This window comes from Streptomyces sp. NPDC099050 (assembly GCF_044759865.1).
In the GTDB taxonomy this organism is placed as follows: domain Bacteria; phylum Actinomycetota; class Actinomycetes; order Streptomycetales; family Streptomycetaceae; genus Streptomyces.
In genome coordinates this window covers 54,224-515,596 of record NZ_JBIWAE010000003.1, presented here as the reverse complement: position 1 = coordinate 515,596, position 461,373 = coordinate 54,224, and the positions used below count along the sequence as shown (strand labels likewise).

General features: G+C 71.3%; 355 protein-coding genes, 4 tRNA genes, 11 pseudogenes and 1 riboswitch (2 of these 371 only partly in view). Of the genes and pseudogenes, 243 read left to right on the top strand and 127 right to left on the bottom strand.

The features are described from left to right. Positions 1 to 2,126, bottom strand: partial view of a SpoIIE family protein phosphatase gene (locus ACIQV3_RS08020; protein WP_403710845.1) — the 5' portion only. Its footprint begins 397 nt before the window's first position; the window shows 2,126 of its 2,523 coding nt (coding positions 1-2,126); its start codon is at positions 2,124 to 2,126; the stop codon falls past the left edge of the window. Between the two features lie 213 nt (positions 2,127 to 2,339). On the opposite strand from ACIQV3_RS08020, the gene ACIQV3_RS08015 reads away from it, so the two are divergent. From ACIQV3_RS08015 to ACIQV3_RS07975, 9 genes are all read left to right on the top strand, one after another. After that, on the top strand, positions 2,340 to 7,892 hold the full coding sequence (locus tag ACIQV3_RS08015; protein ID WP_403710896.1) for a HAMP domain-containing protein: 5,553 nt from the start codon (positions 2,340 to 2,342) through the stop codon (positions 7,890 to 7,892). 240 nt (positions 7,893 to 8,132) lie between these two features. After that, positions 8,133 to 8,819, top strand: a complete 687-nt coding sequence (locus tag ACIQV3_RS08010; protein ID WP_254386099.1) for a two-component system response regulator — start codon at positions 8,133 to 8,135, stop codon at positions 8,817 to 8,819. A 224-nt stretch (positions 8,820 to 9,043) separates the two neighbouring features. Further along, positions 9,044 to 11,887 carry a DNA translocase FtsK gene (locus ACIQV3_RS08005; RefSeq protein WP_403710842.1) on the top strand — a complete coding sequence of 948 codons (2,844 nt, stop codon included), beginning with the start codon at positions 9,044 to 9,046 and terminating at the stop codon, positions 11,885 to 11,887. Between the two features lie 204 nt (positions 11,888 to 12,091). Further along, the gene (locus ACIQV3_RS08000; protein ID WP_403710840.1) at positions 12,092 to 12,988 is read left to right on the top strand and encodes a helix-turn-helix domain-containing protein; all 897 of its coding nucleotides are present in this window, start codon (positions 12,092 to 12,094) and stop codon (positions 12,986 to 12,988) included. 126 nt (positions 12,989 to 13,114) lie between these two features. After that, entirely contained in the window at positions 13,115 to 14,608 is a 1,494-nt protein-coding gene (gene rimO, locus ACIQV3_RS07995; protein ID WP_403710838.1) for a 30S ribosomal protein S12 methylthiotransferase RimO, read from the top strand. Further along, the gene (gene pgsA, locus ACIQV3_RS07990; protein ID WP_327304242.1) at positions 14,605 to 15,261 is read left to right on the top strand and encodes a CDP-diacylglycerol--glycerol-3-phosphate 3-phosphatidyltransferase; all 657 of its coding nucleotides are present in this window, start codon (positions 14,605 to 14,607) and stop codon (positions 15,259 to 15,261) included. The genes rimO and pgsA overlap by 4 nt, the downstream gene beginning before the upstream one ends. A 62-nt stretch (positions 15,262 to 15,323) precedes the next feature. Then, the gene (locus ACIQV3_RS07985; protein WP_403710894.1) at positions 15,324 to 15,863 is read left to right on the top strand and encodes a CinA family protein; all 540 of its coding nucleotides are present in this window, start codon (positions 15,324 to 15,326) and stop codon (positions 15,861 to 15,863) included. 109 nt (positions 15,864 to 15,972) lie between these two features. After that, positions 15,973 to 16,353 (top strand): helix-turn-helix domain-containing protein, encoded by a 381-nt coding sequence (locus tag ACIQV3_RS07980; RefSeq protein ID WP_112451800.1) that lies wholly within the window; start codon positions 15,973 to 15,975, stop codon positions 16,351 to 16,353. A gap of 224 nt (positions 16,354 to 16,577) precedes the next feature. Beyond that, positions 16,578 to 16,928, top strand: coding sequence for a hypothetical protein (locus tag ACIQV3_RS07975; protein WP_403710892.1), 351 nt, complete (start codon positions 16,578 to 16,580; stop codon positions 16,926 to 16,928). Between the two features lie 96 nt (positions 16,929 to 17,024). Here the strand turns inward: ACIQV3_RS07975 and ACIQV3_RS07970 are convergent, their stop codons facing one another. The 3 genes from ACIQV3_RS07970 to ACIQV3_RS07960 form a co-directional block, all read right to left on the bottom strand. Next, entirely contained in the window at positions 17,025 to 17,792 is a 768-nt protein-coding gene (locus ACIQV3_RS07970) for an SDR family NAD(P)-dependent oxidoreductase (protein WP_403710835.1), read from the bottom strand. 36 nt (positions 17,793 to 17,828) lie between these two features. Continuing rightward, positions 17,829 to 18,725: a DNA-formamidopyrimidine glycosylase family protein gene (locus ACIQV3_RS07965; RefSeq protein ID WP_403710833.1), complete on the bottom strand. Its 897-nt coding sequence runs from the start codon at positions 18,723 to 18,725 to the stop codon at positions 17,829 to 17,831. Between the two features lie 449 nt (positions 18,726 to 19,174). Further along, on the bottom strand, positions 19,175 to 23,779 hold the full coding sequence (locus tag ACIQV3_RS07960; RefSeq protein ID WP_403710831.1) for an ATP-dependent helicase: 4,605 nt from the start codon (positions 23,777 to 23,779) through the stop codon (positions 19,175 to 19,177). A gap of 164 nt (positions 23,780 to 23,943) precedes the next feature. Here ACIQV3_RS07960 and ACIQV3_RS07955 point away from each other — a divergent pair, with 164 nt between their 5' ends. Next, positions 23,944 to 24,795, top strand: coding sequence for an AraC family transcriptional regulator (locus tag ACIQV3_RS07955; RefSeq protein ID WP_403710829.1), 852 nt, complete (start codon positions 23,944 to 23,946; stop codon positions 24,793 to 24,795). A 219-nt stretch (positions 24,796 to 25,014) separates the two neighbouring features. Here the strand turns inward: ACIQV3_RS07955 and ACIQV3_RS07950 are convergent, their stop codons facing one another. Next, complete coding sequence (locus tag ACIQV3_RS07950) at positions 25,015 to 25,818, bottom strand: DUF4037 domain-containing protein (protein ID WP_403710827.1); 804 nt, start codon at positions 25,816 to 25,818, stop codon at positions 25,015 to 25,017. A gap of 66 nt (positions 25,819 to 25,884) precedes the next feature. Here ACIQV3_RS07950 and ACIQV3_RS07945 point away from each other — a divergent pair, with 66 nt between their 5' ends. Together ACIQV3_RS07945 and ACIQV3_RS07940 are read left to right on the top strand one after the other, a co-directional pair. After that, positions 25,885 to 26,637 (top strand): AzlC family ABC transporter permease, encoded by a 753-nt coding sequence (locus ACIQV3_RS07945; protein WP_403710825.1) that lies wholly within the window; start codon positions 25,885 to 25,887, stop codon positions 26,635 to 26,637. Continuing rightward, a complete protein-coding gene (locus tag ACIQV3_RS07940) occupies positions 26,634 to 26,942 on the top strand; it encodes an AzlD domain-containing protein (RefSeq protein WP_403710823.1) in 309 nt (102 codons plus the stop codon). Before ACIQV3_RS07945 ends, ACIQV3_RS07940 begins: the two co-directional genes overlap by 4 nt. Here the strand turns inward: ACIQV3_RS07940 and ACIQV3_RS07935 are convergent. Then, positions 26,911 to 27,944, bottom strand: a pseudogene (locus ACIQV3_RS07935) (hypothetical protein). The gene ACIQV3_RS07940 and the pseudogene ACIQV3_RS07935 sit on opposite strands and share 32 nt — an antisense overlap. A gap of 81 nt (positions 27,945 to 28,025) precedes the next feature. Between ACIQV3_RS07935 and ACIQV3_RS07930 the strand changes: the two are divergent. Both ACIQV3_RS07930 and ACIQV3_RS07925 read left to right on the top strand, forming a co-directional pair. Beyond that, complete coding sequence (locus tag ACIQV3_RS07930; RefSeq protein ID WP_214955542.1) at positions 28,026 to 28,220, top strand: DUF3046 domain-containing protein; 195 nt, start codon at positions 28,026 to 28,028, stop codon at positions 28,218 to 28,220. A 288-nt stretch (positions 28,221 to 28,508) separates the two neighbouring features. Next, positions 28,509 to 29,615, top strand: a complete 1,107-nt coding sequence (locus ACIQV3_RS07925; protein ID WP_403710891.1) for an AI-2E family transporter — start codon at positions 28,509 to 28,511, stop codon at positions 29,613 to 29,615. Here the strand turns inward: ACIQV3_RS07925 and ACIQV3_RS07920 are convergent. Further along, positions 29,569 to 30,327: a Clp protease N-terminal domain-containing protein gene (locus ACIQV3_RS07920; RefSeq protein WP_403710821.1), complete on the bottom strand. Its 759-nt coding sequence runs from the start codon at positions 30,325 to 30,327 to the stop codon at positions 29,569 to 29,571. The two genes, ACIQV3_RS07925 and ACIQV3_RS07920, sit on opposite strands and share 47 nt — an antisense overlap. Positions 30,328 to 30,374: 47 nt before the next feature. Continuing rightward, the gene (locus ACIQV3_RS07915) at positions 30,375 to 30,929 is read right to left on the bottom strand and encodes a 2'-5' RNA ligase family protein (RefSeq protein WP_403710819.1); all 555 of its coding nucleotides are present in this window, start codon (positions 30,927 to 30,929) and stop codon (positions 30,375 to 30,377) included. A 184-nt stretch (positions 30,930 to 31,113) separates the two neighbouring features. On the opposite strand from ACIQV3_RS07915, the gene recA reads away from it, so the two are divergent. After that, positions 31,114 to 32,235, top strand: a complete 1,122-nt coding sequence (recA, locus tag ACIQV3_RS07910; protein WP_403710817.1) for a recombinase RecA — start codon at positions 31,114 to 31,116, stop codon at positions 32,233 to 32,235. Between the two features lie 3 nt (positions 32,236 to 32,238). Continuing rightward, entirely contained in the window at positions 32,239 to 32,901 is a 663-nt protein-coding gene (recX, locus tag ACIQV3_RS07905; protein ID WP_403710815.1) for a recombination regulator RecX, read from the top strand. 234 nt (positions 32,902 to 33,135) lie between these two features. Here recX and ACIQV3_RS07900 read toward each other — a convergent pair whose 3' ends face one another. The 8 genes from ACIQV3_RS07900 to ACIQV3_RS07865 form a co-directional block, all read right to left on the bottom strand. Further along, the gene (locus tag ACIQV3_RS07900; protein ID WP_403710889.1) at positions 33,136 to 33,522 is read right to left on the bottom strand and encodes a rhodanese-like domain-containing protein; all 387 of its coding nucleotides are present in this window, start codon (positions 33,520 to 33,522) and stop codon (positions 33,136 to 33,138) included. Then, the gene (locus ACIQV3_RS07895) at positions 33,513 to 34,112 is read right to left on the bottom strand and encodes a cysteine dioxygenase (protein ID WP_403710813.1); all 600 of its coding nucleotides are present in this window, start codon (positions 34,110 to 34,112) and stop codon (positions 33,513 to 33,515) included. The genes ACIQV3_RS07900 and ACIQV3_RS07895 overlap by 10 nt, the downstream gene beginning before the upstream one ends. A gap of 73 nt (positions 34,113 to 34,185) precedes the next feature. Next, positions 34,186 to 34,272, bottom strand: a complete 87-nt coding sequence (locus ACIQV3_RS07890; protein WP_311318651.1) for a putative leader peptide — start codon at positions 34,270 to 34,272, stop codon at positions 34,186 to 34,188. A 32-nt stretch (positions 34,273 to 34,304) separates the two neighbouring features. Then, positions 34,305 to 35,891, bottom strand: a complete 1,587-nt coding sequence (locus ACIQV3_RS07885) for an FAD-dependent monooxygenase (protein WP_403710811.1) — start codon at positions 35,889 to 35,891, stop codon at positions 34,305 to 34,307. 215 nt (positions 35,892 to 36,106) lie between these two features. Then, positions 36,107 to 36,982, bottom strand: coding sequence for an amino acid ABC transporter permease (locus ACIQV3_RS07880; protein WP_403710809.1), 876 nt, complete (start codon positions 36,980 to 36,982; stop codon positions 36,107 to 36,109). Then, the gene (locus ACIQV3_RS07875; RefSeq protein WP_403710807.1) at positions 36,979 to 37,653 is read right to left on the bottom strand and encodes an amino acid ABC transporter permease; all 675 of its coding nucleotides are present in this window, start codon (positions 37,651 to 37,653) and stop codon (positions 36,979 to 36,981) included. The genes ACIQV3_RS07880 and ACIQV3_RS07875 overlap by 4 nt, the downstream gene beginning before the upstream one ends. 116 nt (positions 37,654 to 37,769) lie before the next feature. Further along, positions 37,770 to 38,624: a glutamate ABC transporter substrate-binding protein gene (locus tag ACIQV3_RS07870; RefSeq protein ID WP_403710805.1), complete on the bottom strand. Its 855-nt coding sequence runs from the start codon at positions 38,622 to 38,624 to the stop codon at positions 37,770 to 37,772. A gap of 110 nt (positions 38,625 to 38,734) precedes the next feature. After that, positions 38,735 to 39,520: an amino acid ABC transporter ATP-binding protein gene (locus ACIQV3_RS07865; protein ID WP_403710803.1), complete on the bottom strand. Its 786-nt coding sequence runs from the start codon at positions 39,518 to 39,520 to the stop codon at positions 38,735 to 38,737. Positions 39,521 to 39,804: 284 nt separating this feature from the next. Here ACIQV3_RS07865 and ACIQV3_RS07860 point away from each other — a divergent pair, with 284 nt between their 5' ends. Beyond that, positions 39,805 to 40,566, top strand: a complete 762-nt coding sequence (locus ACIQV3_RS07860; RefSeq protein ID WP_403710801.1) for a response regulator transcription factor — start codon at positions 39,805 to 39,807, stop codon at positions 40,564 to 40,566. 12 nt (positions 40,567 to 40,578) lie between these two features. Further along, positions 40,579 to 41,997 (top strand): ATP-binding protein, encoded by a 1,419-nt coding sequence (locus tag ACIQV3_RS07855; RefSeq protein ID WP_403710799.1) that lies wholly within the window; start codon positions 40,579 to 40,581, stop codon positions 41,995 to 41,997. Between the two features lie 95 nt (positions 41,998 to 42,092). On the opposite strand, the gene ACIQV3_RS07850 is transcribed toward ACIQV3_RS07855, so the two are convergent. Beyond that, on the bottom strand, positions 42,093 to 42,722 hold the full coding sequence (locus ACIQV3_RS07850) for a hypothetical protein (RefSeq protein ID WP_403710797.1): 630 nt from the start codon (positions 42,720 to 42,722) through the stop codon (positions 42,093 to 42,095). Here ACIQV3_RS07850 and ACIQV3_RS07845 point away from each other — a divergent pair. Continuing rightward, positions 42,610 to 42,972: pseudogene (locus ACIQV3_RS07845) on the top strand (substrate-binding domain-containing protein); the annotation flags it as partial. The gene ACIQV3_RS07850 and the pseudogene ACIQV3_RS07845 overlap by 113 nt on opposite strands. Before the next feature lie 225 nt (positions 42,973 to 43,197). Then, positions 43,198 to 44,115 carry an ROK family protein gene (locus ACIQV3_RS07840; protein WP_403710887.1) on the top strand — a complete coding sequence of 306 codons (918 nt, stop codon included), beginning with the start codon at positions 43,198 to 43,200 and terminating at the stop codon, positions 44,113 to 44,115. 16 nt (positions 44,116 to 44,131) lie between these two features. Here the strand turns inward: ACIQV3_RS07840 and ACIQV3_RS07835 are convergent, their stop codons facing one another. Then, positions 44,132 to 45,127, bottom strand: coding sequence for a TAXI family TRAP transporter solute-binding subunit (locus tag ACIQV3_RS07835; RefSeq protein WP_403710795.1), 996 nt, complete (start codon positions 45,125 to 45,127; stop codon positions 44,132 to 44,134). A 122-nt stretch (positions 45,128 to 45,249) separates the two neighbouring features. Between ACIQV3_RS07835 and miaB the strand changes: the two genes are divergently transcribed. Both miaB and ACIQV3_RS07825 read left to right on the top strand, forming a co-directional pair. Further along, entirely contained in the window at positions 45,250 to 46,767 is a 1,518-nt protein-coding gene (miaB, locus tag ACIQV3_RS07830; protein ID WP_403710793.1) for a tRNA (N6-isopentenyl adenosine(37)-C2)-methylthiotransferase MiaB, read from the top strand. Positions 46,768 to 46,888: 121 nt separating this feature from the next. Further along, positions 46,889 to 47,596 carry a class III extradiol dioxygenase subunit B-like domain-containing protein gene (locus ACIQV3_RS07825; RefSeq protein WP_403710791.1) on the top strand — a complete coding sequence of 236 codons (708 nt, stop codon included), beginning with the start codon at positions 46,889 to 46,891 and terminating at the stop codon, positions 47,594 to 47,596. A gap of 100 nt (positions 47,597 to 47,696) precedes the next feature. Here ACIQV3_RS07825 and ACIQV3_RS07820 read toward each other — a convergent pair whose 3' ends face one another. Further along, positions 47,697 to 47,942 carry an antitoxin gene (locus tag ACIQV3_RS07820; RefSeq protein ID WP_267760959.1) on the bottom strand — a complete coding sequence of 82 codons (246 nt, stop codon included), beginning with the start codon at positions 47,940 to 47,942 and terminating at the stop codon, positions 47,697 to 47,699. 22 nt (positions 47,943 to 47,964) lie between these two features. Further along, positions 47,965 to 48,183 (bottom strand): gliding motility protein, encoded by a 219-nt coding sequence (locus ACIQV3_RS07815; RefSeq protein WP_403710789.1) that lies wholly within the window; start codon positions 48,181 to 48,183, stop codon positions 47,965 to 47,967. Positions 48,184 to 48,357: 174 nt separating this feature from the next. Between ACIQV3_RS07815 and miaA the strand changes: the two genes are divergently transcribed. The 6 genes from miaA (at position 48,358) to hflX (ending at position 56,466) form a co-directional block, all read left to right on the top strand. Further along, positions 48,358 to 49,296, top strand: coding sequence for a tRNA (adenosine(37)-N6)-dimethylallyltransferase MiaA (gene miaA / locus ACIQV3_RS07810; RefSeq protein ID WP_403710787.1), 939 nt, complete (start codon positions 48,358 to 48,360; stop codon positions 49,294 to 49,296). Between the two features lie 190 nt (positions 49,297 to 49,486). Further along, a complete protein-coding gene (locus tag ACIQV3_RS07805) occupies positions 49,487 to 50,071 on the top strand; it encodes a hypothetical protein (protein ID WP_403710785.1) in 585 nt (194 codons plus the stop codon). Positions 50,072 to 50,118: 47 nt separating this feature from the next. Continuing rightward, the gene (gene dapF, locus ACIQV3_RS07800; RefSeq protein WP_403710783.1) at positions 50,119 to 50,994 is read left to right on the top strand and encodes a diaminopimelate epimerase; all 876 of its coding nucleotides are present in this window, start codon (positions 50,119 to 50,121) and stop codon (positions 50,992 to 50,994) included. A gap of 140 nt (positions 50,995 to 51,134) precedes the next feature. Continuing rightward, positions 51,135 to 53,234: a RelA/SpoT family protein gene (locus ACIQV3_RS07795; RefSeq protein ID WP_403710781.1), complete on the top strand. Its 2,100-nt coding sequence runs from the start codon at positions 51,135 to 51,137 to the stop codon at positions 53,232 to 53,234. An 87-nt stretch (positions 53,235 to 53,321) separates the two neighbouring features. Further along, positions 53,322 to 54,770, top strand: a complete 1,449-nt coding sequence (locus ACIQV3_RS07790) for a M1 family metallopeptidase (protein WP_403710779.1) — start codon at positions 53,322 to 53,324, stop codon at positions 54,768 to 54,770. A gap of 187 nt (positions 54,771 to 54,957) precedes the next feature. After that, positions 54,958 to 56,466 (top strand): GTPase HflX, encoded by a 1,509-nt coding sequence (gene hflX, locus ACIQV3_RS07785; RefSeq protein WP_403710777.1) that lies wholly within the window; start codon positions 54,958 to 54,960, stop codon positions 56,464 to 56,466. A gap of 77 nt (positions 56,467 to 56,543) precedes the next feature. On the opposite strand, the gene ACIQV3_RS07780 is transcribed toward hflX, so the two are convergent. Beyond that, positions 56,544 to 57,713, bottom strand: coding sequence for a trypsin-like serine peptidase (locus ACIQV3_RS07780; protein ID WP_403710774.1), 1,170 nt, complete (start codon positions 57,711 to 57,713; stop codon positions 56,544 to 56,546). A gap of 508 nt (positions 57,714 to 58,221) precedes the next feature. Here ACIQV3_RS07780 and ACIQV3_RS07775 point away from each other — a divergent pair. The 5 genes and pseudogenes from ACIQV3_RS07775 to ACIQV3_RS07755 all read left to right on the top strand — a co-directional run bounded on the left by ACIQV3_RS07775 (position 58,222) and on the right by ACIQV3_RS07755 (position 68,972). Beyond that, positions 58,222 to 59,493, top strand: a complete 1,272-nt coding sequence (locus tag ACIQV3_RS07775) for a diaminobutyrate--2-oxoglutarate transaminase family protein (RefSeq protein WP_403710885.1) — start codon at positions 58,222 to 58,224, stop codon at positions 59,491 to 59,493. Between the two features lie 2,939 nt (positions 59,494 to 62,432). Then, positions 62,433 to 64,328: an IucA/IucC family protein gene (locus ACIQV3_RS07770; RefSeq protein ID WP_403710772.1), complete on the top strand. Its 1,896-nt coding sequence runs from the start codon at positions 62,433 to 62,435 to the stop codon at positions 64,326 to 64,328. Positions 64,329 to 64,360: 32 nt separating this feature from the next. Continuing rightward, a complete protein-coding gene (locus ACIQV3_RS07765; RefSeq protein ID WP_403710770.1) occupies positions 64,361 to 65,056 on the top strand; it encodes a GNAT family N-acetyltransferase in 696 nt (231 codons plus the stop codon). A gap of 284 nt (positions 65,057 to 65,340) precedes the next feature. Continuing rightward, positions 65,341 to 66,949: pseudogene (locus tag ACIQV3_RS07760) on the top strand (IucA/IucC family protein). A gap of 52 nt (positions 66,950 to 67,001) precedes the next feature. Then, entirely contained in the window at positions 67,002 to 68,972 is a 1,971-nt protein-coding gene (locus ACIQV3_RS07755) for an ATP-dependent DNA helicase (protein WP_403710768.1), read from the top strand. Positions 68,973 to 69,089: 117 nt separating this feature from the next. Here ACIQV3_RS07755 and lexA read toward each other — a convergent pair whose 3' ends face one another. After that, complete coding sequence (gene lexA, locus ACIQV3_RS07750) at positions 69,090 to 69,887, bottom strand: transcriptional repressor LexA (protein WP_403710766.1); 798 nt, start codon at positions 69,885 to 69,887, stop codon at positions 69,090 to 69,092. Positions 69,888 to 70,364: 477 nt separating this feature from the next. On the opposite strand from lexA, the gene nrdR reads away from it, so the two are divergent. From nrdR to ACIQV3_RS07690, 12 genes are all read left to right on the top strand, one after another. Next, on the top strand, positions 70,365 to 70,874 hold the full coding sequence (gene nrdR / locus ACIQV3_RS07745) for a transcriptional regulator NrdR (RefSeq protein ID WP_250748823.1): 510 nt from the start codon (positions 70,365 to 70,367) through the stop codon (positions 70,872 to 70,874). Between the two features lie 144 nt (positions 70,875 to 71,018). Beyond that, a complete protein-coding gene (locus ACIQV3_RS07740) occupies positions 71,019 to 73,913 on the top strand; it encodes a vitamin B12-dependent ribonucleotide reductase (protein WP_403710764.1) in 2,895 nt (964 codons plus the stop codon). 201 nt (positions 73,914 to 74,114) lie between these two features. Next, the gene (locus ACIQV3_RS07735; protein ID WP_403710762.1) at positions 74,115 to 74,456 is read left to right on the top strand and encodes a metalloregulator ArsR/SmtB family transcription factor; all 342 of its coding nucleotides are present in this window, start codon (positions 74,115 to 74,117) and stop codon (positions 74,454 to 74,456) included. Then, positions 74,453 to 75,199 (top strand): DUF2071 domain-containing protein, encoded by a 747-nt coding sequence (locus ACIQV3_RS07730; protein ID WP_403710760.1) that lies wholly within the window; start codon positions 74,453 to 74,455, stop codon positions 75,197 to 75,199. The genes ACIQV3_RS07735 and ACIQV3_RS07730 overlap by 4 nt, the downstream gene beginning before the upstream one ends. A gap of 98 nt (positions 75,200 to 75,297) precedes the next feature. Next, positions 75,298 to 76,122: an arylamine N-acetyltransferase gene (locus tag ACIQV3_RS07725; protein ID WP_403710758.1), complete on the top strand. Its 825-nt coding sequence runs from the start codon at positions 75,298 to 75,300 to the stop codon at positions 76,120 to 76,122. 32 nt (positions 76,123 to 76,154) lie between these two features. Further along, complete coding sequence (locus ACIQV3_RS07720; RefSeq protein ID WP_250748831.1) at positions 76,155 to 76,760, top strand: YdbC family protein; 606 nt, start codon at positions 76,155 to 76,157, stop codon at positions 76,758 to 76,760. A 93-nt stretch (positions 76,761 to 76,853) separates the two neighbouring features. After that, a complete protein-coding gene (locus tag ACIQV3_RS07715) occupies positions 76,854 to 77,513 on the top strand; it encodes a histidine phosphatase family protein (protein ID WP_403710756.1) in 660 nt (219 codons plus the stop codon). A gap of 11 nt (positions 77,514 to 77,524) precedes the next feature. Next, positions 77,525 to 78,439 carry an ADP-ribosylglycohydrolase family protein gene (locus ACIQV3_RS07710; RefSeq protein WP_403710754.1) on the top strand — a complete coding sequence of 305 codons (915 nt, stop codon included), beginning with the start codon at positions 77,525 to 77,527 and terminating at the stop codon, positions 78,437 to 78,439. A gap of 136 nt (positions 78,440 to 78,575) precedes the next feature. Then, entirely contained in the window at positions 78,576 to 80,246 is a 1,671-nt protein-coding gene (locus ACIQV3_RS07705; RefSeq protein WP_403710752.1) for a DUF4173 domain-containing protein, read from the top strand. A 258-nt stretch (positions 80,247 to 80,504) separates the two neighbouring features. Then, entirely contained in the window at positions 80,505 to 80,837 is a 333-nt protein-coding gene (locus ACIQV3_RS07700) for a helix-turn-helix domain-containing protein (RefSeq protein WP_403710883.1), read from the top strand. A gap of 327 nt (positions 80,838 to 81,164) precedes the next feature. Continuing rightward, positions 81,165 to 81,875: a ribonuclease HII gene (locus tag ACIQV3_RS07695; RefSeq protein ID WP_403710750.1), complete on the top strand. Its 711-nt coding sequence runs from the start codon at positions 81,165 to 81,167 to the stop codon at positions 81,873 to 81,875. Positions 81,876 to 81,934: 59 nt separating this feature from the next. After that, on the top strand, positions 81,935 to 82,531 hold the full coding sequence (locus ACIQV3_RS07690; RefSeq protein ID WP_403710748.1) for a hypothetical protein: 597 nt from the start codon (positions 81,935 to 81,937) through the stop codon (positions 82,529 to 82,531). A gap of 121 nt (positions 82,532 to 82,652) precedes the next feature. On the opposite strand, the gene ACIQV3_RS07685 is transcribed toward ACIQV3_RS07690, so the two are convergent. Continuing rightward, entirely contained in the window at positions 82,653 to 83,282 is a 630-nt protein-coding gene (locus ACIQV3_RS07685) for a hypothetical protein (RefSeq protein WP_403710746.1), read from the bottom strand. A gap of 362 nt (positions 83,283 to 83,644) precedes the next feature. Between ACIQV3_RS07685 and ACIQV3_RS07680 the strand changes: the two genes are divergently transcribed. Continuing rightward, positions 83,645 to 85,804 (top strand): RecQ family ATP-dependent DNA helicase, encoded by a 2,160-nt coding sequence (locus ACIQV3_RS07680; RefSeq protein WP_403710744.1) that lies wholly within the window; start codon positions 83,645 to 83,647, stop codon positions 85,802 to 85,804. A 154-nt stretch (positions 85,805 to 85,958) separates the two neighbouring features. After that, the gene (locus tag ACIQV3_RS07675) at positions 85,959 to 87,947 is read left to right on the top strand and encodes a LuxR C-terminal-related transcriptional regulator (RefSeq protein WP_403710742.1); all 1,989 of its coding nucleotides are present in this window, start codon (positions 85,959 to 85,961) and stop codon (positions 87,945 to 87,947) included. A gap of 45 nt (positions 87,948 to 87,992) precedes the next feature. Here ACIQV3_RS07675 and ACIQV3_RS07670 read toward each other — a convergent pair whose 3' ends face one another. After that, a complete protein-coding gene (locus ACIQV3_RS07670) occupies positions 87,993 to 89,141 on the bottom strand; it encodes a 3-oxoacyl-ACP synthase III family protein (protein ID WP_403710740.1) in 1,149 nt (382 codons plus the stop codon). 384 nt (positions 89,142 to 89,525) lie between these two features. Here ACIQV3_RS07670 and ACIQV3_RS07665 point away from each other — a divergent pair, with 384 nt between their 5' ends. From ACIQV3_RS07665 to ACIQV3_RS07600, 14 genes are all read left to right on the top strand, one after another. After that, positions 89,526 to 90,614, top strand: coding sequence for a polyprenyl synthetase family protein (locus tag ACIQV3_RS07665; protein WP_403710738.1), 1,089 nt, complete (start codon positions 89,526 to 89,528; stop codon positions 90,612 to 90,614). After that, positions 90,611 to 91,711, top strand: a complete 1,101-nt coding sequence (gene mvk, locus ACIQV3_RS07660; protein ID WP_403710736.1) for a mevalonate kinase — start codon at positions 90,611 to 90,613, stop codon at positions 91,709 to 91,711. The genes ACIQV3_RS07665 and mvk overlap by 4 nt, the downstream gene beginning before the upstream one ends. Further along, positions 91,701 to 92,786, top strand: a complete 1,086-nt coding sequence (gene mvaD / locus ACIQV3_RS07655; protein WP_403710734.1) for a diphosphomevalonate decarboxylase — start codon at positions 91,701 to 91,703, stop codon at positions 92,784 to 92,786. Before mvk ends, mvaD begins: the two co-directional genes overlap by 11 nt. A gap of 14 nt (positions 92,787 to 92,800) precedes the next feature. Then, a complete protein-coding gene (locus ACIQV3_RS07650; protein WP_403710732.1) occupies positions 92,801 to 93,910 on the top strand; it encodes a phosphomevalonate kinase in 1,110 nt (369 codons plus the stop codon). After that, positions 93,907 to 95,022 carry a type 2 isopentenyl-diphosphate Delta-isomerase gene (gene fni, locus ACIQV3_RS07645; protein WP_403710730.1) on the top strand — a complete coding sequence of 372 codons (1,116 nt, stop codon included), beginning with the start codon at positions 93,907 to 93,909 and terminating at the stop codon, positions 95,020 to 95,022. Before ACIQV3_RS07650 ends, fni begins: the two co-directional genes overlap by 4 nt. Next, the gene (locus tag ACIQV3_RS07640) at positions 95,019 to 96,080 is read left to right on the top strand and encodes a hydroxymethylglutaryl-CoA reductase (protein WP_403710728.1); all 1,062 of its coding nucleotides are present in this window, start codon (positions 95,019 to 95,021) and stop codon (positions 96,078 to 96,080) included. Before fni ends, ACIQV3_RS07640 begins: the two co-directional genes overlap by 4 nt. A 2-nt stretch (positions 96,081 to 96,082) precedes the next feature. Next, positions 96,083 to 97,303 (top strand): hydroxymethylglutaryl-CoA synthase, encoded by a 1,221-nt coding sequence (locus tag ACIQV3_RS07635; RefSeq protein ID WP_403710726.1) that lies wholly within the window; start codon positions 96,083 to 96,085, stop codon positions 97,301 to 97,303. A 100-nt stretch (positions 97,304 to 97,403) separates the two neighbouring features. Next, positions 97,404 to 98,798: a DUF4192 domain-containing protein gene (locus ACIQV3_RS07630; RefSeq protein ID WP_403710724.1), complete on the top strand. Its 1,395-nt coding sequence runs from the start codon at positions 97,404 to 97,406 to the stop codon at positions 98,796 to 98,798. A gap of 443 nt (positions 98,799 to 99,241) precedes the next feature. Further along, positions 99,242 to 101,227 carry a glycogen debranching N-terminal domain-containing protein gene (locus tag ACIQV3_RS07625; protein WP_403710722.1) on the top strand — a complete coding sequence of 662 codons (1,986 nt, stop codon included), beginning with the start codon at positions 99,242 to 99,244 and terminating at the stop codon, positions 101,225 to 101,227. Between the two features lie 105 nt (positions 101,228 to 101,332). Then, positions 101,333 to 102,079 (top strand): NUDIX domain-containing protein, encoded by a 747-nt coding sequence (locus tag ACIQV3_RS07620; RefSeq protein ID WP_403710720.1) that lies wholly within the window; start codon positions 101,333 to 101,335, stop codon positions 102,077 to 102,079. A 143-nt stretch (positions 102,080 to 102,222) separates the two neighbouring features. Further along, positions 102,223 to 104,031 carry an ATP-binding cassette domain-containing protein gene (locus tag ACIQV3_RS07615; protein WP_403710718.1) on the top strand — a complete coding sequence of 603 codons (1,809 nt, stop codon included), beginning with the start codon at positions 102,223 to 102,225 and terminating at the stop codon, positions 104,029 to 104,031. 150 nt (positions 104,032 to 104,181) lie between these two features. Next, positions 104,182 to 105,123 carry a FadR/GntR family transcriptional regulator gene (locus ACIQV3_RS07610; RefSeq protein WP_403710716.1) on the top strand — a complete coding sequence of 314 codons (942 nt, stop codon included), beginning with the start codon at positions 104,182 to 104,184 and terminating at the stop codon, positions 105,121 to 105,123. 484 nt (positions 105,124 to 105,607) lie between these two features. Then, positions 105,608 to 107,215 (top strand): RNA polymerase sigma factor, encoded by a 1,608-nt coding sequence (locus ACIQV3_RS07605; protein ID WP_403710713.1) that lies wholly within the window; start codon positions 105,608 to 105,610, stop codon positions 107,213 to 107,215. 147 nt (positions 107,216 to 107,362) lie between these two features. Further along, a complete protein-coding gene (locus tag ACIQV3_RS07600; protein WP_403710711.1) occupies positions 107,363 to 108,325 on the top strand; it encodes a S1 family peptidase in 963 nt (320 codons plus the stop codon). Between the two features lie 153 nt (positions 108,326 to 108,478). Here the strand turns inward: ACIQV3_RS07600 and ACIQV3_RS07595 are convergent, their stop codons facing one another. Further along, a complete protein-coding gene (locus ACIQV3_RS07595; protein WP_112449103.1) occupies positions 108,479 to 108,715 on the bottom strand; it encodes a hypothetical protein in 237 nt (78 codons plus the stop codon). Positions 108,716 to 109,161: 446 nt separating this feature from the next. On the opposite strand from ACIQV3_RS07595, the gene ACIQV3_RS07590 reads away from it, so the two are divergent. The 3 genes from ACIQV3_RS07590 to ACIQV3_RS07580 all read left to right on the top strand — a co-directional run bounded on the left by ACIQV3_RS07590 (position 109,162) and on the right by ACIQV3_RS07580 (position 113,608). Continuing rightward, positions 109,162 to 111,282, top strand: coding sequence for a type IIA DNA topoisomerase subunit B (locus tag ACIQV3_RS07590; RefSeq protein ID WP_389439309.1), 2,121 nt, complete (start codon positions 109,162 to 109,164; stop codon positions 111,280 to 111,282). A 188-nt stretch (positions 111,283 to 111,470) separates the two neighbouring features. Beyond that, positions 111,471 to 112,019 (top strand): DUF485 domain-containing protein, encoded by a 549-nt coding sequence (locus ACIQV3_RS07585; protein WP_403710709.1) that lies wholly within the window; start codon positions 111,471 to 111,473, stop codon positions 112,017 to 112,019. Then, positions 112,016 to 113,608 (top strand): cation acetate symporter, encoded by a 1,593-nt coding sequence (locus ACIQV3_RS07580; RefSeq protein WP_403710707.1) that lies wholly within the window; start codon positions 112,016 to 112,018, stop codon positions 113,606 to 113,608. The genes ACIQV3_RS07585 and ACIQV3_RS07580 overlap by 4 nt, the downstream gene beginning before the upstream one ends. Positions 113,609 to 113,672: 64 nt before the next feature. Here ACIQV3_RS07580 and ACIQV3_RS07575 read toward each other — a convergent pair whose 3' ends face one another. After that, a complete protein-coding gene (locus ACIQV3_RS07575) occupies positions 113,673 to 114,398 on the bottom strand; it encodes a response regulator (RefSeq protein ID WP_403710705.1) in 726 nt (241 codons plus the stop codon). Further along, positions 114,395 to 116,005 carry an ATP-binding protein gene (locus ACIQV3_RS07570; RefSeq protein WP_403710703.1) on the bottom strand — a complete coding sequence of 537 codons (1,611 nt, stop codon included), beginning with the start codon at positions 116,003 to 116,005 and terminating at the stop codon, positions 114,395 to 114,397. The genes ACIQV3_RS07575 and ACIQV3_RS07570 overlap by 4 nt, the downstream gene beginning before the upstream one ends. Before the next feature lie 239 nt (positions 116,006 to 116,244). On the opposite strand from ACIQV3_RS07570, the gene ACIQV3_RS07565 reads away from it, so the two are divergent. The 6 genes from ACIQV3_RS07565 (at position 116,245) to ACIQV3_RS07540 (ending at position 127,040) form a co-directional block, all read left to right on the top strand. Then, a complete protein-coding gene (locus ACIQV3_RS07565) occupies positions 116,245 to 120,537 on the top strand; it encodes a discoidin domain-containing protein (RefSeq protein WP_403710701.1) in 4,293 nt (1,430 codons plus the stop codon). 227 nt (positions 120,538 to 120,764) lie between these two features. Next, positions 120,765 to 121,784: a LacI family DNA-binding transcriptional regulator gene (locus ACIQV3_RS07560; RefSeq protein ID WP_403710699.1), complete on the top strand. Its 1,020-nt coding sequence runs from the start codon at positions 120,765 to 120,767 to the stop codon at positions 121,782 to 121,784. 234 nt (positions 121,785 to 122,018) lie between these two features. Then, complete coding sequence (locus tag ACIQV3_RS07555; protein WP_403710697.1) at positions 122,019 to 123,419, top strand: ABC transporter substrate-binding protein; 1,401 nt, start codon at positions 122,019 to 122,021, stop codon at positions 123,417 to 123,419. A 120-nt stretch (positions 123,420 to 123,539) separates the two neighbouring features. Continuing rightward, positions 123,540 to 124,448: a carbohydrate ABC transporter permease gene (locus ACIQV3_RS07550; protein ID WP_403710695.1), complete on the top strand. Its 909-nt coding sequence runs from the start codon at positions 123,540 to 123,542 to the stop codon at positions 124,446 to 124,448. A gap of 15 nt (positions 124,449 to 124,463) precedes the next feature. Then, complete coding sequence (locus ACIQV3_RS07545) at positions 124,464 to 125,339, top strand: carbohydrate ABC transporter permease (RefSeq protein ID WP_403710693.1); 876 nt, start codon at positions 124,464 to 124,466, stop codon at positions 125,337 to 125,339. An 84-nt stretch (positions 125,340 to 125,423) separates the two neighbouring features. Further along, complete coding sequence (locus ACIQV3_RS07540) at positions 125,424 to 127,040, top strand: alpha-amylase family glycosyl hydrolase (protein WP_403710691.1); 1,617 nt, start codon at positions 125,424 to 125,426, stop codon at positions 127,038 to 127,040. Positions 127,041 to 127,095: 55 nt separating this feature from the next. Here the strand turns inward: ACIQV3_RS07540 and ACIQV3_RS07535 are convergent, their stop codons facing one another. Next, positions 127,096 to 128,364, bottom strand: a complete 1,269-nt coding sequence (locus ACIQV3_RS07535) for a citrate synthase (RefSeq protein ID WP_403710689.1) — start codon at positions 128,362 to 128,364, stop codon at positions 127,096 to 127,098. A gap of 55 nt (positions 128,365 to 128,419) precedes the next feature. Between ACIQV3_RS07535 and ACIQV3_RS07530 the strand changes: the two genes are divergently transcribed. Both ACIQV3_RS07530 and ACIQV3_RS07525 read left to right on the top strand, forming a co-directional pair. Beyond that, positions 128,420 to 129,598 carry a citrate synthase gene (locus ACIQV3_RS07530; RefSeq protein ID WP_403710687.1) on the top strand — a complete coding sequence of 393 codons (1,179 nt, stop codon included), beginning with the start codon at positions 128,420 to 128,422 and terminating at the stop codon, positions 129,596 to 129,598. A 20-nt stretch (positions 129,599 to 129,618) separates the two neighbouring features. Further along, positions 129,619 to 130,764, top strand: a complete 1,146-nt coding sequence (locus tag ACIQV3_RS07525; RefSeq protein WP_403710685.1) for a CobW family GTP-binding protein — start codon at positions 129,619 to 129,621, stop codon at positions 130,762 to 130,764. 16 nt (positions 130,765 to 130,780) lie between these two features. Here the strand turns inward: ACIQV3_RS07525 and ACIQV3_RS07520 are convergent, their stop codons facing one another. Together ACIQV3_RS07520 and ACIQV3_RS07515 are read right to left on the bottom strand one after the other, a co-directional pair. Continuing rightward, on the bottom strand, positions 130,781 to 132,874 hold the full coding sequence (locus ACIQV3_RS07520) for a restriction endonuclease (protein ID WP_403710683.1): 2,094 nt from the start codon (positions 132,872 to 132,874) through the stop codon (positions 130,781 to 130,783). 117 nt (positions 132,875 to 132,991) lie between these two features. Then, positions 132,992 to 135,448, bottom strand: coding sequence for a DNA topoisomerase (ATP-hydrolyzing) subunit A (locus ACIQV3_RS07515; protein ID WP_403710681.1), 2,457 nt, complete (start codon positions 135,446 to 135,448; stop codon positions 132,992 to 132,994). A gap of 280 nt (positions 135,449 to 135,728) precedes the next feature. Between ACIQV3_RS07515 and ACIQV3_RS07510 the strand changes: the two genes are divergently transcribed. From ACIQV3_RS07510 to ACIQV3_RS07495, 4 genes are all read left to right on the top strand, one after another. Beyond that, positions 135,729 to 137,099: a M16 family metallopeptidase gene (locus tag ACIQV3_RS07510; RefSeq protein WP_403710679.1), complete on the top strand. Its 1,371-nt coding sequence runs from the start codon at positions 135,729 to 135,731 to the stop codon at positions 137,097 to 137,099. A 32-nt stretch (positions 137,100 to 137,131) separates the two neighbouring features. Beyond that, positions 137,132 to 138,499 (top strand): M16 family metallopeptidase, encoded by a 1,368-nt coding sequence (locus ACIQV3_RS07505; RefSeq protein WP_403710881.1) that lies wholly within the window; start codon positions 137,132 to 137,134, stop codon positions 138,497 to 138,499. 204 nt (positions 138,500 to 138,703) lie between these two features. Further along, a riboswitch (cyclic di-AMP (ydaO/yuaA leader) is annotated at positions 138,704 to 138,863 on the top strand. A gap of 12 nt (positions 138,864 to 138,875) precedes the next feature. Then, positions 138,876 to 139,670, top strand: a complete 795-nt coding sequence (locus ACIQV3_RS07500; RefSeq protein WP_403710677.1) for a M23 family metallopeptidase — start codon at positions 138,876 to 138,878, stop codon at positions 139,668 to 139,670. 181 nt (positions 139,671 to 139,851) lie between these two features. Then, complete coding sequence (locus ACIQV3_RS07495; protein ID WP_403710675.1) at positions 139,852 to 140,517, top strand: GntR family transcriptional regulator; 666 nt, start codon at positions 139,852 to 139,854, stop codon at positions 140,515 to 140,517. A 365-nt stretch (positions 140,518 to 140,882) separates the two neighbouring features. Here the strand turns inward: ACIQV3_RS07495 and ACIQV3_RS07490 are convergent, their stop codons facing one another. After that, positions 140,883 to 141,164 (bottom strand): HPr family phosphocarrier protein, encoded by a 282-nt coding sequence (locus ACIQV3_RS07490; RefSeq protein WP_327304159.1) that lies wholly within the window; start codon positions 141,162 to 141,164, stop codon positions 140,883 to 140,885. Between the two features lie 185 nt (positions 141,165 to 141,349). Here ACIQV3_RS07490 and ACIQV3_RS07485 point away from each other — a divergent pair, with 185 nt between their 5' ends. From ACIQV3_RS07485 to ACIQV3_RS07405, 17 genes and pseudogenes are all read left to right on the top strand, one after another. Next, positions 141,350 to 144,259, top strand: coding sequence for a GNAT family N-acetyltransferase (locus tag ACIQV3_RS07485; RefSeq protein WP_403710673.1), 2,910 nt, complete (start codon positions 141,350 to 141,352; stop codon positions 144,257 to 144,259). 48 nt (positions 144,260 to 144,307) lie between these two features. Beyond that, a complete protein-coding gene (locus tag ACIQV3_RS07480) occupies positions 144,308 to 144,913 on the top strand; it encodes a DUF5998 family protein (RefSeq protein WP_403710671.1) in 606 nt (201 codons plus the stop codon). Next, complete coding sequence (locus tag ACIQV3_RS07475; protein ID WP_403710669.1) at positions 144,913 to 146,118, top strand: alkaline phosphatase family protein; 1,206 nt, start codon at positions 144,913 to 144,915, stop codon at positions 146,116 to 146,118. The genes ACIQV3_RS07480 and ACIQV3_RS07475 overlap by 1 nt, the downstream gene beginning before the upstream one ends. A gap of 59 nt (positions 146,119 to 146,177) precedes the next feature. Continuing rightward, positions 146,178 to 146,828 carry a thymidine kinase gene (locus ACIQV3_RS07470; protein ID WP_362632219.1) on the top strand — a complete coding sequence of 217 codons (651 nt, stop codon included), beginning with the start codon at positions 146,178 to 146,180 and terminating at the stop codon, positions 146,826 to 146,828. A gap of 91 nt (positions 146,829 to 146,919) precedes the next feature. After that, positions 146,920 to 147,327 carry a hypothetical protein gene (locus ACIQV3_RS07465; RefSeq protein WP_403710667.1) on the top strand — a complete coding sequence of 136 codons (408 nt, stop codon included), beginning with the start codon at positions 146,920 to 146,922 and terminating at the stop codon, positions 147,325 to 147,327. Next, positions 147,327 to 147,890, top strand: coding sequence for a hypothetical protein (locus tag ACIQV3_RS07460; protein WP_403710665.1), 564 nt, complete (start codon positions 147,327 to 147,329; stop codon positions 147,888 to 147,890). The genes ACIQV3_RS07465 and ACIQV3_RS07460 overlap by 1 nt, the downstream gene beginning before the upstream one ends. After that, positions 147,890 to 152,518 carry a putative T7SS-secreted protein gene (locus tag ACIQV3_RS07455; protein WP_403710663.1) on the top strand — a complete coding sequence of 1,543 codons (4,629 nt, stop codon included), beginning with the start codon at positions 147,890 to 147,892 and terminating at the stop codon, positions 152,516 to 152,518. Before ACIQV3_RS07460 ends, ACIQV3_RS07455 begins: the two co-directional genes overlap by 1 nt. Before the next feature lie 13 nt (positions 152,519 to 152,531). Next, positions 152,532 to 153,089 (top strand): hypothetical protein, encoded by a 558-nt coding sequence (locus ACIQV3_RS07450; protein WP_403710661.1) that lies wholly within the window; start codon positions 152,532 to 152,534, stop codon positions 153,087 to 153,089. Next, positions 153,086 to 153,688 carry a DUF4291 domain-containing protein gene (locus tag ACIQV3_RS07445; protein ID WP_403710659.1) on the top strand — a complete coding sequence of 201 codons (603 nt, stop codon included), beginning with the start codon at positions 153,086 to 153,088 and terminating at the stop codon, positions 153,686 to 153,688. Before ACIQV3_RS07450 ends, ACIQV3_RS07445 begins: the two co-directional genes overlap by 4 nt. 108 nt (positions 153,689 to 153,796) lie before the next feature. Further along, a pseudogene (locus ACIQV3_RS07440) lies at positions 153,797 to 154,258 on the top strand (RHS repeat domain-containing protein); the annotation flags it as partial. A gap of 644 nt (positions 154,259 to 154,902) precedes the next feature. Then, positions 154,903 to 155,991, top strand: a pseudogene (locus tag ACIQV3_RS07435) (RHS repeat-associated core domain-containing protein); the annotation flags it as partial. Further along, on the top strand, positions 155,988 to 156,815 hold the full coding sequence (locus tag ACIQV3_RS07430) for a hypothetical protein (RefSeq protein ID WP_403710657.1): 828 nt from the start codon (positions 155,988 to 155,990) through the stop codon (positions 156,813 to 156,815). The pseudogene ACIQV3_RS07435 and the gene ACIQV3_RS07430, both read left to right, overlap by 4 nt. Before the next feature lie 134 nt (positions 156,816 to 156,949). Beyond that, positions 156,950 to 157,237, top strand: coding sequence for a hypothetical protein (locus ACIQV3_RS07425; RefSeq protein ID WP_403710655.1), 288 nt, complete (start codon positions 156,950 to 156,952; stop codon positions 157,235 to 157,237). Between the two features lie 16 nt (positions 157,238 to 157,253). Next, positions 157,254 to 157,532: pseudogene (locus ACIQV3_RS07420) on the top strand (thymidine kinase); the annotation flags it as partial. 100 nt (positions 157,533 to 157,632) lie between these two features. Next, on the top strand, positions 157,633 to 159,243 hold the full coding sequence (locus ACIQV3_RS07415; protein WP_403710653.1) for a PQQ-binding-like beta-propeller repeat protein: 1,611 nt from the start codon (positions 157,633 to 157,635) through the stop codon (positions 159,241 to 159,243). 337 nt (positions 159,244 to 159,580) lie between these two features. Next, positions 159,581 to 160,372, top strand: coding sequence for a hypothetical protein (locus ACIQV3_RS07410; protein ID WP_403710651.1), 792 nt, complete (start codon positions 159,581 to 159,583; stop codon positions 160,370 to 160,372). 334 nt (positions 160,373 to 160,706) lie between these two features. Next, a complete protein-coding gene (locus tag ACIQV3_RS07405; protein ID WP_403710879.1) occupies positions 160,707 to 162,632 on the top strand; it encodes a flavin monoamine oxidase family protein in 1,926 nt (641 codons plus the stop codon). A gap of 44 nt (positions 162,633 to 162,676) precedes the next feature. Here ACIQV3_RS07405 and ACIQV3_RS07400 read toward each other — a convergent pair whose 3' ends face one another. From ACIQV3_RS07400 to ACIQV3_RS07385, 4 genes are all read right to left on the bottom strand, one after another. Continuing rightward, the gene (locus tag ACIQV3_RS07400; RefSeq protein ID WP_403710649.1) at positions 162,677 to 164,638 is read right to left on the bottom strand and encodes an NAD-binding lipoprotein; all 1,962 of its coding nucleotides are present in this window, start codon (positions 164,636 to 164,638) and stop codon (positions 162,677 to 162,679) included. Between the two features lie 212 nt (positions 164,639 to 164,850). Beyond that, positions 164,851 to 165,321 carry a hypothetical protein gene (locus ACIQV3_RS07395; RefSeq protein WP_403710647.1) on the bottom strand — a complete coding sequence of 157 codons (471 nt, stop codon included), beginning with the start codon at positions 165,319 to 165,321 and terminating at the stop codon, positions 164,851 to 164,853. A 193-nt stretch (positions 165,322 to 165,514) separates the two neighbouring features. Beyond that, positions 165,515 to 165,760, bottom strand: a complete 246-nt coding sequence (locus ACIQV3_RS07390; protein WP_403710645.1) for a hypothetical protein — start codon at positions 165,758 to 165,760, stop codon at positions 165,515 to 165,517. Positions 165,761 to 165,905: 145 nt separating this feature from the next. Then, entirely contained in the window at positions 165,906 to 167,297 is a 1,392-nt protein-coding gene (locus ACIQV3_RS07385; protein ID WP_403710643.1) for an MFS transporter, read from the bottom strand. A gap of 169 nt (positions 167,298 to 167,466) precedes the next feature. Here ACIQV3_RS07385 and ACIQV3_RS07380 point away from each other — a divergent pair, with 169 nt between their 5' ends. Continuing rightward, on the top strand, positions 167,467 to 167,826 hold the full coding sequence (locus tag ACIQV3_RS07380) for an ArsR/SmtB family transcription factor (RefSeq protein ID WP_403710641.1): 360 nt from the start codon (positions 167,467 to 167,469) through the stop codon (positions 167,824 to 167,826). A gap of 8 nt (positions 167,827 to 167,834) precedes the next feature. Here the strand turns inward: ACIQV3_RS07380 and ACIQV3_RS07375 are convergent, their stop codons facing one another. After that, positions 167,835 to 168,854 (bottom strand): TIGR00341 family protein, encoded by a 1,020-nt coding sequence (locus ACIQV3_RS07375; RefSeq protein ID WP_403710639.1) that lies wholly within the window; start codon positions 168,852 to 168,854, stop codon positions 167,835 to 167,837. A 139-nt stretch (positions 168,855 to 168,993) separates the two neighbouring features. Between ACIQV3_RS07375 and ACIQV3_RS07370 the strand changes: the two genes are divergently transcribed. Continuing rightward, complete coding sequence (locus ACIQV3_RS07370) at positions 168,994 to 171,444, top strand: MDR family MFS transporter (RefSeq protein WP_403710637.1); 2,451 nt, start codon at positions 168,994 to 168,996, stop codon at positions 171,442 to 171,444. Positions 171,445 to 171,448: 4 nt separating this feature from the next. Here the strand turns inward: ACIQV3_RS07370 and ACIQV3_RS07365 are convergent, their stop codons facing one another. Further along, a complete protein-coding gene (locus ACIQV3_RS07365) occupies positions 171,449 to 172,243 on the bottom strand; it encodes a VOC family protein (protein WP_403710635.1) in 795 nt (264 codons plus the stop codon). A gap of 184 nt (positions 172,244 to 172,427) precedes the next feature. Here ACIQV3_RS07365 and ACIQV3_RS07360 point away from each other — a divergent pair, with 184 nt between their 5' ends. Further along, positions 172,428 to 173,288: a sulfurtransferase gene (locus tag ACIQV3_RS07360; RefSeq protein ID WP_403710633.1), complete on the top strand. Its 861-nt coding sequence runs from the start codon at positions 172,428 to 172,430 to the stop codon at positions 173,286 to 173,288. Positions 173,289 to 173,423: 135 nt separating this feature from the next. Here ACIQV3_RS07360 and sepH read toward each other — a convergent pair whose 3' ends face one another. Then, positions 173,424 to 174,440, bottom strand: coding sequence for a septation protein SepH (sepH, locus tag ACIQV3_RS07355; RefSeq protein ID WP_403710632.1), 1,017 nt, complete (start codon positions 174,438 to 174,440; stop codon positions 173,424 to 173,426). A 537-nt stretch (positions 174,441 to 174,977) separates the two neighbouring features. On the opposite strand from sepH, the gene ACIQV3_RS07350 reads away from it, so the two are divergent. Then, a complete protein-coding gene (locus ACIQV3_RS07350) occupies positions 174,978 to 175,820 on the top strand; it encodes a hypothetical protein (RefSeq protein WP_403710630.1) in 843 nt (280 codons plus the stop codon). Positions 175,821 to 175,868: 48 nt separating this feature from the next. On the opposite strand, the gene ACIQV3_RS07345 is transcribed toward ACIQV3_RS07350, so the two are convergent. Beyond that, positions 175,869 to 177,203 (bottom strand): D-arabinono-1,4-lactone oxidase, encoded by a 1,335-nt coding sequence (locus ACIQV3_RS07345; protein ID WP_403710628.1) that lies wholly within the window; start codon positions 177,201 to 177,203, stop codon positions 175,869 to 175,871. Next, on the bottom strand, positions 177,148 to 178,410 hold the full coding sequence (locus tag ACIQV3_RS07340; RefSeq protein WP_403710626.1) for an MFS transporter: 1,263 nt from the start codon (positions 178,408 to 178,410) through the stop codon (positions 177,148 to 177,150). The genes ACIQV3_RS07345 and ACIQV3_RS07340 overlap by 56 nt, the downstream gene beginning before the upstream one ends. Before the next feature lie 170 nt (positions 178,411 to 178,580). Between ACIQV3_RS07340 and ACIQV3_RS07335 the strand changes: the two genes are divergently transcribed. Both ACIQV3_RS07335 and ACIQV3_RS07330 read left to right on the top strand, forming a co-directional pair. Next, positions 178,581 to 179,756 carry a ferrochelatase gene (locus ACIQV3_RS07335; RefSeq protein ID WP_403710624.1) on the top strand — a complete coding sequence of 392 codons (1,176 nt, stop codon included), beginning with the start codon at positions 178,581 to 178,583 and terminating at the stop codon, positions 179,754 to 179,756. Positions 179,757 to 179,849: 93 nt separating this feature from the next. Further along, on the top strand, positions 179,850 to 180,653 hold the full coding sequence (locus ACIQV3_RS07330; protein ID WP_403710622.1) for an inositol monophosphatase family protein: 804 nt from the start codon (positions 179,850 to 179,852) through the stop codon (positions 180,651 to 180,653). Positions 180,654 to 180,791: 138 nt separating this feature from the next. On the opposite strand, the gene ACIQV3_RS07325 is transcribed toward ACIQV3_RS07330, so the two are convergent. Further along, positions 180,792 to 180,965: a hypothetical protein gene (locus tag ACIQV3_RS07325; RefSeq protein ID WP_204357838.1), complete on the bottom strand. Its 174-nt coding sequence runs from the start codon at positions 180,963 to 180,965 to the stop codon at positions 180,792 to 180,794. Between the two features lie 301 nt (positions 180,966 to 181,266). Between ACIQV3_RS07325 and ACIQV3_RS07320 the strand changes: the two genes are divergently transcribed. The 4 genes from ACIQV3_RS07320 (at position 181,267) to ACIQV3_RS07305 (ending at position 184,832) form a co-directional block, all read left to right on the top strand. Then, the gene (locus tag ACIQV3_RS07320; RefSeq protein ID WP_403710620.1) at positions 181,267 to 181,920 is read left to right on the top strand and encodes a response regulator transcription factor; all 654 of its coding nucleotides are present in this window, start codon (positions 181,267 to 181,269) and stop codon (positions 181,918 to 181,920) included. A gap of 5 nt (positions 181,921 to 181,925) precedes the next feature. Then, complete coding sequence (locus tag ACIQV3_RS07315) at positions 181,926 to 183,170, top strand: sensor histidine kinase (RefSeq protein ID WP_389690232.1); 1,245 nt, start codon at positions 181,926 to 181,928, stop codon at positions 183,168 to 183,170. Between the two features lie 405 nt (positions 183,171 to 183,575). Continuing rightward, entirely contained in the window at positions 183,576 to 183,872 is a 297-nt protein-coding gene (locus ACIQV3_RS07310) for a DUF4193 domain-containing protein (RefSeq protein WP_403710618.1), read from the top strand. A gap of 12 nt (positions 183,873 to 183,884) precedes the next feature. Continuing rightward, on the top strand, positions 183,885 to 184,832 hold the full coding sequence (locus ACIQV3_RS07305) for a hypothetical protein (protein WP_403710616.1): 948 nt from the start codon (positions 183,885 to 183,887) through the stop codon (positions 184,830 to 184,832). A gap of 12 nt (positions 184,833 to 184,844) precedes the next feature. Here the strand turns inward: ACIQV3_RS07305 and ACIQV3_RS07300 are convergent, their stop codons facing one another. Beyond that, positions 184,845 to 185,306, bottom strand: coding sequence for a DUF3093 domain-containing protein (locus ACIQV3_RS07300; RefSeq protein ID WP_327304131.1), 462 nt, complete (start codon positions 185,304 to 185,306; stop codon positions 184,845 to 184,847). Positions 185,307 to 185,364: 58 nt separating this feature from the next. Between ACIQV3_RS07300 and ACIQV3_RS07295 the strand changes: the two genes are divergently transcribed. The 7 genes from ACIQV3_RS07295 to ACIQV3_RS07265 all read left to right on the top strand — a co-directional run bounded on the left by ACIQV3_RS07295 (position 185,365) and on the right by ACIQV3_RS07265 (position 192,031). Beyond that, positions 185,365 to 185,949, top strand: a complete 585-nt coding sequence (locus ACIQV3_RS07295) for a PaaI family thioesterase (protein WP_403710614.1) — start codon at positions 185,365 to 185,367, stop codon at positions 185,947 to 185,949. Next, positions 185,949 to 186,482, top strand: coding sequence for a dUTP diphosphatase (dut, locus tag ACIQV3_RS07290; protein WP_266886143.1), 534 nt, complete (start codon positions 185,949 to 185,951; stop codon positions 186,480 to 186,482). Before ACIQV3_RS07295 ends, dut begins: the two co-directional genes overlap by 1 nt. Position 186,483: 1 nt before the next feature. Beyond that, positions 186,484 to 187,275, top strand: a complete 792-nt coding sequence (locus ACIQV3_RS07285; RefSeq protein WP_403710612.1) for a DUF3710 domain-containing protein — start codon at positions 186,484 to 186,486, stop codon at positions 187,273 to 187,275. A 174-nt stretch (positions 187,276 to 187,449) separates the two neighbouring features. Continuing rightward, the gene (locus ACIQV3_RS07280) at positions 187,450 to 190,122 is read left to right on the top strand and encodes an ATP-binding protein (protein ID WP_403710610.1); all 2,673 of its coding nucleotides are present in this window, start codon (positions 187,450 to 187,452) and stop codon (positions 190,120 to 190,122) included. Then, on the top strand, positions 190,119 to 190,805 hold the full coding sequence (locus tag ACIQV3_RS07275; protein ID WP_403710608.1) for a response regulator: 687 nt from the start codon (positions 190,119 to 190,121) through the stop codon (positions 190,803 to 190,805). The genes ACIQV3_RS07280 and ACIQV3_RS07275 overlap by 4 nt, the downstream gene beginning before the upstream one ends. Before the next feature lie 24 nt (positions 190,806 to 190,829). Next, positions 190,830 to 191,258 (top strand): OB-fold nucleic acid binding domain-containing protein, encoded by a 429-nt coding sequence (locus tag ACIQV3_RS07270; RefSeq protein ID WP_403710606.1) that lies wholly within the window; start codon positions 190,830 to 190,832, stop codon positions 191,256 to 191,258. 2 nt (positions 191,259 to 191,260) lie between these two features. Then, complete coding sequence (locus tag ACIQV3_RS07265) at positions 191,261 to 192,031, top strand: DUF3159 domain-containing protein (RefSeq protein WP_403710604.1); 771 nt, start codon at positions 191,261 to 191,263, stop codon at positions 192,029 to 192,031. Between the two features lie 178 nt (positions 192,032 to 192,209). On the opposite strand, the gene ACIQV3_RS07260 is transcribed toward ACIQV3_RS07265, so the two are convergent. Continuing rightward, complete coding sequence (locus tag ACIQV3_RS07260; RefSeq protein ID WP_214953432.1) at positions 192,210 to 192,872, bottom strand: TrkA family potassium uptake protein; 663 nt, start codon at positions 192,870 to 192,872, stop codon at positions 192,210 to 192,212. After that, complete coding sequence (locus tag ACIQV3_RS07255; protein ID WP_327255350.1) at positions 192,869 to 193,537, bottom strand: TrkA family potassium uptake protein; 669 nt, start codon at positions 193,535 to 193,537, stop codon at positions 192,869 to 192,871. Before ACIQV3_RS07255 ends, ACIQV3_RS07260 begins: the two co-directional genes overlap by 4 nt. Before the next feature lie 275 nt (positions 193,538 to 193,812). Between ACIQV3_RS07255 and ACIQV3_RS07250 the strand changes: the two genes are divergently transcribed. The 3 genes from ACIQV3_RS07250 (at position 193,813) to ACIQV3_RS07240 (ending at position 198,813) form a co-directional block, all read left to right on the top strand. Further along, entirely contained in the window at positions 193,813 to 195,867 is a 2,055-nt protein-coding gene (locus ACIQV3_RS07250) for an APC family permease (RefSeq protein ID WP_403710602.1), read from the top strand. Between the two features lie 126 nt (positions 195,868 to 195,993). Beyond that, on the top strand, positions 195,994 to 197,328 hold the full coding sequence (locus ACIQV3_RS07245; protein ID WP_403710600.1) for a class I SAM-dependent RNA methyltransferase: 1,335 nt from the start codon (positions 195,994 to 195,996) through the stop codon (positions 197,326 to 197,328). A 363-nt stretch (positions 197,329 to 197,691) separates the two neighbouring features. After that, entirely contained in the window at positions 197,692 to 198,813 is a 1,122-nt protein-coding gene (locus tag ACIQV3_RS07240; RefSeq protein WP_403710598.1) for a hypothetical protein, read from the top strand. Between the two features lie 332 nt (positions 198,814 to 199,145). On the opposite strand, the gene ACIQV3_RS07235 is transcribed toward ACIQV3_RS07240, so the two are convergent. Then, the gene (locus ACIQV3_RS07235; protein WP_266886098.1) at positions 199,146 to 199,421 is read right to left on the bottom strand and encodes an isoamylase early set domain-containing protein; all 276 of its coding nucleotides are present in this window, start codon (positions 199,419 to 199,421) and stop codon (positions 199,146 to 199,148) included. A 200-nt stretch (positions 199,422 to 199,621) separates the two neighbouring features. Between ACIQV3_RS07235 and ACIQV3_RS07230 the strand changes: the two genes are divergently transcribed. Beyond that, positions 199,622 to 199,855, top strand: coding sequence for a hypothetical protein (locus ACIQV3_RS07230; protein ID WP_403710596.1), 234 nt, complete (start codon positions 199,622 to 199,624; stop codon positions 199,853 to 199,855). Positions 199,856 to 200,024: 169 nt separating this feature from the next. Here the strand turns inward: ACIQV3_RS07230 and ACIQV3_RS07225 are convergent, their stop codons facing one another. The 6 genes from ACIQV3_RS07225 to ACIQV3_RS07200 all read right to left on the bottom strand — a co-directional run bounded on the left by ACIQV3_RS07225 (position 200,025) and on the right by ACIQV3_RS07200 (position 202,409). Next, the gene (locus ACIQV3_RS07225) at positions 200,025 to 200,378 is read right to left on the bottom strand and encodes a PRC-barrel domain-containing protein (protein WP_403710594.1); all 354 of its coding nucleotides are present in this window, start codon (positions 200,376 to 200,378) and stop codon (positions 200,025 to 200,027) included. Beyond that, positions 200,371 to 200,604, bottom strand: coding sequence for a hypothetical protein (locus tag ACIQV3_RS07220; protein WP_403710592.1), 234 nt, complete (start codon positions 200,602 to 200,604; stop codon positions 200,371 to 200,373). The genes ACIQV3_RS07225 and ACIQV3_RS07220 overlap by 8 nt, the downstream gene beginning before the upstream one ends. Before the next feature lie 57 nt (positions 200,605 to 200,661). After that, positions 200,662 to 201,168 (bottom strand): hypothetical protein, encoded by a 507-nt coding sequence (locus ACIQV3_RS07215; protein WP_403710590.1) that lies wholly within the window; start codon positions 201,166 to 201,168, stop codon positions 200,662 to 200,664. A gap of 49 nt (positions 201,169 to 201,217) precedes the next feature. Beyond that, entirely contained in the window at positions 201,218 to 201,769 is a 552-nt protein-coding gene (locus ACIQV3_RS07210; RefSeq protein WP_403710588.1) for a hypothetical protein, read from the bottom strand. A gap of 184 nt (positions 201,770 to 201,953) precedes the next feature. Further along, complete coding sequence (locus tag ACIQV3_RS07205) at positions 201,954 to 202,121, bottom strand: hypothetical protein (RefSeq protein WP_403710586.1); 168 nt, start codon at positions 202,119 to 202,121, stop codon at positions 201,954 to 201,956. 132 nt (positions 202,122 to 202,253) lie between these two features. Then, the gene (locus tag ACIQV3_RS07200) at positions 202,254 to 202,409 is read right to left on the bottom strand and encodes a DUF6131 family protein (RefSeq protein ID WP_403710877.1); all 156 of its coding nucleotides are present in this window, start codon (positions 202,407 to 202,409) and stop codon (positions 202,254 to 202,256) included. Between the two features lie 204 nt (positions 202,410 to 202,613). Here ACIQV3_RS07200 and ACIQV3_RS07195 point away from each other — a divergent pair, with 204 nt between their 5' ends. From ACIQV3_RS07195 to ACIQV3_RS07175, 5 genes are all read left to right on the top strand, one after another. Further along, a complete protein-coding gene (locus tag ACIQV3_RS07195; protein ID WP_403710584.1) occupies positions 202,614 to 203,273 on the top strand; it encodes a DUF1206 domain-containing protein in 660 nt (219 codons plus the stop codon). Positions 203,274 to 203,322: 49 nt separating this feature from the next. Further along, complete coding sequence (locus ACIQV3_RS07190; RefSeq protein ID WP_403710582.1) at positions 203,323 to 204,105, top strand: ribonuclease BN; 783 nt, start codon at positions 203,323 to 203,325, stop codon at positions 204,103 to 204,105. Between the two features lie 310 nt (positions 204,106 to 204,415). Next, the gene (locus tag ACIQV3_RS07185) at positions 204,416 to 205,108 is read left to right on the top strand and encodes a HemK2/MTQ2 family protein methyltransferase (RefSeq protein ID WP_403710580.1); all 693 of its coding nucleotides are present in this window, start codon (positions 204,416 to 204,418) and stop codon (positions 205,106 to 205,108) included. Positions 205,109 to 205,151: 43 nt separating this feature from the next. Continuing rightward, complete coding sequence (locus ACIQV3_RS07180; RefSeq protein WP_403710578.1) at positions 205,152 to 205,346, top strand: CDGSH iron-sulfur domain-containing protein; 195 nt, start codon at positions 205,152 to 205,154, stop codon at positions 205,344 to 205,346. Next, on the top strand, positions 205,343 to 206,365 hold the full coding sequence (locus tag ACIQV3_RS07175) for an iron-containing redox enzyme family protein (protein ID WP_403710576.1): 1,023 nt from the start codon (positions 205,343 to 205,345) through the stop codon (positions 206,363 to 206,365). The genes ACIQV3_RS07180 and ACIQV3_RS07175 overlap by 4 nt, the downstream gene beginning before the upstream one ends. A 41-nt stretch (positions 206,366 to 206,406) precedes the next feature. Here the strand turns inward: ACIQV3_RS07175 and ACIQV3_RS07170 are convergent, their stop codons facing one another. After that, positions 206,407 to 207,123 carry a hypothetical protein gene (locus ACIQV3_RS07170; protein ID WP_403710574.1) on the bottom strand — a complete coding sequence of 239 codons (717 nt, stop codon included), beginning with the start codon at positions 207,121 to 207,123 and terminating at the stop codon, positions 206,407 to 206,409. 90 nt (positions 207,124 to 207,213) lie between these two features. After that, positions 207,214 to 207,702, bottom strand: coding sequence for a flavin reductase family protein (locus ACIQV3_RS07165; protein ID WP_403710572.1), 489 nt, complete (start codon positions 207,700 to 207,702; stop codon positions 207,214 to 207,216). Between the two features lie 196 nt (positions 207,703 to 207,898). Here ACIQV3_RS07165 and ACIQV3_RS07160 point away from each other — a divergent pair, with 196 nt between their 5' ends. Beyond that, a complete protein-coding gene (locus ACIQV3_RS07160) occupies positions 207,899 to 208,309 on the top strand; it encodes an SRPBCC family protein (RefSeq protein ID WP_403710570.1) in 411 nt (136 codons plus the stop codon). 156 nt (positions 208,310 to 208,465) lie between these two features. Here the strand turns inward: ACIQV3_RS07160 and ACIQV3_RS07155 are convergent, their stop codons facing one another. The 3 genes from ACIQV3_RS07155 to ACIQV3_RS07145 are packed head-to-tail and all read right to left on the bottom strand — an operon-like array spanning position 208,466 to position 211,105. After that, positions 208,466 to 209,494 carry an NAD(P)/FAD-dependent oxidoreductase gene (locus tag ACIQV3_RS07155; RefSeq protein WP_403710568.1) on the bottom strand — a complete coding sequence of 343 codons (1,029 nt, stop codon included), beginning with the start codon at positions 209,492 to 209,494 and terminating at the stop codon, positions 208,466 to 208,468. After that, positions 209,491 to 210,027 carry an isoprenylcysteine carboxyl methyltransferase family protein gene (locus ACIQV3_RS07150; protein ID WP_403710566.1) on the bottom strand — a complete coding sequence of 179 codons (537 nt, stop codon included), beginning with the start codon at positions 210,025 to 210,027 and terminating at the stop codon, positions 209,491 to 209,493. The genes ACIQV3_RS07155 and ACIQV3_RS07150 overlap by 4 nt, the downstream gene beginning before the upstream one ends. Positions 210,028 to 210,034: 7 nt before the next feature. Continuing rightward, positions 210,035 to 211,105 carry a type III polyketide synthase gene (locus ACIQV3_RS07145; protein ID WP_403710564.1) on the bottom strand — a complete coding sequence of 357 codons (1,071 nt, stop codon included), beginning with the start codon at positions 211,103 to 211,105 and terminating at the stop codon, positions 210,035 to 210,037. A 79-nt stretch (positions 211,106 to 211,184) separates the two neighbouring features. Here ACIQV3_RS07145 and ACIQV3_RS07140 point away from each other — a divergent pair, with 79 nt between their 5' ends. Further along, on the top strand, positions 211,185 to 212,093 hold the full coding sequence (locus ACIQV3_RS07140; RefSeq protein ID WP_403710562.1) for a UbiA family prenyltransferase: 909 nt from the start codon (positions 211,185 to 211,187) through the stop codon (positions 212,091 to 212,093). 33 nt (positions 212,094 to 212,126) lie between these two features. Here ACIQV3_RS07140 and ACIQV3_RS07135 read toward each other — a convergent pair whose 3' ends face one another. Next, positions 212,127 to 213,002: an oxygenase MpaB family protein gene (locus ACIQV3_RS07135; RefSeq protein WP_403710560.1), complete on the bottom strand. Its 876-nt coding sequence runs from the start codon at positions 213,000 to 213,002 to the stop codon at positions 212,127 to 212,129. A gap of 628 nt (positions 213,003 to 213,630) precedes the next feature. Here ACIQV3_RS07135 and ACIQV3_RS07130 point away from each other — a divergent pair. The 5 genes from ACIQV3_RS07130 (at position 213,631) to ACIQV3_RS07110 (ending at position 217,750) form a co-directional block, all read left to right on the top strand. Continuing rightward, the gene (locus ACIQV3_RS07130; protein WP_403710558.1) at positions 213,631 to 214,998 is read left to right on the top strand and encodes a mycothione reductase; all 1,368 of its coding nucleotides are present in this window, start codon (positions 213,631 to 213,633) and stop codon (positions 214,996 to 214,998) included. 141 nt (positions 214,999 to 215,139) lie between these two features. Beyond that, entirely contained in the window at positions 215,140 to 215,451 is a 312-nt protein-coding gene (locus ACIQV3_RS07125) for a carbohydrate-binding module family 14 protein (RefSeq protein WP_403710556.1), read from the top strand. Positions 215,452 to 215,818: 367 nt separating this feature from the next. After that, positions 215,819 to 216,202 carry an STAS domain-containing protein gene (locus ACIQV3_RS07120; protein ID WP_403710554.1) on the top strand — a complete coding sequence of 128 codons (384 nt, stop codon included), beginning with the start codon at positions 215,819 to 215,821 and terminating at the stop codon, positions 216,200 to 216,202. A 58-nt stretch (positions 216,203 to 216,260) separates the two neighbouring features. Then, on the top strand, positions 216,261 to 216,995 hold the full coding sequence (locus ACIQV3_RS07115) for a hypothetical protein (RefSeq protein WP_403710552.1): 735 nt from the start codon (positions 216,261 to 216,263) through the stop codon (positions 216,993 to 216,995). Positions 216,996 to 217,000: 5 nt separating this feature from the next. Further along, positions 217,001 to 217,750, top strand: a complete 750-nt coding sequence (locus tag ACIQV3_RS07110; protein WP_403710550.1) for a GAF domain-containing protein — start codon at positions 217,001 to 217,003, stop codon at positions 217,748 to 217,750. Positions 217,751 to 218,065: 315 nt separating this feature from the next. Here ACIQV3_RS07110 and ACIQV3_RS07105 read toward each other — a convergent pair whose 3' ends face one another. Beyond that, the gene (locus tag ACIQV3_RS07105) at positions 218,066 to 218,842 is read right to left on the bottom strand and encodes a nucleotidyl transferase AbiEii/AbiGii toxin family protein (RefSeq protein WP_403710548.1); all 777 of its coding nucleotides are present in this window, start codon (positions 218,840 to 218,842) and stop codon (positions 218,066 to 218,068) included. Next, positions 218,842 to 219,168 carry a hypothetical protein gene (locus tag ACIQV3_RS07100; RefSeq protein WP_403710546.1) on the bottom strand — a complete coding sequence of 109 codons (327 nt, stop codon included), beginning with the start codon at positions 219,166 to 219,168 and terminating at the stop codon, positions 218,842 to 218,844. The genes ACIQV3_RS07105 and ACIQV3_RS07100 overlap by 1 nt, the downstream gene beginning before the upstream one ends. A gap of 785 nt (positions 219,169 to 219,953) precedes the next feature. Between ACIQV3_RS07100 and ACIQV3_RS07095 the strand changes: the two genes are divergently transcribed. Then, positions 219,954 to 221,618 (top strand): N-6 DNA methylase, encoded by a 1,665-nt coding sequence (locus tag ACIQV3_RS07095; RefSeq protein WP_403710544.1) that lies wholly within the window; start codon positions 219,954 to 219,956, stop codon positions 221,616 to 221,618. Between the two features lie 22 nt (positions 221,619 to 221,640). On the opposite strand, the gene ACIQV3_RS07090 is transcribed toward ACIQV3_RS07095, so the two are convergent. Genes ACIQV3_RS07090 through ACIQV3_RS07080 form a run of 3 tightly spaced genes read right to left on the bottom strand, consistent with a single transcriptional unit; the run spans position 221,641 to position 226,863 of the window. Beyond that, positions 221,641 to 223,782 carry a UvrD-helicase domain-containing protein gene (locus ACIQV3_RS07090; RefSeq protein ID WP_403710542.1) on the bottom strand — a complete coding sequence of 714 codons (2,142 nt, stop codon included), beginning with the start codon at positions 223,780 to 223,782 and terminating at the stop codon, positions 221,641 to 221,643. Positions 223,783 to 223,822: 40 nt separating this feature from the next. Further along, on the bottom strand, positions 223,823 to 225,034 hold the full coding sequence (locus tag ACIQV3_RS07085) for an McrC family protein (protein ID WP_403710540.1): 1,212 nt from the start codon (positions 225,032 to 225,034) through the stop codon (positions 223,823 to 223,825). Then, a complete protein-coding gene (locus ACIQV3_RS07080) occupies positions 225,031 to 226,863 on the bottom strand; it encodes a DUF4357 domain-containing protein (protein ID WP_403710538.1) in 1,833 nt (610 codons plus the stop codon). Before ACIQV3_RS07080 ends, ACIQV3_RS07085 begins: the two co-directional genes overlap by 4 nt. Before the next feature lie 125 nt (positions 226,864 to 226,988). On the opposite strand from ACIQV3_RS07080, the gene ACIQV3_RS07075 reads away from it, so the two are divergent. Then, positions 226,989 to 229,283, top strand: a complete 2,295-nt coding sequence (locus ACIQV3_RS07075) for a DUF2786 domain-containing protein (RefSeq protein WP_403710536.1) — start codon at positions 226,989 to 226,991, stop codon at positions 229,281 to 229,283. Here ACIQV3_RS07075 and ACIQV3_RS07070 read toward each other — a convergent pair. Continuing rightward, on the bottom strand, positions 229,280 to 229,750 hold the full coding sequence (locus ACIQV3_RS07070; protein ID WP_403710534.1) for an ATP-binding protein: 471 nt from the start codon (positions 229,748 to 229,750) through the stop codon (positions 229,280 to 229,282). The genes ACIQV3_RS07075 and ACIQV3_RS07070 overlap by 4 nt on opposite strands. Before the next feature lie 161 nt (positions 229,751 to 229,911). Here ACIQV3_RS07070 and ACIQV3_RS07065 point away from each other — a divergent pair, with 161 nt between their 5' ends. Together ACIQV3_RS07065 and ACIQV3_RS07060 are read left to right on the top strand one after the other, a co-directional pair. Next, entirely contained in the window at positions 229,912 to 230,769 is an 858-nt protein-coding gene (locus ACIQV3_RS07065; protein ID WP_403710532.1) for a Scr1 family TA system antitoxin-like transcriptional regulator, read from the top strand. Then, the gene (locus tag ACIQV3_RS07060) at positions 230,766 to 230,951 is read left to right on the top strand and encodes a DUF397 domain-containing protein (protein ID WP_403710530.1); all 186 of its coding nucleotides are present in this window, start codon (positions 230,766 to 230,768) and stop codon (positions 230,949 to 230,951) included. Before ACIQV3_RS07065 ends, ACIQV3_RS07060 begins: the two co-directional genes overlap by 4 nt. A 30-nt stretch (positions 230,952 to 230,981) precedes the next feature. Here the strand turns inward: ACIQV3_RS07060 and ACIQV3_RS07055 are convergent, their stop codons facing one another. The 3 genes from ACIQV3_RS07055 to ACIQV3_RS07045 are packed head-to-tail and all read right to left on the bottom strand — an operon-like array spanning position 230,982 to position 244,393. Further along, positions 230,982 to 235,157: an Eco57I restriction-modification methylase domain-containing protein gene (locus ACIQV3_RS07055; protein WP_403710528.1), complete on the bottom strand. Its 4,176-nt coding sequence runs from the start codon at positions 235,155 to 235,157 to the stop codon at positions 230,982 to 230,984. Next, complete coding sequence (locus ACIQV3_RS07050; protein ID WP_403710526.1) at positions 235,157 to 238,069, bottom strand: DEAD/DEAH box helicase; 2,913 nt, start codon at positions 238,067 to 238,069, stop codon at positions 235,157 to 235,159. Before ACIQV3_RS07050 ends, ACIQV3_RS07055 begins: the two co-directional genes overlap by 1 nt. A gap of 39 nt (positions 238,070 to 238,108) precedes the next feature. Further along, positions 238,109 to 244,393, bottom strand: coding sequence for a protein kinase (locus ACIQV3_RS07045; protein WP_403710875.1), 6,285 nt, complete (start codon positions 244,391 to 244,393; stop codon positions 238,109 to 238,111). 458 nt (positions 244,394 to 244,851) lie between these two features. On the opposite strand from ACIQV3_RS07045, the gene ACIQV3_RS07040 reads away from it, so the two are divergent. Both ACIQV3_RS07040 and ACIQV3_RS07035 read left to right on the top strand, forming a co-directional pair. Then, positions 244,852 to 247,908 (top strand): AAA domain-containing protein, encoded by a 3,057-nt coding sequence (locus ACIQV3_RS07040; protein ID WP_403710524.1) that lies wholly within the window; start codon positions 244,852 to 244,854, stop codon positions 247,906 to 247,908. 49 nt (positions 247,909 to 247,957) lie between these two features. Further along, on the top strand, positions 247,958 to 249,553 hold the full coding sequence (locus ACIQV3_RS07035; RefSeq protein ID WP_403710522.1) for an NnrS multi-domain protein: 1,596 nt from the start codon (positions 247,958 to 247,960) through the stop codon (positions 249,551 to 249,553). A 134-nt stretch (positions 249,554 to 249,687) separates the two neighbouring features. On the opposite strand, the gene ACIQV3_RS07030 is transcribed toward ACIQV3_RS07035, so the two are convergent. Continuing rightward, on the bottom strand, positions 249,688 to 250,635 hold the full coding sequence (locus ACIQV3_RS07030) for a methionyl-tRNA formyltransferase (protein WP_403710520.1): 948 nt from the start codon (positions 250,633 to 250,635) through the stop codon (positions 249,688 to 249,690). 261 nt (positions 250,636 to 250,896) lie between these two features. Between ACIQV3_RS07030 and ACIQV3_RS07025 the strand changes: the two genes are divergently transcribed. The 8 genes from ACIQV3_RS07025 to ACIQV3_RS06990 all read left to right on the top strand — a co-directional run bounded on the left by ACIQV3_RS07025 (position 250,897) and on the right by ACIQV3_RS06990 (position 271,330). Beyond that, positions 250,897 to 252,264 (top strand): lysine N(6)-hydroxylase/L-ornithine N(5)-oxygenase family protein, encoded by a 1,368-nt coding sequence (locus ACIQV3_RS07025; protein WP_403710518.1) that lies wholly within the window; start codon positions 250,897 to 250,899, stop codon positions 252,262 to 252,264. A gap of 165 nt (positions 252,265 to 252,429) precedes the next feature. Beyond that, entirely contained in the window at positions 252,430 to 253,518 is a 1,089-nt protein-coding gene (locus tag ACIQV3_RS07020) for a FecCD family ABC transporter permease (protein ID WP_403710516.1), read from the top strand. Next, positions 253,515 to 254,636 carry a FecCD family ABC transporter permease gene (locus tag ACIQV3_RS07015; protein ID WP_403710514.1) on the top strand — a complete coding sequence of 374 codons (1,122 nt, stop codon included), beginning with the start codon at positions 253,515 to 253,517 and terminating at the stop codon, positions 254,634 to 254,636. Before ACIQV3_RS07020 ends, ACIQV3_RS07015 begins: the two co-directional genes overlap by 4 nt. A gap of 40 nt (positions 254,637 to 254,676) precedes the next feature. Next, positions 254,677 to 255,537 carry an ABC transporter ATP-binding protein gene (locus tag ACIQV3_RS07010; RefSeq protein WP_403710512.1) on the top strand — a complete coding sequence of 287 codons (861 nt, stop codon included), beginning with the start codon at positions 254,677 to 254,679 and terminating at the stop codon, positions 255,535 to 255,537. 106 nt (positions 255,538 to 255,643) lie between these two features. Continuing rightward, a complete protein-coding gene (locus tag ACIQV3_RS07005; RefSeq protein ID WP_403710510.1) occupies positions 255,644 to 256,711 on the top strand; it encodes an iron-siderophore ABC transporter substrate-binding protein in 1,068 nt (355 codons plus the stop codon). Between the two features lie 2 nt (positions 256,712 to 256,713). Further along, the gene (locus ACIQV3_RS07000; RefSeq protein WP_403710508.1) at positions 256,714 to 258,501 is read left to right on the top strand and encodes an ABC transporter ATP-binding protein; all 1,788 of its coding nucleotides are present in this window, start codon (positions 256,714 to 256,716) and stop codon (positions 258,499 to 258,501) included. Positions 258,502 to 258,558: 57 nt separating this feature from the next. Then, entirely contained in the window at positions 258,559 to 269,640 is an 11,082-nt protein-coding gene (locus ACIQV3_RS06995; protein WP_403710506.1) for an amino acid adenylation domain-containing protein, read from the top strand. Then, positions 269,627 to 271,330: an ABC transporter ATP-binding protein gene (locus tag ACIQV3_RS06990; RefSeq protein WP_403710504.1), complete on the top strand. Its 1,704-nt coding sequence runs from the start codon at positions 269,627 to 269,629 to the stop codon at positions 271,328 to 271,330. Before ACIQV3_RS06995 ends, ACIQV3_RS06990 begins: the two co-directional genes overlap by 14 nt. A gap of 163 nt (positions 271,331 to 271,493) precedes the next feature. Here the strand turns inward: ACIQV3_RS06990 and ACIQV3_RS06985 are convergent, their stop codons facing one another. Beyond that, positions 271,494 to 272,609: an alpha/beta hydrolase-fold protein gene (locus ACIQV3_RS06985; protein WP_403710502.1), complete on the bottom strand. Its 1,116-nt coding sequence runs from the start codon at positions 272,607 to 272,609 to the stop codon at positions 271,494 to 271,496. A gap of 192 nt (positions 272,610 to 272,801) precedes the next feature. On the opposite strand from ACIQV3_RS06985, the gene ACIQV3_RS06980 reads away from it, so the two are divergent. From ACIQV3_RS06980 to ACIQV3_RS06955, 6 genes are all read left to right on the top strand, one after another. Next, on the top strand, positions 272,802 to 273,014 hold the full coding sequence (locus ACIQV3_RS06980) for an MbtH family protein (RefSeq protein WP_389439135.1): 213 nt from the start codon (positions 272,802 to 272,804) through the stop codon (positions 273,012 to 273,014). A 174-nt stretch (positions 273,015 to 273,188) separates the two neighbouring features. Beyond that, positions 273,189 to 273,860: an isochorismatase family protein gene (locus tag ACIQV3_RS06975; protein ID WP_403710500.1), complete on the top strand. Its 672-nt coding sequence runs from the start codon at positions 273,189 to 273,191 to the stop codon at positions 273,858 to 273,860. Positions 273,861 to 273,947: 87 nt separating this feature from the next. Then, entirely contained in the window at positions 273,948 to 274,985 is a 1,038-nt protein-coding gene (gene argC, locus ACIQV3_RS06970; RefSeq protein ID WP_403710498.1) for an N-acetyl-gamma-glutamyl-phosphate reductase, read from the top strand. Further along, on the top strand, positions 274,982 to 276,133 hold the full coding sequence (argJ, locus tag ACIQV3_RS06965) for a bifunctional glutamate N-acetyltransferase/amino-acid acetyltransferase ArgJ (RefSeq protein WP_403710496.1): 1,152 nt from the start codon (positions 274,982 to 274,984) through the stop codon (positions 276,131 to 276,133). Before argC ends, argJ begins: the two co-directional genes overlap by 4 nt. A gap of 17 nt (positions 276,134 to 276,150) precedes the next feature. Next, entirely contained in the window at positions 276,151 to 277,092 is a 942-nt protein-coding gene (argB, locus tag ACIQV3_RS06960; RefSeq protein WP_403710873.1) for an acetylglutamate kinase, read from the top strand. A gap of 56 nt (positions 277,093 to 277,148) precedes the next feature. Next, a complete protein-coding gene (locus tag ACIQV3_RS06955; RefSeq protein ID WP_403710871.1) occupies positions 277,149 to 278,318 on the top strand; it encodes an acetylornithine transaminase in 1,170 nt (389 codons plus the stop codon). An 85-nt stretch (positions 278,319 to 278,403) separates the two neighbouring features. Here ACIQV3_RS06955 and ACIQV3_RS06950 read toward each other — a convergent pair whose 3' ends face one another. The 7 genes from ACIQV3_RS06950 to ACIQV3_RS06920 form a co-directional block, all read right to left on the bottom strand. After that, a complete protein-coding gene (locus ACIQV3_RS06950) occupies positions 278,404 to 278,949 on the bottom strand; it encodes a GNAT family N-acetyltransferase (RefSeq protein ID WP_403710494.1) in 546 nt (181 codons plus the stop codon). A 184-nt stretch (positions 278,950 to 279,133) separates the two neighbouring features. Continuing rightward, positions 279,134 to 279,364 (bottom strand): hypothetical protein, encoded by a 231-nt coding sequence (locus ACIQV3_RS06945; protein ID WP_403710492.1) that lies wholly within the window; start codon positions 279,362 to 279,364, stop codon positions 279,134 to 279,136. An 8-nt stretch (positions 279,365 to 279,372) separates the two neighbouring features. Then, positions 279,373 to 280,953 (bottom strand): amidohydrolase, encoded by a 1,581-nt coding sequence (locus tag ACIQV3_RS06940; RefSeq protein WP_403710490.1) that lies wholly within the window; start codon positions 280,951 to 280,953, stop codon positions 279,373 to 279,375. A gap of 247 nt (positions 280,954 to 281,200) precedes the next feature. After that, positions 281,201 to 284,254, bottom strand: coding sequence for a pPIWI_RE module domain-containing protein (locus ACIQV3_RS06935; RefSeq protein ID WP_403710488.1), 3,054 nt, complete (start codon positions 284,252 to 284,254; stop codon positions 281,201 to 281,203). Between the two features lie 84 nt (positions 284,255 to 284,338). After that, a complete protein-coding gene (locus tag ACIQV3_RS06930) occupies positions 284,339 to 288,076 on the bottom strand; it encodes a hypothetical protein (protein ID WP_403710486.1) in 3,738 nt (1,245 codons plus the stop codon). Then, entirely contained in the window at positions 288,069 to 289,346 is a 1,278-nt protein-coding gene (locus ACIQV3_RS06925) for a hypothetical protein (RefSeq protein WP_403710484.1), read from the bottom strand. Before ACIQV3_RS06925 ends, ACIQV3_RS06930 begins: the two co-directional genes overlap by 8 nt. Next, on the bottom strand, positions 289,339 to 291,108 hold the full coding sequence (locus ACIQV3_RS06920) for a PD-(D/E)XK nuclease family protein (RefSeq protein WP_403710482.1): 1,770 nt from the start codon (positions 291,106 to 291,108) through the stop codon (positions 289,339 to 289,341). Before ACIQV3_RS06920 ends, ACIQV3_RS06925 begins: the two co-directional genes overlap by 8 nt. A 155-nt stretch (positions 291,109 to 291,263) precedes the next feature. Here ACIQV3_RS06920 and ACIQV3_RS06915 point away from each other — a divergent pair, with 155 nt between their 5' ends. Further along, positions 291,264 to 292,793, top strand: a complete 1,530-nt coding sequence (locus ACIQV3_RS06915) for a serine/threonine-protein kinase (protein ID WP_403710480.1) — start codon at positions 291,264 to 291,266, stop codon at positions 292,791 to 292,793. 74 nt (positions 292,794 to 292,867) lie between these two features. On the opposite strand, the gene ACIQV3_RS06910 is transcribed toward ACIQV3_RS06915, so the two are convergent. Next, positions 292,868 to 294,901 carry an N-6 DNA methylase gene (locus tag ACIQV3_RS06910; protein WP_403710478.1) on the bottom strand — a complete coding sequence of 678 codons (2,034 nt, stop codon included), beginning with the start codon at positions 294,899 to 294,901 and terminating at the stop codon, positions 292,868 to 292,870. A gap of 120 nt (positions 294,902 to 295,021) precedes the next feature. Beyond that, positions 295,022 to 297,203: pseudogene (locus tag ACIQV3_RS06905) on the bottom strand (UvrD-helicase domain-containing protein). Between the two features lie 177 nt (positions 297,204 to 297,380). Here ACIQV3_RS06905 and ACIQV3_RS06900 point away from each other — a divergent pair. Genes ACIQV3_RS06900 through ACIQV3_RS06885 form a run of 4 tightly spaced genes read left to right on the top strand, consistent with a single transcriptional unit; the run spans position 297,381 to position 300,717 of the window. After that, positions 297,381 to 297,764, top strand: a complete 384-nt coding sequence (locus ACIQV3_RS06900; protein WP_403710476.1) for a DUF4357 domain-containing protein — start codon at positions 297,381 to 297,383, stop codon at positions 297,762 to 297,764. A gap of 25 nt (positions 297,765 to 297,789) precedes the next feature. Beyond that, positions 297,790 to 298,731 (top strand): ABC-three component system protein, encoded by a 942-nt coding sequence (locus ACIQV3_RS06895; RefSeq protein ID WP_403710474.1) that lies wholly within the window; start codon positions 297,790 to 297,792, stop codon positions 298,729 to 298,731. Further along, complete coding sequence (locus ACIQV3_RS06890) at positions 298,728 to 298,994, top strand: ABC-three component system middle component 6 (RefSeq protein WP_403710472.1); 267 nt, start codon at positions 298,728 to 298,730, stop codon at positions 298,992 to 298,994. Before ACIQV3_RS06895 ends, ACIQV3_RS06890 begins: the two co-directional genes overlap by 4 nt. Then, entirely contained in the window at positions 298,969 to 300,717 is a 1,749-nt protein-coding gene (locus ACIQV3_RS06885; protein WP_403710470.1) for an ABC-three component system protein, read from the top strand. The genes ACIQV3_RS06890 and ACIQV3_RS06885 overlap by 26 nt, the downstream gene beginning before the upstream one ends. 15 nt (positions 300,718 to 300,732) lie before the next feature. Here ACIQV3_RS06885 and ACIQV3_RS06880 read toward each other — a convergent pair whose 3' ends face one another. Next, positions 300,733 to 301,185 carry an ATP-binding protein gene (locus ACIQV3_RS06880; RefSeq protein ID WP_403710468.1) on the bottom strand — a complete coding sequence of 151 codons (453 nt, stop codon included), beginning with the start codon at positions 301,183 to 301,185 and terminating at the stop codon, positions 300,733 to 300,735. Between the two features lie 205 nt (positions 301,186 to 301,390). On the opposite strand from ACIQV3_RS06880, the gene ACIQV3_RS06875 reads away from it, so the two are divergent. Beyond that, complete coding sequence (locus ACIQV3_RS06875; RefSeq protein ID WP_403710466.1) at positions 301,391 to 302,254, top strand: helix-turn-helix domain-containing protein; 864 nt, start codon at positions 301,391 to 301,393, stop codon at positions 302,252 to 302,254. Beyond that, positions 302,251 to 302,454, top strand: a complete 204-nt coding sequence (locus ACIQV3_RS06870; protein ID WP_403710464.1) for a DUF397 domain-containing protein — start codon at positions 302,251 to 302,253, stop codon at positions 302,452 to 302,454. Before ACIQV3_RS06875 ends, ACIQV3_RS06870 begins: the two co-directional genes overlap by 4 nt. A gap of 23 nt (positions 302,455 to 302,477) precedes the next feature. Here ACIQV3_RS06870 and ACIQV3_RS06865 read toward each other — a convergent pair whose 3' ends face one another. The 3 genes from ACIQV3_RS06865 to ACIQV3_RS06855 form a co-directional block, all read right to left on the bottom strand. Then, the gene (locus ACIQV3_RS06865; RefSeq protein WP_403710463.1) at positions 302,478 to 306,626 is read right to left on the bottom strand and encodes an Eco57I restriction-modification methylase domain-containing protein; all 4,149 of its coding nucleotides are present in this window, start codon (positions 306,624 to 306,626) and stop codon (positions 302,478 to 302,480) included. Then, positions 306,623 to 309,589: a helicase-related protein gene (locus tag ACIQV3_RS06860; RefSeq protein WP_403710461.1), complete on the bottom strand. Its 2,967-nt coding sequence runs from the start codon at positions 309,587 to 309,589 to the stop codon at positions 306,623 to 306,625. The genes ACIQV3_RS06865 and ACIQV3_RS06860 overlap by 4 nt, the downstream gene beginning before the upstream one ends. 115 nt (positions 309,590 to 309,704) lie before the next feature. After that, positions 309,705 to 314,978, bottom strand: coding sequence for a DEAD/DEAH box helicase (locus tag ACIQV3_RS06855; protein ID WP_403710459.1), 5,274 nt, complete (start codon positions 314,976 to 314,978; stop codon positions 309,705 to 309,707). Positions 314,979 to 315,223: 245 nt separating this feature from the next. Here ACIQV3_RS06855 and ACIQV3_RS06850 point away from each other — a divergent pair, with 245 nt between their 5' ends. Genes ACIQV3_RS06850 through ACIQV3_RS06830 form a run of 5 tightly spaced genes read left to right on the top strand, consistent with a single transcriptional unit; the run spans position 315,224 to position 324,445 of the window. Next, entirely contained in the window at positions 315,224 to 316,207 is a 984-nt protein-coding gene (locus ACIQV3_RS06850) for a serine/threonine-protein kinase (protein WP_403710457.1), read from the top strand. 60 nt (positions 316,208 to 316,267) lie between these two features. Next, a complete protein-coding gene (locus ACIQV3_RS06845) occupies positions 316,268 to 317,836 on the top strand; it encodes a TIGR02677 family protein (protein WP_403710455.1) in 1,569 nt (522 codons plus the stop codon). Then, positions 317,833 to 319,071: a TIGR02678 family protein gene (locus ACIQV3_RS06840; protein WP_403710453.1), complete on the top strand. Its 1,239-nt coding sequence runs from the start codon at positions 317,833 to 317,835 to the stop codon at positions 319,069 to 319,071. Before ACIQV3_RS06845 ends, ACIQV3_RS06840 begins: the two co-directional genes overlap by 4 nt. After that, a complete protein-coding gene (locus ACIQV3_RS06835; RefSeq protein ID WP_403710451.1) occupies positions 319,068 to 323,204 on the top strand; it encodes a TIGR02680 family protein in 4,137 nt (1,378 codons plus the stop codon). Before ACIQV3_RS06840 ends, ACIQV3_RS06835 begins: the two co-directional genes overlap by 4 nt. Beyond that, positions 323,195 to 324,445, top strand: coding sequence for a TIGR02679 family protein (locus ACIQV3_RS06830; protein WP_403710448.1), 1,251 nt, complete (start codon positions 323,195 to 323,197; stop codon positions 324,443 to 324,445). The genes ACIQV3_RS06835 and ACIQV3_RS06830 overlap by 10 nt, the downstream gene beginning before the upstream one ends. A gap of 3 nt (positions 324,446 to 324,448) precedes the next feature. Here the strand turns inward: ACIQV3_RS06830 and ACIQV3_RS06825 are convergent, their stop codons facing one another. Further along, positions 324,449 to 324,898: an Lrp/AsnC family transcriptional regulator gene (locus ACIQV3_RS06825; protein ID WP_250742902.1), complete on the bottom strand. Its 450-nt coding sequence runs from the start codon at positions 324,896 to 324,898 to the stop codon at positions 324,449 to 324,451. A 136-nt stretch (positions 324,899 to 325,034) separates the two neighbouring features. Here ACIQV3_RS06825 and ACIQV3_RS06820 point away from each other — a divergent pair, with 136 nt between their 5' ends. Beyond that, positions 325,035 to 326,045: an asparaginase gene (locus tag ACIQV3_RS06820; protein ID WP_403710446.1), complete on the top strand. Its 1,011-nt coding sequence runs from the start codon at positions 325,035 to 325,037 to the stop codon at positions 326,043 to 326,045. 214 nt (positions 326,046 to 326,259) lie between these two features. Here the strand turns inward: ACIQV3_RS06820 and meaB are convergent, their stop codons facing one another. The 3 genes from meaB to ACIQV3_RS06805 are packed head-to-tail and all read right to left on the bottom strand — an operon-like array spanning position 326,260 to position 331,312. Then, entirely contained in the window at positions 326,260 to 327,246 is a 987-nt protein-coding gene (gene meaB, locus ACIQV3_RS06815) for a methylmalonyl Co-A mutase-associated GTPase MeaB (RefSeq protein WP_403710444.1), read from the bottom strand. An 8-nt stretch (positions 327,247 to 327,254) separates the two neighbouring features. Next, the gene (gene scpA, locus ACIQV3_RS06810) at positions 327,255 to 329,435 is read right to left on the bottom strand and encodes a methylmalonyl-CoA mutase (protein ID WP_403710869.1); all 2,181 of its coding nucleotides are present in this window, start codon (positions 329,433 to 329,435) and stop codon (positions 327,255 to 327,257) included. Between the two features lie 20 nt (positions 329,436 to 329,455). After that, positions 329,456 to 331,312 (bottom strand): methylmalonyl-CoA mutase family protein, encoded by a 1,857-nt coding sequence (locus ACIQV3_RS06805; protein ID WP_403710442.1) that lies wholly within the window; start codon positions 331,310 to 331,312, stop codon positions 329,456 to 329,458. A gap of 434 nt (positions 331,313 to 331,746) precedes the next feature. On the opposite strand from ACIQV3_RS06805, the gene ACIQV3_RS06800 reads away from it, so the two are divergent. The 9 genes from ACIQV3_RS06800 (at position 331,747) to ACIQV3_RS06760 (ending at position 342,485) form a co-directional block, all read left to right on the top strand. Beyond that, positions 331,747 to 333,573, top strand: coding sequence for a zinc ribbon domain-containing protein (locus tag ACIQV3_RS06800; RefSeq protein ID WP_403710440.1), 1,827 nt, complete (start codon positions 331,747 to 331,749; stop codon positions 333,571 to 333,573). A 915-nt stretch (positions 333,574 to 334,488) separates the two neighbouring features. Next, complete coding sequence (locus ACIQV3_RS06795; RefSeq protein WP_403710438.1) at positions 334,489 to 335,439, top strand: TauD/TfdA dioxygenase family protein; 951 nt, start codon at positions 334,489 to 334,491, stop codon at positions 335,437 to 335,439. An 86-nt stretch (positions 335,440 to 335,525) separates the two neighbouring features. Further along, a complete protein-coding gene (gene ssuE / locus ACIQV3_RS06790) occupies positions 335,526 to 336,083 on the top strand; it encodes an NADPH-dependent FMN reductase (protein WP_403710436.1) in 558 nt (185 codons plus the stop codon). Positions 336,084 to 336,234: 151 nt separating this feature from the next. After that, positions 336,235 to 337,269 (top strand): ABC transporter substrate-binding protein, encoded by a 1,035-nt coding sequence (locus ACIQV3_RS06785; protein WP_403710434.1) that lies wholly within the window; start codon positions 336,235 to 336,237, stop codon positions 337,267 to 337,269. 9 nt (positions 337,270 to 337,278) lie between these two features. Further along, entirely contained in the window at positions 337,279 to 338,109 is an 831-nt protein-coding gene (locus tag ACIQV3_RS06780) for an ABC transporter ATP-binding protein (protein WP_403710432.1), read from the top strand. After that, a complete protein-coding gene (locus ACIQV3_RS06775) occupies positions 338,106 to 339,029 on the top strand; it encodes an ABC transporter permease (protein WP_403710430.1) in 924 nt (307 codons plus the stop codon). The genes ACIQV3_RS06780 and ACIQV3_RS06775 overlap by 4 nt, the downstream gene beginning before the upstream one ends. Positions 339,030 to 339,155: 126 nt before the next feature. Next, positions 339,156 to 340,511, top strand: a complete 1,356-nt coding sequence (locus ACIQV3_RS06770; protein ID WP_403710428.1) for an LLM class flavin-dependent oxidoreductase — start codon at positions 339,156 to 339,158, stop codon at positions 340,509 to 340,511. Beyond that, on the top strand, positions 340,508 to 342,091 hold the full coding sequence (locus ACIQV3_RS06765; protein WP_403710426.1) for an FAD-binding protein: 1,584 nt from the start codon (positions 340,508 to 340,510) through the stop codon (positions 342,089 to 342,091). The genes ACIQV3_RS06770 and ACIQV3_RS06765 overlap by 4 nt, the downstream gene beginning before the upstream one ends. Positions 342,092 to 342,164: 73 nt before the next feature. Then, entirely contained in the window at positions 342,165 to 342,485 is a 321-nt protein-coding gene (locus ACIQV3_RS06760) for a 4Fe-4S ferredoxin (RefSeq protein ID WP_403710424.1), read from the top strand. Between the two features lie 137 nt (positions 342,486 to 342,622). On the opposite strand, the gene ACIQV3_RS06755 is transcribed toward ACIQV3_RS06760, so the two are convergent. Further along, a complete protein-coding gene (locus ACIQV3_RS06755; protein WP_403710422.1) occupies positions 342,623 to 343,543 on the bottom strand; it encodes an NADP-dependent oxidoreductase in 921 nt (306 codons plus the stop codon). Positions 343,544 to 343,666: 123 nt separating this feature from the next. Beyond that, positions 343,667 to 344,398, bottom strand: a complete 732-nt coding sequence (locus ACIQV3_RS06750) for a DUF2470 domain-containing protein (RefSeq protein ID WP_403710420.1) — start codon at positions 344,396 to 344,398, stop codon at positions 343,667 to 343,669. Positions 344,399 to 344,629: 231 nt separating this feature from the next. Here ACIQV3_RS06750 and ACIQV3_RS06745 point away from each other — a divergent pair, with 231 nt between their 5' ends. The 4 genes from ACIQV3_RS06745 to ACIQV3_RS06730 all read left to right on the top strand — a co-directional run bounded on the left by ACIQV3_RS06745 (position 344,630) and on the right by ACIQV3_RS06730 (position 347,867). Beyond that, positions 344,630 to 345,025 (top strand): cell division protein SepF, encoded by a 396-nt coding sequence (locus tag ACIQV3_RS06745; protein WP_250742110.1) that lies wholly within the window; start codon positions 344,630 to 344,632, stop codon positions 345,023 to 345,025. 616 nt (positions 345,026 to 345,641) lie between these two features. Further along, positions 345,642 to 346,820: an ATP-binding protein gene (locus tag ACIQV3_RS06740; protein ID WP_403710418.1), complete on the top strand. Its 1,179-nt coding sequence runs from the start codon at positions 345,642 to 345,644 to the stop codon at positions 346,818 to 346,820. Positions 346,821 to 346,915: 95 nt separating this feature from the next. Next, positions 346,916 to 347,257 carry a nucleotide pyrophosphohydrolase gene (locus ACIQV3_RS06735; RefSeq protein WP_403710867.1) on the top strand — a complete coding sequence of 114 codons (342 nt, stop codon included), beginning with the start codon at positions 346,916 to 346,918 and terminating at the stop codon, positions 347,255 to 347,257. A 124-nt stretch (positions 347,258 to 347,381) separates the two neighbouring features. After that, on the top strand, positions 347,382 to 347,867 hold the full coding sequence (locus tag ACIQV3_RS06730) for a DUF6099 family protein (protein WP_403710416.1): 486 nt from the start codon (positions 347,382 to 347,384) through the stop codon (positions 347,865 to 347,867). A gap of 506 nt (positions 347,868 to 348,373) precedes the next feature. On the opposite strand, the gene ACIQV3_RS06725 is transcribed toward ACIQV3_RS06730, so the two are convergent. Beyond that, entirely contained in the window at positions 348,374 to 348,661 is a 288-nt protein-coding gene (locus tag ACIQV3_RS06725; protein WP_403710898.1) for a hypothetical protein, read from the bottom strand. Between the two features lie 202 nt (positions 348,662 to 348,863). On the opposite strand from ACIQV3_RS06725, the pseudogene ACIQV3_RS06720 reads away from it, so the two are divergent. The 7 genes and pseudogenes from ACIQV3_RS06720 to mmuM all read left to right on the top strand — a co-directional run. Then, positions 348,864 to 348,971, top strand: a pseudogene (locus tag ACIQV3_RS06720) (LLM class F420-dependent oxidoreductase); the annotation flags it as partial. A 16-nt stretch (positions 348,972 to 348,987) separates the two neighbouring features. Beyond that, the gene (locus tag ACIQV3_RS06715; protein ID WP_403710414.1) at positions 348,988 to 350,757 is read left to right on the top strand and encodes a recombinase family protein; all 1,770 of its coding nucleotides are present in this window, start codon (positions 348,988 to 348,990) and stop codon (positions 350,755 to 350,757) included. Positions 350,758 to 351,487: 730 nt separating this feature from the next. Beyond that, positions 351,488 to 351,787 carry a putative ATP-grasp-modified RiPP gene (gene tgmA / locus ACIQV3_RS06710; RefSeq protein WP_403710412.1) on the top strand — a complete coding sequence of 100 codons (300 nt, stop codon included), beginning with the start codon at positions 351,488 to 351,490 and terminating at the stop codon, positions 351,785 to 351,787. Beyond that, positions 351,784 to 352,737, top strand: coding sequence for an ATP-grasp ribosomal peptide maturase (gene tgmB, locus ACIQV3_RS06705; RefSeq protein WP_403710410.1), 954 nt, complete (start codon positions 351,784 to 351,786; stop codon positions 352,735 to 352,737). The genes tgmA and tgmB overlap by 4 nt, the downstream gene beginning before the upstream one ends. After that, positions 352,734 to 353,864 (top strand): ATP-grasp peptide maturase system methyltransferase, encoded by a 1,131-nt coding sequence (tgmC, locus tag ACIQV3_RS06700; RefSeq protein ID WP_403710408.1) that lies wholly within the window; start codon positions 352,734 to 352,736, stop codon positions 353,862 to 353,864. The genes tgmB and tgmC overlap by 4 nt, the downstream gene beginning before the upstream one ends. A 139-nt stretch (positions 353,865 to 354,003) precedes the next feature. Next, positions 354,004 to 354,828: pseudogene (locus ACIQV3_RS06695) on the top strand (TIGR03560 family F420-dependent LLM class oxidoreductase); the annotation flags it as partial. Positions 354,829 to 354,841: 13 nt separating this feature from the next. Then, complete coding sequence (gene mmuM / locus ACIQV3_RS06690) at positions 354,842 to 355,753, top strand: homocysteine S-methyltransferase (protein ID WP_403710406.1); 912 nt, start codon at positions 354,842 to 354,844, stop codon at positions 355,751 to 355,753. Here the strand turns inward: mmuM and ACIQV3_RS06685 are convergent. Then, positions 355,740 to 356,162, bottom strand: coding sequence for a hypothetical protein (locus ACIQV3_RS06685; protein WP_403710404.1), 423 nt, complete (start codon positions 356,160 to 356,162; stop codon positions 355,740 to 355,742). The genes mmuM and ACIQV3_RS06685 overlap by 14 nt on opposite strands. A 101-nt stretch (positions 356,163 to 356,263) precedes the next feature. Beyond that, the gene (locus ACIQV3_RS06680) at positions 356,264 to 357,226 is read right to left on the bottom strand and encodes an SDR family oxidoreductase (RefSeq protein ID WP_403710402.1); all 963 of its coding nucleotides are present in this window, start codon (positions 357,224 to 357,226) and stop codon (positions 356,264 to 356,266) included. 150 nt (positions 357,227 to 357,376) lie between these two features. On the opposite strand from ACIQV3_RS06680, the gene ACIQV3_RS06675 reads away from it, so the two are divergent. From ACIQV3_RS06675 to argF, 7 genes are all read left to right on the top strand, one after another. After that, complete coding sequence (locus tag ACIQV3_RS06675) at positions 357,377 to 357,970, top strand: TetR/AcrR family transcriptional regulator (protein ID WP_403710400.1); 594 nt, start codon at positions 357,377 to 357,379, stop codon at positions 357,968 to 357,970. Positions 357,971 to 358,177: 207 nt separating this feature from the next. Then, on the top strand, positions 358,178 to 359,308 hold the full coding sequence (locus tag ACIQV3_RS06670; protein WP_403710398.1) for a DUF6183 family protein: 1,131 nt from the start codon (positions 358,178 to 358,180) through the stop codon (positions 359,306 to 359,308). Positions 359,309 to 359,395: 87 nt separating this feature from the next. After that, the gene (locus tag ACIQV3_RS06665) at positions 359,396 to 360,880 is read left to right on the top strand and encodes a 3' terminal RNA ribose 2'-O-methyltransferase Hen1 (RefSeq protein WP_403710396.1); all 1,485 of its coding nucleotides are present in this window, start codon (positions 359,396 to 359,398) and stop codon (positions 360,878 to 360,880) included. Beyond that, on the top strand, positions 360,877 to 363,513 hold the full coding sequence (locus ACIQV3_RS06660) for a polynucleotide kinase-phosphatase (protein ID WP_403710394.1): 2,637 nt from the start codon (positions 360,877 to 360,879) through the stop codon (positions 363,511 to 363,513). Before ACIQV3_RS06665 ends, ACIQV3_RS06660 begins: the two co-directional genes overlap by 4 nt. A gap of 223 nt (positions 363,514 to 363,736) precedes the next feature. Continuing rightward, a complete protein-coding gene (locus ACIQV3_RS06655; RefSeq protein WP_403710392.1) occupies positions 363,737 to 364,204 on the top strand; it encodes a hypothetical protein in 468 nt (155 codons plus the stop codon). A gap of 106 nt (positions 364,205 to 364,310) precedes the next feature. Further along, positions 364,311 to 365,540 (top strand): arginine deiminase, encoded by a 1,230-nt coding sequence (locus tag ACIQV3_RS06650; RefSeq protein WP_389439067.1) that lies wholly within the window; start codon positions 364,311 to 364,313, stop codon positions 365,538 to 365,540. A 146-nt stretch (positions 365,541 to 365,686) separates the two neighbouring features. Next, a complete protein-coding gene (argF, locus tag ACIQV3_RS06645) occupies positions 365,687 to 366,697 on the top strand; it encodes an ornithine carbamoyltransferase (RefSeq protein ID WP_403710390.1) in 1,011 nt (336 codons plus the stop codon). A 23-nt stretch (positions 366,698 to 366,720) separates the two neighbouring features. On the opposite strand, the gene ACIQV3_RS06640 is transcribed toward argF, so the two are convergent. Beyond that, positions 366,721 to 367,140: an ATP-binding protein gene (locus ACIQV3_RS06640; protein ID WP_403710388.1), complete on the bottom strand. Its 420-nt coding sequence runs from the start codon at positions 367,138 to 367,140 to the stop codon at positions 366,721 to 366,723. Between the two features lie 250 nt (positions 367,141 to 367,390). Here ACIQV3_RS06640 and ACIQV3_RS06635 point away from each other — a divergent pair, with 250 nt between their 5' ends. Both ACIQV3_RS06635 and ACIQV3_RS06630 read left to right on the top strand, forming a co-directional pair. Continuing rightward, positions 367,391 to 368,218: an enoyl-CoA hydratase family protein gene (locus ACIQV3_RS06635; RefSeq protein ID WP_403710386.1), complete on the top strand. Its 828-nt coding sequence runs from the start codon at positions 367,391 to 367,393 to the stop codon at positions 368,216 to 368,218. A gap of 4 nt (positions 368,219 to 368,222) precedes the next feature. After that, positions 368,223 to 370,550 (top strand): bifunctional salicylyl-CoA 5-hydroxylase/oxidoreductase, encoded by a 2,328-nt coding sequence (locus ACIQV3_RS06630; protein WP_403710384.1) that lies wholly within the window; start codon positions 368,223 to 368,225, stop codon positions 370,548 to 370,550. Between the two features lie 15 nt (positions 370,551 to 370,565). Here the strand turns inward: ACIQV3_RS06630 and ACIQV3_RS06625 are convergent, their stop codons facing one another. From ACIQV3_RS06625 to ACIQV3_RS06610, 4 genes are all read right to left on the bottom strand, one after another. Next, positions 370,566 to 371,060 carry a hypothetical protein gene (locus tag ACIQV3_RS06625; RefSeq protein ID WP_403710382.1) on the bottom strand — a complete coding sequence of 165 codons (495 nt, stop codon included), beginning with the start codon at positions 371,058 to 371,060 and terminating at the stop codon, positions 370,566 to 370,568. Next, the gene (locus tag ACIQV3_RS06620) at positions 371,057 to 371,896 is read right to left on the bottom strand and encodes a GNAT family N-acetyltransferase (protein WP_403710380.1); all 840 of its coding nucleotides are present in this window, start codon (positions 371,894 to 371,896) and stop codon (positions 371,057 to 371,059) included. Before ACIQV3_RS06620 ends, ACIQV3_RS06625 begins: the two co-directional genes overlap by 4 nt. Positions 371,897 to 371,958: 62 nt before the next feature. Continuing rightward, positions 371,959 to 372,768: a PaaX family transcriptional regulator C-terminal domain-containing protein gene (locus ACIQV3_RS06615; protein ID WP_403710378.1), complete on the bottom strand. Its 810-nt coding sequence runs from the start codon at positions 372,766 to 372,768 to the stop codon at positions 371,959 to 371,961. Positions 372,769 to 372,772: 4 nt separating this feature from the next. Continuing rightward, positions 372,773 to 374,398 carry an AMP-binding protein gene (locus tag ACIQV3_RS06610; protein ID WP_403710376.1) on the bottom strand — a complete coding sequence of 542 codons (1,626 nt, stop codon included), beginning with the start codon at positions 374,396 to 374,398 and terminating at the stop codon, positions 372,773 to 372,775. A gap of 162 nt (positions 374,399 to 374,560) precedes the next feature. Between ACIQV3_RS06610 and ACIQV3_RS06605 the strand changes: the two genes are divergently transcribed. From ACIQV3_RS06605 to ACIQV3_RS06595, 3 genes are all read left to right on the top strand, one after another. After that, positions 374,561 to 375,802 carry an acyl-CoA dehydrogenase family protein gene (locus tag ACIQV3_RS06605; protein WP_403710374.1) on the top strand — a complete coding sequence of 414 codons (1,242 nt, stop codon included), beginning with the start codon at positions 374,561 to 374,563 and terminating at the stop codon, positions 375,800 to 375,802. After that, positions 375,799 to 376,197 (top strand): RidA family protein, encoded by a 399-nt coding sequence (locus tag ACIQV3_RS06600; RefSeq protein WP_403710372.1) that lies wholly within the window; start codon positions 375,799 to 375,801, stop codon positions 376,195 to 376,197. Before ACIQV3_RS06605 ends, ACIQV3_RS06600 begins: the two co-directional genes overlap by 4 nt. 220 nt (positions 376,198 to 376,417) lie before the next feature. Next, positions 376,418 to 376,780, top strand: a complete 363-nt coding sequence (locus ACIQV3_RS06595) for a hypothetical protein (protein WP_403710370.1) — start codon at positions 376,418 to 376,420, stop codon at positions 376,778 to 376,780. A 70-nt stretch (positions 376,781 to 376,850) separates the two neighbouring features. Here ACIQV3_RS06595 and ACIQV3_RS06590 read toward each other — a convergent pair whose 3' ends face one another. After that, positions 376,851 to 378,245 (bottom strand): aminopeptidase P family protein, encoded by a 1,395-nt coding sequence (locus ACIQV3_RS06590; RefSeq protein ID WP_403710368.1) that lies wholly within the window; start codon positions 378,243 to 378,245, stop codon positions 376,851 to 376,853. A gap of 170 nt (positions 378,246 to 378,415) precedes the next feature. Here ACIQV3_RS06590 and ACIQV3_RS06585 point away from each other — a divergent pair, with 170 nt between their 5' ends. Both ACIQV3_RS06585 and ACIQV3_RS06580 read left to right on the top strand, forming a co-directional pair. After that, the gene (locus ACIQV3_RS06585; RefSeq protein ID WP_403710366.1) at positions 378,416 to 380,860 is read left to right on the top strand and encodes a collagenase; all 2,445 of its coding nucleotides are present in this window, start codon (positions 378,416 to 378,418) and stop codon (positions 380,858 to 380,860) included. An 82-nt stretch (positions 380,861 to 380,942) separates the two neighbouring features. Then, a complete protein-coding gene (locus ACIQV3_RS06580; protein ID WP_403710364.1) occupies positions 380,943 to 382,127 on the top strand; it encodes an NAD(P)/FAD-dependent oxidoreductase in 1,185 nt (394 codons plus the stop codon). 810 nt (positions 382,128 to 382,937) lie between these two features. On the opposite strand, the gene fahA is transcribed toward ACIQV3_RS06580, so the two are convergent. Then, positions 382,938 to 384,167, bottom strand: coding sequence for a fumarylacetoacetase (gene fahA / locus ACIQV3_RS06575; protein WP_403710362.1), 1,230 nt, complete (start codon positions 384,165 to 384,167; stop codon positions 382,938 to 382,940). Positions 384,168 to 384,307: 140 nt separating this feature from the next. On the opposite strand from fahA, the gene ACIQV3_RS06570 reads away from it, so the two are divergent. Next, positions 384,308 to 385,117 carry a Cof-type HAD-IIB family hydrolase gene (locus tag ACIQV3_RS06570; RefSeq protein ID WP_403710360.1) on the top strand — a complete coding sequence of 270 codons (810 nt, stop codon included), beginning with the start codon at positions 384,308 to 384,310 and terminating at the stop codon, positions 385,115 to 385,117. A gap of 19 nt (positions 385,118 to 385,136) precedes the next feature. Here the strand turns inward: ACIQV3_RS06570 and ACIQV3_RS06565 are convergent, their stop codons facing one another. Beyond that, positions 385,137 to 385,970 (bottom strand): hypothetical protein, encoded by an 834-nt coding sequence (locus ACIQV3_RS06565; protein WP_403710358.1) that lies wholly within the window; start codon positions 385,968 to 385,970, stop codon positions 385,137 to 385,139. A 52-nt stretch (positions 385,971 to 386,022) separates the two neighbouring features. Beyond that, a complete protein-coding gene (locus ACIQV3_RS06560; protein ID WP_403710356.1) occupies positions 386,023 to 386,454 on the bottom strand; it encodes a DUF6463 family protein in 432 nt (143 codons plus the stop codon). Between the two features lie 19 nt (positions 386,455 to 386,473). On the opposite strand from ACIQV3_RS06560, the gene ACIQV3_RS06555 reads away from it, so the two are divergent. After that, complete coding sequence (locus ACIQV3_RS06555; protein WP_403710354.1) at positions 386,474 to 387,061, top strand: TetR-like C-terminal domain-containing protein; 588 nt, start codon at positions 386,474 to 386,476, stop codon at positions 387,059 to 387,061. Between the two features lie 144 nt (positions 387,062 to 387,205). Then, positions 387,206 to 387,670, top strand: a complete 465-nt coding sequence (locus ACIQV3_RS06550; protein WP_403710352.1) for an RICIN domain-containing protein — start codon at positions 387,206 to 387,208, stop codon at positions 387,668 to 387,670. Here the strand turns inward: ACIQV3_RS06550 and ACIQV3_RS06545 are convergent. From ACIQV3_RS06545 to ACIQV3_RS06535, 3 genes are read right to left on the bottom strand one after another with little or no spacing between them, the layout of a single operon-like run. Next, on the bottom strand, positions 387,657 to 387,962 hold the full coding sequence (locus ACIQV3_RS06545; RefSeq protein WP_403710350.1) for a hypothetical protein: 306 nt from the start codon (positions 387,960 to 387,962) through the stop codon (positions 387,657 to 387,659). The genes ACIQV3_RS06550 and ACIQV3_RS06545 overlap by 14 nt on opposite strands. After that, on the bottom strand, positions 387,959 to 388,201 hold the full coding sequence (locus ACIQV3_RS06540) for a hypothetical protein (protein WP_403710348.1): 243 nt from the start codon (positions 388,199 to 388,201) through the stop codon (positions 387,959 to 387,961). The genes ACIQV3_RS06545 and ACIQV3_RS06540 overlap by 4 nt, the downstream gene beginning before the upstream one ends. Beyond that, complete coding sequence (locus ACIQV3_RS06535) at positions 388,198 to 388,428, bottom strand: hypothetical protein (RefSeq protein ID WP_403710346.1); 231 nt, start codon at positions 388,426 to 388,428, stop codon at positions 388,198 to 388,200. Before ACIQV3_RS06535 ends, ACIQV3_RS06540 begins: the two co-directional genes overlap by 4 nt. Before the next feature lie 115 nt (positions 388,429 to 388,543). On the opposite strand from ACIQV3_RS06535, the gene ACIQV3_RS06530 reads away from it, so the two are divergent. The 3 genes from ACIQV3_RS06530 to ACIQV3_RS06520 are packed head-to-tail and all read left to right on the top strand — an operon-like array spanning position 388,544 to position 389,785. Next, positions 388,544 to 389,380: a Scr1 family TA system antitoxin-like transcriptional regulator gene (locus ACIQV3_RS06530; RefSeq protein WP_403710344.1), complete on the top strand. Its 837-nt coding sequence runs from the start codon at positions 388,544 to 388,546 to the stop codon at positions 389,378 to 389,380. Then, positions 389,377 to 389,571: a DUF397 domain-containing protein gene (locus tag ACIQV3_RS06525; RefSeq protein WP_403710342.1), complete on the top strand. Its 195-nt coding sequence runs from the start codon at positions 389,377 to 389,379 to the stop codon at positions 389,569 to 389,571. Before ACIQV3_RS06530 ends, ACIQV3_RS06525 begins: the two co-directional genes overlap by 4 nt. Positions 389,572 to 389,590: 19 nt before the next feature. Further along, positions 389,591 to 389,785, top strand: coding sequence for a DUF397 domain-containing protein (locus tag ACIQV3_RS06520; RefSeq protein WP_403710340.1), 195 nt, complete (start codon positions 389,591 to 389,593; stop codon positions 389,783 to 389,785). Positions 389,786 to 389,830: 45 nt separating this feature from the next. On the opposite strand, the gene ACIQV3_RS06515 is transcribed toward ACIQV3_RS06520, so the two are convergent. Further along, positions 389,831 to 391,837 (bottom strand): CocE/NonD family hydrolase, encoded by a 2,007-nt coding sequence (locus tag ACIQV3_RS06515; protein ID WP_403710865.1) that lies wholly within the window; start codon positions 391,835 to 391,837, stop codon positions 389,831 to 389,833. Positions 391,838 to 391,885: 48 nt separating this feature from the next. Then, entirely contained in the window at positions 391,886 to 393,403 is a 1,518-nt protein-coding gene (locus ACIQV3_RS06510) for a peptide MFS transporter (protein ID WP_403710338.1), read from the bottom strand. A 201-nt stretch (positions 393,404 to 393,604) separates the two neighbouring features. Between ACIQV3_RS06510 and ACIQV3_RS06505 the strand changes: the two genes are divergently transcribed. The 4 genes from ACIQV3_RS06505 (at position 393,605) to ACIQV3_RS06490 (ending at position 396,928) form a co-directional block, all read left to right on the top strand. Then, positions 393,605 to 394,615, top strand: a complete 1,011-nt coding sequence (locus tag ACIQV3_RS06505) for a polyprenyl synthetase family protein (RefSeq protein WP_403710336.1) — start codon at positions 393,605 to 393,607, stop codon at positions 394,613 to 394,615. 324 nt (positions 394,616 to 394,939) lie between these two features. Beyond that, on the top strand, positions 394,940 to 396,196 hold the full coding sequence (locus ACIQV3_RS06500; RefSeq protein ID WP_403710334.1) for an outer membrane lipoprotein carrier protein LolA: 1,257 nt from the start codon (positions 394,940 to 394,942) through the stop codon (positions 396,194 to 396,196). A gap of 115 nt (positions 396,197 to 396,311) precedes the next feature. Then, positions 396,312 to 396,515 (top strand): ribbon-helix-helix domain-containing protein, encoded by a 204-nt coding sequence (locus ACIQV3_RS06495; protein ID WP_239516343.1) that lies wholly within the window; start codon positions 396,312 to 396,314, stop codon positions 396,513 to 396,515. Then, positions 396,512 to 396,928, top strand: a complete 417-nt coding sequence (locus tag ACIQV3_RS06490; RefSeq protein ID WP_403710332.1) for a hypothetical protein — start codon at positions 396,512 to 396,514, stop codon at positions 396,926 to 396,928. Before ACIQV3_RS06495 ends, ACIQV3_RS06490 begins: the two co-directional genes overlap by 4 nt. Here the strand turns inward: ACIQV3_RS06490 and ACIQV3_RS06485 are convergent. Together ACIQV3_RS06485 and ACIQV3_RS06480 are read right to left on the bottom strand one after the other, a co-directional pair. Then, positions 396,902 to 397,312: a hypothetical protein gene (locus ACIQV3_RS06485; RefSeq protein ID WP_403710331.1), complete on the bottom strand. Its 411-nt coding sequence runs from the start codon at positions 397,310 to 397,312 to the stop codon at positions 396,902 to 396,904. The genes ACIQV3_RS06490 and ACIQV3_RS06485 overlap by 27 nt on opposite strands. 59 nt (positions 397,313 to 397,371) lie before the next feature. Beyond that, positions 397,372 to 398,688 (bottom strand): M28 family metallopeptidase, encoded by a 1,317-nt coding sequence (locus tag ACIQV3_RS06480; protein WP_403710330.1) that lies wholly within the window; start codon positions 398,686 to 398,688, stop codon positions 397,372 to 397,374. A gap of 192 nt (positions 398,689 to 398,880) precedes the next feature. Here ACIQV3_RS06480 and ACIQV3_RS06475 point away from each other — a divergent pair, with 192 nt between their 5' ends. Beyond that, entirely contained in the window at positions 398,881 to 399,279 is a 399-nt protein-coding gene (locus ACIQV3_RS06475) for a DUF6193 family natural product biosynthesis protein (RefSeq protein ID WP_403710329.1), read from the top strand. Positions 399,280 to 399,368: 89 nt separating this feature from the next. On the opposite strand, the gene rarD is transcribed toward ACIQV3_RS06475, so the two are convergent. From rarD to ACIQV3_RS06445, 6 genes are all read right to left on the bottom strand, one after another. Continuing rightward, positions 399,369 to 400,367: an EamA family transporter RarD gene (gene rarD / locus ACIQV3_RS06470; protein WP_403710327.1), complete on the bottom strand. Its 999-nt coding sequence runs from the start codon at positions 400,365 to 400,367 to the stop codon at positions 399,369 to 399,371. Positions 400,368 to 400,539: 172 nt separating this feature from the next. Beyond that, positions 400,540 to 401,607, bottom strand: coding sequence for a 2-oxoacid:ferredoxin oxidoreductase subunit beta (locus ACIQV3_RS06465; protein ID WP_403710325.1), 1,068 nt, complete (start codon positions 401,605 to 401,607; stop codon positions 400,540 to 400,542). Next, positions 401,600 to 403,663: a 2-oxoacid:acceptor oxidoreductase subunit alpha gene (locus ACIQV3_RS06460; RefSeq protein WP_403710323.1), complete on the bottom strand. Its 2,064-nt coding sequence runs from the start codon at positions 403,661 to 403,663 to the stop codon at positions 401,600 to 401,602. Before ACIQV3_RS06460 ends, ACIQV3_RS06465 begins: the two co-directional genes overlap by 8 nt. Before the next feature lie 144 nt (positions 403,664 to 403,807). Next, complete coding sequence (locus ACIQV3_RS06455) at positions 403,808 to 404,467, bottom strand: LuxR C-terminal-related transcriptional regulator (RefSeq protein ID WP_403710863.1); 660 nt, start codon at positions 404,465 to 404,467, stop codon at positions 403,808 to 403,810. A gap of 349 nt (positions 404,468 to 404,816) precedes the next feature. After that, positions 404,817 to 406,199 (bottom strand): sensor histidine kinase, encoded by a 1,383-nt coding sequence (locus tag ACIQV3_RS06450; RefSeq protein ID WP_403710321.1) that lies wholly within the window; start codon positions 406,197 to 406,199, stop codon positions 404,817 to 404,819. 449 nt (positions 406,200 to 406,648) lie between these two features. Next, complete coding sequence (locus ACIQV3_RS06445; protein ID WP_403710319.1) at positions 406,649 to 407,842, bottom strand: sensor histidine kinase; 1,194 nt, start codon at positions 407,840 to 407,842, stop codon at positions 406,649 to 406,651. A 167-nt stretch (positions 407,843 to 408,009) separates the two neighbouring features. On the opposite strand from ACIQV3_RS06445, the gene ACIQV3_RS06440 reads away from it, so the two are divergent. From ACIQV3_RS06440 to ACIQV3_RS06380, 13 genes are all read left to right on the top strand, one after another. Continuing rightward, positions 408,010 to 408,417: an NADH-quinone oxidoreductase subunit A gene (locus ACIQV3_RS06440; protein ID WP_403710317.1), complete on the top strand. Its 408-nt coding sequence runs from the start codon at positions 408,010 to 408,012 to the stop codon at positions 408,415 to 408,417. Beyond that, entirely contained in the window at positions 408,408 to 409,025 is a 618-nt protein-coding gene (locus ACIQV3_RS06435; protein WP_389436002.1) for an NADH-quinone oxidoreductase subunit B, read from the top strand. The genes ACIQV3_RS06440 and ACIQV3_RS06435 overlap by 10 nt, the downstream gene beginning before the upstream one ends. Then, entirely contained in the window at positions 409,022 to 410,113 is a 1,092-nt protein-coding gene (locus ACIQV3_RS06430; RefSeq protein WP_403710315.1) for an NADH-quinone oxidoreductase subunit C, read from the top strand. The genes ACIQV3_RS06435 and ACIQV3_RS06430 overlap by 4 nt, the downstream gene beginning before the upstream one ends. Then, a complete protein-coding gene (locus ACIQV3_RS06425; protein ID WP_403710313.1) occupies positions 410,110 to 411,078 on the top strand; it encodes an NADH-quinone oxidoreductase subunit H in 969 nt (322 codons plus the stop codon). Before ACIQV3_RS06430 ends, ACIQV3_RS06425 begins: the two co-directional genes overlap by 4 nt. Further along, a complete protein-coding gene (locus ACIQV3_RS06420; RefSeq protein WP_403710312.1) occupies positions 411,079 to 411,684 on the top strand; it encodes a NuoI/complex I 23 kDa subunit family protein in 606 nt (201 codons plus the stop codon). Then, positions 411,681 to 412,280: an NADH-quinone oxidoreductase subunit J gene (locus tag ACIQV3_RS06415; RefSeq protein WP_403710310.1), complete on the top strand. Its 600-nt coding sequence runs from the start codon at positions 411,681 to 411,683 to the stop codon at positions 412,278 to 412,280. The genes ACIQV3_RS06420 and ACIQV3_RS06415 overlap by 4 nt, the downstream gene beginning before the upstream one ends. Beyond that, positions 412,280 to 412,654: an NADH-quinone oxidoreductase subunit NuoK gene (gene nuoK / locus ACIQV3_RS06410; protein WP_403710308.1), complete on the top strand. Its 375-nt coding sequence runs from the start codon at positions 412,280 to 412,282 to the stop codon at positions 412,652 to 412,654. The genes ACIQV3_RS06415 and nuoK overlap by 1 nt, the downstream gene beginning before the upstream one ends. Beyond that, positions 412,651 to 414,729, top strand: a complete 2,079-nt coding sequence (locus tag ACIQV3_RS06405; protein WP_403710306.1) for an NADH-quinone oxidoreductase subunit L — start codon at positions 412,651 to 412,653, stop codon at positions 414,727 to 414,729. The genes nuoK and ACIQV3_RS06405 overlap by 4 nt, the downstream gene beginning before the upstream one ends. A gap of 38 nt (positions 414,730 to 414,767) precedes the next feature. Beyond that, complete coding sequence (locus ACIQV3_RS06400) at positions 414,768 to 416,336, top strand: NuoM family protein (RefSeq protein ID WP_403710861.1); 1,569 nt, start codon at positions 414,768 to 414,770, stop codon at positions 416,334 to 416,336. After that, complete coding sequence (locus tag ACIQV3_RS06395) at positions 416,333 to 417,961, top strand: NADH-quinone oxidoreductase subunit N (RefSeq protein WP_403710304.1); 1,629 nt, start codon at positions 416,333 to 416,335, stop codon at positions 417,959 to 417,961. The genes ACIQV3_RS06400 and ACIQV3_RS06395 overlap by 4 nt, the downstream gene beginning before the upstream one ends. A 278-nt stretch (positions 417,962 to 418,239) precedes the next feature. Then, entirely contained in the window at positions 418,240 to 419,103 is an 864-nt protein-coding gene (gene htpX, locus ACIQV3_RS06390; protein ID WP_403710302.1) for a zinc metalloprotease HtpX, read from the top strand. Continuing rightward, positions 419,100 to 419,492: a YccF domain-containing protein gene (locus ACIQV3_RS06385; RefSeq protein WP_403710300.1), complete on the top strand. Its 393-nt coding sequence runs from the start codon at positions 419,100 to 419,102 to the stop codon at positions 419,490 to 419,492. Before htpX ends, ACIQV3_RS06385 begins: the two co-directional genes overlap by 4 nt. 191 nt (positions 419,493 to 419,683) lie before the next feature. Continuing rightward, positions 419,684 to 420,637 (top strand): glycosyltransferase family 2 protein, encoded by a 954-nt coding sequence (locus ACIQV3_RS06380; protein WP_403710859.1) that lies wholly within the window; start codon positions 419,684 to 419,686, stop codon positions 420,635 to 420,637. A gap of 607 nt (positions 420,638 to 421,244) precedes the next feature. Here ACIQV3_RS06380 and ACIQV3_RS06375 read toward each other — a convergent pair. From ACIQV3_RS06375 to ACIQV3_RS06365, 3 genes are all read right to left on the bottom strand, one after another. Next, entirely contained in the window at positions 421,245 to 422,468 is a 1,224-nt protein-coding gene (locus ACIQV3_RS06375; protein ID WP_403710857.1) for an APC family permease, read from the bottom strand. Positions 422,469 to 422,593: 125 nt separating this feature from the next. Next, entirely contained in the window at positions 422,594 to 424,021 is a 1,428-nt protein-coding gene (locus tag ACIQV3_RS06370; protein WP_403710298.1) for a SulP family inorganic anion transporter, read from the bottom strand. Between the two features lie 259 nt (positions 424,022 to 424,280). After that, the gene (locus tag ACIQV3_RS06365; protein ID WP_266905515.1) at positions 424,281 to 424,769 is read right to left on the bottom strand and encodes a YajQ family cyclic di-GMP-binding protein; all 489 of its coding nucleotides are present in this window, start codon (positions 424,767 to 424,769) and stop codon (positions 424,281 to 424,283) included. Positions 424,770 to 424,967: 198 nt separating this feature from the next. Here ACIQV3_RS06365 and ACIQV3_RS06360 point away from each other — a divergent pair. Then, positions 424,968 to 425,049: transfer RNA gene (locus tag ACIQV3_RS06360), tRNA-Tyr, on the top strand. Positions 425,050 to 425,221: 172 nt separating this feature from the next. Here the strand turns inward: ACIQV3_RS06360 and ACIQV3_RS06355 are convergent. After that, positions 425,222 to 425,380 (bottom strand): hypothetical protein, encoded by a 159-nt coding sequence (locus tag ACIQV3_RS06355; RefSeq protein WP_403710296.1) that lies wholly within the window; start codon positions 425,378 to 425,380, stop codon positions 425,222 to 425,224. Between the two features lie 326 nt (positions 425,381 to 425,706). On the opposite strand from ACIQV3_RS06355, the gene ACIQV3_RS06350 reads away from it, so the two are divergent. Continuing rightward, positions 425,707 to 426,144 (top strand): DUF3574 domain-containing protein, encoded by a 438-nt coding sequence (locus ACIQV3_RS06350; RefSeq protein WP_403710294.1) that lies wholly within the window; start codon positions 425,707 to 425,709, stop codon positions 426,142 to 426,144. Between the two features lie 153 nt (positions 426,145 to 426,297). Here ACIQV3_RS06350 and ACIQV3_RS06345 read toward each other — a convergent pair whose 3' ends face one another. Both ACIQV3_RS06345 and ACIQV3_RS06340 read right to left on the bottom strand, forming a co-directional pair. Further along, entirely contained in the window at positions 426,298 to 426,954 is a 657-nt protein-coding gene (locus ACIQV3_RS06345; protein WP_403710292.1) for an SDR family oxidoreductase, read from the bottom strand. Between the two features lie 54 nt (positions 426,955 to 427,008). Continuing rightward, entirely contained in the window at positions 427,009 to 428,331 is a 1,323-nt protein-coding gene (locus ACIQV3_RS06340; RefSeq protein ID WP_403710290.1) for an amidohydrolase family protein, read from the bottom strand. A 1,115-nt stretch (positions 428,332 to 429,446) separates the two neighbouring features. Here ACIQV3_RS06340 and ACIQV3_RS06335 point away from each other — a divergent pair. The 10 genes from ACIQV3_RS06335 (at position 429,447) to ACIQV3_RS06290 (ending at position 435,473) form a co-directional block, all read left to right on the top strand. After that, positions 429,447 to 429,519, top strand: a tRNA-Thr gene (locus ACIQV3_RS06335). Between the two features lie 48 nt (positions 429,520 to 429,567). Next, positions 429,568 to 429,640, top strand: a tRNA-Met gene (locus ACIQV3_RS06330). 88 nt (positions 429,641 to 429,728) lie between these two features. Next, complete coding sequence (gene rpmG, locus ACIQV3_RS06325) at positions 429,729 to 429,893, top strand: 50S ribosomal protein L33 (protein WP_003956487.1); 165 nt, start codon at positions 429,729 to 429,731, stop codon at positions 429,891 to 429,893. Positions 429,894 to 430,010: 117 nt separating this feature from the next. Next, positions 430,011 to 430,511, top strand: a complete 501-nt coding sequence (locus ACIQV3_RS06320) for a MaoC family dehydratase N-terminal domain-containing protein (RefSeq protein ID WP_403710288.1) — start codon at positions 430,011 to 430,013, stop codon at positions 430,509 to 430,511. A 1-nt stretch (position 430,512) separates the two neighbouring features. Beyond that, positions 430,513 to 430,941 carry a MaoC family dehydratase gene (locus ACIQV3_RS06315; protein ID WP_403710286.1) on the top strand — a complete coding sequence of 143 codons (429 nt, stop codon included), beginning with the start codon at positions 430,513 to 430,515 and terminating at the stop codon, positions 430,939 to 430,941. Between the two features lie 167 nt (positions 430,942 to 431,108). Continuing rightward, complete coding sequence (locus tag ACIQV3_RS06310) at positions 431,109 to 431,663, top strand: TetR/AcrR family transcriptional regulator (RefSeq protein WP_403710284.1); 555 nt, start codon at positions 431,109 to 431,111, stop codon at positions 431,661 to 431,663. A gap of 214 nt (positions 431,664 to 431,877) precedes the next feature. Continuing rightward, a complete protein-coding gene (locus tag ACIQV3_RS06305; RefSeq protein WP_403710855.1) occupies positions 431,878 to 433,305 on the top strand; it encodes a DHA2 family efflux MFS transporter permease subunit in 1,428 nt (475 codons plus the stop codon). 109 nt (positions 433,306 to 433,414) lie between these two features. Beyond that, a complete protein-coding gene (locus ACIQV3_RS06300; protein ID WP_403710282.1) occupies positions 433,415 to 433,867 on the top strand; it encodes a DUF3291 domain-containing protein in 453 nt (150 codons plus the stop codon). 116 nt (positions 433,868 to 433,983) lie between these two features. Then, entirely contained in the window at positions 433,984 to 435,039 is a 1,056-nt protein-coding gene (locus ACIQV3_RS06295; RefSeq protein WP_403710280.1) for a UDP-N-acetylmuramate dehydrogenase, read from the top strand. Between the two features lie 17 nt (positions 435,040 to 435,056). Further along, on the top strand, positions 435,057 to 435,473 hold the full coding sequence (locus ACIQV3_RS06290) for a hypothetical protein (protein ID WP_403710278.1): 417 nt from the start codon (positions 435,057 to 435,059) through the stop codon (positions 435,471 to 435,473). Between the two features lie 14 nt (positions 435,474 to 435,487). Here the strand turns inward: ACIQV3_RS06290 and ACIQV3_RS06285 are convergent, their stop codons facing one another. Together ACIQV3_RS06285 and ACIQV3_RS06280 are read right to left on the bottom strand one after the other, a co-directional pair. Continuing rightward, positions 435,488 to 436,507, bottom strand: a complete 1,020-nt coding sequence (locus tag ACIQV3_RS06285) for an adenosine deaminase (RefSeq protein ID WP_383948076.1) — start codon at positions 436,505 to 436,507, stop codon at positions 435,488 to 435,490. 189 nt (positions 436,508 to 436,696) lie between these two features. After that, the gene (locus tag ACIQV3_RS06280) at positions 436,697 to 437,923 is read right to left on the bottom strand and encodes a pyridoxal phosphate-dependent aminotransferase (protein WP_266955932.1); all 1,227 of its coding nucleotides are present in this window, start codon (positions 437,921 to 437,923) and stop codon (positions 436,697 to 436,699) included. Positions 437,924 to 438,114: 191 nt separating this feature from the next. Here ACIQV3_RS06280 and ACIQV3_RS06275 point away from each other — a divergent pair. From ACIQV3_RS06275 to ACIQV3_RS06230, 10 genes are all read left to right on the top strand, one after another. Further along, positions 438,115 to 438,187, top strand: a tRNA-Trp gene (locus ACIQV3_RS06275). A gap of 107 nt (positions 438,188 to 438,294) precedes the next feature. Continuing rightward, the gene (gene secE, locus ACIQV3_RS06270) at positions 438,295 to 438,576 is read left to right on the top strand and encodes a preprotein translocase subunit SecE (protein ID WP_030298162.1); all 282 of its coding nucleotides are present in this window, start codon (positions 438,295 to 438,297) and stop codon (positions 438,574 to 438,576) included. Positions 438,577 to 438,660: 84 nt separating this feature from the next. After that, the gene (gene nusG, locus ACIQV3_RS06265; RefSeq protein ID WP_403710275.1) at positions 438,661 to 439,614 is read left to right on the top strand and encodes a transcription termination/antitermination protein NusG; all 954 of its coding nucleotides are present in this window, start codon (positions 438,661 to 438,663) and stop codon (positions 439,612 to 439,614) included. 171 nt (positions 439,615 to 439,785) lie between these two features. Next, complete coding sequence (gene rplK, locus ACIQV3_RS06260; RefSeq protein ID WP_053682632.1) at positions 439,786 to 440,220, top strand: 50S ribosomal protein L11; 435 nt, start codon at positions 439,786 to 439,788, stop codon at positions 440,218 to 440,220. 86 nt (positions 440,221 to 440,306) lie between these two features. Next, positions 440,307 to 441,035, top strand: a complete 729-nt coding sequence (gene rplA / locus ACIQV3_RS06255) for a 50S ribosomal protein L1 (protein ID WP_266905482.1) — start codon at positions 440,307 to 440,309, stop codon at positions 441,033 to 441,035. A 167-nt stretch (positions 441,036 to 441,202) separates the two neighbouring features. Beyond that, positions 441,203 to 442,081 (top strand): LppX_LprAFG lipoprotein, encoded by an 879-nt coding sequence (locus tag ACIQV3_RS06250; RefSeq protein WP_403710272.1) that lies wholly within the window; start codon positions 441,203 to 441,205, stop codon positions 442,079 to 442,081. Positions 442,082 to 442,363: 282 nt separating this feature from the next. Then, complete coding sequence (gene rplJ / locus ACIQV3_RS06245; protein WP_215023401.1) at positions 442,364 to 442,894, top strand: 50S ribosomal protein L10; 531 nt, start codon at positions 442,364 to 442,366, stop codon at positions 442,892 to 442,894. Between the two features lie 110 nt (positions 442,895 to 443,004). Next, positions 443,005 to 443,385 carry a 50S ribosomal protein L7/L12 gene (rplL, locus tag ACIQV3_RS06240; protein ID WP_403710270.1) on the top strand — a complete coding sequence of 127 codons (381 nt, stop codon included), beginning with the start codon at positions 443,005 to 443,007 and terminating at the stop codon, positions 443,383 to 443,385. A gap of 599 nt (positions 443,386 to 443,984) precedes the next feature. Further along, positions 443,985 to 447,467 carry a DNA-directed RNA polymerase subunit beta gene (gene rpoB, locus ACIQV3_RS06235; RefSeq protein WP_403710268.1) on the top strand — a complete coding sequence of 1,161 codons (3,483 nt, stop codon included), beginning with the start codon at positions 443,985 to 443,987 and terminating at the stop codon, positions 447,465 to 447,467. A 97-nt stretch (positions 447,468 to 447,564) separates the two neighbouring features. Next, positions 447,565 to 451,464 (top strand): DNA-directed RNA polymerase subunit beta', encoded by a 3,900-nt coding sequence (locus tag ACIQV3_RS06230; protein WP_403710266.1) that lies wholly within the window; start codon positions 447,565 to 447,567, stop codon positions 451,462 to 451,464. Between the two features lie 91 nt (positions 451,465 to 451,555). On the opposite strand, the gene ACIQV3_RS06225 is transcribed toward ACIQV3_RS06230, so the two are convergent. From ACIQV3_RS06225 to ACIQV3_RS06205, 5 genes and pseudogenes are all read right to left on the bottom strand, one after another. Beyond that, positions 451,556 to 454,021, bottom strand: coding sequence for a YfhO family protein (locus ACIQV3_RS06225; RefSeq protein ID WP_403710264.1), 2,466 nt, complete (start codon positions 454,019 to 454,021; stop codon positions 451,556 to 451,558). Positions 454,022 to 454,217: 196 nt separating this feature from the next. Then, positions 454,218 to 454,481, bottom strand: coding sequence for a hypothetical protein (locus tag ACIQV3_RS06220; protein WP_403710262.1), 264 nt, complete (start codon positions 454,479 to 454,481; stop codon positions 454,218 to 454,220). Positions 454,482 to 454,570: 89 nt separating this feature from the next. Further along, positions 454,571 to 454,759: pseudogene (locus ACIQV3_RS06215) on the bottom strand (hypothetical protein); the annotation flags it as partial. A gap of 129 nt (positions 454,760 to 454,888) precedes the next feature. Further along, a pseudogene (locus ACIQV3_RS06210) lies at positions 454,889 to 455,005 on the bottom strand (N-acetylmuramoyl-L-alanine amidase); the annotation flags it as partial. A gap of 92 nt (positions 455,006 to 455,097) precedes the next feature. Next, positions 455,098 to 455,337: a hypothetical protein gene (locus ACIQV3_RS06205; protein ID WP_403710261.1), complete on the bottom strand. Its 240-nt coding sequence runs from the start codon at positions 455,335 to 455,337 to the stop codon at positions 455,098 to 455,100. A 455-nt stretch (positions 455,338 to 455,792) separates the two neighbouring features. Between ACIQV3_RS06205 and rpsL the strand changes: the two genes are divergently transcribed. The 4 genes from rpsL (at position 455,793) to tuf (ending at position 460,150) form a co-directional block, all read left to right on the top strand. Then, positions 455,793 to 456,164: a 30S ribosomal protein S12 gene (gene rpsL, locus ACIQV3_RS06200; RefSeq protein WP_007265893.1), complete on the top strand. Its 372-nt coding sequence runs from the start codon at positions 455,793 to 455,795 to the stop codon at positions 456,162 to 456,164. 3 nt (positions 456,165 to 456,167) lie between these two features. Beyond that, positions 456,168 to 456,638 (top strand): 30S ribosomal protein S7, encoded by a 471-nt coding sequence (gene rpsG, locus ACIQV3_RS06195; RefSeq protein ID WP_215023410.1) that lies wholly within the window; start codon positions 456,168 to 456,170, stop codon positions 456,636 to 456,638. Between the two features lie 39 nt (positions 456,639 to 456,677). After that, entirely contained in the window at positions 456,678 to 458,807 is a 2,130-nt protein-coding gene (gene fusA / locus ACIQV3_RS06190; RefSeq protein WP_403710259.1) for an elongation factor G, read from the top strand. Positions 458,808 to 458,956: 149 nt separating this feature from the next. After that, a complete protein-coding gene (gene tuf / locus ACIQV3_RS06185; RefSeq protein WP_112447760.1) occupies positions 458,957 to 460,150 on the top strand; it encodes an elongation factor Tu in 1,194 nt (397 codons plus the stop codon). Between the two features lie 213 nt (positions 460,151 to 460,363). Here the strand turns inward: tuf and rfbC are convergent, their stop codons facing one another. Then, a complete protein-coding gene (gene rfbC / locus ACIQV3_RS06180) occupies positions 460,364 to 460,963 on the bottom strand; it encodes a dTDP-4-dehydrorhamnose 3,5-epimerase (RefSeq protein ID WP_403710257.1) in 600 nt (199 codons plus the stop codon). Continuing rightward, positions 460,960 to 461,373, bottom strand: the 3' portion of a protein-coding gene (gene rfbA / locus ACIQV3_RS06175) for a glucose-1-phosphate thymidylyltransferase RfbA (RefSeq protein WP_403710255.1). 462 nt of this gene lie beyond the right edge of the window; 414 of the gene's 876 nt are visible here — the last part of the coding sequence; the start codon falls outside the window, past its right edge — the gene reads right to left on this strand; its stop codon occupies positions 460,960 to 460,962. Before rfbA ends, rfbC begins: the two co-directional genes overlap by 4 nt.

Sequence of the window (461,373 nt, the reverse complement as noted above, 5' to 3'; positions counted from 1 at the left end):
AGCTCGCCGTAGAGGAGGGTGAGGAAGCGGCTGCGGTCGCCCTCGTCGAGGATCGCCGCGTTGAGGCGTTCCAGTACGGCCGGGCCGCCGAGGCCTTCGCGGGCCAGGAGGCGCAGGGCGTGGCGGGCCAGGCCGGTGACGGCGGCCGCCTCGGGGCCCGTACCGCAGACGTCGCCGATGGCGAACCCGTAGACGCCGGGGCGGATCGGGAAGACGTCGTAGAAGTCGCCGCCCACCTCGTTTCCCTCGCCCGCCGCGCGGTAGATGACCTCGACCTCGATGCCGGGGATGGTGGGGGAGCCGGGCGGCAGCAGGCTGCGCTGGAGGGAGCGGCTGATGGCGGTGCGCTCGGAGTACAGGCGGGCGTTGTCCAGGGCGAGGGCGGCGCGGCGGGAGAGGTCCTCGGCGAGTTCGAGGATCTCCTGCCGGAAGTGCTCCTCGGAGGGCTTGCCGAGGGTCAGCATGCCGATGACGCGGTTGCGGGCGAGGAGCGGGAGGACCACGGTCTCGCCGCCGACCGCCAGGGAGGTCTCGGGCCAGGGACGGGCGCCGGACTCGCGGACCGGCTCGGGCGGGCTGACCTGGGCGAGCAGGGCCTTGAGGCCGTCGATGCGCTCCTCGTCCTCGTGCAGGACGTACGAGAGGAACGGGTCGGAGGCCTGGTCGGCGATCGTGTAGACGGCGCACCAGGTGGCGAGGGTGGGGACGGTCATCTGGGCCATGAGGGCCAGGGTCTGGTCCCGGTCGAGGGTGCCGGCGAGCAGGTCGGAGGCTTCCACGAGGAAGGAGAGGGAGCCGCGGCGCAGTCGTTCGAGTTCGCCCAGGCGGGCGGATTCCACGGCGAGGGCGATGCGGTCCGCGGCGAACTGCAGGCGCAGGGCGTCGTCGTTGGAGTAGCGGCCGGGGATTTCGGCGGCGACTCCGAGGGAACCGGTGAGGCGGCCCTCGACCTTGAGCGGGACGGTGATGGCGGAGCGCATGCCGGTGGCTTCCAGGAGGGGTACCGCGCCGGGGACGACGACGAGGTCCTCGTGGACGGCGGGCATGCGGGCGCTGCCGTACCGGTTGGTGCCGGCTTCGACGGGGACGCGGGCGAAGCGCTGGCGGGTGGAGGGCAGTCCGGTGGTGGCGCGGACTTCGAGCTCGGTCTCGTCGTCGGTGGCGAGGAGGAGGAAGGCGGAGTCCGCGTCGAGGAGGTCGCGGGCGCGTTCCACGGTGCGCTGGAGGAGGCCGTCGAGGTCGTCGGGGGCGGGGGAGCCGATGAAGATCTCGAAGGGGTCCGTGGGGCGGGGCTCGGTGAGGTGGCCGCCGTCCATGGGGGCCCGTACCGGGCTCTGCAGCAGGGCGCGCTCGTCCTCGTGCACGAGCAGGCAGACGATGGAGGGCTCGCCGTGGGCATCGCGGACCCGCAGGTGGGAGGCGTAGATCGGGATGACGCGGCCGTCGGCGCCGCGGATGCCGTAGCTGCCCTCCCAGCGGGACAGGCGCAGGGCCTCGGCGATGCCGGTGCCGGTGCCGGGGGTCTGCGGCCAGGCGGCGAGCTCGGCGAGCGGGCGGCCGACCGCCTTCGAGGCGAGGTGGCCGAAGATGATCTCGGCGTCCTCGTTCCAGGCGGAGACGATGCCCGCGGAGTCGACCTGCAGGACGGCGACGCGGACCCGGCTGTCGGCCAGGGGGAGGAGCTGGTCGGGGACGACGGGTCCCGCGGATCGGGTACCGACCGGGCGGTCCGGCATGTCGAGCCGGAACCAGACGTGCTTGTGCGCGGCCGTGTACTCGACGCCCCAGCGGGTGGCGAGGGCGGCGCAGAGCATGAGTCCGCGGCCGTTCTCGCGGTCGGGATCGGCGTACGGGCGGTCGCCCGGGTGCTGGAGGGGGAGCTCGCGCTCCGGATAGCGGTCGGCGACCTCGATCCGTACGCCGTCCTCGGTGCGCAGGCACAGGACCTCGGCGCGGGTTCCGGCGTGGACCACGGCGTTGGTGACGAGCTCGCTGGTGAGGACGACCGCGTCGTCGATGATGTCCGAGAAACCCCAGCCCTGGAGGGTGTCGCGGACGAATGCGCGGGCAGCAGCGACCGAACGCCCCTGTGGATCGAAAGTGGCAGCCGCCCGTGCCGTGATCACAAGTCTCCTTCGACGCGGTGGACAACGGATGCCAGGTTACTTACCTTCGCGGTCGCCATGGTGCCGTCGTCCGGGATTCCACCCGCGGGGTGCGGACGGTGTGCGATGGTGCCGGAGTGTTATGGCCGGGTTCGGCCGGGGTGAAACACTGGGCGGGCTTGGAGTCACGCAGTAAATGGGCACGGCGTAAGTGGGCGCAGGCTGATGAACAAGATGCCCGGTGGAACAGAGGTCGACCCCTTCGGGAGGGACACGGTGGAGGCTGGCGCGGCGGTGCGGCGTACGGGAACGCGCCCCAAGGGAGGACGCTCCCGGCGGGGCACGACGACGGAGGTCGATACCGCGGCCCTGAACAGGCTGCTCACGGCCCTGGTGTCGATGCGGGACGGGAACTTCCGCAAGCGCCTGACGGTGTCCGGCGACGGGGTGATGGCGGAGATCGCCGCCGTCTACAACGAGGTCGCCGACCGCAATCTCCACCTGACCGGGGAGCTGTCCCGGGTGCGGCGGATGGTGGGCCGCGAGGGCAAGCTCAGCGAACGGCTGGAAACAGGTGCCTGCGAGGGTTCCTGGGCGGCCGCGATCGATGCCTCGAACCAGCTGGTGGACGATCTGGCCCGGCCGGTGTCCGAGGTGGGCCGGGTGCTGTCGGCGGTCGCCGAGGGTGATCTCGACCAGCGCATGGACCTGCGGACCCAGGCCGCGGAGGGTGCCGGGCACCCGCTGCGCGGGGAGTTCCTGAAGGTCGGGCGGACGGTCAACAACCTGGTCGACCAGCTCTCCGCGTTCACCGACGAGGTGACGCGGGTGGCGCTGGAGGTCGGTACCGAGGGCAAGCTCGGCGGCCAGGCGCAGGTGCGCGGAATGTCCGGGTCCTGGAAGGATCTGACCGACTCCGTCAACACGATGGCGTACCGGCTCACCGCCCAGGTGCGTGACATTGCTCTCGTGACGACGGCCGTGGCCAAGGGAGATCTGTCGCGCAAGGTCACGGTGCACGTGGCCGGCGAGATGCTGCAGCTGAAGAACACCGTCAACACGATGGTGGACCAGCTCTCCTCGTTCTCCTCCGAGGTGACCCGCGTGGCCCGCGAGGTGGGTACGGAGGGTGAGCTGGGCGGCCAGGCGAAGGTGCCCGGGGTCGCGGGCGTCTGGAAGGACCTGACCGACTCCGTCAACACGATGGCGGGCAACCTGACGGCCCAGGTGCGCGGCATCGCGCAGGTGACCACGGCGGTGGCCAACGGCGACCTGTCGCAGAAGGTCCGGGTCAGCGCGCGCGGCGAGGTCGCGCAGCTGGCCGAAACGATCAACCAGATGACCGAGACGCTACGGACCTTCGCGGACGAGGTCACGCGCGTGGCCAGCGAGGTGGGGGCGAAGGGCCTGCTCGGCGGGCAGGCGCAGGTGCCGGGCGCGGCCGGGACGTGGAAGGACCTCACCGACTCGGTGAACACGGTCTTCCGCAACCTCACCACGCAGGTGCGCGACATCGCGCAGGTGACGACGGCGGTGGCCAACGGCGACCTGTCGCAGAAGGTCACCGTGAACGTGGCCGGCGAGATGCTGGAGCTGAAGAACACCGTCAACACGATGGTGGACCAGCTCCAGTCCTTCGGTGCCGAAGTGACGCGAGTGGCCCGTGAGGTCGGCGTCGAAGGCGAACTGGGCGGGCAGGCGCAGGTGCCGGGCGCGGCCGGGACGTGGAAGGACCTCACCGACTCGGTGAACACCGCCTTCCGCAACCTCACCGGCCAGGTCCGCAACATCGCCCAGGTGACGACGGCGGTGGCCAACGGCGACCTGTCGCAGAAGGTCACGGTCGACGTCTCCGGCGAGATGCTCCAGCTGAAGAACACCGTGAACACGATGGTGGACCAGTTGTCCTCCTTCGCCGACCAGGTCACGCGGATGGCGCGGGACGTGGGCACGGAGGGCCGGCTCGGCGGCCAGGCGCGGGTCGAGGGGGTGTCCGGCACCTGGAAGGAGCTCACCGACTCCGTCAACTTCATGGCCGGGAACCTGACCTCCCAGGTGCGCCAGATCGCCCAGGTGACCACGGCGGTGGCGCGCGGCGACCTCTCGCAGAAGATCGACGTGGATGCCCGCGGAGAGATCCTGGAGCTGAAGAACACCATCAACACGATGGTCGACCAGCTCTCGGCCTTCGCCGAGCAGGTGACCCGGGTGGCCCGGGACGTGGGTACGGAGGGCCGGCTCGGCGGTCAGGCGCAGGTGCCCGGTGTGGCCGGCGTGTGGCGCGATCTGACGGACTCGGTGAACGGCATGGCCGGGAACCTGACCTCCCAGGTGCGCAACATCGCGCAGGTCGCCACCGCGGTGGCGCGCGGCGACCTGTCGCAGAAGATCGAGGTCGATGCCCGGGGCGAGATCCTGGAGCTGAAGAACACCCTCAACACGATGGTGGACCAGCTCTCGAACTTCGCGGAGCAGGTGACCCGGGTGGCCCGGGAGGTGGGTACCGAGGGCATCCTGGGCGGCCAGGCCGAGGTGAAGGGCGTCTCCGGCACCTGGAAGGACCTCACCCAGTCCGTCAACTTCATGGCGAACAACCTGACCTCGCAGGTGCGCAACATCGCCGAGGTGACCACGGCGGTCGCCATGGGCGACCTCTCCAAGAAGATCACCGTCGATGCCAAGGGCGAGATCCTGGAGCTCGTCACCACCGTGAACACGATGGTGGACCAGCTCTCCTCCTTCGCGGAGCAGGTGACCCGGGTGGCCCGCGAGGTGGGTACCGAGGGCATCCTGGGCGGCCAGGCCCGGGTGCGCGGGGTCACGGGCATCTGGAAGGACCTCAGCGACAACGTCAACACCATGGCCGGCAATCTGACCGCCCAGGTGCGCGGGATCGCGCAGGTGTCGACCGCGGTGGCCAATGGTGACCTGACCAAGACGGTCACCGTCGAGGCGCGCGGCGAGGTCGCGCAGCTGGCCGACACCGTCAACACGATGGTCAAGACCCTGTCCTCCTTCGCCGACGAGGTCACGCGCGTGGCCCGCGAGGTGGGTACGGAGGGCCGGCTCGGCGGCCAGGCGCACGTGCCGGGGGTCTCCGGGACGTGGAAGGACCTCACCGACTCGGTGAACTTCATGGCCTCCAACCTCACCGGTCAGGTGCGGCAGATCGCCATGGTCACGACGGCCATCGCCAAGGGCGACATGACCAAGAAGATCGACATCGACGCGCGCGGGGAGATCCTGGAGCTCAAGACCACGATCAACACGATGGTCGACCAGCTCTCCTCCTTCGCCGACCAGGTGACCCGGGTGGCCCGCGAGGTGGGTACCGAGGGCATCCTCGGCGGCCAGGCGCGGGTGCGGGACGTGGACGGCACCTGGCGGGACCTGACCGAGTCCGTGAACGAGATGGCCGGAAACCTCACCCGGCAGGTGCGCGCCATCGCGGCCGTGGCCACCGCGGTGACGCGGGGCGATCTCAACCTGAAGATCGACGTGGACGCGGCGGGCGAGATCCAGGTCCTCCAGGACAACATCAACACGATGATCGCCAACCTGCGCGACACCACCTTGGCCAACAAGGAGCAGGACTGGCTCAAGGGCAACCTCGCCCGCATCTCCGCCCTGATGCAGGGCCGCCGGGAGCTGGACGACGTGGCCTCGCTGATCATGAGCGAGCTGACTCCGGTGGTCTCCGCGCAGCACGGGGCGTTCTTCCTGGCGCTGCCGACCGGGGGTACCACCGAGATCGGGACCGACGGCGGCGCGGACGGCTCGTACGAGCTGCGGATGCGCGGGAGTTACGCGTACGCCGGCGGGCAGATGCCCATCTCCTTCCGGCCGGGGGAGGGACTGATCGGGATGGTCGCCGAGGAGAAGCGGATGGTGCTCATCGAGAACACCCCGCCCGGCTACCTGAAGATCTCCTCGGGGCTCGGCGAGGCCCCGCCGGCGCACGTGATCGTGCTGCCGGTGCTCTTCGAGGGGAAGGTGCTCGGCGTCATCGAGCTGGCCTCCTTCCAGCCCTTCACGCAGATCCAGAAGGACTTCCTCAGCCAGATCGCCGAGATGATCGGTACGAGCGTCAACACGATCAGCGTCAACTCCAAGACGGAGATGCTGCTCAAGCAGTCGCAGGAGATGACCGAGCAGCTGCGCGAGCGCTCCGACGAGCTGGAGAACCGGCAGAAGGCCCTCCAGGCCGCCAACGCCGAACTGGAGGAGAAGGCCGAACTGCTGGCCCAGCAGAACCGGGACATCGAGGTGAAGAACACCGAGATCGAGGAGGCCCGGCAGGTCCTGGAGGAGCGCGCCGAGCAGCTCGCCGTCTCGATGCGGTACAAGAGCGAGTTCCTGGCGAACATGTCCCACGAACTGCGGACCCCGCTCAACTCCCTGCTGATCCTGGCCAAGCTGCTCGCCGACAACGCGGACGAGAACCTCTCGCCCAAGCAGGTGGAGTTCGCCGAGACCATCCACGGGGCCGGCTCCGACCTGCTCCAGCTGATCAACGACATCCTCGACCTGTCGAAGGTCGAGGCCGGGAAGATGGACGTCTCCCCGACCCGGATCGCGCTGGTCCAGCTCGTCGACTACGTGGAGGCCACCTTCCGGCCGCTGACGGCGGAGAAGGGCCTCGACTTCTCGGTACGGGTCTCCCCGGAGCTCCCGGCCACCTTGCACACCGACGAGCAGCGGCTGCTCCAGGTGCTGCGCAACCTGCTGTCGAACGCGGTGAAGTTCACCGACACCGGGGCGGTGGAGCTGGTGATCCGGCCCGCCGGGGCCGATGTGCCCATCGCGATCCGCGAGCAGCTCCTGGAGGCCGGTTCGCTGCGGGAGGCCGACGCCGACCTGATCGCCTTCTCGGTGACCGATACCGGGATCGGGATCGCCGCGAGCAAGATGCTGGTGATCTTCGAGGCGTTCAAGCAGGCCGACGGGACCACCAGCCGCAAGTACGGAGGCACCGGACTCGGGCTGTCCATCAGCCGGGAGATCGCCCGGCTGCTGGGCGGGGAGATCCACGCGGCGAGCGAGCCGGGCCGCGGGTCGACCTTCACGCTGTACCTGCCGCTGCACCCGAGCGAGCTGCCTCCGCAGGGGTACGCGCCGCCGACGCCCGGCGGGGCGCGCGGGGAGCTGTACCGCCGCCCGGCCGCCGAGGAGGCGCGGCCCGAGCTGCCGGCGGCGCCGATGGCGCAGGGCCCCGTAGGGCCGGCGGCGCCGATGGCGCTGCCGCGGGCCGGGGAAGGGCCCGGGCAGGGGTCTTCGGCGCTGTTCCGGCGGCGGCGCAAGGCGATGGCCGAGCCGCCGCTGCGGGCGGAGGTGCCCGGACAGGGCGAGGCGGACGCGTGGGCCGTGGAGGAGGCGCTGCCGCAGGCGCCGCGGACGTACGACTTCCACGGCGAGCGGGTGCTGATCGTGGACGACGACGTGCGCAACGTCTTCGCGCTGACCAGCGTGCTGGAGCAGCACGGTCTGGCGGTGCTGTACGCGGAGAACGGCCGGGAGGGCATCGAGGTCCTGGAACAGCACGACGACGTGTCGCTCGTGCTGATGGACATCATGATGCCGGAGATGGACGGGTACGCGACGACCTCGGCGATCCGGCGGATGCCCCAGTTCGAGGGGCTGCCGATCATCGCGCTGACGGCGAAGGCCATGAAGGGGGACCGGGAGAAGGCGATCGAGTCCGGTGCCTCGGACTACGTGACCAAGCCGGTCGAGCCCGATTACCTACTGTCGGTCATGGAAGGGCACATGCGAGGGGCCGGAGCGTGACCGGGCGGGCCGAAGGGGACTCCCGGTGGACTCCCGGGGGAACCTTCTGCCCTTCCACCACGTTTCTCCCTCGTGCGCTGTGACATCTTGGTGACAGGGTGTGGCGATCTCGGGACTGGGGCTACGATGACCGGCACAAGGACGGACGGCGCAAGGATGCCGTCCTCTGGGGCGGGGCCCGGCGCACAGGCCGGAGCCAGGAGCCGGGGAGGCCCCATGCCGGGGCGAGGAGGACAGGGCATGGTGCAGAAGGCCAAGATCCTCCTGGTCGACGACCGGCCGGAGAATCTGCTGGCGCTGGAGGCCATCCTCTCCGCGCTCGATCAGACACTGGTCCGGGCGTCGTCGGGGGAGGAAGCGCTCAAGGCGCTGCTGACGGACGACTTCGCGGTCATCCTGCTCGACGTGCAGATGCCGGGCATGGACGGGTTCGAGACGGCCGCGCACATCAAGCGGCGGGAGCGGACCCGGGACATCCCGATCATCTTCCTCACGGCGATCAACCACGGTCCGCACCACACCTTCCGCGGGTACGCGGCGGGCGCGGTGGACTACATCTCCAAGCCCTTCGACCCGTGGGTGCTGCGGGCCAAGGTCTCGGTGTTCGTCGAGCTGTATACGAAGAACTGCCAACTGCGCGAGCAGGCGGCGCTGCTGAGGCTCCAGCTGGAGGGCGGCAGCTCCAACGGCGCGGTGGACGGCTCCAAGGAGACGGCCGGCCTGCTGGCCGAGCTCTCCGCGCGGCTCGCCGCGGTGGAGGAGCAGGCGGAGGCGCTGACCAAGCAGCTCGGCGAAGAGGCGGCCGATCCCTCGGTGGTGGCCACCGCGGCCCACCTGGAACGCAAGCTCACCGGACTGCGGCGGGCGCTCGACGCGCTGGAGCCGGGAACGGGCGGCGGGGCTCCCGTGCTGCCCGCTCAGGGCTGAGCCCGCAACCCGCGCGGACCTGAGGTCCGCGAAGGCCGCTCGTGGTCCGGAAGGGCCGCGTGCGGGACCGGTTGGCGAGCCGTCAGGTCTGGTGGAGCGTCAGGGCGGGCCGCCCGTACGGGCCGAGGGCGCGCGCCTCTCCCACCCGTGACCCGGAACGACACGAACGGGTGAAGGGGTGGGCACGCGTGTCCACCGGCGCGCGCACCGGTAACCTCGGTCGCATGGCCTCACGTACGTCCGGCAAGGGTTCCCAGAGCACGGCGGGCACCGCGAAGGGCCGCACCGGCCGTACGACGGCGCCGGCGAAGAAGGCTGCCCCAGCGCGCAAGCCGCCCGCGAAGAAGGCTGCGCCCGCGGCCAAGCGCGGCCCCGTCAGGAAGGCCGCGCCGAAGCCCGCACCGTCCCCCACCGGGGGAGTGCTCCGGCTGCTGCGCGCCTTCTGGCTCGGCATCGCGCACGCGGTCGGCGCGATCTTCCGCGGCATCGGCCAGGGCGCGAAGAACCTCGACCCGGCCCACCGCAAGGACGGCCTCGCCCTGCTGCTGCTCGCCCTCGCGCTGATCGTCGCCGCCGGGACCTGGTCGAACCTGAGCGGGCCCGTCGGGGACCTGGTGACCATGCTGGTCACCGGCGCCTTCGGGCGGCTCGACCTGCTCGTGCCGGTCCTGCTCGGCGTCATGGCGGTACGTTTCATCCGCCATCCCGAACAGGCCGACGCCAACGGCCGCATCGGCATCGGGCTCTCGGCGCTGGTCGTCGGAGTCCTGGGGCTCGTGCACATCGCCTGCGGTGCCCCCGGGCGCGACGAGGGCACCACCGCCATGCAGAACGCCGGCGGGCTGATCGGCTGGGGCGCCTCGAAGCCGCTGATCTTCACGATGGGCGCGCCGCTGGCCGTGCCGATGCTGGTGCTGCTCACCGTGTTCGGGCTGCTGGTGGTCACCGCCACCCCCGTCAACGCGATCCCGCAGCGGCTGCGGAGCGCGGGCATCCGCCTCGGGGTCATCGCTCCGAACGAACACGACGCCGAGTACGCCGAGTACGCGGAGTCCGGGGACGCCGCGTACTCGGCCGCCGCGGACCGGCACGATGCCGAGCGCTGGCGGGCCCGCTCCGCGGCCGCCGGGCCGGGAGACCCGGCGGACGCCGCCGAGGAGGAGGCGCTCGCCCGGCGGCGGCGCCCCCGCCGGGCCGCGGGCCGGCCGGCCATGGACCGCGGGATGGACGCCGTCGACGTGGCCGCGGCGGCCGCCGCCGCGCTGGACGGGGTGGTGTACGGCGGCATGCCGCCCTCCCCGCTGGTCGCCGACCTCACGCAGGGGATCTCGGTGGAGCGCGAAGGCCGCGAAGGTCGCGAAGGTCGCGAAGGTTCGGAGATCACCACTCCGGTCCCGGCGGCCCGGGAGGAAGGGCCCGCCCGCGAGGAGAAGGCCGCCCGCGAGGAGAAGCCCGCCGCCCCGGCGTCCGAAGCCGCGCCGCACGACACCACCGCGGCGGCCTCCGGGACGCTGTCCGTACCCGACCTGACCAAGACCCCGCCCCAGACCCAGGCGCTGCCGCCCCGCGCGGAGCAGCTCCAGCTGCGCGGGGACATCACGTACTCCCTGCCCTCGCTGGACCTGCTGGAGAAGGGCGGGCCGGGCAAGACCCGCAGCGCCGCGAACGACGCGGTCGTGGCCTCGCTGACGAACGTGTTCATGGAGTTCAAGGTCGACGCGAAGGTCACCGGCTTCACCCGGGGCCCGACGGTGACCCGCTACGAGGTGGAGCTGGGTCCGGCCGTGAAGGTCGAGCGGATCACGGCACTGGCGAAGAACATCGCCTACGCCGTGGCCTCGCCCGACGTGCGCATCATCAGCCCGATCCCGGGCAAGTCGGCGGTCGGCATCGAGATCCCGAACACCGACCGCGAGATGGTCAACCTGGGGGACGTGCTGCGGCTCGCGGACGCCGCCGAGGACGACCACCCGATGCTGGTGGCGCTCGGCAAGGACGTCGAGGGCGGGTACGTCATGGCCAACCTGGCGAAGATGCCGCACGTGCTGGTCGCCGGAGCCACCGGTTCCGGAAAGTCCTCCTGCATCAACTGCCTGATCACCTCGGTGATGGTGCGGGCCACCCCGGAGGACGTCCGAATGGTGCTCGTGGACCCCAAGCGGGTGGAGCTGACGGCGTACGAGGGCATTCCGCACCTGATCACGCCGATCATCACCAACCCCAAGCGGGCCGCCGAGGCGCTCCAGTGGGTCGTGCGCGAGATGGACCTGCGCTACGACGACCTGGCGGCCTTCGGGTACCGGCACATCGACGACTTCAACAAGGCGATCCGCGACGGCAAGATCAAACTGCCGCCGGGCAGCGAGCGGGAGCTCAGCCCGTACCCGTACCTGCTGGTGATCGTCGACGAGCTCGCCGACCTGATGATGGTGGCCCCGCGCGACGTGGAGGACTCGATCGTCCGCATCACCCAGCTGGCCCGCGCGGCCGGCATCCACCTGGTGCTCGCCACCCAGCGGCCCTCGGTGGACGTGGTGACCGGTCTGATCAAGGCGAACGTGCCCTCGCGGCTCGCCTTCGCGACCTCCTCGCTCGCCGACAGCCGGGTCATCCTGGACCAGCCGGGCGCGGAGAAGCTCATCGGCAAGGGCGACGGGCTGTTCCTGCCGATGGGCGCGAACAAGCCGGTGCGGCTCCAGGGAGCCTTCGTCACCGAGGACGAGATCGCCGGGATCGTGCAGCACTGCAAGGACCAGATGGCGCCCGTCTTCCGCAACGACGTCACGGTCGGGCAGAAGCAGAAGAGGGAGATCGACGAGGAGATCGGCGACGACCTGGACCTGCTGTGCCAGGCGGCCGAGCTGGTCGTCTCCACGCAGTTCGGGTCCACCTCGATGCTCCAGCGCAAGCTGCGGGTCGGGTTCGCGAAGGCCGGGCGGCTGATGGACCTGATGGAGTCGCGGGGGATCGTCGGACCGAGCGAGGGATCGAAGGCGCGCGACGTGCTGCTGAAGGCCGACGAGCTGGACGGCGTGCTCGCGGTGATCCGCGGGGAGACTCCCGGGTAATCGGCAAAGGATCGGGGGCAACCGTTTCCCCCGGTCGCGTGTCTAGTTGAGGGAGGTGGCGGTCTGTTCCGGGTCGCCGCACCGGGCGGGAGCCCCTTGGCCATTCGTATGGCGTAGGGAGGCGCCCCTCCGGTTGCTCCACCCTTTCGTCACCCCCCTAGACTGGACATCCAGCAGGTGGCTACACGCTCGAAAGGCGCCCTCGTGTCCATCGGCAACGCCAAATCCCCCGAAGATGAACGGCCTTCGACCGACGACCGGTCCGAGGACCGCCTCGTCGAACGTTCCGTCGAAGAGCCGTCGATCGGGACGGCCCTCAAGAAGGCCCGGATCGCCGCCGGGCTGACCGTCGACGAGGTCAGTTCCACCACCCGCGTGCGCATTCCGATCGTGCACGCCATCGAATCCGACGATTTCTCGCGCTGCGGCGGCGATGTCTATGCCCGCGGCCACATCCGTACGCTCGCCCGTGCCGTAGGCCTCGATCCGGAACCCCTGATCGAGTCGTACGACGCGGCCCACGGCGGCCGGCCGGCACCCACCCCCGCCGCGCCGATGTTCGAAGCCGAGCGGATCCGCCCCGAACGGCAGCGGCCCAACTGGACCGCCGCCATGGTCGCCGCCATCGTCGCCGTGATCGGCTTCGTCGGCTTCACGGCCTTCGGCGGCGCCGACGAGAAGACCAAGCGGCCGGTGGCGGAAGGTTCCGCCGCGCCGAAGCCCGCACCCACCCCCAACGCGTCCAAGCCCTCGGTCCAGGCACCCCCGGCGCCCACGGCTCCCAAGCCGGAGCCTTCGGACAGTGCGATCGCCGCCGCGCCCAAGGACCTCGTCACGGTCGTCCTGACGGCCAACGACGGAGAGAGCTGGATCTCGGCCAAGGACCACAGTGGCCGGCTCCTCTTCGACGGCACCCTCGAACAGGGTCAGTCGAAGACGTTCACGGACAAGGAGTCCATCGACCTGGTGCTCGGCGATGCCGGGGTCGTGAAGCTCTTCGTGAACGGCAAGGAGATCAAGGACGAGTTCCAGCCCGGACAGGTGGAACGTCTCACATACACCAAGGACGACCCGCGTCAGGGCCAGGCCCAGGCGGGCTGACCAGTCGGGCTGACCAGCAGGGAATAAAACGTTCCGGATCCCCGGGGTGCCGCGCCGCACCCCGGGGATCTTGTCGTCCGGGACGGGAGGCGGGGGCCGGTGCCGGGACGAAGTAGTCTTGAGTCCATGCCCGAACGCCGTACCGTCGCCCTTGTCACTCTTGGCTGCGCCCGTAACGAGGTGGACTCGGAGGAGCTCGCAGGCCGCTTGGCGGCGGATGGCTGGGAGCTCGTCGAGGACGCCGCCGATGCGGACGTAGCCGTCGTCAACACCTGCGGCTTCGTCGAAGCCGCCAAGAAGGACTCCGTAGACGCCCTGCTGGAGGCCAACGATCTCAAGGATCACGGCCGCACGCAGGCCGTCGTAGCCGTCGGCTGTATGGCCGAGCGCTACGGCAAGGAACTTGCCGAAGCGCTCCCCGAGGCCGACGGAGTACTCGGCTTCGACGACTACGCCGACATCTCCGACCGCCTCCAGACCATCCTCAACGGCGGCGTCCACGCCTCCCACACCCCGCGCGACCGGCGCAAGCTGCTGCCGATCAGCCCGGCTCAGCGGCAGGACGCCGATGTGGCGCTGCCGGGCCACGCGCAGGAGCCCGCCGAGGCTCCCGCCGACCTTCCGGACGGTCTCGCGCCCGCCTCCGGGCCGCGCGCCCCGCTGCGCCGCCGCCTGGACAAGAGCCCCGTCGCCTCCGTGAAGCTCGCCTCCGGCTGCGACCGGCGCTGCTCCTTCTGCGCCATCCCGTCCTTCCGCGGCTCCTTCATCTCCCGCCGCCCCAGCGACGTGCTGGGCGAGACGCGCTGGCTCGCGGAGCAGGGCGTCAAGGAGATCATGCTGGTCTCCGAGAACAACACCTCGTACGGCAAGGACCTGGGCGACATCCGCCTGCTGGAGACCCTGCTGCCCGAGCTGGCCGAGGTGGACGGCATCGAGCGCGTCCGCGTCAGCTACCTCCAGCCCGCCGAGATGCGGCCCGGGCTGATCGACGTACTCACCTCGACCCCCAAGGTCGTCCCGTACTTCGACCTCTCCTTCCAGCACTCGGCCCCCGACGTGCTGCGCTCCATGCGCCGCTTCGGTGACACCGACCGGTTCCTGGAACTGCTGGACACCATCCGCTCCAAGGCCCCGACGGCCGGCGTCCGGTCCAACTTCATCGTCGGCTTCCCCGGCGAGACGGAGTCGGACTTCGCCGAGCTGGAGCGCTTCCTGACCAGCGCGCGGCTCGACGCCATCGGCGTCTTCGGCTACTCCGACGAGGACGGCACCGAGGCCGTCACGTACGAGAACAAGCTGGACGCCGACACCATCGCCGAGCGCCTCGCCCACATGCAGCGCCTCGCCGAGGAGCTCACCTCGCAGCGCGCGGAGGAGCGGATCGGGGAGACGCTGGAGGTGCTCGTCGAGACGGTCGTCCCGATCGACGAGGCGGAGGACGGTGAGGGAGCCTACGGGCGCGCCGCACACCAGGCGCCCGAGACCGACGGCCAGGTCGTCTTCACGGACGGCGCGGGCCTGGTCCCGGGGCGCATCGTCACCGCGAAGGTGGTCGGCACCCTGGGCGTGGACCTGGTGGCGGAGCCCCTGGGCCTGGACCTTGAGGAGGCGGCCGGATGACCGGAGCCCCGGCATCTGCGGCGGGCGGGACCGGCCGCCGGCCCGCGCCCGGCGCGAAGCTGGGCGCCGCGGCGGTCAATCAGGCCAGTCTGTGGAACATCGCCAACATCCTGACGATGATCCGGCTGGTCCTGGTGCCGGGATTCGTGATGCTGCTGCTCGCCGACGGGGGCTACGACCCCGTCTGGCGGGCCCTCGCGTGGGCGGCGTTCGCCGTCGCCATGATCACCGACATCTTCGACGGGCATCTGGCCCGCACGTACAACCTGGTCACGGACTTCGGGAAGATCGCCGACCCCATCGCCGACAAGGCGATCATGGGGTCGGCATTGGTGTGTCTGTCCTGGCTCGGCGATCTGCCCTGGTGGGTCACCGGGGTGATCCTCGGCCGGGAACTCGGGATCACGCTCCTGCGTTTCTGGGTCATCAGGTACGGAGTGATTCCGGCGAGCCGGGGCGGGAAGCTGAAGACCCTGACGCAGGGCGTGGCGGTGGGCATGTACGTGCTCGCGCTGACCGGGCCGCTGGCGACGCTGCGGTTCTGGGTGATGGCGGCCGCCGTCGTCCTGACCGTCGTGACGGGTCTGGACTACATCCGCGAGGCCGTCGTGCTCCGGCGCAAGGGGCTCGCCGCTGAGCGTGCCGCGCGGTGAACCTGCCGGGGGATGGCGCGGTGCCGCAAGAGACGGGCGGTTCTTCGGTGGCCGGTGAAGCGGTGCGGAATGCGGCGGGGACTGCCGGGGGCAGTGGGGAGGTTGCGGCCGATGTGCTGCGACTCCTCGCGGAGAGTAACGGTACGGTTGCGGTTGCGGAGTCGCTGACCGGCGGCATGGTGGCCGCGGAGCTCACGGCCGTCCCCGGCGCTTCCAGGTCCTTCCGCGGATCCGTCACCGCCTACGCCACCGAGCTGAAGCACCGGGTGCTGGGCGTGGACGCCGGGCTGCTGGAGGCCGAAGGCGCGGTGAACCCGCAGGTCGCGGAGGAGATGGCGGCCGGAGTGCGGCGCGTGCTCGGTGCCTCCTGGGGCATCGCGACCACCGGGGTGGCCGGCCCCGAGCCACAGGACGGGCAGCCGGTGGGCACGGTTTTCATCGCCGTGGCGGGTCCCGGAGGCAGGAAAACGGCCCGGCTGCGGTTGAAAGGCTCCCGTGAGGAAATTCGTAGGGAGAGTGCACGGACAGTGCTCGAGCTGCTCGCGAGCGAACTCCGCGAGAATCTGCGGGGGCAGGATACGGAACAGGACGGGGGGATTTGATGTTTGCAGCCCTGAGTGAACACGACATCGCTCCCCGCACGGCCGCCGCGCGAGGCGGTACGGTGGGGCGTGAAGGTTACGGCTACACGGTCAGAGGAGGGAGCCACCGATGATTCTGCTCCGTCGCCTGCTGGGTGACGTGCTGCGTCGGCAGCGCCAGCGCCAGGGCCGTACTCTGCGCGAAGTCTCCTCGTCCGCCCGAGTTTCGCTCGGCTATCTCTCCGAGGTGGAGCGGGGGCAGAAGGAGGCATCTTCCGAGCTGCTCTCCGCGATCTGCGACGCGCTTGACGTACGGATGTCAGAGCTGATGCGGGAAGTCAGCGACGAGCTTTCGCTCGCCGAGCTGGCCCAGTCCGCCGCGGCGAGCGAACCGGTGTCCGCACCGGTCCGTCCGATGCTCAATTCGGTATCCGTGGCCTCGGTCACGGGTGGCCCGGAACGGGTGACCATCAAGGCGCCCGTGGAAGCGGTGAATGTCGTAGCCGCGTGACGCGTGCGTGCGTGAGCGTCTGCCTGTGCGCGTGAGTCTGCGTGCGCGTGTGCTGAGCGTATGAGTGTGGCCGGAGCCCCGGCCGGTGCCCCTTGGGTGCCGGGCGGGGCTCTTTGCCGTTCCGGGGGCGGGCGGGGCGTTTGCGTGCCGGGGCGACGGGGGTGCGGGTGCGGGCGGGGTGCGGGAGGATGGGCCCGTTCGGGTCTCCGGCCCTGGAGGTGGCCGTGCGGCGGTTGCTGGGTATACCCGTGGGTCTGGCCCTCGCGCTGTCGGTGGGCGTCCTGTGGTGGTGGGCCGTGCTGCGGCTCGTGCTGGCTCCGGCCGAGGCCGGGCCGGTGGAGGGCGCGGTCGCCGTCGGGGGGTGGGGGCTGGGGCTGCTGCCGGTGCACTGTGTGCCGAAGCCGGTGGGTGGCCGCCGCCGCCGTGGGGCGGCGAAGGGCGTGCGTGGTGACGGGGGCGGAGCCGGGGGCGGGGGCGTCGCGGGCGGCGGTGGGGAGTGGGCTGCTGCCGGGTCGGTGGGGGCCCTGGATGCGGGGGCGGGGGCTTCGGAGGGCGGCGAGCCGGGTTCCGGCTGATCGGGGGCGGGGCGGGGCGGGGCGGGGTGGGGCGGGGCGGGTGCGGGCGGGTGCGGGGGCGTCGAGCTCGGGGTGGGTGTGGCCGGGGGTGGGTGGTTACCAGGGCATGGAGACTCCACCGTTCGGGCGAAGGATCTGGCCCGTCATGAAGGACGAGGCGTCCGAGGCTAGGTAGAGCACCGCCTGGGCTATGTCCTCGGGCTCTCCCACGCGGCGCAGCGGGGACATGCGCGTCATCATCGCCTCGGTCTGCTCCTGGACCTCGGGGCTGTGCCGGCCGGTCATCGGGGTGCGGATCCATCCCGGGGCGACGGCGTTGACGCGGATGCCGTGCGGGCCTGCCTCCGTGGCGAGGGTCTTGGTCAGCTGGACGACGGCCGCCTTGGCGGCGCTGTAGCAGAGCAGGCCGGGCTGGGCGGCGTCCACGGCGCCGGAGGCCATGGTGATGATCGAACCGGGCCGGCCGGCCGCGATCATGGCGCGGGCCGCCTCCTGGCAGGTGCGCAGCACCCCCTTGAAGTTGATGTCCAGGACCCGGTCGAGGTCCTCGTCGGAGGTCTCCAGGACGCTGCTGCTGTGCATGATTCCGGCGATCGCGGCGGTGATGTCGAGCGGGCCGGCCTGTGAGATCGCCGACCTGATCGCGGCGCGGTCGGTGACGTCGAGGGGGTGGGCGGTGGCCTGGCCGCCGGCCTTGGTGACGAGTTCGACGGTCTCCTGGAGGCCCTGGGCGTCGCGGTCCGCGCAGTGCACGGCGGCTCCGGCCTCGGCGAGGAGCACGGCGGTGGCCCGGCCGATGCCGCTGGCGGCGCCGGTGATCAGGGCGGTGCGGCCGGTGAGTTCGTACGCGCTGGGTGTAGGCATGCGGGGACGGTACGACTGGAGCTGACGGGCCGTCAACTAACGTGTCGGGCCGGATTGGCAGCGCGGACACCAGTAGGTGGGGCGGTCGTCCTGGGGGGCCTCGCGGACGGGGGTGCCGCAGCGCAGGCAGGGGCGGTGGACGCGACCGTAGACGAACAGCTCCTGGCCGCGGCGGCTGCTGCCCGTGGTGTTGCGGTGGCGGGCCTTGTTCGCGTCGAGGAGCCGGTGTGCGGCGGCGGCCAGGCGGGGCAGGGTGCTGGGCGGCAGATCGCCCACCGGGGTCCAGGGGGTGACCTGGGCGAGGAAGCAGAGCTCGGCCTTGTAGATGTTGCCGATGCCGGCCAGGTTGCGCTGGTCGAGGAGGGCCTCGCCGAGGGGGCGGGCGGGGGCGGCGAGGAGGTTCGCGGCGGCGGTGGCCTCGTCCCAGTCGGGACCGAGCAGGTCGGGGCCGAGGTGCCCGACGGCGCGGTGTTCGTCGGCGGTGCGGAGCAGTTCGACGACGGGGAGGCGATAGCCGACGGCGGTGTGGTCGGTGGTGGCGAGGATGACGCGGATCTCGTGGGCGGGGCCGGGTGGGGTGGTGGGCCTGGTCTTGGTGCCCCCGGTGGCCCCGGTGGCTCCGGTGGTGGGGAGGATGCGCCAGGTGCCGTCCATCCGGAGGTGGGTGTGGAGAGTGAGGAGGGGGTGGGGGGTGGCTCCTGGGCCTGGTCCGGGTCTGATGCCGGGTGCTGGTCCTGGGGCGGTGTTGGGTGCCGGGTGGCCGAAGCGGATGAGGAGGTGTTTGCCCCGGGGGACGACTTCGAGGGTGGTGAAGCCGGTGAGGTCGGCGGTGGCGAAGCGGGGGACGCGGAGGTCGGAGCGGGTGAGTTCCTTGCCCGCGAGGGCTTCGCGGAGGCGGGCCGCGGTGCGGTAGACGCTGTCTCCTTCGGGCATGGGTTCATTCTCCTGCGGAGGCGGGCCGGTGGGGCGCGGTCGGGCGGCGCCGTGCGTGGTGTCTGCTCCCCGCCCCGCCCTTCCTCCGTTCCCCGGGGCTGCGCCCCGGACCCCGGTCTGGTCGGGGGCGGGCCCGGTGGGTGGGGTTGGGCCCGGGCCTCTCTGGAGCTGTGGCCTGGGCCCGGTTTGGTCGGGGGTGGGCCTGGTGGGTGGGGTTGGGCTCGGGCTTTCTCTGGGGCTGTGGCCTGGGCCCGGTTTGGTTGGGGGTGGGCCTGGTGGGTGGGGTTGGGTGCCGGGGCCTGTTTTGGTTCGGGGTGGGACTGGTTGTGGGGTTGGGGCTTGGGGTCGGTTCTGGGTGTTGTTCCGGTTGCGCGGGGGTCTGGCGCGGGCGTGGTTGTGGGCGTCGCTTCGGACCGGGGGCGGCTGTGTGCGCTGGGCCTGGTTCGGGGTCAGTGGCGGAAGCGGAGGCCTTGGGGGGTGGCGTGGAAGCCCGTGGCTTCTGTGGGTGGGGCGTAGGGGGAGGTGAGGGACGGGGCGGCGTTGATGCGTTCCACCGTGAGGGTGGGGAGGGTGCCCTGGCGGGAGGCCGTGGTGAGGGCCGTCAGGGCGGCGGTGAGGCGGGGGTCGTCCGGGTCGGGCCAGGCGAGGAGGGTTTTGCCGCCGCGCTCCAGGTAGAGGGTGAGTTCGCCGTCGACCAGGACCACCAGGGAGCCCGCCTTGCGGCCCGGCTTGTGGGTGGCTCCGGTCGGGGGCTCCGGCCAGGGGAGGGCCGCGCCGTAGGCGTTCGCCGGGTCGGCGGCGGCGAGGACCACCGCGGCCAGTGGGGGCGGGGTGCGCTCGGCCGCGCGGAGCCGGTCGACCGCGCCGTCCATGGCGAACTGGGCCGCGCCCAGGCCTTCGACCACGTAGCCCCTGCGGGCCTGGCCGCTGTCCTCGAAGGCGGAGAGGATGCGGTAGACCGCGCTGAAGCCGCCTTCCACGCCTTCGGCGGCGACCGCGCCCCGGGTGACCACCCCGTGCCGGTCGAGCAGGGTGCGGGCCAGGGCGTGGGCGCGGTGGGTCGGGTCCGGGGCGTGGACCGGGAGCAGGGACCAGCGGCCCGACACCGTGGGCGGGCCCGTACGGGAGGCCGGGGTGGTGAGGGTGCCGTACCGGCCGCGGGGGATCGTACGGCGGGCGCGGTGGGCGGTGGCGCCCGCCGTGCGGCCCGAGCCGAGGAAGGAGCGCAGGGGGGCCAGGGTGTCGTTGGTCAGGCGGCCCGACCACGCCAGGTCCCAGACGGCGGAGGAGAGGTCGGCGTCCGAGGCGTCCGGGTGCAGGGCGCGGGCGCGGTCCGTGAGTTGGCGGAAGAACAGGCCGTAGCCGCCGGAGAGGGCGGACAGCACCGCTTCGTGGAGCGGGCTGAGCTCCAGGGGGTGGGGGGGAGGCAGGAGGAGGGGGGCCGCGTCGGCGAGGTAGAGGGAGACCCAGCCGTCCTTGCCCGGCAGGGCGCCCGCGCCGGCCCAGACGACCTCGCCGGAGGTGGTGAGCTCGTCCAGGAGGGTCGGGGAGTAGTCCGCCACGCGGGAGGGCAGGATCAGCCGCTCCAGGGCGGAGGCGGGCACCGCGGCGCCCTGGAGCTGCTCGATCGCGCGGGCCAGGCCGTCGATGCCGCGCAGGGCTCGCCCCACGTGCTGCCACTGGGGGAGGAAGGTGGCGAGGGAGGCGGGAGGGACCGGTTCCAGTTCCTGGCGCAGCGCGGCGAGGGAGCGGCGCCGTAGACGGCGGAGCACGGTGGCGTCGCACCATTCCTGGCCGATGCCCGCCGGGTGGAACTCGCCCTGGACCACCCGGCCGGCCGCCGCGAGCCGGTGCAGCGCGCCGTCCGTCACGGCCGTGCCCAGGCCGAAGCGGGCGGCGGCCGTGACCGTGGTGAAGGGGCCGTGGGTGCGGGCGTACCGGGCCAGGAGGTCGCCGAGCGGGTCCTTCACCGGCTCGGTGAACGCCTCCGGGACACCTACGGGGAGCGCCGTGCCCAGCGCGTCGCGCAGCCGGCCGGCGTCCTCGACGGCCGCCCAGTGGTCCTCGCCGCCGATCCGGACCCGGATCGCCCGGCGGGAGTCGGAGAGGGACGGAGCCCAGTCCGGTTCGGCGCCGCGGGCGGCCAGGTCCGCCGGGGTGAGCGGGCCCAGCAGGCGCAGCAGGTCGGCCACCGACTCGGCGTCCTTGGCCCGCCGGTCCTCGGTCAGCCACTGGAGCTCCCGCTCCAGTTCCGTCAGCACCTCCGCGTCGAGCAGTTCGCGGAGCTCCGCCTGGCCGAGCAGCTCGGCCAGCAGCCGGGAGTCCAGCGACAGCGCTGCCGCCCTGCGCTCGGCGAGCGGCGAGTCGCCCTCGTAGAGGAACTGGGCGACGTACCCGAAGAGGAGGGAGCGGGCGAAGGGGGAGGGCTCGGGCGTGGTGACCTCGACGAGCCGGACCCGGCGGGCCTCGATGTCCCCCATCAGCTCGATCAGGCCCGGCACGTCGAAGACGTCCTGCAGGCATTCCCGTACGGCTTCCAGCACGATCGGGAACGAACCGAACTCGGAGGCCACCTGGAGCAGCTGCGAGGCGCGCTGGCGCTGCTGCCACAGGGGGGTGCGCTTGCCGGGATCGCGGCGCGGGAGCAGCAGGGCGCGGGCCGCGCACTCGCGGAAGCGGGAGGCGAACAGGGCGGAGCCGCCCACCTGGTCGGTGACGATCTGCTGGACGTCCCCGTGCTCGAAGGCCACGTCGGCCGCGCCCAGCGGGGGTTTTTCGTCGTCGAAGTCGAAGGAGCGGGCGGAGCCGCCCGGCGCCGGGTCGTGGTCCAGCAGGTCCAGGTCCATGCTCAGGAGGTCCGCGTCCGGGAGGCGGAGCACGATGCCGTCGTCGGCGTGCATGACCTGCGCGTCCATCCCGTACCGCTCGGACAGGCGGGCGCCGAGCGCCAGCGCCCATGGGGCGTGCACCTGGGCGCCGAAGGGGGAGTGGACGACGACCCGCCAGTCGCCGAGCTCGTCGCGGAACCGCTCGACGACGATGGTCCGGTCGTCCGGTACGTGGCCGCAGGCCTCGCGCTGTTCGGCGAGGTAGGACAGGACGTTCTCCGCGGCCCAGGCGTCCAGGCCCGCCGCGAGCAGGCGCAGGCGGGCGTCCTCGGTGGTCAGGCCGCCGAGCTCGCGCAGGAAGGCGCCGACCGCGCGGCCCAGCTCCAGCGGGCGGCCCAGCTGGTCGCCCTTCCAGAACGGGAGGCGGCCCGGGACCCCGGGGGCGGGGGTGACCAGGACGCGGTCGCGGGTGATGTCCACGATCCGCCAGGAGGTGGTGCCGAGGGTGAAGACGTCGCCGACGCGGGACTCGTAGACCATCTCCTCGTCGAGCTCGCCGACCCTGCCCCCGCCCTTCTTGGGGTCGGACCCGGCCAGGAAGACGCCGAAGAGCCCGCGGTCCGGGATGGTCCCGCCCGAGGTCACGGCGAGCCGCTGGGCGCCGGGCCGGCCGGTGATCGTCCCGGCGACGCGGTCCCACACGACGCGGGGTCTGAGCTCGGCGAAGGCGTCCGACGGGTAGCGGCCGGCCAGCATGTCCAGCACTGCTGTGAAGGCGGAGTCGGGCAGCGCCGCGAAGGGGGCCGCCCGGCGCACCAGGGCGAGCAGGTCGTCCAGCTGCCAGGTGTCCATCGCGGTCATCGCGACGAGCTGCTGGGCGAGGACGTCCAGTGGGTTGGCGGGGATCCGCAGGGACTCGATCGAGCCCGTGCGCATCCGCTCGGTGACCACGGCCGCCTGGACGAGGTCGCCCCGGTACTTGGGGAAGACGACCCCGGTGGAGACCGCGCCCACCTGGTGTCCGGCCCGGCCCACCCGCTGGAGCCCGGAGGCCACCGACGGCGGCGACTCCACCTGGATGACGAGGTCCACCGCGCCCATGTCGATGCCGAGTTCCAGGCTGGAGGTGGCGACCACGGCGGGCAGCCGGCCCGCCTTCAAGTCCTCCTCCACCAGCGCCCGCTGCTCCTTGGAGACCGAGCCGTGGTGGGCGCGGGCCAGCAGGGGCGGAGCGCCCTGGGCGGCGCCGGACTGGGCCATGATCTCGGCCGGGGGCGGGCCCTCGGGCAGCGGGCCGCCGGTGGCGCGCTCGTACGCGATCTCGTTGAGCCGGTTGCACAGCCGCTCGGCGAGGCGGCGGGAGTTGACGAACACGATGGTGGAGCGGTGGGCCTGGACCAGATCGGCGATCCGCTCCTCCACGTGCGGCCAGATGGAGGGCTTGTCGCCGCCCTCCTTGCCCTCGGTGGCGGGGGAGCCGCCCAACTCGCCCATGTCCTCGACCGGGACGACCACCGAGAGGTCGAACTCCTTGGTGGAGGGCGGCTGGACGATCTCCACCTTGCCGCGCGGGGCGAGGTAGCGGGCCACCTCCTCCACCGGGCGGACCGTCGCCGACAGCCCGATCCGGCGCGCGGGGCGGGGCAGCAGCTCGTCCAACCGCTCCAGGGACAGCGCGAGGTGGGCGCCGCGCTTGGTCCCGGCGACCGCGTGCACCTCGTCCAGGATCACCGTCTCGATCCCGGCCAGGGCCTCGCGGGCCGCCGAGGTCAGCATCAGGAACAGCGATTCGGGCGTGGTGATCAGGATGTCCGGCGGCCGGGTCACCAGCGCGCGCCGCTCGGCTGGCGGGGTGTCGCCGGAGCGGATCCCGACCCGGATCTCCGGCTCGGGCAGGCCCAGGCGCACCGATTCCTGCCGGATGCCGGTCAGCGGGCTGCGCAGATTGCGCTCCACGTCCACCGCCAGGGCCTTCAGCGGCGAGATGTACAGCACCCGGCAGCGCTTCTTCGGCTCCGCCGGGGGCGGGGTCGAGGCGAGCTGGTCGAGGGCGGCGAGGAAGGCGGCCAGGGTCTTGCCGGAGCCGGTGGGGGCCACCACCAGGACGTCCGAGCCCGCCCCGATGGCCCGCCAGGCGCCCTCCTGGGCGGAGGTGGGCGAGACGAAGGCCCCCGTGAACCAGGAACGGGTCGCGGGGGAGAAGGAGTCGAGCGCGGTACCGGACATGCCCCCATCGTGCACCCGCCCACTGACAACCGGCCGGACCTGTGGAAACACCGGACCTGTGGAAACACCGGGCCTGGGGACACATCGGACCTGTGGACACACCGGGCCGCGGAATCGCCGGTCCTGCGGAAACCGCCCGGCCGGGACGGGCGCAGAATGGGGGGATGGGCACGGGGACGACCGGAGCGGGCGAGGGCCGCCGGGAGTGGGCGCGGCACTGGCAGTACGCGGAACTGCCCGGGCTGGACCTCCTGCGCGCCCACTACGTACGCCACACCTTCCCGCGTCACGCCCACGACGGGTACGTCATCGCGGCGGTGACCGGCGGCGTCGAGGAGATCGGCCTGCCCCGGGACACCCTGCGCGCCGGGCCCGGCAGCGTGGTCCTGATCAACCCCGAGGTCCCGCACACCGCCCGGGCCGGGGTCCCCGAGGGCTGGGCCTACGCGACCCTCTACCCCTCCCGGGCGCTGATCACCGAGGTCGCCACCGAGATCGGGACCCTGCGCGGGACCCCCGGCTTCACCGCCGACATGGTCGCCGACGCGCAGGCCTCGCGGGCCATCACCGAGGTCCACCGGGCCGCCGAGGCCGGCAACGCGCTGGCCGCCGACACCCTGCTGCGCGGGGTGGTGGCCCGGATGCTGACCCGGCACGCCGGGCCGCTGCCCGCCCGTGCGGCGGGCCGCGCGGGCGCCGCGGACGCGGAGCGGGCCCGGGCCGTACTGGAGGAGCGGATGGGGGAGCCCCCGTCGCTGGAGCAGCTCGCGGCGGAGCTGGGCACGAGTCCCTTCGCCCTGCTGCGGGCCTTCCGGGACCGGTACGGCATGCCCCCGCACACCTGGCTGACCGACGCCCGGGTCCGGCGGGCGCGCCGGCTGCTCGACGCCGGGGTTTCGCCGGCGGAGGCGGCCGTCACCGTCGGCTTCACCGACCAGCCGCACCTGAACCGGCACTTCACCCGCATCGTGGGGGTGCCGCCGGGCGCCTACCGGCGGGGGCGGGCGGCCGGTTAGGGTCCGGATCATGGACCGGTTGCGGCAGGCCGCGGTGTGGGGCGCGTAGGCGGAGCAGGTGCGCGGGCGGGTGCCCGAGTGGGCGCCGCCGGGCCCGGTGGTGGAGCGGGACGGGCCCCTCGTACGGACCCACTACGGCACGCACGGGCGTACGGGGCCGATCCGCCGGGCCTGGCCGAGGAGCTGCTTGCTCGGTGAGCCGCTGCGGCGGCGGGACGGCTAGGACGCGAGGCCCGCGCGGGTCTCCTCGATCAGGGTGCGGGCCTCGGCCACCGTGGCCGTCAGGGACTCGGGCGTCGTGCCCTGGGCGCCCAGCAGGGTGCGGACGCGGTCGCCGAAGCCCGCGGGAGCGGAGGGCAGTCGCTCGGCCGAGGCCAGGGCGCCCTTCTCGTTCAGGCACCAGCGGCGGTCGGCGGCGTACAGGGCCTGGACGAGGATGCCGAAGGCCTTGGACAGGCACAGGGAGACGTACAGGGCGTCCCCGCGGGCCGCGCCCTTCGCGGCGCCCGCGGCGAGGAACTCCGCCTCCCAGGCACCGGCCAGCAGGGCCTCGCGGAGCGGCTCCGGATAGGACGAGGCCGTGGTGCGCAGGGCCGTCAGCTCGCCCGTCGGGTCCGCCAGGACCTGGCCCAGGGCCACCTCGCCCGGGTAGCAGGGGGACCAGAAGCCGAGCGGGTGCCCCGGCTGCACACCCACCTCGTAGCGGCCCTCGCGGCACTCCTGCCACACCCGCTCCACCCGGTCCAGGTCGCGCAGGATCCAGTCCACCGCCACCCCGTCGACGCGCAGCCAGGCGCCGCCGTTGACCCAGGGGCCCCAGCCGCCGGGCCCGGCCACCTCCACGTCCGGGCCGGCCAGCGCGCCCAGCGCGGCGAGGTCGAGGGGGCCGCGGTAGTAGACGCCGAGGTCCCAGTCCGACTCGGGGCGGTGCTCGCCACGGGCCCGGCTGCCGCCGAGCATGACTCCGCGTACGCCGGTCACCTCGGCCAGCCGCTGGGCCATGTCCTTGATCACTTCGTGCATGGTGCAAGAACGTACAAGACCGGGATGGCGTGGGCCGCGTAATTTTCGGGCGTGGGAGAACAGCGGATGGTCATACGAGAAGAACCCGAGCGCGAGGTGCCCGCCCGAGAGGTTCCCGGCGCGGCGGCGGTTCCCGGCGGGGTGCCCGCGGGGGACGAGCCGCGCGCCTCCGTGGTCCGGGACGCGCTCGGCGTCGGAGTGGCGGTCGGGCTGTCCGGCTTCGCCTTCGGGGTGACCGCCGCCGGGTCCGGGGTCAGCACCCTCCAGGCGTGCGTGCTGAGCCTGCTGGTGTTCACCGGGGCCTCGCAGTTCGCGCTGGTCGGGGCACTGGCCGCGGGCGGGAATCCGTTCACCGCCGCCGCCGGGGCCTTCTTCCTCGGCACCCGCAACGCCTTCTACGGGCTGCGGCTGTCCCAGCTGCTCGCGCTGCCCAAGGGCGTACGCCCGTTCGCCGCGCACTGGGTGATCGACGAGACCACCGCGGTGGCCCTGGCCCAGCCCGACCGGAAGTCCGCGCGGCTCGGGTTCACCGTGACCGGGCTGAGCCTCTACGTCCTGTGGAACCTCACCACCCTGCTCGGCGCGCTCGGCGCCGAGGCCATCGGGGACACCCGCGCGTGGGGGCTGGACGCCGCCGGGCCCGCCGTGTTCCTGGCGCTGCTCGCGCCGATGCTGAAGACCGGCACCGAGCGGGCCGTCGCCGCGCTCGCCCTCGTCCTCGGGCTGGGCCTGCTGCCCGTACTGCCCGCCGGGGTGCCCGTGCTGATCGCGGCGCTGGCCGCGCCGATCGTGCTGTGGATGAAGGGAAGCCGTCCGTGAACGTCTGGATCGCCATCGGACTCACCGTCGTCGGCTGCTACGCCGTAAAGCTCGCCGGACTGCTCGTCCCCGCCGGAGCCCTGGAGCGGCCCGCGGTGCGCAAGCTCGCAGCCCTCCTGCCGGTCGCGCTGCTCGCCGCACTCACCGCGCAGCAGACCTTCGCCACCGGGCAGGAACTCGTGCTCGACGCCCGCGCCGCCGGGCTCGCGGCCGCCGCGGTCGCGCTGCTGCTGCGGGCCCCGTTCCTCGTCGTGGTCGTGGCGGCCGTGGCCGTCACCGCGGGGCTGCGGGCCCTGGGAGGTTAGCCGCGGCGGGGAGGCGGCCGTACGCGCGCAGGGTCAGCAGGGCCTCCAGCGTGGCGATCGGGCGCCTCTCCAGCGAGCTGCCCGGCGCCCACGCCGCGCGGCCCACCGGCCAGCCGCCGTCCGGCTGCTGCAGGCCGGCCAGGAAGCGCAGCGAGCCGTACAGCTCCGCGTCCGTGAACCAGCCGCGGGCGAGGGACTCCGGGCGGCGGGCGAAGTCGTACGGATACAGGTGCTCGCCCGGCGCCGGGGCCGGCGTGGAGTCCGGTACGGGGTCCGGCACGGGATCCCGTACGGGGTCCGCTACGGGGTCCAGTACGACGAGCCGCTGCTCGCGCACGAGCCGCCCCAGCCGGTCGGCGGCCGCCGCGGCCCGGGCCCGGTCGGGGGCCCCGTCCAGGAAGGCCACCGCGCCGCGGACCTCGTACGGGTGCCAGTGGCGCAGGTTCTCCACCCGGTCCCAGCAGAAGTCCGTCGCACGGAACAGCCACGCGTGCCACACCCGGTTGCGGTGCAGGATCCCGACGACGGGGCCGGTGGCCAGCAGGTCGCCCGGCGGGTCGTCGTGCAGCGGGTGGTAGGGGGCCGCCGGGTAGCCGCCGGAGCCCGGGGCGGTTGCCGGGAGCGCCCCGTCCGGGGTGGAGACCCGGGTCAGGTGGCGCAGAGCCGCTCGATGCGCTGTCCGGCGCAGCGGCCCAGGCCGTCCAGGACGCGCAGGGCGTGGGCGCTGTGCAGCGGGTGGCTCAGCGGACCGCGCAGATCCGGGTCGAGGGCGTGGCCGTAGCCGCCGTCGCCGCCCAGGTAGGCACCGAGGGCGGTGTCCACCGGGTCGGCGTCCCCGCCGAGGAAGTGGAACGCGAACCGCCGCTGCTCCAGCACGCGGGCCGTGAGCCAGATGAACCGCTCGGCACGGGCGAGCGCGCTCGTCGCCGAGGCCGCCGCGGTCGCTGAGGCCGGCGCCGTCGCTGTGGCCGCCGCCGGGGCGCGGCCTTCGTCTCCAGGCATGCCAGGAACCGTAGGGGCCCGGGCCGCACCGAGGGGGCCCGAACCGGGAGGGTGCACTCTCCGGGGCGGGATACTGGAGGCATGCGGTTGACGATTTTCTGGGAGCGGATGGCCGAGCACTTCGGCGCGGGCTACGCGGACTCCTTCGCGCGGGACCACGTCATGACGGAGCTCGGGGGACGCACGGTCCACGAGGCGCTGGACGCGGGCTGGGAGGCCAAGGACGTGTGGCGCGCGGTGTGTTCGGCGGTGGACGTGCCCGCCTCGCTGCGCTAGTACGGCGCGCCCGGCGGGTCCCGTACACCCGCCGTCGGCAGATCCTTCCGGCTCCCGGACCGCCTCGTCGGGACGGGACCGGGGCGAACGCTTCGTGGTTCGCGGCGCCGGTGGGACAGACTGGTCGGCGTGGCAGCCAGTGATGAGACGACCGACCGGCCCGAAGCCCTCCGGAGCGCGCCGCCGACCGGCCCGGCGACCGCCGCGGACGCCTCGGCCGCAGGCCCCGTAAGGGGAGGATCCGACGCGCCGGGTCCCGCCCGTGAACCGGCTCCGTCGGATGAGCGGATGCCGCGCTGGCTGCCGCGCGCGGTGATCCTCGTACTGGCCCTGGTGGCCTGTTTCCAGCTCGGCAGCTGGGCCTTCCACCAGCTCATCGGGCTGCTCGTCAACATCCTGATCGCGTTCTTCCTCGCGCTCGCGATCGAACCGGCCGTGGCCCGGATGGCGGCCCGCGGCATGCGCCGCGGACTCGCCACCTTCCTGGTGTTCCTCGGGGTGTTCGTCGGCGCCGTCGGATTCGTCGTCCTGCTCGGCTCGGTCCTCGCCGCACAGATCATCGACCTGGTGGAAGGCTTCCCCGGCTATCTCGACTCGCTGATCGGCTCGATCAACGACACCTTCCACACGGACCTGTCCCGGCTGGACATCCAGGACAGCCTGCTGCACTCGGACTGGCTGCAGAAGTACGTGCAGAACAGTGCCAGCGGCGTGCTCGACGTGTCCGCCACCGTGCTCGGCGGGCTGTTCAAGCTGCTGACGATCGGCCTGTTCTCCTTCTACTTCGCCGCCGACGGGCCGCGACTGCGCCGCGCGCTGTGTTCCGTACTGCCTCCCAGGAAGCAGGCGGAGGTGCTGCGCGCGTGGGAGATCGCCGTCACGAAGACGGGCGGATACCTCTACTCGCGCGGGCTGATGGCGCTGATCTCCGGGATCGCGCATTACATCGTCCTCGCGGTGCTGGACGTGCCGTACGCGCCCGCGCTCGCGGTGTGGGTGGGGCTGGTGTCGCAGTTCATCCCCACCATCGGCACCTACCTGGCGGGTGCGCTGCCGATGCTGCTCGCCTTCACGGTCAACCCCTGGTACGCGCTGTACGTCCTCGGATTCGTGGTGGTGTACCAGCAGTTCGAGAACTACGTGCTCCAGCCGAAGCTCACCTCGAAGACGGTGGACATCCACCCGGCGGTGGCCTTCGGATCGGTCATCGCCGGCACCGCCCTGCTGGGCGCGGTCGGGGCGCTCATCGCGATCCCGGCCGTCGCCACGATGCAGGCCTTCCTCGGCGCGTACGTGAAGCGGTACGCGGTGACGGGGGAGGACACCCCCGGCGGGAGCGTCGCGGGCGCTACCGCGCCCCGGCGTCGCCGAGTACGGATTCCAGGGCGTCGGTGACGGCCGCCTCGGTGGCGGCCTTGTCGATGCCGAGGGAGGACAGCACGCCTTCGCCGTCCTCGAGTTCGAGGAGCGCGAGCAGGATGTGCTCGGTGCCCACGTAGGCGTGGCCCAGGCGCAGGGATTCGCGGAAGGTGAGCTCGAGGGCCTTCTTGGCGGCTGCGTCGAAGGGCACGAGCTCGGGCACCTCCCCGGCGGCGGCCGGCAGGGAGGCGGTCGCGGCGGCGCGCACGTCCTCCAGGGCGACCCCCTGGCCCCGCAGGACGAGCGAGGCGAGGGACTCGGTGTCGGCGAGCAGCCCGAGGATCAGGTGGGCGGCGACGATCTCGGGGTTGCCGGCCGCGCGGGCCTCGTTCTGGGCGGTGACGACGACGTTGCGGGCGCGCGGCGTGAACCGGCCGAAGCCCTGCGCGGCGTCGGCGTCGGCGCCGTCCCCGGCCTTGTCGGCCTTGGGAACGAAGCGCTTCTGGGCGGCCTGGCGGGTGACGCCCATGCTGCGGCCGATGTCGGTCCAGGAGGCTCCGGAGCGGCGGGCCTGGTCGACGAAGTGGCCGATGAGGTGGTCGGCGACGTCCCCGAGGGCCTCGGCGGCGACGACCGCGCCGCTGAGCTGCTCCAGGGTGTCGGTGTGGACCTTCTTGATGGCCTCGATGAGGTCGTCGAGGCGTACCGGATTGGTCATGCGAACGGGTTCCACCGAAGGGTTCGTCATAGAGGCAACCCTAGGTTGACAGTCGAAAGGGTGTCAACCTAGGGTTGTCACTTTCCTGGCTCCCGCAGCGTGAAGCTCGCGCGCTCGCGCCAGGCCGTCCCGTCGTAGGCCACCAGGTCGACGGCGCGGGCGCGGGCGGCGAGGGGGAGCCGGCCGGTCAGGTCGGCCTCGGCGGCGTCCAGGTCCGCCTCGGAGGCGCGCTGGGCCACCGTGAGGTGCGGGACCGGGTCCGGATAGCGGCCGCCGTAGGGCAGGACGTCCGGCCAGCGCCCGGTGATCGCGCGGGTCAGCCGGCGCAGCGGGGCGTCCGGCTCCGGGGTGAGGTAGAGCATCCCGGGGAACCGGCCGGTCCGCTCGAAGCGCAGGTCGAAGGCGTGGTGGGGGCTCAGGGCCGCGGCGATCCCGGCGAGGATTGAGGCGTCGATCAGGCTCTCCTGGAGGAATGGGTACAGCACGCTCACGTGCGCCGGCACTCCGGCCCCGGCCCGGGTCGCGGGGTCGATCCGCTCCTGCCAGTCCCGTACGACGGGTTCCGCTTCTGGTATCCGCACGATGAGCGCGGTGCGGCCGGTGGGGAACATGCTGGAGGTGTCGTCCGTCATGAGAGTGGATCATGCCAGCCGCCGGTGGGGCGCACGGGTCCGGCGTGGCGCGCTTGACAGGGAAATCGAACACGCATTCTCATGGGTTATCCACAGTCAAACCGGACGTGGGACCGCGTTGTCAGTGGCAGGCGTTAGCGTCAATGGCGTGAAGCGATCGACTCAAGCAAATCGGGTGGAACCCATGGCAGCAGGCAACGACCGCGAGAAGGCTCTCGAAGCCGCGCTCGCACAGATTGAACGGCAGTTCGGCAAGGGTGCCGTGATGCGTCTCGGCGACAAGCCGAACGACCCCATCGAGGTCATCCCCACCGGATCGACCGCGCTGGACATCGCGCTCGGCGTCGGTGGACTGCCGCGCGGCCGTGTGATCGAGGTGTACGGGCCGGAGTCCTCCGGTAAGACGACCCTGACGCTGCACGCCGTGGCCAACGCGCAGAAGGCCGGCGGCACCGTGGCCTTCGTGGACGCCGAGCACGCGCTCGACCCCGAGTACGCCAAGGCCCTCGGCGTCGACACCGACAACCTCATCCTGTCCCAGCCGGACACCGGTGAGCAGGCGCTGGAGATCGTGGACATGCTGGTCCGCTCCGGTGCGCTGGACCTCATCGTCATCGACTCCGTCGCGGCGCTCGTACCGCGCGCGGAGATCGAGGGCGAGATGGGTGACTCGCACGTGGGTCTCCAGGCCCGCCTGATGAGCCAGGCCCTCCGGAAGATCACCGGTGCGCTCAGCCAGTCCAAGACCACCGCGATCTTCATCAACCAGCTCCGCGAGAAGATCGGCGTGATGTTCGGCTCGCCGGAGACCACCACCGGTGGCCGCGCGCTGAAGTTCTACGCCTCCGTGCGCCTCGACATCCGGCGCATCGAGACCCTCAAGGACGGCACGGACGCGGTCGGTAACCGCACCCGCGTCAAGGTCGTCAAGAACAAGGTCGCGCCGCCCTTCAAGCAGGCCGAGTTCGACATCCTCTACGGCCACGGCATCAGCCGCGAGGGCGGCCTGATCGACATGGGCGTGGAGCACGGCTTCGTCCGCAAGGCCGGTGCCTGGTACACGTACGAGGGCGACCAGCTCGGCCAGGGCAAGGAGAACGCGCGGAAGTTCCTCTGCGACAACCCCGCCCTGTCCGACGAGATCGAGCGGAAGATCAAGGAGAAGCTGGGCGTCGGTATCCGCAAGGACACCGCTGCCGCCGCCACGGCCGAGGCCGGCGCGGACGCGTCCGCCGAGACCGCGGCCGTGCCCGCTCCCGCGTCGAAGGCCAAGACCGCGGTCAAGGCCGCCGTCGCCAAGAGCTGACCCGTGTGGGAGCAGGAAAGGGGCGGCGCGGACGGCGCGGACGGCACTGAGGACCGCCGCGAGGGCAGTCGCCGGGGCCGCCGCGAGGTCGGCGGCCGGGGCGGCCGCCGCGCGGAGGGTCGGGAAGGCCGGGAGGGCCGGGAAGGCCGGGAGGCCCGCCAGGAGCTGCCGCCCCAGAGTCCCGAGGAGCAGGCGCGGGCGATCTGTCTGCGCCTGCTCACCGGGATGCCGCGCACTCGGCGGCAGCTCGCGGACGCACTGGCCAAGCGGGACATCCCCGAGGAGGTGTCCGAGCAGGTCCTCTCCCGGTTCGAGGAGGTGGGCCTGATCGACGACGCCGCCTTCGCGGGGGCCTGGGTCGAGTCCCGGCACCGGGGACGGGGGCTGGCCCGCCGGGCGCTCGCGCAGGAGCTCCGGACCAAGGGGGTGGCGCCCACCCTCGTCCAGGAGGCCCTGGAACAGCTCGACTCCGACCAGGAGGAGGAGACCGCCCGGGAGCTCGTGGAGCGCAAGCTCCGCGCGACCCGGGGCCTGGAGCGGGACAAGCGGATCCGGCGCCTCGCCGGAATGCTCGCCCGCAAGGGGTACCCCGAGGGCATGGCCCTGCGGGTGGTCCGCCGCGCACTGGAGGCGGAAGGCGAAGATCCTGATGGCCTGATGGCCTGACGAGGTGACCCGCGCCCCCGGGGGCAGGGGGGCGCGGCACGTAGGCGGGGCGTGCGTGGGGTTAGCCCCCGGTCGAGGACGAAGGCGCCGAGGAAACCGGCTTCGCGGTCCCTGACGGTCTGGAGTGCGTAGCGCAGCATCATGGGGAAAACTCCGCCGCCGGGGCCGCCTTGGGACATTGGAGTGCCCCGGCGTTGCGTCAAAAAGATGCGCGTCGAGAAGGGGTGCTCCGCGTCACGAAGGAACAACGGGGAGGCCCGCGGCCTTCCAGGCCTGGAACCCGCCCGTGAGGTCCGTCGCGCGGGGGAGGGACAGGGCGTGGAGGGAGGCCGCCGCGAGGGTGGAGGCGTAGCCCTCGTTGCAGATGACGATGACGCGGATGTCGTGGTCCACCGCCTCCGGGAGGCGGTGGGAGCCCTCGGGGTCGAGGCGCCATTCCAGCTCGTTGCGCTCGATCACGAGCGCCCCCGGGATGAGTCCGTCCCGCTCGCGCAGGGCCTGGTACCGGATGTCGACCAGCAGGGCCCCGGTCAGGGACTCCGCGTGCGCCTGGGCCGGGTCCACGCGGGTGTACGTGGTCCGCAGCCGGTCGATCAGCGCGTCGATGCCGCTCACTGCCAGTCCGCCGGACGCTCGACCTGCTCCAGCGTGAGCACCGGGCCGGTGCGGCTGTAGCGGCGGATCAGGGGGAGCGGCGGGTAGTACGCGTGGACGGAGATGGCGTGCTCGGTCGCGGACTCGTTGAGCACCTCGTGCACGTGGTGCTCGCCGAAGGCCCGCCCGGTGCCGGCGTCCAGGGCGCGCGTGCGGTCCACGTCGGGGGCCAGGGAGAGGGACTGCCAGCCCTCCGAGGGGAGGCGGACCGCCAGGGAGTTCTCCGTGAGGCGCCCGCGCGCGGTGGTGAACGCGCCCCGGGACTCGGCGTGGTCGTGCCAGCCGGTGCCGGTACCGGGCGGCCAGCCGATCAGCCAGGCCTCGCTGCCGCCCGGGCCGTCGAGCCGGATCCACGTCCGGCCCTCGGGGTCGAGGGGGAGGGCGGCGATCAGCTCGGGGTCGGAGGCGATGCGCCGGGTGAAGGCGAGGAGATCCGCCGCCGAGACGGCTGAGACGGCTGAGACGGCTGAGACGGCTGAGACGGCTGAGACGGCCGGGGCGGCCGCGGCGGAAGCCGGAGCCGTCGCCGGGGCAGGGGCGTGCGTGGGTGCAGACATGGAGGGTGACCGTCCTGGGGGTTCGCGAGAGTGCGCGGCACATCCGCATGGGGGCGCGCGAGGGGAAGGCGAATCAGCAGGAAGGGCGACATACGCAGCCCGCGTAGCGGAGCAGGTCCATATGGACCCTCCGCCACAGGCGTACGTCGTTGCCGGTCATGTCCGCGAGTGAAGCACGACTCGGCCGGAGGGTCAATCGATCACGGGTGCGGCGGCGGGCAGGGCCCTGGGAGCCGCCCTGGTCGGGGGAGCTTCGGGCGCGCCGTGCCGGATCGCGTCCGCGGCCTCGTACAGCTCGGCCGGCTGGACTCCGGCGAAGGTGGCGGCGAGATGCCCGTCCGGTCGTACGAGGAGCACCGTGTGCGCCGCCGCACCCGGGTAGCCGTCCGCCACGAGCAGCTCCGCGCGGGCCGGCAGCGCGGAGACGGCCGCCGCGAGGCGGGGCATCAGCCCGGCGCCCATCCAGTGCCGCCGGTCCCAGACCCCGGTGCCCGGGGCGACGAGGACGACGAGCAGCCGGCCCCGCCCCAGCTGGTCGCGCAGCGGCACCGTCGAGCCGTCGGGCGCGGTCACCGGGACGTTCTCCACGGGCCCGCCCGGCTCGGTGGCGGTGGGCACGTCGTGGACGGCCACGGGCGGGGCGTACACCGGCTCCGCGCCCAGCGGGCCGCGGCCCAGGTGGCCGTCGGTCAGCAGCAGTTCGGCGGCGCGCGAGGCTCCGGGGAGGTAGGCGCGCAGGCCGCCCCCGGTGCGCAGGACGGGCATGGCCTGGTCGGCGGCGCGCAGCCGGGCGGCCACCGCCCTGCGGCGCTCGGCCTCGTAACTGTCGAGGAGTTCCTCGGAAGCCCCCTGGTGCCAGGCGAGGGAGAGCTTCCAGGCGAGGTTCTCCGCGTCCCGGAGCCCCTCCTCGACGCCCTGGGTGCCGAGCGCGCCGAGCAGGTGCGCCGCGTCCCCGGCGAGGAAGCAGCGGCCGTCGCGCCAGCGCCGGGCGAGCCGGTGGTGCAGGGTGTGGACCCCGGTGTCGAGGAGCTCGTACGGGGGTGTCGTGCCCCCGCACCACAGCGCGAGGCTGTCGCGGATCCGGGTCACCAGCGCGTCGGGGGTGACGAGGTCGCCGCGCGCCGGGAGCAGCCAGTCCAGTCGGTACACCCCGTCGGCCAGCGGCCGGGCGGTGACCTCCTCGGGCGGGTTCCGGTGCAGCAACGCTTCGCCGGGCCACGGCAGTTCGGTGCGCAGGGCGGCCACGGCGTGCCGTTCCACGGCGGTGCGGCCGGGGAAGCGGATGCCGAGCAGTTTGCGCACGGTGGAGCGGGCCCCGTCGCAGCCGACCAGGTGGCTCCCGCGCCACCACGTGGTCTCGGCGCCCCGGGTGTGGGCGGTGACCCCGCGGTCGTCCTGCTCCAGGGCGTCGATTTTGCTCTCGGTGATCAGCTGGACCAGCGGGTGCGCGGCGGCGGCGTCGCGCAGTCCGCGGGTCAGTGCGTGCTGGGGCAGGTGGATCGGGGCCGGGCCGTCCTCGAAGGTGATCCGCTGGGACTCGCGGCCGCCGCGCATGGTGCGCCATGCGGTGAAGTACGCGCCCTCGTCGCGCAGGGTCGTACAGCCCAGCCGGTGCACCATCGCCGCGGTGTCGGAGTGCAGGGCGACGGTGCGGGCGGGGCGGAGCTCGTCCTTGCCGGACCCCTCGTCGAGCACGACGCAGGGCACGCCCTGGCCGGCCAGGGCGAGGGACAGGGACAGCCCGACGGGCCCCGCGCCGACGACGATCACCGGGTCCATGATGTGGCTCCCGGTGTCCGGTATGTGATCACAGAACGTATGCAACCCACTGGAGGTGCCTGCGTCAAGTGACGCCGGGCCGGACAATGCCGAGTGGTGCGACGGATGAGTTCCGCCGCACCACACGTGTCCCGCCAGTGTACTGACCGGCTGTCAGGCCGGATGCCGGACGCGGGTTCGAGCGCATGTCCGATGCCGCGCCGGGAGGAGGACGGTCAGCTGCCGCCGGTGTTCTCGCCCGCGTTGATCTGGTCCGCCGGGACCACCGCGCCGGTGCTCCGCTTCGACTTGCGCAGTCGGCCCTCCATCCAGGAGGCGAAGCTGGTGAGGGCGAAGTTCACCGCGATGTAGATCGCCGCGATCACGATCAGGGTCGGGATGATGTTGCTGAAGTTCGCCGAGATCTGCCGGTACGTGGACAGCAGCTCGGCGAGGCCGAGGACCGCACCGCCGATCGCTGTGTCCTTGAGGATCACCACGAGCTGGCTGACCAGCGCCGGCAGCATCGCGGTCACGGCCTGCGGGATGAGGACGTAGGTCATGACCTGGCCCTTGCGCATGCCGATCGCCTTCGCTGCGTCGGTCTGGCCCCTCGGCAGCGAGTCGACGCCGGCCCGGACGATCTCGGCGATGACCGCGGAGTTGTACAGGACCAGGCCGGTGATCACGGCGTACAGCGGCCGCACCTCGGAGTCCACGCCGGTGTACTGCACGTAGAAGGCGGAGCCGAAGAGCATCAGCATCAGCACCGGGATGGCCCGGAAGAACTCGACCCAGGCACCCACGACGCTGCGTACCCACGTGTGGTCGGAGAGCCGGCCGATGCCGAGCAGGGCGCCGAGCGGCAGGGCGATCACCATGGCGATGGCGCCGGCCCGCAAGGTCTCGCCGAGTCCCGGGAGCAGGAACGTCGTCCACACCTGGCCGTCGAGGAAAGGGCTCCACTTGTCGGCGTCGAGCTGGTTCTTGTCCGCCAGGGCGGACAGCACCCACCACAGGACGGCCGCGGCCGCGACGAGGAATATTCCGCTGTAGATCCAGTTGCGCGCCTTGGCCTTGGGGCCCGGGGCGTCGTACAGCACCGAGGTCATCGCTTCACCGCCACTCGCTTGGCAACCCAGCCCAGGAGCAGGCCGGTGGGCAGGGTCAGAAGGACGAATCCGAGGGCGAAGACGCCGAAGACGGCGAACAGGTCCTGCGGCTCGTTCTCGACCATCTCCTTCATCAGCAACGCGGCTTCGGCCACGCCGATCGCCGCGGCCACCGTGGTGTTCTTGGTGAGGGCGATCAGCACGTTGGCGAGCGGTGCGACGACCGCCCGGAACGCCTGGGGGAGCACGATCAGGGTGAGGACCTGGAAGAAGCTCAGGCCCAGTGCGCGGGCCGCCTCGGCCTGTCCGACCGGGACCGTGTTGATGCCCGAGCGGATCGCCTCGCACACGAAGGTTCCGGTGTAGGCGATGAACCCGAGGACCGCGAGCCGGAAGCCGATCTCCTTGAAGGTGTCGCCGCCGAGCTCGACGCCGAGGGTCTGGCTGAGGCCCAGCGAACAGCCGATGATCAGCACGGTCAGCGGGGTGTTGCGCACGAGGTTGACGTACGCGGTGGCGAAGCCCCGCATCAACGGGACCGGGCTGACCCGCATCCCGGCCAGCACGGTGCCCCAGATCAGGGACCCGACGGCCGAGTAGAGGGTGAGCTGAACCGTCACCCAGAAGGCTCCGAGCACGTCGTACTGCCCGGAATCAAGAAAATCGAACACGATGGCCTGCGCTCTCCCCAGGATGGCCAGGTTGGCCGGTGGGGAACGGCGCCGCCCGCGGCAGGCGGGCGGCGACGCTCCTCACCGATGGATCGGCCGGCGGACCGGCCGCCGGGTCAGCTGCCTTCGGTGACCGCGGGGGCCGGCTCGGCCTTGTAGCCGGACGGGCCGAAGTTCTTCTCGATGGCCGCTGCCCAGGCGCCGTCGGCCTGCATCTTCTTGATGGCGGCGTTGACCTTGGTCTGGAGCTCCTTGTCGCCCTTCTTCAGACCGATGCCGTAGTTCTCGTTGCTCAGGCTCAGCCCGACCAGCTTGAACTTGCCCTTGTTCTTGTCCTGCGCCGCGTAGCCCGCCAGGATCGAGTTGTCCGTGGTCAGGGCGTCGACCTTCTTGTTCTCCAGGCCGGTCAGGCACTCGGAGTAGCCGCCCTGCTCCAGCAGGTCGGCCTCGGGGGCCAGCTTGTCCTTGACGTTCTGCGCGGACGTGGAGCCGGTGACCGAGCAGAGCTTCTTCTTGTTGAGGTCCTCGACCTTGGTGATCGAGGTGTCGTCGGCGCGGACCAGCAGGTCCTGGTGCGCGAGGAAGTACGGGCCGGCGAAGTCGACCCGCGCCTTGCGCTTGTCGTTGATCGAGTAGCTCGCGACGACCAGCTTCACGTCGCCGTTGGAGATCAGGTTCTCGCGCTCGGCGCTGACGGCCTGCTTGAACTCGATCTGCTCGGGCGCGTAGCCGAGCTCCTTGGCCACGTAGGTCGCCACGTCCACGTCGAAGCCCGTGAACTTGCCGTCGGTGGTCTTGAGGCCCACACCCGGCTGGTCGAACTTGATGCCGATGACGATCTTGTCCTTCTTGGCCCCGCCCGACGCGCCGGCGTCAGAGGCGCCCTTGTCGCTGGAGCCGCCACAGGCGGTCGCGGTCAGGGCGAGAGCAACGGCGATGGCGGCGGCCGCGCCGACCTTGGAGAGCTTCATGGTGGACTTCCCTCGAAGTGAGACGTGAGACAGCAGTGAAGTGAGACGTGCGACGAACGACGTGCGTGCTGGACGACGATCCGTCACCGGATCACTACCAGATACGAAGGTCAGTGGTGCAGGATCTTCGAGAGGAAGTCCTTGGCCCGGTCGCTCCGCGGGTTGCTGAAGAACTGCTCGGGAGTCGCTTCCTCGACGATCTTTCCGTCGGCCATGAACACGACCCGGTTGGCTGCGGAGCGGGCGAAGCCCATCTCGTGCGTGACGACGACCATGGTCATGCCCTCCCGGGCGAGCTGCTGCATGACCTCCAGCACCTCGTTGATCATCTCCGGGTCGAGGGCCGAGGTCGGCTCGTCGAAGAGCATCACCTTCGGCTCCATCGCGAGGGCGCGGGCGATGGCCACGCGCTGCTGCTGGCCGCCCGAGAGCTGCGCCGGGTACTTGTCGGCCTGCGAGCCGACACCCACGCGGTCGAGGAGGGCCTTCGCCTTTTCCAGAGCCGCCGCCTGGTCCGTCTTGCGGACCTTGAGCTGGCCCAGCATCACGTTCTGCAGCACCGTCTTGTGGGCGAAGAGGTTGAACGACTGGAAGACCATGCCCACATCGGCACGCAGCTTCGCCAGTGCCTTGCCCTCCGACGGCAGTTGCTTGCCGTCGAGGGTGATGCTGCCCGAATCGATCGTCTCCAGGCGGTTGATGGTCCGGCACAGCGTGGACTTGCCCGACCCCGAAGGGCCGATCACGACGACGACCTCACCGCGGGCAATGCTCAGATCGATGTCCTGAAGCACGTGCAGCGCGCCGAAGTGCTTGTTGACGTTGCTCAGCACGACCAGGTCGTCCGCGGCACCGGCCGCGTCCTGCACGTCCTTGGTCACTGATACTCCGCTCATCGGCTTGTGGCTCCGTCCTCCTCGGTTGGGAGGACAGTAGTGACGTGGCGCGCACAGCGTCAGTACATCTGAGGGAGAATTGAGCATAACGATCCGGCCTCGCGCCGATACGCTCCGTACTCGCGGGCGTCCCGCGCCGGCCGTGGCCGTACCGGGTCCATAACGGAACCCCCGACGGGCCGGAACCGTCTTGACGTGGGAGTCGCCATCGGCGTGGATGCTTGGGGGCCCATGATGTCCGCCATGCGAACGCGAAGAGATCAAGAGATGGAGAGGGGGACGACATGAGACTGCTGCTCGTCGAGGACGACGACCACGTCGCCGCCGCCCTGTCCGCGATCCTCGCCCGGCACGGCTTCAAGGTCACCCATGCCCGCAGCGGCGAGGAGGCCCTGCAGGCCCTGCTGTCGGCGGGCGCACCGCCGCAGGCCACTCCGTACGGTGTGATCCTGCTCGACCTCGGCCTGCCCGACCAGGACGGGTACGAGGTGTGCGGCAAGATCCGCAAGCGCACCAGCACGCCCGTCATCATGGTCACCGCGCGGGCCGACGTGCGTTCGCGCATCCACGGACTCAACATGGGCGCCGACGACTACGTCACCAAGCCCTACGACACCGGCGAACTCCTCGCCCGCATCCACGCGGTGGCCCGCCGTACCGGCGTCTCCGAGGAGAGCGCCGCCACCGGTCCCGCGGGCACGCCCGGCGTGGTCCGGCTCGGGAGCGTCGGCCTCGAGCTGTCCACCCGCCGGGTCAGCGTGGACGGCGTCGACGTGGCGCTCACCCGCAAGGAGTTCGACCTGCTGGCCCTGCTCGCGCAGCGCCCCGGCGTGGTCTTCCGCCGCGAGCAGATCATCAGCGAGGTCTGGCGCACCAGTTGGGAAGGCACCGGCCGGACGCTGGAGGTGCACGTGGCCTCGCTGCGGTCCAAGCTGCGCATGCCGGCCCTCATCGAGACCGTCCGCGGTGTCGGGTACCGGCTCGTCGTGCCGCCCGCCCCGGCGGCCCCCGCGCCGCCCGCCGCCTCCGCCCCGCCCGCCGTCTAGCGGCCACCCGTCGTGCGCGCCCGTCTGCTCCCGCTGCTCGTCGTCCTGATGGCGGGCGTCCTGCTCGCCCTCGGCTTTCCGCTCGCGGTGGCCCTGGCCGCGGGGCAGCAGCAGCGGGTGGTCGTCGACCGGATCGACGACAGCGCCCGCTTCGCCGCGCTCGCCCAGTTCGTCATCGACGCCGAGGGCTCGAAGTCCAGCGGGGCCGACGAACGCCTCGAAACCCTCAAGCAGGAGCTGGCCCGGTACCAGCAGTTGTACGGGATCCGCGCCGGCATCTTCCGCCGGGACGGCAACGCCATCGCCCGTTCCACCGACGGGTGGAAGCTGCCGGTGGAGTGGGAGGCGGACGAAGCCTTCATCCAGGCTCTCGCCGGACGCCGCAGCCATGACCCCGGCCAGGTGTGGCCCTGGCAGAACAACGGCAAACTCCTCGTCGCCTCCCCGGTCGTCCTCGACGGGGACGTGGTCGCCGTGGTCGCCACCGAGTCGCCCACCGACCAGATGCGCGCCCGGACCCTGCACGGCTGGCTGCTCATCGCCGCCGGGCTCAGCGCGGCCATGCTCGTGGCCTTCGGCGCGGCCCTGCGGCTGACCAGCTGGGTGCTCAAGCCCGTGCAGACCCTGGACGCAGCCGCCCACGGCATCGCCACCGGGCGGATGAACTCCCGCGTGGCCGCGGGCGGTGGGCCCCCGGAACTCAGGCGCCTGGCCCGCTCGTTCAACGAGATGGCCGACAACGTCGAAGAGGTGCTGGAACAACAGCGCGCCTTCGTCGCCGACGCCTCCCACCAGCTGCGCAACCCGCTCGCCGCGCTGCTCCTGCGGATCGAGCTGCTCGCCCTCGAGCTGCCCGAGGGCAACGAGGAGATCGCCTCGGTGCGGACCGAGGGCAAGCGCCTGACCCAGGTCCTGGACGACCTGCTCGACCTGGCACTGGCCGAGCACGCCGCCGCCGAGATCAGCCTGATAGACATCGCGGGGCTGGCCGCGGAACGGGTGACCGCCTGGCGCCCGTTCGCCGAGGAGAAGGGCGTGCGGCTCACCGGGACGGGGCGGAGCGCCGCCACCGGCTGGGCCGACCCGATCGCGCTCTCCAGCGCGCTCGACGCCGTCATCGACAACGCCCTCAAGTTCACTCCTGAGGGTGAGGCCGTCGAGGTGGCGCTCTCCGTGGAGGGCGACCGGGTGCTGATCGTGGTCGCCGACCGGGGCCCCGGGCTCACCGAGGAGGAGCTGCTGCGGATCGGGGACCGGTTCTGGCGCAGCGGACGCCACCAGAACATCAAGGGCTCCGGCCTCGGCCTGTCCATCTCGCGGATCCTGCTCGGCGCGGGCGGCGGGTCCCTCTCCTACGAGAAGAACCCGCCGCACGGGCTGCGCGTGACACTGGCCGTCCCGCGCACCGATCCCGCCGCCCTGCCCGATTGAACCGCTCGGGCCTGTCGTCGTACTCCCGCAGTCGCCCGAAGGGGCGGCCGCGACCCGCCGGAGGCGTCCCTCCAGTACTGCCCGGCCGTCCTGCATCAGCGGGTTCCGGTCCAGGTGAGGGTGGTACGGGCGGGGGCGGAGACGGCGTACAGCTCGTCCACGGCCCGGATTTCGAAGACGGCCGCGCTCTCCCGGGCGGCGCGTTCGACGCCCGGGAAGAAGAGGGCGGCGGCGCAGGTGCCGCCGAGGAAGCGGCGGGTGCCGTCGGGCAGGACACGGGACACCTCGTCATGGCGGACGGGCCCGGCGGAACGCTGCCAGGCCAGCCGGACGGCGGCCTTGCCGGACTGCGGGGAGGAGGCGGATACGGCCGGGGTGCCCGGAGTCGCCGGGCGGGGCCGCGCGGCGGCCTCGCGTACCGTCACCGCCCCGAGCCGCCAGCGCACCGGCTCCTTCCCGCGTCGGGTGATCCGTACGGCCAGGGCGTGGGCGGTGGTGCCCGCCAGGTCCGACAGCCGGACCCTGGTCGTGCGCCAGCCCTGACCGCTGCCGAGCGTCTGCGCCTTCAGCCAGGTGTACGGGACCTCCTGTCCCGGGCCGGACGGCCCGCGGATCGCGCACGTCGCGGGGCTGCCGGGGCTCGCCCACACCGAGCGCCGGATCGTCTCGCTGCGCGCCGAGGCCCGGCAACTGGGCCTCGGACCCGGGCAGGTGCGCTCGGTCACCACCGACTACTCCGACGCCGAGGGGGCGGAGGCCACCCGGCGGATCCTCGCCGGACCGGAGCCGCCGACCGCGATCGTCTACGACAACGACGTCATGGCGGTGGCCGGCGTGGCCGGCGTGGCCGTCGCCTCCGAGCTGGGCATCCCGGTGCCGGGCGGGCTCTCCGTCGTCGCCCGGGATGACTCGGCGCTCTGCCGGGTCACCCGTCCCCGGCTCACCACCCTGGTCCGCGACACGGCCGGCTTCGGCCGGCTCGCAGCCGAGGAGCTCCTCGCCCTTCTCGCGGGGGGGTCCGGCGAGGTCCCGCGAGAGCGAGCTGCCCGGGCTGGAGCCCCGCGAGAGTACGGCGCCGCCGCCGGCCGCATACTGAAACCGACCCCTTCCTGGAGCGCCACCGTGACCACTCCCACCCCCACCTCCGCCTTCCCCGCCCCCCGCGCCGGTGCGCCGGCCGACTCCGGCCCGACGGTCGCGATCGACATCGGCGGTACGAAGATCGCCGGAGCGCTGGTGGACTCCGACGGCGCCATGACGGCCACCACCCGCCGGCCCACCCCGCGCGGCGCCGACGGGGACACCGTGTTCGCCGCCGTCGCGGAGGTCGTCGCGGAGCTCGCGAAGTCCCCGCTGTGGCCCTCGGCCGTCCGCTGCGGGATCGGCAGCGCGGGCCCGGTGGACACCGCGCTCGGCACGGTCAGCCCGGTCAACATCGCCGCCTGGCGGGGCTTCCCCGTCCAGGCCCGGGTGGAGGCCGAGCTCGCGCGGCACGGGGCCCGGATCCCGACGGTGCTGGCCGGCGACGGGGTGGCGATGACCGCGGCCGAGCACTGGCTGGGCGCTGCCCGCGGGCACGCCAACGCGCTCTGCATGGTGGTCTCCACCGGCGTCGGCGGCGGACTCGTCCTGAACAACCAGCTCCACACCGGCCCCACCGGGAACGCGGGTCACATCGGCCACATCAGCGTCGCCTTCGACGGAGAGCCCTGTGCCTGCGGAGGCCGCGGCTGCGTGGAGTCCCTCGCCTCCGGCACCGCCATCGCGGCCTGGGCCCTGGCCCAGGGATGGGTCCCGGCCGGGGACGCCACCGCGGCCGGGGTGGCCGCCGCCGCTGCCGAGGGCGATCCCGTCGCCCTCGCCGCCTTCGACCGCGCGGGCCGGGCGCTGGCCGCCGCCATCGCGGCCACCGCCACCCTCGTCGAGACCGACATCGCCGTCATCGGAGGCGGCGTGGCCGCCTGCGGGGACACCCTCTTCGGGCCGGTCCGCGCGCACCTGGCCTCGTACGCGACCCTGTCCTTCGTCAAGGACCTCCAGGTCGTCCCGGCGGCTCTGGGCACCCACGCGGGCCTGATCGGGGCCGCCGCCGCGGCGTCGATGCTGCTGCGCTCCTGAGTACGGCGCTTCGGCTTCAGGGCTTGACGGAGCGGTAGTAGCGGGCCGCGCCCTCGTGCAGTTGCAGGGGATCCGTGTAGATCGCCGTCCGCAGGTCCACGAGCTGGGCCGCGTGCACCTGCTTGCCGATGGGGTCGCGGCTGTCGATCACCGTGCGCGTGAACTGCTCCGTCAGCTCGGCGCCCGCGTCGTCCCGCGTCACCAGCAGGTTCGGTACCGCGACGGTGGACACCGCCGAGTTGCTGCGGACACGGTCGTAGGCGTCCTGGGGCATCACCGCCGCCCGGTAGTACCGCGCGGGGCTGCCGCTGGCCTGGAGCGCCTCCACCAGGTCGCCGAGCTGCACGAGCCGGATCTCGAACCGCTCCGAGAGCTCCCGCACGGCGGTGGTGGGCAGCCCGCCCGACCAGAAGAAGGCGTCGATCCGGCCGGCCTCCAGTTCCGCCGGCACGGTGTCGATGCCGATGGCCACCGGGGTGATGTCGCGGGCGGGGTCCAGGCCCGCGGCCCTGAGCATCCGCTCGGAGATCAGCCGCACGCCCGAGCCCTCCTGGCCGACGGCGACCCGCTTGCCCCGCAGGTCCCGGGCGGACTGGACGGGCGAGCCGGCGGGGACCACGAGCTGGACGTAGTCGTCGTAGAGGCGGGCCAGCCCGCGCAGCCGGTCCGCTCCGGGCTTCCGGTCGACCTGGTACTTGGCCACGGCGTCGGCCGTCGCCACGGTGAAGTCGGCCTCGCCCGCGGCCACCCGCTGCAGGTTCTGCTGCGAACCCTCGCTCGTGTTCAGCCGGACCCGCACCCCGGGCACGTCCTTGGCGAGCGCCTTCTCCAGCAGCAGGCCGTAACGGTGGTAGACCCCCTGCTGGACGCCGGTGCTGAGGGTGATCTCGCCCGTGAGCTCCGGCCGGCCGAAGGGCCTCAGCCACCAGACGAGGGCGCAGAGCACCGCCAGGACGGCCACCAGGGCCCGCAGGGCACGGCGCCTGCTGATCCGGGGCGGTACGAGAGGCATGGCCGCGATCCTGCCACCGACCCGCCGTCCTGTCACGGCCCGCCCGGGCCGCCCGGCCTCCCCCGGCCCGCTCCGGCCCACGCCCGGCCCGGGCCGCCACGCCCGACCCGTACCCTTGCTGGGTGAGTACCGAGAGCGGCGAGGCGACTGTTGTGAAAACGTACGAGGTCCGGACGTACGGCTGTCAGATGAACGTGCACGACTCCGAGCGGCTGTCCGGCCTGCTGGAGGACGCCGGGTACGTCCGCGCGCCCCAGGGCTCCGACGGCGACGCCGACGTCGTCGTGTTCAACACCTGCGCCGTCCGCGAGAACGCCGACAACAAGCTGTACGGCAACCTCGGCCGGCTCGCGCCGATGAAGACCAAGCGCCCCGGCATGCAGATCGCCGTCGGCGGCTGCCTCGCGCAGAAGGACCGCGACACGATCGTGGCCCGCGCCCCCTGGGTCGACGTGGTCTTCGGCACGCACAACATCGGCAAGCTGCCCGTCCTCCTGGAGCGCGCGCGCATCCAGGAAGAGGCGCAGATCGAGATCGCGGAATCGCTGGAGGCCTTTCCCTCCACGCTCCCGACCCGGCGCGAGTCCGCGTACGCCGCCTGGGTCTCGATCTCCGTCGGCTGCAACAACACCTGCACCTTCTGCATCGTCCCGGCGCTGCGCGGCAAGGAGGAGGACCGCCGACCCGGCGACATCCTCGCCGAGGTCGAGGCGCTGGTCGCCGAGGGCGTCTCCGAGATCACCCTGCTCGGCCAGAACGTCAACGCCTACGGCTCCGACCTCGGCGACCGCGAGGCCTTCTCCAAGCTGCTGCGCGCCTGCGGAGCCATCGAGGGCCTGGAGCGGGTCCGCTTCACCTCCCCGCACCCGCGCGACTTCACCGACGACGTGATCGCGGCGATGGCCGAGACCCCCAACGTCATGCCGCAGCTGCACATGCCGATGCAGTCGGGATCGGACACGATCCTGCGCGCCATGCGCCGCTCGTACCGCCAGGACCGCTTCCTCGGCATCATCGAGAAGGTCCGCGCCTCGATCCCGCACGCGGCGATCTCCACCGACATCATCGTGGGCTTCCCCGGTGAGACGGAGGAGGACTTCCAGCAGACCATGCACGCGGTGCGCGAGGCGCGCTTCGCGAACGCCTTCACCTTCCAGTACTCCAAGCGCCCCGGGACCCCGGCCGCCGACATGGAGGGGCAGATCCCCAAGGAGGTCGTCCAGGAGCGGTACATGCGCCTGGTCGCCCTCCAGGAGGAGATCTCCTGGGACGAGAACAAGAAGCAGGTCGGCCGGACCCTGGAGATCATGGTCGCGGAGGGCGAGGGCCGCAAGGACGGCGCCACGCACCGGCTGTCCGGGCGGGCCCCCGACAACCGCCTGGTCCACTTCACGAAGCCCGGGGAAGAGGTCCGCCCGGGCGACGTGGTGACGGTCGAGATCACCTACGCGGCCCCCCACCACCTCCTCGCGGAGGGCCCGACGGGGGCGGTGCGCCGGACCCGCGCGGGCGACGCCTGGGAGAAGCGCAACGCGGCTCCGGCGCAGCCGAAGGGCGTCCTCCTCGGCATCCCGACCCTGGGCGTCCCGGCGCCCCTCCCGGCCACGACCTCGGGCTGCGCCAGCCCCAGCCCCGCTTGACGCGTCGCTCGCGCGGTGCTCGGCACCGCCGTCCCGGCGCGGGCCCGGTGGGCGGGTGCGGGTGGTCCGGCCCTGCGGAGCGAGGCCCCGGCCGCGCCCGGCGGGGGTTACGCTGCGGATCATGCTCGTAGCCGCCGCCGTCTGCCCCGCCCCGCCGATGCTCCTGCCGGAGCTCGCCACGGGCGCCGCCGCCGAACTCGCCGACGCCCGGACCGCCTGTTCCGACGCGCTGTCCGTGCTCGCCGCCTCCCGGCCCGATCTGCTCGTCGTGGTCGGAGCCTGCGATCCCGACCACCACGGCGCGTACCCCCAGGGCGCCCGCGGCACCTTCCGGGGATTCGGGGTCGCGGCCGACGTACGGCTGGGCGAGGGCGAGGAGGGCCCGCGGCTGCTGCCCACCCCGCTCGCCGTGGGCGCCTGGCTGCTCGGCCGGGCGGGCTGGGGCGCCGCGCCCCTGGAGGGGTTCGGGGTCGCCGGGCCGCTGGACACCGGGCGCTGTCTGGAGGCAGGCCGGGAACTCGCCGTACGCGAGGACCGGGTCGCCCTGCTCGTCATGGGCGACGGCAGCGCGCGGCGCACCCTCAAGGCCCCCGGTTACCTCGACGAACGCGCCGCCGGCTTCGACGCCGAGGCCGCCCGCGCGCTCGGCGCCGCGGACCTCCCCGCCCTCGCCGCGCTCGACGCGGGACTCGCCGCCGAGCTGCAGGCCGCCGGCCGGGCCCCCTGGCAGGTGCTCGCGGGCGCCGCCGAGGGCGCCGGACTCGAAGGACGGCTGCTGTACGAGGACGCCCCGTACGGGGTCGGGTACTTCGTCGCCGCCTGGTCGTAGGCCGTAGGGGCGGCGGCACGGAACGCAGAAGGGGCCCGGCACCGAATGGTGCCGGGCCCCTTCCGGGATGCCGGGCCGGTCCCGGGTGTCCGGGACCGCGTCAGGAAGCGGCCGGCGGCGTCGGCCCGCCGGGTGCGTCCTTGTGCGCGATCTTGCCCAGGGCGTCCTTCGCCTTGTCCGCTCCGCTAGAGATCTGGCCGCTGTACTTGCCCTTGGTCTTGGAGTCGACGGCCTTGGCCACCTTCTCCAGATTCTGGCTGATCTTGCCCTCGTGCTGTGCAGCGAGGTCGCCGACCTTGTCCTTGGCGGGCGCGAGCTTGGCCTTCAGATTGTCCAGCAGGCCCATGGGTCACCTTCCAATAGCGAGGCTACGTACGGGCACTCTCTGCGGCCTCGCTGTCCGCGCTGACCTCCGCCGTCTGCTGCTTCGGGATCCCGACGGCCTCGGCCGCCGCGCTCTCCTCCGCCACAGTCTGCTCGGTCCCGGCCTCGTCGGCCGTCGTGGACTCCGCCGTCAGATCCGCGGAAACGGCCTCTTCGGTCGTCGCCTGGGTCTTGCGGCCGAGAAGCCGGTCCAAAATGCCCATGTCTACTCCTATAACGTTACTCGTGTGAGTGAAGTTCCGCCGTGGACGGACCGCCGCACGGCGGGCGCACGCCCGGCCGGAACCCCGTCAGGGCAACGACCCCGGTCAGGTCCCGTCACGTAGCTCGATCGGGTACATGGCGATGCCTTGACGGAGGGCTGCGAGACTGGTGCGGTGAGGAAAGCAGCCCCCGCCCCGCGGGTCATCGCCGTCGTAGGACCCACCGCGGCCGGAAAGTCCGATCTGGGCGTAGCCCTGGCCCGCCATTTCGACGGCGAGGTCGTCAACGCCGACTCGATGCAGCTGTACCGGGGGATGGACATCGGTACCGCCAAACTGACGACGGAGGAGCGCGGAGGGGTCCCGCACCACCTCCTCGACATCTGGGACGTCACCGAGACGGCGAGCGTCGCCGAGTACCAGCGTCTCGCCCGCGCCGAGATCGACGAGCTGCTCGCCCAGGGCCGTACGCCGGTCCTCGTCGGCGGGTCCGGCCTCTACGTGCGCGGCGCGCTCGACGCCATGGAGTTCCCCGGCACCGACCCCGAGGTCCGGGCCCGGCTGGAGGCCGAGGTCACCCTGCGCGGCCCCGGCGCCCTGCACGCCCGCCTCGCCGCGGCCGACCCGGCCGCCGCGCAGGCCATCCTGCCCAGCAACGGCCGCCGCATCGTGCGGGCGCTGGAGGTCATCGAGATCACCGGGCGGCCGTTCACCGCCAACCTGCCCGGCCACGAGTCCGTCTACGACACGGTCCAGATCGGCGTGGACGTGGCCCGGCCCGAGCTCGACGAGCGGATCGCGCTGCGCGTGGACCGGATGTGGGAGGCCGGGCTGGTGGACGAGGTCCGCGCGCTGGAGGCCGCGGGCCTGCGCGGCGGAATCACCGCCTCCAGGGCGCTCGGCTACCAGCAGGTGCTGGCCGCCCTCGCGGGGGAGTGCACGGAGGAGGAGGCGCGCGCCGAGACGGTTCGCGCCACCAAGCGGTTCGCCCGCAGGCAGGACTCGTGGTTCCGCCGGGACCCGAGGGTGCACTGGCTCAGCGGGGCCGCCGAAGACCGGGGAGAACTCGCCGGACTCGCGCAGTCGTTGGTCGAACGAGCGGTCACAGCCTGATCACGTGATGGCATCGGGACGCCCCGCACGCCCGTCCGGGGCCTGACGGCGTGCCATCATCAAACTTCCGCCGGTGCCGTCACCGGCGGTGTACGGCAGCGTACGAAGTCCAACGTGGGGAGGGCGCGTGGCGATGGAGGCCGGCCCTCGTGACATCGGTCGGGACGACACCCGGCCGGAAGCGGATCCGATGCTTCACAGCGCCCTCGCCGACGGCGACGGCCCGCCCGGTGGAGCGCCGGCGGACGCCGACGCCCTCGCCCCGCCCGCAGACGCCCTGGCCCTGCCTGCCGACGGCCTCGGACTGCCCGCGGACGCCGACGCCCTGGCCCTGCCCGCGGACGCCGACGGCCTCGGACTGCCCGCGGACCCCGCGCGGCTGACCCCCGACGGCCCGGACGCGCCCGACTCCGCCGAGGCGGAGGCCGCCGCCGCCCCCGCCTTCGAGGTGGAACTGCGCCCGCAGCGCAGGCTGAGGCTCTGGCAGATCGCCCCCATCGTCATGCTGGCCGCGGCCGGATCCCTGATGTTCGCCTTCCCCCTCGCCTTCGAGTTCGGCGACGGCGGAGCGGTCGTCGCGATGCTCGGATTCCTCATCAGCTGCTGCGCGGGCGGCTGGGGCCTGATGGCCGCGCGCCGCGTGGGCTACGCCCTGCCGGGACTCCCGGCCCGCGGCTCGGGGCAGCGCCCCGACTGGCGCCTCGCCCTGCTGTACGCGCTGGTCGCGCTGGGTGTGGTGGCGCTCGCGGTGTACCGGGTGGCCCGGCTCCGCTAGCGGGGCGGCCCGGCCTGTACGGGGCGCGGCCTCGGTACCATGGGCGGGTGACGCAGACCAGCCTCTCCTTCCTCAAGGGCCACGGCACCGAGAACGACTTCGTGATCGTCCCGGACCCGGACAACGCCATCGAGCTGTCGGCCTCCGCCGTGGCGCGGCTGTGCGACCGGCGCGCCGGGATCGGCGCGGACGGCGTGCTGCACGTCGTGCGCTCCGCCGCGCACCCCGAGGCCGCGCACCTGGCCGACGAGGCCGAGTGGTTCATGGACTACCGGAACAGCGACGGCTCCATCGCCGAGATGTGCGGCAACGGCGTCCGCGTCTTCGCCCGCTACCTCCAGCACGCCGGACACGTGGAGCCGGGCGACCTGGCCGTCGCCACGCGCGGCGGGGTGAAGCGGGTGCACCTCGACAAGGCCGGCGACGTGACCGTCTCCATGGGCCGCGCCGAGCTTCCCGAGGGCGAGGTCACGGTCTCCGTCGGCGAGCGCTCCTGGCCCGCGCGCAACGTCAACATGGGGAACCCGCACGCGGTGGCCTTCGTTGACAGCCTGGACGATGCCGGGGCCCTGCTGGACCCGCCCCCGTACAGCCCGGCGTCCGCCTACCCGACGGGTGTCAACGTCGAGTTCGTCGTCGACCGCGGCCCCCGGCACGTCGCCATGCGCGTCCACGAGCGCGGCTCCGGAGAGACCCGCTCCTGCGGCACCGGCGCCTGCGCGGTCGCCGTGGCCGCCATTCGCCGCGACGGCGCCGACCCGGCCGTCACCGGCGCGCCGGCCACGTACACCGTCGACCTGCCCGGCGGCACGCTGGTCATCACCGAGCACCCCGACGGGCGGATCGAGATGACCGGACCCGCCGTGATCGTGGCCGAGGGCGAGTTCGATCCCGCCTGGCTCACCGAAACGGCTTTCGCCTAAAGCTTCCCTCTAATGGGTGATCCGTTTCACGCTGAGCGAGAGGTGGACTGCGCCACGTGGTGGGGTCGGTAGCATCAGGCACCGGCCCTGAGGGCTCACCCCATGCCCACCACCGCCGGTCGATGCCGTCGGAGGTGCCCATGAGTGCAGAGGCCACGAACCCCGAAGCACGTCCCGAAGCGCTCCCTGAACTTCGCAGACGTGGCAGGACCAGGCTTGACCTGCGGCGACTCGGACGGGCCGCGCTGCTCGGGCCCACGCCCCGGGACCGGCTGCCGGACGCCATCGGGCATGTCGCCGAAGCGCACCGGGCCCATCACCCCGACGCGGACCTGTCGCTCCTGCGCCGCGCGTACCTGCTCGCCGAGACCTCGCACCGCGGCCAGATGCGCAAGAGCGGTGAGCCGTACATCACACATCCGCTCGCCGTCACGCTCATCCTGGCCGAACTGGGCGCCGAAACCACGACCCTGACGGCCTCGCTCCTCCACGACACCGTCGAGGACACCGACGTGACCCTCGATCAGGTCCGCGAGGAGTTCGGCGACGAGGTCTGCTTCATCGTCGACGGCGTCACCAAGGTCGAGAAGATCGACTACGGCGCCGCCGCCGAGCCCGAGACCTTCCGCAAGATGCTCGTCGCCACCGGCAACGACGTCCGCGTGATGTCCATCAAACTCGCCGACCGGCTGCACAACATGCGCACCCTCGGGGTGATGCGGCCCGAGAAACAGGCGCGCATCGCGAAGGTCACCCGCGACGTCCTCATCCCGCTCGCCGAACGGCTGGGCGTGCAGGCCCTGAAGACCGAGCTGGAGGACCTCGTCTTCGCGATCCTGCACCCCGAGGAGTACGAGCACACCCGCGCGCTCATCGCGGCCCACGCGGGCGAGCGCGACCCGCTGCCCGCCATCGCCGATTCGGTACGGGCCGTCCTGCGCGACGCCGGCATCGCGGCCGAGGTGATGGTGCGGCCCCGGCACTTCGTCTCCGTGCACCGGATCTCCCTCAAGCGCGGGGAGCTGCGCGGCTCCGACTTCGGCCGCCTGCTGGTCCTCGTGGGGGAGAACGCGGACTGTTATGCCGTGCTGGGGGAGCTGCACACCTGCTTCACCCCGGTCATCTCCGAGTTCAAGGACTTCATCGCCTCCCCGAAGTTCAACCTGTACCAGTCCCTGCACACCGCCTTCGCCACGCCGGAGGGGTACGTCGCCGAGGTCATCGTCCGGACCCGGCAGATGCACCGGGTCGCGGAGGCGGGCGTGGTGGCGCTGGGCAATCCGTACACGACGCAGCCTCCACCCCCGCAGGCCGAAGCGGCCGACTGCGAGGAGGAGCGCGTCGACCCGACGCGGCCCGGCTGGCTGTCGCGGCTGCTCGACTGGCAGCAGTCGGCGCCCGACCCCGACACCTTCTGGGACGTGCTGCGCTCGGAGCTGGCCCAGGACCGCGAGATCACCGTGTTCCGCGCCGACGGCGGTGCCCCCGGCACCATCAGCCTGCCGGCCGGCGCGAGCTGTATCGACGCCGCCTACGCGCAGTACGGCGAGGCGGCCCACGGCTGTATCGGCGCCCGGGTCAACGGGCGCCTGACCTCCCTGTCCTCCCGGCTCTCTGACGGAGACACCGTCCAGCTCCTGCTCTCGCACGACGTCTCCTCGGGCCCCACCGCCGACTGGCTGGAGCACGCCAAGACCCCGGCGGCCCGGATCGCCGTCAGCAGCTGGCTGGAGGCCCACCCCGACGGGGCCCGGCCCGCCGACGCCGCCCCCAGGCCGCCGCTGTCGGTGATCGGCCTGCGCAGTGGCGGAGGCAACGCCGTCGCCGACCTGCCGGACGCCACCGTGCGGCTCGCGGGGTGCTGCACCCCGGTGCCGCCCGACGCCGTCGAGGGGTTCGTCGTCCGCGGCGGGGCCGTCACCGTGCACCGGGTCCGCTGCGCGACCGTGGCCCAGATGCGGGCGGTCGGCCGCATGCCCGTCGCCGTGCACTGGCGGGCGACCGCGGACTGCCGGGTCACCCTGCTCGCCGAATCGTTCGGCCGCCCGCACCTGCTGGCCGATCTGACCGAGGCCATCGCCCGCGAGGGGGTCGAGGTGGTGTCCGCGACCGTGGAGCCGCCCGTCGAACAGCGGGTCCGGCACAGCTACACCCTGCAGCTGCCCGACGCGACGGGCCTCCCGGCACTGATGCGGGCCATGCGGGACGTGCCGGGGGTCTACGACGTCAGCAGGGCGTGAGCGGTCTAGCCCCCGCCCGACCCCTTTCGGGTGGAGCCGTCGCGCGCCGTTCGCGGGCGCGTGGCGGGCGCTGATAAGCGGTGGGGGATGCAGCTCACCTCCCCGCGCCTGCGCGCCGCCCTGCTGGCCGCGGCCTCCCTCACCCTCGTCGCCGCCGTTGTGCCCCCGCCCAAGGCCCTCGGCATCGGCGACGTGCTGTTCCCCGAGCTCGGGAACCCCGGCTACGACGTGCTCTCGTACGACCTGTCCTTCGCCTACAAGAACAACAGCAGCCCCCTCGACGCGGTCACCGTCATCGACGCGCGCAGCCTCACCCGGCTGGAGACCGTCAACCTCGACTTCACCCACGGCAAGGTCGCCTCGGCCGAGGTCAACGGGGAACCCGCCGCCTTCGCGAGCATCGGCGAGGACCTCGTCCTGACCCCCGCCCGGCCGGTGGAACCGAACCTGCCGCTCCACATCACCGTCCGGCACACCAGCGACCCGCGAGGCCGCGGCGACGGTGGCTGGGTGGTCACCGACGACGGGCTGGCCATGGCGAACCAGGCCGACGCCGCCCACCGGGTCTTCCCGTGCAACGACCACCCCGCGGACAAGGCGTACTTCACCTTCCGGGTGAGCGCGCCGGCCGGGATGACGGCCGTGGCCAACGGGGTGCCGGGCGCGCTCCCGGCCCGCCGGGCGGGCGCCGCGACCACGTGGACGTACCGGACGCTGCACCCGATGGCCACCGAGCTGGCCCAGGTCTCGATCGGCGACTCGGCCGTGATCCACCGCACCGGGCCGCACGGACTGCCGCTGCGCGACGTGGTTCCGGCGGCGGACCGGGAACGGCTGGAGCCGTGGCTGAAGAAGACCGCCGGGCACATCGAGTGGATGGAGGCCCGGGTCGGCCGCTACCCCTTCGAGAACTACGGGGTGCTGATCGCGAAGGCCCGTACCGGCTTCGAGCTGGAGACGCAGACCCTGTCACTGTTCGAGAGCGCGCTGTTCGCGGGCGGTGGCGGCTACCCCGAGTGGTACGTGGAGTCCGTGATGGTCCACGAGCTGGCCCACCAGTGGTTCGGCGACAGCGTGAGCCCGCGCACCTGGTCCGACCTGTGGCTCAACGAGGGCCACGCCACCTGGTACGAGGCCCTGTACGCGGACGGCCTGGGCAAGTACTCCCTGGATCGCCGGATGCGCGAGGCGTACCAGCGCTCTGACCAGTGGCGGTCCGCCGGCGGCCCCCCGGCCGCGCCCAAGCCGGCCGCCCCGGGCGAGAAGATCGGGCTGTTCCGGCCGGCGGTCTACGACGGCGCCGCGCTGATCCTGTACGCCCTGCGGCAGGAGATCGGCGTCAAGGCCTTCGACCGGGTCGAGCGGCGCTGGGTGGGGGAGCACCGGGACGGGGTCGCGGGTACGGAGGACTTCGTACGGCTGGCCTCGCAGGAGGCGGGCCGGGACCTGGGTGCGTTCCTGGAGCCGTGGCTGTACGGGAAGAAGACCCCTGCCATGCCGGGGCACCCGGAGTGGAGCGCCCCGAAAAGCGTGTGACGCCTGCGGAACGGGCATGCCACCATCGACGAGGCCGTTCCGCGGGGTGCTCCGGGAGACTCTCCGGGGAATCTCCGGGGAGTGTCACACGTTGGACGTGACAGTGTTATGTCACGCGCGGGAGTAGCTTTGGCCTTGGCTCCGCTTCGCCTGACGCGGACGCATTCGAAAACGACGTAAGGAACCAATGACCTCCTCTTCTTCCCCTTCCCAGGACGCGCGGGACGACGCACAGGACGCGCCGGATCCGCAGAGCTTCACCGAGAGCCTTCGGGCCGACGCCCTGATGGAAGAGGACGTCGCCTGGAGCCACGAGGTCGACGGAGACCGGGACGGCGCCCAGTACGAGCGCGCCGAGCGCGCGGCCCTGCGCCGCGTGGCCGGCCTCTCCACCGAACTCGAAGACGTCACCGAGGTCGAGTACCGACAGCTCCGCCTGGAGCGGGTCGTGCTCGTCGGCGTGTGGACCTCCGGCACGGTGCAGGACGCCGACAACTCCCTCGCGGAGCTCGCCGCCCTCGCCGAGACGGCGGGCGCGCTCGTACTCGACGGCGTCATCCAGCGCCGCGACAAGCCCGACCCGGCCACCTTCATCGGTTCCGGCAAGGCGCGCGAGCTGCGCGACATCGTGATGGAGAGCGGCGCCGACACCGTCGTCTGCGACGGCGAACTCAGCCCCGGCCAGCTCATCGCCCTCGAAGACGTCGTCAAGGTGAAGGTGGTCGACCGGACCGCGCTCATCCTCGACATCTTCGCCCAGCACGCCAAGTCCCGAGAGGGCAAGGCGCAGGTCGCGCTCGCGCAGATGCAGTACATGCTGCCGCGACTGCGCGGCTGGGGTGCCTCGCTGTCCCGGCAGATGGGTGGTGGCGGCGGTGGCGGCATGGCCACCCGCGGCCCCGGTGAGACGAAGATCGAGACCGACCGGCGCCGGATCCGCGAGAAGATGGCGAAGATGCGCCGGGAGATCGCGGAGATGAAGACCGGCCGCGACATCAAGCGGCAGGAACGGCGCCGCAACAAGGTGCCCTCGGTCGCCATCGCCGGTTACACCAACGCGGGCAAGTCCTCGCTGCTCAACCGCCTCACGGGCGCGGGGGTACTGGTGGAGAACGCACTGTTCGCCACCCTCGACCCCACCGTGCGCCGGGCAGAGACGCCGTCCGGCCGGGTCTACACCCTGGCCGACACGGTCGGCTTCGTCCGGCACCTGCCGCACCACCTCGTCGAGGCGTTCCGCTCCACGATGGAGGAGGTCGGCGACTCCGACCTCATCCTGCACATCGTGGACGGCTCGCACCCGGCGCCGGAGGAGCAGCTGGCGGCGGTCCGCGAGGTCATCCGCGAGGTCGGCGCCGTCAAGGTGCCCGAGATCGTGGTGATCAACAAGGCGGACGCGGCCGACCCGCTGGTGCTCCAGCGCCTGCTGCGGATCGAGAAGCGCTCCATCGCCGTCTCGGCGCGCACGGGTCAGGGCATGGAGGAACTCCTCGCGCTCATCGACGCCGAGCTGCCGCGGCCGGCGATCGAGATCGAGGCCGTGGTGCCCTACACGCGCGGCGGGCTGGTCGCCCGGGCGCACGCCGAGGGCGAGGTGATCTCCGAGGAGCACATCGAGGAGGGCACCCTGCTCAAGGCGCGGGTGCACGCCGAACTGGCGGCGGAGTTCGCTCCGTACGTGCTCGCGAAGCACTGACGCCGACGCGCGGCGGATGAACGACCGAGGGCCCCCGCGGCAGCGGGGGCCCTCAGTCATGTGGTGCGCCGGTGCGGTTACTTGAACTTGCCGCTCACGGCGTCGAAGACGCCCTTCGCCTCCGGACCCAGTCGGGGCCCGGCCAGCCAGCCCGCCTTGGCGGGGCCGATGGAGGTGTTCGACACCAGCGCCGGCTTGCCGTCGCTGCCCGCCGCGACCCAGCCGCCGCCCGAGGAACCGCCGGTCATCGTGCAGCCGATGCGGTACATCGTGGGGTCGGTCGCGTTCAGCGACAGCCGGCCCGGCTTGTCGACGCACTGGAAGGTCTTCTGGCCGTCGAACGGAGCCGCCGCCGGGTAGCCGGTGGCCGTCATCTTCGCGATCTTGGGCGCGGCCGGGGCGTTGAACTCCACCGGAAGCGCCGTACCGACCGTCTCCTCCAGCGACTTGCCGCCACCCTTCTCCGGGGTCACGTGCAGCACCGCGAAGTCGTACGGGGCACCCGCGCCGCCGGTCGGACCGCCGGTCGCGATCCACTGGTCGGAGGTCTGCGCCCAGTCGCTCCACCACACGCCGTACGGGGCCACTTCCTCGCGGGGCGCGCCCTTGAGCGCGGCCGCGGACTTGCCCTTGTTGTTGTACGACGGGACGAAGGCGATGTTGCGGTACCAGCCGCCGGACTTGCCCGCGTGCACGCAGTGGCCGGCCGTCCAGACCATGTTGGACTTGCCGGGGTGCGCGGGGTCCTTGACCACGGTCGCCGAGCAGACCATCGAGCCCTCGGGGCCGTCGAAGAAGACCTTGCCGGAGGCGGGGACGCTCTGGTGGTAGGGCGCGGCCGCGGCCTTTGCCCGCACCGGAGCCGGGGTCGGGTCGGTGACGCCCTGGTCCTTGCCCGCATCGGGCTCGACGGCGGGCGGCTGCGGAGTCTTGGCGGCGTCGCGCATCCGGTCCGGGTCCCAGAGGTCCTCGATGATCGGGTTGACGTAGTCGCCCGCCTCGCGGAGCCAGTCCTCCTTCTTCCAGTTCTTCCACTCACCCCCCTTCCACTTCTCCAGGTCGATGCCGTGCTCCTTGAGCTTGTCCTTCAGCCCGTCGGGGATCTGTACCCCGTCGAGGCTGGTGGGCAGGCTCACCGCCGTGGTCGGCTTCGCGTCGGTCTCACCGTCGCCGGGCCCGCACGCCGCGGCGGTCAGCGCGAGCGCGGCCGAGCACAGGATCGCGGTGACCGGTCGGATCGGTCGCATGTCGTGAGTCCCCCTGGTGGTTCGGTGGTTCGGGTTGGTGCCTGGGTTGACGGGCGCCTGGGTTGCAGCACCCCACTATGCCGCTGCCGTGGGGGACGGCACAGCCCGGGGCGCCGGTTCCGCCGGGGCGGACGGGGATCTCGGGCCGGACGGGGATTTCGGAGCGGGGATCATGCCGGGCCGGGCCGGGGGTGATGCCGGGCCGGCGCGGGGATCATCCCGGGCCGGGCAAGGATCTTGGGCCCACCCGTGATCCGTCGACGCCACCGTCGTTGGTACGTACGGGGGACGGGGGAGCAGCGTGGGTGTTCGAGGCGCACCCCGGAAGAGCAACCGTGCGGGAGGAGCGACACTCGTGCCTTTGACGGCTTGGACGGGCGAGCAGGCCGAGCGGGCCGCGGCCGGGGCGCAGGTCCCGCCGCAGGCGGGCCGGCCCACGGAGACACGGCACTTCGCGGGACAGGGGCCGGCTCCGAGCCCGGGGCCGGACGGGGTTTCGGGGGAGGGGATCCTGCGCAGACAGGCACAACGGGAGTCCGCGGCACGGACGTACGCGCGCTCCCTGCCCATCGTGCCCGTGCGCGCGCGGGGGTTGACCATCGAGGGGGCGGACGGACGCCGCTACCTCGACTGCCTCTCCGGCGCCGGAACCCTCGCCCTCGGCCACAACCACCCGGTGGTGCTCGAAGCCATCCGCGGGGTCCTCGACTCGGGGGCCCCGCTGCACGTTCTGGACCTGGCGACTCCGGTCAAGGACGCCTTCACCACCGAGCTGTTCGCCAACCTGCCCGCGGAGCTGGCCGCCGATGCCCGCATCCAGTTCTGCGGACCGGCCGGGACGGACGCGGTGGAGGCCGCGCTCACCCTCGTCCGCACCGCGACCGGCCGGTCGGGGCTGCTCGCCTTCACCGGCGCCTACCACGGCATGACCGCGGGGTCGCTGGCCGCTTCCGGCGGAGCCCCGGACGTACGGGTGACCCGGCTGCCGTATCCGCAGGACCACCGCTGCCCGTTCGGAGTCGGCGGGGCCGAGGGGGCGGAACTGTCGGCCCGTTGGACACGGAGCCTGCTGGACGACCCCAAGAGCGGGGTGCCCGAACCCGCCGGGATGATCGTCGAACCCGTCCAGGGAGAGGGCGGAGTCCACCCCGCCCCCGACGCCTGGCTGCGCAGGATGCGGGAGATCACGGCGGAGCGGGGGATCCCGCTGATCGCCGACGAGGTCCAGACGGGGGTCGGGCGCACCGGGGCCTTCTGGGGGGTCGACCACGCGGGGGTCGTCCCCGACGTGATGGTGCTCTCCAAGGCCATCGGGGGCAGCCTGCCGCTCGCGGTGATCGTGTACCGCGCGGAGCTGGACCAGTGGGCCCCCGGCGCCCACGCGGGCACCTTCCGCGGCAACCAGCTCGCCATGGCGGCGGGCACCGCGACCCTGGCCTACGTCCGTGAGAACGGCCTCGCGGAGCGCGCGCGGACCCTGGGCGCGCACATGCTCGCCGCGCTGCGCGGCCTGATGCCGGCGCATCCGTGCGTGGCGGACGTACGGGGCCGCGGCCTGATGCTCGGCGTCGAACTTGCCGACCCGGACACGGGGGAGCCCGCGCCCGGCCTCGCGGCAGCCGTCCGCCAGGCCTGTCTGGACCGCGGTCTGATCGTGGAACTCGGCGGCCGCCACTCCAGCGTCGTCCGCCTCCTTCCGCCGCTCACCCTGACCGACGAACAGGCCGCGGCCGTCCTCGACCGCCTCGCCGACGCCATCTCCGCCGCCACCCGCCGCTAAGGACCCCCATGCCCGACCCCCTCCACCCCGCGTCCCCCTTCCCGCCCCCCACCCCCCGCCCCCCGACACCCCCAGACCCGGGCCCCACCCAACCGGCACCCACAACACCGGGCGGCACCCTCCCGCAGCCCACCCAACCGGCACCCGCACCCACAACACCGGGCGGCGTCCTCCCGCAGCCCACCCAACCGGCACCCGCGCCCACGGCACCGGGCGGCGTCCTCCACCCGGCCAGCCCTACGGACCCCCCGCCCCCTCCGGCGACACCGCCGTCCGCAGCGATGGGCGCCCCCTCCACCTTGCCCGCTCCCGGGGTGCCACCGGCGCCTGCACCGGCACCAACCCTTCCCTCGGCCGCTTTCACAGGGTCGTCGGCGGCCAGTCCGGCGGCACCGCCGTCCACGGTGATGGGCACCGCGTCCACCTCGGCTGCGCCCAAGGAGTCCCAGGCCCCGTCCATGGTGCCGCCGCTCACCCCCTCGGGCCCCGCTCTCGGAGCGCCCGTGTCCACCCAGCCACCTGCCAACCCCCCGCAACCACCGCAGACTTTGGCTGCTGCCAGCCCAGCTCCGGCGCCCCCGGCTCCGCTCGGGTCTGTACAACCTCAGACCACCGCCACCGCCACCCCGCCCCCGCGGCTCACCATGATGCCGGCCTCCCCGCAACCTCCCACCGAGTCCGACCCGTCGCCGGCGCGCACCATTCCACTACGGTCTCCGCTCGCTCCGGCTGAGCCCGCACCGCTGATGCCGATGTCCGCCGAGTCACCCCCGTCGCGGGACTCTCCACCGGCGTCCGTCCCCGCTCTGAAGGGTTCTGCTGATCGGCTGGGTTCGCCGCTCCACCCGACTGCATCTGCGTCGTCACTCGCATCGGGGCCTGATGACGCACCACGGTCCCTGTCCGCTCCGGCTGAATCAGCTCCTTCGTGGCTGGCGCCGGGCGATCCGCTGCTGTCGCCCGCTTCCTCGCCCACCCACGCCCCTTCGCCATCGGTGCCCGCTGATCGACTGGGTTCGCGGCTCGCGCAGGCTGCTTCCGTGTCGCCTGCCACGGCACCGGCCGCAGTGCCACGCTCCCTGCCCGCTTCGGCTGAGTCCCTTTCTCCCTCGCCGGTGCCGTCTTCGCCCGCCACCGGACTACCGCTGTCGGCGCATGCCGATCCGCCACGGTCCCCATTGGCCCCGACGGCGGCGCTGCCGACGCCTGCCGCTCCATCGGCGATGTCGGTACCGGCTGTGGCTACGCCACCTGGTGGAGAGGTCGGTCCGGTCCCCTCTCCGGACACCCCGGGCTCCCCCTCTGCTCTCGGGTACGGGCACACGCCCTCGACGCTCCTCCCCGACTGCTCCTCACCGGGGCCTGCGCTGGACGAGCCCGGGATCCCCTCGCCTCATCCCGCCATCCCCCTCATGGTCGGGGCGCCCCCGGCGGCCGTGGAGGGTTCGGCTGCTGCGGCCGGACACCGGCCCTCGCGGCTTCCGAACACAGGCGTCCCACAGTCGCCGCCCGACCCCGGGGCCCGGCCCGTTGCCGAGAGAGCGCCTACGCCATCCCCCGTCAGCCCAGCCGGGGCCAAGCCGCCGTCGCCCCCGACCACCGAATCCGCACCCACTCCGACGCCCGCCCCGACCTCGGGAGCCGCGCCCATGCCGCTGTCGCCCTCAGCTTCCGCAGCCGCGCCCGCGCCCGCGCCGACGGCGGACCCGGCCCCAGGTGTCGGGCCCCTGACGCTGTCGTCCCCGACCTCCGAAGCCGCGCCTATGATGCCGTCGCTCCTGGCCTCGGGGGCCGCGCCTATGCCGCTCTCGGCTCCGGCCTTGGGAGAGGCGCCCATGTTGTCGTCAGCCGCAGCTTGGGGAGCTGCGCGCACGCCGCTTTCAGCCCCGGCCTCGGGGGACGGAACCGTGTCGCCGTCGGCCCCGGAGCCGGGTGCCGGGTTGGCGCCGTCACTGGACGGTGGGCCCTCGCCGTCCCTGGCGGCGTCCGACGGGTACCCGCCGAGCTGGTCGGCGATGCCCGTCGGTACCGAGCCCGCGGCTCCCGGTCCGCTCACGGCCCCGCCCGCCCCGACCGTCCCGGTCAGCGTTATCTCCTCCGAAACGGCTGTTTCGGCATGGCCCACCCTCTCTCCTTCCTCGGCTGGCCGGCCGACTCCGTCGCCTTCGGGTGCCACAGCCGGACCTGAGTCGCCGGCTTCTCCCACAGCACCAGGCAGCGAGAGCCCACTCGCCGCCCCCGCATGGCAGCCGCCACCCGCAGCGGCGGAACGTTCTGCCCGGCCCGCTGCCGAGTCGCCCGTGCTCGGCGGGGCGACATCTCCCCCCACGGCGTGGCCGCCGCTGCTGGCCCCGGAGGGTGGTTCCCCCCGGCCCGCCGCCGGTGCGGCCGTGCCGGGCGGGTCGACGCCTGCCCCCACCGCGTGGCCGCCGCTGCTTGCTCCAGCGGCCCGCCCCCATCAGGTCCCGGCTGATGCGCCCGTCCCCACCGCGTGGCCGCCGTTGGCCGGTGCCTTGGCGCGCCCCGGGACAGCGGCTCTCGGTGACGCTTTGGGCAGTGCGTCCTCGACCGAGGCTTCGCGGTCGGTCCCAGGTGTGGCAGACCCGGCGGAGGGCCGGGCTGCCCAGGGCTCCGCGGACGCGTCGGCGGGCTCCCGCGGGGCGGAGACTCGGGGAGCCGTGTCCGGCCCCGGCTCGTCGGCCGACCCGGCGCCGCCCGGCGGGGGACGTTCGGACGAGCCGTCCTCGGGAGGACAGAGCAAGGCCGCGCCTGAGGGGTCTCCCGTGGCGGCGCCTTCGGCGTCGGGTTCCACCGGCACGCCCACCGCCGCCGCGGACCCGCTGTCCTCGCGACAGAGCGCAGCCGGACCGGGGGAGCGGGCCGCGGCGTCGGCGTCGCCGGGCGACGGTTTCGCCGGTCCTGCCGGTACCGTCCCGGGCATGCCTGCCGCGGGCATGCCCTGGCCGTCGGCCGAGCCGCAGCAACCGGCCGCTGTGCCACGGCAGAAGGACGGCTCCGTCCGCCCCCGCGCGGGAGCGGCCGACCCGTTGGACCACCCCGACCCCAGGGTCGCCGCCGAGGCCGCCTCGGTGGAGAACCTGCTGCGCTGCTGGGTCCGCGAGACCGGACTCGAACAGCCCGTCGGTCCCGTCCTGCGCATCCCCCTCCCCGCGTCGGGCACTGCCCTGCTCGTCGCGGTCCGCTACTGGTCCGCAGCCGGCTGGCACCGCTTCGGCCCGGCCCGCATCGAAGGCGTTCCGGCCGACGCCCCCGCCGTGGACGCGGTCACCCTCGCCGCGCTGATCTCCCGCGAAGGTGAAGGAGCCCACGGGAACGGAGCCCACGGGAACGGACCGCACGCACACGATGACGGCTCCGCACACAGCGCCCCGGGCGCCCCCGGTGGCGCCGACCTCGTCGGACGGGTCGCCGACTCGGTGCGCCGGACCGCCGACTTCATCACCGACCGCCGCCAGCGCCCGGCCGCACCCGTGCCCGTAGCCGGGGACCGGTTCCTCACCGCCGAACAGTCCCTGCTCCTCGGCCACCCGCTGCACCCGACCCCGAAGAGCCGTGAAGGGCTCTCGGAAGCCGAAGTCCGCCGCTACTCACCCGAACTGCACGGCTCCTTCCCCCTGCACTGGGTGGCGGTCGCACCCGCCGCCCTCGCCACCGACTCCGCCTGGACCGAACGCGGTCGCCCGGTCTCCGCCGCCCGGCTCCTGGGCCGCCTCGCCCCAGGTCTCCCGGTGCCCGACGGCGCCGCCCCCCTCCCCCTTCACCCCTGGCAGGCCCGCGACCTGCTCCAACGCCCCGCGGCAGCCGCCCTCCGCGACGCGGGACTCCTGCACGACGTGGGCCCGTACGGGGCCCCCTGGTATCCGACCTCCTCCATCCGCACCGTCCACCAGCCCGGTGCCCCCGCGATGCTCAAGCTCTCCCTGGGCCTGCGCATCACCAACTCCCGTCGCGAGAACCTCCGCAAGGAACTGCACCGCGGCATCGAGGTGCACCGGCTGCTCCGCACCGGACTGGCAGAGCGGTGGCAGGCCGCCCACCCCGGCTTCGACATCGTCCGCGATCCCGCATGGGTCGCCGCCGACGCCCCGGACGGCACTCCCGTCCCCGGACTCGACGTCCTGCTCCGCCACAACCCCTTCCGACCGGGCGACGACGCCCTCTGCATCGCCGCGCTCACCGCACCCCGCCCGTGGCCCGGGCGGACCACGATGAGTTCCCGGCTCGCCGAGACCGTCTCGCGCCTCGCCACCAGCACCGGGCGGACAACCTCCGCCGTCGCCGCCGAGTGGTTCCTGCGCTACCTCGAACACGTCGTCCTGCCGGTCCTCGCCTTCGACGCGCTCGCCGGAATCGCCCTCGAAGCGCACCAGCAGAACACGCTGGTCCTCCTCGACCCGGCCGGCTGGCCGGTCGGCGGCCGCTACCGCGACAACCAGGGCTACTACTTCCGCTCCTCCCGCCGCGCGGAACTGGAGCGCAGGCTCCCCGGGATCGGCGCGACGAGCGACACCTTCGTCTCGGACGCCGTCACCGACGAACGCTTCGCCTACTACCTCGGCATCAACAACGTGCTCGGTCTCATCGGGGCCTTCGGGTCCCAGCGGCTCGCCGACGAGCGCATCCTGCTGGCCGCCTTCCGTCGTTTCCTCGGCAAGAACAGAGGCTTCGGCCCGCTCCCCGAGAGGCTGCTCGACTCGCCCACCTTGCGCTGCAAGGCGAATCTGCTCACCCGCCTCGGAGGTCTGGACGAACTCGTCGGCCCCGTCGACACCCAGTCCGTCTACGTCACCATCGCCAACCCCCTTCACGATTGACGCGTCAGCACCGAAACGGAGAAGAGCCCCCGATGCCCTCCACCGACTTCCACACCGGCGTGCTCCTCACCGATGTGCACCGCACGGTCGCGACCGATGTTCACCGCACCATCGCGCCGCGTCTCAGCGCCGAGTCGCTGCCCCAGCTCGCCGAAGCCGATCTGCTCGACTCCCCGGCGGCCTGGGGTGGCGTCACGACACGGTCCGGCGCCTTCCGCCTCGAACCCGTACGGCTCGACCGCGATCTGGGACTGCTCACCCGGTGGATGAACGACCCGGAGGTGGACGCCTATTGGGAACTCGCCGGCTCGGCAGCCGTCACCGCCGCCCACGTCCGGGCGCAGCTGGACGGGGTCAGCCGCGGCATCCCGTGTCTCGGCCTCCTCGACGGCACGCCGATGAGCTACTGGGAGATCTACCGGGCCGACCTCGACCCGCTCTCCGCCCACTACCCGGCGCGGCCCCACGACACGGGTATCCACCTGCTCATCGGAGACGGCACGAACCGGGGCCGCGGTCTGGGCACGGTGCTCCTGCGAGCCGTCGCCGACCTGGTGCTCGACAACCGCCCCCGCTGCATGCGCGTCATCGCCGAACCGGACATCCGCAACACCCCCTCCGTATCAGCCTTCCTGAACTCCGGTTTCCGCTGCCCCGCCGAGATCGAACTGCCCGGTAAAAGAGCCGCCCTGATGATCCGCGAGCGGGCGCTGCGCAATCTCCTCTGAGGCCTCTGGCACCTCTGACGCCTCTGACGCCTCTGAGTACCGCCCCGCAGTCCCGCGGTTCACGTCTACCTCGTCAGTTCCCGCACCCATCACCCCTAAAACCCTGCGTCGCGCAGCAAAATATTTCCGACCCGAGGAGTCCCGTGCAGATCTTTTCCGCAGCCCCCGACTCCCCGGGCCCCCATTTCCCGGACACCGTGCCCCTGTCGCCCCAGCATCCGTGCACGCCGCCCGAACTGAACCGGCTGACCTGGGACTTCGCCGCCCGCCGCCTGCTCGCCAAGATGCTCGGCGAGTTCGCGTACGAGGAGACCATCACCCCGGTCCCCGCCCCGGTCGCCTCAGGTGATGCCTGGACGCTGACCCTCGACGACGGCAGCAGCCTCGGCTTCCGTGCCCGCCGCCGCGCGTACGGCAGCTGGCACGTCACACCCGACACGATCACCCTCACCCCGCCGGCCGCCCCTTCCGGATGCCCCGCCCCCTCCGGTTCACCGACCCCCTCCGGTTCACCGACCCCCTCCGGTTCACCGACCCCCTCCGGGTCACCGACCCCCTCCGGTTCGCCGACCGCCTTCGGGGACCCGTACGCCTTCCTCATCCGCGCGCACCCTCCTCGGCCTCGACGGCGCCACCCTCGGCCACCTGGTCCGCGAGCTCAGTGCCACGCTCGCGGCCGACGCCCGCATCGACCACACCGCGCTCACCGCGGACGTCCTCGCCGACCTCGACTACGCGGCCCTCGAAGGGCACCAGACCGGCCATCCCTGGCTGGTCCTCAACAAGGGGCGGATCGGACTCTCCGCCTCCGACACCGCCGCCTGGGCGCCCGAGGCCCGTACCGCCCAGCGCCTCCCCTGGCTGGCCGCCCACACCTCCCTCGCGCACTACCGCGGCACCGCCGGCCTGGAAGACCCCGCCCGCCTCTACTCCGCCGAGCTCGACCCCGTCACCCGAGCCCTCTTCGACCGGACCCTGCGCGACCGCGGCCTCGACCCGCGCGGGTACCTCTACCTCCCCGTGCACCCCTGGCAGTGGGACGAGGTCCTCCTGCCCCTCTTCGCCCCGGCCCTCGCCGCGGGCACCCTGGTCCCGCTCCCCGCCGACCCCGACCTGCGCCTTCCCCAGCAGTCGATCCGTACCTTCCTCAACCTCACCCGCCCCGACCGCCACAGCGTCAAACTGCCGCTCTCCGTCTTCAACACCATGGTCTGGCGCGGCCTGCCCTCGGACCTGGCCCTCGCGGCGCCCGCCGTCACCGCCTGGATCCACTCGCTGCGCGACGGCGACCCCTTCCTGCGCCAGGAATGCGGAGTGATCCTGCTCGGCGAAGTCGCCTCCGTCACGGTCCGCCACCCCGTCTACGACGCGCTCCCCGAAGTCCCGTACCAGTACAAGGAGCTCCTCGGCGCGATCTGGCGCGAGCCGCTGGCCGGGCACCTCGCCCCGGGCGAGCGGGCCCGTACCCTCTCCTCGCTCCTGCACACCGACCCCCGCGGCCGGTCCTTCACCGCGGAACTCGTCGCCCGGTCCGGGCTGAGCCCCACGGTGTGGCTCCAGCACCTCTTCGCCGCCCTGCTGCCTCCGCTGCTCCGCTTCCTCTACCGCTACGGCACCGTCTTCTCCCCGCACGGCGAGAACACCGTCGTGATCTTCGACGAGCACGACGTCCGGGACACGTTCTGGTCCCTCGTACGGGCGGAGGTCCTGCGTCACCAGGCCCGCTTCCCCGAGCTCAAGGAGCGCTACGAGCTCTTCGACCTCCTCGGTGAACGCATCGTGAGGCTCTGCCTGAACCGGAACCGCCTCTACGAGGACGGCTACCGCGACCGGCCGGACCGCCCGCACGCCGTGCGGTACGGCACCGTGCCGAACCCCCTCCACCGTTCATGAACGCTCGCCGGTGCGGCCACTGTCGGCGCGGCCCCGTAGGGTTGGCACTGCTATGACGAAGCCCTCCCTCCCCGACCTGCTGCACGCCGCCGTCTCCGCCGTCGGCGGCACGGAGCGCCCCGGCCAGGTGGCCATGGCCGAAGCCGTCGCCGAAGCGATCGACGACAGTTCCCACCGCCTCATCCAGGCCGGTACCGGCACCGGTAAGTCCCTGGGCTACCTGGTGCCGGCCCTCGCGCACGGCGAGCGCGTGGTCGTGGCCACGGCGACGCTGGCCCTCCAGCGCCAGCTCGTCGAGCGCGACCTGCCCCGGACGGTGGAGGCGCTGCATCCGCAGCTCCGCCGCCGCCCGCAGTTCGCCATGCTCAAGGGCCGCTCCAATTACCTGTGCCTGCACCGTCTGCACGAGGGCGCCCCGCAGGACGAGGAGGAGGGCCTCTTCGACCAGTTCGAGGCGGCCACCCCGACGAGCAAGCTCGGGCAGGACCTGCTGCGGCTGCGCGACTGGGCGGACGAGACCGAGACGGGCGACCGCGACGATCTGACCCCGGGCGTCTCCGACAAGGCCTGGGCGCAGATCTCCGTCTCCTCCCGCGAGTGCCTGGGCGCGACGAAGTGCGCGTACGGCGCGGAGTGCTTCGCGGAGGCCGCCCGCGAGCGGGCCAAGCTCGCGGACGTGGTCGTCACCAACCACGCGCTCCTCGCCATCGACGCCATCGAGGGCGCCCCGGTCCTCCCGCAGCACGAGGTGCTGATCGTCGACGAGGCCCACGAGCTGGTGTCCCGGGTGACCGGGGTCGCCACGGGAGAGCTCACCCCGGGTCAGGTCAACCGAGCCGTGAAGCGTGCGGCGAAGCTGGTGGACGAGAAGACCGCCGACTCCCTGCAGACCGCGTCGGAGACCTTCGAACGGGTCATGGAGCTGGCCCTCCCCGGCCGGCTGGAGGAGATCCCCGAGGACCTCGGCTACGCGCTGATGGCCCTGCGGGACGCGTCGCGCAGCGTGATCTCCGCGATCGGCAACACGCGGGACAAGTCCGTCCACGACGAGGACGCCGTCCGCAAGCAGGCGCTCGCCGCGGTGGAGAGCGTGCACGGGGTGGCGGAGCGGATCACGGCCGGCTCCGAGTACGACGTGGTCTGGTACGAACGCCACGACCGCTTCGGAGCGACCCTCCGGGTGGCTCCGCTGTCGGTGTCGGGCTTGCTGCGCGAGAAGCTGTTCGCGGACCGCTCGGTGGTCCTGACCTCAGCGACCCTCAAGCTCGGCGGCGACTTCAACGGCGTCGCGGCATCCATGGGCCTGTCCCCGGAAGGGGTCGAGGGCGAGGACGTGCCGCAGTGGAAGGGCCTCGACGTCGGCTCGCCCTTCGACTACCCCAAGCAGGGCATCCTCTACGTCGCCAAGCACCTGGCCACCCCCGGCCGCGAGGGCACCCGGGGCGACATGATGGACGAGCTCGCGGAACTGATCGAGGCGGCCGGCGGCCGCACCCTCGGACTGTTCTCCTCCATGCGCGGGGCGAAGGCCGCCGCCGAGGAACTGCGAGGCCGGCTGGAGAACCCCATCCTGCTCCAGGGCGAGGAGACGCTCGGCGAGCTGATCAAGGCCTTCGCCGCCGATCCGAAGACCTGCCTGTTCGGGACCCTGTCGCTGTGGCAGGGCGTGGACGTTCCGGGGCCCAGCTGCCAGTTGGTGATCATGGACAGGATCCCGTTCCCGCGCCCCGACGACCCGCTGATGAGCGCCCGCCAGAAGGCGGTCGAAGAGCGCGGCGGGAACGGCTTCATGTCCGTCGCGGCGACGCACGCGGCCCTGCTCATGGCCCAGGGCGCGGGCCGGCTCGTACGGGCCACCGGAGACAAGGGCGTCGTGGCGGTCCTGGACCCCCGGCTGGCCACGGCCAGGTACGGGAGCTTCCTGAGGGCCACGCTGCCGGACTTCTGGTACACCACCGACCGCAACCAGGTCCGCCGCTCGCTGGCCGCCATCGACGCCGCGGCGACGGCCGAGGACAAGTAGAGGACAAGCAGAGGGCAAGCAGAGGCCGAAGGGACGTGTAAGGCGAAGCCCCAGAAGACACGAAGCAGCTCCGGGACCGGCGCAGTAGGTCCCGGAGCTGGATGGGGGCGCGGGCGATCAGAGCCGGCGCAGTACCGCTACGACCTTGCCGAGGATGGTGGCCTCGTCGCCGGGGATCGGCTGGTAGGCGGCGTTGTGCGGGAGCAGCCAGACATGGCCGTCCTCGCGCTTGAAGCGCTTGACCGTGGCCTCGCCTTCGAGCATGGCGGCGACGATGTCGCCGTTCTCCGCGACGGGCTGGCGGCGGACGGTCACCCAGTCGCCGTCACAGATCGCGGCCTCGATCATCGAGTCGCCCACGACCTTGAGGCAGAACAGTTCTCCGTCGCCCACGAGCTGGCGGGGGAGGGGGAACACGTCCTCCACCGACTCCTCGGCGAGGATCGGGCCACCGGCCGCGATCCGGCCGACCAGGGGCACGTACGAGGCTGCGGGCTTGCCCGTGGTGTCCGTGGGCTGCGAGCTGGGCTGGTCGGAGCCGCGGACCTCGTACGCCCGGGGGCGGTGGGGGTCGCGGCGCAGGAAGCCCTTGCGCTCCAGGGCCATCAGCTGGTGCGCGACCGAAGAGGTGCTGGACAGGCCGACCGCCTGGCCGATCTCCCGCATCGACGGCGGGTAGCCGCGCCGCTGCACCGAGTCGCGAATGACCTCGATGACCCTCCGCTGCCGGTCCGTGAGCCCGGAGCTGTCGGCGCGGATGCCTGGAGGTCGCCCTGGCAGCGAGCGTGCGGGGCGTACGGGCTCCGCCTCCGGGTTCAGACTTGCGTCATTCATGGCATGCACCGGCTCAAGTCGGCTCTGGGAGCGGTTCTGGGCAGTGATGGTGGCACTGACACTGTCTGCGGTGGTGGTCACGTCGGCCCCTCTCGAAATGTTCTCCCTAGCTGGACAACGGTAGTTGCTTTCGAAAGGTTGCGCCAAACACACGTTCGAGTGAAAAATCGGAGATCACCCACCGTGTTCACTTCGTGAGGTGTATATGCCGCCGACGGGCCGTCCGGGCCGAACGGGGGTTCGGCTCCGGAGCCGCTGCTTACGGTACCCTTCCGGGTCGGGTCGCCACCGTCCGGGTCTGCGCCCAGTGTGGCACCGCGAGGCCTGTCATCCGGCCATCGGACGCGGCGACACGCGGAGCGGTGTGAATCCACCACAACCCAAGATCTAGTGGTTGGATGAGCGCTGCCACCCAGAAGTTGTGGTCCTCGGTCTGCCGGGGTCCCCGACATCGCATATGCTTGTGGCTGCTTCGAGAGCCTCCGACAGAGCTTCCACTCTGCCGTTCAGGGGTCTCACGAGGTGATTCAGTCGTGCCAAGAGGAGGGTGAGGGAACCATGCACTGCCCCTTCTGCAGGCACCCCGACAGCCGTGTCGTCGACAGTCGCACCACCGACGACGGCACGTCGATCCGCCGGCGCCGCCAGTGCCCCGACTGCTCCCGTCGCTTCACGACGGTGGAGACGGCCTCACTGATGGTGATCAAGCGCAGCGGGGTGACCGAACCCTTCAGCCGTACCAAGGTCATCTCCGGCGTGCGCAAGGCGTGCCAGGGGCGGCCGGTCACCGAGGACGCCCTCGCCAAACTCGGCCAGCGAGTCGAGGAGGCGCTGCGCGCCACCGGGAGCGCCGAGCTGACCACCCACGACGTGGGTCTGGCCATACTCGGCCCGTTGCAGGACCTCGATCTGGTCGCGTACCTCCGGTTCGCGTCCGTTTACAAGGCGTTCGACACACTCGAAGACTTCGAGACCGCCATCGCGGAACTCCGCGTGCCGCGGCCTCACGAAGAGTGCGAGCCCGGTGGGACCGCTCCGGTCCCCGTGCCCGCCTCCGCCGCCGACTGACCGGCCTGCCCGTTCCCCGTCGCCTGCGCGTCGTGGAAGGGCCGGTGGGTCCGGCGAAGAAGACGTAGATACAAGACACACAGCACCGTGCCGCGGAATAGCGCTGGCACTTTAGGGCGTTTTGCCCGCATTGGGAGGAACGGCATGACAGAGACGGCGAGCAGCTCGGCACGAGGTTCCCGCGCCAGGGGCACCAAGACTGCCAAGAGCGGCCTGCGTATCGAGCGCATCCACACCACCCCGGGCGTGCACCCGTACGACGAGGTGACCTGGGCGCGCCGCGACGTCGTCATGACCAACTGGCGCGACGGCTCGGTCAACTTCGAGCAGTACGGCGTCGAGTTCCCCGACTTCTGGTCGGTGAACGCGGTCAACATCGTCACCAGCAAGTACTTCCGCGGTGCGGTCGGCAGCCCGCAGCGCGAGACCGGTCTGAGGCAGCTCATCGACCGGATCGTGAAGACGTACACGAAGGCCGGCGAGGACTTCGACTACTTCACGTCCCCCGCCGACGCGGAGATCTTCGAGCACGAGCTGACCTACGCGCTCCTGCACCAGATCTTCAGCTTCAACTCCCCGGTGTGGTTCAACGTCGGCACGCCCCAGCCGCAGCAGGTCTCCGCCTGCTTCATCCTGGCCGTCGACGACTCCATGGAGTCGATCCTCGACTGGTACAAGGAAGAGGGAATGATCTTCAAGGGCGGCTCCGGCGCCGGCCTGAACCTCTCCCGCATCCGCTCCTCCAAGGAGCTCCTCTCCTCCGGCGGCAACGCCTCCGGCCCGGTCTCCTTCATGCGCGGCGCCGACGCGTCCGCCGGAACGATCAAGTCGGGCGGCGCCACCCGCCGCGCGGCCAAGATGGTCGTCCTGGACGTGGACCACCCGGACGTCGAGGACTTCATCGCGACCAAGGTGAAGGAAGAGGAGAAGATCCGCGCCCTGCGCGACGCGGGCTTCGACATGGACCTGGGCGGCGACGACATCACGTCCGTCCAGTACCAGAACGCCAACAACTCCGTCCGCGTGAACGACGAGTTCATGACGGCCGTCGAGAACGGCACCGAGTTCGGCCTGCGCGCCCGCATGACCGGCGAGGTCATCGAGACGGTCGACGCGAAGTCGCTCTTCCGCAAGCTCGCCGAGGCCGCGTGGGCCTGCGCCGACCCGGGCATCCAGTACGACGGTGTGATCAACAACTGGCACACCTGCCCCGAGTCCGGCCGCATCACCGCGTCCAACCCGTGCAGCGAGTACATGCACCTGGACAACACGTCCTGCAACCTCGCCTCGCTGAACCTGATGAAGTTCCTCGACGACGACGGCAAGGGCAACCAGTCCTTCGACGCCGAGCGCTTCTCCAAGGTCGTCGAGCTGGTCATCACCGCGATGGACATCTCCATCTGCTTCGCGGACTTCCCGACGCAGAAGATCGGCGAGAACACCCGCGCCTTCCGCCAGCTGGGCATCGGCTACGCCAACCTCGGCGCCCTGCTGATGGCCACCGGCCACGCGTACGACTCCGACGGCGGCCGCACCCTCGCCGCGTCGATCACCTCGCTGATGACCGGTACCGCGTACAAGCGCTCCGCCGAGCTGGCCGCGATCGTCGGCCCGTACGACGGCTACGCCCGCAACGCCGAGTCGCACAAGCGCGTCATGAAGCAGCACGCCGACGCCAACGCCGTCGCGCCGCGCACCGAGGACCTGGACAGCATCATCTGGGCCGCGGCCACCGAGGCCTGGCAGGACGTGATCCGCCTCGGCGAGAAGAACGGCTTCCGCAACTCGCAGGCCTCCGTCCTCGCGCCGACCGGCACCATCGGTCTGGCGATGTCCTGCGACACCACCGGTGTCGAGCCGGACCTGGCCCTGGTCAAGTTCAAGAAGCTCGTCGGCGGCGGTTCGATGCAGATCGTCAACGGCACCGTGCCGCAGGCCCTGCGTCGCATGGGCTACCAGGAAGAGCAGATCGAGGCGATCGTCGCCCACATCGCCGAGCACGGCGTGGTCGTCGACGCCCCGGGCCTGAAGCAGGAGCACTACTCGGTCTTCGACTGCGCGATGGGCGAGCGTTCCATCTCCGCGATGGGCCACGTGCGCATGATGGCCGCGATCCAGCCCTGGATCTCCGGCGCGATCTCGAAGACGGTCAACATGCCGGAGACGGCGACCGTCGAGGAGATCGAGGAGATCTACTTCGAGGCGTGGAAGCTGGGCGTCAAGGCGCTCGCGATCTACCGCGACAACTGCAAGGTCGGTCAGCCCCTCTCCGCGAAGAAGAAGGAAGAGGAGAAGGCCGAGGTCACCGAGAAGGCCGAGGAGACCATCCGCACGGCGGTCGAGAAGGTCATCGAGTACCGCCCGGTCCGCAAGCGCCTCCCGAAGGGCCGTCCGGGGATCACCACCTCCTTCACGGTCGGTGGCGCCGAGGGCTACATGACCGCGAACTCCTACCCGGACGACGGTCTCGGCGAGGTCTTCCTGAAGATGTCCAAGCAGGGTTCGACCCTCGCGGGGATGATGGACGCCTTCTCGATCGCCGTCTCGGTCGGTCTGCAGTACGGCGTCCCGCTGGAGACGTACGTCGCGAAGTTCACGAACATGCGCTTCGAGCCGGCCGGCATGACGGACGACCCGGACGTGCGGATGGCGCAGTCGATCGTCGACTACATCTTCCGTCGCGTGGCGCTCGACTTCCTGCCCTTCGAGACCCGCTCCGCCCTCGGCATCCACTCCGCCGAGGAGCGTCAGCGCCACCTGGACACCGGTTCTTACGAGCCCCTCGACGAGGAGCTCGACACGGAGTCCCTGACCCCGGCCGCCCCGGTCGCCGCGGTCCAGACCGTCCCGGTCGTCAAGCCGGTCACGCTCGCCCCGGTCCCGGCCCCCAAGACGGCGCACTCCAGCGCCGAACTGGTCGAGATGCAGCTCGGCGTCTCCGCCGACGCCCCGCTCTGCTTCTCCTGCGGTACGAAGATGCAGCGCGCCGGCTCCTGCTACATCTGCGAGGGCTGCGGCTCCACCAGCGGCTGCAGCTGACACCACGGGTAGCCGTCGGCGCGGGGCGCGCCCGCGCGGACGGCTGACCAGCGGCTCATGAAGGGGACCGGCCATAGGCCGGTCCCCTTCGTCGTGTTCGTCCCCCTCGTCGTGTTCGTCGCGTCCTCGGCCCGGCGGTGATGCGGTCGCGCCGGGGTGGTGCCGTATTTAGCTAATTAGCTCATGTGCTAAAAAGGTCGCATGGCTGAGAACAGTGGGACCGACGACGAGGCCGGCGTCTTCCGGGCGCTCGCCGACCCCACGCGGCGTCAGATCCTGGAGGATCTGCGCGGCGGGGAGCTTGCGGCCGGGGAGATCTCCGGCCGGTTCACGATCAGCGCCCCGTCCGTGTCGCGGCACCTGGGGGTGCTGAAGGCGGCGGGGCTGGTGCGGGAGCGGCGCGACGGGAACCGGATCCTCTACACGCTCGTCGAGGAGCGGCTGGCCGCCTCCGTCGGGCGGTTCCTCAGCATGGTGTGCCCGGAGCAGATCGTGCTGCGGCACCAGCGGCGCAAGAACGAGTCGGGGGAGAGCACGGAATGATCGGTCTGAAGATCTCGAGCGTCATCGAGCGGCGGCTGCTCGTGAACTACCGGGTCGAGCCCGAGGTGGCGGCGGGACTGCTGCCGGCCGGGATGAGGCCGCAGCTCGCCGGCGGCTGGGCCGTCGCCGGGATCTGCCTGCTGCGGCTCGGGGACACCCGGCCGAGGTGGGCGCCGACCGGTACCGGGGTGCGCAGCGAGAACGCCGCGCACCGGATCTCCGTCGAATGGGACGGACCGGACGGGGTCGAGGCGGGCGTCTGGATCCCGCGCCGCGACAGCGGTTCCCGGCTCAACGTCCTGGCGGGCGGCCGACTGTTCCCCGGGGCGCACGGGGCGGCCGTCTTCGACGTACGGGAGACCCCGCAGGAGATCGGCGTCGCGTACGAGACCAAGGACGCCTCCACGCGGGTACGCGTCGCTGCGCGGGTCGTGGACGAGCTGCGCGGAAGCCGGCTGTTCGGCGACCTGGCCGAGGCCTCCGAGTTCTTCCGGCGGGGTGACCGCGGCTACTCGCCGGCCGGTGCCGAGGGACGGCTCGACGGCATGCAATTGCATACGGACGCGTGGCGGGTGGAGGCCACCGAGGTCACCCGCGCCGAGTCCTCCTTCTTCGAGGACCTCGAGCGCTTCCCGGCCGGCACGGCCCACTTTGACTGCGCCCTGCTGATGCGCGACGTACCCGTGGAGTGGCACCCGTTGGGCTCCGCCGCTGCTGCGGGGTGTGCCGCGCCGGCCGCGTGAGAGCGAGTTGGCGTCCGGGGCCGCCGCGCTGATCATTGTGCCGGGGCGATCGCGACCGGGGCGCCCCGTACGGGACGGCGCGGTGTGGGGGAGCAGCCATGTGGAACGGTGACGAGCTGGATCTGGACGCCTATCTGGCGAGGATCGGCTGGAGCGGCGGGGAACTCCGGGCGGACCTCGCGACGTTGAAGGCAGTACACCGGGCCCACGCCGGTGCGATCACCTTCGAGAGCCTGGACGTGCTGCTCGGCCGCCCCGTCGGGCTGGACGTCAAGGCGGTCGAGGACAAGCTCGTGCACGACCGCCGCGGCGGGTACTGCTACGAGCAGAACACCCTGCTGGCCGCCGCCCTGGAGCGGATCGGCTTCGAGGTCTCGGGACGCGGCGCCCGCAACCGCACCCGGGGGGACGCCCTGACCGCGGTGACGCACGCCGTCCTCGTCGTCACCGTCGAGGGGGAGCCGTGGCTCTGCGACGCCGGGTTCGGGTGGCAGGGGCCGCGCGAACCCGTGCCGCTGGCGCGCCCCGGCGCCGAAGTGCGGCAGGGGGAGTGGGTGTTCCGCGTCCGGGAGGAAGCGGACGGGGTCCTCGTACTGGGCGTACCGCGCGAGGGCGTCTGGCGGGACCTCTACGCCTTCTCCCCGCAGCCCTACCACCCCGTCGACTACGTGGTGCTGAACCACTACAGCTCCTCGCACCCCCGCTCCGCCTTCGTCAGCCGGGTCGTCGTCCAGAAGCAGGGCGACTCCGAGCGCCTGGCCCTCGTGGGGCGGGAGCTCTCCCGGCTGCTCCCCGGCGGACGGATCGAGCGCCGGGAGGTGCCCGCCGGGGAACTGCTCGCCCTGCTCGGCCGGGAGTTCGGGCTTCGGCTGTCCGAGCGGGACGCGGCCGAACTCCTTCGGATGTACCGCGCCGAGGACTGACCCGGGCCCCGCCGGGCCCGTACGATGGCGCAGTGCTGGTCAAGTGGATTCGCTGCACGGTGACGGACCGACGCGGGTTCGAGCGCGGGCAGCGCAAATGGGCCGGGCTCCCCGGCGAACCGGGATTCCGGGGGCAGGGCGGCGGCTGGAGCCGAGGTCGGCAGGGGGTGGCGCACGTCTTCACCTTCTGGGAGAGCCGTTCCTTCTACGATTCCTTCATGGCCCGCTCCCACGACCGGCTGGCCGCCTCGCAGAACGGCACCTACACCGACGCGCGGGTCACGCTCTTCGACCACCGCTTCGACGTGAAGACCGGCTTCGAACCGCGCTTCACCGACGCCGACGTCGTCCGGGTCGCCCACACCCGGGTGCGGGAGGGCCGCGTGGACCATTTCGCGCTCATGCAGGAGAAGGTCTGGAACCCGGCCATGGCGGGATCGCCCGGCATGGTCCGGGGCCTCTTCGGCGAGGCTCCGGGCCGCGAGTTCCTGGTGCTGTCGATGTGGCACGCGGCGGCCGAACACGGCAAGTACCGGCAGGAGCGCGTGGAGCGGCTGTCGCTGAGGGCCCAGATCCAGGCCGACGTGGAGGCCCTCACCGGGGACGTCGTCGACCTCGAACCGTCCTGGACGGTGTGACGGGGCCTGCCTGACGACCTGACTGTATGGCCGCCGGGTCCGACCGGCGAGCCCCGGTCGGTGTGCCCGGCGGTGGCCCAATAGGGTCGTGGGATGGTTCGACCACGGCGCATCGTCCTTGTCCGGCACGGGGAATCGGAGGGCAATGCCGACGACACGGTGTACGAGCGGGAGCCCGACCACGCCCTCCGGCTGACCCGCAACGGGCGCGAGCAGGCGGCTGAGGCCGGCGTGCTCCTGCGCGATCTCTTCGGGGACGAGCACGTCAGCGCGTACGTCTCCCCGTACCGCCGGACCCTGCAGACCTTCCGCGAGCTGCGCCTGGACCCCACGCGCGTACGGATGCGCGAGGAGCCGAGGCTGCGCGAGCAGGACTGGGGGAACTGGCAGGAGCGGGAGGAGGTACGGCTGCAGAAGGCCTACCGGGACGCCTACGGGCACTTCTTCTACCGCTTCGCGCAGGGGGAGTCGGGCGCGGACGTGTACGACCGGGTCGGGGCCTTCCTGGAAAGCCTCTACCGCAGCTTCGAGGCCCCGGACCACCCGGAGAACGTGCTGCTCGTGACCCACGGTCTGACGATGCGGCTGTTCTGCATGCGATGGTTCCACTGGTCCGTGGCCGAGTTCGAGGCCCTGTCCAACCCGGGGAACGGCGAGTACCGGGTGCTCATGCTTGGCTCCGACGGCCGCTACCGGATGGACCGCCCGTTTGAGCGGTGGACCACACCCGAGCCTTATGACCTGGACGGCTAGAGTGACGCGCGATGACCGCTGACTCCTCTCCCGAAGGGCGCTACGCACGCGCCATGGCCAGCCTCCGCGGGCTGGCCCTGGGCGACGCACTGGGCTCCCAGTACTTCGTCCCCGTGAACTACCCGCTGCTCAAGCGGCGCGAGCTGCCCCCGGGCAGCGATCCGTGGCAGTGGACCGACGACACCGAGATGGCCTGCTCGGTGGTGGCCGTGCTCGCCGGGCACGGCCGGGTGGACCAGGACGCGCTGGCCGCCTCCTTCGCCCACCACCACGACTTCGACCGCGGCTACGGGCCCGCCGTGAACCGGATGCTGCGCCTGATCCGCGAGGGCGCGGACTGGCGCACGCTCGCCGCGGAGCTGTTCAACGGCCAGGGCTCCTGGGGCAACGGAGCGGCCATGCGGGTCGCCCCGCTGGGCGCCTGGTACGCCGACGACCCGGAGCAGGCCACCCACCAGGCGGAGATCTCCGCCTACACCACCCACCAGCACCGCGAAGCGGTGTGCGGCGCGATGGCCGTGGCCGCCGCGGCCGCGCTGGCGGCCGATCCGGCCGGGCCGCCGAAGGCCGCGGACCTGCTGGACGGGGTGATCGCACTCGTCCCGCGGAGCGCGGTGGGCGCCGGGGTGCGGCGTGCGCGCGACATGCTCGACTACGGCGACGCGACCACCGTCGCCGCCGTACTGGGCTGCGGGCGGCGCACCAGCGCCCACGACACCGTGCCGTTCGCCCTGTGGTCGGCGGCGCGGGGTCTGGAGGACTACGAGCGGGCCTTCTGGACCACCGCCCAGGTGGGCGGGGACGTGGACACGACCTGCGCGATCGTCGGCGGGGTGCTGGGTGCACGCGGGGACGCGGTGCTGCCGGGGGCCTGGCTGGCCCGGACCGAGGCGCTGCCGGCCTGGCTGCCGGAGGCGGCGGGGTAGCAGCCCCCTTCCGTTTGTCACGGTCCTGCCACAGGCGTCTTTTGATCCTGTTCAAAACTGCATAGGGGCGGCCTACCCTGTCGGCTTCGCCTCCCCCGCCCGATGGCCGGGGAGGCCGGCAGGGGAGGGGAACCCGATGTCAGCAGGAAGCACCGGTGCGGAGAACGCCGGGACGGGGAGCGCCACGGAGGCGGGGGCCGCCACGGAGGCCGGGGCCCCCGGGGCCACGCCGCCCGCGCCGCCGGGGTGGGATCCCAAGGCCTGGCAGCGGCACCAAGTGCGCAAGGAACGCGCCGCCTCCGGTGCCTGGTCGATGGCCCCGCTCGCCTGGGCCGAGGCCGCGCGCCCGGCCGCCGTCGGACCGGTGCCGGCCGTCGTGCTGGGCGCCGTACTCGCCTCCGGCGTCGCCGTCTCCCTGCTCCTCGGCGAGGGGCTCGGCCCGGGTCTGCTCCTCGCCGTGCTGCCCGCGCTCGTAGCCGCCCACGCGGCCGCCCGTGCGGCCGGCCGCACGCTGCGTCCGTGGACCGCCCTCTGGGCGCTCGGCTGTCTCGCGCTGCTCGCCGTGCCCGCCCTGCGGGCCTCCGCCTGGCCGGCGGTGGCGGCCCTGTTCGCGGCCCTCCTGACCGGCGCCCTGGCCCTGCACGGAAGCCGGACCTGGCCCGGCATCCTGCTCGGCCCGGTCGGCCTCCTGGACTCGGCCGTCCTCGGGGTGCGCTGGGTCTGGCAGGGCCTGCGCTCGCGCGGTGAGGGGCGCCGGGAGCGGTTGCTGCCGGTGATGAAGGCCGTCGTGGTGGCGGTGGTCCTGCTGGCCCTGTTCGGCACCCTGTTCGCCTCCGCCGACGCCGCGTTCGCGGACCTGCTGAGCGGGCTCACCCCCGACATCAGCGGCATGGGCGGCCCGGTCCGCTTCCTGCTCTTCGCGCTCGGCCTCCTGGTCGCGATCGCCGTCGCCCGCGCGGGCGCCGCCCCGTCCCGCTGGGACCGGATCGAGGTGCGTCCAGGGAAGGCGCGCTCCCGGGTCGAGTGGGCCCTTCCGCTGATCGTGCTGAACCTGCTCTTCGCCGCGTTCAACGCCGTCCAGCTCGCCGTCCTCTTCGGCGGCTACCGCAAGGTCCTGGAGGCCACCGGCCTCACCTACGCCGCGTACGCGCGCCAGGGCTTCTGGCAGCTGCTCTGGGCCACCCTGCTCACCCTCGCCGTCATCGCGCTGGCCCTGCGCTGGGCCCCGCGCGGGGGAGCCGGCGACCGGCGGCTGGTGCGGGTCGTGCTCGGCACGCTCTGCGCGCTGACCCTGGTGGTCGTCGCCTCGGCGCTCCGCCGCATGGACCTGTACGTGGACGCGTACGGGCTGACCAGGCTGCGGCTGTCGGTCGCCGGTATGGAACTGTGGCTCGGGCTGGTGATCGTACTGATCATGGCCGGCGGGCTGTTCGGCGCGCGGTGGCTGCCCCGCGCGGTCGCGGGGAGCGCCCTGGCGGCCGTACTGGCCTTCGGGCTGATGTCCCCGGACGGGGTGATCGCGGAGGGCAACGTCACGCGGTACGAGCGGTCCGGCAAGATCGACCTGGCCTACTTCCAGTCGCTGTCGGCGGACGCGGTGCCCGCCCTGGACCGGCTGCCCGAGCCCCAACGTTCCTGCGCCCTGCGCGGGATCGCCAGGGACCTGGCGGCGGCGGGCCGCACCCCCTGGTACGCGACGAGCCTGGGGGAGCGCCGGGCCCGGGAGATCCTCGGCGGGCGCGGGGTGAGCGCCTCGTACGAGCAGTGCAGGACCCTGGGAACCTTCGGGAGCCGGATCGAGTACTAGCAGCCGACGCGACGGGCCCGGCGCGGAAGGTTCCCCCGCCGGGCCCCTCGTGCGGGACCGCGTGCTCCGGCGGCCGGGCCGGCCATGCGGCGGCTCCGTTCAGGGCCTCCAGGTGAGCGCGATGTTCACGATCGTCGCGTCGAGGACGACCATGAGCCGGCAGGCGGCGATGACGGTGAGCGCCACTCCCGGTCCAGGGCGCCCCCTCGGCCGGCGGCCGCCCCGGGGCCCAGGCGCGGAACTGAACTCGAACGGGCGATTCTCGATGCCGCGTTGGAGCAGCTGAGCACCACGGGCTGGAACGCGCTCACCACGGAAGGCGTCGTTGCGGGAGCGCAGACGGGCAAGGCCGCGCCGTACCGGCGCCGGCCCTCGAAGGCGGACCTCGTGGCCTATGCGCTGGGGACGCGATTTCCCCCGCTCGGCGTGATTCCGGACCTGGGGCCGGCGCGCGAGGACCTGTACGCGCTGTGCGTGCGGATGAGGGACGTGATGCGGTCGCGGGCGGGTCAGGTGCTGAGGGTCGTGCTTCACGAGTGCGATCACGGCCACGCGGAGCGGTTCCGCGACCTGGTCCGGGCCGGGCTGTAACAACCGGCGCACGTGTTGATCGGCGAGCCGGTGGACCGTGGAATCGCTTGGGGCGACGTCCGGCCGGACGCGACCGGCCCGCTGCTCGCCGAGGTCATCCCGGGGCTGATGGCGTAGCGCGCGAAGGTGTGCGGGAGCGAATGGGTGGACGCGGAAATCGCCGAGATGATCGACGCGGTGATGGCGCCGCCGCTCAGGGTGTGAGACGGACCGGGGTCGGTGGCGCGGCGCGGAAGTGGCCGCGGCGCGGCGGGGAGGGGGCGATGGCGCGGCGGGGAGGGGGCGGGGTGTGCAGGCGGCCCGGGGCGGCGTAACCTTGCTGGCGCCATGCCGTACGAAGCACCCACTCACACCGTCGAACGCTCCCTCCGAGCGACCACCGGCGCCAAGGTCATCGCCGGGGTCGACGAAGTCGGACGAGGGGCCTGGGCCGGTCCCGTCACCGTCTGCGCGGCGATCACCGGTCTGCGCCGGCCGCCCGCGGGACTCACCGACTCCAAACTGCTGACCCCCAAGCGCCGTGACGCGCTCGTCGGCGTCCTGGAGGACTGGGTCACCGCCTACGCCCTGGGTCACTCCTCCCCGGAGGAGATCGACGAACTCGGGATGACCGCCGCCCTGCGCCTCGCCGCGGTGCGCGCCCTGGAGGCGCTGCCCGTGCGGCCCGACGCGGTGATACTCGACGGCAAGCACGACTACCTCGGTGCGCCCTGGCGGGTCCGGACAGTGATCAAGGGCGACCAGTCCTGCGTCGCCGTCGCCGCGGCCTCGGTGATCGCCAAGGTCCGGCGCGACCGGATGATGGCCGAGATCGGTGAACAGGGCGGCGGGATCGCGGACTTCGCCTTCGCCGCCAACGCCGGATACCCCTCGCCCGTGCACCGGGCGGCACTGGAGGAGCAGGGTCCGACCGCGCACCACCGGCTCTCCTGGTCCTACCTCGACGCGCTGCCCCGCTGGAGCCACCTCAAGAAGGTGCGCCGCAGCGAGGAAGCGATGGAGCTGGAAAACGGAGGCCAACTCGGCTTCGATTTCTGATCGCACGCAGGTGCCACCAACCGGTACGTTTCGCACCGGTGTTTGATAAATATCAGTTCATGCCTCTCACCCCCGCCCCCGAGGAGCCTCAGATTCACGAGAGTGCCCAGGGTCCCCGCGTCACGCCGGCCGCGAGCCGCAGCGCGCAGACCCCCCGTCCCGTCCCCGGTCCCCGTCCCGCCCCCAGGCCCGCGCCGCCCGCCCCGCGGAAGCCGCAGGCCGCCCGCGGTCCCGTGGCCTCCACCACCCCCTCGGTCTCGGCGTCCGTGCCGCAGGTCCAGCTGATCCCGGCCTCCGCCGAGGGTGCGCTGGACGCGGCCGAAGAGGCCGTCGACCTGCTGCTCGACACCGGGCGCGCGCCCGGTGACATCCTGGTGCTCACCACCGGCGACCCGCACCCGTGGGCCGCGCACGAGCTGTCCTTCGGCGAGGCCGCCTATTGGGCCCTGCACGATGCCGGGGACGACGTCTTCTACGCCGACGCGGCGCAGGCGCAGCGCGCGGCCGGCCGTCCCGTCGTGGTCTTCGCGGTCAACGGCGGACCGGTCGACGCCGCCGCCGGAGCCCTGCCGGTCGCTCTCGCGCGAGCCGGTGCGATCCTGATCGTGTGCGGCGAGCCGCAGCAGATCAACTCCGTGCTGGGGGCGGGCGTCTGACGCCCCGTACTCCCGCACGGTCGAGGGGCGGGGCGGGCTGCTAGCCGGCCCTGCCGAAGTCCGAGGCCTGACCAGCCGTACGCCCGTTCCGGGTGTACGGCCGTTGGTCGTTCCCCCGGACTCAGCGTGCGGCGGTGCGGCGCAGGGCCTCCGTGGCTCCGCCGCCGCCGCGCAGGGCGAGCGGGGCGAACTCGGAGGGCACATCGCCGAGGCGCTCGGGCCGGGAGTCCGAACTGGGACTCCGGCCGCCGCGGCCCTCGCCCAGCACCTGCCAGCCGCCCCGGGTCAGCGTGATGTACGCGCCGCAGCGCAGCCCGTGCAGGGTGCAGGCGTCCCGCAGGCCCCACATCCAGGCCCCGTCCTCCTCGGTCCAGCGCTCGTCGCCGTCGCGGCAGAACAACAGCACGGCGGTCCGTACCGGGGTTCGTCGGCGCAGGTCGTGCGGGATGACCCGGCGCAGCCGGGAGAGCAGGGCGTTGCGGTACTCCCAGCCGTCGGCCGCGGTGGAGCGCTGGACGAATGAGGCGCTGGCCACGAGCCGCTCCTCGGGCCCGAGCACGGCGATCACCGCCGTGAACGGGACGGGACTGTGCCGCGAGTGCAGTCCGCTGACGACCTCGCGCGGATTGCGCAGCAGGGGGACGCCCGACGCCGTCCACTCGGAGGGTTCCAGCAGTCTGCCGTGCCGGCTGGCGCCGCCGGTGGCCGTGGTCAGGGACGTGGTCGAGGGCGGGGCGAATCCGAAGGTCACTGTCCTCCCTTCGGGTACACGCCCGCGAACGGGCACAGCTGGGGTGCGGGCGCGCCGCGGCACGGCCCGGAAGAGCGCCGTCGAGCCGAGCGGGAGCAACACAATTCTCGCGTGGCCCGTGAGCATGCGGCAACGAGCAATTGGAGCCGCCGACCGGAATTCGCCGGAATGCCGTTCATATCCTTGCCCCGCCACGCCGAAGATGACTCATTCGGACGAGGCCGGAGCGCGGGCACCAGGGGAAACACCGCCCTGGCGGCCGCCCGCCGTCAGTGGTCGCGCGGGCGGCCGGACGGCTTGTGGGCCGCGCGGCACGCCGGGTGAATTGGCCGATTGTCCTAGGCATCGGGTTGCATGGGGGCATGGACAACCTGGAGCTCCGCGCTGAAGCCGATGCCATCCTCGCTGAGCTGGTCGGTGCCCCGGGGGGTGCGGCGCGGCTGCGGGAGGACCAGTGGCAGGCGGTGTCGGCCCTGGTGGAGGAGCGCCGGCGGGCGCTGGTGGTGCAGCGTACGGGGTGGGGCAAGTCCGCGGTCTACTTCGTGGCGACGGCCCTGCTGCGCCGTCGCGGCGCGGGCCCGACGGTGATCATCTCGCCGCTCCTCGCGCTGATGCGCAACCAGGTCGACGCGGCGGCGCGGGCCGGAATCCAGGCGCGGACGATCAACTCGGCCAACCCGGAGGAGTGGGAGACGATCTACGGGGAGGTCGAGCGGGGCGAGACCGACGTCCTCCTGGTGAGTCCGGAGCGCCTCAACTCGGTGGACTTCCGGGAGCAGGTCCTGCCCAAGCTCGCGGCCACGACCGGCCTGCTGGTGGTCGACGAGGCCCACTGCATCTCCGACTGGGGCCACGATTTCCGCCCCGACTACCGCCGGCTGCGCACCATGCTCGCCGAGCTCGCCCCGGGCGTGCCCGTGCTCGCCACCACCGCGACGGCCAACGCACGGGTCACGGCGGACGTGGCCGAGCAGCTGGGCACGGGAGGCGGCGGCGCCCTGGTCCTGCGCGGCCCGCTCGACCGGGAGAGCCTGCGCCTCGGCGTGCTGGAGCTGCCGAACGCGGCGCACCGGCTGGCGTGGCTGGGGGAGCGGCTGGGGGATCTGCCGGGCTCGGGGATCATCTACACGCTGACGGTGGCCGCCGCCGAAGAGGTCGCGGCGTTCCTGCGGCAGCGCGGGTATCCGGTGGCTTCCTACACCGGGAAGACGGAGAACGCCGATCGGCTGCAGGCCGAGGAGGATCTGCTCGCGAACCGGGTGAAGGCCCTGGTGGCGACCTCCGCGCTGGGCATGGGCTTCGACAAGCCGGACCTCGGGTTCGTGGTGCACCTGGGCTCACCCTCGTCCCCGATCGCCTACTACCAGCAGGTCGGGCGTGCGGGGCGCGGGGTGGACCACGCCGACGTGCTGCTGCTGCCGGGGCGGGAGGACGAGGCGATCTGGGCGTACTTCGCTTCGGTGGGGTTCCCGCCCGAGGAGCAGGTGCGGCGGACCCTGGACGTGCTGGAGCAGGCGGGCCGGCCGTTGTCGCTGCCGGCGCTGGAGCCCTTGGTGGACCTGCGGCGTTCGAGGCTGGAGACGATGCTCAAGGTCCTGGACGTGGACGGCGCGGTCAAGCGCGTCAAGGGAGGCTGGACCTCCACCGGGCAGCCCTGGGAGTACGACGCGCAGCGCTACGAGTGGGTGGCCCGGCAGCGGCAGGCGGAGCAGCAGGCCATGCGGGACTACGTGGCGACCACGGGATGCCGCATGGAGTTCCTGCAGCGGCAGCTCGACGACGAGAAGGCCACCCCGTGCGGCCGCTGCGACTCCTGCGCCGGGCCCTGGCTCGACCCCGCGGTGTCCCACGGGGCCCTCGACGCGGCGACCGGTGAGCTGGACCGCCCGGGAGTCGAGGTCGAGCCCCGCCGGATGTGGCCCTCGGGCATGCCCGCGGTCGGCGTCGACCTCAAGGGCCGCATCCCCGTCGGCCAGCAGGCCGCCACGGGGCGGGCGCTGGGCCGGCTGTCGGACATCGGCTGGGGCAACCGCCTGCGTCCGCTGCTGGCGGAGCGGGCCGCGGACGGGCCGGTCCCGGACGACGTACTGGCGGCCGTGGTGACGGTGGTGGCCGACTGGGCCCGCTCCCCGGGCGGCTGGGCCAGCGGCTCGACCGGCGCGATGGCCCGGCCCGTGGGGATCGTGGCCATGCCCTCCCGCTCCCGCCCGTTGCTGGTGGGCTCGGTCGCCGAGGGCCTGGCCCGGGTCGGCCGGCTCCCGCTGCTGGGCAGCCTCGCCTACACCCCGCAGGCCGGCGAGTACGGCGCGCACCGCAGCAACTCCGCCCAGCGGCTGCGCGCCCTGGCCGCCTCCTTCGCCGTGCCCGAGGAGCTCGCGGCCGCCCTGGCCGCCACCCCGGGACCGGTCCTGCTCGTCGACGACTACGCCGATTCCGGCTGGACCCTGGCCGTGGGCGCCCGTCTCCTGCGTCAGAGCGGGGCCGAGCAGGTGCTCCCCCTAACCCTCGCACTGGCGGGGTGAGAGCGCCTCGACCGCCCCGCTAATGGGGGCGGTCCGTGGCAACTGTTCGCCAAGTCAAGACCGGACCCGGGTTCGTAGGATCCCCGTAGGAGGGTCGAGCCTTCTATGCCGAAGTTGTGGCGCGGCGGACTATTTACGGGGGTAAGCCGGGGGCATGGCAACGAAATCGCTGATGGAGAATCGTGGTCCGAAGGCTGTTGCCGGTGAACAGATCCTGCGGGACATCCTCGGGGGTGAGCCGGACCAAGGGCTGCTCGAATTCACAGCCGATGCCGGGGGAAACTCCCGATTGCTCGCGGAATGCGCGACCGGGCTGGTCGAGGAAGGACTCGTCAGGGAGCAGGACGGAACGGTCCGGCTGACGGAGCAGAGGGTTCCGGGCCGCGTGGTGGCGTTCGTGAAGCGTCGGCTCGGAGATCTCAGCACGGACTGCCAGCGGTTCCTCAAGGTCGCGGCGGTCCTGGGCCGGACCTTCATGCTGGAGGATGTTTCCAGGATGCTGGACAAATCCGCGGCCAGCCTTCTTTCGTCGTTGGACGAGGCGATATCCTCGGGTTTCGTCGTCGCGGCGGAACACCAACTCGTGTTCCAGAGCGATTTCCTCCTGGCGGGGGTCATCGAGTCGATCCCCGCTCCCGCGCGGGGTGCGCTGCAGCGCGAGGCGATGGGTCGTTCCACGAGGCGCGCGGAATCGGATGACCGGCAGTTCTGGGTGACCGGTCACCCGCTGTGGATGGCCGGCCGTCCGGCCGACCCGCTCGACGAGGCCGTGGTCGAATCCGGCGAGGTGCATTCGAAGTCCCACGGCCTGATCATGGACGGACGGGCGACAGCCGGCATCCGTGCGGCTGAGCGCGTGCTCGCCGGCTCGGCGAGTTCGGCTCCGTCCCGGCTCGACGCGGAAGCGTCCGTGATCCTCGGGTACTCCCTGCTCGGCACGGAAGAAGCGGAGAAGCGCTCCGCGAGGATCCTGCGGGAACAGGGAGCCGGGCCGGGCGACGTCGCGTCGCTGATGGCGCTGACGGCGCTCTCCAATGCCCGCTGGAGTGCCGGGGAGCTGGGCGAAGGGCTCAGCCTGGGTCGCGCCGCGGTGCGGTACAGCGACCACGTGGATCCCGTATGGCGGCTGCACTTCCGGCTCGCACTGGCCGGGAAGCTCGCGAACCTGCGCGAGTTCGACAAGGCCGAGTCGCTGATCGACGAGGCGGAAGCCGGCCTGCGCGAACTGGGCACACCCGTCTGGGGCGCCGCGCCCGCGGCGGTGCGAGCCCGGCTGTTCCTCCAGGCCGGACGGTTCCCGGACGCCCGCCGGCAGGCGGAGCTGGCGACCACCGCGGCCGACCGGGACGCGGTTCCCATGCTCCGGCCCCTCGCGTACTCGGTGCTCAGCACCATCTTTCTCTACAAGGGGGACTTGCCCGCGGCGACCGAGTACCTGGAGCGGGTGCGGGGCGAGTTCGAGACGGATCAGGCGGCGTTCTACTCTCCGCAGTACGCCTGGACGGACGTGCGCATCGCGGTGAAGAGGGAGGGGCCGCGGGCGGCCGCCCGGCTCTTCTCCGACACGTACGGCCATCTGCCGACGCAGCGGAGCCTGTACATCGAGGATCCGGCCGCGGCCGCGTTCCTGGTCCGTCTGGCGCTGGACGTGGGCGACACCCAGCTGGAGCGCAGCGTGCTCGAGACGGTGGACGGGCTCGCCGGCGACAATCCCGGCATTTCCGTGATCGGTCTCAGTGCCCTGCACGCGAACGCTTTGGTGAACGGCGATCCGGCCGTGCTGTCGCGCATCATCGCGCAGTCGCCGGACCCGCTCTCGGTCGCCCTCGCGACCGAGGAACTCGCCAAGCTCTACGGCGCGAAGGCGGACCCCTCGCAGGCGAAGCCCGGACAAGCGGCGGCGCCGCTCAATTCCGCGTCCTGGTCCGGCCTTTCCGACATGGAGCGGCGCATCGCGTACCTGGTGAGCGCCGGAATGACGAACCAGCAGATCGCCAATCGGGTGCACCTGTCGGCGCACACGGTGAACTACCACCTCAGGAAGATCTACCGGAAGCTGAACATCAACACGCGCGCGGAACTGGCGCGCGGAGCCGCGAGTTATTCGAGCAGGGCGGCGATCTACTCGATCGAGGGCGAGTAGACGGGCGCCGTCGGACTCACCTCGACCGTACGGGCGCCGTCCGACTCACCTCGACCGTACGGGCGCCGCGGCGTAGGCCGGATTCCGGGCCGGCCGGGCGTGCCGGGTGGGCAGCCAGCGGGTCAGTGCGGAGCCCACCGACATGCCGCCGCCGAAGCCGGTGAGCAGGACCACGTCCCCGTCGGCGAGAGCTTCGTCGCGGTGGGCCAGGTCGAGGGTGATGGGTACGGAGGCCGCGCCGGTGTTGCCGTAGGACTCCAGAGCCAGGTGGAAGCTGGCCCCGGGCAGTCCGAGCGAGGGCCAGATCTCCCGGAGCATCACCGCGTTCGCCTGGTGGGCGACGACATGGCGGATCTCCCGCGGGGCCAGCCCCGCGCCGGCCACCAGGTCTGCCACGGCCCCGGGCAGGTTGTCCTGTACGAACTCGCGGACCCGCCGGCCGTCCATCCGGAAGTACTGCAGGCCCTCGTCCAGGGTCCGGGCGGTGGTAGGGGTCCGGCTGCCGCCGGCCGGTACGCCGATCAGCTCGTGCTGATCGCCCCGGGTGAGGAGCGAAGTGGCGAATATGCCGCGGTCGTCGGGGGCCGGGCCGAGGACGACGGCACCGGCGCCGTCACCGAACAGGATGGCGGTCCGGCGGTCGGAGTAGTCGAGGATCCGGGAGTAGATGTCCGCGCCGATGACCAGTCCGTAGCGTTCGCCCGGCTCGGCGCTCAGCATCCGCTCGGCGACCGTCAGCGCGTACACGAAGCCGCTGCACACCGCGTTCAGGTCGAAGGCCGCCGCGTTCACCGCACCGATCCGGTGCTGGACGATGCTCGCCGTGGACGGCTGCGGGTGATCGGGCGTGGACGTGGCGACGACGATGTACGCGAGCTCCTCGGGGCCGACCCCCGCCTGTTCCAGGGCCCGGGCGGCAGCCGCCGCGGCGAGGTCGGAGGTGGCCTGGCCGGGATCCGCCCGGCGGCGGCTGCGAATTCCGGTCTTGCGGACGATCCACTCGTCCGTGACCCCGGCCCGCACGGCGATCTCCTCGTTGGAGACTTCGGTCGGGGGGAGGTACGCGCCGGTACCGAGGATTCCGATGGATCGAACGGATCGAACGGATCGAATGGATCGGATGGTGACTCCCGAGGTGAGGGTGGGCGGTTCACGTGACTGCCCTGTGCGGACAGCGCGTGATGCACGGCCCATCAATGGATTCATGACCACCCGCGGGTTGTCATGACATTCATCCGAGCAAGCGGTTCATCGTGACACGCCGTGCTGCCACATTTCGCCGACGAGGAATGTCTCACTCGGTCGGGTGGGATTCCATCCGTACGCGCACCGCTCCTGCGGCAGGGCACTACTCGCTTGAGTAGTGGGCAGGTTGACGCCCCGTGGCTAACATCGAAGCATGCTGATCAGGTGTGGGGTGGCTTAAGGCCATGGATGGGCTTCTGCGGAAATCGACGAGGCCGATGCGTATTCGGAAAGGGCTGGCGGCCCGGAGTCGAGTGGCGTCATCTCGGTGAATTTTTGCGCGTACGAGATTGATTATGAGAGTGACCGTCACCTCGACCGGGAGATAAGAGCATGACCGTCAGTTATCTCGGCGCAGCCGTGGATACGGCCGCCATCGACACCGTGATCGGTGAATTCTTCGGCCAGCGCCGGGCCGAAGCCGACGCGCTCGGCCAGGACTTCGCGGCCGTGATCGCCGAGCTGGAGAACTACGTGCTGCGCGGCGGCAAGCGGGTCCGGCCGGTCTTCGCCTGGCTGGGCTGGATCGGCGCCGGCGGCGACCAGGACGGTCCGGGCGCCACCGCGGTGCTGACCGCCTGCGCGGGGCTCGAACTGCTCCACGCCTCGGCCCTGATCCACGACGACATCATCGATGCGTCCGACACTCGCCGAGGCCGTCCCGCCGCGCACGTCGCCTTGGCCGAGCGCCATCGCACCCGGCGCTTCTCCGGCGACCCCCACGCCTTCGGTACGGCGACCGCCATCCTGGTCGGGGACTTGGCCCAGACGTGGTCGGACGTCATGGTCCGGGCATCCGGTTTGTCCGCCGACGCGCAGGCCCGGGTCGGGCCGGTGTGGTCCGCGGTGCGCTCGGAGGTCCTGTACGGCCAGCTGCTCGACGTGATCAACCAGGCGGGCGACGACGAGAGCGTCGAGGCGGCCCTGCGCGTCAACCAGTACAAGACGGCCTCCTACACGGTGGAGCGCCCGCTGCAATTCGGTGCCGCGATCGCCGGCGCGGACGCCGATCTCGTCTCCGCCTACGGGGAGTTCGGGGCGGACATCGGGATCGCCTTCCAGCTCCGGGACGACCTGCTGGGCGTGTTCGGCGATCCCGCGGTGACGGGCAAGCCCTCGGGCGACGACCTTCGCGAGGGCAAGCGGACGGTACTGCTCGCGACGGCGCTCAAGCTGGCGGACGAACGCGATCCGGGTGCGGCGGCGTTCCTCAGGGCGAAGACGGGCACCGATCTCTCCGAGAAGGAGATCGACGCCCTGCGGGACGTATTCGTCGAGGTCGGCGCCGTGGACCAGGTGGAGCGCCAGATCGCGCACCGCACCGACCGGGCCCTGGGCGTACTGGATTCCAGCAGCGCCACCGCCCCGGCCAAGGATCAGCTCGCCGCGATGGCGGTCAAGGCCACGCAGCGAGCCCGATGATGACACTGACGAATGCGCGGACCCATCCCGACCGTGTCCTCTCCGGTGCCGGGGGCGATCGGGACCTCGAAGGCGGCCGGATCGGACGTGGGCGCGCCCACGCGAAGGCCATCCTGCTCGGCGAGCACGCCGTCGTGTACGGCGCGCCGGCCCTGGCGATTCCCGTACCGCAGTTGGCGGTGACCGCGACCGCCAGGCGATCGCGGTGTTCCGACGAAGGCGCGGACAGGGTCTCCTTCGCGCTGGCGGGTCCGGGGAACGGGGCGGTGACACCGCTTGCCGCGGACGGTCTGCGGTGCCTGCTCCCGGACTTCAAGGCGATGACGGGCATCGACGGCCACGTGTGCGTGGACGTGATCATCGACTGCTCGATCCCGCAGGGCCGCGGCCTCGGCTCCAGCGCCGCGTGCGCCCGGGCGGCCGTGCTGGCCCTGGCCGACCTCTTCGACCGCCGGCTCGACGCCCGCGAGGTGTTCGACCTCGTACAGGCTTCGGAGAAGGTGGCGCACGGCCGGTCGAGCGGTATCGACGCGCTCGCCACCGGGGCGACGTCCCCTCTCCTCTTCCGTTCCGGCGCGGCCCGGGAACTGCCCGTTCCCATGCCGGGTCACGCCCCCGAGGGGGCGCACGGCCGCGCCGCTGAAGGCGGGTCCTACGCGTTCGACGGGCTGTTCGTCCTCGGGGACAGCGGGGTCAGCGGCAGCACCAAGGAAGCGGTCGAGCTCCTGTGGCGGAAGTTCGAGCGCAGCGCGGAGACGCAGGCCGATTTCATCCTCGGCGCGTCGCGCCTGACCCGCGCCGCCGCACGTGATCTCGCGTACGGCCGAACGGCCGACTTCGGTGCGCGGATGACCGAAAACCACAAGCTGCTCCGTGCGTTGGGGCTCAGTACGGACCGGATCGACGGGCTGGTCGATGCCGCGCTCGCGGCCGGCAGCCTGGGCGCCAAGATCAGCGGCGGCGGGCTGGGGGGCTGCGTGATCGCGCTGGCCGCAGAGCCGCGCCAGGCCGGGGCGACCGTACGGAGCCTCCATGAAGCCGGCGCCGTCCGTACCTGGGTAGTCCCGATGGGAAGGTTCACGAACGATGACAATTGACCACGAAATGGGACTGGCCGGACTGGCCGAACTGGCAGGGCCGACCGAACTGGCAGGGCCGCAGGGGACCCCTTCCGGCCACGGGTCGACCGCCGTCGCCCATCCGAACATCGCACTCATCAAGTACTGGGGCAAGCGCGACGAGCGGCTGATCATCCCCTACGTCGACAGCCTGTCGATGACCCTGGACGTGTTCCCGACGCACACCACCGTCCGGCTCGACCCCGAGGCGCGGACCGACAGCGTCATCCTCGACGGAAGGCCCGCGGAGGGTGAGCCGCTCCGGCGCGTAGTCCTCTTCCTGGACCTGGTAAGGGAGTTGGCCGGGCGGAGCGAACGCGCCGCCGTCGACACCCGCAACGCCGTACCCACCGGCGCGGGACTCGCGTCATCGGCGAGCGGCTTCGCCGCCCTGGCCGTCGCCGCCACCGCCGCGTACGGGCTGGACCTCGATCCCACCGCGCTCTCCCGCCTCGCCCGGCGCGGGTCCGCCTCGGCCTCCCGGTCCATATTCGGCGGCTTCGCGGTGTGCCACGCGGGCCAGGGTGTCGGCGAGGCCGCTGACCTCAGCTCCTTCGCCGAGCCGGTACCCCTCCCGGACTTCGATCCCGCCCTGGTGGTCGCACTGGTCAACGCCGGGCCCAAGGCCGTGTCCAGCCGGGCGGCCATGCGGCGGACCGTGGAGACCTCGCCGCTCTACCGTGCCTGGGCGACGTCGAGCAAGGGCGACCTGACCGACATGCGCGCGGCGCTGCTCCGCGGTGACCTCGAAGCGGTGGGGGAGATCGCGGAGCGCAACGCGCTGGGCATGCACGCGACCATGCTGGCCGCGCGGCCGGCCGTGCGCTACATGTCCCCGGCCACGGTGGCCGTACTCGACAGCGTCCTGCAACTGCGCAAGGACGGCGTGGCGGCCTACGCGACCATGGACGCCGGACCGAACGTCAAGGTGCTCTGCCACCCCGAGGCGGCGCCCCGGGTCGCCGAGACGCTGCTGGCCGCCGCGCCAGGATGCTCGGTGCTCACCGCACGGCGCGGGCCGGGAGCCCGGCTGCGGTCGGCGGACGAGCAGTGACCGGTACGGGAAGCGTGAGCCGGTACGCGCCGGGCAAGCTCTTCATCGTCGGCGAGTACGCGGTCGTGCAGCCGGGCCACGCGGCGATCCTGGCAGCGGTCGACCGGGAGGTCCGCGTCACCGTGTCGGCGGCGCACGGCGGCGTCGGCGTCGACGTAGTGATCGATTCCGACCTCTCCCCGGGAGCGGCGCGACTGCGACGCGGCGACGGCGGGCTCGTCGCACTCGGCGCGGACGAAGAACAACGGGTGCGGGACGGTCTCACCCACGTGGTGGCGGCGATCGAAGTGGTCGACGGGCTCTTGGCCGAGCGGGGGCTGTCCGCGCCCCCCGTCCACGTCTCGGTCAGCAGTCGCCTGCACCACGAGGGAACCAAGCTCGGCCTGGGATCGAGCGGCGCGGTGACGGTCGCCTCGGTGTCCGCCGTAGCCGCGTACTACGGCTTGGAGCTGTCGGACGAGGAGCGGTTCCGGCTCGCGATGCTGGCGACGGCGCGGCTCGACGCCCGTTCCTCCGGCGGCGACCTCGCCGCGAGCGTCTGGGGCGGGTGGATCGAGTACCACGCGCCCGACCGGGCCGCCGTGCTCGACCAGGTACAGCGCCGGGGCATCGAGGAGTCGCTCCGCACGCCGTGGCCGGGCTTCCGGCTGCGACGGCTGCCGCCGCCCCGTGATCTGGCGCTCGAAGTGGGCTGGACCGGCCAACCGGCCAGTACCGCTTCCCTGGTCGGGAGCCTCGGAAGGCGCGCCTGGCAGGGCAGCGCCTCCCAACGGAGCTTCGTGGAGCGCAGCGACGCATGCGTGCGCGCCGCGGCCGATGCCCTCGAACGGGGCGACGGCCCCGAGTTGCTGCGGCAGGTCCGGGGCGCCCGGCGGATGCTCGCCGAGCTGGACGAAGAGGTCGGGCTCGGAATCTTCACCACCACACTGACCGCGCTGAGCGACGCCGCCGAGGCCGTCGGCGGTGCGGGGAAGCCTTCGGGTGCCGGGGGCGGCGACTGCGGCATCGCCCTGCTGGACGCCACGGCGCACGAGCGGATCGCGCAGCTGCGCAAGGGATGGGCCGCCGCAGGGGTACTTCCCGTGCCGATCCATCTCCAGTCGACGAAAGGGAGCGCAGCATGATCGCTGAGCGCAAGGACGACCACGTGCGGTTCGCCGCCGAGCAGCAACACCACCTGGGCGGGTACAACCAGTTCGACGAGGTGTCCTTCGTCCACCACGCCCTGGCCGGCATCGACCGGTCCGACGTTTCGCTGGTCACGCGGTTCGGCGGCATGGAATGGAAGGTGCCGCTGTACATCAACGCGATGACCGGCGGCAGCGTGCGGACGGGCGCCATCAACCGGGATCTGGCGATCGCCGCCCGTGAGACCGGTGTGCCCATCGCGAGCGGCTCCATGAGCGCGTACTTCGCCGACGAGGCCGTCGCCGACACCTTCGGCGTGCTGCGCCGGGAGAACCCGGACGGGTTCGTGATGGCCAACGTCAATGCCAACGCCTCCGTCGACAAGGCACGACGGGCCGTGGACCTGCTGCGGGCGGACGCCCTGCAGATCCACCTCAACGTCATCCAGGAAACGGTCATGCCGGAGGGCGACCGCTCGTTCTCCTCGTGGGGACCGCGGATCGAGAAGATCGTGGACGGTGTCGGCCCCGACGTCCCGGTGATCGTGAAGGAAGTCGGCTTCGGCCTGAGCCGCGAAACCGTTTCGGCGCTGCACGACATGGGCGTGCGCGTGGCCGACGTCGCCGGCCGCGGCGGTACGGACTTCGCGCGCATCGAGAACGACCGGCGCGAGCAAGCCGATTACGCCTACCTCAACGGCTGGGGCCAGTCCGCTCCCGCCTGCCTGCTGGACTCCCAGGACGCCGCCCTCCCGGTGCTGGCGTCCGGCGGGGTCCGCAACCCGCTCGACGTGGTGCGCGGACTGGCGCTCGGCGCCGGCGCCGTAGGCGTCTCCGGAGGGTTCCTCCGGACCGTTCTCGACGGCGGCCCGTCCGCCCTGATCGCGCAGATCACCACCTGGCTCGACCAGGTGGAAGCCCTGATGACCGCACTGGGCGCGCGCACCCCGTCCGATCTGACCCGGTGCGACGTGCTCGTCCACGGCGACCTGCGCGCCTTCTGCGCCGACCGCGGGATCGACACCCGCCGACTGGCCACGCGCTCCCGCTCCCACTCCCGCTCTCACTCCCACGACACCGCTCACGAAACGGTTGGAGAGACCCGATGAACGACACGCACGAGGTCGCAGGCGTTCCCATGAAATGGGTCGGCCCCCTGAGGATTTCGGGGAACGTGGCGAACGTCGAGACAGAGGTCCCGCTCGCCACCTACGAGACGCCCCTGTGGCCCTCCGTCAACCGCGGGGCGAAGATCTCCAGGCTGGTCGAGCAGGGCATCGTCGCCACCCTCATCGACGAGCGGATGACGCGCTCGGTGCTCGTGACGGCCAAGGACGCGCAGACCGCGTACCTGGCGGCGCTCGAGGTCGACGCCCGGTTCGACGAGCTGCGCGCCGTAGTCCGCACCTGCGGCCGCTTCGTCGAACTGATCGGGTTCCGCCACGAGATCGTGGCCAACCTGCTCTTCCTGCGGTTCGAGTTCAGCACCGGCGACGCCTCCGGGCACAACATGGCGACGCTGGCCGCGGACGCGCTTCTGAAGCACATCCTCGGTGCCATTCCGGGGATCGAGTACGGCTCGATCTCCGCGAACTACTGCACCGACAAGAAGGCCACCGCCATCAACGGCATCCTCGGCCGCGGCAAGAACGTGGTCACCGAGCTGCTCGTACCGCGCGACATCGTCCGCGACGTGCTGCACACCTCGGCCTCCGCGATAGCCGAGCTGAACGTGCGCAAGAACCTGATCGGCACCCTGCTCGCCGGCGGGATCCGCTCGGCCAACGCCCACTACGCGAACATGCTGCTCGGGTTCTACCTGGCGACGGGCCAGGACGCGGCCAACATCGTCGAGGGCTCGCAGGGCGTGACCGTGGCCGAGGACCGGGACGGCGACCTGTACTTCTCCTGCACCCTGCCGAACCTGATCGTCGGAACGGTCGGTAACGGAAAGGGACTCGACTTCGTCGAGGGGAACCTGGCGCGCCTGGGCTGCCGCGAGGAGCGCGAGCCCGGCGAGAACGCGCGGCGGCTCGCGGTCATGATCGCGGCGACGGTGCTGTGCGGTGAGCTCTCGCTCATGGCGGCGCAGACCAATCCGGGTGAACTCATGCGGGCGCACGTCGCACTGGAGCGCAAGCCTTCGACGACGAAGATCGGACGGTAGAGATGCCCAGGGACCTCAAAGACCTCAAAGACCTCAAGGACCGTAGGGACCGTGAGGAACTGGCGGTCGGAATCCACGACCTCTCCTTCGCCACGGGCCAGCTCGTCCTGACGCACGAGACGCTGGCCGCCCACAACGGCACAGAGCTGGGCAAATACCACGTCGGCATCGGACAGCGGTCGATGAGCGTGCCCGCCGCCGACGAGGACATCGTGACGATGGGCGCCGCCGCGGCCGCCCCCATCCTCGCCCGGCACGGCGCCGACCGGATCCGTACGGTCGTCTTCGCCACGGAGTCCTCCGTCGACCAGGCGAAGGCAGCCGGCATCCACGTGCACTCGCTGCTGTCGATGCCCTCCGCCACCCGCGTCGTCGAGCTCAAGCAGGCCTGCTACGGCGGGACCGCGGCCCTCCAGTTCGCCATCGGCCTCGTCCACCGCGACCCCTCGCAGCAGGTCCTCGTGATCGCGAGCGACGTCTCGAAGTACGAGCTGGACCAGCCGGGCGAGGCCACCCAGGGAGCCGCGGCGGTGGCCATGCTGATCAGCGCGGATCCCGCCCTGGTGCGCATCGAGGAGCCGTCGGGGGTGTTCACCGCCGACATCATGGACTTCTGGCGGCCGAACTACCTCACCACCGCCCTGGTCGACGGGAAGGAGTCCGTCTCCGCGTACCTCCAGGCGATGGACGGCGCGTGGAAGGACTACACCGAGCAAGGCGGCCGGTCGCTCGGTGAGTTCGCCGCCTTCTGCTACCACCAGCCGTTCACGAAGATGGCCTACAAGGCTCACCGGGCCCTGCTGGAGAGCTGTGGGCAGGAGGTCGACGAGGCCGAGGTCATCCGCGCCGTCGGCCGGACGACGAGCTACAACGAGGAGATCGGGAACAGCTACACCGCGTCCGTGTACCTCGGTCTGGCCGCGCTGCTCGACCACGCCGACGATCTGACCGGCCAGGCCGTCGGTCTGCTCAGCTACGGATCCGGCAGCGTCGCGGAGTTCTTCGCCGCGGTCCCCGTCCCGGGTTACCGGTCGCAGCTGCGGTCCGAGCAGCACCGCGAGGCGATCGCGCGGCGCCGGGACATCGGTTACGCCGACTACCGGGAACGCCACGAGCAGGCCTTCCCGGTCGACGGCGGAGACCATCCCGCTCCGAGGGAGACCACCGGGCCGTACCGGCTGGCCGGGCTGTTCGGGCACAAGAGGGTCTACGAGCCGAGATAGCGGCCGGTGGCCGGCGGTGGCCCATGGCGCCGCCGGCCAGCCGCTGCCGGGGTTATCCACAGGGGTTTCCGGATCCGGCCGGACGCGGGACCTTCGGGACATGACGAACAACAGCCACGAAGCGGCACACGACCCGTCCGAACCCTCGTCCTCCTCCGCGTCCTCGTTCACCTCGTCCTCGTCCTCGTCCTCGTCCTCGTCCTCGTCCTCGTCCTCGTCCTCGTCGTCCTCGTCGTCCACCGGATCGTCCGGGGGGTCGACCGGGGGCGTCGACGCGTCCAGGATCACCTTGCGCAGCCCGGCCGAACTGGCCGACGCGCTGCCCTACATGCTCGGATTCCATCCGAGCGACTCCGTCGTCATGGTCGCCGTCCACGGGGAGGCCGGCCGCTTCGGCGGCCGGCTCAGGGTGGGCATTCCCGCCGCCCCCGACGAATGGGAGGACACCGCCCGTCAGGTCGCCGACTGCCTGATCCGCGGCAGCGTGCGGCGCGGATCCAGGCCCGACGGCATCATCGTCTTCCTCTGTCAGGACCCGCACCGCGGCGAGAGCGCGCAGCGGGTGATGACCAGGCTGCGCCCGCTCGCGCAGCGGATCCGGCTGGCCTGCGGAGCGCTGGACGTCCCCGTACTGGAGGCCCTGTGCCTCTCCGCCGGGCGGTACTGGTCCTACTGCTGCCCGGACGAGCGGTGCTGTCCCGCCGAGGGCAGCGCGCTGGCCGCGCCCGGCACCTCGGTGATGGCCGCCGCGGCCACCTTCGCCGGTCTCCAGGTACGCGGCTCCCTCCGGGAGATCGAGCACCGGCTGACGCCGCTGGGCGGGGCGGTGGCCGACGAGATGGAGGCGGCTCTGGACCGGGCGGCCGTCGCCCTGGTGCCGAAGATCCTCGACGGGGCGACCCGGGAGGAGGTGGGGGCCGAGACGGTCCTGCTCGCCCGCGCACTGATCCAGCGCATGACCCTGGCTCCGCCGGCCGAAGGCGGCGCCGGGGCCGACGCCCGGGACGACGGGCTGCTGGGCCACGACGAGGCCGCCTCGTTGATCCTCGGGCTCCAGGACCGCGAGATCCGCGACATCGCCGCCGAGTGGATGGAGGGCGAGGAGGCGGCCCCCGCCCTGCGGCTGTGGCGGGCCCTGGCCCGGCGCTGCGTCGGGGCCTACGGGGAACACGCGGCGGCTCCCCTCACCCTGGCGGGCTGGGTCTCCTGGTCCACCGGGGACGAGCCGACGGCCAGGATCGCCCTTGGGCTGGCCCTGCGGGCGGACGACGGGTACCGCTTCGCGCAGCTGCTCCACCACGCCTGCAACGAGGGGATCGACCCGGAGGGGCTGCGGGAGTGCCTGCGGGAGGAGCGCCGGCGCCGGGAGCCGCGCCGGGGGCGCCGGCCCGCAGGACCCCGCCGGGGGGCCACCGCCACCAGGCCTCCGGGCCGCCCGGGCAGGACGAGCGGCAGCCGCCGGGAGTCCGGCAGCACCGCGGGGAGCGAGCAGTGACGCGCGGCCGGGGCGGCGACACGGGCAGCGGGTGCGGCCGGGGCCTTGGCCTGGGCGCGGGCCTGGGCGTCGGGCGGGGCGTTCACCTGGGGCGCGGCCGGGGCGCGGGTCTGGGGGTCGGCCGGGGTGCGGGCCTGGGGGTGGGCCGGGGCGTTGGCCGACGGTGCCGGGGTGGAGGCAGCGGAGGCCGGGGTGGAGGCGGTGGTGCGGGCCTGGTGCGCGGCCTGGGTACGGCCTGCGGCTCCGTGCTGCGGGCGTGGCTACGGGAAGGGGCGCGAGCGGTCCTGCGGCTACGGCCCCCGCGAAGGCCGGTGCTCCACCGGGCGCAGCCCCCGCCGGGGCCCGTGACCCGGGCGGGGGCAGGGGCGTTGCGCTGGGGGGTGGTGGGGAACCGGCCGCGCCGCCGCCCAGCCGACCCACCCGGAGCGCAGACAAGGCGACCCATGCCTCACCCCGTACCCCCCGCCCGCCCAGCCCCCTCCCGCAGGCCCGACCTGCCGCCCGTGCACGGCGCCGTCATCTGCGTCTCCGCGCCGTGCATGGTCATCTCGCCCGAGCACGGCCAGCTCACCGGGCGCGGGGCCGACGGGATCTACCGCGCCGGGCTCCGGCTGCTGTCCCGCTGCGTGCTGCGCGTCGCCGGCCGCGACCCGGTCGCGGTCCAGGGCCGCGGCCTCGCCGCCGACCGGGCCTCCTTCACCGCGACCGTCCGGACCGGAGCGGAGGCCGGGCCCGATCCCGACGTCGGAGTCGAGCGGATCCGGTACGCCGACGGCACCGAGCGGATCACCCTGCGCAGCTTCACCGGCCGGTCCCTGCGGATCCCCGTGGAGGTCTCGCTCGGCACGGACCTGGCGGAGCTGGCCGAGGTGGCCGCCGGCCGGGCCGGGCCGGAACTGCCCGCCGCGGTGCACGCGGCCGGCCTGCGCTGGACCAAAGGCGATGCCCAGGCCGTCACCGCGGCCGAGCCGCCTCCGGACGACGCCCTGGCCTCGGCCGGGCTGCTGCGCTGGCAGCTCGAACTGCGCCCCGGGGAATCCCGCACCATCGAGCTGCGGACCACCCGCGACCGAGGGGCCCGGGCCCCGGCAGGACAGGTGGCCAATCCGCTGTCCGACGACGCCCGCGCGGAAGGGGACGACCCGAGGGCCGAGGCGTGGCTGCGCACGAGCGTGCAGGACCTGGGCGCGCTGCTGCTCAGGGACCCGAAGGAGCCGACCGACAGTTACGCGGCGGCCGGAGTGCCGTGGAGACTCGGGCTGGCCCCGGCGGAGTCCCTGTGGGCCGCCCGCATGGCGCTGCCGCTCGGCACCGGACTGGCCGCCGCGACCCTGCGCGTCCTGGCCCGGACCCAGACCGGGGGGCGGGGCGCCGACGCGGGGATGATCCCGGGCCCGCTCCGCGGGGCCGGGCCGCAACTGCCCCCGGGATGCACCGGGACCGAGGCGACGCTCGCCTTCCCCGCGGTGCTCGCCGAAGCCCGGCTCTGGGGGATGCCCGAGGCGGAGGTGGACCGGCTGCTCCCCACCGCCGAGCGCTGCCTGGAGTGGCTCCGGGGCGCCTTCGGGGAGGACGGCTTCCTGGCCGACCCCGATCCGGGGCCCCGGCGCTGTGAAACCCAGGCCCACGCCCATCGCGCCGCGCTCCTCGGGGCCGACCTGCTCGCCGGGTGCGGGCGCCCCGGAGCCGAGGAGTGGCGGGACCGGGCGGCCGGGCTGCGGGAGCGGTTCGCAGCCCGCTTCTGGGTCGACGGCCCGGACGGCGGCCGCCCCGCGGCGGCCCTGCATCCCGACGGCCGGCCGCTGCCCCGGCTGACGGGGGCCGCCGCCCACCTGCTGGACACCGGGCTGCTCGGTGGCGGCAGACTCGCGCCCGGGCTGCTCGGCCGGGTCCGTACCGAGCAGCTGGCCCGGCTGCTCGGAGCCCCCGCGATGGACTCCGGCTGGGGACTGCGCAGCATGGCGGTGCGGGAGCCGGGGCACAACCCGTTCGGGCACCGCTCGGGCGCGGTACGGCCGTACGAGAGCGCCGTCGCCGTGGCGGGCCTGGCCCAGGCGGGCTTCGAGAAGGAGGCCACGGGGCTGCTGCGGGGCCTGCTGGACGCGGCGGAGGCCTTCGGGTACCGCCTCCCAGAGATGTACGCGGCCGAGCAGCGCACCGAGGGCAGTGCTCCGCTTCCGCATCCGGCGGCCTGCAGGCCGGCCGCGGTCGCGGCGGCCGCGGGGATCCACGTGCTGACGGCCCTGGCCGGGATCCGCCCGGACGCCCCCGCCGGAACGGTCGCCCTGGTGCCGCTCCCCGGCGCTCCGCTCGGCGGGCTCCGCCTCTCCGGGCTCCGGGTTTCGGGGGAGCCCTTCGCCGTCCGGATCAGCCGGCTGGGCCTGGGCATGGTGGAGGAGGCCGCCGATGCGCTGCAACTGGGCGGGTAGCCGGCACCCCGCCGGCCGGGCCGGATCGGGCCGGGGCTTCCGGTTCCGTGGTCCGAAGATCCCCAAAGCTCTGTTTATCGTCAGGCAGACGACTATGATCGCGGCATGTCGCCCTACGACCCGTCGGCCTTTCCGCCCTTCGCCGTCACCGTCGACCTGGTCGTGCTCACCGTGCGGCGCCATTCGCTCTGCGCGTTGGTCATCCGGCGGGGTGAGCAGCCGTTCCAGGGACGCTGGGCGCTGCCCGGCGGCTTCGTGCGCGGGGACGAGGACCTGTCGGCCGCCGCGGCCCGCGAACTGTCCGAGGAGACCGGCCTCTGCGCCCACGACCCGGCCGCTCCGGACGTGGGCAACGGCGCGCACCTCGAGCAGCTGGCCACCTACGGTGATCCGAAGCGGGATCCGCGCATGCGCGTGGTCAGCGTCGCGCATCTGGTGCTGGCTCCGGACCTGCCCGCCCCCCGGGCCGGCGGTGATGCCAACAGTGCGCGCTGGGCCCCCGTCGACGAGCTCCTGTCCACGGAAGGCCGGACCGGCGCCGGACTCGCCTTCGACCACGAGCAGATCCTCGTCGACGGGGTCGAGCGGGCCCGCTCGAAGATCGAGTACTCCTCGCTGGCCACCGCCTTCTGCCCGCCCGAGTTCACCGTCGGCGAGCTGCGCCGGGTCTACGAAGCGGTCTGGGGAGTCGCCCTCGACCCCCGCAACTTCCACCGCAAGGTCACCGGCACCCCCGGGTTCCTGGTGCCGGCCGGGGGGACGACGACACGTCAGGGCGGCCGTCCCGCCCAGCTGTTCCGGGCCGGCGGGGCGACCCTGCTCAACCCGCCGATGCTGCGCCCCGAAGTCTGAGGCCAGGGCGCCCCGCACCCACGCCGGGGCGCCGACACGGGTGCGGTTCGCGACGGGCTACGCCTTAAATCGGACATATCGCGTTATCTTGTTGGCGGTAATCATCCTGCCGCAGAGCGGTCTCACCCCCCGCGAGAGAAGCGATGCTCCAGGCCATCGGACTCACCAGCGCCCCCCGCCGCAACCTCCCGCCCCTCGTGGACGACCTCACCTTCGAGGCCCGCCCCGGGAGCGTGACCGCACTGCTCGGCGAGCCCGGCTCGGGCAAGACCACCGCACTGCGGCTCATGCTCGAACTCGAACCGGGTCGCGGGGTCACCTACTTCCGCGGGCGCCCCCTGCACCGGATCCCGCATCCGGGCCGCGAGGTCGGCGTGCTCCTCGGCGACCTCCCCGGCAACCCCTCGCGCACCGTGCGCGGCCAGCTGCGGATGCTCTGCGCCGCCGCCGGCGTGCCGGCCGCACGGGCCGACGCGATGCTGGAGGTCGTCGGCGTCGCGGGACTGCGCGACCAGCGGCTGGGTTCGCTCTCGCTCGGCATGGAGCGCAGGGTCGCGCTGGCCGCCGCACTGCTCGCCGACCCTTGCACGCTCCTCCTCGACGAGCCCGCCGCCGGGCTCTCGCCCCGTGAACGGGGCTGGCTGCACGGGCTGCTGCGCGGCCACGCCTCCCTCGGCGGCGCGGTGCTCTTCACCACCGACGACGCGAAGGAGGCCGCCCGCAGCGCGGACCGGGTCGTGAGCATCGAGGCGGGCCGGCTCGTCGCCGACCAGGACGCCGCCGAGTTCGCCCGGACCCGGCTGCGGCCGCGGGTCGCCGTGCGCACGCCGCACGCCGCCCGGTTGGCCGACGTACTGGGCCGGGAGGCGCGGGCCGCCCGGCGGACGTGGGAGATCGTGGAGGAGAGCGGCAGCCGGCTGTCCGTCTACGGCAGCAACTGCGCCGAGGTCGGCGAGGCCGCCTTCCGGCACGGCGTGCTCGTCCACCAGCTCGCCGACGAGACCGGCGACGCGGGCGCGCAGCCGACGCTGCCGCGCGCCCGGGACGCGGCCGCCGACCGAACGCCGGCCGCGTCAGCAGCCGGAGCCGGAGCCGGAGCCGGAACCCGAGCCGACGCCGACCGCGGCGACCGGCCCCGCCCCGCCCGTCCGGGGCGGCCCGCCTCGGCCGTGCGCCGGCTCGGCGGCCCGCTGCGCCCCCTGCGCTACGAGCTGCACCGGATCTTCGGCACCGCCACGCCCCTGCTCACCGCCGCCTTCGTCGTCGCCGTCTCCGTCGTCACGGCCCTGGTGCTGGCCCGGGCCGGCCACACGCCGCAGAACCGGTTGCTCGCCGCCTGGCCCGAGTTGCTCCCGCTGCCGCCCGCGGCGCTGGGCGCCGGGCTGCTCGGGGCCCTGGCCTTCGGCGAGGAGTACCGGTATCCCGCGCTCGCCGCCGACCGCGGAACCGTCCCGCGCCGACTCGGGCTGCTCACCGCGAAACTCGGTGTCAGCGGCGCCCTCGCGCTGCTGCTCGGCGCCCTGGCCGTGACCGCCGACGCCGCCGCCCTGACGCTGGTGTTCGGCAGCGCACCGCTCCGCACGCCCGTGGAGTGGCTGTCCCCGGCCGCGAGTTGGGCGGGGCTGCTCATCGGCTGCGCCTGGTCCGGAGTCCTGGCCTCGGGTGTCTTCCGGTCCGCCTCCGCCGGCCTGGCCGCGGTGCTCGCCGTACCGGTGATGGTCGTACCGCTCGTGCGCAAGGCCCTGGACGGCCCGTCCGCGTACCCGGTCACCGGACTGGCGGAGCGACTGCGCGGTCTGGCCTGGGCGCAGTGGCCGCCGGAGGCGGACCGGGTGGTCCTCGGGGCGATCCGGGTGATGGCCCAACCGGTGGGCACCGCTCTGGTGTTGTCGCTGATGGTCCTGTTGTGCGCCTATGGGTTCACAGGACTGCGCGGCCGCGTCCGTTTGTGAGGGATCGTTGGTGATCGTTTCCGTGTCGATCCGGACCCAATGGGACCGTTGTGGTCCACATCAAGCCCGGTGAACCGCAACTCCCCGCAAAAGGCCCGGTTCTTTACGATAAGTCGTCAATTGCGCAGGTGGCACCGATCACCCTTTCGTGTGCTTTTCACCAAAGACCTCAAGGGTCGCGGAGACACAGCCGACAAAGGATTCGTGAGTACCCTTGCGCACACCATGATGACCGCCGCCCGCCATGCCGATTCCGGCCTCGCCGGCGCGGGTGAACTCGACCGCTACCCCTACCCGGAGGCCTCGGGGGCCGACCGGGTGGGAGTGCCCCACTGGGACGGATCCGACGTCGAGTTGAGCCGGGTCGGCCGCCGCGCCGCGGGCAGCCGCGGACGCGGCCTGCACGGCCAACTCGTCCAGCAGCTCGGCCAGATGATCGTTTCTGGTGACCTCGGTGCGGACCGCCCGCTGGTCCCCGAGGAGATCGGACAGCGTTTCGAGGTCTCCCGCACCGTCGTCCGCGAATCGCTTCGGGTCCTCGAGGCCAAGGGCCTCGTCAGCGCCCGCCCCAACGTCGGCACCCGGGTCCGCCCGGTCGCCGACTGGAACCTCCTCGACCCCGACATCATCGAGTGGCGCGCCTTCGGCCCGCAGCGCGACGACCAGCGCCGGGAGCTCGGCGAGCTCCGCTGGACCATCGAGCCGCTCGCCGCCCGCCTCGCCGCCGGCCATGGCCGCCCGGAGATCCAGCAGCGCCTCGCCGACATGGTCGAGATCATGGGACACGCCCTCGGCCAGGGCGATTCGATCACCTTCGCGCGTGCGGACAACGAGTTCCACGCCCTGCTCATCCAAGTCGCGGCCAACCGCATGCTGGAGCACCTCTCCGGCATCGTCTCCGTCGCCCTGCAAGTCTCCGGCAGTCCCGTCACCTCCTGTGACCGTCCCAGCGAGACCTGCGTCGCGCACCACGCGCGCATGGTCGAGTGCCTCGCCGCCGGCGACGCGGTGGGCGCGGAGAACGCCATGCGCCAGCTTCTGACGGTGCATCCGGAGGTCGAGCGCGTGGTTCCCGCCCCGCGCGAGCACTGACGATTCGCAGCGCACGGGCGTGGGCGCGTCGACGGGGTGCCCGTCCCGGGCGGCACCCCCGGAAGGAGTCCGGGGGGAATCCGGGGAGGGCCCGGCGGCGAGGTGAGGCTCCCCGCCCGGGTCCTGAGCGCCCCGGCCGCCCCCCCGGCTCCGTTCGGGCGTTCGGGACCCCGCTTCCGGGGAGCCGTCCGGCCCGCGAAACGGGTCGTGTTCGGACACACCGGACGTGCAGAAATAACGGTGTGACCGGCATGGCATCGAACGGGGTGTGACTCGGGCCACGAAGATTGGGCGTAACGCTCCGCGAGGTCACGCGATGACCTAAGAGGTGATGGCCGACGGAGGGAAGACAGCAGCCCTTGGGGGTGCTGTGCAGCTCCCCGGCCCCTGCCCGCGCCCCCGGCCCATCCCCAGTCGGTGGTCGTCGGCTCCGGTCCAGCACCACCAGGCCGGGGTCGGAAGCCGTTTCCATCGTTCCGAGAGGTTGTTCGTGTCGGCCAGCACATCCCGTACGCTCCCGCCGGAGATCGCCGATTCCGAGTCTGTGATGGCGCTCATCGAGCGGGGCAAGGCCGAGGGGCAGATCGCCGGCGATGACGTGCGTCGGGCCTTCGAGGCTGACCAGATTCCTGCGACCCAGTGGAAGAATGTCCTGCGCAGCCTCAACCAGATCCTTGAGGAAGAGGGTGTGACGCTGATGGTCAGTGCCGCGGAGTCGCCCAAGCGCACCACCCGCAAGAGCGTCGCAGCGAAGACCCCCGTCAAGCGGACGGCCACCGAGCCCGTCGCCAAGAAGGCGGCGCCCGGGACGGCGGCAGCGCCCGCCGCCGTGCCGGACGCGGTGGCGGGGACGGCGGAACCGGATCCCGCGCACACGGACACCGGCGTCGACGCCCTCGCGGAGGGGACCGCGACCGAGCCCGCCGCCAAGAAGGCGGCGGCGAAGAAGACGGCGGCGAAGAAGGCCGCGCCCGCCAAGAAGACCGCGGCGAAGAAGACGGCGGCCAAGAAGACCGCCGCCAAGAAGGACGCCGACGACGCGGGCGACGAAGAGACCGCGGAAGAGGGCGCCGGAGCCGCCAAGGCCGAGTCCGAGGACGAGGAGGAAGGCGCCGAGAGCAAGGGCTTCGTCATCTCGGACGACGAGGACGACGCCCCGGCCCAGCAGGTCGCCGTGGCCGGTGCCACCGCCGACCCCGTCAAGGACTACCTCAAGCAGATCGGCAAGGTCCCCCTCCTCAACGCCGAGCAGGAGGTCGAGCTCGCCAAGCGCATCGAGGCCGGACTCTTCGGCGAGGACAAGCTCGCCAACTCCGACAAGCTGGCGCCCAAGCTCAAGCGCGAGCTGGAGATCATCGCCGAGGACGGCCGCCGGGCCAAGAACCACCTGCTGGAGGCCAACCTCCGCCTCGTGGTCTCCCTCGCCAAGCGCTACACCGGCCGCGGCATGCTCTTCCTGGACCTGATCCAGGAGGGCAACCTGGGTCTGATCCGCGCCGTGGAGAAGTTCGACTACACCAAGGGCTACAAGTTCTCCACGTACGCCACCTGGTGGATCCGGCAGGCGATCACCCGGGCCATGGCCGACCAGGCCCGCACCATCCGCATCCCGGTGCACATGGTCGAGGTCATCAACAAGCTGGCCCGTGTCCAGCGCCAGATGCTCCAGGACCTGGGCCGCGAGCCCACCCCGGAGGAGCTGGCCAAGGAACTCGACATGACCCCCGAGAAGGTCATCGAGGTCCAGAAGTACGGCCGCGAGCCGATCTCCCTGCACACCCCGCTCGGCGAGGACGGCGACAGCGAGTTCGGCGACCTCATCGAGGACTCCGAGGCGGTCGTCCCGGCCGACGCCGTGAGCTTCACGCTCCTGCAGGAGCAGCTGCACTCGGTCCTCGACACGCTGAGCGAGCGCGAGGCGGGCGTGGTCTCCATGCGCTTCGGCCTGACGGACGGCCAGCCCAAGACGCTCGACGAGATCGGCAAGGTCTACGGGGTCACCCGTGAGCGCATCCGCCAGATCGAATCGAAGACCATGTCGAAGCTCCGCCACCCGTCCCGGTCCCAGGTGCTTCGCGATTACCTCGACTGATCCGGCCTGATCCACCTGATCCGGCCTGACCGGCCGGGCACGCCGAAAGGTTCGCCGCAGGTCGTCGCCGGTGGCCGCGCGGGTGCGCACGGCCACCGGGCGTCCCACTCTGAGTGGAGTCATGCACACTCGGAGTCAGGAGGCCTCATGCGTCGTCCCTTTGCCCGTGTCCTGGCGGGAGCGCTGACCCTGGCGGCGGGAGCGGCGGCGGCGCCGCTCTCCCAGGCGCCGCGAGCCGCCGCGGACAGCGTGGTGATCGGCGGGAGGCCGGTGAAGGTGGCCGACGCCCCGTGGGTCGTGGCCCTCGCCAGCCGTGACCGGTTCGGGGGTACGCGCGGCGGCCAGTTCTGCGGGGGCGTCCTCGTCACCCCGACCAAGGTGGTGACCGCGGCCCACTGCCTGGCGCGTCAGGTACTGGGAGGTCCGGTCGACTCCGTCCGCGATTTCCGGGTGATCACCGGGCGTACGGAGCTGCGCGCGAGCGAGGGCCGGGAGATCGCGGTGCGTTCCGCCCGGGTGAACCCGGCGTACGACGCGGGCAGCAATGCCGGCGATCTGGCCGTCCTGGAGCTGGCCGAAGCCGTGTCCGCGCAGAACGTGCTGCCCATGGCCGGCCTCGGGCATCCGGCCTACGGGGCCGGCACCGAGGCAGCCGTGTACGGCTGGGGCGACACCAGCGGCTTCGGCGACTACGCCTACGCGCTGCGGGCCGCCAGGGTGACGGTGCTGGCGGACGAGGTGTGCGGGCGGGCCTACCCGGGAGACGCCGACGGTCAGTACCGGGCCGACTCCATGGTGTGCGCGGGGGACCGCGAGGGCGGCAAGGATGCCTGCCAGGGGGACAGCGGCGGCCCCCTGGTGGCCCAGGGGCGGCTGATCGGGCTGGTCTCCTGGGGGCGCGGCTGCGGGCGGGCGGACAGCCCGGGGGTGTACACGCGGATCGCACCGCTGATCGGCTTCGTCTCCTCCGACCCCGTCAGCGGCCCGGAGGCGGCCCGGGGGGAGCCGGGTCGCCCTGGTGGTCGCGGAGTCCTGCGGATGGACGTACGCCCCGCCCAGGGGCCCGGGAGGGGCCTCGCGGCGGGGGACCTGTCCGCGCTGAAGCGCTGAGCTCCGTCCGGGCATGAGGCCCGAGCCCGTCCGGACGTGAGGCCCGAGCCCGTCCGGGCATGAGGACGGGCGGTCCCTCTGGGTCGCAGAGGTACCGCCCGTCGACCGGCTACGCCGGTCCTGGCTCGTCGGATGCGAGGTGTAGGCCTTGTGTCAGCGGTCCTCGGGTTCGGCGGCACTGGCCGCCGGAGCGGACGTAAGCCGCTCGGTCTCATCCTGTATTTCCGCGGCGATCTTCTTGAGTTCCGGCTCGAACTTGCGCCCGTGGTGGGCGCAGAAGAGCAGTTCACCGCCGCTCAGCAGGACGACGCGCAGATATGCCTGGGCGCCGCAACGGTCGCATCGGTCAGCGGCCGTCAGCGGGGTCGCGGGTGTCAGAACAGTAGTCACGTCGCCTCTTCTCTAGCTCGACGAGCTGTCGTACCAGGGTCAACATCCAACCAGGCCGAAAACGTTCCCGCTCGCGGCTTTTCCTCGAAACTTCCTTCCGAAGCTGGCCGGCCGTTGCCGGTTGGCGGCGAAGGAGCCGTATTGCGTTGCTTTACGGTTTCGCGTTGTCAGGTCGTTCGCTTGTCGTAGTTCTGTCCTCTCCGGCTGAGTGCCGGATGTTGATGAGGACGTGCCCGAACACTAAATGGTTCATGCGCGGAAGGGAACGTGATGTTTGCTTCACCCTCACGGGGGATCGAACACGCGTACGGATCTGCACTAGGCTGGTGAAGGGGCTGGGATGGCGTTGCATCGGCTCTACCAGGCCTCGGTACCCTTCCAACGGCAACCGAGCCACCACTGCGCCCGACCGGGCCAGAAAAAGAATTCAGCGAGGAGCGAACTGCGTGACCGCCGACACGTCCGTGCCTTCCAGCGCACTGCTGACCGGAGCAGACCGGGACGGCTCCAACTACACCGCGCGGCACCTGCTCGTCCTCGAGGGCCTCGAGGCCGTCCGCAAGCGCCCCGGCATGTATATCGGCTCCACCGACAGCCGGGGCCTCATGCACTGCCTCTGGGAGATCATCGACAATTCCGTCGATGAGGCCCTGGGCGGCTACTGCGACCACATCGAGGTGATCCTCCACGAGGACTCCTCCGTGGAGGTCCGCGACAACGGCCGCGGCATCCCCGTGGACGTCGAGCCCAAGACCGGCCTCTCCGGCGTCGAGGTCGTCATGACCAAGCTGCACGCCGGCGGCAAGTTCGGCGGCGGGTCGTACGCGGCCTCCGGCGGCCTGCACGGCGTCGGCGCCTCCGTCGTCAACGCGCTCTCGGCGCGTCTGGACGTGGAGGTCGACCGGGGCAGCGCCACGCAGGCCATCAGCTTCCGCCGCGGCGTCCCCGGCATGTTCACCGAGCAGGGCCCCGACAGCCCCTTCGACCCCGCCAACGGCCTGCGCAAGGGCAAGCGGATCGCCAAGGGCAAGACCGGCACCCGGATCCGCTACTGGGCCGACCGGCAGATCTTCCTCAAGGACGCCAAGCTCACGCTGGACACGCTCTACCAGCGTGCCCGCCAGACGGCCTTCCTCGTACCCGGCCTGACCATCGTGGTCCGCGACGAGCGGGCCCTGGAAGGGGCCGGCAAGACCGAGGAGACCTTCCGCTTCGACGGGGGCATCAGCGAGTTCTGCGAGTACCTCGCCCAGGACAAGGCGGCCTGTGACGTCCTGCGCCTGACCGGCACCGGGATCTTCAAGGAGACCGTCCCGGTCCTCGACGACCGCGGCCACATGACCCCCACCGAGGTCACACGTGAGCTCGGCGTGGACATCGCCCTGCGCTGGGGCACGGGGTACGAGACGAACGTGAAGTCGTTCGTGAACATCATCGCCACCCCCAAGGGCGGCACCCACATCTCCGGCTTCGAACGCTCGGTCACCAAGACCGTGAACGAGGTGCTGCGCTCCGCGAAGCTGCTGCGCGTCGCCGAGGACGACGTGGTCAAGGACGACGCGATGGAGGGCATGACGGCGGTCGTCACCGTCCGCCTCGCCGAGCCGCAGTTCGAGGGCCAGACCAAGGAGGTGCTCGGTACCTCGGCGGCCACCCGGATCGTCGCGGCCGTCGTCGCCAAGGAGCTCAAGGCCTTCCTGACCTCCACCAAGCGGGACGACAAGCAGCAGGCCCGCTCCGTGATGGAGAAGATCGTCGCGGCCGCCCGGACCCGGATCGCGGCCCGCCAGCACAAGGAGGCGCAGCGCCGCAAGACCGCGCTGGAGTCCTCCTCGCTGCCCGCCAAGCTGGCCGACTGCCGCAGCGACGACGTGGAGCGCAGCGAGCTCTTCATCGTCGAGGGTGACTCGGCGCTCGGTACGGCCAAGCTCGCCCGGAACTCCGAATTCCAGGCGCTGCTGCCCATCCGCGGCAAGATCCTCAACGTCCAGAAGTCCTCGGTCTCGGACATGCTCAAGAACGCCGAGTGCGGGGCGATCATCCAGGTCATAGGAGCCGGCTCGGGCCGGACCTTCGACATCGACGCCGCCCGGTACGGGAAGATCGTCCTGCTCGTGGACGCCGATGTGGACGGCGCGCACATCCGCTGCCTGCTGCTCACGCTCTTCCAGCGCTACATGCGCCCGATGGTCGAGGCGGGCCGGGTCTTCGCCGCCGTGCCGCCGCTGCACCGGATCGAGCTCGTCCAGCCGAAGAAGGGGCAGGACAAGTACGTCTACACGTACTCGGACAACGAACTGCGCCAGACCCTGCTGGAGTACCAGCGCAAGAACATCCGGTACAAGGACTCGATCCAGCGCTACAAGGGTCTCGGCGAGATGGATGCCGATCAGCTGGCGGAGACCACCATGGATCCCCGTTTCCGCACCCTGCGCCGGATCAACATCGGCGACCTGGACTCGGCCGAGTCGGTCTTCGACCTGCTCATGGGCAACGAGGTGGCCCCGCGCAAGGAGTTCATCACCAGCTCCGCGGCCACCCTGGACCGGTCGCGGATCGACGCCTGACCGGACCCCGTGCCACCCGGGGGGCCACCGGCGGACCTCCGGTGGCACTTCCGCGGCACTGGCACACCCGTGCTCTTCACTCCATCACCTGATGGAGTGAAGAGCACCGGGACACCAGTCCGGAAAGCGTCCCTCCCGCACATCCTTGTGGGCACGCGGCCACTGCGGCGGCGGACAAGGAGAGTTCGGTGGACAAGCACGAAGGTCGTGATGCCGGAACGATCCGGCTGGACGACCCCTGGTACGACGCGCTGGCCGTCGGTTGGGGCGAGGGCGAGGGTGCCGGCGCAGGCGAGGGGCCCGGCGGAGCGGCGGGCGGCGGAGCGGAAACGTCACCGCCGAACTCCTCCCCGGGCGCCGCGCCCGCGCGCGCGGCGTCCGACATCTACCTCGAAGTGCAGCGCAGCGCGGCCTTCCAGGAAGTGCGCGGCCGCTACCGGAGGTTCGTCGTCCCCGCGACCGCCGGCTTCTTCCTCTGGTACGTCGCCTACGTGATCGCCGCCACCACGGCGCCGGACATGATGGCCCGGCCGGTGTTCGGGTCCGTCAACGTGGCCCTGCTCGCGGGCCTCGGCCAGTTCCTCAGCACCTTCCTGCTGACCTGGGCCTACGCCCGTCACGCCCGGCTGCGGCGCGACCGCGCGGCGCTGGACCTGCGCTGGACGGTCTTCGAGCAGGAGCAGGTCCGCCGGGCGGGCGCCGGGGAGCGCACCCGGGGACGGGGGGCGGGCCGGTGACCACCGAGCACCAGACCCTGGCGCTGCTCCTGTTCAGCGTCTTCATCGCCGTCACGCTCGGCATCACCACCTGGGTGAGCCGCAACCGGCACGGTTCCGCGGAGGAGTTCTACGCGGGCGGGCGGCTGTTCTCCCCGATGGAGAACGGTTTCGCCATCGCCGGCGACTACATGTCCGCCGCCTCCTTCCTCGGCATCTCCGGCCTCATCGCCCTCTTCGGATACGACGGCCTGCTGTACTCGGTGGGCTTCCTCGTCGCCTGGCTGGTCGTCCTGTTCCTCGTCGCCGAACTCGTCCGCAACTGCGGCCGGTTCACCCTCGCGGACGTGGTCGCCGCGCGGATGAGCGAGCGGCCCGTGCGGATCGCCGCCGGGACCTCGTCGGTGGTCGTCTCCGTGCTGTACCTCGTCGCGCAGATGGTCGGCGCCGGCAGCCTCGTGGGCCTGCTGCTCGCCGATTCGGGCCGGACCGCACGGACGCTGACCGTCATCGGGGTCGGCGCGCTCATGGTGATCTACGTGTCCTTCGGCGGCATGCGGGCCACCACCTGGATCCAGATCGTCAAGGCCGTGCTGCTGATGGGCGGGGCGATCACCCTGACGGTGCTCGTGCTGCTGCGCTTCCACGGGAACTTCGACCAGCTGCTCAGCAGCGCCGCCGAGCGCAGCGGGCACGGCGACCGGTTCCTGGGCCCCGGGCTCAAGTACGGCGGCGACTGGACGGCCCGCTTCGACTTCATGAGCCTCGGGCTCGCCCTGGTCCTGGGGACGGCCGGGCTGCCGCACATCCTGTCCCGCTTCTACACGGTGCCCACGGCGCGGGCGGCCCGCCGGTCGGTGGTGTGGGCGATCGGGCTGATCGGCAGCTTCTACCTGATGACCATCGTGCTGGGCTTCGGTGCGGCGGCGCTGCTCGGGCCTGAGCAGGTCAAGGCGTCCAACGCCTCGGGGAACACGGCGGTTCCGCTGCTCGCGGCCTTCCTGGGCGGCGGGGCCGACTCGACCGGCGGGGCGGTGCTGTTCGCCTTCGTGGCGGCCATCGCCTTCGCGACCATCCTCGCGGTGGTCGCGGGGATCACCCTCGCCTCGTCGGCCTCCGTCGCGCACGACCTGTACGCCTCGCTCAAGCGCCGCCACGCCCGCCAGCGCAGCGAGGTGACGGTGGCCAGGGTGGCGGCGGTCGGGATCGGGGCGGTGGCCATCGCGCTGGGTCTGCTCGCCCAGGACCTGAACGTGGCCTTCCTGGTGGGTCTGGCCTTCGCGGTGGCGGCCTCGGCGAACCTGCCGGTGCTCCTGTACTCGCTGTTCTGGCGCGGGTTCACCACGCGGGGCGCCGTCTGGTCGGTGTACGGGGGACTGCTCCCGGCCGTGTTGCTGGTCGCCCTGTCCCCGGTGGTCTCGGGCAGCCCCGAATCCCTCTTCCCGGGCGTCGACTTCCAGCTCTTCCCGCTCCAGAACCCGGGCATCGTGTCCATCCCGCTCGGCTTCCTGGCGGGCTGGCTGGGCACCGTGACCTCGGCGGAGGAGCCGGACGAGCGGCGGCACGCGGAGACCGAGGTCCGCGCGCTGACGGGGGCCGGGGCGGTGTAGGGCCGGCCCGGCGGGGGAGCGGGACCGCCCGATAGGACGGCCTGCCGGGCGGTGTCAGCCGGTGTCAGCCGGTCGTGGGCGGACGCCAGGCGTAGCGGTGCTCCGGGCGGCCCGTCTCGCCGTACCTCAGGGCGAGAACAACGCGGCCGGCGCGGTCGAGGAGCTTGAGGTAGCGCTGGGCGGTCTGGCGGCTGATGCCCGCGCGGTCGGCGATCTGCTGGGTGGAGAGCGGGCCCTCGGCCGCGCGCAGGATGCCGCGGACCAGGTCGGCGGTGGTGGGGGAGTGGCCCTTGGGGAGGTCGCTCGGGGCGTCGGCGCCGGCCGCGGCGAGCGCGCCGAAGATCCGGTCCACCTCCGACTGCTCGGCCTCGCCGCCCGTGTCCAGGGTGCGGCGCAGGGCCGCGTAGGCCTCCAGACGGGTGCGCAGGCCCGCGAAGGTGAAGGGCTTGACCAGGTACTGGAGGGCGCCGAGCCGCATTGCGGCCTGGACGGTGGCCAGGTCGCGGGCGGCCGTCACCATGATCACGTCGGTGCGGTGGCCGCGTTCGCGCAGCCGCCGGACCAGGTCGAGGCCGTTCTCGTCGGGGAGGTAGTGGTCGAGGAGGATCAGGTCCACGGGGCGGGAGTCGAGGAGCGCCAGTGCCTCCGCAGCGGAATGTGCCTGGGCCGCGACGCGGAAGCCGGGGACCTTGGCCACGTAGGCCGCGTTGATCCGGGCGACGCGCAGGTCGTCGTCGACGACCAGCACGTCGAAGGCGCTGGATGCCCCCGGTCGGTCGACCTCGCTCATCGCAGGGCCTCCGGGAGCACGACGGAGAATTCCGCCCCACCGCCGGTCGCGTCGCCGGCCCGGACCGTGCCGCCCTGCCGTTCGGCGAGGCGCCGCACCAGGGCGAGACCGAGCCCGCGTCCGCGGTGGGCGCCGCCGGCCTGGGGCTGCTTGGTCGACCAGCCCTCGGTGAAGATCTCCTCGCGGCGCGCCACCGGGACGCCGGGACCGCTGTCGCGGACCCGTAGGACCGCGGTGCGGCCGTCCGCCCGGATGTCGACCTCGACCAGTGGCGCGGACGAGCCGATCGCGGCGTCCAGTGCGTTGTCGACCAGGTTGCCGAGGATGGTGACCAGGCCTCCCGGGTCGACGAGGCGGTCGGGCAGCAGGGCGGAATCGGCCAGCCGGAGGGGCACCCCGCGCTCCGCCGCGACCGTGGCCTTGCCCATCAGCAGGGCGGCGAGCAGGGGGTCGTGCACCTTCTCGGTGACCTGCTCGGCGGTGCTGCGGTGCACGCCGACCACCTCCGTGACGAACTCCACGGCCTCCTCGTACAGGCCCAGTTCCAGGAGCCCGAGGAGGGTGTGGAGCCGGTTGGCGTGTTCGTGGTCCTGGGCGCGCAGGGCGTCGATCAGGCCCTTGGTGGAGTCGAGCTCGCGCCCCAGGTGCTCGAGCTCGGTGCGGTCGCGCAGGGTGGCCACGGCTCCGCCGTCCTCGGTGGGCATCCGGTTGGCGACCAGGACCCGGGCGCCCTGCACGGTGAGCAGGTCGCGGCCGGTGACCCGGCCGGTGAGGACGTCGGTGGTGCGGCCCGCGCTGAGCACCTCGTCCAGGGCGCGTCCCGCGACCGCGCCGGCGGCCTCGGGGGCGAGGCCCAGCAGCCGGGCCGCTTCGTCGTTGACCAGCCGGACCCGGCCGGTCCGGTCGAGGGCGATCACACCTTCCCGGATGGAGTGCAGCATCGCCTCGCGTTCGGCGAGCAGGCCCGCGATATCGGAGAAGGCCAGGTCGCGGGTCTGCCGGTGGATCCTGCGCGAGAGCAGGTAGGCGGCGAGGGCGCCCGCCGCCAGGGCGCCGCCCGCGTACGCGAGCAGGCCCGGGATGGCGCCGAGCAGGCGGCCCTGGACGCTGTCGTAGGCGATGCCGACCGAGACGGCGCCGACGATCTCGCCGTCGGCGGCGAGCAGGGGGACCTTGCCGCGCGCGGTGCGGCCCAGGGTGCCCTCGTCGATCTCCATGACCTCGCGGCCGGCCAGGGCGTCGCGGGGGTCGGTGGACACGGGCCGCCCGATGCGGTCGGGGCTCGGGTGCGCGCGGCGGATGCCGTCCAGGTCCATGACCACCACGTACTCGGCGCCCGTGGCCGAGCGGATCCGCTCCGCGGAGGCCTGTACGGGGCTGTCGGGCGAGGGTGCCGAGCCGCGGAGGCCGGCGGCCAGGGAGGGGTCGGCCGCGGCGCTCTGGGCGATGGCCAGGGCGCGTCGCATCGCCTGGTCGTCGAGCTGCGCGCTCAGCGGCGCCAGGAAGAGGCCTGTGGCCAGCGCGAGGACCCCGGCGGCGATCGCCAGCTGGGTCAGCAGGATCTGCGAGGCGGCCCGTCTGGGCAGCCCGAGGCGCCGAGCGCTCATGTGGAGGAACCGCGGGGACTGCATGAGTACGAACGGTAGGGCGATTCGGACGTAAGTGGAATGTGGCTCTCTCACGCAAATGGCTTGCGCTATTTGCGCCCAGATTGCGCAAGCGATGACGGTGTGAAAGTGCGGTCAGAGATGTAGACGACTCGCCAAAGCTCTGCAATTCTCGCACCGCACGCCGCAAATTCCTATCTACCATGGTTCAGAAAGTTCATGTCGAGGGACGAGGACATATGAGAAGGCACAACTGGAGATGGCGGGCCCTGGCCGCCTTGATCAGTACCGCCCTGCTGATGCTGGGCTGGCCCGCCCTGACCGCCGTGGCCGCCGGCGGACCGAGCCTCTCGGCCGGCAGGCCCGCCGCCGCGAGCAGTACCAACGGCGCCTACACCGCCGCCAACGTCACCGACGGCAACCAGGCCTCGTACTGGGAGAGCGCCGGCAGCACCTTCCCGCAATGGGTGCAGACCGACCTCGGAGCCACCACCCGCGTCGACCAGGTGGTGCTCAAGCTCCCCGCCTCCTGGGAGAGCCGCAACCAGACCTTGTCCGTCCAGGGCAGCGCCGACGGCACGAGCTTCAGCACCCTGGTGAGCTCGGCGACCTACACCTTCGGCCAGGGCGCCGGAAACGTGGTCACCATCGGCTTCCCGGCCACCCAGGCCCGGTACGTGCGGATCGACATCACCGCCAACACCGGCTGGCAGGCCGCCCAGCTCTCCGAGCTGGAGGTCCGCGCCCCCGGTGAGTCCGGGAGCAACCTGGCCCTCGGCAAGACGCTCACCGCGAGCAGCAACACACAGGTCTACGTGCCGGGCAACGCCAACGACGGCAACGCCGCCAGCTACTGGGAGAGCGTGAACAACGCCATGCCCCAGTGGCTCCAGGCCGACCTCGGCTCCTCCGTCCGCGTGGACCGCGTGGTGCTCAAGCTGCCCGAGAACTGGGGCGCCCGTACGCAGACCCTCAAGATCCAGGGCAGCGCCAACGGCACGGAGTACCTCGACCTGACGGCGTCCAAGGGGTACGACTTCAGCCCCGCCGGCGGCAACACGGTGAGCATCGCCTTCGACGCCACCACCACCCGCTACGTACGGGTGTGGATAGCGTCCAACTCCGTACAGCCCGGCGGGCAGCTCTCCGAGCTCGAGATCTACGGCCCGACGACCGGCGACACCCAGGCCCCGACGGCCCCGACGGCGCTCGCCTACACCGAGCCCGCGACGGGCCAGATCAAGCTCACCTGGACCGCCGCCACCGACAACACGGGCGTCACCGGGTACGACGTCTACGCCAACAACCAGCTGCGCACCAGCGTCGCGGGCAACGTCACCACCTACACCGACGCCCAGCCGGCCTCCGCGAGCGTGACCTACTACGTCCGGGCCAAGGACGCGGCGGGCAACCAGTCGGGGAACAGCAACAGCGTCACCCGCGCCGGCGACACCGGTGACACCCAGGCCCCGACCGCCCCGGGCGCCCTGACCTTCACCGAGCCGGCCGCCGGGCAGATCAGGCTGGCCTGGCAGGCCTCCATCGACAACACCGGCGTCACCGGCTACGAGGTGTTCGCCAACAACGTCCTGCTGACCGCGGTCGCGGGCAACGTCACCACCCACACCGACACCCGGCCGGCCACCGCCACCGTGAGCTACTTCGTGCGGGCCAAGGACGCGGCGGGCAACCGCTCCGGCGACAGCAACTCCGTTACGCGTAACGGCAGCGGAGGCACGGGCGGCTCCAACCTGGCCGTCGGCAAGCCCATCGAGGGCTCTTCCGTGATCCACACCTTCGTCGCGGAGAACGCCAACGACAACAGCACCTCCACCTACTGGGAGGGCGCCGGCGGCGCCTACCCGAGCACCCTGACCATCAAGCTCGGCGCCAACGCCGACGTCGACCGCCTGGTCCTCAAGCTCAACCCGGACAGCAGCTGGGGCACCCGCACCCAGAACATCCAGGTGCTCGGCCGCGAGCAGAGCGCCGCGGGCGTCACCGGCCTGGTGGCCGCCAAGGACTACGTCTTCAACCCGGCCTCCGGCTCCAACACCGTCACCATCCCGGTGAACGCCCGGGTCGCGGACGTGCAGCTGCGCTTCACCTCCAACACCGGCTCCTCCAACGGCCAGATCGCCGAGTTCCAGGTCATGGGGGTCGCGGCGCCCAACCCGGACCTCCAGGTCACCGCGGTGAGCGCCAGCCCGGCCGCCCCGGTCGAGTCGGACTCCGTCACCCTGTCCGCCACCGTGAAGAACACCGGCCCGGCCCCGGCGCCGGCGACCTCCGTCTCCTTCCAGCTCGGCGGCTCGAAGATCGGCTCCGCCAACGTGCCCGCGCTGGCAGCCGGCGCCTCGGCCACCGTCACGGCCGTCATCGGACCGCGCGACGCGGGCAGCTACCCGCTGAGCGCGGTCGTCGACGAGACGAACACGGTCGTCGAGCAGAACGACACCAACAACAGCCTCACCGGCTCCCCGCTGGTGGTCCGCCCGGTCGACAGCTCGGACCTGGTGGCCTCGTCCGTCGGGTGGTCGCCGGGCGCCCCGTCCGCCGGCCAGTCCGTGGGCTTCTCCGTCACGGTCAAGAACCAGGGCACCGTGCCCGCCGCGGCGGGCACCCACAACGTCACGCTCACGCTGCAGGACGCGGGCGGCGCGACCATCCGTACGCTCACCGGATCCTTCAGCGGCGCGCTCGCGGCCGGTGCCTCCTCCGCGCCGATCGCGCTCGGCAACTGGACCGCGGCCAACGGCAAGTACACCGTCAAGGTGGTCCTCGCCGACGACGCCAACGAACTGCCGGTCAAGCGCGCCAACAACACCTCCACCAAGCCCTTCTTCGTCGGCCGCGGGGCGAACATGCCCTTCGACACCTACGAGGCCGAGGACGGCACCGTCGGTGGCGGAGCCAACGTGGTCGGCCCCAACCGGACCGTCGGCGACATCGCGGGCGAGGCCTCGGGCCGCAAGGCCGTGAACCTGGACGCGACGGGCGAGTACGTCGAGTTCACCACCCGGGCCGCGACCAACACCCTGGTCACCCGCTTCTCCATCCCGGACGCCCCGGGCGGCGGCGGCATCGACTCCACCATCAACGTCTACGTCAACGGGGTCCTCAAGAAGGCCCTGCCGCTGACCTCGAAGTACGCCTGGCTCTACGGGGCCGAGGCCGGCCCGGGCAACGCGCCGAGCGCCGGAGCCCCGCGGCACATCTACGACGAGGCGAACATCCTCCTCGGCGAGACCGTCCCGGCGGGCAGCAAGATCCGCCTCCAGAAGGACGCGGCGAACACCACCACCTACGCGATCGACTTCGTGAGCCTGGAGCAGGCCACGGCGATCCCCAACCCCGACCCGGCGACCTACACGGTGCCCGCCGGCTTCTCCCACCAGGACGTGCAGAACGCCCTGGACAAGGTCCGCATGGACACCACGGGCAAGCTCGTGGGCGTCTACCTGCCGCCGGGCGACTACGGCACGGCGAGCAAGTTCCAGGTGTACGGAAAGGCCGTGCAGGTCGTCGGCGCCGGACCGTGGTTCACCCGCTTCCACGCCCCGGCCTCGCAGGACAACACCGACAACGGCTGGCGCGCGGAGGGCACCGCGAAGGGTTCGTCCTTCACGGGGTTCGCCTACTTCGGCAACTACACCTCTCGCATCGACGGTCCGGGCAAGGTCTTCGACTTCGCCAACGTGACCGACATGACCATCGACAACATCTGGAACGAACACCAGGTGTGCCTCTACTGGGGCGCCAACACCGACCGGATCACGATCAAGAACTCGCGGATCCGCGACACCTTCGCCGACGGCATCAACATGACCAACGGCAGCACGGACAACCTCGTGGCCAACATCGAGGCGCGCTCCACGGGTGACGACAGCTTCGCGCTGTTCTCCGCCATCGACGCGGGCGGCGCGGACATGAAGAACAACGTCTACGAGAACCTGAGCGCCATCCTGACCTGGCGCGCGGCCGGTGTCGCCGTCTACGGCGGCTTCAACAACACCTTCCGCAACATCTACATCGCCGACATCCTCGTCTACTCGGGCATCACCATCAGCTCGCTGGACTTCGGGTATCCGATGAACGGATTCGGGACCGACCCGACGCTCTTCGAGAACATCTCGATCGTCCGGGCCGGAGGCCATTTCTGGGGGGCGCAGACCTTCCCCGGAATCTGGATCTTCTCGGCTTCCAAGGTGTTCCAGGGAATCCGCATCAACAACGTGGACATCGTCGATCCGACCTACAGCGGAATCATGTTCCAGACGCAGTACGTCGGCGGCCAGCCGGTCAATCCCATCAAGGACACCATCCTGAAGGACATCACCATCACGGGGGCGAAGAAGAGCGGCGACGCCTTCGACGCCAAGTCCGGGTTCGGTCTCTGGGCGAACGAGATGCCCGAGGCGGGACAAGGGCCCGCGGTGGGTGAGGTCACCATCCAGAACCTGAGGATGAGCGACAACGCCGTGGACGTGCGCAACACGACCTCGACCTTCAAGATCAACCAGCTGCCGTAGCGGGCGGCCGATCCAGGGCGCAGAGGGCGGCGGGGCATCCCTTCGGGGTGCCCCGCCGCTCGTCCGTGCTCGTCCGTGCTCGCCGTGTGGTCATCCGGTCGGGCACTGGGTCGGGCACTGGGTCGGGGCCGGTGGGACACGGGGGGTTCCGCGCCGGTTTCCGATGGGCCAAACTGGCCGTAATCGAACTGCAAGGAACTTGCATTGTTTGCGCTACTCTTGCGCTCATGACGCGACGACTTGCTCAAGTGGCGAAGAAGGTGGGGGTCAGCGAGGCAACGGTCAGCCGGGTGCTCAACGGCAAGCCGGGCGTCTCGGATGCGACCCGCCAGTCCGTGCTCACCGCCCTGGACGTCCTCGGCTACGAGCGCCCCACTCAGCTGCGCGGCGAACGCGCCCGGCTGGTCGGCCTGGTCCTGCCGGAACTCCAGAACCCGATCTTCCCGGCCTTCGCCGAGGTGATCGGCGGGGCGCTGGCCCAGCAGGGGCTGACCCCGGTGCTCTGTACGCAGACCACCGGAGGGGTCTCCGAGGCGGATTACGTCGAGCTCCTGCTCCAGCAGCAGGTGTCCGGCGTCGTCTTCGCCGGCGGGCTCTTCGCGCAGGCCGACGCCCCGCACGAGCACTACCGGCTGCTCCACGACCGCAAGGTCCCGGTGGTGCTGATCAACGCCTCGATAGAGGACCTCGGCTTCCCGTGCGTCTCCTGCGACGACGCGGTCGCGGTCGAACAGGCCTGGCGCCACTTGGCCTCCCTCGGTCACGAGCGCATCGGACTGGTGCTGGGGCCGCCCGACCACATCCCCTCCCTGCGCAAGCTGGTGGCCGCCCAGGCGGTCGCCGCGGCGGCCGGTACCGAGCTGCCCGCCGCGCACGTGGAACGGGCGCTGTTCTCCCTGGAGGGCGGCCACGCGGCCACATCGAGGCTGCTGGACCGCGGGGTGACCGGGATCATCTGCGCGAGCGACCCGCTGGCCCTGGGGGCCATCAGGGCGGCCCGCCGGCGCGGGCTGGACGTGCCCGGCGAGGTCTCCGTCGTGGGGTACGACGACTCGGCCTTCATGAACTGCACCGAACCCCCGCTCACCACCGTCCGGCAGCCCATCGAGGCCATGGGCAGGGCTGCCGTGGAGCTGCTCACCGCGCAGATCCAGGGGGCCGCCGTACAGCCCGGCGAGCTGCTCTTCGAGCCCGAGCTCGTCGTGCGCGGCTCCACCGGGCAGGTCCCGCGCCCCCGTCCGGCGTAATACCCCACAGGGCTCCACCGAGTCCGGACCCCGACCGCAGGGCCCCGCAACGTCTCGCTGACGTTCCGGGGCCCTGTTTTGCGTTCACGGTCGGGGTAGTCCGGCGCCCTACTGCCAATCTCTTGCGAAATCTGCGCGAGATATTGCGTTCATCTGTCGGTGGTGGTTGAGTGTGCCGCGCTCGCCTCCTTACACGCCCCACGCCTCCTGCTCGATGCTCGAAGGGGACCACCGATGAGAACCAACATCCGCCGCACCACAGCGACCGCCCTCGTCTCGGCGCTCGCCGTCACCGCCCTCGCGGCCTGCGGCACGAGCAGCGACGGAGACGATCCCAAGGAGCAGCCGACCGGCGGTTCCTCGGACGTCTCCGCGCCGCTCGACCCCAAGACCAAGGTCACCATCTCCATGGACTGCATGCCGCCCGCCGCGAAGAAGGCGGAGCTCAAGCAGTGGAAGGAGGACGTGGCGGAGTTCAACAAGACCTACCCGAACGTCACCATCGAAGGCCGCTCCACCCCCGGCCAGTGCCTGGAGCCCCCGCGGTTCACCGCGATGCTCAAGGCCAAGTCGCAGCCGGACGTCTTCTACGCCTACTTCACGGACCTCAAGCAGGTCCTCGACAACGACGGCGCCGAGGACATCTCCGCGTACGTCACGGCCAAGACGGTTCCGGGCATCGACGACATCGACAAGAACGTCGTCAACACCCTCAAGCAGGACGGCAAGCTCTACGGCCTGCCCACCAGCAACTACACGATGGGCCTGCTGATCAACCGCAAGCTCTTCACGCAGGCGGGCCTCAACCCCGACCAGCCCCCGCGCACCTGGGACGAGGTCCGCGCGGCCGCCAAGAAGATCGCGGCGCTCGGCAACGGCACGGCCGGCTACGGCGAGTACAGCGTCGAGAACACCGGCGGCTGGCACTTCACGGCCGCCATGTACGGCCTGGGCGGCGACGTCGTCGGAGCCGACGGCAAGGCGGCCTTCAACAACGCGACCGGCAAGCAGGTCGTCGACAACCTCAAGGCCATGCGCTGGGAAGACGACAGCATGGGCAAGACCCAGCTGCTCAAGTGGGGTGACCTGCAGAAGCAGATGGCCTCGGACAAGCTCGGCATGTTCCTCGCCGCGCCCGACGACATCACCTACATGGTCCAGCAGCTCGCCGGCAAGTACGAGAACTTCGGCATGGGCCCCATCCCCGGCGGCGCCGCGACGCTGGCCGGCGGCAACGGCTACATGATCAAGAAGGGCAGCTCGCCCGACAAGATCAAGGCGGCCATCGCCTGGCTGAACTTCAAGACGCTCGCGGTCGGCAAGGGGCAGTTCCAGTACGACCGTTCCAAGGCCGACGGCCTGCCGGTCGGGCTTCCGCAGCCCGCCTTCTTCACCGGTGCCAGCAAGGCCAAGGACGACGAGCTGAAGGCCGCCAGTGCCACGATGCCGGTCGTCAACTTCAAGTCCTTCCTGGACAACCCGGTGGCCGGCAAGGCCGAGCCGGCGAAGGCCCAGGAGGTCTACAAGGTCCTCGACAAGGTGATGTCGGGGGTCCTGACCAACAAGGACGCCGACCCGGCGCAGCTCCTCGCGGAGGCCGAGAAGGCCGTCAACCAGGTGCTGGCCAACCAGTAGCGGTCCCGGGGCGCGGGCCCTGGCCGGGGGAGGTCCGGGCGGCCTCCCCGGCCCGGACCCGCCCGCAGACCCCGTACCCCGGCAAATCGATGGCGACGACCCACCAAGGAGCGAGCGGCGATGTCGGCTCCCACCCTGCCCGGTACCTCTCGTGAGGAATTCCTCCGGGCGTTCAAGCGGAACCTCTCGGCCCACGGCTTTCTGATCGGGGCCGTCCTCTGCTTCTCCTTCTTCTCCTGGTACCCGATGGTCCGGGAGTTCCTGCTGGCCTTCCAGAAGACCGAGGGCGGAGCCGTCCAATGGGTCGGCTGGGACAATTTCCGCTACGTCTTCAACGACCCGGCGTTCTGGCAGGCCTGGCGCAATACCCTCCTCTTCAGCGGGCTCGCGCTGGTACTCGGCTTCGCCGTCCCGTTCGTGGTCTCGATCGTGCTCAACGAATTCCGGCACGCGCAGGGTTACTTGCGCCTGCTGGTCTACCTCCCGGTGATGCTGCCACCGGTGGCCTCGATCCTGCTCTTCAAGTACTTCTACGACCCCGGTTACGGGGTCTTCAACAGGATTCTGGAATTCCTGCACCTCCCGGCGCAAGACTGGCTGCAATCCACCGATACCGCGATGCTCTCCGTCGTCATCGCTTCCACGTGGATGAACATGGGCGGCGCGACCCTGATCTACCTGGCAGCCCTCCAGGGGATCCCCGGGGAGCTCTACGAAGCGGCGGAGCTCGACGGAGCCGGGGTGCTGCGCAAGATCTGGTACGTCACCATCCCGCAGACCAAGCTCATCCTCTCGCTGATGCTGCTCATGCAGATCATCGCGACGATGCAGGTGTTCGTCGAGCCGTTCATGCTCACGGGCGGCGCCGGCCCCGAAGGGTCGACGACCACCGTCGTCGTCCTCATCTACCAGTACGCCTTCAGTTTCAACCAGTACGGCGGCGCCGCGGCCCTGGGCCTGTGCCTGCTCGTCCTGCTCGCCGGCTTCTCCGCCGTGTACGTCCGGCTGAGCCGCGACAACGAGAACTGACGGGAGCACCCTCACATGTCAGAGCGCACGCTCATATCGCCCGCCCAACTCGGCCGCCCCCGGGGCAAGGCCGTCTACTGGACCGTCCTGGCCCTGGTGGTCATCGGCTTCACGGTCGTCTTCCTCGGTCCCCTCTACTGGATGGTCGTCAACGGGCTCAAGAGCACGGCGGAGTTCACCCAGGTTCCGCCGACCGTGGTGCCGGACTCCCTGCACCCCGACAACTACTCGGCGGCCTGGGAGGTCATGGACCTCGCCAAGCTGCTGTTCAACACCCTCTACTACGCGTTCGGCGCCCTGGCCTTCCAGCTCGTCCTCGACGTGGCCGCCGCCTACTCGCTGTCCAAGCTCCGGCCGGTCTTCGGCAAGGCCGTCCTCGGCATGATGCTGGCCACGCTGATGATCCCGGCCACCGTCCTCGTCGTACCGCAGTACCTCACGGTCCTGGACATGCCGCTCATCCAGCGCAACCTGCTCAACACGCCCTGGGTGATCTGGCTGCCCTCGGTCACGAACGCCTTCAACATCTTCCTTCTGAAACGATTCTTCGACTCCATCCCGGGCGAGATCCTCGACGCCGCGTCCATCGACGGCGCCTCCTCCCTGCGCACCCTGCGCTCCGTGGTCCTGCCGATGTCCCGGCCGATCCTCGGAGTCGTGTCGATCTTCGCCGTCGTCGGGGTCTGGAAAGACTTCCTCTGGCCCATGCTCACCCTCCCCGACCCGGCCCTGCAGACGCTCAACGTCGGCATCTACTCACTCGCCAGGGGAGTTCCCGAGAACCATCTCGTCGCCGCGCTGGCGATGGCCTCGGCGCCCACGCTCATCATCTTCCTGATCTTCCAGCGCAACATCATGAGCGGCCTGACGGCAGGCTCCCTCAAGGGGTGAGCACCACCCCGCACCGCCGCCGTGCCCGGTCGCCGCCCCCATGAAAAGACCGCTGTGAAAAGAACGCCGTGAAAGGACCCCTCCGTGGCTGACTTTCCCCTGCCCGAAAACGCCGCCGACTGGTGGCGCTCGGCCGCCATCTACCAGGTGTACGTACGGAGCTTCGCCGACGGCGACGGGGACGGCACCGGTGACCTCGCGGGCGTCCGGGCCCGCCTCCCCTACCTCTCCGAACTGGGCGTCGACGCCCTGTGGTTCACCCCCTGGTACCTCTCCCCGCTCGCCGACGGCGGCTACGACGTCGCCGACTACCGCACCATCGACCCCGCCTTCGGCACCCTCGCCGAGGCCGAGAAGCTCATCGCCGAGGCCCGCGAGCTGGGCATCCGCACCATTGTCGACATCGTTCCGAACCACGTGTCCGACCAGCACGCCTGGTTCAAGGCCGCCCTCGCCGCCGGCCCCGGCAGCCCCGAGCGGGAGCTCTTCCACTTCCGTCCGGGCCGCGGGGAACACGGCGAACTGCCGCCGGGGGACTGGCCCTCGCAGTTCAACGGCGCGGCCACCTGGACGCGGGTCCCGGACGGGGAGTGGTACCTGCACCTCTTCACGCCCGAGCAGCCCGACCTCAACTGGGACCACCCCGCCGTCCGCCGGGAACACGAGGAAGTGCTGCGGTTCTGGTTCGAGCGAGGAGTGTCCGGCGTACGGATCGACTCCGCGGCCCTGCTCGCCAAGGACCCGGCCCTGCCCGACCTGGCCGGCCGCCCGGCCGATCCGTGGCCGCCCGGGCGCGGCGAGATCCACCCGTACATCGACCGCGACGACCTGCACGCCATCTACCGATCGTGGCGGGCCATCGCCGACGAGTACGGGGGCATCTTCGTGGGCGAGGTCTGGCTGCCGGACTCCGAGCGGTTCGCCCGCTACCTGCGCCCCGACGAGCTGCACACCGCCTTCAACTTCTCCTTCCTCAGCTGCCCGTGGGACGCTGGCCGGCTGCGCACCTCCATCGAGGAGACCCTCGCCGAACACGCCCCCGTCGGAGCCCCCGCCACCTGGGTGCTGTGCAACCACGACGTGACCCGTACGGTCACCCGCTACGGGCGCGCCGACACCGGTTTCGACTTCGCCACCAAGGCCTTCGGGACCCCCGCCGACCTGGCCCTCGGCACCCGCCGGGCGCGCGCCGCCGCGCTGCTGAGCCTCGCCCTGCCCGGCGCCGTCTACGTCTACCAGGGCGAGGAACTGGGGCTTCCCGAGGCCGACATCCCGCTCGGCCGGATCCAGGACCCCATGCACTTCCGGTCCGGCGGCACCGACCCCGGCCGGGACGGGTGCCGGGTCCCGCTGCCGTGGACCGCCGAGCCCTGGAACGAGCCCTGGCTGCCCCAGCCCGCGGACTGGCCGGCGTACGCCGCGGACCGGCAGGCCGGGGACCCGGACTCGATGCTCACCCTCTACCGGACGGCACTGGGCCTGCGCCGGGCCGCGTCCGGCTTCGGCGGCGGATCGCTTCAGTGGCTGCCCGCGCCGGCCGGAGTGCTCGCCTTCGGACGCCCCGACGGGCTGGTCTGCGTGGCCAACCTGTCCCCGGAGCCGGTCCCGCTGCCGGCCCACACGAGCCTCCTGCTGAGCAGCTCCGCCCTGGGTGCGGACGGACTGCTCGGTCAGGACACGGCGGTCTGGCTGCGGACCTGACGCCGCAGCCGGACCGCTGGCGCCACCCGTTCGAAGCCCGGGAGCACCCCGTCCGTCACGGCAACGGCTGTGGCGGGCGGGGCCCGTGGTACTGCCCGCTCGGTCGCATCCGCAGCGGGCGCTCCTCGTACTCCTCCAGTGCGTGCGCGATCCACCCGGCCGTGCGGGCCACCGCGAAGACGGTCTCCCCGGCCTCCGGGGCCATCCCGCAGGACACCGTCAGCACCGCCAGCGCCAGGTCCACGTTGGGGTACAGGCCGTCGCCGTGCCGGGCCATCACCCCGGCCACCTCGCGCGCCGCGCCCAGCGCCGGACCGGCCTGAGCCAGCGGCTCCAGCCGTGCGAACAGCGCCGTCGCCCGCGGGTCCTGGCCCTCGTACAGCCGGTGCCCGAGCCCGGGCACCCGGCGTCCGGCCCGCAGGTACTCCGCCACCACGGGGGCCGCGCCGCCACGCTCCAGCACCTCCACCAGCATCCGGTGCGCGAGCCGCCCGGCCGCTCCGTGCAGGGGGCCTTCGAGCGCGCCGAGTCCGGCCGAGACCACCGCGTACGGATGCGCGCGCGCCGACGCGGCCACCCGTACGGCCAGGGTCGAGGCGGCCAGATCGTGGTCGGTCAGCAGGGCCAGGGCCAGGTCCAACACGGCCAGCGCGTCCGGGTCGGGGTCCAGGGCGGAGAGTCGGGGCCACAGCTGGCGGGCAAGGCGGCCGTCCCCGCCCCACTGCGCCGGGCCCACCTCGGGCAGGGCGCCGACCAGGGTGGGGATCAGGGAGCGCGCGGAGCCCAGTACCGACGGCCCGGACAGGTCGAAGCGCAGCGGGTCCGCGACCGCCGCGGCGGCGACGGCCACGCGCAGCCGGTCGATCGGACCGCTGTGCTCGGGCAGTGCGGCGACGGCCCGCCGGGCTGCCGCGAGGGACTCCGGGGGAGCGGTGAAACGGGCCCCGCGCACCAGGGTCCCCGTCCAGAGCCACTCGGCGACCTCCTCGTAGCGGTACCGGGAGGCCAGCTCCACGGCGTCCACGCCGCGGAAGTAGTACCGGTCGGCCTCGATGAGGGTGAGCGCGGTGCGTACGGAGAGCTCTCCGGCGGAGGCGGCGGAACCGGAGGGCCCCGCCGCCTCGCGCCGGCTGCGCCGGGCCAGGGCCTCCACCTCGCGGGCGTCGAAGCTGCTGCCGCGTCCGACCGGGCCGCGGCGGCTCGTGAGCTGGCCGCGGCTGACGTACGCGTACACGGTCGCGGGCTTCACCCCCAGCAGCCGGGCCGCCTCCTGGGTGCCGATCCTTCGCTCACCGGACTCGCGCTCACCGGACTCGTCGTTCATGACGCACACCCTATATATATTGATCCGATCAATATTGACAGTGATTGATTCCATCATGGATGGTCGATCCATGAACACCACCGCCGCACCACCTGCCGAAATCCCCCGCGGACTCGCGGGAGTCGTGGTCACCGAGACCCGGCTCGGTGACGTCCGAGGCCGCGAGGGCTTCTACCACTACCGCCAGTACTCGGCCGTCGAGCTCGCCGGGAGCCGCACCTTCGAGGACGTCTGGCACCTGATGTTCCGCGGCGCCCTGCCGGCCGACGCCGTCGAACGGGCCGCCTTCGCGGCCGAGATCGCCCCGCTGCGCAGGCTCCCCGCCGAGGTGCGGGACGCCCTGCCCGCCCTGGCCCGCGCCACCGGCCCGTCCGGCCCGCTCGCAGGACTGCGCACGGCACTCTCCCTGCTCGGCGCCTGCGCCGGCTTCCGCCCGGTCTACGACCTGACCCCCGACCGCCGGGCCGCCGACGCGCTGGCCGCCTGCGCCGCCGTACCGACCCTGCTCACCGCCCTGTACCGGCTCGGCCATGGGCTGGAGCCGGTGGAACCGCGCGACGAGCTCCCGTACGCGGCGAACTACCTCTACATGCTGACCGGACGGGAACCCGATCCGGTCAGGACCCGTGCGGTCGAGCGGTACCTGATCTCCACGATCGACCACGGCTTCAACGCCTCCACCTTCACCGCCCGCGTGATCGCCTCCACCGGCGCCGATGTCGCGGCCTGCCTCACCGGGGCGATCGGCGCGCTCTCCGGCCCCCTGCACGGCGGCGCCCCCAGCCGGGCCCTGGACACCCTGGACGCCATCGGCACGGCCGACCGGATCGACCCGTGGATCCGCGAGCGGGTCCTCGCGGGTGATCGGATTATGGGCTTCGGCCACCCCGTCTACCGCACCGAGGACCCGCGCTCACGGATGCTGCGCGGGATCGCCCTGCGGTTCGGCGGCCCGCTCGTGGACTTCGCCGTGGAGGTCGAGCGGCACGTCGAGGAGATCCTCGCCGAGCTCAAGCCGGGCCGGGAACTGCACACCAACGTGGAGTTCTACGCGGGCGTGGTCATGGAGCTCTGCGGGCTGCCGCGCGAGATGTTCACGCCGACCTTCTGCGCCGCCCGGGTGGTCGGCTGGAGCGCGAACGTCCTGGAGCAGGCCGCCGACTCGAAGATCATCCGACCGGCCGCCCGCTACACCGGCCCGACCCCGCCGCGACCGGTCCCCGCCCTCGGCTGACGCTGGCTACGATCGACCGGATGAACAGCATCCCCGTCATCGTCCTCGCAGGCTTCCTCGGATCCGGCAAGACGACCGTCCTCAACCACCTCCTCGGCAACCGGGGCGGCACCCGGATCGGGGTCGTCGTCAACGACTTCGGCTCCATCGAGGTCGACGCGATGTCGGTGGCGGGCCAGGTCGGCGACTCGATGGTCTCCCTCGGCGGCGGCTGCCTGTGCTGCGCGGTGGACGGCAGCGAGCTGGACGCCTACCTGGAGAAGCTCGCCGACCCCGTCCACCGCATCGACGTGATCGTCATCGAGGCGAGCGGGCTGGCGGAGCCCGAAGAGATGGTCCGGATGCTCGTCGCCAACGAGAATCCGGCGGTCCGCTACGGCGGCATGGTGCAGATCGTCGACGCGGCGGAGTTCGACGCGACCCGGGACAAGCACCCCGAGACCGACCGGCACCTGGCCGTCGCCGACCTGGTGGTGCTCAACAAGACCGACCGGATCGACGCCACCGAACGCACCCGGATCGAGGGCGCGCTCGCCGCGCTCTGCGCACCGGGGATCCCGGTCGTCGGCGCGGACCACGGGCGGATCGACCCGGAGCTGCTCTTCGACCGCCGCCCGTGGACCGAGACGCGCGGCCAGCTGTCCTTCGAGGACCTGCTGGCCCAGGCGCACGACCACGACGAGACGGATCACGCGCGGCACGTCCACGCCGCCTACGCGAGCACGGAGTTCGTGTCCGAGCAGGCCCTCGGCCCGCGCCGGTTCATCGAGTTCCTCGACCGCCGCCCGGCCGGCCTCTACCGGATCAAGGGCTCCGTCCACTTCGGCGTCCCCGGCCACGAGGAGCGCTACGAGGTCCAGGCGGTCGGCCGCTTCCTCCGTTTCGCCCCGCACCCCTGGGGCCGCGGCGAGCCGCGCCTGACGCAGCTCGTCCTGATCGGCTCGGGCACCGACGGCCCCGCCCTGCTCCGCGAACTGGAGGCCTGCCGCGAACCGGAGCCGTGGCGGGCCGCACCGGAATCCATGTGGGGAATCCTGCGCTACGTGGACCGCCCGGCAGCGCAGGAGCCGGAGCCCGATCCGGAGCCCGATCCGGAGCCCGATCCGGAGCCCGAGTTCGACCCGGAGCCCGAGCCTGACCCGGACTGCGACCCCGAGGAGTTCTGAGAGCGGCCGGCGGCGCTCAGGCGACCTCGATGCCGAAGTCGCCGAGCAGGGGTGCCAGGCCGTCCCGGTAGCCCTTGCCGCCGAGGACGAAGTCCCAGTCGCCGCCGGGGCGGCGCCGGAAGGAGCCGAGGACCAGAGCGGTTTCGCCGGCGCGGCCGTCGGAGACCTCCAGCCGGCCGAGCTCCTCACCGCCCGCCCCCAGCAACCGGATCCGGGCGTCGGTGAAGCCGGCCAGATCGGCGTGCGGATTGACCTCCGGGTCGACCGCGGCGACGAGGACCAGCCGGTCGGCCCGCTGCGGCAACGCGTCGAAGGAGACCAGCAGCGCCGCCTTGTCGGGCGCCGCGTGCGCGTGGGTCCGTACCGAACCGTCCGGGGTGTTCGGGTTGTTGAAGAACACGAAGTGGTCCTCGCTCAGCACCCGGTTGCCTTCGCAGACCAGCGCGCACACGTCCAGCGCGACCGACCCCGCCCAGGACATGCCGAGCACGTTGTGGTCCGCGGCGGGCTCCGGTTCGGCCGCCCGCTGGGCCGGTATCGAGGGCGCCGCGCCCGGGCCGAGACGGCCGCGCAGCCCGTGCCGGTGCAGCAGCTCCACGAGCGCGGCCCCGGGAACCAACTCCAGCGGCTTGCCGTTGGCGAAGGTGTACGAGGTGGGCCCGAAGGTCGCGGTGGTGACCAGCACCCCCTTGTTCGCACCCTTGTCCTGCACCGTGCCGTAGAGATCCCGGACCGCCGTCGGTGACACGGTGTTGCGGTAGCGCTTGACCTGCACCACGATCCGCCCGCCCGTGATCGGGGACGGGTCGTTGGCCTCGATGTCCACGCCGCCGTCGCCGGACCGCTGCGTGGTCACCGCCTCCATGCCCATGGCCCGGAACAGCTCCGCGACCAGGTTCTCGAAGGCGATCGGGTCCATCGCGAAGAGGTCCGGCTCGTCCTCGTCCTCGTCGCGGCCCGCATGCCCGCCGTGGCTGACGACACCGCCGACCTCACCGGGCCGGCGTTCCGGGCGGACGGCGGCCGACTGGTCCGGCCGCGTCGACAACTGCCCGCCCAGCCCCTCCACCAGGCAGTCCACCGCGCTCACCAGCTCCAGTCGCAGCCCGGTGAAGGCGGACCGCGCCGCCGACACCGAGGCCAGTACGAGCTGCGCTTCCCGTCCCGTCACCGGATCGTGGGCGTCCACGAAACCGTTGACGACGACCGACTCCAGCACGCCGAACTCGTCGGCGGCGTACAGATCGCGCACCACCAGCAGCACGCACTGCGCCAGCAGATCCCGGTAGACCGCCCGCCGCTGAGTGGCCGGACGGGCCGTCTCCTTGTCCTGGTCCGTGCTCGGTACGTACCGCACCGACTTGGCCTCCGGCACCACCTCGTAACCGGGCAGCTCCCAGTCCAGTACGAGCTGGCGCCGTGCGGGGTCGTAGGCCGCCGACACCTGTCGCGGCAGGTTCTCCGGCCAGCCTGCCGAGGCGTACAGGGCCGCCGAGAAGTACTCCACCGCGGCCTCCGCGTCGCCCGCGCGCAGCGCCCCGGCCAGCTCGGTGAGCCCGCCGTTGTGCCCGCGGATCCCGGCGAGCTGCTCGGCCGCCCAGCGGTCGTACTGCTGCCGGTACGCCGCCAGTTGCTGCTGCCGCTGCGCCTCGGCGGCCTGAGCGGCCTGCCAGGCCTGCGTGTACCGGGCGTGCGCCTCCCGCTCCGCCTGCGCCCGCCGGTTCGAGCCCAGCGTCCAGCCGCTGCTCTGCTGCTGGAAGTGGTGCAGCTGCGGCAGCGGTACGGGCTGTGCCAGGGTCCCGGGATCGAAGGGCTCGAGCCGCTCGGGCCTGACGAGGCCTGCCAGCCGGAACGCCGGGGCCCGGCAGCCCGCGGCCAACAGTCCCTGCAGGGCCGCGACCTGGGCATCGAGGCGCTCGGTCGCGCGCCGGGCCTCGGCCTCGCGGTGCTGTTTGTAGGCGGCCTGCTGCTGGCGCTGACCCCGGGCCACGTCCCGTTCGTACGTCCGCTGCCGGCGTTCGGCCTCACGCTGCTGGATCAGCTGCGTCTGCTGCGTCCGGCGCTGGGCTTCCGCCCAGTCACTGATCAATCCGCCCGACCGACGACTCATCAGTTCTGTGTCTCCCCGCCCCACCCGACAGTGCCAAGGGGGAAAACACTAGTCGCCATTCGGGTGGTACGTCCGCCCGGTCGTCACGGCAGCACCACCCGAATGACCTGGGAGCTCCTACAGCGCGGCCCCCGCCAGCGCCGCCACCACGGCCGGCAGGGCCGTGCCCGAGCCGTCCCGGCGCGGGTCGGCGGCCGGCAGCAGGGCCGGGGTGCCGTTCGCCGCGGCCGCGCGGACCGGGGATCCGCCCGCCCAGGCCAGCAGCAGGATGTCCTCGCCCTTCAGGAAGCGCTGGCAGCGCACCCCGCCGGTGGCCCGGCCCTTGCGCGGGTACTGGTCGAACGGGGTGAGCTTCCCGGATTGCATCGAGTCGTCCAGCGTCCCGTGCGAGCCCGCCACCGTGAACACCACGGCCTCGCGCGCCGGGTCCACCGCCGAGAAGTGGATCACCTTGGCGCCGTCCGCGAGCTTGATGCCCGCCATACCGCCCGCCGGGCGGCCCTGCGGGCGGACCTGGCCGGCCGGGTAGCGCAGCAGCTGGGCGTCGTCGGTGATGAAGACGAGGTCCTCCTCGCCCGTGCGCAGCTCGACCGCTCCGATGATCCGGTCACCGTCCTTGAGGGTGATGACCTCCAGCTCGTCCTTGTTGGCCGGATAGTCCGGCACGACCCGCTTGACCACGCCCTGCTCGGTGCCGAGCGCCAGGCCCTGCCCCGACTCGTCCAGCGAGGTCAGGCAGACGACCTTCTCGTCCGCCTCCAGTCCGGAGAGGAACTCCGTGACCGGGGCGCCGCCCGCCAGGTTCGGCGCGGCGTGGGTGTCGGGCAGTTGCGGCAGGTCGATCACCGACAGCCGCAGGAGCCGCCCGTACGAGGTGACCACGCCGATGTCCGCCCGCGCGGTCGCCGCGACCTGCGAGACGATCAGGTCGTGCTTGGCGCGGGCGCCGCCCTCCTCCTCGGGGAGCGGCTCGGCGTTCGGCGTGCGGGCCAGCAGTCCGGTGGAGGACAGCAGCACCCGGCAGGGGGTGTCCTCGACTTCCAGCGGAACCGCCGCGACCGGCGTCCCCGCCGACTCCAGCAGCACCGTACGCCGCTCCGTGCCGAACTTCTTCGACACCGCGGCCAGTTCCGCCGAGACCAGCTTGCGCAGCTCGCTGTCGGAGTCCAGGATCCCGGTCAGCTCGTCGATCTCCCCGGCCAGCCGGTCGCGCTCGGACTCCAGCTCGATCCGGTCGAAGCGGGTGAGCCGGCGCAGCGGGGTGTCCAGGATGTACTGGGTCTGGATCTCGCTCAGCGAGAAGCGCTCCATCAGGCGCTCCTTGGCCTGCGCGGAGTTGTCGCTGTCCCGGATGATCCGGATGACCTCGTCGATGTCGAGCAGCGCCACGAGCAGGCCCTCGACGAGGTGCAGGCGGCTCTGCCGCTTGCCGCGGCGGAACTCGCTGCGCCGGCGCACGACCTCGAAGCGGTGGTCGAGGTAGACCTCCAGCAGCTCCTTGAGGCCCAGCGTCAGCGGCTGCCCGTCGACCAGCGCGACGTTGTTGATGCCGAAGGTCTCTTCCATCGGCGTCAGCTTGTACAGCTGCTCCAGGACGGCCTCGGGGTGGAAGCCGTTCTTGATCTCGATGACCAGGCGCAGGCCGTGCGAGCGGTCCGTGAGGTCCTTGACGTCCGCGATGCCCTGGAGCTTCTTCGAACCGACCAGGTCCTTGATCTTCGCGATGACCTTCTCGGGGCCGACCGTGAAGGGCAGTTCGGTGACGACCAGCCCCTTGCGGCGCGGGGTCACGTCCTCCAGGGCCACCGTGGCCCGGATCCGGAAGGTGCCGCGGCCGTTCTCGTAGGCGTCCTTGATGCCCGCGAGGCCCACGATCCGGCCGCCGGTGGGCAGGTCGGGACCCGGTACGAAGCGCATCAGCGCTTCCAGGTCCGCGTCCGGGTAGCGGATCAGGTGGCGGGCGGCCGCGATGACCTCGCCGAGGTTGTGCGGGGCCATGTTGGTGGCCATGCCCACGGCGATGCCGGACGCGCCGTTGACCAGCAGGTTCGGGTAAGCCGCCGGCAGGACGACCGGTTCGCGCTCCTGGCCGTCGTAGTTCGCGGCGAAGTCGACGGTGTCCTCGTCGATCCCGTCCGTCATCAGCGAGGCGGCGTCGGCCATTTTCGACTCGGTGTACCGCATCGCGGCCGGCGGGTCGTCGTTGCCGAGCGAGCCGAAGTTGCCGTGGCCGTCGACCAGCGGGAGCCGCATGGAGAAGGGCTGCGCCATGCGCACGAGGGCGTCGTAGATCGACGCGTCGCCGTGCGGGTGCAGCTTGCCCATGACCTCGCCGACGACACGGGCGCACTTCACGTAGCCGCGGTCGGGGCGCAGGCCCATCTCGTTCATCTGGTAGACGATGCGCCGGTGCACCGGCTTCATGCCGTCGCGGGCGTCGGGCAGGGCGCGGGAGTAGATCACCGAGTACGCGTACTCGAGGAAGGAGCCCTGCATTTCGTCGACGACGTCGATGTCGAGGATCTTCTCCTCGAAATCCTCCGGCGGCGGGGTCTTCGTGCTGCGGCGGGCCATCGCTGCGCGGCTCCTTAACCAAGAATCGGGATGAGCTGAGCTCTCACGGGGTGGGGCGGGTACGGGACTGGGCGGAGCTGGTACGGGACTGGGGCGGGGCTGGGACGGTCGGGCGGGCGGTTTCGGACAGGGGTGACGCGGACCATTGTGGCCCGAGGCACCGACAACGCCGACTCCGACCCAGGACTGGGCCGGGAACTTCTCCGCCCGGCGACACGCTTGCATACAGTGGCAGGTCTGACAGGAATCTCTGCATCGCGATCGAAGGGACCACATGCCCATGGGTCACACGGCCACAGCTCACGCCGGCTCCGGCGGCCTCACAGCGACCGAGCACCGGCTGGCCAACGGCCTGCGCGTGGTGCTGTCCGAGGACCACCTGACCCCGGTCGCCGCGGTCTGCCTCTGGTACGACGTCGGCTCGCGCCACGAAGTCAAGGGACGTACCGGCCTGGCTCACCTCTTCGAGCACCTGATGTTCCAGGGGTCGAAGAACGTCTCCGGAAACGGCCACTTCGAACTGGTCCAGGGAGCCGGCGGCTCCCTCAACGGGACCACCAGCTTCGAGCGGACCAACTACTTCGAGACGATGCCGACGCACCAGCTGGAGCTCGCGCTGTGGCTGGAGGCGGACCGGATGGGCTCGCTGCTGGCCGCCCTGGACGACGAGTCCATGGAGAACCAGCGCGACGTCGTCAAGAACGAGCGCCGCCAGCGGTACGACAACGTCCCGTACGGCACGGCCTTCGAGAAGCTGACGGCCCTGGCCTACCCGGAGGGCCACCCGTACCACCACACCCCGATCGGGTCCATGGCCGATCTGGACGCCGCGTCCCTGGAGGACGCGCGCGCGTTCTTCCGTACGTACTACGCGCCCAACAACGCCGTGCTCTCGGTCGTCGGCGACATCGACCCCGAGAAGACGCTCGCCTGGGTGGAGAAGTACTTCGGCACCATCCCCGGCCACGACGGCAAGCAGCCGCCGCGCGACGGTTCGCTGCCCGAGATCATGGGCGGGCAGCTGCGCGAGGAGATCATCGAGGAGGTCCCGGCCCGCGCGCTGATGGCGGCCTACCGCCTCCCGCACGACGGCACCCGCGAGTGCGACGCCGCCGACGTGGCGCTGACGGTCCTGGGCAGCGGCGAGTCCTCCCGTCTGCACAACCGGCTGGTGCGCCGCGACCAGAGCGCCGTCGCGGCCGGCTTCGGCATGCTGCGTCTCGCCGGCGCGCCCTCGCTGGGCTGGCTGGACGTCAAGACCTCCAGCGGCGTCGAGGTGCCCGCCATCGAGGCGGCCGTGGACGAGGAGCTCGCGCGGTTCGCCGCCGAGGGCCCGACGGCCGAGGAGATGGAGCGCGCACAGGCCCAGCTGGAGCGCGAATGGCTGGACAGGCTGAGCACGGTGGCCGGCCGCGCCGACGAACTGTGCCGCTTCGCGGTGCTGTTCGGCGACCCGCAGCTGGCGCTGACCGCCGTCCAGCGCGTCCTCGACATCACTGCCGAGGAGGTGCAGGCCGTGGCCGCGGCCCGACTGCGCCCCGACAACCGGGCGGTGCTCGTCTACGAGCCGATCGCCGCGGATGACATCGAAGAGACCGACGCGACCGACGCGACCGGCGCGAGCGACGAGAACGAGGGGGCGGAGCAGTGAGCGACACCGCAGCCGGCACCGCAGCCGTCACGATGACCTTCCACCCGCGCCCCGAGGCCGGCGAGCCGCAGCCGTGGGCCTTCCCGGCCCCCGAGCGCGGGGTACTGGCCAACGGCCTGACCCTGCTGCGCTGTCACCGCCCGGGCCAGCAGGTCGTCGCCGTCGAGATCAACCTCACCGCCCCGCTCGACGCGGAGCCCGAGGGCCTCGACGGCGTGGCCACCATCATGGTCCGCGCCCTGTCCGAGGGCACCGACAAGCGCTCCGCCGAGGAGTTCGCCGCCGAGCTGGAGCGCTGCGGCGCCACCCTCGACGCGCACGCCGACCACCCCGGCCTGCGGGTCTCCCTGGAGGTCCCGGCCTCCCGCCTGCACAAGGCGCTGGGGCTGGTCGCCGAGGCGCTGCGCGCACCGGCCTTCGCCGACGCCGAGGTCGACCGCCTGGTGCGCAACCGGCTCGACGAGATCCCGCACGAGAGCGCCAACCCGCAGCGCCGCGCCGCCAAGCAGCTCTCGAAGGAGCTCTTCCCGGCCTCCCTGCGGATGTCCCGCCCGCGTCAGGGAACCGAGGAGACGGTCGCCCGCATCGACTCCGCGGCCGTACGCGCCTTCTACGAGGCCCACGTGCGCCCCGCGACCGCCACCGCGGTGGTCGTCGGCGACCTGACCGGCATCGACCTGGACGCCGTCCTGGCCGACACCCTGGGCGCGTGGACCGGTGACACCACCGCCCCGCGCCCGGTCCCGCCGATCACTGCCGACGACACGGGCCGCGTGGTCATCGTGGACCGGCCCGGCGCGGTCCAGACGCAGCTGCTGATCGGCCGCATCGGAGCGGACCGGCACGACCGGGTCTGGGCGCCCCAGGTGCTCGGCACGTACTGCCTGGGCGGCACGCTCACCTCCCGGCTGGACAAGGTGCTGCGCGAGGAGAAGGGGTACACGTACGGCGTGCGCGCCTTCGGCCAGGTGCTGCGCTCCACGGCCGACGGCAAGGGCGCCTCGATGCTCGCCATCAGCGGCTCGGTGGACACGCCGAACACCGGCCCGGCCCTGGACGACCTCTGGACGGTGCTGCGCACCCTCGCGGAGGGCGGCCTGACCGACGCCGAACGGGACGTGGCCGTGCAGAACTTGGTGGGCGTGGCCCCGCTGAAGTTCGAGACCGCCGCCTCCGTCGCGGGCACGCTCGCCGACCAGGTCGAGCAGGAGCTCCCGGACGACTACCAGGCGCAGTTGTACGCGCGGCTGGCCGAAACGGGGACGGTGGAGGCCACTTCGGCGGTCGTCAGCGCCTTCCCGGTGGACCGTCTGGTCACGGTCCTGGTCGGGGACGCCTCGCTGATCGAGGAGCCGGTACGGGCCCTCGGGATCGGTGAAGTGACCGTGGTCGCCAACTGATCGCCAACTGGCCTGTCACTGAAGGGGCTCCGGTGGTTTGTCCGCCGGGGTCCCTTTTGGGCTCCTTGTCTCTTTTCTGGTGTGGTTGCTTGTATGTGGTGTGGCGTACGCAACAAAAGAGCGTGTCTGTTTGGTGATTGGCTGATGATCCGCCTAGCGTCGGCCGTGCTGTCCGTCAGTTGTAAACGCCGCGTCCGCGGCACCGGGCAGCGATCGCCGAGTCCCCGTCAGGCGCGAGCCTGGGGAGCCGGGGACCCACTTGTGTCCCTGGGGTGAATCGGACCGCCTCGCAAGAGGGGGCCCGTAGGAGACCTTCCTGCTCCGAACCCGTCAGCTAACCCGGTAGGCGAGAGGGAAGGAAAGGATCAGCCCCTTCATGGCGTTTGGCAGTAGTGCCGCCGGCAAGCACCGTGGCTCGAGCCGTCTGAGCCGCAAGACCGCCGGCTACGCCGGCATAGCCGCCCTCGCCGCCACCGGCGTCGTAGGCTCCCTGGCCGGCCCCGCGTTCGCCGCGGACAAGTCCCCCTCCGTGGAGGACACCGGCGCCCTGAACACCATCGTGCTGGCCGACGAGCTCGCCGGTGACGTAGAGGCCCAGGCCCAGTCCCAGGAGCGGGCCGCCGAGGCCGCCGCCGCCAAGGCGCAGGCCGAGGCCGACGCCCGCCAGCGGGCCGCCGAGGCCAAGGCGAAGGCCGAAGCCCAGGCCAAGGCCGAGCGCGAGGCCGCCGAGCGTGCCGCCCGCGAAGAGGAGCGCAAGCGCCTCAACACCTTCGTGTCGCCGCTCGACAACACCTCCATCAGCACGCAGTACCACGCGGGTGGCGGCATGTGGTCCTCCGGCAGCCACACGGGAATCGACTTCCGCGCCGCCTCCGGCACCGTGGTGCAGGCCGTGGGTCTCGGCACCGTGGTCGAGGCGGGCTATGGCGGCGCGTACGGCAACAACGTCGTCATCAAGCACGCCGACGGCACGTACACCCAGTACGGGCACATGTCCTCGCTGAGCGTCTCCGTCGGCCAGCAGGTCGTCCCGGGCCAGAAGATCGGCCTGTCGGGCTCCACCGGCAACTCCAGCGGCCCGCACCTGCACTTCGAGGCCCGCACCGGCGCCGACTACGGTTCGGACATCAACCCGGTGGCGTACCTGCGCTCGCACGGCGTCAGCATCTGACCCGCTCGCCCCACCGCACGTCTTCCGCGGAGGCCCCGGCTCTTTGAGAGCCGGGGCCTTCGTCGTGTTTCGCGCTCCGCGTGTGTGAATGTTTCGTATTTCCGGCCGTCCTCGGAAATTATCGTGTGTTGCAATAGAGTCGCACCGCGCACAGTCATACGAAAAAGGCGGAGGTCCGGTCTTGCGTATTCCCGCGCACACGGTATGCACAGCGATCCGCGAAGACATCGTCTCCGGGGTGTTCGGGCCCGGCGCCCGGCTGACCGAGGAAGTGCTGGCCCGAAGGTACGGAGTCTCGCGCGTTCCGGTCCGCGAGGCGCTGCGCACGCTGGAGTCCGAGGGGTTCGTGACCACCCGCCGGCATGCCGGCGCCTGCGTGGCCGAGCCGACCGAGCAGGAGGCGGCCGACCTCCTGGAGCTGCGCATGCTCCTGGAGCCCCTCGCTGCCGCCCGGGCGGCCAGACGCCGCAGCGAGGCCCACCTCAAGGTGCTGCGGGGCCTGGTCAGGCTGGGCCAGGAGCGGGCCAGGCGGGGCCAGGGGGAGGATCTGCGCTCCCTGGGCGGCTGGTTCCACGAGACGCTCTCCCAGGCCTCGGGCAGCCCCGGGCTCATCGCCCTGCTCACCCAGATGCGCCACAAGGTGGCCTGGATGTACGTGGTGGAGGCCCCGGTGCGGCCCGCGGAGTCCTGGGCGGAGCACGGCGCGATCGTGGACGCGGTGGCCCGGGGCGACGCCGAGCGGGCCCGGGCGCTGACCGCGGCCCACGTGGACCGGGCGGCGGGGGCGCACCGGATGCGCGTGAGGACTTTGCAACCTGCCGTAAACACGGCGAGCGTTCCGCATTAACAAACGCCGTATACAAAGGGGGGATATTCGGGCCGGTAATTCGCGCCCGCGCCCCGCTTTTCATGACCCGCGCCCCGGGTGTCACTGTGCCGCAGGAATTCGACTGCCGGAATTCGGGCCACCGGAATGGGGTGCGCCGGAATGGGGGCGCCGGAATGGGGGCGTACGTATACCCGTCCGTCCGTCCGGGCCGCCGGGCAAGGCGAGCCGACCGCATTCCCCGTACGAAAGCAGCGAAGCCGTTGCCCCCGGCCTCATCGGTCGGGGGCAACGGCTTCGCCGTGCAAGTGCAACAGGCACAACAGGTGCGACGGGTGCAACAGGTACAACAAGTCCAGCAAGTCCTGCGGGTCGAACCCGAAGGGTCAGACGGTCTCGGGGAGCTCCTCGAGACCCTCGGCGACCAGCTTCGCGAGGCGGTCCAGCGCGGCCTCGGCGCCATCGGCCGAGGACGAGAGGACGATCTCCTCGCCGCCCTGGGCGCCCAGGCCCAGAACTGCCAGCATGGAGGCGGCGTTGACGGGGTCGCCGCCGGCCTTCGCGATGGTCACCGGGACGCCGGAAGCGGTCGTCGCGCGGACGAAGATCGAGGCGGGACGAGCGTGCAGGCCCTCGGCCCAGCCGACGTTGACGCGGCGCTCTGCCATGGTGATGCCCTTCAGGTTCTTACGGGTTGTCTAGACCAGTCTCTCACGACGCCCGGAATGGTCGAACCGACCTTCGGCCCGAGTTTCCCGCCGTTCGACCTGCCCCAGCTTGCCCTTATTCGAGCCAGCTTGCCTGATGCGCCGCGCCCGGGCCAGTCGAGCCGTTCGCGCCTTAAGGTGACCCCATGACGACCGAGTCCGACCCCTCGTACCCGGACCACTGGGAAGCCGACGTCGTCCTCAGGGACGGCGGGACGGCCCGGATCCGGCCCATCACCACCGCTGACGCGGGCCGGCTGGTCAGCTTCTACGAGCAGGTCTCGGACGAGTCGAAGTACTACCGGTTCTTCGCTCCGTACCCCCGGCTCTCCGACCGCGACGTGCACCGCTTCACGCACCACGACTACGTGGACCGGGTCGGCCTCGCCGCGACGATCGGCGGAGAGTTCATCGCCACCGTCCGCTACGACCGGATCGGCGCCGACGGCCGCTCGGCCGCCGGACCCTCCGACGAGGCCGAGGTCGCCTTCCTCGTCCAGGACGCCCATCAGGGACGCGGTGTCGCCTCCGCCCTGCTCGAACACATCGGCGCGGTCGCCCGCGAGCGGGGGATCCGCCGTTTCGCGGCCGAGGTGCTGCCCGCCAACAGCAAGATGATCAAGGTGTTCACGGACGCCGGCTACCAGCAGAAGCGCAGCTTCGAGGACGGCTCCGTCCACCTGACCCTCGACCTCGAACCGACCGCCGAGTCCCTCGCCGTCCAGCGCGCCCGCGAACAGCGCGCCGAGGCCCGCTCCGTCCAGCGGCTGCTGTCCCCCGGCTCGGTGGCGGTGATCGGCGTCAGCCGCTCCCTCGCGGGCGTGGGCGCGGCGGCCCTGCGCAATCTGCGCGACAGCGGCTTCCACGGCCACCTCTACGCCGTCAACGAGGCGGTCACCCGCGATCTGCTCGACGGCGTACGCGCCTACCCCACGCTCGGCGCCGTCGGCGCCCCGGTCGACCTCGCCGTCATCGCGGTCCCGGCCGACCGGGTCCCGGACGCGGTGGCGGCCTGCGGCGAACACGGGGTGCAGGGGCTGGTCGTGCTGTCCGCCGGATACGGGGAGAGCGGGGCCGAGGGCATGGCCCGCCAGCGCGAACTGGTGCGCCAGGTGCGCTCGTACGGGATGCGGCTGATCGGACCGAACGCCTTCGGGGTGATCAACACGGCCCCCGAGGTGGAGCTGAACGCCTCCCTGGCCCCCGCTCCGGCCCCCGCGCGGGGCCGGGTCGGTCTGTTCACCCAGTCCGGGGCGATCGGCATCGCGCTGCTCTCCGGGCTGCTGCGGCGCGGGGAGGGGTTGTCCTCCTTCGTCTCCGCCGGGAACCGGGCCGACGTCTCCGGCAACGACATCCTCCAGTACTGGTACGACGACGAGGCCACCGACGTGGCGCTCATGTACCTGGAGACCCTGGGCAACCCGAGGAAGTTCACCCGGCTCGCCCGGCGCACCGCGGCCGTCAAGCCCGTGGTCGTCGCCAAGGGAGGCCGGCACACCCCCGCCGGACACGTGGTCCCCGGCACCCGGCTGCCCGAGGCGACGGTCTCCGAGCTGCTGCGGCAGGCCGGCGTCATCCGGGTCGACACGGTCACCGAGCTGGTGGACGTCGGCCTGCTGCTGGCCTCCCAGCCCGTACCGGCCGGGCCCCGGGTGGCCATCCTCGGCAACTCCGAATCGCTCGGGGTCCTCACCTACGACGCCTGCCTCACGGAGGGGCTGCGGCCGCTGCCGCCGCTCGACTTGACCACGGCCGCCTCGCCGGAGGACTTCCGTACGGCCGTCTCCGCGGCGCTGGCCTCGCCGGACACCGACGCCGTCGTCGTCACCGCGATCCCGTGGGTGAGCGAGCACGCGCTCGCCGACGATCTGGCGGAGGCCCTGCGGGCGGCCGCCGCCGCGCACCCCGGCAAGCCGGTGGCCGTGGTCCACGTGGAGCTGGGCGCCCTCGCGGAGGCGCTCTCGGCGGCCACGGCGCCGGCCGCCGCGACGGACCTCGCGAACGCGCTGCCCGCGGCGCTGCCGACGCCCGCCACGGCTCTGGCGGCTCTGGCGGCAGGGTCCGCAGCGTTGCCCGAGACGGGGGCCGGCGTCGACACCGTGCCCGCAGCCCCTACCGACACCGTGCCCGCCGCGCCCTTCCACCCGGAGCCGGCCTCCGGCGGCGCGGCGGCGCCCGCTCCCGGCACCGCCCGGATCCCCAGCTATCCCGCCGCCGAGCGGGCCGTCAAGGCCGTCGCCGAAGCCGTCCGGTACGGGCAGTGGCGCCGGGGCGTCGCCGAGGTCGGGCAGGTGCCGGAGTTCGAGGACATCGACGAGACCGGAGCCGCCGGGCAGCTCTCCCGCCTGCTGGCCGGAGTGGGGGAGGAGGTGGCCACCCTGGACGACCCCGATGCCCGCGAGCTGCTGGCCCGGTACGGGATCCGGGTGCTCTCCACGCTCCCGGCCCCCAGCGCCGACGCCGCCGTCCGCGCCGCGGGCGTCCTCGGGTACCCCGTCGCGCTCAAGACCACCGCCCCGCACCTGCGCCACCGCGCCGACCTCGGCGGCGTCCGCCTCGACCTCACCACCGAGGCCGAGCTGCGCCGCTCGTACGAGGAGCTCACCCACGCGCTGGGCAAGCCGCAGGAGCTGCTCCCCGTGGTCCAGTCGATGGTGCCCCGGGGCGTCGACACCGTCATCCGTTCCGTCATCGACCCCGCCGCCGGCGCCGTCCTGTCCTTCGGGCTCTCCGGAGTCGCCTCCGAACTGCTCGGGGACACCGCCCACCGGCTGGTTCCCGCCACGGACAAGGACGCGGCGAGCCTGATCCGCTCGATCCGTACCGCTCCGCTGCTCTTCGGCTGGCGCGGCAGCGACCCCGTGGACACCCCCGCCCTGGAGGAACTGCTCCTGCGGCTGTCCCGCCTCGTCGACGACCACCCCGAGGTGGTCGGGGTCGCCCTGGAGCCCGTCGTCGTCGCCACCGAGGGGCTGTCCGTGCTCAGCGCGACGGTCCGCGTCGCCCACCCGCCCGCCCGCGACGACCTCGGCCCGCGAACCCTGCCCAGCTACTGAGGTCCGACGGGCCCCAGGGCGGCCGGGGTGCCCCGTACGGGCCTTAGGATGGACCTCATGGCGAAATCCGGTACGACGACCCAGGGGCTGCGCACGGCGATCGAGCGCAGCGGCTACTACCCGGCCCTCGTGGCCGAGGCCGTGGAGGCCGCGGTGGGCGGCGAGCCGATTTCGTCGTACCTGGTCCACCAGGAGACGACCTTCGACTCCAACGAGGTGCGCCGGCACGTCACCGTGCTGGTCCTGACCGGCAACCGCTTCATCGTCAGCCACACCGACGAGCAGGCCGCCGACGCCGGGTCCCCCTCCCCGTACGCGACCACCTCCACCGAGTCGGTCAAGCTGGCCAGCATCTCCTCCGTGGTGCTCAGCCGCGTCGTCGCCAACCCGGAGTCCTACACTCCCGGCACCCTGCCCCGCGAGGTCGTCCTGACCATCGGCTGGGGCGCGGTCTCGCGCATCGACCTGGAGCCCGCCGCCTGCGGCGACCAGAACTGCGACGCCGACCACGGGTACACCGGCAACTCCACCGCCGACGACCTGAGCCTGCGCGTCAGCGAGGCCGGCGACGGCCCCGAGGCGGTGCGCCAGACCCTGGTCTTCGCGCAGGCGCTCTCCGAAGCCACAGCAGCCACCTCCACCACCGCCCGCTGATGGCGTACTCCGCCGCGCAGAGCTGGCAGGACGAGCCCGAGCTGCTGGACCTGGCCGGAGCCCCGGTGCCGCACTACGGCACCGGCTCGCTCGCCGACCTGCTGCCCACCCTCGTGGCCGGCCAGGGCGTGCCCGGCTTCGAGGCCTCGATCGCGGAGCTGACCCCGGCCGACCGCAACTGCGTGTTCCTGGTCGACGGCATGGGCTGGGAGCAGATCAAGGCCCACCCGGACGAAGCCCCGTACCTCACCTCCCTCCTCGCCACCTCGCGCGGCGGCACCGGCCGCCCGATCACCGCGGGCTTCCCGGCGACCACCGCCACCTCGCTGGCCTCCGTCGGCACCGGCCTGCCGCCCGCCCGGCACGGCCTGCCCGGCTACACCGTGCGCAACCCGGCCACCGGCGAACTGATGAACCAGCTCCGCTGGCACCCGTGGACCCCGCCCAAGCCCTGGCAGCCGTACCCGACCGTCTTCCAGCAGGCGGACGCGGCCGGGGTGGCCACGGCGCAGGTGTCCTCGCCCGCCTTCCAGACCACCCCGCTCACGAAGGTCGCGCTGAGCGGCGGCACCTTCCTCGGCCGGATGACCGGCGAGGAGCGCATGGACCTCGCGGCCGAGCGGCTCGCGGCAGGCGACCGCTCGCTCGTGTACACGTACTACAGCGAGCTCGACGGGGCCGGGCACCGGCACGGCGTCGACTCCGACGCCTGGCGCGGCCAGCTCATGTACGTGGACCGGCTGGTGCAGCGGCTGGCGGAGCAACTCCCTCCCCGCACCGCGCTGTACGTGACCGCCGACCACGGCATGGTGGACGTCCCCTTCGACGAGGACTCCCGCATCGACTACGACGACGACTGGGAACTCGGCGCCGGCGTGGCCCTGCTGGGCGGCGAGGGCCGGGCCCGGCACGTGTACGCCGTACCCGGAGCCGAGGCCGACGTCCTGACCGTCTGGCGCGAGGTCCTCGGCGACCGCTTCTGGGTCGCGAGCCGCGCGGAAGCCCTGGACCTGGGCTGGTTCGGGGCGCCGGGCGAATGCGACGAGCGGGTCCACGGCCGCATCGGCGACGTGATCGCCGCCGCCCAGGCCGACGTGGCGATCACCGCCTCGCGGGCCGAGCCCAACGAGTCCGCCCTCGCGGGCATGCACGGCTCCATGACCCCGGCCGAGCAGCTCGTCCCGCTGCTCGAAGTCCGCTCCTGACGCGCGGCCCCCACTACCTCTCCCCTGCACCTCCTCCCTCGAAAGGCCCTGTACTCCCCATGCCCGAGCTGGTGTTCTTCTCCGGAACGATGGACTGCGGAAAGAGCACGCTGGCGCTCCAAATCGCCCACAACCGTGACGCGCGGGGCCTGCAGGGCGTGATCTTCACCCGTGACGACCGCGCGGGCGAGGGCAAGCTGTCCTCCCGCCTGGGTCTGGTGACGGAGGCGGTGGAGGCGCCGGAGGGCATGGACCTGTACGCGTACCTCGTCGCCCAGCTCTCCAAGGGCGGCAAGGCGGACTACGTGATCGTGGACGAGGCCCAGTTCCTGGCGCCCGAGCAGATCGACCAGCTGGCCCGCATCGTCGATGACCTCGACATGGACGTCTTCGCCTTCGGCATCACGACGGACTTCCGCACCAAACTCTTCCCCGGCTCGCAGCGCCTGATCGAGCTGGCGGACCGCCTGGAACAGCTCCAGGTGGAGGCCCTGTGCTGGTGCGGCGCTCGTGCCACGCACAACGCCCGCACGGTGGGCGGCGAAATGGTGGTGGAGGGCGCCCAGGTGGTGGTCGGTGACGTGAACCGTCCGGCGGAGGAGATCGGCTACGAGGTCCTGTGCCGCCGCCACCACCGCAAGCGGATGACGAGCGCTGCGGCCCACGCCGGTGCCCTTTCCCCGGACGTCCTCCCGGTCAACCACGCCTGAGGGGGCCCTCCCTGGGGGCCTGGGGGAACCGGTGGGGGCCCCGGTAGCGTGTTGTTCCAGGACGCTGACCGGCGCTGGAGGGATGCAACCCATGGAACTGACCGTAGAGATCGCGGCGATACGGGACGGGCTGGGTGATTCCGGTCGTCTGGTGGGGGAGTTCCGGCGGGCCGTGCTGCTGGTTCCACTGGCGGACGGTCCCGAGGGTGGTCTGATGTCGGCGGTGTCGGGTGGTATCCGGTGGATCTACGCGTTCACCGATGAGGAGGCTCTGGCCCGGTTCGCGGTGGCGCGTGGCGAGGTGGAGTCCGGCCGGGAGTGGGAGTTCCTCTCGGTGCTGGGTGCGCGGCTTGTGGATGCGGTGGTTCCGTTGGCGGACGGTCCGGCGGGGGTGGTCGTGAACGTGGCGGACGGGGACGGGTCGATGTTCTTCCCGCCGGTGGCGGGGATCGTCCCGGATGCGCATGCCGTGGACGTGGACCGTGGGGAGGCGGCCTGATGGCGGGGAACGGGGATCTCGAGGTTTCGCCGGCGGCGGTCAAGAACATTCAGGACGGGTTGCGGGCCGCGATCGGGGAGCTGCGGGAGTCCGGGGACGCGGCCGGCGCTTCGATGGGTGCGGGCTTCGAGAACCTGGCGATGACGGGGATGGAAGCCGGGCACGCCGGGCTCGCCACCGACTTCGAGGACTTCTGCGAGCGCTGGGAGTGGGGCGTGCGGAGCCTGGTGCAGAACGCGAGCACCCTCGCCCAGTCGTTGGGGATCGCGGCGGGCACGGTGTGGGAGGAGGAGCAGTACCTGCACGGCACGTTCCGGGTGGTGGCGAACGCCGCGTACGGCAATCCGTACGCGAGTGAGGACGAGATCGAGAAGAAGCCGTGGGGTGAGATCTTCTCCGCTGACGTCTACAAGCCTGATTACAGCGCGGAGTCGTTCGAGAAGAGCCAGCAGCAGATCCGGCAGACCTGGTCGGACACCGGGGACACTGTGACGTCCACAGGCAGGATCGGTTCACTGAAGGATCTGCTGGAACAGGCGAAGCGTGACGGGGACGGTCACTGATGGGCTGGCGGGATTTCGTTCCGGACGGGGCCGAGGACTGGGCCGAGGACCGGGTCGAGGACCTCGGTGACGCGGTCGAGTGGGCCGGTGACAAGACGGCCGGTCTGGCGGAGGACGTCGGGCTGGACGGTGCGGGGGACTGGATCCGTGACAAGAGCCGCTCGGCCGCCAACCGGCTGGGCGCGGACGTCGCGGAGCTGGAGCTGGGGCAGACCGAGGACCCGAACAAGCTGGTCTACGGCAGCGTGTCGAAGATCCGCGCGCAGGTCTCCCACCTCAACGACTTCAAGGCCTCCTTCGACAAGGTCGGCAACGGCCTGAAGGGCATGGGGGAGCCGGACGGCCTGAAGGGCAGGGCGGCGGAAGCATTCCGCGAGTCGGTGGCGAAGGAGCCGCCGCGCTGGTTCAAGGCGGCCGAAGCCTTCGGGAAGGCCGCCGACGCGATGGGCCGGTTCGCGGAGACCGTCGAGTGGGCGCAGGCGCAGGCCAAGGAGGCGCTGGAGGAGTACAACCGGGCGAAGAAGGTCTCCACCGAAGCCCGCACCGCGCACAACAAGCTGGTCGACACCTACAACAACGCGCTGAAGGCGAAGCAGGATCCGCTGCCGCCCCGCCCCTCGGAGAACTTCACCGACCCGGGGACGGCGATCGCGACGGCCGCGCAGGACAAGCTGGATACGGCCCGCAAGCAGCGCAACGACGTCGCGGAGACGGTCCGTACGGCGGTGCGGGCGGCGCGGGACACGGCTCCGCCGAAGCCCTCGTACGCCAAGCAGCTCGGCGACGGCATGGACTACCTGGATCTCGCCAAGACGCACCTGGCGGGTGGTGTCATCAAGGGCACGGCCGGGATCGTGAACTTCGCGCGTGCGCTCAATCCGATGGATCCGTACAACCTGACGCACCCGGCCGAGTACGTGACGAACCTGAACAACACGGCGGCGGGTCTGGTCACGATGGCCAACGACCCGCTGGGCGCGGGCAAGAAGATGCTCGACGAGTTCATGAAGGACCCCTCCGAGGGCATCGGCAAGCTGATCCCGGAGCTCGTCGGCTCCAAGGGGCTTGGCTCGCTGAAGAAGGTCGGCTCGGCCGCCTCGCACCTCGACGACCTCAAGGGCCCCGGGCGCACCAGCCTGGACAAGGACGGGCCCGGCAGCGCGTCACGTACGGGCAAGGACACGACGTGCGTCGACGACCCCGTCGATGTCGCGACCGGCCGGATGGTCCTGCCACAGACCGACCTAGCCCTGCCGGGCTCGCTGCCGCTCGCCTTCACTCGTACCTTCGAGTCCTCCTATCAGGCCGGCCGGTGGTTCGGCCGGCGCTGGGCGAGCACCCTTGACCAGCGCCTGGAGATCGATGCCGTCGGAATCGTCCTCGTCGGCGAGGACGGCAGCATCCTGGCCTATCCACACCCCGCGCCGGGGGTACCGGTGCTGCCCACACATGGGCGCCGCTGGCCCCTGTCGGTCACGCCGGCGGGAGAGTTCACGGTCACCGACCCGGAGACGGGCCGGGTCTGGCATTTCACGGCCGAGGGCATACTCGTCCAGCTAGGTGACCGCCACGGTGCCTGGATCGCGTACGAGTACGACGCGGACGGCACTCCGACGGGTATGAGCCACAGCGGTGGCTACCGGGTGCACCTCACCACCAGCGACGGCCGAATCACCTCGCTCTCCCTCGCCGACGGCACGAAGGTCCTCGACTACACCTACACCGACGGTGATCTGACCGAGGTCATCAACTCATCAGAGCTGCCGCTGCGGTTCGGCTACGACGAGCACGCACGGATCGTCTCGTGGACCGATACCAACGGCCGCCACTTCGACTACACGTACGACGATCAGGACCGCTGCACCGCCCAGTCCGGCACGAACGGACACGTGGACTCCCGGTTCACGTACGAGGACGGCGTCACGACGGTCATCGGCGCCTTGGGGCACCAGCGCCGCTACGTCGTCGACGACAGGTCGCTCGTCGTCGCTGAGACCGACGCGAACGGCGCCACGACCCGTTTCGAATGGGGCCCGTTCAACCGGCTGCTCAAGCGGACTGACCCCCTGGGTCTGGCAACCCGCATCACCTATGACGACAACGGACTCGTCACATCCGTCGAACGCACCGACGGCCGCCGGACGGCGATGCAGTACAATGCGCTCTGCCTTCCCGAACGGGTCACGCGACCGGACGGCACGTCCGTGCGCCGGACCTATGACGAACGGGGCAATCTCCTCTCCGTATCCGGCCCCTCCGGTGCGGACACCCGGTACACGTACGACGACCGCGGCCACCTGTCCTCGGTGACGAACACTCTGGGTGAGACATCGTCGATCCGCTGCAACGCGGCGGGCCTCGTCGTCGAATCCGCCAATCCTCTGGGTGCCGTCACCCGGTACACCTACGACGCCTTCGGGCGCGTGGCCACCGTCACGGATCAGCTCGGCGGCATCACCCGGCTGACGTGGAGCGTGGAGGGCCGTCTGCTGCGCCGGGTGGAGCCCGACGGCAGCGAGCAGTCGTGGGTGTATGACGGTGAGGGCAACTGCCTGACCCATACGGACGCGAACGGCGGGCAGTCGGTATACGAGTTCGGTGACTTCGACGCCCTGGTGGCGCGCACCGGGCCCGACGGGGCGCGGTACTCCTTCGCACACGACCTCGAGCTCCGGCTGACGGAGGTCACCAATCCGCAGGGCCTGACCTGGACGTACGAGTACGACCCCGCGGGCCGGCTGACTTCGGAGACGGACTTCGACGGCCGGACCCTGAACTACGCCTACGATGCGGCCAATCGGCTTGCGGCCCGGACCAACGCTCTCGGGGAGACGGTTCGGTACGAGTACAACGCGATCGGGCAGACCGTCCGCAAGGACGTCGCCGGCGCCGTCACCACGTACGAGTACGACCATTCCGACCAGCTTGCGCAGGCCGTCGGCCCGGATGTGACCCTGACACGGGTTCGCAATCGTGAGGGCCTACTGCACTCGGAGACGGTCAACGGCCGCACGCTCAGCTATACGTACGACGAACTGGGGCGTACGGCGCGGCGTACCACGCCGAGTGGCACGGTCAGCGAGTGGTCGTACGATGCCGCCGGCCGCCGCGCGAGCCTGATGGCCTCTGGTCGGACGCTCACGTTCGAGTATGACGCGGTGGGCCGCGAGACCGTCCGCCGGATCGGAGCGGGCGTCACGCTCGCGCATGGCTTCGACGAGGTGGGGCGCCTCACGGAGCAGCACTTGACCGGTATCGACGGCGGGACCCTGCAACGGCGCGGCTACAGCTACCGGCCCGATGGCCATCTGACCGCGGTGGACGATGCGCTGGGCGGGGTGCGCACCTTCACCTTGGACGCTGCCGCACGCGTCACGTCGGTGGAGGCGGGGGCGTGGACGGAGCGCTACGCCTACGACGAAGCGGGGAACCAGACCTCCGCATCTTGGCCCGTTTCCCACCCGGACACAGGGTCGGCCGCTGGGCCGCGGACCTACACGGGCAACCGCATCGTCAGCGCGGGAGGCGTGCGCTACGAGCACGACGTGCAGGGGCGCGTCGTACTGCGGCAGAAGGCCAGGCTCTCCCGCAAGCCGGACACCTGGCGCTACTCGTGGGACGCGGAAGACCGCCTGGTGGGGGTGACGACGCCGGACGGCACGGTCTGGCGCTACATCTACGACCCACTCGGCCGGCGGGCGGCCAAGCAGTGCCTGTCGGCGACGGGCGAGGTCGTGGAGGAGGTGGTCTTCACCTGGGAGGGCGCGAACCTCTGTGAGCAGACCACGCGCTCCGCCCAGCTCCCCCACCCGGTCGCCCTGACCTGGGAGCATCGGGGACTGCACCCACTGACACAGACGGAGCGCATCCTCGCGGCGCCTACGGAGGAGATCGACAGCCGGTTCTTCTCGATCGTCACGGACCTGGTGGGCACGCCCACCGAGCTCGTGGACGAGCGGGGCGAGGTGACCTGGCGCACCCGGTCGACCCTGTGGGGGGCGACCACATGGAACCGCGACGCGTCGACTTACACGCCCCTACGCTTTCCGGGGCAGTACTTCGATCCCGAATCGGGTCTGCATTACAACGTCTTCCGTACGTACGACCCGGAGACGGCGCGCTACCTCAGCCCTGACCCGCTGGGCCTGGCCCCGGCGCCCAACCCGATGGCGTACGTCCACAACCCCCACACGTGGTCGGACCATCTGGGCCTGGCTCCGGACGAGTGCAGGGTCACCGTGTACCGCAAGCAGACCGAGCATCCGCTCAGTCAGAGGGTGCACATCGACGAGAACGGCAACGTCACCATCGACGGCAATAACCATCTGTACGTCAACATGAGCGGGGAACTGCGGCACACCTTGGAGTTCCGCGGGGACAACGGCCAGATCGTCGCCTTCGACGTGCCAAAGAGCTTCGTGGACGACATCCGGGCGAGGGCGGTTCCCCAAGAGCAGCCGGACGGGCTCGGATTCACCAAGCAGGAATGGAAACAGGTGAAGCAGATCTATCCGGAAATATCCGACCCCACCAGAGGAACGGACCTGTACGGACTCCCAGGCGAGGTGCTCGACCAAATGCGCAAGGTCATCATTCCCGGTTCCGGTAGGATCGTCCAGGACTCTTAGCGAGGATTGTGAAATGCTGCACGAAATCGAAGACCTTGAAATCGAGAGGTCGCGGGTGGCCCGCCGGCCGGAGTCTGATTCGGCGCCCCCGGTCTTGGCCTTCTTCGAACTCACCGTGGACGGGGATCCGGCGCGGTACGCGGACAGGCTGCGCGGGGTCCTGGACGCCGTACTGGAGATCGCCGTCTCCGAGTCCTTCGACGACGACGACCTGCCCGTGGACACGATTCCCGGATGGTTCTCCGGCGCCTGCCGCGGCGGCGGCTCCCCGGAGCCCTTCGCGGTCGAGGGGCGGGACCGGTACACCGAGCGAACCGGCAGCGCGCCCTGGGACCTGCAAAACTGGCTCTCGCGCTTCGATCCCGAGCTGGAGATCCGAGGCTGGGCCTGGTGGGACATGACCTGCTCGCCCGCGGGGGACGGAGTGTTGCGGCTCTGGGCGGACACCTGGGGCGAGCCCTTCTTCGCATGGGAGGACCTGCGGTGGCTCGCCTACGCGGCGGGCGCGCGCTCGGTGGCGGACCCGGTGCTGGTGAAGCCCGAGGTATGGGCCGGCGAGGCTTCCGTATGACCGGCGACGCACTGACGAACGAGGTCCGTGCACGGTTCGACGACGAGACCATCACGGTTTATCAGGCATATCCGGCGCGGATCGCCGAACCAGCCTTGAAGTCGGGCACTTTCGTGGATCCCTTCAAGCGTGCCCGAATGACATGGATCAAACCGTCATTCCTGTGGATGATGTATCGCTGTGGGTGGGGTGCGAAGGTCGACCAGGAACGCGTTCTCGCCATCGACATCACGCGGGAGGGTTTCGAATGGGCCCTTTCTCATTCCTGCCTCAGTCATTTCGATCGGGCTCGTTTCGCGACCAAGGAAGAATGGCGGACCGCTGTCCAGTCCAGCCCGGTCCGTGTCCAGTGGGATCCTGAGCGGGACCTGGCCCTGAACCCTCTGCCGCACCGTGCGATCCAGGTGGGCCTGTCGGGCCCGGCCGTTGGCCTGTATGTGGACGAGTGGATCAGAGGCATCACGGACGTGACTCCGCTGGCGCACGAGGTTCACGCCGCGGTGAGGTCCGGGGACCTGAACGCAGCGGCCGATCTTCTGCCCGGGGAACGGGTGTATCCACTTCCGGGGGAACTCGTGGAGCGGATTGCGCGACGCTGATCGCTGGGGAGGAGCCGGGGTCCACGGCGGATGGACGGCCGGCAGTCGCCGCGGCACGCGGCGCGCATCGACCGGAAGTAGACGGCGCTCCGGTGCGTTTCGTCTCCCGAGGGCGACTCCCTGTGCGAGCAGACCAGTAGCTCGAACGATCTCCCTCACCTGGTCGCCATCACCTGGGACCACCAGGACATCCGGCCGATAGCCCAGACGGAACGCATTCTCGACGCCTCCCGGGAAGAAATCGACTCCCGGTTCTTCGCGATCGTCACCGACCTGGTGGGCACCCCCACCGAGCTCATCGACGAGTCCGGCAACGTGGCGTGGCACGAACGTTCCACGCTGTGGGGCATCACCACGTGGGCTGCGAAGAGCACCGCCTATACGCCTCTCCGCTTTCGGGGTCAGTACGCCGACCCGGAGACCGGCCTCCATTACAACTACTTCCGCCACTACGATCCCGAGAACGCCCGCTATCTCACCCCGGCCCCCCTCGGCCTCACCCCGGCGCCGAACCCCTCCACCTACGTGACGAATCCGCACGCGTGGACGGACTACCTGGGCCTGGCACCGGACTACTTTCCGATCTACCGCACGCCGAAGGGGGCCCATGCCCAGTACGAGCTCGACCACGGGCCGAACCCGGCCAACCATCAGCCCGGGGTGGACATCGGCGGCGGTATCATCTCGGACGGCAAGATCTACTTCGGCGAACGAGCGGTGGCCGCGGAGTACGCCGGACCGACGGGAGCGAACTTCGCCAAGGGAATGGTGAAGTACGAAATGCACCCGTCGTGGAGGGCCCAATTGAGGTTCCGTGACCACCAAGAACTCGACGTGACGGTCGTCGCGGTCGCTCCCGTGGGCGCGAAGGTCGAAGTGGACGGATCGGCCGGCCTCTTCGGATTCATCGACCAGGTGAAGCACCCGTCCTGGCGGGACGAGAACGTAGCGCCACCGCAGGCCGGCGACAAGCTCCATGTCTGCGTGCTGGACGCCACCCGCGAGCCGTTTCCCCGTCTCAGCGCGCTCCAGAACGACATCGACATCGCCCGGCGGCTGAGAGGCGACGCCTGAAACGGCAGCGGTGCCACGTCGCCCCACGGGTTGCCGTGTGCACACGACGCGGGCGGGCGGCAGTGCCTCACGCTGGTGACCCCGTCGCGGATCACCAGGCCTGACTGCCTCGGTCGCGCGCTGAAACCCGGCGCGAGGTGGCCAACGGAGCGCGTACCTACGCGGGCACCAGCCTCACCCGGGCCGGCGACGTCCGTTTCGAGCACGACGCCCTGGGCCGGGTCACGCTCCGCCAGAAGGCCCGTCTCTCCCGCAAGCCGGACACCTGGCGCTACACGTGGGACGCCGAGAACCGGCTCACCTCTGTGACCACCTCCGACGGGACACGGTGGAGGTACCGCTACGACCCGCTCGGCCGCCGCACCGCGAAACAGCGCCTGGCGGCCGACGGCGAGAGCGTGGCGGAGGAAGTGCGGTTCACCTGGGACGGCATGACCCTGTGTGAACAGACCAGCAGCCGGCCGGACGTCCCGCACACGGTCGCGCTCACCTGGGACCACCGCGGCGACGTCCCGCTGGCCCAGACCGAGCGCATCCTCACGGCCGATGACCGCCAGCATGAGATCGACCGCCGCTTCTTCGCCATCGCCACCGACCTCATCGGCACCCCCACCGAGCTGATCGATGAATCCGGCGCCATCGCGTGGCGCAACCGGTCCACCCTTTGGGGCACCACCAGCTGGTCCCGCAACAGCAGCACCTACACCCCGCTCCGCTTCCCGGGCCAGTACTACGACCCCGAGACCGGCCTCCACTACAACCTCTTCCGGCACTACGACCCCGAAACGGCCCGCTACCTCACGCTCGACCCGCTGGGACTGGCGCCCGCGCCCAACCCCTTCACCTACGTCGAGAACCCGCACTCCTGGACCGATCCGCTGGGTCTCGCCCCGTGCCCGAGGGGTGGGTGGGAGAGCAAAGCCGACTTCTCCAGCCAGAAGGTCATGAGCAAGAAGTTCCATGCCCATGCGGGGGACTTCCTCGACACCCCCGGAAACCTGAACAAGGCCAACCTGCAGCGGTTCGAACAGGCCATGCGCGACCACATGACGGGGGACGGGACGAAGATCTACCGCTTCGACTACCGAGGTCAGGGTCAGGCCGTCGGGTTCATCGACCCGGCATCGCAGAAAATGGTGATGCTGCACGCCGATGGTACGTTCTGGTCAGCCTGGAAGCTGGGCGACAAACAGTTCCAGGGAATCATCGACAAAGGGTTTTTGTGGTGACCGGTTCGCAATACGAGGACTCGGAACACGAGGGCGCACCCGACGTGCGGGCCGTGCTCGGACGGGACGGCGCCTTCGCCCCGTCCTGGCTCCGCGGCAAATCGGTGACCCCGGTGCCCGCGGGCACCCGGCTCGACACGGAGCTGGGCCGCCGGATCGAGGCCGGCTGCCGTGCGGTCGGGTCCCCGTACGTTCTCGCCACGGACCTCGCCGACAACCCCGGGGCGATCGCCGGTACGCGGTCCCGGCCGGCCACGGGCACGGAGGGCATGGAGGTCCACCCGCCGTTCCTGCTGTGTGCGCCCGGACTGCAAGGAGCTGTCCTCTTCCCCGGACCGGGCTACGCGCTGATCGCGGGCACGGCCGCGTTCATGGCGGCAGCGGTCGGGGAAGGGGTCGACGCGGCACGCGCGCGCTTCGGCCGCCATGCGCGCGCCCTGGCGGACCGCCATCCAGCGCTGCCGGCTGTGGCAGCCGCGTACGGGCCCGTGCACCGGGCATGGTCCCGGCCCGAGGACGTCGACCCGCAGAGCGCCGCGGCACGGCAGCTGGCGCTGCTCGACGCGTTCGCCGAAGGGACCTGCGCGGCAAAGGACTTCGCAGCCGGCTGGTGGGAGGCCCGTCGTGCATCCCAGACGAACGGCGAACGGCTCCGGGGGGCGCTCGGCACCCTCTTCGACCAGGTGTTCATGATCCTGGAGGACTACGAGGTCGATCCCGGGTTCGCCGAGCCCGGGGACCTCGACGACGCCGGGCTCGAAGCCGCGGTACGCGCTGCCCGGGACGCCTTCCGGAACCAGAAAACGGGCCGAAGCGAGAACTGAGACGGGACGGCCCCGCGGAAGTCCGGGCGTCCAGGAGCTGACCATCACGCGGACGTCGACCGCCCCGGTGTGGCGACGGCGGAGATGGACCCTCTGCTGGAGTACACAGATCCCGGAACTCGTTCGAAGGGCTCATGAGTATGGCGGTTGACGCGCACCGGCTCCTCGTCATCTCGGTCGAGAGCGCAGAAACCTCACGGGCCGTTTGTGTGGTGCGGAGCCTGTACGGCTTCGCGCGCGTCGGGACGCTCTACCGGCTGCCCACCCCGGCGGACGGAACCGTCGAGCTCACGGAGATCGAGTGGTACGGACATCCCCGGGAGGTGCTGGACGAAACGCACCACGGAAAGGTCTGCCTCGTCGGGTCCGGTGTGGGCGCACTGCGGGCTGAGGAAGCCCTGGCGGTGCAGGAACGAAGCTGAAAGTTGGTGGATGGCCAAGCTGTCCTCCCGCCTGGGTCTGGTGACGGAGGCGGTGGAGGCGCCGGAGGGCATGGACGTCTACGCGTACGTGGTGGCCCAGATGTCTGCGGGCGGCAGGGTGGACTACGTGATCGTGGACGAGGCCCAGTTCCTGGCGCCCGATCAGATCGACCAGCTGGCGCGCATCGTGGACGACCTGGACATGGACGTCTTCGGCTTCGGCATCACCACGGACTTCCGCACGAAGCTCTTCCCGGGCTCACAGCGCCTGATCGAGCCGGCCGACCGCCTGGAGTAGCTCCAGGTCGAGGCCCTGTGCCGGAACCGGGCACGGTGACGGGAAGTAGCCTGAAAAAGTATCCCGGTCCGGCCGTCCCGCCAGCCACACTGACCTCATGACCCGTCGCGACTTCGACGAACTGCCGGGCCCTGATCGGCAACCGCAGGCAGTCCAGCCGGGCTACGGCTCGGTCTACCGGACGCCACAGCCCGGATCGGGGCCCGTGCCGGGCAATCCCTACGCCCAACCACCGCTGCGGGCAGCGGACTTCGTACGCCCGCCCCGCCGCGGCCTGCGGGGCGGGACCGGCCTGCTGGTGGCGGCCCTGGTCGCGGCCCTGCTCGCCCTCGGCGGCGGCTCGTACATCCTCCTGCGCGACGGCTCCGGCGACGCCGGGGACGGCGACGGCGCCGCCCCCGCCGCGTCCGCGTCCGTGGACCAGGGAGACGGCCAGGGCCCCGGCGGCCCCCCGTTCGTCTTCGACCCCAACGCCGGCATTCAGCCGGGCGAGGGCCGGGTCTGGCTGATGTCGAACCGGACCGAACTGCCCGGCTCCGGTGCCTCGCAGCACGGCCCCTGGCGCGTGGGGGACTCCGTGATCAAGGCGATGTACAAGGAGGTCACCGCCTACACCGCGACCGACGGCAAGGAGAAGTGGAGGCTGCCCCTCGCCACGCCGCTGTGCGGGGTCCCGGAGGGTCCCGGCCCGAACGGGAAGATCGTCGTCGGGGTCCGCGAGAAGGACAGCGCGACTTCCCAGTGCACCCACCTCCAGCAGGTCGACCTCGCCACGGGACAGGCGGGCTGGAAGCTGGAGATACCGAAGGAGAAGGTCTTCGACCGGGCTTCGGAGTTGCGGCTGGCCATCGCAGGGGACACCGTCGCGGTGGCGCGTGCCGCGGTCGTGAGCGGTTTCTCGGTCACCGACGGGCGCAAACTCTTCGGTACGCCGAGCAGCGGCTGCGCCCCCGCGACGGTCGGCGGCGACGCCGCCAGGCTGATGCTCGTACGCGACTGCTTCGGCCAGGACACGGCCGACCAGCAGTCGGTGATCGAGGAGATCGACCCGGCGACCGGCGCCACCAAGTGGAGCCACCAGTACGCGAAGGGCTCGAACCTCGGCCAGATCCTGTCCGTGGACCCGCTCGTCGTCAGCACCTACAACACGCAGGAGAAGGTCTGGAACATCACGGCCTTCGCCGCCGACGGCAAGGTCCGCTCGCAGACCAATGCCGCCTTCGGGGTCAGCAAGCGGTGCAACGGCTGGGGCAGCGGCAGCGGCGACCTGCACGACTGCAACGCGGCGGTGGCCGACGCGGACACCCTCTACATCGCGGGCGGCACACCCGACGCCACGTACCCGCTGGACGTCGACAAGCCCGACGAGGTGATCGCGGTCGACCTCAACACCGGTCAGGTGAAGTGGCGCACGACGGGACCCGACGGCCGCGTCATGTTCCCGCTGGCCATCGAGGAGGGGAAGGTCGTCGTCTACGTCGACACGGGCAAGGGCCTGTCCGCGGCGATGGCGGCCATCCCGACGGGCGGGGGCCGGCCCCAGATATTCCTGCGGAGCCCGGAGAACGCCAAGGGGCCCGAATCCGCCTTCTACCCCTCCAGCTTCCGGCTGGCCTGGGTCGAGGGGCGCGTCTTCCTGCTCAACGGGACCGTACGCAGCCCGGAGCCGAAGAAGGTGGACCACTCCCTGCTGTCCTTCGGGAAGTAGGCCGCGGGACCCCGGAGGGAAGGGTGGCCGGATCCGCGCCCTCCCCTCCGCCGAAGCGTGACGAGCGGCGGCCACCGGCCTATCGTTGCGCGCCATGTGGCCAGGACAGCAGACGCCCGGTGGGGACCAGAGCGGGCAGAAACCGGGGCGAAACCCTTACCGGCAGCCGGTTCCCGGACAGCAGGGCGTTCAGACCGGCCCCTACGGGCCCGGCGTATTCGGCCAACCTTGGCAGAACGCCGCACCCGGTACGCACCAGCGGTACCCGTCCGGCGCGCCGACTCCGCCTCCCGGACCGGCGCCGCGTTCCGCGCCCCGGCGCAACGCCGTCGTGGCGATGTCGGTGACGGTGGCCGCGGGGGTGGCCGTCGCGGTGACCGCCGCGGTCCTCTTCCGGGACGGCGACGGGGCGGACGGCGCCGGGGGGCCGGCTTCCCCCGTACCCGCTTCCGGTTCCCCCTCCGCCTCCTTGTCCCCGGGCGCGCCGGGCACCGTGAAGTCGACGGTCAAGGGCTGGAAGGTCGTGGTGAATCCGGCGCACGGCACCGCCTTCGACGTACCGCCGGACTGGGAAGTCCTGGAGCCGCAGATCTTCAGCGGCTTCTCGGACGACAAGGACCCCGACAAGCCGGTGATCGGCCACACCGCGCCCGCCTTCTTCAAGAAGAAGTGGTGCAGTCTGGATGCCAACGGGGACGGTTACGTCAACGACATCGCGCTCGCGTCCACCGGTACCAAGGGTGCCGACGGCGCGAAGACCACCGACGAGGTCGCCGAGAAGACGGCGACGGCCTGGGCGTACTCCGCGTTCGCATCCCCGGACAAGGAGGTCGTCAAGTGGGACGAGCCGGTGGCCTACACCACCAAGGCCGGGGTCAAGGGGAGTTACGTGAAGGCCCGCACCGAGGGTGCCAAGAAGGACCACAAGTGCGCGGGGGACGGCTGGGCGATCGCCTTCGGCTTCAAGAATTCCAAGGGCGCCTTCGTCGCCTGGGACTTCTACGGCCGGTCGGGCGTTCAGGGAGCCGTCCGCGACGACCTGGTCATGCGCATCCTCAGCACGGTCCGCCTCTCCGGCGACCCGGTCCCGGGCCCCCTCCGCAAAGGGACCTCCTCTTCGTCTCCGTGAGTCTGGAGGCAACCCCGGCGCTGATGCCCGGTTCGCGGAGGGGCGGACGCTGACCTGAGGACTCGTTGACACGCGGGTCATCGGATCGGTTGGCCCCGGCGCCGCCCCGCTCGGCGGCAATGTGGTGGTTTGCCCGTTTCGGGGCCCCCATGTCAGGAGGCGCACGTGCGGCCCGAGTCCAGCGGGCGTGGCCGCGCGGCCCCCAAGGCTGCTCGTACGAAACCCAGTTCGTCAGCACGGGACGGCGCGCTACGCACGTCCGGGTGGTCCTTGCCCGCGCGGGCGCCTTCTGGGCGATGGGGGTCGGGCGGACGGCGAAGGTGGGGTCATGATCATGGATCCCGATGCCCACTCCGCAACCTCCCGCCGCCCCTCCCGCCGTACCGTCATCGCGGGCGCCGGCGCGGCCGCCGTCGCCGCGGCGGGCGGACTGACCGTCGCCGTCACCTCCGCCGAGACCTCACAGGCCGTACCCGGCGCCGCGGTCGCCGACTGGGGCGCCTGCCTGACCGTCGCGCGGGCCATCCTCGTACGGGACGACGAGGACCAGCCGCTCGTACCGCGCTACGCCGACATCCTCCTCAGGAACGGCCTGCCGCGCTCCCGCCGCCCCGGGAAGAAGGTGCTGGTCATCGGCGCCGGACCGGCCGGCCTCACCGCCGCGCACCTCCTGCGCGAGGCCGGACACAAGGTCACCGTGATCGAGGCCAACGGCAACCGGGTGGGCGGCCGGATCAAGACCTTCCGCACCGGCGGCCACGAGAACGCCGCGCAGCCCTTCGCCGACCCGAAGCAGTACGCCGAGGCCGGCGCGATGCGCATCCCGGACAGCCACCCGCTGGTCACCGGCCTGATGGACAGCTTCGGCCTCAAGCGCAGGCGCTTCCACCTGGTCGACGTGGACGGGGCCGGCCGCCCCGCGTACCGCACCTGGATCCACGTCAACGGCATCCGGGCCCGCCGCGCCGACTACGCGCGCGCCCCGCAGACGGTCAATCGTTCCTTCGGAGTGCCGCAGGCGTACGAGTCCGTGCCCGCCTCGAAGATCGTCCGCGATGCCTTCGCCCCCGTGCGCCGCGAGATCGAGGGCAAGAAGGACAAGGAACTCGTCGAGGGCTGGGCACGCGTCATCCAGCGCTACGGCCACATGTCGATGTACCGCTTCCTGACGGAGGAGGCCAAGCTCGACGTGCGGACCATCGACCTGATCGGAACCGTCGAGAACCTCACCTCCCGCCTGCACCTCGCCTTCGTGCACAGCTTCATCGGCGCCTCGCTGATCAGTCCCGACACGGCCTTCTACGAACTGCCCGGCGGCACCGCCACCTTGGCCGACGCCATGTACGCCCGCGTCAAGGACCTCGTACGGCTCGACCGGCGCGCCACCCGCATCACCCACGGCGAGGGCACGGTCACCGTCGAGACCGTGTCGGAGGGCCGCGGCGGCAGCCCCGTGCGGCGGGAGACCTTCACCGCCGACACCGCCGTCATCACCGTCCCCTTCTCCGGACTGCGCCACATCCCCATCACCCCCGCGCTCTCCTACGGCAAGCGCCGCGCGGTCACCGAGCTGCACTACGACGCCGCCACCAAGGTGCTGCTCGAATTCAGCCGCCGCTGGTGGGAGTTCGACGAGGCGGACTGGAAGCGCGAGCTGGAGTCCGTGCGGCCCGGCCTGTACCGGAAGTACCAGACCGGGCAGACCCCGGCGGACGGAACCCTGCTGGGAGCCCACTCCTCCGTCCGCGCGGGCCGCATCTCCGCAGCCCAGCGCTCCCACTACGCCGCCAGCCGCGTGGTGAGCCGCGACCAGCCCGAGGCGGCCGGAGTCATCGGTGGCGGTTCGGCCACCGACAACCCCAACCGCTTCATGTTCCAGCCCTCCTACCCCGTGGAAGGCAGCGCCGGCGGCGTGATCCTCGCCTCCTACAGCTGGTCGGACGACGCCCTGAAGTGGGACTCGCTGGACGACGAGGAGCGCTACCCGCGCGCCCTCGCGGGAGTCCAGGAGGTGTTCGGACAGCGCGTCGAGGTGTTCTACACCGGTGTCGGCCGCACCCAGTCCTGGATGCGCGACCCGTACGCCTACGGAGAGGCCTCCGTCCTGCTGCCCGGCCAGCACACCGAGCTCTTCCCCGACGTCCGCAAGGCCGAGGGCAGCCTGCACTTCGCCGGGTGCCACACGTCCATCAAGCCCGCGTGGATCGAGGGAGCCCTGGAGTCCGCGGTACGGACCGCCCTGGAAGTGCACACCGCCTAGCCGGCGGCGGCCGGCCGTACCGGCCGGTACAGCCGGTACGGCCGTCAGCTCTCCGCGAGCACGATCAGCCAGTCCTCCTCGGAGAACCGGATCCGCTGCCGCTTGTCGGGGTTGATCCGCACTCCGTAATCCGGAGCCGTGGCGCTCCGCGCGCGCAGCCGGTAGCCGACCGCGCATTCCCGGCGCCGCCGCGCCGATTCGACGGCCGTGGCGAAGGAGACCTCGGAGCCGGCCCGGACGTAGTCCGTGGCCGGCTTGAGGTGGAACTCGTGGCCCCGCGCCGTGAACAACTCCTCGAAGACCTCGGCGAGATACGGGCTTTCCGAGATCTGCGTCATCAGCAGACTGATCAGCCTGCCGCTCACGATGAAGTCCGCTCCGTCCCGGGCGGGTGCGAGGAGCCGGTTGCCGTCGTCGGACATCTCGGTGGTGAGGGCGAGTTCCCGCTGCGCGGCGTCCCCGACCGCCCGCAGGTGCAGCAGGGTCACCAGCGTCCTGTCGTCCGCCCCGGCCTCGGCCTCGGCCTCTGCCCCGGTACCCGCTCCCGCTCCCGCTTCCGGATCCGCCGCGGCCGGGGACTGCGTCTCCCCGATCACGATCACCCCGTCGTACGAGGGCACGTCCAGCTTGGCCAGGGTGAGCGGGTCGGTGATGTCGCCGGTGTGGAGGAAGACTTCGAGGCGGGACCGGGAGGCCGTGACGGCCCGGGCGCCGTGGGTGGCCGCGTACCCGCCTAGCGCCACGACGTCCAGGGTCGTTCCCGGGCTCACGTACTGGTCCAGCTGCTCGATGACGAGCGGGGCGCGGCGGTTCCAGCCGAGCAGCAGGAGGCGTTCGGCCGGGGCGGGCCGGGGCCGGGCCGACACGATCGCCTCCTCCTGCACGAGGGAGACGAGCGAGGCCGTGTCCTGCCGGAGGGCCGTGTCGTCGTCCCGGGAGACGACGATGATCCGGTCGGCCGCGCCGATCACGGTCTCCTGGACCGGGTTGAGGGTGACGCTCCCGTCGGCGTGCAGCAGGCCGACCGCGCAGGAGGTGGCGAACGACAGCAGCGCCTCGCCGAACGTCCGCCCGGCGAGGTCCTCGGCGGCGACCGGGTAGAACTCGTCCCCCTCGAAGTCCAGCAACTCCGAGTAGACGAGGGAGAGACCGGGCTGCCGGGCGGTCTGGACGAGCAGCCGGGCGACGATGTCGTCGACGCACAGGACGTGCCCCGCGGGCCCGGCGGCGAGCCGGGCGGTGACGTGGTTGCGGGAGTCGCGGACGGCGGCGACCACCACCGCTCGCCCTTCACCGGACCCGGGGACGGCCGCGCCGAGGGCGAGGAGGGTCTTCACCACGTGGGCGTCACCGCCGTCCCCGGTGGGGGGCAGCACCAGCACCGCCTTCGCGCTGCGCGGACTGACCCGGCACAGCTCCGTGGGGTCGGTGGTGCTCCCGCTGCGGCAGATGATCCGCGTCCTGCCGCCGTCGCCGACGCGGGTGGAGATCTCGTCCTCCATCCACACCTTGTCCCGCGGGGCGAGCACGGCGATGGCGGAGCGGCGCTGGTTCGCGTTCGCGGCCACCAGCTCCCCGATCACCGGGAAGACCTGGTCCGACCAGCCCAGTACGACGGTGTGCCCGGTCTCCAGCACGGTGGAGTGACCGAGGCGCAGCGCCATGACGCGCCGGTTGATCCCCGTGGTGATCAGACTGACCAGGGTCGACACGAAGAGCAGCGCCACCAGCGCCAGGGACACGGAGGCCAGTACGTAGAGCGGGGAGCCGACGGCGCCCCCGATCTTCAGGGTCTGGCCGACGCTGACCCACACGGCGGTGAGCCGGCCGGACAGCGTGGTCGGAGCGGACCGGTCGGACCAGACGAGCACCATGCTCGCCGGGACGACGACGGCCAGGCAGGCCAGCGCGAGCCAGCCGATCAGCGCGGTCGTTCCGCCCGAGACCAGATGGTCGAACCGGTACCGGAAGCGGAGCCGGAGTGACGTCGTGCGCTGCTGCGCCACACAAGCTCCCGTACATGAGTCGACGCGCCGGTCGCGCCGGTCGGAGCGGCTGTCCGCCCACCGGGAGCCACCCTAGGCAGAGGCGCGCCGCCGCCCCTCGTGAACCGCACCGGCCTCACTCAGAGGTGTGAACGCGCCGGGGGCGCCCTTCCCGTGCGCCACGCCCGGCCGGGGGCCGGTGCGCGGAGCGGGAGGGGCGCCCGGAGCGCCGTTCAGGAGGTGGTGGAGCGGGATGTGCCCTTGTCCGTGCACAGGGCCCAGATGATGAAGACGCCGATGGCGATCGAGATGAGGCCCCAGAGCGGGGTGTAGGGCAGCCACAGGAAGTTGAGGATGATGTCGAGGGCGACGATCACCACGCCCGTGACCTTGGCCCAGGCCGCGCCCTTGAGGATGCCCGCGCCGACGACCACGAGCACGATGCCGAGGACGAGGTGGATCCATCCCCACGCCGTGGCGTCGAACTTGAAGGTGTAGTTCCCGACGCTCGCGTAGACGTCGTCGTCCGCGATGCCGACGATTCCCTTCAGGATGCCGAGAACGCCTTCGACGAGCATCAGCACGCCGGCGAACACGGTGCCGCTCGCCGCCCACGGGTTCGGTCCGTCGGAGGGGTAGCCGCTGTTGGGGGCCCTGCCGGGGGCCCTGCTGGGGGCCCTGCTGGGGGGCGTTGCCTGTGCCACGGGAGGCTCCTTCGTCGGGCGGGACGCCGAGGGTCCTGCGCTGCGCCCAGCGTCCGTGGTGAGGGAGCACGGGGACATTCGAGCGCCGCCATTCGGGTGAATCCGCGGCGAGCCCCGATGGCGTACGGGGCGGGCGTACGCCGGAAGGCCGGCAGGGCGGGGCGCCCGGCCGGCCTTCCGTGGGGGTGCGGGGTCAGGGGGTCGTCTTGCCGACCTGCAGGTCGGCCGTCGGGTCCTTGACCGTACCGCCGGGCGGGCCTGCGGCCGCGCTCGTGTTGTTCGCGGGCCTGGGGTCGCGGGTCAGGGAGTCGACGATCGCGGTGTTGCGGATGTCGGAACCGTTCCCGGTGTAACAGCACGCCGCCACCGCGGAGAGCGCGGACACGGTGCGCAGACGCCGGTACGGGCCACCGGCGCGGCTTCTCACGACACGTCGCATCGGCTGCCCTTCGGGGAGGAGAACTCGCCCGGGGAGGACCAGTGCGGTGATCTATTCACACAAATACTCAGGAAGGGTGCGTCCTGTTTGATCGCTTATGACTAATGGGTGATCGAATTCAGTCCGTCGGTCGTACGCCGTCGGCTCAGCCGTGCGCGGCGTGCAGTTCGTCCGTGCAGTGGTGGTGGCTGTGCCGCCATCCCGCCCCGGCCCGGCGCGCCCCGTGCAGGTGCGGATGCCCGGGAGTCAGGCCCGTGTGCTCGTGCTCGTGTACGTGGCCCCGGCCCGTCTCCGCCGCCGCGGCGCGCGGCTGCCCGGCTCCGGCCGGCCACAGGCGGGCGGCGAGGGCCGCGGCGGCGAGCGCGATCGCGCCCAGGGCCGCCGTCGCCCACCCGAGCCCGGCCTTGGCGCCGACCCAGCCCGCGAGCGGGTAGGTCAGCAGCCAGGCGGCGTGCGACAGGGAGAACTGGGCGGCGAACACCGCGGTGCGGTCCCCCTCGGGCGCGGCCCGCCGCAGCACCCGGCCCGCGGGCGTGAGCACCATCGAGCACGCCGCCCCGAACCCGGCCCACGTGCCCAGCAGCGCGGGCCAGCGCCAACCCCCCGCGTCCGCCCAGGTGATGACGCCGAGGGCGCCGAAGGCGACGGGGAGCAGCAGGGCGCCGGTCAGCATCACCCGCCGGTCCGGGCGGTCGTCCAGGATCCGCGGCAGGGCCAGGGCCACCGCCATGGAGCCGGCTCCGTAGGCGCCCAGTGCGAGGGCGACCGACTCGGCCGACAGCCCCAGGGCGTCCCGTACGTAGACGACGGAGTTGACCGTGACCACGGCTCCGGCTGCCGCGACCGCGAGGTTCATCGCCAGCAGGGACCGCAGTTGCGGGGTGCCGAGGAACAGGCGCGTCCCCGCGGTGGCCTTGGCGTAGACGCCGTCGGCATCGCCCGCGCCGGACGGGACGCGGGCCCGCGCCCGCCGGGGCAGGACGGCGGACACCACGAGCGCGGACGAGGCGAGGAATCCGGCGGCCGTACCGAGGAACAGCCGGTCGTAGGCGGCCACCGACAGCAGTGCGGCCGCGAGCGCGGGGCTGAAGAGGTTCTCCAGGTCGTAGGCGAGCCGGGACAGGGACAGGGCTCGCGTGTAGTCGCGCTCCTCCGGCAGCACGTCGGGGATCAGGGCCTGGAAGGTGGGAGTGAAGGCGGCCGAGGCGGTCTGCAGCAGGAAGATCAGGACGTAGACCTGCCACACCTGGCTCACGAACGGCAGGAAGAGCGCGACCGCCGCGCGGATCAGATCCGAGCCGACCAGCAGGGCCCGCCGCGGCAGCCGGTCGGCCACCGCGGCGATCACCGGGGCGATCGTGACGTAAGCCGCCATCTTGATCGCGAGCGCCGTGCCGAGCACCGAACCCGCGTCGGTGCCCGCGAGGTCGTACGCGAGCAGGCCCAGGGCCACGGTGGCCAGGCCCGTGCCGGTCAGGGCGATGACCTGGGCGCCGAACAGGCGGCGGTACGTGCGGTCGCGCAGCACGCTCGGCATGCGGTTCCTCTCGGGCCGGATGGTGGAGCCGGGTGGGGGAGTCGGGTGAGGCAGTCGGGTGAGGGGGCAGATCTCCAATGTATACACACATGCGCATCTGCGCACATGTCTGATGGATCACGGCTCCGCCCTCGCCCTGAGCAGCCCCCGGCGACCTACCCTGTGGGGTATGCCTGCTCGCGAACCTCAGCCACCTGCACCCGATGCGCACCTACGGGAACCCGACAGGGCGCGCCTCTCCGAGGCGACCGAGGTCTTCGCGATGCTCTCGGACGTCACCCGGCTGCACCTCCTGTGGCTGCTCGCCGGGGAGGAGTCGGACGTCGGCTCGCTCGCCGAGCGCTGCGACGCGTCGAGGACCGCGGTGAGCCAGCACCTGGCGAAACTGCGGCTCGCGGGCCTCGTCGACACCCGCCGCGAGGGCCGCCGCATCCACTACAGCCTGCGCGACGGGCACCTGCGCCGCCTCGTCCTGGAAGCCCTCAGCCACGCCGACCACCGGGTCAGCGGAACGGCCCCGCACAACTGACAGGCCGTTCAGGTGCGGGAGGAGTCCCGGACCGTACAGGTGGCGCTGTCCGCCGGGCACCAGTGGGTGCGGCCGCCGACCAGGTGGAGCTCGAGCGCGGCGTCCCGCATGCCGCCCCGGTTCAGTGCTTCGCGCAGCGCGGTGGGGGCGGGCTGGGGCGGCAGTCCCAGTACGCCCACCACGACGACCCCGCTGCGGGCCTCGACCGAGGCGATCTGCCAGTTGCCCGTGGCGGCCCACCGCTCGGCCACCGGCCGCGCGTTCGCCGCGAGCGCGCGGTCGCGGGCGACGGAGATCGTGCCCGCGGTGAGCGGTACGGCGACCAGCAGCACGATGGCCGAGACCGCGGCCAGGGTCCGGCCGCGGAGCGCGCCCACCGCGATGCCCGCCTCGCCGGCGCCGGCCCGGACCCCGTAGGCGAGGAAGACCGCGGTTCCGGTGGCGACGATGGCCGCGACGTTGGTGGCGAACAGGAGCGCGGACTGGCTCGCGTCGTGGAAGCGGTGCGTGGTGATCAGGAGCCCGGTGACGGCCAGGGGCGGCACCAGGGAGATGGCGATGGCCACCCCCGGGAGGGTGTCGGAGACGTCGGAGCGCACCAGGGCGAAGGCTCCGACCGTCCCGGTGGCCAGGGCGGCGACGAGGTCGATCAGCCGGGGGCTGATCCGCGAGGAGACCTGGCTGTTGGAGGCGAAGGCGTCGGGCGGCGAAATGAGCCACCCCATCAGCATGCCGATGGCCACCACCGTCAGGGCCCCGCCGAGCACCAGGAGCGCGCAGCGCACCACTTGGTGCCGGTCGGCGAGGACCAGTGCGAGCGCGCTGCCCAGGATCGGGGTCATCAGCGGGGCGACGATCATCGCTCCGATGACGGTGGCCGTCGAGTCCCCGACGACGCCCGCGGACGCGATGACCGCCGCGAGCACGAGCAGGACCCAGAAGCGGGTGGAGCTGGGGCTGCGCCGGGCGCGCTCGATGAACAGGGCCGTGACCATCCGGTCCGCGGCGGAGGCGTCGACTCGTGACATGGCGGCCTGCCCTCACAGTTGATGGAATGTCATCATATGGCCCGTTCTGTCATATGTGAGGAGCGGGCGGCGGTCACGGTCGCCCGCCCATTGCGCCGATGCGCCCGCACGCCTTGGATAGTTGCACTATCCTCGGCGCGTGGATCAGCTGATCGTCGAAGACCCGACCCGTATCGGCCCGTACCGTCTGATCGCCCGGCTGGGCGCCGGCGGCATGGGCCTGGTCTACCTCGGCCGCTCCGAGGGCGGGCGCACCGTCGCCGTGAAGGTGGTGCAGGCCGAGTACGCCGGAAACCCGGAGTTCCGCAGGCGCTTCGCCCGGGAGGTGGCCGCCGCGCGGCGGGTGGGCGGGAGTTGGACCGCCGCCGTCCTCGACGCCGACCCCGAGGCCGCGGTGCCCTGGGTGGCGACCCAGTACATCCCGGGGCCCGATCTGCACGCCGTGGTCGCCAAGGACTTCGGGCCGCTGCCCGAGCACTCCGTGCGCACCCTCGCCAACCGGCTCGCGCTCGCCCTGCGGGCCGTGCACGAGGCGGGCCTGATCCACCGCGACCTCAAGCCCTCCAACGTGCTCGTCACCGTCGACGGCCCGCGCGTCATCGACTTCGGCATCGCCCGGGCGATGGACAGCCTCGCCGGGGACAGCCTGCTCACCCACACCGGCATGCTGATCGGCTCGGCCGGGTTCATGTCGCCGGAGCAGGTCCGCGGCCTCCAACTCACCCCCGCCAGCGACGTCTTCTGCCTCGGCGCCGTCCTCGTGTACGCCGCCACCGGACGGCTCCTCTTCGGCGCCGCGGACACCGGCCTGAACGCCCACCTCTTCCGCGTCGCCGAGGAGGAGGCGGACCTGACGGGCGTACCGGAGGGCCTGGCCGACCTCGTGCGCGACTGTCTGCACAAGGATCCGGCCCGGCGGCCCACCCCCGCGCAGGTGGCCGAACGCACGGCCGCAGACCAGTCCGGGGAATGGCTGCCGGGCCCGGTCCTGGCGCAACTCGGGCGTCACGCCGCCCAGTTGCTGGACTTCGCCCCCACCCGCCCCGATGAGCCCCCGGCCGCGGCGCCGGACCCCCGCGTTCCCTCCCCGCGCCCCCAGCTCCCCCCGCCGCCCGCGTACGCCCCCACGGCCCCGGCGCACTTCGGCCCCGCCCAGGGCTTCGGACCGCCCCCGGTGTCCCCCTCGCCGCGGACCGGGCGCCGGCGGGGTCTGGTGGTCGCCGCCCTGGTGCAGCTGATGGTGGTGCTCACCGCGACCGTCTTCAACATGGCCGGGCCGCACGTCCAAGCGGACTTCGACGTCGACTCCGGCGGCCTGAACGCGATGTTCACCGCCTACGCGGTCTCCTTCGGCGCGCTGCTGCTGCTCGGCGGGCACCTCGCGGACCTCGCGGGGCGCAGACGGACCCTGATCATCGGTCTGGCCGGATTCGCGGCGGCCTGCGCGCTCGGCGGCTCGGCCGGCAGCTCCGGCATGCTGGTCGCGGCGCGCGTCCTGCAGGGAGTCTCCGCCGCGCTGCTGACACCTGCCGCGCTCTCCCTGGTCGCCACCGGCTTCACCGACCCCAAGGAGCGGAGCCGGGCCTTCGGGGTCTACGCGGCGTTCGCCGGCGGCGGTTCGGCGCTCGGGCTCCTCGCGGGCGGATCGCTCGTGGGAAGCCTGAGCTGGCGCTGGTGCCTGTACGCTCCCCTCGCCATCGCCGTGATCGCCCTGATCGGCACGCTCACCCTGCCGAAGGACGGCCCCCGCACCTCCGGCGCCCGCCTCGACGTGCCCGGCGTGCTGCTCGGTTCCGGTGGGCTCGCCGCCCTCGTCCACGGCCTCGGCGAGATCCGGTCCGACGGCGCGATCGACCTCCTGGCCCTGGTCCTGATCGCCGCCGGCATCGTCCTGCTCGCGGCCTTCCTGTGGTGGCAGACCAGGACGTCCGGCCCGCTCCTCGCGCCGTACGTCTGGAAGGACCGCAACCGCAGCGGCTCCCTCCTCGCCCTGGTCCTGGCGGGCACCGGGTTCTTCACCCTGTACGCGGCGCTGGCCTACTTCCTGGAGCGGTTTCACGGCTACCAGTCGGGCACGGCCTGGGTGATCCTCCCGGTCCTGATCGGCGGGGTCGTCATCGGCTCCACCCAGGTGTCCGCCCGGCTGCCGCACCGTGTGGCGCCCCCGGTCCTGATCGCGGCCGGGCTGGTGCTCACGGCCGCCGGGCTGCTGCTCCTGGCAGGTGATGAGGGCTACTTCACCCCGCTCCGGTCCCTGCCCGGCATGATCCTCACCGGCCTCGGCATCGGTACGGCTCTGGTGCCGCTCCTCGCCACCGTGACCGCCGGCGTCGCACCCCGGCACGCCGGTGCGGCCTCGGCCGCCATCGCCACCGCCCAGCACCTGGGCGAAGTGATCGGCGGCATGCTGCTCGCCCTCGTGTTCGCCGGCCTCGGCCGCCCCGATTCATCGCAGGACGTGCTCCCATGGCTGATCGGCGGCTACTCCGGCGTCCTCTGGTGGGGGTTCGGCGCCCTGCTGCTCGCGGCCCTCGCCGGCGGCCTGCTGGTCACCGCCAGGGAGCCCAGGGGCCCCGGACCGTCCCGGTAGGAGGTCAGCCCCTGCCGTGCACGAGCGTGAACACCGCGCCCTCCGGGTCCGTGACCACGGCCAGCCGGCCGCTCAGCCCCTCGCGGGGCGGCTGCACGATCCCGCCGCCGAGCCGCAGGACCCGGGCGGCGGCCGCGTCGGTGTCCTCCACCTCGAAGTACGTCATCCAGTGCGGCCCCCGGTCGTGGGGCAGGGAGCGTCCGACCCCGTGCACGGCCGCCACCGGCCGGCCCTGCAGGGACAGCGTGAGGTAGTCGAATTCGTCGGCGGCATCGCCCGCGCCGGCGTGCGCCCGGGCCTCGTGGCCGAAGACGTGCTCGTAGAACTTCCCGACCGTGGAGGTGTCCTGCGTGACCAGCTCGTGCCACACCGGGGTGCCGGGCCCCCCGGCCAGCCGGGTCCCGATGTGGGACGCCGCCTGCCAGAGCCCGAAGATCGCGCCCAGCGGGTCCGAGCAGATCGCCACCCGCCCCGCGATTCCGGCATCGAGCGGGCCCACCGCCACCGTGCCGCCGCAGGAGCGGATGGATTCGGCCGTGGCGTCGGCGTCGTCCGTGGCGAGGTACGTGGTCCAGGCCACCGGCAGCTGGCGATCCGGCGGCATCTCGCCGATGCCGGCCACCTCCAGCCCCCCGAGCATGGCCCGGACGTACGGGCCCAGCTGCTCGGGGCCGGGCTCGTACTCCCAGCCGAACAGGTCGGCGTAGAACTCCTCGGTGGTCCCGAGGCCGTGCACCATCAGGCTCGCCCAGCACGGCGTGCCGGGCGTGCGCCGCGTTGCTTCCGATGCCTCGGTCATGTCAGCAGTCTCCTCCGTCGTCACGCTCGTGACCCTTCCCGGAGCTGATGCTTCCACTCCGGGAGGCCCGGCGCGCCCCGACCGGCCGGGTTTCGCGGGAGCCGGGAGAGATGTCCGGATCAGTGCGGCCCGTCGATGTCGGACTTGTTACGCGGGGTGGTTGGCGGGGAGCAAAATGGCCCGCATGACTGCGAACCCGCCCCGCTCTCCGCTCGTCTCCGCCACCGCCCTGAGGGAGGAGCTGGCCGGCCCGCTGCCGCCGGTGCTCCTCGACGTCCGCTGGCAGCTCGGCGGCCCGAACCTGCGGCCCGAGTACGAGGCCGGGCACCTCCCGAACGCGGTGTACGTCGACCTCGACGCGGAACTGGCAGGCCCGGCGGGTTCCGGCGGCCGGCACCCGCTGCCCGATCCCGAGGAATTCGGGGCGGTGATGCGGCGGGCCGGGGTCTCGGAGCGGACTCCGGTGGTCGTGTACGACGGCGGCCTGGGCTGGGCGGCGGCGCGCGCGTGGTGGCTGTTGCGCTGGACGGGTCACGCGCGGGTGCGGGTCCTGGACGGGGGACTGGCCGCGTGGCAGGCGGCCGACGGCCCCCTGTCGGCCGAGGTCACTCCTGTGAGCGAGGGTGATTTCAAGCCAAATCCGGGTGCCATCGGACTGCTGGACGCCGACGGGGCCGCCGCACTGGCCCGGACGGGTGTGCTACTGGACGCACGGGCGGGCGAACGGTACCGGGGCGAGGTCGAACCGATCGACCCGGTCGGGGGCCACATCCCGGGGGCGCTGTCGGCGCCGACCACGGAGAACACGGGACCGGGCGGCCTGCTCCTGGACCGCGAGGCCCTGCGGGACCGCTTCGAAGGCCTCGGTGTCCACGCCGACACCGGCACCCCGGTCGGGGTCTACTGCGGCTCGGGCGTCTCGGGGGCCCACGAGGTCCTGGCGCTGGCGGCGGCGGGCATCCCGGCGGCCCTGTACGCGGGCAGCTGGTCGGAATGGTCCGCGGACCCGTCGCGCGAGGTGGCCGTCGGCGAGCTGCCGGGCTGAGGGGTGCCCCGCCGATCGGGCCGGCTCGGGGAGCGGTGACAGACGCCGCGAGCCCGGCCCGATCGGCAAGACACCCCCGGGGCACGCGGCCCCGAGCCCCGATGGCGGACTCCGCCGCCGGGGCCCGGGGCCGGGCTACTCCTGCTTCTTGCGGCGCGTGCCGAAGACGATCTCGTCCCAGCTCGGCACCGCCGCGCGGCGGCCAGGGCGCACCCCGTCGGCCTCCGCCTGCCGGTCGGTGGTTCCCGTCAGCCGGTCGCGGTGTCCCGCCACGGTGCGCGGCATCAGGACGTCGGCGTACGCGGAACCCGCGCCGGCCGACGCCGAAGCGGCGGGCGGCTCCTCCAGCTCCGGCTCCATGACCGGCTCCGGGACGACCAGGTCGCCGCGGAAGCTCGGGACCGCCTCCAGCAGGGCCGTCAGCGTGTCCCGCTCCTCCTCGGCCTCCGGCTCCGGCGGCGGAGGAGGAGCGGTGGGCCGTTCCATCTGCCGGTCGAGGGCCCGGTCCAGCGGCCTGTCGCGCGGCAGCCGCGCGATCCTCGGCACGAACGGGAAGCTCGGCTCCGGGGTCGCCGGCAGGTCGTCCGACTCGCCGATCAGCGAGCGGGCCTCGTCGTCCACGGCCACGACCAGCCGGCGCGGCGGGTCGTACGTCCAGCTCGCCGAGTGCGGTTCGCCCGCGACCCGGTAGACCAGCAGGACCTCCCAGGTGCCGTCGTCGCGGCGCCAGGAGTCCCACTGGACGGATTCCTTCTCGGCCCCGCGCAGCGAGAGCCTCTCCTGCACGGCCTCGCCGAGCTGGGGTCCGGTGTTCTCGCCGGGCCGGCGCACGGGGGTCTTGCGGGCCCGCTCCGCCATGAACGCGCGCTCGGCGAGCACGGGGCCCTCGAAGCGGCGTACCCGGTCGACGGGGATGCCGGCCATCTGAGCGACCTCCTCCGCGGAGGCACCGGCCCGTATGCGGGCCTGGATGTCGCGGGGGCGGAGGTGGCTCTCCACCTCGATCTCGATCTGGTTCAGGCGCGCACGGTCGTTACGTACGGCAGCCCGGAGACGCTCGTCGATCGGAAGCGTGTACTCCGTGCTGTCCGCAGCCTTGAGCACCAGTCGTGTGCCGTCATTGGAGACGGCCACGACACGCAGTTCGGGCATGGGGACCTCCCGGGTGGTGCCTGCCGACGTCACGTGCGTCGCTGCTTCCGCTAGTCGAGTGTGGCCTGCCCGGGTGCAGCCTGCCACTACCTTGCCGAGTTAAACCGGCGTGTCGGGCATGCGCCCTTGATCGCTGTTATGGCACGGTTACCTGTTGGGCACGCACAGTGACCGAACGATTACTGTGCGCAGCAGGATCCCGTGCAATACCGCGGCATCGCCGGTCTCGAGTGCCGTTTTCCATCAGCCGGCCCCCTCTCCCGGGTCCGGACATCCGAAAGGAAGGACGGCCCCAGGGCTCGCCACAGTACTCCATTCGGGCCACCTGGGTGGACCGCCGCGCCGCCGAAGTTGTCCCGGACGGCGGGAGTTGGGCTGCCCTGGATCGGGTCCACATCCGGCCGGACCTGCCTACGCACCCGTTTTCGGGTGTCCTGCTTCACAGAATCTCCGGAAACGGAACTATTCGTTTCGCTGACGTGTCAGTAACGGGAGAAGGCGTTGGAGCGCGAAGGGCAGGACACGCAGGGGATGGCGATGGGTCAGAAGACGGAGCTGGACGTGGAACCGGAGCGGGAGAAGGAGAAGAAGCTCGATCTGAGCGCGGCTCAGGTCGCGGGTTCCTCCCTCGCCACGGTCGCGGCGGCGCTGCTGGCCTCGCAGATGGGCGTCTACGGGACCATTCTCGGCGCCGGAGTGGTGAGCGTGGTGGCCACCGCGGGCGGACCCGTCATCCAGCACTTCTTCCGCCGCACCGGCGACCAGCTCCGCGAGACGGCCCGGCCGAAGGCCCGTCAGGTCCCGGTGGAGGGGCCGCGGGAGGAGCCCCACGGGGTACGGGCGCCCGACGGGACGATGATGCTGCGTCAGGTCCCGCCGCCGCCGGAGGTCTCGGAGGAGTTCGGCGAGGCCACCGTGCACGGCAAGCGGTTCCGGGGCTGGAAGCGCACGGCGGTCGCCTCGGGGGCGGCCTTCGCCATCGCCCTCGGCGGCATCGGGACCTACGAGGCGATCGCCGACACCTCCGTCAGCAAGGGGGGCGGGACCGTCTTCTCCGGCGGCACCCACCAGGTCTCCGAGGAGAAGCCGGCCCCGCCCGGCGGGGAAAGCGGCGGCAAGGGCGGGAAGACCCCGGACTCCGGGAGTTCTCCGAGCCCTTCGACCGGCCACGGCGGCCGGGGCCCGAGCCCCGACCCCAGCCCCTCGCACTCCGTGGACCCGACGCCGAGCCCGATCCCGCCGAAGCCCACCCCGACGCCGAAGCCCACGCCCACCCCGACGCCGACCCCCACGCCCACCCCGACCCCGAGCCCCGGCAAGCCGACGCCGGGCGGCGGGTCGGGCGAGGGATCCGCCGCCCAGGGGACGCCCGCTCCCTGAGTCGGCCCGGCCGCACGGGCTCGATCCCCTGGGCTCAATTCCCTGGGCTCAATCCCCCAGAACGCGCCGCAGGTAGTCGTTGCCGAAGACCCGGTCCGGGTCCAGCCGGTCCCGGAGCGCGGTGAACTCCCCGAAGCGCGGGTACACCTGGGCGAAGTACTCCGCGTCCCGCGTGTGCACCTTGCCCCAGTGCGGCCGCCCGCCGTACTCGGTGAAGATCCGCTCGGCGGCCGTGAAGTAGGCCTGGTAGGGGGTGCCCTTGTACATGTGCACCGCGATGTACGCGCTCTCGCGGCCCGAGGCCGTCGACAGGGTGATGTCGTCCGCCGGAGCCGTCCGCACCTCCACCGGGAAGCTGATCCGCAGGCCGGAGCGGTCCACCATGGCCTTCAGCTCCCGCAGCGCCTCCACGACCCGCTCGCGCGGAAGGGCGTACTCCATCTCCACGAACCGCACCCGGCGCGGGCTGGTGAACACCTTGTACGGGATGTCCGTGTAGGTGCGCGCCGACAGGGCGCGGCTCGCGATCCGGGCGATGGAGGGGATGGTCGCGGGGACGGCGCGGCCGAAGGAGTTCACGGCCTGGAACAGGCCGTTGGACAGCAGCTCGTCCTCGATCCAGGCGGAGACCGCTCCGGGCGGGGCGGCGGGGCCCTGGCTGCGGTTGTTGCGCTTGGTGTTGCAGTTGCCGGTGTGCGGGAACCAGTAGAACTCGAAGTGCTCGTTCTCCGCGTGGTGCTGGTCGAACTCCTCCGTCACCCGGTCGAAGCTCATCGGCTCCTCACGGGCGGTCAGGAAGAAGAGCGGTTCCACGGCGAAGGTGAGCGCGGTGACGACGCCGAGCGCCCCGATGCCGAGCCGGGCCGCCGCGAAGACCTCCGGGTGCTCCTTCTCGGAGCACACCAGCAGCTCGCCGTTGGCCGTGACCAGCTCCAGGCCACGGATCTGGGCGGCGATGGAGGCCGAGTCGCGGCCGGTTCCGTGGGTGCCGGTGCTGGTGGCGCCCGAGACCGTCTGCTCCATGATGTCGCCCATGTTGGTGAGCGACAGGCCCTCCTTGGCGAGGGCCAGGTTGAGGTCCTTCAGGACCGTGCCCGCCGCCACGGTGACGGTGCCCGCTTCCCGGTCGATCGACTGGATCCCGGCCAGCGCCTGCGGGCGGATCAGTACGCCGTCGGTCGCGGCGGCCGCGGTGAAGGAGTGGCCGGTGCCGACCGCCTTCACCTTCAGCCCGTCCCCGGCGGCCCGGCGGACCGCCTCCCGGAGCTCGCCGACCGATGCCGGGGTGACCACCCGGGCGGGCGTGGCGCTGACGTTGCCCGCCCAGTTATGCCACGCGGCGGTCCGTGTCCCGCTGCTGCCTGCTGTCCCCGTCGTCGCCATCGTTGGAAGGCTCCTCCCCTTGCGCCGGCCTCGTCAGCCGGCGATAACCCGCGAACGCAACCGCCGCCGCGGCGGTCCCCGCCGAGATGGAGACGACGTACCCGCTCCTCGCGCCGGCGGCGTCGATGACCCAGCCGGCCACGGAGGAGCCGAGCGCCACCCCGACCGCGAGGCCGGTGCTGATCCAGGTCATGCCCTCGGTCAGCTTCGCGCGTGGTACGTGCGCCTCGATCAGGGCCATCGTGGTGATCATCGTGGGAGCGATGGCGAGGCCCGAGACGAAGAGCGCCACGGCCAGAAACGGAAGGTTCCCGGCCAGTAGGAGGGGGATCATACTCACGGCCATCGCACATATGCCCAGCACCCACCTGCGTTCCGGCTTGCCCTTGAGGTGCAGCAGGCCGAAGACGATGCCGGCGAGGCAGGAACCGACCGCCCAGATGGCCAGGATGAAGCTGGCCCACGCCTTGTGCCCCTGCTCGTCGGCGAAGGCCAGGGTGACCACGTCGATGGAGCCGAAGATGGCCCCGGTGGCCACGAAGGTGCCCATCAGCACCTGGAGTCCGGGGGAGCGCAGGGCCGAAGTCCGGTCGGCGTCCTCGCCGCGCGGGTGCGGGGCCGGTTCGGTGGCGCGCTGCGCGGTGAGCCACCACACGCCCACCAGCAGGCACACCCCGGCGACCAGCGGGCCCGCCTCGGGGAACCAGGTGGTGGAGAGCCCGATGGCGAGGATCGGCCCGAAGATGAAGCAGACCTCGTCCAGGACGGATTCCAGCGAGTACGCCGTGTGCAGTTCGCGCGGCGAGTCCCGGTAGATGGCCGTCCACCGGGCGCGGATCATCGAGCCCACGCTGGGTACGCAGCCGGCGAGCGCGGCGAAGACGAAGAGGGTCCAGTCGGGCGTGTTGTTCGCCGCGCACAGCAGCAGGCCGGAGATGGCCAGGAGCGCGAGCAGGGTGGCCGGCCGCAGGACGCGGCGCTGGCCGTACTGGTCGACCAGGCGGGAGACCTGCGGGCCGATCGCCGCGGCGGAGAGCGCGAGGGTGGCGGTGAGGGCGCCGGCCAGCGAGTAGCGGCCGGTGAGCTCGGAGATCATCGTCAGGATGCCGATGCCGACCATGGAGAGGGGCAGCCGGCCTATGAGGCCGGCCGCGCTGAAGCCCCGGCTCCCGGGGGCGGCGAAGATCGCGCGGTAGGGACTGGGCAAGGTGCCCTCCGTAAGGGACGTCATTGGCCCATACAGGTTACGGCCGCACACAAGGCACGCGCGCGGGGAGGAACCGGACGGGGGCCGAAGGGCCCGTACCCGCGGGTCGAGCGGTCCCGGAGGCCGGACCTGTTTTCCGCGGGGCGGCGGCGGGTGGCAGGATTCGAAGCATGTCTGACCAGCTCCGCGCCTGCGCCCCCGGCTCGGCCGAAGGCCCCGCCGCCCCCTATGACGCCCTCCTGCTGCTGTCCTTCGGCGGCCCCGAGGGGCCCGACGACGTCGTGCCGTTCCTGGAGAACGTCACGCGCGGCCGGGGCATCCCGCGCGAACGGCTCAAGGAGGTCGGGCAGCACTACTTCGGTTTCGGCGGCGTCAGCCCGATCAACGGCCAGAACCGCGAGCTGCTGGACGCCCTCCGCGAGGACTTCGCCGGGCACGGGCTGGACCTGCCGGTGTACTGGGGCAACCGCAACTGGGCCCCTTATCTGAACGACGTGATGCGCGAGCTGGCCGCCGACGGACGCCGCCGCGTCGCGGTGCTCGCGACCAGCGCGTACGCCTCGTACTCGGGCTGCCGGCAGTACCGCGAGAACCTCGCCGACGCGCTCGCCCTGCTCGTGGAGGAGGGCGTGGCCGAGGCGGACCTGCCGAAGGTCGACAAGCTGCGGCACTACTTCAACCACCCCGGCTTCGTGCAGCCCATGATCGACGGGGTGCTGGCCTCGCTGGCGGCGCTGCCCGAGGAGGTCCGCGCCGGGGCGCACCTGGCCTTCACCACGCATTCCATCCCGACCGCGGCCGCTGACGCCTCCGGCCCGGCGGAGGGTCACACGGCGGACGGCGCGGGCGGGGCCTACGTCAAGCAGCACCTGGACGTCGCCAAGGTGATCGCCGACGCGGTCCGCGCCGAGACCGGCACCGAGCTGCCCTGGGAACTCGTCTACCAGTCGCGCAGCGGCGCCCCGCACATCCCGTGGCTGGAGCCGGACATCTGCGACCACCTGGAGGCCCTGCACGAGGCGGACGCCCCGGCGGTGGTCATGGTGCCGATCGGCTTCGTCTCGGACCACATGGAGGTGCTGTACGACCTCGACACGGAGGCGACGGCCAAGGCCGCCGAGCTGGGGCTGCCGATCGCCCGCTCGGCCACGGTCGGCTCCAACCCCCGGTTCGCGGCGGCGGTACGGGACCTCGTGCTGGAGCGGGCCGCGGCGGAACGCGGCGAGTCCGTGGAGCGTTGCGCGCTCGGGCTGCTCGGCGCGAGCCACGACCTGTGCGCCGTGGGCTGCTGCCCGGCGCGCGGGCCCCGGCAGGCGGCCGCCGGCGTGGACAGTCCGTACGCGTAGCCGCCGCTGCGCGCGGTGAAGGCCGCGCGGTGAAGGGTGCGCAGAGCGGGGCGCGCAGTGAAGTCCGCAGAAGTCGATGAACGGGAGCCGGGCGTGATCTCCGAAGAGCTGAAGACCGAACTGCTGGACGTGGCCCTGGAGGCGGCCGCCCGGGCGGGCGCGCTGCTGCGGGACGGGCGGCCCGCCGATCTGGCGGTCGCCTCGACCAAGTCGAGCCCGATCGACGTGGTGACCGAGATGGACATCGCGGCCGAGAAGCTGATCACCGGCATCCTCGCGGAGCGGCGGCCCGAGGACGGGCTGCTGGGCGAGGAGGGCTCGGAATCGGCCGGCACCAGCGGCGTGCGGTGGGTCATCGACCCGCTGGACGGCACGGTGAACTACCTCTACGGGCTCCCCACCTGGGGCGTCTCCATCGCGGCCGAGTACCGGGGCGAGACGGTGGCCGGGGTCGTGGCGGCGCCGATGCGCGGGGAGACGTACCACGCGGTGCTGGGGCGCGGGGCCTGGCTGGGCGGGGTCCGCCTCGCCTGCCGGCCGGCCGCTCCGCTGGACCAGGCGCTGATCGGCACCGGGTTCGCGTACGTCCAGAGCCGGCGGGCGCACCAGGCCGACGTGGCGCGGCGGATCATCCCGCTGGTCCGGGACGTCCGGCGCGGCGGCTCGGCGGCGATCGACCTGTGCGACGTGGCCGCCGGACGGCTGGACGGGTACTGGGAGCGCGGGCTGAACCCGTGGGACCTGGCGGCGGGCGAGCTGATCGCGCGGGAGGCGGGCGCGGTGACGGGCGGCCGCGCCGGGGAGCCCGCCTCGGGCGAGCTCGCGCTGGCGGCGACCCCGGCGGTGTTCGCCTCGCTGCGGCCGCTGCTGGAGGAGGCCGGGGCCTGGCACGACTGAGCGGGCGCGCCCCGGGTCCGGCGCGACCGGGCGCCAGGACCGTGGGGCCCCGGGCATGAGGGAACCCCGGCGGCCGGGTGGCGGCCTCCGGGGTCCGGGGGTGTGCGAGAACCGGTGGCTGGATACCGGTGGCTGGAGTCAGCAGGCGGAGACGGTGACCGGAACGCCGTGATCGGCTGCGATGCGCTGGAGGTCTTCCAGCTCCGCCTGTTCCACTTCCACGAGGAAGTCGTCGCCCGTCTCGCGAGCCTGCCTGAGGTCCGACTGCGTGCTCCTGATGCGCTGCAGGAGACCCGCGGTGAATGCGTCCATGGTGGGTTCGCCCCCTCTTCGTGGGTCGGCGGCGGCACGTGGCAGTGCGCCGTCAGGGAGGTGTTCGGGGTGTGAAGTCGTCCTCCCCGCCGCGTTGGACCCAGAAACCTCGTAAGGCGAGGGAATCCTCACTTCCGTCCCTCGGGTCCCGCCTGAGCACCCCCTGAGCACCGCCTGAGCACCCCCTGAGCCCCCCTCGCGCGCCCCCGAGCGGCGTCTTACAGCCGGTTTACCGGCGAAAGGGGCAGGATGGTCGACACATGACACCCCTGCCCTGACGGGCTCTGAGGAAGGAAACGACGTGCGCGTACTCGTCGTCGAGGACGAGCAGCTGCTCGCCGATGCGGTGGCCACCGGACTGCGCCGGGAGGCCATGGCCGTGGACGTCGTGTACGACGGTGCCGCGGCCCTGGAGCGCGTCGGAGTGAACGACTACGACGTGGTCGTGCTCGACCGGGACCTCCCGCTCGTGCACGGCGACGACGTGTGCCGGAAGATCGTCGAGCTCGGCATGCCCACCCGCGTGCTCATGCTGACGGCCTCCGGCGATGTGAGCGACCGGGTCGAGGGCCTGGAGATCGGGGCGGACGACTATCTGCCCAAGCCCTTCGCGTTCGCCGAGCTGACCGCCCGGGTACGGGCGCTGGGCCGGCGCACCACGGTCGCGCTGCCCCCCGTGCTGGAGCGCGCGGGCATCAAGCTGGACCCGAACCGGCGCGAGGTGTTCCGCGAGGGCAAGGAGGTGCAGCTGGCGCCGAAGGAGTTCGCGGTGCTGGAGGTCCTCATGCGCAGCGAGGGCACGGTCGTGTCCGCCGAACAGCTCCTGGAGAAGGCGTGGGACGAGAACACGGATCCCTTCACCAACGTGGTGCGCGTGACGGTGATGACGCTGCGCCGCAAGCTCGGGGAGCCGCCGGTCATCGTGACCGTCCCCGGTTCCGGCTACCGGATCTGACGCGGGTGGCCGCGACCCCGGCGCCACCCTCCGCGCCACCGAAACCGACCTGGGACCCCGGCCAGCCCGAGGGTCCTTTCCCTTGGCTGCGGCCGACCATCCGGATACGTCTCACGCTGCTGTACGGCGGGATGTTCCTGATCGCGGGCATCCTGCTGCTGTCGATCATCTACCTGCTGTCGGCCCAGGCGCTGCGGCAGGGCAACGCGCTGCCGTTCACCATCGTGGGCGGCGGCCCGATCCAGGTCACGAGCAGCTGCCCCGGTGTGAGCGGCACGGGCCAGATGCCCGACCAGTTCAACGCCGCGATCAACACGTGCATCCTGGAACAGCGCCGGCACGCGCTGGACGACCTGCTGAGCCGCTCGCTGATGGCGCTGATGGGGCTGAGCATCATCGCCTTCGCCTTCGGCTACGCGATGGCCGGACGGGTGCTCTCGCCGCTCGGCAAGATCACCCGGACCGCCCGCCGGGTGGTCGGCTCCGACCTCACCCGGCGGATCGAGCTGGACGGTCCGGACGACGAGCTCAAGGAGCTCGCCGACACCTTCGACGAGATGCTCGACCGGCTGGAGCGGGCCTTCACGGCCCAGCAGCGGTTCGTGGCCAACGCCTCGCACGAGCTGCGGACCCCGCTGGCCATCAACCGGACGCTGCTGGAGGTGCACCTCTCCGATCCCGGGGCACCGGTGGAGCTCCAGCAGCTCGGAAAGACCCTGCTCGCCACCAACGAACGCAGCGAGCAGCTGGTCGAGGGCCTGCTGCTGCTGGCCCGCAGCGACAACCAGATCATCGAGCGCAAGCCCGTGGACCTGGCGGAGGTGGCCTCGCGCGCCCTCGACCAGGCGCGCGGGGAGGCGCAGGCCAAGGGCGTGGAGATCCGCGGGGAGCGCGCGCTGGCCGTGGTCCAGGGCAACGGCGTGCTGCTGGAGCGGATCGCGCTCAACCTGGTGCAGAACGCCGTGCGTTACAACGTGCCCGAGGGCGGCTGGGTGGAGGTCACCACCGAGGCCGTGCACGGGCAGGCGGTCCTGCTGGTATCGAACACGGGTCCCGTCGTTCCCGCGTACGAGGTGGACAACCTCTTCGAGCCCTTCAGGCGGCTGCGTACGGAGCGCACGGGCAGCGACAAGGGTGTCGGGCTCGGCCTGTCGATCGCGCGCTCCGTGGCGCGCGCACACGGCGGGAGGATCCAGGCGGTCCCGCGCGAGGGCGGTGGCCTCGTGATGCGTGTCACTCTGCCTTTGTGAGGACGACCGCCGCCCTTGTGGCGCCGATCACCCCGTGTTCGCTGTTGGCTGAATGCTTGGGTCATGAAGGCAGTGGCTTCTGTGCGATCGATCACAGTGGTGAGTGTCCGTCCCTATGCGCTCAGTGACCTTGGAGGGGCCGGAAAGCCCGGGAAGTCCGGGTTTCCGGCCCCCCTGGTGGCGGGAAATACATGGGGTGGCGTTTGTGCAAGACGGCCCCCGGACCGTGTACGGTCCCGGTCGTCATCCCAGCCAATCGCTCGTCTGAATGTGCGGCTGGGTGTCGATTGAGTAACAGACCTTGATGTGAGGCAAAATCTCCGCCTCAGGTCGGGCACAAGTCCGGCCTCTCGCGCGTTACGTGCGCTGAGACACCCGCTAAATCCCAGAGGGGGAGAGCGAACTATGGCAACGGACTACGACACCCCGCGCAAGACCGACGACGACGTAGACAGCGACAGCATCGAAGAGCTGAAGGCTCGTCGCAACGAGAAGTCGTCGTCGAACGTCGACCTGGACGAAATCGACAACGCGGAGGGCCTCGACCTGCCCGGCGCAGACCTCTCGAACGAGGAACTGGCCGTACGGGTCCTGCCGAAGCAGGCCGACGAGTTCACCTGCACGAGCTGCTTCCTGGTGCACCACCGCAGCCAGCTGGCGCGCGAGAAGAACGGTCAGCCGATCTGCCGCGAATGCGACTGAGAGGCATCGGCCGTGACTGGCTCGACACCATTTCGGAAGCGGCGCTTCCGAAAAGCTGGTGATCCGGCGGAGACGCACGAGGGAACCGGGGGCCTGGAAACAGGCCCTGGAGCCCCGGGCGTACCCGCCGTGCTCCCCGACACCGCCGAGGCGGTGACGTCGGCCTCCGAGGCCGGCGAGGGGCCCCGGAAGAACTCCGGGGTCCGTCGGCTGCAAGCCGTCAAGAACGGTGTGCGCAAGGGCGGCGAAAGCGCCAGGGCCGCCGCCCTTTACCTCACCGACCGAGTCATCGAGAACGCCCCGCGCGTTCCGGTTCGGGACCTCGCGACCCTGCGCGCGCAGTTCCCGGGCCTCGGGCCCGATCAGCTGGCCGACAAGCTGATCTCGGGCGCCGCCAACGCCACTTCCACGGTCGGCGCCGGGATCGGCGCGGCCGCCATGCTGCCGGTGCCTCCCGCCATGCCCGCCGAGCTGGCCGCCGAGATCACCGGGGTCGCCGCGATCGAGCTGAAGCTCATCGCCGAACTCCACGAGGTCTACGGACTGCGACCGCCCGGCAACCTCAAGGACCGCAGCGTCGCCTACCTCACGTCCTGGACGGAGGAGCGCGGGGTCGACCTGACCAAGCCGACCACGCTGAACGCCGCGCTCGGCGGCCAGATGAAGCGCGAACTGCGCCAGCAGATCACGAAGCGGATGTTCCGCAACCTGCCCAACCTGATGCCGTTCATGGTCGGCGCCGCGGTCGGAGCGGTCATGAACCGCCGGGACACCCGAAAACTCGCCGAGAAGGTACGTACGGACCTGCGGGCCCGCGCCGTGGCCTGGAACGCGCTGCCGCAGCTCCCGCCCCTGGAACGGCCCGCCGAGGCCCTTCCCGAGGCCGCCAGGGCCGCCATCGAGGGCCGGATGTTCGACCCGCGGGCCATCGACCCCCGCGGCGGCGAACCGCGGGACTGAGCCCGGCCGGGGTCAGTCCCGGCCCTGCGCCGCGCGGATGGCCGCCGCCAGGGCCTGCGGCTCGCGGGTGGAGACGTAGACGTACGGGGTCGGGTCGGACGGGTCGGTGACCTCGACGCGGACCGCCGTCGGCACGTAGCTGCGCATCAGCATGAAGGCCCGCATGTCGGCCTTGTACGTGCGCCAGGCGCGGGCCTCCTCCGCGTCCAGCACCTCCGGGTCGCCGAGCGCCGCCACCGGGATCCGGGCCTCCCCGGCGGCCAGCGCTCCGCCCACCACGCGCACGCGCTGGGAACCGTACGAACTCACCAGGAGGCCCGTCAGCGCGGTGCCCCCGATCAGCCCGGCGAGCAGCGGCAGCGTGCCCAGCGGGAGCAGCATCAGCGCGCAGGCCAGGCCGGTGAGGGCGGTGATGGCCCACCAGGAACGGGGGGCTGTCAGACGTTCGTCGTAGTGCGCGGGGGAGAGCTGCATGCGGCCAAGCCTGCCACGAGGCGACCGGCGGGTAGCCGCGCGGGTAAGGTCTGCGGCTGTGAGTGGACGAAACACAGCGTTGACGCCTCCCGCCGACGCCACGGCGCCGGTGCGGCACCCCGATGCCCCGGCCCCCGGCGAACTCCTCGGCGCGCACTACGAGCACTGCTTCGGCTGCGGCGACGGACAGCCGCACGGACTGCACCTGGCGGCCCGCGCGGGCGAGGGCGTGCGCGTCACCGCCGAGTTCACCGTCAAGGCCGCCCACCAGGGTGCGCCCGGCCTCGCGCACGGCGGCGTCCTCGCCACCGCGCTCGACGAGACCCTGGGCTCCCTGAACTGGCTGCTGCGCGTCATCGCCGTCACCGGCCGGCTGGAGACGGACTTCGTCCGGCCCGTGCCCGTGGACACCGTGCTGTACCTGGAGGCCGAGGTCACCGCCGTCGCCGGCCGGAAGATCTACTCCCGCGCGGTCGGCCGAATAGGCGGACCGCGGGGCCCGGTCGCGCTGCGCGCCGACGCCCTCTTCATCGAGGTGAAGGTCGACCACTTCATCGACAACGGACGGCCCGAGGAGATCCGGGCGGCGATGGCCGACCCGGACCAGGTCAGGCGCGCACGCGCCTTCGAGGTGAACCCCTGATGTCTGAGAACAACACCGGCGTGGACGTCGCCATCCGGCGCGTCGACCCGGAGGTGCCGATTCCGGCCTACGGGCACCCCGGCGACGCCGGCTGCGATCTGGTCACCACGGTGGCCGCGGAGCTGGAGCCGGGGGAGCGGGCGGTCCTGCCCACGGGGATCTCCATCGCACTGCCCGAGGGCTACGCGGCGTTCGTGCACCCGCGCTCGGGCCTGGCCGCCCGCTGCGGGCTCGCCCTCGTGAATGCCCCGGGGACGGTGGATGCCGGGTACCGTGGGGAGATCAAGGTGATCGTGGTCAATCTCGACCCGCGCGAGAGCGTCAGGTTCGAGCGTTTCGACCGCATTGCCCAGCTGGTTGTCCAGCGAGTCGAGCAGGTGCGCTTCCGCGAGGTGGCGCAGCTTCCCGACTCGGCGCGGGCCGAGGGGGGTTTCGGCTCCACCGGTGGTCATGCGGCCGTGGCCGGATCCGGCGCTGGTCAGCAGGGTGGGAATGGCTACGCTTCGGTCGTACACGACCGGGAAGGACAGTGACGTGTTCGGACGTCGCAAGAAGAACGACTCCGTCAAGGACGGCGGCGCGGCCGAGCAGGTCGTCGACGGCGTAGGTGCCGATGAGCAGGACGGCACGGAGGAGAACGACGCGGTCCAGCCGCGCAGGGTGAACCTGCCGCCGGCCCCGCGTCCCGACGGCCCGTGGGACATCTCGGAGGTCCCCGGCAACCCCGAGGAAGGCCGGGTCGACCTCGGCGGCATCCTCGTACCGGGTGTCGAGGGCATGGAGCTGCGCGTCGAGGTCGCCGGGGACGCGATCGTCGCCGCGACCGTGGTGCTCGGCGACAGTGCCGTGCAGCTGCAGGCCTTCGCCGCTCCGCGCAAGGAAGGCATCTGGGGCGAGGTCCGCGAGGAGATCGCCGAGGGCATCACCAAGCAGGGCGGCATCATCGACGAGGTCGAGGGTCCGCTGGGCTGGGAGCTGCGCGCGCAGGTCCCCGTACCGCTCCCGGACGGACAGACCGGCGCCCAGCTGGTCCGCTTCGTCGGGGTGGACGGCCCGCGCTGGTTCCTGCGCGGTGTCATCTCCGGCCAGGGCGCGGTGCGTCCCGAGTCGGCCGGTGTGCTGGAGCGGATCTTCCTGGACACCGTCGTGGTCCGCGGCGAGGGCCCGATGGCCCCGCGCGACCCGATCGTCCTGAAGCTGCCGAACGACGCGCAGATGGTGCCGGACGGCGTGCAGACCGACGACGCGGCGGACCAGGAAGGCTCCCGCTTCGGCGGTGGCATGGGCCAGCTGGAGCGCGGCCCGGAGATCACCGAGGTCCGCTGACCCCGGCTCGATCCGTAACGGCGATGGGCCGCACCCCTCCGGGGGTGCGGCCCATCGCCGTATCCGCGGCGCTACGGCCCCGTCCCCGCCCGGGGGCGTCAGGGAAGCGTCAGAGATCCGCCCGCGGCAGGTCATCGGCGCGTGAACGGGGCGGACGTCCCGGAGAATGGCCGCATGGGACGCGGCAAGCTCAGGATCTATCTCGGCTCGGCCCCCGGCGTGGGCAAGACGTACGCCATGCTCTCGGAGGGCCACCGCCGGGTGGAGCGCGGCACCGACTGTGTCGTGGGCTTCGTCGAGCACCACGGGCGGCCGCGCACCGAGGTCATGCTGCACGGCCTGGAGCAGGTGGAGCGCAAGGAGCTCGTGTACCGGGGCGCCGCCTTCACCGAGATGGACGTGGACTCCCTGCTGGCCCGCAAGCCCGCCATAGCACTGGTGGACGAACTGGCGCACACCAACGTGCCGGGCTCGCGCAACGCCAAGCGCTGGCAGGACGTGGAGGAGCTGCTGCGGGCCGGGATCGACGTGATCTCCACGGTCAACATCCAGCACCTGGAGTCCCTGGGCGACGTGGTGGAGTCGATCACCGGCGTGCGGCAGCGGGAGACCGTCCCCGACGAGGTCGTCCGGCGGGCCGACCAGATCGAGCTGGTCGACATGTCCCCGCAGGCCCTGCGCCGCCGCATGGCGCACGGCAACATCTACAAGTCCGACAAGGTCGACGCGGCCCTGTCCAACTACTTCCGCCCCGGCAACCTGACCGCGCTGCGCGAGCTCGCGCTGCTCTGGGTCGCGGACCGGGCCGACGAGTACCTCCAGCAGTACCGGGGCGAGCACAACATCCGCTCCACCTGGCAGGCGCGCGAGCGGATCGTCGTGGGCCTCACCGGGGGGCCCGAGGGGCGCACCCTGATCCGGCGCGCCTCCCGGGTGGCGGCCAAGGGCTCCGGCAGCGAGATCCTGGCCGTCTACATCGCCCGCAGCGACGGGCTGACCGCGGCCTCGCCCAAGGAGCTCGCGATCCAGCGGACCCTGGTCGAGGACCTCGGCGGAACGTTTCACCACGTCATCGGCGACAACGTCCCCGAGGCGCTCCTCGAATTCGCCCGCGGGGTCAACGCCACCCAGATCGTGCTCGGATCCAGCCGACACCGCTCCTGGCGGTACGTGTTCGGCCCCGGGGTCGGCGCCACCGTCGCCCGAGACTCGGGGCCCGACCTCGACGTGCACATCGTCACGCACGAAGAGGTCGCCAAGGGCCGCGGCCTGCGGCCCGTGGCCCGCTCGGCGGCCCGGCTGGGCCGGACCCGGCTGGTGGCCGGCTGGGTGGTCGGGGTGGCCCTGCCGCTGGCCCTCGCCACCCTGCTGACGCACATCGACACCGACCCCGGCCTCGCCAACGAGATGCTGCTGTTCCTGGCGCTGACCGTGGCCGCCGCCCTGCTCGGCGGGCTCTGGCCCGCGCTGGCCTCGGCGGCCGTCGGCTCCCTGCTGCTGAACTACTACTTCGCCCCGCCCATCCACCGCCTGACCATCGCGGACCCCAAGAACTTCGTGGCCATCGTGGTCTTCTTCGGCGTCGCGGGCTCCGTGGCCTCCGTCGTCGACGCCGCCGCCCGCCGCACCCACCAGGCCGCCCGGCTGCGCGCCGAGTCCGAGATCCTCTCCTTCCTCGCCGGCAGCGTGCTGCGCGGCGAGACCACCCTGGACGCCCTGCTGGAGCGGGTCCGCGAGACCTTCGCCATGGAGTCGGTGGCGCTGCTGGAGCGCGAGAGCGACGTCGAGCCCTGGCGGCCGGCCGGCAGCGTCGGCCCGAACCCGGTCGCCCGCCCTGAGGACGCGGACGTGGACATGCCGATCGGCGACCACATGGCGCTGGCCCTGTCCGGGCGGGTGCTGCCCGCCGAGGACCGCCGCGTGCTCGGCGCCTTCGCCGCCCAGGCCGCCGTCGTGCTCGACCGGCAGCGGCTGGTCGGGGAGGCGGAGGACGCCCGCCGGATGGCCGAGGGCAACCGGATCCGGACCGCGCTGCTGGCCGCCGTCAGCCATGACCTCCGTACGCCCCTGGCCTCCATCAAGGCCTCCGTGAGCTCCCTGCGCTCCGACGACGTGGAATGGTCCGAGGAGGACCGCGCCGAGCTCCTGGAGGGCATCGAGGACGGCGCCGACCGGCTCGACCACCTCGTGGGCAACCTGCTCGACATGTCGCGGCTCCAGACCGGCACCGTCACCCCGCTGATCCGCGAGATCGACCTCGACGAGGTGGTCCCGATGGCGCTGGGCGGCGTACCCGAGGGCAGCGTGCTGCTCGACGTCCCGGAGACCCTGCCGATGGTGGCCGTGGACCCCGGGCTGCTGGAGCGGACCGTGGCCAACGTGGTGGAGAACGCGGTGAAGTACAGCCCGACCGGGGAACAGGTGCTGGTGGCGGCGAGCTTCCTCGGCGACCGGGTCGAGGTACGGGTCGTGGACCGCGGGCCGGGCGTGCCCGACGAGGCCAAGGACCGGATCTTCGCCCCCTTCCAGCGGCACGGCGACGCGCCCCGCGGCGCCGGAGTCGGGCTCGGCCTGGCCGTCGCGCGCGGCTTCGCCGAGGCCATGGACGGCACCCTGGAGGCCGAGGACACCCCCGGGGGCGGGCTCACGATGGTCCTCACGCTGCGCGCGGTGACCCGCGGGCGGCCGCAGGTCACCGTGAGCGTGGACGGCGAGGGGCGCAGCGCGCCCGGCGGGACCGGGGGACCGGAGCCGGGCGGGGCAGGGGCAGGGCCCGGGGCCGGGCACGGAGGGCACGCGGTGGATTTTGATCTCGATCCGATACGACAGAAGGCAGGACCTCGATGACCCGGGTGCTCGTGGTGGACGACGAACCCCAGATCGTCCGGGCCCTCGTGATCAACCTGAAGGCACGCAAGTACGAGGTCGACGCGGCCGCCGACGGGGCGAGCGCCCTGGAACTGGCGGCCGCCCGCCACCCCGACGTGGTCGTCCTGGACCTCGGCCTGCCCGACATGGACGGGGTCGAGGTGATCAAGGGGCTGCGCGGCTGGACCCGGGTCCCGATCCTGGTGCTCTCCGCCCGGCACAGCTCCGACGAGAAGGTCGAGGCCCTGGACGCGGGCGCCGACGACTACGTCACCAAGCCCTTCGGCATGGACGAGCTGCTCGCCCGGCTGCGCGCCGCCGTCCGGCGGGCCGAACCGGGCGCCGGCGCCGGTGAGGACGAGGTGATCGTCGAGACCGAGACCTTCACGGTGGACCTCGCGGCGAAGAAGGCGGTGCGCGCCGGACGCGACGTACGCCTCACGCCCACCGAGTGGCACCTGCTCGAGGTGCTGGTGCGCAACGGCGGCAAACTGGTCAGCCAGAAGCAGCTCCTCCAGGAGGTCTGGGGGCCCTCGTACGGGACCGAGACCAACTACCTGCGGGTCTACATGGCCCAGCTGCGGCGCAAGCTGGAGGCCGACCCCTCGCACCCGATCCACTTCATCACCGAACCGGGCATGGGATACCGCTTCGAGAGGTAGTGGGGGCGCCGGTACGCTTCCTGTATGAGTGCTGAACCGCGTTCCGAGAAGCCCGCGAAGCCGGCGAAGCCCGCCAGGCCGGCGGGCCGGTTCCGCCGGATGATAGAGCGGCTGTCCACCTCGCAGGAGGAGCTGCATTCGGCGGAGCTGCAGGAGGACGCAGAAGCCGCGGGGTGCACGCGGATCTGTGACTGCCACGACCGTCAGATAGTGAAGGTGACCGGGACCCTGCGGACCGTCACCCTGCGGCCGCGCGCGGGCGTCCCCGCCCTGGAGGCCGAGCTGTTCGACGGCTCGGCCGCGCTGGACGTCGTCTGGCTCGGACGTCGCTCGATCGTGGGAATCGAACCCGGCCGTCGCATGATCGCCTCCGGGCGGATCTCGATGAGCCACGGCCGTCGGGTGCTCTTCAACCCGAAGTACGAACTCCGACCGCTCGGACAGGAGCACTGACGGTGACGTCACTCGACAAACCGACCACGCCGGACGCACAACCGGTGGATCCCGCCGCGGAACCGACGGCGGACCAGAAGGCCGTCACGCAGGCCGCCCTCTTCGACGCCTTCGGCGGCATCCGGGGCACCGTGGAGACGATGCTCCCCGGGCTGCTCTTCGTCATGATCTACACGATCAACAAGGACGTGAAGCTGTCCGCCATCGCGGCCGGCGCGGTCGCGGTCCTGCTGGTGATCGTGCGGCTGCTGCGCAAGGACACCGTCAAGCACGCCTTCAGCGGGGTCTTCGGCGTGGGCGTCGGCGTGGCCTTCGCCCTGTTCACGGGCAGCGCGAAGGGCTTCTACCTGCCCGGCATGATCTACGGCGCCGGCCTGGGCGTGGCCTTCACGCTGTCCGCGCTGGTGGGCTTCCCGCTGCTGGGCGTGATCCTGGGACCGGTCTTCAAGGAGAACCTGTCCTGGCGCACGCGCAACCCCGGGCGCAAGAAGGCGTACGTCAAGGCCAGCCTGGCCTGGGGCCTGATCTTCCTCGCGAAGTACGCGATCCTCTTCCCGCTGTACTGGTGGGGCGACGCGACGCAGCTCGGCTGGGTGCTGATCGCGCTGAAGCTGCCGCCGATGGTGCTGGCGGTCTACTTCACCTGGCTCTTCCTGGCGCAGGCCCCGCCGCCGATCAACGTGATCGCGGAGTGGGAGGCTGAGGAGGCCGCGGAGAAGGCGGCCAAGGCGGCCAAGGCGGCCGCGAAGGCCGCACGGGGCCCGGGGGCCTGAGCGGTACGCCGCTGCGTGCGCGGCTTGCCGCGCGGGGCGGGAGCGGGCTGCGCCCGGCCCCCGGGGCTCCGCCCCGGACCCCGCGCCTCAAACGCCGGCGGGGCTGGATCCGAACGTGCGAAGGGGCGGCCGACCGTGATGGTCAGCCGCCCCTTCTCGGCGTTCAGCGGGCCGCAGGCTAGTCCGCGGCCTGGAGGAGGTCCTCCAGCTGCTCCTCGCGGGCCTGGGCGGCCACGAAGAGGAGCTCGTCGCCCGGCTCCAGGGTCTCCTCGCCGTGCGGGGTCAGGACCCGGTTGCCGCGGATGATCGTGACCAGCGAAGTGTCCTCCGGCCAGGTGATCTCGCTGATCTGCTTGCCCGCGACCTGGGAGTCGGCGGGCAGGGTCAGCTCGACGAGGTTCGCGTCGCCGTGGCTGAAGCGCAGCAGCCGGACCAGGTCGCCGACGCTGACGGCTTCCTCGACCAGCGCCGACATCAGGCGCGGCGTGGAAACGGCGACGTCGACGCCCCAGGACTCGTTGAAGAGCCACTCGTTCTTCGGGTTGTTCACCCGCGCCACGACCCGGGGCACCCCGTACTCGGTCTTGGCGAGGAGGGAGACGACCAGGTTGACCTTGTCGTCGCCGGTCGCCGCGATGACCACGTTGCAGCGCTGGAGCGCCGCCTCGTCGAGCGAGGTGATCTCGCAGGCGTCGGCCAGCAGCCACTCGGCCTGCGGCACCCGCTCCACCGAGATGGCGGTCGGGGCCTTGTCCACGAGGAGCACCTCGTGGCCGTTCTCCAGGAGCTCGCCCGCGATGGAACGGCCCACCGCGCCGGCTCCGGCGATCGCGACCCTCATGCGTGTGCCTCCTCAGGACCCTCGGCGAAGGCTGCCTCCACCTTGTCGATCTCGTCCGTCCGCATCATCACGTGGACGAGGTCGCCCTCCTGGAGGACGGTCGCCGATGTCGGCAGCATGGCCTCGCCCAGCCGGGTGAGGAAGGCGACGCGGACGCCGGTCTCCTCCTGCAGCCGGCTGACCTTCTGGCCGATCCAGGCGGTGGAGGTGTGCACCTCCGCGAGCTGGACACCGCCGCTCGGGTCGCGCCACAGCGGCTCGGCGCCCGACGGCAGCAGCCGGCGGAGCATCTGGTCGGCCGTCCAGCGGACGGTGGCGACGGTGGGGATGCCCAGCCGCTGGTAGACCTCGGCGCGCTTGGGGTCGTAGATGCGGGCGGCGACGTTCTCGACGCCGAACATCTCACGGGCCACCCTGGCGGCGATGATGTTGGAATTGTCACCACTGCTCACCGCGGCGAAGGCGCCCGCCTCCTCGATGCCGGCCTCACGCAGTGTGTCCTGGTCGAAGCCGACTCCGGTGACGCGACGGCCGCCGAATCCGGCTCCCAGCCGGCGGAATGCGGTGGGGTCTTGGTCGATGACCGCGACCGTATGCCCCTGCTGTTCCAGGGTCTGCGCGAGGGCGGAGCCCACTCTTCCGCAGCCCATAATGACGATGTGCACGGCCGTCCTTCCGGCTGTCAGCGGCTCGCTGGGTTCCAGCCTCATTGCTGCTCTGGCTTAACAGGGTCTCAGACCATGGCCCAAGCTACACACGGGCGGTCACCAGTGTGACCCTTTGTGCGGTCGGCGTGCGGTCGGCGGCCCTCCTTTGCCCTGGATGCGGGCGCTCCTTCGCCCCGGATGCGGCGCTCCTTCGCCCCGGATGAGGTGGGACTTCCCGTCCCGTAGGGGTGGGGGGTTCGCCAGGCCGATTTCGAACGCTTACGATCCTCTGCGTGTCCAAACTGACCGACGTGCCCAAACGGATCCTGATCGGCCGGGCGCTACGCAGCGACCGCCTCGGGGAAACCCTCCTTCCCAAGCGGATCGCCCTCCCCGTGTTCGCGTCCGACCCGCTCTCCTCGGTGGCATATGCCCCCGGCGAGGTCCTGCTGGTCCTGTCGATCGCAGGCGTGTCGGCGTACCAATTCAGCCCCTGGATCGCCGTCGCGGTCGTCGTGCTGATGTTCACCGTGGTCGCCTCCTACCGGCAGAACGTCCACGCCTACCCCAGCGGCGGCGGTGACTACGAGGTGGCCAACACCAACCTCGGGCCCCGGGCCGGCCTCACGGTCGCGAGCGCCCTGCTCGTCGACTACGTCCTCACGGTCGCCGTGTCCATCTCCGCCGGAGTCGAGAACCTCGGCTCGGCCGTCGATTTCGTCATCGAGCACAAAGTGCTCTCGGCGATCGTCATGATCTTTCTGCTCACCCTGATGAATCTGCGCGGCGTCAAGGAATCCGGGAAGCTCTTCGCCATCCCGACCTACGTGTTCGTCGGCGCCGTATTCGTGATGATCACCTGGGGCGCCTGGCGCGGCCTGGTCATGGGCGACACCATGGAGGCCCCGACGGCCGACCTGGAGATCAAACCCGAACACCAGGGGCTCGCCGGCTTCGCGCTGGTCTTCCTGATGCTGCGCGCCTTCTCCTCCGGCTGCGCGGCGCTGACGGGCGTCGAGGCCATCAGCAACGGCGTACCCGCCTTCCGCAAGCCCAAGAGCAAGAACGCGGCCACCACCCTCGCCCTGATGGGCGGCCTGGCCGTCACCATGTTCTGCGGGATCATCGGCCTCGCCATGGCCACGAACGTCCGGATGGCCGAGAATCCGGCCGCCGACCTGTTGCGGAACGGCGTCCCGGTCGGCGACGGCTACGTCCAGCACCCGGTCATCTCCCAGGTCGCCGAGGCCGTCTTCGGCAACGGCAGCTTCCTCTTCCTCGTGCTCGCCGCGGCCACCGCGCTGGTCCTCTTCCTCGCCGCGAACACCGCGTACAACGGCTTCCCGCTGCTCGGCTCGATCCTCGCCCAGGACCGCTACCTGCCGCGCCAGCTGCACACCCGCGGCGACCGCCTCGCCTTCTCCAACGGCATCGTGCTCCTCGCGGGCGCCGCGATGCTGCTGGTGTGGATCTACGACGCCGACTCGACGAAGCTGATCCAGCTCTACATCGTCGGCGTCTTCGTCTCCTTCACGCTGAGCCAGATCGGCATGGTCCGGCACTGGAACCGCCACCTGCGCACCGAGCGCGACCCGGCCGCGCGCCGCCGGATGCACCGGTCCCGGGCGATCAACACCTTCGGCGCCTTCTTCACCGGCATGGTGCTGGTGGTCGTCCTGGCCACCAAGTTCACCCACGGCGCCTGGGTCGCCCTGCTCGGCATGGTCATCTTCTACGGAACGATGTCCGCGATCCGCAAGCACTACGACCGGGTCTCCGAGGAGATCGCCGCCGCCGAGGGCCCCAGCGACGACAGCGTGCGCCCCTCGCGCGTCCACTCCATCGTCCTGGTCTCCAAGGTCCACAAGCCCACCCTGCGGGCCCTGGCCTTCGCCAAGCTGACCCGCTCGGACCGGCTCGAGGCGCTCAGCATCAGCGTCGACCCGATCGAGACCAAGGCCCTGCGCGAGGAGTGGGAGCGGCGCGGCATCAACGTCCCGCTCAAGATCCTCGACTCCCCGTACCGCGAGATCACCCGCCCGGTCGTCGAGTACGTGAAGGGCCTGCGCAGCGAGAACCCGCGCGACGCCGTCAGCGTGTACATCCCCGAGTACGTGGTCGGACGCTGGTACGAGCACCTGCTGCACAACCAGAGCGCGCTGCGCCTCAAGGGCCGGCTGCTCTTCACCCCCGGCGTGATGGTCACCTCGGTGCCCTACCAGCTGGAGTCCTCGGAGCTGGCGAAGAAGCGGGCGAAGAAGCGCGCGGAGTGGAACGCCCCGGGCGCGGTGCGCCGCGGGCCGGTCGACACCCCGCGCGCGCGTCCGAAGGACCCGGCGGGGAAGTAGCCCCGCGGCCCCGCGACGGGGTGGCGAACGGCCGGACGAGATCCACGTAAACTGGTGGGTCGGTCGTCCGGCCGTTCCTTTTCGATTCTGATCTTCTGATCCACATCTCCTTGGAGTCTCCCCACCATGACGAGCGAGCAGAACGAGAAGCAGTCACTGGTCGGGGAGGAGTACGAGGTCGAGGTCGGCCCCGTCGCGCACGGCGGGCACTGCATCGCCCGGACCGCCGAGGGCCGCGTCCTGTTCGTCCGGCACACGCTGCCCGGCGAGAAGGTCATCGCCCGCGTGACGGAGGGCGAGGAGGACTCCCGCTTCCTGCGCGCCGACGCCATCACCGTCCTCGACCCCTCCAAGGACCGTGCCCCGGCCCCCTGCCCGTACGCCGGCCCCGGCAAGTGCGGCGGCTGCGACTGGCAGCACGCCAAGCCCGGCGCCCAGCGCCGGCTCAAGGGCGAGGTCATCGCCGAGCAGCTGCTGCGGCTCGCCGGGCTCACCCCGGAGCAGGCCGGCTGGGACGGTACGGTCATGCCGGCCGAGGGCGACAAGGTGCCCGCGGGCCAGGTCCCGCAGTGGCGCACCCGCGTGCAGTACGCGATCGACGAGGACGGCGTCGTCGGCCTGCGCAAGCACCGCTCGCACGACATCGAGCCGATCGACCACTGCATGATCGCGGCACCCGGCGTCAGCGAACTCGGCATCGAGCAGCAGGACTGGCCCCAGATGGCCACCGTCGAGGCCATCGCCGCCACGGGCTCCGGTGACCGCCAGGTCGTCCTGACCCCCCGCCCCGGAGGCCGCCTCCCCCTCGTCGAGCTCGACAAGCCGGTCTCGGTCCTGCGCGTCGAGGAGAAGGACGGCGGGGTCCACCGCGTCCACGGCCGCCCCTTCGTGCGCGAGCGCGCGGACGGCCGTACGTACCGCGTCGGCATGGGCGGCTTCTGGCAGGTCCACCCGCAGGCCGCGGACACCCTGATCAAGGCCGTCATGCAGGGCCTGATGCCGCGCAAGGGCGAGATGGCCCTCGACCTCTACTGCGGCGTCGGCATCTTCGCGGGCGCCCTCGCGGAACGCCTCGGCGAAACCGGCGCGGTCCTCGGCATCGAGTCCACGAAGCGCGCGGTGGAGGACGCCCGCCACAACCTCACGGACTTCCCCCGCGTGCGCATCGAGCAGGGCAAGGTCGACCAGATCCTCCCGAAGACCGGCATCACCGAGTGCGACCTCGTCGTCCTGGACCCGCCCCGCGCGGGCGCGGGCAAGCAGACGGTCCGCCAGGTGGCCGGCCTCACCCCGCGCCGCATCGCCTACGTGGCCTGCGACCCGGCGGCCCTCGCCCGAGACCTGGGCTACTTCCAGGAGGCCGGCTACAAGGTCCGCACCCTGCGCGCCTTCGACCTCTTCCCGATGACCCACCACGTGGAGTGCGTGGCGATCCTTGAACCGGTCGCGAAAAGCTCCTGACCTGCACGTTTGTCGATGCGCATTATGTGCGTTGTGGGCGTTACGGGCGATATCTTGACGCTGAAATGACGCTCGTGACGCTCATTTGGCGCTCGTCGGGCTTGATTCCTGACGGCGTGTCAGCAGTGAAACGCCGCCCTTCGGGCCGGGCCACGCGCCTGCTCGGGAGGCGGCTCTCTGCGTGCGGTGGCAGGCCGGGTGCCGACTCTGTCCGGGCGTTGCCGAGCTCTTCCCGCGCACACGCTCTGTAGTGGAGCGCCGTTGCTGGTGAGAGCGTGAGGTGGGTGCATGCAGCGCTGGTCCCCGTTGAACGACCGTCAGCGAGAGCTCCTGCGGCGGCTGGATGGCGGCGAGAAGCCTGGCGTGGCGTCGGCTGAACGGCTGTCCGCGTACGCGTTGCGAGACCGAGGGCTGCTGCTCGTCGTACGCAGCGGCGGGGCGGTGCGGACCGAGGTCACCGAGGCCGGGAAGTTCTACCTGGAGCACGGTCACCATCCGGAGGATCCGCGGCACGCCGCCGCGCTCCAGGAGACAGACAAGAAGACTCCTATGTCGCACGCGGAATGGCCTGTGGCCCGGGTGCGGCACGCCAGGGCGGCGGCCGATAGGCCGGCAAAGGCGCCGACCATCCCCGTGCCCGCCCAACTGCGCACCCTGCACCCGGTGGTGGCTGCTCTCAAGGAAGACCCGTTCCGGCTCGCCGTGCCCGCGGCTGTTCGGAGCAGGGCTCTGCGCCTGCTCCAGGCTCTGTGCGCGGAAGCGGCGAAGCGCGGCCATGCGGTGCGGGAGCACCCGGTGGCGGAGCACTACCGGAGTCGGCCCTATTCGTCCCGTGGTGCGTACATCCCCTCCCGCAACTCCCGGCGTCAGGGCGAGGTGGACCTGGGCGTCGGCGACTTCACGTACACGGTGACGATCAAGCAGGAGTCTCCGCAGTCCGTGGATCCGGAGCGGGCGCATAGCCTGACGATCGAGCTTCCCCGTAGCCGTTCGGGCCGTCAGGGTAGGTGGGCCGACCGGAAGCGGTGGAGGCTGGAGGACGTTCTCGGCGTGATCCTGCGGGAGGTGGAGGTCCGCGCGGGGGAGGGCGCCCAACGCCGGATCGACGAGGAGCGGGCCCAGGGGGACCGGAAGATCCGGTGGCAGGCGGCAGTGAACTCGGCTCGGGAGCAGGCGATCCAGGCTCAGCTCGCCACAGTCCTGCGCGGGCAGGCGAAGGACTGGCATGAAGCGAGGGCGCTGAGCCAGTACTGCGATGCCCTGGAGCGCCAGCTCGCCCTATCAGGCGGTTCGACGGGGCCGGAAGCAGCCTCCGCCCGGCAGTGGCTCGAGTGGGCCCGCGCCTACGTACGGTCCCTGGACCCGCTGCGGGCACTTCCCGGCATGCCGGTGACCCGCGACCCCGAGCCCGAGGAGCTGAAGCCGTACCTGAGCGGCTGGAACCCGCGCGGTCCGGAAACGCACGGCTACTCCTGGCGGAACTGATTCACTGCTCGGTCTGTGAGGGTGCGGGGGACGGCAGGTGCCTCGCACCCGAATAGTCCGCGTTTCTTTTACGGGCGCCGCCGGAGCCGACGACGACCCGGCACTGCGGTACGAGGCACACTACAGCGCACTGCACCTCGCACTCCTGGCATCCCAACGCGCCATCGTGGTTAGGCTCCGCGACGAACGCCGCATCGACGACACCGTGCTACGCCAGATCCAGACCGCCCTCGACACCGAGGAGGTCCGCCTCTCCCGCCGCGCGGCAGCTCGCGCCCGCCTGTCAGGACTGGGACTGGGGCGACGCTGGCAGGCGGGGGTCGGCTGCGGCCTCAGGTGTGGAGGCGGCTGTTGGGGCCTTCCCGGTCGCCTGCGCTCTCGTCGTTGAACCAGTAGTCGCCGGCTGCCAGATAGCGGAAGGAGTGCGTGGTCTTGGCCGGCAGCGTCACGGTGACCGCCCTCTTGCCGTCCTTGCGCGGCGTGAGGGTGTGAGCGCCAGGCTGCCACTCGTTGAAGTCCCCGACCACGCTGACCGGCCCTGGTGGAGTGTCGGCGGGAAGGATGAAGGTGACCTCGGTGGTGTCCTTGCGAAGCGTGCGCTCGAGCATGGCAGGGCTCCTGCCGGTCGGGGTGTAGGGGCTGTGCGGGCTCATCCTCACGCCGGGGAGGGGTGTCCGCCTGCCGACACGACGGGCTGGGATCGCGACGTACTCACCACGCACGGTGACCCAAATGGTGCGGTTGGTGACGTTTCGTGCCAGCGTTGTTCGTGGGAATCCCCCGATCGACCTTCAAGGGAGTCACCGTCATGGGCGGTATGCAGGACAAGCATCAGCAGCCGGGCAAGGGCCGCGAGGAGCAAGAACGAGAGCGCAGCGGCCAGGACCCGCAGCATCGACAGCCTGGCAAGCCCTCGTCGGAGCGTAAGGGCAAGGAGTCCGAGCGCAAGCGCAAGGAGTCCGAGTCCAAGGGCCAGGAGTCCTCTCGTCAGCCTGCTGACGACATCGTGCCGGACCGGGACCGAATGCCCGACGAGATCTGACCGCGCCCCCACGCAGCAGGGCCCGGCCGGTCCACAGCCACCCCGGCCGGGCCTTGCCATGTCCAGTGACGATCACGGCGCAAGCGCCTTCTGCAGCGTGTGAACACGGACCAACCACGGCCTGTCGCCCAGGACCGCCGCCTTCGGGGCACCGCGGGTGGGTCGTGGACTACATGTGGGGTTGGCCGTAGTAGCGGGCGAACTGTTCCAGGTAGCTGGGCTCGCCCGAGTGTTTGGCCTCGTCGAACTCGGGCGCGTCCTTGATCTGCTCTTTGGTCCGGTCGACGTACACCTTCTCTTCGACGGTGTCGATCCGGCGGATGGTGCCTGCGGGGAGCAGTACGTGCTTGCCGAAGATCCAGGCCCCGGTGTCCACGACAAGGTAGGAAGCTGCCACGTCCTCGGAATGCTTGTCGATCTTTCCGATCTGGCCGTCCGTCGCCTCGACCTTGTACCCGATCAGGTCGATCCCCGGCTGGTGTCCGACGTCCTGTCCATAGCCCCAGATCCCTGCCTCACTCATCGCTCTCGCCCCGCTTCTCCTCGCCCTCGTGACTCTTCGGGCCCACCCAGCGCCGATGCCCCGTCACGGGGTTCGGTACAGGTTCGGGCCGGTCGAGGCGGCTTGCCTCGTCCGTGTCGGCCGCAGCCGTACGCTCGTCGCCGCTGCGCTCGGTGGGCGGACTGGTCCTTCGTGAGCCGTGCCCGTCGTGCGGAGGTACGCCTCCGGCGCCGCCTTGCTCGTCCATGACGGCCTCCTCGATTCCATCGGAGTCCCTTTGTGGCGGCTGCCCGTCCTCGGTTGGTCAGGTACTGAGCAGGCGGTCGAAGAAGGACCGGTACTGGCGCAGGGCCAGGCGCAGGTCTTCAGTGGCGACCTCCTCGCCTCGGTGCCATTGGCCTTCGAGTCCCTGCTTGTGGTCGGCGAATGTGGTGGCGAGCAGTTGCATCACCTCGGCGACGAGCCCGTCTGCGGCAAGCACCGACTGCTTCGGGTCATCGACGAACCCCTGTTGGATCTCCTGCCACCGGGTACGGAGGCCCTCTGCCTCCTGAGCCCCGAGGAGCGGCGCAGAATCGGGCTCCTGGGTCGACTCGTCCCGTTCGCCGGGCACGGCGTCCGGCTCGTCTCCAGCCTCGTCCGTGATTCTGGTCCTGGGTTCTGCCCCCTCGGTGTCGGGGAGTGCCAGCGCTTCATCGTCGGCAGGCTGCTGCGATGCCTCCGTCTGGGGCCGGGCGATGTCCTCGGTGGACAGGGTCTCTCCGGCGGGCTCGGCGTACTCGTCGCTCCCGTATGGTCCTTCTCTCTGCATGTCCTTCGCCTCCAGGGGTGGTGAACAGCCGCGCTCGGATGCTCGGCACTCAGCGGGTTTCCTCGCCCGGTGAAGCGGTGTCGTCGTGCAGCAGTTCCTCGAACAGCGCCCGGTAATGGACCATCGCGCTCCGCAGTTCCTCCGTCGTGGTGTCCCTGCTGCCGTCGCGCCCGTTGATCTCGTGGGCGATGCGGTAGTGGTCCAATGTCCGGGAGTGTTCGACCGAGAGGTCCCGCTTCTGCTGCTCGTAGCTCTCGGTCGGGTAGCCGCGCTCGCTCATGAGCGTGGTCACGAGCCGGTCGGCCTCACCCACGGCCTGGTCGGGACTGTCGACGAAGTGCTCCTGCACACTGGCCCAGTCCCGGGCGTACCGGTCGCGGACCGTGGAGGGAAGAGGCCTGATCTCCAGCGCCTCATGCCGCTCCTCCCTCTCCTTGAGGTCGCGCTCGGCCGCTCCACGGCTCTGCCCCGCCTCGACCGTGCGCTCGTACTCGGGCCCGAACTGCTCCCGCAGGTGCCGGCGCCGGGTCATGGTCCGTACGGTCAGTGCGACGGCGGCCAGGACGACCACGGCGGCCACGATGATGACGATGGTCCACATCGCATCCTCCACTCTCTGACCGCTCACGCAGTCAGCCGGAACTGGGGCGTACGAGCGTCACCGGCGCGGGTGCCGTCCCTGGGTGTGCCACATTCCAGAATTTCACGTATCACCCAAAACATGCTGTTGAGTAAGTGGTGGCCGGTCCGTCGCTTCGGGCACCGGTCGGGTACCGGCGGGCGGGTCAGTGGGCTGGACGCCGGCGGTGGAGTACCGATCTCACGGCGAGGTAGAGCACGTCGGCGATGAGGAGCAGTACGCCGGCGGAGACCAGGTACAGCATGCCGTCGACGGTCGCGCCGATGATGATCAGCACGATCGCGGCGGTCAGCAGGAGGTAGAAGAGGGTCATGGTGTGATGCCTCGGTTCGCGGATGCGAGTGCCGGAGGCGCGCCAGGATGGTCGTGGCGGCCGTGCTGTATGCCTCCTCGGCGTCGGGGTTCCTGCGGGAACGAAGTGTTCCCCGCGCGGGGTCAGGGGCGGCTACCAGTAGTGCCGCCGTCCGCCGACCTTGTGTCCGACGGATCCCAGGATCCACAGGATGATGCCGATGACGACCAGGATGATCCCGATGGTCCACAGGATGGAGATGCCGACCACGTAGCCGACGACCAGCAGGATGATTCCGAGGACGATCATGATGTCCGCCGATCTCACGGAGTGATGCAAAGCCCCTGCTCTCAGGGTAGATCTGCCCTCTCCTGGTGGCTTCCCGGGCAGGACGGTCCTACCGTGGAGAGACACCTCTGGAGCGCGCCATGCTCGTCATCCTCGGACTCGTCCTCCTGATCGCCGCCCTGGTCGTCGGCGTGGCTGTGGGCGCTGGTGGTGGGGCTTGCGGCGATGGCGCTGTGGCGGCTGTCCGAAGCCGCCTTCGGACAGGCAGGGGAAGACGGCGATAAGTGGACCCGCCGCCTGGGCTCGCTGGGGCTGGCGGTCTTCTACACCGTGATCAGTATCGGCGTTGTCCAGACCGCGCTGGTCGGCGGGTCCTCCGGAAGCCGTGGTGGGAACGAGACGTCGAAGGAGTACACCGCGAGGGTGCTGAACTGGCCGGGCGGGCGGGTGCTCGTCGGCGTGTTCGGAGTCGTCCTGGTCATCGTGGGCGTGGTGATCGTGGTGCGCAGCGTGATGCGGAAGTTCGAGGAGAATCTCCGGACGGGCGAGATGAGCCCGACGACGCGGCGGGTTGTCGCAGGGCTGGGCATTGTCGGCGGTGTGGCGTGCGGTGTGCTCGCGGCGGTGGCCGGACTGTTCGTCCTGCTGGCCGCAGTGCAGTTCGACGCCGGCCGGGCCAAGGGCCTGGACGAGACGCTGCGTTCGTTCGCCGCCACACCTGCCGGGCCGGTGCTGCTGATCGCCGCCGCGGTGGGCCTCGTAGTGTTCGGCCTCTACTCGTTCTGTGAAGCCCGCTGGCGCAAAGCTCCCGAGCACGGCATTCCAGCAGAGCAGCCGAGGGCGGCCGGGGATCCTGGATCGGGGACCCGTAGAAGTGTGCCCTGACAACGGGATCGCCTCCGACGCCCCACGCCGCTTGTCCCCGTTGGGGCGCTTGCGCAGCGTGATTCGCCGTACGCGGGCTGGGCGCCGGTGGGGGCGGATCAGTGAAATCGACCTGTGGCAGCTTTCGTTGGGATTCGCGGCGCTCGGGTTCCTGACCCTGGTGCCGCTGCTGATCGTCGTGTCCGCAGCCGATACGGCGAGTGGGCGGGGGTTCGCGCAGTGGCTCGGGGACGGGCTCGGCGTATCGGCGACCGCCAGACAAGAGATCGAGCATCTGTTCGCCCTGCCCGGAGAGGCGTGGCGGACCACGACGGCCTTCGGCCTCGCCGTGCTCGCCGTGTTCGGCCTGTCCTTCGGCACCGTGGTGCAGAGCGGCTACGAGAAGATCTGGGACCTGCCCCCGGCCCGCTGGTGGGCCAGGTGGCGCCACGTCCTGTGGCTCACCGTCCTCATCGGAATCCTTTTCCTGTCCGCCATCACACCCCTGTGGCGCGAGTCCCCCGCCCGCGGTGTCGTCACGGTACTGAGCGGCACCCTCTTCTTCTGGTGGTCCCAGCGACTGCTGCTCGGCGGCCGCGTCCCCTGGATCACCCTGCTGCCCGGAGCTGTGGCCACCATGCTCGGGATGCTCGGACTCAGAATCTTCTCCCGGCTCGTGTTCCCGCCGCTGATCGCATCCAGCGCCGTCACCTACGGCCCCTTCGGAACCGTCCTCGTCATCCAGACCTGGCTCGTCGGCGTAGGCGTCGTCGTCTTCGGCGGGGCCCTGGCCGGCAGGCTGCTCCGCGAAGAGCTCCCCCGAGCGGCACATGCGCTGAAACCGCGACGGTGAGGCTCTGATCTCCCGCGACCTCCCTCCCCGTGCCTGAATCCCTCTTCCGGGATCGCGAGGCGTAGCCTCGAATGAGGGGCAAATGGTCGGATGACTGACGATTACCCCCGCGAAAGACCCAACGAGGAGTAGTCCAGGAGCTCCATATGCCAGGTGTGAGGCAACGCTGCCAGAGATGCTTCATTCCATCTGATCCTCCGAAAGCCGGCGGCATTAGGGGTGCGGCGCTCGGAACGGGGCAGCCGCTCTGAGTCGCGCCAACTGTCGCGATCGCGATCCGCACCCTGCGGACCGCATCGGATCCGGAGGTATGCGGTTGCCCAGTACGGCTTTGACCTTGGGAGCTCTTCCCGCGCGGCTGATCGCGCTACCTGGTGTCTACCGCCCACAGGCCGATACCCGGCTCCTCTCCGAGGCCCTCTCGCACGAGAAGCTGGGGCCGGATACCGAGGTGATGGAGATCGGGACGGGTACCGGCGCGCTGGCACTTCACGCAGCGGGCAGGGGAGCCCGTGTCACGGCTGTGGACGTCTCCTGGCCCGCGGTGGCCGCAGCACGCCTCAACGCCCTCCGGCAGAGACTGCCGCTGCGCGTACTGCACGGCGACTTCGCCGCCCGTACGTCAGGGCGCCGCTTCGACATCGTGCTGAGCAACCCTCCCTACGTGCCCTCCCCCCGCGCCCGGCTGCCGTCACGCGGTGCGAAGCGGGCCTGGGACGCAGGCCCCGAAGGGCGCGACCTCATCGACCGGATCTGTACGAGTGCCCCGGCCCTGCTGCGCCCCGGCGGCGTCCTGCTGATGGTGCACTCGCAGATGTGCGGAGCCGACACCACATTGGACCACCTCAAACGCGCCGGGCTGTCCGCGCAGGTGACGGCGCGGGCCTCCGTACCGTGGGGGCCGGTCCTGCGCTCCAGGCGGGCCTGGCTGGAGGACCAGGGACTGGCTGACGACGGCGAGGAATGGGAAGAGCTGGTGATCATCCGTGCCCAGAACCTCTGAAAGCGCCGCCCGGGCTCGCTGCGGCCCGGCGCGCCGCGTAGCCATGGATCCCCACGGCCCGGTCCTGGTCGAAGGCCCGGTGGAGATCGTCCTGGACGACGGGACGGTCGCCCGGTCCGACCGGTTCATGGTCGCGGTGTGCACCTGCCTGCGCAGCCGCACGTATCCCTGGTGCGACACCAGCCACCGACCCCGCGAGCGAGCAGATGCATCCCCCGAGAACAGGAACTCCCGATGACCCCTGCCAGCAGCCGCACGGCCACCGTCGGCCCTGCCCTCGTCCAGGGGCGGGGCGAGCTGTCGGAGGCCGTCAGGGACTCCCTGCGCACCGGCCTGCCACCGGAGTACGCGACCGGGACGGTCCTGAAGGCCGATCCCTGGGGCGAAGACCTCCAACTCGCCCTCTACCTCCTCTACGAGCTGCACTACCGCGGCTTCGAAAACGTCAAAGACGAACGCGAATGGGACCCGGACCTCCTGCGCCTGCGCCAAGCCCTGGAAACCCGGTTCCTCCACGCACTGCGCACCGAACTCCACGACGCGCCCCGCTCCGTCGAGGAGGCCTTCGCCCCACTCCTCGTCGAACCCATGGACGTGACCGAAAGCGTCAGCCATCATCTCGAAACCGAAGGCGAACTGTGGCAGTTGCGCGAGTACGCGGCGCTGCGCTCCCTCTATCACCTCAAGGAGGCCGACCCGCACGTCTGGGTCATCCCGCGGCTGACCGGCCGGGCCAAGGCCGCGATGGTGGCCATCGAGTACGACGAGTTCGGCGCCGGCCACCCCGACCGCATCCACGCACAACTCTTCGCCGACCTCATGACCGACCTCGGCCTGGACCCCACGTACGGCCGCTACCTGGACCAGGCCCCCGCGCCACTTCTCGCGACTGTCAACCTGATGTCCCTCTTCGGCTTGCACCGGGCCCTGCGTGGCGCCCTCGTCGGGCACTTCGCCTGCGTGGAGGTCACTTCCTCACCCGGCTCCCGCCGCCTCGCCAAAGCAATGCGACGCTGCGAAGCGGGACCGGCCGCCGAACACTTCTACACCGAACACGTCGAAGCCGACGCCGTCCACGAACAGGTCGTACGCCACGAGGTCATCGGCGGCCTCCTCGCCGACGAACCCGCCCTGGAAGCGGACATCGCCTTCGGCTGCGCGGCGACCGTCCTGCTGGAAGACCGCCTGGCCGCCCACATCCGCGACGCCTGGGACCAGGGGCGCACCACACTGCGCACACCCTTGCCGCCTCGGTGACGTGCCCGGCCCGCTACGGCCCCGCAGAACTCGGGACATGCCTAGTGCAGGATGCTCACCGCGCGGGCGATGACGAGGAGCGAGGTCATCAGAGCGGCGACGCTCTGCACACTCATCATGAGCTTGGCGCGGGTGGACAGGGGCATGGTGTCGGTCGGGCTGAAGGCGGTTGAATTGGTGACGGACACATAGAGGTAGTCCATCAAGGTGGGCACCCAGTCGGACTTGACGCTGGAGCCGTCCGCGACCTCCTGGACGGCGTCGTCGTTCTCGTCCTGGGAGAACCGGAAGTCCGCCAACGGCAGGTCGGCGCGGGGGCTTTGGGTTCGGCTGACGGGGCCGCCCCGGTCCAGTTCCCAGTAGGCGAGACCGAAGACGATGATGTTGGTCAGCCACACCTGGAACGCGGCCGTCAACAGGGAGCCGCCCTCCTTCACCCCGGTCGAGAGCAGGGCGTGGATCAGGATCCCCAAGGAGACCAGATTGCTTGCCGCGATGACCAGGACGAGCGTCAGGGACAGGGCACGGGAGAGCCTGGTCTGGCGCGTGAGCCGTCTGGGATTGATCGCGATCAACGGCACGAGGAGCAGCAGTTCCAGGCCGAGCAGCACATAACGCGGTCCGACCAGAAGCTGCTGCGGCAGGACCTGGTAGAGCCCGATCGCTACGACGGTCGCGATCACAGCGGGCAGGCGTGCCTCCCCGCGCCGCTCGTGCCGGGGATGACTGGTCCGGGCATCGGCGCGACTGCGCGTCATAGTGTCCGTCCTCTTCGTAGGGTCAGGTTTCCTGCCGCGTGCCCCCCTCGGGCCGTCGTCCCCCGCAGACTCGCGCTGCGCGCCCGAGCGTCAAGCCGGATGCCCGGGCTCCAGGTCCCGGACATCGCTGTAGCGGAGCAGCGCGGGCGGGGTGCCCCGGGTGGGCCGGCACTGGCCGGCCGGGGCCAGCAGGAAGCCCACGTGGTCGCCACCCTCGATCCGCCCCTCGACGCGGCCCGTGAACCAGGTGCGGACCTCCGTCAGGACTGGACTTCCGGCCTCTCCCTGTCGCCAGGCGGCCCGCGCGAACTTGTCCACCCGGTCGCCCGTCTCGCCGCCGAAGAGCTCCGCGAGCGCCCGCTGCTCACGGAGCAGTGCGTGCACGGTGAGGTACGAGGCCTCGCAGGCGACCCGGTAGGTGTGGTTGGCGGTAGACAGCCAGACGACGAACCGCGGCGGGTGGATCGAGCACTGCGAGGCGAACCCCACCAGGCAGCCCGCCCGCACGCCCCCGGCCGCGGCCGTGACCACGTACATGGGGCCGTCGAGCACATCGGTGAACGGGTCCATCCTCGTCACGGCGGCTCCTCGTGATCCGTTCGGTCCAGCGGGTGACTACCCCGCACATCGGCGTCGGACCGGCAGTGCTTGAGCGGCGCACGGCGGTGTGCGGCCAGATATGACCGCCCGGTGAGCGGGTGGGAGAATTTCAGTACCACGGATTGAGCGCGCGTATGGCCATCCGGCATCAGCTGACTCGGCGTCCCCCGCCGCGGTGTGGACCGTACTCGCCGATGCGACCCGGTATGGGGAGTGGGTGGTGGGGCCTTCCGAGTCGACGCCACTCGACCGGTACTGGCCCGAGGTCGGATCCCGGCTTCGTTGCACCGTGCGGCTGGGCCCCTGGTCGGCCGACGGGGTGACGACCGTACGTCGCCGGGAGCCCGGACGGAGCTGGAACTGGAGGTTTCGTTCAAGGTTCTCGGCACCGCGAGGATCTTCCTTCAGCTGCGGCCGTGGGGCGAGGACACCCTCGTCATCTGTGAGGAGCACCCCCTGCGCGGTCTGGGAGGCACCCTCCACAAATCCCGCGACCGAAGCACTGATCCACCTCCGGCACCGGGGCATGCTGGCCCGTCTGGCCAGAGTCGTGGAACAGGATCACGACAGGGCCCGTCATGCCTGACGTGGCGGTGATCGGCTCCCGCCCCCACGGGATGGTGCGTGTACGCGGCGGCGCCTCGATGTTCGCGATCAGCGCGTCGCGTACGTCCACGACCGCGTGACCGACAGTACGACCGGGGCGCCCCACCGCGCCGCCATCACCGATGGCTGACCCCGGTCACGCCAGCAGGTTCACGGCGTGCTGGAACAGGACGGGAAAACGGGCCGCAGCGGGGGTGATCAGAGGCGCCAGCCGGGGCTGGTTCCGGGCCCACAGCAGGGACCTCGTCAGCAGCCGGTAGTTGCGGGACAGCCGGCGCCACGCGCGTTCGTAGGCCTGCGGCCGACCTTCGCGCAGGCAGCGCACCAGTTCGGCGGCGGCCGTCAGGGCGAGGGCGAGGCCCTCGCCCGTCAGCGCGTCGACGTACCCGGCGGCGTCGCCCACGAACAGCACCCGCCCGGCCACCCGGCAGCGGGCCTGCTGGCGGAGCGGACCCGCGCCCCGGACCGCCGTCCGGCCTGCGGTACCGAGCCGGGACACCAACAGCGGGAATCGGGCCAGCTGGAAGTCGTACGGGAGCCGTTCGCAGGTCAGGACGGCGATGCCGACCTGGCGCGGGCCCAGCGGAGTGACGTACGCCTCGCAGCCGGCGGACCAGTGCACCTCCACCAGGTCGCTCCACGGCTCGACGTCGTAGTGGCGCCGCAGTCCGTACCGCGGCGGATGCCGCCCGGCGGTCGGCCGTTCGTCCAGGCCGAGCGCCCGCCGGGTCGGTGAGTGAAGTCCGTCCGCTGCCACGAGATAGCGGGCGGCCATCCCGTCGGCCGTGACGTAGTCGTCGTGCTGGCTCACGTTGCGAATGCGGCGGGGGAGGACGGGGATGCCGAGCTGGACGGCGCGGGCGGCGAGCGCCTGGTGGAGCAGGGTGCGGCGCGCCCCGAGGCCGTGGCCCGCCCGGAACGCGGCTTCGGCGCGCCGTTCGCCGGCGGCGTCCACGTAGCGGATCCCGCGCAGGGGCCAGCCCGACACCTCCACGCCCAGGGCGTCCAAGGCGCGCACCGCGCCGGGCATCAGACCCTCTCCGCAGGCCTTGTCAACGGGCGCGGGGCGCGGTTCGGCGACCACGACGTCGAACCCGGCGAGCGCTCCGTGGATCGCGGTGGCCAGGCCCGCCGGGCCGCCGCCGACGACGAGGAGGTCGATCACGGGGCCGCGCCCGGGACGGGGAGCGGGCGTGCGGGAGCCAGTGCGTCGTCCTCGCAGCGGATGCGTACGGTCAGCAGGGCGGCGTTGAGCAGCGTGAAGCCCAGGGCCGTCATCCAGGCGGTGTGCACCAGGGGAAGTGCCACGCCTTCGACGACGACGGCCAGGTAGTTGGGGTGACGCAGGTACCGGTAGGGGCCGCGGGTGATCAGTGCAAGGCCGGGGACGATCAGTACGCGGGTGTTCCAGCGGGGGCCGAGGGCGCTGATGCACCACCACCGCAGCCCCTGAGCCGCCAGTACCAGGACCAGCGCGGGCCAGCCGAGCAGGGGCAGGAAGGGCCGGTCGGCCGCCCAGGGCTCCACGAGGCAGCCGAGCAGCAGGGCCGCATGCAGGGCGACCATCACCGGGTAGTGCCCCGCCCCGTACTCGAGGCCGCCCCTGGACCGGCTCCAGGCAGCGTTGCGGCGCGCTACGGAGAGTTCCGCGAACCGTTCGGCGATGACCAGCAAGATCAGCACGGTGTACGGCGTCATGGCGCGATCACCAGGCCAGCAGTACGAGTTCGGAGGAGAAGCCCGGCCCGAAAGCGAGCATCAGGCCGGTCGACCCCGGCGGCGGCGCCGCGGCGCGCGTGTCGCGCAGGATCTGCAGCACCGAGGCGGAGGACAGGTTTCCCGTGGCGGCCAGCGCTCGGCGGGAGGGGGCCAGGGCGGAGTCCGGCAGGCCGAGCTCGTCGGCGAGCGCGTCCAGGATCTTCGGGCCGCCAGGATGGCAGATCCACGCCGTGACGTCCCGGGGCTTGAGGTCGTGAGCGGCGAGGAAGGACTCGATCTCCTCCGCCACGTGCAGCCTGACGAGCTCGGGGACCTCTCGGCCGAGAACCATGCGGAAACCCCAGTCGCCGACGTCCCAGCCCAGCAGGTGCCCGGTCCCCGGGTACAGGTGGCTGCGCGTGGCCGCGACCACAGGTCCGGAGGAGCCGGCCCCGTGCGCTGTCGCGGAAGTGTGGTCGTCACCGACCGCCACCAGCGCGGCGGCCCCGTCCCCGAACAGGCTTCCCGCCACCAGGTTCGCCATCGAGGTGTCCGTCGGCTGCAGGGTGAGCGAGCACAGTTCGGTGGACAGCAGGAGCGCCGTACAGCCCGGCCGGCCGGCGAGGAAGTCGTGGACCCGGGCCAGCCCCGCCGCACCGGCGGAGCAGCCGAGCCCGAACATCGGTACCCGCTTGACGTCGGGCCGCAGGCCGACCTGCGCGGCCAGCCGTGCCTCCAGGGAAGGCACCGCGATCCCGGTCACGGTCGTCGAGACGACCAGGTCGATCTCCTCGGCACGCACCCCCGCCTCCTCGAGTGCCCGGTCGACCGCTTCGGCACCCAGGGCGACGGCGAGTTCCACGAACAGACGGTTGGTGTGGCCGAAGCCGCCGAGCTCCCGGTACCGGTCCAGGGGGAGGGCGAGGTGACGCGTCTCCACCTGGGCCGCCCCGTGCAGCCGTCGCAGGAGCGCGCCGTCGGCCCCGGACGGCAGACAGGAAGCGAGGACGTCGGTGATCTCCTGCTGCGTGTAGCGATGTGGCGGGAACGCCGTGCTCACCGCGAGGACCCGTGTCATTGGTCCAACATAGGGACAGCGGAGCGGCGGCACGCTGAACACGGCCGCCACGGGCGCGCCGGACCCATAGCGTGGTGCGGTGCCCGCCACCACCGACGAAGGAACCACCGCGCCCACCGCGCACGCAGGGTCGACGACGGCCCGGCGACCCGCGCAGGGGGGCTTCCCGGGGCTTCTGAAGGCCAGTCACCCCGTGCCCGCTGCCGCCGTCACCCTCCTCGCGGCCCTGCTGGCCGCCGCCGTCGGGCTCGGACCGGCGGCCGCGGCCACAGCGGCGGCCGCGGTCGCCGCGGGCCAGCTTTCGATCGGCTGGAGCAACGACCGGCTGGACATGCGGCGCGACGTAGCGGCCGGCCGCCACGACAAGCCGCTCGCCACGGGGGAGGTACGGCCGGGAGTGGTGGCCGCGGCCTCGTGCACGGCCCTGCTCGCCTGCGTTCCGCTGTCGCTGGCCTGCGGCGCCCGGGCCGGCTGGGTCCACCTCGGCTGCGTCGCCGCGGCATGGTCCTACAACTGGTGGCTGAAGCACACCCTCGCCTCCTGGCTGCCGTACACCGTCGCCTTCGGACTGCTCCCCGCCTTCCTGACCCTGGCCTCGCCGTCAGCCGGATGGCCCCCGCTGTGGCTCACTGCCGCAGCGGCCCTGCTGGGGACCAGTGCCCACTTCGCCAACACCCTGCCCGACATCGACGAGGACATCGCGGGCGGTGTGCTGGGACTCCCGCAGAGACTGGGGCGACGCGCATCCATCGCGCTGGCCGCCGGCCTCGCCTTCGCCTCTTGCGCGGTGGTGACCCTCGCTCCGCCGGGCCCGGCGCCCCTCGCCGGCCGGCTGCTGCTGGGCGTGACACTGGCCCTGTGCCTGGCCGCACTGGCTGCACCGCCCGTCCTCGCACGCGGCCGGGCGCCCTTCCTGATCATCCTGGCCCTGGCCGGAGCCGACGCCGTACTCCTGGTCCTGGCCGGGCACGCCCTGCCCGTCGGGTGAGTCCGATCTCTGGGCGGACGCCCGGGAACCAGCTCAGCGCAGCGGCCGGGGCGGCGGGGCCATCGCCCACCGGATCGTGCGTGTCAGGGCGTGCCCGGACAGGCGTACGCAGGTCCCCCTCGGGCCCGTCGCGGGGCGCAGGCCGAGAAGGGCGGGGGCCCACCGGGGCAGCAGGTCGATCGCGTTCGCGGCCAGCAGCGCGTACGGGGCGCGTGCGGGCCAGGGCAGCGGCGGGTGGCAGAGGATGAAGCGGGCCGCGTCGAGGGCCTCGGGCGTGGCCCGCAGCTCCGGCCGGTACTCCTTCAGCAGGTCTGTCAGTGCGCCCCGGTCACGGGGCGGGTCCACGACACCGAGGGCCATTGCCACCAGCGCGGTGTCCGTGACGTAGGCGTCGCAGCCCGCCGCGTCCAACGGGTGCGAGCCGAAGCGCTGGTGCGCCCGCAGGAAGCTGTCGACCTCGGCCGCGTGCACCCAGCCCAGCAGGTGGGGATCGGCCGCGCGGTACGGCTCGCCCGCCGCGGTGGTGCCCCGTATCCGTTCGTGGACGGCCCGAACCCGGTCGACGGCGTCCTGCGCGTCCTGTGCGGTGCCGTAGGTGGTGACGGCCAGGAAGGTGCTGGTGCGTTGAAGCCTGCCCCACGGGTCGCCACGGAACCCGGAGTGCGCCGCGACGGCGGCCATGGCGAGCGGGTGCAGGGACTGGAGCAGGAGTGCGCTCAGGCCCCCGACGAACATCGAGGCATCGCCGTGCACCGTACGGATGGGCCGCTCGGGACCGAACCAGCGAGGTCCGGGCGTGCTGTGGATCCGGGCGCGGTTGGCAGGGCCCGACGGTCCGGCCACCCGGCTGAACAGCGTCGAGCCGAGCCGCTCCCGCAGGCTGAGGCCTCCGGTCGCGGGCATGTCCATGGTGGTGTCCTACCCGCGGGAGCTCGGCTCAATGCTTCGGCCGGGGCGCCGAGAGGCGTCCTGCGCGACGGCCGCCAGACCCATGCCTCGTCGGGAGCGCCCTGCGGGGGCTCCAAGAGCCGGGTCAGACCTGTCCTCGCCATTCTCAGGTAGCGGAGCCGCGGTCTTCGATGAAGTACTTGAAGCGCTTCAGGTCTCACTCGACCTGCCCGTCGACGAAGCCGAGCCTCCCGTCAGGGCCAGCAGATGGGTGATGACGGGGCTGGGGTGCCCGCCAGGATCCGGTAAACCACCCGCCGCGCCTGCGGGTCCGCAGCACCCGCCACCATCACAGCCGGCTCGATCGGCCGGCCGCGACGTCGGAACCGGGCCGGCCGACCCGCTGGAAGGGCCCCGGCCCTGAAGGCCATCCGCCCCACGCGTGACCGAAATGGAGAGGTGTACGGAGCATCGAGCCGGCTCAAATCTGGTGGATATGGGCCGGTATGCAGCGCGTGACGTGCTCGTTCTCGGACGGGTGGGTCAACTCCGAAGCCGGTTTCACCGCTCGAGTCTCCAAAACAGACACGTGCCGGTTGGGTGGCGCGCCTGACGCCCCCGGCCGGACCCGGCCTCGTAGCCTGGCGCGATGCGTCAGCACGATCTTGTCGTCATCGGTGCGGGATCCGGCAACACCGTCATCGACGATTCGTTCGCCGACCTCGACGTGGCCATCGTCGAAGAGAGGTGGTTCGGCGGAACCTGTCTCAACGCGGGCTGCATCCCGAGCAAGATGCTTGCCTACACCGCGCACGTGGCCCGGACGGTCAGCGAATCCGGCACGTACGACGTGGACGCGCAGCTACTCGGCGTGCGCTGGCGGGCGATGCGGGACCGGGTGTTCGGGCGCCTGGACGCCGACCGCGAGGAGGGCCGCCGGGGCCGTCAGGAGTCCGACTTCGTCACTGTGTACGAGGGAAGGGCGCGTTTCACGGGCCCGCGGGAGCTGCGGATCGACCTCGCGGACGGTGCCGTCGACATCAGCGCCCGGCAGATCGTCATCGCAGCCGGCGGCCGCCCCTCGGTGCCCCCGCCCGTCGCGGAGTCGGGACTGCCGTACGAGACGTCCGACACCGTCATGCGGATCGACACGGCGCCCCGCCGGTTGGCCGTCCTCGGCGGCGGCTACATCGCGGCCGAGCTCGCGGAGGTGTTCGCGGCGGCCGGCAGCTCCGTGGTCATCGTGGAGAAGGAGGAACGGCTGCTCGGCCCCCAGGACGAGACGGTCGCCGAGCGGTTCACCGAGCTGGCCCGTTCCCGCTACGACCTCAGACTCGGCCGGGAGGTCACCGCCGTCGGGGGCCGTCCGGGAGCCCTGCGGCTGACCCTCGACGACGCTTCGACGGTCGAGGCGGACATGCTGCTGGTCGCCACGGGCCGGGTGCCCAACAGCGACCGGCTCAACCTCGACGCCGCGGGCGTCGCCACCCACGACGACGATCGCATCGTCGTCGACGCGTACCAACGCACCACGGTGGAGGGCGTCTTCGCGCTCGGCGACATCTGCACACCGGTACCGCTCAAGCACGTGGCCAACCGCGAGGCGCAGGTCATCGCCCACAACCTCCGCCACCCGGACGATCTGATCGCGGCCGACCACGACCTGGTCCCCGCGGCCGTCTTCACCCGCCCCCAGATCGCCTCGGTCGGCGCCACCGAGCAGGACTGCCGCGACCGGGGCCTGGACCCGCTGGTGGGCGAGGCCCGGTACGCGGACATCGCCTACGGCTGGGCGATGGAGGACACCACCGGCTTCTGCAAGGTGCTCGCCGAACGCGGCACCGGCCGCCTGCTCGGCGCACACCTCATTGGACCGCAGGCCGCCACCCTCATCCAGCCCCTCGTCCTGGCGATGACCCTGGGCATCGACGCGCCCACCCTCGCCAGGTCCCCGTACTGGATCCACCCGGCGCTCACAGAAATCGTCGAGAAGGCCCTCCTCGACCTCGACCTGTGACAACGGGCCGGGGGAGGCCGGATTGGCCGACGTTCCGCGTGACACGAGCACGAGTCGACGCGCCGTCGGCGGTCTGGGCGCTGGACGGCCAGTCCCGGGCATGGGCCCGCACCCGGCCCTGGTCTCTGCGTTGATCGGGTCATGAAGAAGATCACTCTCATGCTCTCCATCCTCGCCCTGGCGCTCGCCGGTCCCGGCGTCGCTTCGGCCGCCGCGGACGATTCCGTACCCGTCGTCGGGCCGTGCCCGCAGGAGGGCAGGCAGTTCTACCCGGACCCGGACTACACCAAGTTCTGGGAGTGTTTTGACGGCACCGCCTACCGCTTCGACCGCCCTCCGGGCTTGCACGGGAACCCCCGGCTTGACGCCTGCGACTATCCGGAGCACGCCTGTGTCGATCCTCTGGAGTGCGAGGAGCGGCCGGCCGCTGTCGAACCCAGGCGGTCTGTCTGACCAGGTGAGTGGTGCTCGCCTTGCGTTGTTCATGCGGCCGATGTGAGAGGCGGACGCCGCCTGGTGACTTGCGGGATATCCCGGGGCAGGAGCGGGGGCTATGCTGCGATGGACGTCCCGGTCCCTGACGTGGATAGCGCGCTTGTCGTGCAGGTGCCTGCGGGGTACAGAGGGTCCCCCGGTTCACCTCAGGCGCTGTCTTTTTGAGGCGAAACGTGTCGAGTTGGTGGTCCTGGAGTCCAGGTCGCCAAGCCGATCGCCCGCCTGACCTGTCCGGGCATCCGACCACAGGAGAAGCGCGTAAGACGGGGCCGAGAAGACCGGCCCGCCCGGCGCCGCACCATGTGGTCCCAAGAACCGAGGCGCTATGCCTGTTCTGCAGAGCTTGAACCTCCACCGGCACGACCGAGGCGACGGAACGACGATCACCCTTGCGGGTGAGCTTGATCTGGATACCGTGGGCCAGCTGCGGGCGATGGTCGATGACTGCCTGCGCGAGGGGGTACGGACCATCGACATCGATGTGAGCGCGCTTGCTTTCTGCGATGTCAGCGGCCTCAACGCCTTCCTGGCCGTCGCCGCGTGCACCGCTACGGCCAAGGGGTCGCTGTGCCTGCATCACCCGCGCCCGATGCTGATCCGGCTCCTGGCACTGACCGGCACCGGTTTCCTTCTCCACCGGCTACCCCGCGCGCCCGAAGTCGGCGCCTGGGTCCCGGCTGTGGTGTGCCCCAGGCTGCTGGCCTCATGACCAGGACCGGCCACAGCGGGCCCGCCCGGCTCTGTCGCAGGGCGAGCGGTGATGACGGATGATCAGTGACCGCATGGCCTCGGTCCTGCGCACGCTGCAACTCGACGACCGGTCCGAGGGAGTCGGCGACGCCACCCTGGCCGGCGCCCGGGCCCTGGGCGTGGACGGTCTCGCGGTCTCCCTGGTCGCCGCAGCCGGCCTGACCGAGCTCATGTGGTGCTCGGACCTCACCACGCGCCGCTTCGAGGACCTGCAACTGACCCTCGGCGAGGGGCCGGGACCAGAGGCGGTCCGTACCGGCGCGATGGTGTGGGTACCCGATCTGGCCCGGGTCAGACACGCCCGCTGGCCGGCACTGTCCATGGAGGCCCCCGACCTGGACGCCCGCGCGGTGTTCTGCTTCCCGATGGGCATCGGCGCGATCCGCGTCGGCGTCCTGACGGCGGTGCGCCGAACGCCGGGTCCACTGACCGGCCAGCAGACCGACGATGCGCTCACGCTGGCCGCTGCCCTGACCGCCCGTTGCCTGGGCGGTGAATCACCTCTGGGCACCCCCGCGCCGGTGGACTCTCCGCACGCCTTGCAGCACGCGGTGGTCCACCAGGCCACCGGCATGCTCAGCGTCCAACTCGCCCTGCCCCTGCCCCAAGCTCTCCTACGACTGCGCGCGCATGCTTACAGCAGCGGACGTTCCATCACCGACATCTCCAAGGACGTGGTGGATCGGCGGCTTCGCCTGGACCACAACGGCACTGGCAACGGCACGCCCCCGACCGCCGTAGACAAGGACTGATCACCGTGACCCGAGAACAACGCGTGACCCAGGTCTTCGTGGAAGTCGCAGACTCCCTGACCGACGACTTCGACCTCATCGACTTCCTCCAGCAGCTCTCCGTGCGCTGCATGGAACTGCTGGACGTGGCCGCCGTCGGCATCATGCTGGCCGACCAGCACGAGGTCCTGCAGACCATGGCAGCCTCCGACGAACACACCCGGCTGCTGGAACTCTTCGCCACCCAGCACGACCAGGGCCCCTGCGTGGACTGCTACAAGAGCGGCGAGCCACGCACCAACATCAACCTGACCGACCCCCAGACGACATCGGGCTGGCCGCAGTTCGCCCCACGCGCCGCCGAGACCGGGTTCGTAACCGCCAACGCGATCCCGCTCCGGCTGCGCGGCCGGGTCATCGGAGTGATGGGCCTGTTCCAGACCGACCCCGACCCGCTCAGCGCCCAGGACATCGCCCTCGCCCAAGCACTGGCGGACGTGGCGACCATCGCCATCCTGCAGCAGCGCACCGTCGCCCACAGCGAGGTCGAGCGCGTCCAACTCCAGCACGCCCTGACCAGCCGCATCGTGCTGGAACAGGTCAAGGGCATCCTGGCGGAACGCTGGCAGGTCACCGTCGACGAGGCGTTCGCCGCGTTCCGCTCCTACGCACGCGCCCATCACCTCCAGCTGGCGCAACTGGCCCGCCAGATCGCCGACGGCACCTTCGAGACCACCCTGATCCCCCACCCGGACCGATCCCGGCCCCAGGGCTGACACGCCATCCTGCGGGGCTGGATCTCACAAGTCGCGCAGGGCCTCGCGAGATCGAGCCAGTCGAACAGCCTTTTGGAACAAGGGTTCTGACGGTGTCTCGTCAGCTCGCTAGGTTCCCCTCGCGCCGGTGATCACCACGGTGCCGTCTGCGCGGACCGCACGGACAATAGAGGGAAGAGGGCGCCCCGGGCGGGGCGCGTGGGAGGGATCTGATGATTGACCGATTCGCGTACGGGATGCGGCGCCGAACTGCGGTAGCCGTCGCAACGCCCAGCCGTCGTCGGTCACACCTCCTGACCTCCGTGGGTAGAACACCTAGCGCAGCCTGCCGGACCCCGGGCCTGGGGGAGGCGGTGAGGGAGGCAGCGGGCCGCTGATCGATTTCCCCGGCTGTTCCACTGGCGACTCGGCCTGGGCCGGGTTGGTGCTGCTGGCTTCGGCATGCGTGAGGCGGATGAGTTCGCGGTGCCAGTCGGTGAATTCCTCGCGGATGGCATGCGCAGCCTTGGAGTCGAGGCCGTAGGCGGCGAACTGCCTGTCGGTGTGGTTCCCGACACGGGCGAGGGCTGAGACGTACTCGTCGAGGTTGGGCTCGGCCTCGTTCTGCGCGGCGAGTTCGAGAAGCCGGGCGCGGGTGTACCCGGCGTCGAGGAGTGCCTTGACGTCGATGGCGTCCCGGACCTCGGCGCGGCCGAACAGGGCGCCGGTCTTGGCGGCGGCCAGGTCGTCGAGGTGGAGGACCGGGCCGAGGTCCGACTCGACGGGCGGATGGTGCAGAAGGTCGCCTACCAGTTCGACCTTGGACTGGGCGCCGGAGGCGGGGTCGGTGACGTGCAGACGGGCGTATACCTGCGCCTGCTGGGTCACCTGGACCACGTACCCGGCCGCCTGGTACGCCTCGACGAGGCGGGCGATCGCCTGCGGCAGCTCGCCTTCGGCCCGCCCGATCGGGGTGAACAGGTCGACGTCGTCGCTGACACGGCTGACCAGGCGATGGGCCTGGACGGCGTACCCGCCGGCTAGCCGGTAGCCGAAATCCTCGGCGAGCGCGTCCAGGCCGATACGGATCAGCCGGTGGTACAGATCCTCCACTACGCGGCCGCCGCCGACGTGCTGGCGAGCTCAGGGAAGCGAGCCTCCCAGGCGGCTCTCGCCGGGCCGGGCAGGAATAGCGCCCGCCAGTGGGTACGCAGTACAGCGATGTCGAGGTGTGCGTGCAGGTCCCCCGGCGTCTGCGCCTCACGGATCACCCGCTCGTACATCAGTAGCACGTCGGCGTCGTCGGACAGGTCGTATTCGTAATGCGGGCCCCAGTCCAGGTGCCGGGGCAGGACCACAAGGCCGTCCGCCGGCCCGCTCAGCTCCCCGAGCGAGTCCGGCAGGGTGTACGGCCGGAGCTGTGCGTACCTGCTGCTCATGCCTACCAGCATGCCCGAGACCGGGGCCCCGCGGTACGCAGTACCTGCAGTGGCGGCGCTCCCGGGAGTCGGTCGCGCAGGGCGCGCGGCGCGCTCGCATCGGCGCTCCAGGCATCTGACCTGGCCGGGACTGGGAGTAGTCGCCTCCCGGAATTGCCGGCGGACCAGATCCCGGCCCTTGCCGGATCGGCGGGGCTGCTCCACGCGGAGAGACGGGTGTGCTGTCTCGGCGTGAGCGCCGGGGCGGGCGTAGGACCCTCAGCCCTAGGCGTGGTGTTATCCGGACCGCCCGGCGGAGCCCGCGGTGCCCCTTCGCGCCTGACCGGCTCCTGGGCGGCATGGGGCCCCTGTCCACCCGGACCCGAGGCAGGTAAGCAGCGTCAGCATGCTGCACATACCGCCCACTCTGCACGTAACGCACACCGTCAGCCTGTCCAATTTGCGCCGCACAGGCCGCTGACCTGCGCTTTTCTTTCACATGTTTTTGATGGATCTTATCCCGATGACGCACCACGTGGAGTGCGTGGCGATCCTGGAGCGGGTGGCGAAGGACGCCTGACCTGAGGTTCTCGGGTTTGATGGGTAGCCCGACTGTTTCCCGCCCAGCCGCTCGGAGGACTGAGTGCCCTGGGTGCCTCCAGAGGCACCCAGCCCTTCGTGCTGTTGGTGCTCTTCCCGTGTGTGCTCACGGCCAGGCCGCGTCGATGCACACGATGGTCGGCGATGTGTACGACGTCAACGCAGTCATGTCCCCTGTGGCTGTGTAGCGGCGGTACCGTGGCCCTATGGCAGACAGGGGCACCGCACCATCAGCATCTTTGGTATCAGGGTCTGAAATCGCCAGCCTGGCGGGCGTCACGCGGGCTGCCGTGTCCAACTGGCGACGGCGTTACGAGGACTTTCCCCGGCCGGTCGGCGGGGGGAGAGGCAGCCCCTTGTATGCACTCGTAGAAGTGCAGGCGTGGCTGGAAAAGCAGCACAAGGGGCAGGGCGTCACAGGTGAGGTCAGGCTCTGGCAGGCCCTTCGGTCCGCCTACGGGGAAGAGATGGTCACGGGCCTCGCGGACATCGCGCGCCATGTCGCGGGTGGCAAGTCGTCGGGTTTGCTCGCGCGCGAGATCGTACAGCTGGTGGATCCCCTCGTCGCCGCGGACTCTGCAAGCGAGGTGATGGCCGGCCTTGTGGGCCGTTTCGTCGACTCCACACGCCGATCCGGTTCGGATCAGGTCACCTCGGAGCGGATCATTCGAGCCGTATGCCACTTCGCCGGGCCTCTCGAGACGGGTTCCACGGTGTTCGACCCTGCTTGCGGCATCGGCACTCTGCTGCTTGCCGTAGGGCCCTCCCAGGGGCTGCCACGGATCGGTCAGGACATTGATCCCCACAGCGCGACCCTGGCGCAGCTCCGTGCCGAACTGGACGGCCGCACGGACGTCACTGCCGTCGACGGTGACTCGTTGCGCGCCGACCGATGGCCGAAGCTCAAGGCTGACCTCGTCGTGTGCGATCCCCCGGTGGGCGTCACCGATTGGGGCCGCGAGATGCTGCTCCTCGATGCTCGGTGGGAGATGGGCACGCCGCCTAGGGCCGAAGGGGAACTGGCCTGGCTGCAGCACGCCTATGCGCACACGCGACCCGGCGGGCGCGTCCTCATGGTCATGCCGGCCTCCGTCGCCTACCGAAAAGCGGGCCGTCGTATCCGGGCGGAACTGATCCGGCGCGGCCTCCTCACCCAGATCGTGGCCCTGCCGGCCGGAGTCGCCTCCTCGCACGCCCTGCCCGTCCACCTGTGGCAGCTCACTCGCCCCCGCACGCCCCAGGACGTGGCCTCCACGGTCCGGATGATCGACCTCTCCGGTAACGGCACGGACGGGTCCCTGGAACCCGAACCGGCTCAGGTCGCCGATGTGCCGTTGATCGAGTTGCTGGACGACACCGTCGACCTCACCCCGGGGCGCTACACCGTGGCATCGCGCCGCGACTACTCGGCCGAGTACGCGGCGCTCCGCGAGCAACTGGAGGTTCAGATGGGCCTGCTGAGCACGCTACTGCCCGATCTCACCCCCGGCCAGGGGGCCGGATCCCTGGACGGGCCGATGGTGAGCGTGGCCGAGCTGGCCAGAGCAGGGCTCGTCGAGTACACGAACGCAGAGCCGGTATCGGCCAGCGAGCAGCTGGACACCGACTACCTGCGCGGGTTTCTGCGCAGTGCGGTGAACGTCCGCCGTTCCACCAGCGCCAGCGGGACGTACCGAGCGGACGGCCGGGGGGCTCGTATTCCACAACTGGACATCGAGGAACAGCACCGCTACGGAAAGGCCTTCAGAGCGCTTCAGGAGTTCGAGGAGCGGTTGCGGGCGGTGGCGGAGTTGAGTCGGCTGGCGGCCGACCTCGCCCGCGACGGCCTCGGCAACGGTGCTCTCGCACCGCCGCCGGAGGATGCGGCCTGATCCTGCTGCGCCAGGTGAGTGCTCAGCGGTCGGAGGTCTCGGGAACGAAGGGACTCGGCCGCCCGCTCCAGGACACCTGCAGGGCCTCGCGTGCCCGGGTGCACGCGACGAACAGCAGGCAGCGCTCACGCAGCAGGTCGGAGTCGTGCTGGAGGGCGTCCACCTCGGCCGGTGTGACCTCGCGGCCAAAGGGCAGGGCGCTTGCCGTCACCCCGAGGACGGCCACGCACCGGAACTCCAGGCCCTTCATGGAGTGCATGGTGGCCAACCGCACGCCGTCGGCGTTCGGGTCCGGGTTGCCCCGGACCCGAACCACCGGGATTCCGGCCGAGAGCAGTCTGTCGTACGCCTTGTCGAGGAGAATGTTGAAGCGGGTGCAGACCCCGATCTCCGAGGGGCGTACGCCCTGCGCGATCCACTCCTTCACCTGATCGACGAGAGCCGAAACCTCGGCCTGTTCAGTCGGGTGGCCCTGCACACTCGGCCTGTGGCCGCGCAGCAGGGAGTGGTAGCCGGTCAGGCTGTCCGTGCCCTCTCCGCCGAGATCGCCGACCGGGACCTGCGCCAGGATGCCCGTCGACCAGGTCAGGATCTCCTCCGTGCTGCGGTAGTTGATGCGCAGACGGCTGGCGCGCCCGGTCACCGAGATTCCCAGCGAACCGAGGGAGACCTTCGAGTCGTAGATCCGCTGGTGCGGGTCGCCGGTGAGGAACAGGTCGTCGCTCCCCGCCCGGGCCGCGGCGCGCAGCACCCGCCACTGAGCTGGGTGGAGGTCCTGTGCCTCGTCGACCACGACATGGTCGTACCCGGGGCCGGCTTCCGTCAGGAGGCGGGCGGCACGCGCGCACACTTGGAGGTGGGTGGACTTCGACGATTCCCGCAGCAGCGATTCGAACAGTTCGATCGCGGGCCACAGTCGCTCCCGCTGGGCCGTGGACAGGGCGCGGCCGCGCCCCTTGCGAGACGCGGCGAGATAGTCGGCCAGGCCGTGGATGCCCTGCGCCAGGACCACGTGCCGGTACTCCTGCGAGAGGAACTGCTCCGTCCAGGGAACGCCGCACTTCTTGGCGGCCCGCTGCCACAGCGCCAGCTCCTCCCGGTCGCCGAGGGGGGAGGCCGCCGTACCGGCGAGGTCGCCGACGACGCGGTGGGCGTACGAGTTGACCGTGGTCACGTCGACGCGGGCGAGCAGCGCCTCGTCACCGTTCAGCAGCAGGGACAGGCTTTCGCGCAGCGAGGCGGCCAACGCGTTGGTGTAGGTGGTCAGCAGGACACGGGTGCCGGGCGAGCGGGACAGCAGGTGTTTCACGCGGTGCAGCGCCACCACCGTCTTGCCGGTCCCCGGGCCGCCGGTGACCTGAACCGGGCCGCTGTACGACATCCGGTAGGCGAGGCGGCGCTGCGACGGGTGCAGGAACACCCGCCAGGCCGCGAACGGCTTCTCCAGGACGTCGGCCAGTTCGTCAGGGCCGGTGACCAGAGTGATGCGGCTCGTGGTGTTCGCGATGACGACGGCGAGGGACTCGTCCGGGTCGGGGCCGGCGTCCGAGGGGCGGCGCACGGCGACGACGTCCCGGTACACCTCGTCCGGGGTGAACCCTTCGGCCAGGTACTGCAGGGCCTCGAACTGGTCCTCCGGCAGCAGCGTTCCGAAGGCCTCCAGCTGTGGCTTGCCGGTGATGGTGCGTACGGCTCGCAATACCTGCTCGTCGATCCCCAGAGCACGCAGGACGGTGTCCGAGTACCGCGCGAACAGCAGGGAAGGCGCGTCGGCGGAGGCCTTCTCCAGCGCCGGCGTCAGCTGCTCGATGGCGACGACGTTGCGCACCTCGAGGCCACGGGTCGCGGTGTTCGTCGTGTAGAGCCGCTTGGCGGCCCAGGTGTAGGCGTCGTCGTGCGGAACCACGTTGACGAGCAGGAACACCTCGCTGCCGTCATCGGGCGCGAGGACGACACCGCGCCAGAAGTCGTTGATGCGGATGGTGCGCATCCGGCGGTCACGGGCCTTGTCCACGGATTCGAGGTGGAGGCCCTTGTCGGCGTAGAGCTCCGCGACCGTCAGTTGCTGGAACTTCGTCATCGCCTTGCGTACCCCGGCCCGGACCGGCTTCTCCAGGACCTCGAAGCTCTCCCAGAAACTGCCGGCGAACGCGAGCTGCGGCACGACGTGTACTCCCCACCCTGGACGGACACTTCGAGATCGATCATAGGGCGACGGGGACGGCGCCCATCTGTCGGGTAACCGCCGCCACGTCTGCGAGCAGGCCGGCGGGATCCTGGTCGAGGTCCAGAGCGTGCTGGTGGATGACGGTCCCGGCGTGGCGGACACGGTGGGCGGCATGCGGGGCATTGCCCTTGGCGTAGACGAGGTGCCCCTCGGGCAGTCCGAGCGCGGTGCAATAGGCCAGCATCTGGTAGAGATCCGCATCCGGATAGCCGTCCCGTTTCTGCGCCTTGTACTTGGCGTCGGCGACCGCCATGGGGACGCCGTCCGGTCCGTAGGCCACGAAGTCGGGACGCATGCGGATCGCGGCGGCCTCATCGAGGTGATGGGGGTCCTGGAGGCGTCCGGTCAGCCCGCTGCCCTTCAGGGCCTCGCGCATCGCGACCGTCACGAAGTCCTCGAACAGCCTGTTCATGTCGAACAGGAAGCCGTCCACGTGCAGGGATCCCGCGGTGTGCTCCGCGGACGAGCCGTCCAGCACGACCCGGGCCAGCCTGAGCGCCGGGTGGTAGCGGGAGTTCAGCCGGTTCGGGAACCAGGCCGGCACCAGGTGGCCCCGTACGAGGGGGGTGACATCGGCGAGACGGCGGCGCTGGTGTTGCAGCCTTCGGCGTACCTCGTGCGGCACGGCGGGCAGCCGCAGCAGCCGCTCCACGGCCGCGCGCAGGATGCGGTTCTCCGCGATGTCGGTGGTGAACTCGTCGTACACGACTTCGACGGGCAGCGCCGCACCGAAGCGGCGCCGTATCTGCTCGGCCTCGCGCATCCGGCCGCGTACGACGAGCGAACTCTCCTCGGTTGTCCGGTACCCCTGCAGCAGCCCCTGCCGCAGTGCCCGGTCGATCTGCCGCTCCACCGCGTGGGCCAGCGCCGGCAGCAGGTCGCGGTGCTCCGCCACCTCGACCTGCCCGTCCCGCCAGTTGCCCGCCGGATGGAGGCTGTAGCCCAACAGGAAGAAGAGCCGGGGGATGGCCACCTTCGGTGTGACACGGAGAATGATCGAGTCGCCTCCGGGCACCGTGACGGCCACCGCGCCCACCTTGCTGCCGGCGCGCAGCAGCCAGTGTCCCGGGGTGTACGGGTCCGGTGCGGCCTCCACGACCCGGGAGGCCGCGAGGGCCCGGCCCATGTCGTCCGGCAGGGCGTGCCCGGTCGCGGGGGCGTGCTCGACCAGCTCTATGGTCCGGCTCACGCCGACGGTTCCGGTAGCGGAACCGGAAGGGAAGCCCGCAGCGCCGCGATCCCGTACCGCTTCTCGATGTCCATGCCCTCGCCGTAGTGGTGTTCCTCCAGCAGCGGAAGGATCTTCGTCCGCCAGGTCCGCTCCAGGCCGCCGTCCCGGTAAACACCCTTCTTCATCAGGTACGAGGGGCCGATCCTGAAGTCGGGATCCTCGATACGGGAGTTCAGTGCGTCCAGCAGGGCCGCGGGCTCGCTGTCCTTGCCCTGCGAGGTGAGCCATCGTCGCAGCAGCCCGCTGGTCGGCTGGGTCCGGGGGGACAGCTCGACGAAGGCGAACCTGCGCCGCATCGCCGCGTCCACCAGCGCGATCGACCGGTCGGCCGTGTTCATGGTGCCGATCACGAACAGGTTCGGCGGCAGTGCGAAGTCGTCGCCGGAGTAGGTCAGGCGGACCGACTTGTTCCGGTATTCGAGGAGGAAGTACAGCTCGCCAAAGACCTTGGCGAGATTGGCGCGGTTGATCTCGTCGATGATCAGGAAGTGCGGCACGTGCCGGTTGCCTTCGCGTGAGGCGAGGTCGGCCAGTTCGCGCAGCGGGCCGGCGGTCAGCCGGAAGGCGACCTCCCGGGTCTCGGGGTCCTCCTGCGGCCGGAACCCCTCGAAGAAGTCCTCGTAGGCGTAGGAGGGATGGAACTGGACCAGCTTCACCTGCTCGGGCCCGCCGCCGAAGAACTCCGCGAGCTGGAGGGCGAGATACGTCTTGCCCGTGCCGGGCGGGCCGTACAGCACCAACTGGCGCTCGTCCCACAGGAGATCGCGAACCTCGCGCAGCCATTCCGTCTTGTGGACGAGGAGCTCGGCAGCCAGCTCGTCCGTCGGTTCGGGCAGTTCCAACTCTCGCCGGACGGCGATGGCCGGAATCTCCATGCTGGGATCCCGCTCTATGGCCTCGGCCTCCTCGGCCAGTTCCTCGTTCGTGAGGCCGAGCCCGTCGATGACGGACTGCACGGCGGTCAGCTCCACGACATCGTGCTGGATGGACAGCTTCTGCTGCAGCTCCTCGGGCAGCTCGTCGTAGGGATGCCCGGTCTCCTGCCAGGCCGCCGGGCGGCGCAGGTTGGTCCGCCGGTCCGCGGACTCCGTCTGCTCGACGTCGCCGGTGATCTGCCCGACGTACAGCCGGCCGCCCGAGATCGTGCAGACGGTGTCGCCCGCCTTCATCCGGGACAGGAAGGCGTGTACGTCATCGACCAGCTGCTGTTTCTGGCTGTAGGTGGCCGTGGACTCGTAGTCCTCCTCGACCATGGTGCGCACCTGCTCTTTGCTGATGCCCTGCTCCAGACCCTGCCTGAGTCGGGATCCCGAGAGGGAAACCCGGCCCTCGGGCAGCCACATCCGCTGCACCAGGTCGAGTCCGGTCACGTTCGATCCGCGGACGAGCCAGGCGCGGTTCGGGCCCCACGAGGCACCCTGCATGTAGTCGCCGAGCGGCCGGCCCTCCGCGGTCTTCCAGGCCAGCCATCCGTTCGTACTGCTGCCGGTGAGTACGGCCGACGCCTCGGAAGGGGAGTTGAAAGTGATCTCGCCGGCCGTTTCCAAGTGGTCGGGCCACCGGGGCGACTGCTTGATCCGGCCGTCGGCGATGAGCGCCTCGCGCAGACGATGTGCGGAAGGCAGCTGCCGGGCGAACGACGGTACGACACCGAGACGGACGGGCTGTCCCGGGCCGACGCTGAATTTGCGGCTGCCGTTGGTGCCCATCTCGTCCAACTGCCGCCCGAGGGCCACAGGCCCGCCGTTGGGCAAGCGCAGCCGGAATTCCGGATACTTGTCGGCCATGAAATGTCCCCCGGCGCGTGTGGTGAGGTCTTTTGATCAGCCTACGGGGAGCCACTGACAGGAAGTCCCTCGTGTGGAGATCATGAAGCTTCTTAGGATGTCCGCGTGAGCGAGGAGGGGACGACATGACGGACGGCGGAACCGGTGGGACGCCCGAGCAGGAATTCCGGTGGGCACGCGCGGACTGGCTGAGGGGCAGGGTCGAGGACCTGGCGGCCGTGCTGGAGGACGCCGGGCCCGATCTGTACAAACTGCTGCCCGCGGATCTGGGTGACCAGCGCCTGGCCGCGGCGGTGACTGCCGCACGGTTAGCGGCGGACGAGGCCAGGACGCAGTCCGTGGCCGATTCGGTCCGCTGGCTGGAGCGGCTGATTCCCGGCGGGCATCTCCACGGCCTGGAATCAGCGGTGCGGGAGTTCAGATCTGCTCTCTCCGCGCAGGGCGAGCCGGCGTTCTGGTCCTGGAACGCCGAGGGCTGGGAAGAGATGCTGCTCTGGTGGTGGCGCCGCCAGACGGGTGCCGGTAGTCCGGACCGGGATCTGACGGAATGGCGGGCACGCTGGTCGGCGGACATCCCGGGGGTCGGCTTCATCGACCACCCCGCCTGGGCACCCCGCCGCCACGATCGGCTGCTGGTCACGACCGGCGAGTTCTTCGCCCAGGAGGCCGAACCCCTGAGGCTCCTGGCACAAGCGGTCCTTGAGCAGTCCGACACCTCCGGTGCGGCCCAGGACGCCGTGCTGCTTCGCGAGGAGCACCTCCAGGGCGCCGGGCACCTGGAGTGGCTGGCCGAGCAGCAGGCCTCCGCCGATCGGCTCGACGCCTGGTGCAAGGAGCAACAGGCCTCGGCTTCCGAAGCGACCCTGGGCTTCCTCGCGGAGTTCGCCGAGGTGGTCGAGCGGTACTCGTCCCTCGTGATCCAGCCGGTGATCGACGCGCTCTCGGAGTGCGAGCGTGCCGTGTTCACCGAGAGTGCGACAGGTGCGCGACGTTCCGCGGCCGACTATCTGAGTGCGTACCTCGAAGCCGGGGAACGGTCCGGGAAAGAACTCTGGGACGACGACAGCCTGAGCCCGGACGTAGCGGAACAGGCACGGGACCATGGCTCCCGCGGTGAGCTGACCTGGCACGGCATGCGTGGCTCGGTCCCGGTCTGGTATCACGTCGTCACCTCCAGGGAGGAGCGGGCGGCGGCGATCGCCTACTCCGGGCAACCCTCGGAATCCGTTGTCCGCGTCAGGACAGGCACGGAATGGCCGGCCAAGCAGGCCAGCCTCTTCGATGACGCGTGGGGCGAAGAGGAGGACTGGTATCCGAAGCCCGGAATCGAAATCCACTATGCCGAGGACAGTGCCGTCGATGCCTGCGAGGTGCTTGCACTGGCGCAGCTCGGCCATGCGCGGCTTGAGTTCCTGATTCAGAAGCCCGATGGCGGTTATCAGCGGCTGCGCTCGGTCCGCGCTTCCATCGACGCCGGGGATACCGGCGCCTGGCGCCGTTGGGCGCTCGGAGTCCTGGCGGGCCTGGTTCCCGATCCGGAGGATCTCGCCGACGCTATCGCCCAAGAGGAGGGCGGCAGCCGGGAGGAGAGCCCTGAGGGTGCGCCCGGGAGTCCCGAAGACCGTCCGTCGCCGGAGCGTGGCGCCGGGGTTCCCGGGCCGAGGCCCCCGCGCGACGGGCTGCCGGAGGCGCTGCTCGGCAAGGTCAGGGCGCTTTTGCGCAAGGCGGAGAGTTCGGGGGCGGGGGAGGAGGAAGCCCGTACCTACCTGGACAAGGCCACTGAGCTCATGGCCAAGTACGGCATCGAGCGGGCGATGCTCGACGACGCGGGCGAAAAGGTTCGGCCGGTCGACCGGGTCGTCGGCCTGCACCCTCCGTACGTCAAAGAGGTGTCTCGACTGCTTAGCGGGATCGGCCATGCCATGCGCTGTCGGACGGTGCACCTCAGCGACAAGACCGGCAACCATCGTGTGCATCTGTTCGGCTACGAGGCCGATGTCCAGGCGGCGGAGATGCTCTTCGCGAGTTTGCGCCTCCAGATGCTCGCGGGGGCGGACCAGGCCGACCGCCGGTACCGTCCGGCGGGCGAAGACGCACGCGCGTACAAGCGGTCCTGGATGCTCGGATTCATCCGTGAGGTCTTCGTGCGGGTGAACACGGCCCAGCAGGCCGCCAGCACGGCCGCTGAGCAGGACAGCGAACCGGGCGCCGGGCACGAGGCGGATGGCCGCAGCGTGGCCCTGGTGCTTGCGGACCGGACGAACGTGGTCGAGGCAACGCTTGCAGCCCGCTATCCCAAGCTGAAGAAGCTCAGCCCGACCAAGTCCAAGGGCACGGGTTACCGGCAGGGAATCGCAGACGGGCGGTACGCGGACATCGGCCGTCCGGCCTTCGGCGAGGATGACGACTGGTACGTCTAATGCGGTCCGGGGGCCTGGTCGATGACCGGTCCGTGGCGGTGTGGGCCGGGGGAGACCTCGGCCCACACCGTTTTGCCGCCGGGTGGGTACGGCTCGCAGCCCCAGCGGTCGGCGAGCGCTGCGACCAGGAGCAGGCCTCGGCCGGTCGGCTCATCGGGGGTGTGCCGGAGTGTGGGCGGGTGGTCGCCGCGTGCGTCGGTGACCTCGATGCGGAGCGGGCCGGTGCTGGGGTCAAGGGTGAGGGTGAGTCGGAAGGAGCGGCCGCGGACGTGTCCGTGGAGGACTGCGTTCGCGGTGAGTTCGGCGGTGATCTGCGTGGCGCGTTCCGTGACGTGGGGCGGAAGGTCCCAGTCCTGGAGCTCGGCGGTCGCGAGCAGCCGGGCGAGGCGGGCGCCGCGGCGGGTGGAGGACAGGAGCTGAGTGAACCCACGCTGGGTGATGGTGGGTTGCGGCCGTGAGGGGTGCATGGCTGCCACGTTGGCGGGTGCGCGGGCGGGTTCACCAGTGATGCACCCCGTACGCGGCGTGAGCGTACGGGCTCCATGGATGGACAGTACGTGGCTGCTGCGTCACGCTTGGTGAGGTTGCTGTGGGGTGTGCGGGGCGTGGGATCTGGAGGGTGCGGCGGATGGCGATCGACGACATCGAGGCGGCTGCGGCGGGCGACGGGGAACGGGAACCGGACCCCTCGGACAGTCTCCGGACCTTCGGGGCGGTCGTCCAGGCCCTGCGCGAGCACGCGGGCCTGAGCCGGGCGGAGTTCGCGCTCCTGGTGCGGTTCTCGAAGCACACGGTGGAGTCGGTGGAGCTGGGGCGGCGGATGCCGGACGAGGAGTTTGTGGAACGGGCGGAAGCGGCGCTGGGCAATACGGGCGCGCTACGGAATGCGGCCCGGCACCTGACGCGGGGAGAGCCGGGGCTGGCGGCGTGGTTCCGGCGGTGGGCGCGGCTGGAGCGGGTGGCGGTGAGTCTGAGTACCTATGAGTGCCGGCTGGTGCCGGGGTTGTTGCAGTCGGAGGGGTATGCGCGGGCGGCCTTCGCAAGCCGCCTTCCGCCCCTGTCGGATGGCCAGATGGAAGCCCAGGTGGCGGCCCGGATGCAGCGGCAGACGCTCATCAGGAAGCGGCCCAACACCATGTTCAGCTTCATCATCGATGAGCACGTCGTACGGCGGCGTCTCGGTGGTGCTGAGGTCACACGAGACCAGCTGGACCACATGCTGACCTTCGCACTGCTACGCAATGTGGAGATCCAGATCATGCCGACTAATAGTGAGGCCCACGCTGGCTTGGATGGTCCGCTGGCCCTGTTGGAGCGGCCTGATGGAAGGCGGCTTGCCTACTCCGAAGGGCAGGAGAGCGGTCGATTGATCGCCGACCCAAAACTGGCAGCCGTGTTGCACCGACGGTATGCGACACTCCGCTCACAGGCCCTCAACCCACTGAATTCCGTGGGCCTGCTGGAGCGGATCAGGGGAGCGCTATGAGGGACACCGAACTGGGCTGGTTCAAGTCCAGCTACAGCGGAACATCGGGAGACAACTGCGTCGAGGTTGCCACGATGGAGCAGGCTGTCTGCGTGCGGGACTCCAAGGACGTGGAGCGCCCGCACTTCGCCGTTGGCCGCGAGGGCTGGGCGCAGTTCGTGAGGTACGCCGCGCACGGCTGAGCCTGCGCTCAGCCGCGCGACGACGGTATGTCAGCCGGCCTCGGGTCGAGCCGGATGGCGCGGGCCGTGGCCCGGCGGCGGGGTAAGGGTGGACGTGTAGTTCTCGCCGTCCACGAGGGGGTTCTCCATGCCCAGGCCTGCGGCTGCCATGCGGTCGTACTCGGCGAGGACGAGGTGCTTGGTGCGGTATTCGCCGAAGCGGGCGATCTCGTTGTTCTTGAGGCCGCCGTTCTCGGTCTGGAAGGACTCCAGGATGTAGTCGGTGTCTTCGCGGGAGACGCCGTAGAGGTGGAAGAAGTAGGCGTCGAGCTCGGCGCGGATCAGTGCGCGGCGCTCTGGATCCCACGCGAAGGGCGGTCCGGTCTCGCCGAGGTCGAGGGCCAGGGGCTCCATATCCCATGACGCGTAGATGAGTTCCAGGGCTCGCGGGGTAACGAAGGCGGTGTGCTGTGCTAGGTCGCCGGGGTGAGGGACGGGGAGCTGTTTCCACGTCATCAGGGCCATGTGTACACCGCCAACTTTTTGACGTGAGACAAAGTCAAAAATGAGAGAGCTCTGGGCAGCGACGAGCGCCGCTGTGAGATCGACGGGGGCGTCGGTGAACATCAGCGGAAGGGTGTGCCCTACTGCCGCGCGCGGGAGGAAGGTGGGGATTGCGGTCCGCTCGTTGGTTGCGGAAGTTACGTCGCACCAGCCGATAAGCCAACTGTGAGGCCACCCTCTTTCTTCCAAGCGTTGGTTCACTCCGGGAATCAACACATTTTTTCCGTTGCGAACGGTTTGGATGCGTCCAGTCTCAGCGATCCAATTCAGTGGCAGAGGAGAACGTTCCGGATCGCTAAGCTCAAGCTCTGTGAGGTAGCTGGGCTGGTTCTGCCGGTTTACTGCTGTCAGGCTTTTTACCACATCGGCGGCGCGGGGATTGAAGAAATCGACCATCTTCGCCTCGTACAACGGTAGCATTCGCTCACCGTTCCTGTGGAATTCGTTCCCCGTAAGTTCCCAGCCGTCCGCCTCAAGCGCTTGCTGACTGCGGAACAGGTCCGAATCGTCGGTCATGTTGAAGAGGTTTTTGAAAGAGATGTTCCACGGGTTGCCGTCTTTATGATTCTCGTCGACGAGGACAGGGATCCGGCGCTGGATTGAGGTCGTGAGATCGGCGTCCCGACGGGTGCTAAAGACAGGGAGCGTCCCTGTGTTGGGATTGATTAGTGCAATCTCCTCGGGCGACAGCTCGAATACTGATTTTCCATCAGCGAGTTCGTCTGGATGTCCGAGAGAGAAAGCGAAATGGGAAGCGTTCTCACGCAAGTCGCGCCCGGCTACCGAAATCAGGGCGAACGGGTAGCTGGCGTGGACGGCCGGGAACAGCTTCTCTCGCCTGCCGTTCTCGAAGTCATAGAGATGTTTCAGCACGCCCCGCCGCGTAAGATCCTGGAACAGGAACTGAGCGCCTGCCCCGGTGGCGATCTGCGTGGGAACCACGGTCCCGCAGCGGCCCTTGGGTGCCGTAATGGAGACGAACCGCTCGGTGAACAACTGGTCCGTCTGGAGCGAATTGACACCCTTCACGGAAAGGCCTCGCCGGAGCTGCGGGTAGGCTCCAGATGAACCCAAAAACAGGAACGAAGACTTTACCCGGCGCCGCGCCGCGTGGTAGTGGGCACCTTCCTTAGGATTGTCATGCGCCCATTTTGTGATTTTCGTACGGCGAGCCGTGCCGGCGACCTCCGCGAGTGCCGGCTCGACCACGCTGAAGTACTTCTTGTCCTCGAAGTCGACCTTGTCCCACGGCGGATTCCCCAGCACGCAGTCAAAGCCGCCCGCCCACCCCGTCACAGGGTCCACGTCCACCGCCGCCGCAGGGTCGTCCGGGACCGTAAAGACGTCGGGGTACTCCAGGTGCCAGTGGAAGAAGCGGTATTCCTCCGCCAGTCGGTAGATCTCCTTGTGGGTTTCCCGGCGGGCCCCCGTGCCGTCAGACGAGCCTTCCGAGTCCCGCAGCGCGAGGAACACCCGCTGGGTCACCGGCGGCGGCGCAGCATCCGTCTTCTCCCACATGAAGGCCGCGCACCACGCGTCCGCCGTGTGCAGGGCGTCGCGGTAGGCGCTGCTTTCGCCCCACGCCTGGTAGCGACGAGCCAGTGCGCGGACCTGGGCGAGTTCGTCGGTCGGGGCCTTTTCCACCACGGCGCGCAGCTCGGTGGCGAACGCCGTGTTGGTGACGTTCACCGATTCTTCGAGCTCGGAGTCCAGCGTGTAGATGCCCTCGCGCTGTTCCTGGTTGTCCCTCTGCCAGCGCGCGGCGGTCGCCGTGTCGTCGCCCTCGACTGCCTTGAACGCCTCCTTCGGGATACCACCCCGCAGCAGCGCCGGCGTCGCTCCGATCAGGCCGTTGCCGTGCTTGATGTGGCCGTCCAGGAAGCCCAGCGCCTTGCCCGGCTCCAGGGCCTCCATCCACAGGGAGACCTTGGCCAGTTCCACAGCCATCGGGTTCAGGTCGACGCCGTACAGGCACCGGGCGACGACCTCGTGCAGGGCGTGGCGGACGCCGTCCACCGAGGGTTCGGGGGTGGACTCCCGTACGGAAGCCACCCGCTTCGCGATCCGACGGGCGGCGGCGACCAGGAAGTGGCCGGAGCCGCAGGCCGGGTCGCAGACGGTGAGGGAGAGGAGCTCTTCGACCACCGTCTCCACCGGGTGCAGGCGGCCGTCCGCAGCCACCCGGTCCTCGCCGCGTTCCTGCGCTGCGTCTATCACCGGGTCGAGGGTCGAGTCGAGCAGGACTTCGACCAGCGAGCTGGGGGTGTAGTACGAGCCGGTCTTCTTGCGCTCGTTGCCCAGCCGGTCCACCAGCTCGAACTTGCGCTCGCTCGCACTGTGCTGCGGGACCAAGGAGAGGAGCGACTCGTAGATAGCGCCCAGTTCTTCCGCGTCCAGCGTGCGGTAGTCGACCTTGCGCCAGCGCTTCGCCTCGGTGTCCCGGACCACCGACAGATGGCGGACTGCGGCGAGGAGGTGCTTGTTGGAGAGGGAGAGCTTGTCGAGCGGAGCATCGGCGGGGAGCTTGTCGAAGAGGCCGCCGAGGGCCGGCAGGCCCAGCTCGGGGCGGCCTTCGAGGTCGCCGAGGGCGTCGAGGACGATGCGCAGGGCCTGGTAGCGGTCGGAGTGGGAGGTGCCGTGGCGGCGGCGCGCCTGGGCGCGGAGCCGGGCCGTGGAGAAGTAGTCCGCGTAGCGGTCGCGGGCCTCCTCGCTCGCCGTCGGTGGGTGCAGAGCCTCGCGGTCCTCGGCGACGAAGACGAACAGCATGCGGTAGACGAGGCGGAGCAGCGCCGCGTGATAGGCCGTGACGTCGAGCTTCTCGCGCAGCGCGGCGTTGTCCGGGTGCTGGAGGAAGCCGGTACCGAGCTCCTTGATGGCCATCCGTACGCCCTCGCCGATGTCGTCGAGGAAGCGTGCGCCGAAGCGGATCGCCGCGTCCCGCCAGACCTCCAGCCAGCATCCGACCTGGGTGCCGCCCTCGGGGCCTTCGAAGCGGGAGGCGTGCAGGATGCGGTACAGGAGGACGAAGTCGCTGAACAGTTCGCCGTCGAAGATCGCTTCGAGGTCGAATTCGACGTACGAGACGGTGGTCAGCGCGTTGGAGTCGCGCACCAGTCGGATCTGCCGGCCGTTGCTGAGCAGGGCCCACAGGTGCTCGGGGCCGGTGCGGTTGAGGGCCTCCTGGAGGAGGGACTGCGGCGCGGGGGAGCCGGGACCGCCGCGCTTGTCGAGGGTGGTGTTCCAGGCCGTGAGGTGGATGAGGGTGTGGTCGCGGCGGTGGCTGACGGGGAAGGTCTTGGTGCCGTCGGCCGATGCGATCCCGGCAGGTCCGACCGGCGTGAGCCGTCCGAAGCCGAGTGCCTCGAAGAGGGGCTCCAGCCAGTTGGCGCGGGCGTAGCCGGTGCTGTCGGCCCGGACGGCGGACTCCGGTGCGGCAGGCAGCCGGTCGCGGACTTCGCTCCAGAGCGACTTGAGGTAGTCCCAGTGGCGCTCGGCCTCGTCGCGTACGGACCGGGCGCCCGGGATCCGGTAGTCGGCCGGAGCGAGACCGCGGAGCTCCTTGGTGACCGTGCCCTGGGAGATGCGGACCAGCATGTCAGCGGGCAGCAGGGCGCCGACCGTGTGGACCGCGGTGAACACCTGGTGGCGGGTGGTGGCAGACATCAGGCGGACACTCCGGCAGAGGCGACGGCGGGCGTGGCGGGGAGGTAGACGTAGGCGCCGAGGACATCGGCCGGCTTCTGCACCGTGACGGTCAGGCCGCGGACGAACTCGCCGGTGACGGCGCGGACCCGGCGGTGTGAGGCGTCCAGTTCGGCGGCCAGCTCCTCGCCATAGGCGGAGAGGTGGTCCGACACGTCGGGGAGCTGATCGAGAATGCGGGTCATGGTCCGCTCGCCGAAGTGGAAGTCCGTGTTCTCGGCCGCCGAGGCGTCCAGCAGGGCCACGGCCTCCTCCTGCGACAGCCACACCGCGCTCCTCGGGGCGCCCTGGAACGCCAGCAGGCGGGCGTCTTCCGCGACCATCTGCTTCTCACCGCTGCGGGAGGGGAGGGTCAGATGGAAGCGGTAGCGGACCAGTAGCAAGGTCGTACGGGTGGTGACGGCGTCCGTGGTGACGACGCCACACCGGCGGGCCGGACGCGCTCCCTCGGCCTCGCGGTCGAGGGCGGCGTTCAGTACGTGCGCCGCGAGTGCGCCGACGACCGGGTCGGTGCGCACGAGGGCCGCCTCGCCGCGGGTGACCGCGGGGTCGGAGCGGAAGGGGATCGGCCGGTCCTTCTCGATGATCTCCGGTCCGACGACCGGGGCGAGCGCGTCCCGCAGGCCGGCCGGGGTGCCGCCGACCTGCGCCGTGAAGTCCTCCCCGTCCGGGCGGATCACCGAACCGAGCGCGCCGAGCGATTCCCGTACGAAGGTGTCGATCTCGCCGGCGCTGCCCAGTGCCTGGCGGATCGACGCGACCTCGCGTGCCACCTCCTGCGGATGAATGGAACGCTGGGCGAACCGGGAACGGGACGCCTTCTCCCGCTCGGCCGCCGAATTCCAGTCGCTGTCCAGCTTCTCCGTGCTCACCTTGAAGGCGTCGGCGCTGAACAGGGCGTCCTGATCGTTCCGGCCGCGCATCAGCAGCCACTCCACGATCGCGTCCGTCACGCCGGTGGACAGCTCGTCCGGGACGGAGACGGAGATGCCGAGGTCCTTCTTGATCTGCCGGTGCTTTTTGATGAGGACTTCGAGGACCTTGCCGTCGATGCCGTTGTCGGCGCCGTACAGGGTGATGACGCGCACCTCGTCCCGCTTCTGGCCGTAGCGGTCCACGCGACCTTCGCGCTGGTCGTGGCGGGTCGGGTTCCAGGCGAGGTCGTAGTGGACGACCGCGTCGAAGTAGTGCTGGAGGTTGACGCCCTCGGAGAGGCAGTCCGTCGCCACCAGGACCCTGCGGGCGGCCGGATCGGTGCCCGCCTCCTCCGCGAGCTCCTCGATCCGCTCGATGCGCTGCTGGGGGGAGAGGGTTCCGGTGACCGCGGCCACCGTGGCCTTCACACCGCCCTTGGCCTTCAGCTTCTCCGCCACGTACTCGGCCGTCGGGATGTAGCGGCAGAAGACGATCGGGTGGTACCCGTCGGCGAGCAGCCCCTTGAGATGCTTGATAAGGGCCTTGAGTTTCAGGTCCTGCTCCGCGCCCTCCAAGTCGGCCGCACGTTCGGCGAGTTCGGCCAGACGTGCGCCCGCCTCCTCCGTCTCCGCGCCGGGGGCCACGTCCATGCCCTCCAGCGTGTCGCTGTCGGCGGCGTCGCTGTTGAGGGGAGCACCCAGCCGGTCGGCCTCCTCGGCCGATGCGGCGATCGCCGCCGCCGAGCGGGTCACCAGCGTCTTCGCCGCGGCACGCGGAGAAGACACGAGCGAGCGCAGGAGGGCGATCGCCGACCACCAGGCGATCCGGGCCTCGCGTCCGCCCTGGGCGCCGGCTGCTTCCACCCGCTCACTCGCGTAGGCGATGGCGTCGTCGAGCAGGGCCCGGTAGGCCGGGGACAGCTTGTACGTCTCGTCCTTGAAGTAGCGGTCGGAGGGGAAGGCGGTCCGCTGGGCGAGACTGTCGTCTTCGAGGCCGTCCTCCTTGGTGAGGTACGTACGCACGTCCGCCCGCTTGCGGGCCACGAAGTGCTGGGCCAGCAGCTTGCGGCCGGACTCCGAATCCAAGTCGACGTATGCCAGCTCGGGCTTGACGAGGCCCAGGAGGTTGCGGAAGGCCGACTCCTTGCCGCTGTGCGGTGTGGCCGTGACCAGAATGAGGTGGCGCTGCTCGTCCTCCGAGACGCGGCGCAGCAACTCGTAGCGGAGCTGGTTCTGGGTGCCGGTCGTGGTGTCGTCGGCCGCCACGCAGGTGTGCGCCTCGTCCACGATGACCAGATCGGGGCAGTGGCGGACGAAGTCGTCCCGGTGACGGGTCGACTTGATGAAATCCGTTGAGACGATCACCTGCGGGTGCTTGTCGAAGAGGGACTGGCCGAGGTCCAGGTCGCGCTCCAGCCTGGAGACCGTGGAGGACAGCACCAGTTCCGCGTCGATCCCGAACTTGGTGCGCAGCTCTTCCTGCCACTGCTCGGCGAGGGCCGGGGAGCAGAGCACCGCCAGCCCGGACGCCTCACCCTGTGCGAGGAGCTCGCTGGCGATCAGGCCGGCCTCGATCGTCTTGCCGATGCCGACGTCGTCGGAGATGAGCATCCGAACCGTCTGCTGGCGCAGGGACATGAGCAGCGGCACCAGCTGGTACGCGCGCGGCTCCACCGCGATCCCGGCGAGGGAGCGGAACGGGCCGGCGCCGGAGCGGAAGCCGATCCGCAGCGCCGTGCGCAGCAGACCTGCCGCACGCTGGTCACCCAGGTCGGACGGTACTGGCGCTGCGAACACGGCGTCGTCCACCGTCTCGAAGGCGGGGAACACCGCGGCGATGTCGTCGTCCGATCCGCCGAGGGGGCGCAGGACGAGCAGATCGGGCTTGCTCTCCGGAAGTACCACCCATTCGCGGCCACGGGCCCGAACCAGGGCTCCGGCGGTGTACGTGTGTGCCATGTGAGTCGTCAAGTCCTCGGTCGCGGGCTCAGTGGGTGGTCAGTGGGTGGAAGGGGTGCCGAAGTACCGGGCATGCGGTGCGACGACCTCGTCCCATGTGGCGTCGTGCGGGAAGCGGACGAAATCCCAACGGGCGTCGAGGAGGCGTTCCTCGGCATCCTCGTCGCGCAGTGTCGTCGCTTCGGTGTCGGGCAGGTCGACGAACACGGCGAGGTTGACGCCGGGCAGGCGGTAGACGAAATCGGCCAGGACATTGGCCTCGGTGATCAGCGTTTCGCCGTCGTCCGGGAGGCGCAGCCCCTTGCCCTTCAGCCAGCTGAGCAGATCGTCCTGGGCGATGGTCTCAGCGACCTCGGTCTCCAGCCGGGTGGGTTCCACGGAGCTCTGGTCGAGCAGTCGCCGGAACTGCTCCGACCGGGACTCGCCGCGTCCCTCCCGATGTGCCGTTGACGATGCGAAGCGCACGAGCAGATCACGTGCAGCGTGCCGGTTGATCAGGGTGTGGTTCAGCTGGTTGCCGTAGGTGAGCAGGCACTCGTAGCAGCCGAGCGCGCACGGCCGGCTAAGGTGCGGGCCGCCCAGGTCTTTCCCGTCCGTGTCGAAGTGGCAGATGGCCAGCGCCTGGCGCGCCGCCTTGGCCAGTGCGTCCGGTTCGGCCTGAAGCCGGCGCAGTACTCCGGCACCGCCTTCGGCCGCCTCGGTGAACAAGATGCGGCGCCTGGGGCCGTCGGCGGGAGGCAGCAGCTCGCTGGAGAGCTCCGAGTCCTCCAGCTCGAACGCCGCCTCGATGCCGCGCTCCAGCGCGTACATCAGCGACAGGGCAACCGGTTCGGGCAGCGCCTCATCGAGAGTGACGACCAGGATGTTGCGGCGGTCCTCGACATAGGGGATGACCCGCTTCTTGCGCCGCTGCTCGTTGCCGTCGGCGTCGATCACCGGCAGCTCGCTAGAGTCCCCGGAGGCCGCCGAGGCGTCCCGGTCGTTCATCCAGCGGCCGTCGGCGAGGTCCAGCCAGTAGCCGTCCGGCTCATCGGTACGGGAGCGGACCCGGCCGGTGTTGGTGATCCTCACGGTCGCCGAGTCGCCGTAGGCCACGGTGGCCAGCGGCACGTCGGAGCGGTCGGTGACCGCCGCGTTCAGACGCCCCTCGCGGGCGCCGTGGTCGTGGAAGCGGTACGAGGTCTCCAGCTTGAAGCCCGCGCGGCGACGCTCCTCCTCGTCGGAGGAGATCCGCTCACGGCGGGTCGTGTACACGGTGTGCAGCTGGAGCAGGCCGTACGTCGCCGACCCCAGGGGCTCGCGGCACATGTCGCAGACGTCGGCACGCAGTTCGGGATCGTGGTGGTAGCCGCAGTGGGCGCACCGGCGGGCGGCCGATGTCGACACGTCACCCGAGGTGTCCGGCGGCAGTTGGATGCGGGTCACCTGGTAGCGGGAGCCCTCGTGGTAGATGAGGGCTCCGGGGCCGAACTCGCGGATGGCGAGGAAGCGGGGGCGCTGCAGGTAGTCGCCCTCGTTGCGGCGCGGGCCGACCTTGGGGATGTACGCGGCCAGCGGCAGCCGCGGGAAGCTGTAGCCGGGGAGGAAGCCCTCGGAGGCGAGGTAGCGGTAGGGGTTGAAGTCGGAGAGCACGGACTTGCTGTCCACGCTCTCGTTCATCAGCAGGTGCAGCTGCGTCTCGGCTTCGAGACGACGGTAGCTCGCACGCCTGCGATCGCCCTCGGTCAGGCCGAAGTTCAGGCGCCGCTGGTTCTGGATGAACTGGTCGTCGAGGGCCGCTCGGAAGAGGTCCCGCCAGCGGTCGAAGGCCCCGTCGAAGCGCTCCGCCACCGTCCGCACGCGGTCCGCGATCCACTCGTCGTACCACCAGGTGGTCTCGGAGAAGTCGGGCAACAGCGGGCCGAAGATCCGCTGTGCCGAATCGACCGTACGCCTGCGGGCATCGTCGTCGAGGGAAGCGGCGAGGATCTCCGGCTGGAGTGCGAGAAGGGGAGCGGGCCGCTCCCCGGTGTCGGGGTACGACACGTCCAGGACCTCGGGGACGGCGCGGCCCAGCCGGAGCCCCGCCTCCGCGATCCAGATGCCCTGAAGATGGGAGAGGACCAGGTCCTCGTTGGCGAGGTCGAGGCGCGGCGGAGCCACGGCGCCCGCCACCATCCGCTCCGAACGCCGGAAGTAGTACTGGTCGTGGCTGTTGCCGGTGGCGCAGTACGTGGTGACCAGGGCGGGCTGGCCGCTTCGGCCCGCGCGGCCCGAGCGCTGCGCGTAGTTCGCGGGCGTCGGCGGCACGTTCCGCATCATCACGGCGTTGAGCGAGGAGATGTCGACGCCGAGCTCCATCGTCGGCGAGCAGTACAGCAGCTTCAGCTCCGCCTTTCGGAACGCCTCCTCGCGCTGCTCCCGCTCCGCGGGCGCGACCTGCGCGGTGTGCTCGCGGGCGAACATGCCGGCGAGGGTCCCTGCCGTGTCCTTGTACAGATCGCGGAAGAAGGTGTTCACACGAGGGCCGTCACCGCTCTGGTACGTGCGGGTCAGCGGGTCGTGGGTACCGGTTTCACCCCTGCCGGCTCGCCACAGCAGTGACTGCGCCGCCACCCGGTAGCCGATGGCAGTCGGGGTGGACTGCCGGCGGAACCGCCCCGAACGCTGAGGGGCTTCGGCGACCTCCTTGACCAGGCCGGCCCGGGAGAGGACCTGGAGTAGCTGCTCGATGACCAGCTGCAGGTCACCGGGGTCGAGATCCCGGAACGACCGGTCCGCTCGGCGCAGGTACTTGCCGAACTTGCCGCGGGCCGAAAGGAACAGGCTGGAGCGGTCCATGCCCGGCCGGGACGGATGCGGATACGCGGTACCGACCTTGGGCTTGTCACCGCTGCTCAGCACCCACGGGTCGACCAGCCGTTCCTCGCTGGCGCGCTGGAGGGAGTCGAAGTCGTCCCGGAAGTAGGAGACGTCGATGGCCAGGGACCGCCGCATCTCGTTCAGCAGCGCCCGGATGATTTCGGAGCGCAACGCGGGGTCGGCATCTCGTAGAGCCGGGAAGGTCTGGCCCCAGCGGTCCTCGTGGCCCGACACCCACGCCAGGTCTTCGTAGTCGATCTCCAGCAGGCCGGTCTGTTCCAGATTGGGCATGGTGATGCGCCAGCCCCGCTCCAGATCCAGGTAGAGGCGGAAGGCGATCACGTCTCGCAGGGTCTTGGCGGCGTTGCGCGCCAGAGCGGGCGCGAGCTCGCTCCCGCCTGCGTAGTCGGAAGGCGCGAGGGCCAGCGCGGCGGTGACGGCCGACGCCAGCCGTTCGTGGTTGAGGCCTTCCTCGCCCGCGTTGAGCGCCGCCCTGTACAGCGCTCCGCGCAACTGGGTGATCTGGACGAAGTCGTTGAAGTGACCGGCCTGGAGAGAGGCGTCCTGCCGGTTGTCGACGAACGTGAGGAGCTTGCGCGCTTCTTTGTCCAGGTGTTCCTCGGGAACGGACTTCAGGGAACGCACGACCGAGGCCGAGATCAGCGAGGTGGCCGACGAGCGACCCTCCTGGTCGAGGGTGGCGAGTTTTGCGAAGTCCCGGCCGCGCGTCTGTTCGTAGGAGACCCCGCAGTGCGGGCAGAACAGGAAGGGGGAGGGGATGAAGGCGGCCTGGAGCTCGCCGCGTCCCTCGTACCCGAGCGGGTCCACGGTGACCGCCTGGGGGACCCGGCCCCGGTACGACGGCTTGACGATCTCCTGGCCGCCCGAATCGAGTTCGAGCCACGACTCGGGGAGCCTACGGTCGTCCACCGCGTACTGGACGCCGGCCGGCCACGGCCGGTCACGGTCGATGTAGAGGTACCCGTCGCCCTGTCGACCGCCTGTCGCCGAGGTGTCACGTCGCGCCTCGTAGCGGACCTCGCCGTCCTTCTCGTTGCGCCAGACCGTCAGATACTCCTGGCCGCACTCCCGGCAGAAGGCCAGGGGGATCAGGATTTTGCCGCTCTTGTCAGGCTTCTCCAACTGATAGGAGCGGGTCATGTAGCGGGAGAGCTTGTCCTCAAGGGTGACGTAGACGGTGTCACCCTTGGAAAGGAACTGGTGCAACCGGAACGCGAACAGCGGGCGGTCCGTCACCGGGTGCAGAGCCTGCGAGCCCGCTTCCAGCGTGGCGCGGATCGCTGCCGTGCAGTCTCCGACGGGGACGCCGGAGGCCTCGGACAGTTCCGCCGCGGCCTCCTCGATCTTCGCAGGTTTGCTGCGCACCAGCCGGCCGGTGGCGTCCTTCTCCAGTCCGAAGCGGGTCTCGATCCAGCGGGCGAGCGGGTCGTGTACGAGGTCCGCGTACGCGCGGGGGGCGCCGGGAGCTCGGAGCCGCTCGGCCGACACGGTGGCCGGGGCCTCGTCGGTTGCCCGTACCAGCGTCTCGACGATGACATGCGCCGGGCTGACGTCGGTACCGAAGAGCCTCGTCGCCACGTCCGCGACCACCTCGCGCTGCTCGTCGACGGTGCCCTCGGTCGACATCGTGGCCGAGGTGCCGACGCACTGGAGCCGATCGGCCTGGCAGGCCTCGCGGACCCGGCGAATCAGCAGGGCGACGTCCGCACCCTGACGGCCCCGGTACGTGTGCAGCTCGTCGAAGACCAGGAACTCCAGGCCCCGGGCCATGGCGATGAGGCTGGTACGGTCGGCCGGACGCGTCAGCATCAGCTCCAGCATCACGTAGTTGGTGAGCAGGATGTCCGGCGGGTTGTCGCGGATCTCCTTGCGGCGCTGTTCGTCCTCCTGCCCGGTGTAGCGGGCGAACGTGACCGGCTCCCGGCCTTCGCCGTAGCCGTCCTGAAGGTATTTCTTCAGTTCCTTGAGCTGGCTGTTGGCGAGCGCGTTCATGGGATAGACGATGATCGCCCGGACCCGCTTGGCGCCCTGAGGGCCTTCGGTCTGCCGCTGTTGCAGGACCTGGTTGACGATCGGGACGATGTAGGACAGCGACTTGCCCGAGCCGGTGCCGGTGGTCAGAACGTACGAGGCACCGGAGCTCGCGGCATCGATCGCTTCGCGTTGATGCCGGTGGAGGGTGAGCGGGCGTCCGTCGGGAACGGTGCCGCCCTCGGTCTTGCGGGCTTGGAAGATCCGCGCGCACTCCTCCTCGAGCACCTTCTGGCCCGCCAGTTCGAGCACGGTGCCACCGCTGGCGAAGAACGGGTTGAGGGACAGCCAGGGGTCCGGCCACTGCGACTTGGCTTCGAGGTCATCCTCGACGAACGAGGCGATCAGGTCGTCACGGATGATGGTGCCGCCCTGGGTGAACGAGCGGTACTCGCTGATCAGCTTCTCGTGTACCCCGAAGACGTTCATGCCGGCGTTGGTGCCGGGTGTGGCAGCCGCGGTCCGCTCCGGCGCCGCGGCTGCGGATACCACCGGCGCGAGTGGGACGGCAGCGGAGGGTGCCGAGGCCAGCACGGCACGGACGGGGTCGAGGGCACTCCAGTGGGGCAGCGCCGAAGGCGCACTTGTGGCGTCGGTACTGATCAGGGGCAGCAAGGTCTCGCGCACCGTGACGGCGTCGGCCGGGCGTTCGGCGGGGTCCTTGGCCAGCAGTCGCTCCACGAGGCGGGCGAGCCCGACGGGGACCGATGGCCTGGAGATCGTGACGGAGCTGGGTGTGTCCTCGACGTGCTTGCGTCCCAGCTCGTACGCGGAGCCGCTGCTGAACGGCGGGACTCCGGCCAGCATCTCGTAGAGCACGCAGCCAAGGGCGTACAGATCGGCACCCTGGGAGACCTGCTTCGCCTCGAACTGCTCCGGAGCCATGTAGCGGGCGGTGCCGACGCTGACACCGGTGCTGGTCAGGCTCGCCTCGTCCGGGTCGTCGACGATGCGGCCCATACCGAAGTCGAGGACCTTCACCGTGCCGCCCCGGGTGAGCATGATGTTGGCCGGCTTGAGGTCGCGGTGGACGATTCCGGCGGCATGCGCGGTTGCCAGGCCCGCGGAGATCTGTGCGGCGATGGCGACCGCCCAATCCAGCGGGAGCTGGTTCTCTTCTTCGATCAGATCGCGCAGCGTCTCGCCGTCCAGGAGCTCCATGGCGAGGAAGGGCTGCCCGGTGACGGAGCCGTTGGGTCCGGCGCTCACGTCGGTCGTACCGATGCCGCCGTCGATGAGCCGGGTGAGGTTCTCGTGATCGAGGCGCCGCATGATGCGTACCTCGCGGGCGAACCGGTCAACGGCCTTGCGGTCCGCGCCAGTGTCGATCAGCGTGCCGGATCGGCGGCGAAGAATGGTCTTCACGGCGACGATGCGATCCGGTCCGCCCTCAGGCGCCTGGGTGTCCTCGGCTCGGTGGACCTCCCCCATGTTGCCCGCCCCGATGACCCCGGTCAGCCGGAACCGTCCCCCGATCACCCGTTCATCCACTGCCGCTCCTTCATCTCGCCCATCACATGGTGACAGAGCGTTCCTGCGGCGTCTGCCGTTGCAACCCGCCCGCGTTGTCATCGTACACAGCCGACTCGTCAATGGCCTGTGAAGGCGTCTGTTGACAATGTCAACGGGTTGGCTCTAGGTTTGCCCCTGTCGGCGTTGATGCGAGTGTGCGACGCAGAACAGGTCTACTTGCGGACCGGGCCGCCTGGTAGGGGGGTCGGCCGTCCGGCGGCAGGTTGCGAAACATGCACAAGGGGACATCGGGCCTCCGTAATAAGTTGCACCAGAACCTGAGTTTGGCCGGATCCGGCTGCCGGGGTCTGGCTCGGCAGGTTCGCGGACATCTTGGGGGAGGGGTGCACATGACCGGTGCGGGGCGTCCATATCCCGTGGAGGAGTTCCTGGCGGCGGTGCGTGCCGAGATCCTCGCGGAGCAGCGGAATGACGCGGAAGGCGCTGTAAAGGTCTCCCTCTCCAAGGGGCGGCTTCTTTCGCATGAGGGCGGGGCCCGCGAGTATCTCTTCGATTGCCGCAATGGGAATGACGGCCTGGACGGCGTCCCCGTGCTTGCCCGGCCGTCACGTTCCAGGAAAGCCTGGGCCCCTGCAGCATCTTCTCGTGCGCCGGACGGGACCGTACGGCTCGTGACGGAAGCCGATTTTGGGGCCGCGCCCGACCACATCCAGATCCGCAAGGACGACTCGGCCGGCTGGGCGGCCCTGGCTGAACGTCTGGAGGCTGTCGGCGGCCAGGACAGTCCCATCGATACCGAGCACGCGGGCTGGCTCGTCGGCCAGGGCACCCCCCGTACCGGCCGTGTCGAGAACCCGGGGCAATGGGTGGCGAACTGGTCAGGTCTCCAGCTCAACCCGCGCCAGCGTGACGCCATCGCGCAGGCACTTGCCAGTGAGGTGCTGTTTCTGTGGGGGCCGCCCGGCACGGGCAAGACCGATGTCGTCGGCCATATAGTCGAAGGCAGTTTCCGCCAGGGACTCAGGGTCCTCTTCCTGGCTCCGACCAATATCGCGGTCGACCAGGCCCTGGAGCGGATGTGCTCCCTGCTGGAGCACGAGGCGGGTTTCACCGAGGGGATCGTCCAGCGGGCCGGGAGCATTGTCCTGCCGTCACTGCGCAGTCGTTACGGAGACCAGGTCGACCCCGGCAGGATCGCCGCCCTGCTCGTGGAGAGCATCGACCGGCAGATCAGCACGGCAACCGATCAGCTCAAGGGCGCCAGAGCGGCCCTGGCCCTGCACGACCGGGTCCGGGACCTGGAGTCGGACCTGACCGCAGCCGCAACAGAGCTGGCCGAGGCCGGTGAAAACCATGCCGAGGGATCCCGCACGGTGCTGGCCGCGGATGCCGCGGCCGCGCAGTTGAGGTTGGAGATTGGCGAAGCCGGGCTGCCGACCGGACTCTTCGCTGACCGCAAAGCCGCGAAACTGCGCGACCTCCGCTCTGCTCTGCAGGACGCGGAGATGCGTGCGAGGCGGGCCAGGGATGCCGTAGTGAGCGCGGGCCGTCGCCATGAGGCAGCAGGCCGGCAGGCGGCCGAAGCCCGACACGCCCTCCCGGCTGCCCGGGCCGCTGTCATGGGGATTCCACCCAGGCAGGCCGTCACCGAGTCTGCCGCCGCGCTTCAGGAACGACTCGACGAGCTCGGCCGGAAGCGCAAACGCATCCAGGACGAGGTCCGGTCCCGCTGCCGGGTGCTCGGAGCGACGGTGGCCAAGGCCGTCCAGTCGAGGAATCTGCTCGACGAGATCGACGTCGTGGTGATCGACGAAGCCGGGATGGTCAACCTGCCTTCGGCCTGGTTCGCAGCCGGCCTCGCCCGTAAGCGGGTGATCGTCGCGGGGGACTTCCGCCAGTTGCCCGCTGTGACCAAGGGCGACGGAGACCGGGAGGCGAGCGAAGAGGAGCGTGCGCATTCCCGGGAATGGACGGCGCGGGACGCCTTCCACGCCGCCGGTCTGGTCGACCCGTCCGGGCGGGTCCGCCAGGACCCCCGCCTGGTGGCGCTCGACACCCAGTACCGGATGCGGGAGCCGATCTGTGCGGTCGTGAACGAGGTCGCTTATCCGGACGCCCCGCTCAAGACAGGGCGCGGCAACACCAGCCGTCTGCCGTTCGCCCCGCTCATCGACTCCCCGGTGATCCTGGTCGACACCTCGGGCCGCCGGATTCCCGGTGGAGGCCGCAAGCCTCACATGGCGAACGCCGTCCATGCCGCCGTCATCCACGAGCTCGTCCGGGGACTCCAGTACGAGGGCGTCCTCCCCGGCCGTAAGTGGGATGAGGTCCCCGAAGGGGAACGGGCAACCGACCGGCTCGCAGTCATCTCCCCGTACCGGGAGCAGGTCAAGGCGCTCAAGAGCAGCCTGGCCCACCGGTTCGGGGAGGACTACGACGGCCTGGTCGACACCGTCCACCGGTTCCAGGGCAGTCAGCGCCCCGTTGTGCTCCTCGACACGGTGGCGGGCGCCGGCAAGGACCCCGGCTTCTTCTACAGCGGAACAGGGCTGTCCTCGCAGACCTGCCGCCTCCTCAACGTCGCCCTGAGTCGCGCCCAGGACCACTTGGTCGTGGTGGCGGACGTCGGCTTCCTGCGCAAGCACCTGGCCCCGCACAGCGAGGCCCTGTCGATGGTCGATTATCTGGAGGCGCACGCGCAGACCATCTCCGCCGACCAGCTGATCCCGATCCTCGACGCCGGCCAGCTGGCCAATTTGTCGAAGGAGGAGCTGGCCCGGCCCGCCTTCTTCGAGCACAGCGAGGTTGCGGCCGCGGTCGAGTGGGACGTGGAACGGGCGGGGCGCAGCATCGAGCTGTACTCGGCGTTCATGGACCGGGCCCCGGTTCGCCGGTGGGCCACAATGCTCGGCCTCCGGACGGCTGCCGGGATTCAGGTCACGGTCTTCACCCGACCGCCGGAGGAGCAGCAGGACCCCTTACGGGTGGAGCGGCACTCGGAGTTCGTGCAGCAGTTGGAGGCCGTCGGCTGTCGGGTCGAGTTTCGCGACCGCATGCACGAGAAGGTCCTCATCCTGGACGGTTCGGTCCTTTGGCACGGTTCGAAGAACCTGCTCGCGAACATCGGGCCGACGGACCTGATGATGCGCTACACCGACCCGGCCGCGTGCGATCGAGTGCGGCGGCTGATGGAGCACACCCGGATGGAACGCCCGGCGCGTGCCCCGTGGCGTCCGGCCGAGCCGAGCGAACCGGTCGCTCCGGCTCCCGAGGTCCCGGCCCGGCGAACCGAACCGACCGACAAGGTGTACCCGGGCTTGGTCCGGGACGGCCGCCTGTACCTCAAAGTCCCGTACGAGCAGAAGGACGATGCGAAGCGCCTGCTCAGGGCCCAGTGGGACAAGGCCGCCGGGCATTGGTGGGTCGACGCGGCCCGGGTCACCCGGGAACAGGCGGCGCGCTGGCTGCCGTAGCCGCCGCGCAGCCTGCTGGACCTTGTGGTGGAGTTGGGAGGGAGAGTTGATGGCAGGGAAGCGTTATGACCAGCGTGTACTGGTGCTGGTGGAGGTTCGGGGTGCACAACGCGACTGGGACGAGGCGGAGCGGGCGTTCGAGCAGCAGGGCTGGCCGGTCGTCACTGCCTTCGCCCGGGGCGAGGGTCCCTCGCAGGGTGTTCTGAGGGCGGACGCCTCGGCACGGCTGTACTCCGTCGAGGTGCGGTTCTTCGGAGCTCGTAACCGGCGCACCGAGCAGGCGGCCGCCTGGCAGGTGCAGCGGCTGGCGCGAACGGTCAGGCTGGAAATGTACGCCAGACGCGCTGACCCGATGGACCGGGACCGGGAGCAGCTGACCGGTTGGCGGGCGCACACGACGGACCACGGGCAGAGCCGGACAGCTGCTCCGAGACCGCTGACACTGACCGGACGACTGCGCCGTGCCGGCTCGGAGGCACGTGCCCGATTCATGGAGAAGCGCGGCCGGTACGACACCGGCACAGTGGTGACGGGAACCGCTTCGGAAGCCCGCCGGCTCTCGCGCATGAACCTGCCCGGTGGTTCCACTCCCGCGGCTGTTGTCGACGTAAGGCCGCACTACAGCCGGGAGCACAGGCACATCGTGGCGCGTCGGGAGGAGGACCATCACCGCTGGGTGTATCGCAGCGCGGCTTGGACGCTTGCCATGATCTTCTGCGTGGTGGTCGCTCGGCAGCAGAGCGGTGTGTGGACGTGGGTGTGGGCGTGTGCCGCGGTGTTGTGCCTCCTTCGGGGTGCTCGATTGGCGCAAAGCGTGTTCGCGGCCGGCGGCCGCGTGGGGAGCCTCTTGATGTGGGGTGTGACGGGCACCTTCCTCCTGGCCCTCGCCGTGGGCGCCGACAAGGGGGACGGGAGGGGTTGGACCCCGCTGCAGATGCTCGCGGTGTTCTCCGTCACGGCGACTGCCGGGGGGATCTGCTTGCTGGTCCGCCAGTGGACGTGGGGCGAATGGCTCGCCTGGGCGGCGCCGCTGGCATTCGCACTCGTCGTGTCCTGCGTGGTGGCCTCCGGGTCCGTGATGCACGCGCTGTATGCGGACAGTCTCGACTTGGCACCCGATGACCTCGATGTCCCGGCGATCTGGCAGGCCGCTTCGGCGGTGAAGCTCCTGAGCCTGCTGAGCTTCACCTTGTGCGTACCGGCTGTGTGGGGGATCGCGAAGCACGTGCACGCACCGTTCGTCAGCCCCATCGAGCGACTCGGCGTCCCTTTGTACGTGGTCACTCAGGCCGCTGTGATGGCGGTGTGCGGGATCTGGGCCCTGGACTCGGCAGGGAACGCGGTGAAGGACCTGCATGCGGCCGCAGTACACAAGGCGGGGCTGCCCTCCTACTTCGGCGTCGAGCCGGAGTGGACGTGCGTGGAGCCCACCGTCCCCGCGGCGAAACTCAGCAGCCGGGGCGGCGCTCTCAGTCCCGAGCGGGCGTACGTCTCGTTCGGGGAGGCCGGAGGAACGGTGTCGCTGTGGGACGAGTCGGCGGGCAAAGCGCTTCAGATGCCGGCTGAACAGGTACGCCTCGTCCCGGCGGAGGATGGCAAGGCTCCGTGCACGTTCTCCTACGCGACCATGCCCAAGGGAGACTGACCCGTATCGGCCCAAGAGGCCCACATCGGCTCGGGACCGAGACCGGGGTTTCTTCTGGCCTCGTGGCGGTCCGGGGCGACGGCCGGCCCGCCCGGGGACCGTCCTGGGCGGGCCGGGGTTTTTGGGGGCCCCGGTTACGGGCGGGACGTGAGGTAGCCGCCCATGGACTTGAAGTACTCCGAGGCCGGGAGTTCCTTGCCGTCCTCCGTGCGGACGCTCGTGATGGACAGGGCGTGGTTTCGGCCCGTGCGGGCGTCCGCGCCGGCGACGATGGCCACGCCTTCGCCCTCGCGGTAGAAGATGCGGCCCGGGGTGCCGCCGTAGCGGCCCTCGGAGACGACGGACGTGAGGATCTCCAGGCGCTTGCCCCGGTGGAAGGTGAAGGCGGCGGGGTAGGGGGCCGACTGGGCGCGGATCAGGCGCTCCAGGTCCTCGGCGGGCCAGGACCAGTCGATCCGGATGTCCTCCTCGGCCCGCTTGTGGAAGAAGGTGGCCTGGGTGCGGTCCTGCTTCGTGAACTCGGTCTGCCCGGACGCGATGAGGTCGAGGGCGGCGATCGTCACCGGGGCGATCAGGTCGACCGTCTTGTGGAACAGGTCCGTGGTCGTGTCCGTCGGGCCGACGGGGATCGACCGCTGCATGACGATGTCGCCGGCGTCGAGCACTTCGTCCATCATGTGCGCCGTGACGCCGACTTCGGGCTCGCCGTTGATGAGGGCCCAGATGAGGGGGGAGAAGCCCGCGTACTTGGGGAGGAGGGAGTCGTGGATGTTGAGCGTGCCGTGCCGGGGGAGCGTGTAGATGCGCGGCGGGATCCAGGTGCGCCAGTTGTTCGCGACGAGGATGTCCGCGTCGGCTTCCTTGAGCTGCTGGAACAGTTCCTCGTCGTCCGGGCGGTTGCGGATGACGACCGGGACGCCGTGCTCCTCGGCGAGGTCGGCGACCGAGTCGCTCCAGATCTTCTCGTAGGCGTGCTCGCTCTTGGGGTGGGTCACGACCATGACGACGTCGTGCTCGGAGTCCAGGAGCGCCTTCAGGGTGCGATGGCCCCAGGTCTGATAGCCGAACATGACGACCCGCATCGGGGTTCCTCCTCGGAAGAGCGAATGAGCAGAGGTAAGTAAAGCAAGGCTTACCTAACGACGCAACAACCCCGATTCTGGGCTTGATTGACCCGGCTGTGGGTCCGTTGTCTGGTTTGTCTGGTCGACAGGGTCTCTGGATCAGGTTAGCTTTACCTAAGTTCCACTCGGCTGCCGGTCACCGGTGCGCCTGGACGCCCCCTTTCCCCCACCCCTGACACGACGCCTGGCAGGCGGCTGTCCCGCACCAATGGGAGTGACATGTCACAGGCTCTTCCTGGCGACGCACCACTGATCCACGACCTGATCGGTATCGGCTTCGGGCCGTCGAACGTCGCCATGGCGATCGCGCTCAGCGAGCACAACGTGCGCGTCGGAAGGCAAGAGGCGGTCACCGCTCACTTCTTCGAGCAGCAGCCCCGCTTCGGATGGCACCGCGGCATGCTCATCGACGACGCGACGATGCAAGTGTCCTTCATGAAGGACCTGGTGACGCTCCGGAACCCGACCAGCGAATACAGCTTCCTCTGCTATCTGCAGGAGAAGGGCCGGCTGATCGACTTCGTCAACCACAAGAACCTGTTCCCGCTGCGGGTCGAGTTCCACGACTACCTGGAGTGGGCCGCCGCCAAGGTCGACGACATGGTCTCGTACGGGCACCAAGTCGTCTCCGTCGAGCCCGTGGTGCGGGACGGCGTCGTGGAGTACCTCGACGTGACGGCCCGCTCCGGCGACGAGGTCGTCGTCCACCGGGCCCGCAACCTCGTCATCTCCACCGGTCTGCGCCCGGTCATGCCGGAGGGCGTCGAGCGGACCGACCACGTCTGGCACAACACCGACCTGCTGAAGAAGATCGACGCTCTGGAGGGCGGCGAGCCGACCCGGTTCGTCGTGGTCGGCGCCGGCCAGAGCGCCGCCGAGAACGTGGCCTACCTGCACCGCCGTTTCCCGCGGGCCGAGGTCTGCGCGGTCTTCTCGCGCTACGGCTACAGCCCGGCGGACGACAGCAGCTTCGCCAACCGCATCTTCGACCCCCAGGCGGTGGACGAGTACTTCACCGCCCCGGAGGACGTGAAGCAGCGGCTGATGGGCTACCACGGCAACACCAACTACTCCGTGGTGGACATCGACCTCATCGACGACCTCTACCGGCAGTCGTACCAGGAGAAGGTGCTCGGTACCGAGCGGCTGCGCTTCCTGAACGTCTCGCGCCTGACGGGCGTGGAGGAGACCGCCGACGGGGTCCGCGCCACCATCAAGTCCCTGGTCACCGGCGAGGAGAGCGTGCTCGACGCCGATGTCGTCGTGTGCGCCACCGGGTACCAGCAGGCCGACGGCCTGAGTCTGCTCGGCGAGGTCGCCGACCGCTGCCACCGTGACGACCAGGGCCGGGTCCGGGTCGAGCGCGACTATCGCGTCGCGACCGACCTCGAGCTGAGCTGCGGCATCTACCTCCAGGGCGGCACCGAGCACACGCACGGGATCACCTCCTCCCTGCTGTCCAACACCGCGGTCAGGGTCGGCGAGATACTCGACTCGATCCTCGACCGGAACCTCAAGACCGTGCCCGAGCAGGCCCGTCCGGTCGCCGGGGGAGCGGGCGGCGGAGCCCGCCAGCCGGCCGTCTGACCGGCCCCCACCCATCCACTGCCGTGCCTCCCGGGCGTTCTCGCGCCTGAGGCACGGCAGTAGTGTGCAGCCGGTTGCCCCATGCGGTCAGTTGCCCCATGCAGTCAGTTGCCCCATGCGGCCAGTTGCTCCACGACGCAGTTGCCCCATACCGAAGGAACGTCCGTGCCCACTGGTACTCGCCTCCCTGCCGGCGGCCCGCCCGCGGTCGGGCGTCCGGCGCCCTCCCGGGTCGTCGCGCAGGCCCGGCGGCGGCGGATCGTGGGTCTGCTCGCCCTCCTCGCGGTCCTCGTGGCCGCGGCCCTGGTGTCCCTGGCCGTCGGCGCGCGGGCGCTCAGCCCCGCCGAGGCGTGGCACGGGCTCTTCGCGGATGCGGACCCCGACCAGAAGCTCTCGGAGGCCCGGCTCATCATGCGGACGGTACGGGTGCCCCGTACGGTCCTCGCGATCGTGGCGGGCATCGCCCTGGGCGTCGGCGGGGCGCTGATCCAGGGGTACACGCGCAACCCCATCGCGGACACCGGCCTGCTCGGGGTGAACACCGGAGCCTCGTTCGCCGTGGTGTCGGCGATCGCGCTGCTCGGGTTCACCGACCCGTTCCAGTACGTCTGGTTCGCCTTCCTGGGCGCCGCGCTCGCCGGTGTCGTCGTGTTCGGGCTCTCCAGCATCGGCCGGGGCGCGGGCAATCCGCTGACGCTCGCCCTGGCCGGGCAGGGCGTCACGGTGTTCCTGATGGCCATGACGACGGCGGTCGCGCTGTCGGACAAGGCTGCGCTGAACGCGCTGCGGTTCTGGAACGCGGGGTCGGTGGCCGGCGTCGGCTTCGACGTGATCTGGCCGGTGACCGCCTTCATCGTGGTCGGGCTGGTACTGGCGCTGGCCACCCTGCCGTCCGTCAACCTGCTGAACCTGGGCGACGACGTGGCCCGGGGGCTGGGCGTGAACATCACGCTGATCCGGACCGTCGGCATCGTCGCCATCACGCTGCTGGCGGGCGCGGCCACGGCGGCGTGCGGGCCCATCGCCTTCCTCGGGCTGATGGTGGCGCACGTGGCCCGCTACCTGGCCGGGCCCGATTACCGCTGGCTGGTGCCGTACGCGGGTCTGCTCGGCGCGGTCGTCCTTCTGGTCTGCGACATCGTGGGACGCGTAGTGGTGCGGCCGGGAGAGCTGGAGGCGGGCATCCTCGTCGCTCTTCTCGGCGCTCCCTTCTTCGCGGTCCTGGTGTGGCGGGGAAAGTTCAAGAGCGCATGAACCTGACAGTGGTCAAGCCGGCCGACGAGCCCGCCGACGAGCCCGCCGAGGATCCGGCCAAGGATCTCTCCGGCAAGCCCTCGGTCGCGCCGGGTGTGCGGCTCGGCGGCATGTCCTTCGTCTGGCGGCCCAGGATCGTGCTGGTCACGCTGCTGCTGGCGGCGGCGGCCTTCCTGGCGTTCTGTCTGTCCATCGCCGTGGGGGACTTCCCCCTCGGCCTGTCGCAGGTGGTGGCCACCCTCTTCGGCGGCGGCGAGCAGGTCGACCAGTTCGTGATCATGGACCTGCGCATGCCGCGGGCCCTGGCCGGGCTCGTCGTCGGCGTCGCGCTGGGGATGTCCGGGGCGATCACCCAGTCCATCGCCCGCAATCCGCTGGCCAGTCCGGACATCCTGGGGATCACCGGGGGCGCCAGCGCGGTCGCGGTGTGTCTGGTGACGGTGTCGGGCGGGGCCACGGCGGCGGTCGCCGGCTCCGTGGGGCTGTCCGGGGCGGCGCTCGCGGGAGGTCTCGGCACCGGGCTGCTGGTGTACTTCATGGCGTGGCGGCGCGGGGTCGACGGCTTCCGGCTCATCCTCATCGGCCTCTCGGTGAGCGCCGTGATGGAGGCCATCACGACCTGGCTGCTGGTCACCGCCGACATCAGGGACGTGGCGCGGGCCCAGGCCTGGCTGGTCGGCTCCCTGGACAACCGGTCGTGGGGCGAGGTGTCGGTGGCCCTCTGGGGCACGCTCGCCCTCGCGGTGGTCGTGGCGTGCGTGGCCTTCCAGTTCAAGCCGCTGCACTTCGGCGACGACGTGGCCGCCGGTCTCGGCGTCCGGTTCACGCTGGTACGGGCCGTCCTGCTGCTGTGCGCCGTGCTCCTGGCCGGCTTCGCGGTGAGCGCGGCGGGACCGGTCCCGTTCGTCGCGATGGTGGCGCCGCAGGTGGCGCTGCGTCTGACGAAGTCGCCCACGCCGCCGTTGGTGGCCTCCGCGGTGGTGGGCGCGCTGCTGCTGATCGGCTCCGACCTGGTCGCCCGTACGGCACTGCCCATCACCCTGCCGGTCGGCGTGGTCACGGCCGCGATCGGCGGGCCCTTCCTCATCTACCTCCTGGTGCGGGCGAACCGCCGCTAGGTGATAGAAAGGTTAGGCAAGCCTAAATAGAGGGGGAGCCGTGGTCGCTCAGTCCATCACCGGGGTCCAGTCAGGGACCGAGGGCGTCCCGCGGTTGGCGGCCAAGGGCGTCACGGTCGGGTACGGCGACCGGACCGTCATCGACTCGCTCGACGTGTCGATCCCCGAGGGCGTGGTGACCACCATCATCGGCCCCAACGGATGCGGCAAGTCCACCCTGTTGCGGACCCTGTCGCGGCTGCTCAAGCCGACCAGCGGATCCGTGGTCCTGGACGGCGAGGACATCGCCCGGCTGCGGACCAGGGACGTGGCGAAGAAGCTCGGCCTGCTGCCCCAGGCGCCGGTCGCGCCGGAGGGCCTGACCGTGGCCGACCTGGTCGCCAGGGGCCGGCACCCGCACCAGAGCTGGCTGCGCCAGTGGTCCTCGGACGACGCCTCCGTCGTGGAGCGCGCGCTGGCCATGACGGGGGTGGCCGACCTGGCCGACCGGCCCGTCGACGCCCTCTCCGGAGGTCAGCGTCAACGCGTCTGGATATCCATGACCCTCGCTCAGGGCACCGACCTGCTGCTGCTCGACGAGCCCACCACCTATCTGGACCTCGCGCACGCCGTCGACGTGCTCGACCTGGTCGACGACCTGCACGAGTCGGGATGCACCGTGGTCATGGTGCTGCACGACCTCAACCTGGCCGCGCGCTACAGCGACAACCTGATCGTGATGAAGGCCGGTTCGGTCCTCGCGCAGGGGCATCCGCGCGAGGTGCTGAGCGCCGAACTGCTGCAGGAGGCATTCGGCCTGCGTGCCATGGTGATCGACGACCCGGTGGGCGACCGGCCGCTCGTGGTGCCGATCGGGCGGAGGCACGTCCAGAGTGTGGGAAGTCGGAGCGCGGGCAGCTGAAACCAGAGCGTTACAACTTAGGCTAGGCTTACCTCACTTCCCCGGGGTATGGTTTGCCTGCCCTAAGTGGGGCCGTAGTGGACAGCATGAAAGCAAGGGATTCCGGATGCTCCTCGACCGAACGACACGCAACAAGCCCTGGCGGCAGCTGGCGGCCACCGTGTCCGCCGCGGCCCTCGGTGTAGGCCTCCTCGCTGGGTGCGGTTCCGACTCTGCGTCCACCACCGGCAAGGACAAGAAGGACGACACCGCCAAGGCCCCGGCCGCGACCGGTGCGTTCCCCGTCACCGTCGAGCACTTCTTCGGCTCCACCGAGGTCAAGAAGGCCCCCCAGCGGGTCGTCACCGTCGGCTACACCGACGACCAGAACGTCCTCGCGTTCGGCATCAAGCCGGTCGGCATGGTCGACCAGTACCCGAACCCGGCCGGTCAGAGCCCCGACATCAACACCCAGTGGCCCTGGGTGAAGGACAAGTGGGGCGAGACCAAGCCCGAGGTCATCATGAACAACGGTGACGCCGGCCCCAACTTCGAGAAGATCGCGGCCCTGCGCCCCGACCTGATCATCGCGGTCTACTCCGAGGTCGACCAGGCCGCGTACGACAAGCTGTCGAAGATCGCCCCGACGGTCGGCCGCACCAAGGCCGAGAAGGAGCCCTTCAGCGCTCCGTGGCAGGACAACGCCCTCCAGATCGCCAAGGCGGTCGGCAAGGAGACCGAGGGCAAGGCCATGATCCAGGGCATCCAGGACAAGCTCGCCACGGTCAAGAAGGCGCACCCCGAGTTCGCCACCCAGACGGCCGTCGCGGTGTCCTGGTACAAGGACGCGGTCAACCCCTTCACCACCACCGACGTGCGCGGCCAGCTGCTGACCGGCATGGGCTTCAAGGGCCAGACCGAGCTCGACAAGATCTCGGGCGGCAAGTTCTCCTTCGCGCTCTCCCCGGAGCGCATGGACCTGATCGACGTCGACCGCGTCTTCGTCATCAACGACAAGGCCGACACGGACGCGCTGAACAAGTTCGACCTCTTCGCCAACCTGAAGGTCACCAAGGCCAAGAAGGTGTCCTACCTGCTGGACAGCGAGGGCCCGGCCGTCGGTGCGGCCGTGTCCCAGGCCACCCTCCCCGCCCTGCCCTTCGCCATCGACGAGCTCGTCAAGTCGGTCGGCTAGGTGTGAGCACCACGGAGACTCGGGTCGCCCCGGCAACCCTGCGTACGACGACCGGACGTGAAGCAGCCCGATGGGTCGCGGCGAACTGCCGCACGATGCCCTGGCTGACGTCCGGAGCCGTACTCAGCACGGTCGCCGGGGCGGCTCTCCAGATGCTCCCCGTCCTGCTGCTCGGCCGGGTGGTCGACGGAGTGACCGGGGGCGAACCGCGTTCGATCCTGCTCACGATCGGGGCCTGGATGGTGGCCGCCGCGCTCTTCGGCGCGGCGGCCACCGCCCTGTCCGCCTACCTGATCGGGCGGCTCGGCGCCGACCTGCTCGCGGGCCTGCGCGAAGGCGCCGTACGGGCCGTCCTGGGCATGCCCAGCGCCCGGGTCGAGCAGGTGGGCCGCGGGGACGTGCTCTCCCGGGTCGGCGACGACGTCGCCGTCCTGTCCAAGGGCATCCGCTCGGCCATCCCCACGGTGTTCTCCGCGGGGGTCCTGGTGACCATCGCCACGCTCGGCATGTTCGGCCTCGACTGGCGGCTCGGCCTGGCCGGCGCCTGCGCCCTGCCGGCCTACGCGCTGGCCCTGCGCTGGTACCTGCCCCGCTCGGCCCCGCTCTACCGCAAGCGCGCGGTGGCCCAGGCCGAGCGCGCTCAGGCCCTGATCAGCGGTCTGAACGGCATCGAGACGGTCCGGGCGCACCGCCTGGAGGAGGCCTTCCGCGAGAAGGTCTCCGCCGATTCGCGGCGGGTGCGGGACCTCGGCATCGAGGTGTTCCACTTCTTCGGCCGGTTCGTCGGCCGGGAGAACCGGGCGGAGTTCATCGGCCTCACCCTGATCCTCGTGGTGGGCTACGTCCTGTTGGAGACCGGCTCCGCGACCCTCGGTGAAGTGGCGGCGGCGCCGCTGGTGTTCCACCGCCTGTTCACCCCGCTGGGCGCCATCATGTTCACCTTCGACGAGGCCCAGAAGTCGGGCGCGAGCCTGACCCGGCTCGTCGGGGTGCTGGCGGAGTCCACGCAGGACCGGCTGGTCGGGGATTCGACCGCCGCGCAGGCGGACCGGGACGCGTACCCGGTGACGGTGGAGGGGCTGACGTTCCGTTACCCCGGAGCCGAGGAGCCGGTGCTGAGCGACGTCAGCCTGACGATCCCGGCGGGCGGCTCGCTGGCCCTGGTGGGCGCGACGGGGGCCGGCAAGACGACCCTGGCCGCGCTCATCGCCGGCATCGGGACCCCGGAGGCCGGATCGGTGCGGATCGGGTCGACCGACCTCGCCGATCTGGACGAGGCCGCGGCGCGGGCGCTGGTGAGCATCCTGACCCAGGAGACGCACGTGTTCTCCGGGCCGCTCGCCGACGACCTGCGACTGGCCGCGCCGGAGGCGACCGACGCCGAACTGCTGGCCGCGCTGGGCACCGTAGGGGCGGCCGAGTGGGTCGACGCGCTGCCCGAGGGTCTGGACACGGCGGTCGGCGAGGGCGGTGCGCGGCTGGACGGCACCAAGGTCGCCCAGGTCGCGCTGGCCCGGCTGGTGTTGGGCCGGGCTCCCGTGGTGGTGCTCGACGAGTCCACCGCGGAGGCGGGCAGCGAGGGCGCCGCCGAGCTGGAACGGGCCGTACTGGCCGCCTGTGCCGGGCGGACCACGCTGTTCGTGGCCCACCGGCTGACCCAGGCGGTGGCGGCCGACCGGATCGCCGTGCTGGACGCGGGACGCGTCGTGGAGCAGGGCACGCACGAGGAGTTGGTGGCCCTGGGAGGCCGCTACGCGCGACTCTGGCGGGCCTGGAGAGACGCTAGTTAGGGCACCCTAATTTAGGTTAGGCTGGCCTTGCTACCTTGGAAGGGTGTTGAGTCTTCAATGATGGAACCGAGCGCTCGTCTCGTGCTGATCTCTCCTACGCGCCTGGCAGACGTGTGCCGGCGTACCGGCGGATACTCCGACCGGACCATCGCCGAGGCCTGTGCCATCGGGCTGTCGTACTGGGCGACGGGCGAGAGCCCCGACGGCATCGACCTGACCCCCGGCACGCTCTTCGCGGACGTCCTCGGGTGGGTCGACAACGGCGGTAGCGCGCGCGGTGGTTGGGAGACCGGCGGTTGGGAGGCCGGCGAAGCCGCCCCGGACGGCTGGGCCATCGCGGTCCCCGCGAACGTCCCGCAGTCCGGCGCCCAGCTCGCGCTGGACGACCTGGCGGACTTCCCCGACCGGCCCCTCGGCACCATCAGCCCGTCCACTGTGGCGGAGCGGCTCACGACCCTGGCCGAGTGGAACGACAACGCGGCGGACCGGGTCCGGCCGACCATCGTGGAGATGTTCCGCGAACAGGCGCGCCTGAGGCCGGACGCGGTCGCCATCGTCGACGAGCACCGCTCGCTGACCTACCGCCAGGCCGCGGAGCTGTCCGCGCAGCTGGCCCACCACCTGATCGGCCGCGGGCTCGGCTCCGAGCAGGTCGTGGGCATCTCGCTGGGCCGCTCCGCCGACATGGTGATCGGCCTGCTCGGCGTGCTCCAGGCCGGCTGCGCCTTCGTCCCGCTCGACCCGCAGTGGCCCGCCGCGCGCCGCGCCGTCGTCATCGACGACGCGCGGGTCGTGCTGCAGCTCAACGACTCCGGCGAGCACGACCCCGCGGAACCGGCCGCCGCCGCCGTCGACCTCGACGACTGGCGGTACGCCGACCAGCCCGCCGGGGACACCGGAATCACCGCGCACGGCAACTCCCTCGCCTACGTGATCTTCACGTCCGGTTCCACCGGCCGCCCCAAGGGCGCGATGATCCGCCACGAGGCGATCAGCGAGCGCCTGCTGTGGCAGGTCGAGGAGATCCTGGGCTTCGGCCACGACGACGCCTCGCTGTTCAAGGCGCCGCTGTCCTTCGACATATCCATCAACGAGATCTTCCTCCCGCTGGTCTGCGGCGGCCGCCTCGTCGTCCTGCGGCCCGGCGGCGAACGAGACCCGCACCACCTGCTCGGCGTGATCGCCGAACACCGCGTCACCTTCACCTACCTCGTCTCCTCCATGCTGGATGTCCTGCTGGAGATCGCCGGCGACTCCGACCGCCTCGACAGCATGCGCCACGTGTGGTGCGGCGGCGAGGTGCTCACCCCCGAGCTGTACGAGCGGTACCGCACCCGGCTCGACATCCCCATGTACCACGGCTACGGCCCGGCCGAGACGACCATCGGCGTCTCCCACGTCATCTACCGCGGCGAGGCCGAACGCCTGTCGACCTCGATCGGCAAGGCCAACCCCAACACCCAGCTGTACGTCCTCGACGACGAGCTGCGCCCCGTCCCGGTCGGCGTCGGCGGCGAACTCTACGTCGGCGGCTTCCTCCTGGGCCGCGGCTACGTGAACGCACCCGGTCTGACCGCCTCCCGGTTCGTGGCGAACCCCTTCGCCACCGACGGCTCCCGCCTCTACCGCACCGGCGACCTCGCCCGGTTCGCCCCCGACGGCTCCCTGGACTTCCTCGGCCGCGCCGACAACCAGATCAAGATCCGCGGCATGCGCCTGGAGCTGGAGGACGTGGAGGCCGGCCTCGCCGAGCACCCCGCGGTACGCCACACCTGCGTCATCGCGAAGAAGAACAGCGCGGGCGGCACCTACCTGGTCGGGTACGTGATCCCGGCCGCCGGAGCCACGGAGCTGCGGGCCGACGAGGTCAAGGCCTGGGCCACCGCGCACATGGTCGAGTACATGGTGCCCGCCCACATCGTCGTGATGACCGAGTTCCCGCTCACCGCGAACGGCAAGCTCGACCGGCGCGCCCTGCCCGAGCCCGAGATCGTCACCGGCGCGTCTCTCCGGCCCTCCACCGACGAGGAGCGCGCCGTGTGCGCGGCCGTCGCCTCGGTGCTGCGGCTGGAGGAAGTCGGCGTCGACCAGGACTTCTTCCAGCTCGGTGGAGACAGCATCCTCGCCATCTCCCTGCTGAGCGCGCTGCGCGAAGCGGGCCTCTACGTCACCGCGGGGCAGATCTTCGCCAACAGCGTCCTGGGCGCCCTGGCGGCCGTCGCCGGCCGCGAGGACCCGGCCCGGGTGGACCACGCCGACGTGGCGACCGGTCCCGTCGTGGGATCGCCCATCGTCCAGTGGCTCGGCCGGACCACGGACGCCGTCGACGGCTTCGTCCAGGCGGTCGTACTGAACACCCCGGCGGACCTCACCGCCGACGCCCTCGGCCCGATCCTCGACTCCGTCGTCGCCCGGCACGACATGCTGCGCGCCCGGCTGGTGCGCGGGGACCGCTGGAGCTTCGACATCCCGGAGGCCGGCGGAGCCACGGCCGACTGGCAGGAGAGCGACGGGCCGCTCGACGCGTGCGTCGCCCTCGCCACCGCGGGACTGGACCCGGACGGCGGCGTGATGCTGCGGGCCGTCTGGCGCCGCGAGGCCCGCCAGCTGGTCCTGGTCGCCCACCACGTGGTCATCGACGGCGTGTCCTGGCGGGTCCTGATGGAGGACCTGGCCACGGCATGGCGCCAGTTCTCCGCGGGCACGCAGATCGAACTGCCGGCGGTGGGCACCTCGTTCCGGCGCTGGACCCAGCTCCTGGGAAGCGCCGGGTTCGACGCGGACCGCGCCCACTACGAGCGCCCCCTGCCGGGCCCCGACGCACCGCTGGGCAGGCGCGCCCCGTCCGAGGCCGACACGGTCGAGCGGGAGCGGCACCGGATCTTCACCGTCGGCTCCGAGGCCACGGCAGCGCTGCTGGGCGAGATCCCCGCGAAGTTCCACGCGGGCGTCAACGACGTCCTGCTGACCGCGCTCGCCGTCACCCTCGCCCGGTGGCGCCAGGGCCGCGGCCAGGAGCAGACCTTCGCGCACATCGAGCTGGAGGGCCACGGACGCGAAGGCCGCCACGTGGCGGGCGCGACCGGCATCGAGCCGGAACTCTCCCGGACCGTCGGCTGGTTCACGACACTGTTCCCGGTGACCGTCGACCCCGGCACGGCCGGCGACTTCACCGACCCCCGCTACCTCGCCGCCGCGCTGAAGGCGGTCAAGGAGGACCTCGCCCGCGTACCGAGCAACGGCGTGTCCTACGGCGCCCTGCGCTACCTGGCCGACGCCGCCTTCACGGCCCCGGCACCCCAGGTCCTCTTCAACTACCTGGGCCGCTTCGACGCGGGCGCCTCGGGGGACTGGCAGCTCTCCGGAACCACCGGCCAGCTCGGCGAGAAGCGCGACCCGAGGATGCGCCTGCCGCGCGCCCTGGAGTTCAACGCGATCGCCGAACCCTCCGCCACCGGCGCGTACGAACTCGTCACCACCCTCTCCTGGCCCGACGGGATGTTCACCGACGAGGACATCGAGGCCATCGGCGGGTACTTCCAGGCGGCCCTCACCGCCCTGGCCGCACTGGAGGAGGGCGGCCACTCGCCCAGCGACTTCCCGCTGGTACGGCTGACCCAGGCCGACGTCGACGCCCTCGACGGACCCGAGCTGCGCGCCGTCCTGCCGCTGACCCCGCTCCAGGAAGGCCTGTACTTCCACTCCGTCTTCGACGACGACTCCGCGGGCAGCTACGTCGAACAGCAGCTGCTGACGCTGGAGGGCGAGCTCGACCCGGCCCGCCTCGCGGCCGCGGCCACCCGGCTGCTCACCCTGTACCCGAACCTGGCCGCACGGTTCACGGCCCTCGCCGACGGCCGCGTCGTCTCCGTCCTGGAGAGCGGCGCCGAGGCGCCCTTCACCACCCTGGAGCGGCCCGGCATCACCGACGCGGAACTCCACGACCTCGCCGAGCGGGACCGCCGCGCCGGATTCGACCTGGCCACCGGCCCGCTGATGCGGTTCACGCTGGTCCGCGACCCGGAATCCGGCCGCGACGTCCTCGTGCAGACCGTCCACCACATCATCGCCGACGGCTGGTCGGTGCCCCCGATGCTGCGGGCGCTCCTCGCCGAGTACCACGCGCCGGGCAGCACCTACGCGCTGTGCGGCTTCCCCGACTACGTCGGCTGGCTCGCGGAGCGCGACGCCGACGAGAGCGACCGCGTATGGGGTGCCGAGCTCGCCGAGCTGTCCGGCCCCTCGCTGGTGGCCCGGGAGCACACCCCGTCCGACCGGTTCGCCGACACCTCCGTGGAGCCGGGGCTCGACATCGACGCCGCCGCCCGGTCGGCCGGCGTACCCCTGAGCGTGGCCGTGCACAGCGCCTGGGCGGTGACCCTGGGCGGGATCCTGCACTCCGCCGACGTGGTCTTCGGCTCCACGGTCTCCGGCCGCGACGCCGACGTCCCCGGCATCGAGGACATGGTCGGCCTGCTCATCAACACCGTCCCGCTGCGTGCCCGGTGGTCCGCCGCCACCACGGCGCGCGACCTGCTCGCCTCGGTCCGCGAACACCAGGGCGCCGTCCTGCCCCACCAGCACGTCTCGCTGGCACGGATCGGCCGCCTGGCGGGCGTCGGCTCCCTCTTCGACACCCTCGTCGTGTTCGACGTGGCCACCGACGTGGCCGCCCTGCGCCGCACCGGCGACACCCTCGCCGTCACCGGCCTCGTCAACGAGGGAGCACCGCACTACCCGCTGACCCTGGTCGTGGAGCGGGCCCTCGACGGGCGCCCGCGCTTCAACCTGATCTACGACGGCGAACTGCTCCGCGAGAGCAGCGCCCGGGACGTCCTCAACCGGTTCGCGGACACCCTCACCGCCCTGCTCACCCGGCCGGACGCCCCCGTCGGCGACCTGGCGCCGGAGGACGGCAGGACCCCCGTGCGGATCGCCCCGACCACCCTCGGCGCCCTCTTCGACGCCGCGGCGCGGCGGGACCCGGCGGCCACCGCCGTCACCCAGTGCGCGCTCGACGGCACCACCCGCTCGCTGACCTACGGCGAACTCGCCGACGCGAAGGACGAACTGGCCGCCGCCCTGCGCGCGGCCGGGGTCGGCCCGGGCCGGCGCGTGGCCGTGGCCGTCCCGCGCACCATCGAGCAGGTCGTCGCCCTGGTCGCGATCGTCAGCGCGGGCGGCGCCTACGTCCCGCTCGACACGGCCTACCCGGACGAGCGGCTGGAGTACGTCCTCGGCGACGCCGCCCCGCAGGCCGTCCTCGTGGACCCCGGTCAGCGCGCACGCTTCACGGCCCTGCTGGAGCGGGCGGGAGTGCCCGCACGTGTCCTCGTACAGGGCGACGAACTGCCGCAGGAGGCCGCCGGGACGGGCGAGGCCACGGCGTCCTCGACGGAAGAGGTCAGCTGGAACGACCCCGCCTACGTGATCTACACCTCCGGGTCGACCGGCAGGCCCAAGGGCGTCGTCGTCCCGCACTCCAGCGTGGTGGCGCTCCTCGCCAACACCCAGCCCGACATGGACTTCGGTCCCGACGACGTCTGGGTCCAGTTCCACTCCTACTCCTTCGACTTCGCGGTCTGGGAGCTGTGGGGAGCCCTGGCGCACGGCGGTGAGCTGCTCGTGCCCGACTACGGCCTGACCCGCTCCCCGGTCGACTTCCACCGCCTCGTCCGCGAGCGCGGCGTGAGCGTGCTCAACCAGACGCCCTCGGCCTTCTACCAGTTCGTCGAGGCCGACCGGCACGCGGGGGAGCCCCTTCCCGCCCTGCGCCGCGTCATCTTCGGCGGCGAGGCGCTGGACCTCGGGCGGCTGCGCGGCTGGGTCGAGCGGCACGGCACCGCCTCGCCCGAGCTCGTCAACATGTACGGGATCACCGAGACCACGGTCCACGTGACCCACCGGGTGCTGACCGACGAGGACTTCGCCTTCGGCGACGAGGTGAGCCCCATCGGCGGGCCCATCCCGGGCCTGGTCACCCACCTGCTCGACGACCGGCTCCGGCCGGTGCCGCCGGGTCAGGTCGGCGCGATCTACGTCGCCGGCGACCAGGTGTCCCTCGGATACCTCGGGCGGCCGGGCCTGACCGCGGGCCGGTTCGTGGCGAACCCGTTCGCGAACGACGGCTCCCGGATGTACCACACCGGCGACCTGGCCGTCCGTACCCTCGACGGGGAGCTGGAGTTCACCGGCCGCGCCGACGACCAGGTCCAGCTCAAGGGCTTCCGCATCGAGCTCGGCGAGGTCGAGTCCGCGCTGCGGGACCTCGACGGCGTGGTCGACGTGGCCGTCACCGTGGCCGACAGCGGCGACCACCTGGTCGCGCACGTCGTGGGCCGGGTGCCCGGCGACCTCTCCGTCCTCCTCGCGGAGAAGCTGCCCGTGCACATGGTGCCCGGCCGGGTCCTCCCGGTGGATGCCCTGCCGCTGACCGTCAACGGCAAGCTGGACCGCAAGGCCCTGATCGAGCGTGCCGCCCGGGCCGCGCAGGACGACACCCCGGCGGACGGCGTTTCCGGCAGCGGTTCCGTCACCGGCTCCGGTTCCGTCACCGGGTCCGGTTCCGTCACCGGGTCCGGTTCCGTCACCGGGTCCGGTTCCGTCACCGGGTCCGGTTCCGTCACCGGGTCCGCGCTCGCCTCGCTCGTCGGGATCTTCGCGGACACCCTGTCCCACCCGGCCGCCGACGCCGACACCGATTTCTTCGGCGCGGGCGGCGACAGCATCATCGCCATCACCGTCGTCAACCGGGCCAGGGCGCTCGGCCTGCCGATCGCACCCCGCGACGTGTTCCTCCTGAAGACGCCGCGCGCGCTCGCCCGGCTGCTGGGCACGCGCGCACCAGAGGCCCAGGCCCCCGCCGCGGCCCCCGCGCGCCGCGAGGACGGCCCGCTGGCGCCCACGCCGATCATCCTGCGCCAGCGCGAACTGGGCGGTTCCCTCGCCCGGTTCGCCCAGGCCCGGACCGTGGAGGTGCCCGAAGGCACTGCGTTCGCCGACATCGAGCGCGCCGCGAACGCCGTACTGGCCGCTCACGCGGCCCTGCGGATGCGCCTGCACACCGAGCACGGCGTGTGGACCCTGCGCACCGAACCCGCCCGCGGGGCCACCGTGGTCCGCGCGGACACGGCCGACGCCACGGCCGCCGCCAACGAGGCCGCCGGACGGCTCGACCCGGAGACCGGGGAGGTCGCCGCCTTCACCTGGCTCGCGGCCACCGGCACCCTGGTGGTCACCGTGCACCACATCGCGGTCGACGCGGTCTCCTGGCTGATCCTGCTGGACGACCTGGCCGCCGCCCTGCGCGGGGAGCCCCTCGCACCGGCGACCACCTCCTACGCCGAGTACGCCGACGCGCTGACCCTGCGGTCCGCCGCCGGCGCCGACGACCTCGGCCACTGGGTGGACACCCTGGCGGCGCCCCGGCTGCTGCCCGCCTCCGGAGCGCTGCGCGACACCACCGTCGTCCTCGGCCCCGAGGCCGCCGACCGGGTGACGCGCACCGCCCCCGCCGCACTCGGCGTCACCCTCACCGAGCTGCTGTGCGGCGCCCTGCGCACCGCCCTGACGCGGATCCAGCCCGCGCCCACCGATCTGGCGATCGAGCTGGAGCGGCACGGCCGGGTGGCCGTGGAGGAGCACCACGACTACACCCGTACGGTCGGCTGGTTCACGGCCATCGCGCCCGTCCGGCTCACCGCGCACACCGACCCGGTCGCGGCGGCCCGCGAGCTCGCGGCGCGCCAGCCGGACGAGTCCGGGCACCTCGCCTACGGCCGGCTGCGCTACCTCAACCCGCAGACGGCCCCGCTGCTGACCGCCCGCCCGCAGGTGCTCTTCAACTACCTCGGCCGGGGCAGCGAGTCCCAGGCCCCGCAGATCACCGGCGGCGACCAGGGCAGCCCGTACGCCGTGGAGGTCAACGCCTGGACCGACGCGGCCACCGGCAGCCTGCACGCGCACTTCACCCTCGCCGAGGAGATCCCCGACGAGATCACCACCCACTGGCTGCACGCCCTGGAAACCCTCGCGGAAGCCTCCGTGACGACCGAGCGCACGGCGCCGGTCACCGCCCTCCAGCGGGGCCTGTTCTTCCAGGCCCAGCTGGCCGGCCCGGCCGGCCACTACGTCGCGCAGAGCTACTTCGCCCTCGACCACCGCCTCGACACCGACGCCCTGACCGAGGCCATGGCCGTGGTGATGGCCCGGCACCCGGTCGTCGGCGCGGGCTTCACCACCGACGACGACGGCAACCCGGTCCAGGTCCTCAAGGCGGGCCGCCGGGTCGGCGTCCACACGGTCGAGCTGTCGGGCGACGAGGAAGTCGAAGCCCTGCGCGTCCGGGACCGCAACACCGGCTTCGACCCGGCCGAGCCGCCGCTGGTCCGGCTGACCGTGATCCGGCTGCCCGACGGCCGCGACGGCCTGCTCCTCAGCTACCACCTGCTGCTGTGGGACGGCTGGTCCCGCGCGCTCGTGCTGCGCGACCTGTTCGAGGCCTACCGGGCCCTGACCGCCGGGGAACAGCCGGACAGGGCCCCGGCCGTACCGGCCTTCGAGGACCACGCACGCACGCTCGCCGACAGGGACCCGGCGCTCTCGGAGCGGTTCTGGGCCGAGCACCTGACCGGGCTCACCGGCCCGACGCTGCTCGCCGGACCGGCGCCGGCCCTCTCGGACGACCTGCCGCCCGCGCTCCTGCACACCCTGACCGCCGAACAGTCGCAGCTGCTGCGGGAGACGGCCAAGGCACACGGGGTCACCCTCAACTCGGTCCTCACCGGAGCCTTCGGCCTGCTCCTCGGCGCCCACACCGGCCGCGGGGACGCCGTGTTCGGCGTCACCGTCTCCGGCCGCGACGGCGAGGGCCTGTCCGACATCGTCGGCGTGCTGCTCAACACCGTGCCGATGTGGACGCGGGCCAGGCCCGGGGACACGGTCGGCCAGTACCTGGCGTCCGTACAGGCGGCCCGGGTCGACGCGATGGAGCACGAGCACCTGGGGCTCGGCGAGATCCAGCGGGCAAGCGGCCACGACACCCTGTTCGACAACCTGTTCGTGCTCCAGAATTTCCTGGACCTGGACGGGCTCGCGGAGATGAACGCCCGCCACGGCATCACCGAGGTGAAGTCGGACGACTCCACCCACTACCCGTTCACCTGGGTCGTCACCCCCGGCGACCGGCTCACCGTCAAGCTGGAGCACCGCCACGGCGACTCCGCCGGCGCCCGCCGCCTCCTCGACGATTACGTCGGCCTGCTCCAGGACCTGGCCCGCTCCACCGGTCCGGTGGGCGCACTGCCCGGCCTCGGGCCGGTGCCCGCGCCGGCCGGCCGTACGGACATCGGCACCGACACGGTGGTCGACCGCTTCGACCTGGCGGCGGACCGCGCACCCGAGCGGGTCGCGCTCGTCGCGCAGGGCCGCAGCATGACCTTCGCCGAACTCCAGAGCCGCAGCCGCCTGCTGGCGGGCGTGCTCGCCGGACGCGGCATCGGCCCGGAGAAGACGGTGGGCCTGGCGATCCCGCGCACGCTGGACTGGATCGTCGCGCTCTTCGCCGTACTGCGCACCGGAGCCGCGTACGTACCGCTGGAGCTGGACCACCCGGACGAGCGGATCGCCACGATCGTCGCGGACGCCCGGCCCGAGGTGATCCTCACCGTCAGCGCCGTCTCGCCCCGGCTGACCGGCGGCCCGGTCGGGTCCGGCGACCTGATCGAACTGGACCGGCCCCTTCCCCCGGCCGAGCCGCTCGTGACCTTCGCACCGGACGACCCGAACCGGCTGCGCCACCCCGCGTACACGATCTACACCTCCGGCTCCACGGGCAAGCCCAAGGGCGTCGTGACCGAGTACGCCGGACTCACCAACATGCTGATCAACCACCAGCGGCGGATCTTCGCACCGGTGCTGGCGGAGCACGGCAACCGGATCTTCCGCATCGCGCACACCGTGTCCTTCGCCTTCGACATGTCGTGGGAGGAGCTGCTCTGGCTCGCCGACGGCCACGAGGTGCACATCTGCGACGAGGAACTGCGCCGCGACGCACCCGCGCTGGTCGACTACTGCCGTGAACACGGGATCGACGTCGTCAACGTGACCCCGACCTACGCGCAGCAGCTGGCGGCCGAAGGCCTCCTCGACAACCCGGACCGGCGCCCCGCGCTGGTGCTCCTGGGCGGCGAGGCGGTCACCCCGACCCTGTGGCAGCGGCTCGCCGAGACCGAGGGGACGGTCGGGTACAACCTGTACGGACCCACGGAATACACCATCAACACCCTGGGCGTCGGCACCTTCGAGTGCCAGGACCCGGTGGTGGGCGTGGCCATCGACAACACCGAGGTCTTCGTCCTGGACCCCTGGCTGCGGCCGCTGCCCGACGGTGTTCCCGGTGAGCTCTACGTCTCCGGCATCGGCATCGCCCGCGGCTACCTCGGCCAGCCGGCCCAGACCGCGCACCGGTTCGTCGCCTCCCCGTTCGGCGCGCCCGGCGAGCGCATGTACCGCACCGGCGACCTGGTGATCCGGCGGCCGGACGGGAACCTGATGTACCTCGGCCGCACCGACCAGCAGGTCAAGATCCGCGGCCACCGCGTCGAACTGGGCGAGGTGGAGGCCGCCTTCGCCGCGCACCCGGCGGTACGGTTCACCGCCGCGGTCGCCCAGCCCGACCCGCAGGTCGACGGCGCCCACCGGCTGGCCGCGTACCTCGTGCTGACGGACGGCTCCGACCTGGCGGCGGTCGCCGCCGAGGTGGGCGCCGGGCTGCCCGACTACCTGCGCCCGACGCACTACGCCCAGGTCGACGCCATCCCGCTCACGGTGAACGGGAAGGCCGACACCAAGGCCCTGCCGGAGCCCAAGCCGCTGGGAGCGCTGACCACTTCGGGCGAGCGCGGCCCGGAGACCGAGACCGAGGTCCTGGTCTGCGAGTTCTTCGCCGAAGCCCTGGACCTGGACGACGACGAGGTGAGCGCCGTGAGCGATTTCGTGTCGCTCGGCGGACACTCCATGCTGGCCGTGCGCCTGGTCGGACTCCTGCGCCGTGAATTCGGCCCGACCATCACCATCCGCGACCTGCTCACCCTGCGAACCCCCGAAGCGATTGCCGGGCACATCGATGACAACTCCTGACGTCCACGGATCCCGCCGCGCGGGATCCGACATCCTCAAGGCCGCCGTACGGCGCAACGGCGGCGCCATGGTCTGGGGCACCGTCCTCATGGGCCTGTACCAGGCCGGCGAGACGGCCTTCCCGATCGCGCTCGGCCTGATCGTCGATCACACGATGCGCGGGCGGAGTCCCCTGGCCCTCGCCCTCTCGATCGCCGCGCTGGCCGTGATCATCACGACCGTGTCGCTGTCGTGGCGGTTCGGGATGCGCATCCTGCAGAAGGCCAACACGACCGAGGCCCACCACTGGAGGGTGCGGGTCGCGTCCTGCGGCCTCCAGCCGGTGGCCCGGGACGTGGACCTCAAGTCCGGCGAGGTGCTCACCATCGCCACCGAGGACGCCGACCAGACCGCCGACATCGTCGAGGTCGTACCGATGCTGATCAGCTCCTCGGTCGCCGTGCTGGTGGCGGCGGTCGCGCTGGGCCTGGCGGACCTGCGGCTCGGCCTGCTGGTCATGGTCGGAACGGCTCTGATCCTCTCCTCGCTCAGCGTGATGTCGAAGCGGATCGGCAGCAGCACGCAGGAGCAGCAGGCCCGGGTGGCGCGGGCGGGCGCGAAGGTGGCCGACCTGATCACCGGCCTGCGCCCGCTGCACGGATTCGGCGGCAACCACGCGGCGTTCCGGTCCTACCGGAAGGTCAGCACGGAGGCGAAGGAACAGGCCATCACCGTCGCCCGGGTGAACGGCGTCTACACGGGCACCGCGCTGGGCCTGAACGCGATCCTCGCCGCCTCGGTGACCCTGACCGCCGGCTGGCTGGCCTTCGACGGGCAGATCAGCATCGGTGAGCTCGTCATGGCCGTGGGCCTGGCGCAGTTCATCATGGAGCCGCTGCGGCTGTTCTCGGACATGCCCAAGTACGTGATGATGGCCCGCGCTTCGGCGGAGCGGATGGCCCTGGTGCTGAACGCCCCGCCGGTGGCGGCCCCGGGGACGGCCCGCCCGGCACCCGGCGGGGACCTGGAGATCGACTGCGTCCGGTACGAGTCCCTCCAGGGCCTGAAGTTCCACGTCCCGGCGGGCCGGTTCACCGCGATCGCGGCCTACCAGCCGCGGGCGGCGGCCGAGCTCGCCTCGATCCTGGCCGTGAACGTGCCGCCGGCCGCGTACGGCGGCACGGTGCGGCTCGGCGGGCAGGACCTCGCGGACCTGTCGGTCGAGGCGGTCCGCGAACTCATGCTGGTGAACCCGTACGACGGGGAGATCTTCGCGGGAACCCTCCGTACGAACATCGACCCCTCGGGCACCAGCCGCACGGTGAGCGAGGCCGTCGAGGCGTCCATGCTGACCGATGTCGTCGCCCTGCACCGGCAGGGACTCGACCACGAGGTCCGCGACCGCGGTTCGAACCTCTCCGGCGGGCAGCGCCAGCGGCTCTCGCTGGCCCGGGCACTGGCCGCGGACTCCGACGTGCTGGTGCTGCGCGATCCGACCACGGCCGTGGACGCCGTGACCGAGCAGCTCGTCGCGCGCAAGATCGCGGAGCTGCGGCGGGGTCGCACCACCGTGGTCATCACCAGCAGCCCGGCCCTGCTGGACGCCGCCGACCGGGTCCTGGTCCTGGACGACGGGGTGGTCACGGCCGAGGGCACGCACCGGCACTTGCTGGCCAGCGATCCGGCCTACTGCGCGGCGGTCACGCGCTGAGCTGATGAGCCGGTGAGCCGCTGAGCCGCTGAGCTGATGAGCCGGTGAGCCGGTGAGCCGGTGAGCCGCTGAGCTGGTGAGCGGGGAGCGGGCGAACGGAAGGGGGCCTGGTCGCCCGGCGGATCGCCGGGCGACCAGGCCCCCTTGCCGTGTCGTTGAGTGCTCAGGCCAGCGCCCAGGCCACGTCCCTGAGCAGGGCCTGCCGCCAGCCCGCACGGTCGTGGCCCGACGCGGACCGCGAGACCCGTACGGTCGCACCGGCCTGTTCCGTGAGGGCCTCGACCAGCTCGCAGTGGGGGCGCATGCGGGTCTCGTGCTCGCCCAGGTCGAAGGCGATCCGCAGCCCGGACGGGGCGGGGCGCTCGCGGAGCCGGGCCGCGATGGCGCCGCCGCGCGGACCGCCCAGCGGGTCAGGCCGGCCCACGGCCCCGGGGGTCCACCAGAACGACCCCGACTGGCAGGCGACCCGGGACACCAGCTCCGGGAACTCCGTGGCCGCGTACAGGGCGCTCAGACCGGCGAGGCTCTGCCCGGCGACGACGAGCCGGCCGGGGTCCGCGTTCACCCCGCTGTCCGCCACCAGCGGCAGCAGTTCGTCCCGTACCGCCTCCCACAGCTCGGGCCGGCAACCGAACTCCTTCTCCCGGTCCTTGGTGGGCAGGAACACCAGCGTGGCCGGGGGCATGTCGCCGGCTTCGAAGGCGGCGTCGAAGGCCGTCACGGCCGGGTGGAGGTACAGCCAGTCGTCCCCGTCGAGCAGCAGCACCACCGGGCCGCCGCCGCCCACGGGGTGGACCCGTACGGTGCGCTTGCCGCCGAGCCGTTCGCTCGCCCAGCGGATCCGGGTGCGCGGCAGGGGCAGTACGTCGTCGGCGCCCACGGCGGGCCAGTACGGCTGGGGCGGAGCGTCCGGCGTGGCCACGATGGAGCGTTCGCCGCCGGCCCGGAGCGGGTTGAGCTGATCGGGGTACGACGATCCGTCATCCGCGAGGAACCGGTACGTCACCCGGAGCCGCGCGGGCATGCGCACTTCGGCGTACCAGCAGTCCGTGTCGCGCCAGCGGAGCAGCGCCACCGGGTCCGACCAGCTCTCGAAATCGATGACCGTCGGGCTGCCGCGCCACAGGAACAGGGTGACCCAACCGCCGTCACCGGAAGGCGCGGACGCGGGAGCCGCGGCCGCCCAGAACTCATCGGTGCCGGGCGCGCCGGGCAGGCCGAACGCGGCGAAGGGGCTGTCCGAGCCGTCCTCGGCCAGGATCCGTTCGAGTGCAGGCATCGGTGCCTCCTTGTGAGGGGGAAGGGGAAACGTTAAGCTCTATAATTAGGGGAGCCTAACCTAAGTGGACGGCTCTCTTCATTCCTGATCGACCTTCCCCACGGGCACGGCGCCCGCGGCCGGACTGCGCGCGCGGCGCGCCGCACACCGGCGCCACCGCCGGTCCCATCGGGCTCCTGGAGGAACCCCAGTATGAGCACCAACCCGTTCGACGATGCCGACGGCCGTTTCCTGGTCCTGGTGAACGACGAGGGTCAGCACTCCCTCTGGCCGTCCTTCGCCGACGCTCCCGGCGGATGGACGGTCGCCCTCGCCGAGACCACCCGCGACGCCTGTCTGGAGTTCATCGAGTCGAGCTGGACCGACCTCCGCCCCAAGTCCCTCGCGGCGGCCGTCGAAGCCTGACCGGGACGGCCCCGGACGTACCGCGCTCGCGGCGCGTCCGGGGCCGCTTCGCGTTCGAGGTCGCGTCGCGTTCGAGGGGCGAAGCCGGGGTGGAACGCGAGAGTTAGGTTAGGCTAAGCTAACTACATGCGTTGCACGGGGCCGCACGCACGGCATCAGGGGGAGGGGATCGTCATGGGCCTGCCGGCCATCGGCTCCTACGCCATGCCCAACCGGGCCTCCCTGCCCCCCTCCTGCGCGTCCTGGGCCATCGACCCCGGCCGCGCCGCACTACTGGTCCACGACATGCAGAACCACTTCGTGGGGGAGCTCCCGACGGACCGTTCCCCGGTCGTGGAACTCGTGGAGAACATCGCGGCTCTGCGCGCCCTCGCCACGGCACTCGGGATACCGGTCGTGTTCACCGCCGAGCCCGCCGCCCAGTCGCCCGGCCGGCGCGGCCTCGCCGCGGACGTCTGGGGGCCGGGCATCGGTGACGACGGGACCGGCGCCGCCGAGATCGTCCCGCCGCTCACCCCGCGCCCGGGCGAGCGCGTGCTGGCCAACGTGCGCCACAACGCCTTCCTCCGCAGCCACCTGGGGAGACTGCTGCGTTCGGAGGGGCGCGACCAGCTCATCGTCTGCGGGGTCCACGCCCACCTCGGCGTCCTCCTGACGGCCGCGGACGCCTTCATGAACGACATCCAGCCCTTCGTGGTCGCCGACGCCATCGCCGACTTCTCCGCCGAGGAGCACGCGATGGCCCTGCGCTGGGCCGCCCGCAGCGCGGTGGTGTGCACGACCGAGACCCTGCTCCGCGAGCTGCTGCTCGCCGGAGGGTCGCCGGGCGTGCGCAAGGATGCCTGAGCGCGTCCCCTCGACGCGCGACCGCGGGTCCGGCCCGCGGCCGGCCGCCGCTGGATCGCCCAACGAACCGAGAGAGAGCGGAAGAACATGACCGTACGGGTCGCGGTGGCCGGCGCCAGCGGCTACGCCGGCGGGGAGCTGCTCCGCCTGCTGAGCTCGCATCCCGGCGTGGAGGTCGGTGCGTTGACCGCGCACAGCAGCACGGGGCGTCCGCTGGGGTCCGTACAGCCCCAGCTGGCGGAGTTCGCCGACCGGATCCTCCTGGACACCTCCGCCGCTTCGCTGCGCGGGCACGACGTGGTGTTCCTCGCGCTGCCTCACGGCCAATCGGCGTCCCTGGCAGCCGAGTTGGAGCCCAGCACGCTGGTGGTGGACTGCGGAGCCGACTTCCGGCTGCGGGACCCGTCGGCCTGGGAGCGGTTCTACGGCACCGTCCACGCCGGCACCTGGCCGTACGGACTGCCGGAACTGCCCGGTGTCCGGGCGGAGTTGAAGGGCGCCACCCGGATCGCCGTTCCCGGCTGCTACCCCACGGCCGTCACCCTGGCCCTGTTCCCCGCCTACGCGGCGCACCTGGTCGAGCCCGAGGCCGTCATCGTCGCCGCCAGCGGAACCTCCGGCGCCGGACGCGCGCTCAAGACGCACCTCCTCGGCGCCGAAGTCATGGGCTCCATGAGCCCGTACGGAGTCGGAGGCGGCCACCGGCACACCCCGGAGATCGCCCAGAACCTGTCCCGCGCGGCCGGTGCGCCCGTGACCGTCTCCTTCACGCCCACCCTGGCGCCCATGCCCCGGGGCATCCTCGCCACCTGCTCGGCCCGGCTGCGCCCGGAGGCGGAGGCGCTCCCGGAGGACGAGGTGCGCGCCGTGTTCGAAGCCGCGTACGCCGACCACCCGTTCGTCCGGCTGCTGCCGCCCGGCCGGTGGCCCACCACCGCGGCCGTCCTCGGCTCGAACACCGCCCAGGTGCAGATCGCCGTGGACCCGGACGCCCGCAGGCTGATCTGCGTGAGCGCCATCGACAACCTGACGAAGGGCACCGCCGGTGGCGCGGTGCAGAGCATGAACATAGCCCTCGGCCTGCCGGAACGGCTGGGCCTGCCCATGAATGGAGTGGCTCCTTGAGTGTGACCGCCGCCCGCGGATTCCTTGCCGGCGCCGTGCGCGCCGGCATCAAGGAGTCCGGTGACCCGGACCTGGCCCTGGTGGTGAACCGGGGGCCGTCGCGCGCCGCCGCCGGCGTCTTCACCTCGAACCGCGTACAGGCCGCGCCCGTACGCTGGTCCCGCCGCGTGCTCGCCGACGGCCGGATCTCCGCCGTCGTCCTCAACTCCGGTGGCGCGAACGCCTGTACGGGCCCCGGAGGCGCCGAGGACACCCGGGTGATGGCGGAGCGCACCGCGCTGGCCGTGGAAACCGGCGCCGACGAGGTCGCGGTGTGCTCCACCGGCCTCATCGGTGTCCGGCTCCCGATGGACCGGGTGACGGCAGGCATCGCCGCCGCCGCGGACCGGCTGTCGCCCGAAGGCGGCGAGGAGGCCGCCGTCGCGATCAAGACCACGGACTCCGTCCACAAGACGGCGGTGACCGCCGGCCCCGGCTGGACCATGGGGGGCATGGCGAAGGGCGCCGGAATGCTCGCCCCGGGCCTCGCCACCATGCTGGTCGTCCTGACCACCGACGCCGAAGCGAGCGCCGACGTGCTCGACGAGGCGCTGCGCGACGCGGTGCGCACCACCTTCGACCGGGTGGACTCGGACGGCTGCATGTCCACCAACGACACCGTGCTGCTGCTCGCCTCGGGCAGCTCGGGCATCACGCCCGGACCCGCGGAGCTGACGGCGGCCGTGCACGCCGTGTGCCGGGACCTGGCGCTCCAGTTGGTGGCGGACGCCGAGGGCGCCTCCAAGGAGATCGAGGTGGCCGTGGTCGGCGCGGCCTCCGAGGAGGACGCCGTGGAGGTGGGCCGCTCGGTGGCCCGCAACAACCTCCTCAAGTGCGCGCTGCACGGAGAGGACCCGAACTGGGGCCGGGTACTGTCGGCGATCGGCACGACCGCGGCCGTCTTCGACGCGGACCGGCTGGACGTGGCGATCAACGGCGTCTGGGTGTGCCGGGACGGCGCCGGGGGAGAGTCGCGGGACGAGGTCGACCTGTCCGGCCGCCGGATCGCCATCACCGTGGACCTGCGCTCCGGTGACTCCTCGGCCGTCATCTGGACCAACGACCTGACGGCCGAGTACGTGCACGAGAACAGCGCCTACAGCTCTTGAACGGGGCCGAGATGACGATGGAGACGACACGGGCGCGGACGCAGGCGCGGGCGCGGACCCCGGACACCGTGCCCGCCCCCCGGGACCTGCCCTGGCTGGAGCAGCTCCAAGGCCGCACGGTCGTCGTCAAGTTCGGCGGCAACGCCATGGTGGACCCCTCCGCGCAGCGGACGTTCGCCCAGGACGTCGTGGAACTGTGGCACGCGGGCCTGCGGCCCGTCGTCGTCCACGGCGGCGGGCCGCAGATCAGCGCACTGCTCGACCGGCTCGGCCTGGAGGTCCGCTTCGAAGCCGGGCTGCGGGTGACCACGCCGGAGACCATGGACGTCGTGCGCATGGTGCTCACCGGTCAGGTCCAGCGCGAACTGGTCGGGGCCATCAACGCCCACGGGCCGTTCGCCGTGGGCCTGTCGGGCGAGGACGCCCACACGATGACCGCGGTACGGCGCCCGGCCTGGGTGGACGGCCGGCCGGTGGACATCGGCCAGGTCGGCGACATCGTCGACGTGGACGGCAGCGCGATCGCCGCACTGCTGGAACAGGGCCGCATCCCCGTCGTCTCGCCCGTCGCGCGCGGCGAGGACGGCCAGGTCTACAACGTCAACGCCGACCTCGCGGCCTCGGCCCTGGCCGTGGCCCTCGGGGCCGACCGGCTCGTGGTGATGACCGACGTCGAGGGGCTGTACGCGGACTGGCCGCACAGCACCGAGGTGATCGAGCGCCTGACGGCCGGTGAACTGGACGCCCTGCTCCCGGACCTCGCCAGCGGCATGCTCCCCAAGATGGAGGGCTGCCTGCGCGCCGTACGGGCCGGCGTCGCCCGGGCGCAGGTCATCGACGGCCGGTCGCCGCACGCGCTGCTGCGCGGAGTCCTCACCGAGGACGGACCCGGCACCACGGTACTGCCGGACGACGAGCCCGGCCCGCGGGGTCCGGGCGACGAGGGGGACGGCGCGTGACCGCCGACAGCGTGACCGCCGACGGCACGATGACGGCCCCGCTCGCCGACCGCACGATGACGGCCCCGCTCGCCGACCGCTGGCGCGCGGTGATGATGGACACCTACGGCACCCCCGCCCTGGCCCTGGTCAGGGGTGAGGGCAGCACGGTCTGGGACGAGGACGGCCGCGCCTACACGGACTTCACCGGCGGGATCGCCGTCAACGCCCTCGGGCACGCCCATCCGGCCCTGGTTTCGGCCGTCCAGGGGCAGGTCGCCCGGCTCGGCCACGTGTCGAACCTGTTCGTCTCGGAACCGGCCGTGGCGCTGGCGGAACGGCTCCTGGCACTGCTGGACAGGCCGGGCCGGGTGTTCTTCGCCAACTCGGGCGCGGAAGCGGTCGAGGCCGCCTTCAAGATCGCCCGCCGGACCGGCCGCCCGCACCTCGTCGCGACGGAGGGCGGGTTCCACGGGCGCACCATGGGGGCCCTGGCCCTCACCGGCCAGCCGCCCAAGCAGGCCCCCTTCCTGCCCCTGCCCGGGGAGGTCACGCACGTTCCCTACGGGGACGCGCAGGCGCTCCGCGCGGCCGTCACGGAGCACACGGCCGCGGTCGTGCTCGAACCCCTGCAGGGCGAGGCCGGAGTCGTCCCGGCGCCGCCGGGCTACCTGCGGGCGGCCCGCGAGATCACCCGCGCCACGGGCACCCTGCTCGTCCTGGACGAGGTGCAGACCGGGATCGGCCGCACCGGCCACTGGTTCGCGCACCAGGCGGAGCCGGGAGCCGGGCCCGACGTGATCACCCTGGCCAAGGGGCTGGGCGGTGGCCTGCCCATCGGCGCCACGGTCGCCTTCGGCGCCGCCGCCGCACTGCTGACCCCCGGTCAGCACGGCTCCACCTTCGGAGGGAACCCGGTCGCGTGCGCGGCCGGGCTCGCCGTCCTGGAGACCATCGAGAAGGAGGGGCTGCTCGCCCGCGCCCAGCGGGTGGGGGAGCGGCTGCGGCTCGGCATCGAGGCACTGGAACACCCCCTGGTCCGCGAAGTGCGGGGCGCCGGTCTGCTCCTGGGCATCGCCCTCGCCGAGCCGGTCGCCGCTCGGGTCCAGCGGGCCGCGCAGGACGCCGGGTTCCTCGTGAACGCGGCGGGCGCGGGCGTCGTACGGCTGGCTCCCGCCCTGACACTGCCGCAGGAGCGGGCCGACGCCCTGCTGGCGGCGCTGCCCGCGATCCTCGAAGCCGCGTAGGCCCGGCCGGCGGTGCGACTCGGGGCGGGTCCCTCAGGGGACCCGCCCCTTCGCCGTCTGCGCCCCCTTCGCCGTCTGCGGCCGCTTACAGGGTGCGGGCCAGGACCCGTGCTCCCCGGGCGGGGTCCAGGGACCGCGCCCAGTCGGCCGGTGCCAGGCTCGGGGAGGCCGGGCGGAACCCGTGGCCGAGGAAGAGGCGGCCGCTGCCGGTCGTCGCCGTGAACAGCGTGGCCAGGGAGCGCGTACGGGCCCTGGCGAACGCCGCGTGCAGCAGCCGGGCGCCCATGCCCGTGCCCTGCCGGTGGGCGGCGACGCAGAAGTTGTACAGCACGCCGGCGGCGGGGTGTTCGCGCAGGCCGAGACAGCCCTCGAGGGTTCCGTCGGGCGCCTCCGCGACGAGGAAGTCGGACGCGCGGGAGAGGTACAGCGAGAGCGGGCGTTCGCGGAGCGCCCCGGCGCGGGCGAACGGCCGGGAGAGGGCGGCGAGCGCCGGACCGTCGTCCCGGCGGGCCGGGCGCACCGCGAACTCGGGGACCTCGTGCCACCGGGAGGCGAGTGCGGGTGCGGGGGCGTGGGCGCGGGGCGTCGAAGTGGCGTGCGCGGCGGCAGGATGCAGCGTGGCCGTGGTCAAGGTGTTCCTTCCTCGGTTCCACCGTGTGCGGGTACGGGGGCGGGGCCTCCCGGCGGAACGATCTAGGTAAGGTTAGCCTTACCTAGCTGTCGGGCCAAGTCGCCGGTCGCCGAGCAACTCCCGCGCCCGATCCGCGTACAGGCTCACGCGCACGGGGCGGCGGGGTCCAGGGCCGCCGCGGCCGTCATCCGCACGGGCGGCCGGGGTAGTCGTCACCCTCCGGGGCCCCGGCCTCGCGCATCCGGCACAGGACCTCCCCGAGGAGCGTGTCGTCCACGTCGACGGGCATGTTGAACTCCCGGTCGAAGACGAAGGAGTCGCCCGCGCCCGCGTGCCAGATCACCCAGCGCGGCGGCATCTCGGGCACCTCCCACAGCGGGGAGAACCGTTCCAGGACGTTCCCTTGACCGATCACAGCACTGATCACAACTTTCCCTTGTCCGTAGCTTCGTTTCCGTCGACCCACGTGGCCAGGACCTCGATGCCGCTGATCCGTGAGGGATCGACGGATCGCGGGTCGTCACCCAGGACGACCAGGTCGGCCCGCTTGCCCGGGGTGAGGCTGCCGGCGCGGTCGTCCCACCGGCAGGCGTACGCACCGGCGACCGTGTAGGCGCGCAGCGCCTCGTCGACGGTGATCGCCTCGTCCGGCCCGATCGGCCGGCCGGAGGCGGAGGCGCGCTCGACCATGAACTGGATCGCCCGCAGCGGGGACCCGTCCGTGACCGGCCGGTCGGAACTCCCCACGAGCGTCACCCCGTGGTCCAGGAACCCGCGCCCCCGGTACATCCAGGGAGCCCGCTCCGCACCCATCACGTCCGCGTAGTCGTCCCCGAAGGAGTGGAGGAAGGCCGGCTGGACGACCGCGCTGACCCCCAGGCGTGCGAAGCGCGGGAGCTGGTCGGGGCGGATCAGCCCGGCGTGCTCGATCCGGTGCCGCGCGTCCGGCCGGGGCCGCAGCCGCTGCGCCTGTTCCAGCGCGTCGAGCGCGAGGTCGGCGGCGCGGTCCCCGATGGCGTGGACGGCGAGCTGCCAGCCGCCGAGGTGGCCGTCGATGATCAGTTGGGTGAGGCGCTCGGGATCGTCCTGGAGCTGGCCGGTGTGGTCCGTGCCCGCGTACGGGGCCGTGAGCGCGGCCGTACGGGCCATCATCCCGCCGTCGGTGTAGATCTTGAGCGCGCCCAGCGACAGCCAGTCGTCACCGAACCCGGTGCGCATGCCCAGGTCCAGAGCCCTCGGAATGCCGTCCTCCCGGTGCGACGCGCGCGGCCGCAACGTATCGCCCGCGGGCATGAGCTGCACCCGCAGGGGCAGCCGCCCCTGGTCCCGCAGCAGTTGGTAGGCGCCGAGCTCCACCGGGCTGTGCCCGAGCAGCCCGCCCCCGATGCCCGCCTCGGCGACGGCGGTCACGCCCTCGGCGAGACAGGTCCGGGCCGCACGCTCGACGGCGCCGGCGATCTCTTCCTGCCCGTACGGCAGTCGCAGCCGCCGCGCGGCGGTCATGGCCTCCTCGGCCAGGAAGCCGTCCTGGTGCGGAACACCGTCGGGCAGCAAGCCCAGTACCGCACTGTTCACCACGCACGCGTGCCCCGAATCGTGCATCAGGAACACCTTGCGCCCGCGGCTGACCCCATCCAGCTCGGCGGCGGTCAGATGCCGCCCGAGGGCCCGCTGGTCGTACCCCATGACATCGACCCAGGCCCCGTCCCCGCTCGCCCGGGAAACCGCCTCGGCCACCACCGCCAGCACGTCCTCGACCCGCTCGCACGGGGCGACGCTCGGGGTGCTCTGCTTCAGCCCGGTCCAGGCCAGGTGCACGTGGCTGTCGATGAACCCGGGCAGCACGGTGGCCCCCCGCAGATCGACGACCTCCCGCGCGGGCAACGAGGCGACCTCCTCGTCGAGCCCCACGATCCGCCCCCGCCAGATCCCCAGCGTGCGGGCGACGGGCCGGTCGGGGTCCATGGTGAGGATGTTCGCGTTCGTCAGCCTCGAACTCAGCATGGCAGTCCGTCCGTTGAGGTGTCCGTCAGGCCGCCACGGCGGGTTCCGGGCCGCGCACCAACAGCAGCCGAGTCCGACTTAGGTAAGGCTAACTGAAGGCTCGACATGTGGTCAATGTGCGAGTTGTCGTCCCCGTTCTCCCCCCAGCCACGGCGCACCGCGGTAGGCCGTACGCACACTGATACTGGGCGCCCCGCAGCGTGCTACCGGTGTACGCGGCTTGGCTCGCGGAGGTCCGTAACGTGGTTCACGAGGCGCCGTGCCGCTCTACCCCGTCGTCCATGTCGGGTTCCTGGGACAGTCCGGGGGCGTCGATCAGGTCCGGGTCCAAGTCCTCGACGCTCTGTTCCGCTGTCGAATCCGCCACTTCCTCCTGGGGGCTCCCCCCGGGCTCTGCGAGCATCGGAAGGACGTATGCCTGGGCCAGGCCTGCCAAGTGGAGAGGGAGGGGCAGAGACAGAGCCGCGGCGTAGTCTGGCGCCTGGCGCAGCTGGTGTACGGCAAGAGCCAGGGCCTCGGCATCATCTTGTTCTCCCGTGACGGGGGCAATCGGATCAGCCTCGTGGCAGCCCAGGACGGCGATCTCGACCAGGGTCGGATTCCAGGCGTTGGTGCCTGCCTGTGAGGTGAGGTTGCCCGCCGCGTTGACTCGGGTGGTGAGGCGGTCCAGAGCGGGCGAAACCGCGTGGGTACCGGGGCGTTCGGTAGTGCTGTAGAAGACCCGCTCGCGTGGGGACGCTGCGTCCCGGCGCCGGGGGCCTTGTGTCCAGAAGCCGGCAGGCTGTCCGTGCGGCTTGCCGGCCTCGGCCAGGCCCCACCACTGGGCGGCTTCACGTCCACCGAGCCCGCGTACTCGTACCAGACGGAGCTCGTCGTCGAGTCGGCCAGCCGGGGCATGACCGGTTTTGATCAGATCACGTTCCGTCTGGCCGTCCTGCAACCACGGCCAGTGCAGCCTGCTGTTCTGCGCGTGGGTGATGAGAGCGGTGGGCTGTCCTCGAAGGGAGTGGAGTACGCGCTGGAGGAATGAAGCAGTCTCCTTGCGCTGTTGAGCGAGATTGGTACGCCACTGCCTGCTGGTGACTCGGGGCGTCGTGGGGTTGATGCCGTCGTCCAGAGGCTGCAGATCTGCGAACGCCTCGGGGTTGATCTCCGCCTGCTTCACCAGGCCTAGGAGGAAATGCGGGTACGGAACCCACGAACCCGTGCTGTCATCCCAGCCCCGCACGGCCGCGAGCCCTTCCCCGTCCGGCAGAGGGGTGACCAGGACGGCCACGGGGAGGTGCTTGGGAAGCCGGGTCGGACCGTCCTTGCGGCGCTTCACCATCCAGAGCGCCGCGTACTGGAGCCCGATGGGGAGGTCGTCATCGAGGGTGTGCTGAGGTAGGACACGGACGCCGAGTTGACGCAGTCCGTCGAGCCAGGAGCTGTGCGTGCGGTGATCGAGGCTCTCTACGTTGTCGATCTGACGGTCGCTGGACGGGGTCACGATGAACTGGGTCAGCAGCCCGGCGTCGGCGCATCCGAGGCGGACGGCGAACTTGGGATCTGTCGACGCAGGGCGGAAGGTGCTGCGGTGAGCGACCTCCACCAGGACGAGTCCGGGGCGCGAAGGGTCCGTGCCGTCGTCAGCAAGCCATGAACGCAAGGCCTGGCGGCGTTCACTGATGGCCGCGGCGGTGGCCGCGCCCCTTCCCTTAACGGCCGGGTCGGGTACGAGGCGGTCGCCGAGTCCGTTGGCGAGGGGCAGACAGCGCAGCCGGAGGGTGAGTTCCACCGTCCGCCATTCGAGGACGACCGGTGCTCCGGGCCTGGCTTCGTCGAAATCCCGGTCCGAGACCTGGGAGGCACAGGTGCCGCCGTCGCCGTCGAGCCCCAAGGCCTTGGTGAACTGTGCCACCGCTGCCTTCCGCACCTCGGGCGACTGCCAGAGCAGCCGGGCCTCCACCAACGGCTGGCGGCCCTCCTCCAGGTTGTGCCCGGCGACCCGGGACTGTTCCGCGAGAGCCACGCGCCGCGCCCGGGCCTCGCGCAGCAGCTCGGCCTTCTTGGCCTCGTCGGTCCTCGGCTTGGGCCGACGGTTCTCCGGCGCGCCGATGCCCTTGCCGCGTCCGCGCACCAAGTCGGGCACCCGGACCAGCGAATCAGGGAGCGCCTGCTCGGCCCATTCGGTCAGCTGGGCCCGCTGGTTGGGCATGAAGCCGGTGCCGATCTCGTGCTTCCCCATCCTGGTGCTGTGGACCACGGCGGCGCGGACGCCGCGGCCCTCGCCGATCCAGGATTCCGGCTCGGTGAGGAGTTGTTCGGGGTCGGGAAAATTGCCGGCGAGGCTGAGTCCGCGCAGGATGCCGGCGGTGTCGTTCTCCGACCAGACGAAGGTGTCGGCGGCCCGGTCACGGCGGAGGCGGGCGAGAGCGTAGCGGTCGGTGGCAGGCGCTCCGGGCAGCCAGGGGATGGTGGGCCGGAGGTAGACGGTGGTGGCCTCCCGGTAGGGCAGATTGAGGTGTTTGGTGGTTGCCCGGGGGTGGGTGGCCCACCGGCGTACGCCCCAGTGCAGGTGGAGGCGCGGCCTTGGATCGAACGGCGTAGTGTGCAGGGAGATGTTCAGGACGACGGAGAACCACCACTCTTTGCGCTTGACGGTCCGGCACAGGGGCTGCGACATGAGTTCGGCACCCTGGTCACGCGGACCGCGAGGCAGAGCCCGGAAGTGCAACTTCCCGCCTTCGAAGGGGAAGGCGTCGAGGGCCAGGACGCGGCGCGCCAGTGCGTCAGTGGCGAGCTGGAACTGCCTCGGTTCGGGGGCGGCGGTACCGCCCGGGGTCGCCGTGGCGCTGAGTAGTTCGACGCCCGTGATTGGCTGCCACTCGGGCAGGTTCCGCTTTAGAGCGGCACTGCTCGCGAGGAGTAGCGAGCGGAACGGGGGATCCTGAGCGGCGTCCTTGGGGCCGAGGGTACGCAGCCAGGCGCTGAGGAGTTGCTGCATCGAGCGGCTCGGGAGGGGGTCCGGTACCGAGGCGGGGACGTACATCCAGAAGCCATCGGTGGTCTCTGCTGTCTGCTCGACGGGGGGTCGGGGGCGAGGGCGGACGATCACGTCGGGGGCAAGCGTCTGGAGTACGCCGTCGAGCCGCCGGGTGGGCAGCGTCAGCTGCTGCTTCTCCTCGTCCCGACCGTGGTTGTGCAGTTCGAGGAGTCCGGCGTGCCAGTGCTCGGGGAAGGGGAGCACGTGAAAGTCCTCGACCCAGGGTGTGCTGTCCTCGGCCAGGTGGTACGCGGATCGACGAATGCTCTTGTACATGGTCGGATCTCCCTGCGTTCTCGTATCGGGTCGGATGCGCGTCGGGTCTCCATCAGCCTTCAACCCGCCGGCGGTTGCAGTGCATTAGTTGGTGCTTCGCGAACCGGGAGGCGTACCCAACGCACACAGCGCCTCGTAGAGCGGGCGATAGAGCAGCTTGACGAGTTCGGCATCGGCGGGATCGGCGTGCGCCCCGAGGGGGACCGTGCCGACTTCTGCGAAGTACGGGGCGAGGACGTCTCGCAGGCGTACGAGCAGTCCGGGATCGCTGGCGCGGCGCCGCTTCCGTTCCCGCCCGGTGTCGGGTGCCTGGGAGGCCGCGAGCTGTGGTGCGAAGGCCGCGTCGACGAACACGACGCGGGCGGGTACGCCGCCGCGGACGAGACGCCCGATGACCTGCCAGATGGTGACGAGCTGGTCCCAGACGAAGGACTCCTTCTCTTCGTCGGAGAGCGAGGAGTAGATGTACGGCCGTGACAGTACGTGTCGCCAGACACGTCGCGCGGTGGTCCTGAAGGCGCTCCCGGCGGCGTCCAGGCCGCCGGCCTCGGCCACCAAGTCACTGAATGTTCCTTCTGTGGTCCTTAGCTGACCGCGCACGAAGCGGCTTGCCCAATCGTTGATGGCAAAGATGGCAAGGGAGAGATCGTCGGGGCGGGGGTGCGGGCGGACCATGAAGAACACCGTCCCGAATGCCGCTACGTTCTCCTCGCCCGGACGCTGCGCGGTGGTGAGGATGTTGTGCCCTCGTTCGACGGCGAGGAGGGGCGCTACGAGCAGTTCGGCGTCCGCGTCCTCAGCGAAGGCGGCAAGGTCTCCGCGCCGCACGGCTCCGGTGCCTTGGGCCGCACCCCTTGCCGGTGTTGCGCCGTCTCCCGTGGCCTCCAGTTCGGCGTCGTCAGCGGCCAGGACGCGTACTCTGCCGTGCCAGCGCGGGATCTCATCCAGGGCGGCGGCGGCCACCTTGGCCTCCGCGTAGCTGCCGACTAGGAGCAGGGCGCGCTTACGGCGCTGGTCGCGGATCTGGGCGAGTTCGCTCTGCAGCGGGGAGGAACTTCCGTCGCCCCGAGGACGGGCGAGCCGGTCGATCATCAGGCGCAGGACGTCCTCGCGTTTGTCGGGGTCCTGCCCGGAGAGCCGGATCGGCTGCCCGGCCGCGTCGTAGAGGAACTCGGTACGGAACACGGTGTCCCGGATGGAGCGCAGAGCCTTGCTCTGCGGCTTGAGTACGGCCCGGACGGGTGCGAGGACATGGGCCCGGGTGGAGGTGCCGGCCCAGCTGGTGCCCGACATGAGCAGGACGTGTGGGCCGGACTGCCCACGGCCGGGATCGGCGCCGAGCTGGGGAAGGTTGAGGAGCAGCTCGCGGCCTACGCCCGCGCAGCGGAAGAAGCGTAGGGTCCCAGTGCGGTGCCCGTCCTTGTTGCTGGCCGCAGCCCGTTCGTCCACCAGGTATTGGAAGCCGAGGACATTACCCATGGGTGCCTCGGGCAGCAGCGGAGCATAGTCGAGGGGCGGGCGGCGGGTCAGTTCGTGGCTTGCCGGGTCGAGTCGCATCGCGGCCTCCACCTGCGGCCACAGAAACGTCACCCGGTCCAGGCGCTGATGCAGGGCTGCGAGTACGAGGACGAACTCCAATCGACGCGCGTTGAGCTCGCGCCACTCCTCGGTGAGAGGCACGTCCTCCGGCGCCGGTTCCCTGCCGTGCTTGACGATGGGCAGGGTGCGCTGTTCCAGTTCCGGTGCTCCAACGAGGAGGGAGTCGAGGAGCGCGCGGACGCGATGCCGTGTCCTCTTCTCATCCAGGGTGTGGAGGACGTCGTGGGTGAGGGCGATCAGTTGGTCGGAGGGGGTCAGATAGGGGCCGCGCCCACCGAGCGGATCATCGCGGAACGTGTCGAAGAACTCGGTGATCTCGGTGCGCCTCCGCACCCAGGGGGCCTCTGGGATAGAGGTGTTGCCGTTGTCCGCTTCCCCTTCACCGTCTTCGTAGAGCTCGATCTCGTCCTCGACCTCCCATTCCTCAGGGTCGTCCGGTCGACCGACTGCCCTGCCTTGCACGGGCGGGTACCAGGCGTGCAGCAGCTTTTCCTGAAGCGTCCACGCACTGAAGTAGTCGATCTGAGCCCAGTTCCTCAGCCCTTCGTCGTCGATGAGCATGGCGTACAGCCGGTCGGCGGCGGAGCCGACGACGTCCAAAGCGGCGGACCACCGTTCCACGTCCTGATCGGAGAGCTGTAGTCGTCCCTGACGGGCAAGTTCGGCGATCTCGTGGGTCTGCAACTGGTCGAGCCAGGAGTCGGAGACGCCAGTGGTGACGAGTGTGGCTGAGGGCGCGAACATCTGGTCCAGCTGCATCTGTACGCGGTCGGCCTCGTCGACGATCACGATGTCGCTGCGCAGGCAGACCAGTTCCAGATAGCGCAGGCGCTCGGCATTGAGCTGGCGCGGTACCGCCGTCTGGACGAGGCTGGCGGGGTTGGCCACCCAGATCAGCGCGTCCACGAGATCGCGCGCGGAGGAGTGCCGTGGGCAGGCGCTCCACAGTGGGCAGGCGTGCGGGGTGCCCAGGCCCTCCTCGTCGGTGTCGTCCATGAGGATCTGCCTCCCGTGGGCGCCTCGAGCATGTTCGAGCTCGCGTACGGCCTGGTCGGCCGCGGGCTCCTCGTTGATCTTCTTGCGAAGCGTGGGATGGAGGGCGCCGCAGGGTGCGTCGACGTAGCGCAGTGGCTCCGATGTGTCGAGTGCGCGCAAGGCATCCAGGGGACAGGCGGTGCTGAGGTGGGTGAAGACCGGGCCGGTGTGGGCCAGCAGCGAGTGCTCTCCACGTGCGGCGAGCCTGCGGTGGAGTCGCTGGGTGTGCTGCGGACGGGTCGTGCCGCCCTGGATCAGGGCGGCACGCAGACCGAGTGCGCGGAACAGCTCGGTGAGGGAAAGCTGTTCGGCCACGTCACCGACGACGAGCGTGCTGCGAAGCCCCCGGCGGTGCGCCCATACGCCGATCAGTGTCATCAGGGTCGACTTGCCGGCGCCGACCATACCAACGAGGTGCGTGAGCTGATCGAGCGGAAGTGCGGACGCGGCTTCGAAGGCCTTCCCGTCCGGGGCACGGGTGTCGAGGTCGAGGTGTTCGAGGCGCTGCTCCCAGTTTCCGGCCTTCAGGCCCCTGTGTCGCTCCTCCTCGTCCATCCACCGGGCCACGTCAGCGAGTTCGTCGAGGGGCACGTCGAGGTGGCTCGCGGTGGCCGGGCGTCCGGCGGTGAGGGGGTGGCCGGGCAGGGCGTCCCGTACGAGGTCTGCGGGGACTGTGACGGACGTGCGTCGGTGACGGCGGTCCATGAAGCGGTGCTCGCCCGCCGCGGCTTGGGGAAGTGGGTTGACGGCGAAGTCGGGGAGGCGCGAGAGCACGTCGTCGTAGACGGTGAAGCGATCGGCGGCCACCTTGAGTGGTACCCGGTAGGCGGGCTCCCCGGCCGCCGGGACCTGGTAGGCGCGGAGCCGTTCGGGTAGGTGCAGGTAGGCGTCCAGGCTCTGCCGCCACATTCGGCCGCGGCGCATCGGCCAGAGCAAGTGCCGGGCCGCGGCGAGGGCGGTCTGCTCCGCCGTGCCGGTGTGGAGCTTCGCTGCCGAGGCGAAGGTGAGGCCGTAGCCTCCGAGGAGCGGCCACGCTCCCTCGGCGGCGTGGCCGGGGGCCACGGTCTCCATCATGCACAGCGCGAGTTCGACCTGGCAGAGCAGGGAGGGCCGGGTCCGGGCGTGTTCCTCGGGCCAGGGGCCCAAGGCGCTGACGACCGGCTGATACCAGCTGCTGCGGTCACGCATGGTCGGCTCCATCCTTCGCGGCACCGTCGGTCGGTACCGGATCCGCCTGGCGCGGGGGCGGCGCAGTGTGAGCGCCTCTCCGCTCAGTTCCCGGCATGGTGGGGCCGGTCTGGAGGGCCCCGATGGATGCCTCCGGCCCGCGTTGACCGGACATCCGCAGCCTTGCGGCCTGTCTCAGCTGTTTGTCCGTCAGGAGACTCAGGCCGTTTGCTGCCTCGGCCCGCTCCTTTGCGTAGACGGCGAGGTAGTCACGGCGCGCGCGCACCCTGAAGTCCGGTACCACCCAGCAGGCCTCGTCGTACGGGGGTTCGGCGCGGACCGCGGTCGCGGAACGCCCGAGGAAGGCGGGGTGCGCCCAGTCCTTGACGTCGACGGCCCACACGTGACCGTCGGGGAAGGTGATCCGCAAGTCGTACGCGTCGAAACCCGGCCACATCTCGACGGCAAGTCCCAAGGCGCGAAGCCCGTTCTCCAGCGAGGTCTCGGCCTGCCCGGGGCCGGTGACGAACTGGCGCAGTGGCTTTCGCAGCTGACGGATCTCTCCTACCTCTGCCGTGACGAGTGCCCGCCCGTGCGGAGCGGGGCCCTGGTAGCGGCACTGGTCGCGCTCGCACCACCAGTCGGTCTCGGACACCGGGTGGAGGAGTGTCAGGCAGCGGTGGCAGCAAAGGTACGAGCCACCCCTCCGGAACCCCAGGGGGACGGGGGCGTAGATCTCCTCGATGAGGTAGCGGACGGGGTCGAGGAAGAGGTCGGTGCTGACCTCGGCCCAGTCCGCCTCTGTGAGGACCGGCTGGGTGACCAGGAGGCGACGAAAAGCCGTGTACGACTCGGGTGACGACATGGCGCGGCAGGCACGCATGGCCTCGTGAATGACCATGCGGTCGTACTGCCGTCCGGTGCTGTCGCCGTGGAATCCCCGCACGGCGAGTTCGTGGCAGAGCTGCGAGGGCTCTCCCGAGTCCTTGTCGATCAGCCGGTCGGCAGTGTCGAACAGGTCGATGGGCAGCCGGTCGAGGGGCCAGCTGGCCAGGGGACGGTTGCGCGCCCAGCGCATCATCTCGGGCACTCCGGCGGGGGGTGCGGCCCCGTTGCGCAGGCACTGCAGGACGAGGGCGTTAACGGCCCTCTGCGCGGCGGCCGGGTAGGGGAGAGTGAAGGAGTCGAGGCTGTCGACGGCCGCCAGGTGCAGGACGGCGGTGGCGACGTCTCGCAGGAGGACGACGTCGGGGTTGGACAGCCAGTCCGGTACGAGTTGCTGCTCAGTCATGGGCCGGGGTGTCTCCTCGCTGCGGGGGCGCCGCGTCGATGGCTTCCTGGCGCGGATGGTCGGTGACGTAGGCAGTGCCGGGTCGGCACCATGTCCGTGCCTGGCAGCCGTGGCAGTGGCGTCCGGTCCTCGGCTCGTACGTGGTGTCGTCCAGGAGCGGCTGGGCAAGTTCGGCGATGACCGTCCGGGCCTCGTCTACGATCTCCCCGCGGCTGGGGTCGATTCGTTCGAGCCGGCTCTCGCCGTGGCCCTCGCGCAGATGCTCCAGTTCGACCCAGGAACGGTGCGGGTCGTCACCGAGCGCGCCCGCGTGAAAGAGCAGGACGCCCAAGGCGAGTTGGGGGTAGGTGTGGAGCAGGGACTGCCGTTCCCACAGAGGGCGGGCCGATGTCTTGGTCTCGCGCCAGATCCACCGGCCGCGGTGGGTATACACCAGGTCGGGTACGGCGAGGACAACGACATCGAGTTCCGGTACGTAGGCCGTCACCCGGTGCTGTACGAGTACCTGCTCTTCGGCGTCGAGTCCGTTCAGCGGGCACAGCAGCCGGTGCTCGGCCAGCATGCCGGCGGCCTCGTGCGCGGATGCGTCATCGAGCCCGGTTCTGGCCCGTATCGCGGTCGGGCCGGGGACTTCACGGTCTCGGCAGCCGCGCACCGGGCGTTCGGCGTGCTGGGCGTCGAGCCAGGCGTCCACGGCTCGGCCGCGCTGCGCTCCCCGACCCTCGGCGGACAGGTCGTTGAGGTGAAGGCGCCGCACGAGGTGGTACTGCGCTGGGCATTCGGCGTGCAGGCGCAGGTCCCAGACGGAGACGGAGCGGCGTTTGCGCGCCAGGGTCGGGGGCCGCCCGCCCCACAACTGCGGGGTGCGCTTGAGGTCCGCGCAGCCGGCGGCGGCCTTGCAGTCGACACAGCTCTCGCCTGGCTGGGTGCCGGTTCCGGTAGCTGCCGAGAGGAAGGCGGGCACCGCGTGGGCCTCGAAACGCCGCCTCGCCTCGTTGGGACCCTCGGAGAGCAGCCTTTCGACGGAGCCGTCGGCGCATCCGATGTCGAAGACGCGGACCTGCCCGGGCTGGTGGATGGCGATGGTCGCTTCGGGTGGGGGCTCGGCGCGCGCCTTGCGCCGCCGTGTGGGCACTCCGTACGCCATCACCTGCGCCACAGCGGCGAGTTCCGCGTCGGGGCGGCTGGTCTTGGCCCGGCCCAGGGACGGGAGCCATAGGTCGCGCACGCTTTCGTCGCCGGAGGCGTACATGCGGCCCCACAAGGTGTGTTCGTACTGTCGGGCGCCGCGCGTGTCGGGGGCGTCCGTGCGGCGGGTACGCCACGTCCACGGCTGCCTGACCGGTGTGGTCGGTGGTAGTCCGGCCTCCATGGCGGCGGCCTGTTCCCGGGTGCGGGCGGCCACGTAGCGCTCCAAGGCGTGGGCCGTCCATGACAGGTGGGCGGGGTGAACCGGTGCACCCCACCCCCGGAAGGGGCCACGGGTGCGCCGGAGTTCTTCGCGTACCCGCTCCACGGGCCAGTGGTCGTGCTCCCATAGGTCGAGGGCTGTGAAGAGTGGGCCGAACCCGAACTCCTCGCGTGGGGCGGGGCGGAACGGCACGGCCGGTTCGGCGACGAGCAAGGGGAGCATCGCGGTGCGCTGGTGGGTCGGACAGGCCGCGGCGTCGGGACGGGCCATCCGGGGGCTCGCCTTGATCAGCCAGTCGTGGCCGACGACACCCGATGAGTTCTGCATGGTGACCCCCGTGGAGGGCGGCATGGGCAGGAGGCACCCAGACCGACGGGACTCCGAGGAGCGGGCGCCATTCGAGCATGCCATAGATCTGTGAACTAAGTCCATGAATGATTCACGCGGAGCATCCTTCACGTTACTCTGGTGTAGCTGATGGTGCGGGAGGGTGAAGGGGTATGGCGGTGGACGCGGATGCGTACAAGCCCTGCGCGGGTGATCTGATCGACGGGCGTTATGAGTTGAGGGAGTCCCTCGGCAAAGGCGGGATGGCGCACGTCTGGCGGGCCCGCGAGGTGGCCACGGGTCAGAAGGCGTTCGTGGGGCGTGAGGTGGCCGTGAAGTTCCTGCGCCACGACTCCGAAGCCCTGTACGGCCTCGACCCGCACGAGCGGGTCGCCGAACTGGCTGTCAGGAATGCCCGGTTCCGACGGGAGGCCGGTCTCCTGGCCACGCTCGACCACCCGGGCATCACGGAGCTGTACCGGAGCGGAGCGCACCAGGGGGTGCCGTACATCGCCATGCGCCTGGTGGAGGGGGTCAGCCTGCGGACCTTCCTCGACGAGCACAGTCCCTTGCCCCTGGCCGCGGCCGTGGCCGTCGCCCTGCAGGTCGCCAGGGCGCTCGCCTGCGCTCACACACTCCCCGTGGTGCACCGGGATCTCAAGCCGGCCAACGTCATGATCGACGACGAAGGTGCGGTCATCCTCATCGACTTCGGCATCGCCAAGCCACTGCGCGCTGATGCCACGCGGTACACGGCGCATGGATCGACCCTGGGGACGCGCGGATACCTGGCTCCCGAGCAGCTCTTGGAGCTGGAGCCCACTCCGCGGACCGACGTCTACTGCTTCGGGTGCGTCTTCTACGAACTCCTCACCGGGCGACCCCCGTTCCCGCTCGGGGCGGACTCCGGTCTGGCCGATATGCACCTCCACGAGGAGCCGCTGCCGCCGAGCGTGTACGCCGCGGGCCTTCCCCAGGGCATCGACGACCTGGTGGTGCGGATGCTCGCCAAGAAGCCTGAGCACCGCCCGGCTGTCGACGAGGTCGTGGAGACCCTCGCCGCGTGCGGGCCCCAGCTCGGTGACCCCGAGCCGCGGCCGCGCACCCGCCCCGACCCCACTGCCCCCTTGCGCTGCCCGCCGGACAGGGATTCAAGGCAGGGTCGCGCCCTCTCCCCCCCGCCCGCCGCCTTCGCGCCGGGTGAGGACGAGTGGTTGGACGGACGCGTGGTCGAGGAGCTCTGCATCCAGGCCGAGTCCGAGATCGCCTCGGGCGAACCGGGTGACGCGGCCGGCCGCCTGCGCGGGCTGACGGCGCGGGTCCGCAAGGAGTGGGGAGAGCGCCGCCCCCTGGTGCGCCGTGTGTGGCGGGGGGCGGCGGACGGGCTGCGGCTCGCCGGTGACTTCGGTTCCGCCGCGCGCCTCTACCGGGGAATCGATGCTGACCTCATCCACGGGGAGGGTCCGGCCGAGCGCGCCGAACGCGCGGTAATCCGGCTGCGCCTGGCCGAGTGCCGTCTCGCCTTCGGTGAGCTGGACGCCGTCATCACTGCCGTCGACGCGGCGGGACACACGGCGGCGGGCCTGCCAGCGGACCTTGCGGCAAGAGTTGAGGCTGTACGAGGCGAAGTCGACACCCAGCTCACGGCCCGGCTCGCCGACCGGGAGGCGTGGAGGCGTGATGACCCGCCGGGTGGTCGCCTCCGGTGAACGCCCCAGACTGGCCAACCTCCTCGGGCCCGACAGTGTGAACGCGAGCCGGCGAGGCGGGGCAACCCGAGGTCCTATGCCCCGCCCGCGAGGCGCCCGGCCGCCAGTTCGTCGCCGAGGTCACGAACGAGGTCCGCGCCGAGGCCGGCTGTGCGGTGCACCATCCGTTCGAAGGTCGCCACCTCGCGGAACGCCTCGCCGTAGCGGCGCTGCTCGCCGAGGGGCACTTGGCGGACTTGGAGGCGGCGGATGTCGATCCGGGACGAGCTCATCGTGTGTGTTCCGGCCTGCCGGGCATTGGCCGGGGCACGGAGCGAACCGGCGAGGAACCAGGCGTCGAGCTGCTCGGGTTGCACCCGTACGGCGTGCAGTTGCGACCCGAGGGCGGTCGGTGGACCCTCGTGGACCCATGCGGAGAATGCCCGGGTCACTCCGACCACCACGATGTCCCCGGGTTCGGCGATCACGGCTTCGTGGGCCGCCGCGTCGTCGGGAGTGAGCCAGCCTCGGGGTTCGGCGTCCATCAGTAGGTCGGGGATCGTGAGCAGCGGGATGTCGTCGTCCGACGACCGGCCGGTGCGGATCGACTCCTCGGGGGGCTGCTGGCCGCCGCGCACGGTGAGCGCCCCGGCACGGGCCAGCTCGGAGACCGTGGTCGCCGTCGGCGTGTCGGCCGTGGCCGCCGAAAGGTCGAGGGCTGTAAGTAGCCGGGCCGAAGAGCTCATGCTCGCGATCAGTCCAGTGAATTCCTCCCAGGATTCGGCCAGTCGGGGCGCAAGGTCTGCGGGGGACGGGGTGATGTGGCGTCCGGGCGTGAGGTCGACCTCGTCGTCGAGGAGCTCGATGACCGGCACCTGGCGTGCGTAGGCGGAAACGTGCGGAGAGTCGGCGTCATCGATGGTCCCGCGTACGAAGTCGCCGATCGCCGCCCAGTCGGGAGCCCATTCCCGTGCCGGGGACCGGGGGAAGCGCGACGAGGCGTCGGCGACCAGCAGCCGGCCGCCGACTCGCGATTCTTCCCCGGGTGAGGGCGTGCGCAGCACCCACAAGTGCAGCGAGACGCTGTGCGGCGGGGCGCATCCGGGCGGGAGCGCGACAACGGCCCGCAGCTGACCAGTGCGCAGCAGTGAGCCGCGGATCCGCCGGCCTGCCTTCCTGGCGGCCACGGCAGGAGGTAGCAGCAGCACTGCGGTGCCGCCGGGGCGAAGGCGGGCCAGGCAGTGCTGGACCCAGGCGAGCTCAGGCTCGGTGCGGGGGGGCAGTCCGTGGCTCCAGCGGGCGTCGGTGGCTAGTTCCTCGTATCCCCAATCCCGTTCGTTGAAGGGGGGGTTGCATAGAACGACGTCGGCTGGGGCGTCGGCGAACGGGTCATCGCGCAGCGAGTCTCCCGCCTCTACGTCGATGCGAGTCCGCGCGCCTTCCTCCGTGCCCTCGGCGAGGCTCAGACGGGCGTCCGTCAATGCGACGAGGACGGCGTCGAGATCGCTGCCGAGCAGCGTGACCGTCCCGGTGGCGGAAGCTTTCAGCGCTTCGGCAGCGGCGATGAGAAGGTGGCCGGTGCCGCAGGCCGGGTCCATGACCGTGATGCTGCCAGTGCCGCCCGTCACGCCGAGGGCGAGGTCCGCCATCAGTGCGGCCAGCGGCTCCGGGGTCGTGGCGATCTGGCGGACATGGACGTCGAGCCATCGGCGCAGCAGGAACGCGAAGGTCTGGCCGGCTCCTTCGCGCCGCCCCAGGTCCACGGCCCGGTCCACCAGCGCCCGAGTCTCGTCCGGGACCGCATTCAGGGCCTCTTCGTCTTCCGTTCTCTCCCGGCCGGAGAGGAGTCGTCCCACCTCTGCGACGGCGGCTCCGGTCTCGTCGCGCCCGCCGAGCGCCTCGAAGCGGGGCCAGAGCCACTCCCGCTCGACGGACTTGTCGAGCTTCTTGTTGTCGCGCAGCCAGTTCTCAATGTCAGTCATGGAGAACTGCGGGCTGACGTCGGTACCGGCGATCCGCTCGGGGAAGGTTGGGTGCCGACGCCGCCAGTTGCTCACGGCGGCTCGCCCCACACCCGCGAGACGGGCGATTTCCGCCAAGGTCACCGGTACGGCACGTGGCGTGGACATCTGGACTCCCATGGCAAATCTCATTGGATGAGGACAATTCCCCCCCACTGCGGGTGCGTGATCAGGCCACCCGCGCCTCCCCTCCTGCGCCCGTTAGGCTACTACGGGCATTGACTTTGTTCACAGGCCCGAAATGCCTGCTCGCGCCCTCTTCTCCACTCCGCTGAGGAACGTACTGGGCCGCCCGCTGTACGAAACGTACAGAGCTTCCCTGGCCCGGGTGCACGCCACGAACAGCAGGCACCGCTCGGCGGCGAGGTCCGCCGCATGCTGGAGGGGGGTCGACCTCGGCCGGCGTGACCGCCGTCTGGAACGGGAACGAGGAGGCCGTCACCCCGGCTACGGCCACGCAGCGGAACTCCAGTCCCTTCAGGCTGTGCAGGCTCGAAAGCCGCACTCCGGCCGTGTCGTCGGACTCTCCGTCCTTGACCCGTACGACGGGCACCCCGGCCTCGGCAAGCCGGTCCCCGATCCTCGCGGTCTGGGTGTGGAACCGGGCGCAGACCGCGATCTCCGAGGGGGCGACCCCGGCCGCCAGCCACTCGCGCACCCGCCGGACGACGGCATCGGCTTCGGCCGGCTCCGTTTCGTGACCCTCGCACACAGGGTGCTCCCCGTGCAGCAAGGACCGGTAGCCGGACAGCGAGTCCGGATCGTCTCCGGTCAGGTCGGTCACCGGCTCCCCGTCGAGCAGTGCCCGAGACCAGCGCAGGATCTCTTCGGTGGAGCGGTAGTTGAGGCGCAGCCTCGCCCCGCGCCCGGCGACGGAAATGCCGAGGGATCGGAGGGAGACCCGGGCGTCGTAGATCCGCTGGTGCGGGTCGCCGGTGAGGAACAGGTCGTCCGGCCCGTCCGGAACCACCGCCCGCAGCAGCTGCCACTGGGCGGGGTGCAGGTCCTGCGCCTCGTCCACCACCACATGGTCGTACGGGGGCATGGCGCCCGGCTTGTCGTGCAGCAGCCTGGCTGCCTGTGCGCACAGCTGGAGCCAGGTGCAGGACCGGTCGCGGGCGAGCTCGTCCTCGAACCGGGTGATCGCCTCCCACACCCGCTCGCGCTGCGCCTGCCCCAGCCCGCTGCCCCGGCCGCGCCTGCGGCAGACACTGTATTCCTCAGGGGTGCGCAGATCCTGGGCGAGTGCGACATGTCGGTACTCCTGGGCCAGGAAGGCATCGTTCCAGGGCAGCTGGAGGGTTCGGGACAGGCGCTGCCAGCGCCGCCGCTCGTCCTTGTCGCCGAGGACGGTACCGGGGGTCCCGTGCAGGTCCCGCACGGTACGCCGGGCGAGCGCGTCGACCGTGGTGACGGTGACCCGGCCGAGGAGCGCCTGGTCGTGGTCCAGGAGGAGAGCGAGCCCCGTGTACAGGGAGCGGGCCAGTGCGCTGGTGTACGTGGTGAGCAGGATCCGCGTGTCGGGTGCGCGGCCGAGGAGGTACTTGACCCGGTTCAGGGCGACGACGCTCTTGCCGGTGCCGGATCCACCGGTGATCTGGGCGGGGCCTGTATAGCCGGGCCGGTAGGCGATTCGACGCTGGGTGGGGTGGAGGAAGACGCGCCAGGCGTCGAAGGGCTTGGCGAGGATGTCGGCGAGTTCCTCGGGCCCGGTGACGAGGGCGATCCGGCTGCGGGTCCGGCTGACGGCCGCGGCGAGTGCGCCCTGCTTGGCGTCACTTTCCTCGCCCGCAGCGGTCTGCCGTACGGCGACGAGATCGCGGTAGACGGCGTCGGCGTCGAATCCCTCGGCAAGCAGCCACAGCGCCTCGAACTGGTCCTCCGGCATCAGCGACCCGAAGGCCTCCAGCTGCCCCCTGCCAGTGATGGTGCGGGCTGCGCGCAGGGTGACGTCGTCGATTCCGAGATGCCGGAGCACAGTGTCAGACCAGGTGGCGAAGAGCAGCTGAGGCGCGGCCAGGGCCTCCTGCGCGAACAGCGGGGTGATCTGTTCCAGGGCGGTGAGGTCGCGTACTTCGAGGCATCGGGTCACCGAGTTGACCGTGTAGAGCCGCCGCTTGGCCCATCCGTATGCCTTGTCGTGGGAGACGACGTGCACGAAGACGAAGAGGTCGCTGCCGTCGTCGGGGGCGAGCAGCACGATGCGCAGCCCGTCGTCGACCCGGATCGTACGCATGCGCGGGTCGCGGGAGCTGACGACGGACTCCAGGTGCAGGCCCTTGTCCGAGTGGAGCTGGGGGACCGTCATCCGCTGAAACTTCCCCATCGCCTTGTGGACGCGGGCGCGGGCCGGCTTGTCCAGTCGGTCCACGCTCTCCCAGAAGGTATTGGTGATGGCGATCTGCGGCACGGCCCTGCCTTTCCCCTGGAACCACGCATGGTGTGAACGTTGACTGAGTTTACAGCTCTATGAGCTCCGGAGGGTAGAGCTGGCGGTGAGTGAAACCTTGACGGGGGTCGCGCACGCCCGTAGTTTTTCTCCATGTCGCATGGAGAGAAAAAAACTGGAGAAAAACCGGGAGGTCGGATGTCCACACACACCATCACTGTCGACGCCGAGGTCTTCGAGTGCCTGCAGCGTGAGGCCCAGCCGTTGGTCGATACGGCCAACACCGTGCTGCGCCGTCTCCTCGGCCTTGATTCGGCCGTGGTCCGGCGCGGGGCGCTCGCGCCGTTGCTGGACGCGGGCTTGCTGCGCCCGGAGCAGCGACTGATCTGGCGGCGCCGCAATCTCGGGCAGGAGCACTACGCGCAGGTCACCGCCGAGGGGCACCTTGAGCTGGCCGACGGCCGCGTCTGCGACTCCCCGTCCGGCGCCTGCGACGCGGTGGCCCAGAGCAAGTCCAACGGGTGGGACGCCTGGCGTACGGAGGACGGCACGACCCTGAGCGTCCTGCGCGACAGGCTCTGAAGACTCCGACGGGGGATCCGAACACGTGGACTTCACTCAGCGCATGCTCGCGCGCCTTACTTTGCGTACGCAGCTGGCCGACATGCCGGGCGAGCGATTCGAGCAGCTGATCCATCAACTGCTGAGCCTGCTGCACCCGGATTTCGTGGCGGTCCGCACCCATGGCAACCTCGGCGACATGGGCGCCGACGGGCTTCTGCTGTGGAAGCGCGAGCTCTGGGCCTGCTACTCGCCGCAGACCGAGGACATGAGCAAGGTCAAGGCGAAATTCCGCTCCGATCTGGACAAGGCACTCGCCAAGCGTCCGGACTCGTTCGACACCTTTCGCTTCGCCATCAACGACCTCAAAGGTGTCCATCCGGAGTTGAGCGTGCTCATGGCCGAGGCACAGGAGAAGCTGCGCCCACTGCGGGTGCTTTCCTACGGCTGGCACCACCTGTGGAATGACGTCATGAGACTCGACCAGATGGCTGCCGAGGATCTGCTGGGGTGCGAGCTCCCCGTCCAGGAGAAGACGTACGGCCTCGGCCTCACCGACCTCGAAGTGCTCCTTGCCCGACTGGGCGACCAGCGCCGGACGGCGGAGCCTCTCGCCGCCCTCGCGGACGTCAACAAGTACAAGCTCGAGTGGAACCGTCTCACGGGTGACGTCCGAGACGCGCTCATCCAGGGCATCAAGCAGAGCCACCTCGTCGAGGCGTACTACGCGGGGATCGCCTCGCCGGACGAAGGTGACCAGGTAGCCCAGGGCTTCCGGGTGTACTACGACCAGACCAGGGGCAAGACCGACAACCAGGAGAAGCTGTGGAGCGCGTTGCAGGAGTACATCCTCGGCAACGCGAATCCGAGCCTCGGCTCCATGTACTGCGCCTGGATCGTCATCGCCTACTTCTTCCAGAGGTGCGACGTCTTCGACGTGCCGCCGGACGGTTGGGCACCGGGTGTGGCTGTCGGGAGCGGCGCGTGATCACACCGACCAAGGGGATCTCGCCCGACCGCTCCCTGCTGGCCGTCGGCGCGCAGATCGCGAGAGTACTGGACATGCCGATGACCGTGACGCAGACCTGGTCGAGGTTCCATGCGGAACGCATCCGCCTGGGGCACCATTCGCCGGTCTCCTTCCAGTGGTTCGTCCTAGGGCTCGACGTGTTGTACGCGCTCGGTGTGATCGAGTTGCGTGACGACCTGCTGACCAGAAGGAGGAATGATGCTGCGACGTCTGAGCGCTGACGATCCGCGGTTCCGTACGGTCGACTTCCGCCCGGGCCTCAACCTCCTGGTCGCTGAGGCACACGCCGGCGCGGCAAGGACGGACAGCCGAAACGGTACGGGCAAGTCCAGTCTCGTGGAGCTGCTGCACTTCATACTGGGCGCGCGGGGAGGCAAAGGCACCCTCTCAGCCCGCCCGGGACTTAGGAACATCCTCTTCACCCTGACGATGGAATGGCCGGGGCAGGACGAACCGGTACGGGTGAGCCGGCGGGGCGCACCGCCCGGGATCGTCCTGACCGACCTGCCCGGCGCCGCCGAGGAGGGAGGGCTCTTTGAGTTCCGCCTCACGCATGAGATGCCGTTGCCGGAGTGGACCACGCGGATCGAGGCCGACCTCTTCCGGCTGCCGGCCGACCATCCCGGCGTCTCGGGGCGCGCCCTCCTGTCGCTGCTCGTGCGACGCGTGGGCTCGCACGCCTTCAATGACCCGGTGCGGACCTACCCGCAGCAGTCGGCTGCCGAGGCGGCCGCCAACCTCGCGTACCTGCTGGGCCTGGACTGGCGGCTCGCCTCCGGCTACCGGGACATCGCCGCGCGCGAGGCGACGCGCAGGCAGCTCCGGTCGGCGATGAACGATCCCACTTGGAATCAGGTCGTCGGCACGACGGCCGACCTTCGAGGCAAGATCATCGTCGCGGAGGGGGACGTGGACCGGCTCAGGCGGCAGATCGCCGCGTTCCACGTGGTGCCGGCCTACGAGGAACTCCAGCGGCGGGCGGACGAGCTCGATCAGAGGGTCCGTTCCCTCCCGGAGCGGGATGTCATCGACCGCCGAAACCTCGCGGACCTGCGGCGCGCCGTCGAGGAGGCCAATGACCCGGACACGGCGTACGTGGACGCGGTCTACCGGGAGCTGGGCGTCACTCTCCCCAACCGGGTGCACCGGACGTTCGAGGACGTGCGCGGGTTCCATGCCTCCATTGTCCGCAACCGGCGGCGGTACCTCGCGGAGGAGATCACGGAGACGGAAGCCCGGCTCGCGGAACGCGAACGTGAACGGGCCCTTCTTGGTGAGCAGCTCACCGTTGCGCTGACCGAGCTTCGCGAGGGAGGCGCCCTCGATGGTCTGACGGTGCTCCAGCAGTTGCTCGCGCAGAAGCAGGCCGCGCTGGAGGCGTTGCGCAAGCAGCACGAGACAGCGCAGTTCATGGAGGCCAGCCAGCGGGAGATCACCGCGAAGCGGGTGGAACTCCAGGGGGCGCTGGAACTCGACCTGGAGGAGCGCGGCGAGCAGACCCGGGAGGCCACCTGGCTGTTCTCCCGCTTCGCGCGCCGCCTCTACGGACAGGACCGGGAGGCCTACCTGACCATTCGGGCGGGCACGAGCAGTCTGGAGATCACGGCACACGTCGACAGCCGGGACAGCGTCGGCATCAACAAGATGGTGATCTTCTGTCTCGACCTCACGGCCGCGGTCCTCGCCCACCGCCACGGCCGAGGACCGGACTTCCTCGTCCACGACAGCCATCTCTTCGACGGGGTGGACGACCGCCAGGTCACCGAAGCGCTGACGCTGGCGTCGGAGGTCGCAGAGGAGGAAGGCCTCCAGTACGTGGTGACGTTCAACTCCGACAAGCTGGAGCGGGCGCGCCTGGGCGGCTTCGACCCGTCGCCCTACGTGATCGAGCCTCGCCTCGAAGACACGTACGAGGAAGGCGGGCTGTTCGGGTTCCACTTCTGACGGTCGCCTACCGGTCTACCGGCGGCATACGGCCCACACCGTCTTGCCGCGGGGATGGTGCGGGCGTACGCCCCAGTCGTCAGACACCGTCTCGACGAGCAGCAGCCCGCGGCCCGACTCGCCGCCGCCGTCGGGGTGTCGGGCCGTCGGCAGCCGGTCGCCCCGGGCGTCGGTGACCTCGATGAGTAGCTCGGTCGCGTCGAGCCGGAGGTCGAGGCGGGCCGCGCGGCCACGCACTCGGCCGTGCAGGGCGGCGTTCGCTGACAGTTCGGCGATGAGGAGGGCGGCGGCGGTAGCGAGGTCGCCATCACGGGGGTCGTCCGGCGAGAGGTTCGATGAGAACCACCGCTCGGCGGCGTGGCGGGCGGCATGGGCGCCGTGCCTGGTGGTGGGGAAGAGGGTGCTGAAGGTCAAGTGGTCGTCGTTCGCGAGGGGTTCACGGGTCGCGGTCCCGGATTCCTGGTTCACCTCGCCGAGGGTGACGGACCGAAGCTACCGTGGGGGAGTACCCGGCGCGGTACGGTGCGTGACTGTCCGGCCGTACGGGCAGGCTGTCCGGGTGGGCGGGCATGTCTGTACGGGTGTCCGCCCGTGACGCCCGTCGGCGGCAGTCGGTGGGTGGTACGCGGCGGTCTGATCGACGGCGGGATCGGGAGCGGGCAGGTGGTACGACATGGCGGTACGGGGCGACACGAGCGCTGAGGACCCGGCTGGCTCGGAGGAGGTCGCGGATCTGTTCCGCGCCATCGGCCGCATGATCAAGGCCGCGCGGGAACGAGCCGGCATGAGTCAGCGGGAGCTGGGACAGCTGGTCGGGTATGGCGAGGAGCAGATCTCGTCGATCGAGCGGGGGCGGCGGACGCCGCAGCCGGACTTTCTGGTGGCGGTGGACGAACTGCTCGGGTGCGGCGGGTTGCTGGCGCTCCTGGCGGAGGACGTGGAGCGGGTGAAGACGCGGCGGCGGGTGCGGCATCCGGAGTGGTTCCAGGATTACGCGGACCTGGAGGGCAAGGCGGTTGAGGTCTGCTTCTACAGCACCCTGACCGTGCCAGGGCTGTTACAGACGGAGAAGTACGCGCGGACGATCTTCACCGCGAGGCGCCCACTCCTGGATGAGGACACCATCGAGCAGCGCGTGGCGGCCCGGCTCGACCGGCAGCAGGTTCTGACCCGTTGGCCCCCTCCTGCGGTGACTGCCGTGATCGAGGAGTCAGTACTCCGTCGGACGATCGGCGGGTGGAGGGTTCAGCGCGAGCAGATGGAACGCCTCGTGGAACTGAGCCAGCTCCGAAACGTGGAGATTCAGGTTCTGCCGCTGGACTGCGAGGGGCACGCGGGCATGGAAGGGCCGTTCATCCTGCTCACCCCCAACGGCAAACCGCAGGTGGGATATGGAGAGTTCCAGAGCGTCAACCGGCTTATCACGGACCCGGACGAGGTCCGTATGCTGGCCGCACGCTACGGGAGCATCCGAGGTCAGGCGCTCAGCCCGTCCGACTCGCGGGCACTTGTCGAGAAGCTGCTGGGAGAGCGATGAAGCACGAACAGGACGAGTTGCTGTACTGGTTCAAGAGCAGCTACAGCGGTGGAGACGGCGGCGAATGCGTCGAGATCGCCACCGTCCGTGCCACCGTTCACGTACGGGACTCCAAGAAGCGCGGTGGCCCGCAACTCGCGTTCGCACACGGAGCCTGGGCCGGTTTTGTCGCGGATGTCGGGCGGAGCCGGTCCCACTGACCGCCCGCCCGACTCGTCCACGCTCAGCTGTCGTGCCGAGGCCCCTTGCCCGGCGGCGGGTCCAGCAGCGTCTGGTACTCGCCGCCGGTCGCGCGGGCCTCTTCCATGCGGTCGTAGGCATCGAGGATCAGGTCCCGGGTGCGGTAGGTGCCGTGGGCTGCTTCGTCTTCGCGCTTGACCGTAGGGAAGGTCTCCATGACGTACAGAACGTCCTCCCGGTGCACTCCATAGAGGCGGAACAACGCGGCATCCAGCTCGGCCCGCAACAGGTCACGACGGATACTGTTCCATTGAAACGGTGATCCGGAGTAACCGAGATCCTTGGCGAAGGCCGTCATGTCCCTGCTGGTCCAAGTCAGCTCGGCCACCCGATCGACGAACCACTCAGTCCCGCCGGGCGCCTCGGCGAAGTCCGAGAACTTAGGCACCGGCAACTGGTACAGGTAGCCGTAGGTCAGGTGCGTGCCCGCGATCTTTTGACGGATCGCGTAGTCGAAGGCGTAAGACGACAGGCACACCTGCAACAGAGCTGCTGCTGTCGCGTTCGACGGGAACATGAGCGGGTTGGTGTGGCCGACACCGTACGGCGGCAGCACCGTGGCGATCGTTGTGCGCGTATCCGTGGACCGTGCGATGTCCCTCCACCCCATCAGCCAACCGTTCCACCACTTCCGCTCCCTCAACCGCGACGCCACGCCCGGCCACATGATCGGGTTCAGCTTCGTGTCCCGCTTCCCGGAGTCCACGTCGAACTCCGGCACCCAGTACCGGGGCAGCGGTGCGAAGTCTGGGTCGTCGTGCTGTTCCGGCGTGACCCGGGGCAGCGTCCCCACATTCGCCTGGGCCTGTGTCTGACCCTCGTACGTGCCGAGCCGGTGGTCGAAGTGGTGGAGCATCTTCGCCTCGTAGAGCGGCAGGTAGCGCCGCCCGTCGGACGGGTCGGCGAAGATGTTCCCCTTCAGTTTCCAGCCGCCTTCTTCCAGCTCCGCCTTGCCGCGGAACAGGTGCGAGTCGTTGGACATGTGGAACATGGTCATGAAGGTGAGGCCCCACGGGTCCGTGCCGCCCTTCCCCTCCGCGTCCGGCTCGCGCTTGAGGACCGGGACACGCCGGTAGATGCCCAGGGTGATCTCCGCGTCTCGGCGGCTGCGGAACACCGGAAGTGTTCCCGTGTTGGGGTTGACCAGGAGGATCTCCTCGGTCGGCATGGCGAAGCGGCGCTCGTCGAGGTCCTCCATGTACCGGGTGCCGAACGCGAAGGACGCCCGTTCCACCCGCTCGCCCCGGCCGGTGACGGTCAGCAGCGAGAAGCGGACCGAATGATGGACGTCCCTGCTGAGGATGAACGCCTCGTTCTCGAAGTCCAGGAAGGACCCGAGCCGCGAGGTGCGCACCAGGTCGGAGAAGAACGGTGCGGTCGTTGCGTCGGTGGCGATGCCGGTCGGCAGGACGAGGCCGAAGCGCCCCGTGGGGGCGATACCGAGGGAGGCGGCCTCGGCGAAGACCGCGTAGGTGTTGACGTCGCCCCGCCCGGACAGGGGGAAGCGGCCCGAGCCGCGCAGCAGATGGCTGACGCCCTCGGAGACGCGCCGCGCGGCGATGAACTCGGTGTGAAGCACCCGGTCCAACTCCTCCGCGCTGTCGGCGAGGGCGTCGATCAGGCGTTCGCGGGCCGCTTTGTTCGCGGCAGTGGCCACCTTCTCGTCGCGGGTGGCGAAGAACTCCTGCTCCTGGAGCTTGACCCGCTCCCACGGCGGATTCCCCAGCACACAGCTGAACCCGCCCTTCCAGCCCGTCCGCTCGTCCACACCCGGCGCCGCCGGGTCGGCCGGCACCCGGAAGACCTCGGGGAACTCCAGGTGCCAGTGGAAGAAGCGGTACTCCTCGCGTAGCCGTCGCACCGTCCGCACCGTGCCGTTGGGCAAGTTCGCATTGCTATCGACCTGGGCGTCCGTGTCGCCCTCGGCGGCATGCAGGGACAGCAGGGAGTCGGTGGTGAGGGCGGCCGGTGAGGTCCGCTCGCCCTTCTCCCACACGAAGGCCGCGCACCAGGCATCAGCGAGTCTGAGGGCTTTGACGTAATCCCTGGACGTAGTCAGCTCGCGGTATGCCCGGGCCTGATCCTGGACGTCCTCAAGCACCATGGACGGAGCGGCCGTGATGGCCGAAGTCTGCCTGCTTATGGCCTGGTTGGAGATCTCCAGCGCGTGCTGCTCGGAGAACAGCGCATCCTGGTTGGCGCCTTCGTGCAGCGCCGTCAGCCACCGCTCCCGCTCGCTCGCGTTGCGGGCCTTCAGGTTCCTGACCGACTTGGACTCGTCACCCTCCAGCACCTTGAACGCCTCGTCGGGCAGGCCGCCGGCGAGCAGCTTCGGCGTGGTGCCGAGCAGCCCGTTGCCGTGCTTGATGTGGGCGTCGAGGAAGGTGAGCGGGCGACCCGGTTCCATTGCCTCGATCCACAACGACACCTTGGCCAGTTCGACGGCCATCGGGTTGAGGTCGACGCCGTACACGCACCGGGAGATGACGTCGCGCAGGGCGTGGCGTACGTCCTCGGCGCCCGGCTCCGGATCGTCGGTGCGGACCTCCGCGAGACGACGGGCGATGCGCCGGGCAGCGGCGACCAGGAAGTGGCCGCTGCCACAGGCCGGGTCGCAGATCGTCAGGGCGAGTAGAGCCGCCTCTCGCTCCTCCTGCGTCGTCCCCGAGCGGACCGCCTTGTCGATGACCGGGTCGAGGGCGGAGTCGAGGAGGCAGTCGATGAGAGGCGAGGGGGTGTAGTAGGAACCGGAGGTCTTGCGGTCGTTGCCGTCGAGCTTCTTCAGGACGTAGGAGCCGTCGTCCTCCTGGCGGGGTTCGAGTTCGAGCAGCGACTCGTACACCGAGCCGAGCTCGTCCGCACCCAGGTGCCGGTAATCGACCCTGCGGGGCCGGCCGAGCTTGGAGTCGAAGATGACGGCAAGGGCCCGGACCGCCTCGTACAGGGACTCGTTGGTGAGGGCGAGACCCTTAAGCCGCAGGTCGGCGTCCGTGGGTTCGAAGAGGCCGCCGAGTGCGGGCAGCCCCAGCTCGGGGCGGCCGCCGGGCTCGCCGAGACCGTTGATGACGAGGGTGAGGGCCTCCCACTGGTCGCCATGCGGGGTGCCGGTGCGGCGGGCGAGGCGGCGCAGGCGGGCCGTGGAGAAGTAACGGGCGTACCGGTCGCGCGGGACCTCGGTGGCGGCCGGGTCTAGGAGCAGGCCGCGGTCCTCGGTGACGAAAAGGAAGAGCAGCCGGTAGACGAGCCTCAGGAGGGCGGGGTGGAGGTCTCGGACCGTGGTGGTGCGGGCGCGCAGGGCCTCGCGCAGATCCGCGTTGTCGGGGTGGGCGATCAGCCCGCTGCCGATCACGGTGAGCGCCTTCTCGACGCCCTTGCGGAGCTCCTTCAGGGCGCGGGTGCCGGAGTCGATGGCCTCCGTGCGCCACTTCTCCAGCGGGCAGGACGCTGCTGGTGTGCCCTCGAACCGGGTGCGGTGCAGGAGGCGCCACAGCAGGACGAAGTCGTCGGACCGGTTCCCCTCGAAGATTGCCTGGAGGTCGAACTCGACGAATGCGGCGCCGGTCAGCGACGCCGACTCGCGCAGGAGCCTCAGCTGGCGGCCGTTGGAGAGGACACCCCACAGGGCCGTGTCGCCGGAACGGTTGAGGTACTCCTGAACCATGGACTGCGGGGCCTGCTGAGCGACCTCGGGGGTCCTGCGGTCCAGGTCCACGTTCCAGCCGGTGAGGTGTACGGGCACATGTGCCCACCGATGGCTGACCGGGAAGTTCTTCCCCTCGTCGTGGGCGGGCAGGCCGGGCTCGGGCACGGCGGGCAGCGTGCCGAAGCCGAGCTGCTCGAACAGGGGCAGCAACCAGCGCTCGGTGGTGAGTCCGACCGCGTGTACACCGGGGTCGTCGTCCGCTCCGTCGCGGACGAGCCCATCCTGGAAGGCGGTCCAGACGCCGTGCAGATAGCCCCAGGAGCGTTCGGCGGCGTCCCGCACCGACTCGCCCTTGGCGAAGAGGCGGTAGTCGGCAGGCTTGGCGCCCGACTGCTCCTTGCCTTCCTTGATCCGCACCAGAAGGTCGTACGGGAGCAGACCGCCGACGGTGGCGACGGTGTCGGTGACCATGGTCCTGGCGATGCTCATGCGTCCGCTCCCAGCTGGATCGTGGCGGCCGGACGGTAGAGGAAGACACCCAGGACGTCCGGGTCGCCCTGCGGGACGGCCCGCAGGCCGGCGAGACGGGCCTTGGCGGCGGTACGGACGCGGTGGTGCGAGGCCTCCAGCTCCTTCGCGGCGGCCTGGGATCGGGTCCGCAGCTCGTCCATCAGGCCGGTGTCGAGGGCGGCGAGGATCCCGGCGATGTGGTCGGTGGCGAATCCCGGGTCGGAGTTGCCGGTGGCGCGGGCGTCGAGGAGCGCCAGGGCCTCCTCCTCCGGGAGCCACTGTGGCGCCTCGGGCCGACCCTGGAAGGCCACTACCCGGGCGTCCTCGGCGAGTTGGGTACGCACTCCACCGTCGCGTGTCGGCAGGTGCAGTTGGAAACGGTGCCGGACGAGCAGCATCGTGGTGGGTCGCCGTACGGCACTCGTGCGGACCACCCCGCAGCGCCGGGCCGGGCGCTGCCAGTCGGGGAACTTCTCGTCCAACGCGGTGTCCAGGACGAAGCGGGCGGTCGCGGCCACCACCGGGTCGGTACGGGTCAGTGCCACCTCGCCGCGCGGGGCGCTCGGCGCATCGTGGAAGACGACCGGGCGCGGATGGCGCGGGCCGAGCGCCGCGGTGACGGCGTCCCGCAGGCCCTGCGGCAGGGCGTCGGTGTGCGCGGTGAAACCGCCCTGCTTGCGGTCGGCGGGCACACCACGCAGCGCGCCGAGCGCGCGGCGGGTGAATTCCATGACCTCTTCGCCGGTACCGAGCGCGGCACGGATCCGGGTGACCTCGGCAGCCACCTCTTCCTTCTTGATCGTGTTCTGCGCGTAGCGGGACCGGGACGCCTTCTCACGCTCGGCGGAGGATTCCCAGGCGATCTCCAACTGCTCGGCGACGGGCACCTGGTCCCGCTCGAAGAGCCCCTCCTGCTCGAACGCAGGGGTCTCGCCGCGCAGGATCAGCTCTTCGAAGACCGCCTGCATGGCGCTTTCCGCCTGCTGCGGCACGGGGACGGAGATGCCGGTGGCGCGACGGATCTGCTCGTGCTTGCGCAGCAATACCTTCAGGACGACGTCGTCGACGGGGTTGTCCGCCCCGTACAGGGTGAGTGCCTTCACGGTGTCGGTGCGCTGCCCGAAGCGGTCCACACGGCCTTCGCGCTGCTCGTGGCGGGTCGGGTTCCACGCCAGGTCGTAGTGGACGACGGCGTCGAAGGACTCCTGGAGGTTGACGCCCTCGGACAGACAGTCGGTGGCCACCAGGACGCGCCGCTCGGGTGCCGGGTCGCCATTCTCGTCGGCACCGGTCATTTCGGCGATGCGGTTGAGCCGCATATCGGGCGAGAGCTCGCCGGTGATAGAGGCTACGGCCACCGGGTGCTCGGTCCCCTTCTTGTTGAGCACCTTCGCAAGGTGGCCGGCCACGTAGTCGGAGGTGGCGATGTAGCGGCAGAAGACGATCGGCCGGTAGCCGGCGTCGAGGAGATCGGCGACCGTCGCCACCAGCTTCTTCAGCTTGACGTCACGGGTGGGGCCCGCGAGCTTCCCGGCGGCCTCGGCCATGGCGACCAGGCGAGCCTTCTCCCCGTCGCCGAGGGCTTCGTCGCCGATGATTTCGCCGTCCGCGGGCGCGGCGGCGGGCAACAGGCTGCCCGGGACCTCGTCGGCGGACCGCGCGCTGTCACTATCGGCCGGGTCGGAGACCGTCGACTGGCCGGTACGGTCCGCCTCGTCGGCGGTATCCGCTTCCTGGACGCCCGCCCTGGTGTTCAGGGACCGCACGGCGGCGGCGGGCGAGGAGGACAAGGTGCGCAGCAGCGCCAGCGTCGACCACCAGCGCTGACGTTGCTGGAGCGCGCCGTCGGCGGAGCGCACCGTCTCACGGGCGTACGCCAGGACCTCGCCGAGCAGAGCGCGGTAGTCGCGGTGCAGGGTGTACGCGACTTCGGCGGAGTCACGGGTGGACGGGAAGTGCGCCCCGTCCTGGAAGTCCTCACGGATGTCAGCACGGCGGCGCTGTACGAAGAATTGGGCGAGCAGCTCACGCCCCGCACGCGTGTCGAAGCTGACCGTGGCGAGGCGCGGATCCAGCAGCCCGAGCAGTCGGCGGAAGGGTTCCTCCTTGCCGCTGTGCGGGGTGGCTGTGACCAGGAGCAGGTGCCGGGCGGGGTCGTTGGCGAGCGCGCGCAACAGTCCGTACCGCTGCTGCGAGGTGCGCGCCGAGGTGAGGGCCGTCCCGTCCGCGACACAGGTGTGCGCCTCGTCGACGATCACAAGGTCAGGACAGTTGCGCAGGAAGTCCTCGCGGTGCCGGGGCGACTTGATGAAGTCGGTCGACACTACGTACACGCCGTCCTGGCGGAACACCGACTGCCCGTACGGTGTCTCGCGCTCCAGCCGGCCGATCGTGGCGGGCAGCACGAGACGTGCGTCGATGCCGAATTTGCCGTGCAGCTCGGACCGCCACTGCTCGGCCAGCGCCGGCGAACACAGCACCACCAGACCGCGGGCGTCGCCCTGAGCGAGCAGTTCGGCCGCGATGAGCCCCGACTCGACCGTCTTGCCGATACCCACGTCGTCTGCGATGAGCAACCGCACCGTGTCCTGGCGCAGGGCCATCATCAGTGGCACGAGCTGGTACGGGCGCGGGTCCACGGCGATCGAGGCGAGGGACCGGAACGGGCCGGCCCCCGCCCGGAATCCGATCCGCAGGGCGGTGCGCAGGAGACCAGCGGTGTGCTGGTCGCCGAGGTCGGACGGAGTGGGCGGGGCGAACGTGGCGGGAACCACGGTCTCCAGACCGGGCAGCACCCCCGCGATGTCGACATCGGCCCCGCCCAGCGGGCGCAGCACCAGAAGCTCCTCGCTGGAGTCGGGCAGCACCACCCATTCACGGCCCCGGGCATGGACGAGGGAGCCGACGGCGTACTTCGGGGCCGGCGGGACGGCGGTGGTCATACGGGCCTTCCGGGTGGGTGCACGGGGATGTCTGGGCTGTACGGGTGTGGAGCGGTCGGCCGACGGGACGCGAACCCGTCGGCCGACCGCTCCAGGACGGGCGTCCGGCCCCAGGTCAGCGGCGTGGTTCGCCGAACACCTGAGGGTACTCGGCGACCTTCTTCGACCAGTCGTCGTCGTACCGGACCCGGATCACTTCCCAGCCGAAGTCCCTCAGCCTCTCCTCCGCCTCATCGTCACGCAGCGTGATGTCGGAGTGGTCGTGGTGCGGGCCGTCGATGAAGACGGCGATCGGGCCGAACCCGGTGTCGTACACGAAGTCCGGCTTGCACAGGGCCTCGCGCACCTTCATCTGCTGGTGGTCGGGGAGCCGGTGCCCATGCGACTTCAGGTAGTCGACGAAGCGTTCCTCAAGGCGGGAGTCGGCCCCCTGCCTGAGCGAGTCCGCGTGTTCGTCCCGCGACCGGCCCGGGGTGCTGGCGCCGACGCTGCCGCCCGCGAAGGACTGCAGCAGTTCGCTCACGAGGTGGCGGTCGATGGCGCGGTGGTGACGCTGGTTCCCGAAGGAGAGCAGACAGTCGTAGCAGCCCCGCTGGCACGGGTCTCCATTGCTCTTCTCCTCGCCGCGGTCGCGGCCCAGCTGGTCGAAGTGGGCGATCTCCAGGGCCTTGCGGGCGGCCCGGGCCAACGCGTCCGGCTCGGCCTGGAGGCGCCGGAGCACCCCAGCGCCGCCCTCGGCGCTCTCGATGAACAGCAGCCGCTCGCGAGGACCCTCGAAGGGCGGCAGCTCCTCCGTGTCGAGTTCGGAGTCCTCCAGCTGGAACTCGGCCTCAATCCCTCTCTCCAGGGCGTACTGGAGGGTGACGGCGGTGTCCCGGTCGACCGGCTCGGCCAGCTTGACGACGAGGATGTTGCGGGTGTCCTGCACGTACGGGATCACAGGCATCTTGCGGTTCGCCTTCTCGGCGTCCGCGAGGCCCTCCTGCTCCTGGAGCGGCTCCCGCCCGCCCTGCTTGGCGGTGCTGCCGGCGAGCCACTCCCCGGTCACCGGATCCATCCAGAAGCCGATCTCTCCCTTGCCGACGGACCGGCGGTAGCCCAGGTTGGTGAGCCGGACCGTGGCGCTGTCCCCGTAGGCCAGCTCCGCGAGGGCGCGTCCGGACGCGCCCTCGGCCGTGGCCCGCAGTGAACCGTCCCGGCCGTCCTCGTGCTTCTTGAACCGGTAGGAGATCTCCACCTTGTAGCCGGTGCGCTGACGCTCCTCCTCGTCGGAGGAGATCCGGTCGCGGCGGTGGGTGAAGACGGTGTGCAGGTGCAGCAGTCCGGTGCGCGCGTCACCGAGGTTGCTGTCGCAGCCCTCGCAGGTGTCCTCACGCAGTTCCTCCGGGGACAGATAGCCGCAGCGTCCGCAGACCTTCGCGCTTTCGGTGGTCAGCTCGCCCGCGGTGTCCGGGGGCAGCTGAACCCGGTCCACCTTGTAGCGGCTGCCCTCGTGGTAGATCAATGCGCCGGGCCCGAATTCGCGGATCGCGATGAACCTGGACCGCTGCAGATAGTCGCCGTCATAGCCGCCGCGGCTAGTGTTGCCCGTGCCCGGGATGTAGGCGGCGAGCGGCAGCCGGGGGAAGGAGTAGCCCGGCAGGAAACCCTCGGAGGCGAAGTAGCGGTACGGGAAGAAGTCGGACATCACGGTCCGCTCGCCGCCCTGCTCGTTGCGGAGCAGTGCGAGCTGGTTCTCGGCCTGGGCCCGGCGGCGCTTGGCCTGGTCCTTGGAGCGGCCGGTGGCGGTGCGGTTGAGGATGTTGTCGTGCTGGATCTCCCGCTCTTGAAGGGCGCGCCTGAAGAGGTTCGTCCAGCGCCCGCACGCCTCGCGGAAGCTGCCCGGTGCGGCCTCGACGGTCTGCTCCAGCCACTGCTCGTGCCACCAGGAGGTGGCCTGCAGCACGTCGAGGCTGCCGGCCAGGACGGTGCGGGCCCGGGCGAGCGCTCGTCGCCGGGCGCCCTGGTCGTCGATCTTCTCGGCCACCGAGGGCATCACCGTGAGCGGGGGATTCTTGCCGTCGGCGTCGAGCAGCAGGGTCATGCTGGTCCCGAGGTCGAGCCTGGTTTCGGCGAGCCAGATCGCGTGCACGTGGGAGACGAGCAGATCCTCGTTGCCCAGGTCGAGCCGGGGCGGGGCGACGGAGCCGGCCACCATCTGCTCGCGCCGGGTGAAGTAGTACTGGTCGTGGCTGTTGCCGGTGGCGCAGTACGTGGTGACGAGCGCGGGCTGTCCGCTGCGGCCCGCGCGGCCCGAGCGCTGCGCGTAGTTGGCGGGTGTCGGCGGTACGTTGCGCAGGTTGACCGCGTTGAGGCTGGCGATGTCGACGCCGAGCTCCATGGTCGGCGAGCAGTACAGGAGCGGCAGCCGGGTGCCCTCACTGAACAGGTCCTCCCGTTGCTGGCGGACCTCGGGATGGACCTGGGCCGTGTGCTCGGCGGCGTGCAGACCGGCGAAGGTGACGGCGATGTCCTGGTAGAGGCGCTTGAAGAAGGCGTTGACCCGGGGGCCGCGTTCATCGCGGTAGGTGCGGCGCAGCCGGTCCACCGCACCGTGGTCGTCGTCGCGGGCATGCCAGCGGATCACCGTGTGGTTGATCTGGTAGCCAGGCTCCTCCCCCCGCCCCTGGGAGACCTCGGTGAGGACCCCGCCGGCCGCGAGGACGGCGAGAAGATCGCGGATGACGTTCTGGGCCTCGTCCAGTGAAAGCCCGTGCCCCCAGTCGGGGAAGGTGGCGGACTTGCGGACATGGCGACCGAAGGCGCCGCGGCCGGTGAGGTTCAGCTCGCTGCGGCCCCGACCGGTGCGGCCGGGGCGTCCGGCCCGGGCGACGGCGACACCGGCCGTCGGCGGTGCCGCCTCCGTGTCGGCGATTCCCCACGCGTCGTTGAGGCGGGCCGAGTCCTTGCGCAGTTCGGCGAATTTGGCTTCGGTGAAGTAGGGGGTGTCCACGGCGCGGCGGCGGCGCAGCTCTTCCATGAGGACCGTCGACAGCCGGCGGCGGACCTCGGGCGTGGCCGTTCGCAACGGGCCCGCGGCGTTCTCCCACCGGTCCTCGGCGCCCGCGATGGCCTCCAGGCCTCCGTATTCCAGGCCGAGCAGCCCGGTCTGCTCCAGGTTGGGCATGGTGACCCGCCAGCCGCGCTCCAGATCCAGGAACAGGCGGTACTCGGCGATCGAGGCCAGTGCTTCGCGCGTGCCCTCGGCCAGCTCCTCAACCTCGGTGGCCTTGGCCGCGTACTCGTGCGGGGAGAGACCCATCGCGGCCACCACCTCCTCGCCGAGCCGCTTCCAGCGCAGTCCCTTGTCGCCTGCCGCGACCATCGCCCGGTAGAGGGCCCCGCGCAACTGGCTCACCATGACGAAGTCGTTGAAGTGCCCCGACTGGAGGCTCGCGTCCTGCCGGTTGTCGACGAAAGTGAGCAGCTTGCGCGCGTCCTTCTTGAGCTCCGAAGGAGGGATGCTTTTCAGGTGACGCACGATGGAGGCACTGATGACCGAGGTGGCGGTCGAGCGGCCCTCCTGGTCGAGGGTCATCAGCTTGGCGAAGTCCTGTTCCCTGACCTGCTCGTAGCTGGTGCCGCATTCCAGGCAGAAGAGGAACGGGGCAGGCAGGTAAGCCGCGTACAACCCGCCGTTCGCCTTGCCCCCGCCGGTACCGTCCGGGCGCACCCACACAGGCTGCGGCGCCCGCTTGCGGCGGCTGGTGGTGAGTATGGGCGCGTCCTTGCGCTCGTCGAAGGTGAGCCAGCTGTCGGGGAAGCGCCGTTGCTCGATCGCGTCCTTGACCTGTTCCGGCCACGGGTTGACGGCCGAGACGTACAGGTACCCCTGCTCGTCGTCCTCGTCCTCCCGGGTGCGGAAGGACAGACTGCCGTCGTCGCGCTGATCGCGGGCCACCGCCATGTACTCCTGCCCGCACTCGCGGCAGAAGGAGAGTGGAAGCAGCAGTTTCTCGGGGGCGTTCGGGACACGCTGCTGATACGTGCGGGTGATGTGGCGGTCGCTCTCCTGCTCCAGGGAGACGTAGACGGAGCCGCCCTTGGACAGGAACTGGTGCAGCCTGAAAGCGAAGAGCGGACGGTTGTCCTCGGGGCCGCGGGCGTGTGAGCCGGCCTGGAGGGTGGCCCGGATGGCCTCCGCGCAAGCGTCGTACCACCGCTCCTCGGGATCGCCGGCGTCGATGTCGAACGCTTCGGAGCGCAAGCGCCGGGCGGCATCCTCCACGGTGACAGGGTCGGCGCGCACCAGGAGCGTGCTGCCGTCCTCGTCCTCGGTCTCGACCAGGCCGAAAGTGCGCTCGATCCACCGGGCCAGCGGATCGGCGGCCAGCCGCTCGTACTCCGCCGGAGGGTCGTTCTCCCGTACGCATGCGGCGAGTTCGACCGCCGTGGGCTCGGTTTCACCAGTCGCCCGTACGAGGGTCTCGCCGACGACCCGGTCCGGGGAGATCTCCGTGTCGAAGAGGGTCGAGGCGACCCGGGCGACCTCGCGGCGGCGCGAGGCAGGAGTGCCGCCGGTGGCCATCGTCGCGGACGTGCCGACGCACTGCAGATCCGGCGACTCGCAGGCCTCGCGTACCCGCCGTACCAGCAGGGCGACGTCGGCGCCCTGCCGTCCGCGGTAGGTGTGCAGCTCGTCGAGGACGAGGAAGCGCAACCCCTTGGCCGCCCCGATGAGCGCCTTGCGCTCCTCGGGCCGGGTAAGCATCAGCTCCAGCATCACGTAGTTGGTGAGCAGGATGTCAGGCTGCGACCTTCGGATTGCGTCCTTCTCGGCCTTCCCCTCCTGGCCCGTGTAGCGGGCGTAGGTGACCGGCTCGTTCCCTTTGCCGTATCCGGCGGTGAGGAATTTCCTCAGCTCGCGCTCCTGGCTGTTGGCGAGGGCGTTCATGGGGTAGACGATGATCGCCTTGATTCCGGGCGCGGCACCGGCTTCCTTCTCGCGCAGTACCCGGTCGACGATGGGCACGATGTAGCCGAGGCTCTTGCCGGAGCCGGTGCCGGTGGTCAGCACGAACGAGGACCTCGACGCGGCCGCCTCGATCGCTGCCCGCTGGTGCTGGTGGAAGCGGATCGGGCGGACCTCCTCGCCCTGATCGTCCTTGCCGGTGCGGAAGATGCTTGCGCACTCCGGGTGCAGCAGTCCGGCCGGGTGCGCGAGATCGTCGACCGACCCGCCGGGCGCGAAGCTCGGGTTGAGGGAGAGGTAGGGATCGGGCCACTGGTCTCCGTCGGCGAACGACTTCGACACCTTCTCGTCGATCCGGGGATCATCGATCACCACCGACCCCGAGGTGTACTCCTTGTAATCCCGGATGAGCTGCCGGTGCACCTTGAAGACGTCCACGTGATCCCCACTCGTTCCAGAAGCGGTCAGGGGGCAAAGGTAGCCACCCGCTGCCCGCAGCGCGCCGTACCCCTTGAGCGTACGTCGCACATCACACCATGATGCTGTGAACTCAGTCAATGGATGTTCGATGCGGTGGTTGGCGCACGGTTGCGCCGCGCACATGTCACACTCTCCCCGATGTGTCCGCCCTGCGGCCGCATCGGGCCACGGACAAGACCGACCCGGACGGAGTCGCCCCGTACATGGACATCGCATCTGTGATCGCCAAGCGCTACCGGATCAAGCAGGAGATCGGATCCGGCGGGATGGGTGTCGTCTGGCTGGCCCATGACGAACACCTGGGGCGGGACGTCGCGCTCAAGACGATGAATGTCCCACCCGGTCTGACCCAGGGGGAGCGGGCTCGGGACGCCGAGCGGTTCCAGCGCGAAGCCCGGGCCGCCGCCCGTCTCGACCACATTGGCATCGCGACCGTTTACGACCTCGGCGAGGAGGGGGGAACTCGTTTTCTCGTGATGCAGTACGTCACGGGAATCGACCTTGAGGATCGGATCGCCGAACAGGAACGGCTGAGCGTCCACGAGACGGCGTCGGTCGGGGTCCAGATCGCGTCCGTCCTCGGCTCCGTGCATGCCCGCAACATCGTTCACCGCGACCTCAAGGGCCGCAACGTCGTCATTCGCACCGACGGCGTGGTCAAGGTTCTCGACTTCGGCGTCGCCGCCTTCCTCGACCCCGGCACGGCCAAGCTCACCACCACCGGCCAGCGCCCCGGCAGCCTGGAGTGCATGGCTCCCGAACAGGTGTTGGGCAAGCCGGTCGATCACCGAACCGACCTGTATGCCCTGGGCTGCCTGCTCCACAAGATGCTCGCCGGCACGCCTGTCTTCGAGCACCGCTCGGAACTCATGCTTCCCGGCCTCATCCGTGAATGCCCGCCCGTTCCGCTGCGCGACCTGTATCAGGACATCCCCAGCGACCTCGAAGCTCTCGTACTCCAACTCCTCGCGAAGGATCCGCGCGATCGCCCTGCCCATGCCGGCGAGGTCTGGCAGCGGCTCGCGCCCTGGCTCCCCGGCCGCGGTGACCCGGAGGCGGCGCTCACCCCCTGGGCCGAGGTTGATCCACTGCGCCCCTTCCAGCACCCGATGGGGCCGGATGCGCGGCCGGTACGTGCGTGGGCGGACGCGCGGCGTTCCCGCGCGAGCACACCGCGCGGGGTATGAACCAGCCAAGTGCTTTCGTACCTGGCTGTGGCTCTGCGTAGTGCGGGACAATGGCTGGCGATGACCGTCACCGCCGCCGCCCCGGAACCACGACCGGACGGCTACAGCCCCTTCGTGCACCTCACCGTGCAGAACACCGTTCTCTACCGTCAGGTGATGCGGGCGTTCGTCATCGCCAAGGAGCGGTTCGCGGTGCATCTGCGGCCCGAGGACGTGTACGCCGCGCTGCCCGCCGAGGCGCGGCCGGCGGAGCTGGACGCCGTGGTGAAGGCGCTGGACAGCCTCGTCGGCTGGGGCAATCTCCGTGCCGACCCCGATACCGCCCGGGTCACCGCCGTCGAAGACTTCTACCGGAAGCGGTTCATCTACCAGCTCACCCGGGCCGGGGAGGCCGCCGAGGAAGCGCTGGGTGTGTACGACGAGGCGCTCGGGCGGCGCGGCGCGCTGCAGGCCGTGGCCCTGCACGACATCGTCACCCAGTTGCGGGCCCTCCTCGTCCTGGCAGCCGAGGAACAGCCGGATCAGGCCAAAACGCACCTGGCGCTTGACGCACTGGCGAGCCGGTTCGCCGCCCTCGCCGACAACGCCCGCGCGTTCATGGGGTCCCTGCAGCGGACCATCGATCTCCACGACGTCGAAGAGGAGGTCTTCCTCGCCTACAAGGACCGGCTCATCCAGTACCTGGAGCGGTTCATCCAGGATCTGATCACCCTCGGCGGACGCATTGCCCGGCTGATCCTGGAGCTGGAGGAGGATGGGAGCATCCGGCCGTTGCTGCGTGCCGCCGCACGGCGTGAGGCCGTCGACGCCTCGCCGGAGGAGGCCGACCATGCCGAGCGGGAAGCGTACGACCGCTGGACCGGGCGCTGGTCCGGGCTCGCCGGCTGGTTCATCAGCCGGGACGGGCGTGAATCACAAGCCAGGCTGCTGCGCGGCCGGGCCCTCGGCGCGATTCCTCAGCTCCTGGCCGTCGTGCGGTCGTTGAACGAGCGCAGGGCCGGGCGTTCCGACCGGTCCGCCGACTTCCGTACCCTCGCCCGCTGGTTCGCCGAGGCCCCGGACGACGACGACCGGCACCGGCTGTGGCGCACCGCTTTCGGGCTGTACCCCGCCCGGCACCTGACCGTCGACGCCGACACCCTGGCCGCCCGCACGGCGCTCCCGGTCCCCGCCGCCACCCCCTGGGCCGAGGCCGAGCCGCTGCGGATCAGCCCCCAACTGCGCCGTACCGGCAGTTATGAGCGGCGCGGCAAGCCCCGCAAGGTCGGGGACCGGGAGGAGCCGCGCCGCCTGCTCGCCGAGGTGGCCGCCAAGCAGGCCGCCGAGACCGCGGCGGCCCGCGCCCGGCTCGTCACCGGCGGAAGCACCCGGCTCTCAGGACTCGGCGAACTCGACCCGGTCTCCTTCGGGCTCTTCCTCCAGCTGCTCGGCGACGCGCTGGCCACCTGGCGGCCCGGTATGCGGCACACCGTGGCCACCAGCAACGACGGCTCCATGGAGATCCGGCTCAGCGCGCTCGCCGACGGAGGCACCGCGGAGATCCGGACGGCAGGCGGCGTCTTCCGCGGCCCCGACCACCTCATCGAGATCATCGACCTGACGGACACGGACGGAGACGGAGACCGGTGAACAGCACTCCGCTCGCCGAGGTGCTCGACGGCCAGCACGCCGCCGACCTCCGCAAGGCGGCTCGCGCCCTGCTCAAACAACCTCTCCTGCTCGCCCGCGGCCGGCATGCCGACGAGTTCAGCCTCGTCCGCCGGCACGCCTCCGAACTGCGGGAATGGTTCGACCGCAATACCGGCTGGTCACTCCAGACGGATGCCGAGGCCGCCCGCCTGCGGAAGATCCCCGGCGTCCTCACCGACCCCACCCACCCCGCGCGGGAGACCACCCGCGCCGCCGCGCCCTTCACCCGCCGCCGCTACGTGCTGTTGTGCCTCGCCCTGGCCGCCCTCGAACGCGGCGAGGCGCAGATCGCCCTCGGCCGGCTCGCCGCCCAGGTCGTCCTCGACGCCGCCGACCCCCACCTCGCCCGCGTGGGCATCCAGTTCACCCTCGACCGCCGCGACGAACGCCTCGACCTCGCCGCCGTCGTACGGCTCCTGCTCGGCCTCGGCGTGCTGCGGCGCGTCGCCGGCGACGAGGAGGCCTACGTCAGCGGAGCCGGCGACGTCCTGTACGACGTGGAACGGCGGGTGCTGGCCGGGCTGCTCGCCGCGCGTCGCGGCCCCTCCACCGTGCACGCCGAGACCCTCGCGGACCGCCTCACCGAACTCGTCGCCGAGACCGCCCTGGACAGCGACGAACTGCGCTTTCGCGCGATGCGGCGCTCGCTGACCCGCAGGCTCCTGGACGACCCGGTCCTGTACTACGACGAGTTGTCCGACGCCGAGCTCGGCTACCTCACCCGGCAGCGGGGCTTCCTCACCGCCCGTATCACCGAACTGACCGGGCTGGTCCCCGAGGTACGTGCCGAAGGCATCGCGATGGTCGACCCGGACGACGACCTCACCGACGTCCGGATGCCCGAGCAGGGCACCCACGGCCACGTCACGCTGCTGCTCGCCGAGCACCTGGCCGCGGCGGGCGGCCCCGTCTCCACCGACCAACTGGCCCTGCGCGTCCGGGAGCTCGCCGCCGAGCACGGCGGATTCTGGGCCAAGTCCGCCCGAGAGCCAGGTATGGAAGCCGAACTCGTGGAACAGGCCGTCGCCCGGCTCGCCGCCCTCGGGCTGGTCTCCCGTACGGCCAACGGCGTGGCGCCGCGCCCGGCCCTCTGCCGGTACGCGGTCGGCGAGACCGTCGTACGGGAACCAGGCACCGCACGTATGCCCGCGCAGCGAAAGGCAAGCACGCCGTGACCCGCCTCCCCGAACCCCTGCGCGCCCGTTGGCAGCCCCTGCGCATCGGACTCGTCGACCTCTTCCACTACGACGTGGAGGAATTCCACTTCCGGGACGGGCGCCTGCTCCTGCGCGGGAACAACGGCACCGGCAAGTCCAAGGTGCTCGCCCTGACCCTGCCCTTCCTGCTCGACGGGGACCTCGCCTCCCGCCGCGTCGAACCCGACGGCGACCCGGGCAAGCGGATGGAGTGGAACCTGCTCCTCGGCGGCGAGCACCCGCACTCCGAGCGGCTCGGCTACACCTGGATCGAGTTCGGCAGGCTCGACGAGGCCAGCGGCGAGCGGCACTTCCGTACGCTGCTCTGCGGACTCAAGGCGGTCAGCGGGCGGGGCATCGCACGCCATTGGTACGCGCTCACCAACCAGCGCGTCGACCACCGCCCGGGGGACCCCGTCGAGCAGGCAGAGGCATCCCTCAGCCTGCTCGACGCCACCGGAACGGCCCTGTCCAGGGACCGGCTCGCCGAGGCCGTCTCCGGGCACGGCCTGGTCTACGACCAGGCCAAGACCTATCGCAGGGCCATCGACGAGGCGCTCTTCGGGCTCGGCGAGCAGCGCTACGGCGCCCTGGTCGACCTGCTCATCCAGCTGCGCCAGCCGCAGCTGTCCAAGCGCCCCAACGAGGCGGCCCTGTCCCGAGCCCTCACCGAGGCGCTGCCGCCCATGGACCAGGCGGTCATCGCGGACGTGGCCGAAGCCTTCCGCTCCCTGGACGAGGAGAAGGAGGAATTGGCTGCCGCCTCCGCCGCCGAGCGGGCCGCCGCGGCCTTCCTGGACCACTACCGGCGCTACGCCAAGATCGCCACCCGCCGGCGCGCCCGACTCCCGCGCGGCGAGCACTCCCGCTACGAGCACCTTCAGCGGGACCTCGCCGAAGCGCAGGCCCAGCAGACCCGCGCCCAGGAGGCAAGAGCGGCGGCGGAGGAGCGGATCGCCGCCCTGGAGGAGACACAGGCGCGCCTGCGGGCCCAGGACGCGGCCCTGCGCGAGGGCCCCGAGATGCGCAGTGCCCGGGAGTTGGAGCAGGCGGCCATGGCGGTGGAGCGGACCGTCCGCGCCCTGGACCGTGCCCGGGACGACCGGGACCAGGCGGCGGGCCTGCACACCCGGGCCCTCGGACGGCTCGGCGCGGCCGAGAACCGGCTGGGCGCCGCCGACCGGCTGGCCGAGGAGACCTTCCGCAGGGCACAGGAGTTGGGTGCCGCCGCACGGATCGACCTGCCCGGGGACGACGGGCTGCCGGAGCCGGAACTGCGGCGCGCGGCGGAGCACTCGATGGACCGAGGGCAGCGTGCGCTCGCCCACGCGGAGGGCCTCGCGGAGGAGGCCGAGCGGGCGGCCCAGGGGCAGCGGCAGGCAGCCGTCCGCCTCGACGAGGCGGACGCCGACCTAGACCAGACCACCGCGGCGCAGGGCCAGGCCGAGGAAGCCGCCGCACGGGGGGGACGGGCTCTGCTAAACGATGTACGGGAACACGCGCGTGCCTGGACGCAGCTGGTCTGCCCCGACCTGGCCGGTCTGCTCGACGAACTCCACGAGTGGACGCGGCACCTCGACGGGCCCTACCCGGCCCGCGTGCAGGCGGCACGAGCCTACAGCGCGGCCTCGGCGCAACTGGCCGACGAGGCGGCCGAGGCGGCGCGCCGGACAGCGGAGCTGGCCGCACGCACCGGCCTGGTCCGCGAGGAGATCACCGCGCTGGAGGCAGGCGGTCGACGACCCCCCCCGCCTCCGCCCACCCGCACGCCCGGCCTGCGCGAGCGGCTTCCCGGCGCACCGCTGTGGCGGCTGGTGGACTTCCACGACGGCCTCCCGGAACAGGATCGCGCCGGACTGGAGGCGGCGTTGGAGGCCTCCGGGCTGCTGGACGCCTGGGTGCTGCCCGACGGCTCCGCCCTCGCCGCCGACGGGCACGACGTACTCCTCGCCCCGACGACCGGGCCAGTGGACGGGCTCTCGCTCGGGGGTCTGCTGCACCCGGCCGTGGACGGCGGCGACGTGCGGGCCGCGGCGGTGGGCGAGGACACTGTGGCGCGGCTGCTCGCCGCCATCGGCGCGGGAGGGGAAAGCGGAGCCCGCACGTGGGCGGGGGTGGACGGGCGGTTCCGCGTCGGGACCCTCACCGGACGCTGGGCCAAGCATGCCGCCGAGTACGTAGGCGAGGGGGCTCGGGAGGCGGCGCGGCGGGCCCGTATCGCCGCCCTGCGCACCGAACTCGACCTGTTCCAGCAGGAGTCGGACGCGGTAGCAGCACACTCCGAGGCGGTTGCCGCGCGCCGCCGCACCCTCGACGCCGAGCTGGCCGGCGTACCCGACGAGAGCACCCTCACCCGGGCGCACGCCCAGGTGACCGCTGCCGTCGAGTCGGTGCGTCGGACGCGCTCACGGCGCGAGGAGCGCGCCGCCGACCTCCTGGCGGCGGCCGGGCGGGCCGACGGGGCCGCCGCCGAACTGGCGGGGACCACGGCCGAACTCGGTTTGCCCGCCGACCGTGACGGCCTTGCCGGCGTGCGCCAGGCCCTCGGTTCCCTCGCCGTGGCCCTGGCCGCCCTGTGGCCGACCCTGCGCGAACGCGCTGAGGCTGACCGCCGGGCGGTGGAGGAGCGGGCAGAGGCCGCTCGGGCCGAGGAGCGGACCGCCGAACTCGCCCTGCGCGCCGATGCGGCCGGGCACGAGGCGGCGGCGGCCGACGAGCGGCACGCCACGCTGCGCTCCACCGTCGGCGCGGCCGTCGCCGAACTCGAACGACGGCTCACCGAGACCGCCGAAACCCTGCGCGCCTGCGACGCGGACCAGCGGCTCAGCCGCAGGCGCCATGGCGAGGCCGACCGGGAGGCGAGCAAGGCCGAAGGGCGCATCGAGCAGTTGGAGAAGGGCCTGGTGGAAGCGGCCGAGGCGCGTGCGGAGGCCATCGCGGGGCTCCAACGGTTCACCATCACCGGCCTGATCGCGGTCGCCCTGCCGGACCTCCCGGTGCCGGCCGCGGGTGACGGCCCCTGGGCGGCCACCCCGGCAGTCGCGCTCGCCCGCTCCATCGAGTCCGGGCTGGCGTCGGCCGACGACTCGGACAGCGCCTGGGAACGCGTACAGCGCCGGCTGAGCGAGGAACTCAAGACCCTTCAGGACACGCTGTCCCGGCACGGGCACACCGCCTCTGCCCGGATGGTGGAGGACGGCATGGTCGTCGACATCGTCTACCAGGGCCGCGAGCGCGCCGTACCCGAACTCGCCGCGGCGCTCACCGCCGAGGTCGGCGAACTCACCCGCATTCTGTCGGCCCACGAGCGGGAGATCCTCGAAACCCACCTGATCACCGAGGTCGCGGGAACCCTTCAGGAACTCATCGGGGCCGCCGAACGCCAAGTACGCGACATGAACGCCGAGCTGGAGGACCGCCCCACCTCCACCGGCATGAAACTGCGGCTGGTCTGGCGGGCCTCCCGCAGGGCACCCTCCGGCCTCGCCCCGGCCCGCGAGCGGCTACGGCAGTCCGCCGACGCCTGGACCCCTGAGGACCGGACGGCGGTGGGCGAGTTCCTCCAGACCCAGATCGCCCGGCAGCAGACCGACGACACCTCCGGCAGCTGGCTCGAACACCTCACCGCCGCGCTCGACTACCGTTTCTGGCACGAGTTCACGGTCGAGCGGCACCAGCACGGTCGCTGGGTTCCGGCCACCGGCCCCGCCTCGGGCGGCGAGCGGGTCCTCGCGGTATCCGTGCCCCTGTTCGCTGCTGCCTCCTCGCACTACGCGAGTGCGGGCAGTCCGTACGCGCCGCGCCTGGTCACCCTCGACGAGGCGTTCGCGGGAGTCGATGACGACTCACGTGCCAAGTGCCTGGGGCTGCTGCACGCCTTCGACCTGGACGTGGTGATGACCAGTGAACGCGAGTGGGCCTGCTATCCGGAGGTGCCCGGCATCGCCATCGCCCAGCTGTCCCGGATCGACGAGGTGGCGGCCGTACTGGTCACCCGCTGGGAGTGGGACGGGACGCGGCGGCTGCGCCGCGAGGAGCCCGTGCGGGACGAGGGAACGCGTACGCATCCGGTGGTGGAGGCTGTGCCCGGTACGGAGCGCTCGTGGACCTGACCTCCGGGCCCGAGCCCACTCCAGTGGACGAGGCCAGGCTGCGCCGCCTGCTCGGCGATCCTGATCTCGCCTGGCTGGTCGAGCGGGCGCGCCGGCGGATGGAGCGTGAGCAGCCGCTCGCCGGTCCGGTATCGCTCGGTGCGCCGACCGCCGGGCAAAGGGCCGCGGCCGAGCGGCTCCTGGGCCGGCTCCCCGGGAACGGGCGCTCCTTGCACGTCCGGCTCGACGAGGTGGACGCCGTTCTGCGCCGCTCAGGCACGTGCTCCGACGGGCTGGCCGTTGCCGTGGCGGTCCTCACCGGCTCGGTCGTCCCGCTCGGTGCCGCCCGCGAGGCCGAGGAAAGGGCATGGCAGGAGGCGTATGCCCCGATCGACTCGCTCCTGGACGAGATTCCTGCCCTTGCCGGTTGGGCCGCCCGGCTCCGTGGAGACGGTCTGGTGCGGCGCCTCGCGGGAACCCCCGCCGACGCGAGCAGCCTTCTTGGCCGGGCCGCCACGGCCCTGCGCGCCCTCCCTGCGGACCCACCTGTTTCGGTGGCGGCCTTCGCGGCCCGGATCCTGGGCAGTGCCCACGCCCTGGACGATGGCACCCCGCAGGCCACCGTCACCCTGGGCGGCATCCGCGCGCTGACCGGATTCCCCGAGGGGACGGGTGCCGAATGGCGTCGGGAGGCGTGGGCATCGGCGGGCCTGATGCGCGACGCACTGTCCTCGACCGTCCTCACCCTCAACCTGAGGGGTACACCCGCTCTGGACTGGGCGGCGGATGAGGGCGAGCCCGCCGTCCTGACCTTGCGACAACTCATCCGCCACCCTTTTGCCGCTTCCGCCCCGGTAGTGCGGATCTGCGAGAACCCGGCCGTACTCGCCGCCGCAGCCGACCTTCACGGCCCGAACTCCGCACCCCTCGTGTGCCTGCAGGGGCAGCCGTCCACAGCGGCACTCAACGTCCTGCGCCAACTCCACGCGGCCGGAACCACGTTCCATTACCACGGCGACTTCGACTGGGGAGGTCTGCGCATCGCCTCGGCTCTGCTCCGCCATGTTCCGTGGCAGCCTTGGCGCTACACGGCAGCCGACTACCGCGCCGCGGCGCACGCAGGCCTCAACGGCCTGCCGCCGCTCGCCGGGCAGCCGACCGGGGCGCCCTGGGACCCGGACCTACAGCACGCCCTCATGGAGCTGGGCGTCCGTGTCGAGGAGGAGACGGTGCTCGACGTGCTGTTGGCCGACCTAGTGTGAGGGTCAGACCGGGAGGCCCGTCGGTTCCTTGATGCGTTTCATGATGATCTGGGAGTTGACCTCCGTGACGCCCGAAAGGGCTGTGAGCTGCTCGATCCAGAGGCGTTCGTACGCGCGGAGGTCCGCCACCGCGATGCGCAGGAGGCAGCCGGGGCTGCCGAAGAGGCGGTAGGCCTCGATGACGTCGGGGATGTCCTGGAGGGCGGCTTCGAAGGCTTCCACGGCCTCGCGGTCGCGGCGGACCTCCACGGAGACCAGGACCTCGAAGCCGCGGCCCACGGCTTCGGGGGAGATCACCGCGCGGTAGCCCTGGATGATCCCTTCCTCTTCGAGCTGGCGGACCCGGCGCATGCAGGGGGAGGGGGTGAGGCCCACGCGCTGGGCCAGCTCCTGGTTGCTGAGCCGGCCGTCCGCCTGGAGCTCGCGCAAGATTTCTTTGTCGATCGCGTCCATTGCGCAATTATCACGCATGTTTTGTTGCGGGGGTGGGTGAGATCGCAATCGCATTGCGCGTAGATCGTCCTACCATTGCTGTTTGTAGAAAATCTGTACGGGCCGTTTCGGGCTGGGTGAGGGAAGGGTCGTGGCCATGGGGCGCATCGTTGTCATCAGTACGGGCGGGACGATAGCCAGCCGCTGGCAGGGTTCCGGTTTCGCGGCCGATGCGGACGGGGCCGAGGTCATGGCCACCGCGCCGCTGCCCGAGGGCGTGAGCGTCGAGGTCGTCGATCTGTTCAGCGTGAACAGCCCGCGGCTGACCACCGCGCACCAGCTGACCTTGCTGCGGACCGTGCACGAGGTGCTCGCCGACCCGGGTGTGGACGGGGTCGTGGTCACGCACGGTACGGACACGCTGGAGGAGTCGGCGTTCCTGGTGGACCTCCACCATCATGACGCGCGGTCCGTGGTCTTCACCGGCTCGCAGCGGCCCATGGGTGCGGCGGACGGGGACGGTCCGGGGAATCTCTACGATGCCTTGCTGACCGCGTCGAAGACGCGCGGGCTCGGCGTCCTGATCACGTTCGCGGGCCGGGTGCACGCGGCCCGGGGGACCGTGAAGGCGCAGGCGGTGGCGCTCGACGCGTTCGCCGACCCGTCGAAGGAACTGCTGGGGAAGGTCGGATTCGGCAAGGTCACCGTGCTGCGGACGCCGGTGCGGCCGGAGCCGCTGCCGCTGCCGGCGATGCCGCAGGCTCCGGAAGGGCCGCCGCGGGTGGATGTCGTGGTGCACCACGTGAGCGGCGACGCGGTGCTGCTGAACGCCGCGGTGGCGGCGGGGGCCCGGGGGATCGTGCTGGTCGGGACGGGCGCGGGGAACGCGACCCCGGAGGTTGTCGACGCCGTGAAGGCGGCCGTCGCGGACGGCGTGCTGGTGGCGCTGACCACGCGGGTCGCGGCCGGGCCGGTGACGGAGATCTACACCCACGGGGGTGCGGTGGATCTGGTCGCGGCCGGGGCCGTGCCGACGGGGACGCTGCGGGCGCCCCAGGCGCGGGTCGCGGTGCTCGCGGCGTTGCTCGCCGCGGGGGACGCGGAGGAGCGGGTGCGGGTGCTCCGGCGGGTGCTGGCCACTGGTGGGCCCGTGCTGGTCGCCGCCTGACCCTGGCGGGTCGGGCCAGTGCTGTGGGTGCGTGATTCCGGGGCGGGGTCGGGGGTGCCGCTGCGCGGGGCTTGCTCCCCGCCCCGCCCTTTCTCCGTTTCCCGGGGCTCCGCCCCGGACCCCGCGCCTCAAACGCCGGCGGGGCTGGATTCGGCCGCCCCGGACCCCGCGCCTCAAACGCCGGCGGGGCTGGATAGGGGTGGCGTTCCCCCCGTCAGGAGTCCGTGAAGGCCGCCAGGAGGCGGTCCGCCGCCAGGGTGGGGGTCAGGGTGCCCGCCCGGACCTCTGATTCCAGGGCCGGGGCCAGGTCCCGTACCGCCGGGTTCGAGCGGAGGCGTTCCAGGAGTTCGTCGCGGACCATCGACCAGGTCCACTCCACCTGCTGGGCCGCGCGCTTCGCCGCCAGGCGGCCGCCCGCTTCCAGTAGCCGGCGGTGTTGTTCCAGCCGGTTCCAGACCTCCTCCAGGCCCGTGGATTCCCGGGCGCTGCACGTCAGGACCGGCGGGGTCCACGCGGCGTCGGCCGGGTGCATGAGGCGCAGGGCGCTGGAGAGTTCGCGCGCCGCCGACTTCGCGTCGCGCTCGTGCGGGCCGTCCGCCTTGTTGACGGCGAGGACGTCGGCCAGTTCCAGGACGCCCTTCTTGATGCCCTGGAGGCCGTCGCCGGTGCGGGCGAGGGAGAGGAGGAGGAAGGAGTCGACCATGCCGGCGACCGTCGTCTCCGACTGGCCGACGCCCACCGTTTCGACCAGGACCACGTCGTAGCCCGCCGCCTCCATCACGATGATCGATTCCCGGGTGGCCTTCGCCACCCCGCCCAGCGTCCCCGCCGAGGGGGACGGGCGGACGAAGGCCGCGGGGTCCACGGAGAGGCGTTCCATGCGGGTCTTGTCGCCCAGGATGGAGCCGCCCGTACGGGTGGAGGAGGGGTCGACGGCCAGGACCGCGACGCGGTGGCCCAGACCCGTCAGCAGCGTGCCGAAGGCGTCGATGAAGGTGGACTTCCCGACGCCCGGCACGCCACTGATGCCGATCCGGCGCGCCCGCCCCGCGTGGGGCAGGAGCTCCGTCAACAGGCTCTGGGCCAGGGCCCGGTGCGCCGGCAGGGTGGACTCGACGAGGGTGATCGCGCGCGCGATGAACGCACGCTTCCCGTCGAGCACGCCCTTCGTGTAGGCGGGGATGTCGATCCGGGGCGGCACGGCGGCGCCTACAGCTCGTGGCCCAGGTCCGCGGCGAGCCGCGTCACCAGGTCGTGCGCCGCGTCCGGGATGACCGTGCCGGGCGGGAAGACGGCCGCCGCGCCCATGCCGAGGAGCGTGGGGACGTCCGCCGGCGGGATGACCCCGCCGACCACGATCATGATGTCCGCGCGGCCCTCCTCGGCGAGCGCCTCGCGCAGTGCCGGTACGAGGGTCAGGTGGCCCGCGGCCAGCGAGGAGACGCCGACCACGTGCACGTCGGCCTCGACGGCCTGGCGGGCCACTTCCTCCGGCGTCTGGAACAGCGGGCCGACGTCCACGTCGAAGCCGAGGTCGGCGAAGGCGGTCGCGATCACCTTCTGGCCGCGGTCGTGCCCGTCCTGGCCCATCTTGCAGACCAGGATGCGCGGCCGGCGGCCCTCCGCCTCCTCGAACCGGTCGACGAGCGTACGGGTGCGCTCCAGGGACGGGGACTCGCCTGCTTCGGTGCGGTACACACCCGAGATCGTACGGATCTGGCTCGCGTGCCGCCCGTACACCTTCTCCAGGGCGTCCGAGATCTCGCCGACCGTGGCCTTCGCGCGCGCCGCGTCCACCGCCAGGGCGAGGAGGTTGCCGTGGCCGCGCTCCGCCGCGTTCGTCAGCGCCCGCAGGGTGTCCTGGGTGACCGCCTCGTCGCGCTCCTCGCGCAGCCGCCGGAGCTTGGCGATCTGCTGGGAGCGGACCGAGGAGTTGTCCACCTTGAGGACGTCGATCTGCTCGTCCGTCGCCACCCGGTACTTGTTGACGCCGATCACCGGCTGGCGTCCCGAGTCGATGCGGGCCTGCGTGCGGGCCGCCGCCTCCTCGACGCGGAGCTTGGGGATGCCCGCGTCGATGGCCTGCGCCATGCCGCCGGCCGCCTCGACCTCCTGGATGTGCTGCCAGGCCCGGCGCGCCAGGTCGTACGTCAGCTTCTCGACGTACGCGCTGCCGCCCCACGGGTCGATCGAGCGGCAGGTGCCCGACTCCTGCTGGAGCAGGAGCTGGGTGTTGCGGGCGATGCGCGCGGAGAAGTCCGTCGGGAGGGCGAGGGCCTCGTCCAGGGCGTTGGTGTGCAGCGACTGGGTGTGGCCCTGGGTGGCCGCCATCGCCTCGATGCAGGTGCGGGTGACGTTGTTGAAGACGTCCTGCGCCGTGAGGGACCAGCCCGAGGTCTGCGAATGGGTGCGCAGGGACAGGGACTTGGCGTTCTTCGGGTCGAACTGCTTGACCAGGCGCGCCCACAGGAGGCGGGCCGCGCGCAGCTTGGCCACCTCCATGAAGAAGTTCATGCCGATCGCCCAGAAGAAGGACAGGCGCGGGGCGAAGGCGTCCACGTCCAGGCCGACGGCCTGGCCCGCCCGCAGGTACTCCACACCGTCCGCGAGGGTGTACGCCAGCTCCAGGTCGGCCGTGGCCCCGGCTTCCTGGATGTGGTAGCCGGAGATCGAGATGGAGTTGTAGCGGGGCATGTTCTGCGAGGTGAAGGCGAAGATGTCGGAGATGATCCGCATCGAGGGCTTCGGCGGGTAGATGTAGGTGTTGCGGACCATGAACTCTTTGAGGATGTCGTTCTGGATGGTCCCGGCGAGCTTGTCGGGCGAGACGCCCTGCTCCTCCGCCGCCACGATGTAGAGGGCGAGGACCGGCAGCACGGCGCCGTTCATCGTCATCGACACCGTCATCTTGTCCAGCGGGATGCCGTCGAAGAGCTGGCGCATGTCGTAGATCGAGTCGATCGCCACGCCCGCCATGCCGACGTCGCCCGTCACGCGCGGGTGGTCGCTGTCGTAGCCGCGGTGCGTGGGCAGGTCGAAGGCGATCGACAGGCCCTTCTGGCCGGAGGCGAGGTTGCGCCGGTAGAAGGCGTTGGACTCCTCGGCCGTGGAGAAGCCCGCGTACTGCCGGATCGTCCAGGGCTGGTTGACGTACATCGTCGGGTACGGGCCGCGCAGGTACGGGGCCACACCCGGGTAGGTGTGGAGGAAGTCCAGGCCTTCGAGGTCGCGGCCCGTGTACAGGGGCTGTACGCCGATCCCCTCGGGGGTCTCCCACAGCAGCTCGGCGGCTCCCGAGCCGGTGGACTCCTTCAGCGCGGTGCGCCACTGGTCCTCGGAGCCGGCCGCCGATGCCCCGCCGTCCAGCGGGAGTTCGGAGAAGTCGGGGATGCGGGGGGTGCGGTCGCTGCTCAAGACGCGACTCCCATCCGGTCGAGTACGGAGGACAGCACGGCGATCGCGTCGCAGCCGGCGAAGACGTACTCGTCCACGGCCGTCTCGGCGGTGCCGGGCCTGCCCGCGAGGAACACGGTCGTCGCGCCCGCCGAGCGCAGGGCCGCGGCCACCGCCTCGGCCTGCTCCTCGTACAGCGCGTCACTGGAGCACAGCACGGCCATGCCGTCGGCGCCGCTCGCCGCGTAGGCCGCCGCCGCCGTCTCCGGAGTCACCGACACGGGGTCGTGGACCGGGGTGATGCCGCCCGCCTGGAACAGGTTCGAGGCGAAGGTGGCGCGGGCGGTGTGCGCGGCCGCCGGGCCCAGGGCCGCCAGGAAGACGGTGGGCCGGGCTCCGGTCGCCTCCAGGTGTACGTCGCTGCGCGCGCGCAGGGCCTCGTACGCTTCGCCCCGCCGCACGCGCGGCAGTCCACCGGTGAGCGGGGCCGGCGCGGGCTCCCGTACGACCGGCTTCTCGGAGAGGTGCGGGAACTCGCTGACCCCGGTGACCGGTTCGCGGCGCGTGGCCAGCTTCTTCGAGCGCGCGGCCCAGGTGGCGGCCAGGCGCTCGGCGACCAGGCCGGAGCGCAGGGCGGCGGCCTGGCCGCCCGCCTTCTCGATCGTCTGGAAGAACTCCCAGGCAGCGTGGGCGAGTTCGTCCGTGAGCTGCTCGACGTAGTACGAGCCGCCGGCCGGGTCGATCACGCGGGCCAGGTGGGATTCCTCCAGCAGGATCGTGGAGGTGTTGCGGGAGATGCGGCGCGCGAACGCGTCGGGCAGGCCGAGCTCCTGGTCGAAGGGGAGCACGGTGACCGCGTCCGCGCCGCCCACGCCCGCCGCCATGCAGGCGACGGTGGTGCGCAGCATGTTCACCCACGGGTCGCGGCGGGTCATCATCACCGGCGAGGTCACGGCGTGCTGGCGCTGGGCGCCGGCCGCCGGGGCCCCGCAGGCCTCGGCGATCCGGGCCCACAGCCGGCGGGCGGCGCGCAGCTTGGCGATGGTCAGGAACTGGTCGGCGGTGGCGGCGTAGCGGAACTCCAGCTCGCCGAAGGCGGCCTCGGTGCTCAGACCCGCCTCGGTGAGGGCGTGCAGGTAGGCGACCCCGGTGGCCAGGGACAGCCCCAGCTCCTCGGCGGCGCTGCCGCCCGCCTCGTGGTACGGCAGGGCGTCGACGGTCAGGGCGCGCACGTGGGGCCAGGCGGCCGTCTGCGCGCCGAGCGCGGCGGCCTCCGCCAGGTCGAGCGCCTCGCCCGTCCGGGCCTCGTGGCCCAGCGGGTCGGCGCCGAGGGAGGCGTGGGCGGCCTCGGGGGCCACCCCGCGCTCGGCGTACAGCGCGAGCAGGGCGCGGGCGGCCTCGGCGAACTGGGCGCCGGGGTCCAGGGAGACGGGCGCGAGATCGAGATAGACCCCCTCCAGCGCCCGGCCCAGGCCCTCGGCGGGAAGGCCGGCGTCGCCGACGGCCAGCCACAGCGAGGTGGTGCCGTTCTCCAGGTCGGCCAGGGCCGCGTCGTTCACCCGTACGGGGTCACGGCCCGCGATCCGCTGGCGCACGTCCCAGCCCGAGGCGGCGCCGCCCTCGGCGCGTCCGCCCCGTACGAAGGGCGCGAATCCGGGGAAACCGGTGTCGGGCGCGGCTTCGGGCGCGGTGTACAGCGGACGGGTGGTGAGCCCGTCCTCGAGCTTCGTGGACAACGCGTCTTCCGCTGCCTCGCCGGAAACTTCCTTGCCCGACTTGCGCAGCACGCCCTCTACCAGGCGCTGCCACTGCTCATGCGTCGCGTCAGGGAATTCGGCGGCCAAGGAGAGCCCGTCATCAGGCAGGACCGTCATGGCTCGAATGTTAGGGGGGTCCTTGTGAACGACCTATAACCACCGGATGTGATCTCCCCCTCTCATGTGAGTCGGGAGGGGTCACGGAAGAGCGGGGCGAGCAGGACGGTCGCGCGGAGGCTCACGTAGTTCCTCAGGGATCCGTAGTGATTGTGTTGTGTTCGCCGCGGTGTCCGTGCGGTGTGGGGTGCCGGATGTGGGTTCGTGGGTCGAATGGGTGACCTTTCGCGCGTGGTGTCGTTGATCGGATGACAGCACTGGCGGCAGGGAGGTGGGCGTTGAGTCGCAAGGTGTCGCTCGCCGTGGGTCAGGCCGCCCGGACTGCTTGTGCCCGTGGTGTGTTGCGGACGGGCGTGGACGAGGAGACCGGTGAGCTGTTGGCGGTCTCCGTGCTGGCGGAGCGGGTCGGCTGGGCCGCCGGACTGGTGACCGCCATGGTCACGGAGCTGCTGGCCGACCGGTGGAAGCCCGCCGATGTGGATGTGCTGGCATGCGGGGAGGACGCGGCCGGGCGGAAGCTGCCGTCGAACGCGTGGATGGCTCTGCGTCGTCTGGGCTGGGGCGGCTCGCCGCCCGAAGGTATTCGGGTCAATGACCGGATCGTCCGCATGGCACAGGAGCAGGCCGGACGCTTGCTGCGGTCGGCGAAGTGGCGCGCCGACCTGACCACCGGGGTACTCAAGGTGTGGCCCGCCGATCCCGGCAGGCGTACGCCCGAGGAGTGGGACGCGGTGCGTGAGGCGGTGTCGGGCGGCCGGGATCTGCCGTCCAGTGTCATCACCTCCCGCACTCGGCAGATCGCCGCGTTCGCCAGGAAGCACGACCGGATGCCCGCCGATCTGTTCGAGATGGAGGCCGCGCCCACGGCAGCGCGGTTGTTGCTGCTGTCGGCGTGCGACGGGCAGCAGGCCACCATCGAACGGGCGAATGAGCCGGGCCGTGCGCTGTTGCGCTTGCAGCTTCCCACCCGGGCAGACCCGCGGTCCTACCGGGACTGGACGTGGGTGTCCTGCCCCATCACGCTGCCCGCGACGGTCCCGGCGGGCGCGGTGCTGCACCTGCCCACCCTCCGCCTCCACCAGGGCCGCGTCCGCGCCGATCTCGCCTACACCCACCCGGTGCCGAAAGCGGCCCGCAGCGGGCATACGGTGGCGCTCGGTGTGGACTGGGGGCTGAACACCCTGCTGTCCGCAGGCGCGGCCCGGCTGCACGAGGACGGGCGGATCAGCGCACTCGGATCCGGGGCAATGTTCCGGACGGCCGGAGTCCTCGCGAAACAGCACCGTCTACGGCGGCAGGGCGAGTACTTGCACGCCAAGGCCAGCCACTACAAACGGCTCACCACAGGTGACGAACAGCACCCGCTGGCCGCCAAACACACCATTCTGAGCGACGAGATCGCGCACGTCTCCGCGCGCCGGTCCAACCTCAACGACGCATTGGCGTGGGCGGCCGCCCGGTGGGCAGTGGACCAGGCCGTCACGGCAGGGGCGACTGTCATCTATGTCGAGGACCTCCGCTCGATGGAAGCCCGCGGCATGGGCCGCACCATGAACACCCGGCTCTCCCAGCAGGTACGCGGGCAGATCGTGGAGCGGATGCGGCACGTGGCAGCCGAGACGGGCATCGCCGTCGTCACCGTCCCCGCCCGCAACACCTCCAAACACTGTCCGCGATGCCTCACGCCGTTGCGGCACCGCAAAGCCCCCGACCGGCCCACCACACCCGGCTGGAAATGGGCCACCTGCCCGAATATCGACTGCGGCTGGCAGGGAGACCGCGACCAGGGCGCCTGGCAGCGCATCGCAGCACGCGGCCTGGCCCACCAAACCAAGACCGTCACCGACCGCACTACAGGCGCCATGACCATCCGCGCGGTCCTCGACACGCTCGAAGCGGGCGCCGTCATCACACCCACCGCCCCGAAGACCAGCCGACGGGACCGGTCCAAGACCGGGCCCACCCGGCACAAGCAAACACGTCCGACGCCCAGGCGACGCCGGACACCCTCCCCCGTCGGGCCTTCGGGCCCGGCAGGCCAGCGTCCGGAGGGACACGCTCACACGGACCGGAGACGGCTGCCCCGCGCAGCCCACCGGCACCAGGACGTGACGACGATCAGCACACCCACCACCAGCCGACACCGGCCACGAGGAGCGGCACTGGGCGCGGGATTCCACCTCTACGCCCATGCCACCCCTCCACGGTGGGAACACATCCTCGAACCAGACGCTATGTCTGGCACAGGATCACTAAGCTGATCAGAGACGCTACCGGGAGTACGACGGGTCCCGCGTGTGGCGCGACGCTCCGCTGCCTGTAGCGCTCGCGGTCGCCGGCCACCTCGCGGAGTTCGCGGAGCAGGTCAAGGGTCCGGATCAGCGCGCTGAGCAGGCCTTCCCTTGCCCCGGCCCGTTGTCCCCGTCCGTCGCGGTGGCGTGGCAGCTCCATTGCGGCGGCGTGAAATACGGCCACGGATTCCAGTTGTGGCCGGGGTAGCTGGATCGGTGAAAGAGCAGGTCGCAGGGGGTGTGGGCGGGCTCCCGGGGGCGGCGGCGAGCGTGTTCAACGGGGTTGACCGGGGGTGGGGGCGCTGGCAGTCTCCGGGACATGACCGCGACCGAGTTCCTCGCCCCGCGGCTCCACACCCCCGGCCTCTGTACCGCGCCGGGCGAGTGTCAGGGCCGTCGTTGTACGGCCCCGCGCAGTTCCTGAGCGTCTGCGCCCCTGAGCGTCTCTGCCCCTGAGTCTCTGAGTCCTTGAGCCTCTGAGTCCCCGAGTGGCTGGGCGTTCGTGCCCCGTCGTCCGGAGTGTGCGTAGGGGCTCGCGCGCCGTCTCACCGGCGGATGGCGGTGGGGCTCCGTGGTTCAGGCCGATCGTCTCCGAGCGCCGCCCGCTCACACCCGTCGCCTGCCGACGGCTCCCCGTCGAACCTCGCCGGCGGCCGGCTCTCACCCGTCGAACCTCGTTGCCTTCCGGCTTTCACCCGTCGGACCTCGTTGCCCTGCGGCTCCCGCCCGCCCGTCCGCTCGCCGGACGTCGTACCCCGCCGATTCGGCCGCCCGCCGGACGTCGTACCCGTCCCACCCGTCCGTAGTCCGTCTTCCCCGGCCGGATCTCCGTCGTCCTCGCTTCCCCTCATTTCTACCTCTGCGGAAATAAACAAGGAGCCCCTCATGTCCACTGCCACCCGCACCGACCTCACCGTCACCAAGATCGGCGGCCGCATAGGCGCCGAGATCGGTGGGGTCCGGCTCGGCGGCGAGCTCGAAGGCGAGGCCGTCGCCGGTATCAGGGCCGCGCTGCTCGCCCACAAGGTCGTCTTCTTCCGCGGTCAGGACCACCTCGACGAAGACGGGCACGAGGCCTTCGCCCAGCTGCTCGGCGCGCCCGTCGCCCACCCCACCGTGCCCTCCGCCGACGGGCGTTACGCGCTCGGCATCGACTCCCACCACGGGGCCCGCGCCAACCAGTGGCACACGGACGTCACCTTCGTCCCCGCCTACCCCGCCTTCTCCATCCTGCGCGCCGTCACCATCCCGCCGTACGGGGGCAACACCCTGTGGGCCAACACGGCCACCGCGTACGCCGGTCTGCCCGAGCCGCTGCGCGTCCTCGCCGACAGCCTGCGCGCCGTGCACTCCAACGAGTACGACTACGCGGCTCTGAAGCCCGATGCCCTGCCCGAGGCCCTGGCCCAGTACCGCGAGGTGTTCACCTCGACCAAGTTCCTCACCGAGCACCCGGTGGTCCGGGTCCACCCCGAGACCGGCGAACGCACCCTGCTGCTCGGCAACTTCGTCCAGCGGATCAACGGGCTCACCGGCCGCGACTCGCGTCTCCTCCAAGACCTCTTCCAGGCCCACATCGAGCTCCCCGAGAACACCGTCCGCTGGCAGTGGCGGGCCGGTGACGTCGCCATCTGGGACAACCGCGCCACCCAGCACTACGGCGTCGACGACTCCGACGACCACGAGCGCACCCTGCGCCGCGTGACGGTCGACGGAGACGTCCCGGTCGGCCCCGACGGGGTCCCGTCCCGGCTGATCAGCCCGGAGACCGTGCCGGACCCGGCCTTCGGCATCGCGTCCGGAGCCTCCACCTCCGCCTCCGCCCCCGAAGCCTGAGCCGGACAGAACCCCGAACGCCCCGAACGCCCCTGAACCACCCGTCTCCCCGTCTCCCCATCTCCGTCAGCTTCAAGGAGCGCTCCGTGCCCAAGCTGCTCGCCCTCACCGGCAGTCCGTCCCTCCACTCCCGTACCGACGTCGTCGCCGACCACGTACTGCGCCGCCTGAACCACGCCGGGTTCGAGACCGCGCAGCTCGCCGTCCGGGAGCTGCCCGCCGCCGACCTGCTCGCCGCACGCCGCGGCGAGCCGGAGATCCGCCGGGCCCTGGAAGCCGTCGCCGAAGCCGACGGGATCGTCATCGCGACCCCCGTCTACAAGGCCTCGTACACCGGACTTCTCAAGGCCTTCCTCGATCTGCTCCCGCAGGACGGGCTGGCCGGGAAGACGGTCTTCCCGCTGGCCACCGGCGGCAGCCTCGCCCACGTCCTGACCATCGACTACGCCCTGCGCCCGGTCCTCGCCGCGCTCGGCGCCCGGCACGTCACCGCCGGCCGCTTCGTCCTGGACTCCTCCGTCGAGCGCGGGGCCGGCCCGGACCGGCTGCGCCCGGAGGCGGAGCTGGACCTGTACCAGGCCGTCGACGAGTTCGCCGAGGCCCTGCGCGCCGCCCAGGCCGCCGCGCTCGCCGCCGCGCGCTGACCCTCGTACGGCCCCGACCGACCCGTACGCCCCGACCGACCCGTACGCCCCGACCGACCCGCACGCCCCTACCGACCCGCACGCCCCTACCGACCCGCATCACCCGCAGGCCCCGCCTCACCCGCCCGACCCGGATCGACAAGGAATCGCGATGTCCGCAGCTTTCACCACCACCCGTACCTCCCGACGCCAGTTCCTCACCCTGCTCGGCATCTCGGCGGCCGCGGTGAGCTGCGGGACGGCGACCGCCAACGGCGGTTCCGGCGGCGCGCAGATCACCTCCCTGAAGTACCAGGGCGCCGTCGGCGCGGTCACGCTCCCCGAGCTCGCCGCCGACCTCGGCTACCTCGGCGACGTGACCCTGGACTGGGTCGGCAACACCATCAGCGGCCCGCAGGACATCCAGTCCGCCGCCACCGGCCAGACCCACTTCGGCAGCGCCTTCAACGGCGCGGTCATCAAGCTCGCCTCCACCAAGGCCCCGATCAAGGCCGTCATCTCCTCCTACGGCTCCGACCAGTACTCCTACGGCGGCTACTACGTACTGGAGGACAGCCCGATCCGCTCCGCCCGCGACCTGATCGGCAAGAAGGTCGGCATGAACACCCTGGGCGCCCACTACCAGGCGCTGCTCGACATCTACCTGAGCCGGGGCGGCCTCTCCAAGGAGGACGCGGCCAAGGTCGAGCCCCTAGTGGTTCCGCCCGTCAACACCGAACAGTCGCTGCGGGCGAAGCAGATCGAGGTCGGGGTCCTCACCGGAGTCCTGCGCGACAAGGCACTCGCGACCGGCGGCATCCGCCCGTTGTTCACCGACGTGGAACTGCTCGGCCCGTTCAGCGCCGGGACCTACATCATGACCGAGCGCTTCATCAAGCAGAACCCGGACACCGTACGGACGTTCGTGACCGGGGTGGCCAAGGCCATCGAGTGGTCCGGCACCACTCCCCGCGAGGAGGCCATTGCGCGGATGACGGAGATCGTCAAGAAGCGCGGCCGCAACGAGGACACGGCGACCCTGCAGTTCTGGCGCTCCTACGGAGTCGCCGAGACGGGCGGCCGGATCCAGGACAAGTCCTTCCAGCTCTGGCTCGACTGGCTCGGCGACCGGGGCGAGATCAAGAAGGGCCAGCTCAAGGCGGCCGACCTCTACACCAACGAGTTCAACGGACACGGGAAGGGCTGACGGGCTGCCATGGCGAAGATCGTGTTCGACTCCGTGACGAAGACCTTCCCGACGAAGGACAAGAAGAACAGGAGGAGCAAGGAGGAGTTCACCGCCCTCGACGGGGTGGACCTGGAGATCGAGGCGGGCGAGTTCGTGGTCGTCGTGGGCCCCAGCGGCTGCGGGAAGTCCACCCTCCTGGACCTGCTCGGCGGCCTGACCCCGCCCACCTCCGGCCGGATCCTGCTCGACGGCAAGCCGGTCACCGGTCCGGGGCTCGACCGGGGCATCGTCTTCCAGCAGTACGCGCTGCTGCCGTGGCGCACCGCGCTGGGCAACATCGAGTTCGGCCTGGAGGCCACCGGCGTCCCGCGTCGCCAACGCGCGGCGAAGGCGCGCGAGTTCCTGGACCTCGTCGGGCTCACCGGATTCGAGGACCGGCACCCGCACGAACTGTCCGGCGGCATGCGCCAGCGGGTCGCCATCGCCCGCTCGCTCGCGTACGACCCGGACGTGCTGCTGATGGACGAGCCGTTCGCCGCGCTCGACGCGCAGACCCGCGAATCCCTCCAGGACGAACTGCGCCGGATCTGGCAGAGCACCGGCAAGACGATCGTGTTCATCACGCACGGCATCGAAGAGGCCGTGTACCTCGGGCAGCGGGTGGCCGTCATCACCTCCCGCCCCGGCAGGGTCAAGCAGGTCGTCCCGGTGTCGTTCGGCGACCGGGCCGCCGGGGCCACCGGCGAAGACCTGCGCTCCAGCCCGGAGTTCGCCCGCTACCGCCACGAGATCTGGACCCTGCTCCACGACGAGGTGGCCCGCGCCCAGCAACTGGAGAAGGAGGAGGTCGCCGTATGAGCACGACGGTGGAAGCAGCGGTGGAGGCGGAGCAGGACGTCAAAGCGGACGTGGCGGCGACAGCCGTACGGGACCTCGCGCCGCCGGAGGTTCGGACCCCCGAGCGGACCCCCGCGCGGCCCCCCGTACGGCGACCGGCCGCGACCCCGGCCGTGCGCGTCCTGCGGGGGCTGCGGGCGGTGGCGCTGCGCTCGGCGGCGATCCTCGCGCTGCTGGCCCTGTGGGAGGCGGCGCCGCGGCTGGGGCTCGTCGACGCGACGTTCCTGCCGCCGGTCAGCGAGGTGGCCAAGGCCTGGTGGGAGTTGCTGGGCAACGGGCAGCTCGCCGAGCACAGCCGGGCCAGCCTGGCCCGCTCCTTCGGCGGATTCGGCATCGCGGTGGCCGTCGCGGTCCCGCTCGGGCTGCTGATCGGCTGGTACCAGCCGGTCGCGGCGCTGCTCGGGCCGCTGCTGGAGGTCTTCCGCAACACGGCGGCGCTCGCGCTGCTGCCGGTGTTCGTCCTGCTGCTGGGCATCGGGGAGACCTCGAAGGTCTCGATCGTCGTGTACGCCTGCGTCTGGCCGATCCTGCTGAACACCATCAGCGCCGTGGGCAACGCCGATCCGACCCTGGTGAAGCTGGCCCGCTCGATGGACCTGTCCACGCCGAAGCTGTTCCAGAAGGTGATTCTGCCGGCGTCGGTGCCGGTCATCTTCACGGGCATCCGGCTGGCGGGGGCCGTCTCCATCCTGGTTCTCGTCGCGGCCGAGATGATCGGCGCGAAGGCGGGGCTCGGCTACCTGATCAACGCCTCGCAGTTCAACTTCGCGATCCCGCAGATGTACGCGGGCATCGTCACGATCTCCGCGATCGGCCTCGCCTTCAACCAGGTCCTCGTCGCGATCGAACGCCGCCTGAGCACGTGGCGCGTCCCGTCCTGAGGCGGCGATCCCCCGGCCGCTGACCCCCCGGCTGTTGCCCCCCGGCCCCCGGCCGCTCGGGCCGCCCGGCCCGCCACGACCACCCTTGCGGGCGCCGCGCGCCCAACTTCCCACCGAGGACAAGAAATGACCGCACCCCGGACCCTCCACCTCAACGCCTTCCTCATGAACGCCGGGCACCACGACGCCGCCTGGCGCCACCCCTCCAGCAGCCCCGAGCGGATCACCGATCTGCGCTACTTCCAGGAACTGGCCCGGACCGCCGAGCGCGGGCGGCTCGACTCGATCTTCTTCGCCGACGGGGTCGCCCTCTGGGGCAAGGCCCGCTACAACGCCGTCGGCGGCTTCGAGCCGCTCACCCTGCTCTCCGCGATCGCCGCCGTCACCGAGCACATCGGGCTCATCGCCACCGTCTCCACCACCTTCAACGAGCCCTACAACCTGGCCCGGAAGTTCGCCTCCCTCGACCACATCAGCGGCGGCCGCGCCGGATGGAACATCGTCACCTCCGGCAGCGCCGACGAGGCCCGCAACTTCAACCGCGACGAGCACCTGGAGCACAACCTCCGCTACGAGCGGGCCCGCGAGTTCCTCGACGTGGCCACCAAGCTCTGGGACAGCTGGGAGGACGACGCGATCGTCCTCGACAAGGAGGGCGGCGTCTACGCCGACACCGACAAGCTGCACCCGGCCGCGCACCGCGGCGAGTACTTCGGCGTCGCCGGACCGCTCAACGTGCCCCGCCCCCCGCAGGGCCACCCGCTGCTCGTGCAGGCCGGGTCCTCCGAGGACGGCAAGGAGTTCGCCGCCCAGTACGCCGAGGCCGTCTTCACCGCCCAGCAGACCCTCGCCGACGGGCAGACCTTCTACAAGGACCTAAAGTCCCGCCTCGCCAAGTACGGCCGCTCCGAGGACCAGCTGCTCGTGCTGCCCGGCATCGCTCCCGTCATCGGTTCCACCGAGGCCGAGGCCAGGGCCCTGGAGCAGGAGCTGACCGAGCTCCAGATCCCGGAGTACGGCCTCGCGCAGCTCTCCAGCATGCTGAACGTGGACCTCAGCGGGCTGCCGCTCGACGGCGGGCTGCCCGAGCTGCCCGAGGAACGGGACGTCAACGGCAACAAGAGCCGCTTCACGCTCGTCGCCGAGCTCGCCCGCCGCGAGGGCCTCACCCTGCGCGAACTGATCGCCCGCCTGGGCGCGGGCCGCGGCCACCGCGTCTTCGCGGGGACGCCGGAGCAGATCGCCGACCAGCTGGAGGAGTGGTTCACCCAGGGGGCGGCGGACGGCTTCAACATCATGGCTCCCGTACTCCCCACCGGGCTCACCGACTTCGTCGACCAGGTCGTGCCGATCCTGCAGCGCCGCGGGCTCTTCCGCACCGAATACAGCGGCCGGACCATGCGCGAGAACTACGGACTGGCGCGCCCCGCCAACCGCTACACGGCGGCGGCAGCGGCGGCCGACCGCGGAGCCGGGGCGTGAGCGAGCACGTCGCCGACGTGCTCGTCGTCGGCGGCGGCCCCGCCGCCACCTGGGCCGCACTCAAGGCGGCCGGGGCCGGGGCCTCGGTGGTCCTCGCCGACAAGGGCTACTGCGGCACCAGCGGGGCGACGGCCGCCGGCGGCACCGGCGTCTGGTACGTCCCGCCGGAGCCGGCGGCCCGCGAGGCGGCGATGGCGAGCCGCGAGGGGCTCGGCGGGTACCTCGCCGACCGGCGGTGGATGTCCCGGGTCCTCGACGAGACGTACGCCCGGATGAACGAGCTGGCCGACGAAGGGCGCTACCCCTTCCCGGCCGGCCCCGACGGCAGTCCGCTGCGGGGCGGCCTCCAGGGGCCCGAGTACATGCGGCGGATGCGCATCCGGATCCGCCGCGCCGGGGTCCGGATCCTCGACCACAGCCCGGTCACCGAGCTGCTGACCGACGCGGACGGCGCCGCCGCGGGCGCCGCCGGATACCGGCGCCAGGCCGGCGAGCCCTACCGGGTCCGGGCCGGCGCCGTCGTCCTGGCCACGGGGGGCTGCGCCTTCCTCAGCGGCGCGCTCGGCACCAACACCAACACCGGGGACGGCGCACTGTTCGCCGCCGAGGCCGGGGCCGAGCTGTCCGGCATGGAGTTCTCCAACTCCTACGGGATCGCCCCCGAGGGCACCTCCGTCACCAAGACGGCCTTCTACACCTTCGCCACCTTCTACCGGGAGGACGGCGAGGTACTGGAGGGCGCCGCCAGCCAGGGCGGGCGCTCCGCCATCGCCCGCGAACTCCTCACCGGAGCGCGGGTCTTCGCCCGCCTCGACCGGGCCGACGCCACGGCGCAGGCCGCGATGCGGCTCGCGCAGCCGAACTTCTTCCTCACCTTCGACCGGCTCGGCATCGCCCCCTTCACCGACCGCTTCTCCGTCACCCTGCTGGCCGAGGGCACCGTCCGCGGCACCGGCGGGATCCGGATCACCGGGGACGACTGCTCGACCACGGTCCCCGGCCTGTACGCCGCCGGGGACGCGGCCACCCGCGAGGAGATCTGCGGGGGCTTCACCGGAGGCGGCAGCCACAACGCCGCCTGGGCGATGTCCTCGGGCAGTTGGGCGGGGGCCGGCGCGGCCCGGTACGCCCGCTCGCTGGGCTCGGGCCGGGCCGCCTTCCGGCCGGTCACCGGGGCCGGCGGGGCGGGCCTGCGGCCGACCGGTGACGCCGGGTCCGCCGCCGGGCCCGGGGAGGCACGGGAACTCGTACGGCTCGTCCAGGAGGAAGTGCTGCCGTACGACAAGAACTACCTGCGGCGCGGCCCCGTCCTCACCGGCGCGCTCGGCGCCCTCGACGAGGTCTGGGCGCAGCTGCGCGGTTCCGTCCGCGGGGAGGGCACCGGGCTCGTCAAGGTCCGGCAGGCGGCGGCCATGACGGCGCACGCCCGCTGGATGTACGCCTCGGCGCTGGCCCGCACGGAGAGCCGCGGGATGGCCCGCCGGCTCGACCATCCGGGGCAGGACCCGGCGCAGCACCACCGGATCGTGACGGGCGGGCTCGACCGGGTGTGGACGCGGCCGGCGGAGCTGGTCGCATGATCGAGCTGGTGTCGGCCGAGCGGTGCATCGCCCCCTCGGCCTTCGGCCTGGGGGGACCCCCGGCGACAAGTGCGTGGAGGTCTGCCCGACCGACGTCTTCGAGCGGGGGCCGGAGGGGATCCCGCTGCTCGCCCGGCAGGAGGACTGCCAGACCTGCTTCCTGTGCGAGGCCAACTGCCCGGTGGACGCGCTGTTCGTGCACCCGCTGACCCGGCCGGTCCCCGAGGACCCGGCCGCACGGGACGAGGAAGCCCTCGCCGGCCGCGGCCTGCTCGGCAGCTACCGGCGGGAGATCGGCTGGGGCGAGGGGCGCTCACCGGGCGCCCTGCGGGCGGTCGGCCCCTCGCTCGGGCCGGCGGGCGGCGGCGGGACGGCCCCGCCGATCACCTCCTGAGCGGCTACGGGACCACGTGCCGCCGGAGCGAAACGCTCCGGCGGCACGTCCGTGTGCGGCGGCCGTTCCCCGGGCCCCGGGGCCCGTTCCCCGTTTCCCGCTTTCCGCTTCCCGGGCCCCGGTTCCCGGGTATTGCCTCAGACCGTGAGGACGATCTTGCCGCGGGTGCGGCCCGTGGCGCTCAGCTCCCAGGCCTTCGCCGCCTCGGCGAGCGGCAGGGCGTGCTCCACGTTGACCGTGAGCTCGCCCTTGTCCGCTAGCTCGGCCAGGAAGGTCAGGTCGGCGGTGTCCGGACGGACCCACAGCTGGTGCGCGCCCTGGGCGGCCGCGGTGGGGTCGGCGATGGAGACCACCCGGTGCCGCTCCTTGACCAGGGACTGGAGCACCGGGACGACGTCGTCGCCGAAGAAGTCCAGGGCGGCGTCCACCCCTTCGGGCGCCAGCTCGCGGACCCGGTCGGCGAAGCCCTCGCCGTACAGGACCGGCTCGGCGCCCAGCGAGCGCAGGTAGTCGTGGTTGTGCGCGCCGGCCGTGCCGATGACGCGCAGGCCGAGCGCGACGGCTATCTGCACGCCGAAGGAGCCGGTGCCGCCCGCGGCGGAGTGGATGAGCACGGTCTCGCCGGCCCGGAGCCCCGCGCGGGTCAGCGACTGATAGGCGGTGAGCCCGGCCAGCGGGATGCCGGCGGCCTGCTCGAAGGTCAGCTCGCGCGGCTTGCGGGCGATGGTGCGGACGGGGGCGGAGACCAGCTCGGCGTACGCGCCCAGTTCCACCCACTCCTTGCGGACGTAGCCGTACACCTCGTCGCCGACGGCGTAGTCGAAGGTGTCCTCGCCAACGGCCTCGACGACGCCGGCGACGTCCCAGCCGGGTATGACCGGGTAGCGGACTTCGAGGATCGAATCGAGGAAACCGGAGGCGAGCTTCCAGTCCACCGGGTTCACTCCGGCGGCCCGGACGCGGACGAGGACCTCTCCCGGCGCGACCTTGGGCTCGGGAACCTCGGTGAGGGCGAGGATGTCAGGCGTTCCGTATGCGGTGTATGTGATTGCCTTCATGATCATCCCAACAGGTGGCCGGGGGATCGTTGTTCCGGGTTCCGGCGCTCTTTTGACGCCCTTTTCCGGAATTGCTCGTTCCGGAGCGGCTTTGGCGGCCTTGGGGCCCTTGGCGGCTTTTCCTCAGGCGGGCAGGGTGTTGCGGTGCGAGCTGCGCCGGGCCGCGCTGAAGAGGGCCTGGATCTGCGCCCCGGACTGCTCCACGTCGTCGAGCGGGGAGGGGAAGGGGATCCGTACGTCGCGGTGGCCGCGCCGCTCTTCCAGGCGCAGGGTGATCCCGTACCGGTCCATGGCGACGGGCAGCGCGCGCAGGACGGCGGACCCGGCGCCCGCCTCCGCCGCCGGCCGCGGCCGGACCAGGCGCAGCAGGAGGGTGACGAGTTCGGCGTGGTCGTCGAGGAGATGGGTGAGCATCCCGGCCTCGTAGAAGGCGAGCGGGTCGGGGTGGGCCGCGTCCAGCTCGTCGAGCCCGACGTACGAGCGGGCACCGTCGGCGGTTTCCAGGACGGCCCGGCCGAACTCCACGCAGGTGGAGTCGGCCCCTTCCGCTGCGAAGTCGGTGTGCGGAGTGAGCAGGCGGCCGACGAGTGTGACCCGGGCGCGCACGCGGTCCCGTACCGGAGTGGGCGCGATGTCCGTGAACTCCAGCCGGATCGCGGGGCGGTACTCGGCGCGGCCTCCGGGCTCGAAGGGGTGCAGGTGCAGGCGGCCCAGGGGATCGGTGCCGTCGAGGTGGCGGATCTCCGTGCGCTGCCCGTCGGTGACGACGGTCATGGAGTGCGCGGCGGCCAGGACGGACCGGACCCGCTCGGCGTCGGTGGGCAGCGGCAGAGGCAGAGGCAGGGGCAGGTGCATGTGGATCTCCGTGGTCCCGAGTGGCGAGGTGGCGCGTACTTAGGTATGCCTAACCTAACCTACCGAGTGGGGTGGGGGGTAGTCGGGGGTCGCGGTCGCGATCGCGGCCGGGGTCGGTCGATGGAGCCGGTCGCCGGGGTGTCTCAGCTGCCTCGTGTCGGTGTTGGGCTGAACGGGTGAAACGCGAGAGGATGGGGGGATGCACATGAAGCGCAAGGCCGAGGCGGCCTGGTGAGCAGGTACGACGTCACCGACGAACAGTGGGAGGGGCTCGCGCAGGTGGTCCCCCTGCGGAGTCGCAATGAGTGGCCCTCCCGGGTGGATCACCGCACGATCCCCACGGTTCCGGGGGCGTCCGCGGCGGAGCAGCGGCGCTTCGTGGTGATCCGGGTCCAGGTCTTCGCGGACGCGCGGGAGGTGGCGGAGTACCTGATCGCGCAGATCCCGGTGCTGCTGGACCTCACGGGCGCGGACGGCGAAGTGGCCAAGCGGATCCTGGACTTCAGCAGCGGTGTGGTCTTCGGGCTGGGCAGCGGGATGCACCGGGTCGACCGGAACGTCTTCCTGCTGGCGCCCGTCGGGACCGAGGTGGAGGGGATCGCGGCCGCGGCCGTCCCCCGATCGTAGGAAGGTCCCGCGGACGGAACGGTTCGCCGGACCCACGGGGGGTCCGGCGGCCCGTACCGTCCCGCGCATGACCTCACCCCCCACCACCCCCACACCCGCCTCCCCAACTCCCGCGCCCCGGCCCACCACGCGGTCCGCGGCCGGGACCCCCGCCACGCGGCCGGCGACCCCGCCCGCCGCGCGGCCCGCGCCTGCGGCTCCCGCCGCGCGGCCCGCGCCTGCGGCCTTAGCCGCGCCCGCCCCAGTGCCGGCCGAGCCGGCCGCCTCTGCTGCTTCCGCCGTGCCGGCCTTGACGCCGACCGGGCCTGTCGCCTGCGTGGCTTCCGCTGTGCCGGCCTTGACGTCGGCCGGGCCTGCTGCCTCCGCTGCTTCCTCCGTGTCCGCCGCCGCGCCGGCCGGGCCTGCTGCCTCTGCTCCATCCGCTGTGTCCGCCAAGGTGCCGCCCGGCTACGCCACTTCCGCCGTGCCCGCCGCCCCTGCGGCTACCGCGGTGCCCGCGGGTCCGGGGTTAGCTGCGAGCCGGGTTCCGGCCCCGGCGTCGGCTCAGGCTCAGGCCCCGGCTCCGGCCCCTGGGCAGGTTCCGGCTCAGGGGGCGGGGTCGGCCGGGGGGCAGGGGGTGGCCCGGGGCTCCGTTCGGGCGCAGGGTCCGGCTTCGCCCGCCGCAGGCGCCCCGCATTTGAGGCCCGCCGTCACCGAGTTGCGGCTCTCCGCCTATGGAGCGCACCGTGGGGCCCGGTTCGCCCTGGGGCCCGTCACCCTCTTCGCCGGGCCGAGCGGGAGCGGCAAGTCCCAGGCGCTGGAGGCCTATGGGGCCCTGGCCGCCCTCGGCGGCGGGGCCACCCTCGGCGAGGTGTTCCCCGACGCCCGGGCCCGGATCCCCGACCTGGCGGTGCCCGACGCCGAGCGTCGCCGGGGGTTCCGGATCGGCTGTACGGTCGACGGCCCCGCCGGGCCGGTCCGGCTCGACCTCGCCGTCCAGGCGGAGCCCGAGCTGCGGATCGTCGGTGAACGGCTCTCCGTGGACGGGCAGGTCCTCCTCGCCACCGCACTGCGCGACCCCGGGCGACGGTCCGTCCAGGCGGCCTGGCTGACCGGTGGGGCCACCGGGGTCACCCGGGCACCGCTGCCCGACGACCGCCTCGGGACCGCGCTGCTCCCGTTGCGCGTGGCCGGGTCCACCGAGGGGCAGCGGCAGGTGCTGGCCGCCGCCGAGCAGGTCGTGGTCGCGCTGCGCTCGGTGTTCCCCTGCGACCCCCGCCCGGAGCGGATGCGGGAGCCGGTCCAACCGGGGGAGGGGCGGTTGCTGGGCGATTGCGCCAATCTGGCCGACGTACTGCGCCGGACCCGGCTGGAGTGCGGCACCCGGTACGGGCTGCTGACCGGGGCCGCCCGTACCGGCTGCGCGGGGTGGGTGGCCGGACTGGACGTACGGGCTCCCGAGGGCGGCCCGGTCACCGGCCTGCTGGACCGGGGCCCGGACCGGCCCGCCACCGAGTTGGCCCGGCTGGGCGCGGGCGAGCTGCGCTTCCTCGCCCTCGCGCTGGTGCTGCTGACCGGGCCGGGGGTCCTGGATGTGGATCCGGCGGGCGAACTGCCCACCGCGCGCCAGGCGCTGACGGTGCTCGCCGACGGCTTCGACCGGGACCTGGACGGCCGGCAGACCGCCGAACTGCTGAGGCTGGCCGTACTGGCGTGCGCGCGCGGGCAGGTCAGGCTGGCGGCCTCGGCGGGCGAGGCCTGCGCGGCGGCCGCCCGGGGCGTGCCGGGGGTGTCGGTGGTAGACCTGGGCGCATGAGCGAAGAGCGGCGCACGAGCGGAGAGCGTGGAGTGACAGGGGAGGGGAGCGGGGTGGCAGGGGTGGCAGGGGAGGGGGAGGGGGCCGGCGAGCGGATCGACCGGCTCCAGCGGCGGCTCGCCGAGTTCGCCGCGGCGCGCGGGTGGGAACCCTTCCACACGCCGAAGAACCTGGCGGTCGCGCTGAGCGTCGAGGCGTCCGAACTGGTGGAGATCTTCCAGTGGCTGACACCCGAACAGTCCGCCGCGGTCATGGAGGAGCCGGAGACCGCGCACAGAGTGGCCGATGAGGTGGCCGACGTGCTCGCCTACCTGCTGCAGTTCTGTGAGGTGCTCGGGGTCGATGTGCTGGATGAGCTCGCCGCGAAGATCGAGCGGAACGAGCTGAGGTTCCCCGTACCGGGCACTTCGGGGGCAGATCGTCACTCTTCGGAGTGATGGCGATATCCACAACCATCTTCGGTGTCCACAATTTCCGAATACCCCTGGCTTTACCGGCCCGTTGCCCTCACTCTGGGTAGTGGAGAGAACGGCGAGATGTCGTGCGGACGGGGGACGGCATATGGACGCGGTACGGATCATCGCAGCCGGCCGGCACGCGCTGGCGCAGAGCGGGGCTGCATGGGACATCGTGGGCGAGGCCTGGCAGGCACAGGCACTCGCGCAGGGCATCGGGAGCTGGCTGGCGGTCACCGGGCCGCCGGAGCTGAGATCGGAGGCACGGGGGCTGGGTGAGGCGGGAGGCAGGGGCTGCGGGGTACTCGACCGGGCGGCTCTGTGCGGGGAGGGCTATGCGCCCGAGCTTCCGCCCCGGGCTGCGCAGTTGACCGAGGTGACGGACACCCGGCAGGCGTTGCTCGGGCTCCAGGCGCTGCTCGGAGAAGTGGGCATAGCGCTGGTCGGGGTGGCCTGCGGGACGGACGACGAGAGTCTGTACTGGCAGTGCATAGAGTCCATAGACGCGGCCGACGAGTCGAGCGACCGGGTCCGGGCGATCCTGCGGCGGCTGACCGTGCGCGAGCGAGGATCCGCCTCCGGCGTGGCCTGAGCCGGGGCACTCCGGGCGCCCGGGGTGCGGCCGGAGTACAGGCGGGGCCCCGGGAGTCCCGGCGGGGTCCCGGGTGTCTCGGGTGTTCGCAGGTGTCCCGGTGGGGCCAGATGCTCTGGCGGGTCCCAGGTGTTCCTCCGGGGTCCCGGGTGTCCCGGTGGGGCGGGGCGCCACGGCGGGTCCCAGGTGTTCCGGCGGGGTCCCGAGGGTTCAGGCAGGCCCCGGCCTTCCCCGTGTTCCGGCGGGGCCCCGGGAGTCCGGGGGTGTCGGGCGCCCCGGCGGGTTCCGGGTGACCGGGGGATTCCGGAGGTCCGGTGGGTCCCCGGTCTTCCGGTGGGGTCCCGGGTGTTCCGCCGGTGTCTCGGTGGGGTCGGACGCCCTGGCGGGTTCCGGGTGTCCTGGGGGTTCCGCAGGTCCGGGTGATCCGGTGGAGTCGGGCGCCCCGGCGGGGCCGTGGGTTCGGGGGTTTCCGCCGGGTCCCGCCGCGCGCGGCGGGACCCGGCGGGTCAGGAGGGCCGGTAGGACGGGCGGTGTTCGCTCTCCGGGGTGCGGCCGCCCTGGAACAGCGGAGAGGCGGGGCTGCGGTCGGTGGAGGACTGGAGGTCGGCGTCGAGCTGCGAGAGGTCGGCGTTCAGCGCCGCCATCAGCTCTTCCATCTGCTGCAGCAGGCCCTTCGGTGCGCCGCCCTGGGCGGGTACCGCGGACTCCTGGCGTGCGTGGTCGTGCGCTGCCTGCCCGGTCTGACAGTCCTGACGCGATTGCCGGGGGGTCTCCGGCGCGGACTCCTGGGACATGGCGGCCTCCTCGGCCCTGGCCCTTCCGGGAGGCGGAAGGGGGCGGTGGACGCACCGGCGAAAGCCGCCGGCGCACGGGCCGGGCGGTCCGGCTCCGTCCGAGCCAACGATCCCCATCCGGGCTGGTCACTGGCGCGGGAGGCGGGGAGTACCCGGTTGACTCAGATTCACCCGGCCGGGGCCGAAGGGGCAGGATGGAGGCATGGATCTCCGTATCTTCACCGAGCCCCAGCAGGGCGCGAGCTACGACACCCTCCTGAGCGTCGCCAAGGCCACCGAGGACCTGGGCTTCGACGCCTTCTTCAGAACCGGTACCGTATCTACCCATGGAGCTAATCGCCCTGGGGGACAGGGGCCAAGACGTGGTCAGGGCAAGGACTTACGGCCGGCAGAGCCACAAGAGCGAGAGCGAGAGCCAGGCATCCCCGAAGATGCAGCGAGACACGGGCATCGCCTTCATCAACTCTCAGGCGTCGTGGGAGCACACGGGACACTACGAGGACGTCGGCCTCTCCGGCTACGACCCTAATGTCTACCGCCCCGACTTTGAGCGGATGCTCGAAGATGCACGCAAGGGTGAGTTCGACGTCCTCGTGATCTACATGCTCTCCCGTCTGACCCGACAGGGCGCGGCTGAGGCGCTGAAGATCCAACAGGAATTGGCCAAGTGTGGCGTCGCGCTCGTCTCGACGCAGGAGCCGTTCATCAACACGTCGGACGACAACCCCTTCGGCGTCGCGTTCTTCGCCCTCATCGCCGGTCTGGCGCATCAGGAGAGCAAGAACAAGAGCAAGTTCATCCGAGACGCCTTCGCTCAGCTGAACGCCAAGGGATCACACAGCAGCGGCCCCGTGCCGTTTGGCTTCGTCGCGGATCAGGTGACCGTCGACGGGCTCACGATTCGTGTGCTGAGCCCCGGGCCGACGAGCGACAAGGATCTTGGGCCCGAGTGCCTGCCAACCGACACCGTCAACCGCATGATCGAAATGGCGGAGGACGGACTCAACCCATCCGCCATCGCGACGAAGCTGACAGAGAAGCGCGCGCGGACGCCGTACGGCAGCCTTGACGAGGAAGCGGCGAAGGCGCGACTGGCAGCCGCCAAAAAGAGCCGCAAGAGCGGCGCTCCCGACGGCGCGGACGCCGAGTGGTCGCCCACAGTCGTAGGCCGCATCCTCCGCGATCCGCGCCTTGCCGGCTTCGCCATCGGACCCGTGGACCCGCATACCAAGGTGCGCACCATCCTGCGGGACAACGGGCAGCCTGTAGCGCCTCACACGGGCTTCATCAGTCCCAAGCGGTGGTACGACATCCAACGAGCCTTGGACGGCCGCAAGCGGACCGTACAGCGCGACCGTACCGGCGAGCGGACCCTATTGGGATCATGGGGATTTTCGCACTGTGGTCGCTGTGGCTCAGGGCTGACCGTGGCCCGGCTCACAGGCACCTACGTATGCAATCTGCGCCGCGCGGTGGGCGACGAGCCAAGGCACGTCCTCCGCGTCACCATGAACCACGCTGACGACGTCGTGGCATCGCGTGTGTGGGCGCGCTTGGGCGCTCTCGATGCGTCCGACCCGGATGACATTGAATGGCTGTCCGTCGCCGCGGGACGGTTTGCAGTACAGGGCACCGACCCGCAGGCTGCGGAGGAATTGGGAGAGCAGGAAGCCCAGCTTCTCCACGTCCAAGCCAGCATGGAGGCGCTGTACGCCGACCGGGCGGAAGGCCTCTACGACGGCACCGTCGGTAAGAAGGCGTTCAAGGACACGATCCAGAAGTACAGGGCTCACGAAGAGGCCTGCACGGCCCGCATCACGGAACTGACGGCGTCGGCCACGACGGCCGCGCGCCTTCCGCTCGATGAGTGGTTCAGTGACACCGACGGCGACCCCTTTGCGGAGGGTGGCATCTGGAGTAGGTGGGACATCGACGAGCGCCGCGCATTCCTGGCTCTGTTCGTTGACTCCGTAACTGTGGCTCCGAATGCGTCGAAGTCGGGAACGGCCCGAGATCGCGTGGACGGCCGAGTTGAAATTGCGTGGGCGTCCCTGCCGGCAGGCGAGGCTGAGGCAGAGCAAGATGTAACGGTCTGATAACGGAGGATGGGCGGCGGAAGTGCTTAGCCGCGCCTCACGTCGCCCTCGTCCGAACCTCCCCGGGAGCCGCGGAAGGGCGCTGTGAGCGTGGGTCGAACGTCGTCAGCAACTGAACGTGACCTCGAAGCCCCATATATCGCGCAGGGTAGCCGCAAGTGCTGTTCTGGCGTCGGAAGTGCCCGACTAACCATCATTCTCATCTTTCCCTAAACGCGTTAGAGAGAAAGTGAAAATGACAGTTAGTCGAGCACTTCCACCACCGCTTCGACACGGGGCGGGATGAGGGCGGCAGGCTCAACTGATGACGTCCCCCCATAACCAAAGTAGAGGGAAGATCGGCGACCGTCGCGACTGGCGGACGGTCCACTCCCCTCCGACGGCCGGCGCCGCTCCTGTGCTCCCCGAACTCTCCTCCGGATAGAGCGCGGTAGAGCGGCGCCGGTCTGTCCCAAGACTTCGTCGCATGGCACCTGCGCCACACCGTCCGCGGAGGACGGTCACCGGTTGGAACCCGGGCGACGATGAACTTCCTGCCCGCCGGGTGTGATTATGTCCAGCGCGCGGCGGGAGGGTGGACGTGTGCCCGAGCGGCCGTTCGCGGTCGACGTGCGGAGGGGCGGCAGGGCCCGGATTCCGGTTCGCCGGGGTGAGGTCGGGGCCCTGCCCGCTCCTTAGATCGGATGCACCAATCACACACGCTTCTCCACCACTGATCATGGAGGTAGAAATGTTCGTGCACTCGGACCGAATGCCGACCGGTACGCCGCTCCCGAGCGGTCTCGCCACGGTGGCCCCCTGGGGCCTGCGGAGGATGACCCCGTACCCGGCCTTCGCGCCCTCGTACGGCAAGGTTGAACTGGACCCGGTTACCCAGAAGGGCCGCTACTTCGGCGCCGACGGAAACGTCATGGAGATGCCCGGCCACGGGACGAGCTCCGGCACCAACCCGGCCACGAACACCGGGAACCCGTCCGACGGACAGGGTGGCGGCGGCGACACCGACACGGGTAACGACACGGACCAGTGACTCGCACAGGTCCGGTTCTGGTCGTCACCAATCTGGACGACCCCACCGCCGACCTGGTGATTGACGAGCTGCACGGCCGGGATGTCCCGGTCGTGCGGTTCGACAGCGGGGACTTCCCCGCCACCTTGTCGCTCGTGGCCTACATGACGCCTCACGGCATTCAGGGGTCGCTGACGACCCCGACGCGGACCGCGGACTTATCCCGTGTGCGGTCGATGTACTACCGCCGGCCTTCCGGCTTCGCCTTTCCGCATCTGGACGACCAGGACGCGCGCTTCGCCGTCACGCAGGCGCGATACGGCTTGGGAGGCGTCATGGCGTCCCGGCCGGGCTGCCTGTACGTCAATCACCCGCACCGCATCGGCGACGCAGAGTTCAAGCCGTCCGGTCTGGCCGTGGCCGTTGAGTCAGGGTTCCGCGTTCCTGCCACGCTCTTCACGTCGGATCCGGATGCGGCTCGGCAGTTCATCAGGCAGTACCAATCGGTGATCTACAAGCCGCTGTCGACGCCTCTGTACCGGAACGAGACCGGCACCTCGTGCAGCGTGGCGGTGCTGGAGGTGACGGCCGACGAGATCGACGAGGCTGTAACCGGCACAGTTCACCTGTTTCAGCACCGGGTGGAGAAGACTGCCGACGTTCGTGTGACCGTGATCGGCGACGAGATCTTCTGTGTACGCATTGACTCCGACCTGTTGGACTGGAGGACGGACTACGACAAGCTCGCGTACAGCGTTGTCGAGCCTCCGCCCGGCATCACTGAGGCCCTGCGCGCCTACCTCTCCCACTTCGGGCTTGTCTTCGGGGCGTTCGACTTCGCCATCGATCGGGTTGGGGCATGGTGGTTCCTCGAATGCAATCCATCGGGTCAATGGGCGTGGATGGAGCCTGAAACGGGCCTTCCTATGGTCGCCGCGATGGCCGACTTGCTCGAAAGGACAACGTCGTGAACGCCCAGGAACAAGAGCTGCGTGCGCGCCTTGCCGCACAGCTCGTGGCCGGCGGGCAGCTTCGTACCCAGTCATGGCGGGAAGCCGTGGAGGCGGTACCTCGGCATGAGTTCCTTCGGGGCGGATTCTTCGAGCGCGTTGACAACCCTGGGCGCCCCACGGCCTGGACGCCGGTCATGCCCGATGCGCCGCTGTGGTTGGAGCGCTGCTACGAGGACGAGTCCCTAGTCACTCAGATCGCGGGCACCATCGTTCCTGGGGATCTCCGGGGTGAGATCACGCGATCTCCTACGTCCTCCAGCACCATGCCGAGCCTGGTCGTGGGAATGCATGAAGACCTCCTAGCGGAGGACGGACACCGGGTCATGGAGATCGGTTCGGGTACCGCGTACTCCACGGGTCTGATGTGCCATCGGCTGGGGGAGGAGCTTGTGACCTCGATCGAGGTCGATGCCGATGTGTCCGGCCGTGCCGGCGTATCCCTGGCGCGGGCGGGGTTCCACCCGAATCTCATCGTCGGGGACGGTCTCCTTGGCCACAACGACGGAACCCCCTACGACCGGGTAAGCGCTACCTGCGGGATCGTCACGCTCCCGTACGCGTGGGTTGAGCAGACCCGCCCTGGCGGGGTCATCCTGGCCACCATGTGCGGCTGGATGTACTCCTCCGAGTTGGCGCGGCTCACGGTCAACGAGGACGGCACCGCCTGCGGGCGATTCCTAGGGGGCCGGATCTCATTCATGCTCGCCCGGCCTCAGGCGCCGCCTCCGCTCGGCGTCCTCCCTGACATGAGTGAGGGGGTGGAGCGTCCCGCGATTTTGGGCGCCGATGTGCTGGACGACTGGGACGCCCGATTCGTCGCTCAGGTTGCGGCCCCTCGCGCCCAGAGGTTCAGCCTCGACCGTGATGGACGCACGGAACACGTCTTGATTGACGTGGAGGCAAGGGCGTGGGCTGTGCTCTACGAGGACGGTGGACGGTGGATCGTCAGGCAGGACGGCCCCGCCTGCCTGTGGGATGACATCGAAGACCACGTCACGCGGTGGCGCGACGCTGGCGCTCCGACGCTGGACAAGTTCGAGATCACTGTGACCCCGCACGGCCAGACGATCACCTGGCCGGCGTAGGTTGCTGGCGGCAGAGCCCCGGTCATCTTCGGATGGCCGGGGCTTTTGCGTGCTCCAGGGGTCGGCGCGAAACTAGCTGCAAGGCCAACTCTCCGACTCGGGACGGTGCTACGGTATGGGTAGCAAGGTAACCGGATCTTTCCGCTCGGACCACTACCTGCGCATGGGCGCGGCCGACGGTCTGCCCGGTCCCACCGACGCCTGGATCACCCTGGCCGGCCTGGCCCGCGAGACGAAGTGGATCCGGCTGGGCACGCTCATGACGGCCGGCACCTTCCGGCTTCCCGGCGTGCTCGCCATCCAGGTCGCGCAGGTCGACCAGATGTCGGGCGGCCGGATCGAACTGGGCCTGGGCGCAGGCTGGTTCGAGGAGGAGCACAAGGCGTACGGCATCCCCTTCCCGGCCGAGCGCCTCGCCCGCCTGGAGGAGCAGCTGGCGATCGTCACCGGCCTGTGGGCCACCAAGCCCGGCGCCACCTTCGACTACGCGGGCGTCCACTACCAGGTGGAGAACTCCCCGGCGCTGCCCAAGCCGGTCCAGGAGAAGATCCCGGTCCTGATCGGCGGCCACGGGGCGAAGCGCACCCCGCGGCTCGCCGCCCGGTACGCGGACGAGTTCAACATGCCCTTCGCCTCGATCGCGGACAGCGAGCGGCAGTTCGGCCGGGTCCGCGCGGCGGCCGAGGAGGCCGGCCGTGCGCCCGGCGACCTCGTCTACTCCAACGCCCTCGTCGTCTGCGTGGGCAAGGACGACGCGGAGGTGGCCCGGCGGGCCGCCGCGATCGGCCGGGACGTGGCGGAGCTCAAGGCCAACGGCCTGGCCGGCTCCCCGGACGAGGTGGTGGAGCGGATCGCGGCCTACGGGGCCGTCGGTTCCTCCCGCCTCTACCTCCAGTTGCTCGACCTCGGCGATCTGGACCACCTGGAGCTGATCTCCTCCCGGGTCCAGACCCAGCTCGGCTGACGGGACGGCGACCGTGCCCCGCGCGCCGCGATCGCTCGCCGAGGCCCTGGCCGGCCCCGGCGGGCGGACCGTGCTCCTGGACGGCGGGCTGAGCAACCAGCTCGCCGACCAGGGCTGCGACCTGTCCGGCGGCCTCTGGACCGGCCGGGTCCTCGCCGAGCGCCCGGAGCAGGTGGCGGCCGCCCACACCGCCTACGCGCGGGCCGGCGCCGAGGTGCTGATCACCGCGAGCTACCAGGTGGGGTACGCCGCCTTCGCCCGGCGCGGCCACGGCCCGGAGCGTACGACGGCCCTGCTGCGGCGCAGCGTGCGGCTGGCCGACTCGGCGGCCCGGGCCGCCGAACACGCGGTGTGGGTCGCCGCGTCCGTGGGCCCGTACGGGGCGGTGCTGGCGGACGGCTCCGAGTACCGGGGCCGGTACGGCCTGAGCGTGCGGGAGCTGGCCGACTTCCACCGGCCCCGGATCGCGGCGCTGCTGGCCGAGGGCCCCGACGTCCTGGCGCTGGAGACCGTCCCGGACGCCACCGAGGCCGAAGCCCTGCTCACCGTGCTGGCGGAGACCGGCGCCCGCGCCTGGCTGAGCTACACGGTGGCGGGCGGCCGCACCCGGGCCGGGCAGCCCCTGCCCGAGGCCTTCGCCCTGGCCGCCGGGTCACCGCAGGTCATCGCCGTCGGCGTGAACTGCTGCGACCCGGCGGAGGTGCTGCCCGCCCTCGAAGCGGCCGCCACCGTCACCGCCAAACCGCTGCTGGCCTACCCCAACGACGGCTCGGTCTGGGAGCCCGCCACCGCCACCTGGCGGGCTCCGGCCGCCCCGGCCCGCTGGCCCGCGGCCGCCTGGTACCGGGCCGGGGCCCGCCTCGTCGGCGGCTGCTGCCGCATCGGCCCCGACCGCATCGCCGAGCTGGCCGCTACGATCCGCTGAGGTCCCAGCGCACGCCCGGCGATCCACCGCCCGAGGCCGCGAGCGCGCTCATCTCGGCTTCCACGGCGGCCAGTTCCTCCGGAGGTTCCGTCAGGAGCAGCCGTTCGCGGTAGTGCACCAGCGAGCTGAGCAGCAGTTGGGTCTCCCCGGGTTCCAGCGCGCACATCCGGCGCGCGGCGTCGACGGACTCGGCGCGCAGGGCGAGCGCGATGCCGGGCCGATGGGCGAACTCCTGACGGCTGTACGCGTACAACGCGACGGCCAGCAGGGGCAGATAGGCCAACGGACTCACCTGGACGAGGACGCGATAGGCGGCCACCCGCTCCCGGACGGGCAGCGTGCCCGATCCGAGGAGCGCCACCCGGGCGCGCAGCACGGCGTCGTGATTGATGTTCTCCGTGGAATTCATGAGGGAGATTCTGCGAGCCGCGCAGAGCCCCGGACAAGGGTGATCGGCTGTGCCGTCCGTCCTACGAAAACGGCCTCTGACCTGTCATGATGGATACGTCATCACCCTTCAACCCCCCTTCGCACGGCGGGAAACGAGACCTTCGTCAGTTCCTCGGAGGCGTTCCACACGCGCTGCGCGTCCTCGGTTCCGCGAAGACGCGAGTAGAGCCGCTGCTCGGCAGGGGGGCCGCCGAGGTGTCCCGGGCCGCTCGGTCCGTAGAAGCGGGATCCCTGCGCCGTGTCCGCCGTCGCCGCGAAGAGGGCCGGGAGCTGCGCGGTCTCGACGGTCCCCAGCAGGATGCCGCGCGCGGACAGGGCGCGGATCACCTTGATGCCCACGGTGTCCTTGGCGCGGCCGATCTCGGGGCGCGCGGCGAGCAGGCTGGTCGGGGCGACGCCGGGATGCGAGAGGTTGCTCGTGATGCCCCACCCGCCCGCTCGGCTGCGCCGGTCGAGTTCGAGGCCGAAGAGCCCGAAGGCGATCTTCGACTGGCTGTAGGCGTGACTGCCCTTGTAGGAGCGTTCCCAGTTCAGGTCCTGCCAGTTGATGGAGTTGCTGTTGGCGGAGACGCTGATCTGCGAGGTCACGCGCGCCCGTCCGGCGCGCAGCAGCGGCAGCAGGTGGGCCACCAGGGCGAAGTGACCGAGGTGGTTGGTGCCGAACTGCAGCTCGAACCCGTCGGTGGTCGTCTGCCGGTCGGGCGGGGTCATCACGCCGGCGTTGTTGACGAGGACGCGGATCGGCCGGCCCTCCGCCCGCAAGGTCTCGCCGAGGGCGGCGACCGAGTCGAGTGCGGACAGGTCGAGCGAGTGCAGCAGGACCTTCGCCGCGGGGACCGTCTGCCTGATCCTGGCGATCGCCGTCTCGCCCTTGCGCGGGTTGCGTACGGGCAGGAGGACCTCGGCGCCGGCCGCGGCGAGCCGGGTGGCGATCCCGAGCCCGATGCCGTCGCTCGCTCCGGTGACGACGGCGCGCTTTCCGGAGAGGTCGGGAACGGTGATGCCGACGGGCTTGTGTGACATGAGTGCTCCTCGGGGAGGGGGGCCGGCAAGGGGGGTCCGGCAGGGAGGCCGGCGAGGGGTCCGGCAAGGGGGTCCCTTCTCCTAATGTATGCGCTGTCTACATTGTAGGCAACGCATACAATGTGATCAGCGCGTGGATAGGCTGAGGGCATGAAGAAGCGCCCGTACCACCACGGAGACCTCGCCGCCGCCCTCCTCGACCGGGCCGAGCAGACGGTCCGCGAGCGGGGCGCGGGCGCGCTCTCCCTGCGGGAACTGGCCCGCGACCTCGGAGTGAGCCCGGGTGCGCCCAGCCGCCACTTCAAGACCAAGCAGGCCCTGCTGGACTCCCTGGCGCTGGTCGGCTTCGAGCGGCTCGTCGAGGCCATCTCGACCGCGCGGGACGGAGCGGGCGCGACGTTCGCCGCGCAGCTGGACGCCGTGGCCCGCACCTACGTCGGCTTCGCCACGGGCAACGCCGCGCTGCTCGACCTGATGTTCTCGGCCAAGCACAGCCCCGAGGCGTCGGCGGCACTGGGGGCGGCTGCCCAGCTGTGGGGCGGCCAGTTCCTCGAACTGGTCGCCGAGGGGCAGCGCCGGGGCGAGGTGCGCGAAGGGCAGCTGGAACGCGTGACGCTGACGGTCTTCGCGCCCCTGCACGGATACATCGGCCTGGCCGCGAGCGGCGTGCTGCCGCCCGAAGCCGCCGGGCAGGGGCTGGACGACGTGATCGCGTCCATCGTCCGCCACTGCGAGCCCGAGTAGCCCGGTCCGACCTGGCCGACCGGTCCAGCCGGTCCGCCGGTGCACCCGATCCAACCGGTGCACTGGCCGACCGGTCCAGTCGGTCCGCCGGTGCACCCGATCCAACCGGTGCACCCGCCCCAACCGGTTCAACCGGTGCACCCGACCCACCCGACCCAACCGGTCCCACCGATGCGCCGGTTCACCCCGTGGCTAGGCTGGCGCACCGTGAACGACGACGCGGCGAACGACCTGACGACCAGCAACGGCGAGCCCGAGTACATCTCGCAGGACGAGGCCCTCCAGCACGCCCTGGCCGGCGACCTCGCCCATCTGCGCACACTGGGGTCGGACCTCAGCACCCGCTACGCGGCCGCCTCCCGGGCCGCCCGGATCCACGGGACCGGCCTCGCCTACCTCAGGCGGCTCCTCACCACGACCCCGGGCCGCGACAGCGTCGAGCTGCTGCTCCGGCTGCTCGGCGAACAGGAGGCCGCCGCCGGATCCATGGCAGCCGAACTGCCGCTCATGGCGACGATGCTCGCCCAGCACCAGTCGGCCGAGGTGCTCGCCCGGACGGTCTTCGCCGGCACCGCCGAGGACCACTGGCTCCGCGAGCTGCGGAGGTGCCTGTTCCACGAGTTGCTGCTGCGCGGGGCGGACCCGGACGTGTTCCCGGCCCTGAGCCCCGGCTCGGAGACGTACCATCCCCTGGCCTGGCTCCCCGACCGCCGGCGTCCTCTCGAGACCGAACCCGACTTCACGCGCCATACCGTGAACGGCTCGTCCTCGGGCGTGAAGAGCGGCCTGCCGGGGCACGGCCGGCTGGATCCGCCGACCCCCCGGCCGCCCGGGGCATCCCCGCTGCGCAACTCCGTGACGGTGGACGAGCACGACCTCATCGTCACCGCCGCCGAAGACAACTGGGGCTACGCCGAGGCCTGGGTCTTCCGGGCCGACCGCCCCATCGCCCCCGCCCAGGTGCCCGCCCTGCTCCCCACCCTGCCCATGGAGTGCGTCGCGGACCTCGGCCCCGCCGCCGGCTACGAGATAGCCGCCCGCCCGGTGGGCGACATCTGGTCCCTGCTCTTCGCCACGGCTTCCATGGGCGGCTTCTACAACTCGGGCAGGTACGGGGCCTGGGGCCGGCTGCAGGCATGGCGCTCGCTCGCGGGCCTGTGCGGCCTCCCGTTCGACGCGAGCGCGGGCGAGGTGGAACGCCTCGCCGAGCAGTACACCTGGTTCCACTTCCGCGCGGACTCCGCGTTCTTCCACCACGACGGCGACGACTACGGCATCGCGGCCCTCTCGCCGGACGGCCTGCGCCTCGCCATCCTGGCGGCCACGGACACCGACTGACGGCGATGGCGCCGCGCATGCTCCGGTGGTGGGCGCCGCCGGAAAATGGGGCGCGCCCACCACCGGTGACCAGCGACAATCGCTCGTGTGTTCCTGACGATCTCCACCACCGGTTCCCCCGAGCGACCCGCCACCGACCTGGGCTTCCTGCTGCACAAGCACCCCGGTAGAACGCAGGCGTTCTCCACCTCCCACGGCACCGCCCACGTCTTCTACCCCGAAGCCACGGACGAGCGGTGCACGGCGGGCCTGCTCCTGGAGGTGGATCCCGTCGCGCTCGTGCGGCGCGGCCAGGGCAAGGGCCAGGGCGGCACCCCGGACGCCGCGCTCGCGCAGTACGTCAACGACCGCCCCTACGCCGCCTCCTCACTGCTGGCCGTCGCCCTGAGCGGCGTGTTCCGCAGCGCGCTCAAGGGGCAGTGCGCGGCTCGCCCCGAGCTGCCCGACGAGGTGCGCCCGCTGCGCATCGAGATCCCGGTCCTGCCCGCCCGGGGCGGTGCGGAGCTCGTGCGCCGGCTGTTCGGCCCGCTCGGCTGGGATTCGGTCACGGCCACCCCGGTCGCGCTCGACGAGACCTTCCCGGAGTGGGGCGACTCCCGGTACGTACGCCTCGTCCTGGAGGGCGAGCTGCGCCTTTCCGACGCCCTGCGCGGCCTGTACGTCCTGCTGCCCGTCCTCGACGACTCCAAGCACTACTGGATCGCCTCCGACGAGGTGGACAAGCTGCTGCGCGCCGGGGACGGCTGGCTCGCCGAGCACCCGGAGAGCGGGCTGATCACCTCCCGCTACCTGGCCCGCCACAAGCGCCTGACCCAGGACGCCCTGGAGCGCCTGGAGCTGGTCCGCCTCGCCGAGGCCGACGGCAGCGAGGTCGAGGAGCTCGACAACGCCGTGGACGAGTCCAGCGACACCGAGGAGAAGCCCGTACCGCTCGCCGTGCTGCGCCGCGAGGCGATCCTCGCCGCGCTGGGCGCGGCCGGTGCGGCCCGCGTCCTCGACCTGGGCTGCGGCCAGGGCCAGCTGGTGCAGGCGCTGCTGAAGGACCCGGCGTACACCGAGATCGTCGGCGTGGACGTGTCCGTCCGGGCGCTGAACATCGCCGCCAAGCGGCTGCGGCTGGAGCGGATGGGGGAGCGGCAGAGCTCCCGCGTCCGCCTGACGCAGGGCTCGCTCGCGTACACGGACAAGCGGCTCGTGGGCTACGACGCGGCCGTGCTCAGCGAGGTCATCGAGCACCTGGACCCGGAGCGGCTGCCCGCCCTGGAGTACGCGGTCTTCGGCTCGGCCCGCCCCCGTACGGTCCTCGTGACCACTCCGAACGTCGAGTACAACGTCCGCTGGGAGACGCTGCCCGCCGGGCACGTCCGGCACGGCGACCACCGCTTCGAGTGGACCCGCGAGGAGTTCCGGGCCTGGGCCGGGGACGTCGCCGCGCGGCACGGCTACACCGTCGCGTACCTGCCCGTCGGGGACGACGACCCCGAGGTGGGCCCGCCGACCCAGATGGCCGTCTTCACCCTGAACAACACCACCACCGGCACCGACACCCCGAAGGAGGGCGAGGCAGCATGACCACCGACACCGACACCGACACCGACACCGACACCGAAACCGAAACCGAAACCGAAACCGACACCGGCACCGGCACCGGCACCAGTTCCACCACCGACCGCAAGCGCGTACTTCCCGTCACCGACCTGTCCCTCGTCGTCCTGATCGGCGCCACCGGTTCGGGCAAGTCCACCTTCGCCCGCACGCACTTCAAGCCCACCGAGGTCATCTCCTCCGACTACTGCCGGGGCCTGGTCTCCGACGACGAGAACGACCAGAGCGCCAGCAAGGACGCCTTCGAGGTCTTGCACTACATCGCGGGCAAGCGGCTCGCCGCCGGCCGCCTCACCGTGGTCGACGCCACCAGCGTCCAGGCGGAGTCCCGCCGGCAGCTGGTCCAGCTCGCCCGCGCGTACGACGTGCTGCCCATCGCGATCGTTCTCGACCTGCCCGAAGAGGTCTGCGCGGAACGCAACGCGGCCCGCCCCGAGCGGGCGAAGCTGCCGCGCGCCGTCATTCAGCGCCACCGCCGCGACCTGCGGCGCTCCCTGCGCGGACTGGAGCGCGAGGGCTTCCGCAAGGTGCACGTGCTGCGCACGCCCGAGGAGGTCGAGTCGGCCGAGGTGGTCCTGGAGAAGCGGTTCAACGACCTCACCCACCTCACCGGCCCCTTCGACATCATCGGAGACATCCACGGCTGCGCCTCCGAGCTGGAGACCCTGCTCGGAAAGCTCGGCTACGAGGACGGCGCCCACCCCGAGGGCCGCACCGCCGTGTTCGTCGGCGACCTCGTCGACCGCGGCCCGGACAGTCCCGGCGTCCTGCGCCGGGTGATGGGCATGGTCGGCTCCGGCAACGCCCTGTGCGTGCCCGGGAACCACGAGAACAAGCTCGGCCGTTATCTCAAGGGCTCCAAGGTCCAGCGGACCCACGGCCTCGCCGAGACGATCGAGCAGCTCGAAGGGGAGCCGGAGGAGTTCGTCCAGGAGGTCCGCGCCTTCATCCAGGGCCTGGTCAGCCACTACGTCCTCGACGGCGGCAAGCTCGTGGTCTGTCACGCCGGGCTGCCCGAGAAGTACCACGGCCGCACCTCCGGGCGGGTGCGCTCGCACGCCCTGTACGGGGAGACCACGGGCGAGACCGACGAGTTCGGGCTGCCCGTGCGCTACCCGTGGGCCGAGGACTACCGCGGCAAGGCCGTCGTGGTCTACGGCCACACGCCGGTCCCGGACACCACCTGGATCAACAACACCATCTGCCTCGACACCGGAGCCGTCTTCGGCGGGAGGATGACCGCCCTGCGCTGGCCCGAGCGCGAACTGGTCGACGTACCGGCCGAAAAGGTCTGGTACGAGCCGGTCAAGCCGCTCGTCACCGAGGTCCCCGGCGGACATGACGGACGTCCGCTCGACCTGGCCGACGTCCACGGCCGACGGATCGTCGAGACCCGGCACCTGGGCAACGTCAACGTCCGCGAGGAGAACGCGGCCGCCGCCCTGGAGGTGATGAGCCGCTTCGCCGTGGACCCGCGCCTGGTCCCGTACCTCCCGCCGACCATGGCGCCCACGGCCACCTCGCACGAGGACGGCTACCTGGAGCACCCCGCCGAGGCCTTCGCGCAGTACCGCAAGGACGGCATCGCCCAGGTCGTCTGCGAGGAGAAGCACATGGGCTCCCGCGCCACCGTGCTGATCTGCAAGGACGCCGGAGTGGCGCGGGAGCGGTTCGGGGTCGACGGCCCCACCGGGTCCGTGTACACGCGCACCGGACGGCCCTTCTTCAAGGACCCCGAGGTCACCGAGGAAGTCCTCGCCCGGCTCCGCTCGTCGGTCACCGACGCCGGGCTGTGGGAGGAACTCGACACCGACTGGCTGCTCGTCGACGGCGAACTGCTGCCCTGGTCGCTGAAGTCCGGCGGCCTGCTGCGCAACCAGTACGCCGCCGTGGGCGCGGCCTCCGGCGCCGTGTTCCCCGAGGCCATCGCCGCTCTGGAGGCGGCCTCGGCCCGGGGCGTCGACACCGGGGAGCTGCTGGAGCGCCAGCGCGGGCGGGCCGCCGACGCGGTGAAGTTCACCGAGGCGTACCGGCGTTACTGCTGGAGCACCGACGGGCTGGACGGCGTACGGTTCGCCCCGTTCCAGCTGCTGGCGGCGGCCGGCCGCTCGCTGGCGGCCGTACCCCACGACGAGCAGCTGTTCTGGCTGGACCGGCTCGTCGCCGCCGACGAGGCCGCCGGGACCGGACTGCTGCGCCGCACCGGCCGGATCCTGGTGGACACCGCCGACGAGGCCTCGGTACGGGCGGGCACCGACTGGTGGCTGGAGCTGACGGCGGCCGGCGGCGAGGGCATGGTCGTCAAACCGCTCCAGGCGTACGCCAAGGACGGCAAGGGCCGGCTCGTACAGCCGGGCGTGAAGGTGCGCGGACGGGAGTACCTGCGAATCATCTACGGTCCCGAGTACACGCGTCCGGACCACCTCGAGCGGCTGCGCGGACGCCACCTCGGGCACAAGCGCTCGCTCGCCCTGCGCGAGTACGCGCTCGGCCTGGAGGCCGTGGACCGGCTGGCGGGCGGGGAGCCGCTGTGGCGGGTCCACGAGGCGGTCTTCGCCGTCCTCGCGCTGGAGTCGGAGCCGGTGGACCCGCGGCTCTGAAGCGCCGGCCCGGGCGTCGGCCCGGGTGCCTGCGCCCGGGCCGAAGGCGTCAAGGAAGGGCCCCCGTACGGCCGCTCATTAGGTCGTATGGGGGAACTTTCGCGGAGAACTCCGGGAAAACCACCGGCGGGATCGTTCATCCAGGGCAGCGGAATGTCCGCGACCCTGGAAGGACGGAACGTCACCTATGAAGATGACCGCGCGCGGAAGCATTGCGGCACTCATGACCTGTATGGCCGCGGCAGGCGCGGCCACCCCGGCCATGGCCGACGCGGTGCCGGTGGGAGTCCCCCTGGACGCGGTGCGGACCACGCTCGGCGTGGACGTCCCGCACCTGGCCACCGGAGTGCCGGTGCCGGTGGTCGGAGCGCCCGAGGCGCCCCGTTTCCACAAGGGCGACATGCTGCCGAACCCGCTGCTGCCGGCGGTGCCGATCGGCACCGAGCTCGGGAACACCCTCCTCACCTCCCCGGTGCCGAACCTGGCCGGAAAGCCCGAGACGGACGGCGAGGGCTCGCTGGACGCACCCGCGACCACCGTGCGCACCCGCACCCCGGGACTGCTCGTCGGCTCCCCGCTGACGATGCCCGACGCGTCCAACTACGGGCTGCCGAACGTGACCGCCCCCGCGCTGGGCGTCATCGCCCCGGACCTCACCGGCACCCCGGAGGCCCTGCTCGGCCTGCGCTGAACCGCCGGGCCCGCGCCCGCCGTCGGAGCCGGCGGGACGGACCCGCTGGAGACGCCCTGGGCCGACGCCACGTCAAAAGGCCGCCCGGTCTGCGAACGTGTACGGCATGGGATTCCATGTCGATTCCGAGACCGGGCGGCTTCGCCGCGTCATCCTCCACCGGCCCGACCTGGAGCTGAAGCGGCTCACACCGAGCAACAAGGACGCGTTGCTCTTCGACGACGTGCTGTGGGTGCGCCGGGCCCGCCAGGAGCACGACGGCTTCGCCGACGTCCTGCGCGACCGGGGCGTGGAGGTCCATCTCTTCGGTGACCTGCTGATCGAGGCCCTGGACATCCCGGAGGCGAGACACCTCGTCCTGGACCGGGTCTTCGACGAGAAGGAGTACGGTCCGCTCGCCACCGACCACCTACGGGCGGTCTTCGACGGACTGGCCTCGGCGGACCTGGCCGAGTCGCTGATCGGGGGGATGACCAAGCGGGAGTTCCTGGAGCGGCACGCGGAGCCGGTGTCGGTCCGCTTCCACGCCCTGGACCTGGACGGCTTCCTGCTGGGGCCGCTGCCCAACCACCTCTTCACCCGCGACACCTCCGCCTGGATCTACGACGGGGTGTCCATCAACGCGATGCGCTGGCCGGCCCGGCAGCGCGAGACCGTGCACTTCGAGGCCATCTACAAGCACCACCCGCTCTTCACCGGCTCCGGGCCCTTCCACACCTGGTCGCAGGGGCAGGCCGACTACCCCTCCACCATCGAGGGCGGCGACGTCCTGGTCATCGGCAACGGCGCGGTGCTGATCGGGATGAGCGAGCGGACCACGCCGCAGGCGGTGGAGATGCTGGCGCGCGGGCTGTTCGCCGCCGGGTCGGCGACGACGATCGTGGCGCTCGACATGCCCAAACGGCGTGCGTTCATGCACCTGGACACGGTGATGACGATGGTCGACGCGGACACGTTCACCCAGTACGCGGGCCTGGGCATGCTGCGCTCCTACACGATCGAGCCCGGCGGCGGGCCGAGCGAGCTGAAGGTGACCGACCACCCGCCGGAGCACATGCACCGGGCCATCGCCGCCGCCCTCGGGCTGGACGCGATCAGGGTGCTCACGGCGACCCAGGACGTGCACGCCGCCGAGCGGGAGCAGTGGGACGACGGCTGCAACGTGCTGGCCGTGGAGCCGGGCGTGGTCGTCGCGTACGAGCGGAACGTCACGACCAACACCCACCTGCGCAAGCAAGGCATCGAGGTGATCGAGATTCCGGGAAGCGAGCTGGGGCGGGGACGGGGCGGGCCGCGCTGCATGAGCTGCCCGGTCGAGCGGGACGCGGTGGCCTAGCCGGCCGGGGCGCGGGCGCGGGGGAAGCGGGAAGCGGGTGCCGGGAGGCCGGGAGGCCGGATCGGTCCACCAAGGCTCTGTATATCAATGCAAGCCGTCGTATAGACTTCCAGCATCCCCTGTCACCGTGACTCTGGAGCGCCCCCATGGCCACCGATCTTGTCGGCCGCAGTTTCCTCAAGGAGCTCGATTTCACCGCCGCCGAGTTCCGCGGCCTGGTCGAGCTCGCCGCCGCACTCAAGGCGGACAAGAAGGCCGGGGCCGAGCGGCGCCGCCTCGTGGGGAAGAACATCGCCCTGATCTTCGAGAAGACCTCCACGCGCACCCGCTGTGCCTTCGAGGTCGCCGCCGCCGACCAGGGCGCCCACACCACGTACCTCGATCCCGCCGGCTCCCAGATGGGACACAAGGAATCGGTCCGGGACACGGCGCGGGTGCTGGGCCGGATGTTCGACGGCATCCAGTACCGGGGCGACGCCCAGGACACCGTCGACCAGCTCGCCGCCCACGCGGGCGTGCCCGTCTTCAACGGCCTCACCGACGACTGGCACCCCACCCAGATGCTGGCCGACGTGCTCACGATGACCGAGCACTGCGCCAAGCCGCTGGAGCGGATCGCCTTCGCCTACCTCGGCGACGCCCGCTTCAACATGGGCAACTCGTACCTGGTGACGGGCGCGCTGCTGGGCATGGACGTACGGATCGTGGCGCCGGAGCACTACTGGCCGGCCGCCCCGGTGGTGGCCGCGGCGCGCGAGCTGGCGGCCGCGAGCGGTGCCCGGATCACCCTCACCGAGGACCTCGCGCAGGGCGTCGGGCAGGCCGACTTCGTGGTGACCGACATCTGGGTGTCGATGGGGGAGCCCAAGGAGGTATGGGACGAGCGGATCGAGGCGCTGAGCCCGTACGCCGTCACCATGGACGTGCTGCGCGCCACCGGGAACCCCGACGTGAAGTTCATGCACTGCCTGCCGGCGTTCCACGATCTCGGCACCAAGGTGGGCCGGGAGATCCACGAGCGGCACGGGCTGGAGTCGCTGGAGGTGACGGACGAGGTGTTCGAGTCCAGGCACTCCATCGTCTTCGACGAAGCGGAGAACCGGCTGCACACCATCAAGGCCGTGCTCGTCGCGACCCTCGCGGGGCCGGCCGCATAGTCATGCGGCGGGGCCGGACGCCGCTAGAGCGCCGGCCGGGACGGCAGGGTGAACCACACGGCCTTGCCGTGCGGGGTGGCGCGGTGACCGCAGGCCGAGCTCAGGGTCCGGATCAGCAGCAGGCCGCGGCCGTGCTCCTGCCAGGGGTCGGGGTGGGCGTCGTCCCGGCCGGGGGCGGTCAGGTCGGCGGGGGGCTGCGGGTCACCGTCGTGGACCTCGACCTGGCAGCCGTTCGCCAGCAGTTCCACGACGAGCTCGATGGGGGCGTCGCCGGGGGTGTGCTCCACGGCGTTGGCGACCAGTTCGGCGGTGAGGAGTTCGGCGGTGTCGCTGTCGGCGGGTGCGTCGATGTCGGCGAGGGCCGTACGGACGAGGGCGCGGGCGATGGGTACGGCCGCGGTCGTGTGCGGCAGGGCTATCCGCCAGGCGGAGGTGTCGGGCAAGGCAGGACCGTCCGTTCCGTGGGATCGCAGGGGGCCGCGGTGGGGTCGTACGGGGTGCGGCGGGGGAAATCCTGCTTTCAACGATACGAAGTGAAAATGTTCTGCCGTAGGGCACCCCGACGTGAGCGCAAGGGACGTCGGGCACACCGGCGGGGGACCTTCGGCGCGTGTGGCGCCCGGGCCCGGACACCGGCCAGAAGTTATCGCGCTTCCCTGACGACAGTCATGGGCCGGTGATACCTTCGGGAGGGTGAGTCCCTTCCTCGGTTCCACACCCGCGACCGAACGCTGGAACCACCTCCGGGTGGACCGGCGCGACGGCGTCGCCACCGTCACCCTCGACCGCCCCGAGAAGCTCAACGCGCTCACCTTCGGCGCTTACGCCGACCTGCGCGACCTGCTCGCCGAACTGTCCCGGGAGCGGTCTGTACGCGCCCTCGTGCTCGGCGGCGAAGGCCGCGGCTTCTGCTCCGGGGGCGACGTCGACGAGATCATCGGCGCCACCCTCGCGATGGACACCGCCCAGCTCCTCGACTTCAACCGGATGACCGGACAGGTCGTGCGCGCCCTGCGCGAATGCCCCTTCCCGGTCATCGCCGCCGTCCACGGGATCGCCGCCGGAGCCGGGGCCGTCATCGCCCTCGCCGCCGACTTCCGCATCGCCGACCCCACCGCCCGCTTCGCCTTCCTCTTCACCCGGGTCGGCCTCTCCGGCGGGGACATGGGCGCCGCCTACCTGCTGCCCCGGGTCGTCGGACTCGGGCACGCGACCCGGCTGCTGATGCTGGGGGAGCAGGTCAGGGCGCCGGAGGCCGAGCGGATCGGGCTGCTCAGCGAGGTCACCGAGGAGGGCAAGGCCTCCGTACGCGCGGCGGAGCTGGCCGCGCACCTCGCCGCCGGTCCGGCCCTCGCGTACGCGCAGACCAAGGCACTGCTGACCGCCGAGCTGGACATGCCGCTCGCCGCCTCGGTGGAACTCGACGCGAACACCCAGGCCCTGCTGATGAACGGCGAGGACTACCGGGAGTTCCACGCGGCCTTCACCGGGAAGCGGCCGCCCCAGTGGAAGGGCAGGTAGTCCGATGAGCACCGGCGCGATGAGCACCGGCGCGACGAGCACCGGCCGGGAGAACGCCGCCCTGCGGGTCGCCGTGGTCGGCGGGGGCCCGGGCGGGCTGTACGCCGCCGCGCTGCTGGCCCGCCAGGGGCACGCGGTGGACGTGTGGGAGAAGAACGCCCCCGACGACACCTTCGGCTTCGGCGTGGTCCTCTCCGACGAGACCCTCGGCGGCATCGAAGCGGCCGACGCCGTGGTCTACTCGGCCTTGGGCGCCGAGTTCGTCCGCTGGGACGACATCGACATCGTGCACCGCGGCCGGCTGCTCACCTCCGGCGGCCACGGGTTCGCCGCGCTCGGCCGGCGCCGGCTCCTGGAGATCCTGCACGAACGCTGCGCGGGCCTCGGGGTCCGGCTGCACTTCCGCACCCGGGCGCCCGAACCGGGGACGCTCGCGGCCTCGTACGACCTGGTGGTCGCCGCCGACGGGGTGCACAGCCCGACCCGGGAGGCCGCGGCCGAGCACTACGGGCCCACGCTGACGGGCGGGCGGTGCCGGTACATCTGGCTGGCCGCCGACTTCGCCTTCGAGGCCTTCCGCTTCGAGATCGCGGAGACCGAGCACGGGGTGATGCAGCTGCACGCCTACCCCTACGCGGCGGACTCCTCGACCGTGATCGTCGAGATGCGCGAGGAGGTCTGGCACAGCGCCGGCTTCGACCTCTGCGACGAGGCGGAATCGGCGGCGCGCTGCGCGAAGATCTTCGCCGAGGCCCTGCGGGGACGGCCGCTGCGCGGCAACGGCTCCACCTGGACGCAGTTCCGTACGGTGGTCAACGCCCGCTGGTCGCACGCCAACACGGTGCTCATCGGCGACGCCGCGCACACCGCGCACTTCTCGATCGGGTCCGGCACCAAACTGGCGGTGGAGGACGCGCTCGCGCTGGCGCGGGCGGTGGAGTCCGAGACGGACGTCCCGGCCGCGCTGGCCGCGTACGAGGCCGCACGGCGGCCCGCCGTGGCCTCCACCCAGCGGGCGGCGGCCGCCAGCATGCGGTGGTTCGAGGAACTCGCCGGGTACGTGGAGCAGCCCGCCCGGCAGTTCGCCTTCAACCTCCTCACCCGCAGCCTGCGGGTCACCCACGGCAACCTGCGGCTGCGCGATCCGCGCTTCACGGGCGCGGTGGAGCGTGACTTCGGCTGCCCCGAGGCTCCTGAGGGCGGCCCGGACGCGCCGGGAACCCCGCCGATGTTCACGCCGTTCACCCTGCGGGGGCTGACCCTGCGCAACCGGGTGGTGGTGTCCCCGATGGACATGTACTCGGCCGAGGGCGGTGTCGCCGAGGGCGTGCCCGGCGACTTCCACCTGGTGCACCTCGGCGCGCGGGCCCTGGGCGGGGCCGCCCTGGTGATGACCGAGATGGTCTGCGTCAGCCCCGAGGGCCGGATCACCCCGGGCTGTACGGGCCTCTACTCCGCCGAACAGGCGGCCGCCTGGGCGCGGATCGCCGACTTCGTGCATACCTCGGCGCCCGGCACCGCGCTCGGCGTCCAGCTCGGCCACTCCGGCCGCAAGGGCTCGACCCGGGTGATGTGGGAGGGCATGGACGCCCCGCTGCCCGAGGGGAACTGGCCCCTGACGGCCGCCTCCGCGCTGCCCTACCGGCCCGGCGTCTCGGCCGTGCCCCGGGCTCTGGGCGCCGCCGACCTCGCCGCCGTCCGCTCCGAGTTCGCCGCCGCCGCCGTCCGGGCCGCGGCGAGCGGCTTCGACCTGCTCGAACTGCACTGCGCGCACGGCTACCTGCTCTCCGGCTTCCTCTCCCCGCTGACCAACCACCGCACCGACGCCTACGGCGGTTCGCTGGAGAACCGGCTCCGCTTCCCGCTGGAGGTCTTCGACGCGGTCCGCGCCGTCTGGCCCGAGGACCGGCCGATGACGGTGCGCCTCTCGGCCACCGACTGGGCGCCAGGCGGCACCTCGGCCGAGGATGCGGTGGCCATCGCCGCCGCCTTCGCGGCCCACGGAGCCGACGCCATCGACGTCTCGACGGGCCAGGTGGTGGCGGAGGAGACCCCCGAGTACGGACGCGCGTACCAGACCCCGTACGCCGACCGGATCCGCAATGCCCTGAACGTCCCCGTGATCGCCGTCGGGGCGATCTCCTCCTGGGACGACGTCAACTCCCTGCTGCTGGCCGGCCGGGCCGACCTCTGCGCCCTCGGCCGCCCCCACCTCTACGACCCCCACTGGACCCTGCACGCGGCCGCGGACCAGGCCTACACCGGCCCGGCCGCGCCCTGGCCCGCCCCCTACCGCGCCGGCAGCCGCAAGCCGCCCACGGGGCGGGGGTAGCGGGACAGCCGCCGCCTAGCGGTGGGGCCGCAGGGTCAGGCACTCGTGGCAGTGGCAGGGCTCCGGATGCGGCCAGTCGGGCCAGGCACCGGAGCGGAGCTCCCAGGCGAGGTGCTCCATCGCCACGGCGTCCTCGCGGGCCTCGGCCTCGTCCCGGAAGCCCCCGAAATCGGAAGAGGCGGCCGCCCGCAGCACGGCCGGGCTCCGCACGAGGCGGGGCCGGAAGCCGTACAGGTGGCGGCTGGCCACGAACGCCAGGCGGTACGGGCGGCCGTGCCGGGGCCGGCCGATGACCTGGCACTCCTCCCAGCCGTTCGTCCGGTAGTGGACGTACACCTTGGAGCCGCCCTTGAACATCCGGGTGCCCGGGCGCTGGCCCTGGCCGCCCTCGCCGTGGCGGCGCCACAGGACGACGTTCGCGGCCAGCATCCAGAGCGGCTCCAGCGGCTCCAGGGGCTCCAGCGGTTCGAGTGGCTGCAGCGGTTCGAGCGGCTCCTCGCGCCCGGTCATCTCAGCGCGACCTCCACCCGGTCCTCGACCGGGGTGTAGCCCAGCCGCTGGTAGACGCCGTTGCTGGTGGGGTTCGCCAGGTCGGTGAAGAGCAGCACCTCCCGCGCCCCGGCCGCGTGCGCCGCTTCGGTCGCGGCGTACGTCACCCCGGCCGCGTAGCCGCGCCCGCGCAGCTCCGGCGGGGTGTAGACCGGCCCGATCCGGGTCACCGCGCCGACCGGGCGGAAGAACCCGGCCAGCGAGACCGGAGCCCCGGCGTCCTCCCAGAGCAGCATGCCCCCGTACGAGATCCGGTCGCGCAGGGCCTCCTCGGAGGCGGCCCCGCCCTCGCCGGACTCCTGCTTGAAGGCGGTCACCCACTCCAGGAGCAGCGGGAGGTCCGCCTCCCCGGCGGGGCGGGCGCGCCCGGCCGGGGCGGGAGCGGGGGCGATGAGCCCGGCGAGCCGGTAGAGGCGGTTCTCCTCCACCACCTCGGTGGGCTTCCCCCAGGTGGCGGCCAGCTCCCGCGCGTCCTCGCGGCGGGCGTTGAGCGCGTCGACCCCGGCGAGCAGCGGCTCGGCGGTGAGCGCGGCCCCCAGCTCCCGGACCGCCTCGGCGGGCAGTGCGCCGATCAGCAGCGGGTGCGGCGGGCACTGCACCACGGCCCCCGCGACCCGCCCGTCGGCGCCGGTCCACGAGCCGAAGAAGGGCGGCTCGGACCCGAAGGCGTGCGGGCCCTGCCGCTCCAGCGCGTCGATGACCGTGACCAGCTGGGTGTTGGGTACGGGCTGCGCCGCCACGGCGGGGCGCACGGCGGCCAGCCAGGCCGCCAGGTCAGGGGTGAAGGTCCACGTCATGGCACATGATCACCCCGGTCCCGGCGCGCGGTACACCCCTTTTCCCGCTCGCTTCGCCGGGGTCAGGGCTCCACGAAGCCGGCCCCCAGGTCCCGCAGCCGCTCGTGCAGCTCCGCGAAGACCGCCGCAGAGCGGTCGCCCGGCCAGTCCGCGGGGAGCAGCTCGCGGGGCAGGCCCGGGTCGGCGTACGGGAGCCGGCGCCAGGTGTCCAGGGCGAGGAGGTAGCCGCGGTAGGCGGCCTCCGGGGTGGGCTCGGCCGCGTCCGCCCGCAGGGCGCGCAGGGCGGGCTCGTGGAGGTCGAGGAACTCCTCGTGCTGCTTGGCCAGCGCCGCCAGGTCCCACCAGCGGGCCACCGACTCCGCCGTCGGGGCGAAGCCCAGGTGGGCGCCCCGGAAGAGCTCCACGTACGCCGTCAGGTGCAGCCGCTCCAGGGTGCGGCGGGTCTCCCCGTCCAGCTGCGCCGGGGCGATCCACACGCCGGGCGCCACCGAGCCGAAGCCGAGCCCGGCGAGCCGGGAGCGCAGCAGGTGCCGCTTCGCCCGCTCCTGCTCCGGGACGGAGAAGACGGCCAGCAGCCACTCATGGGACTCCGCCGGGCGGGTGGCTCCGTAGATCCGCCGGTCGCCGTCCTCGAGGAGCCGGCGCGCCTCAGCGGAGAGCTCGTACGCCGCCGCCCGGTCCCCGGTCCGCGCGGGCAGCAGGAAGCCGCGCCGCTTCAGCCGGGACACCGACGAGCGGACGGACGGAGCGTCCACGCCGGCCGCGCCCAGCAGGCGGACCAGCGCGGACACCGGGACCGGGCCGGCGAAGGCCCGCCCGTAGGCGCCGTAGAACGTGACGATCAGGGATCGCGGGGTGTGCTGCTCGACCACGGCTTTACTCTAATTCGTGATCGCGCAGCCTGAAACGCTGAAGTTTCCCCGTCGCCGTCCGGGGCAGGGCGGGCAGGAAGACGAAGGTGCGCGGGCACTTGTGCGGGGCGAGCTCGCTCCGCATGAAGGTGCGCAGGGCGTCCTCGGTGAGGACCGCGCCCTCCCGGGGGACCGCGTACGCGACCACGATCTGCCCGCGCCGCTCGTCGGGGCGGCCGACCACGGCCGCCTCCAGCACGTCGGGGTGGCGCAGCAGGGCCTCCTCGACCTCGGGGCCCGCGATGTTGTACCCCGCCGAGATGATCATGTCGTCGGCCCGGGCCACGTAGCGGAAATAGCCCTCCGCGTCGCGGACGTAGGTGTCGCCCGTGAGGTTCCAGCCGTCCCGTACGTACTCGCCCTGGCGCGGGTCCGCCAGGTAGCGGCAGCCCACCGGCCCCCGTACGGCCAGCAGCCCCGGCACCTCGTCGGCGACCGGCAGCCCCGCCGCGTCCACCACCCGGGCCTCCCAGCCCGGCACCACACGGCCCGTCGTACCGGGCCGGATGTCCTCGTCGGCCGCCGAGATGAAGATGTGCAGCAGCTCGGTGGCGCCGATCCCGTTGATGATCCGCAGGCCCGTGCGCTCGTACCAGGCCTGCCAGGTGGCGGCCGGCAGGTTCTCGCCCGCCGAGACGCAGCGGCGCAGCGCGGAGAGGTCGTAGGCGCCCGTGTCGTACGGGCCCAGCGTGTCCAGCATCGACCGGTACGCGGTGGGCGCGGTGAACAGCACCGACACCCGGTGCTCGGCCAGCGCGGGCAGCAGCCGGCGCGGGGAGCCGTCCGCCAGCAGCAGCGCCGAGGCCCCGGCCCGCAGCGGGAAGACCACCAGCCCGCCCAGGCCGAAGGTGAAGCCGAGCGGCGGACTGCCCGCGAAGACGTCCTCGGGGCGGGGGCGCAGCACCTCCCGGGAGAAGGTGTCGGCCACCGCGAGCAGATCGCGGTGGAAGTGCATGCAGCCCTTGGGGCGCCCGGTGGTGCCCGAGGTGAAGGCGATCAGCGCCACGTCGTCGGCGGAGGTGTCCACGGCCGGGAAGGGGTGCGGATGCCGCTCCGCCAGGCGCAGCAGATCGTCCGGTTCCGCGCCGCCGTACGCGGTGATCCGCAGACCCGGAACCCCCGCCTTCACCAGGTCGTCCACCACCTCCGCCTGGCACAGGGCGTGGCTCACCCGGGCCATCGCGCACACTGTGGCCAGCTCCTGCGCACGCTGCTGCGCCAGCACGGTGACGGCCACCGCGCCCGCCTTCATCACCGCGAGCCAGCACGCGGCGAGCCAGGGGCCGGTCGCGCCGCGCAGCAGGACCCGGTTGCCGGGGACCACGCCGAGATCGGTGGTGAGGACGTGCGCGAGCCGGTCCACGCGGGCGTGCAGCTCCCCGTACGACCACACCGTGCCGTCCGCGCCGCGGAAGGCGGGGCGGTCGGGCCCCAGCCGGGCGATGGTGGTGTCGAGCAGCTCCACGCCGCAGTTGAGCCGGTCGGGGTAGGCCAGAGCGGGGAGTTCGAAGAGGAGCCGCGGCCAGGCGTGCGCGGGCGGCAGGTGGTCGCGCGCGAAGGTGTCTCGATGAGCGGAAGGCTTGAGCTCCAAGGCGGGTTCGCCCCCTTGCGACGGCCCGCGCCCCGGATGGGGGCCGGACCCTGCGTATGGACTGTGGACCGAAGTGGAAGAGCCGGGCCGTACGAACGCAGCACGAGCGTATCGTCATGGTGACGGGAGTCAACAGGACGCGATAGAGGCTGGGGCATACGGATGACCCGATTCACGGGATTCGCGCTCGGGGCGGACCAGGAGGAGTGGTGCGCGCGGCTGCGCGCACTGGCGGCGGAGCGGCTGCGGCCGCTGGCGGATAAGGGGGAGCCGGGCCGGGTCAACCGGCCACTGCTGGCCGCGCTGGGCGAAGAGGGGCTGCTGGAAAGGGTGTTCACCTCGGGCGCGCTGGAGCTGTGCCTGCTGCGCGAATCCCTCGCCTACGGCTGTACGGAGGCGGAGACGGCCCTCGCCCTCCAGGGGCTCGGCGCTTACCCGGTCCTGCGTTCGGGCAGCGACGCCCAGCGCGAGCGCTGGCTGCCCGGGGTGCGGGCCGGGCGCACGGTGGCGGCCTTCGCGCTGAGCGAGCCGGGGGCCGGGTCGGACGCGGGAGCGCTGGCGCTCGAAGCGGTGGCCGAGGGCGGCGGCGGTGGCGGTGGCGCAGGCGGCTGGCGGCTCAGTGGGGAGAAGTGCTGGATCTCCAACGCCCCCGAGGCGGATTTCTACACCGTCTTCGCCCGCACCGGCGAGGGCCCCGGCGCCAGGGGCGTCAGCGCCTTCCTGGTTCCGGCGGACCGGCCGGGGCTCTCGGGAGAGCCGCTCGACATGCTCTCCCCGCACCCGATCGGCGCGCTCGCCTTCGACGGGGTTCCGGTGGGCCCGGCCGACCTGCTGGGGGAGCCGGGCCGGGGCTTCCGGGTGGCCATGGACACCCTGAACCTCTTCCGCCCCAGCGTGGGCGCCTTCGCCGTCGGGATGGCCAGGGCCGCCCTGGACGCCACGGTGGCGCACACGGCCGCCCGTACGGCCTTCGGCGGGGTGCTGGGCGACCTCCAGGCCGTGGCGCACCGGGTCGCCGAGATGGCCACCCGGACCGAGGCGGCCCGGCTCCTCGTGTACGCGGCGGCGGAGGCCTACGACGCGGACGCGTCCTCCCCGCAGGTGCCGCGCCGGGCGGCCATGGCGAAGCTGCTGGCCACGGAGACGGCCCAGTACGTCGTCGACCACGCGGTGCAACTGCACGGGGCGGCCGCGCTGCGCCGGGGGCACCTGCTGGAACACCTGTACCGGGAGGTACGGGCACCGAGGATCTACGAGGGGGCGAGCGAGGTGCAGCGCACGATCATCGCGAAGGAGCTCTACCGGGAGGCACGGGAGGCACGGGAGGCACGGGAGTCGGGGGAGGCGCGGGACATGAGCGAGGCACGGGACATGAGCGAGGCGCGGGAGGTGGGGGAGGCGTGAGGCTGGAGCGGATCAACCCGGAGGAGCTGTCCCCGGCGACGGGCTTCTCGCACGCCGTTGTCGCGAGCGGGGGCCGGCTGGTGTTCCTGGCCGGGCAGACGGCCCTCGACGGTGCGGGGAAGGTGGTGGGAGCGACGCTGCCGCAGCAGTTCGAGCAGGCGCTGGCGAACCTGCTGGCCGCACTGGCGGGGGCGGGCGGCTCGCCGGCCCATCTGGCGCGGGTCACGGTCTACGCCGTGGACGTGGCCGACTACCGGGACTGCGCCCCGGAACTGGGCCGGATCTGGCGGCGGTTGGCGGGCCGGGACTATCCGGCGATGGCGGTCGTGGGCGTGGTCCGGCTGTGGGACGAGGCGGCGCTGGTCGAGCTGGACGGGCTGGCGGTGCTCCCGTAGGCGGTGGTCCGTAGGTGGCCCGTCGGCGGTGCCCCCGCGGGGCTTTCCGCTGGTGAGCGTGGGTGCCTTTGACAGTGGGCGGGGGAGGGGGGAGGGTGGAAATGGCTCATGACGGAGTAATCCGGACCAATCGACCCTTCATTCTCGGAGGTGTATGAGTATGCGCCGTGGGTTCGTTGCGGCAGCCGTGACAGGGGCCGCCGGGATCACGCTCGGCCTGATGCCCGTGAGCAGCGCCTTTGCCTCGAGTCTCCCGCAGACGTACGACCGGTGTTCCAACTGGCGCGGCAATGACTGGCGCGGGGACGACTGGTGGCGCTACTGCTGCGACACCTCGCGCGGGGACCGCCCCAGTTGGTGCTGGGACGACAACGACTGGGGCCACGACAGTTGGAACAGCAACTGGAGCAACGACAACTGGAATCACGACAACCGGCACGACAGCTGGAACGACAACAACTGGAACGGCAACGACAGTTGGAATCACGAGCGCGACAACGGGAACTGGAACTGGAACCACGACAACGGCAGCAACTGGCGTGATGGTGGCGGCGGCCACCGCAACGGGAACAACTGGAACTGACCGGACGCCCGCGCCCGGGCCCCGGGCGCGGTGAACCGCGCCGGGGCCCGCCCCGTCCGGCGGCGGCCCGCTACCGGCCGCCGCCGTCCTCCAGCAGGTTCCCCATCCATTCCTCGATTCCCGCCACCGTGCGCGGCAGGGCGCCCGACATCAGCCGGGCGCCCTCTGCCGTGATCACGAGGTCGTCCTCGATGCGGACGCCGATGCCGCGCAGCTCCGCCGGGAGGGTCTCGTCGTCGGGCTGGAGGTAGAGGCCCGGCTCCACGGTGAGGACCTGGCCCTCTTCCAGAACCCCGTCCAGGTACGTGTCGGCGCGCGCCTGCGCGCAGTCGTGCACGTCGAGCCCGAGCATGTGCCCGCTGCTGCACAGGGTGTAGCGCCGGTGCAGATCGCCCTCGGCGTTCTTGAGCACCCCCCACTCGGCGAGCCCCTCCGCGATCACCCGCATCCCGGCCCGGTGGAAGTCGCGGAAGCTCGCGCCCGGCCGCAGCGCCGCCATGCCCGCGTCCTGCGCGGCCAGGACCAGTTCGTACACCTGGCGCTGGACGGGGGAGAAGCGGCCCGACAGCGGGAGGGTGCGGGTGATGTCCGCCGTGTAGAGACCGTCGGTCTCCACGCCCGCGTCCATCAGGAGCAGGTCGCTCGCGTTCAGCCGGCCGTCGTTGCGGATCCAGTGCAGCACGCAGGCGTGCGCGCCCGCCGCGGCGATCGTCTCGTAGCCGGTGCCGTTGCCCTCCGCCCGGGCGCGGCGGTTGAAGACCCCCTCGATCCAGCGCTCTCCGCGCGGGTGGGCCAGCGCGCGCGGGAGGTCCCGTACGACGTCCTCGAACCCGGCGGTGGTGTGGTCGACGGCGAGCTGCAGCTCGGCCACCTCCCAGGCGTCCTTGACCAGGCGCAGTTCGGAGAGGGCGACGGCGAGCTCCTGGTCCGCGGCGGCGTTGCGCCCCGTGGGGGAGCCGAGCGCGTCCAGGTGGGCGCAGCGGATGCCGGAGAGGCGCTCCGCCTCCGCGAGGTCGGGGCGGCGGCCGACCCAGAACTCCCCGTAGCGGCGGTCGCGGTAGAACTCCTCGTTGCCGCCGGTGCGCGGTGAGCGCGGGCGAAGGTAGAGGACGGCCTCGTGCCCGTGCGGGCCGGCCGGCTCCAGGACCAGGACGTGGCCGACCTGGTCCTCGCCGGTGAGTCCGGTCAGCCAGGCGTACGCGCTGTGCGGGCGGAAGCGGTAGTCGCAGTCGTGGCTGCGGACCTTCAGCTCGCCCGCGGGGATGATCAGCCGCTCGCCGGGGAAGCGGGCGGAGAGGCGTGCGCGGCGGGCCGGGGTGACGGCGTACGCGGGCACGCGGGTGGAGTCGGGAAGGGGGGAAGCCGCCCAGTCCGACGCCATGAAATGGGACAACTCGGCTGATACGGGCAGGTCGTGACTGCCGATGTTGAGCCCGGCGGTGGGGCGGGAGGGGGTGTCGGTCACAGGGGCTCCCTCGAGAAGATGCGAACTGGTGGGCGCACAGGTCTTGTCAGTGCAATTTCACATTACTATGTTACAGCTCACACCACGCCCCGTTAATCCCCGCCAAACGCCGCGTGACGCAGGGCAGTTCCGCACTTTCCCCCTCCGCCCCTCCCAGCCAGGAGTTCTTGGTGTCCCAGCCCAGAGTCGTGCGCACGTCCCTCCTCTCCGCCGCCGTCGCGGTCACCCTCCTCGCCACCGCGGGCCAGGCCGTGACCCGGGCCGCCGAGACCGGCCCCCGCGCCAACGCCGCGGGGGCCACCGCGCCCGGCACCTTCACCGCGGGCGCCGCGGGCGCCGCGGGTACCGAGGCCGGCGCGAACCCGTTCGACGAGGTCGAGCACCTCGCCGACGCGCGGCAGGCCGCCGCCGCGCCCGCCCCGGCGCCCGGCGCACAGGTCCCGGGCGGGCAGGTCCCGGGCGGCCGGGCCGTCGCCGAAGGCAAGGTGCCCGGCGCCGTCACCGAGCCGGCCGCCGCTTCCGCGCCCGCTTCCGCCCCCGCCACGAAGAGCGGCAGGCTCGCCGCCTCCGCCCAGGGCACCGCCGCGGGCGTCCCCTGCACCCTCGACGGGATCACCGGGCTCACCCCGGAGCAGTTCGCCGACTTCCTCGCCGACCCGGCCGTCACGGCCGCCAAGGGCGGCTGCCTCTCGGGCCTCATCTGGACCTGGGACGCCCGCCTGGCCCCCGTCATGTCGGACGCCCACGTGCAGGCCGTCTCCCGCCGGATATCCGGCCTGGCCGCCTCCCACGACGGCCTGAACTCCTCGCACCTGGAGGAGATGTTCACCTACCTGCACGCCGTGGCCTACCACGACCACTCCCGCACCGAGATCGACGTCACCGACGCCCCGACCGTCGAGGCCATGCGCCAGGCCATCGCCGCCTTCGCGGGCGCCGCCCGCACCTTCGACGCCACCGGCTCCAACGCCCGCACCCTGCGCGAGGCCCTCTACGCCGGCAGCGCCCCCGGCCTGCGCCACCACCAGCTCGGCCTGATCAAGAACGTGCTCGCCACCATGGACCCGTCGCACACCGCGACGCACCTGGACACCGCCTGGGCGGGCGCGGCGCTCGCCGCCCTGTCCGTCAACTACCTCGGCGTGTACAACAACGACACCGCGTTCCACGCGGCGGCCGCCGCCGACGCCCCGTACCGCGCCACCTTCAAGAACTTCGCGACGTACGCCCACCTCAAGGGCTCCGCGAACGCCTGGGTGGCGCGCGACGCGATCGCCGAGTTCGGCCGCTTCGGCCAGATCGCGGGCCTCAAGGACGGGATCACCGCCGACCTCGGCGCGCTGCTCGCCCCGGCCAGGGCCGCCTTCGGCGACGGCGGCGAGCCGTGGGCCAAGGCCGTCTCCTGGCTCAACTTCTACCAGGCGTGCAAGCCGTACGGGGTGTGCAAGGAGGACATCGAGCGGGAACTCTTCCCGAACACCTACACGTACGACAGTGGTGCCATCAAGGTCCGCACCGCCCTCGACCGGGCCACCGTCGACCAGCTCTACTACGCCAGCAAGCAGGTCAAGGCCCAGTACCACCGCGTCGTGGGCACCGACCAGCCGCTCGCCGGGGACGCCAACGCCACGCTGAACGTCGTCCTCTACGCCTCCCGCGCCGACTACGTGAGCTACCAGCCGCTCCTCACCGGCTACGGGATCAACAACGGCGGCATGTACATCGAGAACGGCGCCACCTTCTACACCTATCAGCGCCGCGTCCCGCAGGACTCCCAGCTCACCCTGGAGGAGCTCTTCCGCCACGAGTACACCCACTACCTCAACGGCCGCTTCGCCGTCCCCGGCACCTTCGGCCAGGGCGCCTGGTACGAGGGCGACCGCACGACCGCCATGGACGAGGGCACCGCCGAGTTCTTCGACGGAGCGACCCGCGACAACGGCATCGCCGTGCGCAAGTCCCTGATCAAGAGCATCATCGCCGACACGGCCGGCGGCGGCCCGCGCATGTCGGTGGACCAGCTCCTGCACGCCACCTACGCCAACGACGGCTTCCGCTTCTACGGGTACTCGGGCGCGTTCTTCGAGTTCCTGTGGAACGAGCAGCCCTCGAAGCTGCGGGAGATGTACGGCCACCTGCGCGCGAACGACCCGGCGGGCTTCGACGCCTGGCGCAAGCGGATGGGCCGCGACGCGGCCGTCCAGAGCGGCTACGACCGGTTCCTGGACGCGCAGATCGCCAAGGTCGACCAGCTGTACGTGCCGAACACCGCCTTCACCCCGAACGCGCAGCTGCGCGACGCGGTGCTCGCCGACGTGAAGTCCACCTTCGCGACGGCCACGTACAACACCCCGGACTGCGTGGAGAACGGCGAGCCGGGCAAGCGCCGGTTCACCTGTACCGGCAGGATCACGGCGAACCTGAAGGACTGGCGCAGCGACGACCAGAACTTCAAGGACATGTCCGAGACGGTCGACTACTTCATTCTCGACCGGGCGGGCGCCGCCTCGAACAACCTGGCCGACATGAACTGCTCCTTCGGTGTGCTGGACATCTGGACCAATCGGGTGGCTGGTACGTCGAGTTACCGCTGCGAGGGTCCGCTGCGCGGCTGATCCGGGCCGCGCGTCGCCGCCCGCGGTGCCGCCCGCGGTGCCACCCCTGTCCACCTCTAAAGATATGTGACATATTACTGCCGTGCCCAGACATTCCCCGTCCCCGGACCTCGTGATCATCGGCGCCGGCGTCGTCGGAGCCGCGTGCGCGTACTACGCGGCGCGCGCCGGACTCCGCGTGGCCGTCGTCGACCGCGGCCCGGTCGCCGGCGGCACGACCGGCGCCGGCGAAGGCAACCTGCTCGTCTCCGACAAGGAAGCGGGCCCCGAGCTGGACCTCGCGCTGCTGTCGGCGCGGCTCTGGCGCGAGCTCGCGCTCGAACTCCCGGGGGAGATCGAGTACGAGGCCAAGGGCGGCCTGGTCGTCGCCGCGGAGGAGGCCACCGTGAAGGCCCTACGGGGCTTCGCGGACGGCCAGCGCGCGGCCGGGGTCGACGCGGTCGAGGTGGGACCGGGGGAGCTGCGCGAACTGGAGCCCCACCTCGCGCCGGACCTGGCGGGCGGCTTCCACTACCCGCAGGACGCCCAGGTCCAGCCGGCCCAGGCGGCGGCGCGGCTGCTGGCGGCGGCGGGGCTGGCGGCGCCGGGTATGGCGCCGCCGGGTGTGGAGGTCCACCTCGGGGAGGAGGTCACCGAGCTGCTGTCCGGGCCGGCGGGCGAGCTCCGCGGGGTCCGCACGGCGCGCCGCGACCTCCTCGCCCCGGCGGTGCTCAACGCCGCCGGCACCTGGGGCGGGGCGGTGGCCGCGCTGGCCGGAGTCGGCCTTCCGGTGCTGCCCCGGCGGGGGTTCGTCCTGGTGACGGAGCCGCTGCCGCGGATGGTGCGGCACAAGGTGTACGCCGCGGACTACATCGCGGACGTCGCGAGCGGGTCGGCGGCGCTGCAGTCCTCGGCGGTGGTCGAGGGAACCCCGGCGGGGCCGGTCCTGATCGGCGCCACGCGGGAGCGGGTCGGCTTCGACCGCTCGCTGTCGACGGAGGCGTTGCGTCGGCTGGCCGCGCAGGCGGCGGCGCTGTTCCCGGTCCTGGCGGACGTGCGGGTGCTGCGCACCTACCATGGCTTCCGGCCGTACCTGCCGGACCATCTGCCGGCGATCGGTCCGGATCCGCGGGTGCCGGGGTTGTTCCACGCCTGTGGGCACGAGGGGGCGGGCATCGGGCTGGCGCCTGGGACTGGCGTCCTGATCGCCTCGGCGCTGACGGGGGTGGCCCCCGTCCTGGACCTGGCTCCGTTCGCGCCGGCGCGCTTTGCGGGGGCTCCGGGGTGAGCCCGGCCCCTGCGCCTCAAGCGCCGGCGGGGCTGGGGTGTGCCGGGGCTCGGTGGCTGCGGGTGGGGGGTCGGTGCCGGGGGGGGGGGGGGGGGGGGGGGGGGGCGGGGGGGGGGGTGGGGGGGGGGGCCGGGGGGCCCGGGGGGCGGGGGGGGGGGGGGGCGGGGGGGGGGCGGGGCGGGGGGCGGGGGGGGGTGTCGGCCTGGACTGCATGATTTAGGCGCCCTGTCCTCTACTTCGACAGGGCGCGGGTTGCTCTCGCGCCACAAATCACGCTTTACGTCCCGGCCAACACCCCACCCCGCCCCCGTCCCCGCCCCGCAGCCTCCGACCCCGACCAGCCACGTTTCCAGCCCCGCCCGGGCGAAGTCCCTTCCCGGCCGGGCACGTTTCCAGCCCCGCCTGGGCGAAGTCCCTTCCCGGCCGGGCACGTTTCCAGCCCCGCCTGGGCGAAGTCCCTTCCCCGGCCGGGCACGCCTCCAGCCCCGCCCGGGCGAAGTCCCTTCCCCGGCCGGGCACGTTTCCAGCCCCGCCTGGGCGAAGTCCCTTCCCCGGCCGGGCACGCCTCCAGCCCCGGCCGGGCGAAGTCCCTTCCCTGGCCGGGGAAGCCTCCGTCCTGGCCGGGGGAAGTCCCGCCCCGGCCGGTTGAGCTTTCAGTCCCGGTACATACCGAGGGGCCCGGGCCGGTGGTGTGGCCGCAGTGTGGTGCCACCCGCGGGCGTCGGCGTACGGCTGTGACCTGCGCGAACGACGGGGCACGGAGAAGATCCGCCACCCCGCCGTCGGTGCTCGTCCCGAGATGCGGACTAGCTAGAGGGTGCCCACGATGCGGCCGGTGACCTCGCCGAGGCCGACGCGGGTGCCGTCGGCGCCCGGTGCCCACGCGGTGAGGGTGACGGTGTCCCCGTCCTCCAGGAAGGTGCGCTTGCCGTCGGTGAGCTCGATGGCGTCGCGGCCGTTCCAGGTGAGCTCCAGCAGCGAGCCGCGCTGGTCGGTCTCCGGGCCGCTGACGGTGCCCGAGCCGTACACGTCGCCGGTGCGCAGGGAGGCTCCGTTGACGGTCATGTGGGCGAGCTGCTGGGCGGCGGTCCAGTACATCGAGGCGAACGGCGGCTGCGCCACCTCCTGCCCGTTGAGGGAGACGGTGATGCGCAGGTCGAAGCCGCCGGGACGGTCCGCGCCGGAGTCCTCCAGGTAGGGCAGGAGCGGGAAGTCCCGGGCGGGCGGGGCGACCCGGGCCGCGTCCAGGGCCTCCAGCGGGGTGACCCAGGCGGAGACGGAGGTGGCGAAGGACTTGCCGAGGAAGGGGCCGAGCGGCACGTACTCCCAGGCCTGGATGTCGCGGGCGGACCAGTCGTTGAGGAGGAACAGTCCGAAGACGTGCTCCTCGAAGTCGCCGAGGGCCACGGGGCGGCCCTGCTCCGAGGGGGTGCCGACGACGAAGCCGACCTCGGCCTCGATGTCGAGCTTCACGGACGGCCCGAAGACGGGCGCCGGGTCGGCGGGGGCCTTGCGCTGGCCGGAGGGCCGTACGACGTCGGTGCCGGAGACGACGATCGTGCCCGCGCGGCCGTGGTAACCGATGGGCAGGTGCTTCCAGTTGGGGGTCAGCGCGTCCCCGTCCGGCCGGAACATCTTGCCGACGTTCGTCGCGTGGTGCTCGCTCGCGTAGAAGTCGACGTAGTCGGCGACCTCGTACGGGAGGTGCAGCACGACGTCTTCGAGCGGCAGCAGGTGCGGTTCCACGGAGGGCCGGTGGCCGGGGTCGGTGACCCAGGCGGTCAGCGCGCGGCGCACGTCCTTCCACGCGGTGCGGCCCGCGGCGAGCAGCGGGTTCAGCGAGGGCTGCCCGAGCAGTCCGGCGTACGGGGAGCCGAGCGCGGCCGCGGCCGCCCCGGCGTCGAGCACGTATCCGCCGATGCGGACACCGATGCGGCGCCGCTCGTCCCCGGAGGTGGCGGTGGAGAACACGCCGTAGGGGAGGTTGTGCGGCCCGAACGGGTCGCCCTCGGGGAGGTCGAGGGGGCTCTGCTGGGGCATGGGGTGCTGCCTCGCTTTCGACGCGGCCCGGGGGTGTCCCGGGGGCTGGTTGACACGTTACGGGGCTGGTGGGGCGTGCGGGAGGCCGGATTCGGGCACTATTTGTAGGACTTGTCCGAGGGGGTCCGTATCCTTGACACGTGACTTCCGCCCTCCCCTATGCACTCGTGGCCACCGACCTGGACGGGACTCTGCTGCGCGCCGGAGACACCGTCTCGGCCCGTTCCCACACGGCCCTCGCCGCCGCCCGCGCGGCCGGCGCCCGGCACATCATCGTGACAGGCCGCCCCGTCCCGCAGGTCCGCCACGTCCTGGACGGCCTCGGCTATACGGGGCTCGCGGTGTGCGGGCAGGGAGCGCAGGTCTACGACGCGGCGGCCGGGCTGCTGCTGCACTCCGTGCCCCTGGACCGGGAGCTGGCGGAAGTCGCCCTCGGGAAGATCGAGGCGGAGGTCGGGGAGGTCTGGGCGGCGGTGAACCAGGAGGGTGTCGACGCGGAGATGCTGATAGGGCCGGGCTACCGGATGTGGCACCCGCACCTGCCGGTGGTGGCGGTGGCCCGGCGGGCCGATCTCTGGTCGTCCCCGATCAACAAGGTGCTCCTCCAGCACCCGCGGCTGTCGGACGACGAGCTGACGGAGATCGCCCGGGGCGTGGTCGGCGACCTGGTCAACGTCACCATGGCGGGGGAGCACACGGTCGAGCTCCAGCCGCCGGGCATCGACAAGGCGAGCGGGCTGGCGGTGGCGGCGGAACTCCTGGACGTCACCGGGTCGTCCACGATCGCCTTCGGCGACATGCCGAACGACATCCCGATGTTCGCCTGGGCGGCGCACGGGGTCGCGATGGCGGGCGCGCACCGGGAGCTGCTGGCCGTCGCGGACGAGGTCACCCTCTCGAACGAGGCGGACGGCATCGCGGTGGTCCTGGAGCGGCTGTTCCCCGCCTGACCGATGGCGGCAGGTCGGGTCATTCGCTGCCGCGGTAGTTCATGAACCAGTGCGTGTCGAAGTAGTGGGCCATCGTGAACGGGTGGTCCGGGTCGAGGAGGATGCGGCAGACGAACTCCGCCGCCGAGCAGTCGAAGACGGCCAATTCGTCGTCGAAGGTGTCGAAGGTCCGGATGGCGACGGACCAGCGGTCCGGGTCGGTCTGGTCGTCGGTCTGCCAGCAGTACAGGTTCTCGTGCTCGGTGCCCGCCCAGATGAGCAGGCCTTCGTCGCGGAGGTCGGTCCACGGCTTCTGGTTCAGAGCGAGGAAGGCGTCGAAGGCGCCTTCCCCGAATGTCTCCACCATGCGCTTGTAGTCGGCGGGAAGGCGCGTGCCCACCTCTGCCTCGATCCGCGCCCAGTCGACGTCCGGCCGCTGCGGGGGCGAGGTCCAGGCGGTGATGGCCTTGAGCCGCTCGACCCAGTCCTCCTCGTTCCCCCGGCTGGTCCCCTCTGGTGCCGGCACCTCCACCGGAGCCGGCACTTCCACCCGCCGCGGTACGGCCGCCAGCACCGGCCGGACGACGCCTTGCGCATCCCGGGCGGTCCCGGCGCCGATCCACTGACCTCCGTAGGCCCAGGCCCGAATCGTCTCGCCCCGGTCTTCGAGGACGGCGAGGAGGGCCGCGCCACGGGTCTCGTCCACGGTCGGGTCCGTGAAGCCGTCCAGGACCAGGGTCCGTGGTGCCCCGTACCGGTCGGCCAGCCTGTCCACGAGCAGGTGCACGTCGATGTCCAGCGGCAGGTGCAGAGATCCGCCCGGGGCGTCGATCCGGTCCAGGAGGTCGCTGAGCATCGATTGAGTGAGGTTCATGACGGACAGGAAAGCGCACTCCACTGACAGGCCGGAAGCACGGGAACGGCGCTCACACCCGCCGCTCCCAGGACGCGACGATCAGCAGCACGGCCGGCACCAGGCCCAGCGGGAACCCGGACGGCCCCAAGATCCACCCGGCCAGCACCACCCAGCCCGCCAGGGCCCATCCCACGTAGCGCGGGACCTCCTGGCCGGTGCGGGCCATCCGCGACAGCAGCAGGCCCAGCAGGATCAGCGGCACCGCGAAGCCGCCCGGCAGCGCCCAGAACAGACTCGCCGACTCGGCGTGGGTGTCGGGGTCCGCGCCACGCAGTTCGCCCGACAGCCAGCCACCCCATTGCGGCCGGGACACGACGGCGAAGAGTGCGGTGTGGAGGACGCCGATGGCCACGGCGCTGCGGCCGGCCCACAGGGTCAGGGTGCGGGCGCGAGTGCCGGCGCCCGGGGAAGAGGTTTCGATACGATCAGTTCCGATACTCATAGTTCCGTATGGTGGGCCAATGCAGCCACCGAAGCAACCCACCGGCCGACCGCGCGAGAGCCGTGTGGACGCCGCAATCCGCGACGCGGTACGCGAGTTGGTGCCACGCGTGGGGTACGCCGGTCTGACCATGGACGCCATCGCCGCCAAGGCGGGCATCGGCAAAGCGGCCATCTATCGCCGCCACAGCTCACGCGGCGAACTCGTCTTCTCCGTCCTCGTCCACGGGAGAAGATCGCAACCCCTCCCCGACACCGGAACGCTCACCGGCGACCTCACCGCGCTCGCCGACCTGATCCTGGGGGTCTTCTCCGATCCGGTGACCGCGGCAGCCGCCCCCGGGCTGCTCGCTGACCTGCACCAGCAGCCCGACGTCGCCGCACGGTTCCAGGAGACCTTCATCGCCGAAGAGCGCGCGCTGATCGCCGAGGTGCTGGAACGCGCCCACCAGCGAGGTGAGCTGACCGCACCGGCAGACCTCGCATTGGTGCACGCCGCCGTACTCGGCACCGCGTACGGCTGGTTGTTCCTCCTCGCCCAGCCGCCCACTCCCGGCCTGGCGTCGCGCCTCGCCGCGCTCGGCGAAGCCGCTGCCCGAGGCCATTGACCGACGTGACCGCCACTCGGCCGACCGGTCCGGGGAACGGACCGGAACCGGCCGAACTCGGCCTGGGCGTACTTTCGTTCCGCGCCGGCCTTGGACAGGCTCGATGTCTGCTCGGCGACGCACGCCGGGCGGAGGAGGGCTGTCATGTCAGTGAGGAAACTGGCCGCTGTCGGGGTGGGTGTGGTGGTCGCGGTGGGTCTCAGTGGCGCACCGGCGAGCGCGGCGCCGTCGAGCTCCGCCTTCCAGGACCGGTCTGCGACCCCGAAATGCCTGGACTTCCGGGCCGACTTCGGTCCGTACGTCACGAGGTGCAACTACGACGCCTACCAGGTCGGGTACTGGGACGACAACGCGATCGCGCACACCGCATTGCGGCAGAGGGCGACCGAGCTGTGTCTCACGCTGCGCAATGGTCAGCCGGCCATGAAGGCGTGTAGCGCGGCCGATCGGGCGGCGCTGTGGGCCGTCGACGACACGTCGACCGCGGGTGCGCTGATCAAGAACGAGGTGAGCGGCACCTGTCTCGCGCGGACGACGACCGACCGCGTCAACGCCGCGACGTGCACCGGGGGTCCCTCGCAGTGGTGGGACGTCATCAACGGTTCGTGATCTGCCAGGTGTGGTCGCCCGGGTGGGACAGGTACTGGCCGCAGCCCTCGCCGGGGCCGGTCACCGGGCAGTCGGGGAGGGGGAGGACCGCATCCCCGGGCCAGCGGGCCCATAGTGCGGCCCCCGGGGTGGGGCCCTCGTGGAGGACGTCCATGTGGGGACCGGTGTGCTGGGCCAGGGAGCACCGCAGCTCCGGACCGGCGTCGAGTATCCGGCGGAGTGCCGGCAGCCGTGCCAGCGCGTCCAGATGTACGGCGGACAGGGCGCCGGCCGCGCCGCACACGCCGGTCACGTGATGCCGCCCCGGGCCGCGGCGAACGCCAGGCAGCAGGTCCAGGCGACCGCCCCGAGGGTCACGGCCAGGGCCGAGTTCTCCTCCGCCGTACGGGCCTCCAGCAGCGCCCGCAGTGCCCGTACGGCGTCCGCGGCGGCCCGCCGTACCAGCGCCGCGTCCAGCAGTACGCGGAACCGGGCCCGGTAGGCCGGGTCCGACTCGATGCGTCGCAGCTCCGCGAGCGGGCTCTCGCTCACAGCAGCCCCTCCGCGCTCCGCGCGTTGCGCCGGGCCGTCTCCGCGCGTAGCCGCTCCATCGGGTCGGCGGGCCGCACGTCCCGAGGCTCCGCCTCCCACTCCGGCCCGCCCCGGATGGGCCGGAGTGCCCAGTAGGGGCCGGCGAGCCCCCGGAACTCCCCGACCCGGTCGCCCCGGCTGGTGTCCACCACGAGGGTTCCGGGGGCGGGGGTAGGGGGAATGGGCATTCCACACATGGCCGTTCCTCTCCGTAGTGGATTCACTACTCGGTGAGTTCAGCGTGGCGTGGCCGTGGGGACAGTTCAACTTGCCAGTACGGAACGGAAAGTTGGTCACGAGGCTGTGAATCGCAAGGAGTTGAACCCCGAGGAAGGTCCCGAAGCGGCGTTCGGGGCGCGTCTGCGCAGCTCACGGGAGGAGCGCGGCTGGACGCAGGAAGGTCTCGGGGAACGGATGGGCTTCTCCGCCACGCACATCTCGGCGGTGGAAACCGGGCGCAAGATTTCGACTCTGCGTTTCGCGCGCAGTGCGGACGTGGTCTTCGGGATCGCGGGAACCGAGGACACGTTCGAACGGCAATGGCGCGAGATCCGGCACGGGGTCCTGCTGGAGGGCTTCCCCGAGTTCCTCGGGTACGAGAGCCGGGCGGTGGAGATCCGGCTCTACGAGGTGGGCGTGATACCTGGACTGCTCCAGACCCCGGAGTACGCGACCGTCCTCGCGCAGAGCGCGGTCAAGCGGGGCGCCAGCACCCCGGATCAGGCCGCAGAGCGCATCGCGATCGTCGCGGACCGGCAGGCCGTGCTCGTGCGGACCCCGCCGCCGCTGATCCTCGCGGTGCTCGACGAGAGCTGCATCCGTCGGCCCCTCGGCGGACCGGACGTCATGCGGGACCAGTTCACGCGCCTGCTCGAATTCGCGGAACTGCCCAACACCGTGCTCCAGATCGCACCTTTCGACATGGGGGAGCTGAGGCCGTTCGATCTGCCCGTGACCGTACTGACCCTGCCGGATCGATCGATCTTGTCCTACGCAGAATCCGCCCAACGGGGCCACCTGGAGCGGGATATCAACTCGGTGGTGCCCATCCTGACGGCCTACCATCAGCTCCAGGCCGAGGCATGCACCCAGGCGGCAGCTATGGCCATGATCGATCAGCTAAGAAAGGGCACGTCGTGACGACCGAATCCCCCCGCTGGTTCACGTCCTCCTACAGCAACAACGGTGGCCAGTGCGTCGAGGTGGCCACCAACCTTGTCGCCTCGCGCGGTGTCGTTCCCATCCGTGACTCCAAGCTTTCGGACAGCCCGGAAATCGGCTTTACTGCCGCCGCCTTCGCGGCTTTCGTGGACGGCGTCAAGGCCGTCTGACTCTGTGAAGGGGCACCTCGTGACAACCGAAATCCCCCGCTGGTTCACGTCCTCGTACAGCGACAACGGCGGTCAGTGCGTCGAGGTCGCCACCAACCTCGTCGCCTCGCGCGGTGTCGTGCCGGTCCGCGACTCCAAGCTCTCGGACAGCCCCGTGCTGGACTTCTCCGCCGCCGCCTTCGCGGCTTTCGTGGACGGCGTCAAGGCCGTCTGACAGCACGCCGGCCCCCGGGCAGCCAGCCCGGGGGCCCGGGTCCGGCTACACCGCGGCTCGCGGCAGGCGGCGTTCCCATGTGCGGTGGAACAACACCTCGTCACCCTCGCGGCACACCACCTCGTTCGACGTGAGGAAGCCGCCCTCGTCGCACGAGATCTCCGAGCGGGTCGCCACCGAGACGTCCCAGGCCAGCTCCGGCCGGTGCAGGCGGACCGTCCAGGTGGAGTGGGTGCGGGCGGACAAGGGGTCCGCCTCCTGGATCTCGTAGATCTCCAGCGCGTCCTCGCTGAACTCCAGCCCGTCGGGGTACACCCGCGTGCCGCCGTAGCGCGGGTCGACCTCCAGGCGCCACAGGCCCCGCGCGACGTCCCGTACGACCAGCCGCTCCGGCCGGGGCGCGTCCAGGGTCGCGGGGTACGAGACGCCCAGCCCCTCCGACTGCTCGGGAGCCTCGAAGAGGATCGGGTCCCCCTCGGCGGAGGCATCGCGGATCGGGAGTTCCACCGCGCTGCCCGCCGGGTCCAGGGTCCAGCCCGCCTCCGAGCCGGCGCGGGGCCAGATCCACGGCCAGTAGGCCGAGGAGAGGGCGACGCGGATGCGGTGGCCGGGCGGGAAGGAGTGGCCGATGCCGTTCAGCTCGAAGACCACGTCCTCGTACGAGCCGACCGGCCACGGCACCGCCTTGTCCCGGCCCTGTCGGGCGGAGAGGTTCAGCGCGCCCCTGGTGACCAGCGTCGAGGAGCCGTCCGGGGCGACGTCGCAGAGGCGGGCCACGACCTGGCCGTACGGGACGTCCATGCGCAGGCGCAGCCTGACCACGGGCCGGCCCAGGATCTCCACCGGGCCGGAGCGGTCTGCGACGGGGAACTCGAAGCAGGCCGACTTCGCGTCCTCCTCGCGCTGGTCCGGAGGCAGGTCGGCGTCGTTGCCGAAGGGGAAGAAGCGGCCCGCGTCCAGGCCCGTGTGTTGCGGGGAGGCCACGACGACCGGCGCGCCCTGGAAGGCGTACGTCACCGGGTCCACGTTCGGCGAGGGCCAGGACGGGTCGCCCACCCAGCGGCCGGGGAGGGTCGGGTACGTGGTCGCCGGGGGGTGGGACTCGGAGATCCAGGAACGGAGGAGGGGTTCGGACATGACGCCGGTGTCCTTGCCCTTGAGCCAGTGGTCCCACCAGCGCAGGGTCTCCTGGAGGAAGCCGATCGCGGGGCCCGGGGGCAGTCCCCGGTCGGGGTACTGGTGCGACCACGGGCCGATCAGGCCCCGGACCCGGTCGGCGGGCAGGGCCGCGACCAGACGGAGCACGGTGTCGCGGTACGGGTCGTGCCAGCCGCCGACCGCCAGGACGGCCGCGCCGATCGCGGCGTAGTCTTCGCAGACGGAGCCGTGGCGCCAGTACGCGTCGCGGGTCTGGTGGGAGAGCCAGGTGTGGAGGAGGGGTTCGACCGCGCCGAGGCGGGAGAGCCACTGGTCGCGCCAGCCCTCGCCCGCGTAGAGCGGGTCCGGCGGGCGGGAGGCGAAGGCGAGCATGGTCGCCGCCCAGGCGTGCATGTCGACGGCGAGGAGGGAGCCGCCCATGTAATGCACGTCGTTGTCGAAGCGGTCGTCCGTGGAGCAGACGGTGACCACGGCCTTCAACGCGTCGGGGGCGAGCGCCGCGATCTGGAGGCTGTTGAAGCCGCCCCAGGAGATCCCGAACATGCCCACCGAGCCCGTGCACCAGGGCTGGGCCGCCAGCCACTGCACCACCGCGACGCCGTCGGCCAGCTCCTGGGCGTCGTACTCGTCGCCCGGGTTTCCGCCGCTGTTGCCGTGGCCGCGCACGTCGACCCGTACGGAGGCGTAGCCGTGGCCCGCGTACCAGGGGTGGCGCTGCCAGTCGCGCGGGGCGGTCCAGTCGGTGAGGCGGTACGGGAGGTACTCCAGCAGCGCCGGGACGGGCTCGTCGGTGACCGGCCGCCAGACGCGGGCGTACAGCTCCGTGCCGTCCGGGAGGGGGATCCGGACGTCCTCGTGGGTGGTCCCGTAGGGGAAATCGGTAAGGATGATCATCGGGGTTCTCTCGCCCATCTCCTCGGGAGGGTCGGTCGGCATCCGGGGTCAGTGGACCGGGTGCATCGTGCGCTTGAGCCACGGGGCGGCCGCGATCACCGCGAGCCCCACCGCCACCGCGATGGCGCCGTTGACGCCGAAGTAGGCGGGGTGGGAGACCTGGTCGTAGAGCTTGACCACCTGCGCCTGGATGCCGTTGGCCAGGGCCAGGGAGAGGAACCACAGGGCCATGGTCTGGCTGGCGAAGGCCTTCGGGGCGAGCTTCGTGGTGGCCGACATGCCGGAGGTTTCGAGGAGGACGTCGCCGAGTCCGAGCAGCAGGTAGGAGCCGATGATCCACCAGGCGGCCATCTTGTACGTGTCGCCCGAGTGCCCCGAGGTCGGGATGACCATCAGGAGGAAGGACAGGCCGCCCAGGATCACACCGATGGCGATCTTGTTGGAGGCGTGCGGCTGCCGGTGGCCCATCCGGACCCACAGGGCGGCGACGACCGGCGCCAGGAGCACCTCGAACGCGCCGAGCGCGGAGGCGTACCAGCCGGCCGGGAAGGTGAAGCCGAGGATCTCGGTGCGGGCGTTCGTCGAGGCGAGCAGCATCATCGTCGAGTACGCCTGGAAGAGGATGAAGTTGAAGGCCACCGAGGCCAGGAAGAGCACGACGTACGGGCGCAGGCGCCCCCGTTCGGCGGCCGTCACCCGGTCGCTGCGGAACATGATCGCGAAGTAGACGATCGGCGCGATCACCGAGACCAGGGTCAGCAGGTCGACGAAACGGTCCATCGTCAGCCAGCCCAGTACCGCCAGAAGGGTGGCGAGGGCGGCGAAGGCGAGGATCCCGGCAATGATCTTGATGACGGCCGAGCGCATCGCGTCGGGCGCCAGCACGAACTCGGCGGAGTGCTTGCGCCCCGCCAGGTGGCGGCGGCCGGCCACGTACTGGATCAGGCCCGCGGTCATGCCGATGGCGGCGGCCGAGAAGCCCCAGTGCCAGCCCTCGTGCTCGCCGAGCCAGGCGGTGATCAGCGGGCCGGCGAAGGCGCCGATGTTGATGCCCATGTAGTAGAGGGCGAAGCCGGCGTCGCGCCGGTCGTCGTCCGTCCTGTACAACTTGCCGACCATGCTGGCCACGTTCGGCTTCAGCAGGCCGGTGCCGGCGCTGATCAGGCCGAGGCCCACCCAGGTCATGGCGGCGGTCGGCACGGCCATGGCGTAGTGGCCGCAGGCGATCAGGATGCCGCCCCAGAGCACGGCGCGGTACGAACCGAGGATCCGGTCGGCGAGCCACCCGCCGGCGACGGAGACGAGGTAGACCATGGTCCCGTAGGCCGCCGAGACGGAGGCCGCGGTGCCCGGGTTCATCCCCAGGCCGCCGTTGGCCACCGCGTCCGCGAAGTAGAGGACGAGGATGGCCTGCATGCCCAGGAACGAGAAGCGCTCCCAGACCTCCAGCCCGGAGAGCGTGGCGAGGCCCCTGGGGTGCCCGAGGAAGGCGTGGTCGTCGCCGGGCGGCGGCTGGTCGGCCTCCGGGTCGGACGAGTCGTCTCTATCGGTAGCAGTTCTGGACAAAACGCATTCTCCGGTTGTTTCGGCTGATCTAGAACATACCGGGGCGCATGGGGCGCCGCCCGGTCGGTAGGGTGCCCGTGGCCGGGCGGGCGCCCTGGGTGATCGAAAACAGACCGGATACGCTGGCTTGAGTGATGGCAGCGACACATCGACAATCCGTGTGATCGTCAAGGTGATCGTCAGCAGACAGGAGTACCCCTCGTGACCGTCGTCGGGCCGTTCGGACTGAGCGTGCGGGACCAGGCTCTTGAGACCGATGTCCAGGCCGGACTGGCCGCCGTCGAGGCGGGTCTGCTGGAAGCCACCAAGAGCGAAGTCCCCTTCATCACCGAGGCCGCGCAGCACCTGGTCCGCGCCGGCGGCAAGCGGTTCCGGCCGCTCCTGGTGATGCTGGCCTCCCGGTTCGGCGATCCCTACGCGCCGGGGATCGTGCCCTCCGCCGTGGTCGTGGAACTCACCCACCTGGCGACGCTCTACCACGACGACGTCATGGACGAGGCGGACGTGCGCCGCGGCGTGGAGAGCTCCAACGCCCGCTGGGGCAACTCCGTGGCCGTCCTGACGGGTGACTTCCTGTTCGCCCGCGCCTCGCACATCCTGGCGGACCTCGGCCCCGAGGCCGTACGCGTCCAGGCCGAGGCGTTCGAGCGCCTGGTGACGGGCCAGATCCTGGAGACCGCGGGCCCGCGCGACGGCCGCGACCCGGTCGAGCACTACCTCGACGTCATCGCCGGCAAGACCGGTTCGCTGATCGCGGTCTCCGGCCGCTTCGGCGCGATGATGTCCGGCGCCGACGAGTCGGTCGTCGACATCCTGACCCAGTACGGGGAGCGGCTCGGCACCGCCTTCCAGCTCGCCGACGACGTCCTCGACATCGCCTCCGACTCGCACGAGTCCGGCAAGACCCCCGGCACCGACCTGCGCGAGGGCATCCCGACGCTGCCGGTCCTGCGGCTGCGGGAGATGGCGGCCCAGGGCGGCGACCCCGACGACCTGGAGCTCGTACGGCTCCTGGACGGGGATCTGACGGACGACGCCCGGCACGCCGACGTGCTCGCCCGGCTGCGGGTCCACCCGGCCCTGGAGCAGGCCCGCAAGGACACCGTGCGGTACGCGGAGGAGGCGCGGGCCGCGCTGGCCCCGCTGCCCGAGTGCTTCGCGAAGTCGGCACTGGTGGAGCTCTGCGACGCCGTGGTCCACCGCGCGGGCTGACCGCGAACACCGGAGACACGAACACCGGCGACACGAACACCGGTGACACGAACACCAGAGACGCGAACACCAGAGAGCAGGGGCGAGGGCCCGGCGACCCCTACGGGTGGGGGAGGCCGGGCCCTCGTTTTGTCATCCCTGGGGCGTACGCACAGTTGGCTCCGGGGGCTGACGCCCCGACCCCCACTTCTTTGGTCAGATAGAGGCACATCCCCACCAGATCGGGTGAGAGTGGCGGCGAGGGGTGGACGTGGTCGCGTTTGTCGGCCACATGCAGGACGGGTAGGTCGCCGCCGTACACACACAGAGGTAGGGCAGACAGACATGGCAACGAACGCAAAAACCCGCAAGGCCGCTCGGTACGCCGTACCGGTCGCGGTGTTCGGTGTGGTCGCCGGCACCATCGCGATGGTCCCGGCCTTCGCGAACGCCGGTGGCCCGGACCTTCCCAAGGTCACGGCCCAGCAGCTCATCGAGAAGATCGCGGCCTCGGACGTGCAGCAGCTGTCCGGCAGCGCCAAGATCAGCACGGACCTGGGGCTGCCGAGCCTTCCGGCCGGCCTGCTGGGCGGCGGTGGCGGCGTGACCGGCGGCTCCGCGGACCCGCAGGACAAGCTCGCCCAGCTGGCGAGCGGCACCCACACCTTCCGCGTCGCCGCCGACGGCCCCGACCGCCAGAAGCTCACCTTCGTGGACGGCAAGGACGAGTACAGCCTCATCCACAACGGCGACGACGTCTGGGGATACGACTCCAAGTCGAAGGAGGTCTTCCACGAGAAGACGCCCACCGACAAGACGGACGGCGGCAAGGGCGGCACGGGCGACAAGAACACAGAGCGCAAGGCCGGCGACGGCCTCCCGGCCTCTCCGCAGGAGATCGCCCAGGAGGTCCTGAAGGCCGCCGGACCCACCACCGGCATCACCGTCGGCGACACGGCCCAGGTGGCCGGCCGCGACGCCTACCAGCTGGTCCTGAAGCCGAAGGGGACCGGTTCGACGGTCGCCTCGGTGAAGATCGCGGTGGACGCGAAGAACGGCGTGCCGCTGCGCGTGCAGGTGCTCTCCACCGACGGCGGCAAGCCGATCGTGGACGCCGGCTTCACCAAGGTGGACTTCTCCAAGCCCTCCGCCGACACCTTCGCCTTCACCCCGCCCAAGGACGCCAAGGTGACCGAGGGCGCGGCCGGCGAGCACGGCAAGGGCGAGGGCAAGGGCAAGGGCGCCGACAAGGGCCTGGACGCGCTCGAAGCCATCCCCGGCCTGGGCGGCCTGACCGGCGGCGCCGGCGGCGCCAAGGGCGAGCCGACGGTCCTCGGCGAGGGCTGGACCTCGATCGCCCGGATCGAGACCGGCGCGACCAACACCCTCAAGGGCCTGGACGACGCCGCCAAGGACGAGAACGCGCCCAAGGGGGCCGCTCAGTTCCTCGACTCGCTCGGCGAGAAGGTCTCCGGGAAGTTCGGCGAGGGCCGTGTCCTGAAGACCCGCGTGGTCAACGCGCTGATCACGGACGACGGCAAGGTCTACGTCGGCGCGGTCACCAAGGCCGAGCTGGTGAAGGCGGCCGACGCCAACAAGTAGGCGACGCCGGCGAAGAGCCGGAGCGGCTGTCCGAGGGTGGGCGGGGACTGTGTCCCTGCCCACCCTTGTGCCGTTCCGGCCCTGCGTACAGCAGCCCCGCTGTACCGTGAAAAGCATGTCGAGACACGTCACCATCCGCCTGGAAGAAGAGTTCCACGAACGCCTCAAGGCGCGTGCGGCGGCCCTGGGCACGACGGTCACCGCGCTGATCACCGAAGTCACGGAACGCGAGCTCGACGAGGACCGGAAGAACTTCCTGTCCGGGATCGAGGAATTCGCCGACCACTGGGGCTACTTCCAGGAGCGGTTCGGGCATTGAAGATCACCATGGAGTGGGCCTGGACAGCCCTGGCCCACCACCTCCCGTCCGATCCCGCCGTGTGGGATCCCTCCGGAGTGGCCGCCGCCGTGGCCCGGCACCAGAACGACCTCGTCCTGGTCCCCGAGCAGCCCGCCCCGGACACCGCGTGGCGGGCCGCGGCGTTTCTGCACACGCTCGCGGTGTGCCCGGCGCTCGAATCGCCGATGAACGAGTTCTACGCCGCCGCCGCCACCCGCTCGTACCTGCGGGTCGCCGGGGCCAAGCAGCTGCCGTCGCCGGAGGAACTCGGCGATCTGGTGGAGGCCGCGAAGCTGGGGCACGCCGATGTCGCCGCGGTCGCGGAGGAACTGCGGTCCCGGATCCAGGAGCCGCTCTCGGCCTCGCTACGGGGCCCCGCGCAGGACACGTAGGACGCGCAGCACCATCGGGGCCTCGTCCGGGTGCAGCCGCAGCTCGGTGGCCCCGTCCGCGGAGCGGAACGCGACGCTGATCCCGTCGGCGGAAGCGGCCTCCAGGGGCGGGAAGTCCGCCGTGCGCGCAGCGCCTGTACGCCCCTTCGCGTGCCAGCGGACCGGACCGCCCGGCCCGCCGGGCGGCAGCTCCAGCAAGCCTTCGGCCCAGGCGCCCCCGGTCAGTTCGCGGTCGCGCAGATCGCAGGGGACGAGGACGGCACGGCCCTGCGCGTGGTCCGCCAGCCGGGCCCGCCGCCGGCGCCGCCGTACGAGCGGGACCGGGTTGAGGGGCGAGAGGGCCTGGGCCAGCAGGGTCAGTAGTGCAGCGAGGAGCTCCGGCATGATCCGATCAGATCACACCGGAGCTCCAAAGGACTAGACCACTTGGGGGGGTTGGTGCCCTAGAAAGTGATCTTCCAGCTGTTGATGTAGCCGACGTCCTGCGCCGCCGCGTCCTTGACCCGGAGGTTCCAGACCCCGTTGGCGACCTCGGAGGAGGCGTTGACCGTGACGGACTTGACGATGTTGTCCGCGCTGCCGCCGGTGCGGTTGTGCAGGTTGTACAGGGTGCCGTCGGGGGCGACGAGGTCGACCACCAGGTCACCGATGTAGGTGTGGACGATGTTCACGTCGACCTTGGTGGTGGCCGGCGCGTTGCCCGCGACGCCCGAGACCGTGATCGGCGAGTTCACCGCGGCGGCCGGGGAGTCCGGGACGTTCACGTCGGCCGTGTTCTCGAAGGACGGGCCCGGCGGGACCGGGGTGGCGAACCCGAGGTTCCAGATCGCGTAGGCGATGGCGTCGGAGTTGCGGTCCAGGGCGGTGTCGTTGATGTTCGACGTGTTGTCGCAGGAGGAGTGGTAGCAGCGGTCGAAGGCCTGACCGGAGGTGCCGCCCCACTTCGTCGCCTGGGCCGCCGACTTGGTGTTGCTGGCGCCGGTGAACAGGCCGCCGACGGGGATGCCGACGTTCTTGAAGGACGCGTGGTCGGAGCGGCCGTCGCCCTCGGTCTCGATCTCGGTGGGGACGCCGAGGCCCGCGTAGTAGTTCTTGAAGGTCTGCTCGATCGTGGGGTCGTCGTCGTAGACGAAGTAGCCCGGGTTCGGCGAGCCGATCATGTCGAAGTTCAGGTACCCGGCGAACTTCGCGCGCTCGGCGGTCGGCAGGTTGTTGACGTAGTACTTCGACCCGACCAGGCCCAGCTCCTCCGCGCCCCACCAGCCGAAGCGCAGGTGCTTCGTGGGCGTGAGGCCGGCCCGGGAGACGGCGAGCGCGGTCTCCAGGACGGCCGCGCTGCCGGAGCCGTTGTCGTTGATGCCCGCGCCGGAGGTCACCGAGTCGAGGTGGGCGCCGGACATCAGGACCGAGTTGGGGTCGCCGCCCGGCCAGTCGGCGATCAGGTTGTAGCCGGTGGCACCGCCGGAGGTGAAGGTCTGCAAGGTGGTCGTGAAACCGGCCGCGTCGAGCTTGGCCTTCACGTAGTCGATCGAGGCCTTGTAGCCGGCCCTGCCGTGGGCGCGGTTGCCGCCGTTGGCGGTGGCTATGGACTGCAGCTGCGTCAGGTGTGCCTTGACGCTGGCCAGCGGGATGTCGGGCGGCGTGGGCGCGGCGGCGACCGAGGTCGGCGTGGCGAGCGCGGCGGGGGCGGTGGCGGCGAGGAGACCGGCGACCGCGAGGGCGGTCACGGCGGCCAGGCGCCGGGAGACGGACAGGCTCATGTGGGGGCTCCGGGATTCCGTACTGGGGACGTGTGCGGAAACGTGCGGGGTGGAACAAGTGAGCAACGTGCGTCAGTGCGAGCCTGATGGTCAACGAGGACATGACAGTCCGTCAAGACCTCAATCCGGTCACACCCGTTCGGAAAGCGGACGGAGCCGCCCGTGAGGCCGGGGCGGGAGCACACTGGGGGGATGAACGTGAACGAAGAGACCCGTGCGGCGGTCGTCGAGGCCCAGTGGGCCGGCACGCGGCGGGCCTGGGCGGACAAGCTGGAGCGCCTCGGCTCCGAGGACTGGCGTACCGGCACCATCGCGGTGCTGGAGGCGGCCTACGAGGACCCGATCCTGCGGCAGCTGTACCCGTACACGAGCCATGGCCACGTGAACTTCAGCAGCACGACCCGCTTCCCCTACGAGGTGGCGGTCCCCTTCGTGATCCCGCTGCCCGACGGGCGGTTCCGCGTCATGCGGCGCGATCCGTCCGCGGAGGTCGGCGAGGTCGCCACGGCCGGGGAGGCCGTGACCCTGGTGGTCACGAACGTACCGCCGCGCCTGCGGCTCGCCGCCACGGGGCTGCCGATGGAGGCATAGGCCGCCCGGATCCGGCGGACACGCGGACGGGCGCGTCCGAAGACGCGCCCGTCGGTGCTGCTGCGGCTGCGGCTGCGGTGGTGCCGGTGTTACGCGGTCTCGCGCGCCGGGGCCGTGGCCGGGAGCGGGGCCGGGAGCGGGTCCGGCGCCGGAAGCGGCGCCGGCAGGCCGTCGAGGCGCAGGCCGTCGAGGCGCATCGCGCGGGACCGGTGGGCGGTGCGCAGGGCGTCCCAGGTGAGGATCGACAGGGCGGCCCAGACCAGGGAGAAACCGGCCCAGCGCGCGGCCGGCATGGCCTCGTGGAAGTACAGGACGCCGAGGCCGAACTGGAAGACCGGGGCCATGTACTGGAGCAGCCCGAGGGTGGACAGCGGGACCCGGATCGCGGCGGCGCCGAAGCAGATCAGCGGGATCGCGGTGACCAGCCCGGCCGAGGCCAGCAGGGCGGCGTGGCCCGGGCCCTGCGCGGTGAAGGTGGACTCGCCGCGCGAGCCGAGCCACAGCAGGTAGCCGAGGGCGGGCAGGAACATGATCACGGTCTCGGCGGTCAGCGATTCCAGGCCGCCCATGCCGAGCTGCTTCTTGATCAGCCCGTACAGGGCGAAGGAGAAGGCCAGGATCAGCGAGATCCACGGCGGCCGCCCGTACCCGACGGCGAGGACCAGCACGGCCGCGACGGCGATGCCGACCGCCGCCCACTGCGTGCGGCGCAGGCGCTCGCCGAGCACCAGGACGCCGAGCGCGATGGTGACCAGGGGGTTGATGAAGTAGCCGAGGCTCGCCTCGACGACCGCGCCGTTGTTGACCGACCAGATGTACACGCCCCAGTTCACGGTGACCAGGGCGGCGGCCACCCCCGTGAGGGCGAGCTTGCGCGGCTGGCGCAGCAGCTCGGAGACCCATCCCCAGCGGCGCAGGGCCAGCAGTGCCACGCCGACCACGGCCAGGGACCACACCATGCGGTGGGCGAGGATCTCGATCGCGCCGGCGGGCTGGAGGAGTGGCCAGAAGAGGGGCACGATCCCCCACATCCCGTACGAGGCGAAGCCGTAGAGCAACCCCGTGCGCTGGTCGTTCTGTGCCTTCACGGGACCTCCAGAGCTACTTCAAGCCAACCTGACGACGGTAGCGCCGCACGCGTCGAAAGTCATTAGTCTCAGGCGAGATGCTCATGACACTTGGGTGGCGGCCCGGCGGACGCGACACGACGAAGCCCGGACCCTCCCTGCGGGTCCGGGCTTCGAAGGACTGCTGGATGCCTCAGCCGACGACGGTCCAGGTGTCGTTCCCGCCCAGCAGCGCGCCGAGGTCGCCCTTGCCGCTGCGGTCCACGGCCGTCTCCAGCTGATCGGCCATGAGCGTGTCGTAGACGGGCCGGCGCACGTTGCGGAAGACCCCGATGGGCGTCCGGTGCAGCGTGTCGGGGTCGGCCAGCCGGGACAGCGCGAACGCGTTGGTCGGGGAGGCCGAGGAAGCGTCGTGGACCAGGATCCGGGACTCGTTGTCCGGGGCCACGGTCACGACCTCCAGGTCACCGGTGGCCACGTCGCGCACGACGCCCTTGGCGTTGTCCACGCCGAAGCGGATCGGCTGCCCGTGTTCCAGCCGGATCACGGCCTCCTGGGCCTGCTCGTGGTCCTTGAGGACCTCGAAGGCGCCGTCGTTGAAGATGTTGCAGTTCTGGTAGATCTCCACCAGCGCCGTGCCCTCGTGGGCGGCCGCCGCGCGCAGCACCTCGGTGAGGTGCTTGCGGTCGGAGTCGACCGTACGGGCCACGAAGGAGGCCTCCGCGCCGATCGCGAGCGAGACCGGGTTGAAGGGCGCGTCGAGCGAGCCCATCGGGGTGGACTTGGTGATCTTGCCGACCTCGGAGGTGGGGGAGTACTGCCCCTTGGTCAGCCCGTAGATCCGGTTGTTGAACAGCAGGATCTTGAGGTTGACGTTCCGCCGCAGGGCGTGGATCAGGTGGTTTCCGCCGATGGAGAGCGCGTCCCCGTCACCGGTGACCACCCAGACCGACAGGTCGCGCCGCGAGGTCGCCAGCCCGGTGGCGATGGCCGGGGCGCGGCCGTGGATCGAGTGCATCCCGTACGTGTCCATGTAGTACGGGAAGCGCGAGGAGCAGCCGATGCCCGAGACGAAGACGATGTTCTCCTTCGCCAGTCCCAGCTCCGGCATGAAGCCCTGGACGGCGGCGAGCACCGCGTAGTCGCCGCAGCCGGGGCACCAGCGGACCTCCTGGTCCGACTTGAAGTCCTTCATCGACTGCTTGGCGGCCGCCTTGGGCACCAGCGAGAGAAGGGTGGGGCTGTCGGTCACCTCAGTCATTGATGGCCTCCTTGAGATGGTTGGCGAGCTGCTCGGCCTTGAACGGCATGCCGTTCACCTGGTTGTACGACTGTGCGTCGACCAGGTACTTCGCCCTCAGGAGGATCGCGAGCTGCCCGAGGTTCATCTCCGGCACCACTACCTTGTCGTAACGCTTCAGGACCTCACCCAGATTCCTCGGGAACGGGTTGAGGTGGCGCAGGTGGGCCTGCGCGACGGGGAGCCCGGCGAGCCGCAGCCGGCGTACGGCGGCCGTGATCGGCCCGTACGTCGAACCCCAGCCGATCACCAGGGTCCGCGCGCCGTCCGGGTCGTCGACCTCCACGTCCGGGACCTGGATGCCGTCGATCTTGGCCTGGCGGGTGCGGACCATGAACTCGTGGTTGGCCGGGTCGTACGAGATGTTGCCCGTGCCGTCCTGCTTCTCGATGCCGCCGATCCGGTGCTCCAGCCCCGGCGTGCCCGGGACCGCCCACGGGCGGGCCAGGGTCTGCGGATCGCGCTTGTACGGCCAGAAGACCTCGGTGCCGTCCGCGAGCTCGTGGTTGGGTCCGGCGGCGAACTGGACCTTCAGGTCCGGCAGGTCCGCCACGTCCGGGATCCGCCAGGGCTCGGAGCCGTTGGCGAGGTACCCGTCGGAGAGCAGGAACACCGGGGTCCGGTAGGTCAGCGCGATCCGGGCCGCGTCCAGCGCGGCGTCGAAGCAGTCCGCCGGGGTGCGCGGGGCCACGATCGGCACCGGGGCCTCGCCGTTGCGCCCGTACATGGCCTGGAGCAGGTCGGCCTGCTCCGTCTTGGTCGGCAGCCCGGTCGAGGGGCCACCGCGCTGGATGTCCACGATCAGCAGCGGCAGCTCCAGGGAGACCGCCAGACCGATCGTCTCGGACTTCAGCGCCACGCCCGGGCCGGAGGTGGTGGTCACGGCGAGCGCGCCGCCGAAGGCCGCGCCCAGCGCCGCGCCGATGCCGGCGATCTCGTCCTCGGCCTGGAAGGTGCGTACGCCGAAGTTCTTGTGCCGGCTCAGCTCGTGCAGGATGTCCGAGGCCGGGGTGATCGGGTACGAGCCCAGGTAGAGCGGCAGATCGGCCTGCTGGCCCGCCGCGATCAGCCCGTAGGACAGGGCCAGGTTCCCGGAAATGTTGCGGTAGGTGCCGGTCGGGAAGGCGCGGGTGGCCGGGGCCACCTCGTAGGAGACGGCGAAGTCCTCGGTGGTCTCGCCGAAGTTCCAGCCCGCCCGGAAGGCGGCGACGTTCGCCTCCGCGATCTGCGGCTTCTTCGCGAACTTCTGCCGCAGGAACTTCTCGGTGCCCTCGGTGGGCCGGTGGTACATCCAGGACAGCAGCCCGAGCGCGAACATGTTCTTGCTGCGCTCGGCCTCCTTGCGGGAGAGCCCGAACTCCTTCAGCGCCTCGACCGTGAGGGTGGTCAGCGGCACCGGGTGGACGTTGTAGGCATCCAGGGAGCCGTCTTCCAGCGGGGAGGTCTCGTAGCCGACCTTGGCCATCGGGCGCTTGGTGAACTCGTCGGTGTTGACGATGATCTCCGCGCCGCGCGGCACGTCCGCGATGTTCGCCTTCAGCGCCGCCGGGTTCATCGCCACCAGGACGTTCGGGGCGTCGCCCGGCGTCAGGATGTCGTGGTCGGCGAAGTGCAGCTGGAAGGACGACACGCCGGGGAGGGTGCCGGCGGGCGCCCTGATCTCGGCCGGGAAGTTCGGCAGCGTCGAGAGGTCGTTGCCGAAGGAGGCGGTTTCCGAGGTGAACCGGTCACCGGTGAGCTGCATGCCGTCACCGGAGTCGCCCGCGAAGCGGATGATCACCCGATCGAGTTGGCGCACTTCCTTCGGCACGGCGTCGCCGGTGGCCCGGGCGTCGGCTCCGGTGGCCCGGGCGTCGGCTCCGGTGGCCCGGGCGTCGTCGGTGGCCCCGGCCTCTCCATTGAGGACCGCCTGACCTGCGGGTTCGCCGTTCGGGCCCGGGGACGTCCGCTGCTCGCCGACGACTGCGCCCTCGGCCCCGTCGGACTGTTCGGCTGGGCTACTGACCTGGCTGGTCACTGAACTGGACCTCCTTCGAGGCGTGAGCACTGCCCAAGGTCCACCCTACGACCGTAGGGATCGCTTCCCCGGGCTGCTCATTTTCTGGACCGCCCCTTCGGCGGTCTGTCCGAATCCGGCCTTACCTGACAGAGTGTCAGTTGATCAAGATCTTAGGTAGGTGAGAACGGCCAGCACGCGCCGGTGATCCCCGTCACTGGGCGACAGGCCCAGCTTCATGAAGATGTTGCTGACGTGCTTCTCCACCGCGCCGTCGCTCACCACCAGCTGCTTGGCCACCGCGGAATTGGTCCGCCCCTCGGCCATCAGCCCCAGCACCTCGCGCTCGCGCGGGGTCAGCCCCGCCAGTACGTCCTGCTTGCGGCTGCGGCCGAGCAGCTGCGCCACGACCTCCGGGTCCAGGGCGGTACCGCCCCGGGCCACGCGGACGACGGCGTCGAGGAACTCGCGCACATCGGCCACCCGGTCCTTCAGCAGGTACCCCACCCCCGTACTGGAGCCGGCCAGCAGCTCCGTGGCGTACTGCTCCTCCACGTACTGGGACAGCACGAGCACGCCTATCCCGGGGTGATCGCGCCGCAGCCGCACGGCCGCCCGTACGCCCTCGTCGGTGTGCGTCGGCGGCATCCGCACATCGGCCACGACCACGTCCGGCAGCGCGTTCTGCGCCGCCAGCTCCGCCACCGTCTTGATCAGGGCTTCCGCGTCCCCGACGCCTGCGACGACGTCATGCCCCCGGTCGGTCAGCAACCGGGTCAGGCCCTCACGCAGCAGCACTGAATCCTCGGCGATGACCACCCGCACCCTGTCTTCCACGACTTCGCTGCTCCCGCGTTTGCTCAAACCCCGTGTTCCCTGACTCAGCCAAGCATCCCAGTCTTGAGCCCGGATACAGCCGGAGCGCGATCAACCAGCACCCCCGGACCGGCTGTTTCCGGCCCCCGGAGGACTCTCGGCGCCCCTGCCCCGGAAAGTCAGGCCTTTGGCCCCGGGGCGGAACGGGACGAAGGGCACAGGGTTGGGGGTGGTCGGGGGAGCCGGAGGGGGCATGCGACGGCACGGACACCCACGTACGGGGCATCCGTGCGGCCGATCGGCGGGGGTAGGGGGCAGGGGTACACGGGGGTACGGGGTGTGGGGTACGGGGTACGGGTCAGGCGGCCGTCCGCCAGGGGAGCTCCGCGGTGACGGTCGTACCGCCACCGACGGGGGAGTCCACGACCAGCACCCCGTCCACGGCGTCGAGCCGCTCGGCGAGCCCGGCCAGCCCCGAACCGGCGACGGCGCCGGCGCCCGCCCCGCCCACACCGTCGTCGGCGACCTGGATCAGCAGCCGCTCGCCGGACTTCCACACGTCGACCCCGGCCGTACGGGCCCCCGCGTGCTTGCTCACGTTCTGCAGCAGCTCCGACACCGTGAAGTACGCGATTCCCTCGATCGCCGCCGCCGGCCGCGAGGGCAGATCCACCGCCACCCGTACGGGCACCGCGCAGCGGGAGGCCACCGAGGACAGCGCAGCGTCCAGCCCCCGGTCGGTCAGCACCGCCGGGTGGATCCCGCGGGCCAGGTCCCGCAGCTCCTGGAGGGCGATCTTCACTTCACCGTGCGCCTCGTCCACCATCCGCGCGGCGGCCCGCGGGTCCTGCGCCAGCTTCTCCTTCGCCAGTCCCAGATCCATGGCCAGCGCCACCAGCCGGGCCTGCGCACCGTCGTGCAGATCGCGCTCGATGCGCCGCAGGTCCGCCGCGGCGGTGTCGACCATGACACCCCTGTCCGACTCCAGTTCGCTGACCCGGTTCGCGAGCCGCGACGGCCCGAGCAGTCCGGACACGAGCACCCGGTCGACGGTGGTCAGGGCCCGTACCACCCAGGGCGTGGCGAGCGTGAGGGCGAGCCCGGTCGCGCAGGTCGCCACGATCGCGAGGGGGGAGTCGAGATAGAAGGTGTAGGAGTCGCCGTTCTGGAAGAGCTGCAGCCCCGGCTGATCGGTGAAGGCCGGGAAGACCCAGAACCAGAGCGGGTAGAGCAGCATGGCCCACCCGTAGGCCCAGAACGTCAGGGCCACGCAGAAGGCGAACACCGCCCACGGGAAGTGGATCACCGAGTACAGCGCGTGCCGCCAGGCGCTCCCGCTCTTGAGCAGCGCCGCCATCCGGGCGATCGCCCCGTCCTTCGCCGCCCGGATCGGAGCCGGCTCGGCGATGTCGTGGCCGAGCATCCCGCGCACCCGGGCCCGCTCCACGCGCCCGAACCCGCGGCACATGGCCAGCACCCCGGCCAGCACCGGGACTCCGAGGAAGGTGACGAGCAGTCCGGCGCCGAGGCTGACTCCGGTGATGGCGAGCGAGAAGTACAGCGTGCTGAGCGGCAGCCCGAGCATCAGGTACCCGAACTCCCGCCAGGTCCGCCCCTCGAAGGGAGCCCGCACCACCCTGCCGACCGAACTACCGCCCGCTCCGCTGCTACCCATGTCGCCGACCCGCCCTTCCTCCACTGTGTCCCCCAACCCTCCCGCGGAGCCCCCACCCGCAACCATCCGGCAGGTCGGCCTCTCCCGAGGGGGGTTAACCCCACCCCGGGTTCCGACCTGGGTTCCGGCCCTGGGCCCCCACCCGGGTCACCACCCTGGGGGAGGCCCCCTGCCCCTGCACTCGGCGGCCGCCGCGCGGGGCCGAGTCCCCTCCCCGCCCTTCGCCCGTCCCCTGGGCTCCGCCCAGACCCGCGCCTCAAACGCCGGCGGGGCTGGATCACCCTGCAGGGTGATCCAGCCCCAACGACCGGCACGTGTGGGTTGGCGTAGCCAAATTCCAGCCCCCAACGGCCGGCACGTGCAGACCAGCCCAGCCAAAATCAGCCCCGCCGGCGTTTGAGGCGCGGGGGTCCGGGGGCTGGTCCCCGGGAGCGGCGCCGCACCCACCCACGGCGGGCGCCACATCCAGCGCCGCCGGCGTGTGAGGCGGAAGGGCCTCCGGCCGGCGCCAGGCCCTACCGGGCCACCCGCTCCCGCCACGGCAGCTCCGCCGTGACCACGGTCCCCGCCCCCTCGGGAGACTCGACCACCAGCACGCCGTCGACCGCGTCGAGCCGCTCACCCAGCCCCGCCAGCCCCGACCCGGCCAGGGCGTTCGCGCCGCCCCGCCCGTCGTCCGACACCCGGATCAGCAGTCGCCCGTCGGCGGAGCCACCCGCCCGCCAGACCTCGACCTCCGCGCACCGAGCCCCCGGCCCCGCGTGCTTGCTCACGTTCTGCAGCAGCTCCGAGACCACGAAGTACGCGATCCCCTCGATCGCCTCCGCCGGCCGCGCCGGCAGGTCCACCGACACCTTCACGGGGACCAGGCACCGCGAGGCCACCGAGGACAGCGCCGCGTCCAGCCCCCGGTCGGTCAGCACCGCCGGGTGGATCCCGCGCGCCAGGTCCCGCAGCTCCTGCAGAGCGATCTTGACCTCTCCGTGCGCCTCGTTCACCATCGCCGCCGCCCCCTCGGGGTCCTCCAGCAGCTTCTCCTTCGCCAGGCCCAGCCCCATCGCCAGCGCCACCAGCCGGGCCTGCGCCCCGTCGTGCAGGTCCCGCTCGATGCGCCGCAGGTCCGCCGCCGCGGTGTCGATCACGACACCGCGGTCGGACTCCAGCTCGGCGATGCGCCGCTCCAGTTCGTCGGAGGGCGACAGCAGGCCCCGTACCATCGCGCGGTCCACGTTCGCGAGCCCCCGGACCACCCACGGCAGCACCGGCCACAGCACGAACAGCCCGGTCAGCGCCACGGTGAAGGTGACCACCGCCCACGGCAGCCGGATCAGCTCGAACAGCACGGTCCGCCACGCCACCGGGTCCTTGAGGGTCGCCCACAGCCAGGGGAAGAACCCGCCGGACCGCCGCGGCCCCGGCATCGGGGTCGGCTCGTCGACGCGTACGCCCAAGAGGTCGCGGGCCCGCGCCCGTTCCAGCCGTCCCAACTGGCGAGACACGAACAGACCGCATGCGAACAGCGGCAGACCGATCGCGGTCACCGACAGACCGCCCGCGGTCGCCACCATCACCACGGTGTAGACGAACCCGATGAGGGCGGCCGGGAAATTGCTCAACAGGTAGGCGATTTCCTTCCACGTCACGGCATCGAAGGGTGCGCGTACGGGCGGAGGAGCGCCGTCGTCGGGGGTGTGCTTGCTCGCGGTCATGGGCCTACCCTGCCAACCCCGTGGCCCCTCGTGCCATGGGGTAGCCGGGCCGAGGTAAACGGGGGATAACCCCACCCCGTGGACCCCAGGCCCTAGACTCCCGTCCGTACCAGATCAACCGCAGATCAACCTGATCGTCGACAGTGGCCGAGGAACGAGGAACGGACGTGCCCGAAACAACGGTATCGACCGTATCCGTGCTCGCCGCGGACTACTTCCGGACGTATTCGGTCGTCGGCCTCCTGGCCGCGCTCGGTGTGCTCTTCGTGGCGGTGGCCTTCGGCGCCAACCGCCTGCTGAGCCCGTCCGTCCCGACCCGCGAGAAGCTGCTGACCTACGAGTGCGGCGTGGACCCCGTGGGCGAGGGCTGGGCGCACACCCAGGTCCGCTATTACGTCTACGCCTTCCTCTACGTCGTCTTCGCCGTCGACTCGATCTTCCTCTTCCCCTGGGCGACGGTGTTCGCCGCCGCCGGTTACGGCGCCACGACGCTGGTGGAGATGTTCATCTTCCTCGGCTTCCTGGCCGTCGGCCTGCTCTACGCGTACAAGAAGGGCGTCCTCGAATGGCTGTGACCCCGGCCGGTACCCCGGCCGTGCCGTCGGAGCCGCAGCTGCTCCCGGAGCCGAAGCGGCTGGGCGTCCTGTCCCGCCTCGCGCCCGAGCCCATGAAGGTGGTCCTCAACTGGGGCCGCCGCTACAGCCTGTGGGTCTTCAACTTCGGCCTCGCCTGCTGCGCGATCGAGTTCATCGCGGCCTCCATGGCCCGGCACGACTTCATCCGGCTCGGTGTCATCCCCTTCGCCCCCGGCCCGCGCCAGGCGGACCTCATGATCGTCTCCGGCACGGTGACGGACAAGATGGCCCCGGCGGTCAAGCGGCTGTACGAGCAGATGCCGGAGCCCAAGTACGTCATCTCCTTCGGCGCCTGCTCCAACTGCGGCGGCCCGTACTGGGACTCGTACTCGGTGACCAAGGGCGTCGACCAGATCATCCCGGTCGACGTCTACGTCCCCGGCTGCCCGCCCCGCCCCGAGGCCCTCCTCCAGGGCATCCTCAAGCTCCAGGAGAAGATCGCCCGCGAATCGCTGGCGGAGCGCTACGCGAACACGCCCGCGCCGTCCCCGGCGCAGCTCACGAGCGGACTGGTGTCTCCTCCTCCTGCTCCCGGGACGAACGCGTGAACCTCTACGACTCCCTCCCCGACGCGGCGGGAACGGTCTTCGGCGAGGAAGCGGTCGCGACCCTCTCCTACTCCGTCCTCACGGTCGACGTCCCCACCGCGAGCTGGATCCCCGCGCTGGAGATCGCCCGCGACAAACTGGGCTGCACCTACTTCGACTGGCTGAGCGCGGTCGACGAGCCGGGCACGGGCTTCCGCGTCCTGGCGCACGTGGTCTCCCTGGAGAACCACCGCGTACGCCGCCTCCTGCTGCGGACCACCGTCCCGCACTCGGCGCCCTCCCTGCCCTCGGCCGTCGCCGTCTACGCCGGCGCCGAATGGCACGAGCGCGAGACCTTCGAGATGTTCGGGGTCGTCTTCACGGACCACCCGAACCTGGTCCCGCTGCTCCTCCCCGAGAACTTCGAGGGCCACCCGCTGCGCAAGGACTTCGTTCTGGCGGCGCGGGTCGCCAAGGCCTGGCCGGGCGCGAAGGAGCCGGGCGAGGCGCACGACCCGGACGCCCCGAAGCGCCGCCAGATGCTCCCGCCGGGCGTACCCGACCCCAACGACTGGGGCCCGATGAAGGGCCAGCTCCCGCCGGCCCCCGCCCGCCCCGCCCGCACCCCCCGCACGGCGGCAGGCGCCGCCGGCGACCGCCCGGCCCGCACCCCGCGCGCCGCGGCCGGAGCTCCCGGCGACCGCCCGGCCCGCACCCCGCGCGCCGCGGCCGGCACGGCCGGCGAAGCCACCACGCCCGGCGCGCCAGCCCCGGCGACCGAAACCGAAACAGCCCCGGCCCGCCCGGTGCGCCGCTCCCGCTCGGTAGCGGACGGCTCGGCAAGCCAGGCGGCAGCCCCGGACTCCGGAGCGACCCCGCCTCCGGCGGACGCCCCCTGGCACAACCCGAAGCCCGCCTTCGACACCCCTACGGCCGAACCGACCGCTCCGGCGACCCCGGCCGGCTCCGGCGAGCCCGATCCCGAGCCCGAGTCCGAGTCCGATCCCGAGCCCGAGTCCGCGCAGGAGTCCGGGTCCAAGTCCGCCCCCAAGCCGGACCCCTCCGAGACGGACCCCACCCCCAACGACCCCACCGGAGGCGCCGCGTGAACGACGTCCTCGACGTCGCCCTGCGGCTGATCGTCGTCTTCGCCGTCTTCCTCGTGCTCCCGCTCGTCGTCGGGCAGGCCGAGCACAAGGTGATGGCCCACATGCAGGGCCGCCTCGGCCCCATGTACGCCGGCGGCTTCCACGGCTGGGCCCAGCTCGTCGCCGACGGAGTCAAGTTCGCGCAGAAGGAAGACATCGTCCCGGCCAACGCCGACCGCCGCGTCTTCCAGATCGCCCCCGCCGTCGCGCTCCTCCCGTACCTCCTCGTCCTCCTCGCCATCCCCATCGGCCCCGGCGAGGGCGCCGTCGGCCAGGTCATCGACGCCGGGCTCTTCTTCGCGCTCGCCGTCATGGGCATCGGCGTGCTCGGCTCGCTGATGGCCGGCTGGGCCTCCGCGAACAAGTTCTCCCTCCTCGGAGGCCTCCGCACCGCCGCCCAGCTGCTCGCCTACGAGCTCCCCATGCTGCTCGCGGCGGCCTCGGTCGCCATGGCCGCCGGAACGGTGTCGCTCCCGGGCATCGTCGGCGCCTTCGAGTGGTGGTGGCTGCCCTGGCAGATCGTCGGCGGGCTCGTCTTCTTCACCGCCGGCCTCGCCGAACTCCAGCGGCCCCCCTTCGACATGCCCGTCGCCGACTCCGAGATCATCTTCGGCGCGTACACCGAGTACACCGGCCTGCGCTTCGCGCTGTTCCTGCTCGCCGAGTACGCCGGGATCGTCGTCCTGTGCGCCCTGACCACCGTCCTCTTCCTCGGCGGCTGGCACGGCCCCTTCGGCGGCGACGGCTTCGGCTGGGCCTGGACCCTGCTCAAGATCGCCGCGCTCTCCTTCGTGGTGATCTGGCTCCGGGTCAGCTACCCCCGGCTCCGCGAGGACCAGCTCCAGAAGCTCGCCTGGACCGTACTCATCCCGCTCGCGCTCGCCCAGATCGCGCTCACCGGCATCGTGAAGGTGGCGATCCAGTAAATGCCTCCCATCCCCGGCTCCGGCCTCGCCAAGGGCCTGGCCGTCACGCTGCGCACGATGACGAAGCGCTCGCACACCGCCCAGTACCCCGAGGTACAGCCCGAACTCCCGCCGCGCTCGCGCGGGGTCATCGGCCTGTTCGAGGAGAACTGCACGGTCTGCATGCTGTGCGCGCGCGAGTGCCCCGACTGGTGCATCTACATCGACTCCCACAAGGAGACGCTCCCGGCCGCCGCCCCCGGCGGGCGTGAGCGCAGCCGCAACGTCCTCGACCGCTTCGCCATCGACTTCTCCCTCTGCATGTACTGCGGTATCTGCATCGAGGTGTGCCCCTTCGACGCACTGTTCTGGTCGCCGGAGTTCGAGTACGCCGAGACCGACATCCACGAACTGACCCACGAGCGCGACAAGCTGCGCGAGTGGATGTGGACGGTCCCGGCCCCGCCCGCCCTGGACCCGGCGGCCGAGGAGCCCAAGGAAATCGCGGCCGCCCGCAAGGCCGTGGAGAAGGCCGAGACCGCGGCCGCGGCAGCCGCCGCGGCGGCCGCCGCCGAGGCGAACCCCGACACCACGCCCCCGGCCCCGGCCCCGGAAGGAGACGCGTGATCACCGCAGCCGCCCAAGGCAACGGCTTCCTCTCCCCGACCGGCGTCGAGATCGCCTTCGTCCTCGTCGGCCTCGCCACCCTCGGCGCGGCCGTCGTCACGGTCACCACCAAGCAGCTCGTGCACGCCGCCCTGTGGCTGGTCGTCGCCCTCGGCGGGATCGCCGTCGAGTACCTGCTGCTGACCGCCGAGTTCATCGCCTGGGTCCAGGTACTGATCTACCTCGGTTCCGTGGTCGTCCTCCTTCTCTTCGGGCTGATGCTCACCAAGGCCCCCATCGGCCGCTCGCCGGACGCCGACTCCGGCAACCGTCCGGTCGCGCTCGGCGTCGCCCTCGTCGCGGCCGCCGCGCTCGTCTGGGTGGTCGTCGACGCCTTCCGCACCACCTGGATCGACCTCGACGGCCCCGCCCAGGGCTCCACCAGGGTTTCCGGAGAGATCCTCTTCCGGCACTGGGTGCTGCCGTTCGAGGCGCTCTCCGTCCTCCTCCTCGCGGCCCTGATCGGCGCCATCGTGCTGTCCCGCAAGGAACCCGCCGAGAGCGCTGACACCGCGCCGCCCGCCGTGCCCGCCACCGACAAGAAGGGGCAGCGCTGATGCACCTCGCCTACCCCGCCGTGCTGGCGGCGCTCCTCTTCTGTACGGGCCTGTACGGAGTGCTCGCCCGCCGCAACGCCATCCTGGTCCTGATGTCCGTCGAGCTGATGCTCAACGCCGTCAACCTCAACCTGGTGGCCTTCGACGTCTGGCTGCGCGACAGCCTGCACGCAGGCCAGGCCCTGACCCTCTTCACCATCGCCATCGCCGCCGCCGAGATCGGCATCGGCCTCGCGATCGTGCTGATGGTCTACCGCAACCGGGGCACCGCGGACGTCGACCGACTGCGTGACACCGCCGAGGGCCACGAGCAGGACGGCATCGCCTCCGACAGCGCGGCCAGCGCGAACCCTGCGACCGGAGCCGCCGCGTGAGCACCCCGACCCTCGCCGTACTGGTCCCCCTCCTGCCCTTCCTGGGCGCACTGGCGGGACTGCTCCTCGGCCGCACCGCCCCCGGCTTCGTCAAGCCGCTCGCCGTCCTGCCGACGCTGGCCGCCGGCGTCCTCGCCGTCCTGGTCGCCTTCCGCCAGGGCGGCGGCAAGGCGATCGACACGGCGACCGAGCTGACCCCGACCGGCTCGGTGCCCATCGAGCTCTCGCTCCACCTGGACGGCTTCGCCGTCATGGTGGCCGTCCTCGTCGGCCTCGTCGCCACCTGCGTGCAGATCTACTCGACGGCGTACCTGCGCGAGGACCCGCGCTACCCGTCCTACGCCGCGCTGGTCTCACTGTTCACCTCCGCCATGCTGCTCGTCGTCTACTCCGGCGACCTGATGGTGCTGCTGGTCGGCTGGGAGATCATGGGCATCTGCTCGTACTTCCTGGTCGGCCACTACTGGGAGACCGAGGCGGCCCGATCCGCCTCCCTGAAGGCCTTCCTCGTCACCAAGCTGGGCGACGTCCCCTTCCTCATCGGCCTGTTCGCGCTCGCCACCGACGCCGGGTCCTTCCGGATCACCAAGATCCTGGGCACCGTCGCCGCGGGCGGACTCGACCACCCGACGCTGATCGCGCTCCTCCTGCTGGCCGGAGTCGCGGGCAAGTCCGCGCAGTTCCCGCTGCACACCTGGCTTCCGGACGCCATGGCGGGCCCCACCCCGGTCTCCGCACTGATCCACGCCGCGACGATGGTCGCCGCCGGTGTCTACTTCGTCGCGCGCCTCCTCCCCGTCTTCGCGGCCTCCCGGGCCGCCCTGGTGGTCCTGGCCGTCATGGCGGCCGTCACGATGGTCGGCTCCGCCCTCGCCGCCCTGGCCCAGGACGACATCAAGCGGGTGCTCGCCTACTCCACGATCGGCCAGCTCGGCTACATGACCGGGGCCCTGGCCGTCGGCGACCGCGCGGCCGCCGTCTTCCACCTCCTGTCCCACGGCGCCTTCAAGGCGCTCCTGTTCCTCGGCGCCGGCGTGATCATCCATGCCGCGGGGACGAACTCCCTGGCCGCCATGTCCCGCATGGACGGCCTGACCAAGCGCATCCCCGACGCCTTCTGGACGATGACGATCGCGCTGCTCGCGCTCGCCGCCTTCCCGCCCTTCGCCGGCTTCTTCTCCAAGGAAGCCGTCCTCGTCGCCGCCGAGCACACCGCCGGCGGCCACTCGGAGCTCGCCCCGAGCGCGGCCGGCTGGGTGGTCCTCGTCGCCGGCGTGCTGACCGCCCTGCTCACCGCCGCCTACGCCACCCGGCTGTGGCTGATGGCCTTCCGCGGCCGGGGAGCCGCCGCCCCCGACCACGGCAAGGAGCCCGTCGCCGTGACCGGCGTGCTATGGCTGCTGGCCGTCCCGTCCGTGGGCTTCGGCCTGCTGGCCGGGCCCCTCTCCGACTTCTTCGACGGCCGCGAACTCACCCCGTCGCTGACGACCTCGGTCCTCGGCACGGGCGCCGCCGCCGTCGGCGCCGTGCTCACCTACGCCCTGTGGCAGCGCGCCCAGGCCCAGGCCGCCCAGTCCCAGGCCCAGGCCGCCCCGGCCCCGTCCGGAGCAGGCACCGCCGTGGCCACGGCCGGAGCGCCCGCCACCACCGGAGGGCCCGCCACCGCCGCGGCACCCGCGTCCGTCGTCGCCGCCGAGTCCGCCGCGGAGAGCCCCGAAGTCGCCGAGGTCACCCACGACCACCCGGTCGTCTCCACGGCCCCCGCGGCCGACCCCGGCCGCGCCCTGCTCGGCCCGCTGCACCGGCACGCCGCCGTCGGCTTCCACCTCGACGCCGTCTACGACCGCCTGTTCGTCCGCCCGGTCCGAGCCGCCGCCGCCCTCGTACGCTTCCTCGACCGCGAGGTCGTGGACTCGTACGTCCGTGGCGCCGGCCTCGGCCCCCGGCTGCTCGGCGGCCTCGTACGCCGCGCCCAGACCGGCAACGTGCAGAGCTACCTGAGTGCCCTGCTCGCCGGCGCCGTGGTCCTGGCGATCGCCACCGCCGTCCTCGCCAACGTCAACGCCGGATCGTGAGCCGTGAGTCAGCCGTGATTGATATCAGCCCGTCCGTGATGCAGTTCCTTCTGGCGTTCGTCGTGGCCGGCCCGCTCGTCGGCGCCGTCGCCGCCCTCCTGCCGGCCCCGCCCGGACTGAAGGGCAAGAGCCCCGAACAGGCCGTACTGCGCCACGGCGTGACCGTGACCGGTGCCATCCTCGCCGCGGCGATCGTCCTCGCCGTGGGCTTCGACCACGACGCCCCGTCCCGCTTCCAGGCGACGACGGACATCAGCTGGATCCAGGCCCTGAACGTCCGGATCCACCTCGGCATCGACGGCATCTCGCTCCCCCTCCTCCTGATGACCGCGCTGCTGTTCTTCCTCTGCGCGCTCTACAGCTACTTCAAGCTCCCCGCGGGCCCCTCCGCGAAGGCCTTCGTCGCCCTGCTCCTGGTCCTGGAGTCCGGCACCCTCGCCACCTTCGCCGTGCTCGACCTGCTGCTGTTCTTCCTCGCCTTCGAGATGGTCCTCATCCCGATGTACTTCCTCATCGCCCGCTGGGGCGGTGCTCAGCGGCAGGCGGCCGCCTGGAAGTTCATCCTCTACACCCTTCTCGGCTCCGTGGTCATGCTGCTCGGCCTGCTGCTGATCGGGCTGAACAGCGGAACCTTCGACATGGTGGCACTCGCCTCCGACAACGGCCGCGAACTGTCCCACACCACCCAGGTCCTGGCCGTTCTCGCCATCGGGATCGGCCTCGCCGTGAAGACCCCGATGTGGCCGCTGCACAGCTGGCTGCCGGACGCCCACACGGCCGCCCCCACCGTCGGTTCCGTCCTCCTCGCGGGCGTCCTGCTGAAGATGGGCACCTACGGGTTCGTCCGGATCCTGCTGCCCGCCACCCCCGACGGCATGGCCACCTTCGCCCCGTACCTGGGCGCCTTCGCCGCCGTCGGCATCGTCTACGGGTCCCTGGCCTGCCTCGCCCTCGCCCGCAAGGGCAACAAGGGAGACCTCAAGCGCCTCATCGCGTACTCCTCCGTCGGCCACATGGGCTTCGTCCTCCTCGGCATCGCGTCCATGACCCCCACCGGCGTGAACGGCGCGCTGTTCGCCAACGTCGCGCACGGTCTGATCACCGGCCTTCTCTTCTTTCTTGTCGGTTCGCTCAAAGACCGTTACAACACGGCCGATCTCGACACCCTCGCCGGAGCCACCGGAGCGGCCCTCTACGGCCGCGCACCCCGCTTCGGAGCGCTCCTCGCCTTCGCCGCCATCGCCTCGCTCGGCCTCCCCGGCCTGGCCGGATTCTGGGGCGAGATGCTGGCGCTCTTCGGCGCGTTCGACCCCGCCGAGGGCCTGCCGCGGCCCGCGTTCCTCACGTACATGGCGTTCGGCGCGTTCGGCACCCTGCTCACCGCCGCCTATCTTCTGATCGTCGTACGGCGGGTGTGCATGGGCGACCCGAAGGCCGCGCGTGAAAGCGCCGCCGCCCCGGTGGTCCTCGCGGACATCCAGCGCTACGAGTACGCCGCCTGGAGCCCGCTCGTCGCCCTCACCCTCCTCGCAGGCCTGTGGCCCGCGGTCCTCCTCGGCCTCACCGACCCGGCCGTCCAGAAGCTCCTCGCGGGAGGGAACTCATGACGGTCCTTCAGCCCTTCGCCCAGCCGCTCATCCAGCCGCTCGTCCAGCCGCTCGTCATCGCCGCGGCCGACGCCGACGCCCCGAACCTGGTCCAGTCCGTCGACTGGCTCGCCATCGCGCCGGTCGTCATCACCGCCGCCGTCGGCCTCCTCGTACTGGTCCTCGACCTCTTCGTACCGGAGCACCGCAAGCCCCTGCTCGGCTGGATCTCCGTGGCCGGGCTGGCCGCCGCCGCCGCCACCCTGCTGCCGCTGCGCGCCGGCGACCGGACCACCTTCTGCCTCACCGGACCCGGTACGGCCGATCCCGCCGCGTGCAGCTACGCCGCCGACCACTTCGCGCTCGTCGTGCAGTTCCTCGTCCTGGGCGGCGCCCTGGTCACCGCGCTGCTGTCGGTCACCGCCGTCCGCGAGGCGCGCATGCCGGCCGGCGAGTACTGGTTCCTGCTGCTGTCCTCCGCCGCCGGCGCGGCCCTGCTGCCGGCCTCCCGCGACCTCGCCACCCTGATCGTCGCCCTCGAAGTCGCCTCGCTGCCCGCCTTCGCCCTCGTCGGCATGCGCCGCGGCGACCGGCGCTCCTCCGAGGCCGCCCTGAAGTTCTTCCTGTCCTCGGTCACCGCCACCGCCGTGTCCCTGATGGGCGTCAGCTTCGTCTACGCCGCCACCGGCTCCCTGCACCTCACCCAGGTCGCCGACCGGCTCGAGAACGTCCCCGGGCAGCTCGACACCCTCGCCATGGCCGGCGTCGCGCTCACCCTGGTCGGCTTCGCCTTCAAGACGGCCGCCGTCCCCTTCCACTTCTGGGTCCCGGACACCTACGTCGGCGCCCCGCTGCCCGTCGCCGGGTACCTGTCGGTCATCGGCAAGGCCGTCGGCTTCACCGGCCTCATCCTCGTCACCGTCATCGCCTTCCCCGCGTACTCCGACGTCTGGGGCCCGGCCCTCGCCGTCCTCGCCGCGCTCACCATGACCCTCGGCAACGCGGCGGCCCTGCGCCAGTCCGCGGACCGGCCGGGCGGCGCCGTACGGCTGCTCGCCTGGTCCTCCGTGGGCCAGGCCGGCTACCTGCTGGTCCCGATCGCGGCCGCCGCCTACGCGGGCCGCGACCAGATCGGCTCCACGGTCGCCTACGCCCTCATGTACGCCGCCGTGAACCTCGGAGCCTTCGCCGTGGCCGCCCTGGTGGCCCGTACGAAGCCGCTGCACCGGCTCGCCGACTACCGCGGGCTCTACGCCGAGAGCCCGCTCGCCGCCCTCGCGATGGCCTTCTTCCTGCTCTGCCTGGCCGGTCTGCCGCCCGGCATCATCGGGCTCTTCGCGAAGGTCACCGTCTTCCGCTCGGCGGTCGACGCGGGGCTGGGCTGGCTCGCCGTGGTCATGGCCGTCAACGTCGTCGTCGCGCTGTACTACTACCTGCGCTGGACCGCCCTGCTCTTCCGGGCCCCCGACGCGGACACAGCGCAGGAGGGCGCCCAGAAGGGCGCACGAGGGGGCGCGCAGCCCCGTACGGGCACCCCCTGGCCGGTCACGGCCGCCATCGTGCTCACCGCCGCCACCGCCCTGGTCCTCTCGGGTGCCCCGCAGCTCGTCCTGCGCTTCGCCACGGGCAGCCTCTTCGCGCTGTAGGCCCCGCCGACGGAGGGCTGGCGGACCCCCGCCGGAGCCGCGCCCGGCCCGGTCAGAGCCGTGCCCGGCCCCGCACCCGTAACCCGTACGGCCTAATCTCCACCGCGCCCGCCACAGCCCCGCCCCCCGGCCCACCGGGGCGGCGGGGACGGGCGCGCCCGGGGAACCTGCCGCCCTCACCTCGCGTTGACCAGGAAGGAAGGGTCCACTGGACCGTAGGCCCTCCGATCCCCAGATCCTGGACGGGTCCCCCTGCCGCACCACTTGGAGGGCGCACCGTGCACCGCCGGCACAACGGGCTGAAGACCGCCGTACTCCTCGGTGGTCTGTCGGCCCTCATCATCCTCATCGGAAGCCTCTTCGGCCGCGGCGGCCTGATCGTCGCCGTCCTCGTGGCCCTCGGCACCAACGCGTACGCGTACTGGAACAGCGACAAGATCGCCCTGCGCGCGATGCGGGCCCGCCCCGTCAGCGAGTTCGAGGCGCCCGAGCTCTACCGCATGGTGCGCGAGCTCTCCACGTCCGCACGCCAGCCCATGCCCCGGCTCTACATCTCCCCGACCGAGGCCCCCAACGCCTTCGCCACCGGCCGCAACCCGCGCAACGCCGCGGTCTGCTGCACCGAGGGCATCCTGCGCATACTCGACGAGCGCGAGCTGCGCGGGGTCATCGGCCACGAGCTCAGTCACGTCTACAACCGCGACATCCTCATCTCGTCCGTCGCGGGCGCACTCGCCTCCGTGATCATGTTCCTGGTCAACTTCGCCTGGCTGATCCCCATCGGCCGCTCCAACGACGACGAGGGGCCGGGCCTCTTCGGCATGCTGCTGATCATGATCCTGGGGCCGCTGGCGGCCTCCGTGATCCAGCTCGCCATCAGCCGCTCGCGGGAGTACGAGGCGGACGCCTCCGGGGCCCAGCTCACCGGTGACCCGCTCGCCCTCGCCAGCGCCCTGCGCAAGCTGGACGCCGGTACCAAGCAGCTCCCGCTGCCGGCCGAGCCGCGGCTGGAGACCGCGAGCCACATGATGATCGCCAATCCCTTCCGTCCCGGCGAGGGATTGTCCAAGATGTTTTCCACGCACCCTCCGATGGCCGAGCGCATCGCCCGGCTCGAACAGATGGCAGGACGCAGCCAGTGAAGACCATCCTGAACCTCATTTGGCTCGTCCTCAGCGGAGTCTGGCTCTTCCTGGGCTACTGCCTGGCGGGTGTCATCCTCTGCATCACCATCATCGGAATCCCCTTCGGCATAGCCTCGTTCCGCATCGCGGTGTACGCCCTGTGGCCCTTCGGGTACACCGCCGTCGAGCGGCGTGACGCGGGCGCCCCGTCCTGCGTCGGGAACGTGCTGTGGCTGGTCCTGGCCGGCTGGTGGCTGGCCCTCGGCCACATCGTCACCGGCATCGCGCTGTGCCTCACGATCATCGGCATCCCGTTCGGCATCGCCAACTTCAAGATGGTCCCGCTCTCCCTGCTCCCGCTGGGCCGCGAGATCGTCCCCACGGACGCCCCGTTCGCCTCCCGCTGAGCCGCGCCCGCCCGGAGCCGGTTCATCCGCTCGTATTAAGGTTCCGGGTTGCGGACGAGTGACGCGGACGAGCGGCACGCACAACGGGCAGGGAAGAACCGATGTCGACTGAGCCCTCTGAGTCCTCCGAACCCTCTGGGCATTCCGAGTTCTCCGAGCCCTCCGAGTTCTCCGGGTTCTGCGGCCCCTCCATGACCCTCTCGGTGGTCGTGCCGATGTACAACGAGGAGGACGCGCTGCCGGCCCTGGTCGGCAGGTTGCGCCCGGTCCTCGACGCCATGGCCGTCCGCTACGAGGTCGTCGCCGTCGACGACGGCAGCAAGGACCGCACCGCGGAGCTGCTCACCGAGTTCCAGGCCAAATGGCCCGAGCTGCGCGTCGTGCGGCTGCGCGGGAACTCCGGCCACCAGGCCGCCCTCACCGCGGGCCTGCACGGCGCCTCGGGCGCCTACGTGGCCAGTATCGACGCGGATCTCCAGGACCCGCCGGAGAAGATCCCGGAGATGCTCGACCTGGCCCGCGCGGACGGCCTCGACATCGTCTACGGAGTCCGGGCGGACCGGAGCACGGACACCGGGTTCAAGCGGCACACGGCCGGCGCGTACTACTGGCTGGTGCGCCGCCTGGTCGGCAAGCAGGTGCCCGCGCAGGCGGGCGACTTCCGGCTGCTGAGCCGCGCGGCCGTCGACGCGGTCAAGGCGATGCCGGACCAGCACCAGGTGTACCGGCTGCTCGTGCCGTGGCTGGGCTTCCCCAGCGGCCAGGTCACCTACCAGCGGGAGGAGCGGGTGGCGGGCGAGACCAAGTACCCGCTGAGCAAGATGCTCCGGCTCGGCATCGACAGCGTCATCAACTTCTCCGCGGCCCCGTTGCGCCTGGCGACCTGGCTGGGAGTGGCCAGTTTCTTCGGCTGCCTGCTGATGGTGGGCGCCACCCTGGCGATCTACCTGAAGGGCGAGACCGTCCCCGGCTGGACCTCGCTGTTCATCGTGATGCTGTTCCTCGGCGGAGTGCAGCTGATCTGCGTCGGCCTGCTCGGCGAGTACATCGGCCGCATCTACACGGCGGTGCAGCGCCGGCCCACCTTCTTCGTCGGCTACGACTCGCACGCCCCGGCGCCGAACACGGAGCGCGAAGCGGACTGAGGGCCCCGGTCGGTACGGCTGAAATCGCAGGTCAGGGCGATTGTCAGTGGGGGGTGTCACTCTGTGTGCATGAATGACATCGAGCAGTTGCTGAAGCAAGTCGCCGGCCGCTCGCGCAGGACCCGGCAGGAGCGGTACGCGGCCACCGGCACCCCGGCCGCGGCCCTTCCGGCGCCCCTGTCCCGCGCGGAGCTGGACCGGGCCGAACCGCCCCGGGCATCGTCCTGCCACCCCTCCTCGCGGGCCTCCACACCCGCGTGGCGGACGGCGGCCTCGGCCCCGAGTACGGCCTGCCGCCCCTGGAGCGGGCCGTCGCCGAATGCACCGCGATGCGCGCGCCGGCCTGGCGCCGGCCCGAGGGCGTCCTGCCCATAGCCGACTTCGGAGGCGCCCTGCGCGCCTGCGTGGACTGCCGTTCGGAAACCGCCCAAGTCCCGCCGTTCGAACCCAACTCGGTCGATCCGGAGTTCGCCTGGTACCTCAAGTCGCCGACACACGCCGACACTCGCCGACTGGCCGCGCGGCTGGCTCGACGGCAGCGCCTGGTTCGGCGAGCAATCGGGCGCGGGGGAGGAGCGGGACCCGGAGCCGACCCCCCGGGCAGGCTTCAGAGCCCGGGTGTGAGCCGCCGGCGCACGCCGTAGGCCAGCGCGCCCAGCGCCAGCACCGAGGCCCCCGTGACCGTCGACGCGGCGGGCAGCGAACAGGCCAGCACCACACAGCCGGACAGTCCCACCGCTGCCACGGCCCGTTCCTTGACACCTGAATCGAGAGTCCACGCGGAGGCGTTCGCGATCGCGTAATAGGCGAGCACGCCGAAGGAGGAGAAACCGATCGCGCCCCGCAGATCGGTGGTGGCCGCGAGCACGGCCACCACCGCGCCCACCGCGAGCTCGGCGTGGTGCGGCACCTGATGCCGGGGATGTACGGCGGCCAGTGCGCGCGGCAGATGGCCGTCCCGCGCCATCGCCAGGGTGGTCCGCGACACCCCGAGTACGAGCGCCAGCAGCGAGCCCAGCGCCGCCAGGACCGCGCCCACCCGGACGACGGGAGTCAGCCCGGGCCACCCGGCCGCGCGCACGGCGTCGGCCAGCGGGGCCACCGAACGACCCAGACCGTCGGCTCCGAGCACCGACAGCGCCGCCACCGAGACCGCGGCGTAGACGAACAGGGCGATGCCGAGGGCGAGGGGGACCGCCCGCGGGATCGTGCGCTCCGGGTCACGGACCTCCTCGCCCAGGGTGGTGATCCGGGCGTAGCCCGCGAAGGCGAAGAACAGCAGCCCGGCGCCCTGGAGCAGCCCGGCCGCCGCCCAGTCCGAGCCGCCGAGACGGCCGGCGTCGGCCGCGCCGGAGGACAGGCACGCCACGACGACCCCGGCCAGGACGGCCAGTACCGCCGCCACGATCACCCGCGCGATCCGGGCGGACTTCTGCACCCCGCCGTAGCTCGCCGCGGTCAGTGCCACCACCGCCGCCACGGCCACCGCGTGCTGCTGCCCGGGCCACGCGTAGGCCCCGACCGTGAGGGCCATGGCCGCGCAGGAGGCCGTCTTCCCGACGATGAAGCCCCAGCCGGCCAGATAGCCCCAGAAGGGCCCGAGCCGTTCGCGCCCGTACACATAGGTGCCGCCCGAGGAGGGGTAGCGGGCGGCCAGCCGCGCCGAGGAGTGCGCGTTGCAGTACGCCACCAGGGCCGCGAGCGCGAGGGCCCCGAGGAGCGCCCCGCCGGCCGCGCGCGCCGCCGGGGCCAGCGCGGCGAAGATCCCGGCGCCGATCATCGCGCCGAGCCCGACGACGACGGCGTCGAAGACGCCCAGGGTGCGCTTCATCTCGTTGTTCAAGGCGTTGTTCAAGGCGTTCACGGGCGGAGGGTACCCGGGCCGGATGACGCGACCGTGCGGCTCTGCGGCTCCCGGCTCCCGGCTCCCGGCTCTGCGGCTCCGCGGCCGGGTGGCTAGGTGACGCCTTCCCGGCCGGGGACCGGCGTGCGGCTCCGCTCCCAGCCCTCCAGGGCGGTGAGACAGGCGTGGTCGAGGTGGCGCAGCCCGCTCAGGTCAAGGTGGACGGCTCCGCCGCGGGGCAGCGCTTCCAGCTCGTCGAGCAGTTTGGGCAGCCGCAGGAAGCTGGCGTTCCCCAGGATCCGCACGTGCAGGTCGTCGCCCTCCCACACCGGCTCGATGTGCACGTGCGAGGTCTCCCAGGCCGCCTTGGCGACGGCGAGCCCCAGCCCGGCGAGCACCCCCTCGAAGAGGTTCGTGGCCACGATCGCCGCCGCCGTCGCCACCAGGACGACCGCCTCGCCCCGGTGCGACCGCCACAGGGCGGCCACCGCCCGCACCGGCAGCAGCTTCCAGCCGGCGTGCAGCAGCACCCCGGCCAGCGCGGCGAGCGGGACGGACTCCAGCAGTCCGGGGACGGCCACGGCGAACAGCAGCAGCCAGCCGCCGTGCAGGATCCGGGAGGCCCGAGTGCGGGCGCCGGCCTCGACGTTGGCGGCGCTGCGGACGATGACGGCGGTCATCGGCAGGGCCCCGAGCAGCCCGCAGAGGGTGTTCCCGACACCCTGGGCGACGAGTTCGCGGTCGTAGTCGGTCCGGGGCCCGTCGTGCATGCGGTCCACGGCCGCCGCACTGAACAGCGTCTCGGCGGAGGCGATCAGCGCGAGCGCCACCACGGTCCCGACGGCCCCCACGGAGGCCAGCACCCCGAAGTCATCCCAGCCGGGCGGAGTCACGGCCGACAGGACGCCCGTGACCCGGACCCGCTCCACGGGGAGCCGCAGCAACACGGCCGCGGCGGTCGCGGCCGCGACCCCGACGAGCGCCCCCGGAACGAGCCGCAGCCGGTCCGGCATCCGCCGCCAGGCCACCAGGACCGCGACGGTCCCGGCCCCGAGCGCCACAGCGGTCCAGTCGGCGCGCCCGCCGAGCTCCAGCACCCCGGCCAGCTTCTCCAGGGTCCGCGCCGGAGCCTGGACATCGGCCAGGGCGTACAGCTGACCGGCGATCAGTACGAGCCCGATCCCGGCCAGCATCCCGTGCACGACGGCCACGGAGATCGCCCGGAACCACCGTCCGAGCCGCAGCACGCCCATGCCCAGCTGCACCAGGCCGGCGGCCAGGACGAGGACGCCGAGCGCGGGCAGCCCGTACGTCCGCACGGCCTCGTAGACGAGCACGGTGAGCCCGGCGGCGGGGCCGCTCACCTGGAGGGAGCTGCCCCGGAACCAGCCGGTGACCAGCCCGCCCACCACCCCGGTGAGGATCCCGAGTTCGGCCGGCACCCCGGAGGCGACGGCCACCCCGACGCAGAGCGGTAGCGCGACCAGGGCGACCACCACGGACGCCCCGAAGTCTTCACGTAACGTGCCGGCCCCAGGCATACGGAACCCCCTGTCGAGGCGGTGACGGACACCCCTCACCCTGGTGGGCGCACTGCCCGCTGCCCCAGTGCACACGGAGGGCGCCGCGAGCGCGTACGCCGCTCACGCCCGGCACACACGCACCGAGCGCCGGTCCCACGGCGCCGCGCCCGGCGCCCGGCGCCCGGCGACAACGACCGCGCCGAGACGACCGCGGCCCGGCGGTCCTCGAAGGACCGCCGGGCCGGCGTACGGGCTGAACCGAGGCCGAAGCCGGTGATCAGCGGTAGTTCACGTACTGGATCGCGAAGTCCAGGTCCTTGCCCTTGAGGAGGGCCTGGACTTCCTGGAGGTCGTCGCGGCTCTTGGAGCTGACGCGCAGCTCCTCGCCCTGGACCTGGGCCTTGACGCCCTTGGGGCCCTCGTCGCGGATGATCTTCGCGACCTTCTTGGCGTTCTCCTGGGAGATGCCTTCCTCGATCGTGGCGAAGATCTTGTACTCCTTGCCGGACAGCTGCGGCTCACCGGCGTCGAGCGCCTTGAGGGAGATCCCGCGCTTGACCAGCTTGGTCTCGAAGACGTCCAGGACGGCCTTGACGCGCTCCTCGGAGTTCGCCTCCATCAGGATCTTCTCGCCGGACCAGGCGATCGTGGCGCCGGTGCCCTTGAAGTCGTAGCGCTGCGAGAGTTCCTTGGCGGACTGGTTGAGGGCGTTGTCGACCTCCTGCCGCTCGACCTTCGAGACGATGTCGAAACTGGAGTCGGCCATGTGCTGTGGCTCCTTGAAGTCGGTGGTGGCGGCCCCGAAGGGCGCGGCCGGACATCCCCGGACCGCTCCGCAAAGCCTAGCCATCGCGCCCGCGTGCGGTGCTGATCAATCCGGTGGCGAAGCACCCCCGGTCATCGGGTATCGTTTACGTCGTTGCCACGGAGCGCCGCCGCAAGGCGGAAAGACGGCAGCGATCATGGCGGTGTGCCCGAGTGGCCAAAGGGAGCAGACTGTAAATCTGCCGGCTCAGCCTACCCAGGTTCGAACCCTGGCGCCGCCACGCGAGTGAGACCCTCGCTCATTGCAGAAATGCGATGGGCGGGGGTTTTCTCGTACACCGGAAAACCCGTGGGATCCGCCGGGGGGCGTAGGGCATGGTGTTCGCATGATGAGCATCAGCGGCCGAAAGGGCCATGGCGCGTAAGGCGCCCTCGCAGGTCCGGTCGGACCTGTCACGCCGGTCGTCCCACCGACACCTCAGACACGTCCGTCATGTCCGACACGTGCGGGGCGTCCGGGCCGGCCGGGAAGTCGTTCAGGGAGTCTCCTCCCGAACCCTCGCCGAGATCGCCCGCATCGAACACCACCGGTACGAGGCAGGTGCGGCTCACGGAGCGCTGTCCGCTTGGCGCGCCATGGTCCACCAGCGGGGCCCCTGGGTGATCTACCCGGACTGGGGTGACGACTGCCCTTGCTGCGAACCCGCTTGGGGAAACCACCGCGAGGCCCTGGAGGCCTTCTGCCACCTGCTGACCCGACGGGCGGCCCGGGAGCTGCGGGCCGTGCTCGCACCGCTAGACGCGCGGTTCCTCGCCCGGACGCTCAATGATCCGTACGCCCCGCGGGGGGATCCGTGGTGGCGGCGCAGGCTGGAGAGGGCGTGAGCCCATCAGGCGGACCGGGCGTGCCGATGGGGGGCTCCGGTCGTTCATCCGGCGTGAAATGGACTTCTGACACGCGTGGAAAGGTCGGCGGCGGGGTGCTCCTCGCCCTGCTCGGAGCGGGGATCCCGGCTCTGGTCGGAGCGGCGCTGAACAGCGATGTGGGGCTTCCCTACCAGGAGACCCGGCTCTACTTCGGCACCGAGCGGCCGGACGGCCGTCCACCGGTGGGGGAGCGGGAGTTCATGGGGTTCCTCGACCGCGAGATCACCCCCGCCTTTCCCGAGGGGCTGACCCTCCAGGACGGGCGCGGCCAGTGGCAGCGGGACGGGAAGGTCATCCGGGAGATCTCGTACGAGGTCGTGCTGCTCTACCCGGAGAAGGAGGCCGGTGAGCGCGGCGCGCGCATCGAGCGGATCCGGGAGGCCTACGAGCAGCGGTTCCAGCAAGATTCGGTCGGCCGGTCCGACGACCGCCTGACCGCCGACTTCTGATCAGCCGGCTGTACCCCGCCAGGCCACCGTTCCCAGGCCACCGTTTCCCGGACCACCGTTCCCCGGAGCCCTGTTCCCCGCAGCCCTGTTCCCCGGGTCCCTGCTCCCCGGGTCCCTGCTCCCCGGCCGGCTTCCGGCCGGGGAAGGGCCGACCTAGTTGCCCGCCACGTCCTTGACCGCCACCGGGACCGGGGTCGAGCCCGCGATCAGTTCCAGGGTGAGGCCCGCGGTCGCCGGCGTCTCGATCAGCTCGGCGAGGACCTGCGCCACGTCGTCGCGGGTGACCGGCCCGCGGTCCGTCCGCGCCTCCAGGCGGACCAGCCCCGTACCCGCGTCGTCGGTCAGCGAGCCCGGGCGCAGGATCGTCCACTCCAGGCCCAGCCGGGTGCGGACGTGCTCGTCGGCCTCGCCCTTGGCGCGGAGGTAGGTGTCGAAGACCTCGTCGCCCTCGCGGCGGGTGTCCGCGCCCATCGAGGAGACCATCAGGAAGCGGCGCACCCGGGCCCGTTCGGCGGCGTCCGCGAACAGCACCGCCGCGCCCCGGTCCACCGTGTCCTTGCGTCCGGCCCCGCTGCCGGGACCCGCGCCCGCCGCGAACACCGCGGCGTCCGCGCCCTGCAGGATGCCCGCGACGTGCTCGACCGACGCCGATTCCAGGTCGCACAGCACCGGTTCGGCGCCAGCCTCCCTGAGGTCGTCGCCCTGAGCCGGATCGCGGATGATGCCCGCGACCTCGTACCCGCGCGCGGCGAGCAGGCGCTCCAGCCGCAGCGCGATCTGACCGTGTCCACCCGCGATGACGATGCGCATGCCACGACCGTACGACGAGCCGGGCGTCCGCGCCCGGGAACATGCGGTGAACCCTCAGGGGCCGGGCTCCATACGGCCCTGCCGTGGCAGGTCCAGGGCCACTGCGACGGCGGAGTCGCAGTACTCCCGTACGGCACTCGTCCGGGCTACCACCCGCCCGCGGTGGATCACGATCCGGCTGTACGCGAGGGACAGCACGCTCGCGATCCGGTCGCCGCGCACGGCGAGCAGTTCCGCCGGGAAGCCGGCCTCCACCCGCACCTCAGGGAGTCCCATCGCCTCGCGGGCCGCGCCGGCGACCGAGTGGTAGCCCTCGGTGGCGCGGAGCCCGCCCTGAGAGGCCAGGAGGTACGCGGCTTCGAGCGGGTCCCCGCGGCCGACCGGGTTGCCCGCGTCGCGCAGGGCCCCGCTGCCGGCCGCGACGCGTACGCCGGCGGCGCGCAGCAGGCGTACCGGGGCGGTGCGCAGGCCCCGCCGTTCCAGGGCCGCGCAATCGCCCTGGGGGAGGCAGGTCACCCCTACGCCGGCGGCCGCCAGTTGGTCGGCGGCCCGGGTCGCCACGTCCAGCGGGAGCCGCGACAGACCGCCGCAGGGCCCGATGGAGACCCCGGGCCGCAGTCCGCCGGCCATGGCCGCGAGCCGGGACAGGCGGGCGGGGTCGTCGCCGTCTGTGTGCAGGTCGACGGGGCAGCCGTGCTCGGAGGCGAGTTCCAGTACGGCTTCGAGGAAGCCGGTGGGGTCGGGGTCGAGGTCGGGGCAGCCACCGATGACGGAGGCGCCCATCTTCACGGCGTCCCGCAGCATGGCGAGCCCGTCGGCCCCCGCCACCCCGGTCAGCAGGCGCGGAACGGCGACGGCGGTCAGATCGGTGAGCCCGCGCAGGGAGCGGCGGGCCTGGAGCACGGCCTCCAGCGGGGCGAGGCCGTGGACGTCGCCGATCCGCACGTGCGACCGGACGGCCGTGGCGCCGTGCCCGAGCTGGAGCAGGGCCGCCTCGGTGGCGCGGCGCTGCACCTCGTCGGGGGAGTAGGAGACGGGCCCCTCGGTGTCCGCGGTCAGGGCGGTGTCCCCGTGGGAGTGGGGCTCGGCCGGCGCGGGGAGCAGCAGGTAGCCGGTGAGGTCGACGCGGGCGCCCGAGGCGGCGGGCAGGCTGCCGGCCGTGCCGACGGCCTGGATCCGGCCGCCGCCGAGGCGGACGTCGACGGTCCGGCCGTCGGTGAGGCGGGCGCCGCTGAGGAGCAGGCTGGAGGACTCGGGGGCCGTCGGGCCCGGACTCCCCTGGGTGCCCTCGGGACCGGGCCCCTGTCCTTGCCCCTGGCCGCTGCCGGGGCGGTTTCGCGGGGAGTGGGACGGCTGCTGCGGCGGGCTGTCGGACATCGCGCTCCTGCGGTGGCTCGGGCGGTTCCTGGGGCCGTGGCCGCGGCCCGCGGCCCAAGATCACGCAGCGTGCTCAGAGCCTAGGGGGCAGGGGTGCTCGCTTCGCGGAAGAGGGCAATAGTCGTACCGGTGCGTCTGGCTGGACCCGTACGACGGGGGTCGGCCTGGGTGCCGACCGGGTACGGGTCCGGGCCCCTGGCCGGGGTGTGACGCGCCCTGACCGAGGTACGACCCGCGCCCTGGCCGGGGGGCTGACCCAGATCCTGACCGGGGGTCGACCTGGGCCCGGACTTGGGGGTCGACCCGGGCTCTGACCGGGGGCTGACCCAGATCCTGACTGGGGGGGGGTCGACCTGGGATGGGATGGGTTGGCCCCCGGCCCAGACCCCGACCGGGGGCCAACCCAGATCCCGACCGGGGGCCAGCCCAGACCCCGACCGGGGGCCAACCCAGACCCCGACCGGGGGCCGGCCCAGACCCCGACCGGGGCCGGCCCAGACCCCGGTCTCGGTCGGCGAGGCGGGCGACGGGCTCGCGGGCGAACGGCACCGGGGCCGTGCCATGCCGCTGCGCGGCCGCACCCTGGCTCCGCCTCTGTTCAGCCCGGTCGGGCGGCCCCGAACGCGCCCCGCACCACCCCGCTCGTGGGCCCCGCCCCCGCGCCCCGCCGCCGTGCCGTCCGGCGGGCCCTGAGCGGGGGCCGATGCCGAGCCTGGGTCCGTCCCGGCCGCCGTGGCGGCCGCCAGCGCCCCGCGCCGGAGCCCCCGTGCCGGGGCCGAAGTCGAGCCTGGGTCCGTCCCCGCCGGGCCGGGGCCGAGTCCGGGTCCGTCCCCGCCGCCGTGGCTTCCCGTGGGCCTGATGTCGGCCCGCCCCGGGGCGGGCCGGGGGCGTTCGCGGGTGTCCGTACCCGTTCCGGGGCAGCTGGGCCGTGACTCAGGGTGGGGAGCGGGTGATCGCGAATGTGATGCCTGACACTTTTCGGGGTGAAAGGCGCCCGGAGAGGTGCCCGAGATGCGTTTCCCGGGGATCAAGAAAGTCGGCGGTGGGCCTCCGAGGCCAGGCGCCGCAAAGGATTTGGGCGATCGGCGGGCAACCGTGTAATGTCTTCCTCGCTCGCCCCAATAGCTCAGTCGGTAGAGCGTCTCCATGGTAAGGAGAAGGTCTGCGGTTCGATTCCGCATTGGGGCTCTGGTGAGAGAGGTCCCCCACCCTCGGGTGGGGAACGGATCTCATCAAAGCGGCGTAGCTCAGTCGGTAGAGCAAGCGGCTCATAATCGCTGTGTCACCGGTTCAAGTCCGGTCGCCGCTACACACAGTAGCCGATTGCGGGGTCGGTCTCCCGATCGGCTACTCTTTTATGCGTTCATCCGTCCAATTGTCCGTCAAGGAGCACTCACGTGGCTGCCACCGACGTCCGCCCGAAGATCACGCTGGCCTGCGTGGAGTGCAAGGAGCGGAACTACATCACCAAGAAGAACCGGCGTAACAACCCGGACCGACTTGAGATGAAGAAGCACTGCCCGCGTTGCAACTCGCACACCGCGCACCGCGAGACCCGCTAACAACTGGCGAAGTCTCGTACAACAGGCACAGTCTTACCGTCATGAGGTCGTCCCCTTCATTGGGGGGCGGCCTTGTGTCGTTTTCGACAGATCGTTTCAACAGGGAGGTAGGGAGTCATGGCGCTCGACCAGTCCTTCGTGGGGCGGAGCTACCCGCCCACCGATCCGTACGAGGTCGGCCGGGAGAAAATCCGCGAATTCGCGGTCGCCGTGGGTGACACCAATCCGGTGTACACGGATCCCGAAGCGGCCAAGGCGTTCGGTCACCAGGACGTGATCGCCCCGCCGACCTTTGTGTTTGCCATCACGTTCGCGGCGGCCAGCCAGGTCGTCGACGACCCGCAGCTGGGGCTGGACTACAGCCGCGTCGTGCACGGCGACCAGAAGTTCGCGTACACCCGTCCCGTGCGGGCCGGTGACCGGCTGACGGTGACTTCGACCATCGAGGCCATCAAGTCGCTCGCGGGCAACGACGTCATCGACATCCGCGGTGAGGTCCACGACGAGTCCGGCGAGCACGTGGTGACCGCCTGGACGAAGCTCGTCTCCCGGGCGCCCGAACCCGCCGCCGCTCCCGCTCCCGCCGCTGCCGCCGGTTCCGCTCCCGAGGAGGCCTGAGATGGCTGCCAAGATCCAGTACGACGACGTCGAGGTCGGCACCGAGCTGCCGGCGGCGTCCTTCCCCGTCACGCGGGCGACGCTGGTGCGGTACGCGGGTGCGTCGGGTGACTTCAACCCGATCCACTGGAACGAGAAGTTCGCCACCGAGGTCGGGCTGCCCGACGTGATCGCCCACGGCATGTTCACCATGGCCGAGGCGATCCGCGTGGTGACCGACTGGGTGGGTGACCCGGGCGCGGTCGTGGAGTACGGGGTGCGGTTCACCAAGCCGGTCGTCGTCCCGAACGACGGGCAGGGTGCGCTGATCGAGGTCACGGCCAAGGTCGCGGCCAAGCTGGACGACCACCGGGTGCGGGTCGACCTGACGGCCATGAGCGCCGGGCAGAAGGTGCTGGGGATGTCCCGCGCGGTGGTTGCTCTCGCGTAGGGAGCCCCCCGATCCCCCCGATCCACCTGGGTCCCCTCGGATCCCTTCGGGTCCCCTCGGATCCACCAAGGTCCTGGCCGGCGAGGAAACTCGCAGGTCAGGACCTTTTTGGTCGGCGGATTGGGATGGAGCTTGCCAGGTTAGTGATTGAGCACTAACTTTGAAGCATGGCAAGGATGAGTGCGGAAGAGCGGCGCGAGAGCGTCATCCTGGCGGCGATGGGCGAGTTCGCGCGGGGTGGGTACTACGGGACCTCCACCGAGGCGATCGCCAAGCGCGTCGGCGTGTCCCAGCCGTACCTCTTCCGGCTCTTCCCGAACAAGCAGGCCATCTTCCTGGCCGCCGCCGCCCGCTGCATGGAGGACATCCGGCGCGTCTTCGAGGAAGCCGCCAAGGGCCTCCACGGTGAGGACGCGGTCGAGGCCATGAGCGTGGCGTACATGAAGCTGATCGCCGAGCAGCCCGAGAAGCTGCAGATGCAACTCCAGACGTACGTGACCGTCGCCGCCGCCGAGGCTGCCGGGGAGCCCGAGTTCGGCGAGATGGTGCGCGCCGCCTGGATGGAGTTGTGGGACACCCTGCACGTGCCGCTCGGGGCCGACGTGAACGAGACGACCAGCTTCCTCGCGTACGGAATGCTGATCAACACCCTGTCCGCCATGGGGTTCCCGCCGGGGCACCGGGTCTGGGACGGCTGCTACCCGGGCGTCCGGCCCGAGTAGGGGCGAGTACGCCCTCCGGTCCTCCCGGCCTCCCGCCCTGCCTCCCGTCCGGCCGGCCCCTCCGTTCCGACGCGTCCGTGAATCGGCCGGCGCCGGGCTCGGGTCTGCCCGTTGAAGTTAGTGATCAATAACTAGTTTTGGGGGAAACGTGCAAGACACCAAGCTTCGTGGGCCCGCCGTCTGGGCGCTCGTCATCACCGGAGCCGCCAGTTTCATGGCCGCGCTCGACAACCTCGTCGTCACCACCGCCCTCCCCTCCATCCGCGAGGACCTCGGCGGGAAGCTGGAGGACCTGGAGTGGACGGTGAACGCGTACACGCTCACCTTCGCCGTCCTCCTCATGTTCGGCGCCGCCCTCGGTGACCGGTTCGGCCGCCGGCGGCTCTTCATCGCCGGTACGGCCGTCTTCACCGTCGCCTCCGCCGCCGCGGCCCTGTCGCCCGGCATCAACGAACTCATCGCCGCCCGGGCCGTCCAGGGCGTGGGCGCGGCGATCATGATGCCGCTCGCGCTCACCCTCCTGACCGTTGCCGTCCCCGCAGCCCGGCGCGGAATGGCCCTCGGCATCTACGGAGCGCTCACCGGCCTCGCCGTGGCGAGCGGGCCGCTCATCGGCGGCAGCCTCACCGAGCACATCTCCTGGCAGTGGATCTTCTGGCTGAACGTCCCGATCGGACTGGCGCTCATTCCGCTCTCCCGGATGCGGCTCGGCGAGTCCACCGCCCCGCAGGCGAAGCTCGACGTCCCGGGCACCCTCCTCATCAGCGGCGGGCTCTTCGGCATCGTCTACGGCCTGGTCAACGCCAACGCCCACGGCTGGACCAGCCCCTCCGTGCTCACCGCCCTGCTGGTGGGGGCCGCGCTCGTGGGCGGGTTCATCCACCACGGCTTCCGCAACGCCAACCCGGTGCTGCCCATGCGGCTCTTCCGCGACCGGGGCTTCTTCGGCATCAACATGGCGAGCCTGCTGATGTTCGTCGGGATGTTCGGCTCGATCTTCCTGCTGAGCCAGTTCCTCCAGGGCGTCCTCGGCTATTCGCCCACCGAGGCCGGGCTGCGCATGCTCCCCTGGACCGCCATGCCGATGATCGCCGCGCCGATCTCCGGGATCCTCTCCGACCGGATCGGCAGCCGACCCGTCGTCGTCGCCGGGCTGGCGCTCCAGGCCGTCGGCCTCGGCTGGTTCGCCGTGATCCTGAGCACCGACGTCTCCTACGCCGCCCAGCTTCCGGCGCTGATCATCAGTGGCATCGGGATGGGCCTGTTCTTCGCCCCCGCCTCCAACGCCCTCATGTCCACCGTGGCCCCCGCCGACCAGGGCAAGGCCGCCGGCGCCAACAGCGCCCTGCGCGAAGTCGGCGGAGCCCTCGGTGTCGCCGTCCTCGCCTCCGTCTTCTCCGCCCAGGGCGGCTACGGGTCCGGGCAGACCTTCACCGACGGCACCGTCCCCGCCCTGTGGATCGGCGCCGCGGCCGTCGCCGTGGCGGCTGTGCTGGCGATGCTGCTCCCCGGCCGGGCCGCGGAGAAGGCCCGGGCCGCGGAATCCCTGCCGATGGAGGACCGCCCGACGGCGGACCGGCCGGCGGACGGCCTCGGTGCGGCCCCGGCCGGCGGGCGCGCCCCCGAGAAGGTGGCCGTCTGAGCGGGTCCCGCTCGCCGGCCGGTGCCCGCGCGGCGGCCGGCGGGGGGACCGCAGCCGCCGCACGGCACGAAGTTCCGTACGACACGTCACGAGCGAGGAGAGGCCCGTCATGCCCGACATTCCCTGGTCCACGCCCACCCGGCCCGCCCCCGGAGCCGAGGTCTACGTCATGGCTTCCCGCTTCGAGACCGCGAGCCTGAGCGGAGCACTGCGGTTCTTCCTGAAGTCGCCCGGCATCGTCCTGCAGACGCGCAAGGCTTCCGGCGCCCACGGGGTCGCCCTGCGGGCCCGGGTCCTGCGCCGCACCTTCCTGACCCTGTCCGCCTGGGAGGACCGCAGCGCGCTCTACCGCTTCGCGGGCAGCGAACCGCACCGCTCCAGCTCCCGGGCGGCCGCCGCCTACATGAAGGAGGCCGGGTTCGCCTTCTGGACCGTCCCGGCGAGCGAGCTCCCCATCAGCTGGGCCGAGGCGGAGCGCCGCCTCGCCGAGGCGGAGAAGGAGGGGGAGAAGGAGAAGGAGAAGGGAGAGGCGAAGGGAGAGGGGAAGGCAGGGGAGAAGTAGGGGGAGACGGAGGGGCGCGGTTGAGACGGGCCGATCCGGCCCCGTACGGCCCTGCGATGCGCGTACGGTCCGTGGCCCCGCCTGCTCGGCGGGACGCGGACCGTACTCTTGTCCACGTGCAGGAACTCCACGACGCCCCCCTCGCCCCGCTGACCACCTTCCGGCTCGGCGGCCCCGCCGCCCGGCTGGTCACCGCGACCACCGACGCCGAGGTCGTCGCCACCGTGCGCGCCGCGGACGCAAGCGGCACCCCGCTCCTGGTCATCGGAGGCGGCAGCAACCTGGTCATCGGCGACCAGGGCTTCGACGGTACCGCCCTGCGGATCGCGACCACCGGGTTCGTGCTCGACGGGACCCGGCTGGAGCTCGCCGCCGGCGAGAACTGGAGCGAGGCCGTAGCCCGCGTGGTCGACGCCGGGCTCGCGGGCATCGAATGCCTCGCCGGGATCCCCGGCTCGGCCGGTGCCACCCCGATCCAGAACGTCGGGGCGTACGGCCAGGAGGTCTGCGACACGATCACCGAGGTCGTCGCCTACGACCGCACGCTCGGCGAGACGGTCACGCTCTCGGCCGCCGACTGCGCGTTCTCGTACCGCGACAGCCTCTTCAAGCACCGGCCCGACCGGTACGTCGTCCTGCGCGTCCGGTTCGCCCTGGAGGACGCCGGCGGCCTGTCCGCGCCGGTCAAGTACCCCGAGACGGCCCGCGCCCTCGGCGTCGAGGCCGGCGACCGGGTGCCGGCGGCGCAGGCACGGGAGACCGTCCTGCGGCTGCGCGCGGGCAAGGGCATGGTCCTCGACCCCGCCGACCACGACACCTGGTCGGCCGGCTCCTTCTTCCACAATCCGATCCTGAGCGACACGGCGTACTCCGCCTTCCTCGCCCGCGCCCAGGACCGGCTCGGCCCCGACGCCGCCCCGCCCGCGTACCCGGCCGGAGAGGGCCGTACGAAGACCAGCGCGGCCTGGCTGATCGACAAGGCCGGTTTCACCAAGGGCTACGGCGACGGCCCCGCCCGCATCTCCACCAAGCACACCCTCGCCCTCACCAACCGGGGCGAGGCCACCACCGAAGACCTCCTGGCCCTGGCCCGCGAGGTGGTCGCGGGCGTCCACGCGGCCTTCGGCGTCACCCTGGTCAACGAGCCGGTGACGGTCGGCGTCAGCATCTGAGGAGTCCCGGCCCGCCCATGCTCTGTCCCCTGCACGGGGCCGGTACGGACCCCACCCGGCTGGTGGGACGCACGATCCGAAGGGTCGTCGCGTCCTGGCACATCAGCGACGGCGAACGCTCCGAGGCGCCCCTCGACGTCTGGCTCTTCGACAGCGACGGGGAGTCCACCCGGATCACCACCGGGTCCGACGCCTGCCTCATCGTGGAATCCGAGGCGCCGCACGAGCCCTGCGACATGGGGGAGTGGGGCCGGATCGAGGTCGGCGAGGACCTCGGGGACCATCCCTTCCTGCGCCACCTCGGCGACACCGTGGAATCGGTCGCCGAGTTCGCGCTGCCCGCGCAGGGCCGCACCCACCTCGAGATCGGCTTCCCGGACGGCGCGCGGGTGCGGGCCGACTGCCACGAGGGCGACCTGCGGCTCACGCGCTGAGGCGCGCCGCCCCCTTACGAGGCGATCCAGTGGTCGATCCCGGCCAGCAGCTTGTCCTGTACGTCCGAGGGCGCCGCGCTGCCGCGCACCGACTGGCGGGCCAGCTCGGCGAGCTCCGCGTCCGTGAAGGCGTGATGCCGGCGGGCGATCTCGTACTGGGCCGCGAGCCGGGACCCGAAGAGCAGCGGGTCGTCCGCACCGAGGGCCATCGGGACCCCGGCCTCGAAGAGAGTGCGCAGCGGGACGTCCTCGTGGCGCTCGTAGACCCCGAGGGCCACGTTGGACGCGGGGCAGACCTCACAGGTGATCTGCCGGTCGGCGAGCCGTTTGAGCAGGCGGGGATCCTCGGCGGCCCGTACGCCGTGCCCGATGCGGGCGGCGTGCAGATCGTCGAGGCAGTCGCGGACGGAGGAGGGGCCGGTGAGCTCGCCGCCGTGCGGGGCCGCGAGCAGCCCGCCCTCGCGGGCGATGGCGAAGGCCCGGTCGAAGTCGCGGGCCATGCCGCGGCGCTCGTCGTTGGAGAGGCCGAAACCGACGATGCCGCGGTCGGCGTAGCGGACGGCGAGGCGGGCCAGGGTGCGGGCGTCCAAGGGGTGCTTCATGCGGTTGGCGGCGATGACGACGCGCATGCCGAGGCCGGTCTCGCGGGAGGCGGCGTCCACGGCGTCGAGGATGATCTCGACGGCCGGGATCATCCCGCCGAGGAGGGGGGCGTAGGAGGTGGGATCCACCTGGATCTCCAGCCAGCCGCTGCCGTCGCGCACGTCCTCCTCCGCTGCCTCGCGGACCAGGCGGCGAATGTCGTCGGGCTCGCGGAGGCAGGAGCGGGCGGCGTCGTAGAGCCGCTGGAAGCGGAACCAGCCGCGTTCGTCCGTGGCGCGGAGCTTCGGTGGCTCGCCGGAGGTGAGGGCGTCCGGGAGGCGGACGCCGTACTTGTCGGCGAGCTCCAGCAGGGTCGACGGGCGCATCGAGCCGGTGAAGTGCAGGTGGAGGTGGGCTTTCGGCAGAAGCGTGAGGTCGCGTACGTGCTCCATTTGTTGATCCTGCCGCACTTGTCACCCGATCGGCAGCCCGATTCCCTGAACGGGTCCTTGCCCGAACGTAAATCCGGGGGGTCGCAGGGGTGCGGGGAGCCGCTGCGCGGGGCGAAGTCCCGGCCGGAAACGCCTGAGCGGCGGCTCCCCGGTGGGGGAGCCGCCGCTCAGGCGTGGCTGCGGGCCGGTCTAGGCCTTGGCCTCCGCGAGGAGCTTCTGGATGCGGGAGACGCCCTCGACCAGGTCCTCGTCGCCCAGGGCGTAGGAGAGGCGGAGGTAACCGGGGGTGCCGAAGGCCTCGCCCGGGACGACCGCGACCTCGGCCTCGTCCAGGATCAGGGCCGCGAGCTCGACGGAGGTCTGCGGGCGCTTGCCGCGGATCTCCTTGCCGAGGACGTCCTTGACCGCCGGGTAGACGTAGAAGGCACCCTCGGGGGTCGGGCAGAAGACGCCGTCGATCTCGTTCAGCATCCGCACCATCGTCTGGCGGCGGCGGTCGAAGGCGGTGCGCATCTCGTGGACGGCGTCCAGGTTGCCCGAGACGGCGGCGAGCGCCGCGACCTGGGCCACGTTGGAGACGTTGGAGGTGGCGTGGGACTGGAGGTTGGTCGCGGCCTTGACCACGTCCTTCGGGCCGATGACCCAGCCCACGCGCCAGCCCGTCATGGCGTACGTCTTGGCGACGCCGTTGACGATGATGCACTTGTCGGCCAGCTCGGGAACGATCGCCGGGAGGGAGACGAACTTCGCGTCGCCGTAGACCAGGTGCTCGTAGATCTCGTCGGTCAGGACCCACAGGCCCTTCTCGACGGCCCAGCGGCCGATCGCCTCGGCGTCGGCCTCGGAGTAGACGGCGCCGGTCGGGTTCGACGGGGAGACGAAGAGGACGACCTTCGTGCGCTCGGTGCGGGCCGCTTCGAGCTGCTCGACGGAGACCCGGTAACCGGTGGTCTCGTCGGCGACGACCTCGACCGGGACACCGCCGGCGAGACGGATCGACTCCGGGTACGTGGTCCAGTACGGGGCCGGGACGATGACCTCGTCACCCGGGTCCAGGATGGCCGCGAACGCCTCGTAGATCGCCTGCTTGCCGCCGTTGGTCACCAGGACCTGGGACGCGTCGACCTCGTAGCCGGAGTCGCGCAGCGTCTTCGCGGCGATGGCGGCCTTCAGCTCGGGCAGACCGCCGGCCGGCGTGTAGCGGTGGTACTTGGGGTTGCGGCAGGCCTCGACCGCGGCGTCGACGATGTAGTCCGGGGTCGGGAAGTCGGGCTCGCCCGCTCCGAAACCGATCACCGGACGACCGGCGGCCTTGAGGGCCTTGGCCTTGGCGTCGACGGCGAGGGTGGCGGATTCGGAGATGGCACCGATACGGGCGGATACGCGGCGCTCGGCGGAAGGCGTTTCAGAGGTCATGCGGCCAATCGTCCCAGACGGGAAACGAGCGCCGCACTCCGTTTCAGTTACCGGACGGCGCCTCTCCGGACGGTGCTGTTCGACGTCAGGGCCCGGACCACGTACACTCAACCGTCGTTGGCCCAAGTCAACCGCTGCAGAGCGTGAGCACACCGTGCACTCGTCTGGATGCGGTAGGTTGGGACACGCAAAGGGTCGTAGCTCAATTGGTAGAGCACTGGTCTCCAAAACCAGCGGTTGGGGGTTCGAGTCCCTCCGGCCCTGCTCCACACTCCTTCTCGGACGTGTGTGCGCAGGTACGTACTTAGATGCAGTGCCGTGCGGCGCAACCGGGCGCGGCTACGGCCACGACCCGGATTCAGGTGAGAGACGTGACGGACGCCCTGGGCTCCATCGACATGCCTGACGCCGAGGATGACACTCGCGAGAAGAAGGCCCGCAAGGGCGGCAAGCGCGGCAAGAAGGGCCCTCTGGGTCGTCTCGCGCTGTTCTACCGCCAGATCGTCGCGGAACTCCGCAAGGTTGTATGGCCCACTCGCAACCAGCTGACGACGTACACCACTGTGGTGATTGTCTTCGTCGTCATCATGATCGGTCTGGTGACCGTGATTGACTATGGGTTCCAGGAAGCCATCAAGTTCGTCTTCGGCTGATCCCCGCGGAGGGCGGCGCCTTGATGGGTGCCGCCCGTTTTCGCATGTTCGACCACCTTTTGTATCCAGGAAGAAGCAGCCACCGTGTCTGACCCGAACCTGAACGCGAGCCCCGACTCCGTCGAGTCCGTCGAGGACGCGCTCGACATCGTCGAGGCTGCAGACGCTGTGGACCCCGACGAGGCCGAGCTCGCCGACGCCGAGGCGGGTGTCGCCGCCGAAGAGGCCGCGCTGCACGTCGAGGGTGAGGTCGACGCCGAGGCCGAGGACGACGCGGAGGCCGAGGAGGCCGACGACGAGTCCGACGAGGACGAGTCCGCCGAGTCCGTCGAGGACGACGCCGACGAAGAGGTCTCCGACGAGGACGCCTCCGACGAGGCCGAGGCCGAGGACGACGCGGAGGCCGAAGAGGCCGAGCCGGTCGACCCCATCCAGGCCCTGCGCGAAGAGCTGCGCCTCCTGCCCGGCGAGTGGTACGTCATCCACACGTACGCCGGCTACGAGAAGCGCGTGAAGGCCAACCTGGAGCAGCGCGCCGTCTCGCTCAACGTCGAGGACTTCATCTACCAGGCCGAGGTGCCCGAGGAAGAGATCGTCCAGATCAAGAACGGCGAGCGCAAGAACGTCCGGCAGAACAAGCTGCCCGGTTACGTTCTCGTCCGCATGGATCTGACGAACGAGTCCTGGGGCGTCGTCCGCAACACCCCGGGCGTCACCGGCTTCGTGGGCAACGCGTACGACCCGTACCCGCTGACCCTGGACGAGATCGTCAAGATGCTCGCCCCGGAGCTGCAGGAGAAGGCCGCCAAGCTGGCAGCGGAAGAGGCCGGTCTGCCGGCGCCCGCCGTCAAGCGCGCCATCGAGGTCCTGGACTTCGAGGTCGGCGACTCGGTCACCGTCACCGACGGCCCGTTCGCGACGCTCCAGGCGACCATCAACGAGATCAACCCGGACTCGAAGAAGGTCAAGGGTCTCGTCGAGATCTTCGGCCGCGAGACCCCGGTCGAGCTCAGCTTCGACCAGATCCAGAAGAACTGATCCACAGCCTTCTGGCACACGCTTCCGGACAGGTCAGATTGCCCCCTCGCGGGCGGTCTGACCTGCTCGGTTTTCAGCCCCGCGCCGATACCCGTTATCGTGGTGCGGTATGCCTCCATCCGGATGACCGGATTGGCGGCGAAAAACTCTCACTAGGACCCGGAGAGAGCAATGCCTCCCAAGAAGAAGAAGATCACGGGGCTTATCAAGCTCCAGATCAAGGCCGGTGCGGCCAACCCGGCTCCGCCGGTCGGCCCCGCGCTCGGTCAGCACGGCGTCAACATCATGGAGTTCTGCAAGGCCTACAACGCCGCGACCGAGTCGCAGCGTGGCATGGTCGTGCCGGTGGAGATCACGGTCTACGACGACCGCTCCTTCACCTTCATCACCAAGACGCCGCCGGCCGCGCGCCTCATCCTGAAGAGCGCCGGCGTGGAGAAGGGCTCTGGCGAGCCGCACAAGACGAAGGTCGCGAAGCTTACGCGTGACCAGGTTCGCGAGATCGCCACGCTCAAGATGCCTGACCTGAACGCCAACGACATCGACGCGGCCGAGAAGATCATCGCCGGCACCGCGCGTTCGATGGGCATCACGGTCGAAGGCTGATTCAGCCACCCCAGCACCACAGTGGTAGGGCCAAGCGCTGGCCCGCACCACGACTCCACACCTGAAGCCACAACACAGGAGCAGAAGTGAAGCGCAGCAAGACTCTCCGCGCTGCGGACGCCAAGGTCGACCGGGAGAAGCTGTACGCCCCGCTCGAGGCCGTCCGTCTCGCCAAGGAGACCTCCGCCACGAAGTTCGACGGCACCGTCGAGGTCGCCTTCCGCCTGGGTGTAGACCCGCGCAAGGCCGACCAGATGGTCCGCGGCACCGTGAACCTCCCGCACGGCACCGGCAAGACCGCCCGGGTCCTGGTCTTCGCGACCGGTGACCGTGCTGCGGCCGCGGAAGCCGCCGGCGCCGACATTGTCGGCGACGACGAGCTCATCAACGAGATCGCCAAGGGCAACCGCCTCAACGAGTTCGACGCCGTTGTCGCCACGCCGGACCTCATGGGCAAGGTCGGCCGCCTCGGCCGCGTGCTCGGTCCCCGTGGCCTGATGCCGAACCCGAAGACCGGCACCGTCACGATGGACGTCGCGAAGGCTGTCACCGAGATCAAGGGTGGCAAGATCGAGTTCCGCGTCGACAAGCACTCGAACCTGCACTTCATCATCGGCAAGGTCTCCTTCTCCGATGAGCAGCTGGTCGAGAACTACGGCGCGGCCCTGGACGAGATCCTTCGTCTGAAGCCGTCCGCCGCGAAGGGCCGCTACATCAAGAAGGCCGCCCTGAGCACCACGATGGGCCCCGGCATCCTGCTGGACCAGAACCGCACCCGGAACCTCCTCGTCGAGGAAGACCCGGCCGCGGTCTGACTGAGCCGGGCCTGACGGCCCGCCTGAGTTGCCCGAACGGGCCCTGCTCCCCCCTTCACGGGGGAGCAGGGCCCGTTCTGCGTTTCGCGCGGAAAATACCGGAGCGACCGGCAGCCCGGCCAGTAGGGTCGGATCTCATCAAACGATCACATCAGGGGTGGGGACTCTTGTTCGCGTACCGCGACGGCAACCGTACGAAGACCGCTGGGGCCGCGCTGGCCGCCGTACTGCTCGTGGGTGGGGCCACGGCCTGCGAGAGCGGCCGGCAGGACGGCACGGGGAAGGCGGCGGCCGGCCAGGGCGCCGCGAAGGGCGCGGTGGAGGTGGTCCCGGCCGCCTACCTGGAGAAGGTGAAGGCGAAGTCGGAGGAGATCACCTCCCTGCGCTACTCGATGACCGGTACCGCGGAGGGCGAGAGGTTCTCCGGTGACGTCTCCCTGCGGATCAAGCCGTCCGTGGCGATGTCGATGAAGATGAGCACCTCGGGCGAGGGCGGCCAGAAGGCCGAGATCCGGCTCGTCGACGAGGCGATGTTCATCGGCGCCGAGGGCAAGTGGATCAAGTTCGACACGAAGACCCTGGACCCGGCCCTGGCGCAGAAGCTGCACAGCGCGGGCGGCACGGCGAACAAGGGCGGCGAGAACCCCGGTGACCGGGCGGGCGAGCTGCTCAAGGCCAAGGACCTCAAGTACGTCGGCGAGGAGAGCATCGACGGGGTGAAGACCAAGCACCTCAGCGGCACGGTCACCCTCGACGACCTGCGGGCCGCGCCGGCCTCCTCGAGCCCCGAGGCCAAGAAGCGCCAGGAGCAGTCCGTCAAGGCTCTGGAGGCGCAGGGCGTCAAGAACCTGACCCTGGACATGTGGATCGACGAGTCGGACCACACCAAGCAGGTCCGCACCCGCGGTGACGCGGCCAAGGGCCCGGTGGACACGACCATCACGTTCCTGGACTACAACCAGCCGGTCGACGTGGCCGCGCCGCCCGCCGACCAGGTCGTGGACCTCGCCGAGATGATGAAGAGCGCGCCGGAGGACCAGGGCTGACCTGGTAGTTCAGGGCCGTGCGGGGCCGTCGGGTGACCGATTTGCTCTGCGCGGCACCGGTCCCGTACTCTTCCGGAGAAGCCAAAGACCGCTGGTCGTTGCCGTGCCTGCAAGGGGGCGGTGGCCGAAGGATCCGCTAACCGCGGACGTCCTGCGCAGGTGTTCAAGGAAAGTTCCCGGAACTCGTTCCGGTTGAGCTACGCCCTGGCGCCTGCGCCGGGGCGTTTCGTGTTTATGCCCCTTCTGAGCGGTCCTCATCACCCGGAAGGAGGCCGACGCACTATGCCGACGCCCAACAAGGCTGCCGCGGTAGCCGAGCTCACGGACCAGTTCCGCGACTCGAACGCCGCCGTGCTGACCGAGTACCGGGGTCTCACCGTCGCGCAGCTCAAGACGCTGCGTCGCTCTCTCGGTGAGAACGCCCAGTACGCCGTGGTGAAGAACACGCTGACCAAGATTGCGGCCAACCAGGCCGGGATCACCGCGCTGGACGAGCACTTCGCTGGTCCCACCGCGGTCGCCTTCATCACCGGTGACCCGGTGGAGTCGGCGAAGAGCCTGCGTGACTTCGCCAAGGAAAACCCGAACCTCATCATCAAGGCGGGTGTCCTTGATGGTAAGGCGCTCACCGCCGATGAGATCAAGAAGCTTGCGGACCTCGAGTCCCGCGAGGTTCTGCTCAGCAAGCTGGCCGGCGCGTTCAAGGGCAAGCAGTCTCAGGCTGCCTCGCTCTTCCAGGCGCTGCCGTCGAAGTTCGTCCGCACTGCGGAAGCGCTTCGCGTCAAGCTCGCCGAGCAGGGCGGTGCCGAGTAATTCGGCTCGCGCACTGATCCACGCCGCCTAGTGCGTGGGTCAAAGCGGGCCGTTACGCCCGCCTCTATATACATCCGGCACCTGCCGATTTAGTGGAAGGATCGCCCATCATGGCGAAGCTCTCTCAGGAAGACCTGCTCGCTCAGTTCGAGGAGCTCACGCTCATCGAGCTCTCCGAGTTCGTGAAGGCGTTCGAGGAGAAGTTCGACGTCACCGCCGCCGCGGCCGTCGCCGTTGCCGGTCCGGGTGCCCCCGCCGCCGCTGAGGCCGTCGAGGAGCAGGACGAGTTCGACGTCATCCTCACCGCCGCCGGTGACAAGAAGATCCAGGTCATCAAGGTCGTCCGCGAGCTGACCTCCCTCGGCCTGAAGGAGGCCAAGGACCTCGTCGACGGCGCTCCGAAGCCCGTCCTCGAGAAGGTCGCCAAGGAGGCCGCTGACAAGGCCGCCGAGACCCTCAAGGCCGCCGGCGCTTCCGTCGAGGTCAAGTAACACCCCTGAGGCCTCTCTGAGGCCTCAACCAAGGGCGATCACCCGTAAGGGTGGTCGCCCTTTGGCGTACCCGGAGTGCCTGATTTGCCCCCGTCTCGTTGGGGAGTAGGGTGATCTTCGTTGCTCTGCGGCAGGGTCCTTCGATGATCCGCTCGGAGCAGGGGGCCTTGACGAACGGGACGCGGCGCGCAATTCTCAGATCCGTCGTGAGATCGGCAGGCCCGATCCGAGATCCGAGGCATGGATCGGGTCCGCATCGGGCATGGATCGACTACGAAGAGGGCAGTACTGCTACGCGCTCTGTATGCGAGCCGGGCAGCACGCACGGTTGACGCACGGTTGTTCAAACGACATGGGGAAGGCCTGTTGCCGGTTTCCGGAAACCTGGTCTGGACATCAGTGAGCCTAGTGGCTACACTGACCCTTTGCGCTGCCTGTTAGCTGCCCCCTGCCCGTCGCCAGGGGCATGCCCACGCATGAGCACACTTGATTGAACGGCCCTGAGCTGGTCCTTTTGACCAGATGGGGGGCGCTTGTCTTCTGTGTCAGCTGGGACCGGTACGCGCGTAGTGAGTCCGAGCCCTCGGAAGGACCCCCTCTTGGCCGCCTCGCGCAACGCCTCGACCAATACGAACAACGGTGCCAGCACCGCCCCGCTGCGCATCTCCTTTGCAAAGATCAAGGAGCCCCTCGAGGTTCCGAACCTCCTGGCGCTGCAGACCGAGAGCTTTGACTGGCTGCTCGGCAACGCCGCCTGGAAGTCTCGCGTCGAGTCGGCGCTTGAGAGCGGACAGGACGTTCCCACCAAGTCCGGTCTGGAAGAGATCTTCGAGGAGATCTCGCCGATCGAGGACTTCTCCGGGTCGATGTCGCTGACGTTCCGCGACCACCGTTTCGAGCCGGCGAAGAACTCGGTCGACGAGTGCAAGGACCGCGACTTCACGTACGCGGCGCCGCTTTTCGTCACTGCCGAGTTCACGAACAACGAGACCGGAGAGATCAAGTCTCAGACGGTCTTCATGGGCGATTTCCCGCTCATGACCAACAAGGGCACCTTCGTCATCAACGGCACCGAGCGTGTCGTCGTGTCGCAGCTCGTCCGTTCCCCCGGTGTCTACTTCGACTCCTCCATCGACAAGACGTCCGACAAGGACATCTTCGCCGCCAAGATCATCCCTTCCCGGGGTGCCTGGCTCGAGATGGAGATCGACAAGCGCGACATGGTCGGTGTTCGCATCGACCGCAAGCGCAAGCAGTCCGTCACCGTTCTCCTGAAGGCTCTCGGCTGGACCACCGAGCAGATCCTCGAGGAGTTCGGCGAGTACGAGTCCATGCGCGCCACCCTGGAGAAGGACCACACCCAGGGCCAGGACGACGCGCTGCTCGACATCTACCGCAAGCTGCGTCCGGGCGAACCGCCGACCCGCGAGGCCGCTCAGACGCTGCTCGAGAACCTCTACTTCAACCCGAAGCGCTACGACCTCGCGAAGGTCGGCCGCTACAAGGTGAACAAGAAGCTCGGCGCGGACGAGCCGCTGGACGCCGGCGTGCTCACCACCGACGACGTCATCGCGACCATCAAGTACCTGGTCAAGCTGCACGCCGGTGAGACCGAGACCGTCGGTGAGTCGGGTCGTTCGATCGTCGTCGAGACCGACGACATCGACCACTTCGGCAACCGTCGTCTGCGCAACGTCGGCGAGCTCATCCAGAACCAGGTCCGTACGGGTCTGGCTCGTATGGAGCGCGTCGTCCGCGAGCGGATGACGACCCAGGACGTCGAGGCGATCACGCCGCAGACCCTGATCAACATCCGGCCGGTCGTCGCCTCCATCAAGGAGTTCTTCGGCACCAGCCAGCTGTCGCAGTTCATGGACCAGAACAACCCGCTGTCGGGTCTCACCCACAAGCGCCGTCTGTCGGCGCTTGGTCCGGGTGGTCTGTCCCGTGAGCGGGCCGGCTTCGAGGTCCGAGACGTTCACCCGTCGCACTACGGCCGCATGTGCCCGATCGAGACCCCTGAAGGTCCGAACATCGGTCTGATCGGCTCGCTCGCGTCCTACGGCCGCGTCAACGCGTTCGGTTTCGTCGAGACCCCGTACCGCAAGGTCATCGAGGGTGTCGTCACCGACGAGGTCGACTACCTGACGGCCGACGAGGAAGACCGCTTCGTCATCGCCCAGGCCAACGCCGGCCTGTCCGACGACATGCGCTTCACCGAGAACCGCGTGCTGGTTCGCCGTCGTGGTGGCGAGATCGACTACATCGCCGGCGACGACGTCGACTACATGGACGTCTCCCCGCGCCAGATGGTGTCCGTCGCGACCGCGATGATCCCCTTCCTGGAGCACGACGACGCCAACCGTGCCCTCATGGGCGCGAACATGATGCGCCAGGCCGTTCCGCTCATCAAGGCGGAGGCGCCGCTCGTCGGCACCGGCATGGAGTACCGCTGTGCGGTCGACGCCGGTGACTCGATCCGTGCGGAGAAGGACGGTGTCGTCCAGGAGGTCTCGGCCGACTACATCACCGTCGCCAACGACGACGGCACGTACACCACGTACCGCGTCGCCAAGTTCTCCCGCTCGAACCAGGGCACCTCGGTCAACCAGAAGGTCATCGTCAACGAGGGTGACCGGATCGTTGAGTCCCAGGTCCTCGCCGACGGTCCTGCGACCGAAGAGGGCGAAATGGCCCTCGGCAAGAACCTGCTCGTGGCGTTCATGCCCTGGGAAGGTCACAACTACGAGGACGCGATCATCCTGTCGCAGCGCCTCGTACAGGACGACGTCCTCTCCTCGATCCACATCGAGGAGCACGAGGTCGATGCCCGTGACACCAAGCTGGGCCCCGAGGAGATCACCCGGGACATCCCGAACGTCTCCGAGGAGGTCCTGGCGGACCTCGACGAGCGCGGCATCATCCGCATCGGTGCGGACGTAGTCGCCGGCGACATCCTGGTCGGAAAGGTCACGCCCAAGGGCGAGACCGAGCTGACCCCGGAAGAGCGCCTGCTCCGCGCGATCTTCGGTGAGAAGGCCCGCGAGGTGCGTGACACCTCGCTCAAGGTTCCTCACGGTGAGATCGGCAAGGTCATCGGTGTCCGCGTCTTCGACCGCGAGGAGGGCGACGAGCTTCCCCCGGGCGTGAACCAGCTGGTCCGCGTCTACGTCGCCCAGAAGCGCAAGATCACCGACGGTGACAAGCTCGCCGGCCGCCACGGCAACAAGGGTGTCATCTCCAAGATCCTTCCGATCGAGGACATGCCCTTCCTTGAGGACGGCACGCCGGTCGACATCATCCTGAACCCGCTGGGTGTCCCGTCCCGAATGAACCCGGGACAGGTCCTGGAGATCCACCTCGGCTGGCTCGCCAGCCGCGGCTGGGACGTCTCCGGCCTCGCGGAGGAGTGGGCCGAGCGACTGAAGGTCATCGGCGCCGACCGCGTCGAGCCCGGCACCAACGTCGCCACCCCGGTGTTCGACGGTGCCCGCGAGGACGAGATCTCCGGCCTCTTCGAGCACACGATCCCGAACCGCGACGGGGACCGCCTGGTCCTCCCGACCGGCAAGGCGCACCTGTTCGACGGCCGCTCCGGCGAGCCGTTCCCGGAGCCGGTCTCGGTCGGCTACATGTACATCCTGAAGCTCCACCACCTGGTCGATGACAAGCTCCACGCTCGGTCGACCGGTCCGTACTCGATGATCACGCAGCAGCCGCTGGGTGGTAAGGCGCAGTTCGGTGGCCAGCGCTTCGGTGAGATGGAGGTGTGGGCGCTTGAGGCTTATGGCGCCGCTTACGCCCTCCAGGAGCTCCTGACCATCAAGTCCGATGACGTGACCGGCCGCGTGAAGGTCTACGAGGCCATCGTCAAGGGCGAGAACATCCCCGAGCCGGGCATTCCCGAGTCCTTCAAGGTGCTCATCAAGGAAATGCAGTCGCTCTGCCTCAACGTGGAGGTGCTGTCCTCGGACGGCATGTCCATCGAGATGCGCGACACCGACGAGGACGTCTTCCGCGCGGCGGAGGAGCTCGGTATCGACCTGTCCCGGCGTGAGCCGAGCAGCGTCGAAGAGGTCTGACGGGCCTGACGGGGGGCTCGCTCAAGAGCCCCCCGTCATCCCCGGGACCGTTCAGACCATGATTGAGACTCGACCCCGAAAGAGGGATTGACGCACAGTGCTCGACGTCAACTTCTTCGACGAGCTGCGGATCGGCCTTGCCACCGCGGACGACATCCGAACCTGGTCCCACGGCGAGGTCAAGAAGCCGGAGACCATCAACTACCGCACCCTCAAGCCCGAGAAGGACGGACTCTTCTGCGAGAAGATCTTCGGTCCGACCCGGGACTGGGAGTGCTACTGCGGCAAGTACAAGCGTGTCCGCTTCAAGGGCATCATCTGTGAGCGTTGTGGCGTCGAAGTCACGCGCGCCAAGGTGCGTCGCGAGCGGATGGGCCACATCGAGCTTGCCGCTCCCGTCACCCACATCTGGTACTTCAAGGGCGTCCCGTCGCGCCTCGGATACCTGCTGGACCTCGCGCCGAAGGACCTCGAAAAGGTCATCTACTTCGCCGCGTACATGATCACGTTCGTGGACGACGAGCGCCGCACCCGCGACCTCCCGTCCCTGGAGGCGCACGTCTCCGTCGAGCGCCAGCAGATCGAGAACCGACGCGACTCGGACCTCGAAGGCCGTGCCAAGAAGCTCGAGACCGACCTGGCCGAGCTCGAGGCCGAGGGCGCGAAGGCCGACGTACGCCGCAAGGTGCGCGAAGGTGCCGAGCGCGAGATGAAGCAGCTCCGTGACCGCGCCCAGCGCGAGATCGACCGCCTCGACGAGGTGTGGGCCCGCTTCAAGAACCTCAAGGTCCAGGACCTCGAGGGCGACGAGCTGCTCTACCGCGAGCTGCGCGACCGCTTCGGTACGTACTTCGACGGCTGCATGGGCGCCGCGGCGCTCCAGAAGCGTCTGGAGTCCTTCGACCTCGACGAAGAGGCCGAGCGCCTCCGCGAGATCATCCGTACCGGCAAGGGACAGAAGAAGACCCGTGCGCTCAAGCGCCTCAAGGTCGTCTCCGCGTTCCTGCAGACCAGCAACAAGCCCAAGGGCATGGTTCTGGACTGCGTGCCGGTGATCCCGCCGGACCTGCGTCCGATGGTGCAGCTGGACGGTGGCCGCTTCGCGACCTCCGACCTGAACGACCTGTACCGCCGCGTGATCAACCGCAACAACCGTCTGAAGCGCCTTCTCGACCTCGGTGCCCCCGAGATCATCGTGAACAACGAGAAGCGCATGCTTCAGGAGGCCGTCGACGCCCTCTTCGACAACGGTCGTCGTGGTCGTCCGGTGACCGGTCCCGGTAACCGCCCGCTGAAGTCCCTGAGCGACATGCTCAAGGGCAAGCAGGGTCGTTTCCGTCAGAACCTTCTCGGCAAGCGCGTGGACTACTCCGCGCGTTCCGTGATCGTCGTCGGTCCCCAGCTGAAGCTGCACCAGTGTGGTCTGCCCAAGGCCATGGCGCTGGAGCTCTTCAAGCCGTTCGTGATGAAGCGCCTGGTCGACCTGAACCACGCGCAGAACATCAAGTCGGCGAAGCGCATGGTCGAGCGCGGCCGCACGGTCGTCTACGACGTGCTCGAAGAGGTCATCGCCGAGCACCCGGTTCTGCTGAACCGTGCGCCCACGCTGCACCGCCTCGGCATCCAGGCCTTCGAGCCCCAGCTGGTCGAAGGCAAGGCCATCCAGATCCACCCGCTCGTCTGCACCGCGTTCAACGCGGACTTCGACGGTGACCAGATGGCCGTGCACCTGCCGCTTTCGGCAGAGGCGCAGGCCGAGGCCCGCATCCTGATGCTGTCCTCGAACAACATCCTGAAGCCGGCGGACGGTCGTCCCGTCACCATGCCGACCCAGGACATGGTGCTGGGTCTGTTCTTCCTCACCACCGACGGCGAGCTCCGTGACGTCAAGGGCGAGGGCCGTGCGTTCGGCTCGACCGCCGAGGCGACCATGGCGTTCGACAACGGCGAGCTGGCTCTCCAGTCGGCCGTGGACATCCGCTTCCCGGTGGGCACCATCCCGCCGCGCGGCTGGGTGCACCCGGTCGCCGAGGAAGGCGAGCAGGAGTTCCAGGCGGGCGACAGCTTCCGTCTGAGGACGACCCTGGGTCGCGCGCTCTTCAACGAGCTGCTGCCCGAGGACTACCCGTTCGTCGACTACTCGGTGGGCAAGAAGCAGCTCTCCGAGATCGTCAACGACCTGGCGGAGCGCTACCCCAAGGTGATCGTGGCGGCGACGCTCGACAACCTGAAGGCGGCCGGCTTCCACTGGGCGACCCGTTCGGGCGTCACCGTGGCCATCTCCGACGTCGTCGTGCCCGAGGCCAAGAAGGCCATCGTCAAGGGCTACGAGGAGCTGGACGAGAAGGTCCAGAAGCAGTACGAGCGCGGTCTGATCACCAAGGACGAGCGCACGCAGGAGCTCATCGCGATCTGGACCAAGGCGACCAACGAGGTTGCCGAGGCGATGAACGCGAACTTCCCCAAGACGAACCCCATCTTCATGATGGTTGACTCGGGTGCCCGAGGAAACATGATGCAGATGCGACAGATCGCCGGTATGCGTGGTCTGGTGTCGAACGCGAAGAACGAGACCATCCCGCGTCCGATCAAGGCGTCCTTCCGTGAGGGCCTCACCGTTCTGGAGTACTTCATCTCCACGCACGGTGCCCGTAAGGGTCTGGCGGACACCGCCCTGCGTACCGCCGACTCGGGTTACCTCACCCGTCGTCTGGTGGACGTCTCGCAGGACGTCATCATCCGCGAGGAGGACTGCGGCACCGAGCGCGGCCTGAAGCTGAAGATCGCCGTTCGCGGCGAGGACGGCGCGCTGCGCAAGGCCGACGACGTCGAGACCTCGATCTACGCCCGCATGCTGGCCGAGGACGTCGTCATCGACGGCAAGGTCATCGCGCCGGCCAACGTCGACCTCGGTGACGTGCTCATCGACGCCCTGGTCGCCAACGGCGTCGAGGAGGTCAAGACCCGCTCGGTCCTGACCTGTGAGTCCGCGGTCGGCACCTGTGCCTTCTGCTACGGACGCTCGCTCGCCACCGGCAAGCTGGTCGACATCGGTGAGGCGGTCGGCATCATCGCCGCCCAGTCCATCGGTGAGCCCGGTACCCAGCTGACGATGCGTACCTTCCACACCGGTGGTGTGGCCGGTGACGACATCACGCAGGGTCTGCCGCGTGTCGTCGAGCTCTTCGAGGCCCGTACCCCGAAGGGTGTCGCCCCGATCTCCGAGGCCGCCGGCCGCGTGCGGATCGAGGAGACGGAGAAGACGAAGAAGATCGTCATCACTCCGGACGACGGCAGCGAGGAGACGGCCTTCCCGATCTCCAAGCGCGCCAAGGTCATCGTCGGCGAGGGCGACCACGTCGAGGTCGGCCAGAAGCTGACCATGGGTGCCACCAACCCGCACGACGTGCTGCGCATCCTCGGCCAGCGTGCGGTCCAGGTCCACCTGGTCGGCGAAGTCCAGAAGGTCTACAACTCGCAGGGCGTGTCGATCCACGACAAGCACATCGAGATCATCATCCGGCAGATGCTGCGCCGCGTGACGATCATCGAGTCCGGCGACGCGGAGCTCCTGCCGGGCGAGCTGGTCGAGCGGTCGAAGTTCGAGACCGAGAACCGTCGTGTGGTCACCGAGGGCGGTCACCCCGCCTCCGGCCGTCCGCAGCTGATGGGTATCACCAAGGCCTCGCTCGCGACCGAGTCCTGGCTGTCGGCGGCGTCCTTCCAGGAGACGACCAGGGTTCTGACGGACGCGGCGATCAACGCCAAGTCCGACTCCCTGATCGGCCTCAAGGAGAACGTCATCATCGGTAAGCTCATCCCGGCCGGTACGGGCCTCGCCCGCTACCGCAACATCCGGGTCGAGCCGACCGAGGAAGCCAAGGCCGCGATGTACTCGGCCGTCGGCTACGACGACATCGACTACTCGCCCTTCGGCACCGGCTCCGGCCAGGCTGTCCCGCTGGAGGACTACGACTACGGCCCGTACAACGGCTGAGTTCGTTAGCTGGTACGAAGAAGCCCCCCGCCGCTCCGAGAGGAGCGGCGGGGGGCTTCTTCGCGTCCTGGGTCAGGCACAGCTGGGTCGGTCAGGTCCGCCGGCGGCGGCGCAGGCCCGTGACGGTGACCGAGGCCAGGGCCAGGAGGGCGAGGGTGGCGCCGGCCAGGCCGGGGGTGAGGCCCTGGGGGGTGAAGGTGCAGGAGAGCTTGTTCGTGTTCGGGGGGATGTCCAGGGAGACCAGGCCGTGGAAGCTCTTGACCGGGGCCGAGCACTGCCAGCCGGGGACGGCGGTCATCGCGAAGACGGCGGTGCCGGAGGCCCCCTTCGGGAGGGTGGCCTCGATGCCGTGGCCGCCCGCGGTGACGTGGGTTGCGCCCGTGACCGTGAGGCGGCCCACCGTCGTGGCGAGCGCGGCCCGGTCCAGGCAGCCGACGGGGTGCGCGCCCGCGGTGCCGCCCCGGGTACGGGTCCGTACGGTGACGTCGACCCGGCCGGAGGCGGGGACCTCGCCGAGACGGACGACCCCGGCCGTGCGGTCCGCCAGGGGCTTCTCGGCGCCTGCGAAGGCGACGGTGCCGTACAGCTGGGGCGAGTACCAGAAGGCTTCGGAGCCCGGGGTGCACGTGGCGGTGTACCGCTGCTTCGAGGCGCTGCCGCCCCGGGTGACGGGCGGGACCTGGTAGACGGTGGCGCCGAGGACCTGCTCTTGGTGGGCGTAGACGCTGGCCGGGGGGTTGGGGGAGGCGTACGGGGCGCTGCGGACGGTGACCAGGGGCGGGGCGGGGAAGGTGCGGGCCGTCCAGCTGTTCTTCTCGGGACCCGGTTCGGTGCGGGCGCCGATCGAGAAGATCGCGTCCAGGACGGGGTTGTCGGCGCCGAAGAAGGTGCGGCCGTCGTTCGTGTAGCCGTAGCCGAGGGGTTCGAGGGCCTTGTACGTGCTCTCGGGGAGGTAGCTGCTGTAGTACTGCGGGCCCTCGGCCCGGAGCGAGAGCGTGTCGTTGTACGAGGTCTGCGGGGTGCCGGAGTCGGTCCGGTAGGCGGGCCAGCCGTCGACCGAGCGGACGGCGTCGAAGTGGTTCGTGATCGACCTGCCGGAGGTGGCGATCGGCTTCGCCCAGCGTTCGCGGGCGCGGCGGGCGTCCGCGTTGACCGCGGCGGCGGTGGATTCGGCGAAGACGACGCCGACCATGAGGACCGCGGCCACGGGGATCAGTACCCGGCGCTTCTCGCCCAGCGCCAGCAGGACCAGGGCGAGGAGCGACACCGCGCCGCCGCCCAGGACGGCCGGCCAGGTGGTGCCGCCGAAGTCGTTGGTGTGGCGGAGCGCGAAGGTCGCGGCGACCAGCAGGGCGGCGGTCAGCGCCAGGTGCGCCGGGCGGGGGCGGTTGGCCAGCGAGAGCCAGGCGATGATCACGAGGATGCCGCTGAAGACGAAGGTCTCGCGGTAGGGGTTGCCGTTCGGTACCGCCAGCCCGTGCCACACGTACTGGGTGGGCGGGAACTGGAAGGAGAGGGCGACGAGCAGGGCCGCCCCCGCCCACACCAGGCGGGTCCTGCGGGCGACGGCCTTGTTGAGGAGGAAGGACCCGGCCAGGATCAGGCCGAGCGAGGCCACGTACAGGCGCGGGCGGCCGCCCCACAGGTGGGTGCCGGGGAGCATGCCGGTCAGGAAGACCTCGATCCGGACGGGATCGAAGGCGGCCGCCCGGGTGGGCTGGGAGGCTCCGCTGGAGAGGAACGAGGGCAGCAGGAGGGGGAGCGTGAGGAGGATGCCGGTCACGGCGGCGGTCGCGGCCCGCCACGCGGCGCGCAGCCGCTGGGCCCGGGTCAGGTCGAGGACGATCAGGCGGACGGCGAGCAGCACGCAGGCGGCGATCGTCGCCATGATCGCGGTGTAGAAGTTCCCGAACCAGGCGACGGCGACCAGCAGCGCGGCGCCCGGCCAGTGGCGTTCCTCCAGGCACCACTCGACGGCGATGCCCAGGAGCGGGAGCGCGGCCAGGCCCCACATCCACATGGGGATGTACGAGGCGTCGCTGAGGGCCCAGCCGCACAGTCCGTAGACGGCTCCGAGCACGCCGCGCTGCCACCACGGGCCGGGCTGAAGCTTGCCGAGGTAGACGGCCATCAGGGCGGCGGCGGTGCCCATCGTGAGGGGGGTGATCAGGAAGACGGCGAGGTCCACGTGGGCGCGGGGGACCAGGACGGCCAGCCACGAGAAGGGATTGCCGAGGTAGGTGGAGTAGTCGGACAGGAACTGCTGGCCGAAGCCGCCGCGCCAGGTGAAGAGGAGGTCGCCGGCGGACTGGCCGTGGACCAGGTCCCACAGGGCCCGGTGGAAGGGGACGTACTGGTTGGCCTGGTCGTTGATGGCCCGGCCGGTGGTGCCGAAGGGGAAGGTGCCCCGGGCCGCCCAGGACGTGCAGAAGGCGCCCGAGGCGATGAGGAACGCGAGGAGCGGGCCGTAGGAGCGGGTGGCGCGGCGTGGGGCGGGCCGGTCCCGGTCGGGTGGCGGACTGCTCTGCGTCGCGGGCTCGACGGCCAAGGTCCCCAAGGGTCTGCTCCCTGCTGGTCTGCTGTCTGACTAGTGATACATATGGATGGTTTGTCTGACTCGTCAGTTTAGGTCGGGGATGGGCCCGCCCGGCGTCGCGGCGTTGGGATGTCGCGCCGGATTTCGGGGGTCCGGCGGGTCCATCGGCCCCCATTTCGCAGGGCCGTTGGGCCGGGCGGCCGCCTCCGGCGGGGGATCACCTGGCGGTGATCCGCCACGCGGTCATGGCGATCGCGGAGACCGCCGCCATCGCGGTGACGCCGGCGAGCGGCCGGCGGGCCCGCTCGAGGGCGTCCAAGCGGGCCTCGTGGTCCGCGAGCTGACGGTCGGTCTGGTCGCCGCGCTGGACCAGGAGGGCGAGCGAGCCGTCGACCCGGGCGAACCCGGCCTCCATGGTGCCGCGCAGCCGCTCCAGTTCCACGGCGGCGGAGAGCGGGTCCGGGGTGTGCGGATCCGTCATGCGCGCTCGTCCCGCGGCCGCGGGGTCCGGCCGTCGGCCTCGGGGGCGGTACGGGTGACGAGGGCCGGGAGCGCGCGGCCGGGGTCGCACGGCCACTCGGTGCGGAGCCATCCGGGCAGGACGGCCTGTACGCCGGGCAGCGCCATCACCCGGGTGAGGGCGCCGGCGGCGGTGAGGGCGGCGGCGACCCAGGGCAGGGCCGCGGGGATGCCGGACGCGTCGACCAGGGCGGGCAGCAGGACGGCTATCGCCAGGGCGGTCTGGACGAGTGTGCGCAGGGTGCGCTTGCCGGCTTCGGACGTGGGGGTTCCTTCTTTCGGTGGAGCGCGGGGGGCGCGGTTGTCAGCCGGGGCGGCCGCCCGTGGCGGAGGCGAGGGGGCCGGGGAGCGCGGCGTAGCCGTCGTGGCCGGGCCCCAGGCGCCCCTGTGGTTGCGGTTGTGTGTGCGCCAGCCGGGGTGCTCGATGGCGGTCACCCCTTCGGTGTGGAGCGCGGCGAGGAGGGCGTCGGCGGTGAGGGGGGCCATGTCGGGCCCCTTCGGGCATGAAAAGGCTCCGGGCCGGGGGGTGGCAGGTGGCTCGGGGCAGGGCGGCTTGGGGCCGGGCGGGGCGGGGTGGCTCAGCTCTGGGTGCCGAACCTCATGAGCGGCTGGGCGTAGACGAGCCCGGTGCCGCCGGTGACCATCGCCTGGATCTCCACCTTGGCCAGGCTGCCGAAGCGGCCGGTGAAGTCGTCGGTGACGGCAGCGGTGCGGTCGAAGAGGGTGCCGGCGGTGACCGGATCGCCCCGCTGCGGCCCGTCCACGAGGATCCGTACCTGCCCGGTGACCCCCGCCGCGGCGGCGGTGGTGCACTGCACCGAGGCCGCCGCACACTCCGTCGAACCGGGGCGCGGCCGGGGCGACGGCCTCCCCGCACTCGCGCGGGAATGACCCCGCGCGGGACGGGGGAGCCGCCGCGGACGAGGGGGACGGAGGCCTCCGCATAGCACACGCGCACCACGGCCGCACATCGGAGGGACTGCATCCCGGCCTCGGCCTTGTGGAGACTGGCCCCGGGATCCTTCGGGCTTCCGGGTCAGGGGCTTTTGTTTTGACCGGAGTGGATGCGATGGGTACGCTCAGACCTTGTGCCTGGGGTGTGCCTGGGCTCCTGTGCGTGTCCATCAACCGCACTCGAGCCGTAGTCGGCCACCGCGATTCATGCGTTTCCACGCTTGCGTGGAGGTCCGCCGGATCCGACACACCCGACCGCGTGGGTCGGCAAATGTTCCAGGTTAGCTTCACTACACGGCACACAGAAACCGGAGAAGTAGTGCCTACGATCCAGCAGCTGGTCCGTAAGGGCCGGCAGGACAAGGTCGAGAAGACAAAGACCCCCGCGCTTGAGGCTTCGCCCCAGCGTCGTGGCGTCTGCACGCGAGTGTTCACGACCACCCCGAAGAAGCCGAACTCGGCGCTGCGTAAGGTCGCGCGTGTGCGTCTGACCTCTGGCATCGAGGTCACCGCTTACATTCCGGGTGAGGGACACAACCTGCAGGAGCACTCCATCGTGCTCGTGCGTGGTGGCCGTGTGAAGGACCTGCCGGGTGTTCGTTACAAGATCATCCGCGGTGCGCTTGACACCCAGGCTGTCAAGAACCGCAAGCAGGCCCGCAGCCGCTACGGCGCCAAGAAGGAGAAGTAAAAAATGCCTCGTAAGGGCCCCGCCCCGAAGCGCCCGGTCATCATCGACCCGGTCTACGCATCTCCTCTGGTGACGTCGCTCATCAACAAGATCCTCCTGAACGGCAAGCGCTCCACCGCCGAGCGCATCGTTTACGGCGCCATGGAAGGCCTCCGCGAGAAGACCGGCAACGACCCGGTCATCACGCTGAAGCGCGCGCTGGAGAACGTCAAGCCGTCGCTCGAGGTCAAGTCCCGCCGTGTCGGTGGCGCCACCTACCAGGTGCCGATCGAGGTCAAGCCGGGTCGTCAGTCGACCCTCGCGCTGCGCTGGCTCGTGGGTTACTCCCGCGCCCGCCGCGAGAAGACGATGACCGAGCGCCTCATGAACGAGCTGCTCGACGCGTCGAACGGTCTTGGCGCCGCTGTCAAGAAGCGCGAAGACACGCACAAGATGGCCGAGTCCAACAAGGCCTTCGCGCACTACCGCTGGTAGTCCGAACCCACATCGAGACCGAGAGAAGACTGAGCCGATATGGCTACCACTTCGCTTGACCTGGCCAAGGTGCGCAACATCGGCATCATGGCCCACATCGACGCGGGCAAGACGACCACCACCGAGCGCATCCTGTTCTACACCGGTGTGTCTTACAAGATCGGTGAGGTCCACGACGGCGCTGCCACGATGGACTGGATGGAGCAGGAGCAGGAGCGTGGTATCACCATCACGTCTGCCGCTACCACCTGCCACTGGCCGCTCGAAGATGTTGACCACACCATCAACATCATCGACACCCCGGGTCACGTCGACTTCACCGTCGAGGTGGAGCGTTCGCTCCGCGTCCTCGACGGTGCCGTCACCGTCTTCGACGGTGTGGCCGGCGTCGAGCCGCAGTCCGAGACCGTTTGGCGTCAGGCGGACCGCTACGGCGTCCCGCGCATCTGCTTCGTCAACAAGCTGGACCGCACCGGCGCCGAGTTCCACCGCTGTGTCGACATGATCAAGGACCGCCTCGGTGCGGTTCCGATCGTCATGCAGCTCCCCATCGGCGCCGAGATGGACTTCCAGGGCGTTGTCGACCTGGTCACCATGAAGGCGTTCGTCTGGTCCGCCGAGGCGACCAAGGGCGAGATGTACGACATCGTCGACATCCCGGACACCCACACGGAAGCCGCTGAAGAGTGGCACGCCAAGCTGGTCGAGACGGTCGCCGAGAACGACGACCAGATCATGGAGCTGTTCCTCGAGGGCGTCGAGCCCACCGTCGAGCAGCTGCACGCCGCTGTGCGTCGCATCATCATCGGCTCCAAGGGCGACAAGGGTGCCACCGTCACCGCGGTGTTCTGTGGCACGGCGTTCAAGAACAAGGGCGTTCAGCCCCTGCTCGACGCCGTCGTCCGCTACCTCCCGTCGCCCCTGGACATCGAGGCCATCGAAGGCCACGACGTCCGGGACGCCGAGGTCGTCGTGAAGCGCAAGCCGTCTGACGAGGAGCCCCTCGCGGCGCTCGCGTTCAAGATCATGCGCGACCCGCACCTCGGCAAGCTCACCTTCGTCCGGGTTTACTCGGGCCGCCTGGAGGCCGGCACTGCGGTGCTGAACTCCGTCAAGGGCAAGAAGGAGCGCATCGGCAAGATCTACCGCATGCACGCGAACAAGCGTGAAGAGATCGAAGCGGTGGGCGCCGGTGACATCGTCGCCGTCATGGGCCTGAAGCAGACCACCACCGGTGAGACGCTGTGTGACGACAAGAACCCGGTCATCCTGGAGTCCATGGACTTCCCGGCCCCGGTCATTCAGGTCGCCATCGAGCCCAAGTCCAAGGGTGACCAGGAGAAGCTGGGTGTCGCCATCCAGTCTCTCGCGGAGGAGGACCCCTCCTTCCACGTTCACTCGGACGAAGAGACCGGCCAGACCATCCTCGGCGGTATGGGCGAGCTGCACCTCGAGGTGCTGGTCGACCGTATGAAGCGCGAGTTCAAGGTCGAGGCCAACGTCGGCAAGCCGCAGGTCGCTTACCGCGAGACGATCCGCCAGACGGTGGAGCGTCACGACTACACCCACAAGAAGCAGACCGGTGGTACCGGTCAGTTCGCCAAGGTGCAGATCGCGATCGAGCCGATCCTCGAGGCCGACGGTCCGGCGTACGAGTTCGTGAACAAGGTCACCGGTGGCCGCATCCCGAGGGAGTACATCCCCTCGGTCGACGCGGGTGCGCAGGAAGCCATGAAGTTCGGCATCCTCGCCGGCTACGAGATGACTGGCGTCCGCGTCATTCTTCTCGACGGTGGCTACCACGAGGTCGACTCCTCCGAGCTCGCCTTCAAGATCGCCGGTTCGCAGGCGTTCAAGGAGGCCGCGCGCAAGGCTTCTCCCGTGCTCCTCGAGCCGATGATGGCCGTCGAGGTCACCACGCCGGAGGAGTCCATGGGTGACGTCATCGGTGACATCAACTCCCGCCGTGGCCAGATCCAGGCCATGGAGGAGCGTCACGGCGCTCGCCTCGTGAAGGGCCTCGTGCCCCTCTCGGAGATGTTCGGCTACGTCGGAGACCTCCGCAGCAAGACCTCGGGTCGCGCCAGCTACTCGATGCAGTTCGACTCCTACGCCGAGGTTCCCCGGAACGTCGCTGAGGAGATCATCGCGAAGGCCAAGGGCGAGTAACTCTTCCGAGTACACGCTTTAGGCTTGTCACCGGAGCCTCTGGGGCAACAGGAGCAACCCTCCCGTTGTCCCCGGGGAACCGGCTATCCAGCAAAGATCACCTGGCGCCGATCTGTAAGGCGTACAGAACCACTCTCCAGGAGGACCCCGTGGCGAAGGCGAAGTTCGAGCGGACTAAGCCGCACGTCAACATCGGCACCATCGGTCACATTGACCACGGTAAGACGACCCTCACGGCCGCCATTACCAAGGTGCTGCATGACGCGTACCCGGACCTGAACGAGGCCTCGGCCTTCGACCAGATCGACAAGGCTCCCGAAGAGCGCCAGCGCGGTATCACCATCTCCATCGCGCACGTCGAGTACCAGACCGAGGCGCGTCACTACGCCCACGTCGACTGCCCGGGTCACGCGGACTACATCAAGAACATGATCACCGGTGCCGCGCAGATGGACGGCGCGATCCTCGTGGTCGCCGCCACCGACGGCCCGATGCCGCAGACCAAGGAGCACGTGCTCCTGGCCCGCCAGGTCGGCGTTCCGTACATCGTCGTCGCCCTGAACAAGGCCGACATGGTGGACGACGAGGAGATCCTGGAGCTCGTCGAGCTCGAGGTTCGTGAGCTCCTCTCCGACTACGACTTCCCGGGCGACGACCTTCCGGTCGTCCGCGTCTCGGCGCTGAAGGCGCTCGAGGGCGACAAGGAGTGGGGCGAGAAGCTTCTCGGCCTCATGGCTGCCGTCGACGAGGCGATCCCGACCCCGCCGCGTGACACCGAGCTGCCGTTCCTCATGCCCGTCGAGGACGTCTTCACGATCACCGGTCGCGGTACCGTCGTCACCGGCCGTATCGAGCGTGGTGTCCTGAAGGTCAACGAGACCGTCGACATCATCGGTATCAAGGAGACCAAGACCACCACCACGGTCACCGGTATCGAGATGTTCCGCAAGCTGCTCGACGAGGGCCAGGCGGGCGAGAACGTCGGTCTGCTCCTCCGTGGCATCAAGCGCGAGGACGTCGAGCGCGGCCAGGTCATCATCAAGCCCGGTTCGGTCACCCCGCACACCGAGTTCGAGGCCCAGTCGTACATCCTGTCGAAGGACGAGGGTGGCCGTCACACCCCGTTCTTCAACAACTACCGTCCCCAGTTCTACTTCCGTACCACGGACGTCACGGGTGTCGTCACCCTGCCGGCCGGCACGGAGATGGTCATGCCGGGCGACAACACCGAGATGACGGTCACGCTGATTCAGCCGGTCGCCATGGAGGAAGGCCTCAAGTTCGCCATCCGTGAGGGTGGTCGTACCGTGGGCGCCGGCCAGGTCACCAAGATCACGAAGTAATTCGTGTTCTGACCTGGTAGCTCGCTGACGCGGGCACCACGTTTGACAGGAGGGCCCCTGCCCCGTCGTTCACGCGACGGGGGAGGGGCCCTTCGTCGTACGTGCCTTCCCTACGTGCCTTCCCTGCGTGCCTGCGCGCCGCGGGCGGGCACACGAAGAGGGCCGCACCCCGGGGGTGCGGCCCTCTTCCGTACGTCGCTCAGTGCGCGGCGGTCACTTCACCCGCAGCGACTCCGTGAACTCGACACAGGCGGCGTAGTCCGGCAGCAGGCCCGACGCGGCGGCGTCGGCCAGCGAGGGGGCCGCGTCGTCGCGGGCGGACAGCAGCGGCACGTCCGCCGGCCAGTCGATGCCCAGGTCGGGGTCGAGCGGGTGGACCGAGTGCTCGGCCGTCGGGTTGTACGTCTCCGAGCAGATGTAGGACAGCGTGGCGTCGTCCGTCAGCGCGCAGAAGCCGTGGCCCATGCCCTCGGGCAGGTAGACGGCACGCCGGTCCACGTCGTCCAGGCGGACGCCCTCCCAGCGGCCGAAGGTCGGGGAGCCGACCCGGATGTCCACGATGATGTCCAGCACGGCGCCGCGCACGCAGGTGATGTACTTGGCCTGGCCGCGCGGGACGTCGGCGAAGTGGATGCCCCGGACCACGCCGCGCTGGGAGACCGAGAGGTTGGCCTGCGCCAGCTTCAGCGGGTGCCCGACGACCTCGGCGAGGTGGTCGAAGCGGTACCACTCCATGAACATGCCGCGCGGGTCACCGTGCTGCTGGGGCGTGATCTCGAAGACTCCCTCAATGGAGAGTTCGCGGAACTTCATCGTGCGGCTTCCTCTTCGAGCAGACCGATCAGGTAGTCGCCGTAACCGCTCTTGGTGAGCGGTTCGGCCAGTGCGCGCAGCTGCGCGGAGTCGATGAGGCCCGCCCGCCAGGCGGCCTCCTCGATGCAGCCGATCTTGAACCCCTGGCGCTCCTCGATGACGCGCACGAACTCCGAGGCCTGCACCATCGAGACGAAGGTGCCGGTGTCCAGCCAGGCCGTACCGCGGTCGAGGATCGTGACGTTCAGCTCGCCGGCCTGGAGGTACGCGTCGTTGACGGCGGTGATCTCCAGCTCGCCGCGGGCGCTGGGCTTCAGGCCGCGGGCTATCTCCACGACGCGGTTGTCGTAGAAGTACAGACCGGGCACGGCATAACGGGACTTCGGCTTCTCGGGCTTCTCCTCGATGGA

Bases quoted from the DNA above. Each gene is read 5' to 3' on its own strand.
- fahA (WP_403710362.1), bottom strand. From the start codon at position 384,167: ATGCCCCAGCAGAGCCCCCTCGACCTCCCCGAGGGCGACCCGTTCGGG.
- ACIQV3_RS07765 (WP_403710770.1), top strand. From the start codon at position 64,361: ATGCCCTCCACCGACTTCCACACCGGCGTGCTCCTCACCGATGTGCAC.
- tgmA (WP_403710412.1), top strand. From the start codon at position 351,488: ATGTTCGTGCACTCGGACCGAATGCCGACCGGTACGCCGCTCCCGAGC.
- ACIQV3_RS06630 (WP_403710384.1), top strand. From the start codon at position 368,223: ATGAGCACCGGCGCGATGAGCACCGGCGCGACGAGCACCGGCCGGGAG.
- ACIQV3_RS07980 (WP_112451800.1), top strand. From the start codon at position 15,973: ATGATTCTGCTCCGTCGCCTGCTGGGTGACGTGCTGCGTCGGCAGCGC.
- ACIQV3_RS07520 (WP_403710683.1), bottom strand. From the start codon at position 132,874: ATGAGTCGTCGGTCGGGCGGATTGATCAGTGACTGGGCGGAAGCCCAG.
- ACIQV3_RS07640 (WP_403710728.1), top strand. From the start codon at position 95,019: ATGAACGACACGCACGAGGTCGCAGGCGTTCCCATGAAATGGGTCGGC.
- ACIQV3_RS07455 (WP_403710663.1), top strand. From the start codon at position 147,890: ATGGGCTGGCGGGATTTCGTTCCGGACGGGGCCGAGGACTGGGCCGAG.
- ACIQV3_RS07555 (WP_403710697.1), top strand. From the start codon at position 122,019: ATGAGAACCAACATCCGCCGCACCACAGCGACCGCCCTCGTCTCGGCG.
- ACIQV3_RS06380 (WP_403710859.1), top strand. From the start codon at position 419,684: ATGACCCTCTCGGTGGTCGTGCCGATGTACAACGAGGAGGACGCGCTG.
- ACIQV3_RS07385 (WP_403710643.1), bottom strand. From the start codon at position 167,297: ATGCCGAGCGTGCTGCGCGACCGCACGTACCGCCGCCTGTTCGGCGCC.
- ACIQV3_RS07025 (WP_403710518.1), top strand. From the start codon at position 250,897: ATGTCACAGGCTCTTCCTGGCGACGCACCACTGATCCACGACCTGATC.
- ACIQV3_RS06290 (WP_403710278.1), top strand. From the start codon at position 435,057: ATGCTCTGTCCCCTGCACGGGGCCGGTACGGACCCCACCCGGCTGGTG.
- argF (WP_403710390.1), top strand. From the start codon at position 365,687: ATGGCCACCGATCTTGTCGGCCGCAGTTTCCTCAAGGAGCTCGATTTC.
- ACIQV3_RS07310 (WP_403710618.1), top strand. From the start codon at position 183,576: ATGGCAACGGACTACGACACCCCGCGCAAGACCGACGACGACGTAGAC.
- ACIQV3_RS06565 (WP_403710358.1), bottom strand. From the start codon at position 385,970: ATGAACCTCACTCAATCGATGCTCAGCGACCTCCTGGACCGGATCGAC.
- ACIQV3_RS07480 (WP_403710671.1), top strand. From the start codon at position 144,308: ATGGACCTCATGGCGAAATCCGGTACGACGACCCAGGGGCTGCGCACG.
- ACIQV3_RS07510 (WP_403710679.1), top strand. From the start codon at position 135,729: ATGGGTCACACGGCCACAGCTCACGCCGGCTCCGGCGGCCTCACAGCG.
- ACIQV3_RS07670 (WP_403710740.1), bottom strand. From the start codon at position 89,141: ATGGGCCGTGCATCACGCGCTGTCCGCACAGGGCAGTCACGTGAACCG.
- ACIQV3_RS06995 (WP_403710506.1), top strand. From the start codon at position 258,559: ATGATGGAACCGAGCGCTCGTCTCGTGCTGATCTCTCCTACGCGCCTG.
- ACIQV3_RS07200 (WP_403710877.1), bottom strand. From the start codon at position 202,409: ATGATCGTCCTCGGAATCATCCTGCTGGTCGTCGGCTACGTGGTCGGC.
- ACIQV3_RS07360 (WP_403710633.1), top strand. From the start codon at position 172,428: ATGACTGCGAACCCGCCCCGCTCTCCGCTCGTCTCCGCCACCGCCCTG.
- ACIQV3_RS06850 (WP_403710457.1), top strand. From the start codon at position 315,224: ATGGACATCGCATCTGTGATCGCCAAGCGCTACCGGATCAAGCAGGAG.
- ACIQV3_RS07730 (WP_403710760.1), top strand. From the start codon at position 74,453: ATGATCGGTCTGAAGATCTCGAGCGTCATCGAGCGGCGGCTGCTCGTG.
- ACIQV3_RS07230 (WP_403710596.1), top strand. From the start codon at position 199,622: ATGGGCGGTATGCAGGACAAGCATCAGCAGCCGGGCAAGGGCCGCGAG.
- ACIQV3_RS07345 (WP_403710628.1), bottom strand. From the start codon at position 177,203: ATGGCGACGACGGGGACAGCAGGCAGCAGCGGGACACGGACCGCCGCG.
- ACIQV3_RS06775 (WP_403710430.1), top strand. From the start codon at position 338,106: ATGAGCACGACGGTGGAAGCAGCGGTGGAGGCGGAGCAGGACGTCAAA.
- ACIQV3_RS07065 (WP_403710532.1), top strand. From the start codon at position 229,912: ATGGCGATCGACGACATCGAGGCGGCTGCGGCGGGCGACGGGGAACGG.
- ACIQV3_RS07215 (WP_403710590.1), bottom strand. From the start codon at position 201,168: ATGCAGAGAGAAGGACCATACGGGAGCGACGAGTACGCCGAGCCCGCC.
- ACIQV3_RS07575 (WP_403710705.1), bottom strand. From the start codon at position 114,398: ATGAGCGAGGTCGACCGACCGGGGGCATCCAGCGCCTTCGACGTGCTG.
- ACIQV3_RS07125 (WP_403710556.1), top strand. From the start codon at position 215,140: ATGAAGAAGATCACTCTCATGCTCTCCATCCTCGCCCTGGCGCTCGCC.
- ACIQV3_RS06370 (WP_403710298.1), bottom strand. From the start codon at position 424,021: ATGCCTGGGGCCGGCACGTTACGTGAAGACTTCGGGGCGTCCGTGGTG.
- ACIQV3_RS07925 (WP_403710891.1), top strand. From the start codon at position 28,509: ATGCCGCGCTGGCTGCCGCGCGCGGTGATCCTCGTACTGGCCCTGGTG.
- ACIQV3_RS06495 (WP_239516343.1), top strand. From the start codon at position 396,312: ATGTCGAGACACGTCACCATCCGCCTGGAAGAAGAGTTCCACGAACGC.
- ACIQV3_RS07870 (WP_403710805.1), bottom strand. From the start codon at position 38,624: ATGAAGCTCTCCAAGGTCGGCGCGGCCGCCGCCATCGCCGTTGCTCTC.
- ACIQV3_RS06885 (WP_403710470.1), top strand. From the start codon at position 298,969: ATGATGCTGCGACGTCTGAGCGCTGACGATCCGCGGTTCCGTACGGTC.
- ACIQV3_RS06465 (WP_403710325.1), bottom strand. From the start codon at position 401,607: ATGACTGAGGTGACCGACAGCCCCACCCTTCTCTCGCTGGTGCCCAAG.
- ACIQV3_RS07755 (WP_403710768.1), top strand. From the start codon at position 67,002: ATGACGAAGCCCTCCCTCCCCGACCTGCTGCACGCCGCCGTCTCCGCC.
- ACIQV3_RS07415 (WP_403710653.1), top strand. From the start codon at position 157,633: ATGACCCGTCGCGACTTCGACGAACTGCCGGGCCCTGATCGGCAACCG.
- ACIQV3_RS06770 (WP_403710428.1), top strand. From the start codon at position 339,156: ATGACCGCACCCCGGACCCTCCACCTCAACGCCTTCCTCATGAACGCC.
- ACIQV3_RS06445 (WP_403710319.1), bottom strand. From the start codon at position 407,842: ATGACCGCGAGCAAGCACACCCCCGACGACGGCGCTCCTCCGCCCGTA.
- ACIQV3_RS06800 (WP_403710440.1), top strand. From the start codon at position 331,747: ATGGTCACGGAGCTGCTGGCCGACCGGTGGAAGCCCGCCGATGTGGAT.
- ACIQV3_RS07535 (WP_403710689.1), bottom strand. From the start codon at position 128,364: ATGAACGACGAGTCCGGTGAGCGCGAGTCCGGTGAGCGAAGGATCGGC.
- ACIQV3_RS07260 (WP_214953432.1), bottom strand. From the start codon at position 192,872: ATGAGGGTCGCGATCGCCGGAGCCGGCGCGGTGGGCCGTTCCATCGCG.
- ACIQV3_RS06480 (WP_403710330.1), bottom strand. From the start codon at position 398,688: ATGAGCCTGTCCGTCTCCCGGCGCCTGGCCGCCGTGACCGCCCTCGCG.
- ACIQV3_RS06935 (WP_403710488.1), bottom strand. From the start codon at position 284,254: ATGTACAAGAGCATTCGTCGATCCGCGTACCACCTGGCCGAGGACAGC.
- ACIQV3_RS06365 (WP_266905515.1), bottom strand. From the start codon at position 424,769: ATGGCCGACTCCAGTTTCGACATCGTCTCGAAGGTCGAGCGGCAGGAG.
- ACIQV3_RS07740 (WP_403710764.1), top strand. From the start codon at position 71,019: ATGACAGAGACGGCGAGCAGCTCGGCACGAGGTTCCCGCGCCAGGGGC.
- ACIQV3_RS06685 (WP_403710404.1), bottom strand. From the start codon at position 356,162: ATGAATTCCACGGAGAACATCAATCACGACGCCGTGCTGCGCGCCCGG.
- ACIQV3_RS07770 (WP_403710772.1), top strand. From the start codon at position 62,433: ATGCCTGCCGCGGGCATGCCCTGGCCGTCGGCCGAGCCGCAGCAACCG.
- ACIQV3_RS07005 (WP_403710510.1), top strand. From the start codon at position 255,644: ATGCTCCTCGACCGAACGACACGCAACAAGCCCTGGCGGCAGCTGGCG.
- nrdR (WP_250748823.1), top strand. From the start codon at position 70,365: ATGCACTGCCCCTTCTGCAGGCACCCCGACAGCCGTGTCGTCGACAGT.
- ACIQV3_RS07175 (WP_403710576.1), top strand. From the start codon at position 205,343: ATGACCCCTGCCAGCAGCCGCACGGCCACCGTCGGCCCTGCCCTCGTC.
- ACIQV3_RS07615 (WP_403710718.1), top strand. From the start codon at position 102,223: ATGCTCCAGGCCATCGGACTCACCAGCGCCCCCCGCCGCAACCTCCCG.
- ACIQV3_RS07045 (WP_403710875.1), bottom strand. From the start codon at position 244,393: ATGGGGGAGGTCCACCGAGCCGAGGACACCCAGGCGCCTGAGGGCGGA.
- ACIQV3_RS06395 (WP_403710304.1), top strand. From the start codon at position 416,333: ATGACGGTCCTTCAGCCCTTCGCCCAGCCGCTCATCCAGCCGCTCGTC.
- ACIQV3_RS07805 (WP_403710785.1), top strand. From the start codon at position 49,487: ATGCTTCACAGCGCCCTCGCCGACGGCGACGGCCCGCCCGGTGGAGCG.
- ACIQV3_RS07635 (WP_403710726.1), top strand. From the start codon at position 96,083: ATGCCCAGGGACCTCAAAGACCTCAAAGACCTCAAGGACCGTAGGGAC.
- ACIQV3_RS07220 (WP_403710592.1), bottom strand. From the start codon at position 200,604: ATGGACGAGCAAGGCGGCGCCGGAGGCGTACCTCCGCACGACGGGCAC.
- ACIQV3_RS07405 (WP_403710879.1), top strand. From the start codon at position 160,707: ATGGATCCCGATGCCCACTCCGCAACCTCCCGCCGCCCCTCCCGCCGT.
- mvaD (WP_403710734.1), top strand. From the start codon at position 91,701: ATGACAATTGACCACGAAATGGGACTGGCCGGACTGGCCGAACTGGCA.
- ACIQV3_RS08015 (WP_403710896.1), top strand. From the start codon at position 2,340: ATGCCCGGTGGAACAGAGGTCGACCCCTTCGGGAGGGACACGGTGGAG.
- ACIQV3_RS06920 (WP_403710482.1), bottom strand. From the start codon at position 291,108: ATGCCGCCCTCCACGGGGGTCACCATGCAGAACTCATCGGGTGTCGTC.
- ACIQV3_RS07325 (WP_204357838.1), bottom strand. From the start codon at position 180,965: ATGGACGCATTCACCGCGGGTCTCCTGCAGCGCATCAGGAGCACGCAG.
- argC (WP_403710498.1), top strand. From the start codon at position 273,948: ATGACCGTACGGGTCGCGGTGGCCGGCGCCAGCGGCTACGCCGGCGGG.
- ACIQV3_RS07145 (WP_403710564.1), bottom strand. From the start codon at position 211,105: ATGACACGGGTCCTCGCGGTGAGCACGGCGTTCCCGCCACATCGCTAC.
- ACIQV3_RS07060 (WP_403710530.1), top strand. From the start codon at position 230,766: ATGAGGGACACCGAACTGGGCTGGTTCAAGTCCAGCTACAGCGGAACA.
- ACIQV3_RS07620 (WP_403710720.1), top strand. From the start codon at position 101,333: ATGTCGCCCTACGACCCGTCGGCCTTTCCGCCCTTCGCCGTCACCGTC.
- ACIQV3_RS07625 (WP_403710722.1), top strand. From the start codon at position 99,242: ATGCCTCACCCCGTACCCCCCGCCCGCCCAGCCCCCTCCCGCAGGCCC.
- ACIQV3_RS07815 (WP_403710789.1), bottom strand. From the start codon at position 48,183: ATGGGCATTTTGGACCGGCTTCTCGGCCGCAAGACCCAGGCGACGACC.
- ACIQV3_RS06500 (WP_403710334.1), top strand. From the start codon at position 394,940: ATGGCAACGAACGCAAAAACCCGCAAGGCCGCTCGGTACGCCGTACCG.
- ACIQV3_RS07300 (WP_327304131.1), bottom strand. From the start codon at position 185,306: ATGCAGCTCTCCCCCGCGCACTACGACGAACGTCTGACAGCCCCCCGT.
- ACIQV3_RS07185 (WP_403710580.1), top strand. From the start codon at position 204,416: ATGCGGTTGCCCAGTACGGCTTTGACCTTGGGAGCTCTTCCCGCGCGG.
- ACIQV3_RS06980 (WP_389439135.1), top strand. From the start codon at position 272,802: ATGAGCACCAACCCGTTCGACGATGCCGACGGCCGTTTCCTGGTCCTG.
- ACIQV3_RS06725 (WP_403710898.1), bottom strand. From the start codon at position 348,661: ATGTCCCAGGAGTCCGCGCCGGAGACCCCCCGGCAATCGCGTCAGGAC.
- ACIQV3_RS07820 (WP_267760959.1), bottom strand. From the start codon at position 47,942: ATGGGCCTGCTGGACAATCTGAAGGCCAAGCTCGCGCCCGCCAAGGAC.
- ACIQV3_RS07195 (WP_403710584.1), top strand. From the start codon at position 202,614: ATGGCGCTGTGGCGGCTGTCCGAAGCCGCCTTCGGACAGGCAGGGGAA.
- ACIQV3_RS07915 (WP_403710819.1), bottom strand. From the start codon at position 30,929: ATGACGGACGACACCTCCAGCATGTTCCCCACCGGCCGCACCGCGCTC.
- ACIQV3_RS06625 (WP_403710382.1), bottom strand. From the start codon at position 371,060: ATGACCGGGCGCGAGGAGCCGCTCGAACCGCTGCAGCCACTCGAACCG.
- pgsA (WP_327304242.1), top strand. From the start codon at position 14,605: ATGACCGGAGCCCCGGCATCTGCGGCGGGCGGGACCGGCCGCCGGCCC.
- rplL (WP_403710270.1), top strand. From the start codon at position 443,005: ATGGCGAAGCTCTCTCAGGAAGACCTGCTCGCTCAGTTCGAGGAGCTC.
- ACIQV3_RS07665 (WP_403710738.1), top strand. From the start codon at position 89,526: ATGACCGTCAGTTATCTCGGCGCAGCCGTGGATACGGCCGCCATCGAC.
- ACIQV3_RS07880 (WP_403710809.1), bottom strand. From the start codon at position 36,982: ATGACCTCGGTGCTGTACGACGCCCCGGGCCCCAAGGCCAAGGCGCGC.
- ACIQV3_RS07680 (WP_403710744.1), top strand. From the start codon at position 83,645: ATGGACAACCTGGAGCTCCGCGCTGAAGCCGATGCCATCCTCGCTGAG.
- ACIQV3_RS06730 (WP_403710416.1), top strand. From the start codon at position 347,382: ATGGACGCGGTACGGATCATCGCAGCCGGCCGGCACGCGCTGGCGCAG.
- ACIQV3_RS07035 (WP_403710522.1), top strand. From the start codon at position 247,958: ATGGCAGGGAAGCGTTATGACCAGCGTGTACTGGTGCTGGTGGAGGTT.
- ACIQV3_RS07795 (WP_403710781.1), top strand. From the start codon at position 51,135: ATGAGTGCAGAGGCCACGAACCCCGAAGCACGTCCCGAAGCGCTCCCT.
- ACIQV3_RS07505 (WP_403710881.1), top strand. From the start codon at position 137,132: ATGACCTTCCACCCGCGCCCCGAGGCCGGCGAGCCGCAGCCGTGGGCC.
- rfbC (WP_403710257.1), bottom strand. From the start codon at position 460,963: ATGAAGTTCCGCGAACTCTCCATTGAGGGAGTCTTCGAGATCACGCCC.
- ACIQV3_RS07710 (WP_403710754.1), top strand. From the start codon at position 77,525: ATGACCGCTGACTCCTCTCCCGAAGGGCGCTACGCACGCGCCATGGCC.
- ACIQV3_RS06435 (WP_389436002.1), top strand. From the start codon at position 408,408: ATGGCTGTGACCCCGGCCGGTACCCCGGCCGTGCCGTCGGAGCCGCAG.
- ACIQV3_RS07825 (WP_403710791.1), top strand. From the start codon at position 46,889: ATGCTCGTAGCCGCCGCCGTCTGCCCCGCCCCGCCGATGCTCCTGCCG.
- ACIQV3_RS07860 (WP_403710801.1), top strand. From the start codon at position 39,805: ATGAGACTGCTGCTCGTCGAGGACGACGACCACGTCGCCGCCGCCCTG.
- ACIQV3_RS06320 (WP_403710288.1), top strand. From the start codon at position 430,011: ATGGCGCTCGACCAGTCCTTCGTGGGGCGGAGCTACCCGCCCACCGAT.
- ACIQV3_RS07135 (WP_403710560.1), bottom strand. From the start codon at position 213,002: ATGGACATGCCCGCGACCGGAGGCCTCAGCCTGCGGGAGCGGCTCGGC.
- ACIQV3_RS07950 (WP_403710827.1), bottom strand. From the start codon at position 25,818: ATGCACGAAGTGATCAAGGACATGGCCCAGCGGCTGGCCGAGGTGACC.
- ACIQV3_RS07865 (WP_403710803.1), bottom strand. From the start codon at position 39,520: ATGAGCGGAGTATCAGTGACCAAGGACGTGCAGGACGCGGCCGGTGCC.
- rpsG (WP_215023410.1), top strand. From the start codon at position 456,168: ATGCCTCGTAAGGGCCCCGCCCCGAAGCGCCCGGTCATCATCGACCCG.
- ACIQV3_RS06845 (WP_403710455.1), top strand. From the start codon at position 316,268: ATGACCGTCACCGCCGCCGCCCCGGAACCACGACCGGACGGCTACAGC.
- ACIQV3_RS07235 (WP_266886098.1), bottom strand. From the start codon at position 199,421: ATGCTCGAGCGCACGCTTCGCAAGGACACCACCGAGGTCACCTTCATC.
- ACIQV3_RS07460 (WP_403710665.1), top strand. From the start codon at position 147,327: ATGGCGGGGAACGGGGATCTCGAGGTTTCGCCGGCGGCGGTCAAGAAC.
- ACIQV3_RS07945 (WP_403710825.1), top strand. From the start codon at position 25,885: ATGGTCATACGAGAAGAACCCGAGCGCGAGGTGCCCGCCCGAGAGGTT.
- ACIQV3_RS07070 (WP_403710534.1), bottom strand. From the start codon at position 229,750: ATGCACCCCTCACGGCCGCAACCCACCATCACCCAGCGTGGGTTCACT.
- recA (WP_403710817.1), top strand. From the start codon at position 31,114: ATGGCAGCAGGCAACGACCGCGAGAAGGCTCTCGAAGCCGCGCTCGCA.
- ACIQV3_RS07560 (WP_403710699.1), top strand. From the start codon at position 120,765: ATGACGCGACGACTTGCTCAAGTGGCGAAGAAGGTGGGGGTCAGCGAG.
- ACIQV3_RS06755 (WP_403710422.1), bottom strand. From the start codon at position 343,543: ATGAAGGCAATCACATACACCGCATACGGAACGCCTGACATCCTCGCC.
- ACIQV3_RS07130 (WP_403710558.1), top strand. From the start codon at position 213,631: ATGCGTCAGCACGATCTTGTCGTCATCGGTGCGGGATCCGGCAACACC.
- ACIQV3_RS06515 (WP_403710865.1), bottom strand. From the start codon at position 391,837: ATGATCATCCTTACCGATTTCCCCTACGGGACCACCCACGAGGACGTC.
- ACIQV3_RS06680 (WP_403710402.1), bottom strand. From the start codon at position 357,226: ATGTCACACAAGCCCGTCGGCATCACCGTTCCCGACCTCTCCGGAAAG.
- ACIQV3_RS06305 (WP_403710855.1), top strand. From the start codon at position 431,878: ATGGCCGCGCTCGACAACCTCGTCGTCACCACCGCCCTCCCCTCCATC.
- ACIQV3_RS07365 (WP_403710635.1), bottom strand. From the start codon at position 172,243: ATGACCGAGGCATCGGAAGCAACGCGGCGCACGCCCGGCACGCCGTGC.
- ACIQV3_RS07335 (WP_403710624.1), top strand. From the start codon at position 178,581: ATGTCTGACCAGCTCCGCGCCTGCGCCCCCGGCTCGGCCGAAGGCCCC.
- ACIQV3_RS07150 (WP_403710566.1), bottom strand. From the start codon at position 210,027: ATGACGCCGTACACCGTGCTGATCTTGCTGGTCATCGCCGAACGGTTC.
- ACIQV3_RS07790 (WP_403710779.1), top strand. From the start codon at position 53,322: ATGCAGCTCACCTCCCCGCGCCTGCGCGCCGCCCTGCTGGCCGCGGCC.
- ACIQV3_RS06910 (WP_403710478.1), bottom strand. From the start codon at position 294,901: ATGTCCACGCCACGTGCCGTACCGGTGACCTTGGCGGAAATCGCCCGT.
- hflX (WP_403710777.1), top strand. From the start codon at position 54,958: ATGACCTCCTCTTCTTCCCCTTCCCAGGACGCGCGGGACGACGCACAG.
- ACIQV3_RS06555 (WP_403710354.1), top strand. From the start codon at position 386,474: ATGCAGCCACCGAAGCAACCCACCGGCCGACCGCGCGAGAGCCGTGTG.
- ACIQV3_RS07965 (WP_403710833.1), bottom strand. From the start codon at position 18,725: ATGCCCGAAGGAGACAGCGTCTACCGCACCGCGGCCCGCCTCCGCGAA.
- ACIQV3_RS07170 (WP_403710574.1), bottom strand. From the start codon at position 207,123: ATGACGCGCAGTCGCGCCGATGCCCGGACCAGTCATCCCCGGCACGAG.
- ACIQV3_RS07030 (WP_403710520.1), bottom strand. From the start codon at position 250,635: ATGCGGGTCGTCATGTTCGGCTATCAGACCTGGGGCCATCGCACCCTG.
- ACIQV3_RS06785 (WP_403710434.1), top strand. From the start codon at position 336,235: ATGTCCGCAGCTTTCACCACCACCCGTACCTCCCGACGCCAGTTCCTC.
- ACIQV3_RS07530 (WP_403710687.1), top strand. From the start codon at position 128,420: ATGGATGGTCGATCCATGAACACCACCGCCGCACCACCTGCCGAAATC.
- ACIQV3_RS07705 (WP_403710752.1), top strand. From the start codon at position 78,576: ATGTCAGCAGGAAGCACCGGTGCGGAGAACGCCGGGACGGGGAGCGCC.
- ACIQV3_RS06605 (WP_403710374.1), top strand. From the start codon at position 374,561: ATGACCCGATTCACGGGATTCGCGCTCGGGGCGGACCAGGAGGAGTGG.
- ACIQV3_RS07930 (WP_214955542.1), top strand. From the start codon at position 28,026: ATGCGGTTGACGATTTTCTGGGAGCGGATGGCCGAGCACTTCGGCGCG.
- ACIQV3_RS07895 (WP_403710813.1), bottom strand. From the start codon at position 34,112: ATGTCTGCACCCACGCACGCCCCTGCCCCGGCGACGGCTCCGGCTTCC.
- ACIQV3_RS06550 (WP_403710352.1), top strand. From the start codon at position 387,206: ATGTCAGTGAGGAAACTGGCCGCTGTCGGGGTGGGTGTGGTGGTCGCG.
- argB (WP_403710873.1), top strand. From the start codon at position 276,151: ATGGAGACGACACGGGCGCGGACGCAGGCGCGGGCGCGGACCCCGGAC.
- ACIQV3_RS06420 (WP_403710312.1), top strand. From the start codon at position 411,079: ATGCCTCCCATCCCCGGCTCCGGCCTCGCCAAGGGCCTGGCCGTCACG.
- ACIQV3_RS06825 (WP_250742902.1), bottom strand. From the start codon at position 324,898: ATGGACGCGATCGACAAAGAAATCTTGCGCGAGCTCCAGGCGGACGGC.
- ACIQV3_RS07500 (WP_403710677.1), top strand. From the start codon at position 138,876: ATGGCGTTTGGCAGTAGTGCCGCCGGCAAGCACCGTGGCTCGAGCCGT.
- ACIQV3_RS06675 (WP_403710400.1), top strand. From the start codon at position 357,377: ATGAAGAAGCGCCCGTACCACCACGGAGACCTCGCCGCCGCCCTCCTC.
- ACIQV3_RS07205 (WP_403710586.1), bottom strand. From the start codon at position 202,121: ATGACCCTCTTCTACCTCCTGCTGACCGCCGCGATCGTGCTGATCATC.
- ACIQV3_RS07115 (WP_403710552.1), top strand. From the start codon at position 216,261: ATGATCAGTGACCGCATGGCCTCGGTCCTGCGCACGCTGCAACTCGAC.
- ACIQV3_RS07885 (WP_403710811.1), bottom strand. From the start codon at position 35,891: ATGGACCCGGTGATCGTCGTCGGCGCGGGGCCCGTCGGGCTGTCCCTG.
- ACIQV3_RS07890 (WP_311318651.1), bottom strand. From the start codon at position 34,272: ATGACCGGCAACGACGTACGCCTGTGGCGGAGGGTCCATATGGACCTG.
- rplJ (WP_215023401.1), top strand. From the start codon at position 442,364: ATGCCGACGCCCAACAAGGCTGCCGCGGTAGCCGAGCTCACGGACCAG.
- fni (WP_403710730.1), top strand. From the start codon at position 93,907: ATGATCGCTGAGCGCAAGGACGACCACGTGCGGTTCGCCGCCGAGCAG.
- ACIQV3_RS07380 (WP_403710641.1), top strand. From the start codon at position 167,467: ATGCCTGCTCGCGAACCTCAGCCACCTGCACCCGATGCGCACCTACGG.
- ACIQV3_RS06795 (WP_403710438.1), top strand. From the start codon at position 334,489: ATGTCCACTGCCACCCGCACCGACCTCACCGTCACCAAGATCGGCGGC.
- ACIQV3_RS07565 (WP_403710701.1), top strand. From the start codon at position 116,245: ATGAGAAGGCACAACTGGAGATGGCGGGCCCTGGCCGCCTTGATCAGT.
- ACIQV3_RS07970 (WP_403710835.1), bottom strand. From the start codon at position 17,792: ATGCCTACACCCAGCGCGTACGAACTCACCGGCCGCACCGCCCTGATC.
- ACIQV3_RS07095 (WP_403710544.1), top strand. From the start codon at position 219,954: ATGGCAGACAGGGGCACCGCACCATCAGCATCTTTGGTATCAGGGTCT.
- mvk (WP_403710736.1), top strand. From the start codon at position 90,611: ATGATGACACTGACGAATGCGCGGACCCATCCCGACCGTGTCCTCTCC.
- ACIQV3_RS07410 (WP_403710651.1), top strand. From the start codon at position 159,581: ATGTCGGTGACGGTGGCCGCGGGGGTGGCCGTCGCGGTGACCGCCGCG.
- ACIQV3_RS07050 (WP_403710526.1), bottom strand. From the start codon at position 238,069: ATGGCACACACGTACACCGCCGGAGCCCTGGTTCGGGCCCGTGGCCGC.
- ACIQV3_RS07545 (WP_403710693.1), top strand. From the start codon at position 124,464: ATGTCAGAGCGCACGCTCATATCGCCCGCCCAACTCGGCCGCCCCCGG.
- ACIQV3_RS07715 (WP_403710756.1), top strand. From the start codon at position 76,854: ATGGTTCGACCACGGCGCATCGTCCTTGTCCGGCACGGGGAATCGGAG.
- ACIQV3_RS07425 (WP_403710655.1), top strand. From the start codon at position 156,950: ATGAGTATGGCGGTTGACGCGCACCGGCTCCTCGTCATCTCGGTCGAG.
- ACIQV3_RS06780 (WP_403710432.1), top strand. From the start codon at position 337,279: ATGGCGAAGATCGTGTTCGACTCCGTGACGAAGACCTTCCCGACGAAG.
- ACIQV3_RS07275 (WP_403710608.1), top strand. From the start codon at position 190,119: ATGACCCGGGTGCTCGTGGTGGACGACGAACCCCAGATCGTCCGGGCC.
- ACIQV3_RS07570 (WP_403710703.1), bottom strand. From the start codon at position 116,005: ATGAGCGCTCGGCGCCTCGGGCTGCCCAGACGGGCCGCCTCGCAGATC.
- ACIQV3_RS06475 (WP_403710329.1), top strand. From the start codon at position 398,881: ATGAACGTGAACGAAGAGACCCGTGCGGCGGTCGTCGAGGCCCAGTGG.
- ACIQV3_RS07080 (WP_403710538.1), bottom strand. From the start codon at position 226,863: ATGGCCGACAAGTATCCGGAATTCCGGCTGCGCTTGCCCAACGGCGGG.
- ACIQV3_RS06860 (WP_403710461.1), bottom strand. From the start codon at position 309,589: ATGACCACCGCCGTCCCGCCGGCCCCGAAGTACGCCGTCGGCTCCCTC.
- ACIQV3_RS08005 (WP_403710842.1), top strand. From the start codon at position 9,044: ATGGCCTCACGTACGTCCGGCAAGGGTTCCCAGAGCACGGCGGGCACC.
- ACIQV3_RS07920 (WP_403710821.1), bottom strand. From the start codon at position 30,327: ATGACGAACCCTTCGGTGGAACCCGTTCGCATGACCAATCCGGTACGC.
- ACIQV3_RS07055 (WP_403710528.1), bottom strand. From the start codon at position 235,157: ATGTCTGCCACCACCCGCCACCAGGTGTTCACCGCGGTCCACACGGTC.
- ACIQV3_RS06750 (WP_403710420.1), bottom strand. From the start codon at position 344,398: ATGCACCTGCCCCTGCCTCTGCCTCTGCCGCTGCCCACCGACGCCGAG.
- ACIQV3_RS07690 (WP_403710748.1), top strand. From the start codon at position 81,935: ATGCCTCTCACCCCCGCCCCCGAGGAGCCTCAGATTCACGAGAGTGCC.
- ACIQV3_RS06310 (WP_403710284.1), top strand. From the start codon at position 431,109: ATGGCAAGGATGAGTGCGGAAGAGCGGCGCGAGAGCGTCATCCTGGCG.
- ACIQV3_RS07465 (WP_403710667.1), top strand. From the start codon at position 146,920: ATGGAACTGACCGTAGAGATCGCGGCGATACGGGACGGGCTGGGTGAT.
- ACIQV3_RS06450 (WP_403710321.1), bottom strand. From the start codon at position 406,199: ATGGTTGCGGGTGGGGGCTCCGCGGGAGGGTTGGGGGACACAGTGGAG.
- ACIQV3_RS06315 (WP_403710286.1), top strand. From the start codon at position 430,513: ATGGCTGCCAAGATCCAGTACGACGACGTCGAGGTCGGCACCGAGCTG.
- ACIQV3_RS07390 (WP_403710645.1), bottom strand. From the start codon at position 165,760: ATGCGACGTGTCGTGAGAAGCCGCGCCGGTGGCCCGTACCGGCGTCTG.
- sepH (WP_403710632.1), bottom strand. From the start codon at position 174,440: ATGCCCGAACTGCGTGTCGTGGCCGTCTCCAATGACGGCACACGACTG.
- ACIQV3_RS06820 (WP_403710446.1), top strand. From the start codon at position 325,035: ATGGGGCGCATCGTTGTCATCAGTACGGGCGGGACGATAGCCAGCCGC.
- ACIQV3_RS07350 (WP_403710630.1), top strand. From the start codon at position 174,978: ATGGGTCAGAAGACGGAGCTGGACGTGGAACCGGAGCGGGAGAAGGAG.
- ACIQV3_RS07960 (WP_403710831.1), bottom strand. From the start codon at position 23,779: ATGTCCGGTACCGCGCTCGACTCCTTCTCCCCCGCGACCCGTTCCTGG.
- ACIQV3_RS06620 (WP_403710380.1), bottom strand. From the start codon at position 371,896: ATGACGTGGACCTTCACCCCTGACCTGGCGGCCTGGCTGGCCGCCGTG.
- ACIQV3_RS07450 (WP_403710661.1), top strand. From the start codon at position 152,532: ATGCTGCACGAAATCGAAGACCTTGAAATCGAGAGGTCGCGGGTGGCC.
- ACIQV3_RS06340 (WP_403710290.1), bottom strand. From the start codon at position 428,331: ATGTCCGACAGCCCGCCGCAGCAGCCGTCCCACTCCCCGCGAAACCGC.
- ACIQV3_RS07490 (WP_327304159.1), bottom strand. From the start codon at position 141,164: ATGGCAGAGCGCCGCGTCAACGTCGGCTGGGCCGAGGGCCTGCACGCT.
- ACIQV3_RS06940 (WP_403710490.1), bottom strand. From the start codon at position 280,953: ATGCTGAGTTCGAGGCTGACGAACGCGAACATCCTCACCATGGACCCC.
- ACIQV3_RS07180 (WP_403710578.1), top strand. From the start codon at position 205,152: ATGGATCCCCACGGCCCGGTCCTGGTCGAAGGCCCGGTGGAGATCGTC.
- fusA (WP_403710259.1), top strand. From the start codon at position 456,678: ATGGCTACCACTTCGCTTGACCTGGCCAAGGTGCGCAACATCGGCATC.
- ACIQV3_RS07270 (WP_403710606.1), top strand. From the start codon at position 190,830: ATGAGTGCTGAACCGCGTTCCGAGAAGCCCGCGAAGCCGGCGAAGCCC.
- ACIQV3_RS06650 (WP_389439067.1), top strand. From the start codon at position 364,311: ATGGGATTCCATGTCGATTCCGAGACCGGGCGGCTTCGCCGCGTCATC.
- ACIQV3_RS07075 (WP_403710536.1), top strand. From the start codon at position 226,989: ATGACGGACGGCGGAACCGGTGGGACGCCCGAGCAGGAATTCCGGTGG.
- ACIQV3_RS06715 (WP_403710414.1), top strand. From the start codon at position 348,988: ATGGAGCTAATCGCCCTGGGGGACAGGGGCCAAGACGTGGTCAGGGCA.
- ACIQV3_RS06975 (WP_403710500.1), top strand. From the start codon at position 273,189: ATGGGCCTGCCGGCCATCGGCTCCTACGCCATGCCCAACCGGGCCTCC.
- ACIQV3_RS07100 (WP_403710546.1), bottom strand. From the start codon at position 219,168: ATGAGCAGCAGGTACGCACAGCTCCGGCCGTACACCCTGCCGGACTCG.
- ACIQV3_RS06875 (WP_403710466.1), top strand. From the start codon at position 301,391: ATGGCGGTACGGGGCGACACGAGCGCTGAGGACCCGGCTGGCTCGGAG.
- ACIQV3_RS07015 (WP_403710514.1), top strand. From the start codon at position 253,515: ATGAACCTGACAGTGGTCAAGCCGGCCGACGAGCCCGCCGACGAGCCC.
- ACIQV3_RS07445 (WP_403710659.1), top strand. From the start codon at position 153,086: ATGACCGGCGACGCACTGACGAACGAGGTCCGTGCACGGTTCGACGAC.
- ACIQV3_RS07515 (WP_403710681.1), bottom strand. From the start codon at position 135,448: ATGGCCCGCCGCAGCACGAAGACCCCGCCGCCGGAGGATTTCGAGGAG.
- ACIQV3_RS06660 (WP_403710394.1), top strand. From the start codon at position 360,877: ATGACCACCGACACCGACACCGACACCGACACCGACACCGAAACCGAA.
- ACIQV3_RS06925 (WP_403710484.1), bottom strand. From the start codon at position 289,346: ATGACTGAGCAGCAACTCGTACCGGACTGGCTGTCCAACCCCGACGTC.
- ACIQV3_RS06560 (WP_403710356.1), bottom strand. From the start codon at position 386,454: ATGAGTATCGGAACTGATCGTATCGAAACCTCTTCCCCGGGCGCCGGC.
- ACIQV3_RS06280 (WP_266955932.1), bottom strand. From the start codon at position 437,923: ATGACCTCTGAAACGCCTTCCGCCGAGCGCCGCGTATCCGCCCGTATC.
- ACIQV3_RS06300 (WP_403710282.1), top strand. From the start codon at position 433,415: ATGCCCGACATTCCCTGGTCCACGCCCACCCGGCCCGCCCCCGGAGCC.
- ACIQV3_RS07375 (WP_403710639.1), bottom strand. From the start codon at position 168,854: ATGTCACGAGTCGACGCCTCCGCCGCGGACCGGATGGTCACGGCCCTG.
- ACIQV3_RS07835 (WP_403710795.1), bottom strand. From the start codon at position 45,127: ATGCCTCTCGTACCGCCCCGGATCAGCAGGCGCCGTGCCCTGCGGGCC.
- ACIQV3_RS06535 (WP_403710346.1), bottom strand. From the start codon at position 388,428: ATGCCCATTCCCCCTACCCCCGCCCCCGGAACCCTCGTGGTGGACACC.
- ACIQV3_RS07245 (WP_403710600.1), top strand. From the start codon at position 195,994: ATGACGAGCGAGCAGAACGAGAAGCAGTCACTGGTCGGGGAGGAGTAC.
- ACIQV3_RS06870 (WP_403710464.1), top strand. From the start codon at position 302,251: ATGAAGCACGAACAGGACGAGTTGCTGTACTGGTTCAAGAGCAGCTAC.
- ACIQV3_RS07550 (WP_403710695.1), top strand. From the start codon at position 123,540: ATGTCGGCTCCCACCCTGCCCGGTACCTCTCGTGAGGAATTCCTCCGG.
- ACIQV3_RS07695 (WP_403710750.1), top strand. From the start codon at position 81,165: ATGCCGTACGAAGCACCCACTCACACCGTCGAACGCTCCCTCCGAGCG.
- ACIQV3_RS06865 (WP_403710463.1), bottom strand. From the start codon at position 306,626: ATGAGCATCGCCAGGACCATGGTCACCGACACCGTCGCCACCGTCGGC.
- ACIQV3_RS06805 (WP_403710442.1), bottom strand. From the start codon at position 331,312: ATGACGGTCCTGCCTGATGACGGGCTCTCCTTGGCCGCCGAATTCCCT.
- ACIQV3_RS06985 (WP_403710502.1), bottom strand. From the start codon at position 272,609: ATGCCTGCACTCGAACGGATCCTGGCCGAGGACGGCTCGGACAGCCCC.
- ACIQV3_RS08010 (WP_254386099.1), top strand. From the start codon at position 8,133: ATGGTGCAGAAGGCCAAGATCCTCCTGGTCGACGACCGGCCGGAGAAT.
- ACIQV3_RS06485 (WP_403710331.1), bottom strand. From the start codon at position 397,312: ATGCCGGAGCTCCTCGCTGCACTACTGACCCTGCTGGCCCAGGCCCTC.
- ACIQV3_RS06655 (WP_403710392.1), top strand. From the start codon at position 363,737: ATGACCTGTATGGCCGCGGCAGGCGCGGCCACCCCGGCCATGGCCGAC.
- ACIQV3_RS07120 (WP_403710554.1), top strand. From the start codon at position 215,819: ATGCCTGTTCTGCAGAGCTTGAACCTCCACCGGCACGACCGAGGCGAC.
- ACIQV3_RS06400 (WP_403710861.1), top strand. From the start codon at position 414,768: ATGCAGTTCCTTCTGGCGTTCGTCGTGGCCGGCCCGCTCGTCGGCGCC.
- ACIQV3_RS06930 (WP_403710486.1), bottom strand. From the start codon at position 288,076: ATGCGTGACCGCAGCAGCTGGTATCAGCCGGTCGTCAGCGCCTTGGGC.
- ACIQV3_RS07600 (WP_403710711.1), top strand. From the start codon at position 107,363: ATGCGTCGTCCCTTTGCCCGTGTCCTGGCGGGAGCGCTGACCCTGGCG.
- ACIQV3_RS07225 (WP_403710594.1), bottom strand. From the start codon at position 200,378: ATGAGTGAGGCAGGGATCTGGGGCTATGGACAGGACGTCGGACACCAG.
- ACIQV3_RS06955 (WP_403710871.1), top strand. From the start codon at position 277,149: ATGACGGCCCCGCTCGCCGACCGCTGGCGCGCGGTGATGATGGACACC.
- ACIQV3_RS07675 (WP_403710742.1), top strand. From the start codon at position 85,959: ATGGCAACGAAATCGCTGATGGAGAATCGTGGTCCGAAGGCTGTTGCC.
- ACIQV3_RS07475 (WP_403710669.1), top strand. From the start codon at position 144,913: ATGGCGTACTCCGCCGCGCAGAGCTGGCAGGACGAGCCCGAGCTGCTG.
- ACIQV3_RS07630 (WP_403710724.1), top strand. From the start codon at position 97,404: ATGACGAACAACAGCCACGAAGCGGCACACGACCCGTCCGAACCCTCG.
- ACIQV3_RS06595 (WP_403710370.1), top strand. From the start codon at position 376,418: ATGCCCGTGAGCAGCGCCTTTGCCTCGAGTCTCCCGCAGACGTACGAC.
- ACIQV3_RS07955 (WP_403710829.1), top strand. From the start codon at position 23,944: ATGGGCACGGGGACGACCGGAGCGGGCGAGGGCCGCCGGGAGTGGGCG.
- ACIQV3_RS07725 (WP_403710758.1), top strand. From the start codon at position 75,298: ATGTGGAACGGTGACGAGCTGGATCTGGACGCCTATCTGGCGAGGATC.
- ACIQV3_RS07735 (WP_403710762.1), top strand. From the start codon at position 74,115: ATGGCTGAGAACAGTGGGACCGACGACGAGGCCGGCGTCTTCCGGGCG.
- ACIQV3_RS07780 (WP_403710774.1), bottom strand. From the start codon at position 57,713: ATGCGACCGATCCGACCGGTCACCGCGATCCTGTGCTCGGCCGCGCTC.
- ACIQV3_RS07280 (WP_403710610.1), top strand. From the start codon at position 187,450: ATGGGACGCGGCAAGCTCAGGATCTATCTCGGCTCGGCCCCCGGCGTG.
- ACIQV3_RS07525 (WP_403710685.1), top strand. From the start codon at position 129,619: ATGAACAGCATCCCCGTCATCGTCCTCGCAGGCTTCCTCGGATCCGGC.
- ACIQV3_RS06285 (WP_383948076.1), bottom strand. From the start codon at position 436,507: ATGGAGCACGTACGCGACCTCACGCTTCTGCCGAAAGCCCACCTCCAC.
- ACIQV3_RS06375 (WP_403710857.1), bottom strand. From the start codon at position 422,468: ATGAAGCGCACCCTGGGCGTCTTCGACGCCGTCGTCGTCGGGCTCGGC.
- ACIQV3_RS06900 (WP_403710476.1), top strand. From the start codon at position 297,381: ATGTCCACACACACCATCACTGTCGACGCCGAGGTCTTCGAGTGCCTG.
- ACIQV3_RS07210 (WP_403710588.1), bottom strand. From the start codon at position 201,769: ATGTGGACCATCGTCATCATCGTGGCCGCCGTGGTCGTCCTGGCCGCC.
- ACIQV3_RS07470 (WP_362632219.1), top strand. From the start codon at position 146,178: ATGCCCGAGCTGGTGTTCTTCTCCGGAACGATGGACTGCGGAAAGAGC.
- rimO (WP_403710838.1), top strand. From the start codon at position 13,115: ATGCCCGAACGCCGTACCGTCGCCCTTGTCACTCTTGGCTGCGCCCGT.
- ACIQV3_RS07485 (WP_403710673.1), top strand. From the start codon at position 141,350: ATGACGACCGAGTCCGACCCCTCGTACCCGGACCACTGGGAAGCCGAC.
- ACIQV3_RS06345 (WP_403710292.1), bottom strand. From the start codon at position 426,954: ATGCGCATCGTCATCGCGGGTGGACACGGTCAGATCGCGCTGCGGCTG.
- nuoK (WP_403710308.1), top strand. From the start codon at position 412,280: ATGCACCTCGCCTACCCCGCCGTGCTGGCGGCGCTCCTCTTCTGTACG.
- dut (WP_266886143.1), top strand. From the start codon at position 185,949: ATGTCTGAGAACAACACCGGCGTGGACGTCGCCATCCGGCGCGTCGAC.
- rplK (WP_053682632.1), top strand. From the start codon at position 439,786: ATGCCTCCCAAGAAGAAGAAGATCACGGGGCTTATCAAGCTCCAGATC.
- ACIQV3_RS06220 (WP_403710262.1), bottom strand. From the start codon at position 454,481: ATGACGGATCCGCACACCCCGGACCCGCTCTCCGCCGCCGTGGAACTG.
- ACIQV3_RS06990 (WP_403710504.1), top strand. From the start codon at position 269,627: ATGACAACTCCTGACGTCCACGGATCCCGCCGCGCGGGATCCGACATC.